Origin of the sequence: Pantoea sp. RIT-PI-b (genome assembly GCF_001187905.1) — a bacterium.
Taxonomy (GTDB): Bacteria; Pseudomonadota; Gammaproteobacteria; order Enterobacterales; family Enterobacteriaceae; genus Pantoea; species Pantoea nemavictus.
This window is the reverse complement of record NZ_LGIS01000012.1, coordinates 1-461,373: the sequence shown is the minus strand read 5'-3', so window position 1 is coordinate 461,373 and position 461,373 is coordinate 1. Positions and strand designations below refer to the sequence as shown.

General features: G+C 55.0%; 432 protein-coding genes, 13 tRNA genes, 2 rRNA genes, 1 other RNA gene, 1 pseudogene, 1 riboswitch and 1 other annotated feature (1 of these 451 only partly in view). Of the genes and pseudogenes, 199 read left to right on the top strand and 250 right to left on the bottom strand.

The features are described 5' to 3' along the window. The 7 genes in view from AC790_RS03900 to argH are tightly spaced (at most 16 nt apart) and all read right to left on the bottom strand, a layout consistent with a single transcriptional unit that may run on beyond the window. Positions 1-807 carry the 5' portion of an MmgE/PrpD family protein gene (locus tag AC790_RS03900; protein WP_049850959.1) on the bottom strand. Its footprint begins 555 nt before the window's first position, so the window shows 807 of its 1,362 coding nt (coding positions 1-807); the start codon lies at positions 805-807; its stop codon lies beyond the left edge, outside the window. Then, positions 791-1,678, bottom strand: coding sequence for a polysaccharide deacetylase (locus tag AC790_RS03895; protein ID WP_049850958.1), 888 nt, complete (start codon positions 1,676-1,678; stop codon positions 791-793). The genes AC790_RS03900 and AC790_RS03895 overlap by 17 nt, the downstream gene beginning before the upstream one ends. Then, entirely contained in the window at positions 1,671-2,516 is an 846-nt protein-coding gene (locus tag AC790_RS03890; protein WP_007887795.1) for a polysaccharide deacetylase, read from the bottom strand. The genes AC790_RS03895 and AC790_RS03890 overlap by 8 nt, the downstream gene beginning before the upstream one ends. 12 nt (positions 2,517-2,528) lie before the next feature. Further along, on the bottom strand, positions 2,529-3,350 hold the full coding sequence (locus AC790_RS03885; RefSeq protein WP_049850957.1) for an ABC transporter substrate-binding protein: 822 nt from the start codon (positions 3,348-3,350) through the stop codon (positions 2,529-2,531). Between the two features lie 16 nt (positions 3,351-3,366). Further along, entirely contained in the window at positions 3,367-4,131 is a 765-nt protein-coding gene (locus AC790_RS03880; protein WP_007887797.1) for an amino acid ABC transporter ATP-binding protein, read from the bottom strand. Between the two features lie 13 nt (positions 4,132-4,144). Then, positions 4,145-5,020, bottom strand: a complete 876-nt coding sequence (locus AC790_RS03875; protein ID WP_007887802.1) for an amino acid ABC transporter permease — start codon at positions 5,018-5,020, stop codon at positions 4,145-4,147. Between the two features lie 10 nt (positions 5,021-5,030). Next, a complete protein-coding gene (argH, locus tag AC790_RS03870; protein ID WP_049850956.1) occupies positions 5,031-6,458 on the bottom strand; it encodes an argininosuccinate lyase in 1,428 nt (475 codons plus the stop codon). 156 nt (positions 6,459-6,614) lie between these two features. On the opposite strand from argH, the gene AC790_RS03865 reads away from it, so the two are divergent. Next, positions 6,615-7,586 carry a LysR family transcriptional regulator gene (locus AC790_RS03865; protein WP_007887814.1) on the top strand — a complete coding sequence of 324 codons (972 nt, stop codon included), beginning with the start codon at positions 6,615-6,617 and terminating at the stop codon, positions 7,584-7,586. Positions 7,587-7,774: 188 nt separating this feature from the next. Here the strand turns inward: AC790_RS03865 and AC790_RS03860 are convergent, their stop codons facing one another. After that, positions 7,775-8,293 (bottom strand): GNAT family N-acetyltransferase, encoded by a 519-nt coding sequence (locus AC790_RS03860; protein ID WP_007887816.1) that lies wholly within the window; start codon positions 8,291-8,293, stop codon positions 7,775-7,777. Next, complete coding sequence (locus tag AC790_RS03855; RefSeq protein WP_007887818.1) at positions 8,290-8,853, bottom strand: helix-turn-helix domain-containing protein; 564 nt, start codon at positions 8,851-8,853, stop codon at positions 8,290-8,292. The genes AC790_RS03860 and AC790_RS03855 overlap by 4 nt, the downstream gene beginning before the upstream one ends. A gap of 151 nt (positions 8,854-9,004) precedes the next feature. Between AC790_RS03855 and AC790_RS03850 the strand changes: the two genes are divergently transcribed. Further along, positions 9,005-9,739: a MerR family transcriptional regulator gene (locus AC790_RS03850; protein WP_007887821.1), complete on the top strand. Its 735-nt coding sequence runs from the start codon at positions 9,005-9,007 to the stop codon at positions 9,737-9,739. 170 nt (positions 9,740-9,909) lie between these two features. Here AC790_RS03850 and AC790_RS03845 read toward each other — a convergent pair whose 3' ends face one another. The 4 genes from AC790_RS03845 to AC790_RS03830 are packed head-to-tail and all read right to left on the bottom strand — an operon-like array spanning position 9,910 to position 13,647. After that, positions 9,910-10,641 (bottom strand): ABC transporter permease, encoded by a 732-nt coding sequence (locus AC790_RS03845; protein ID WP_007887823.1) that lies wholly within the window; start codon positions 10,639-10,641, stop codon positions 9,910-9,912. Beyond that, positions 10,641-11,576, bottom strand: coding sequence for an ABC transporter ATP-binding protein (locus AC790_RS03840; RefSeq protein WP_049850955.1), 936 nt, complete (start codon positions 11,574-11,576; stop codon positions 10,641-10,643). The genes AC790_RS03845 and AC790_RS03840 overlap by 1 nt, the downstream gene beginning before the upstream one ends. Then, positions 11,569-12,735 (bottom strand): ABC transporter permease, encoded by a 1,167-nt coding sequence (locus tag AC790_RS03835; protein WP_049850954.1) that lies wholly within the window; start codon positions 12,733-12,735, stop codon positions 11,569-11,571. Before AC790_RS03835 ends, AC790_RS03840 begins: the two co-directional genes overlap by 8 nt. A gap of 3 nt (positions 12,736-12,738) precedes the next feature. Next, positions 12,739-13,647 carry an ABC transporter substrate-binding protein gene (locus tag AC790_RS03830; RefSeq protein ID WP_007887831.1) on the bottom strand — a complete coding sequence of 303 codons (909 nt, stop codon included), beginning with the start codon at positions 13,645-13,647 and terminating at the stop codon, positions 12,739-12,741. 215 nt (positions 13,648-13,862) lie between these two features. Here AC790_RS03830 and AC790_RS03825 point away from each other — a divergent pair, with 215 nt between their 5' ends. Beyond that, the gene (locus tag AC790_RS03825) at positions 13,863-15,329 is read left to right on the top strand and encodes an MFS transporter (RefSeq protein WP_049850953.1); all 1,467 of its coding nucleotides are present in this window, start codon (positions 13,863-13,865) and stop codon (positions 15,327-15,329) included. An 85-nt stretch (positions 15,330-15,414) separates the two neighbouring features. Here AC790_RS03825 and idi read toward each other — a convergent pair whose 3' ends face one another. From idi to AC790_RS03810, 3 genes are all read right to left on the bottom strand, one after another. Then, positions 15,415-15,948, bottom strand: coding sequence for an isopentenyl-diphosphate Delta-isomerase (idi, locus tag AC790_RS03820; RefSeq protein ID WP_007887840.1), 534 nt, complete (start codon positions 15,946-15,948; stop codon positions 15,415-15,417). 239 nt (positions 15,949-16,187) lie between these two features. After that, positions 16,188-18,083: a methyl-accepting chemotaxis protein gene (locus AC790_RS03815; RefSeq protein WP_049850952.1), complete on the bottom strand. Its 1,896-nt coding sequence runs from the start codon at positions 18,081-18,083 to the stop codon at positions 16,188-16,190. Positions 18,084-18,235: 152 nt separating this feature from the next. Then, complete coding sequence (locus tag AC790_RS03810) at positions 18,236-19,348, bottom strand: suppressor of fused domain protein (protein ID WP_049850951.1); 1,113 nt, start codon at positions 19,346-19,348, stop codon at positions 18,236-18,238. A 225-nt stretch (positions 19,349-19,573) separates the two neighbouring features. On the opposite strand from AC790_RS03810, the gene AC790_RS03805 reads away from it, so the two are divergent. Further along, the gene (locus AC790_RS03805) at positions 19,574-19,870 is read left to right on the top strand and encodes a hypothetical protein (RefSeq protein WP_007887845.1); all 297 of its coding nucleotides are present in this window, start codon (positions 19,574-19,576) and stop codon (positions 19,868-19,870) included. Here the strand turns inward: AC790_RS03805 and AC790_RS03800 are convergent. Then, complete coding sequence (locus AC790_RS03800; protein WP_049850950.1) at positions 19,862-20,731, bottom strand: oxygenase MpaB family protein; 870 nt, start codon at positions 20,729-20,731, stop codon at positions 19,862-19,864. The genes AC790_RS03805 and AC790_RS03800 overlap by 9 nt on opposite strands. A 116-nt stretch (positions 20,732-20,847) precedes the next feature. After that, positions 20,848-23,145, bottom strand: a complete 2,298-nt coding sequence (gene bglX / locus AC790_RS03795) for a beta-glucosidase BglX (protein ID WP_049850949.1) — start codon at positions 23,143-23,145, stop codon at positions 20,848-20,850. 155 nt (positions 23,146-23,300) lie between these two features. Here bglX and dld point away from each other — a divergent pair, with 155 nt between their 5' ends. Next, positions 23,301-25,010 carry a D-lactate dehydrogenase gene (dld, locus tag AC790_RS03790; RefSeq protein WP_049850948.1) on the top strand — a complete coding sequence of 570 codons (1,710 nt, stop codon included), beginning with the start codon at positions 23,301-23,303 and terminating at the stop codon, positions 25,008-25,010. A 131-nt stretch (positions 25,011-25,141) separates the two neighbouring features. On the opposite strand, the gene AC790_RS03785 is transcribed toward dld, so the two are convergent. From AC790_RS03785 to AC790_RS03775, 3 genes are all read right to left on the bottom strand, one after another. Then, on the bottom strand, positions 25,142-27,586 hold the full coding sequence (locus tag AC790_RS03785) for a DUF3772 domain-containing protein (protein ID WP_049850947.1): 2,445 nt from the start codon (positions 27,584-27,586) through the stop codon (positions 25,142-25,144). Positions 27,587-27,751: 165 nt separating this feature from the next. Beyond that, a complete protein-coding gene (gene pbpG / locus AC790_RS03780) occupies positions 27,752-28,681 on the bottom strand; it encodes a D-alanyl-D-alanine endopeptidase (RefSeq protein ID WP_007887852.1) in 930 nt (309 codons plus the stop codon). A 215-nt stretch (positions 28,682-28,896) separates the two neighbouring features. Next, a complete protein-coding gene (locus tag AC790_RS03775) occupies positions 28,897-29,484 on the bottom strand; it encodes a Yip1 family protein (RefSeq protein WP_007887853.1) in 588 nt (195 codons plus the stop codon). A gap of 165 nt (positions 29,485-29,649) precedes the next feature. Here AC790_RS03775 and AC790_RS03770 point away from each other — a divergent pair, with 165 nt between their 5' ends. Continuing rightward, a complete protein-coding gene (locus AC790_RS03770) occupies positions 29,650-30,225 on the top strand; it encodes a DedA family protein (RefSeq protein WP_049850946.1) in 576 nt (191 codons plus the stop codon). Here the strand turns inward: AC790_RS03770 and AC790_RS03765 are convergent, their stop codons facing one another. Further along, positions 30,226-31,002 (bottom strand): SDR family oxidoreductase, encoded by a 777-nt coding sequence (locus AC790_RS03765; RefSeq protein WP_007887857.1) that lies wholly within the window; start codon positions 31,000-31,002, stop codon positions 30,226-30,228. Between the two features lie 117 nt (positions 31,003-31,119). Here AC790_RS03765 and AC790_RS03760 point away from each other — a divergent pair, with 117 nt between their 5' ends. Then, entirely contained in the window at positions 31,120-32,934 is a 1,815-nt protein-coding gene (locus AC790_RS03760) for a glycoside hydrolase family 15 protein (RefSeq protein ID WP_007887860.1), read from the top strand. 196 nt (positions 32,935-33,130) lie between these two features. Further along, entirely contained in the window at positions 33,131-34,183 is a 1,053-nt protein-coding gene (locus AC790_RS03755; protein WP_049850945.1) for a L,D-transpeptidase family protein, read from the top strand. 786 nt (positions 34,184-34,969) lie between these two features. On the opposite strand, the gene AC790_RS03750 is transcribed toward AC790_RS03755, so the two are convergent. Next, the gene (locus AC790_RS03750) at positions 34,970-35,995 is read right to left on the bottom strand and encodes a transporter (RefSeq protein WP_049850944.1); all 1,026 of its coding nucleotides are present in this window, start codon (positions 35,993-35,995) and stop codon (positions 34,970-34,972) included. 165 nt (positions 35,996-36,160) lie between these two features. Here AC790_RS03750 and AC790_RS03745 point away from each other — a divergent pair, with 165 nt between their 5' ends. Continuing rightward, positions 36,161-37,771 (top strand): inorganic phosphate transporter, encoded by a 1,611-nt coding sequence (locus AC790_RS03745; RefSeq protein ID WP_049850943.1) that lies wholly within the window; start codon positions 36,161-36,163, stop codon positions 37,769-37,771. Between the two features lie 12 nt (positions 37,772-37,783). Beyond that, entirely contained in the window at positions 37,784-38,704 is a 921-nt protein-coding gene (gene ppk2 / locus AC790_RS03740; protein WP_007890587.1) for a polyphosphate kinase 2, read from the top strand. Here the strand turns inward: ppk2 and AC790_RS03735 are convergent. The 4 genes from AC790_RS03735 to AC790_RS03720 all read right to left on the bottom strand — a co-directional run bounded on the left by AC790_RS03735 (position 38,701) and on the right by AC790_RS03720 (position 43,044). After that, the gene (locus tag AC790_RS03735) at positions 38,701-39,906 is read right to left on the bottom strand and encodes an MFS transporter (RefSeq protein WP_049850942.1); all 1,206 of its coding nucleotides are present in this window, start codon (positions 39,904-39,906) and stop codon (positions 38,701-38,703) included. The genes ppk2 and AC790_RS03735 overlap by 4 nt on opposite strands. 183 nt (positions 39,907-40,089) lie before the next feature. Next, a complete protein-coding gene (dusC, locus tag AC790_RS03730) occupies positions 40,090-41,040 on the bottom strand; it encodes a tRNA dihydrouridine(16) synthase DusC (RefSeq protein WP_049850941.1) in 951 nt (316 codons plus the stop codon). A 4-nt stretch (positions 41,041-41,044) separates the two neighbouring features. Then, positions 41,045-42,436 carry an ATP-dependent RNA helicase RhlE gene (gene rhlE, locus AC790_RS03725; RefSeq protein ID WP_049850940.1) on the bottom strand — a complete coding sequence of 464 codons (1,392 nt, stop codon included), beginning with the start codon at positions 42,434-42,436 and terminating at the stop codon, positions 41,045-41,047. 215 nt (positions 42,437-42,651) lie between these two features. Continuing rightward, positions 42,652-43,044 carry a YbhQ family protein gene (locus tag AC790_RS03720; protein ID WP_007890591.1) on the bottom strand — a complete coding sequence of 131 codons (393 nt, stop codon included), beginning with the start codon at positions 43,042-43,044 and terminating at the stop codon, positions 42,652-42,654. Positions 43,045-43,221: 177 nt separating this feature from the next. Between AC790_RS03720 and AC790_RS03715 the strand changes: the two genes are divergently transcribed. Genes AC790_RS03715 through AC790_RS03705 form a run of 3 tightly spaced genes read left to right on the top strand, consistent with a single transcriptional unit; the run spans position 43,222 to position 46,198 of the window. Then, entirely contained in the window at positions 43,222-43,983 is a 762-nt protein-coding gene (locus tag AC790_RS03715) for an endonuclease/exonuclease/phosphatase family protein (protein WP_007890592.1), read from the top strand. Further along, the gene (gene clsB, locus AC790_RS03710; RefSeq protein ID WP_049850939.1) at positions 43,980-45,224 is read left to right on the top strand and encodes a cardiolipin synthase ClsB; all 1,245 of its coding nucleotides are present in this window, start codon (positions 43,980-43,982) and stop codon (positions 45,222-45,224) included. The genes AC790_RS03715 and clsB overlap by 4 nt, the downstream gene beginning before the upstream one ends. Further along, positions 45,224-46,198, top strand: coding sequence for a lysylphosphatidylglycerol synthase domain-containing protein (locus AC790_RS03705; RefSeq protein WP_007890594.1), 975 nt, complete (start codon positions 45,224-45,226; stop codon positions 46,196-46,198). Before clsB ends, AC790_RS03705 begins: the two co-directional genes overlap by 1 nt. A 78-nt stretch (positions 46,199-46,276) precedes the next feature. Here AC790_RS03705 and AC790_RS03700 read toward each other — a convergent pair whose 3' ends face one another. The 7 genes from AC790_RS03700 to moaA form a co-directional block, all read right to left on the bottom strand. After that, complete coding sequence (locus AC790_RS03700) at positions 46,277-46,984, bottom strand: Bax inhibitor-1/YccA family protein (RefSeq protein ID WP_007890595.1); 708 nt, start codon at positions 46,982-46,984, stop codon at positions 46,277-46,279. A gap of 59 nt (positions 46,985-47,043) precedes the next feature. Further along, positions 47,044-48,138 (bottom strand): DUF1615 domain-containing protein, encoded by a 1,095-nt coding sequence (locus AC790_RS03695; protein WP_007890596.1) that lies wholly within the window; start codon positions 48,136-48,138, stop codon positions 47,044-47,046. Positions 48,139-48,218: 80 nt separating this feature from the next. Next, entirely contained in the window at positions 48,219-48,671 is a 453-nt protein-coding gene (gene moaE, locus AC790_RS03690) for a molybdopterin synthase catalytic subunit MoaE (RefSeq protein WP_049850938.1), read from the bottom strand. A gap of 2 nt (positions 48,672-48,673) precedes the next feature. Then, entirely contained in the window at positions 48,674-48,919 is a 246-nt protein-coding gene (gene moaD / locus AC790_RS03685; protein ID WP_049850937.1) for a molybdopterin synthase sulfur carrier subunit, read from the bottom strand. Continuing rightward, positions 48,912-49,397 carry a cyclic pyranopterin monophosphate synthase MoaC gene (gene moaC, locus AC790_RS03680; protein WP_007890599.1) on the bottom strand — a complete coding sequence of 162 codons (486 nt, stop codon included), beginning with the start codon at positions 49,395-49,397 and terminating at the stop codon, positions 48,912-48,914. The genes moaD and moaC overlap by 8 nt, the downstream gene beginning before the upstream one ends. Positions 49,398-49,399: 2 nt before the next feature. Next, positions 49,400-49,915 (bottom strand): molybdenum cofactor biosynthesis protein B, encoded by a 516-nt coding sequence (gene moaB / locus AC790_RS03675; RefSeq protein WP_007890600.1) that lies wholly within the window; start codon positions 49,913-49,915, stop codon positions 49,400-49,402. Between the two features lie 17 nt (positions 49,916-49,932). After that, on the bottom strand, positions 49,933-50,919 hold the full coding sequence (moaA, locus tag AC790_RS03670; RefSeq protein ID WP_049850936.1) for a GTP 3',8-cyclase MoaA: 987 nt from the start codon (positions 50,917-50,919) through the stop codon (positions 49,933-49,935). Continuing rightward, positions 50,909-51,044: riboswitch (molybdenum cofactor riboswitch) on the bottom strand. (Overlaps the previous gene by 11 nt.) A 195-nt stretch (positions 51,045-51,239) precedes the next feature. Here moaA and yvcK point away from each other — a divergent pair. Next, a complete protein-coding gene (gene yvcK / locus AC790_RS03665; RefSeq protein WP_007890602.1) occupies positions 51,240-52,142 on the top strand; it encodes a uridine diphosphate-N-acetylglucosamine-binding protein YvcK in 903 nt (300 codons plus the stop codon). A 268-nt stretch (positions 52,143-52,410) separates the two neighbouring features. On the opposite strand, the gene uvrB is transcribed toward yvcK, so the two are convergent. Further along, the gene (uvrB, locus tag AC790_RS03660; RefSeq protein WP_007890603.1) at positions 52,411-54,432 is read right to left on the bottom strand and encodes an excinuclease ABC subunit UvrB; all 2,022 of its coding nucleotides are present in this window, start codon (positions 54,430-54,432) and stop codon (positions 52,411-52,413) included. Positions 54,433-55,336: 904 nt separating this feature from the next. On the opposite strand from uvrB, the gene AC790_RS03655 reads away from it, so the two are divergent. Further along, positions 55,337-56,053, top strand: a complete 717-nt coding sequence (locus tag AC790_RS03655) for an ABC transporter ATP-binding protein (protein ID WP_049850935.1) — start codon at positions 55,337-55,339, stop codon at positions 56,051-56,053. A gap of 31 nt (positions 56,054-56,084) precedes the next feature. Here AC790_RS03655 and bioD read toward each other — a convergent pair whose 3' ends face one another. Genes bioD through bioB form a run of 4 tightly spaced genes read right to left on the bottom strand, consistent with a single transcriptional unit; the run spans position 56,085 to position 59,675 of the window. Continuing rightward, on the bottom strand, positions 56,085-56,756 hold the full coding sequence (gene bioD, locus AC790_RS03650) for a dethiobiotin synthase (RefSeq protein ID WP_049850934.1): 672 nt from the start codon (positions 56,754-56,756) through the stop codon (positions 56,085-56,087). Further along, positions 56,753-57,508: a malonyl-ACP O-methyltransferase BioC gene (bioC, locus tag AC790_RS03645; protein WP_049850933.1), complete on the bottom strand. Its 756-nt coding sequence runs from the start codon at positions 57,506-57,508 to the stop codon at positions 56,753-56,755. Before bioC ends, bioD begins: the two co-directional genes overlap by 4 nt. After that, positions 57,492-58,643: an 8-amino-7-oxononanoate synthase gene (bioF, locus tag AC790_RS03640; RefSeq protein WP_049850932.1), complete on the bottom strand. Its 1,152-nt coding sequence runs from the start codon at positions 58,641-58,643 to the stop codon at positions 57,492-57,494. The genes bioC and bioF overlap by 17 nt, the downstream gene beginning before the upstream one ends. After that, on the bottom strand, positions 58,644-59,675 hold the full coding sequence (gene bioB / locus AC790_RS03635) for a biotin synthase BioB (RefSeq protein WP_049850931.1): 1,032 nt from the start codon (positions 59,673-59,675) through the stop codon (positions 58,644-58,646). Between the two features lie 88 nt (positions 59,676-59,763). On the opposite strand from bioB, the gene bioA reads away from it, so the two are divergent. Beyond that, positions 59,764-61,059: an adenosylmethionine--8-amino-7-oxononanoate transaminase gene (gene bioA / locus AC790_RS03630; RefSeq protein ID WP_049850930.1), complete on the top strand. Its 1,296-nt coding sequence runs from the start codon at positions 59,764-59,766 to the stop codon at positions 61,057-61,059. Positions 61,060-61,087: 28 nt separating this feature from the next. After that, entirely contained in the window at positions 61,088-61,564 is a 477-nt protein-coding gene (locus AC790_RS03625; protein ID WP_007890610.1) for a kinase inhibitor, read from the top strand. A gap of 36 nt (positions 61,565-61,600) precedes the next feature. On the opposite strand, the gene pgl is transcribed toward AC790_RS03625, so the two are convergent. Continuing rightward, positions 61,601-62,596, bottom strand: a complete 996-nt coding sequence (gene pgl, locus AC790_RS03620; protein ID WP_049850929.1) for a 6-phosphogluconolactonase — start codon at positions 62,594-62,596, stop codon at positions 61,601-61,603. A 148-nt stretch (positions 62,597-62,744) separates the two neighbouring features. Here pgl and AC790_RS03615 point away from each other — a divergent pair, with 148 nt between their 5' ends. Continuing rightward, the gene (locus AC790_RS03615; RefSeq protein WP_007890612.1) at positions 62,745-63,563 is read left to right on the top strand and encodes a pyridoxal phosphatase; all 819 of its coding nucleotides are present in this window, start codon (positions 62,745-62,747) and stop codon (positions 63,561-63,563) included. Between the two features lie 56 nt (positions 63,564-63,619). Here AC790_RS03615 and modC read toward each other — a convergent pair whose 3' ends face one another. From modC to AC790_RS24105, 4 genes are all read right to left on the bottom strand, one after another. Further along, positions 63,620-64,678 (bottom strand): molybdenum ABC transporter ATP-binding protein ModC, encoded by a 1,059-nt coding sequence (gene modC, locus AC790_RS03610; protein ID WP_049850928.1) that lies wholly within the window; start codon positions 64,676-64,678, stop codon positions 63,620-63,622. Beyond that, positions 64,678-65,370: a molybdate ABC transporter permease subunit gene (modB, locus tag AC790_RS03605; protein WP_007890614.1), complete on the bottom strand. Its 693-nt coding sequence runs from the start codon at positions 65,368-65,370 to the stop codon at positions 64,678-64,680. The genes modC and modB overlap by 1 nt, the downstream gene beginning before the upstream one ends. Next, positions 65,367-66,140 carry a molybdate ABC transporter substrate-binding protein gene (modA, locus tag AC790_RS03600; protein WP_049850927.1) on the bottom strand — a complete coding sequence of 258 codons (774 nt, stop codon included), beginning with the start codon at positions 66,138-66,140 and terminating at the stop codon, positions 65,367-65,369. The genes modB and modA overlap by 4 nt, the downstream gene beginning before the upstream one ends. 127 nt (positions 66,141-66,267) lie before the next feature. Then, positions 66,268-66,426: an AcrZ family multidrug efflux pump-associated protein gene (locus AC790_RS24105; RefSeq protein WP_007890616.1), complete on the bottom strand. Its 159-nt coding sequence runs from the start codon at positions 66,424-66,426 to the stop codon at positions 66,268-66,270. Positions 66,427-66,544: 118 nt separating this feature from the next. Between AC790_RS24105 and modE the strand changes: the two genes are divergently transcribed. From modE to gpmA, 6 genes are all read left to right on the top strand, one after another. Beyond that, positions 66,545-67,327: a molybdenum-dependent transcriptional regulator gene (gene modE / locus AC790_RS03595; RefSeq protein ID WP_007890617.1), complete on the top strand. Its 783-nt coding sequence runs from the start codon at positions 66,545-66,547 to the stop codon at positions 67,325-67,327. Positions 67,328-67,403: 76 nt separating this feature from the next. Further along, positions 67,404-68,876, top strand: coding sequence for a molybdate ABC transporter ATP-binding protein ModF (gene modF, locus AC790_RS03590; RefSeq protein WP_049850926.1), 1,473 nt, complete (start codon positions 67,404-67,406; stop codon positions 68,874-68,876). Between the two features lie 267 nt (positions 68,877-69,143). Further along, the gene (gene galT, locus AC790_RS03585; protein ID WP_049850925.1) at positions 69,144-70,187 is read left to right on the top strand and encodes a galactose-1-phosphate uridylyltransferase; all 1,044 of its coding nucleotides are present in this window, start codon (positions 69,144-69,146) and stop codon (positions 70,185-70,187) included. Then, positions 70,188-71,336 carry a galactokinase gene (gene galK, locus AC790_RS03580; RefSeq protein WP_049850924.1) on the top strand — a complete coding sequence of 383 codons (1,149 nt, stop codon included), beginning with the start codon at positions 70,188-70,190 and terminating at the stop codon, positions 71,334-71,336. After that, positions 71,330-72,364: a galactose-1-epimerase gene (gene galM / locus AC790_RS03575; protein ID WP_049850923.1), complete on the top strand. Its 1,035-nt coding sequence runs from the start codon at positions 71,330-71,332 to the stop codon at positions 72,362-72,364. The genes galK and galM overlap by 7 nt, the downstream gene beginning before the upstream one ends. A 149-nt stretch (positions 72,365-72,513) precedes the next feature. Beyond that, positions 72,514-73,266: a 2,3-diphosphoglycerate-dependent phosphoglycerate mutase gene (gene gpmA / locus AC790_RS03570; RefSeq protein ID WP_008109047.1), complete on the top strand. Its 753-nt coding sequence runs from the start codon at positions 72,514-72,516 to the stop codon at positions 73,264-73,266. Positions 73,267-73,327: 61 nt separating this feature from the next. Here gpmA and aroG read toward each other — a convergent pair whose 3' ends face one another. Further along, positions 73,328-74,380, bottom strand: coding sequence for a 3-deoxy-7-phosphoheptulonate synthase AroG (aroG, locus tag AC790_RS03565; RefSeq protein ID WP_007890624.1), 1,053 nt, complete (start codon positions 74,378-74,380; stop codon positions 73,328-73,330). Between the two features lie 300 nt (positions 74,381-74,680). On the opposite strand from aroG, the gene AC790_RS03560 reads away from it, so the two are divergent. The 4 genes from AC790_RS03560 to zitB all read left to right on the top strand — a co-directional run bounded on the left by AC790_RS03560 (position 74,681) and on the right by zitB (position 79,740). Then, a complete protein-coding gene (locus AC790_RS03560) occupies positions 74,681-75,046 on the top strand; it encodes a YbgS-like family protein (RefSeq protein WP_200902249.1) in 366 nt (121 codons plus the stop codon). A gap of 104 nt (positions 75,047-75,150) precedes the next feature. Further along, entirely contained in the window at positions 75,151-75,735 is a 585-nt protein-coding gene (locus AC790_RS03555; protein ID WP_049850921.1) for a response regulator transcription factor, read from the top strand. After that, positions 75,717-78,803: an ATP-binding protein gene (locus tag AC790_RS03550; RefSeq protein WP_072093390.1), complete on the top strand. Its 3,087-nt coding sequence runs from the start codon at positions 75,717-75,719 to the stop codon at positions 78,801-78,803. Before AC790_RS03555 ends, AC790_RS03550 begins: the two co-directional genes overlap by 19 nt. Then, positions 78,772-79,740 carry a CDF family zinc transporter ZitB gene (zitB, locus tag AC790_RS03545; protein WP_049850919.1) on the top strand — a complete coding sequence of 323 codons (969 nt, stop codon included), beginning with the start codon at positions 78,772-78,774 and terminating at the stop codon, positions 79,738-79,740. Before AC790_RS03550 ends, zitB begins: the two co-directional genes overlap by 32 nt. On the opposite strand, the gene pnuC is transcribed toward zitB, so the two are convergent. The 3 genes from pnuC to AC790_RS03530 form a co-directional block, all read right to left on the bottom strand. Further along, positions 79,734-80,456, bottom strand: a complete 723-nt coding sequence (pnuC, locus tag AC790_RS03540) for a nicotinamide riboside transporter PnuC (protein ID WP_007890629.1) — start codon at positions 80,454-80,456, stop codon at positions 79,734-79,736. The two genes, zitB and pnuC, sit on opposite strands and share 7 nt — an antisense overlap. Before the next feature lie 36 nt (positions 80,457-80,492). Further along, positions 80,493-81,554, bottom strand: coding sequence for a quinolinate synthase NadA (nadA, locus tag AC790_RS03535; protein ID WP_049850918.1), 1,062 nt, complete (start codon positions 81,552-81,554; stop codon positions 80,493-80,495). A gap of 135 nt (positions 81,555-81,689) precedes the next feature. Then, a complete protein-coding gene (locus tag AC790_RS03530; protein WP_049850917.1) occupies positions 81,690-82,196 on the bottom strand; it encodes a methylated-DNA--[protein]-cysteine S-methyltransferase in 507 nt (168 codons plus the stop codon). A gap of 158 nt (positions 82,197-82,354) precedes the next feature. Here AC790_RS03530 and AC790_RS03525 point away from each other — a divergent pair, with 158 nt between their 5' ends. After that, positions 82,355-83,827: an AlkA N-terminal domain-containing protein gene (locus tag AC790_RS03525; protein ID WP_049850916.1), complete on the top strand. Its 1,473-nt coding sequence runs from the start codon at positions 82,355-82,357 to the stop codon at positions 83,825-83,827. Positions 83,828-84,267: 440 nt separating this feature from the next. Here the strand turns inward: AC790_RS03525 and AC790_RS03520 are convergent. The 22 genes from AC790_RS03520 to sdhC all read right to left on the bottom strand — a co-directional run bounded on the left by AC790_RS03520 (position 84,268) and on the right by sdhC (position 104,021). Further along, positions 84,268-84,343: transfer RNA gene (locus AC790_RS03520), tRNA-Lys, on the bottom strand. A gap of 27 nt (positions 84,344-84,370) precedes the next feature. Continuing rightward, positions 84,371-84,446, bottom strand: a tRNA-Lys gene (locus AC790_RS03515). Positions 84,447-84,499: 53 nt separating this feature from the next. Continuing rightward, positions 84,500-84,575: transfer RNA gene (locus AC790_RS03510), tRNA-Lys, on the bottom strand. Positions 84,576-84,741: 166 nt separating this feature from the next. Beyond that, positions 84,742-85,536: a cell division protein CpoB gene (gene cpoB, locus AC790_RS03505; protein WP_036621514.1), complete on the bottom strand. Its 795-nt coding sequence runs from the start codon at positions 85,534-85,536 to the stop codon at positions 84,742-84,744. A gap of 9 nt (positions 85,537-85,545) precedes the next feature. Next, complete coding sequence (gene pal, locus AC790_RS03500) at positions 85,546-86,067, bottom strand: peptidoglycan-associated lipoprotein Pal (RefSeq protein WP_007890635.1); 522 nt, start codon at positions 86,065-86,067, stop codon at positions 85,546-85,548. Between the two features lie 64 nt (positions 86,068-86,131). Further along, on the bottom strand, positions 86,132-87,427 hold the full coding sequence (tolB, locus tag AC790_RS03495) for a Tol-Pal system beta propeller repeat protein TolB (protein ID WP_007890636.1): 1,296 nt from the start codon (positions 87,425-87,427) through the stop codon (positions 86,132-86,134). Between the two features lie 117 nt (positions 87,428-87,544). After that, complete coding sequence (gene tolA / locus AC790_RS03490; protein WP_049850915.1) at positions 87,545-88,831, bottom strand: cell envelope integrity protein TolA; 1,287 nt, start codon at positions 88,829-88,831, stop codon at positions 87,545-87,547. 25 nt (positions 88,832-88,856) lie between these two features. Continuing rightward, entirely contained in the window at positions 88,857-89,285 is a 429-nt protein-coding gene (gene tolR / locus AC790_RS03485; RefSeq protein ID WP_007890638.1) for a colicin uptake protein TolR, read from the bottom strand. Positions 89,286-89,298: 13 nt separating this feature from the next. After that, entirely contained in the window at positions 89,299-89,985 is a 687-nt protein-coding gene (gene tolQ / locus AC790_RS03480) for a Tol-Pal system protein TolQ (protein WP_007890639.1), read from the bottom strand. Continuing rightward, positions 89,982-90,404: a tol-pal system-associated acyl-CoA thioesterase gene (gene ybgC, locus AC790_RS03475; RefSeq protein ID WP_191322252.1), complete on the bottom strand. Its 423-nt coding sequence runs from the start codon at positions 90,402-90,404 to the stop codon at positions 89,982-89,984. The genes tolQ and ybgC overlap by 4 nt, the downstream gene beginning before the upstream one ends. Positions 90,405-90,584: 180 nt before the next feature. After that, positions 90,585-90,878, bottom strand: coding sequence for a cyd operon protein YbgE (gene ybgE, locus AC790_RS03470; protein WP_049850914.1), 294 nt, complete (start codon positions 90,876-90,878; stop codon positions 90,585-90,587). Then, entirely contained in the window at positions 90,878-90,991 is a 114-nt protein-coding gene (cydX, locus tag AC790_RS24100) for a cytochrome bd-I oxidase subunit CydX (protein WP_007890642.1), read from the bottom strand. The genes ybgE and cydX overlap by 1 nt, the downstream gene beginning before the upstream one ends. Before the next feature lie 15 nt (positions 90,992-91,006). Beyond that, on the bottom strand, positions 91,007-92,146 hold the full coding sequence (cydB, locus tag AC790_RS03465; protein WP_049850913.1) for a cytochrome d ubiquinol oxidase subunit II: 1,140 nt from the start codon (positions 92,144-92,146) through the stop codon (positions 91,007-91,009). An 11-nt stretch (positions 92,147-92,157) separates the two neighbouring features. After that, on the bottom strand, positions 92,158-93,729 hold the full coding sequence (gene cydA, locus AC790_RS03460) for a cytochrome ubiquinol oxidase subunit I (RefSeq protein ID WP_007890644.1): 1,572 nt from the start codon (positions 93,727-93,729) through the stop codon (positions 92,158-92,160). Between the two features lie 665 nt (positions 93,730-94,394). Further along, positions 94,395-95,270 carry a succinate--CoA ligase subunit alpha gene (sucD, locus tag AC790_RS03455; RefSeq protein ID WP_007890645.1) on the bottom strand — a complete coding sequence of 292 codons (876 nt, stop codon included), beginning with the start codon at positions 95,268-95,270 and terminating at the stop codon, positions 94,395-94,397. Further along, positions 95,270-96,436 carry an ADP-forming succinate--CoA ligase subunit beta gene (gene sucC / locus AC790_RS03450; protein WP_007890646.1) on the bottom strand — a complete coding sequence of 389 codons (1,167 nt, stop codon included), beginning with the start codon at positions 96,434-96,436 and terminating at the stop codon, positions 95,270-95,272. The genes sucD and sucC overlap by 1 nt, the downstream gene beginning before the upstream one ends. A 61-nt stretch (positions 96,437-96,497) precedes the next feature. After that, entirely contained in the window at positions 96,498-97,721 is a 1,224-nt protein-coding gene (gene odhB, locus AC790_RS03445) for a 2-oxoglutarate dehydrogenase complex dihydrolipoyllysine-residue succinyltransferase (protein WP_007890647.1), read from the bottom strand. A 15-nt stretch (positions 97,722-97,736) separates the two neighbouring features. Further along, the gene (gene sucA / locus AC790_RS03440; RefSeq protein ID WP_007890648.1) at positions 97,737-100,544 is read right to left on the bottom strand and encodes a 2-oxoglutarate dehydrogenase E1 component; all 2,808 of its coding nucleotides are present in this window, start codon (positions 100,542-100,544) and stop codon (positions 97,737-97,739) included. A gap of 206 nt (positions 100,545-100,750) precedes the next feature. Continuing rightward, positions 100,751-101,467: a succinate dehydrogenase iron-sulfur subunit gene (locus tag AC790_RS03435; protein ID WP_007890649.1), complete on the bottom strand. Its 717-nt coding sequence runs from the start codon at positions 101,465-101,467 to the stop codon at positions 100,751-100,753. 14 nt (positions 101,468-101,481) lie between these two features. Further along, positions 101,482-103,248 carry a succinate dehydrogenase flavoprotein subunit gene (gene sdhA, locus AC790_RS03430; protein WP_007890650.1) on the bottom strand — a complete coding sequence of 589 codons (1,767 nt, stop codon included), beginning with the start codon at positions 103,246-103,248 and terminating at the stop codon, positions 101,482-101,484. Continuing rightward, positions 103,249-103,596, bottom strand: coding sequence for a succinate dehydrogenase membrane anchor subunit (sdhD, locus tag AC790_RS03425; RefSeq protein ID WP_049850912.1), 348 nt, complete (start codon positions 103,594-103,596; stop codon positions 103,249-103,251). After that, positions 103,590-104,021, bottom strand: coding sequence for a succinate dehydrogenase cytochrome b556 subunit (gene sdhC, locus AC790_RS03420; protein ID WP_007890652.1), 432 nt, complete (start codon positions 104,019-104,021; stop codon positions 103,590-103,592). The genes sdhD and sdhC overlap by 7 nt, the downstream gene beginning before the upstream one ends. Positions 104,022-104,630: 609 nt before the next feature. On the opposite strand from sdhC, the gene AC790_RS03415 reads away from it, so the two are divergent. Beyond that, positions 104,631-105,914, top strand: coding sequence for a citrate synthase (locus AC790_RS03415; protein ID WP_008107361.1), 1,284 nt, complete (start codon positions 104,631-104,633; stop codon positions 105,912-105,914). A gap of 51 nt (positions 105,915-105,965) precedes the next feature. Here AC790_RS03415 and nei read toward each other — a convergent pair whose 3' ends face one another. From nei to AC790_RS03360, 11 genes are all read right to left on the bottom strand, one after another. Next, the gene (gene nei / locus AC790_RS03410) at positions 105,966-106,754 is read right to left on the bottom strand and encodes an endonuclease VIII (RefSeq protein ID WP_007890654.1); all 789 of its coding nucleotides are present in this window, start codon (positions 106,752-106,754) and stop codon (positions 105,966-105,968) included. 11 nt (positions 106,755-106,765) lie between these two features. Further along, positions 106,766-107,413, bottom strand: coding sequence for a pyroglutamyl-peptidase I (gene pcp / locus AC790_RS03405; protein WP_049850911.1), 648 nt, complete (start codon positions 107,411-107,413; stop codon positions 106,766-106,768). 7 nt (positions 107,414-107,420) lie between these two features. Next, positions 107,421-108,437 (bottom strand): DUF979 domain-containing protein, encoded by a 1,017-nt coding sequence (locus AC790_RS03400; RefSeq protein ID WP_049850910.1) that lies wholly within the window; start codon positions 108,435-108,437, stop codon positions 107,421-107,423. Further along, entirely contained in the window at positions 108,437-109,165 is a 729-nt protein-coding gene (locus AC790_RS03395; protein ID WP_007890657.1) for a DUF969 domain-containing protein, read from the bottom strand. Before AC790_RS03395 ends, AC790_RS03400 begins: the two co-directional genes overlap by 1 nt. A 57-nt stretch (positions 109,166-109,222) precedes the next feature. Further along, positions 109,223-109,960: a 5-oxoprolinase subunit PxpA gene (gene pxpA / locus AC790_RS03390; protein WP_049850909.1), complete on the bottom strand. Its 738-nt coding sequence runs from the start codon at positions 109,958-109,960 to the stop codon at positions 109,223-109,225. Next, positions 109,950-110,882: a 5-oxoprolinase subunit PxpC gene (gene pxpC, locus AC790_RS03385; protein WP_049850908.1), complete on the bottom strand. Its 933-nt coding sequence runs from the start codon at positions 110,880-110,882 to the stop codon at positions 109,950-109,952. Before pxpC ends, pxpA begins: the two co-directional genes overlap by 11 nt. Next, complete coding sequence (pxpB, locus tag AC790_RS03380) at positions 110,876-111,532, bottom strand: 5-oxoprolinase subunit PxpB (protein WP_007890660.1); 657 nt, start codon at positions 111,530-111,532, stop codon at positions 110,876-110,878. Before pxpB ends, pxpC begins: the two co-directional genes overlap by 7 nt. A gap of 217 nt (positions 111,533-111,749) precedes the next feature. Beyond that, positions 111,750-112,493 (bottom strand): type 2 GTP cyclohydrolase I, encoded by a 744-nt coding sequence (locus AC790_RS03375; protein WP_049850907.1) that lies wholly within the window; start codon positions 112,491-112,493, stop codon positions 111,750-111,752. Between the two features lie 18 nt (positions 112,494-112,511). After that, positions 112,512-113,939 carry a deoxyribodipyrimidine photo-lyase gene (gene phrB, locus AC790_RS03370; RefSeq protein ID WP_049850906.1) on the bottom strand — a complete coding sequence of 476 codons (1,428 nt, stop codon included), beginning with the start codon at positions 113,937-113,939 and terminating at the stop codon, positions 112,512-112,514. 12 nt (positions 113,940-113,951) lie between these two features. Further along, a complete protein-coding gene (locus AC790_RS03365; protein ID WP_049850905.1) occupies positions 113,952-114,908 on the bottom strand; it encodes a 2-thiouracil desulfurase family protein in 957 nt (318 codons plus the stop codon). A gap of 140 nt (positions 114,909-115,048) precedes the next feature. Then, positions 115,049-115,249 carry a YbfA family protein gene (locus AC790_RS03360; RefSeq protein WP_007890665.1) on the bottom strand — a complete coding sequence of 67 codons (201 nt, stop codon included), beginning with the start codon at positions 115,247-115,249 and terminating at the stop codon, positions 115,049-115,051. 244 nt (positions 115,250-115,493) lie between these two features. On the opposite strand from AC790_RS03360, the gene kdpE reads away from it, so the two are divergent. Beyond that, complete coding sequence (kdpE, locus tag AC790_RS03355) at positions 115,494-116,168, top strand: two-component system response regulator KdpE (protein ID WP_007890666.1); 675 nt, start codon at positions 115,494-115,496, stop codon at positions 116,166-116,168. Between the two features lie 38 nt (positions 116,169-116,206). On the opposite strand, the gene pgm is transcribed toward kdpE, so the two are convergent. Beyond that, positions 116,207-117,847 carry a phosphoglucomutase (alpha-D-glucose-1,6-bisphosphate-dependent) gene (gene pgm / locus AC790_RS03350; protein WP_007890667.1) on the bottom strand — a complete coding sequence of 547 codons (1,641 nt, stop codon included), beginning with the start codon at positions 117,845-117,847 and terminating at the stop codon, positions 116,207-116,209. 24 nt (positions 117,848-117,871) lie between these two features. Continuing rightward, positions 117,872-118,411 carry a replication initiation negative regulator SeqA gene (seqA, locus tag AC790_RS03345; protein WP_049850904.1) on the bottom strand — a complete coding sequence of 180 codons (540 nt, stop codon included), beginning with the start codon at positions 118,409-118,411 and terminating at the stop codon, positions 117,872-117,874. A gap of 248 nt (positions 118,412-118,659) precedes the next feature. Here seqA and ybfF point away from each other — a divergent pair, with 248 nt between their 5' ends. The 4 genes from ybfF to fur all read left to right on the top strand — a co-directional run bounded on the left by ybfF (position 118,660) and on the right by fur (position 121,339). Continuing rightward, a complete protein-coding gene (gene ybfF, locus AC790_RS03340; protein WP_049850903.1) occupies positions 118,660-119,424 on the top strand; it encodes an esterase in 765 nt (254 codons plus the stop codon). 167 nt (positions 119,425-119,591) lie between these two features. Continuing rightward, positions 119,592-119,867, top strand: coding sequence for a LexA regulated protein (gene ybfE / locus AC790_RS03335; protein ID WP_007890670.1), 276 nt, complete (start codon positions 119,592-119,594; stop codon positions 119,865-119,867). 137 nt (positions 119,868-120,004) lie between these two features. Further along, complete coding sequence (gene fldA / locus AC790_RS03330) at positions 120,005-120,535, top strand: flavodoxin FldA (RefSeq protein WP_049850902.1); 531 nt, start codon at positions 120,005-120,007, stop codon at positions 120,533-120,535. Between the two features lie 354 nt (positions 120,536-120,889). Beyond that, positions 120,890-121,339: a ferric iron uptake transcriptional regulator gene (gene fur / locus AC790_RS03320; RefSeq protein ID WP_007890672.1), complete on the top strand. Its 450-nt coding sequence runs from the start codon at positions 120,890-120,892 to the stop codon at positions 121,337-121,339. Between the two features lie 60 nt (positions 121,340-121,399). Here fur and AC790_RS03315 read toward each other — a convergent pair whose 3' ends face one another. From AC790_RS03315 to nagE, 3 genes are all read right to left on the bottom strand, one after another. Then, positions 121,400-121,795, bottom strand: coding sequence for a hypothetical protein (locus AC790_RS03315; RefSeq protein WP_049850901.1), 396 nt, complete (start codon positions 121,793-121,795; stop codon positions 121,400-121,402). A gap of 234 nt (positions 121,796-122,029) precedes the next feature. Further along, positions 122,030-123,697, bottom strand: a complete 1,668-nt coding sequence (gene glnS / locus AC790_RS03310) for a glutamine--tRNA ligase (RefSeq protein WP_049850900.1) — start codon at positions 123,695-123,697, stop codon at positions 122,030-122,032. 152 nt (positions 123,698-123,849) lie between these two features. Beyond that, positions 123,850-125,877 carry an N-acetylglucosamine-specific PTS transporter subunit IIBC gene (gene nagE / locus AC790_RS03305; protein ID WP_049851211.1) on the bottom strand — a complete coding sequence of 676 codons (2,028 nt, stop codon included), beginning with the start codon at positions 125,875-125,877 and terminating at the stop codon, positions 123,850-123,852. A gap of 343 nt (positions 125,878-126,220) precedes the next feature. Between nagE and nagB the strand changes: the two genes are divergently transcribed. The 12 genes from nagB to AC790_RS03245 all read left to right on the top strand — a co-directional run bounded on the left by nagB (position 126,221) and on the right by AC790_RS03245 (position 133,114). Further along, positions 126,221-127,021: a glucosamine-6-phosphate deaminase gene (gene nagB / locus AC790_RS03300; protein ID WP_007890676.1), complete on the top strand. Its 801-nt coding sequence runs from the start codon at positions 126,221-126,223 to the stop codon at positions 127,019-127,021. A gap of 61 nt (positions 127,022-127,082) precedes the next feature. Next, positions 127,083-128,231: an N-acetylglucosamine-6-phosphate deacetylase gene (gene nagA / locus AC790_RS03295; RefSeq protein ID WP_007890677.1), complete on the top strand. Its 1,149-nt coding sequence runs from the start codon at positions 127,083-127,085 to the stop codon at positions 128,229-128,231. Between the two features lie 7 nt (positions 128,232-128,238). After that, the gene (locus AC790_RS03290) at positions 128,239-129,459 is read left to right on the top strand and encodes an N-acetylglucosamine repressor (protein ID WP_049850899.1); all 1,221 of its coding nucleotides are present in this window, start codon (positions 128,239-128,241) and stop codon (positions 129,457-129,459) included. Between the two features lie 41 nt (positions 129,460-129,500). Then, positions 129,501-130,253 carry an HAD-IIA family hydrolase gene (locus AC790_RS03285; RefSeq protein ID WP_036621535.1) on the top strand — a complete coding sequence of 251 codons (753 nt, stop codon included), beginning with the start codon at positions 129,501-129,503 and terminating at the stop codon, positions 130,251-130,253. A gap of 317 nt (positions 130,254-130,570) precedes the next feature. Continuing rightward, entirely contained in the window at positions 130,571-132,238 is a 1,668-nt protein-coding gene (asnB, locus tag AC790_RS03280) for an asparagine synthase B (protein ID WP_007890680.1), read from the top strand. Between the two features lie 215 nt (positions 132,239-132,453). Beyond that, positions 132,454-132,530: transfer RNA gene (locus AC790_RS03275), tRNA-Met, on the top strand. Between the two features lie 7 nt (positions 132,531-132,537). Next, positions 132,538-132,622 (top strand) — tRNA-Leu (locus tag AC790_RS03270). Positions 132,623-132,643: 21 nt separating this feature from the next. Further along, positions 132,644-132,718, top strand: a tRNA-Gln gene (locus AC790_RS03265). A gap of 34 nt (positions 132,719-132,752) precedes the next feature. After that, positions 132,753-132,827, top strand: a tRNA-Gln gene (locus AC790_RS03260). Between the two features lie 26 nt (positions 132,828-132,853). Continuing rightward, positions 132,854-132,930 (top strand) — tRNA-Met (locus AC790_RS03255). A gap of 6 nt (positions 132,931-132,936) precedes the next feature. Then, positions 132,937-133,011: transfer RNA gene (locus tag AC790_RS03250), tRNA-Gln, on the top strand. Positions 133,012-133,039: 28 nt separating this feature from the next. Then, a tRNA-Gln gene (locus AC790_RS03245) sits at positions 133,040-133,114 on the top strand. A gap of 88 nt (positions 133,115-133,202) precedes the next feature. Here the strand turns inward: AC790_RS03245 and ubiF are convergent. After that, positions 133,203-134,375 carry a 3-demethoxyubiquinol 3-hydroxylase gene (gene ubiF / locus AC790_RS03240; RefSeq protein ID WP_049850898.1) on the bottom strand — a complete coding sequence of 391 codons (1,173 nt, stop codon included), beginning with the start codon at positions 134,373-134,375 and terminating at the stop codon, positions 133,203-133,205. Between the two features lie 181 nt (positions 134,376-134,556). On the opposite strand from ubiF, the gene miaB reads away from it, so the two are divergent. From miaB to AC790_RS03195, 9 genes are all read left to right on the top strand, one after another. Further along, positions 134,557-135,981: a tRNA (N6-isopentenyl adenosine(37)-C2)-methylthiotransferase MiaB gene (gene miaB, locus AC790_RS03235; RefSeq protein ID WP_049850897.1), complete on the top strand. Its 1,425-nt coding sequence runs from the start codon at positions 134,557-134,559 to the stop codon at positions 135,979-135,981. 207 nt (positions 135,982-136,188) lie between these two features. Continuing rightward, entirely contained in the window at positions 136,189-137,262 is a 1,074-nt protein-coding gene (locus AC790_RS03230) for a PhoH family protein (protein WP_049850896.1), read from the top strand. Beyond that, positions 137,259-137,732 carry an rRNA maturation RNase YbeY gene (gene ybeY, locus AC790_RS03225; RefSeq protein ID WP_007890684.1) on the top strand — a complete coding sequence of 158 codons (474 nt, stop codon included), beginning with the start codon at positions 137,259-137,261 and terminating at the stop codon, positions 137,730-137,732. Before AC790_RS03230 ends, ybeY begins: the two co-directional genes overlap by 4 nt. 82 nt (positions 137,733-137,814) lie before the next feature. Further along, positions 137,815-138,696 carry a CNNM family magnesium/cobalt transport protein CorC gene (corC, locus tag AC790_RS03220; protein WP_049850895.1) on the top strand — a complete coding sequence of 294 codons (882 nt, stop codon included), beginning with the start codon at positions 137,815-137,817 and terminating at the stop codon, positions 138,694-138,696. Positions 138,697-138,700: 4 nt separating this feature from the next. After that, entirely contained in the window at positions 138,701-140,227 is a 1,527-nt protein-coding gene (lnt, locus tag AC790_RS03215; protein ID WP_049850894.1) for an apolipoprotein N-acyltransferase, read from the top strand. Positions 140,228-140,663: 436 nt separating this feature from the next. Further along, positions 140,664-141,557 (top strand): glutamate/aspartate ABC transporter substrate-binding protein, encoded by an 894-nt coding sequence (locus tag AC790_RS03210; RefSeq protein WP_007890687.1) that lies wholly within the window; start codon positions 140,664-140,666, stop codon positions 141,555-141,557. A gap of 161 nt (positions 141,558-141,718) precedes the next feature. Continuing rightward, positions 141,719-142,459, top strand: a complete 741-nt coding sequence (locus tag AC790_RS03205; protein WP_007890688.1) for an amino acid ABC transporter permease — start codon at positions 141,719-141,721, stop codon at positions 142,457-142,459. Beyond that, positions 142,459-143,136: a glutamate/aspartate ABC transporter permease GltK gene (gene gltK / locus AC790_RS03200; RefSeq protein WP_007890689.1), complete on the top strand. Its 678-nt coding sequence runs from the start codon at positions 142,459-142,461 to the stop codon at positions 143,134-143,136. Before AC790_RS03205 ends, gltK begins: the two co-directional genes overlap by 1 nt. After that, positions 143,137-143,862: an amino acid ABC transporter ATP-binding protein gene (locus AC790_RS03195; RefSeq protein WP_007890690.1), complete on the top strand. Its 726-nt coding sequence runs from the start codon at positions 143,137-143,139 to the stop codon at positions 143,860-143,862. Positions 143,863-143,947: 85 nt separating this feature from the next. Here AC790_RS03195 and AC790_RS03190 read toward each other — a convergent pair whose 3' ends face one another. Further along, the gene (locus AC790_RS03190) at positions 143,948-144,430 is read right to left on the bottom strand and encodes a zinc ribbon-containing protein (protein WP_007890691.1); all 483 of its coding nucleotides are present in this window, start codon (positions 144,428-144,430) and stop codon (positions 143,948-143,950) included. Between the two features lie 223 nt (positions 144,431-144,653). On the opposite strand from AC790_RS03190, the gene leuS reads away from it, so the two are divergent. The 14 genes from leuS (at position 144,654) to AC790_RS03120 (ending at position 159,293) form a co-directional block, all read left to right on the top strand. Then, positions 144,654-147,236 (top strand): leucine--tRNA ligase, encoded by a 2,583-nt coding sequence (gene leuS / locus AC790_RS03185; RefSeq protein WP_049850893.1) that lies wholly within the window; start codon positions 144,654-144,656, stop codon positions 147,234-147,236. Positions 147,237-147,250: 14 nt separating this feature from the next. Further along, positions 147,251-147,850, top strand: coding sequence for an LPS assembly lipoprotein LptE (lptE, locus tag AC790_RS03180; protein WP_049850892.1), 600 nt, complete (start codon positions 147,251-147,253; stop codon positions 147,848-147,850). Beyond that, positions 147,847-148,878 (top strand): DNA polymerase III subunit delta, encoded by a 1,032-nt coding sequence (gene holA / locus AC790_RS03175; RefSeq protein WP_007890694.1) that lies wholly within the window; start codon positions 147,847-147,849, stop codon positions 148,876-148,878. The genes lptE and holA overlap by 4 nt, the downstream gene beginning before the upstream one ends. Next, positions 148,871-149,515 carry a nicotinate-nucleotide adenylyltransferase gene (nadD, locus tag AC790_RS03170; protein WP_049850891.1) on the top strand — a complete coding sequence of 215 codons (645 nt, stop codon included), beginning with the start codon at positions 148,871-148,873 and terminating at the stop codon, positions 149,513-149,515. The genes holA and nadD overlap by 8 nt, the downstream gene beginning before the upstream one ends. A 91-nt stretch (positions 149,516-149,606) precedes the next feature. Beyond that, positions 149,607-149,924 carry a ribosome silencing factor gene (gene rsfS / locus AC790_RS03165; RefSeq protein ID WP_007890696.1) on the top strand — a complete coding sequence of 106 codons (318 nt, stop codon included), beginning with the start codon at positions 149,607-149,609 and terminating at the stop codon, positions 149,922-149,924. A gap of 3 nt (positions 149,925-149,927) precedes the next feature. Beyond that, complete coding sequence (gene rlmH / locus AC790_RS03160; protein WP_007890697.1) at positions 149,928-150,398, top strand: 23S rRNA (pseudouridine(1915)-N(3))-methyltransferase RlmH; 471 nt, start codon at positions 149,928-149,930, stop codon at positions 150,396-150,398. Between the two features lie 34 nt (positions 150,399-150,432). After that, positions 150,433-152,337, top strand: a complete 1,905-nt coding sequence (gene mrdA / locus AC790_RS03155) for a peptidoglycan DD-transpeptidase MrdA (RefSeq protein ID WP_049850890.1) — start codon at positions 150,433-150,435, stop codon at positions 152,335-152,337. An 8-nt stretch (positions 152,338-152,345) separates the two neighbouring features. Beyond that, the gene (gene mrdB, locus AC790_RS03150; protein ID WP_049851210.1) at positions 152,346-153,458 is read left to right on the top strand and encodes a peptidoglycan glycosyltransferase MrdB; all 1,113 of its coding nucleotides are present in this window, start codon (positions 152,346-152,348) and stop codon (positions 153,456-153,458) included. Positions 153,459-153,468: 10 nt separating this feature from the next. Beyond that, positions 153,469-154,563 carry an endolytic peptidoglycan transglycosylase RlpA gene (gene rlpA / locus AC790_RS03145; protein ID WP_007890700.1) on the top strand — a complete coding sequence of 365 codons (1,095 nt, stop codon included), beginning with the start codon at positions 153,469-153,471 and terminating at the stop codon, positions 154,561-154,563. A gap of 117 nt (positions 154,564-154,680) precedes the next feature. Continuing rightward, entirely contained in the window at positions 154,681-155,892 is a 1,212-nt protein-coding gene (dacA, locus tag AC790_RS03140; protein WP_007890701.1) for a D-alanyl-D-alanine carboxypeptidase DacA, read from the top strand. 96 nt (positions 155,893-155,988) lie between these two features. Beyond that, complete coding sequence (gene ybeD, locus AC790_RS03135) at positions 155,989-156,252, top strand: DUF493 family protein YbeD (protein WP_007890702.1); 264 nt, start codon at positions 155,989-155,991, stop codon at positions 156,250-156,252. A 69-nt stretch (positions 156,253-156,321) separates the two neighbouring features. Beyond that, on the top strand, positions 156,322-156,972 hold the full coding sequence (gene lipB, locus AC790_RS03130) for a lipoyl(octanoyl) transferase LipB (RefSeq protein WP_049850889.1): 651 nt from the start codon (positions 156,322-156,324) through the stop codon (positions 156,970-156,972). A 176-nt stretch (positions 156,973-157,148) separates the two neighbouring features. Beyond that, a complete protein-coding gene (gene lipA, locus AC790_RS03125) occupies positions 157,149-158,114 on the top strand; it encodes a lipoyl synthase (RefSeq protein WP_007890704.1) in 966 nt (321 codons plus the stop codon). A 198-nt stretch (positions 158,115-158,312) separates the two neighbouring features. Next, positions 158,313-159,293 (top strand): hypothetical protein, encoded by a 981-nt coding sequence (locus tag AC790_RS03120; protein ID WP_152929111.1) that lies wholly within the window; start codon positions 158,313-158,315, stop codon positions 159,291-159,293. An 85-nt stretch (positions 159,294-159,378) separates the two neighbouring features. Here AC790_RS03120 and tatE read toward each other — a convergent pair whose 3' ends face one another. From tatE to AC790_RS03090, 6 genes are all read right to left on the bottom strand, one after another. Continuing rightward, positions 159,379-159,582, bottom strand: a complete 204-nt coding sequence (tatE, locus tag AC790_RS03115) for a twin-arginine translocase subunit TatE (RefSeq protein ID WP_007890706.1) — start codon at positions 159,580-159,582, stop codon at positions 159,379-159,381. A 98-nt stretch (positions 159,583-159,680) separates the two neighbouring features. After that, positions 159,681-160,451 carry an amino acid ABC transporter ATP-binding protein gene (locus tag AC790_RS03110; protein ID WP_007890707.1) on the bottom strand — a complete coding sequence of 257 codons (771 nt, stop codon included), beginning with the start codon at positions 160,449-160,451 and terminating at the stop codon, positions 159,681-159,683. Beyond that, a complete protein-coding gene (locus AC790_RS03105; RefSeq protein WP_007890708.1) occupies positions 160,448-161,407 on the bottom strand; it encodes an amino acid ABC transporter permease in 960 nt (319 codons plus the stop codon). Before AC790_RS03105 ends, AC790_RS03110 begins: the two co-directional genes overlap by 4 nt. Further along, the gene (locus tag AC790_RS03100) at positions 161,404-162,291 is read right to left on the bottom strand and encodes an ABC transporter substrate-binding protein (protein WP_049850887.1); all 888 of its coding nucleotides are present in this window, start codon (positions 162,289-162,291) and stop codon (positions 161,404-161,406) included. Before AC790_RS03100 ends, AC790_RS03105 begins: the two co-directional genes overlap by 4 nt. 19 nt (positions 162,292-162,310) lie before the next feature. Next, positions 162,311-163,105 carry a deaminated glutathione amidase gene (locus AC790_RS03095; protein WP_049850886.1) on the bottom strand — a complete coding sequence of 265 codons (795 nt, stop codon included), beginning with the start codon at positions 163,103-163,105 and terminating at the stop codon, positions 162,311-162,313. 3 nt (positions 163,106-163,108) lie between these two features. Then, positions 163,109-164,068, bottom strand: a complete 960-nt coding sequence (locus AC790_RS03090; RefSeq protein ID WP_049850885.1) for an ABC transporter substrate-binding protein — start codon at positions 164,066-164,068, stop codon at positions 163,109-163,111. Positions 164,069-164,205: 137 nt separating this feature from the next. On the opposite strand from AC790_RS03090, the gene AC790_RS03085 reads away from it, so the two are divergent. Beyond that, positions 164,206-165,561, top strand: coding sequence for a PLP-dependent aminotransferase family protein (locus tag AC790_RS03085; RefSeq protein WP_049850884.1), 1,356 nt, complete (start codon positions 164,206-164,208; stop codon positions 165,559-165,561). Here AC790_RS03085 and AC790_RS03080 read toward each other — a convergent pair. From AC790_RS03080 to pagP, 3 genes are all read right to left on the bottom strand, one after another. Further along, a complete protein-coding gene (locus AC790_RS03080; RefSeq protein WP_007890713.1) occupies positions 165,545-165,970 on the bottom strand; it encodes a GNAT family N-acetyltransferase in 426 nt (141 codons plus the stop codon). The two genes, AC790_RS03085 and AC790_RS03080, sit on opposite strands and share 17 nt — an antisense overlap. Positions 165,971-166,328: 358 nt before the next feature. Further along, positions 166,329-166,538, bottom strand: a complete 210-nt coding sequence (gene cspE / locus AC790_RS03075) for a transcription antiterminator/RNA stability regulator CspE (RefSeq protein WP_007890714.1) — start codon at positions 166,536-166,538, stop codon at positions 166,329-166,331. 150 nt (positions 166,539-166,688) lie between these two features. After that, positions 166,689-167,276 (bottom strand): lipid IV(A) palmitoyltransferase PagP, encoded by a 588-nt coding sequence (pagP, locus tag AC790_RS03070; protein WP_082204264.1) that lies wholly within the window; start codon positions 167,274-167,276, stop codon positions 166,689-166,691. Positions 167,277-168,219: 943 nt separating this feature from the next. Between pagP and AC790_RS03060 the strand changes: the two genes are divergently transcribed. Continuing rightward, a complete protein-coding gene (locus AC790_RS03060) occupies positions 168,220-168,465 on the top strand; it encodes a hypothetical protein (protein WP_007890717.1) in 246 nt (81 codons plus the stop codon). 107 nt (positions 168,466-168,572) lie between these two features. Continuing rightward, a complete protein-coding gene (locus AC790_RS03055) occupies positions 168,573-169,655 on the top strand; it encodes a malate/lactate/ureidoglycolate dehydrogenase (RefSeq protein ID WP_049850881.1) in 1,083 nt (360 codons plus the stop codon). Between the two features lie 39 nt (positions 169,656-169,694). On the opposite strand, the gene gntT is transcribed toward AC790_RS03055, so the two are convergent. Continuing rightward, positions 169,695-171,011, bottom strand: coding sequence for a gluconate transporter (gene gntT / locus AC790_RS03050; RefSeq protein WP_049850880.1), 1,317 nt, complete (start codon positions 171,009-171,011; stop codon positions 169,695-169,697). Between the two features lie 290 nt (positions 171,012-171,301). Between gntT and AC790_RS03045 the strand changes: the two genes are divergently transcribed. Beyond that, the gene (locus AC790_RS03045; RefSeq protein ID WP_049850879.1) at positions 171,302-172,447 is read left to right on the top strand and encodes an iron-containing alcohol dehydrogenase; all 1,146 of its coding nucleotides are present in this window, start codon (positions 171,302-171,304) and stop codon (positions 172,445-172,447) included. Between the two features lie 42 nt (positions 172,448-172,489). Here AC790_RS03045 and AC790_RS03040 read toward each other — a convergent pair whose 3' ends face one another. Both AC790_RS03040 and AC790_RS03035 read right to left on the bottom strand, forming a co-directional pair. Continuing rightward, positions 172,490-173,323, bottom strand: a complete 834-nt coding sequence (locus AC790_RS03040; RefSeq protein WP_049850878.1) for a Cof-type HAD-IIB family hydrolase — start codon at positions 173,321-173,323, stop codon at positions 172,490-172,492. 109 nt (positions 173,324-173,432) lie between these two features. Next, positions 173,433-173,924 carry an RcnB family protein gene (locus tag AC790_RS03035; RefSeq protein ID WP_049851209.1) on the bottom strand — a complete coding sequence of 164 codons (492 nt, stop codon included), beginning with the start codon at positions 173,922-173,924 and terminating at the stop codon, positions 173,433-173,435. 766 nt (positions 173,925-174,690) lie between these two features. Here AC790_RS03035 and AC790_RS03030 point away from each other — a divergent pair. Next, positions 174,691-175,203, top strand: coding sequence for a DUF523 domain-containing protein (locus tag AC790_RS03030; RefSeq protein WP_049850877.1), 513 nt, complete (start codon positions 174,691-174,693; stop codon positions 175,201-175,203). Here AC790_RS03030 and AC790_RS24095 read toward each other — a convergent pair. Continuing rightward, on the bottom strand, positions 175,155-175,394 hold the full coding sequence (locus AC790_RS24095) for a DUF1272 domain-containing protein (RefSeq protein ID WP_072093389.1): 240 nt from the start codon (positions 175,392-175,394) through the stop codon (positions 175,155-175,157). The two genes, AC790_RS03030 and AC790_RS24095, sit on opposite strands and share 49 nt — an antisense overlap. Positions 175,395-175,675: 281 nt before the next feature. Here AC790_RS24095 and AC790_RS03020 point away from each other — a divergent pair, with 281 nt between their 5' ends. Both AC790_RS03020 and AC790_RS03015 read left to right on the top strand, forming a co-directional pair. Further along, positions 175,676-176,800 carry an AI-2E family transporter gene (locus AC790_RS03020; protein ID WP_049850875.1) on the top strand — a complete coding sequence of 375 codons (1,125 nt, stop codon included), beginning with the start codon at positions 175,676-175,678 and terminating at the stop codon, positions 176,798-176,800. Between the two features lie 111 nt (positions 176,801-176,911). Continuing rightward, complete coding sequence (locus AC790_RS03015) at positions 176,912-177,592, top strand: HAD family hydrolase (protein ID WP_007890726.1); 681 nt, start codon at positions 176,912-176,914, stop codon at positions 177,590-177,592. Between the two features lie 18 nt (positions 177,593-177,610). Here the strand turns inward: AC790_RS03015 and AC790_RS03010 are convergent, their stop codons facing one another. The 7 genes from AC790_RS03010 to AC790_RS02980 all read right to left on the bottom strand — a co-directional run bounded on the left by AC790_RS03010 (position 177,611) and on the right by AC790_RS02980 (position 183,506). Beyond that, a complete protein-coding gene (locus AC790_RS03010; protein ID WP_049850874.1) occupies positions 177,611-178,852 on the bottom strand; it encodes a VWA domain-containing protein in 1,242 nt (413 codons plus the stop codon). 83 nt (positions 178,853-178,935) lie between these two features. After that, complete coding sequence (locus AC790_RS03005; protein ID WP_049850873.1) at positions 178,936-179,511, bottom strand: TerD family protein; 576 nt, start codon at positions 179,509-179,511, stop codon at positions 178,936-178,938. A 69-nt stretch (positions 179,512-179,580) separates the two neighbouring features. Continuing rightward, entirely contained in the window at positions 179,581-180,159 is a 579-nt protein-coding gene (locus AC790_RS03000; protein WP_049850872.1) for a TerD family protein, read from the bottom strand. A gap of 50 nt (positions 180,160-180,209) precedes the next feature. Further along, positions 180,210-181,247: a TerC/Alx family metal homeostasis membrane protein gene (locus AC790_RS02995; RefSeq protein ID WP_007890730.1), complete on the bottom strand. Its 1,038-nt coding sequence runs from the start codon at positions 181,245-181,247 to the stop codon at positions 180,210-180,212. A gap of 23 nt (positions 181,248-181,270) precedes the next feature. After that, positions 181,271-181,726, bottom strand: a complete 456-nt coding sequence (locus AC790_RS02990; RefSeq protein ID WP_007890731.1) for a tellurite resistance TerB family protein — start codon at positions 181,724-181,726, stop codon at positions 181,271-181,273. A gap of 20 nt (positions 181,727-181,746) precedes the next feature. Further along, positions 181,747-182,922, bottom strand: coding sequence for a TerD family protein (locus tag AC790_RS02985; RefSeq protein WP_049850871.1), 1,176 nt, complete (start codon positions 182,920-182,922; stop codon positions 181,747-181,749). Continuing rightward, positions 182,922-183,506, bottom strand: a complete 585-nt coding sequence (locus tag AC790_RS02980; protein ID WP_007890733.1) for a TerD family protein — start codon at positions 183,504-183,506, stop codon at positions 182,922-182,924. The genes AC790_RS02985 and AC790_RS02980 overlap by 1 nt, the downstream gene beginning before the upstream one ends. A gap of 320 nt (positions 183,507-183,826) precedes the next feature. Between AC790_RS02980 and AC790_RS02975 the strand changes: the two genes are divergently transcribed. The 24 genes from AC790_RS02975 to tssG all read left to right on the top strand — a co-directional run bounded on the left by AC790_RS02975 (position 183,827) and on the right by tssG (position 211,264). Beyond that, on the top strand, positions 183,827-184,885 hold the full coding sequence (locus tag AC790_RS02975; RefSeq protein WP_049850870.1) for an ATP-grasp domain-containing protein: 1,059 nt from the start codon (positions 183,827-183,829) through the stop codon (positions 184,883-184,885). Positions 184,886-184,895: 10 nt separating this feature from the next. Beyond that, positions 184,896-186,023, top strand: a complete 1,128-nt coding sequence (locus AC790_RS02970) for a phosphoribosyltransferase domain-containing protein (RefSeq protein ID WP_049850869.1) — start codon at positions 184,896-184,898, stop codon at positions 186,021-186,023. Further along, positions 186,016-186,789 carry a hypothetical protein gene (locus tag AC790_RS02965; protein ID WP_049850868.1) on the top strand — a complete coding sequence of 258 codons (774 nt, stop codon included), beginning with the start codon at positions 186,016-186,018 and terminating at the stop codon, positions 186,787-186,789. Before AC790_RS02970 ends, AC790_RS02965 begins: the two co-directional genes overlap by 8 nt. Before the next feature lies 1 nt (position 186,790). Further along, positions 186,791-187,870, top strand: coding sequence for a cysteine protease StiP family protein (locus AC790_RS02960; RefSeq protein WP_049850867.1), 1,080 nt, complete (start codon positions 186,791-186,793; stop codon positions 187,868-187,870). Then, positions 187,870-188,823, top strand: a complete 954-nt coding sequence (locus AC790_RS02955) for an HpcH/HpaI aldolase/citrate lyase family protein (protein WP_049850866.1) — start codon at positions 187,870-187,872, stop codon at positions 188,821-188,823. Before AC790_RS02960 ends, AC790_RS02955 begins: the two co-directional genes overlap by 1 nt. Before the next feature lie 87 nt (positions 188,824-188,910). Continuing rightward, the gene (locus AC790_RS02950; protein WP_007890739.1) at positions 188,911-189,378 is read left to right on the top strand and encodes a hypothetical protein; all 468 of its coding nucleotides are present in this window, start codon (positions 188,911-188,913) and stop codon (positions 189,376-189,378) included. A 565-nt stretch (positions 189,379-189,943) separates the two neighbouring features. Continuing rightward, positions 189,944-190,609 (top strand): type VI secretion system protein TssL, short form, encoded by a 666-nt coding sequence (gene tssL, locus AC790_RS02945; protein WP_369817560.1) that lies wholly within the window; start codon positions 189,944-189,946, stop codon positions 190,607-190,609. A gap of 38 nt (positions 190,610-190,647) precedes the next feature. After that, a complete protein-coding gene (locus AC790_RS02940; protein ID WP_049850864.1) occupies positions 190,648-193,032 on the top strand; it encodes a type VI secretion system Vgr family protein in 2,385 nt (794 codons plus the stop codon). Between the two features lie 2 nt (positions 193,033-193,034). Then, positions 193,035-193,778, top strand: a complete 744-nt coding sequence (locus tag AC790_RS02935; RefSeq protein ID WP_049850863.1) for a DUF4123 domain-containing protein — start codon at positions 193,035-193,037, stop codon at positions 193,776-193,778. 5 nt (positions 193,779-193,783) lie between these two features. Next, complete coding sequence (locus AC790_RS02930) at positions 193,784-194,569, top strand: YceK/YidQ family lipoprotein (protein ID WP_049850862.1); 786 nt, start codon at positions 193,784-193,786, stop codon at positions 194,567-194,569. After that, positions 194,566-195,093, top strand: coding sequence for a DUF3304 domain-containing protein (locus AC790_RS02925; protein ID WP_049850861.1), 528 nt, complete (start codon positions 194,566-194,568; stop codon positions 195,091-195,093). Before AC790_RS02930 ends, AC790_RS02925 begins: the two co-directional genes overlap by 4 nt. Next, entirely contained in the window at positions 195,078-197,390 is a 2,313-nt protein-coding gene (locus AC790_RS02920; protein ID WP_049850860.1) for a DUF2235 domain-containing protein, read from the top strand. Before AC790_RS02925 ends, AC790_RS02920 begins: the two co-directional genes overlap by 16 nt. After that, positions 197,387-197,650: a PAAR domain-containing protein gene (locus AC790_RS02915; RefSeq protein ID WP_049850859.1), complete on the top strand. Its 264-nt coding sequence runs from the start codon at positions 197,387-197,389 to the stop codon at positions 197,648-197,650. Before AC790_RS02920 ends, AC790_RS02915 begins: the two co-directional genes overlap by 4 nt. Further along, complete coding sequence (locus AC790_RS02910) at positions 197,647-198,783, top strand: hypothetical protein (RefSeq protein WP_049850858.1); 1,137 nt, start codon at positions 197,647-197,649, stop codon at positions 198,781-198,783. Before AC790_RS02915 ends, AC790_RS02910 begins: the two co-directional genes overlap by 4 nt. Continuing rightward, positions 198,764-202,099: an ImcF-related family protein gene (locus tag AC790_RS02905; protein ID WP_049850857.1), complete on the top strand. Its 3,336-nt coding sequence runs from the start codon at positions 198,764-198,766 to the stop codon at positions 202,097-202,099. Before AC790_RS02910 ends, AC790_RS02905 begins: the two co-directional genes overlap by 20 nt. Continuing rightward, positions 202,096-202,617, top strand: a complete 522-nt coding sequence (gene tssJ, locus AC790_RS02900) for a type VI secretion system lipoprotein TssJ (protein WP_049850856.1) — start codon at positions 202,096-202,098, stop codon at positions 202,615-202,617. Before AC790_RS02905 ends, tssJ begins: the two co-directional genes overlap by 4 nt. A 31-nt stretch (positions 202,618-202,648) precedes the next feature. After that, positions 202,649-203,251, top strand: coding sequence for a CDP-alcohol phosphatidyltransferase family protein (locus tag AC790_RS02895; RefSeq protein WP_049850855.1), 603 nt, complete (start codon positions 202,649-202,651; stop codon positions 203,249-203,251). Next, positions 203,244-204,173, top strand: coding sequence for a phosphatidate cytidylyltransferase (locus AC790_RS02890; protein WP_049850854.1), 930 nt, complete (start codon positions 203,244-203,246; stop codon positions 204,171-204,173). The genes AC790_RS02895 and AC790_RS02890 overlap by 8 nt, the downstream gene beginning before the upstream one ends. 9 nt (positions 204,174-204,182) lie before the next feature. Continuing rightward, a complete protein-coding gene (locus AC790_RS02885; RefSeq protein ID WP_049850853.1) occupies positions 204,183-204,809 on the top strand; it encodes a lysophospholipid acyltransferase family protein in 627 nt (208 codons plus the stop codon). 2 nt (positions 204,810-204,811) lie between these two features. After that, complete coding sequence (locus AC790_RS02880; protein WP_049850852.1) at positions 204,812-206,575, top strand: bifunctional alpha/beta hydrolase/class I SAM-dependent methyltransferase; 1,764 nt, start codon at positions 204,812-204,814, stop codon at positions 206,573-206,575. Beyond that, positions 206,568-207,890 (top strand): phosphatase PAP2/dual specificity phosphatase family protein, encoded by a 1,323-nt coding sequence (locus AC790_RS02875; protein ID WP_049850851.1) that lies wholly within the window; start codon positions 206,568-206,570, stop codon positions 207,888-207,890. Before AC790_RS02880 ends, AC790_RS02875 begins: the two co-directional genes overlap by 8 nt. Then, entirely contained in the window at positions 207,872-208,273 is a 402-nt protein-coding gene (locus AC790_RS02870) for a hypothetical protein (RefSeq protein WP_049850850.1), read from the top strand. Before AC790_RS02875 ends, AC790_RS02870 begins: the two co-directional genes overlap by 19 nt. A gap of 7 nt (positions 208,274-208,280) precedes the next feature. Continuing rightward, positions 208,281-210,065: a type VI secretion system baseplate subunit TssF gene (tssF, locus tag AC790_RS02865; RefSeq protein ID WP_049850849.1), complete on the top strand. Its 1,785-nt coding sequence runs from the start codon at positions 208,281-208,283 to the stop codon at positions 210,063-210,065. After that, positions 210,062-211,264, top strand: a complete 1,203-nt coding sequence (gene tssG / locus AC790_RS02860) for a type VI secretion system baseplate subunit TssG (RefSeq protein WP_235440723.1) — start codon at positions 210,062-210,064, stop codon at positions 211,262-211,264. Before tssF ends, tssG begins: the two co-directional genes overlap by 4 nt. Before the next feature lie 182 nt (positions 211,265-211,446). Here the strand turns inward: tssG and AC790_RS02855 are convergent, their stop codons facing one another. The 6 genes from AC790_RS02855 to AC790_RS02830 all read right to left on the bottom strand — a co-directional run bounded on the left by AC790_RS02855 (position 211,447) and on the right by AC790_RS02830 (position 220,717). Further along, a complete protein-coding gene (locus tag AC790_RS02855) occupies positions 211,447-212,382 on the bottom strand; it encodes a hypothetical protein (RefSeq protein WP_152929109.1) in 936 nt (311 codons plus the stop codon). Between the two features lie 479 nt (positions 212,383-212,861). Further along, positions 212,862-216,110, bottom strand: a complete 3,249-nt coding sequence (locus AC790_RS02850; RefSeq protein WP_049850847.1) for a type I restriction endonuclease subunit R — start codon at positions 216,108-216,110, stop codon at positions 212,862-212,864. Beyond that, positions 216,107-217,453: a restriction endonuclease subunit S gene (locus tag AC790_RS02845; protein WP_049850846.1), complete on the bottom strand. Its 1,347-nt coding sequence runs from the start codon at positions 217,451-217,453 to the stop codon at positions 216,107-216,109. The genes AC790_RS02850 and AC790_RS02845 overlap by 4 nt, the downstream gene beginning before the upstream one ends. After that, positions 217,453-219,819 (bottom strand): class I SAM-dependent DNA methyltransferase, encoded by a 2,367-nt coding sequence (locus AC790_RS02840; protein WP_049850845.1) that lies wholly within the window; start codon positions 219,817-219,819, stop codon positions 217,453-217,455. Before AC790_RS02840 ends, AC790_RS02845 begins: the two co-directional genes overlap by 1 nt. A 222-nt stretch (positions 219,820-220,041) precedes the next feature. Then, positions 220,042-220,118: transfer RNA gene (locus AC790_RS02835), tRNA-Arg, on the bottom strand. A gap of 95 nt (positions 220,119-220,213) precedes the next feature. Next, on the bottom strand, positions 220,214-220,717 hold the full coding sequence (locus tag AC790_RS02830; RefSeq protein ID WP_049851208.1) for a DUF1198 family protein: 504 nt from the start codon (positions 220,715-220,717) through the stop codon (positions 220,214-220,216). Positions 220,718-220,892: 175 nt separating this feature from the next. On the opposite strand from AC790_RS02830, the gene folD reads away from it, so the two are divergent. Together folD and ybcJ are read left to right on the top strand one after the other, a co-directional pair. After that, the gene (gene folD / locus AC790_RS02825; protein ID WP_049850844.1) at positions 220,893-221,759 is read left to right on the top strand and encodes a bifunctional methylenetetrahydrofolate dehydrogenase/methenyltetrahydrofolate cyclohydrolase FolD; all 867 of its coding nucleotides are present in this window, start codon (positions 220,893-220,895) and stop codon (positions 221,757-221,759) included. Continuing rightward, complete coding sequence (gene ybcJ / locus AC790_RS02820; protein WP_007890771.1) at positions 221,759-221,971, top strand: ribosome-associated protein YbcJ; 213 nt, start codon at positions 221,759-221,761, stop codon at positions 221,969-221,971. Before folD ends, ybcJ begins: the two co-directional genes overlap by 1 nt. Positions 221,972-222,045: 74 nt before the next feature. On the opposite strand, the gene AC790_RS02815 is transcribed toward ybcJ, so the two are convergent. Further along, positions 222,046-223,155 carry an AAA family ATPase gene (locus AC790_RS02815; RefSeq protein WP_007890772.1) on the bottom strand — a complete coding sequence of 370 codons (1,110 nt, stop codon included), beginning with the start codon at positions 223,153-223,155 and terminating at the stop codon, positions 222,046-222,048. A 32-nt stretch (positions 223,156-223,187) separates the two neighbouring features. Next, on the bottom strand, positions 223,188-224,573 hold the full coding sequence (gene cysS / locus AC790_RS02810) for a cysteine--tRNA ligase (RefSeq protein WP_049850843.1): 1,386 nt from the start codon (positions 224,571-224,573) through the stop codon (positions 223,188-223,190). Between the two features lie 335 nt (positions 224,574-224,908). Here cysS and ppiB point away from each other — a divergent pair, with 335 nt between their 5' ends. The 4 genes from ppiB to purK all read left to right on the top strand — a co-directional run bounded on the left by ppiB (position 224,909) and on the right by purK (position 227,821). After that, positions 224,909-225,403 carry a peptidylprolyl isomerase B gene (ppiB, locus tag AC790_RS02805; RefSeq protein WP_049850842.1) on the top strand — a complete coding sequence of 165 codons (495 nt, stop codon included), beginning with the start codon at positions 224,909-224,911 and terminating at the stop codon, positions 225,401-225,403. Next, on the top strand, positions 225,403-226,119 hold the full coding sequence (gene lpxH, locus AC790_RS02800) for a UDP-2,3-diacylglucosamine diphosphatase (RefSeq protein ID WP_049850841.1): 717 nt from the start codon (positions 225,403-225,405) through the stop codon (positions 226,117-226,119). The genes ppiB and lpxH overlap by 1 nt, the downstream gene beginning before the upstream one ends. Positions 226,120-226,250: 131 nt before the next feature. Next, entirely contained in the window at positions 226,251-226,760 is a 510-nt protein-coding gene (gene purE, locus AC790_RS02795) for a 5-(carboxyamino)imidazole ribonucleotide mutase (protein ID WP_007890776.1), read from the top strand. After that, on the top strand, positions 226,757-227,821 hold the full coding sequence (gene purK / locus AC790_RS02790) for a 5-(carboxyamino)imidazole ribonucleotide synthase (RefSeq protein WP_049850840.1): 1,065 nt from the start codon (positions 226,757-226,759) through the stop codon (positions 227,819-227,821). Before purE ends, purK begins: the two co-directional genes overlap by 4 nt. A gap of 98 nt (positions 227,822-227,919) precedes the next feature. On the opposite strand, the gene AC790_RS02785 is transcribed toward purK, so the two are convergent. The 3 genes from AC790_RS02785 to ybbA all read right to left on the bottom strand — a co-directional run bounded on the left by AC790_RS02785 (position 227,920) and on the right by ybbA (position 231,835). Continuing rightward, the gene (locus tag AC790_RS02785; RefSeq protein WP_049850839.1) at positions 227,920-228,663 is read right to left on the bottom strand and encodes a class I SAM-dependent methyltransferase; all 744 of its coding nucleotides are present in this window, start codon (positions 228,661-228,663) and stop codon (positions 227,920-227,922) included. Between the two features lie 71 nt (positions 228,664-228,734). After that, on the bottom strand, positions 228,735-231,152 hold the full coding sequence (gene ybbP, locus AC790_RS02780) for a putative ABC transporter permease subunit YbbP (RefSeq protein WP_049850838.1): 2,418 nt from the start codon (positions 231,150-231,152) through the stop codon (positions 228,735-228,737). Beyond that, the gene (ybbA, locus tag AC790_RS02775) at positions 231,149-231,835 is read right to left on the bottom strand and encodes a putative ABC transporter ATP-binding protein YbbA (protein WP_049851207.1); all 687 of its coding nucleotides are present in this window, start codon (positions 231,833-231,835) and stop codon (positions 231,149-231,151) included. Before ybbA ends, ybbP begins: the two co-directional genes overlap by 4 nt. Between ybbA and tesA the strand changes: the two genes are divergently transcribed. From tesA to AC790_RS02750, 5 genes are all read left to right on the top strand, one after another. Then, positions 231,803-232,429 carry a multifunctional acyl-CoA thioesterase I/protease I/lysophospholipase L1 gene (gene tesA, locus AC790_RS02770; protein ID WP_180823199.1) on the top strand — a complete coding sequence of 209 codons (627 nt, stop codon included), beginning with the start codon at positions 231,803-231,805 and terminating at the stop codon, positions 232,427-232,429. The two genes, ybbA and tesA, sit on opposite strands and share 33 nt — an antisense overlap. A gap of 31 nt (positions 232,430-232,460) precedes the next feature. Next, positions 232,461-233,234, top strand: a complete 774-nt coding sequence (locus AC790_RS02765; protein WP_049850837.1) for an SDR family oxidoreductase — start codon at positions 232,461-232,463, stop codon at positions 233,232-233,234. Between the two features lie 79 nt (positions 233,235-233,313). Next, a complete protein-coding gene (locus tag AC790_RS02760; protein ID WP_049850836.1) occupies positions 233,314-234,168 on the top strand; it encodes a co-chaperone YbbN in 855 nt (284 codons plus the stop codon). 63 nt (positions 234,169-234,231) lie between these two features. Continuing rightward, complete coding sequence (locus AC790_RS02755) at positions 234,232-235,146, top strand: SPFH domain-containing protein (protein WP_049850835.1); 915 nt, start codon at positions 234,232-234,234, stop codon at positions 235,144-235,146. Further along, a complete protein-coding gene (locus AC790_RS02750; protein ID WP_049851206.1) occupies positions 235,146-235,604 on the top strand; it encodes an NfeD family protein in 459 nt (152 codons plus the stop codon). Before AC790_RS02755 ends, AC790_RS02750 begins: the two co-directional genes overlap by 1 nt. Here the strand turns inward: AC790_RS02750 and cueR are convergent. Further along, on the bottom strand, positions 235,580-235,996 hold the full coding sequence (gene cueR / locus AC790_RS02745; RefSeq protein WP_049850834.1) for a Cu(I)-responsive transcriptional regulator: 417 nt from the start codon (positions 235,994-235,996) through the stop codon (positions 235,580-235,582). The genes AC790_RS02750 and cueR overlap by 25 nt on opposite strands. 89 nt (positions 235,997-236,085) lie before the next feature. Between cueR and copA the strand changes: the two genes are divergently transcribed. From copA to ybaK, 3 genes are all read left to right on the top strand, one after another. Further along, on the top strand, positions 236,086-238,605 hold the full coding sequence (gene copA, locus AC790_RS02740) for a copper-exporting P-type ATPase CopA (RefSeq protein WP_049850833.1): 2,520 nt from the start codon (positions 236,086-236,088) through the stop codon (positions 238,603-238,605). 73 nt (positions 238,606-238,678) lie between these two features. After that, on the top strand, positions 238,679-239,479 hold the full coding sequence (locus AC790_RS02735) for a TraB/GumN family protein (RefSeq protein WP_007886884.1): 801 nt from the start codon (positions 238,679-238,681) through the stop codon (positions 239,477-239,479). Between the two features lie 297 nt (positions 239,480-239,776). Then, positions 239,777-240,256, top strand: a complete 480-nt coding sequence (gene ybaK, locus AC790_RS02730; protein ID WP_049850832.1) for a Cys-tRNA(Pro)/Cys-tRNA(Cys) deacylase YbaK — start codon at positions 239,777-239,779, stop codon at positions 240,254-240,256. Here the strand turns inward: ybaK and AC790_RS02725 are convergent. After that, positions 240,253-241,122, bottom strand: coding sequence for a LysR family transcriptional regulator (locus AC790_RS02725; RefSeq protein ID WP_007886886.1), 870 nt, complete (start codon positions 241,120-241,122; stop codon positions 240,253-240,255). The genes ybaK and AC790_RS02725 overlap by 4 nt on opposite strands. A 90-nt stretch (positions 241,123-241,212) precedes the next feature. On the opposite strand from AC790_RS02725, the gene AC790_RS02720 reads away from it, so the two are divergent. Beyond that, positions 241,213-241,644, top strand: a complete 432-nt coding sequence (locus AC790_RS02720; protein ID WP_007886887.1) for a multidrug/biocide efflux PACE transporter — start codon at positions 241,213-241,215, stop codon at positions 241,642-241,644. 79 nt (positions 241,645-241,723) lie between these two features. On the opposite strand, the gene ushA is transcribed toward AC790_RS02720, so the two are convergent. Beyond that, complete coding sequence (gene ushA / locus AC790_RS02715) at positions 241,724-243,478, bottom strand: bifunctional UDP-sugar hydrolase/5'-nucleotidase UshA (protein ID WP_049850831.1); 1,755 nt, start codon at positions 243,476-243,478, stop codon at positions 241,724-241,726. A gap of 458 nt (positions 243,479-243,936) precedes the next feature. Between ushA and ybaL the strand changes: the two genes are divergently transcribed. Beyond that, the gene (ybaL, locus tag AC790_RS02710) at positions 243,937-245,625 is read left to right on the top strand and encodes a YbaL family putative K(+) efflux transporter (protein WP_007886889.1); all 1,689 of its coding nucleotides are present in this window, start codon (positions 243,937-243,939) and stop codon (positions 245,623-245,625) included. Between the two features lie 81 nt (positions 245,626-245,706). Here the strand turns inward: ybaL and AC790_RS02705 are convergent, their stop codons facing one another. From AC790_RS02705 to AC790_RS02690, 4 genes are all read right to left on the bottom strand, one after another. Continuing rightward, positions 245,707-247,008, bottom strand: coding sequence for an inosine/guanosine kinase (locus AC790_RS02705; RefSeq protein WP_007886890.1), 1,302 nt, complete (start codon positions 247,006-247,008; stop codon positions 245,707-245,709). A gap of 58 nt (positions 247,009-247,066) precedes the next feature. After that, complete coding sequence (gene hemH, locus AC790_RS02700) at positions 247,067-248,026, bottom strand: ferrochelatase (protein WP_007886891.1); 960 nt, start codon at positions 248,024-248,026, stop codon at positions 247,067-247,069. A 121-nt stretch (positions 248,027-248,147) separates the two neighbouring features. Further along, on the bottom strand, positions 248,148-248,792 hold the full coding sequence (adk, locus tag AC790_RS02695) for an adenylate kinase (protein ID WP_007886892.1): 645 nt from the start codon (positions 248,790-248,792) through the stop codon (positions 248,148-248,150). Positions 248,793-248,943: 151 nt separating this feature from the next. After that, a complete protein-coding gene (locus AC790_RS02690) occupies positions 248,944-249,774 on the bottom strand; it encodes a DUF6024 family protein (RefSeq protein WP_049850830.1) in 831 nt (276 codons plus the stop codon). A gap of 188 nt (positions 249,775-249,962) precedes the next feature. Between AC790_RS02690 and AC790_RS02685 the strand changes: the two genes are divergently transcribed. After that, positions 249,963-250,832, top strand: a complete 870-nt coding sequence (locus AC790_RS02685) for a LysR substrate-binding domain-containing protein (RefSeq protein ID WP_007886894.1) — start codon at positions 249,963-249,965, stop codon at positions 250,830-250,832. Between the two features lie 41 nt (positions 250,833-250,873). Here AC790_RS02685 and htpG read toward each other — a convergent pair whose 3' ends face one another. The 6 genes from htpG to AC790_RS02655 all read right to left on the bottom strand — a co-directional run bounded on the left by htpG (position 250,874) and on the right by AC790_RS02655 (position 257,075). Beyond that, positions 250,874-252,748, bottom strand: coding sequence for a molecular chaperone HtpG (gene htpG, locus AC790_RS02680; protein WP_049850829.1), 1,875 nt, complete (start codon positions 252,746-252,748; stop codon positions 250,874-250,876). A 99-nt stretch (positions 252,749-252,847) separates the two neighbouring features. Continuing rightward, complete coding sequence (gene recR, locus AC790_RS02675) at positions 252,848-253,453, bottom strand: recombination mediator RecR (RefSeq protein WP_007886897.1); 606 nt, start codon at positions 253,451-253,453, stop codon at positions 252,848-252,850. Beyond that, complete coding sequence (locus AC790_RS02670; protein WP_007886899.1) at positions 253,453-253,782, bottom strand: YbaB/EbfC family nucleoid-associated protein; 330 nt, start codon at positions 253,780-253,782, stop codon at positions 253,453-253,455. Before AC790_RS02670 ends, recR begins: the two co-directional genes overlap by 1 nt. A gap of 50 nt (positions 253,783-253,832) precedes the next feature. Next, a complete protein-coding gene (gene dnaX, locus AC790_RS02665; protein WP_049850828.1) occupies positions 253,833-255,839 on the bottom strand; it encodes a DNA polymerase III subunit gamma/tau in 2,007 nt (668 codons plus the stop codon). Then, positions 254,430-254,491: a sequence feature (DnaX frameshifting element), on the bottom strand. (Overlaps the previous gene by 62 nt.) A gap of 151 nt (positions 255,840-255,990) precedes the next feature. Continuing rightward, positions 255,991-256,542: an adenine phosphoribosyltransferase gene (apt, locus tag AC790_RS02660; RefSeq protein ID WP_049850827.1), complete on the bottom strand. Its 552-nt coding sequence runs from the start codon at positions 256,540-256,542 to the stop codon at positions 255,991-255,993. A gap of 143 nt (positions 256,543-256,685) precedes the next feature. After that, positions 256,686-257,075 (bottom strand): DUF454 family protein, encoded by a 390-nt coding sequence (locus AC790_RS02655; RefSeq protein ID WP_007886905.1) that lies wholly within the window; start codon positions 257,073-257,075, stop codon positions 256,686-256,688. 57 nt (positions 257,076-257,132) lie between these two features. Between AC790_RS02655 and priC the strand changes: the two genes are divergently transcribed. The 3 genes from priC to rsmS are packed head-to-tail and all read left to right on the top strand — an operon-like array spanning position 257,133 to position 258,109. Further along, on the top strand, positions 257,133-257,645 hold the full coding sequence (gene priC / locus AC790_RS02650; protein ID WP_049850826.1) for a primosomal replication protein PriC: 513 nt from the start codon (positions 257,133-257,135) through the stop codon (positions 257,643-257,645). A 51-nt stretch (positions 257,646-257,696) separates the two neighbouring features. After that, the gene (locus tag AC790_RS02645; protein ID WP_007886909.1) at positions 257,697-257,942 is read left to right on the top strand and encodes a GlsB/YeaQ/YmgE family stress response membrane protein; all 246 of its coding nucleotides are present in this window, start codon (positions 257,697-257,699) and stop codon (positions 257,940-257,942) included. 8 nt (positions 257,943-257,950) lie between these two features. Further along, on the top strand, positions 257,951-258,109 hold the full coding sequence (rsmS, locus tag AC790_RS24090; protein WP_072093388.1) for a pleiotropic regulatory protein RsmS: 159 nt from the start codon (positions 257,951-257,953) through the stop codon (positions 258,107-258,109). Here rsmS and acrR read toward each other — a convergent pair. Continuing rightward, positions 258,096-258,734, bottom strand: coding sequence for a multidrug efflux transporter transcriptional repressor AcrR (acrR, locus tag AC790_RS02640; protein WP_007886915.1), 639 nt, complete (start codon positions 258,732-258,734; stop codon positions 258,096-258,098). The two genes, rsmS and acrR, sit on opposite strands and share 14 nt — an antisense overlap. 142 nt (positions 258,735-258,876) lie before the next feature. Between acrR and AC790_RS02635 the strand changes: the two genes are divergently transcribed. From AC790_RS02635 to ykgO, 4 genes are all read left to right on the top strand, one after another. Then, positions 258,877-260,067: an efflux RND transporter periplasmic adaptor subunit gene (locus tag AC790_RS02635; protein ID WP_049850825.1), complete on the top strand. Its 1,191-nt coding sequence runs from the start codon at positions 258,877-258,879 to the stop codon at positions 260,065-260,067. Between the two features lie 17 nt (positions 260,068-260,084). Beyond that, a complete protein-coding gene (locus tag AC790_RS02630; protein WP_007886918.1) occupies positions 260,085-263,234 on the top strand; it encodes a multidrug efflux RND transporter permease subunit AcrB in 3,150 nt (1,049 codons plus the stop codon). A gap of 151 nt (positions 263,235-263,385) precedes the next feature. Then, the gene (locus tag AC790_RS02625) at positions 263,386-263,643 is read left to right on the top strand and encodes a type B 50S ribosomal protein L31 (RefSeq protein ID WP_007886920.1); all 258 of its coding nucleotides are present in this window, start codon (positions 263,386-263,388) and stop codon (positions 263,641-263,643) included. Positions 263,644-263,658: 15 nt separating this feature from the next. Further along, positions 263,659-263,799 (top strand): type B 50S ribosomal protein L36, encoded by a 141-nt coding sequence (gene ykgO / locus AC790_RS24085; RefSeq protein WP_007886922.1) that lies wholly within the window; start codon positions 263,659-263,661, stop codon positions 263,797-263,799. Positions 263,800-263,843: 44 nt separating this feature from the next. On the opposite strand, the gene AC790_RS02620 is transcribed toward ykgO, so the two are convergent. Genes AC790_RS02620 through AC790_RS02610 form a run of 3 tightly spaced genes read right to left on the bottom strand, consistent with a single transcriptional unit; the run spans position 263,844 to position 266,232 of the window. After that, positions 263,844-264,722 carry a metal ABC transporter substrate-binding protein gene (locus AC790_RS02620; protein WP_049850824.1) on the bottom strand — a complete coding sequence of 293 codons (879 nt, stop codon included), beginning with the start codon at positions 264,720-264,722 and terminating at the stop codon, positions 263,844-263,846. 23 nt (positions 264,723-264,745) lie between these two features. Next, positions 264,746-265,585 (bottom strand): metal ABC transporter permease, encoded by an 840-nt coding sequence (locus AC790_RS02615; protein ID WP_049850823.1) that lies wholly within the window; start codon positions 265,583-265,585, stop codon positions 264,746-264,748. Next, complete coding sequence (locus AC790_RS02610) at positions 265,582-266,232, bottom strand: metal ABC transporter ATP-binding protein (protein ID WP_049851205.1); 651 nt, start codon at positions 266,230-266,232, stop codon at positions 265,582-265,584. The genes AC790_RS02615 and AC790_RS02610 overlap by 4 nt, the downstream gene beginning before the upstream one ends. Positions 266,233-266,572: 340 nt before the next feature. Here AC790_RS02610 and AC790_RS02605 point away from each other — a divergent pair, with 340 nt between their 5' ends. From AC790_RS02605 to AC790_RS02595, 3 genes are all read left to right on the top strand, one after another. Continuing rightward, positions 266,573-266,926: a hypothetical protein gene (locus AC790_RS02605; RefSeq protein WP_049850822.1), complete on the top strand. Its 354-nt coding sequence runs from the start codon at positions 266,573-266,575 to the stop codon at positions 266,924-266,926. Positions 266,927-267,072: 146 nt separating this feature from the next. Further along, positions 267,073-267,450 carry an Hha toxicity modulator TomB gene (gene tomB / locus AC790_RS02600; protein ID WP_007886936.1) on the top strand — a complete coding sequence of 126 codons (378 nt, stop codon included), beginning with the start codon at positions 267,073-267,075 and terminating at the stop codon, positions 267,448-267,450. Positions 267,451-267,474: 24 nt separating this feature from the next. Next, a complete protein-coding gene (locus AC790_RS02595) occupies positions 267,475-267,693 on the top strand; it encodes an HHA domain-containing protein (protein WP_007886938.1) in 219 nt (72 codons plus the stop codon). A gap of 130 nt (positions 267,694-267,823) precedes the next feature. Here AC790_RS02595 and ffs read toward each other — a convergent pair. Beyond that, an RNA gene (gene ffs, locus AC790_RS24080) (signal recognition particle sRNA small type) lies at positions 267,824-267,920 on the bottom strand. Between the two features lie 178 nt (positions 267,921-268,098). Between ffs and AC790_RS02590 the strand changes: the two genes are divergently transcribed. Beyond that, positions 268,099-268,410 carry an MGMT family protein gene (locus tag AC790_RS02590; protein WP_049850821.1) on the top strand — a complete coding sequence of 104 codons (312 nt, stop codon included), beginning with the start codon at positions 268,099-268,101 and terminating at the stop codon, positions 268,408-268,410. A gap of 180 nt (positions 268,411-268,590) precedes the next feature. On the opposite strand, the gene AC790_RS02585 is transcribed toward AC790_RS02590, so the two are convergent. Beyond that, complete coding sequence (locus tag AC790_RS02585; protein ID WP_007886942.1) at positions 268,591-269,148, bottom strand: YbaY family lipoprotein; 558 nt, start codon at positions 269,146-269,148, stop codon at positions 268,591-268,593. A 205-nt stretch (positions 269,149-269,353) separates the two neighbouring features. Between AC790_RS02585 and tesB the strand changes: the two genes are divergently transcribed. Further along, entirely contained in the window at positions 269,354-270,217 is an 864-nt protein-coding gene (gene tesB, locus AC790_RS02580) for an acyl-CoA thioesterase II (RefSeq protein ID WP_049850820.1), read from the top strand. Between the two features lie 71 nt (positions 270,218-270,288). On the opposite strand, the gene amtB is transcribed toward tesB, so the two are convergent. From amtB to AC790_RS02555, 5 genes are all read right to left on the bottom strand, one after another. Beyond that, positions 270,289-271,578 carry an ammonium transporter AmtB gene (amtB, locus tag AC790_RS02575; RefSeq protein ID WP_007886945.1) on the bottom strand — a complete coding sequence of 430 codons (1,290 nt, stop codon included), beginning with the start codon at positions 271,576-271,578 and terminating at the stop codon, positions 270,289-270,291. Positions 271,579-271,611: 33 nt separating this feature from the next. Then, the gene (gene glnK, locus AC790_RS02570) at positions 271,612-271,950 is read right to left on the bottom strand and encodes a P-II family nitrogen regulator (RefSeq protein WP_007886947.1); all 339 of its coding nucleotides are present in this window, start codon (positions 271,948-271,950) and stop codon (positions 271,612-271,614) included. Between the two features lie 259 nt (positions 271,951-272,209). After that, positions 272,210-273,985 carry a SmdB family multidrug efflux ABC transporter permease/ATP-binding protein gene (locus AC790_RS02565; protein ID WP_049851204.1) on the bottom strand — a complete coding sequence of 592 codons (1,776 nt, stop codon included), beginning with the start codon at positions 273,983-273,985 and terminating at the stop codon, positions 272,210-272,212. Then, the gene (locus tag AC790_RS02560; RefSeq protein WP_049850819.1) at positions 273,978-275,747 is read right to left on the bottom strand and encodes a SmdA family multidrug ABC transporter permease/ATP-binding protein; all 1,770 of its coding nucleotides are present in this window, start codon (positions 275,745-275,747) and stop codon (positions 273,978-273,980) included. The genes AC790_RS02565 and AC790_RS02560 overlap by 8 nt, the downstream gene beginning before the upstream one ends. Positions 275,748-275,770: 23 nt before the next feature. Next, positions 275,771-276,232, bottom strand: a complete 462-nt coding sequence (locus AC790_RS02555; protein WP_007886951.1) for an Lrp/AsnC family transcriptional regulator — start codon at positions 276,230-276,232, stop codon at positions 275,771-275,773. Between the two features lie 115 nt (positions 276,233-276,347). On the opposite strand from AC790_RS02555, the gene AC790_RS02550 reads away from it, so the two are divergent. Beyond that, positions 276,348-277,382, top strand: coding sequence for a PLP-dependent cysteine synthase family protein (locus AC790_RS02550; protein ID WP_049850818.1), 1,035 nt, complete (start codon positions 276,348-276,350; stop codon positions 277,380-277,382). A gap of 34 nt (positions 277,383-277,416) precedes the next feature. Here the strand turns inward: AC790_RS02550 and cof are convergent, their stop codons facing one another. Continuing rightward, positions 277,417-278,238, bottom strand: coding sequence for an HMP-PP phosphatase (gene cof, locus AC790_RS02545; protein WP_049850817.1), 822 nt, complete (start codon positions 278,236-278,238; stop codon positions 277,417-277,419). A gap of 93 nt (positions 278,239-278,331) precedes the next feature. On the opposite strand from cof, the gene AC790_RS02540 reads away from it, so the two are divergent. Then, positions 278,332-280,026 carry an SgrR family transcriptional regulator gene (locus AC790_RS02540; protein ID WP_049850816.1) on the top strand — a complete coding sequence of 565 codons (1,695 nt, stop codon included), beginning with the start codon at positions 278,332-278,334 and terminating at the stop codon, positions 280,024-280,026. A gap of 196 nt (positions 280,027-280,222) precedes the next feature. Further along, complete coding sequence (gene queC, locus AC790_RS02535) at positions 280,223-280,918, top strand: 7-cyano-7-deazaguanine synthase QueC (RefSeq protein ID WP_049850815.1); 696 nt, start codon at positions 280,223-280,225, stop codon at positions 280,916-280,918. Positions 280,919-280,955: 37 nt separating this feature from the next. Here queC and AC790_RS02530 read toward each other — a convergent pair whose 3' ends face one another. The 9 genes from AC790_RS02530 to bolA all read right to left on the bottom strand — a co-directional run bounded on the left by AC790_RS02530 (position 280,956) and on the right by bolA (position 291,345). Beyond that, positions 280,956-281,363: a YbgC/FadM family acyl-CoA thioesterase gene (locus tag AC790_RS02530; RefSeq protein WP_007886959.1), complete on the bottom strand. Its 408-nt coding sequence runs from the start codon at positions 281,361-281,363 to the stop codon at positions 280,956-280,958. Positions 281,364-281,464: 101 nt separating this feature from the next. After that, a complete protein-coding gene (locus AC790_RS02525) occupies positions 281,465-281,788 on the bottom strand; it encodes a ComEA family DNA-binding protein (RefSeq protein WP_007886961.1) in 324 nt (107 codons plus the stop codon). Positions 281,789-281,927: 139 nt separating this feature from the next. Then, on the bottom strand, positions 281,928-283,796 hold the full coding sequence (gene ppiD, locus AC790_RS02520) for a peptidylprolyl isomerase (protein WP_049851203.1): 1,869 nt from the start codon (positions 283,794-283,796) through the stop codon (positions 281,928-281,930). 237 nt (positions 283,797-284,033) lie between these two features. Beyond that, on the bottom strand, positions 284,034-284,306 hold the full coding sequence (hupB, locus tag AC790_RS02515; protein WP_036620343.1) for a nucleoid-associated protein HU-beta: 273 nt from the start codon (positions 284,304-284,306) through the stop codon (positions 284,034-284,036). Positions 284,307-284,519: 213 nt separating this feature from the next. Next, complete coding sequence (gene lon / locus AC790_RS02510) at positions 284,520-286,874, bottom strand: endopeptidase La (protein ID WP_007886968.1); 2,355 nt, start codon at positions 286,872-286,874, stop codon at positions 284,520-284,522. 188 nt (positions 286,875-287,062) lie between these two features. Next, on the bottom strand, positions 287,063-288,334 hold the full coding sequence (gene clpX / locus AC790_RS02505; RefSeq protein WP_007886970.1) for an ATP-dependent protease ATP-binding subunit ClpX: 1,272 nt from the start codon (positions 288,332-288,334) through the stop codon (positions 287,063-287,065). Between the two features lie 129 nt (positions 288,335-288,463). Further along, positions 288,464-289,087 carry an ATP-dependent Clp endopeptidase proteolytic subunit ClpP gene (clpP, locus tag AC790_RS02500; RefSeq protein WP_007886971.1) on the bottom strand — a complete coding sequence of 208 codons (624 nt, stop codon included), beginning with the start codon at positions 289,085-289,087 and terminating at the stop codon, positions 288,464-288,466. Between the two features lie 335 nt (positions 289,088-289,422). Continuing rightward, positions 289,423-290,727, bottom strand: coding sequence for a trigger factor (gene tig, locus AC790_RS02495; protein ID WP_007886973.1), 1,305 nt, complete (start codon positions 290,725-290,727; stop codon positions 289,423-289,425). Positions 290,728-291,027: 300 nt separating this feature from the next. Then, positions 291,028-291,345: a transcriptional regulator BolA gene (bolA, locus tag AC790_RS02490; RefSeq protein WP_176519194.1), complete on the bottom strand. Its 318-nt coding sequence runs from the start codon at positions 291,343-291,345 to the stop codon at positions 291,028-291,030. Positions 291,346-291,609: 264 nt separating this feature from the next. On the opposite strand from bolA, the gene AC790_RS02485 reads away from it, so the two are divergent. The 8 genes from AC790_RS02485 (at position 291,610) to AC790_RS02450 (ending at position 300,419) form a co-directional block, all read left to right on the top strand. Next, positions 291,610-292,188, top strand: coding sequence for a lipoprotein (locus tag AC790_RS02485; RefSeq protein ID WP_007886975.1), 579 nt, complete (start codon positions 291,610-291,612; stop codon positions 292,186-292,188). A gap of 54 nt (positions 292,189-292,242) precedes the next feature. Beyond that, positions 292,243-293,730: a muropeptide MFS transporter AmpG gene (gene ampG / locus AC790_RS02480; protein ID WP_049850814.1), complete on the top strand. Its 1,488-nt coding sequence runs from the start codon at positions 292,243-292,245 to the stop codon at positions 293,728-293,730. A 438-nt stretch (positions 293,731-294,168) separates the two neighbouring features. Continuing rightward, a complete protein-coding gene (cyoA, locus tag AC790_RS02475) occupies positions 294,169-295,095 on the top strand; it encodes a cytochrome o ubiquinol oxidase subunit II (protein ID WP_007886978.1) in 927 nt (308 codons plus the stop codon). Between the two features lie 4 nt (positions 295,096-295,099). After that, positions 295,100-297,082: a cytochrome o ubiquinol oxidase subunit I gene (cyoB, locus tag AC790_RS02470; protein WP_007886984.1), complete on the top strand. Its 1,983-nt coding sequence runs from the start codon at positions 295,100-295,102 to the stop codon at positions 297,080-297,082. Then, on the top strand, positions 297,082-297,696 hold the full coding sequence (locus AC790_RS02465) for a cytochrome o ubiquinol oxidase subunit III (protein ID WP_007886985.1): 615 nt from the start codon (positions 297,082-297,084) through the stop codon (positions 297,694-297,696). The genes cyoB and AC790_RS02465 overlap by 1 nt, the downstream gene beginning before the upstream one ends. After that, positions 297,696-298,025: a cytochrome o ubiquinol oxidase subunit IV gene (locus tag AC790_RS02460; RefSeq protein ID WP_007886986.1), complete on the top strand. Its 330-nt coding sequence runs from the start codon at positions 297,696-297,698 to the stop codon at positions 298,023-298,025. Before AC790_RS02465 ends, AC790_RS02460 begins: the two co-directional genes overlap by 1 nt. Before the next feature lie 11 nt (positions 298,026-298,036). Beyond that, entirely contained in the window at positions 298,037-298,924 is an 888-nt protein-coding gene (gene cyoE, locus AC790_RS02455) for a heme o synthase (protein ID WP_007886987.1), read from the top strand. A 130-nt stretch (positions 298,925-299,054) separates the two neighbouring features. Then, positions 299,055-300,419, top strand: coding sequence for an MFS transporter (locus AC790_RS02450; RefSeq protein WP_007886988.1), 1,365 nt, complete (start codon positions 299,055-299,057; stop codon positions 300,417-300,419). A gap of 33 nt (positions 300,420-300,452) precedes the next feature. On the opposite strand, the gene adhP is transcribed toward AC790_RS02450, so the two are convergent. After that, positions 300,453-301,493 (bottom strand): alcohol dehydrogenase AdhP, encoded by a 1,041-nt coding sequence (gene adhP, locus AC790_RS02445; RefSeq protein WP_007886989.1) that lies wholly within the window; start codon positions 301,491-301,493, stop codon positions 300,453-300,455. A 30-nt stretch (positions 301,494-301,523) separates the two neighbouring features. Continuing rightward, positions 301,524-303,044: an aldehyde dehydrogenase family protein gene (locus tag AC790_RS02440; RefSeq protein WP_049850813.1), complete on the bottom strand. Its 1,521-nt coding sequence runs from the start codon at positions 303,042-303,044 to the stop codon at positions 301,524-301,526. Positions 303,045-303,333: 289 nt separating this feature from the next. On the opposite strand from AC790_RS02440, the gene AC790_RS02435 reads away from it, so the two are divergent. Beyond that, positions 303,334-305,106, top strand: a complete 1,773-nt coding sequence (locus tag AC790_RS02435; RefSeq protein ID WP_049850812.1) for a sigma-54-dependent Fis family transcriptional regulator — start codon at positions 303,334-303,336, stop codon at positions 305,104-305,106. Here the strand turns inward: AC790_RS02435 and AC790_RS02430 are convergent. Further along, positions 305,103-305,594, bottom strand: coding sequence for a YajQ family cyclic di-GMP-binding protein (locus tag AC790_RS02430; protein ID WP_007886994.1), 492 nt, complete (start codon positions 305,592-305,594; stop codon positions 305,103-305,105). The two genes, AC790_RS02435 and AC790_RS02430, sit on opposite strands and share 4 nt — an antisense overlap. 125 nt (positions 305,595-305,719) lie before the next feature. Between AC790_RS02430 and panE the strand changes: the two genes are divergently transcribed. Together panE and yajL are read left to right on the top strand one after the other, a co-directional pair. Next, on the top strand, positions 305,720-306,640 hold the full coding sequence (gene panE / locus AC790_RS02425) for a 2-dehydropantoate 2-reductase (RefSeq protein ID WP_049850811.1): 921 nt from the start codon (positions 305,720-305,722) through the stop codon (positions 306,638-306,640). Beyond that, positions 306,594-307,202 (top strand): protein deglycase YajL, encoded by a 609-nt coding sequence (gene yajL, locus AC790_RS02420; RefSeq protein WP_049850810.1) that lies wholly within the window; start codon positions 306,594-306,596, stop codon positions 307,200-307,202. The genes panE and yajL overlap by 47 nt, the downstream gene beginning before the upstream one ends. 68 nt (positions 307,203-307,270) lie before the next feature. Here the strand turns inward: yajL and thiI are convergent, their stop codons facing one another. After that, positions 307,271-308,719: a tRNA uracil 4-sulfurtransferase ThiI gene (gene thiI / locus AC790_RS02415; protein ID WP_007886999.1), complete on the bottom strand. Its 1,449-nt coding sequence runs from the start codon at positions 308,717-308,719 to the stop codon at positions 307,271-307,273. Between the two features lie 236 nt (positions 308,720-308,955). Between thiI and xseB the strand changes: the two genes are divergently transcribed. The 4 genes from xseB to AC790_RS02395 all read left to right on the top strand — a co-directional run bounded on the left by xseB (position 308,956) and on the right by AC790_RS02395 (position 313,044). Beyond that, a complete protein-coding gene (gene xseB, locus AC790_RS02410) occupies positions 308,956-309,198 on the top strand; it encodes an exodeoxyribonuclease VII small subunit (RefSeq protein ID WP_007887001.1) in 243 nt (80 codons plus the stop codon). After that, the gene (gene ispA / locus AC790_RS02405) at positions 309,198-310,097 is read left to right on the top strand and encodes a (2E,6E)-farnesyl diphosphate synthase (RefSeq protein ID WP_007887002.1); all 900 of its coding nucleotides are present in this window, start codon (positions 309,198-309,200) and stop codon (positions 310,095-310,097) included. The genes xseB and ispA overlap by 1 nt, the downstream gene beginning before the upstream one ends. A 19-nt stretch (positions 310,098-310,116) precedes the next feature. Next, complete coding sequence (gene dxs, locus AC790_RS02400) at positions 310,117-311,982, top strand: 1-deoxy-D-xylulose-5-phosphate synthase (RefSeq protein ID WP_049850809.1); 1,866 nt, start codon at positions 310,117-310,119, stop codon at positions 311,980-311,982. An 87-nt stretch (positions 311,983-312,069) separates the two neighbouring features. Next, positions 312,070-313,044: an aldo/keto reductase gene (locus AC790_RS02395; RefSeq protein ID WP_049850808.1), complete on the top strand. Its 975-nt coding sequence runs from the start codon at positions 312,070-312,072 to the stop codon at positions 313,042-313,044. A 72-nt stretch (positions 313,045-313,116) separates the two neighbouring features. Here AC790_RS02395 and thiL read toward each other — a convergent pair whose 3' ends face one another. The 5 genes from thiL to nrdR form a co-directional block, all read right to left on the bottom strand. Beyond that, a complete protein-coding gene (thiL, locus tag AC790_RS02390; protein WP_049850807.1) occupies positions 313,117-314,094 on the bottom strand; it encodes a thiamine-phosphate kinase in 978 nt (325 codons plus the stop codon). A gap of 46 nt (positions 314,095-314,140) precedes the next feature. Beyond that, positions 314,141-314,560 (bottom strand): transcription antitermination factor NusB, encoded by a 420-nt coding sequence (nusB, locus tag AC790_RS02385; protein ID WP_007887007.1) that lies wholly within the window; start codon positions 314,558-314,560, stop codon positions 314,141-314,143. Between the two features lie 19 nt (positions 314,561-314,579). Further along, the gene (gene ribE, locus AC790_RS02380; protein ID WP_007887008.1) at positions 314,580-315,050 is read right to left on the bottom strand and encodes a 6,7-dimethyl-8-ribityllumazine synthase; all 471 of its coding nucleotides are present in this window, start codon (positions 315,048-315,050) and stop codon (positions 314,580-314,582) included. 90 nt (positions 315,051-315,140) lie between these two features. Continuing rightward, positions 315,141-316,244 carry a bifunctional diaminohydroxyphosphoribosylaminopyrimidine deaminase/5-amino-6-(5-phosphoribosylamino)uracil reductase RibD gene (ribD, locus tag AC790_RS02375; RefSeq protein ID WP_007887009.1) on the bottom strand — a complete coding sequence of 368 codons (1,104 nt, stop codon included), beginning with the start codon at positions 316,242-316,244 and terminating at the stop codon, positions 315,141-315,143. Between the two features lie 3 nt (positions 316,245-316,247). Beyond that, positions 316,248-316,697, bottom strand: coding sequence for a transcriptional regulator NrdR (nrdR, locus tag AC790_RS02370; RefSeq protein ID WP_007887015.1), 450 nt, complete (start codon positions 316,695-316,697; stop codon positions 316,248-316,250). A 203-nt stretch (positions 316,698-316,900) separates the two neighbouring features. Between nrdR and lysM the strand changes: the two genes are divergently transcribed. Together lysM and AC790_RS02360 are read left to right on the top strand one after the other, a co-directional pair. Next, the gene (gene lysM, locus AC790_RS02365; protein ID WP_007887016.1) at positions 316,901-317,338 is read left to right on the top strand and encodes a peptidoglycan-binding protein LysM; all 438 of its coding nucleotides are present in this window, start codon (positions 316,901-316,903) and stop codon (positions 317,336-317,338) included. A 14-nt stretch (positions 317,339-317,352) separates the two neighbouring features. Continuing rightward, positions 317,353-317,916 (top strand): DUF3251 domain-containing protein, encoded by a 564-nt coding sequence (locus AC790_RS02360; protein WP_007887017.1) that lies wholly within the window; start codon positions 317,353-317,355, stop codon positions 317,914-317,916. 58 nt (positions 317,917-317,974) lie between these two features. Here the strand turns inward: AC790_RS02360 and secF are convergent, their stop codons facing one another. From secF to queA, 5 genes are read right to left on the bottom strand one after another with little or no spacing between them, the layout of a single operon-like run. Further along, complete coding sequence (gene secF / locus AC790_RS02355) at positions 317,975-318,943, bottom strand: protein translocase subunit SecF (RefSeq protein ID WP_007887019.1); 969 nt, start codon at positions 318,941-318,943, stop codon at positions 317,975-317,977. Between the two features lie 10 nt (positions 318,944-318,953). Further along, positions 318,954-320,801 carry a protein translocase subunit SecD gene (gene secD, locus AC790_RS02350; RefSeq protein ID WP_072093387.1) on the bottom strand — a complete coding sequence of 616 codons (1,848 nt, stop codon included), beginning with the start codon at positions 320,799-320,801 and terminating at the stop codon, positions 318,954-318,956. Positions 320,802-320,826: 25 nt separating this feature from the next. Beyond that, entirely contained in the window at positions 320,827-321,159 is a 333-nt protein-coding gene (gene yajC / locus AC790_RS02345) for a preprotein translocase subunit YajC (RefSeq protein WP_007887021.1), read from the bottom strand. Between the two features lie 24 nt (positions 321,160-321,183). Further along, positions 321,184-322,308, bottom strand: a complete 1,125-nt coding sequence (gene tgt, locus AC790_RS02340) for a tRNA guanosine(34) transglycosylase Tgt (protein WP_007887022.1) — start codon at positions 322,306-322,308, stop codon at positions 321,184-321,186. A 32-nt stretch (positions 322,309-322,340) separates the two neighbouring features. Continuing rightward, entirely contained in the window at positions 322,341-323,411 is a 1,071-nt protein-coding gene (gene queA, locus AC790_RS02335; protein WP_049850805.1) for a tRNA preQ1(34) S-adenosylmethionine ribosyltransferase-isomerase QueA, read from the bottom strand. Positions 323,412-323,638: 227 nt separating this feature from the next. On the opposite strand from queA, the gene AC790_RS02330 reads away from it, so the two are divergent. From AC790_RS02330 to AC790_RS02310, 5 genes are all read left to right on the top strand, one after another. Further along, positions 323,639-324,220, top strand: a complete 582-nt coding sequence (locus tag AC790_RS02330) for an ACP phosphodiesterase (RefSeq protein WP_049850804.1) — start codon at positions 323,639-323,641, stop codon at positions 324,218-324,220. 92 nt (positions 324,221-324,312) lie between these two features. Then, on the top strand, positions 324,313-325,563 hold the full coding sequence (locus tag AC790_RS02325) for a mechanosensitive ion channel family protein (protein WP_007887026.1): 1,251 nt from the start codon (positions 324,313-324,315) through the stop codon (positions 325,561-325,563). Positions 325,564-325,753: 190 nt separating this feature from the next. Then, positions 325,754-326,563 carry an inositol monophosphatase gene (locus tag AC790_RS02320; RefSeq protein ID WP_007887028.1) on the top strand — a complete coding sequence of 270 codons (810 nt, stop codon included), beginning with the start codon at positions 325,754-325,756 and terminating at the stop codon, positions 326,561-326,563. After that, positions 326,560-327,804 (top strand): histidine-type phosphatase, encoded by a 1,245-nt coding sequence (locus AC790_RS02315; RefSeq protein WP_049850803.1) that lies wholly within the window; start codon positions 326,560-326,562, stop codon positions 327,802-327,804. The genes AC790_RS02320 and AC790_RS02315 overlap by 4 nt, the downstream gene beginning before the upstream one ends. A gap of 292 nt (positions 327,805-328,096) precedes the next feature. After that, the gene (locus tag AC790_RS02310) at positions 328,097-330,049 is read left to right on the top strand and encodes an acyltransferase family protein (protein ID WP_049850802.1); all 1,953 of its coding nucleotides are present in this window, start codon (positions 328,097-328,099) and stop codon (positions 330,047-330,049) included. Between the two features lie 74 nt (positions 330,050-330,123). Here AC790_RS02310 and proY read toward each other — a convergent pair whose 3' ends face one another. The 6 genes from proY to phoB all read right to left on the bottom strand — a co-directional run bounded on the left by proY (position 330,124) and on the right by phoB (position 337,573). Continuing rightward, complete coding sequence (gene proY, locus AC790_RS02305; protein ID WP_007887034.1) at positions 330,124-331,479, bottom strand: proline-specific permease ProY; 1,356 nt, start codon at positions 331,477-331,479, stop codon at positions 330,124-330,126. A 67-nt stretch (positions 331,480-331,546) separates the two neighbouring features. Continuing rightward, positions 331,547-332,866 carry a branched-chain amino acid transporter carrier protein BrnQ gene (gene brnQ / locus AC790_RS02300; protein WP_007887035.1) on the bottom strand — a complete coding sequence of 440 codons (1,320 nt, stop codon included), beginning with the start codon at positions 332,864-332,866 and terminating at the stop codon, positions 331,547-331,549. A 402-nt stretch (positions 332,867-333,268) separates the two neighbouring features. Continuing rightward, entirely contained in the window at positions 333,269-334,372 is a 1,104-nt protein-coding gene (locus AC790_RS02295; RefSeq protein ID WP_007887036.1) for a cobalamin-independent methionine synthase II family protein, read from the bottom strand. Positions 334,373-334,539: 167 nt separating this feature from the next. Beyond that, positions 334,540-335,466 carry a PstS family phosphate ABC transporter substrate-binding protein gene (locus AC790_RS02290; RefSeq protein ID WP_049850801.1) on the bottom strand — a complete coding sequence of 309 codons (927 nt, stop codon included), beginning with the start codon at positions 335,464-335,466 and terminating at the stop codon, positions 334,540-334,542. 86 nt (positions 335,467-335,552) lie between these two features. Continuing rightward, entirely contained in the window at positions 335,553-336,863 is a 1,311-nt protein-coding gene (gene phoR, locus AC790_RS02285) for a phosphate regulon sensor histidine kinase PhoR (protein WP_007887039.1), read from the bottom strand. Positions 336,864-336,883: 20 nt separating this feature from the next. Further along, complete coding sequence (phoB, locus tag AC790_RS02280; protein WP_007887040.1) at positions 336,884-337,573, bottom strand: phosphate response regulator transcription factor PhoB; 690 nt, start codon at positions 337,571-337,573, stop codon at positions 336,884-336,886. A gap of 197 nt (positions 337,574-337,770) precedes the next feature. Between phoB and sbcD the strand changes: the two genes are divergently transcribed. From sbcD to AC790_RS24075, 3 genes are all read left to right on the top strand, one after another. Next, entirely contained in the window at positions 337,771-338,988 is a 1,218-nt protein-coding gene (gene sbcD / locus AC790_RS02275) for an exonuclease subunit SbcD (protein ID WP_007887041.1), read from the top strand. Beyond that, on the top strand, positions 338,985-342,665 hold the full coding sequence (locus AC790_RS02270) for an AAA family ATPase (RefSeq protein ID WP_049850800.1): 3,681 nt from the start codon (positions 338,985-338,987) through the stop codon (positions 342,663-342,665). Before sbcD ends, AC790_RS02270 begins: the two co-directional genes overlap by 4 nt. 111 nt (positions 342,666-342,776) lie before the next feature. Continuing rightward, a complete protein-coding gene (locus tag AC790_RS24075) occupies positions 342,777-343,187 on the top strand; it encodes a cell envelope integrity TolA C-terminal domain-containing protein (RefSeq protein WP_161804870.1) in 411 nt (136 codons plus the stop codon). Here AC790_RS24075 and AC790_RS02260 read toward each other — a convergent pair. Both AC790_RS02260 and AC790_RS02250 read right to left on the bottom strand, forming a co-directional pair. Continuing rightward, positions 343,111-344,208 (bottom strand): AraC family transcriptional regulator, encoded by a 1,098-nt coding sequence (locus AC790_RS02260; RefSeq protein ID WP_082204263.1) that lies wholly within the window; start codon positions 344,206-344,208, stop codon positions 343,111-343,113. The genes AC790_RS24075 and AC790_RS02260 overlap by 77 nt on opposite strands. A 566-nt stretch (positions 344,209-344,774) precedes the next feature. Continuing rightward, positions 344,775-345,779, bottom strand: coding sequence for a phosphotransferase enzyme family protein (locus AC790_RS02250; protein WP_007887045.1), 1,005 nt, complete (start codon positions 345,777-345,779; stop codon positions 344,775-344,777). A gap of 259 nt (positions 345,780-346,038) precedes the next feature. Here AC790_RS02250 and eat point away from each other — a divergent pair, with 259 nt between their 5' ends. Next, positions 346,039-347,403 carry an ethanolamine permease gene (eat, locus tag AC790_RS02245; RefSeq protein ID WP_049850797.1) on the top strand — a complete coding sequence of 455 codons (1,365 nt, stop codon included), beginning with the start codon at positions 346,039-346,041 and terminating at the stop codon, positions 347,401-347,403. 179 nt (positions 347,404-347,582) lie between these two features. On the opposite strand, the gene mak is transcribed toward eat, so the two are convergent. Then, positions 347,583-348,494 carry a fructokinase gene (gene mak, locus AC790_RS02240; protein ID WP_007887050.1) on the bottom strand — a complete coding sequence of 304 codons (912 nt, stop codon included), beginning with the start codon at positions 348,492-348,494 and terminating at the stop codon, positions 347,583-347,585. Between the two features lie 145 nt (positions 348,495-348,639). Here mak and rdgC point away from each other — a divergent pair, with 145 nt between their 5' ends. Then, entirely contained in the window at positions 348,640-349,551 is a 912-nt protein-coding gene (gene rdgC, locus AC790_RS02235; RefSeq protein WP_049850796.1) for a recombination-associated protein RdgC, read from the top strand. Between the two features lie 203 nt (positions 349,552-349,754). Here the strand turns inward: rdgC and ppnP are convergent, their stop codons facing one another. The 7 genes from ppnP to aroL all read right to left on the bottom strand — a co-directional run bounded on the left by ppnP (position 349,755) and on the right by aroL (position 355,455). After that, positions 349,755-350,039 carry a pyrimidine/purine nucleoside phosphorylase gene (gene ppnP / locus AC790_RS02230; protein ID WP_007887052.1) on the bottom strand — a complete coding sequence of 95 codons (285 nt, stop codon included), beginning with the start codon at positions 350,037-350,039 and terminating at the stop codon, positions 349,755-349,757. A gap of 104 nt (positions 350,040-350,143) precedes the next feature. Beyond that, a complete protein-coding gene (locus AC790_RS02225) occupies positions 350,144-350,821 on the bottom strand; it encodes an AroM family protein (RefSeq protein ID WP_036620377.1) in 678 nt (225 codons plus the stop codon). Between the two features lie 2 nt (positions 350,822-350,823). Beyond that, a complete protein-coding gene (locus AC790_RS02220; RefSeq protein ID WP_007887054.1) occupies positions 350,824-351,756 on the bottom strand; it encodes a DUF1177 domain-containing protein in 933 nt (310 codons plus the stop codon). Between the two features lie 15 nt (positions 351,757-351,771). Beyond that, the gene (locus AC790_RS02215; protein WP_049850795.1) at positions 351,772-353,331 is read right to left on the bottom strand and encodes an OPT/YSL family transporter; all 1,560 of its coding nucleotides are present in this window, start codon (positions 353,329-353,331) and stop codon (positions 351,772-351,774) included. 190 nt (positions 353,332-353,521) lie between these two features. After that, positions 353,522-354,274: an IclR family transcriptional regulator gene (locus AC790_RS02210; protein ID WP_049850794.1), complete on the bottom strand. Its 753-nt coding sequence runs from the start codon at positions 354,272-354,274 to the stop codon at positions 353,522-353,524. A 356-nt stretch (positions 354,275-354,630) separates the two neighbouring features. Continuing rightward, complete coding sequence (locus AC790_RS02205) at positions 354,631-354,822, bottom strand: YaiA family protein (protein ID WP_007887060.1); 192 nt, start codon at positions 354,820-354,822, stop codon at positions 354,631-354,633. 108 nt (positions 354,823-354,930) lie between these two features. Then, the gene (gene aroL / locus AC790_RS02200) at positions 354,931-355,455 is read right to left on the bottom strand and encodes a shikimate kinase AroL (RefSeq protein ID WP_049850793.1); all 525 of its coding nucleotides are present in this window, start codon (positions 355,453-355,455) and stop codon (positions 354,931-354,933) included. A 284-nt stretch (positions 355,456-355,739) separates the two neighbouring features. Between aroL and AC790_RS02195 the strand changes: the two genes are divergently transcribed. Next, positions 355,740-356,438 (top strand): DUF2076 domain-containing protein, encoded by a 699-nt coding sequence (locus AC790_RS02195; protein ID WP_049850792.1) that lies wholly within the window; start codon positions 355,740-355,742, stop codon positions 356,436-356,438. Here the strand turns inward: AC790_RS02195 and AC790_RS02190 are convergent, their stop codons facing one another. Beyond that, positions 356,439-356,882 (bottom strand): YaiI/YqxD family protein, encoded by a 444-nt coding sequence (locus tag AC790_RS02190; RefSeq protein ID WP_007887063.1) that lies wholly within the window; start codon positions 356,880-356,882, stop codon positions 356,439-356,441. It lies immediately after the preceding gene. A 147-nt stretch (positions 356,883-357,029) separates the two neighbouring features. On the opposite strand from AC790_RS02190, the gene proC reads away from it, so the two are divergent. Continuing rightward, positions 357,030-357,842, top strand: coding sequence for a pyrroline-5-carboxylate reductase (proC, locus tag AC790_RS02185; protein ID WP_007887064.1), 813 nt, complete (start codon positions 357,030-357,032; stop codon positions 357,840-357,842). A 163-nt stretch (positions 357,843-358,005) separates the two neighbouring features. Here proC and AC790_RS02180 read toward each other — a convergent pair whose 3' ends face one another. The 7 genes from AC790_RS02180 to AC790_RS24955 form a co-directional block, all read right to left on the bottom strand. Then, complete coding sequence (locus AC790_RS02180; RefSeq protein WP_049850791.1) at positions 358,006-359,532, bottom strand: FAD-dependent oxidoreductase; 1,527 nt, start codon at positions 359,530-359,532, stop codon at positions 358,006-358,008. Positions 359,533-359,677: 145 nt separating this feature from the next. After that, the gene (locus tag AC790_RS02175) at positions 359,678-360,844 is read right to left on the bottom strand and encodes an N-acetylglucosamine-6-phosphate deacetylase (RefSeq protein WP_049850790.1); all 1,167 of its coding nucleotides are present in this window, start codon (positions 360,842-360,844) and stop codon (positions 359,678-359,680) included. Continuing rightward, complete coding sequence (locus AC790_RS02170) at positions 360,837-361,610, bottom strand: glucosamine-6-phosphate deaminase (protein WP_007887069.1); 774 nt, start codon at positions 361,608-361,610, stop codon at positions 360,837-360,839. Before AC790_RS02170 ends, AC790_RS02175 begins: the two co-directional genes overlap by 8 nt. A 1-nt stretch (position 361,611) precedes the next feature. Then, complete coding sequence (locus tag AC790_RS02165; RefSeq protein ID WP_049850789.1) at positions 361,612-363,135, bottom strand: sodium:solute symporter family protein; 1,524 nt, start codon at positions 363,133-363,135, stop codon at positions 361,612-361,614. Between the two features lie 290 nt (positions 363,136-363,425). After that, positions 363,426-363,728, bottom strand: a complete 303-nt coding sequence (locus AC790_RS02160) for a PsiF family protein (protein WP_007887071.1) — start codon at positions 363,726-363,728, stop codon at positions 363,426-363,428. A gap of 102 nt (positions 363,729-363,830) precedes the next feature. Further along, positions 363,831-364,085 carry an anti-adapter protein IraP gene (gene iraP, locus AC790_RS02155; RefSeq protein ID WP_049850788.1) on the bottom strand — a complete coding sequence of 85 codons (255 nt, stop codon included), beginning with the start codon at positions 364,083-364,085 and terminating at the stop codon, positions 363,831-363,833. Positions 364,086-364,294: 209 nt separating this feature from the next. Further along, positions 364,295-364,441, bottom strand: a complete 147-nt coding sequence (locus AC790_RS24955) for a hypothetical protein (RefSeq protein WP_162838734.1) — start codon at positions 364,439-364,441, stop codon at positions 364,295-364,297. A gap of 252 nt (positions 364,442-364,693) precedes the next feature. Here AC790_RS24955 and AC790_RS02150 point away from each other — a divergent pair, with 252 nt between their 5' ends. Next, the gene (locus AC790_RS02150) at positions 364,694-367,774 is read left to right on the top strand and encodes a beta-galactosidase (protein WP_049850787.1); all 3,081 of its coding nucleotides are present in this window, start codon (positions 364,694-364,696) and stop codon (positions 367,772-367,774) included. Here the strand turns inward: AC790_RS02150 and AC790_RS02145 are convergent. Continuing rightward, positions 367,713-369,017 (bottom strand): multidrug efflux MFS transporter, encoded by a 1,305-nt coding sequence (locus AC790_RS02145; protein ID WP_049850786.1) that lies wholly within the window; start codon positions 369,015-369,017, stop codon positions 367,713-367,715. The two genes, AC790_RS02150 and AC790_RS02145, sit on opposite strands and share 62 nt — an antisense overlap. A gap of 392 nt (positions 369,018-369,409) precedes the next feature. Here AC790_RS02145 and AC790_RS02140 point away from each other — a divergent pair, with 392 nt between their 5' ends. Further along, a complete protein-coding gene (locus AC790_RS02140; RefSeq protein ID WP_007887077.1) occupies positions 369,410-369,661 on the top strand; it encodes a biofilm development regulator YmgB/AriR family protein in 252 nt (83 codons plus the stop codon). Positions 369,662-369,673: 12 nt separating this feature from the next. Here AC790_RS02140 and AC790_RS02135 read toward each other — a convergent pair whose 3' ends face one another. The 3 genes from AC790_RS02135 to AC790_RS02125 form a co-directional block, all read right to left on the bottom strand. Beyond that, positions 369,674-369,991, bottom strand: a complete 318-nt coding sequence (locus tag AC790_RS02135) for a hypothetical protein (RefSeq protein WP_082204262.1) — start codon at positions 369,989-369,991, stop codon at positions 369,674-369,676. A gap of 171 nt (positions 369,992-370,162) precedes the next feature. Next, positions 370,163-370,462 (bottom strand): I78 family peptidase inhibitor, encoded by a 300-nt coding sequence (locus AC790_RS02130; RefSeq protein WP_007887079.1) that lies wholly within the window; start codon positions 370,460-370,462, stop codon positions 370,163-370,165. A gap of 336 nt (positions 370,463-370,798) precedes the next feature. Next, the gene (locus tag AC790_RS02125) at positions 370,799-373,387 is read right to left on the bottom strand and encodes an EAL domain-containing protein (RefSeq protein ID WP_049850784.1); all 2,589 of its coding nucleotides are present in this window, start codon (positions 373,385-373,387) and stop codon (positions 370,799-370,801) included. 218 nt (positions 373,388-373,605) lie between these two features. Here AC790_RS02125 and AC790_RS02120 point away from each other — a divergent pair, with 218 nt between their 5' ends. Then, on the top strand, positions 373,606-374,253 hold the full coding sequence (locus AC790_RS02120) for a CPBP family intramembrane glutamic endopeptidase (protein WP_049851201.1): 648 nt from the start codon (positions 373,606-373,608) through the stop codon (positions 374,251-374,253). 50 nt (positions 374,254-374,303) lie between these two features. Here AC790_RS02120 and AC790_RS02115 read toward each other — a convergent pair whose 3' ends face one another. After that, positions 374,304-375,035, bottom strand: a complete 732-nt coding sequence (locus AC790_RS02115; RefSeq protein WP_007887085.1) for an SDR family NAD(P)-dependent oxidoreductase — start codon at positions 375,033-375,035, stop codon at positions 374,304-374,306. A 99-nt stretch (positions 375,036-375,134) separates the two neighbouring features. Here AC790_RS02115 and AC790_RS02110 point away from each other — a divergent pair, with 99 nt between their 5' ends. Further along, positions 375,135-375,515, top strand: a complete 381-nt coding sequence (locus tag AC790_RS02110) for a helix-turn-helix domain-containing protein (protein WP_049850783.1) — start codon at positions 375,135-375,137, stop codon at positions 375,513-375,515. Positions 375,516-375,548: 33 nt separating this feature from the next. On the opposite strand, the gene AC790_RS24925 is transcribed toward AC790_RS02110, so the two are convergent. Further along, positions 375,549-375,731, bottom strand: coding sequence for a hypothetical protein (locus AC790_RS24925; RefSeq protein ID WP_036620354.1), 183 nt, complete (start codon positions 375,729-375,731; stop codon positions 375,549-375,551). A gap of 198 nt (positions 375,732-375,929) precedes the next feature. Here AC790_RS24925 and AC790_RS24950 point away from each other — a divergent pair, with 198 nt between their 5' ends. Both AC790_RS24950 and AC790_RS02100 read left to right on the top strand, forming a co-directional pair. Beyond that, positions 375,930-376,100 (top strand): hypothetical protein, encoded by a 171-nt coding sequence (locus tag AC790_RS24950; protein WP_007887091.1) that lies wholly within the window; start codon positions 375,930-375,932, stop codon positions 376,098-376,100. 111 nt (positions 376,101-376,211) lie between these two features. Then, positions 376,212-376,445 (top strand): hypothetical protein, encoded by a 234-nt coding sequence (locus AC790_RS02100; RefSeq protein ID WP_007887092.1) that lies wholly within the window; start codon positions 376,212-376,214, stop codon positions 376,443-376,445. Between the two features lie 114 nt (positions 376,446-376,559). On the opposite strand, the gene yniD is transcribed toward AC790_RS02100, so the two are convergent. From yniD to AC790_RS02080, 5 genes are all read right to left on the bottom strand, one after another. After that, entirely contained in the window at positions 376,560-376,667 is a 108-nt protein-coding gene (gene yniD, locus AC790_RS25105) for a small membrane protein YniD (RefSeq protein ID WP_021507251.1), read from the bottom strand. 79 nt (positions 376,668-376,746) lie between these two features. Then, a complete protein-coding gene (locus AC790_RS02095; RefSeq protein WP_049850782.1) occupies positions 376,747-377,175 on the bottom strand; it encodes an OsmC family protein in 429 nt (142 codons plus the stop codon). A gap of 63 nt (positions 377,176-377,238) precedes the next feature. After that, positions 377,239-378,429 carry an FMN-dependent L-lactate dehydrogenase LldD gene (lldD, locus tag AC790_RS02090; protein WP_049850781.1) on the bottom strand — a complete coding sequence of 397 codons (1,191 nt, stop codon included), beginning with the start codon at positions 378,427-378,429 and terminating at the stop codon, positions 377,239-377,241. Beyond that, positions 378,426-379,214, bottom strand: a complete 789-nt coding sequence (gene lldR / locus AC790_RS02085; protein ID WP_049850780.1) for a transcriptional regulator LldR — start codon at positions 379,212-379,214, stop codon at positions 378,426-378,428. Before lldR ends, lldD begins: the two co-directional genes overlap by 4 nt. A 153-nt stretch (positions 379,215-379,367) precedes the next feature. Next, entirely contained in the window at positions 379,368-380,540 is a 1,173-nt protein-coding gene (locus AC790_RS02080; protein WP_049850779.1) for a cyanate transporter, read from the bottom strand. An 87-nt stretch (positions 380,541-380,627) separates the two neighbouring features. Here AC790_RS02080 and AC790_RS02075 point away from each other — a divergent pair, with 87 nt between their 5' ends. Continuing rightward, a complete protein-coding gene (locus AC790_RS02075; RefSeq protein WP_049850778.1) occupies positions 380,628-381,488 on the top strand; it encodes a LysR family transcriptional regulator in 861 nt (286 codons plus the stop codon). A gap of 88 nt (positions 381,489-381,576) precedes the next feature. After that, positions 381,577-382,938, top strand: coding sequence for an amidohydrolase family protein (locus AC790_RS02070; RefSeq protein WP_049850777.1), 1,362 nt, complete (start codon positions 381,577-381,579; stop codon positions 382,936-382,938). 589 nt (positions 382,939-383,527) lie between these two features. Here the strand turns inward: AC790_RS02070 and AC790_RS02065 are convergent. After that, positions 383,528-383,806 carry a hypothetical protein gene (locus AC790_RS02065; RefSeq protein WP_235440722.1) on the bottom strand — a complete coding sequence of 93 codons (279 nt, stop codon included), beginning with the start codon at positions 383,804-383,806 and terminating at the stop codon, positions 383,528-383,530. 388 nt (positions 383,807-384,194) lie between these two features. Here AC790_RS02065 and dbpA point away from each other — a divergent pair, with 388 nt between their 5' ends. The 3 genes from dbpA (at position 384,195) to AC790_RS02050 (ending at position 388,540) form a co-directional block, all read left to right on the top strand. Continuing rightward, positions 384,195-385,574: an ATP-dependent RNA helicase DbpA gene (gene dbpA / locus AC790_RS02060; RefSeq protein ID WP_008105991.1), complete on the top strand. Its 1,380-nt coding sequence runs from the start codon at positions 384,195-384,197 to the stop codon at positions 385,572-385,574. A gap of 139 nt (positions 385,575-385,713) precedes the next feature. Next, positions 385,714-386,676 carry a chemotaxis protein gene (locus tag AC790_RS02055; protein ID WP_049850776.1) on the top strand — a complete coding sequence of 321 codons (963 nt, stop codon included), beginning with the start codon at positions 385,714-385,716 and terminating at the stop codon, positions 386,674-386,676. Positions 386,677-386,983: 307 nt separating this feature from the next. Further along, on the top strand, positions 386,984-388,540 hold the full coding sequence (locus AC790_RS02050; protein WP_049850775.1) for a methyl-accepting chemotaxis protein: 1,557 nt from the start codon (positions 386,984-386,986) through the stop codon (positions 388,538-388,540). Positions 388,541-388,619: 79 nt separating this feature from the next. Here the strand turns inward: AC790_RS02050 and AC790_RS02045 are convergent, their stop codons facing one another. From AC790_RS02045 to AC790_RS02030, 4 genes are all read right to left on the bottom strand, one after another. Next, entirely contained in the window at positions 388,620-389,909 is a 1,290-nt protein-coding gene (locus AC790_RS02045; RefSeq protein ID WP_007887104.1) for an HAAAP family serine/threonine permease, read from the bottom strand. Between the two features lie 444 nt (positions 389,910-390,353). Then, positions 390,354-391,349 carry a glycosyltransferase family A protein gene (locus AC790_RS02040; RefSeq protein WP_049850774.1) on the bottom strand — a complete coding sequence of 332 codons (996 nt, stop codon included), beginning with the start codon at positions 391,347-391,349 and terminating at the stop codon, positions 390,354-390,356. Further along, entirely contained in the window at positions 391,346-392,653 is a 1,308-nt protein-coding gene (locus AC790_RS02035) for an oligosaccharide flippase family protein (protein ID WP_049850773.1), read from the bottom strand. The genes AC790_RS02040 and AC790_RS02035 overlap by 4 nt, the downstream gene beginning before the upstream one ends. 16 nt (positions 392,654-392,669) lie before the next feature. Further along, a complete protein-coding gene (locus tag AC790_RS02030; RefSeq protein WP_049850772.1) occupies positions 392,670-393,647 on the bottom strand; it encodes a glycosyltransferase in 978 nt (325 codons plus the stop codon). Between the two features lie 1,034 nt (positions 393,648-394,681). Between AC790_RS02030 and AC790_RS02025 the strand changes: the two genes are divergently transcribed. The 5 genes from AC790_RS02025 (at position 394,682) to AC790_RS02005 (ending at position 401,199) form a co-directional block, all read left to right on the top strand. Continuing rightward, positions 394,682-396,334 (top strand): sensor histidine kinase, encoded by a 1,653-nt coding sequence (locus AC790_RS02025; protein ID WP_049850771.1) that lies wholly within the window; start codon positions 394,682-394,684, stop codon positions 396,332-396,334. After that, positions 396,327-397,028, top strand: coding sequence for a response regulator (locus AC790_RS02020; protein WP_049850770.1), 702 nt, complete (start codon positions 396,327-396,329; stop codon positions 397,026-397,028). Before AC790_RS02025 ends, AC790_RS02020 begins: the two co-directional genes overlap by 8 nt. Before the next feature lie 175 nt (positions 397,029-397,203). Further along, positions 397,204-398,292, top strand: coding sequence for an ABC transporter substrate-binding protein (locus AC790_RS02015; RefSeq protein WP_049850769.1), 1,089 nt, complete (start codon positions 397,204-397,206; stop codon positions 398,290-398,292). Positions 398,293-398,366: 74 nt separating this feature from the next. Next, positions 398,367-400,136: an iron ABC transporter permease gene (locus AC790_RS02010; RefSeq protein ID WP_049850768.1), complete on the top strand. Its 1,770-nt coding sequence runs from the start codon at positions 398,367-398,369 to the stop codon at positions 400,134-400,136. Continuing rightward, entirely contained in the window at positions 400,129-401,199 is a 1,071-nt protein-coding gene (locus AC790_RS02005; RefSeq protein WP_049850767.1) for an ABC transporter ATP-binding protein, read from the top strand. The genes AC790_RS02010 and AC790_RS02005 overlap by 8 nt, the downstream gene beginning before the upstream one ends. 55 nt (positions 401,200-401,254) lie before the next feature. On the opposite strand, the gene AC790_RS02000 is transcribed toward AC790_RS02005, so the two are convergent. The 10 genes from AC790_RS02000 to proB all read right to left on the bottom strand — a co-directional run bounded on the left by AC790_RS02000 (position 401,255) and on the right by proB (position 409,519). After that, complete coding sequence (locus tag AC790_RS02000) at positions 401,255-401,659, bottom strand: type II toxin-antitoxin system YafO family toxin (RefSeq protein WP_049850766.1); 405 nt, start codon at positions 401,657-401,659, stop codon at positions 401,255-401,257. Continuing rightward, positions 401,656-401,949 carry a type I toxin-antitoxin system antitoxin YafN gene (gene yafN, locus AC790_RS01995; protein WP_007887121.1) on the bottom strand — a complete coding sequence of 98 codons (294 nt, stop codon included), beginning with the start codon at positions 401,947-401,949 and terminating at the stop codon, positions 401,656-401,658. The genes AC790_RS02000 and yafN overlap by 4 nt, the downstream gene beginning before the upstream one ends. A 182-nt stretch (positions 401,950-402,131) precedes the next feature. Further along, a complete protein-coding gene (locus AC790_RS01990; RefSeq protein ID WP_049850765.1) occupies positions 402,132-403,877 on the bottom strand; it encodes an amylovoran biosynthesis protein AmsF in 1,746 nt (581 codons plus the stop codon). A 202-nt stretch (positions 403,878-404,079) separates the two neighbouring features. Further along, on the bottom strand, positions 404,080-404,373 hold the full coding sequence (locus AC790_RS01985; RefSeq protein WP_007887125.1) for a hypothetical protein: 294 nt from the start codon (positions 404,371-404,373) through the stop codon (positions 404,080-404,082). Then, the gene (locus AC790_RS01980; protein WP_007887126.1) at positions 404,370-404,720 is read right to left on the bottom strand and encodes a hypothetical protein; all 351 of its coding nucleotides are present in this window, start codon (positions 404,718-404,720) and stop codon (positions 404,370-404,372) included. The genes AC790_RS01985 and AC790_RS01980 overlap by 4 nt, the downstream gene beginning before the upstream one ends. Beyond that, positions 404,717-405,184 carry a hypothetical protein gene (locus AC790_RS01975; RefSeq protein WP_007887127.1) on the bottom strand — a complete coding sequence of 156 codons (468 nt, stop codon included), beginning with the start codon at positions 405,182-405,184 and terminating at the stop codon, positions 404,717-404,719. The genes AC790_RS01980 and AC790_RS01975 overlap by 4 nt, the downstream gene beginning before the upstream one ends. Positions 405,185-405,373: 189 nt before the next feature. Beyond that, the gene (locus tag AC790_RS01970; protein ID WP_007887128.1) at positions 405,374-405,652 is read right to left on the bottom strand and encodes a hypothetical protein; all 279 of its coding nucleotides are present in this window, start codon (positions 405,650-405,652) and stop codon (positions 405,374-405,376) included. Between the two features lie 414 nt (positions 405,653-406,066). Beyond that, positions 406,067-406,798 carry a S24 family peptidase gene (locus AC790_RS01965; protein ID WP_007887129.1) on the bottom strand — a complete coding sequence of 244 codons (732 nt, stop codon included), beginning with the start codon at positions 406,796-406,798 and terminating at the stop codon, positions 406,067-406,069. Positions 406,799-407,151: 353 nt separating this feature from the next. Beyond that, complete coding sequence (proA, locus tag AC790_RS01960; protein WP_049850764.1) at positions 407,152-408,405, bottom strand: glutamate-5-semialdehyde dehydrogenase; 1,254 nt, start codon at positions 408,403-408,405, stop codon at positions 407,152-407,154. A 10-nt stretch (positions 408,406-408,415) separates the two neighbouring features. Then, the gene (gene proB / locus AC790_RS01955; RefSeq protein WP_007887132.1) at positions 408,416-409,519 is read right to left on the bottom strand and encodes a glutamate 5-kinase; all 1,104 of its coding nucleotides are present in this window, start codon (positions 409,517-409,519) and stop codon (positions 408,416-408,418) included. A 246-nt stretch (positions 409,520-409,765) separates the two neighbouring features. Between proB and ompC the strand changes: the two genes are divergently transcribed. Beyond that, positions 409,766-410,884 (top strand): porin OmpC, encoded by a 1,119-nt coding sequence (ompC, locus tag AC790_RS01950; protein ID WP_007887134.1) that lies wholly within the window; start codon positions 409,766-409,768, stop codon positions 410,882-410,884. A gap of 94 nt (positions 410,885-410,978) precedes the next feature. Here ompC and crl read toward each other — a convergent pair whose 3' ends face one another. The 3 genes from crl to gpt all read right to left on the bottom strand — a co-directional run bounded on the left by crl (position 410,979) and on the right by gpt (position 413,317). Then, on the bottom strand, positions 410,979-411,380 hold the full coding sequence (gene crl, locus AC790_RS01945; protein ID WP_007887135.1) for a sigma factor-binding protein Crl: 402 nt from the start codon (positions 411,378-411,380) through the stop codon (positions 410,979-410,981). A gap of 109 nt (positions 411,381-411,489) precedes the next feature. Then, on the bottom strand, positions 411,490-412,737 hold the full coding sequence (gene frsA / locus AC790_RS01940; RefSeq protein ID WP_007887136.1) for an esterase FrsA: 1,248 nt from the start codon (positions 412,735-412,737) through the stop codon (positions 411,490-411,492). Positions 412,738-412,858: 121 nt separating this feature from the next. After that, the gene (gene gpt / locus AC790_RS01935; protein WP_007887137.1) at positions 412,859-413,317 is read right to left on the bottom strand and encodes a xanthine phosphoribosyltransferase; all 459 of its coding nucleotides are present in this window, start codon (positions 413,315-413,317) and stop codon (positions 412,859-412,861) included. A 255-nt stretch (positions 413,318-413,572) separates the two neighbouring features. Here gpt and pepD point away from each other — a divergent pair, with 255 nt between their 5' ends. The 4 genes from pepD to AC790_RS01915 all read left to right on the top strand — a co-directional run bounded on the left by pepD (position 413,573) and on the right by AC790_RS01915 (position 418,957). Next, positions 413,573-415,033 carry a beta-Ala-His dipeptidase gene (gene pepD, locus AC790_RS01930; protein ID WP_049851200.1) on the top strand — a complete coding sequence of 487 codons (1,461 nt, stop codon included), beginning with the start codon at positions 413,573-413,575 and terminating at the stop codon, positions 415,031-415,033. 325 nt (positions 415,034-415,358) lie between these two features. Then, entirely contained in the window at positions 415,359-416,864 is a 1,506-nt protein-coding gene (locus AC790_RS01925) for a sugar ABC transporter ATP-binding protein (protein ID WP_049850763.1), read from the top strand. Next, complete coding sequence (locus AC790_RS01920) at positions 416,861-417,859, top strand: ABC transporter permease (RefSeq protein ID WP_049850762.1); 999 nt, start codon at positions 416,861-416,863, stop codon at positions 417,857-417,859. Before AC790_RS01925 ends, AC790_RS01920 begins: the two co-directional genes overlap by 4 nt. Before the next feature lie 27 nt (positions 417,860-417,886). Beyond that, positions 417,887-418,957, top strand: a complete 1,071-nt coding sequence (locus AC790_RS01915) for a sugar ABC transporter substrate-binding protein (RefSeq protein ID WP_049850761.1) — start codon at positions 417,887-417,889, stop codon at positions 418,955-418,957. A 334-nt stretch (positions 418,958-419,291) separates the two neighbouring features. Here AC790_RS01915 and dinB read toward each other — a convergent pair whose 3' ends face one another. Next, complete coding sequence (gene dinB / locus AC790_RS01910) at positions 419,292-420,344, bottom strand: DNA polymerase IV (RefSeq protein ID WP_255351258.1); 1,053 nt, start codon at positions 420,342-420,344, stop codon at positions 419,292-419,294. A gap of 90 nt (positions 420,345-420,434) precedes the next feature. Then, the gene (locus AC790_RS01905; RefSeq protein WP_007887144.1) at positions 420,435-421,232 is read right to left on the bottom strand and encodes an FkbM family methyltransferase; all 798 of its coding nucleotides are present in this window, start codon (positions 421,230-421,232) and stop codon (positions 420,435-420,437) included. Positions 421,233-421,544: 312 nt separating this feature from the next. On the opposite strand from AC790_RS01905, the gene dpaA reads away from it, so the two are divergent. After that, positions 421,545-422,288 carry a peptidoglycan meso-diaminopimelic acid protein amidase gene (gene dpaA / locus AC790_RS01900; RefSeq protein ID WP_007887150.1) on the top strand — a complete coding sequence of 248 codons (744 nt, stop codon included), beginning with the start codon at positions 421,545-421,547 and terminating at the stop codon, positions 422,286-422,288. Here dpaA and AC790_RS01895 read toward each other — a convergent pair. Together AC790_RS01895 and lpcA are read right to left on the bottom strand one after the other, a co-directional pair. Continuing rightward, on the bottom strand, positions 422,259-423,026 hold the full coding sequence (locus tag AC790_RS01895) for a class II glutamine amidotransferase (RefSeq protein WP_007887151.1): 768 nt from the start codon (positions 423,024-423,026) through the stop codon (positions 422,259-422,261). The two genes, dpaA and AC790_RS01895, sit on opposite strands and share 30 nt — an antisense overlap. A gap of 48 nt (positions 423,027-423,074) precedes the next feature. Then, complete coding sequence (gene lpcA, locus AC790_RS01890) at positions 423,075-423,656, bottom strand: D-sedoheptulose 7-phosphate isomerase (protein WP_007887152.1); 582 nt, start codon at positions 423,654-423,656, stop codon at positions 423,075-423,077. Positions 423,657-423,900: 244 nt separating this feature from the next. Here lpcA and fadE point away from each other — a divergent pair, with 244 nt between their 5' ends. Further along, positions 423,901-426,345: an acyl-CoA dehydrogenase FadE gene (fadE, locus tag AC790_RS01885; RefSeq protein ID WP_049850759.1), complete on the top strand. Its 2,445-nt coding sequence runs from the start codon at positions 423,901-423,903 to the stop codon at positions 426,343-426,345. 44 nt (positions 426,346-426,389) lie between these two features. On the opposite strand, the gene mtnK is transcribed toward fadE, so the two are convergent. Next, the gene (gene mtnK, locus AC790_RS01880) at positions 426,390-427,589 is read right to left on the bottom strand and encodes an S-methyl-5-thioribose kinase (RefSeq protein WP_049850758.1); all 1,200 of its coding nucleotides are present in this window, start codon (positions 427,587-427,589) and stop codon (positions 426,390-426,392) included. Positions 427,590-427,694: 105 nt separating this feature from the next. Here mtnK and mtnA point away from each other — a divergent pair, with 105 nt between their 5' ends. Next, positions 427,695-428,714, top strand: a complete 1,020-nt coding sequence (gene mtnA, locus AC790_RS01875) for an S-methyl-5-thioribose-1-phosphate isomerase (protein ID WP_049850757.1) — start codon at positions 427,695-427,697, stop codon at positions 428,712-428,714. A 179-nt stretch (positions 428,715-428,893) separates the two neighbouring features. On the opposite strand, the gene AC790_RS01870 is transcribed toward mtnA, so the two are convergent. From AC790_RS01870 to AC790_RS01860, 3 genes are read right to left on the bottom strand one after another with little or no spacing between them, the layout of a single operon-like run. Then, positions 428,894-429,436 (bottom strand): acireductone dioxygenase, encoded by a 543-nt coding sequence (locus tag AC790_RS01870; protein WP_049850756.1) that lies wholly within the window; start codon positions 429,434-429,436, stop codon positions 428,894-428,896. Between the two features lies 1 nt (position 429,437). Beyond that, entirely contained in the window at positions 429,438-430,121 is a 684-nt protein-coding gene (gene mtnC, locus AC790_RS01865) for an acireductone synthase (protein ID WP_049850755.1), read from the bottom strand. Further along, positions 430,118-430,732, bottom strand: coding sequence for a methylthioribulose 1-phosphate dehydratase (locus tag AC790_RS01860; protein WP_049850754.1), 615 nt, complete (start codon positions 430,730-430,732; stop codon positions 430,118-430,120). Before AC790_RS01860 ends, mtnC begins: the two co-directional genes overlap by 4 nt. A 130-nt stretch (positions 430,733-430,862) precedes the next feature. Here AC790_RS01860 and AC790_RS01855 point away from each other — a divergent pair, with 130 nt between their 5' ends. From AC790_RS01855 to AC790_RS01840, 4 genes are all read left to right on the top strand, one after another. Then, positions 430,863-432,023, top strand: a complete 1,161-nt coding sequence (locus tag AC790_RS01855) for a pyridoxal phosphate-dependent aminotransferase (protein WP_049850753.1) — start codon at positions 430,863-430,865, stop codon at positions 432,021-432,023. After that, positions 432,011-432,781, top strand: a complete 771-nt coding sequence (locus AC790_RS01850) for an amidohydrolase (RefSeq protein ID WP_049850752.1) — start codon at positions 432,011-432,013, stop codon at positions 432,779-432,781. The genes AC790_RS01855 and AC790_RS01850 overlap by 13 nt, the downstream gene beginning before the upstream one ends. A gap of 130 nt (positions 432,782-432,911) precedes the next feature. Next, entirely contained in the window at positions 432,912-433,223 is a 312-nt protein-coding gene (locus AC790_RS01845; protein WP_007887170.1) for a type II toxin-antitoxin system HigB family toxin, read from the top strand. After that, positions 433,220-433,636: a type II toxin-antitoxin system HigA family antitoxin gene (locus tag AC790_RS01840; protein WP_007887171.1), complete on the top strand. Its 417-nt coding sequence runs from the start codon at positions 433,220-433,222 to the stop codon at positions 433,634-433,636. The genes AC790_RS01845 and AC790_RS01840 overlap by 4 nt, the downstream gene beginning before the upstream one ends. A 39-nt stretch (positions 433,637-433,675) precedes the next feature. On the opposite strand, the gene katG is transcribed toward AC790_RS01840, so the two are convergent. The 10 genes from katG to hpxU form a co-directional block, all read right to left on the bottom strand. Beyond that, positions 433,676-435,874: a catalase/peroxidase HPI gene (katG, locus tag AC790_RS01835; RefSeq protein ID WP_049850751.1), complete on the bottom strand. Its 2,199-nt coding sequence runs from the start codon at positions 435,872-435,874 to the stop codon at positions 433,676-433,678. Between the two features lie 148 nt (positions 435,875-436,022). Then, a complete protein-coding gene (uraH, locus tag AC790_RS01830) occupies positions 436,023-436,358 on the bottom strand; it encodes a hydroxyisourate hydrolase (protein ID WP_007887173.1) in 336 nt (111 codons plus the stop codon). Then, positions 436,355-436,849 (bottom strand): 2-oxo-4-hydroxy-4-carboxy-5-ureidoimidazoline decarboxylase, encoded by a 495-nt coding sequence (gene uraD / locus AC790_RS01825; RefSeq protein WP_007887174.1) that lies wholly within the window; start codon positions 436,847-436,849, stop codon positions 436,355-436,357. Before uraD ends, uraH begins: the two co-directional genes overlap by 4 nt. 12 nt (positions 436,850-436,861) lie before the next feature. Further along, positions 436,862-438,121: an allantoate amidohydrolase gene (gene hpxK / locus AC790_RS01820; RefSeq protein ID WP_049850750.1), complete on the bottom strand. Its 1,260-nt coding sequence runs from the start codon at positions 438,119-438,121 to the stop codon at positions 436,862-436,864. Continuing rightward, positions 438,118-439,353, bottom strand: coding sequence for an alanine--glyoxylate aminotransferase family protein (locus tag AC790_RS01815; RefSeq protein WP_049850749.1), 1,236 nt, complete (start codon positions 439,351-439,353; stop codon positions 438,118-438,120). Before AC790_RS01815 ends, hpxK begins: the two co-directional genes overlap by 4 nt. Positions 439,354-439,374: 21 nt before the next feature. Beyond that, positions 439,375-440,106 (bottom strand): amino acid ABC transporter ATP-binding protein, encoded by a 732-nt coding sequence (locus tag AC790_RS01810; protein ID WP_007887180.1) that lies wholly within the window; start codon positions 440,104-440,106, stop codon positions 439,375-439,377. Continuing rightward, on the bottom strand, positions 440,087-440,743 hold the full coding sequence (locus tag AC790_RS01805) for an amino acid ABC transporter permease (RefSeq protein WP_007887184.1): 657 nt from the start codon (positions 440,741-440,743) through the stop codon (positions 440,087-440,089). The genes AC790_RS01810 and AC790_RS01805 overlap by 20 nt, the downstream gene beginning before the upstream one ends. Beyond that, positions 440,740-441,405, bottom strand: a complete 666-nt coding sequence (locus AC790_RS01800; protein WP_007887186.1) for an amino acid ABC transporter permease — start codon at positions 441,403-441,405, stop codon at positions 440,740-440,742. The genes AC790_RS01805 and AC790_RS01800 overlap by 4 nt, the downstream gene beginning before the upstream one ends. Before the next feature lie 3 nt (positions 441,406-441,408). Further along, positions 441,409-442,194 (bottom strand): transporter substrate-binding domain-containing protein, encoded by a 786-nt coding sequence (locus AC790_RS01795; RefSeq protein ID WP_007887188.1) that lies wholly within the window; start codon positions 442,192-442,194, stop codon positions 441,409-441,411. Positions 442,195-442,386: 192 nt separating this feature from the next. Then, positions 442,387-443,226, bottom strand: coding sequence for a MurR/RpiR family transcriptional regulator HpxU (gene hpxU, locus AC790_RS01790; RefSeq protein ID WP_049851199.1), 840 nt, complete (start codon positions 443,224-443,226; stop codon positions 442,387-442,389). A 227-nt stretch (positions 443,227-443,453) separates the two neighbouring features. Between hpxU and AC790_RS01785 the strand changes: the two genes are divergently transcribed. From AC790_RS01785 to hpxZ, 4 genes are read left to right on the top strand one after another with little or no spacing between them, the layout of a single operon-like run. Continuing rightward, positions 443,454-445,040, top strand: a complete 1,587-nt coding sequence (locus tag AC790_RS01785; RefSeq protein ID WP_049850748.1) for a gamma-glutamyltransferase family protein — start codon at positions 443,454-443,456, stop codon at positions 445,038-445,040. Positions 445,041-445,052: 12 nt separating this feature from the next. Beyond that, on the top strand, positions 445,053-445,238 hold the full coding sequence (gene hpxX, locus AC790_RS01780) for an oxalurate catabolism protein HpxX (protein ID WP_007887196.1): 186 nt from the start codon (positions 445,053-445,055) through the stop codon (positions 445,236-445,238). Further along, the gene (locus tag AC790_RS01775) at positions 445,235-446,632 is read left to right on the top strand and encodes an AtzE family amidohydrolase (RefSeq protein WP_049850747.1); all 1,398 of its coding nucleotides are present in this window, start codon (positions 445,235-445,237) and stop codon (positions 446,630-446,632) included. The genes hpxX and AC790_RS01775 overlap by 4 nt, the downstream gene beginning before the upstream one ends. A 2-nt stretch (positions 446,633-446,634) precedes the next feature. Next, the gene (gene hpxZ / locus AC790_RS01770; RefSeq protein ID WP_049850746.1) at positions 446,635-447,018 is read left to right on the top strand and encodes an oxalurate catabolism protein HpxZ; all 384 of its coding nucleotides are present in this window, start codon (positions 446,635-446,637) and stop codon (positions 447,016-447,018) included. An 874-nt stretch (positions 447,019-447,892) separates the two neighbouring features. Here the strand turns inward: hpxZ and puuE are convergent. Genes puuE through AC790_RS01755 form a run of 3 tightly spaced genes read right to left on the bottom strand, consistent with a single transcriptional unit; the run spans position 447,893 to position 450,338 of the window. Continuing rightward, positions 447,893-448,852 (bottom strand): allantoinase PuuE, encoded by a 960-nt coding sequence (gene puuE / locus AC790_RS01765; protein WP_007887199.1) that lies wholly within the window; start codon positions 448,850-448,852, stop codon positions 447,893-447,895. Between the two features lie 35 nt (positions 448,853-448,887). After that, positions 448,888-449,619 carry an allantoin racemase gene (hpxA, locus tag AC790_RS01760; protein ID WP_049850745.1) on the bottom strand — a complete coding sequence of 244 codons (732 nt, stop codon included), beginning with the start codon at positions 449,617-449,619 and terminating at the stop codon, positions 448,888-448,890. Further along, positions 449,616-450,338: a GntR family transcriptional regulator gene (locus AC790_RS01755; protein ID WP_049850744.1), complete on the bottom strand. Its 723-nt coding sequence runs from the start codon at positions 450,336-450,338 to the stop codon at positions 449,616-449,618. Before AC790_RS01755 ends, hpxA begins: the two co-directional genes overlap by 4 nt. A 145-nt stretch (positions 450,339-450,483) precedes the next feature. On the opposite strand from AC790_RS01755, the gene AC790_RS01750 reads away from it, so the two are divergent. Then, positions 450,484-451,977 carry an NCS1 family nucleobase:cation symporter-1 gene (locus AC790_RS01750; protein ID WP_049850743.1) on the top strand — a complete coding sequence of 498 codons (1,494 nt, stop codon included), beginning with the start codon at positions 450,484-450,486 and terminating at the stop codon, positions 451,975-451,977. A 116-nt stretch (positions 451,978-452,093) separates the two neighbouring features. On the opposite strand, the gene AC790_RS01745 is transcribed toward AC790_RS01750, so the two are convergent. Both AC790_RS01745 and dnaQ read right to left on the bottom strand, forming a co-directional pair. Then, positions 452,094-452,170 (bottom strand) — tRNA-Asp (locus AC790_RS01745). Between the two features lie 134 nt (positions 452,171-452,304). Continuing rightward, positions 452,305-453,036, bottom strand: a complete 732-nt coding sequence (gene dnaQ / locus AC790_RS01740; RefSeq protein WP_049850742.1) for a DNA polymerase III subunit epsilon — start codon at positions 453,034-453,036, stop codon at positions 452,305-452,307. Here dnaQ and rnhA point away from each other — a divergent pair. Further along, positions 452,990-453,557 (top strand): annotated as a pseudogene (gene rnhA / locus AC790_RS01735) (ribonuclease HI). The gene dnaQ and the pseudogene rnhA overlap by 47 nt on opposite strands. On the opposite strand, the gene AC790_RS01730 reads toward rnhA, so the two are convergent. Continuing rightward, entirely contained in the window at positions 453,542-454,276 is a 735-nt protein-coding gene (locus AC790_RS01730; protein WP_007887211.1) for a class I SAM-dependent methyltransferase, read from the bottom strand. The pseudogene rnhA and the gene AC790_RS01730 overlap by 16 nt on opposite strands. Positions 454,277-454,316: 40 nt before the next feature. Between AC790_RS01730 and gloB the strand changes: the two genes are divergently transcribed. Both gloB and mltD read left to right on the top strand, forming a co-directional pair. Next, complete coding sequence (gloB, locus tag AC790_RS01725; protein WP_049850741.1) at positions 454,317-455,072, top strand: hydroxyacylglutathione hydrolase; 756 nt, start codon at positions 454,317-454,319, stop codon at positions 455,070-455,072. Positions 455,073-455,143: 71 nt separating this feature from the next. Beyond that, on the top strand, positions 455,144-456,517 hold the full coding sequence (mltD, locus tag AC790_RS01720) for a murein transglycosylase D (protein ID WP_049850740.1): 1,374 nt from the start codon (positions 455,144-455,146) through the stop codon (positions 456,515-456,517). A 150-nt stretch (positions 456,518-456,667) separates the two neighbouring features. On the opposite strand, the gene AC790_RS01715 is transcribed toward mltD, so the two are convergent. Then, complete coding sequence (locus tag AC790_RS01715) at positions 456,668-457,471, bottom strand: endonuclease/exonuclease/phosphatase family protein (RefSeq protein WP_049850739.1); 804 nt, start codon at positions 457,469-457,471, stop codon at positions 456,668-456,670. 148 nt (positions 457,472-457,619) lie between these two features. Next, entirely contained in the window at positions 457,620-458,798 is a 1,179-nt protein-coding gene (locus AC790_RS01710; RefSeq protein ID WP_049850738.1) for an MFS transporter, read from the bottom strand. A gap of 100 nt (positions 458,799-458,898) precedes the next feature. Between AC790_RS01710 and yafC the strand changes: the two genes are divergently transcribed. Continuing rightward, on the top strand, positions 458,899-459,807 hold the full coding sequence (gene yafC, locus AC790_RS01705) for a DNA-binding transcriptional regulator YafC (RefSeq protein ID WP_007887220.1): 909 nt from the start codon (positions 458,899-458,901) through the stop codon (positions 459,805-459,807). Positions 459,808-459,821: 14 nt separating this feature from the next. Here the strand turns inward: yafC and dkgB are convergent, their stop codons facing one another. The 4 genes from dkgB to AC790_RS01685 form a co-directional block, all read right to left on the bottom strand. Further along, entirely contained in the window at positions 459,822-460,625 is an 804-nt protein-coding gene (dkgB, locus tag AC790_RS01700; RefSeq protein ID WP_049850737.1) for a 2,5-didehydrogluconate reductase DkgB, read from the bottom strand. A gap of 169 nt (positions 460,626-460,794) precedes the next feature. After that, positions 460,795-460,871, bottom strand: a tRNA-Asp gene (locus AC790_RS01695). A 102-nt stretch (positions 460,872-460,973) separates the two neighbouring features. Beyond that, positions 460,974-461,089, bottom strand: a 5S ribosomal RNA gene (gene rrf, locus AC790_RS01690). A gap of 205 nt (positions 461,090-461,294) precedes the next feature. Next, positions 461,295-461,373: ribosomal RNA gene (locus tag AC790_RS01685) — 23S ribosomal RNA — on the bottom strand; the annotation flags it as partial.

Below are 461,373 nucleotides of genomic sequence, written 5' to 3'. Positions count from 1 at the left end.
GATTGAGCAGCGCGCCAGCTTCCACACCGCGCCCAGATCCGCCGTCAGCGCCTGCGGCTGCTGCGTCTGTGGCGCTAAGGTCTGCAGGAAACCGCCCCAACGCTCTTCGAATACTGCAGCAGGCCCGTTGATACCGCGCTGTGCCAGCAGCGCGGCCTGCACGCCGCCTTCTGCGGCGCGTGCGGCATGCAGTTTTTTGGTGTGCGAGCCGTCGTGGATAAAGCCCCATAAACCGCCGCTGAAGCTGGCGGCAATCCCCAGCGCCGACGCGCACTGCGCGCGATCCAGTTGCAGCAACGAGCAGACCGCCGCTGCCGCACCAAACACGCCGCAGCTGGCGGTGGAGTGCCAGCCCGCACCGTTGTGGGCGGAGTAACCACCACAGGCTTCTAATACCCGACGACCGATGTCATAGCCAATCACCATCGCGACGATCAGCGCCTGACCGTCCACCGGCTGCGTCGCCAGCGGCAGCGCCGCCAGCAGCGCCGGGATCACCACCGCACCGGAGTGATCGCAGCCGCCGGTATCATCGAGTTCATACATGTGCGCCGCCACGCCGTTCAGCCATGCCGCCTGACGCGCATTAACCTGCTGCGCGCTGCCCCATACCTGCGCCTGTGCGTGCCCGCCCTCTGCATTAACCAGCGCCAGACACTCGCGCCAGATCGGGCTATCGCAGCCCGCCAGCGAGGCGCCGAGCGTATCCAGCAGATGACGTTTCGCCTGCTCCACCAGCGGCTGCGGCAGTTGTGCGAAGTGGCTCTCGGCGATAAAAGCCGCCAGTTGATCAAGCGTGCTCGCCATGCACACCTCCGATGATGCGGCTAAACACCTCCGCCGGATGCGAGAAATCATTCTCCGGCTGCGTCTGCCAGTGTGCCGCCACCTGCTCAGCGGTGGCGATCCACACGTTGTGCTGTTGCAGCGTGTCGAGCAGTGAACGCAGCAGGCCAATGCGTCCGGCGGTGCCGATAATTTCCGGATGCAGCCGCAGCAAATAGCACAGACCAAAGCGGTGGAAACCGTGGAAATCCAGCGTCATGTTCGCCAGCGTTTCGCCATAGGGCGCGATGCGCGATTGGCCTGGCGGGATCGCCGGGCTGAGATTAAAAGCAAAGTACGGCTCATCTTCTAGCGTGTAGTGCATCGGCAGCTCAACTAAGCGCGTGCCGGGATGGAAGTACGGCAAATCGTCGCCGCGCCAGCTTGATGACCAGCGAATGCCGCACTCAACCAGCGCCTGCGCCAGCTCCGGTTTCCACTGTCCGGCGGGTGTGCGGAAGCCGACGATATTGCGACCGGCGACCTGCGCCAGTTTGTCGCAGCCGCGCGTCACGCTGGCGATCTGCTGCTCCAGCGTCAAAGCCGAGAAATCTTCATGCACATCGCCGCTACAGGCGATTTCATGGCCATCCGCCACCATGCGCTGCACTAATTCTGGCTGCTCTTCGGCGACAATCGCAGGCATGCACCAGGTTGCTTTGAGCTGCTTTTCCGCCAGCAGCGCCAGCACGCGATCGACGCCGCGCAGCGTGCCGTAGCGCCACACCGACAGCGTTTTATCGCGCCCCGCCACCGCCGGAGCCTGAGTGAGAATGCCGTGAATATCGTTGAAATCGATAGTGAGGATCGCCGCCGACTGGAAGCCCAGCGGCCAGCGTGAAGGTTCAGTCATGCTGTTGCTCCTGCAAATACCACTGCGCCACCGCGTCGCAGCGCGCAAACCACACGTCATCGCGCGCCGTCATATGTTCAAACAGCTGTTCGAGCAGCAAAAGCCGTCCCGGCTGCCCGGAGATTTTCGGGTGGAACAGCGTGGTGAGGCACAAGCCTTCATCCATCGCGCCATCGAACTCGCGCTGCCAGTTATCACGCGTGTGCGCATAGCTGGCGATACGGTCACCGCCTTTCGGGAAATCAGGCTGGCGCGTGTAGGCCAGTGAAGCGTAATCGTCCATCTCCCACTTGCCGGGAATCTCTACCAGTGGCGTATGGCCCGCCACTGGAATGCTGTAGGGGCGATCGTCACCGCGCATGCTGCTGGAGTAAATCACGCCCGCGTCGCGCAGAATCTGCGGCGTTTCGGCATGCCAGTCGCCCGACGGCGTACGAAAACCGCAGGCGGTGATGCCAAGATAGTGCTTAAAGATCTCAGCGGATTTCGCCATCACCGCGCGCTGTTCATCCGGCGAAATCGACCAGAACGATTCGTGGCGATAGCCGTGATAGGCCACTTCGTGGCCCTGTTCAATAATCGCCTGACACTGCTGCGGCCACTGCTCCACTACCCACGCCGGAACGAAAAAGGTGGCGGGAATCTGGAAGGCGCGCAGCAGGTCGAGCAGACGCCCGAGCGCGCGGTACGGCCCGTAGGCCCCAAAGGTAAAATACTCTGGCGTTGACCACAGGCTGCCATTCAGCATGGCATCGCCGGTAGGACCGTCGAGGTCAAACGCCAGCGCCATGCAGCCGCGTTTACCCTGCGGCCAGCGCACTGCGCCCGGTTGTTGCATCTGCGCGCTCCTTTAGCCCTGGTTGACCGTTGCTTTCGTTACGCCGTTGTCGGCCAGGCCCCATTTGCCGAGGATTTTCTGGTATGAACCGTCAGCAATCATCGCGTCGATAGCGGCCTGCACTGCGGTGGTCAGCTCCGTCGCATCTTTACCAATCGCCATGCCGGTGTACTGGAAGGAGAAGGCTTTATCGAGTGGCTTATATTTACCCTTTTCCAGATCCATGATGTACGGCAGGGTTTCGCTGCCCTGCACCACGCCATCCAGACGGTTCTGACGCAGCTGGGTGCGCGCATCGGCGGTGCCTTCGGCGCCGACCACGATGATGGCGGGCTTGCCAGCCGCTTCACAGTGCGCTTTGGACCATTTGGCAATCTCCAGCGGGAAGGTGGTGCGACGGCTGGTGCCGACTTTCTTACCGCACAGGTCCATGGCGCTGTTGATATCGCTGCGCGCGGATTGGGTGTAGAACTGCGGGCCGGTTTTGAAGTAGTCGATAAAATTCACCACCTGCTGACGCTCTTTGGTGTCAGTCATGCCGGACATCACCAGATCAACACGCTTGGTCACTACCGCGTTCACCATCTGCTCGAAGGCGATCTCCTGCCAGTTGATCTTCACGCCCAGCTTTTCACCAATCGCCTGGCCGAGATCGTAATCCACTCCGGTCAGCTGGTTAGTCGCCGGATCTTTGAAATCCATCGGCGGATAGTTCGGCATGATCGCGACCGTCAGCCCTTTCTCTTTGATGGCGGCAGGCACGGCGATATCTGCCCAGGCAGACGATTGCAGCAGCACGGCGGCACTGATGGCACTCAATAACAGCTTTTTCATATTCACCCCGGTCACGTTAAAGAAGAATCGCGTTAATAAAGTTTTTCATCCGTGGATTTTGCGGGTTCAGCAGAATGTCTTCCGGTGCGCCCTGCTCGATAATGCGTCCCTCGTCCATAAACACCACCTGATTGGCCACCTCGCGGGCAAAGCCCATTTCGTGGGTGACCACCAGCATGGTGGTGCCCTCTTTTGCCAGCTGGCGCATCACCGCCAGCACTTCGCCCACCATCTCCGGATCCAGCGCCGAAGTGGGTTCGTCAAACAGCATCAGTTTGGGTTTCATCGCCAGCGCGCGGGCAATCGCCACGCGCTGCTGCTGGCCGCCGGAGAGCGACTGCGGATAGTCGTGCGCTTTATGCGCCATGCCAACGCGATCCAGCAGCGCCATCGCCTCTTCACAGGCTTCTCGCTTCGGACGCAGCATGACGCGACACGGCCCTTCAATGATGTTCTCCAGCGCGGTTTTATGCGGGAACAGATTGAAGCGCTGGAAAACCATGCCGGTTTGCAGACGCTGACGCGCAATCTGCTTGTCGCTTAAGGCATGCAATTTATTGCCGGCGATGCGATAGCCTGCCAGTTCGTTGTCGACCCAAATCCCGCCTTTATCGACCTTCTCCAGCTGATTAATGCAGCGTAAAAAGGTGCTTTTGCCGGAACCGGACGGCCCGAGGATGCACATCACCTCGCCGTAGTTCACTTCCAGGCTGACATCCTTTAGGGCGTGGAACTGGTCGAAATATTTGTTCACCTTGACGGCGCGCACGATGTTTCTCATGTTTGGCTCCTGCTTACTGACGCTGACGATGGCCGCGTGAGAAGTAACGTTCCAGTCGGCTCTGCCCAAAGGACAGCAGCGTGACCACAATCAGGTACCAGATGCCCGCCACGAACAGCAGCTCCATCACGCGCGCGTTGGCGAAGTAGATGGTTTGCGTGTTGTAGAGCAGTTCGGAGTACTGAATCATGCTGGCGAGGCTGGTGGTTTTGATCATGCTGATAAACTCATTGCCGACCGGCGGCAGAATCACGCGCATCGCCTGCGGCAGAATGATGCGATGCAGCGCCTGCAGCCGTGGCATGCCGATGGCTTTCGCTGCTTCGTACTGTCCGGTATCCACCGACAGCAAACCTGCACGCACCACTTCCGAGGTATAGGCGCCCTGATTGATGCTCAAACCGAGCAGCGCGGCAAGGAACGGCGTCATAAAGCTGACGGTTTGCACGCTGAACAGGCCGGGAATGCTGATGGTCGGGAACACCAGCGCGAGGTTAAACCACAGCAGCAGTTGCAAAATCAGCGGCGTGCCGCGGAAGATCCACGCGTAACCCACGGCGATGTAGTGCAGCACCGGGTTTGGCGACATGTACATGATGGCGGTGATCACGCCGAACAGGATGCCAAGCCCCATCGCCAGCACTGACATGATTAGCGTATTCACCACGCCGTTAAGAATCGCCTGCGCGGTAAAGAACTGGCCAACGAAGGACCACTCAATGTTGCCGTGGGCAAAGGCATTCACCAGCAAGGCCAGCAGGATAAGAATCACTGCGGATGCGGTAATGCGCCCGTAATAGCGGCGCGGCACCACCTGATAACGATCGAGATCGTAATGCGTCTGCTCGCGGCTGTTGTTTAAACTCGGCTCAATCGGCGTTGACGACATAAAAGCCTCCTCAGGCGCGCGGGCCAGCGTAATCTTCGGTCCAGTGCTGCTGGTCCTGCATCAGGGTTTGCAGACGCGCCAATTGCTCACGCACCCGTGCCGGCGCGGTGCCGCCGTAACCGCTGCGCGCCGCCAGTGCGGCTTCCAGCGTCAGGGCACTGCGCACTTCTGGCGTTAAGCGCGCATCCACCGCCTGCAGCTGTGCATCACTGAGATCTGACAGGCCGCAGTTTTCACGCTCGCACAATTGCACCAGCTGGCCGGTGATCTCATGCGCCTCACGGAACGGCACGCCGCGCATCGCCAGCCAGTCGGCCACTTCGGTGGCCAGCGTGAAACCGTCAGGTGCCTGCTCGCGCATCACCTCGGTATTGAATTTCAGCGTCGCCATCATCCCCGCCATTGCCGGCAGCACCAGCAGCAGCGTATCGACCGCATCAATCACGTTGCGTTTGTCGTCGCTGAGATCGCGGTTGTAGGAGAGCGGCATTGCTTTCATGGTGGTGAGCAGCGCCATCAGGTTGCCGACCAGGCGGCCAGAGCGACCGCGCGTCAGCTCGGCGATATCCGGATTTTTCTTCTGCGGCATGATTGAGCTGCCGGTAGCGTAGCTGTCGTGCAGCTCGACCCAGCGGAACTGGCGCGAGGCCCACATGCACACCTCTTCGCATAAACGCGACAGGTTGATGCCAATCATGCTGGTGACAAACAGAAATTCGGCGGCGTAATCGCGGCTGGCAACGGCGTCGATGGAGTTCTCGCACGGCGCGAGATAAGCGAGATCGGTAGCGGCTTGCTCCGGCTGGCGCGCAATCGCGGATCCGGCCATGGCGGCGGCACCGAGCGGACAGCGCGCGCTGCGGCGATCCCAATCCTGCATGCGTTCAATATCGCGAGCGAAGGATTGCGCATGCGCCAGCAGCTGATGCCCGAACACAATCGGCTGCGCCTGCTGTAAATGGGTGAAACCGGGCGCGACGCTTTCGGTGTGCTGCGCCGCCTGCTCCACCAGCGCCTGCTGTAATTCCAGCAGCGCGCGGGCGACTTTGCGGCCGTTGTCACGCAGGTAAAGACGCAGGTCGTTAACGGTTTGATCGTTACGCGAACGTCCGGCGCGCAGCTTGCCGCCCAGCGGGCCTAAGCGTTCGGTCAGCGCACGTTCGATAAAGGTGTGCACATCTTCATCGGCAGCAATGGGATGCAGTTGACCGGCACGATAATCGGCGTCCAGCGCATCAATCGCCGCCAGCATGGTGCTGAGTTCTTCTGCGCTTAGCAGATCGCCGCGCGCCAGTTCACGGGCATGCGCCCGGCAGCCCGCCAGATCGTAAGGTGCTAATGCAAAGTAATAATCCGGGCTACGAGACAGCGCGGTTAAACTCGCCGCCGGTGCCGCTTTAAAACGCGCGCCCCATAACAGTTCGGCATTATCAGACATGCTATTTCCCCTCACAGATAATTTCAGCGATACGAAAAAGAGATGAATGCGCCACTAGCGATAATAAAAACTTATTTTATGAACAAACTAGTAAATACCGCGCATTTCAGGTTCACTGTACAATCACCGCAATTATTCCGGAGTTGAATAGCAAAAATGGAAAGTAAAGTTTCCCAGTCCGGAAACAATGCAAATAATCGCAGCGATAATGCGGTTCTGGCACTGAGTAATATCGATTTAAAATTACTGCGGGTATTTAAATGCGTGGTAGAAGCCGGCGGATTAACCGCCGCCAGTCACGAATTGAATATTGGTCTGGCAGCAATCAGTAAACAGGTTTCCGATCTGGAAATTCGGCTCGGCATGACGTTATGCAGCCGTGGGCGTGAAGGTTTTGAGCTGACGCAATATGGCATTAACGTCTATCAGGCCACGCTGGAGCTGTTTGTGTCGCTGAATCTGTTTCGTGAGCGGCTGCACAACAGTCGCAACGAGCTGCTGGGTGATATCGCCATTTGCGTGGTAGACAACACCATTTCTGACCCGCAATCGCCGGTCACCGCCGCGGTGCAACAGCTGCACCAGAAAGCGCCAAAGGTACAAATTCGATTACAAACCGCCCAATTAGACGATATTGAACGCGGCATCAGCGAAGGTCGTTTTCATTGTGGGGTGGCGCCGGTTTATGAAATGAAAAGTGATTTTGATTACTTCCCGCTTTATAAGGAATATTCAAAATTATATTGCTCTATGTCACACCCTTTATATTCAGGCTCGCGCGATAAGAGTATATCGCTGGAGACATTACGTGAGCAGAAAATCATTAATCATTTATATGTGACGCCACGCGACGATCGTCGCATCATTCCCTTGCAGGAGAGTGGTGTACAAGCGGTACAGGTGGAATCGGTGGCTATGCTGATTTTAACCGGCCATTTTATTGGTTATTTACCGGAGCATTATGCCGCCGCGTTTATTGCGCGCGGTCAGCTATGCGAATTGGGTGATGATTCAATTCGTCGCGAAAACCCGTTTTGTCTGCTGATGAAAAAGGGGCGCAAAATAAATCCGATTATTAAGCTTTTTATGCAGGCGCTGGGGATAGCCGAGGCGGAAGCGGCGCACTGAGTTGGTGCATTTTGGGTTGGTGCTCGCTGTCCCCCATCCCGGCCTTCCCCCACGAGTGGGGGAAGGAGACGCTGCCACATGCAACTTCAGAACTAACATATAGCAGCATCTTCCTCCCCCACTCGTGGGGGAGGACCGAGGAGGGGGACTGCGAGCACAAACTTAGGAGGGGGACAGCGAGCACAATCTCAGCGCAACACCTTATACATCACCGTGGTCGCATCCAGCACACCTTCAGTCGACTCCGCATACTGCGGAATCGCCCCGGCAATCTGCCAATCCATCGACAAATACAACGCCGTCGCCACGTCACCGCTGCGTGTGTCCAGTACCAGCAAACTTTTGCCCTGCTGCTGCGCCAGCTGTTCGGCTTGTTGCATCAGGCGGCGGGCAATGCCCTGACGGCGCGCGCGCGGATGCACCAGCAGCTTGCTGATCTCAGCACGGTGGCGACCATTCGGCATCGCGCTGAACCCCACCATCACCGTCGCCACAATCACGCCCTGCTGATACGCCACCAGCAGTTGGTTGTCGCCGCTCGCCAGGCTGTAAATTTTGTCCTGCCAGAAATGCTCAATCGCCGCGCGATCTCTAGCATCAATAAAGCCCACGCTGGCACCGTCGGCTACGCAGCCCTGCAGCACATCACTTAACGCCGCCAGCAGCGGTTGCGCCTGGGTGGCGCTGAGAGGTTCGATCTCAATCATGGTTTGCATACCACCAAAATGTAGCGCGCGCCGCCTTCGGCGTGGGCCTCGAAGGCGGATTTGCCGGTGAGATGAAAGCGCAAGCAATCGCCCGCCTGCAGCGTCCAGCGCTGGTCATCCATCAAGATTGTCAGCTCGCCCGATTGCAGCCAGATATGCTGCTCCAGCCCCTGCACCGGCGGTGCATCGTAATCGATGCGCGCGCCAGGACGCAGCACGCCCTCCACCAGCTCCGCTTTAAAATGGCTGGCGGGCGGCGACACGTTGCGGCGCTGAAAACCGCTGGCGGCATCATGCCACACCGGCTGCTGCTCCGCTTTCAGCAACAGCGCCGCCTCCTCTTCCACCTCGCTGAGCAGGCGTGACATGGTCAAACCGTAAGCGACACACAGCCGATTAAGCAAAGCGGCTGTCGGGCTGGTTTCAGCGCGCTCAATTCGCGACAATGAAGCCCGACTGATGCCGGTCGCCATCGCCAATTCATCTAATGACCAACCGCGCTGCACGCGCAGTTCGGCCAGTCTTGACGCTAAGCGATCGTCAGTTTCCGAAGCAGACATCTTCACCTCTCAATTATGGGAATTAAATCTCATATATGAGATAACACTACGAATCCTCAACAAGGTCAAGTTGTACAACTAAAAAATCGTTGTACAACCCAGTCGTGGGGGTTAAGGTGTTGTTATGCAGGTCAGAATTTTTGAGGACTTTATGGCCTTATACAGTATCGGGGACGTAGCCGAACGCTGTGGAATCAACCCAGTAACGCTTCGCGCATGGCAGCGACGTTACGGTCTGTTAAAGCCGCAGCGCACCGAAGGTGGTCATCGGCAATTTGATGATGAAGATGTTCAGCGTATCGAAGAGATAAAACGCTGGATAGAGAGCGGCGTGCCCGTTGGCAAAGTGAAAGCGTTGCTGGAAGGCGCCACCGTCAATGTGCACGACGGCTGGTCGGCACTGCAGGAAGAGTTGATGAGCGTGCTGCGCCACGTGCGCCCGGCTAAATTACGCACCAAAATTGCCACTATTGGCCGGGAACATCCGGTGGATGCGCTAATCGATCATGTGTTTGTGCCGGTTCGCCAGCGTCTGGGCTTAGATCAGAACACCGCCCGCACCATGTGCAGCCTGCTGGATGGCGCATTGATCGATTATGTGGCGTTTTGCCTGGCAGGCGCGCGTAAGAAAGCCGGTAAAGATGCACTGATGATTGGCTGGGCGGTGGAAGATCGCACCCGCATCTGGCTGGAAGCCTGGCGCTTAGCGCAGCAGGGCTGGCGCATGGATGTGCTGGCGGAGCCGCTGGACATGCCGCGTCCTGAACTGTTCCCTGGGCAAAACCTGTTTATCTGGACCGGTAAAAAACCGACGCGCCGTCAGCAAGAGCAGTTTGAACACTGGCAGGCCCAAGGTTTTGCGATTCATCTGCACGATCCCGCATAAGCAAAAATCGCACACACGGCCTTTGCCTGGCGGAGTGTGCGCGTTATGATGCCGCCCTAAATTTCTTTTCTCAGGTCTCCTTATGAACTGGAATAAACTCCTTATCGGTTCCCTGTTCGCCATCATGGCGCTTGGCGGCATGGGCGGCATGATGCTGGTCGGCTACAGCCTTATTGTGCATACCAACTAAGTTTGCGTTGCACCCGCTCTAACAGACGATCGCAAATCAACGCCAGCAGCGCCACCAGCAGTGCCCCCTGAATGACATAAGCGGTGTTAAAACCGCTCAATCCGATGATCACCGGCGAGCCGAGGCTTTCTGCGCCCACGGTAGACGCAATGGTGGCGGTACCAATACTGATCATCACCGATGTTCGCACCCCGGCCATGATCACCGGCGCGGCCAGCGCCAGCTCAATCTGCCATAAACGCCGCCACGGTCCCATGCCGAGGCCAACGGCTATTTCACGATTGCTGGCCGGCACGCTATCTAAACCCGCCAGCGTACCCTGCAGAATCGGCAGCAGCGCGTAGAGAAACAGCGCCATGATGGCGGGCGTCGCGCCAAATCCCATTACCGGCACCGCTATCGCCAGCACCGCCACCGGCGGAAACGTCTGCCCTGCCGCAGCTACCGTTTCCAGTAATGGACGAAACGCGCGCCCGGCCTGCCGCGTGGCAAACACCGCACAGCCCACGCCGACTACCACTGCCAGCAGGCTACCGCTTACCACCAGCGCCAGATGCGCCAGCGCCAGGCGCCAGAAACTCTCCTGCTGATAGAGCGGCCGCTCAAGCTGCGGAAACCAGTGCGCAAACAGCGGGCCGCTGTGCGGCAATCCCCACAGCAGCAGCAAAAAGGCCGCCAGCAGCCAGTAGAGTGGATCGCGTAACAGCCGCATCAGCTCGCCTCCTGCTGGCGCAGCAGATCGCTAAAGTGCAGCACGCCCAGCGGCTGTTGCTGCTGATCAACCACCGGGAGTTTATCGGTGCGGCGCGCAATAAACTGCGACAGCGCTTCACGCAGCGTGAGTGATTCGGCGATCGGTTCCGCATCGAGCCATTCGCCGCGCCGTGCCGCACTGCCGGCGCGACCCAGTGCCAGCAAACGTACGCCAAGCTCGCTGCGACCAAAGAATTCGCGCGCAAAGTCATTCACCGGCTGCGTAAGCAAATCAATCGGCCTGCCCTGCTGCACAATTTCACCGCCATCCATCAGCACCAATTGATCGGCCAGCGTGAGCGCTTCGTCGATGTCATGCGTGACCAGCACCACGGTGCGCCCGGTCATTTTCTGGATGCGCAGCATCTCGTGCTGCAGCGCCAGGCGATTGACCGGATCGAGCGCGCCAAACGGTTCATCCATCAGCAGCAGTTCCGGATCGGCCGCCAGCGCGCGCGCCACGCCGACACGCTGCTGCTGTCCACCCGAAAGCTGATGCGGCATGCGCGATACCAGGTGGCTATCAAGATTAAGCAGCGCCAGCAGCTCGTCGACGCGCTGATTGATCCTCGCCTGCGGCCAGCCCAGCAGCGACGGCACGGTGCCGATGTTTTTCGCCACGTTCCAGTGCGGGAACAGGCCAATCGACTGAATGGCGTAACCGATGCGGCGGCGCAGCGCGCGGGCATCCATGCGCTCAATCGGTTCACCGGCAAAACGAATTTCACCGCTGTCGTGCTCGACCAGCCGGTTGATCATCTTCAGCGTGGTGGATTTGCCGGAACCCGAGGTACCAATCAGAACGGTAAAACTGCCCTTCTCAATCTTTAGCGACAGGTTGCGTATCGCCTCTTTCCCGGCAAACACTTTGCTCACCTGATGAAATTCAATCATGACGTCTCTCCAGCAGTGCCGACAGTAAACGCAGCAGTGCATCAAAAATCACCGCCAGCGCCACCACCGGAATCACGCCCAGCAGCACCAGATCGAGCGCGCTGCTCAGCAATCCCTGAAAAACAATGGCACCAAATCCACCCGCGCCAATCAAGGCGGCGACCACCGCCAGGCCAACGGTTTGCACCACCACCACGCGCAAGCCAGAAAGCCACACCGGCAGCGCCAGCGGCAGCTCGGCCAGCCAGAACTGCTGCCACGCACTCATGCCCATGCCGCGCGCGGTTTCGCGTACTTCCTGCGGCACCTGCTGCAAACCGGCCACCACGCTGCGCACCAGCGGCAGCAGCGCATAGAGCACCAGGGCAATCAGCGCGGGTGCAATGCCGATGCCGCTAATGCCCCAGCGCGCCAGCACCGGGAAATGCGCGACCAAACCGGCCAGCGGCGCAATCAGTAAGCCAAACAGCGCCACCGACGGCACGGTTTGAATCAGGTTCAGCACGCTAAACGCAGCGTTCTGCCAGCGTTGACGACGCGCAATCGCCAGGCCGAGCGGCAAGCCGATCAGCAGCGTCGGCAACAGCGTACCGCCGAGCAGCCACAGATGCTGGTTGAAGGCCGCGTCGAACACTGCCGTGCGGTTGGCATACTCTTTCAATAACGAGAGACGATCGAGGTGACCGCTGAGTAGCAGCAGCAGCGGCAACAGCCAGATTTGCAGGTTGAGCACAATGCGCCACGGTGTGCTGGCCGTGATTTGCCGTACCGCTTCGGCCGCCAGCAGCAGCGACAGAGCCGCGGCGCACCATAAGCCGCTGCCAAACGCAGTGCGCGCCAGCGGACTACCGCTGTTCGCCAACGCCGTCGCCTGTTGCCCGGCGAGCCAGATAAGCAACGCCAGCATGACGTCGGCCGCCAGCAGCAAGCTGACCGCGCTGATACGCCGCGCAGGCCACCATAATCCTTGCCACAGCCACAGCAGCGGTATCAGCAGCAACCCGCTATTCGCTATCTGCCAAAATAACAGCGGCTGCCCGGAAACCAGACGATTAGCGGCGAAGCTCAGCAGCGGCAAGGCAAACAGCGCCAGCGAGATAAGCGTGATTAGCACCAGCAGCACCGGCTGCTGGCGGGGTCTGAATAACAACGACGACACTGTTTACAGCAACTTATTCTGCTGTAACCACTGTTTCGCGACCTGACTGGCATCCTGACCATCGACCGCAATCTGCGCATTCAGCTGTTGCAGGGTTTTCTCATCCAGCTTGCTGAACACCGGCTGCAGCCAGTTACCGATCTCAGGATACTGTTTCAGCACGCTGGCGCGAATCACCGGTGCAGGCGCGTAAATCGGCTGCACGCCTTTCGGATCGCTCAGGGTTTGCAGGCCGAGCGCCGCCACCGGACCGTCAGTGCCGTACGCCATCGCGGCGTTCACGCCGGAGGTTTGCTGCGCCGCCGCTTTGATGGTCACCGCGGTGTCACCGCCCGCCAGCGACAGCAGCTGCGACTGCTCCAGCTTGAAGTTGTAAGCTTTTTCAAACGCCGGTAACGCATCGCTACGTTCGATAAATTCTGCCGATGCCGCCAGTTTGAAAGTGCCGCCTTTTTTCAGGTATGCACTGAGATCGTCCAGTGAATTGAGGTTATTCTTCTGCGCCACGTCGCCGCGCACCGCGATGGTCCACGTGTTGTTGGCTGGCGCTGGCGTCAACCACACCAGCTGGTTTTTGTCAGCATCGAGCTTTTTCACCTTCTCGTAGCCCTGCTGAGCATTTTTCCACGCCGCATCTTTCTCATCGTTGAAGAAGAAGGCGCCGTTGCCGGTGTATTCCGGATAGATATCCAGCTCGCCTGCGGTAATCGCGCCGCGCACCACCTGCGTAGTGCCGAGCTGGATTTTGTTAACCGTTTTCACCCCGTGTTTATCCAGCACCTGCAGGATGATATTGCCGAGCAACGAGCCTTCGGTATCAATCTTAGAGCCAACCTTCACCGGATCCGCCGCATGCGCCGCACCCACGCTCATGGCGAGCGCCATCATCCCCAATAAACCCTGCTTTATCATCTCGCTTCCCTCATTTGTTTTCATTGTGTGACTATCAAGCGTAGCCTGGCGAATAGCGATGGGCGCGGTCAAGCAGCTTACTTCGTGCTTTTTTTGCTATCGATAGCGGGTTGGTTATAACCAAAACGCAGTTCATATAACCAAATTGAATTTTTAATGCCGAGGCGGCGGCTTATGCTCACCGTCCCACTCATTACAATAAATTACAAAACATCATGACCGATTTAGCTTCTCCGGCGCACGTGGCGCAGGCAGGGAATACACCCACCGGTGAGACCAAATGGATTCGCAGCGCGGCCGACATTTCCGGTTTGGTTAATAACAGCGACGAATCGCGCAGCAACGCGCGCATTGTCATCGCCATTGCGCTGGGCGGCGTGTTTCTTGATGCCTACGATCTCGGCGCATTAGCCTTTGGTATTAAAGACGTGACGCGCGAGTTCCAGCTCACGCCTGCCGGCACCGGCATGGTGGCCTCGGCGATCACCTTTGGCGCGATTGTCGGTGCCTTAATTGGCGGCTATCTCACCGATAAAATTGGCCGCTATCGGGTGTTTATGGCCGATATGTTCTTCTTCGTGGTAGCGGCATTAGCCTGTGCCTTTGCACCGAACGAATATGTGCTGGCCGGTGCACGCTTCGTGATGGGACTCGGCGTTGGCATCGATTTGCCCGTGGCGATGGCGTTTCTTGCCGAGTTTTCGAAGCTGCGCGGACAAGGCAACAAAGCCGCCAGCGTGGCGATGTGGTGTCCGACGTGGTACGCGGCGATCAGTATCTCCTATCTGCTGGTACTGCTGCTGTATGCGGTACTGCCGGAAACCCACACCGATTGGCTGTGGCGTTTAATTCTGGGCTTTGGTGCGGTGCCCGCGCTGCTGATCATTGCCATTCGCAGCCGCTACATGAGTGAATCGCCGATTTGGGCCGCCAATCAGGGCAACCTGAAAGGCGCGGCAGAGATTCTGCGCAACGCCTACAACATCAACGCGCAGGTGGCGGAGGATGCCGATCTGACACCGCAGAAAGCGGTACGCAAAGCCAGCTGGCGCAACTACGGTGCGCTGCTGCAGGGCGTCTATCGCCGCCGCACTATTCTGGCCACCGTGACGTCAATCGCTTCATCGTTTGCCTATAACGCGGTGGCGTTTGGCCTGCCGGTGATCATCTCAAGCTTCTTTGCGCAATCGATGCTGACCACAATTCTGGTGTCGCTGGCGCTTAATCTGCTGTTTGCGTTTGTTGGCGGCTTGCTGGCGGTGCGGCTGGTGCCACGTCTCGGTGCGTGGAAGATGTCGGTTGCCGGTTACGCCTGTCAGTGCGTAGCGCTGCTGGGATTAGCGTTGATTGGTCGTCCGGAAGGTGGCGAACAAGCGGCGGTGGCGATTGCCATGCTGGCACTGTTCCTGTTTGGTCAGGGCTTTGGTCCCGGCTCGCATACCATGACGTTTGCTTCGCTGAGCTATCCGGCTTCGCTGCGCGGCGTGGGCGTTGGCTTCAACCAGACGCTGATGCGCGGCAGTTCAACCGTGTCGCTGTTTGCCTTCCCCCTGCTGGTCGCTGCGTTTGGTACTGGCGTGTTCTGGGTGATCTTCCTGGCGCCACTGATTGGCTTGCTGGCGCTGCTGGCGATTCGCTGGGAGCCGTCGGGCTACGACGTGGATGCGGAAGATTTTCAGTGATACCTAAACACTGACTTCACCGAGCGCACGTGTTGTAGCGGCGCAATTTATTGCGCGATAAATCGCGCCGCTACGGAGTGTGCAATTATGCGGTCAGGCGGAAATCGCCGAGCGTATTGGGGATGCGCGGGAAGGTGTGCAGGAACCACGGCGTAAACTGCTCGGGGTTTTCTGCCATCTCCTGCTGAATTTGAGCAATCGAGCGATAACACCACGCATCAGCCTCTTCCGGATTGAGTACCGGCTGCTCATCGCTGATGGCGAAAAACACGTGGCCATATTCATGCTCGGTTAAACCGTTGCTGAGCGGCAGGTTATAGCTGAGTTCAAACACCGGCGTTAGCGTAAGTTTCATGCCCATCTCTTCACGCAGACGGCGTTCGGCGGCATCACGGGTCGACTCTTGCGGATAGGGATGACTGCAGCAGGTGTTGCTCCATAACCCACCGCAGTGATATTTCCCACTGGCCCGACGCTGCAGCAGCACCTCATGGCGCGAATTGAACACGTAAACCGTCACCGCACGATGCAGCAATCCTTTTTCATGCACTTCCAGCTTTTCCATTTGGCCGATAGGGCGATCGAGGTGGTCGACGAGAATAACTTCAATGGCGGACATGACAACTCCTTCGGAAAATTCGCAGCTATTGTACACAACCTCCCCGGCGTTAATGGAGGAAATAGCGCATATTCCGTGCGTTAACGTGGGCAACGTAAAGCGTAGCAGCCTGCGGACATTTCAGCACAAAAAGGCGGAAAAAGGGGTTAACAGAGGAGATGCGGGCGGTGTGTAATACGGTCGCCGCCATCAATGACGACCGTATTGTGTAGCATCGCCATGCATGGCGACCGAGTCGATTACAACTTAAAGCTCTGCACCACCTGCTCCAGCTGGACGCTCTGCTGCTCCATCGCTTGCGCGGCGGCAGAGACCTGCTCAACCAGCGCGGCGTTCTGCTGGGTGCTGCCATCCAGCTGAGTAATCGCCACGTTGACCTGATCGATACCCATGCTCTGCTCGCGGCTCGCCGACATGATTTCACTCATCAGCGTGGTGACGCTGCTGACGCCTTGCATCAGCTCATCCATGGTTTGCCCGGCCTGCTCCACCAGTTGGCTGCCGGTATCGATATTCGCCACCGACTCCTCAATCAGCTTTTTGATTTCACGCGCCGAGTTAGCCGAACGCTGCGCCAGATTGCGCACTTCCGAGGCCACCACGGCAAATCCGCGGCCCTGCTCACCGGCTCGTGCGGCTTCTACCGCCGCATTGAGCGCCAGGATATTGGTCTGGAAAGCGATGCTGTCGATGACGCTAATGATATCCACCACTTTACGCGACGATTGGTTAATCGCTCCCATGGTGCTCACCACCTGACGCACCACTTCGGTACCGCGCGCGGCGACTTGTGAAGCGCCGTCGGCCAGCTGATTGGCGTGCGTGGCGTTATCGGCGTTCTGCCGTACGGTGCCGGTCAGCTCTTCCATCGACGCGGCGGTCTCCACGATCGAACTGGCCTGCGACTCCGTGCGCGCTGAGAGATCGGCGTTGCCGCTGGCGATTTCACGCGAAGCGGAGGTGATCGCCAGCGCGCTGTCGCCCACCTGGCGCATCAGCCCCTGCAGATAAGCGATGAACTGGTTAAAGCTCTGCGCCACGGCGTTGAATTCCGGGCTATTGCTGGCAGGCAGACGCTGCGTCAGATCGGCACCGCCGGTCGACAAGGCTTCGATGTTGCGATGCAGCAACGCCAGGCGTTTCATCATCGCCCGCACGAAACCGAGCAGCACCAGCAGCAGGATCACCGCCAGCGGGATCTGCACCAGACCCAGACGCGTCAACATGCTATGCGTCTGCGCATCCAGCAAACTGGAGGGCACATCACTGGCGAGATACCACGGGCTGCCAGCTATCGCCTGCAGGAACAGCGTGTGTTCACCATCTTCCCCTGCAAAGGTGGTTTGTGTCGGCTGGCTGCCCGCCTGCGCTAACAAGCCTTTCAACGCGGCGGCCATCGGCAATTGCGTATCCGCAAGATTTTCCAGCTTCGGCGCACCCTCCACCAGCGCGGCGTTGCCAACCACTTTGCCATCGGCTTCAACGATCAGTACGCGGCCCTGAATCGCCTCGCCCATCTGTTTTGCCAGCTGGTTGAAGAAGCCCAGCGTCACATCAATCGTCGCGACGCCCCACGCGGTGCCGTCGCGATAAATCGCCATGGCGCAGTTGGTACGCGGCTGCGGGCTGGCGGCATCCTGATAGGCTTTCGCCCAGGCGCACTGACCTTTTGGGGCGGCCAGGCCATCTTTGTACCAGGACTGTTCCCAGTATTTGTCGGCGGCGTCTGAGTTCCAGTAGGTGTTGACCTGCAGCTGATTGCTGGCGTTACGCGCAAAGAACGAGCTGTTTTTCTCTTTCGCCGGATCGCGACGATTCGGTAATGGCCAGATGCCACCGCCGAACACATTGCTGTCCTGATATTGGTTGACTAAGGCGGGCAGCAAGGTATCGATGGTCGCACTGTCCATCACGCCAGCCGCTTCGGTGATAGCACGCTGCTGCGCCTGCACACGGTTCATCTGCTCGATGATGCGTCCGGCCAGGCCGTCCACTTCGTAGCGCACCAGGCGGCTTTCATTATGAGAGAGCTGCGGGGCGATAAACTGATTGATCACCAGCACGGTAATCAGCATTAGCCCGGCAAAAAAGGCGACCAGCGTCGCGGTGAAACGGGATTGTGTTGTTTTGAACATTATGTGTGCCCTTACCCTGGTTGGCGAGTTGCCTGATCGAGGTTAACGGCGTGTTAATGGGGATCTTGAGGTGAGCGCGATCACAAAGCAGTGAAATAGTTGATTTGAGTGATAATTTAAAATCGTAGGGTCGGCATTAATGCCGACCGGGTTTAGGGTGCGGGCGGCTCCACCACTTCCTGACGCGGGCGGAAAATATGATTATTCCCGTCCGCCAGCAAACGCTGCAGCAACTGCTGGCCACCGCGATCGTCGGCTTGTGCGAACTGGCGTTCGGCTTCGGTTATCGGCGTTGACCACAGCAAATTCACCCGGTCACCATCGCGTTTCGGCAAGCGAAACTGCGCAGCTTCCGGCGCCAAATCATTAGCCAGCAGGAAGCTTTCAAAACCCACCGGTGCCACTTCTGATGCCAGCGTATGGCCTTCGCCAATCCACGTCAGCCGCGCCCACGGCAGATGCGCAAACTCTGCCAGCGCGCTCGCCATCTGCACCGCATTGGCTTCGGTCATCACTTCTCCGTCTACGGCCATCGCCAGTTCAACGCGGCGATACTGCGGGGCCAGCTCATCAAACAGGTGATCCACCTGCGGCATTGGGCGAATCCCCATACCAAGAGTGAGAAAAACCCAAACGCCGTTGTGTAAATGCTGCGAAATCGCCATCGGCGGCCAGTTGCCTTGATCGATGGAGTAATACTTGACCGATTCGCCAAACTGCGCCTGATAACACTGCATCAGCTCGCGCTGCACCACATCCCACAGATGCCCGTCGTGCCAGTCGCGCCAGAAATGACGCTGCTGTTCGGCACGCGCGTAATAGTCGTTGGTCGAAGCCGATCCAAGCGGTGCGGTCAGGCGATTTTCTTTGATACAGGCGGCAGAGAAACTCACCTGCTTGTCCTGATACAGGCTCCAGCCGGGGATCACCGCCAGCAGCTGACCGTAATACCATAACGCCGCACCGTCATCGCTTGGCTCCCACAGCACCTGTAATCCGGCCGGATCGAGCATTGGCTCAGCTTCCAGCGTACGGCAGTACTCCGCACTCAGCAGCGGCGCTATGCCCTGCTCCATCGCTTCACGATCTTCCTGCGCCGGCGCAGGCAACAGATTGCGCAGCCAGCAGCCGCGCACCGCATATTGGCTACGAAACAGGTCGTTCGGCCAGATATAAAAATAGGCCGTACGCGCGTCCTGTTCGACGATAGCGGTTAGTGTGTGTTGCTGATTCGGCACCTCAGCAATCAGAGGTTGGTGGGTCATAACGCCTCGATATTACCTGGAGGAATCCATTTTCCCCGAGAATAGAGCAGGATCGGCACTCGTGCCATGTGACACAAGGGTAAAACTCTCAAAGTGCGTGCTGGCGTAAATGAAAACGGCGGATCAGTGCCAGCATAACGCGCTGACACGCTTCAAATTATTTCGCGATTCTTTTGCCGTCACGCATGGTATCGTCGGCGCATTCCTCTGTGCGGAGCTGCCGATATGGTGCTGCAAAACCTCGATTTGAACCTGCGCGACGTGGTTATCTGCGCGATGTTAGTGTGGCTGTTTATACGCTATACGTGGGTAATGTCGTCGCTGAGCATCATGCTGGCGGGCGCCGCACTGCTGGTGTTGTTGCCCACGGACATTTACTTCAGTTTATTACCGCTGGCGCTGATTGGCGTCGGGCTTGGTATGTTGATCCATCATCATCAGCAACGTCGGCTGGCGCTGCAGCGCGAAGCGCGCACCCCACGCACCTATACCAAAAAGCAGGACGAGCTTAATCTACCCTGAACGGCCCATGCGCTGCATGGCGCGCGTGTAGGCGCCGCGCTGAATTGACCAGCGCAGCAGCCCGGCAAGCACCGCAATTTCCCGGTCCACCAGCCACTGATTGACCGGCCCAATCGGCTGCTGGATCTGCTGTTGCGCCCAGGTTGGCAGCAACCCCATTCCCGCTTTCAGCATCACCTGCATGGCCGGCTTTGCCTGCCAGCTTGGCGCAGGCGCATTGATTAATAGCTGCATCACTTCCAGCGTGCGCTCATCGCAGATCAGCTCAGGGCGCATTCTCTGTAAATAGTCCTCAACCGCCGGTACGCTTTTCGGCACCAGCTGCGCGCCGAGCGCTTCGGCAATCAGCGCCGCTTCCTGATAATAGCGATCCTGATCTTCCCGGCTGAGCTGCGGATTTTTGTAGCGCAGATGCGCCGCCAGAAAGCGGCTGGTCTCGGCAACGTGCACCCAGGTCAGCAGATGCGGATCGCTGGCGGCATAAGGCTTGCCGGCGTTGTCGATGCCGGTAACGCGCAGGTGAATACGTTTGACGCGCTCAATCAGAATATTGGCATCCACGGTATTGCCGAAGGTGGTGACGGCGATAAACTGGCTGGTACGCCGCAGGCGGCCCATCATGTCCTGACGGAAGTTGGAGTGATCCCACACGCCGGCCAGCGCTGCCGGATGCAGCATCTGCAACATTAAGGCGCTGATACCGCCGCACAGCATCGCCGTGAAATCGCCGTGCACGCGCCAGATAACGTGATCCGGACCAAACAAGCCAGGATCGCCGGGCGGTTGCGAGATATCAAATTCATTGAGTGACAGGCCGTTGAGGCGGAAGACTTGCTGTTGGATACGTTCGCGGATGTTCATTGAATTATGTGCTCGTTGACCCGGTCGGCATGAATGCCGACCCTACAAAATCAGTGAAGCATAACACGTAGGGTCAGCATTCATGCTGACCGGGCCAAAGAGCGCAACAACCTTACTTATAAATAATCAAACTGCGCATCCTGGGTACGCACAGAATCCAGACCAATCATCACGTTGATTTTGCCTGGCTCAGCTACCTGCTGCATCTTCTGGTTCCAGAACTTCAGCGCATCCACATCGATCTTAAACTTCACCGTCTGCGATTCGCCGGCTTTCAGCATGATGCGCTGGAAGCCGCGCAGCTCCTGCACCGGACGGCTAATGCTGGCGACCGGATCGTTGAGATACAGCTGCACCACGGTAGCTCCGTCGCGTTTACCGGTATTGGTCACGGTCACCGATGCATCCACCGAACCGTTACGCGGCATGGTGCGTGATGACATCCTCACCGGCGACACGCTGAACGTGGTATAGCTCAGGCCGTAACCAAACGGATAGAGCGGGCCGTTGATCGCATCATAGTAGTGTGAAGTGTACTTGTTCGGTTTGGCGAAGTTGTACGGACGGCCGGTTGGCAGATGGTTGTAGTAAATCGGAATCTGGCCAACTGAACGCGGGAAGGAGACCGGCAGTTTGCCCGATGGATTATAATCACCAAACAGCACATCGGCGATGGCATTACCGCCCTCGGTGCCGCTGAACCAGGTTTCCAGCATCGCATCGGCCTGCTGATCTTCCTTCACCACCGTTAGCGGACGGCCATTCATCAGCACGATCACCAACGGTTTGCCGGTGGCCTTCAGCGCGTCCAGCAGTTTCTGCTGACTTTGCGGAATCGACAGTTCACTGCGGCTGGAAGCTTCATGCGCCATGCCCTGCGCTTCACCCACTGCGGCAACCACCACGTCGGCTTTTTTCGCCTGCGCCACCGCTTCATCAATCAGCTCCTGCGGCGAACGTTTATCCACGCTTACCGCTTGCTCATACAGATTAAGGAAGTCCTGAACGCCCTTGTTATCACTGATGTTGGCGCCTTTGGCATACAGCACCGTGCCTTTACCCGCCATCGCGCTGCGCACGCCTTGCAGCAGCGGAATAGATTGTTTCGCCACGCCTGCCGCAGACCAGCTGCCCATAATGTCGCGCTGGCTATCGGCCAGCGGCCCGACCAGCGCCACGGTGGCGTCTTTCTTCAGCGGCAGCGTTTCATGCCAGTTTTTCAGCAGGACGATGCTTTTGCGCGCCACGTCGCGCGCTTCGGCACGGTGCAGACGGCTTTCCGCGTTGGTGTCCTGCGGATCGCTCTCTTTCGGCCCTAAATGGCTGTAGGGATCGTTGAACAGGCCCATGTCATATTTGACGTTCAGCACATGGCGCGCGGCATCATCGACTTCCGCCATGCTTACCGCGCCGCTTTTCACCAGCCCCGGCAGATATTTGCTGTAGTACTCGTCGCTCATGCTCATGTCGACGCCCGATTTCACCGCAATGCGCACCGCATCCTGCGGATCGCTGGCCACGCCGTGTTTTAGCAGCTCTTTAATCGCGCCGTGATCGCTGATGGTGATGCCTTTGAACTTCCAGTCGCCGCGCAGCACCTCTTTCAGCAGCCAGCCATCCGCCGTGGCCGGTGTACCATTCAGCGAGTTGAGCGCCACCATCACGCCGCCGCTGCCGGCATCAAGCGAGGCTTTATACGGTGGCAGATAATCCTGGAACAGCCGCTGCGGGCTCATGTCGACGGTGTTGTAATCGCGTCCACCCTCGACCGCACCGTATGCCGCGAAGTGTTTCACGCTGGTCATGATCGAGAAACGATCCGCCGCGCTTTTACCCTGCATGGCTTTCACCATGGTGCTGCCCATTTGCGAGGTCAGGAACGTGTCTTCGCCAAAGCCTTCAGAGAAACGGCCCCAGCGCGGTTCACGTGACACATCGACCATCGGTGCCCACGTCATGTTTAAACCGTCATCCGCCGCTTCATAGGCCGATACGCGGCCCACCTGTGCGATAGCATCAAGATCCCAGCTGGCCGCCAGGCCGAGCGGAATCGGGAAGATAGTGCGCTGACCGTGTACTACGTCGTAGGCAAAAAACAGCGGGATTTTCAGGCGGCTGAGTTCCATCACCTGATCCTGCATGGCGCGAATATCCTGGCGCGTCACGGTGTTAAAGATCGCCCCAACCTGACCGTGCTGAATCATGTCGCGAACCGCCGATTTCGGCGTATCCGGCCCTACGCTGATCAAACGCATCTGCCCGATTTTTTCATCAAGGGTCATTTTGCTGAGCAGCTGATTCACAAAGGCGTCACGCGCCTGTTCGGTCATTGGATGTGGGCCAAACAGGTCGTCCGCGAAAGCGGGCTGCATGGCTAAGGAGACAGCGAGGCTAACAGAGTAAATCCATTTCATCAGGTCGGGTTCTCTTAAGTGACTGCGCAATATCGAAATAACCGGGGCAGTTTGCCACAAGATGAGGATAGCAGGTAGCCGCCAATGTCACACCGCGACCCTGCCGCTGACGCGTGCTACAGTTGAAGCGCCATGTTAAAGACAAGGATAGGCCAATGAATAACAACACTTCGCACCCTACTCTGCTCGCCGAACTGCGTCGTCTGCTGGGTTCGTCGAACCTGTTAACCGATGCGGAACAGACCGCACGCTACCGCAAAGGTTTTCGCTCGGGTGAAGGCGAGGCGCTGGCGGTGATTTTCCCCGGCTCGCTGCTGGAGCTATGGCGTGCGTTGCAAGCGCTGGTGAGCGCGGATGCGATCATTTTGATGCAGGCCGCCAATACCGGTCTGACGGAAGGTTCCACGCCAAACGGCAACGATTACGATCGTCCGGTGGTGATCATCAGCACCCTGCGGCTGGATAAGTTGCAGCTAATTGATGGCGGCAAGCAGATCCTTGCCTTCCCCGGCAGCACGCTGTATCAGCTGGAAAAAGCGCTCAAACCGCTGGGTCGCGAGCCCCATTCGGTGATCGGTTCTTCCTGTATTGGCGCCTCGGTGATGGGCGGCATCTGTAATAACTCGGGTGGATCGCTAATCAAACGTGGGCCGGCCTATAGCGAAATGGCGCTGTTTGCACAAATTGATGCCAGCGGCAAACTCAAGCTGGTGAATCACCTCGGTATCGATCTCGGTCATTCGCCGGAAGAGATGCTGGGCCGGCTGGATGACGATCGCTGGCAGCAAAACGATGTACGCTGGGATGAGCGCCACGCCTCCGATCATGATTACGCCGAGCGCGTGCGTGAGATCAATGCCGATACTCCGGCACGCTTCAACGCCGATGAACGTCGCCTGTTTGAAGCCTCTGGCTGCGCCGGCAAGCTGGCGGTGTTCGCCGTACGTCTGGATACCTTCCCCACCGAACCCCAGCAGCAGGTGTTCTATATCGGCACCAACAATCCGGCAGAGCTGGGCGATATTCGCCGTCATATTCTGGCAGAATTCAAGCATCTGCCGGTGGCGGGCGAATATATGCATCGCGACATTTTCGACATCGCCGAAGTGTACGGTAAAGATACCTTTGTGATGATCGACAAACTCGGCACCGACAAAATGCCGCTGTTTTTCACTCTGAAAGGACGCGTTGATGCCTGGCTGAGCAAACTGAGCTGGGTGAAACCGCATCTTACCGATCGCCTGTTGCAGCGCGTCAGTGGCTGGTTACCGGCGCATCTGCCCAAACGTCTTAAGCAGTATCGCGATAAATATGAGCATCACCTGATGCTGAAGATGTCCGGTGACGGCGTCGCCGAAGCGCAGGCGTATCTGACTGAATACTTCCGCGAAGGTGGCGGCGCCTTCTTTGCCTGCGACGCCCAGGAGGGAGCGCACGCGTTTCTGCATCGCTTTGCCGCTGCCGGTGCTGCCGTGCGCTATCACGCGGTGCATGCTGACGAAGTGGAAGATATTCTGGCGCTGGATATTGCGCTACGCCGAAATGATGAGGAGTGGTTTGAGCGTCTGCCGGCCGAGTTCGATAAGGACTTAAGCCATCGCCTCTATTACGGCCACTTCTTCTGTCACGTGTTCCATCAGGATTACATCGTGAAGAAAGGCGTGGATGCGCATGCGCTGAAGGAGAAGATGCTGGCGATTTTAGCCGCACGCGGTGCCGAGTATCCGGCAGAGCATAACGTTGGTCATCTTTATCAGGCGAAACCGCAGCTGCAGGCGTTTTATCAGCAGTTGGATCCCACCAATAGTTTCAATCCGGGAATCGGTAAAACCAGTAAGCAGAAGGGCTGGGCGGTAAAGGTTTGAGGGTGTGCGGTTGTTGAAAAGGTGGCCATGAATGGCCACCTTTCTCCAATCTGTAGCGGCGCAATTTATTGCGCGGGTTTGCTCAAAGGCGCGCGATAAATCGCGCCGCTACAAAATGTGCGTCAACGTGATTAAGGCAGTTGCTCGCCCTGCTGCTCTTGCGCAGCCGCCGCCAGGGCGCGGCGTTCAATAATCATGGTCTGCGGCGTTGACAGCATAATGCCCTCTTTGCGCAGACGCGTCAGAATATCGAATAGCAAATCACTCTTGGCACCGGAAATCTGACGCTGACCGGCGACGTTGCCGGTGACGCTCAGCACGATACCCGCTGGCGTCAGATCTTTGAACGACACCGACGGCTCTGGCGTCTCCAGAATGCGCTCGTTCTCCTGATAAACCTCCAGCAGAATTTCACGCACTTTTACCGGATCAATATCCAGCGGGAAGGTCAGCTGAATGGTCACCACGCCCTGCGCATTGCCCATGGTGGCGTTACGCACATTCTGCGAGATAAATTGCGAGTTCGGCACAATCACCGTGGATTTGTCGCCCAGCTGAATCTCGGTAGCGCGTACGTTGATGCGGCGAATGTCGCCTTCGATACCGCTGATGCTCACCAGATCGCCCACCTTCACCGGACGCTCGGTCAGCAGAATCAAGCCGGAGATGAAGTTCTTCACAATCTCCTGCAAGCCGAAACCGATACCGACCGATAAGGCGCTGACAATCCACGCCAGTTTGTTCCACTGCAGGCCCATGATCGACAGCGTCAGCAGAATTACCAGCACGTAACCAATGTTGCTGAACAACGTCACCAGCGACACACGCATGCCGACGTCCATGGTGGTTTTCGGCAGGAAATCTTTGTCCAGCCAGCGACGCACCGAACGCAGCACGTAAATCCCCACCACCAGACACAGAATCGCATTGACCATGTGCGCCGGTACAATGTTCAGTGACTCCAGTCCTTTGCCGCCCCAGAATTCAATCACCTTCTGAATCAGCTCAATCGGCGTTGAGGAGGCGAAGGTGCCGTTGAGCAGCGCCAGCGCCAGAATAGCAATCAGCAAGGTTTTACCCAGCGCGCTCAGCAGCGTCGCCGCCTGCTGCAAATGGCGCTCATCAATATTCAGTGAGCTTTGCAGGCGCTTGCCGGTGGCATTGCTGGTGGAGAACAGGCTTTCACAGCCATCCTGCACCAGATGGCTGAGGAAGTAGAACGAGCCAAACAGAATGCCGCACCAAATCACCTCATAGCTGAGGAAGCGTGCCAGCGTGACATAACCGATGATCAGCGAGATCAAAATGGCCAGCGCGGTAAGCATCAGCGCCAGCTGCACCAGACCCACAATCGTCGAGCGCGCTTCTGGCTGATGGCCTTCCTGCACCATGCGGCGACGTACACGGTTCACGCGCATGCTGATGGCGAGGCCGGTGCAGCCAATCAGCAGCGCGGTCAGGCCGTTGGCAAAAATAGTGGTATTCAGGCTGGTGCCGACGCTGTAGTTAAAGGCTTCAACCGTCTGGAACACAAACACCAGCGCCGCGGTAAAGGGCGGGAACGGCTTCAGCGCCTGCGCCACTTCATTGGAGATGGCGGGCAAACGCCAGCTTGGTCGACGCGTTGACAAAAAGGCCCGACCTAAGCCGGCAATCAGTCCGCAGTAGACGCTGAGCTGCACCAAACGGTCGACAAAATCCTGCACGTCGCCGGAGACCTCATCGCGGCGCGTAAAGGCCTGCGCAAGAAAGTGGAAGGTTAACACCACTGCCGCAAGCGTGGTCAGGGCGATGGTGGCGGCCAGGAAGCTACGACGTAAACGCCCTTCCGGCATTTTGTTAATACTCACCCACGCCAGAAACTCTTCGCCGTAGCGACGGCCGATCGTCATCACCAGCATCGCCGCTACCAGCCAGGCGATGGTGCCAAAGCGCCAGCCCGACTCCCACGACAGCGCCGCGGTGTCTTGCAATTCATCACGAAAGTCGCTGATCTTCTCGCCGTCGAGATCCTGGCTGCTAAATACCGGCGCCCAGAAGCGCGGGCCGAAGATACTACCGGAGTTGAGCGCCAGCTGGCTTTTTAGCTGGTCACGACGCAGGTTAACGATCTGCGATGACAGCACCAGCGCCCCGTTTTTGATGCCGTCAGCCTGCTTGATTTGATCGTCCAGCTTGCCTTTTTGGTTCTCCAGCGCCGCACGTTTGCGCGTCACTTCCGGCGTCTCTTTCACGCCGCTATCGGCTTTGGGCGCCGGGCCGAGCACCGCCAGCTGGGCATCCAGCTGCTGGCGCTGCGGGATTAACGCCTGCCCCAGCGTTTCGGCATTGCCGGAGAGCTCCAGCGCCATCTCGTTCAGCTGGTTAAGCTGGCTCTCATTGGTATCGCCCGAGACCTGACCTTTAATTTTGTCGAGTATTTTCTGCATCTTAGGCAGCTCGACCGACGCGTTAACTTTGGGCGCAGCGTCCTCTTGCTGATCGGCTGCCGCGCTGTCGTCGGCAAAACTCAGTGCCGGGGTTAACAGCACCAGCAGCAGTAAAAATGGCGTAAGTAAGGAACGGAACTTGAACATGTTTAATAAGATTCCAGCGTAATAACAGCCGATAAACGCACGTGTGCAGGTGAATGGCGGCTAGTTTAAGACGTTGCCGACACTGAAACTATAGGAATGAAGGTGTAAAACATTGGCGCTAACGATAAGCGTTTTTGCAGGTGCCCGAAAGCACCTGCGGGAGAATTATTCGTTATTGGCGGTGAGGCCCGACTTCTGCTTTTTGTACGCCAGCGCAGCGGCCGGAACCGGTGCCGCTTTGCCGGTTTCCAGCCAGTCGCGCAGGCGATTAGCATCGGCAAAATGGGTGTATTTACCAAAAGCATCCAGTACCACCAGCGCCACCGGACGGTTGTTGATCACCGTGCGCATCACCAGACAATGCCCGGCTTCATCGGTATAACCGGTTTTGGTGAGCTGAATACGCCAGTCGTTTTTGTACACCAGATGGTTGGTGTTGCGGAACGGCAGCGCGTAATTCGGATGCTTAAATACCGCGGTGTCCTCTTTGGTGGTACTCAACTCGCCAATCAGCGGGTACTGGCGCGTGGCTTTCACCAGCTTAACCAGATCTTCCGCACTGGAAACGTTCTGAATCGACAAACCGGTTGGCTCCACATAACGCGTGTGCGTCATGCCCAGCGCACGCGCTTTGGCGTTCATTGCGCGGATAAACGCATCGTAACCGCCGGGATAGTGGTGCGCCAGGCTGGCAGCCGCACGGTTTTCCGATGACATCAGCGCCAGCAGCAGCATATTGCGGCGACTGATTTCGCTATTCAGTTTGACGCGGGAGAATACGCCGCGCATTTCAGCGGTATGGCTGATATCTACCGACAGCATCTCATCCATCGGCAATTTGGCATCCAGCACCACCATCGCCGTCATCACCTTGGTAAGTGAAGCAATCGGACGTACGCGGTTAGGATGGCTGGAAAACAGGACTTTGTTGTTTTCCAAATCGACAATCATGGCACTGCCGGAGGCGATTTGCGGTTGGGCAATCGGCGCCAGGTTTGAGAGCGCCGCCGGCGCAGCGAGCGCGGGCGTCACAGCAGCCGGCGCGGCGACAAACAGCGCCAGCGACAGCAGGGAAATACGCATTTTTGCAGACATCGTGTCAAAAAAATCCGGTAAGGAGTTTTGCGCTGTGTTAAGACACAGGCCGCCCGCAACAAACCAGACGGGATGCGGGCTGGCTGCGATATCATACGCACTTCCCTGAGAAATTTCTTAACGAGATTGTTTCCGGGCGTTAAAAAGGTCGCCATGAATGGCGACCCCACGGAAGAGGTGTTGTAAGGTCGCCATTCATGGCGACCAGGCTACCACTAAAACAACCTTGGACCATAGCCCCACAGAATTACCGTCAGCGCCAGCAGCACCTCAAACACCAGCACGCCAATCGCCAATGTTGAACCGGAGAAACGCAGGCTCTCATCGCGGTCGATACTCAGGAACACCGGAATGCCGACATACAGCAGATAACCGGTGTATACCAGTGCGATCGCGCCCACCAGCACACACAGCCACACTAATGGATAGAGCGCCACTAGCCCGCTGAGAAACAGCGGTGTCGCCACATAGCCGGCAAACACCGTACAGCGCTGCAGACTTGGGCGCTGCGGGTAATTACGCGCCATCCAGTGGATCACGCGGCCCATCACCGCCACGCCGCCGAGAATAATCAGATAGAACAGAATGCCCAGACCGATACCGGTCAGCATGTTGAGTTGTACGAACTGCCCTTCGCCCAGATTCCAGCCCAGCTGCGTCGTGCCAATGAAGGCGCAGATCACAGGGATCGCCGCCATGAGCAAAACATGGTGGGTGTAGTGGTGCGAAACGCTCTCATTTTCCTGTTTGATATCGCGCATTTCCTGACCCGGATGCGCCAGTAAACCCCAGACATGATTCATACGTTTACTCCTCTAATGCCATGGGCTGCCCCTAAAGCAAAAGACCTCATCAACGCAGGCAGCGTCTCTCAAGTATAATCGTCGCCGCCATTTTTGCGGGGAGCCACGCAAATTAAGCCGTTGGTATACACTAATAGCGATTTCAATCTTGGCAGGGAGGATAATTTGCATCTCGATATCAATGGATTAATTAGCCAGTATGGCTATCTGGCGCTGCTGATTGGCTGTATTGCCGAAGGGGAAACGTTCACGCTGCTGGGCGGTGTTGCGGCACATGAGGGATTATTGCACTTTAGCGGTGTGGTGCTGGCGGCGATGATCGGCGGCATTATTGGCGATCAGCTGCTGTTTTGGCTGGGACGTCGTTATGGCACGCGCATTTTGCGGCGCTTCAGTAAACATCAGGAAACCATCGGCAAAGCCAAGCGCCTGATTCAAAAGCATCCGAGCTTATTCGTGATAGGCGTGCGCTTTATGTATGGCTTCCGTATTGTGGGGCCGATCATCATTGGCACCAGCCGCCTGAAACCGCTGCGCTTTTTCATTCTGAATGTGATTGGTGCGGCGCTATGGGCGCTGATTTTTGTTTCGCTCGGCTACTTTGCCGGACAGATTGTCGCGCCGTGGCTGCATAAAATCGATCAGCATCTCAAGCCGGTATTGTGGCTGGCGGCGGCGGGGGTTTTCGGCATCGTGCTGCGCTACATTATTCGCCACTGGAACCACCGCCGCGCCGGTTAACTATGCGTGATAACCTTTAAACTGCGGATTCGCCAGCATAAAACCACCGTCGACAATAAACGATTGTCCGGTGGTATAGGTTGCCCACTCCGAACAGAGCCACGCCACTAAACTCGCCACTTCACGCGTATCGCCGGGACGCCCAATCGGGATTTCCGGCATACGACGCCCTTGCTGGTCATCTTTCATATCATTCATCGCCGTGGCAATCGCGCCCGGCGCCACCGCATTCACCAGAATATGGTGCGGCAGTAAGCTCAGCGCCATTGATTTAGTCAAGCCACCCAGTGCATGCTTCGCGGCGGTATAGGCGGTGGCATCCGGCAGCGGCGTATGCTCGTGCACCGAGGTGATGTTGATGATGCGTCCACCATCGCCCTGGTCGACCATATGGCGCGCAGCAATCTGCCCGCAGACAAACGCACCATCGACATCCACATCAAACACCTTGCGCCAATCCTCAAAGGTGACATCGAGAAAATCGGCTTTGGTCATCACACCGGCGTTATTGACCAGCACGTCGATACGTCCGAGCGAATTAATCAGCTGCGCCAGCTGCTGGCCACCGGCTTGCGGGTCGGAGAGATCGAGCTGCCGCACCTGCGCCAGCTGGCCACGGCTCTCCACCATGCGTGCGGTTTCCTGTGCGCCCTCTTCATCCGAGCGCCAGGTGATCCCCAGCGTATAACCCGCTTCTGCCAGCATCACGGCACAGCTGCGGCCAATGCCGGAATCGGAAGCGGTAACCACGGCGACTTTCTGTTTTCCTGAAGGCATAACATTCTCCTGATTGAGGGTGTCTTTACAGTATAGAAGTTATCCTTCTGTGCCTCCGAGCCGCCGAAACTGCCGTTTCGTCTATAGTTAACAATTACATACGGCAAAGGGGGCAAGATGAGCGAGATTAAACGCAGAATAGACGACCACGGAGTGATTGGTGATTTACGCACCTGCGCATTGATCGCCAACGACGGCACCATCGACTACCTTTGCTGGCCGGAGCTGGATAGCCCATCGGTTTTCGCCGCGCTGCTCGACAGCGATGAAGCCGGACTTTTTTCTATCGCGCCTGACTGGAAACATGCCCGCCAGCAGCAACTCTACTTGCCCGATACCAATATTTTGCAAACCCGCTGGCTCGACGATTCAGGTGTAGCCGAGATTACCGATTACATGCCGATCTGCGATGAACACAACAAAGCGCCGCGTTTGGTGCGCCGCGTGAAAATGGTGCGCGGCACAGCGAAGTTTCATCTGCTGTGCGCACCGCGCCATGACTATGCGCGCGCGGAAACCACCACCGAACTGCGACCCGGTGGCATCGCCTTCCTTGCCGCCGGTCAACCGAGCTTGCGCCTGAGCGCCACGGTGGTGATGACGCGCGAAAATCACAGCGCGGTGGCGGAATTCACCCTTAAAGCCGGTGAATCGGCCGAGTTTGTTTTTGGCAACGATGACGATCCCCACGTGGCCGAGATCGCCACCGAACAGTGTTTCCGCGACACGCTCGCGTACTGGCGCCGCTGGAGCAGCCACAGCTCCTATCGCGGCCGCTGGCAGGAGATGGTGACGCGTTCCGCGCTGGCGCTCAAGCTGCTGACCTCCCATCAGCACGGTTCCATTGCCGCCGCCGCCACCTTTGGCTTGCCGGAGGAGCTGGGCGGCGAGCGCAACTGGGATTATCGCGCCTCGTGGATCCGTGATGCCTCATTCAGCATGTACGCGCTGATGCGCCTCGGTTACACCGAAGAAGCGCGCGACTTTACCAAATGGGTCGGCCGCTGCGTCGAACACAGCCACGACGATACGCCGCATCTGCAGGTGATGTATCGCCTTGATAGCGGCACCGAGCTACACGAAACCGAGTTGCTGAATCTGTCCGGCTATGCCAATTCACGCCCGGTGCGCATCGGCAATGACGCCTGGCGCCAGACCCAACTCGATATCTACGGCGAGCTAATGGATGCCATCTACCTCGCCAACAAATATGGCGAAGCGATTTCGCATCGCGGCTGGAAGTACGTCTCCGATATGATCGACTACGTCTGCGTGAACTGGAATCAGCCCGATGCCGGGATTTGGGAGATGCGCGGCGAACCGGAGCATTTTCTGCATTCGCGTTTGATGTGCTGGGTGGCGCTCGATCGTGCACTGCGCCTCGGTTTGAAGCGCTCGCTACCGATGCCGTACGATCGCTGGGATCGGGTGCGCAGCGAGATTCGCGATGATATCTGGCAAAATTTCTGGAACCCCGAACTGGGCCATTTCACCGCCACGCGTGGTGGAGATTTCCTTGATGCATCGATGCTACTGATGCCGCTGGTGCGCTTTGTCAGCTCGACCGATCCTGACTGGATCTCCACGCTGGACGCGATAAAAACGCACCTGGTGAGCGACGGTTTAGTGCGACGCTATAACATTCACGAGACGCCTGCCGATGCTTTAAAAGGAGGAGAAGGCTCGTTTGCCGCCTGCTCATTCTGGTACGTGGAGTGCCTGGCGCGTGCCGGGCGGGTAAGCGAAGCGCATTTTGAGTTTGAAAAGCTGCTGAGCTATGCCAATCCGCTCGGCTTGTATGCGGAGGAATTTACCCCGCACGGCAATGCCTTGGGCAACATGCCGCAGGCGTTAACGCATCTGGCGTTAATCAGTGCCGCTTTTTTCCTCAATCGTAAATTGAGTAATGAAGTTACCCTGTGGCAGCCCTAAAAATTCACATTTTGGGCTACGGATCCAAGAGAATTGTCTGGTAAAGACAAGGATTTGCGTAAAGTTTCCGCAGCAAGCAAAAATCCTGATTTCCATCACTGTGCCAATGCACATATAATGCGCAGCGGGTCATACTGACCACGATGGATTCGACACACTGACAAGCCTGAAACATGGCCATAACGACTTGAAAAACATGAAAATGAGCATTCGCGCGTTCGCTTCACTCGCCCTCGCACTGGCGGCGTTCAGCCAGTCGGCATTTGCAGTTGTGTATCCGCTGCCGCCGGCTAACAGCCGTCTGATCGGCGAAAATATCGAAATCACTGTTCCTGATGACAGCAAACTTCCGCTGGAAGCCTTTGCCGCACAGTATCAGATGGGTCTCAGCAACATGCTGGAAGCCAATCCGGGCGTTGACGTTTATCTGCCGAAAGCTGGCACTAAAATGATCATCCCTCAGCAGCTGATTCTGCCTGACGCGCCGCGTGAAGGTATCATCATCAACAGTGCTGAAATGCGTCTTTATTACTACCCGAAAGGCACTAAGACCGTGGTTGTGCTGCCAATCGGCATCGGCGAGTTGGGTAAAGACACGCCAATGAACTGGACCACCAAGGTTGAGCGTAAGAAAGATGGCCCGACCTGGACGCCAACCAAAGCGATGCATGCCGAATATGCCGCACGCGGCGAGAGCATCCCCGCCGTGTTCCCCGCCGGTCCTGATAACCCGATGGGTCTGCACGCGCTGTATATCGGCCGTCTGTATGCGATCCACGGCACCAACGCCAACTTCGGTATTGGTCTGCGCGTGAGCCACGGCTGTGTGCGTCTGCGTTCTGATGACATTAAATGGCTGTTCGACAACGTGCCAGTTGGCACGCGCGTCCAGTTCATCGACCAGCCGGTGAAAGCCACGGTTGAGCCAGATGGTTCGCGCTATGTGGAAGTTCACAACCCTCTGTCGACCACGGAAGAGCAGTTCAACTCACGTGAATTGGTGCCAATCAACCTGACTTCTGCCGTGACCAAAGTGATTGCCGATGCCAGCACTAACCAGGATGCCGTGAACAACGCTATCCAGGCGCGTAACGGTATGCCGATCAAAATTAACGGTCCAGCCGGCGACGTTCAGCCAGCACCGGTGCCGGTACAGGAATCTTCTGACGCCTTGCCGAAAGAAGAGCCAATGACGCCGCAGGGTATCAATGGTGCAGCGCCAGCTGCTCAGCCGGCTACCAGCCTGTAAGTCTGTTTTGAGATGTAATAAGCCAGCCTGCGGGCTGGCTTTTTTGTGCGTGCGATAAGCCTGGTCGCCATAAATGGCTAATGCTAATCAGTTACTTTCGTTTGTACGGAGCGAATTTCGTTCGCCATCGGCTGGGGTAGTTTCAGCTATGCCGTGCGGCGACCGAGAAGAGGGCGTCTAGGCCACGCCCTCTTCACTCCCCGGCCCTGCGCCAGCCCATCCCGCCGCTTCGCGGTGCCTTCACTCCTTCACGATTCCTGACGGACCGGCGACGATTCGCTCCTGCTCAGCGCCGCCTCTCGCCGCATCCCTGCGGCTCGCCCTGGAATCCCTCACTCGCTCAGCGGGTTTGGATGTCGCCTCAACACCCGCGCTGCAGCATCAATGCCTATTCCTGAATTATCATCGCTGGAACGCCTGTAGGGTCGCCATTCATGGCGACCAGGTAACCCACAATCTTCAGCCAGCAAAATTTCAAACCAGATGCGGTAATGACAGGCGATGGTGTTGGGCGCTATCCGCAGCGCCGAGCGCAGAGTGACGGCCAGGATGAGCCGACACGACGTCGGCGAAAGCGCGGCATGAGCCAGGGATGGCGAATCCGCGCGGTCCGTCAGGCCGGAGTGATAAGCGAGGGAACAGCGAGGACGGCGCAGGCGCGGATTGCTAAGGTCCGCGCCTTCGGACCTTAGCCCGGCCGCCGGCTTCACTCATTCTGAAACTGCCGGATGCTTAGCGGGCGGAACCCCTGCGATGCCAATTCACTGCTTGACGCGTGCTAAGCGCTCAATCACGCGGTCGCCGAAATGCCAGCCAGCCCGCCACCAGCGTAAATGCCAGCACCACCAGCACCAGCAGCAGAAAGCCATGCGGATTATTGGCCAGCGGAATGCCGCCAACGTTCATACCAAAAAAGCCTGCCACGATATTGATCGGCAGCGCCAGCACGGTAATCACCGTCAGTAAAAACAGCGTGCGGTTGCTCTGTTCCATCAGGCGCGCGGCAATCTCCTCCTGCAGCAGGCGAATGCGCTCCATCAAACTGGCCAAATCATTCAGCGCCACGCTGAACTCTTCGGTGAAAATACGCAGCTCACCCAGCGGTTCGCGCTTCAGCCATTTAGGCGGTCGATTCAGCAGACGAAACAGCGCCGCCGGTTCCGGCGCCAGCAGGCGCTGCACGCGCAGCAACATGCGGCGCAGCTGCCCCAGTTCACGGCGATTGGTTTTGATCGCCGCACTGAGCAAACGCTCTTCAATCGCATCCACCGCCTGGCTGGAGCGACGCACCACCTGCTCGAGCTGGGCTTCCTGCTCACCGAGCAGCCACAACAGCATCGCGTCAGAGTCGGCAAACTGCAGGCGGTCGATCTGCTGATGCATGCGTTCGATCATGCCAACCGGGCGAAAACGTGCGGTCACCACCACATGCGGGCAGCACCACATCCACAGCGTGGCGTTCTGCGTGCTGCGCTCCTCTTTGCTGAAGGTGACGTCATTGAGCACCGCCAGCAGCGCGTCGTTTTGATGCGCCAAACGGGTGCGCGGTGAAGCCGAATGTATCTCATCGAAAAAGTCGTGGTCTACGCCAAAGTGGTCCTGAACCCAGCGTTCAGCGCGCGCGTGATTAAGGTTGATGTGCAGCCAGATAAAGTATGACGCTGGCAGCTGTTGCTGCGCCAGCTGAGCGGCTTCGCGCGCATTCAGTCGCTGTGGCGGCGACTCGGGCGTAAACAGATAACCATGAATCAGTCCGGCCACTTCGTTATTGAAGTCCGGCAGCGAGGCAAGCGGTAAAACGGGCTGGAGCATAGCAGCAGGTTATTCCAGAGCGGTCAGATCCACAGCGTGCGACAGGGATGTTGCAGCAAGATGACACCGTTCGTTCGCCATCATCATTCTGTCATACAAACCCCGTATCACACTGGAAGTCAAAGGGTGCCGTTCGAGCATCGTGATTTAACACCGAGGTGTTTTATGGCTGAAAACAGTTTACCTGCATCAACCTCCTCGTCCCACAGCGGACGCCCGAACCTTAACCGCGGCAACGGTCCGGCTTCACGTCTGATCTTTGTCCTACTGCTGATTGCCGGCCTGCTGTATGCCGGCATCAATCTGTTTAATGACGTTGAAGAGACCGGCGCACCGGTCACCAGCTATACGCCGTTCCTGCTGCTTGGCGTCGCGCTGATCATCGCGCTCGGCTTTGAGTTTGTGAACGGTTTCCACGATACCGCCAACGCCGTCGCTACGGTGATTTATACCCATTCGCTGTCACCCGGCGTGGCGGTGATGTGGTCGGGTTTCTGCAACTTTCTTGGCGTGCTGCTTTCCAGCGGCGTGGTGGCATTTGGCATTATCTCGCTGCTGCCAGTCGAGCTGATTCTGCAAGCGGGCAGCGGCCACGGCTTTGCCATGGTTTACGCCCTGCTGTTCTCGGCAATTATCTGGAACCTGGGCACCTGGTATTTTGGCTTGCCGGCTTCGTCATCCCATACGCTGATCGGTTCGATCATCGGCGTGGGCGTGGCGAACGCCTTGCTGCATGGCCGCAGCGGCACCAGCGGGGTCGATTGGGATCAGGCGATTAAAGTGGGCTACGCGCTGCTGCTGTCGCCGGTGGTCGGCTTTATCTGCGCCGGGTTGCTGCTGCTGGCGATGAAAGCGTTTATCCGCAATCGCCAACTGTATGAAGCACCCAAAGGCAATCAGCCACCGCCGGTATGGATTCGCGGTTTGCTGATTCTCACTTGCACCGGCGTCTCGTTTGCGCACGGCTCGAATGACGGGCAGAAAGGCATGGGCTTAATCATGCTGATTCTGGTCGGCACCATGCCGATTGCCTACGCCCTGAACCGCTCGCTGCCGCCGGAGCAAATTCCACGCGTCGCCGCCTTAACGCAGGTAACCGAACAGCAACTGCTGACGCTGCAACCGGCGCCCGCCGCGATGCCCGCCCCGCGCGGGGTACTGACCGAATTCGTGCGCACCAGTCAAAACCGTCCGCAGGTACTGCCCGCGCTCGGCATGATGCTGGGCGATATCGGTGAGCAGATTCGCCGCTATGGCGCGGTGGAGAACATCCCGGCGCAGGCGGTGACCAACACGCGCAACGACATGTATCTGGCCTCCGAAACCATTAAGCATCTACAAACGGCCAAGGTCGCGCTGCCGGAAGAGACCGCGCGCAACCTGGCGGCGGTGAAGAAAGAGCTGGATGCTGCCACGCGCTTTATCCCGATGTGGGTGAAAGTGGTGGTGGCGATTGCGCTGGGCCTCGGCACCATGGTCGGCTGGCGCCGCATTGTGGTAACCGTGGGTGAGCGCATTGGCAAAACCCACCTGACCTACGCGCAGGGTGCCAGCGCCGAGCTGGTGGCGATGGCCACCATCGGCGCGGCCGACGCGTTTGGCCTGCCGGTCTCCACCACCCATGTGCTCTCTTCGGGCGTCGCCGGATCAATGGCCGCCAACCGTTCAGGCCTGCAACTCTCGACCCTCCGCAATCTGGCGATGGCATGGGTGCTGACGCTGCCGGTTTCAGTTTTACTTTCGGGGCTGCTTTACGCCCTGTTTATCCACCTGTAATGGGAGAAAATGATGGCGACACACGACAACAGCTTCCACAGCGAGACCTTTAACCAGCGTCTGCTGCAGGAGTTTTATGACAGCTACGACGAAGAGCTGGAGATGGAGCTGGATGACCTGCGTTTTAACGATAGCGCTGCGCCACAGGACGATAGCGACAAGGCGTTCCGTCGCCGCTATTTCCGCGAACTGCTGCATCTGCAGGGCGAGCTGGTGAAGCTGCAGGATTGGGTGATGCGTACCGGTCATCGCGTGGTGATTCTGTTTGAAGGCCGCGATGCGGCGGGCAAAGGCGGCGTGATCAAACGTATCACCCAGCGCCTCAATCCGCGTACCTGCCGCGTGGCCGCCCTGCCCGCGCCGAACGATCGTGAAAAAACCCAATGGTATTTTCAGCGCTATATCGCCCACCTGCCCGCCGCCGGTGAGATCGTGATGTTTGACCGCAGCTGGTACAACCGTGCGGGCGTTGAGCGCGTAATGGGATTCTGCAACGAAGATGAAGTGGAAGAGTTTTACCGCAGCGTGCCCGAGTTCGAAAAAATGCTGACGCGCAGCGGCATTCAGATCATCAAATATTGGTTCTCCATTACCGATGAAGAGCAGGAGCTGCGCTTCCTTAGCCGCATCCACGATCCGCTTAAACAGTGGAAGCTGAGCCCGATGGATCTCGAAAGCCGTCGCCGCTGGGAAGATTACACCGAGGCGAAAGAGGAGATGCTGGAGCGCACCAACATTGCCGAAGCGCCGTGGTGGGTGGTACAGGGCGTGGATAAGAAGCGCGCACGCCTCAACTGCATCAGCCATCTGCTGCAGCAAATGCCGTACGAAGAGAGTGAAGCCAAACCGATTATGTTACCGACGCGCGAACGTTCTGAAGACTATCGTCGCGCGCCGGTACCCGAGCACATGGTGGTGCCCGAAAAATATTAATGACTCGTTTGTACGGCTGCCTGGCGGCCGTGCTGCAGTTGCAGACGCAGCGTCAACGCAAACGCCCCCAGCACCATCAGCGCCGCCGCCAGATAGACCGACTGCATGCCCCAATGTCCAATCAATAAACCCGCTACCGGCCCGGTTAATCCCAACCCTAAATCGAGAAAGGCTGAATAGGTGCCGAGCGCCGAACCTTGATCCTGCTGCTGCACCCGCTTCACCGCTTCGACGCCGAGCGCCGGGAACACCAGCGAGAAGCCGCCGCCGGTGAGGAATGCCCCTAAATCTACCAACCACACGCTATCGGCTTGCCAAATCAGCAGTAATCCGGCGCACTCCAGCACGAACGACACCAGCGCCACTTTCAGGCCGCCAAAACGGGTGATGTAGCGACCAAAACCGAGACGCACGATCACAAAACCGAGGCTAAACAAGGTGAGCGCGAACGCCGCGCCGCTCCAGTCGCGACTGGCAAAATAGAGAGTGATAAAGGTGGAGATGACGCCGAAACCGATGGTGCCAAAGCCCAGCGCCAGACCAAACATCCACACGCGGCTGACCACGCGATGAAACGGAATACGCACGCCCGCGGTGACGTTAACGCCCGCTTTGCGACTCGCCATCCAGAAACCGGCAATGCCCATGATCGCCACCAAACCGGCAAAGCCGCTGATGCCGAACCACTGATTAAGCAGCACGCCGAGCGGCGCACCGATCGCCATGGCGAAATAGGTGGCAACGCCGTTCCACGAGATGACGCGCGCGGTTTGCAGCGGGCCGACAATATTCATCCCCCACAACGTGGAGCCGGTGCTGCTGAAGCTTTCGCCCACGCCGAGGAACAGCCGCCCCGCCGCCAGCAGCGCCAGGCTCAGCATCGGCACATCGCTGCACAGGGCGGCGATAATCGACAACACGCCGCTCATACCGCAGAACACCAATCCCATCATCACCACGCGCTTTGGACCAAAGCGATCCGCCAGACGACCGGAGTGCGGGCGACTGAGTAGCGTGGCGAAGTATTGCAGACTGATGATCAATCCGGCGATGAATGAGCTGAATCCAAGCTGGTTATGCACAAATCCCGGCAGCACCGCGAGCGGCAAACCCACCGAAAGGTAGCAAAAGAAGGTGAAGACAATGACGGAGAGAATACGTTTATTTAACTGAGCGTTACTCAGTACAGCGGCGTCAGACATGGAAGGTGGCGTCGGGAACGGTGGCGAAATTGAGTCGTCACTATAACCTTAGCCTGCTAATAGATCGCGGATTTTTTAGTTATAAAGTTTTAATCAGGTTCAGGAAATAATGAACACACATTTCGTAGCGGCGCGATTTATCGCGCAATAAATTGCGCCGCTACGAAATGTGCATAATGTGAGTTAAACGGCAATTGCCGACGCATGCCGCTCAATCGCCGTGGCGATCTCGGCGGAGACTTTGAGGGTGCGGACTTCACTGAATAAGCCATCGGCTTCGTGATAGGCTTTACGCAGATAACCCAGCCACTGCTTGATGCGTGCCACGTGATACATGCCGGTATCGCCCTGCTTCTCCAGCTGGGTGTACTTCAGCAGCAAAGCGACCACGTCAGGCCATGCCATCGGCGCTTCGTTGTACTTCACCACGCGCGCCAGATTCGGCACGTTGAGCGCACCGCGTCCAATCATCACCGCGTCACAGCCGGTAATGCGCATGCAATCCTGTGCGTCCTGCCAGTTCCAGATTTCACCGTTGGCAATCACCGGAATGCGCAGACGCTGGCGAATTTCGCCAATCGCCTGCCAGTTAATACTTTCGGCGCGATAGCCATCTTCTTTGGTTCGACCGTGCACCACTAACTCACTGGCACCGGCTTGCTGCACGGCATCGGCGATTTCAAAGCGACGATCGCCGGAATCCCAGCCTAAGCGCACCTTCACCGTCACCGGCAGATGATCCGGCACCGCTTCACGCATCGCTTTCGCACCGCGATAGATCAGTTCGGGATCTTTCAACAAGGTGGCGCCGCCGCCGCTGCCGTTCACCAGCTTCGACGGACAACCGCAGTTGAGGTCAACGCCCCAGGAACCGAGTTCCACCGCGCGCGCGGCGTTCTCCGCCAGCCACTCAGGATATTGCCCAAGCAGTTGCATACGAACGCGCGTGCCTGACGGCGTGCGGCTGTGGTTATGCAGCTCAGGACACAAACGATAGAAGGATTTTACCGGCAGCAGCTGATCGACCACGCGCAAAAACTCGGTCACGCATAAGTCATAATCATTCACCCCAGAGAGCAGCTCACGCACCAGCGAATCGAGCACGCCCTCCATCGGCGCCAGCAAAACCCTCATAGCGTTAGGCGTTCCCGGTTTTCTTCGGTGCCGGACGACGACGACCGCTGTTCACCGCTGGCGCAGCCTGGCTCGCGCCCTGCGCTGGACGACGCGCTGAACGCGCTTCACCCTGCGGACGTGGCGCATTGCCGCTGTGCGGACGCGAGACGTTGCCGCCCTGACCGCGACCCTGGCCTTGACCACGTCCCTGGCCCTGACCACGACCGCCGCCCTGCTGCTGACGACCGTTCTGAATCGGCTCGGCTTTGATGCTTGGATCGACTTCGAAACCTGGCAGCTCGATACGCGGGATTTCACGCTTCAGCAGACGCTCGATATCGCGCAGCAGTTTGTGTTCATCCACGCACACCAGCGACAGTGCAGCGCCGGTAGCGGCTGCACGACCGGTACGACCGATACGGTGCACATAGTCTTCCGCCACGTTCGGCAGCTCGTAGTTCACTACGTGCGGCAGCTCTTCGATGTCGAGGCCGCGCGCCGCGATGTCGGTTGCCACCAACACGCGAATGCCGCCGGATTTGAAGTCAGCCAATGCGCGGGTACGTGCACCCTGGCTCTTGTTACCGTGGATAGCGGCGGCGGTAATGCCGTCTTTATTCAGCTGCTCAGCCAGGTGGTTGGCGCCGTGTTTGGTACGGGTGAACACCAGCACTTGCTGCCAGTTATCACGACCAATCATCAGCGACAGCAGTTCCCGCTTGCGCTTCTTATCAACAAAATGGACCTGTTGTGAAACCTGCTCAGACGCGGTGTTGCGACGCGCCACTTCAACCTGCTCTGGGTTGGTGAGCAGTTTTTCCGCCAGGGTTTTGATCTCGTCAGAGAAAGTCGCGGAGAACAGCAGGTTCTGACGCTTGGCGGGCAGACGTGCCAGCACGCGACGGATGTCGTGAATGAAGCCCATATCGAGCATACGATCCGCTTCATCCAGCACGAGGATTTCGACCTGCGACAGATCGACCGCATTCTGATGCGCCAGATCGAGCAGACGGCCCGGTGTCGCCACCAGCACGTCAACGCCGCCGCGCAGTTTCATCATCTGCGGGTTGATGCTCACGCCGCCGAAAACCACCAGCGAACGGATATCCAGATATTGGCTGTATTCGCGCACGTTCTCGCCAACCTGAGCCGCCAGTTCGCGGGTCGGGGTGAGAATCAACGCACGTACCGGACGACGGCCACGCGCCGTGGACGGTTTCGCCGTGAGACGCTGCAGCAACGGCAGCGTAAAGCCGGCGGTTTTACCCGTACCGGTTTGGGCGCTCGCCAGCAGGTCACGACCAGCCAGCACCACAGGAATCGCCTGACGCTGAATCGGCGTCGGCTCTTGGTAGCCTTGTTCTGCTACCGCACGCAAAATATCGGCACTTAAGCCGAGAGAGTCAAATGACATGCAGGTGTATTACTCCGAACCGTCCTGACCGCCGTTAGCGGTGTAGTTTTCAGGAGGGATATGACGCAAGCGCGGGGCTCACGTGTGAAAAGGGCACAAACTACCATGCGTAAGGGCGCGAGTTTAGCAGCTTTCCGCGTTGACAGCATCCATAAAAAAAGGAGCCGCATGCGGCTCCTCTTCGTCTGGTCCGCATCGCTGCGGACATCAATCGATCAACTGCGCTTCTTCTCGATGCGCTGCACCGGCTCTTTTGCCAGCAGCGAAACCAGCGCCGGTCCGACTAACATCACCACGCCGAGGATACCAATCAGCAGGTTGTTGTGGATAAAGCGGGAGATCAGGAACAGCGTTAACATCGCTGCGCCAAAGTAGTAAGTGGTGGTCACCTCTTCGAGGGAATCACCCATTCTACGTAAACGGGCACTACGCTGCATGACCAGCATGGTAATAAATACCACCGCATAAGCTGCCACCAGGGTACTGCTCACTTCAACCAGCGCCCTATGTTTCCAGCCCCAAACCAATGCGGCAATCACCAACAGGTGCATTGCAATGTGCAAACAGGTTTGTCCGGTAACAATCTGAACACGATTAGACCATTTCATTCTCTTCTCCTGGCAGACCCAACAGGTCGCCCAAGTGTATCTGGCTGGAGGCCAGACGAACGCCCTCAATGTAAAGCAAATTTCGGATTACGCCCTAATTTTCTGCCCTTAACACCCTTCATTTGTGACAAAGACTACACTTTGTGCTGTTGATGATGAAAAGGAGCGCGTCGCAGTATGCCACAAAATAAGCAAGGATTTTCATTTAAAGTCCTGACGATCAATACCCACAAGGGGTTCACCAGCTTTAATCGTCGCTTTATCCTGCCGGAATTGCGCGACGCTGTCCGCGCAACATCAGCGGATATTGTCTTCCTGCAAGAGGTGATGGGCACCCACGCTATCCATTCGCTGCACATCGAAAACTGGCCGGAAACCTCACATTATGAGTTTCTGGCCGATACCATGTGGGACGATTTTGCCTATGGCCGAAACGCCGTTTATCCCGAGGGACACCATGGGAACGCGATATTGTCACGTTTCCCGATTATTGAATATGAAAACCGCGACATTTCTGTCGCCGGAACAGAGAAACGCGGCATGTTGCACTGCCAAATCCGTCTGCCGGATCGTGCCGAGCCGCTGCATGTGTTTTGCGTGCATCTGGGGTTGAAAGAGAAGCATCGTCAGGCGCAGATGAAGATGATGTGCGACATCATTGATGCGCTGCCACCGGATGCGCCGCTGGTGGTAGCCGGTGATTTTAACGACTGGCAGGTGCGCGCGAATCGTTTTCTCAAGCGTGCTGCTGGGCTGGAAGAAGTGTTCAGCATGAAAAACGGCCGCCCCGCTCGCACCTTTCCGGCCCGTTTCCCCCTGCTCAGGCTCGATCGTATCTACATCCGTAACGCTACGGTGAGCAAGCCCTGGGCGTTACCGGTGAAACCCTGGTCCCACCTGTCCGATCACGCGCCGTTAGCGGTGGAGATTTTCTTATGAGTTTTAGTTGGCGCGACGGTAATCAGCTCCGTCTGTTAGAAAATGGTGACCAATTTTTTCCGCGCGTTTTAGGCGCTATTCAGCGGGCCGAGCGCACGCTGCTGCTGGAAACCTTTATCCTGTTCGAGGATGAAGTCGGTACCGATCTGCATGAAGCCTTGCTGCAGGCAGCCCAGCGCGGCGTGAAAATTGAAGTGATGGTGGATGGCTACGGCTCACCGGATTTGTCGGACAGGTTTGTCGATAGCCTGACGGCGGCGGGTGTGCGCTTTATCTATTACGATCCCCGTCCGCTGGTGCTCGGCATGCGAACCAATGTGTTCCGCCGCCTGCATCGCAAAATTGTGGTGATCGATGAGGTGATCGCCTTCGTGGGTGGCATTAACTTCTCTGCCGAACACAACACCGATTACGGCGCGCAGTCCAAGCAGGATTATGCGGTGGAAGTGAAAGGTCCAGTGGTGCTGGATATCACGCAATATGTTCAGCAGCAGATGGGCAGCGAACAGCACACGCGGCGCTGGTGGGGCGGGCGATCGCATCGTCCGGCGGTCAACGCCATGCCTGGCGAGGCGCAGGTGCTATTTGTCTATCGCGATAACGATGAGCACCGCGACGATATCGAGCAGCATTATCTCGCCATGCTGCGCAAGGCGAAGAAGGATGTGATTATTGCCAACGCCTACTTCTTCCCGGGCTATCGCCTGCTGCGTGAGATGCGCAGCGCGGCCCAACGCGGCGTGCGCGTCAGGCTGATTGTGCAAGGCGAACCCGACATGCCGATCGTTAAAGTGGGCGCTGAGCTGCTGTACAACTACCTGGTCGATGGCGGCGTAGAGGTGTATGAATATTGCCGCCGCCCGCTGCACGGTAAAATCGCGGTGCAAGATGAACAGTGGTCAACGGTGGGATCGAGTAACCTCGATCCACTGAGCTTATCGCTCAACCTGGAAGCGAATTTGATGGTTCACGATCGCGCTTTCAATCAGACGTTGCGTGAAAATCTTGAACTGCTGTTGCAACACGATTGCGTGCGGGTAGACGATGACAAGCTGCCGCCGCGCAACTGGTGGCAGCTCACTAAAGGCATCATTGTGTTCCACTTTTTACGCCACTTTCCGGCCATCGCCGGTTGGCTGCCTGCACATACGCCGCGCCTGTCACAGGTTGCTCCGCCCGTCCAACCCGAAATGGAAACGCAGGATCGGGTCGAAACTGAGAATCCAGGAGCAAAACCCTAATGTCGAAAAAGAATCCGCGCTGGCAACTGGCGAAGAAAATCCTCACCTGGCTGTTTTTTATCGCGGTAATTGTGCTGCTGGTGGTCTATGCGCGCAAGGTGAACTGGGAAGATGTTTACACCGTCATCGTCGGCTACAACCGTTACGTGGTGCTCAGCGCTGCCGCGCTGGTGGTGGTGAGTTATCTGACCTACGGATTGTACGATTTGATTGGCCGCGCCTACTGCGGCCATAAGCTGGCAAAGCGTCAGGTAATGCTGGTGTCGTTTATCTGCTATGCCTTCAACCTGACGCTCAGTACCTGGGTTGGCGGCGTGGCAATGCGCTATCGACTTTATTCCCGGCTTGGCTTACCCGGCAACACCATCACGCGCATCTTCTCGTTGAGCATCGCCACCAACTGGCTTGGCTACATTTTACTGGCCGGCGTGGTATTTTCGGCCGGCATGGTGCCAATCCCTTCCGGTTGGTTCATTGGTGAAACCACGCTGCGCATCATTGGTGCGGCGTTATTGGTGGTAGTCGCCATCTATTTGTGGGCCTGTGCTTTCTCGAAGAAGCGGCGCTGGACGGTGAAAGGCCAGCATCTGCAGCTGCCTTCACTGCGCATGGCGCTGTTCCAGTTTGCGGTATCCTGCGCCAACTGGATGGTGATGGGGATGATTATCTGGCTGCTGCTGGCGCGCCAGGTGGATTACCCCATCGTGCTGGGCGTGCTGTTAATCAGCAGCATCGCCGGGGTGATAATTCATATTCCGGCCGGAATTGGCGTGCTCGAAGCGGTTTTCCTGGCGCTGCTGAGTGGGCAACATGCTTCTCACGGCACCATTATCGCGGCGCTGCTGGCCTATCGCGTGCTCTATTTCATCCTCCCCTTGCTGGTGGCGCTGGTGCTCTATTTGTGGCTGGAGAGTCGCGCGAAGCATTTGCGGCAGAAGAATGAGCAGAAGATGGAGAAATCGGTTTCGCGCTGAGTGGGTGCGGATTTCCCCTCACCCTAACCCTCTCCCGCAAGCGGGAGAGGGAATGTTTCGGAGCTCTATTTGTGGCGGTTAACGGCGGTTGCCGAAGATGCGTAACAGCATCAGGAACAGGTTGATGAAGTCGAGATACAGCGTTAACGCGCCCATAATTGAGGTGCGACGCAGGTTCTCTTTGTCGTTCACATTGATGTTCTCGCCAATCGCTTTCAGCTTCTGCGTGTCATAGGCGGTTAAACCCACAAACACCACCACGCCGATATAGGTAATCGCCCACATCAACGCCGGGCTTTTCAGCCAGAAGTTCACCAGTGACGCCAACAGAATACCAATCAGCGCCATAAACAGCAGGCTGCCAAAGCGGCTCAGGTCGCGCTTAGTGGTGTAGCCGTAGAAGCTCATCGCCCCGAACATTCCGGCCGTTACAAAGAAAGTGCTGGCAATGGATGAATAGGTGTAAACGAGGAAAATACTCGCCATGGTTAAGCCGGTCAGCGCCGAATAGAGCATAAACAGTGCGGTGGCGACCGCCCCGCTCAGACGATGCACCATGCCCGACAGCACAAACACCACCGCTAGCTGGGCGATGATCAGGCCGAAGAAGGTGATGCGGTTGGCAAACACCAGTTCCATTACTGCAGGTGTGCGGGCCGCAAACCACGAAACAAACGCGGTGAGCAGCAAGCCGCAGGTCATCCAGCCATACACCTGCGCCATGTAGGTCTGCAGCGAGGTGGATGCCTGCTGCACGATTGAATCATTACGTGGATATCGATCCATGAAGCGCCTCATTAAATGTTAGACAAACTCTGTAAGTTTGGAGTGTACACCCGTTTGCGTCAACGGCGCGTCAAGCACTGTTGATAGCGGCTGTTAACACGTTGGGCAAACCAGGCAGTGGTCAGGTTACGGGTGATTTTTGGACTTTCCAGTTTAATACCCGGCAGCATCTCACGCGGCACACGTTTTCCGGCCATCTTATCGGCGAGAATAAACGTCTGTTTCCACAGCGTGCTGCTGGCGAAGTCGGCGCTATCACCCTTCTCCAGATCGCGGCGAATTTCGCGATTGCTCATATCCAATTGCTTACTCAGGCTGCGCACCGCCAGCTCGGTAGAACCGGCTTGCTCGCTGCCATAGACGATCAGATCGCCATCCAGTGCCAGTTTAATGCCGCTGGCGCGGGCGATCGCGGCCTGGAAGGCGGCATTACGGCTAGCGTACCAGCCAGCGTTGAAGTCGGCGAAGCGATACAGCGGCTGACTGTAATCGGCCGGATAGCCCAGTAAATGCAGCGTACCGAAGTAGATGCCTCCGCGTCGCGTGAACACTTCGCGACGAATCGATCCGTCCACTGCATACGGATAACCTTTCGCATGCGCTTCGGCAAACTCAATGCTGACCTGCATCGGGCCGCCGGTATGAATCGGGTTGAGGTTACCAAACAGCTTCTGCCCCATCGGCACCATATCGATAAAATCATCGAAGATGGCGCTCAGCTCTTTTTCGCTGCGCACCTTATCCAGCCGCGCCGCATAGCTTTCACCGTTCGGCGATTTGATCAGCAGCGCGGTACGCACCAGAAATGCCGGCACATGCACCTTCGCGGCGCGGCGATCGATTTCGCCCCAGGCGATTTTAGGTAGCCCCGGCACTTCCGCGTCAGCGCTGAAGTTAGATTCCTGATCGGTGACGGCAATCACCGCGCAGATATTGCTGGCGCTGGCATCGATCTGCTGCACGCGGAATGCGGTATAGATATCGTCGGCCCAGGCTGATTTTTGTTTCACGTCGCTGGGTAACAACTGCTGGATCTGGCTTTTGACATCGGCGGGCTGACGAGCCGGCGCCTGCGGCTCTTTTTTGCTGCTACAACCGGCCAGCACTAGCGCAGCCAGCAATGCTGCGCCTTTTATCATCTTCGTGGTTTTCATCCTGCTCCCTGACGCCAACAAAAACCGTACCTTAACGTTTTCAGTGGCCTGCCGCTATCGGAGCGGGAGGATTTTGCGCGCTAGCTCCAGCGCTCGGCGGCTTGATGATCGCTATCGCGGGCATCCACCCATCGATCGCCTTCTGCGGTGGCTTCCCGCTTCCAGAACGGCGCGCGGGTTTTCAGGTAATCCATGATGAACTCGGTGGCGGCGAAGGCGTTGCCGCGATGGGCGCTGCTGACGCCGACAAACACGATTTCATCGCCGGGAAACAGTTCGCCGACGCGGTGAATTACCGTCACCTGCTGTAGCGCCCAGCGCTGACGTGCCTCCGTGACGATTTCCGCCAGCGCTTTCTCCGTCATGCCGGGATAGTGTTCCAACGTCAGCGCCGCCACAGCGTCGCCGAGATTGTGATTGCGCACTTTACCGGTGAAGGTCACCACCGCGCCATCGCTGTCATCAGCCGACAGTTTTTCATACTCCTCACCGACGTTGAAAGGTGCTGTACCCACCCGAATCCGCGTCTCCATCATCAGCCTCCGGTAACCGGCGGGAAGAACGCCACTTCATCACCCGCACGCAGCGGATGGCTCATTGGCACCAGCGTTTGATTGACTGCGGCCAGCAATTTTCCCGATTCCAGCGCCAGCGCCCAGCGATCGCCCTTCCCGGCTAACGCCGCACGCAGCGTGGCAACATCGGCGTATTCTGGCGCCAGTTCCAGCGTGCTGGTACCGGTTAATTCGCGCACCTGGGCAAAAAACAGCACCTTAATCATGGCTCACCACCTTGAAATCACCGGATTTTCCGCCGCTTTTGCTCAGCAAACGCAGTTGGTCGATGACGATATCCTTCTGCACCGCTTTGCACATGTCATAGATTGTGAGCGCCGCAACGGACGCCGCGGTCAACGCTTCCATTTCGACGCCGGTTTTCCCGCTCAGGCGGCAAAGCGAGGTCACCCGCACGCGGTTGTGTTCCGGTTCGGCAATTAAGGTCACTTCCACTTTGCTCAACATCAGCGGATGGCACAGCGGAATCAGTTCCCAGGTACGTTTCGCCGCCTGAATGCCGGCGATACGTGCGGTGGCGAACACGTCACCTTTGTGGTGGCTGCCGTCGATAATCATCTGCAGCGTTTCGGCGCTCATCAGCACCAGCGCTTCGGCCTGGGCTTCACGCACCGTTTCGGTTTTGCCAGAGACATCCACCATGTGGGCTTCGCCAGCGGCATTGATATGCGTTAAGGATGACATGCTTACAACTTCTTCAAATGAGAGACAAAATTACACGGACGCGTACGCGCATCCAGCTGATCTTCAATAATGCGTTCCCAGCCGCTGCGGCAGGCGTTGGTCGATCCCGGCACGGCAAAAATCAACGTCTGATTGGCCAAACCGGCGACAGCACGCGACTGCAGCGTCGAGCTGCCAATCTCTTCATAGGAGATCATGCGAAACAGCTCACCAAAGCCTTCGATTTCGCGATCAAACAGCGGCAGCAAGGCTTCAGGCGTGCTGTTTTTGCTGTTAAAACCGGTGCCGCCATTGACGATCACCACCTGCACATCGTCGCTGGCGATCCAGCGCGATACCGTGGCGCGAATGCGATAGCGGTTGTCCGGCACCAGCGCGCGGTCCACCACCTGATGCCCGGCTTCTGCCAGGGCTTCACGCAGGAAATCGCCGGAGGTGTCATTGCTGGCATCGCGGCTGTCAGAGACGGTCATCACCGCCACATTTAAGGCGACAAATTCGCCGGAAGGTTTACCCATGGCCGTAACTCCTGTGTTTAGCCACCAATAAAGGAGAGGTTTTGCGTGATGCCGGTATTGCCCTGATGCAGGAAATGCGTCTGCTTTTTCTGCCCAAGGCTGTGCGCAATGCGCGCCTGCAACTCCGCTTGCTGATCGTCAGACGCCAGCAGATCGCGTAGCGACACGCCGCCATCGCCGAACAGACACAGATGCAGGTTGCCCAGCGCCGAAACGCGCAGGCGGTTGCAGCTGGCGCAGAAATCTTTCTCGTACGGCATGATCAGGCCCACTTCGCCCTGATAATCGGGATGACGAAACACCTGCGCCGGACCGTCGCTGCGGCCACGTGGCTGGCGCTGCCAGCCCTGCATGATCAGCTGATCGCGAATCACTTCACCAGAGATGTGATGACGGCGAAACAGATCGCTGCCATCGCCGGTTTCCATTAGCTCGATAAAGCGTAGTTGAATCGGCCGCAGGCGCAGCCATTCAAGGAAGGTGCTGAGGCTATGGCTGTTCACATCACGCATCAGCACGCTGTTGACTTTCACTTTCTCGAAACCGGCATCAAAAGCGGCATCAATTCCCGCCATCACCTCGGCAAATTTGTCCTGTCCGGTTATGGCGTGAAACTGGCGCGCATCGAGGCTATCGACGCTGACGTTAATATGGGTGAGGCCGGCTGCACGCCAGGCACCTACATCGCGCGCCATGCGGTAACCGTTGGTGGTCATCGCAATCTGGCGGATGGCGTCGTTTTCGCGCACTGCCGCGATAATGTCGGTAAAATCACGGCGCATGGAGGGCTCGCCGCCGGTCAGACGCACTTTTTCGGTGCCCGCGGCCGCAAAGGCACGCGTCACGCGACGAATCTCATCCAGCGAGAGAAAGCTCTTGTTGTGCGTTCCGTTCGGCTTGTAGCCGTTCGGCAAGCAGTAGGTACAACGGAAGTTACACACATCCGTGACCGACAGGCGCAGATAGTAAAAGCTGCGCGCGTAGGCATCTGTAAATTGTGGCACCTGAACACCTTTCCAAAGTCGGGAGATGCAGTCATTTCTTTCTGCACCCTGGCAGCTCAAGGCTGCGGCCTGCATTCCATATCATTAACGACTTAGGAAACCAGGCTTGGGAGTTTGTTGTCATTGTGGACAACACGGTTAAAACGAATGGTAGCGCGATTAGCGATTAGCATCCATCAGTGAATTTCGCTATATATATTGATACATAACGTATTTTCACCGCATTTTCGCGACAGGATACGGTAAAATATCTCACAGATATTGATGCACATCAGTTCAACTACGCCTCAACGCGAGGACGTCAGCAACAAAGGAGAAACATGAATCGAACCCTGGCAGATTTGGATCGCGTGGTGGCATTGGGTGGCGGACACGGCCTGGGCCGCGTGATGTCAGCATTAGCACCGTTAGGCTCGCGCTTAACCGGCATTGTCACCACCACCGATAATGGCGGTTCCACCGGCCGCATTCGCCGCTCGGAAGGCGGCATTGCCTGGGGTGATATGCGCAACTGCATCAATCAATTGATCACCGAACCTAGCGTAGCGACGGCGATGTTTGAGTATCGCTTTAGCGGTAACGGCGAGTTAGCTGGCCACAACCTTGGCAATCTGATGCTTAAAGCGCTGGATCACCTCAGCGTGCGGCCACTGGAGGCGATTAACATCATTCGCAATCTGCTCAAAGTCGATGCATTTCTTATCCCCATGTCGGAACAGCCGGTCGATCTGGTGGCTCAGGATGGCGAAGGGAATATGGTATACGGCGAAACCGCGATTGATGAAATGAGACAGCCGCCCGAAGAGTTGATGCTGCATCCCAACGTGCAGCCGACGCGTGAAGCGATCGAGGCAATAGGCGAAGCCGACTTGATTCTGATCGGCCCCGGCAGTTTTTACACCAGCCTGATGCCCATTTTGTTGATGGAAGATATGGCGCGTGCGCTGCGTCGCACGCCTGCCACCATGGTATTTATCGGCAATCTTGGCCGCGAATTGAGCCCGGCAGCCGCCAGTCTGAATGTCGCGGATAAGCTGGCGATCATGGAAAAAGCCATTGGCAAGCGGGTGATTGATGCGATTGTCGTCGGGCCGTCAGCGGATATTGCCGGTGTGGAACAACGCTTAATCATTCGCGAACCGCTGGAAGCCGCCGATATTAAATATCGACACGACCGCCAGCTGCTGCGCATCGCGCTAGAACACGCGATTCAAGCGGTTTAGCTTCCAGGTGCGCATTAATGCGCACCCTACGAAAACCATATTGCATGCTCGTAGGATTGCCATTTATGGCGACCAGCCGTCTCGGTGCGCATTAATGCGCCCCCTACGAAAACCACATTGCATGCTCGTAGGGTTGCCATTTATGGCGACCAGCCGTCTCGGTGCGCATTAATGCGCACCCTACGAAAACCACATTACATGCTCGTAGGGTCGCCATTCATGGCGACCACCCGTCTTGGTGCGCATTAATGCGCACCCTACGCAGGCACTACGAAGCAGCAATAAACAGTTCGCGCAGCTGATGTAACTGATCGCGCACGCTGGCCGCCTCTTCGAACTCCAGATTCTGCGCATGCTGCTGCATCTGCCCTTCCAGCTCGTGAATTTTTTTCTGCATCGCCTGTGGCGTAAGCGCCATGTAGTTGGCTTCTGCTTCTGCCGCAGTGCGCGAGGCGGTTTTGCCTTTGCCGCGCGTTTTTACCACGTTTTTGCCGAGCTCAAGAATATCAGTGATCTTCTTGTTGAGCCCTTGCGGCACGATGCCATTCTCTTCGTTGTATTTTTGCTGCTTCTCACGACGGCGCTCGGTTTCGCCCATCGCGCGCTCCATCGATGGGGTAATTTTGTCGGCGTAGAGAATCGCCCGGCCGTTGATGTTACGCGCGGCGCGGCCGATGGTCTGGATCAGGGAGCGCTCAGAACGCAGGAAGCCCTCTTTATCGGCATCCAGAATCGCCACCAGCGACACTTCCGGCATATCTAACCCTTCACGCAGCAAGTTAATGCCGACCAGCACATCAAATTCGCCGAGGCGCAAATCGCGGATGATCTCCATACGCTCTACGGTATCGATATCAGAGTGCAGATAGCGCACCTTCTCGCCGTGCTCGACCAGATATTCGGTGAGATCTTCCGCCATGCGCTTGGTCAGCACCGTAACCAGCACGCGCTCGTTAATCTCCACACGCTTGCGGATTTCTGACAGCAGATCGTCGACCTGCGTCGCCACCGGACGCACTTCGAGAATCGGATCGAGCAGGCCGGTTGGACGCACCAGCTGATCGATCACTTCGCTGCCCGATTTTTCCAGCTCGTAGTTGCCCGGTGTCGCCGAGACATAAATGGTTTGCGGCGCTGAAGCCTCAAACTCTTCAAACTTCATCGGGCGGTTATCCAGCGCCGACGGCAAGCGGAAGCCATACTCCACCAGCGTCTCTTTGCGCGCCCGGTCGCCGCGATACATGCCGCCAATCTGCGGAATGGTCACGTGCGATTCATCGACCACCAGCAAACCATCTGCTGGTAGGTAATCAAACAGGGTCGGCGGCGGCTCGCCCGGTCCACGGCCAGAAAGATAGCGCGAGTAGTTTTCGATACCGGAGCAGTAACCCAGCTCGTTCATCATCTCTAAATCGAACTGGGTACGCTGAGAAATACGCTGCTCTTCCAGTAGCTTATTGTTCTCCAGCAGCACCTTACGGCGATCCACCAGCTCAACTTTGATATCTTCCATCGCCTGCAGAATGCGCTCGCGCGGCGTCACGTAGTGCGTTTTGGGATAGACGGTAAAGCGTGGAATGACGGAGTCAATCTGGCCGGTGAGCGGATCGAACAGCGACAACCGCTCAACTTCTTCGTCAAATAGCTCAATACGCAGCGCAATATCGTCCGATTCGGCCGGAAACACATCAATCACTTCGCCACGTACGCGGAAAGTCCCGCGCTGGAAAGCCTGATCGTTGCGCGCATATTGCAGCTCCGCCAGACGACGCAAAATGCTGCGCTGATCGATAATCATGCCGCGCGTTAAGTGCAGCATCATTTTTAAATAGAGGTCTGGATCGCCCAGACCGTAGATGGCAGAAACCGAGGCCACCACAATCACATCACGACGCTCGAGCAGCGCTTTGGTGGCCGAGAGACGCATCTGCTCAATGTGTTCATTCACCGACGCATCTTTCTCGATAAAGGTGTCAGAGCTCGGCACATAGGCTTCAGGCTGATAGTAATCGTAGTAAGAGACGAAAAACTCCACCGCGTTATCCGGGAAGAACTCCTTCATTTCGCCATACAGCTGCGCTGCCAGGGTTTTATTCGGCGCCAGCACCATGGTCGGCCGATTCAGGTCAGCTATCACGTTCGCCACGGTAAAGGTTTTACCTGAGCCGGTTACGCCCAACAGCGTTTGATGCGCGAGCCCATCCTCAAGGCCCTCTTCAAGGCGGCGAATGGCCTCAGGTTGATCGCCTGAAGGCTTGAAAGCGGAGTTGAGTTTAAAGGCTTTGCTCATGTTTTGGCGGTTCCAGCAGATGAAGTCGGCGGGCAGGCTGCTAATTCTACTCTGCTATGGCGAATTTGCCAGAAAAAAATACTGGACATAATCACAGTAACCTTGCACGATTATGGCACGTGCCGATGATTTTCTTCAGTGCAATTTATGCGGCAAGCAGCAAGCTGTTGTTGCGCAATGTTATCCCCAAAGGGAGGACGCTTTTAACATTTGTCAATAGAGTGTCATTAAATTGCAGTCTGATGACAAGGCAGATAAATCGCATGCTTGATTTTAGTTAACCTGCTGTTTTAATTAAATTTCACCTAAAAGCCCATATTCTCATCATAATGTATGAAGGCCGCGAATTTACTCGCTTGCGCCCGGTTTTCAGTCGCTAATGCACAAGGTTATCCACAGTAATGGTGGATAAGTGAATCCAGCCCCGAGCCCATCAGCTGTGTATAATTTTCTCCCGCGTCTTTTTAAGGGCGAAAAAATTTATTTTCGTATTTATTTTTCTCTCATTGCGTGTCGCATTAACCTCCTCTTTTTGCCCATCAACGGGCGTTTACGCGTAGAAAAACCCGCCGTTAAGGCCACTTATTTCTTCAGTGCGTGCTTTACGAACGATCAGATGCACCAGAAACGTTGAGCAGTCAGCACCGTCAAAGTGCAGCCGATTTATCACCGTCTGGAATTGTTAAGCGTTACTCAACTTTTAAGCGCTTATTTGCTCGGTTTCAGACGATGACCCGCTTATATCTTTAACCTGGCCTGGGAATTGCAATGATTAGCGGTATGGAGTGACGAGTCCATATCGGCTATTGCCGACGACAATGGTGTCCATCAATCGTGCACGACTGTATGCCAGACGACACAGAGCGGGAGCATTCAGGCTAATAATCTGGAAGGAGTATGTCAGATGCTGAGTTTACGTTCGGTGAATCAGTTTTACGGTCAAAACCACATCCTATGGGATGTGGATCTCGATCTGCCACCCGGCACCTGCACGGGCGTGCTGGGCAGTCCAGGCATGGGCAAAACCACGTTAGTGAACTGCATCATGGGTCGCTTGCCGATTAACAGCGGTTCAATGACCTGGCAGGAGGATGGCTCACCCCCGGAAGATTTGCTGCTGCAGCCCGCGGAGCTGCGCGCCCGCACCGGCATTGGATATGTGCCGCAAGGCCGGCATATCTTCTCGCAGATGAGCGTGGAGGATAACCTACTGATTGCCCTGATGGCGGCACAGGACGATCGCAGCCGCGCCATTCCTGAAATGGTGTTTGATCTTTTTCCTGCGCTCTATTCACTGCGCCATCAACGCAGCGGCGAGTTACCGATGGATCAGCAGCAACATCTGGCGCTGGCGCGCGCGCTGGTGCTGCAACCGAAGCTGGTGATTCTGGATGAGCCGACGGAAGGGATGTCGCCGTGGCTGGAGGAGGAGATGGGCAATCTGATTCGTCGGCTCAACCGGGAATATGGTTTGACGATTCTGCTGCTGGAGCAGCACGTATCCTTCATTCGTCGCGTCGCCGACTACTTCCTGCTGCTGCATCGCGGACGCAACGTAGCGCACGGCAAAGTGGCGCAGCTGGATGACGTTACCGTGAGTAAGTGGTTAACCGCGACTTAGATATCCAGGTCGCCATAAATGGCGACCTGGTTTATTGCGGTAGTGTCAGATAGCGCCCGCACTCGGCCTGCTGCGCCTCATCAGTAAGATGCGGGATCTCACCCAGCAACGGCGCGTCAATACGTTGACGCAGCGTGGCGATATATTCCTGATGGCGTTTGCCCGGCGGCTGGATATCATTAGCAATCCAGCCCGCCAGACGTAACCCGCGCGCTTTTACCGCTTCGGCGGTGAGCATCGCATGGTTGATACAGCCTAACTTAACGCCCACCACCAGGATCACCGGCAACTGCTCGGCTTCCACCCAATCGGCGTAAGTTTGCGTCTCAGATAACGGCGTAAACCAACCGCCCGCGCCCTCAACCAATATCCACTCCGCCTGCTGCTCCAGCGCGCGCAAACCCGCTGACAGTGCCGCAAACGCGATCGGCCTGCCCTCTTCCGCACTAATAATATGCGGCGATGTCGGTTCGAGGAACGCCAGTGGATTCACCTGCTCGTAACGCAGCGCCAGGCTGCTGTAGCGCTGCAACGCCAGCGCATCGCTATTGCGGATGCCGTCCGGCGTCATTTCGCAGCCGGATGCTACCGGCTTGTAACCTGCGGTGCGCAATCCTGCGGCACTTGCTGCCTGCAACAGCGCACCGCTGGCCACGGTTTTGCCTACTTCGGTATCGGTTCCGGTAATAAACCAACGTGTCATTTCGTTAAAACTCCATACATCAGGTGATAGCTGAGGCGATATCCGGCCTGATCCTGCGGCCAATACTGTTCAAGTTGGGCTAACTGGGAACGCGTCACGGCGCTGGCGCCGCGTCCATCGTGCAGATGTGTGGCACCAATGCCTTTCAGGGAGCGCATCGCGCTGAGCGCGCTCGGGAAATGCAGCGTAACGATCTGCTGCTCTGCCTGCATCGGCAGGGCGACAGTGGCGGCATGAAACTGTGCGGCGCTGAGGAAACGATTAGCGTGACGACGACCATCCAGCTGCGCCCACGCCCGATGCACTTCATGCAGCGAACCGTCGAGCAGCGTGGAAAACAGCACCGTGCCGCCCGGCCGCGTGACGCGCAAGCATTGCTGCAGCGCAGTGCGCAGATCGCTGCTCCACTGCACCGCCAGGTTGCTCCACACACCGTCAACGCTGGCATCCGCGAGCGGGAGATCATCAATATCACCCAGCACATAGTCATGCGCCGATTGTCGCTCGCGCGCCGTTTGCAGCATGTTGGGTGAGAGATCGAGCGCCGTCAGCGTGCATCCGCGATCGCGCCAGTAGCGGCTATACCAGCCGGTACCACAGCCGGCATCCAGCAGATGCGGACCAAAACCGGCCGGAGCCAGCGCCAGCAACGCCTCGCCGCTCAGTCGCTGTAGCTGCGCATGCTGTTCATAATGCGGAGCCGCCCGACCAAATGCCTTCGCCACCGCCTGTTTGTTAACCTGCAGCGTCATACAGCGCCTCCAGCAAACGATCTATGTCATCGGTATGATGCGCAGCCGTGAGCGTGATACGCAGCCGCGCCGTGCCCGGTGGTACGGTAGGCGGACGAATCGCGCTCACCCAACAGCCGGCTTGCGCCAGCCGCTGCGACAACGCCAGCGCCGCACTGTTTTCGCCGATGATTAAGGGTTGGATGGCGCTATTGGATGCGCCTAACTGCCACGGCAAATCCGCAGCGCCGGCGCGGAAGCGCGCAATGTGGCTGTGCAGCCGCTCACGCAGCGCATCGCCTTGCTGAATCTGCCGCAGCGCCGCCAGCAGCGCGCAGCACTGCGCCGGTGGCATCGCGGTGGAGTAGATCAAATGGCGTGAAAATTGTTCGACATAATCGGCGGTGGCGTCATCGCACAGCAGCGCGGCGCCGCTGACGCCAAATCCTTTACCAAAGGTGACAATCAGCAGCTCCGGTTTCACCTGCTGCTGCCAACAGCTGCCGCGTCCTTGTGCACCGGTAACACCGATACCGTGCGCATCATCCACCAGCAACCAGCCGTTGCCGCGCCGCGTCTGTTCCGCGATAGCAGCAAGCGGCGCACTGTCACCATCCATGCTGAACACGCCTTCGGTCACCACCAGTGTGCCGCCGTCCGCCGGCGTAGCCAGCAGTTTCGCCAGACTCTCTGGCTGATTATGCGCAAAGCGACGCAGACTCGCCGGGCTATGGCTGGCGGCATCCAGCAGCGAAGCGTGCGCCAGCTTGTCGGCAAAGATGCGGTCCTGCTTTTCTGCCAGCAGATGGATCACCGCCTGATTGGCGGCAAATCCCGAGATAAACAGCAGCGCGCGCGAGTAGCCGAGCCAGTCGGCCAGCTGCTCCTCGAGCTGTGCGTGATGACGGCTGTAACCGGTAACGTGTCCGGATGCACCCGCGCCCGCGCCCGATTCAACCGCGCCCTGCTGCCATGCAGCGATGACCGCCGGATGCTGACTCAATCCGAGATAATCATTGCTTGAGAAGTGGCGATAACGCTGACCCTCCAGCGTAATTTCGCGCACGCTGTTGTGCGCAATAGGACGTCGCTGCCGCCAGCCATCGGCCGCTCGACGTGCCGCCAGCGCCTGATCGATACGTTGTGACCAGCCCATTTACACTGCCGCGTTGTAGAACTGCTCGGTATCGGCGTGCAGCAGCTGCTCGCTGAGCTGATACTGCTGCTCATTATCACCCGCCGTGGTCGCAGTATGTTCTGGATTGAGGCCCAGTTTGCGGAACAGAATCAGATCCTTATCCTCTTCCGGGTTTGGCGTGGTCAGCAGCTTGCAGCCGTAGAAGATCGAGTTGGCACCGGCCATAAAGCACATCGCCTGAGTCTGCTCACTCATCTGCTCGCGCCCGGCAGAAAGACGCACGTGCGAGGATGGCATCATGATGCGCGCCACGGCGATGGTGCGGATGAAATCGAAGGGTTCAACATCCTCGTTATCCGCCAGCGGCGTGCCTTTCACCTTCACCAACATGTTGATCGGCACGCTCTCCGGCGGCGTTGGCAGATTGGCCAGCTGCACCAGCAGGCCCGCACGATCTTTCACCGTTTCACCCAGGCCTACGATGCCGCCCGAACACACTTTTATGCCCGCGCCGCGCACTTTATCCAGCGTATCCAGACGCTCCTGATAGCTGCGAGTGGTGATGATGTTGCCGTAAAACTCTGGCGAGGTATCGAGGTTGTGGTTGTAGAAATCGAGGCCAGCTTCAGCCAGGCGCTGCGCCTGGCTGCCATCCAGCGTACCGAGCGTCATACAGGTTTCCATGCCCATCGCTTTTACGCCCTGCACCATTTGCTGCAGGTACGGCATATCGCGCTCGTGCGGGTTTTTCCACGCCGCGCCCATGCAGAAACGGCTTGAGCCCGCTGCTTTGGCTTTGCGCGCCGATTCCAGCACCGCATCCACCTCCATCAGACGCTCAGATTCCAGACCGGTTTTATAGCGTGCGCTTTGCGGACAGTATTTACAGTCCTCCGGGCAGGCACCGGTTTTGATCGACAGCAGCGTACTGACCTGTACCTGACGCGGATCGAAATGTTGACGATGCACTTGCTGCGCTTCAAACATCAACTCAAGGAAAGGTTTATCGAACAGTGCCTGAGCTTGTGTCAGTGTCCAGCGGTTTGCCATTACTTACTCCAAAAAAAGGGGGTTCATCCCGACGATTAACGTGGTTATACTTGTAAACTAAATCTTTTTAAAATGGTTTACAATACGCATGTTCACTCAGGACGACCTCAACTTTGACCGCCAGCATATCTGGCATCCCTATACGTCGATGCGCGATCCCCTGCCCTGTTATCCGGTTGTGGCAGCGCACGGCTGCCAGCTGCAGCTGGCCGATGGACGTGAACTGGTTGATGGCATGTCGTCGTGGTGGGCGGCGATTCACGGCTACAACCATCCGCGTCTCAACCAGGCGCTGCAGCAGCAAATGGCGCAGATGTCGCACGTGATGTTCGGCGGTATTACCCACCCAGCGGCGGTTGAGCTGAGCCGCCAGTTGATTGCCATGACGCCCGACGCGCTGGAGTGCGTATTCCTCGCCGATTCGGGTTCGATCGCCGTCGAAGTATCGATGAAAATGGCGCTGCAATACTGGCTGGGACGCAATCAGACGCGGCAGAAATTTCTCACGCTGAAGCGGGGTTATCACGGCGATACATTTGCCGCCATGTCGGTGTGCGATCCGCAAAACTCGATGCACAGCCTGTGGCGCGGTTATCTGCCGGAACACCTGTTTGCCAATGCGCCGCAGTGCGCATTCGATGATGGGTGGAATGAGGCGGATTTCGCCGATTTCGCGCAGCTGGCAGAAACGCACCATCGCGAGATTGCCGCAGTTATTCTTGAACCGATTGTGCAAGGCGCGGGCGGCATGCGCTTCTATCACCCGCGTTATCTGCAGCAGGTGCGTGAGCTGTGCGATCGCTACGGATTACTGCTGATTGCCGATGAGATCGCCACCGGCTTTGGTCGTAGCGGCAAACTGTTCGCCTGCGAACATGCGGGTATCACGCCGGACATTCTCTGCCTCGGCAAAGCGCTCACCGGCGGCACCATGACGCTCTCCGCCACGCTAACCACGCGGGAAGTCGCCGATACCATTAGCCGCAGCGCGGCTGGCTGCTTTATGCACGGCCCAACTTTTATGGGCAATCCGCTGGCCTGTGCGGTGGCGGTGGAAAGTCTGGCAATGATTAATGAAGGTCACTGGACGACACAGGTAGCGGCTATCGAACAGCAGCTGCGGGCCGAGCTGCTGCCGCTGCGCAGCCATAGCGCGGTGGCCGATGCGCGCGTGCTAGGCGCCATTGGCGTTGTCGAAACCCATCAGGCGGTGAACATGGCGGCGCTGCAGCAGTTCTTCGTCGAGCGCGGCGTGTGGATTCGCCCGTTTGGCCGCCTCATTTATCTGATGCCACCTTATCTGATTTCTGCCGCCGAACTGACGCAGCTGACGCAAGCGCTCAGCGCGGCACTGGATGTTGCGGCGCATTTCCACCATGATTGAGAACACTGCACACTAAACAGGAGAGATCATGCGCGTATTCAGCCAGGATTTTAACGATGGCGATAAGATGCCAGAACGACACGTTTTCAACGGCATGGGTTATCAGGGCGACAATTTGTCACCCCATCTGGCGTGGGATGATGTCCCGGCGGGCACTAAGAGCTTTGTCGTGACCTGCTACGATCCCGACGCGCCAACCGGTTCCGGCTGGTGGCACTGGGTGGTAGCGAACATCCCCGCCGAGGTGACCGTGCTGCCGCAAGGTGCCGGTTCTGGCGTGGCAGAGCTGCCGGAGAGCGCCATTCAGACGCGCACCGATTTTGGCCAAACCGGCTATGGTGGTGCGGCCCCCCCGCAGGGCGAATCGCATCGCTATATCTTTACGGTGCATGCGCTGGATACCGACAAGATTGAAGTGGATGAAGGTGCCAGCGGCGCGATGGTCGGCTTTAACGTGCATTTTCATGCGCTGGCGAGTGCCTCGATTACCGTGAAGTATGCCTGATATAAAAACGGCGCCCTCGGCGCCGTTTTTGATTGATTAACCCAGTGCGTGAATCACCACCCACATCGGGCCTTGTCCTACCGCATAACGCGCCAGCGGATTCAGCAGGCCGCGCTCCTGAATTTTATACACTTCGATATGGTGCGATTTCTGTCCCGCCGCCACCAGATATTGGCCGCTATGGTCAATGTTGAAACCGCGCGGCTGCGTTTCAGTTGGCTGGAAGCCTTCAATCGCCAGCACGGCACCATCTTCACTGATGCTGAACACCGTAATGGTGCTGCTGGTGCGGTCACAAGCATAGAGGAAGCGTCCATCCGGCGTGATATGGATGTCAGCCGCCCAACGCGTATCGCTGAAATCTTTCGGCATCATATCGAGGCTTTGCACGCGCTCAACCTGACCGTGCACGTTGTTGAGCGCCCAGACATCGACCGTGCTATCCAGTTCGTTCACCACGTAGCCATACGCGCCATTCGGGTGGAAAGCCATATGACGCGGCCCCGCGCCTTCAACGGTGGTGACCTGCGCCTGCTCACGCGGTGCCAGGGTGCCGTCAGCATTCAGCTGGTACAGGCAGATACGATCCTGCTTCAAGGCCGGTACAAACAGCGTTTGGTTGTTCAGGTCGATGTTTGCCGAGTGGCAACCGTCTAAGCCGTTAATCACCTGGCTTGGTGCCTGCGGCAAGCCATCGCTACCAATGGGGCTGACGCTGACGCAGGCATCGTTATACGAGCCGCAGAACAGGTAGTTGCCGTGACGATCGGTAGAGATGTGCGTTGGGCTGCCCGGCAACGGCGCTTCACCGGCCAGGCTCAGGGTACCGTCGGCCGCAATGCGGAACGCCAGCACGCGAAAATTCGGACGAACACCCACATAGAGAAAATCTTTCTTCGGGCTCACCACCATTGGCTGCACCTGGCCGGCAACATCCGTTACCTGCAATAACGTCAGTGCGCCATCTTCCTGCAACTGCCAGGCATGGATCTGCTGGCTCTCGGGACTGGCGGTATACACGACTTGTTTCATGCGTTTTCCTTATTCGCTGCCTGATGAAAGGGATAACTGTAGCGCGTTTCATTTTGTCGCGCTGGATTCATTTGTGCCCTGTTTTTTGTCTCAGGGCCGCTGCCGGGTGTAGACTCAATGCTTTGCCAACTCCCGGACGGAAAGTGTAATGAGCTACCGCGTAATCGCCCTTGACCTCGACGGCACCCTGCTGACCCCGAATAAAACCATTCTGCCTGAATCCATCGAAGCGCTGGCCCGCGCACAACAGGCGGGCGTGAAAGTGTTGATCGTTACCGGTCGCCACCACTGCGCCATCCACCCTTTTTATCAGGCACTTAAGCTCGATACACCCGCGATATGCTGTAATGGCACCTATTTGTATGATTATCCGGCGAAAAAGGTGCTGGCTGCCGATCCGCTTGAGAAAAACAAAGCCGCCCGTGTGATTGAGATGCTGGATGAAGAGAACATCCATGGTCTGCTGTATGTTGATGATGCGATGCTGTATCAGACGCCAACAGGTCATGTAACGCGAACGCTAAACTGGGCGCAATCGCTGCCGGAAGCGCAGCGTCCGCTGTTCCTGCAGGTGCCCAGTCTGGCGCAGGCCGCAATGGAAGCCACTTCGATCTGGAAATTCGCGCTGTCGCATCCGGATACGCGTGCGCTGCAGCAGTTTGCCGAGCGCACCGAAGCGGAATTGGGGCTGGCCTGTGAGTGGTCGTGGCACGATCAGGTGGATATCGCCAAAGGCGGCAACAGCAAAGGCAAGCGTCTGGCGCAGTGGGTGGAAAGTCAGGGCTTCAGCATGCAAGACGTGCTGGCATTTGGCGACAACTACAACGATCTCAGCATGCTGGAACAGGTAGGATTAGGTGTGGCGATGGGCAATGCCGATGACGCCATCAAAGCACGCGCCAAAAAGGTGATTGGCACCAATCTGGAGCCGGGCATCGCCGAAGTGATAAACCAGGAAATCCTGTAACCATAGGATGTAGCGGCGCAATTTATTGCGCCGATTTTATCAAACCGTGCAATAAATCATGCCGCAATCGACACGCTTTTAATCTGCGCATACAACCACTGATCGGGCCGAATGCCCAGCTCATCCCGCGCCCACGGCGAAATGCGCGCCCACAGCTCGCTAATGCCGATGCGCAGTTTTACCTCCACCTGATCGTCAATCTCCAGCAGCTCGACAACCTGCGCCGGCAAAATATTGCGGATCGAGGTATTGTGCGGCGGCTGCAGCGCCAGCGAAACGTCGGCTGAAGCGATACGAATGCGCAGCGGTGTTTTCAGCGGCTGGTTCACGCGACTGACCCAAATATGCTGATCGCCCAGCGACAGCGCCGTCATCGGGTAATCCGGATGCTGCTCCAGCACCTGCACGCGCAGCACGCTGGTGCGCTCGGCAAGCGGCAGCCAGGGGCGCATTGCCGTGCTGCTCCATACCTTCTCCAGCGAGCCAAAGGCTTTCACCTGGCCCGCATCCAGCACCAGTACGTTATCCGCCAGCTGCAGGATTTCATCGAGGCTGTGCGACACGTATATAATCGGAATATCGACCTGCTTCGCCAGCTTTTGCAGATAGGGCATCAGTTCACGTTTGCGCGGCAGATCCAGCGACGCCAGCGGTTCGTCCATCAGCAAAATATCGGGCGCAGTGAGTAAGGCGCGGCCAATCGCCACGCGCTGTTTTTCGCCGCCCGACAGCGATGCCGGATAGCGCGTTAACAGCGATTCAAGGCCGAGCAGCGCCACCAGCGCGTTGAACTGTGACTTCATCGACGGTGCCATGCCGTATTGCAGATTGCCGCGTACGCGATAGTGCGGGAACAGCCGCGCATCCTGAAACACGTAGCCGATGCGACGCTTTTCCGGCGGCAAATTCACGCGCGATGCTGAATCAAACAGCAAACGATCGTTCAATTCAATGCGCCCGCTTTGCGGCTGGGTCAATCCACCAATCGCGTTAATCAACGAGGTCTTCCCCGCGCCCGACACACCAAAAATGGCGGTGATACCGCTAGCGGGAATATTGACGTTAACGTCGAGCAGGTGATCACCCAACTGCTGAGAAATGTGCAGATGTAGCATTACGCCGCTCCCAGCCGCTTACGGCCCCAGCGCGCCAGCAGCTCAGAAGCCACCAGCGACATCAGCGCCAACGCAATGGCCACCGCACACAGTCGCGCAGCGGTGCCTTCGGCGCCAGGCGTTTCGATCAAGGTAAACATCGCCGACGGAATGGTGCGCGTCTCGCCAGGAATGTTGGAAACAAAGGTGATTGTGGCGCCAAATTCGCCCAGCGAGCGAGCAAAAGCCAGCACCGTACCGACAATGATACCCGGCAAGGTGAGCGGAATGGTGATGGTGAAGAACACGCGCCAGCGCCCGGCACCGAGCGTGCGTGCCGCCTGCTCCAGTTTGCTATCGACCGCTTCCAGCGCGAGGCGAATTGCTCGCACCATCAAGGGAAAGGCCATCACCGCCGACGCGACGACTGCGCCGCGCCAGCTGAAAGCGAGAGTGAAGCCGAACCAGTCATACAACCATTCACCGATGAAACCACGTCGGCCTAAGGCGATCAGCAGCAGATAGCCCACCACTACCGGCGGCAGCACCAGGGGCAGATGAACAAGGCTATCCAGCAAAGTTTTGCCCGGAAACCGGCAGCGCGCCAGAATCCAGGCCATCATGATGCCAAACGGCAAGCTGCACAGCACCGCTACACAGGACACTTTCAGGCTGAGAAAAACGGCCTGCCATTCGGGATCGCTCAATATCATTTCTTCGGCGTAAATCCATACTGTTTAAATACGGCAGCGGCATCCGGCCCCTGCAAATAGTTATAGAAGGCGGTTACCGTTGCGTTCTGATGTTCTTTGACGATCGCCATCGGATATTCCACCGGCTTGTGGCTATCTTCCGGGAAACGTCCCACTACCTGCACTTTCTGACTAGCAACCGCATCCGAACCATAGACAATGCCGTAAGGCGTTTCATTACGCTCTACCAACGCCAGCGCGGCACGCACGTTATTGGCCGGCGCCAGCTGCGGGGATAAAGCGTCCCACGCACCCAGTTTTTGTAATGCTTCTTTGGCATAAATCCCGGCCGGTACGTGATCGGGATCGCCCACCGCCAGTCGCTCGCCTTTCAACAGACTTTTCCAGTCGGTTTTACTATCAACGGTCACCACTTTGGCTGCATCACTTTTTGGGGCAATCAGCACTAAATCGTTGCCAAGCAGCGTATAGCGCGTATTGGTCACTACGCTGTTTTTTGCCACCACATCGTCCATCCACTGCTGGTCGGCGGAGATGAACAGATCGGCAGGCGCACCCTGATCAATCTGACGTGCCAGCACCGATGAAGAGGCAAATGAAGAGACCACTTCAACGCCGGTTTTCTTTTGATACTGCGTGGCGATCTCCTGCAACGCATTCGTCAGTGACGCGGCAGCGAACACGGTGATTTTTTCCGCAGCAACCGCCTGACCGGCCAGAGAAAGCGTCAGTACAGTGACTGCAGCCAAACGGTAATGATTTTTTTGCATTTGTTGCTCCTTGTTACGTTATATATTTGATAATACAACGTCGGCACAAATGCGTCATGAGATAGTTATCGGCAGGATTTTACGGAAGTTAATAACAAAACGCCCGCAGGGTGCGGGCGTTGGGAAATCAGTGTTGCGAGCTGTTGGCGGGACGATCGTCGCGGCGGCCAAATTTAGAGATGACGTTGAAAACTTCACCCAGGCCGTAAATCAGACCGAGCATAATCGCCATCACAATCGGCACCATGATGATAGCCACAGCCAGGCTTTTTAACAGTTCCAGCATGGAAACCTCACGCAGAAAATAAAAAAGTGATTGTAACGGTTAGAGAAAAAAACGCACTGCCCTTTTCGTGCTTTTACTTTTAAGCAGTAAACTGAGCGGATTAACCTAAGGAGCTGACATGCAGGCAGAACTTTCTCTTCATATTCGTCTTCAGCAGAAGCTGTTTGCCGATCCGCGCCGTATTGAGCTGCTGAAACGCGTGCAGCAAACCGGCTCCATTAGCCAGGGCGCAAAGCTGGCGGGCATCAGCTACAAAAGTGCCTGGGACGCGATCAACGAGATGAATCAGATGGCCGATCAAACTTTAGTTGATCGCGCCACCGGTGGCAAAGGCGGCGGCGGCGCGCAGTTGACGCAGTATGGTGAGCGGCTGATTCAGCTTTTCCAACTGATGGAACAGATTCAGCAGAAAGCCTTTGACGCGTTGCAAAGCGACAGTTTACCGCTCGATAGCCTGTTAGCGGCGATTGCGCGTTTTTCGCTGCAAACCAGCGCACGCAACCAGCTGTTTGGCACGGTGCTAGCCAGCGACCATCAACAGGTGCAGCAGCACATTGAGGTACTGCTCGCCGACGGCACCACACGTTTACAGGTGGCGATCACCGAGCGCAGCGCCGAACGTTTGCAGCTCGACAGCGGTAAAGAGGTGCTGGTGTTAATTAAAGCGCCGTGGATTCAGGTTAGCAGCACGGCAGGCAGCAGCGATAACCAGCTGGCCGCGCAGATTAGTGCCATCGAACCCGGCGAGCAGGTCAGTGAAGTATTGATGGCCCTGCCAAGCGGCGAAACGCTGTGCGCCACCGTCACTAACGATGAGGTTAAACAGCAGAATCTGCAGCCTGGCGCCAGCGTCACCGCCAGTTTTAATGCTGAACACGCCATCATCGCCACACTGCTCTGAAATCTCCGCCATGATTTGACTTCACCTGCATCGCTGGCTAAAACTGAGCAACACGATGCATAAAACGGAATACATCATGGCTTCATTGCAAATTTCGCAAGGCATATTTCACCTTAGCGCCACCCGAGCACTGTCACTCAACGATTTAACCCTTAACAGCGGCGAAAGCTGGGCTTTTGTCGGCGCCAATGGCAGCGGCAAATCGTCGTTGGCGCGCGCGCTCTCCGGCGAGCTGCTGCCCGGTAAAGGCAGCGTGCAGCAGAATTTTCAGCGCCGTACGCGCCTGTCGCTGGAGCAGCTCCAGCAGCTGGTCAGCGATGAGTGGGAACGCAATAACACCGATATGCTCAGTGAAGGCGAAGATGATACGGGCCGCACTGCGGCGCAAATCATTCAGGACGAGGTGAAAGACGAGACGCGCTGTCAGGCACTGGCGCAGCAGTTTGGTATCACTTATCTACTCGATCGCCGCTTCAAATATCTCTCCACTGGCGAGACGCGCAAAACGCTGCTGTGTCAGGCGCTGATGGCGCAGCCCGATCTGCTCATTCTTGATGAGCCTTTTGATGGACTGGATGTGGCGTCGCGCGCCAGCCTGGCAAACACCCTCAACGATTTGCACCGCAACGGTTACAGCGTGGTGCTGGTGCTAAATCGCTTCGACGATATTCCTGATTTCGTCGAGAAAGTGGGCGTGCTGGCCGAATGCACGCTGACGCATGTGGGCGAACGTCGTGCCGTGCTGGCCGAAGCGCTGGTGGCACAGCTGGCGCACAGTGAGCAGCTGGCTGGCATGGCGCTGCCGGAAGCGGATCAACCTGATCAACTGCCACAATTAGCTGAAGATGCGCCGCGCGTGACTCTGCGTAACGGGGTGGTGTCCTACAACGATAAAGCGGTGATTAATGGCCTGAGCTGGCAAGTGAATCCTGGCGAACATTGGCAGATTACCGGGCCGAACGGCGCGGGCAAATCCACCCTGCTCAGTTTAGTCACTGGCGATCATCCGCAGGGCTACAGCAATGATTTGACGCTGTTTGGCATCCGCCGTGGCAGCGGTGAAACCATTTGGGATATCAAGCAGCACATCGGTTACGTCAGCAGTAGCCTGCATCTTGATTATCGTGTCAGCTGCAATGTGCGCACCGTGGTGCTCTCGGGTTTCTTTGATTCCATTGGCCTGTATCAGGCGGTGTCAGATCGGCAAAAAGCGCTGGCACGCCAGTGGCTGGCCCTGCTCGGGATGGATAATCAGCTGGCCGATGCGCCGTTCCACAGTTTGTCGTGGGGACAACAGCGGCTAGTGCTAATTGCGCGTGCGCTGGTAAAACACCCGACGCTGCTGATCCTCGATGAACCGCTGCAAGGGCTGGATCCAATTAATCGCCAGCTGGTGCGCCGTTTTGTCGATGTATTGATTGGCGAAGGCCGCACGCAGCTATTGTTTGTGTCACATCACGCCGAAGATGCTCCGCAGTGCATCACTCATCGCCTGAGTTTTGTCGCGCAAGAACAAGGTTACGGTTTCCTGCAAGAATCGCTGCGGTAATTGGCGGTCGCCATTAATGGCGACCCTACAATGAGCTTTAGTAGGGCGCCCATTAATGCGCATCGAAATAAAATCACTCACCAATGTAACCGCTACCATTCCATTGCCTGGTAATTAAGCAAATAGCAACGATAACCCCACAAAATGAGAATCGTCACCTTGTGTAAACGATACCATTTATCCAGACTGGATCACGCTTTCACGCGGGTCTTTGTGCTACTTTGATCAAAACCTTGTTTATCTGTTTGCCGTTTACCAGGACTCATCATGGAAAAATTTAATCCGGTCGATCATCCGCATCGCCGCTATAACCCATTGATCGATCAATGGGTGCTGGTTTCACCCCATCGCGCTAAGCGTCCGTGGCAAGGTGCGCAAGAAACGCCGGCACTGGAGCAGTTACCGGCACACGATCCCGACTGCTTCCTTTGTGCCGGAAACACCCGCATCACCGGTGACATCAATCCCAACTATAAAAGCACTTACGTGTTCACCAATGATTTTGCCGCGCTGATGACCAATACCCCCGACGCGCCGCAGAGCGACGATGTGTTGATGCGCTGCGAAAGTGCGCGCGGCACCAGTCGCGTAATCTGCTTTTCGCCGGATCACAGCAAAACGCTGCCAGAACTGCCGCTGAGCGGACTGGAAGATATTGTCCGTACCTGGCAGGAACAGACCGCCGACCTCGGCCAACACTATCCTTGGGTGCAGGTGTTCGAAAACAAAGGTGCGGCGATGGGCTGTTCGAATCCCCATCCGCACGGCCAGATTTGGGCCAACAGTTTCCTGCCAAACGAAGCGCATAAAGAAGATGACAATCAGCGACGTTACTTTGATGCAAAAGGCTCACCGCTGTTGGTGGATTACACGGCGCGCGAGCTGAACGATGGCAGCCGCACGGTGGTAGAAACTGAGCACTGGTTAGCGGTAGTACCGTGGTGGGCCGCGTGGCCGTTTGAAACGCTGCTGCTGCCAAAAGCCCACGTAAAACGCATTACCGATCTCACCGAGCCGCAGCGCACCGATCTGGCGCTGGCACTCAAGCAGCTGACCAGCCGCTACGACAATCTGTTCCAGTGCTCCTTCCCTTATTCGATGGGCTGGCACGGTGCACCGTTCAATGGTGAAGCCAACGACCATTGGCAGTTGCATGCCCATTTCTATCCGCCGCTGTTGCGTTCAGCCACGGTACGCAAATTTATGGTTGGCTATGAAATGCTGGCCGAAACCCAACGTGATTTAACGGCGGAACAGGCAGCTGAACGTCTGCGTTCTGTCAGCGATGTCCATTTCCGCGAGGCGCAATAAATGTCTTTAAAATCCATTACTCAACAGGTTTTCGCTGACACCTTCGGCTATCAACCTACGCACAGCATTCAGGCGCCGGGCCGCGTGAATCTGATCGGCGAACACACTGACTATAACGATGGTTTCGTGCTGCCCTGCGCCATCGATTACCAAACGGTGATTGCCTGCGCCATACGCGATGACCGCGAAGTGCGCGTGATTGCGGTCGACTACGACAATCAGCAAGACAGTTTCTCGCTGGACGCGCCCATTGAGCCGTTAAAAGAGCCGATGTGGGCCAACTACGTGCGCGGCGTGGTGAAACATCTGCAGAAACGCGATGCCAGCTTTGGCGGCGTGGATATGGTGATCAGCGGCAACGTGCCACAGGGCGCAGGCTTGAGTTCATCAGCATCTCTGGAAGTCGCGGTAGGCACGGTTTTCCAGCAACTGTATGCCTTGAAGCTGGACGGCGCCGCCATTGCGGTGAACGGTCAGGAAGCCGAGAACCAGTTTGTTGGCTGCAACTGCGGCATCATGGATCAGCTGATTTCGGCACTTGGCCAACCTGACCACGCCATGCTGCTGGATTGCCGCACACTCGGCACGCGTGCGGTATCGATGCCGGAAGATGTCGCGGTAGTGATCATCAACTCCAACTTCAAGCGCACCCTGGTGGGCAGCGAATACAATACGCGTCGCGAACAGTGTGAAACCGGTGCCCGCTTCTTCAACAAACCCGCGTTGCGTGACGTCACGCTGGAAGAGTTTGCCGCCTCCGAAGGTGAGCTGGATGCGTTAGTAGCGAAGCGCGTGCGTCACGTCATTACGGAAAATGCGCGCACGCTGGAAGCGGCGGATGCGTTGAGCGCGGGCGATCTGAAGCGCATGGGCGAACTGATGGCTGAATCCCACGCTTCAATGCGTGATGATTTTGAAATCACTGTACCGCAAATCGATCAGTTGGTTGAGATTGTCAAAGCCGAGCTCGGTCCGCGCGGCGGCGTGCGCATGACCGGCGGTGGTTTCGGTGGCTGCATCGTGGCGCTGATGCCGATCGATCTGGTCGATGCCGTGAAAGCGGTAGTGGCCGAAAAATATGAAGCGCAAACCGGCATTAAAGAGACCTTCTACGTGTGCAAAGCGTCCGCAGGAGCTGGCCAATGGTAAGTGATATCAATTCTCACGCGCCAGACGGGCAGCCATGGCGCATCACCGTGCTGCGCAATCGCAACGGCATGGTCGCAACCTTCATGGATTGGGGGGCGACCTGGCTGTCGGCGCGCGTACCGATGCGCGATCACAGCGTGCGTGAAGCGCTGCTCGGCTGCGCGACGCCATCAGATTATCTGCATCAGGATGCCTATCTTGGGGCCACCATTGGCCGCTACGCGAACCGTATTGCCTCGGCAGAACTCAAGCCGCTCAATCTGCTGCTGGCCGCTAACCAGGGCGCGCATCAGCTGCACGGCGGACCAGAAGGATTTGATAAGCGTCGCTGGCAGATTCTCAGCCAGAGCGAAACCGAGGTGCACTATCGCCTTGATTCGCCCGATGGCGATCAGGGTTATCCTGGCAATTTGATTGCTGACGTGATCTATCAGCTTGATGATGATAATTGCCTGTCGATTCGTTATGAAGCGAAGACGGATAAGCCCTGCCCGGTCAATCTGACCAACCATGCTTACTTCAATCTTGATGCGCATCATGGTGATGCGCGCCAGCATCGCTTACAACTGCACGCCGATCGTTACTTGCCGGTGGATAGCGAGGGCATCCCCAACGCGCCGCTGAAAGAGGTGGCGGGAAACAGTTTTGATTTCCGCCAGCCGAAGTGCGTTGCCGATGAGTTCCTTGCTGATGACGATCAAAAAGCGGTGAAGGGCTATGACCATGCCTTTTTACTCAACACCGCTGGCGACAGCAGCCAGCCCGCCGCCCATTTGTGGTCTGCCGATGGCAAGCTGGAGTTGAGCGTATTTACCGCTGCGCCGGCGCTGCAGTTCTACACCGGTAACTATCTGGCGGGAACACGCGCCCGTGAGCAAGACAGCTATACTGCTTTCCAGGGCATTGCTCTTGAAAGTGAATTTTTACCGGACTCGCCCAATCATACGGAATGGCCGCAGCCCGATTGCTGGCTGCAACCCGGCGACAGTTGGCAGTCCGTGACGCGTTATCGCTTCACGTCGCACTAGCCGCCGGATGAAAAACGCGCACTGTGCTGCCGACAGGCTTACGCAGTGCGCTGTTTTCCGCTATGGTATGGCGCTATTAGTGAGCCGCTTCTCGGTGGCCGCAGCCGGTTTCAATACTAATCGTAAATCGAGCATTAAGGAGTAAAGCTATGGCCGTAACTAAGCTGGTACTGGTGCGACACGGCGAAAGCCAGTGGAACCAGGAAAACCGCTTCACCGGATGGTACGACGTGGACCTGTCTGACAAAGGTCGCACGGAAGCCAAAGCAGCCGGTCAGCTGCTGAAGAAAGAAGGTTTCGTGTTTGATTTCGCTTACACTTCCGTGCTGAAGCGCGCTATCCACACCCTGTGGAACGTGCTGGATGAGCTGGATCAGGCCTGGCTGCCGGTTGAGAAAACCTGGCGTCTGAACGAGCGTCACTACGGTGCGCTGCAAGGTTTGGATAAAGCGGAAACCGCAGCAAAATACGGTGACGAGCAAGTTAAACAGTGGCGTCGTGGCTTTGCCATCACCCCACCGGAACTGGATCGCGCTGATGAGCGTTTCCCAGGCCACGACCCGCGTTACGCCTCACTGACTGATGCACAGCTGCCAACCACCGAAAGCCTGGCGCTGACCATCGAACGTGTAATCCCGTACTGGAACGAAAGCATTCTGCCGCGCATCAAGAGCGGTGAGAAAGTGATCGTTGCCGCACACGGTAACTCACTGCGCGCACTGGTTAAATACCTCGACAACCTGAGCGAAGATGAAATCCTCGAACTGAACATCCCAACTGGCGTGCCGTTGGTGTATGAGTTCGACGAAAACTTCAAGCCGCTCAAACGTTACTATCTGGGTGATGCTGACGAGATCGCTGCGAAAGCAGCAGCCGTTGCAAACCAGGGTAAAGCCAAGTAAGCGAACGCTGAAACGCAAAAAGGCCAGACGCGAGTCTGGCCTTTTTTATCGCATGTCGCGATTAACCGCGGCGCTGTTTCACCGCCTGCGCCAGCTGACGCAGGGCTTTTTCCGTGTCTTCCCAGCCAATGCAGGCATCGGTGACGCTCTGGCCATACACCAGCGGTTTGCCGCTTTCGAGGCTCTGGTTACCTTCCACCAGATGGCTCTCAATCATCACGCCGGTAATCGCCTGCTCGCCGCCCGCAATCTGCTGCGCAACGTCATCGGCAACCACCATCTGACGCTGGAACTGCTTGCTGCTGTTGGCGTGGCTAAAGTCGATCATCACCTGCGGACGCAGGCCCGCTTTCTCCAGACCGGTTTTCACCGCTGCCACATGCTCAGCACTGTAGTTCGGCTCTTTACCGCCGCGCAGAATGATATGGCAATCTTCGTTACCGCTGGTTTCCACAATCGCTGAGTGGCCATATTTGGTCACCGAGAGGAAGCAATGAGGCGCGCTGGCTGCACCAATCGCGTCAATCGCCACTTTAATGGTACCGTCGGTGCCATTTTTGAAACCAACCGGGCAGGAAAGACCGGAGGAGAGTTCACGGTGCACCTGCGATTCGGTGGTGCGCGCGCCAATGGCGCCCCAGCTCATCAGATCGGCCATATATTGTGGCGTGATCATGTCGAGGAACTCACCTGCCGCCGGCAAGCCGATATCATTGATATCCACCAGCAGCTTACGTGCCAGACGCAGACCATCGTTAATCTGGAAGCTGCCATCCATGAAGGGATCGTTAATCAGCCCTTTCCAGCCCACCGTGGTACGCGGTTTCTCAAAGTAAACGCGCATCACCACTTCAAGATCGTCTTTCAGCTCATCACGCAGTGGCAGCAGACGAGCGGCATACTCTTTCGCCGCTTTGGTATCGTGAATTGAGCAAGGACCAATCACCACCAGCAGACGATCATCTTCGCCATGCAGGATGCGGTGGATTGCCTGGCGTGACTGCGCTACGGTTTCAGCCGCTTTATCGCTGGCGGGGAATTTTTCAAGTAAGGCAACAGGAGGAAGTAACTCTTTGATCTCTCTGATGCGTAAATCGTCGTTCTGGTAATCCATACGTCATTCCATTCAAATTTCTGGCCCAACGTCCGTCGGGCGCAACCCGCCCACTTTAGCCCTTCACAGGGTAGGTGTAAATTACGTACCCGTCTTAAAATGTACATCTCAAATTTGCATTTATATTTTCATGCACTAAGCTTTTTAAATGTAAGCACTAAGGATTGATGTGTTTGCAAAATTTAATATTTAAGCGAAGCGTATAAGGTGGAATTTTATTCCATCGCGGCACGCTATTTTCGTCACACAACACCAGCCGGTGTTTGACGGCAACTATCCATTAATTACTGGAGCATAATGATGAATAAGTTTGCAATTATCTTTCTGACGGCAGCGATGACTTTAGGTAGCGGTGCGGTTATGGCTGCAGATAACTCTTCAGACAATAATGGCGCGGCTAATGCTGCAGCTGAAGCGGGCGCAGCAGCAGGCGATGCAAAACAGAACCTGCCACCGAATAACGTTGATAACAGCAAAATCAACAATGGCAGCACCAATACTAATAGCGCGGCAACCTCAGGCACTGATTCAAGCAATATGTCAGCCAGCCAGGTTCACAAAAACAGCATGTGTAAAGACGGCAAATGCCCGGATATGAATAAGAAAGTCGACACTAAAGAAGGTGGCGGCCACGTGAAACATAAAACTGACGGTACCGCGCAATAAGGTTACCAGCAGTTTAAATAAGGGAGAGCTTCGGCTCTCCCTTTTATTTTTCCCCCTGCCCTTTTCCGCTATGCTGGAGCAATGAAATTCACAGGAACTGATTCATGGCTTCATTGCTGCTTATTGATGATCATCCGTTAGTTGCCGTCGCACTGGAAGCGGCGAGTGCTCACGCCCCCATCCCCTTAAAAATTCACGCTGCTGGCGATGAAGCGCAAGCGCGCCAACTGCTTCAGCTGCATCACATTGATGTGATTGTGCTCGATATCGGTTTGCCGGACTGCGACGGACTGGAGCTATTGCGCCGTTTACGCCTGCGCAATCAGCAGTGTCCGGTGTTGATCTACTCAGCACAGCAGAGTCGCCACACGTTGCTCAGTGCGGTATCGCTCGGTGCCGCCGGTTATGTGGTAAAGAGCCAAAGTATGGCGCAACTGCTCAGTGCCATTTTGGCGGTGCTCGGCGGCCAACAAGCCTTCCCGCCGCTGCCAGAACGTATCGAACTGCCTTTAACTGAGAAAGAGCAGCAAATTGTGGCGCTGCTGGTGAAGGGATTGTCGAATTTGCAGATTGGCGAACAGCTGCATATTAGTAATAAAACCGTAAGCACCCACAAGAAAAATATTCTGGAGAAAACCGGCGTGCAATCGGTGGTAGAACTCGCCGAACTGTGGAAAGCGCAGCAGTGAGGATTTGGCTGTTGCTGTGTACGTTATTGCTGAGTCTGCTGGCGAGAGCCGATTTGCAACCCGCCAGCAGCGTGATGTTGCCTGCCATGATGCCTGCGCCGCATGCTGAGCCATGGCCCGGCGCATCGTTGCGCGTCGCGGTTCCGGCGCAAAATAGCGCCCCATGGGCGATGCGGATCGGCGATCGCATTTGGGGCATTGATGCTGATTATCTTAGTGCTCTCAGCCAACTGACCGGCACCCACTTTACGCTGCAAAGCTATGCGGATCGTAGTCAGCAGCTGGCGGCGCTGCAACGCGGCGAGGTGGATTTGGTGTTGAGCACCGAACACGCACAGTTGCCGCCCGATATTCTGCTTAGCGACAGCTGGTACAGCAGCCCGATTCGCATCTATCGCAACCGCGATAACCAGCGCGCGGTGATGTTCAATAGCGAGACCGCCCAGCTCACTATCGCTGAAGCCACGCTGGCCCAACTGCCAGCCGATTTTGTGCAGCAGCACCGCTGGCATAGCCTGCCGGGTGATCTGCAGGCGCTGTATGCCTTGCTGAATCAGCAGAGCGATTATCTAGTGGCTGACGAAGCCAGCGCGGGCTTTTTGCTCGGCCAACTGCAGCAGGGACAGATTTATCAGATTACCGCCGATCCCGGCGCTAGCGAGTTAACCTTACGCGCTTTAACGCGCGATCAAGCCCTGATTCACTGGCTCAACAGCCAGCTGCGCCTGCTGCCCGCCGAGTTCAGCAATCGCGTACAGCAGCGCTGGAGCCCGCCGCTGTTGCGCTATCAGGACACGCAAACCCTGATGCTCTCAGCCAGCGAAAAGCAGTGGCTGGCGCAGCATACTGACATCCCTTACGCCGTTGAAGCAGATAACGCCCCTTGGAGCTATCGCGATAGCAATGGCAATGCTCGCGGCTTTGGTATCGATCTGCTCAATGCGCTCAGCCAAAGCACCGGCCTGCGCTTTACGCCGCATTGGGTTAGCAATCCGCAACAGGCCACCACGTTAATGCAACAACAGCAGGTGATGCTGAAACTGTTTCAGCCGCTGTTTGGCGACGATGCCAACAGCAATACCTTGCCGGTTTGGCGCGCCATTTGGGGGATTTATACCCTTTCCACATCGCAACCCATGAACTGGCAAACCCTGCAAGGCCAGCGCGTTGGCATCGTGCGCGCAGATTTAGCCCAGCGTTTATTGCCATCCGGCATGGTGCCACAGCTGTTTGAGGATCGCGCACAGCTGTGGCAGGCGCTGAACAGTGGTCAGATCGATGCCTTAGTGGATAACGTGCTGTCAGCGCGCTGGCGCATGGCGAGTCATCAGGATAATCGCGTTCATCTGGCGTTTGCCGCCAGCGATATTGCCTGGCCATTGGCGCCGCAGGTCAGTGCTGCACAACCGCAGTTACGTGCGCTGCTCGATCATGCACTCCAACAGATTCCCCCCGACACGCTCAACCAGATGCGCGTGAGCTGGTCACAGCCGCCACAGCCGGGTAACAGCATGGCGATGCGCAATATTCCGTTGATGATCCTGATCGTCGCCGGCATGACGATTTTGCTGCTATTAGCCTTGTTGCTGCGTCGCTATTGGCAACAGCGCCGCGACCGGCTGCAGCGCGAACAGGCCGAGCGCGCTAATGCCGCCAAGAGCCAGTTTCTCGCCACCGCCAGTCACGAGCTGCGTACGCCGATGCAGGCAATTCTCGGTTTGCTGGAGCTGGAACAGCAGCAGCATCCGAGCGAACGCCTGGCGCTGATGCACAGCAGCGCGCGATCGCTGATGGCCCTGTTGAACGATCTGCAGGATCACGCACGCATTGAGAGTCAGAGCTTCCGCCTGGCGCCACGCCCGCTTAATCTGGTGCACTGGCTACAGCAACAGCAGCAGTTTTATCATCCTTTGATGCGTGACACCGGGCCAGTGCTGATTGCTGAAGCGCTGACGCCGCTACCAGCCTGCGTGTTGCTGGATGGCGATCGCCTGCAGCAGGTGGTGAATAATCTGGTGGCCAACGCGCTAAAATTTACCCGCGCGGGCGAAGTGCGCCTGTCGCTGGCGGTCGAGGAAGATATTCAGCTGACGGTGACCGACAGCGGCAGTGGCATCCCGCTCAGCGAGCAAGCGCAGCTGTTCGAGCCGTGGTACCAGGCGCCGTCCGGCAAAAGCCATGCCGTGCAAGGCAGCGGCTTGGGGCTGTTTATCTGCCGCGAAATCGTGCAACGCATGGGGGGCACGCTGACGCTGACTTCGCAGCCAGGACTCGGCACCACGGTTAGGGTGCAATTGCCGCTGGTGCTGAGTGAAGCGCCATCAACCGAGCGCACAGCAAGCTGGCCACGCTATTCCCATTTGCGCGTAGCGATCGTTGACGATCATCCCACCAATCTTTTAGTGATGCAGCAGCAGCTGGCCAACTTTGGCGTGGAAGCAATGGTGTTTGAAGAGGGTCGAGCGCTGCTGCAGGCAGATGACAGGCAGCCGTTTGATATGCTGTTTATCGACCAGATGATGCCGCGCCCGGATGGTTTAACCCTGCTGCGCATTCTGCGCCGTCGTCAGCGCCAGCGTGGCACAAACGTGCTGCGCGTGCTCTGCTCTGCCGATGTACAGTTGCTGAAAATGACGCTGCAGGATGATGAAGCATTACTGTTAAAACCGATCGAGCTCGATCATCTGGCGCCGCTGCTGGCGCGAGCGGCAATGGATCCATTGGCTGCGTTGCCAAATAGCCTGCTGATTCTGGCGCAGAATAATCAGGCGTTTATTCCGCGCATTTGCCAGACTCTGCAACGAACCCTACTGCAGGATCGTGATGCGCTGCTTAACGCGCGCGCGACCCAGAACTGGTCCTTACTGGAACAGGCGGCGCACCGCATGAAGGGCAGTTGGTTGATGTTGGGTATGGATGAAGTAGCCGAGCGCTGCCAGCAACTGATTGTGCAGGCTAAACAGCAACAGTTGCAGGTTGATAATCTCAATTTACTGATATCATTAACAAACAGGTTACTTAAACAACTGGAAAATTATGGCACACACTCATTCTCACGGCTCAGCTAACGGCAACCGCACGCGACTGGCGGCCGCATTTGGCGTGACCGCGCTGTTTATGGTGGCCGAAGTGATTGGCGGACTGGTTTCAGGTTCGCTGGCGTTACTGGCGGATGCCGGACATATGTTGACCGATGCTGCCGCACTGCTGATGGCGCTGCTGGCCGTACAGTTTGCCCAGCGCAAGCCAAATGCGCGTCATACGTTTGGTCTGCTGCGTTTGACCACGCTGGCGGCGTTCGTTAACGCTATCGCGCTGCTGGTAATTACCGTGCTGATTGTCTGGGAGGCGCTGCGTCGCTTCTATCAGCCACAGCCGATTGCCGGTGGTTTGATGTTAGGCATCGCCATTGCCGGATTATTCGCTAATCTGCTGTCATTCTGGCTACTGCATCGCGGCAGTGAAGAGAAAAATCTCAACGTGCGCGCTGCAGCGCTGCACGTGCTCGGCGATTTACTCGGTTCGGTTGGTGCGATTGTCGCCGCCGTAATCATTATGCTGACTGGCTGGACGCCGATTGACCCGATTCTTTCGCTGCTGGTGTCATTACTGGTGGTGCGCAGCGCCTGGTCGCTGCTGCGTGAGAGTTTGCATGAGTTACTGGAAGGCGCGCCAGGCCATATCAATGCCGATAAGCTGTCGCGCGAGCTGACGCGCAATATTGATGAGGTGCGTAATGTGCATCATGTGCACGTTTGGCAAGTAGGTGAAAAACCGGTGCTGACGCTGCATGTGCAGGTGATACCGCCTTACGACCATGACGGCTTGCTGCAACGTATTCACCACTATTTGCACGAGCACTATCAAATTGCCCACGCCACGGTGCAGATGGAGTATCAAGCCTGTAGCGGACCAGATTGCGAGCTCGGTTTAGAGAGTCATGCTGCGCAGCACGATCATCATGATCATGCTGCGCTGGAAGGACATGCCCATCACCATCACTGATGTGATAGCGCACGCGAGCCGTGTTCGCGTGCGCTTTGCATCCACAAGCGCGAACCGTTGAGGGCAATCAGCGTTAGGATCGCGTACTCGAGCGACATCGCATACACGCCCTGACGGGCGAAAATCATCACGCTAATCACGTTGATCACCACCCACAGCAGCCAGTTTTCAACGTATTTACGCGTCATCAGAATCATCGCCACAATCGACAATACCATCATGCACGAATCCCAGAATGGGAACGCATCGGGCTGTAGCTGCGGCATCGCCACGTTGAGTCCCATGCTCTGCATGATGCCCACCGCGGTTTTGGTCAGGAAGGCGAACACCGGATCGATGTACACCGTCATCAAGGCAATCGCCACCACGCATGCCGCCCCCCAGCCCAACGCTTTCGGCAGCGGCAGCCAGCGAATCCTTAACTCGTGTTCGTTATTGGACGTTTGCCGACTCCACGCGTACCAGCCATAGACGTTGGCGACGAAGAAGAACAGCTGCAGCAGCAAGCTGGCGTAGAGCTGGATCTGGAAAAAGATCACCGCGAATAACGTGACGTTAATCAGACCGAAGAAGTAGTTGATGATTTTTTCGAGACTGGCAAGCCAGATGCACAACAGGCCCGCGACGGTGCCGACGGCTTCAATCCATGAGAGATCGTAGCCGCCCACGCCGAGCGGAATGTGAACCAGGATGTTTTGCGTGCTAAAGAAGTCCATGCTATGTACCTATACCCTAAATATGAAGGGTGCGCGTCATGCGTTCCCTTTTACCTTGAGTTTGAGATCTGCTGCAAAGGATAGCATGCGGTTGAGCGGTCGCAACGCAGCCTCCCGCAACGCGCTGTCCACGTGAACTTCATGCTCGCTGCCGCCGCGCGCCAATCCTTCAGCAATCGCTTTCAGGCCGTTCATCGCCATCCACGGACAGTGCGCGCAGCTGCGGCAAGTCGCGCCCTCGCCAGCGGTTGGTGCTTCCAGCAACTCTTTTTCCGGCACTGCCTGCTGCATTTTGTAGAAGATACCGCGATCGGTGGCGACGATCATTTGTGGATGCGGCAAGCTTTGCGCCGCCTGAATCAGCTGGCTGGTGGAGCCCACCGCATCGGCCAGATCGACAATCGCCTGCGGTGATTCAGGATGCACCAGCACCGCCGCATCCGGATAGAGTGCCTTCATGCGTTGCAGCGCCTGGGTTTTGAATTCGTCATGCACGATGCACGCGCCCTGCCAGCACAGCACATCGGCGCCGGACTTCTGTGTGACGTAACGGCCAAGATGGCGATCGGGCGCCCAGATAATTTTCTCGCCGAGGCTGTCGAGATGCTCAATCAGCTCAACCGCGATGCTTGATGTTACCACCCAATCCGCACGCGCTTTGACCGCCGCTGAAGTGTTGGCATACACCACCACGGTGCGGTCAGGATGTTCATCGCAGAAGCGATTGAACTCTTTAATGGGGCAGCCGAGATCGAGCGAACATTCGGCCTGCAGCGTGGGCATCAGTACGGTTTTTTCCGGGCTGAGGATTTTCGCGGTTTCCCCCATAAAACGCACGCCCGCCACCAGCAAGGTTTTCGCCGGATGCGTGCTGCCAAAACGCGCCATTTCCAGTGAGTCCGACACGCAGCCGCCGGTCTCTTCCGCCAGCGCCTGAATTTCGGGATCGGTGTAGTAGTGCGCCACCATCACCGCATTACGTTCTTTCAGCAGACGTTTGATTTCGTTCTTATAGTGGGCTTTTTCATCGTGGCTGAGACGTGCCGGTTTCGGCGGGAAAGGATAGATTGCGCTTTCAGGATCAAACATCAGGCTCATGACACGGCTCTCGTTTTCTCAATTTAACAAAATTGCCTACTACGGCAATGATGCGGCATCAAAACCGCCATCGTGTTTTATATGCTAAACACGATAGCGGAATTGCGCGAGAGTGTCGTCTCTTTTTTGCGCGCCCTATAGCAACAATACGCTGCTCATAGATTTCTGTAGGCTTTCCAATTCCAGCAGGAATGCTTTAACGCTGAGACCGCCCGCGAAGCCGGTCAGCTTTCCGTTGCTGCCAATCACGCGATGGCACGGCGCCATAATCGACAGCGGGTTTTTACCGTTCGCCGCGCCTACCGCGCGCACCGCTTTGGGATTACCGATTTGAACGGCGATTTGCTGATAGCTACGGGTTTCACCAAACGGAATCGTGAGTAGCGCTTGCCAGACTTTTTTCTGGAATTCGGTGCCAACCGTGTCGTACGTCATATCAAACTGCTGGCGCTCACCAGCGAAGTATTCCCGCAGCTGGCGTTCCGCCTCACAGAGAATGGGGTGTTGATCGTTATGGCTGATCGGCGTCAACGGTACGCGCTGCGCACCTTCATTTTCCCATAGAATGGCCGACAATCCGTTGTCAGTAGCAATAAGCGTGAGCTCCCCAACAGGGGTGGCGATAATTTTGGCATGATACATAGTGCACCTCCGGCGTAATCTCTGTTGGCGATTATCGCACTTCTAACCTGAGAAACTGGCTGTTTTCGGTCATCAGCATAAACTGGTTAGCTGTCCGAAAGCAGCGAGTTTTCCTGTTCAGCTTGCGCGACCATGCGGTTTATTTGCTGGAGATCATGATGTTTGATCCTGAAATTGCTTACCAGGCGCTGACCTCGCGCGATAGTCGCTTCGACGGGCTGTTTTTCGTTGGCGTGACGTCAACCGGCATTTATTGTCGGCCCATTTGCCCGGTGAAAGCGCCGATGCAGAAGAACTGCCTGTTTTTCAGCAGCGCTGAAGCCGCCGAGAAAGCGCATTTCCGCCCCTGTTTGCGTTGCCGCCCTGAGCTGGCGCCGGGCTTTGCACCGGTGGACAGTCATCATCGCATTGCCGATCGCTTGATTCGACGCATCGAAGAAGGTTTGCTGGAGGAGCAGGAGACGCTCGCAGAGATTGCTCGCGAGTTTGACCTAAGTGAGCGCCAACTCCGTCGAGTAGTGCAGCATGAGCTAGGTGTGTCGCCATTAGAATTGCGTCAGACGCGCCGTATGCTGCTCGCTAAGCAACTTTTAACTGAAACCTCGCTGCCAGTGACGGAAATCGCTTACGCGAGCGGCTTTCGTAGTCTGAGGCGTTTTAATGATGTGTTTCAGGCACGTTATCGCATGACGCCTTCCCGCTTACGCAAGCAGAGCCAACCCGATTCTGTCACTCCCATTCAGGAAAGTGCCGAGCTGCGCCTGAGTTATCGCCCGCCTTATGATTGGGACGCAATACTCGATTTTCTACAGCACCGCGTGATGAAAGAGGTGGAATGGGTGAACGACGGCATTTACCACCGCACCGTGGCGTTGGGCAATTGTCGCGGCTGGGTGCGCGTGAGCCATCTTGCTGAGAAACAGTCGTTGAAAGTGCAATTCACCACGTCGTTGACGCCGGTGCTTCCCGCCCTACTGCGTCGTCTGCGCGATCTGTTTGATTTGGATGCGCAACCACAGCGTATAGCAGAGCATCTGAGCCACGATCCGCTACTGGCGGAGAGTTTATCCCGCTTTCCCGGTTTACGCGTTCCTGGTGCGTTTGACGGCTTTGAGCTGGGTGTGCGTGCGATACTCGGCCAGCAGGTTACCGTGAAAGCCGCAACGACGTTGAGCAGTCGTATGGCACAACGCTTTGGCGAATCACTGGCAACGCCGTGGCCAGAGCTGTCTCGTTTGCCACCCAATGCGGAGACGCTGGCGGCGGCAAGCATTGATGATATCGCCAGCCTCGGAATTGTGAGTGCGCGTTCACAAGCCATTCAGGCTTTGGCGCAGGCGTGTGCTTCTGGCGCTTTGCGGTTTAACGGTGCGGTGAATCCTGATGTGGTTCAGCAACAGTTACTGGCGCTGAAAGGGATTGGGCCGTGGACGGCGAGTTATATTGCGATGCGCGCTCTGCGTTGGCCGGATGCGTTTCCGAAAGAGGATATCGCGATTCGTAATAATCTTGGCGGCGTGAGTGCCAAAGTAGCGGAACAGTTATCACAGGTTTGGCGACCGTGGCGCAGCTATGCTGTGCTGCATATTTGGAAAAGTCTGACGCCGGTTAAGGTCATTAAAAGTAATTAAACCGTGCCAACAGCCGAAAGGATCGGGCGGTTACGTAAAGTCGCCGTGGATACATCCCTGTAGGCTCTACCGGCGCATCCATGCGCCGGAAGCTTTACTCCACCGCCCGATCCTTCCGTCTTCGTTATGCATCGGTGCGATTATTTAAAGCAACGACAAAGCTTAAGGGCCAGTAAAGGCGAGTGCGGAAGGAGCTAAGCGTCCGAGCCATGGACATAAACGCCAGGATCGTTTTTGCACAATGCGAAGCGTTGCCCGCTTGCGGGCGAGCCTCATGGATGAGGCGAGTACTTGCGAGGCCGATCCACAGGGATGTGATGTGTCTTCGCGATCCGTCCCGCCTTTTAGAGCCCGGCACCCATCCCAAAGCAACATCGTTAGAATTTTTTCTAAAATGTAGAAAAGCAAAAAGGCGCCATTAGGGCGCCTTTCTACATAACTGGTGGGTCGTGCAGGATTCGAACCTGCGACCAATTGATTAAAAGTCAACTGCTCTACCAACTGAGCTAACGACCCGTTGAGGGCTTACAACCTTATGCTTGATGGTGGGTCGTGCAGGATTCGAACCTGCGACCAATTGATTAAAAGTCAACTGCTCTACCAACTGAGCTAACGACCCATCAAGGTTGTGAAGCTTACTGAAGAAATCATCTCACTAACAACGGGTTGAGATGGTGGGTCGTGCAGGATTCGAACCTGCGACCAATTGATTAAAAGTCAACTGCTCTACCAACTGAGCTAACGACCCATCTTCAGTGCTGCCGATACTTGTTAAGATATGTCCCGGCAACGGCGGCATATATTACTGATTTAGCGGGGCGGCGCAACCCTTATTTTCCACTAAATGTCTCAATTGCTTACCTTTCATGCTGTAAGACCAGAAATCACACGAAATCCGGTCTTTTATGCACAAATTACAACCCGGCAAGGCGTTTTTGCGCCTGCTTCGCAGAATCACTATTTGGGAATTGTTTGATCACTTGCTGGAAGACGGCCTTGGCTTTCGCCGTGTCATTCTTCTCTTGCATGATCACGCCAACTTTAAACAGCGCTTCTGGGGCTTTTGGCGATTTCGAATAATTCTTTACCACTGTGGCAAAATAGTAAGCGGAATCGTCTTTTTTACCCTTGTTGTAAAACAGCTGACCAAGCCAATAGTTGGCGTTCGGCTGATAGGTAGAATCAGGATATTTCTTCACCCAAGCCTGCAGGGCGGTAATCGCCTGATCGTACTGCTTCTTCTCCAGAATCAGCGCAACGGCAGCATTGTAGTCCGTATTGGCATCGCCGGTTTGAGCTGGCGCTGCCGCAGTGGCGCTGTTGTTGCTGCCGCTATCAGAGGTCGCTGCGCCCGCTGCAGCAGCATCTGCACCACCGCTCGCCTGGGCGCCGTTGCTGCCGGAGCTGAGGCTATCGATCTGCTGATAAAGCTGTTTCTGGCGCTCAATTACCTGATTAAGCTGATAGCTATTTTGCTGGATTTGCCCGCGCAGCGAATCGATATCGCTTTGGTTATCGCTCATCTGCTGCTGCAACTGCTGCAGAAGCTGAGCCTGGGCATTAGAGATACGTTCAAGAGTGGTGACGCGGTCTTCGACCGAGCCTGAGCCAACGCTACTGATTGACGCCTGGGCATTAGCGGCCCAGGGGGCCGCTAAACCAACCAGTAACGACAGACTCAATAGATGAAGTCTGAAGTTACTCATCATACGATTATCTTAGTAAACCAGTACGGCACGACGGTTTTTAGCGTAAGCCGCTTCGTCATGACCCAGTACAGCTGGTTTTTCTTTACCGTAAGACACGATAGACATCTGGTCAGCAGAAACGCCTTTGCCTTGCAGATACATCTTAACGGCGCTTGCACGACGTTCGCCCAGGGCGATGTTGTATTCTGGGGTACCGCGCTCATCCGCATGACCTTCGATGGTCACTTTGTAAGACGGGTTGCCACGCAGGAATGCAGCGTGCTGATCCAGCATCTGAGCGTAATCAGACTGCACGTCATACTTGTCCAGACCGAAGTAAACGATGTTGTTCTGCTGCAGCTGCTGCATCTGCAGACGCGCTTGCTCGTCAGAAGACATGTTACCGTTCTGGCCCGCACCAGCACCGTAAGCACCGTCGTTAGCGCCCATACCAGTCTGATCGTTGTTGTTGTTTTTGTGTGAGCTACATGCAGCTACTGCGATAACCGGCAGAGCCAGCATCAAACCCTTCAGCACTTTATTCAGTTGCATTTCTTTATCCTATTATTTTGTTTGCCATACATTTTAATCCCCCGCCGTGCAGGGGACCTATGCATCACAGATACGGCGACCAGGCAGGGAATTTGACCTGTCCATCAGTTGCCGGAAGACGCGCTTTGAAACGCCCGTCGGTTGAAACCAACTGCAACACGGAACCCATCCCCTGAGTAGAGCTATAGATTACCATTGTGCCGTTTGGCGCCAGACTTGGCGTTTCATCCAGGAACGTGTCCGTTATTGTTTGAACGGCTCCCGTTACCAGATCCTGTTTGGCGACATGCTGAGCGCCACCGGCGCTGCTGATCATCACCATCGTTTTACCGTCAGTTGACACGTCCGCATCCTGGTTTTGCGCACCTTCCCAGGTAATACGTTGTGGCGCACCGCCGTTAACTCCAACTTTATAAATCTGAGGCGCACCGGCCTGATCCGAGGTATAAGCCAGCGTCTGGCTATCCGGGAACCACGTCGGTTCAGTGCTGTTGTAGCGGCCATCTGTAACCTGACGCGTCTGACCTGAAGCCAGATCCATCACGTACAGGTTCAGGCTACCGGTTTTCGACAGCGCGAAGGCCAGTTTAGAACCGTCTGGTGAGAAGGCTGGCGCACCGTTGTGACGCGGATAAGAAGCTACCTGACGGATTGCGCCGTTAGACAGCGTCTGCACTACCAGCGCAGATTTGCCGCTTTCGAAGGTCACATAGGCCACTTTGCTGCCATCTGGCGACCAGGCTGGCGACATCAATGGCTGCGGTGAGCGGTGAACCACAAACTGGTTGTAGCCATCGTAATCCGACACGCGCAGCTCATACGGGAACTGACCGCCATTGGTCTGGACCACGTAAGCGATACGGGTACGGAATGCACCTTTAATGCCCGTCAACTTCTCGAACACTTCATCACTGGCGGTGTGCGCGGCATAACGCAGCCACTGCTTAGTCACTTTATAAGAGTTCTGGGCCAACACGGTACCTGGGGCACCGCCGGTATCCACCAGCTGATAGGCAATTTGATAGCTGCCGTCAGCGTTAGGGGTTACCTGACCGACAACGACTGCATCAATACCTAATGCACTCCACGCGGCAGGCTGTACTTCCTGCGCGCTGGTGGGTTGTTGTGGCAGACGAGAACGATCCAGCGGGTTAAATTTACCGCTGTTGCGTAAGTCAGCGCTAACAATGCCGCCGATGTCTTCTGGTGCCGCGCCTGGGCCAGCCCATTGGAACGGAACCACACCAATAGGACGTGCGGTGTTAACGCCCTGCGTAATTTCAATACGTACTTCTGCATGGAGCATGGCTGCCCACAGCAGTACAAAAAAACCTAAGGTTACACGAAGTGCCTGCTTCATCTTATCTCCCTTACCTGAACCAGAGGTTCATGATAATTCGCACAGTTCCTGAAAAACACGAGTACTCATAGAGTACGGCAAGCTAACCTTAGTTCAACCTGCCGTACGTTACTGCATTTATTGAGGCTTGAAATCCAGAGGTGCGTTTTTGAACACCTGATAAACTTCCTGGCTCGGCGGCTTAGGAATACGAGCCTGCTGAGCAGCTGCAACCGCAGCCTGGCAAAGTGCCGGGTCGCCTCCTTCAGATTTAACGCCAGCCACAGTACCGTCTGACATCAGCTGAATACGCAAAGTACAGGTTTTGCCCTTAAAGCTTTCCCAATCATAAAATTTACTTTTGATTGCTGCCTGGATTTGGCCTGCATAATTACTGATGTCTGCACCCGATGCGCCAGACTTCTTCTGATTGCCCTGCCCAGCCGCGCCGCCCGAAGCGGTACCGCTTTTCGGTGCGTTCTTACCAGAAGATAAACCACCTAACAGGTTATCGACGTCACTTTCGTTTTTCGCCGCTTCAGCTGCTGCCTTTTTCTTCGCATCCGCCGCTGCCTTGGCTTTCGCCGCCGCATCCGCTTTTGCCTTGGCAGCCGCATCGGCCTTGGCTTTCGCCTCGGCAGCAGCTTTCTCTTTCGCTTCTGCAGCAGCCTTCTCTTTCGCCTCAGCCGCCGCTTGCTCTTTGGCCTCTTTTGCTTCCTGAGCTGCTTTCGCCTTCGCATCGGCAGCAGCCTGGGCTTTCGCTTCAGCGTCCGCTTTGGCTTTCGATTCTGCGGCGGCTTTCGCCTGTTGTGCCGCTTTCTCTTTCGCCGCTTCAGCAGCAGCCGCTTTCGCTTGCTCTTCGGCTTTCTTCTTCGCATCAGCCGCGGCTTGCTTAGCCTCTTCTACCGCTTTGGCTTTGGCATCGGCGGCCGCTTTTGCCTGCGCGTCCGCTTCTGCTTTGGCATCCGCTTTGGCTTTCGCGGCAGCCGCTTCGGCGGTTTTCTGCTGTTCCTGCGCTTGCTTAGCGGCGGCTTCAGCGGCTTTCTGTTGCTCAGCCTGCTGTTTGGCCTGCTCTTTGGCTTCCTGCTGTGCCTGCAAGCGCTCTTTTTCCATCTCTTTCAAGCGTTGCTGCTCGGCAGCTTGTTTCTGCTGTAACTCTTCAGCCTGCTGCTGCGACTGTTTTTGCCGCTGCTGCTCGGCACGCTGACTGTCTCGTTGCTGATTCTGCTGGCGGTTATATTGCTCAACCACGGCGCCTGAATCGACCATCACTGCGTCAATATCACTGCCACCGCCACCGCCGCTGGATTCGATTTTTTCGTTAAACGAGCTCCAAATCAGTAAGGCGATCAGCACGATGTGCAGAATCACCGAAACAATTATCGCGCGCTTTAACTTGTCGTTCTGCTCGGTTGCCTTCGACACTCTCGGTTCCCAAAAACGGTTCGCTTTAAATCGGCTGCGTCATCAAACCGACAGATTTCACGCCGGCCTGATGTAACAGGTTCAGCGCCTTGATGATTTCGTCGTAAGGCACGTCTTTCGCACCGCCGATCAGGAAGACCGTTTTCGGATTGGCTTCAATCCGGCGCTGCGCTTCGCTTACCACCTGCTCCGGCGGCAGCTGCGTCATACGATCGTGATCCACGACCAGGCTGTACTGGCCAACGCCAGCCACTTCAACAATCACCGGTGGATTATCATCAGTTGAGACGGTTTTCGAATCTGTCGCATCCGGCAGATCCACTTCCACGCTCTGAGTAATAATCGGCGCGGTTGCCATAAAGATGAGCAGCAACACCAACAGTACGTCCAGCAGTGGAACAATGTTGATTTCCGACTTAAGGTCGCGCTTACCGCGACCACGGGTTCTGGCCATCGTAAACCTCGACTTACTTCGTGTTGTCGGTGGAGAAAGCCTGACGATGCAGGATAGCCGTGAACTCTTCCATAAAGTTGTCGTAGCCCTGTTCCAGCTTGTTAACGCGCTGGTTCAGACGGTTGTACGCCATAACGGCAGGAATAGCCGCGAACAGACCGATGGCCGTTGCGATCAACGCTTCAGCAATACCCGGCGCAACCATCTGCAACGTTGCCTGTTTTACCGCACCGAGGGCGATAAAGGCGTGCATGATCCCCCACACCGTACCGAACAGACCGATATACGGACTGATGGAACCCACGGTGCCAAGGAAAGGAATGTGGTTTTCCAGCGTTTCCAGTTCACGATTGAAGGAGATACGCATCGCACGGCTCGCGCCCTCCACCACCGCTTCCGGTGCATGATTATTAGCACGATGCAAACGCGCAAACTCTTTGAAACCTGAATAGAAAATTTGCTCAGATCCGCTCAGTTCATCACGGCGTCCCTGGCTTTCCTGATACAGGCGTGACAGCTCGATACCCGACCAGAACTTATCCTCAAATGCTTCGGCTTCGCGCCCCGCCGCATTCAAAATGCGCGTACGCTGAATAATGATCGCCCATGAGGCAATAGAAAAGCCGATCAAAATCAACATGATAAGTTTGACCAGAAGGCTCGCCTTCAGGAACAAATCAAGAACATTCATGTCAGTCACTGCTTGAACTCCGCGACAATAGACTTGGGAAGCGCAATTGGCTTCATTAGATGTGGGTTGATGCAGGCAATCAGGACTTCTGCTTCATTTAGCACTTTGCCTTCTGCATTCACGATACGCTGCGAGAACGTCATAGTTGCACGCGTCATTGAGGTCACTTCTGTTTGAATTTCCAGAAGATCGTCCAGACGGGCAGCCGCAACAAAATCGATTGTCATGCGTCGTACCACAAAAGCCACCTGCTCTTCCAACAGGACTTGCTGATTGAAATGGCGCTGGCGCAACATTTCGGTACGTGCTCGTTCATAGAAAGCAAGATAACTGGCATGGTAAACCACACCACCGGCATCGGTGTCTTCGTAATAGACACGAACCGGCCAGCGAAACAGCGTTGTACTCACTCTACATCCCGGTCTCATTTTAAACGTTGCTACTATACGCAAGAGAGATCGGCTTGGGAATGGTCCGCCAGAGCCAGGAGAAAATAATTATCACACGTTAACAACTGGAAGGATTTTTGGGATGTTTCTTGACCTGGCACTGACAAAAACTCACGTCAACGCCTCAAAAAGCAGCAATTTTAAGTCCTGAGACAGGACTTAATGGTAGAACCAGACTATTCCTGTCAGCAGCACCAGCATCGCCGGCAACGGTGAAAACAGTGCCTGCCAGCGTAGGCGCTGCGGTCGGAATCCAGTACCGTGCACCACGCCCGCGCACACTGCCCAAATCAGTACTAATCCATGCCATATTGCTAAATCACTGGTCCGCGCGGCGAAGTGCGATGGCTGCCAAATCACACAGCCCGCCAGCCACAGCGCAAGGATGAGCGAAAGGGCCCGCAGCGGGCCCTTGTCCATCAGACGATAGGGTGTCTGAATCAGTGCGCGCATCAGACTTGTTCGTCCTTCGCGCTGCTCTCTTCTACATGCTCCAGCGCCAGCGCCGTAATCACACCGAACGCACAGGCCAGCAAGGTGCCAAGAATCCAGGCAAAATACCACATGCTCAATCTCCTTAATCAGTACAGGGAGTGCGTATTGCTCTCAATGTGTTCTTTGGTGATACGGCCAAACATCTTGTAATAACACCAGGCGGTGTACGCCAGGATAATGGGTACAAAGATGATGGCAGCAATGGTCATTACTTTCAGCGTCAGCAAGCTAGATGTGGCATCCCACATTGTCAGGCTGATGCCCGGCACGGTGCTGGATGGCATGATGAACGGGAACATCGCAATACCCGCCGTCATAATGACGCAAGCCAGCGTCAGTGAAGAGAAGATGAATGCCCAGGCACCCTTCTCCAGACGCGAGCAGAGAATGGTCAGCAGCGGCAGCACCACACCTAACAGCGGAAACAGCCACAGCACCGGCGTTTGCTCAAAGTTCACCATCCACGCACCGGCTTCACGCACCACATCTTTACCCAACGGGTTAGATGCCGCGTGATGATCGATGACGCTCTTCACCACATAACCGTCGATACCGTATTTCACCCACACACCGGCCAGAATGAAACACACCATCATCACCAGCGCAGTGATTTGCGCGGTGGTACGGCTGCGCAGGTGCAAATCACCCGCAGTACGCATCTGCAGGTAGGTTGCGCCCTGTGTCAGGATCATCGCCACACTGATTACGCCGGCCAGTAAACCAAACGGGTTCAACAGCTGGAAGAAGTTGCCGGTATAGAAGAGGCGCAGATATTCGTCAGCATGGAACGGCACACCTTGCAGCAAGTTGCCGAATGCCACACCAATGACTAACGGCGGAACAAAGCTGCCGATGAAAATGCCCCAATCCCACATGCCACGCCAGCGCATATCTTCAATTTTCGAACGGTAGTCGAAACCGACCGGACGGAAGAACAGTGAAGCGAGCACCAGAATCATCGCTACATAGAAGCCTGAGAAAGCAGCGGCATAGACCATCGGCCAGGCGGCAAACAGCGCACCACCCGCCGTAATCAGCCAAACCTGGTTGCCGTCCCAGTGTGGCGCAATGCTGTTAATCATGATGCGACGTTCGGTATCGGTGCGCCCAAGAATGCGGGTCAACATACCAACGCCCATATCAAAGCCATCAGTGACGGCAAAACCGATCAGCAGGACACCAATCAGCAGCCACCAGACAAAGCGTAAAACTTCATAATCAAACATGGTAGCTCTCCTTATCCACGCACCGGCTGAGATGATGTCTTCAGCGTTTCATGATGATAGCGGCCGGTTTTCAGGCTGCTTGGACCGAGGCGCGCAAACTTGAACATCAGGTACATTTCGGCCACAAGGAACAAGGTGTAAAGACCGCAAATCAGAATCATCGAGAACAGCAGATCGCCTACGGTTAATGATGAGTTAGCGACTGCGGTCGGCAGCACTTCACCAATCGCCCACGGCTGACGACCGTATTCAGCGACAAACCAACCCGACTCAATCGCAATCCATGGCAAAGGAATACCGTACAGCGCCGCTTTCAGCAGCCAGCGAGATTTGCCAATGCGGTTGCGGATGACGCTCCAGAATGAGAGCGCGATAATACCCAGCATCAGCACACCACCCAGCACCATGATGCGGAAGGCAAAGTAGAGCGGCGCAACGCGGGGAATCGAATCCTGTTTCGCTTGCTGAATTTGCTCTTCCGTGGCGTTGGCGACATCAGCGGTATAGCGCTTCAGCAGCAGGCCGTAACCGAGATCCTGTTTGCTCGCTTCAAACTGGCTGCGTACTGCCGGATCTTTACTGCCCCCACGCAACTCGTTCAGCAATGCATACGCTTTCATGCCGTTACGAATACGCACTTCATGCTGCGCCAACAGATCTTTGAGCCCGGTAACCGGCGTATCGACCGAACGGGTGGCAATCAGGCCGAGCAGATAAGGGATCTGAATTGCATATTTGTTTTCTTGCGTCTCCTGATCCGGAATACCAAACAGGGTAAACGCGGCTGGCGCCGGTTGGGTTTCCCACTCCGCTTCAATCGCGGCCAGTTTGGTTTTCTGCACATCGCCGATCTCATAACCCGATTCATCACCCAGTACGATCACCGACAAAATCGCCGCCATACCGAAGCTGGCTGCAATAGCAAAAGAGCGTTTTGCGAAGGCGATATCGCGCCCTTTCAGCAGATACCAGGCGCTGATACCAAGGATGAACATCGCACCCGCGGTATAACCGGCGGCAACGGTGTGCACAAACTTCACCTGCGCCACCGGATTCAGCACCAGCTCGGAGAAGCTCAGCATCTCCATGCGCATGGTTTCAAAGTTGAACTCTGAAGCGATCGGGTTTTGCATCCAGCCGTTCGCTACCAGAATCCACAGCGCGGACATATTAGAACCGAGCGCGACCAGCCAGGTGACTGCAAGGTGCTGCACTTTACCGAGACGATCCCAGCCGAAGAAGAACAGGCCGACAAAGGTGGATTCGAGGAAGAACGCCATCAGGCCTTCAATGGCCAGTGGCGCACCGAAGATATCGCCGACGTAGTGTGAGTAATATGACCAGTTGGTACCGAACTGAAACTCCATGGTCAAACCGGTAGCCACGCCCAGCGCAAAGTTGATACCAAACAACTTACCCCAGAATTTGGTCATATCTTTATAAATCTGTTTCCCCGTCAGGACATATACGGTTTCCATGATTGCCAATAAAAACGCCATACCGAGCGTTAATGGGACAAACAGGAAATGGTACATCGCCGTCAGGGCAAACTGTAAACGCGACAGCTCGACAATATCTAACATGATGACTCCTTGCTCCTCGCATAAACTCGCTCTGCGGATACAACGGCAAACACACTGACATTGATGCGCAGAATTAGATTCAGGAACGACTGATTATTGATTCCAGTTTTATTACTGAGATAACAGAGAAACCTGTTGCCCGAAGTGAGCGAGTAACAGTGATAAAAATTTCCCGAAATAAACTCTCTTTCCAGTCAGGTTCAGGCAGAAGTGAGTTAAGGAGGCGACAGAATTGATTTAACAACGCCTGACACAAACTCCTGAAAAATTATGAAGTAGACTGAATTGATGCAGCGCAATTTAAACCGGTTGGCCCGCGCTTAGCCAGTGGTAAAGTTTGCTATAACTCGCTATTTATTGATCTGGATTAAGGCTATAAATTTCCAGATGTGTAGTGTAAGAATGGTTGTTAATTAGTTGTCACAACCAGTTGGTAAAATTAAGAATATAATTACCTTTTCCGCAATTATTTAACCTCTATCTGGAAAGTTACGCGTCAATTCTTTGACAGAGATCTAGCGCCTTTTCCCTTCTTTACCTTGAACCCAAAGTAAGCATAGCCGCACTTTTTTAACCCGTTGCGCTTTTTCCCCTAATTTTTAGCAGGATATTGCCAAAAAAAAGACCACCCGAAGGTGGCCTTTTTACATCACTACGATGATGGCTTATTTGATTGGCAGCACCGCTTTAACCGCGTCACCAATGTCAGCCAGGCTACGTACGGTTTTCACACCGGCCGCTTCCAGCGCAGCAAACTTCTCATCAGCGGTGCCTTTACCACCGGCAATGATGGCGCCGGCGTGGCCCATACGCTTGCCTTTCGGTGCAGTCACACCCGCGATGTAGCCGACAACCGGCTTAGTCACGTGAGCTTTGATGTAGGCAGCTGCTTCTTCTTCCGCGCTACCACCGATCTCACCGATCATCACGATCGCTTCGGTCTGTGGATCGTCCTGGAACAGTTTCAGGATGTCGATGAAGTTAGAGCCTGGGATCGGGTCACCACCGATACCGACGCAGGTAGACTGGCCGTAGCCGATGTCAGTAGTCTGCTTAACGGCTTCATAGGTCAGCGTACCTGAACGCGAGACGATACCTACGCGGCCCGGCTGGTGAATGTGGCCCGGCATAATACCGATTTTACATTCGCCTGGCGTGATCACGCCTGGGCAGTTCGGGCCGATCATGCGCACGCCGGCTTCATCAAGCTTCACTTTCACAGTCAGCATATCCAGCGTTGGAATACCTTCGGTGATGGTGATGATCAGCTTGATGCCCGCATCGATCGCTTCCAGGATACCGTCTTTGCAGAACGGAGCCGGAACATAGATCACGGTGGCAGTTGCGCCGGTCGCTTCTACCGCTTCACGCACGGTATTGAACACGGGCAGGCCGAGATGCGTGGTGCCGCCTTTGCCTGGCGTTACACCGCCAACCAGCTGCGTACCGTAGGCCAGCGCCTGCTCAGAGTGAAACGTCCCTTGACCACCGGTGAAACCCTGGCAAATGACTTTGGTGTTTTTGTCGATCAAAATGGACATTATTTACCCTCCGCTGCAGCGACAACACGCTGTGCTGCGTCTGTCAGGCTGGTTGCTGCAATGATATTCAGACCGCTGTCCGCCAGTTTCTTAGCGCCCAGCTCGGCGTTGTTACCTTCCAGACGTACCACCACTGGCACGTTCACACCCACTTCAGCCACTGCACCAATGATGCCGTCTGCGATCAGGTCGCAACGCACGATGCCGCCGAAGATGTTAACGAATACCGCTTTCACCGCATCGTCAGACAGGATGATTTTAAAGGCTTCGGTTACGCGCTCTTTGGTTGCGCCACCGCCAACATCGAGGAAGTTTGCCGGCTCACCACCGTGATGTTTCACGATGTCCATGGTGCCCATGGCCAGACCGGCGCCGTTCACCATACAGCCGATGTTGCCATCCAGCGCAACGTAGTTCAGTTCCCACTGTGTCGCGTGCGCTTCACGTGGATCTTCCTGGCTCGGGTCGCGCATTTCACGCAGCTCCGGCTGACGGAACAGTGCATTACCGTCTGCGCCCAATTTGCCGTCGAGACAGATCAGATCGCCCTGCTTGGTGATCACCAGCGGGTTGATCTCAACCATTGCCAGATCGCGCTCAAGGAACATGGTCGCCAGACCCATGAAGATTTTGGTGAACTGGCTGACTTGCTTACCGGTCAGACCGAGTTTGAATGCTAACTCGCGGCCCTGATACGGTTGTGGACCCGCTAATGGATCCAGTGCCATCTTGTGGATCAAGTGTGGCGTTTCTTCTGCCACTTTCTCAATCTCAACACCGCCTTCAGTCGAGGCCATGAAGATCACGCGACGGGTTGCACGATCAACCACCGCGCCCAGATACAGCTCTTGATCGATATCAGTGGCTGCTTCAACCAGAATCTGGTTTACCGGCTGGCCGTGCGCGTCAGTTTGATAGGTCACCAGACGTTTGCCCAACCAATGCTCAGCAAAAGCACGAATGTCTTCTTTGCTATTAACCACTTTCACGCCGCCCGCTTTACCGCGGCCACCGGCATGAACCTGACATTTCACTACCCACGGACCGGCGCCAATTTTAGAAGCGGCTTCTTCGGCTTCACGTGGCGTGGTGCAGGCGTAGCCTGTCGGTGCTGGCATGCCATAGCGTGCAAACAACTGCTTCGCCTGGTATTCATGTAAGTTCATGATGTTCTATCCATTCAGGTAAGATTTTGGGCGCGCCGTCACTCCGCGCGCCCGGCGAAATTTAGACGTCCAGCAGCAGGCGCGCTGGATCTTCCAGCATCTCTTTCACCGCGACCAGATAGCCAACGGATTCACGACCATCAATCAGACGGTGATCGTAAGAGAGCGCCAGATACATCATTGGCAGAATCACTACCTGACCATTGACCGCCATTGGGCGCTCTTTGATGGCGTGCATGCCCAGAATCGCGCTCTGCGGCGGGTTGATGATTGGCGTAGACATCAGCGAACCGAATACACCACCGTTGGTGATGGTGAAGTTACCGCCGGTCAACTCGTCAACCGTTAGCTTGCCGTCACGGCCTTTCACTGCCAGTTCTTTAATCTTCTTCTCGATGTCGGCCATGCTCAGCGCATCAACATCTTTCAGCACCGGCGTTACCAGACCACGCGGGGTAGAAACCGCAATGCTCACATCGAAATAGTTGTGGTAAACCACATCTTCGCCATCAATAGACGCGTTCACTTCCGGGAAGCGTTTCAGCGCTTCAACCACCGCTTTGATGTAGAAGGACATAAAGCCCAGACGCACGCCGTGACGCTTCTCAAACGCATCGCCGTACTGCTTACGCAGATCCATGATTGGCTTCATGTTGATTTCGTTGAACGTGGTCAACATGGCGGTGCTGTTTTTTGCTTCCAGCAGACGCTCGGCAACACGCTTACGCAGACGCGTCATCGGTACGCGTTTTTCGCTGCGATTAGCCACAGCAGCCTGCGGTGCAGCCGCAGCGGCGGGTGCTGGCGCTGCTTTGCCGCTGTCGGCTTTCTTCGCCAGATGTTTTTCCACATCTTCACGCGTCAGACGGCCGCCCACGCCGGTGCCTTTGATCTGGCCAGCATCGAGGTTGTTTTCAGCAATCAGACGGCGTACCGCTGGGCTGAGCGCATCGTTGCTCTCTTCTTCCAGCGAAGCTGTCTGGCGCTGAGCCGGAGTAGACTCGTTGCTTTCCGCTTTTGCCGCGGTCTCTTTCCCGCCGCTGTTGCCCTCTTTCAAGCGGCCCAGAATCTGGCGAGAAGTGACGGTAGCACCTTCATCTTCCAGCACGGCTTCCAGAATGCCGTCTGCGGAAGCAGGCACTTCCAGCACCACTTTGTCGGTTTCAATCTCTACCAGTACTTCATCGCGGCTCACAGAGTCGCCAGGTTTTTTGTGCCAGGTTGCAACCGTTGCGTCCGCTACGGATTCAGGCAAATCGGGAACGAGAATTTCTACGCTACTCATTTTCTTTCCTTTTTATTAACCAAGGTTCAGCGCGTCATTAACCAGGTCTTGCTGCTGTTTTTGATGTACGGACATGTAGCCCACGGCCGGTGAAGCAGAAGCCGGACGGCCTGCATAACGCAGTGACGCACCAAATGGAACCACTTCGCGGAAATGATGCTGACTGCAATACCATGCGCCCTGATTGAGCGGCTCTTCCTGACACCACACGAAATCTTGCACATGAGCATAGTTTTTCAACACGTCCTGCACGACTTTGTGCGGGAACGGATAGAGCTGTTCGATACGTACGATGGCCACGTCGGTCTGCTCGTTCTTACGACGCTGATCCAGCAAATCGTAATAAACCTTGCCCGAACACAGCACCACACGTTTCACCTGCTGCGGATCCAAATCGTCGATCTCACCAATCGCCGGCTGGAAGCTCCCGGTCGCCAGCTCTTCCAGCGTGGAGATTGCCAGCGGATGACGCAGCAGAGATTTCGGCGACATGACGATCAGCGGACGGCGCATACCGCGCAGCGCCTGACGACGCAGCATGTGGTAAACCTGCGCTGGTGTTGAAGGCACGCACACCTGCATGTTCTGTTCAGCACAGAGTTGCAGATAACGCTCCAGACGCGCCGAGGAGTGCTCAGGGCCCTGGCCTTCATAACCGTGCGGCAGCAACATCACCAGGCCACACATACGGCCCCATTTCTGCTCGCCGGAGCTGATGAATTGATCGATGACGACCTGTGCACCGTTGGCGAAGTCGCCGAACTGCGCTTCCCAAATGGTCAGCACGCGCGGCTCTGCGGTGGCGTAACCGTATTCGAAAGCCAGTACCGCTTCTTCCGACAGCACCGAATCCCACACTTTGAACTGACCCTGGCCGTTATGGACATGGTGCAGCGGCGTGTAGGTTGAGCCGTTAGTCTGATTGTGAATCACCGCATGACGGTGGAAGAAGGTACCGCGACCGGTATCTTCACCAGACAGACGAACCGGAATGCCTTCGTCAACCAGTGTGGCGTAGGCGAGGTTTTCTGCACCGCCCCAGTCGAACGCTTTGTTGCCTTCGGCCATCTCTTTACGATCGTTGTAAATCTTGGCGACGCGTGACTGCACTTCTACCGATTCCGGTACGCTGCTGATGCGGCGCGCCAGCTCCTGCAGACGTTTCAGCTCAACGGTTGCCGGGTAGCTCTCATCCCACTCGTGGTTGAGATACGGCGACCAGGTGAAGGAGTGCAGACTCATCGGACGCCATTCCGGCACCACGCACTCGCCTTCATCCAGCGCATCGCGATACAGATTAACCATTTCAGTGGCATCTTCGCTGGTCGCTACGCCTTCGCTTTCCAGCTGGTCGGCATAGAGTTTACGCGGCGTTGGATGCTTTTTGATTTTCTGGTACATCAACGGCTGAGTGGCACTTGGCTCATCGGCTTCGTTGTGGCCGTGACGGCGATAGCACACCAGATCGATGAAGACATCGCGTTTAAAGGTGTTGCGATAATCCAGCGCCAGACGCGTCACAAACGCCACCGCTTCTGGGTCATCGGCGTTAACGTGGAAAATCGGTGCCAGCACCATTTTGCCGATGTCGGTGCAGTACGGCGTGGAACGCGCATCTTTCGGGTTGGAAGTGGTAAAACCAACCTGGTTGTTGATCACGATGCGCACGGTACCGCCCACTTCGTAACCACGCGCCTGCGACATGTTCAGGGTTTCCTGCACCACGCCCTGGCCAATCACCGCAGCATCACCGTGAATGGTAATCGGCAGAACTTTGTTGCTGCTTGGCTCTGCCAGACGATCCAGACGCGCACGCACCGAACCCATCACTACCGGGCTGACGATTTCCAGATGCGACGGGTTGAACGCCAGCGCCAGGTGCACCAGGCCACCTTCGGTTTCCACATCAGATGAGAAGCCCATGTGGTACTTCACGTCGCCGGTGCCGAGATGTTCTTTGTGCTTACCGGAGAATTCGTCGAACAGATCCTGCGGTTTTTTACCCAGGACGTTGATTAGCACGTTCAGACGACCGCGGTGCGCCATACCCAGCACCACTTCACGCGTACCGCTCTTGCCAGCGTGACGAATCATCTCACGCAGCATCGGTACCAGCGCATCGCCGCCTTCCAGCGAGAAGCGTTTCGCACCTGGGAATTTCGCCCCCAGATATTTTTCCAGGCCTTCTGCCGCGGTCAGCTCTTTCAGGAAACCTTTTTTCTCGTCGCTGCTGAAAGACGCGTGGCCCACCACCGACTCCAGACGCTGCTGAATCCAGCGCTTCTCATCGGTGTTGTTGATGTGCATGTACTCTGCACCAATTGAGCCACAGTAAGTCTGCTGCAGCGCCGCAAACAGATCGGCCAGCTTCATCGTCTCTTTGCCGATAGCAAATGAGCCTACGTTAAAGCTTTCCTGAAAATCGGCGTCGGTTAGATCGTGATAAGCCGGATCGAGGTCGGCTACCGTGTCCTGTTTCCACAGGCCAAGCGGGTCAAGGTTGGCATGCTGATGGCCGCGGAAGCGGAACGCATTAATCAGCTGCAGTACTTTAACCTGTTTGGAGTTGGCGGCCGGATCGGTCACGGTTGATGTGTAACGCGTTGCGTCTTTAGCCAGGCGGCGGAAGTAATCACGCGTGGTGGAGTGAAATTGCTCAGGTTTCACGCCAGTGCCCGGCAGCTGCTGGAACAGCTCGCGCCACATGTCATCAACTGAGTCAGGATCGGTCAGGAAATCCTCATAGAGTTGCTCTATGTAGGATTGGTTCGCGCCGGCCAGCCAGGAGGAGTCCAGCCAGGGTTTCATCGCGCTGTTCTGCATTGTGATCCCTTAAGCATTAATCTGCTTTTTATGAGGTTTCATTTGTTACCGCTTACGCGGCTTGCCGTAGTGAGTTCAGCGATACGAACCTGTGCGCTACCGGCGCCTGGCTCGTAAGGGAACCTTTATAAGCGTGGTCAATACCGCGCTTATAGAGGCTTCCGTAAACATCCGGGAACCTCAGTTCCCGGACAGTGACTTCTTTGTTACGCCCCGCGTTGCAGCAGCATCGACTTAATATGGCCGATAGCGCGCGTTGGGTTTAGGCCTTTCGGGCACACGCTCACACAGTTCATGATGCTGTGACAGCGGAAAACACTGAAAGCATCGTTTAGATTATCGAGACGCGCATTGGTTTCAGTGTCGCGGCTGTCGATCAGGAAACGGTAAGCGGCCAGCAGACCCGCCGGACCCACGAATTTGTCCGGATTCCACCAGAACGACGGGCATGAGGTAGAGCAGCAGGCGCAGAGAATGCACTCGTACAAACCATCCAGATGCTCACGCTCTGCCGGGCTCTGTAAATGCTCGCGCGCCGGTGGATTTTCCCCATTATTCAACAGGAAAGGCTTAATCTTCTCATACTGTGCATAGAATTGTCCCATGTCTACCACGAGGTCGCGGATCACCGGCAAACCAGGCAGAGGACGGATAACAATTTTCTTCGAACCGTTACCGAGCGCAGAAATCGGTGTGATGCACGCCAGACCATTTTTACCGTTCATGTTCAGACCATCTGAACCGCACACGCCTTCACGGCATGAGCGACGGAAAGCCAGCGTCGGATCTTTCTCTTTCAGACGGATCAGCGCATCCAGCAACATCATGTCGCGACCATCTTCCGATTCCAGCGTGTACTCCTGCATACGCGGCTTGGCATCGACTTCTGGGTTGTAACGATAGATTGAAAATTCGAGTCTCATGATCATCTCCGCAATTAGTAAGTACGCGCTTTCGGCGGGAAGGCCGCACGCAGTTTCGGTTGCATGTTCACCTCACGGCGCGTCATGCTTTCCGTCTGCGGAACATAGAGACTGTGGCACAGCCAGTTGGCATCATCACGCTCCGGATAATCGAAGCGGCTGTGTGCGCCACGGCTTTCAGTACGGAAGTTGGCAGCGACAGCGGTGGCATACGCGGTTTCCATCAGGTTATCCAACTCAAGGCACTCAATACGCTGGGTGTTGAAATCCGGCGAACGGTCATCAAGACGGGCTGATTTCAAACGCTCACGAATCACTTTCAGCTCTTCCAGACCTTCACGCATCGCATCGCCATCGCGGAATACCGAGAAGTTGTTCTGCATGCAGCGCTGCAGCGCTTTACGGATTTCGACAGGATCTTCACCGGTGGTGTTATTTTCCCAACGATTGAAGCGCGCCATCGCTTCATCCAGATTTTCCTGCGTGGCTTCACGCAGTTCGCCCTGCTCTTCAATACACTCCAGCAAGTGCACGCCAGCTGCGCGACCAAACACCACCAGATCGAGCAGTGAGTTACCGCCAAGGCGGTTAGCGCCGTGTACCGATACGCAGGCGATTTCGCCGACGGCGAACAGACCCGGAATCACCACATCTTCGCCCTGCTCGTTCACGCGCAGCGCCTGACCGGTCACTTTGGTCGGCACGCCGCCCATCATGTAGTGGCAGGTTGGGATCACCGGAATCGGTTCTTTAATAGGGTCAACGTGCGCAAAGGTACGCGACAGCTCAAGGATGCCGGGCAGACGCGACTCCAGCACGTCGGCACCGAGATGGTCGAGCTTCAGTTTGATGTGCGGACCCCAAGGGCCATCGCAACCACGCCCTTCACGGATTTCCACCATCATGGAGCGTGCTACTACATCACGTCCCGCCAGATCTTTGGCGTTCGGCGCATAGCGCTCCATGAAGCGTTCACCGTGCTTATTCAGCAGGTAACCACCTTCACCACGGCAACCTTCGGTAACCAATACGCCCGCACCGGCAATGCCGGTTGGGTGGAACTGCCACATTTCCATATCCTGCACCGGCACGCCTGCGCGCAGCGCCATACCGACGCCGTCACCGGTGTTGATGTGGGCGTTAGTGGTGGATTGGTAAATACGGCCCGCGCCGCCGGTCGCCAGAATGGTCGCTTTGGCTTTGAAGTAGACGGTTTCGCCGGTTTCCATGCAGATAGCCGTACAGCCGACAATCGCACCGTCTTCGTTTTTCACCAGATCCAGCGCATACCATTCGGAGAAGATGGTGGTTTTGTTCTTTAGATTCTGCTGATACAGCGTATGCAGCAAGGCGTGGCCGGTACGGTCGGCAGCCGCAGCGGTACGCGCCGCCTGCTCACCACCAAAATTCTTCGACTGACCACCAAACGGACGCTGATAGACGCGGCCGTCATCAAGACGGGAGAAAGGCAACCCCATATGTTCCAGTTCCAGAATCGCTTCCGGACCGACATGACACATATATTCGATCGCGTCCTGGTCGCCGATAAAGTCGGAACCTTTGACGGTGTCGTACATGTGCCATTCCCAGTTATCTTCATGGGTGTTACCCAGCGCAACGGTGATACCACCCTGCGCCGATACGGTATGGGAACGGGTTGGGAAAACTTTGGATAACAGGGCACAGGTCTGGCCCGATTGGGAGATTTGCAGAGCGGCGCGCATTCCTGCTCCACCCGCGCCGATCACCACGGCATCAAATTCTCTGACTGGCAAACTCATTTACACACCCCACACGACAACGGTTCCATAAATCGCATACGACAACAGCGCAACCACAATCACAAACTGCAGCAGCAACCGGGTTGCTACTGGTTTCACGTAGTCAGTCAGCACCTGCCACATCCCAATCCAGCCGTGGATCAGAATCGAGAACAGCGTCAACATGGTGAACACTTTAGTGAAGGCGGACGAGAAGAAGCCGTGCCAGACGTCATACGTCAGCGTGCCTGTCATCACGACAAAACCGAGGATGTAGAGAATGTAGAGCGTAATTAAGATTGCAGCAGCACGCAGTAACAGCCAGTCATGGATACCGTTGCGTCCTAATGCAGAAGCATTGCTTACCATACGAGGACTCCAGCCAAAATTGAGAGCACGACAGTGATAACAAAAGCCGCTTGCGCGGAACGGGTTCCCACCTGCAGGGTTTCTTCCATAAAGCCAAAATCAGCCAACATATGACGAATACCGCCCACAGCGTGATACGCCAGCGCAGTTAAAATGCCCCACATGATGAATTTGGCGAAGAAGCTATCCATGATGGATGCCGCTTGCTGGAAACCTTCTGGAGAGGAGAGAGAGAGACCCAGTAACCAGAGCAGAATTCCGAGAGCGACAAAGGTGATCACGCCGGAGACGCGGTGGAGAATGGACGATATTGCAGTAACGGGAAACCGGATCGTCGAGAGATCCAAGTTAACAGGTCTTTGTTTTTTCACGGTTTTGCCCACACAGCTCTTTTTTATTTTGCTTCCTCCGGTCCTGAGTTGCATCAGAGACACAGCATGTGTTCAGACTGCAACCGCCACCAAAATAGCAACATCCAGTGTTAAATAAAGCGGGTAAAACGCTGGGTGGCTCCTGGTGTCAGGGTGTTCCGGAGACCTGGCCGCAGTATAGGAGGATCACATTCTGATTACAATTCCCCTACAATCTCTTTGGTCACATTTAGGTTGAACAGTGATCATGCTCACGAATTTCACAATTTATACATTTTTAATTATCTGATTTGACAAAAGATCAACATTTCAGTTACAAACAATCGCATTAAAGCCCTATGATGCACAAAAGTTATGGGGATACACTTTCCCCTAAGCTCAAGTTATGTAACATTGCCAATACAAGCAATACAAAGCATCAGGTTATTGGTTACCAAGAAGTTATGTCGTGACAGGAACTTTAACATCCTCGATGTGCAGCATGTCATGCCCCGACGCCACCGAATGGCCCAAATCAGCGTTTACTCTGTAACCCTGCACGACCCACGTTACCGCAGAGTGATGCTGTGAAGATTGTGGTTATATCGCTTGCTGATATTTGCAACATGAAGGCTATTCTGGTGTCTAAGATCCTTACCTTAAAGGCGCTATGGAGACGAAATAATGACAGATAAAAAAGTGACGCTAACCCTACAAGATAATACGTCTGTTGAACTGGACGTGATGCAAGGTACGCTGGGACAAGATGTTGTTGATGTCCGCGCCCTTGGCTCTCAAGGCCTGTTCACCTTCGATCCCGGCTTCACCTCTACTGCGTCCTGCGAATCCAAAATCACCTTTATTGATGGTGACGAAGGTATTCTGTTACACCGTGGTTTCCCGATTGACCAGCTGGCAACCCACTCCAACTATCTCGAAGTGTGTTACATCTTGCTGAATGGCGAAGCCCCGACCCAAGCCCAGTTTGAAGAGTTCCGCACGACCGTTACCCGCCACACCATGATCCACGAGCAAATCACCCGACTGTTCCATGGCTTCCGCCGCGATTCGCATCCTATGGCGGTAATGTGTGGTGTGACCGGTGCGCTGGCCGCGTTTTATCACGACTCTTTAGACGTCAATATTGAACGTCACCGTGAAATCGCTGCGTTCCGCCTGCTGTCGAAAATGCCAACCATGGCGGCGATGTGCTACAAATACTCCATCGGCCAGCCGTTTGTGTATCCGCGCAACGACCTCTCTTATGCCGGTAACTTCCTGCACATGATGTTCGCCACGCCATGCGAAGAGTACAAAGTGAATCCGGTACTGGAACGCGCCATGGACCGTATTCTGATTCTGCACGCCGACCATGAGCAGAACGCTTCAACCTCTACCGTACGTACCGCAGGCTCTTCAGGCGCGAACCCGTTTGCCTGTATCGCCGCCGGTATCGCTTCATTGTGGGGACCGGCGCACGGCGGTGCCAACGAAGCGACACTGCGCATGCTGGAAGAGATCAGCACTGTTGATCACATCCCTGAGTTTGTTAAACGTGCGAAAGACAAAAACGATTCGTTCCGTCTGATGGGCTTTGGCCACCGCGTCTACAAAAACTACGATCCACGTGCCACCGTAATGCGCGATACCTGTCACGAAGTGCTGAATGAACTGGGCATGAAAGATGATCTGCTGGAAGTGGCGATGGAGCTGGAACACATCGCGCTGAACGACCCGTACTTCATCGAGCGTAAGCTCTATCCTAACGTCGATTTCTACTCAGGCATCATTCTGAAAGCGATGGGCATTCCGTCTTCCATGTTTACCGTCATCTTCGCCATGGCACGTACCGTAGGCTGGATTGCACACTGGAAAGAGATGCATGACGAAGGCATGAAAATTGCCCGTCCGCGTCAGCTGTATACCGGTTACACCGAGCGTCCATTTACCTCGGCGCTGGATAAATAAGAAAAAGGCGGCCAAACGGCCGCCTTTTTTATTGCGCGATAAATCGTGCCGCTACAATTGGCATCCCGGACACCAGTAAAACGGCCGCGATGACAATACGCCCTTCTCAATCACCGCTCCGCAACGCCGACATTTTTTGCCCTGCCGATGAAACACCTCGAAGCGAAACGCGGCATCTTCGTGATACTTCTTCATGCTGCCACGCATCTGATATGACAAACGCGGCACCGACAGCATCGCCTCACTCAGCGCCGTGAGCTGCTGCTCGCTGAGATCCTGCGCCCGGTGCGACGCCAGCAAACCGGCATGCCATAAAATCTCCACGCGTAGATAATTACCCAAACCGGCGAGAAAAGCCTGATCGAGCAACAAGCCGCTGAACTGGCGACGACGAAAGCGCGGCGACAGCAGACGCTCGCGCACCTCCTCCACCGTTAAGCTGGCATCCAGCACGTCCGGTCCCACCCGTTGCAGAAACGGATGCGCCGCCAAGGTAGCAGCGTTGAGCAGCTCAATATCCGACGCGCTGTACAGCAAAATGGTGTTATCCGCATTGGCGAGCCGCACGCGGAGTTGTCGCGTGGTATTCGGCTGCGTGCCGGTTGGCACCACGCGCCAGACGCCGTACAGCTGATTGTGGCTGTAAAGCGTCAGGCCATTTGAGAAGTGCGTGAGCAGCGCTTTGCCCCGCGTTTCAAACGCGTTGATGGTGGTTCCCATCAACGCGGGTTCATAGGTTTTCAGCTCGGGAAAGGCAAACCATACATCGGTGAGCGGTTTGCCTTCCATTGCCTCTGCCAGTTGATCCGCCGCACGACGGATCTCCGGTCCCTCAGGCATAACAACTCCTGTTAATGCGTGGCGCCACCGACGACGCGAATATCATTTTCGGTACTCAATATCACCTGCAGCGAGGTTTCCAGCGCCTTGATCACGCTAGCGGTGGCCATACTCGCCACACCAGGATGATGCACCGCTTGTTCCGGCATGTATGGAATGTGAATAAAACCGCCGCGCGCCCTACTGTTGGTGGTATGAATCCAGTTCAGCAGGCTGTACATCACGTGATTACAGGTAAAAGTACCGGCGGTTTGCGATACCGACGCCGGCACGCCTACCTCACGCAGTGCGGCCACCATGGCTTTGATCGGCAGCGTGGAGAAATAGGCCGCCGGGCCATCGGCCTCAATCGGCTGATCGATCGGCTGTTGCTGGTCGTTGTCCGGAATGCGTGCGTCATCCACATTGATGGCGACGCGTTCAACGGTAATGTCGGATCGACCACCCGCCTGCCCAACGCACAGCACGCGATCGGGCTGAATCTCTTCCAGCGCACGCGTTAACACTTCACCGCAGGTGGCAAACACCACCGGCAGCTGGCGCACCACAATACGCGCACCGGCGATCTCTTTGCCGTCAAAGCTGCGCACCGCTTCCCACGAAGGGTTGATGCTTTCGCCACCAAACGGCTCAAACGCCGTCATTAACACCGTTTTCATTGCAACCTCACAAGAACATCAGGAAGTAGAGCAGGAAAATATTCACTACCAACAGTAGCACACCGGTTGGCACCTGAGCCTTGATCACCGCGTTGCGGTCCGGCAGCTCTAACAGACGCGCCGGAACGATGTTGAAGTTGGCCGCCATCGGCGTCATCAAAGTCCCGCAATAGCCGGAGAACATGCCGATCGCCGCCATCACCGCCGGATTGCCACCGTGTTGCAGCACCAGAATCGGAATCCCAATCCCGGCCGTCACAATCGGGAAGGCTGCGAACGCATTGCCCATCACCATGGTCAGCAGCGCCATGCCTCCCGCGTAGACCGCGACGGCGATCAGGCGATTATCCACCGCCAGATACTGCTCGGTCAGGTGCGAAATCGCGGTGCCGACACCGGCGCTGGTGAACAGCAGGCCAAGCGTGGCGAGAATTTGCGGCAGAATAAAGGCCCAACCCACCGCATCCAGCAAGCGACGGGTCTCCTGCATCGACTGCAGCGGCTTTTCATGGGTGATTTTCAGTGCAATCAGCCAGCCCAACAGGCAGCCGATCATCATTGAGAATAGCGTCACCAATGTTGAGTGATTGCCGGGGCCAAACACGGTGTCCTGCAGCCCAGGAATGTGGTTAAACGCCAGCACGCCAATCACGGTGACCAGCGGGATCGCCAGCGCCGGCAGGAACAGCTTATTATGCAGACGTTTGGCGCTCTCCTGTTTCTGCTCGCCGCTGCGCTGATGATAGCGTCCCAGACGCACGCCGCCGAAACCGGCAATCAACGCCATCACCACCACGGCCACGCCGACCGCGATGTGCAACCAGCGGCGGCCCAGTTCGGCATCGCCCGCCCATTGCCCCATCAACTGATAAGCACCGTCGCCGATCAGGAAAATCAGCCCATACAAGGCCCAGAACAGCCCGGTGGTAAAACGGCGCGGGTTGGCACTGTCGCGCCAGGAAAGCAGCGCCACCACCAGCAGGATCACCCCTGCCAGCCACATCAAATATTGTTGCTGGAACATTACTTCCCTCCTTTGGCGTTCAGCGCCTGCTGATTTAACGCGCCCAGTTCTCGCGCCAGCTGACGATCAAGGCGTACCAGACGGGCTGAATGAATGAGGAAAGCACAGAGTGCAGTAGGAATACCCCACAGCGCGATATGCAGCGGTTCGGTGCTAATACCGGCAGACTCCTGCATAAAGTTATGCATGAAGATAATTGCGCCAAAAGCGACGAAGATATCTTCACCAAAGAAGAGACCAATGTTATCGGTGGCGGCCGACATGGCACGCAGGCGATGACGCACGTCTGGCGGCACTTCGCCGTAGCGGTTTTCCGTGGCCCCTTCGGCCATCGGCGCCAGCAGCGGACGCACCATTTGTGGATGACCGCCAAGGCTGGTTAAACCCAGCGCCGCAGTGGCTTCACGCACGAACAGGTAGACGATCAGCAAGCGCCCGGCGGTCGCGGTTTTGATCTGGGCGATCCAGCTCTGCGCGCGCTCTTTCAAACCATGACGCTCCAGCAAGCCGATAACCGCTAACGGCAACAGCAGAATCAGCGGCAGATTACGCGTATTGAGGAAGCCAGAACCGAGTTTTTCCAGAATATCCGCCAGCGGCAGATGCGCCGCCAGCCCGGTGACGAAGCCCGCCACTATCACCACCAGCACCGGGTTAAAGCGCAGCACAAAACCCACAATGATGGCGGCAATGCCCAGTAGCGGCCAGAGGTTTACCACGTTATCCATGTTGTTCCCTTATGTAAAAGACAAAGCCCGGCGTGAGGCCGGGCAATCAGTAAAATGTTATGCGCTGGTAACGGCAATCTGATTGGTCGCAAAGGCGGCGCGCAACGTACGGGCGAACTGGAGCGCGTGGGCGCCGTCACCATGCAGACACACGGTTTCCGCGTTGACCGGCACCCATTCGCCGCTGATGCTCTGCACCTGACGCTGCTGCACCATCGCCAGCGTTTGCGCGAGCGCCTGGTCGGCATCTTCAATCATCGCGTTAGGCTGACTGCGAGGCACCAGCGCCCCGCTCGCCAGATAACCGCGATCGGCAAATACCTCTTCGCGTGTGCGCAAACCATGATGAGCCGCCGCCGCAATCGAGGCGCTGCCCGCCAACCCCACCAGAATTAATCCCGCATCCACGGCTTTCACCGCGCGCGCGATAGCATCGGCCAGCTGCGGATCGCCCGCCGCCTGGTTATACAACATGCCGTGCGGTTTGACGTGCACCAGACGTTCACCTTCGCTCTCCGCGATAATTTTTAGCGCGCCAATCTGGTAAATCATCTGCGCATACACCGTTTCCGGCGGCAGTTGCATCGCGCTACGACCAAAGTTTTCCCGATCGGGGAAACTGGGATGCGCACCAATCGCCACGCCACTGGCTTTCGCCCAGCGCACTGATTGCAGCATGGTTTGCGCATCACCGGCGTGGAAGCCGCAGGCAATATTGGCTGAGCTGACCAGCGTGAGCAGTTCCCGATCGCTGGCGCTGCCTTCGCCAAGATCGGCATTAAGATCAATCTTCATGTCCCAGTCCCCAGGCAATTTGGTCAAACGAGCGCTGCTGATGCTGTTTAGCCGCAATGGCATCTTCCAGCGTGCAATGAATGAAGTGAATCGGTTCGCCGAGACGAATTTGCGCCAGATGATAGAGATCGGCTTCGATGATGCAGGCGATACGCGGATAACCACCGGTGGTTTGCGCATCGGCCATCAACACAATCGGTTGGCCATTGGGCGGCACCTGCACCACGCCGGGCACTAAACCGTGCGACAGCAAATCGCGTGTCGCGTCGCGTTGCAATTGACGTCCCTGTAGGCGATATCCCATGCGATTACTTTGCGGACTGAGTTTCCACGGGCTGCGCCAAAAACCTTGCTGCGCTTCACGCGAGAATTCGCTGTATTCCGGCCCCGCCAGAGCGCGAATGCGATTGCCCCACAGCAGCTGGCGCACGCCGGCTTTGTCTTTGAAGTCACGCGTGGGTTTGCCTAACGGCAATTCGTCACCGTCTTGTAATTTTCGTCCCTGCCAGCCGCCAAACGCCGCCTTGAGATCGGTACTGACTGAACCGAGCATTTCCGGCACGGCAAAGCCACCGTTTACCGCCAGATAGCTGCGCATGCCGCGCGTTGGCGTTGCTAACGTCAGCACCTGACCTTTCTTCACCGGCAGTCGCCAGCCGGTCCAGACCGGTTGGCCATCCAGATCGGCATTACAGCCGGCGCCCGTCAGTGCAAACCAGCCATCGCGGGTAAACTGCACTTTGAACTGGCCGAGCACGATTTCCAGCACCGCGCTTTGCTCGGGATTGCCCACCAGCATATTGGCCGTGCGCATCGCCGGTTGATCTAGCGCGCCGCCAACGCTGATGCCATATTGCCGAAAACCGGTACGGCCGTGGTCCTGTAGCGAGGTTATCATGCCCGCGCGTAGAATCTTTAACATACGCCCTCCTGCTGCGGCACGAAGCGCACGCTATCGCCGGGACGTAATAGGGTTGGCGGATGTTGCAGCGGATCGAACAGGCTAAGCGGCGTATGGCCTATCAGTTGCCAGCCGCCCGGCGCGGCTAAGGGATAGATGCCGGTTTGGCTGCCACCAATGCCCACGGAGCCGCTCGGCACAATCACTCGCGGCTCAGCGCGGCGCGGCGTGTGTAACCGCTCATCCAGTCCGCCGAGATAAGGGAAACCGGGCTGGAAGCCGATGAAATAGACCACGTAATCAATGCTGCTGTGCAGTTCCACCGCTTGTTTTGGCGTCATATTTGCGCGCTCAGCGACTACCTGCAGATCCGGTCCGCCTTCGCCGCCGTACACCACCGGAATTTCCACCCGGCGCGATTCCGGCAGCTGCGCTTCGCTCTCTTCCCACCAGCGCTGCAAACGTTCAATTGCGTCCAGCGCATTCAGTTGCGGATCGCGCAGCAGCAGTGTCAGGTTGTTCATGCCAGGAATCACTTCCTCTACCTGCTCGTTCTGCTGCAATCGCTGACACAATCCCCAAATGCGCTGCTGGCTGGTCAACGAAACCGGCGGTTCCAGTTCCAGCACCACCGCGCGCTCACCTAGCAGATAACAACGTGCTCGTTGCAAAAACGACCTCCTGGTAAAATAACATGCCGAAAAACAGATAATTGAGGTGCGCATTAATGCGCACCCTACACAACCCGCACCATCAGGTTAGCGCGGCGCCATTTATGGCGACCGGGTGCGCGTTTATGCGTAAAGGCAATACGTTATGCGAAAGTGACAGAGATGTGTCAACAGATTTGCGCCCTTAACGTGTGTTAAGGGCGTGAGAGAGGAGCAATCAGGCAGGATTGTCGATGTCGATAAAGGTCACATCAAGACCGTGATGTGTCGCTAGCCATTCGCCGAGCGCCTTAATACCGCCGCGCTCGGTCGCGTGATGGCCAGCAGCGAAGAAGTGCACCCCCTGTTCGCGGGCGCTATGAATGGTTTGCTCAGAAACTTCACCGGTAATAAAGGCATCGACACCAAATGCCGCCGCGCTATCGATAAAGCCCTGACCGCCACCGCTACACCAGGCAACGCGTTTGATCAGCGCAGGCGCGTTATCACCGCAGTGCAGCGGCGTACGGCCTAAACGCTGGGCGATTTTTTCCGCCAACGCCGCACCGCTCAACGGCTGTGCCAATTCGCCCCACGGCACCAGCGGCTGAATTTCGCCTTTGACCTCGATATCAAACAGACGCGCCAGCTGCGCGTTGTTACCCAACTCGGCGTGCGCATCCAGTGGCAGATGCCAGCCATATAGGTTGATATCATTGGCCAGCAAGGTGCGCAGGCGCTGGCGCTTCATGCCTTTAATCACCGGCGCTTCACTCTTCCAGAAGTAGCCGTGATGCACCAGCACCGCATCAGCGTTGCGCTTCACCGCTTCATCCAGCAACGCCTGACAAGCCGTTACGCCGGTGATGAGGTTTTTTACTTCAGCGCGTCCTTCAACCTGCAAACCGTTCGGTGCGTAATCGCTGAAGGCGCTGTTGTTAAGCTGCTGATTGACGATCTGTTCTAATTCAACATTGTTCATTACGGTTCCCTGATCGCCTCAAGCCGCGCTGCGAGCGCGCTCAAAGGCGTCTAGTGTCTTTTTACGTGCGTCCTTATGTTCCACGATTGGTGCCGGATAATCGAGTTTCTTGTTATTTTTCTGCGCCCAAACCTGTGGCTGATGGATATCGCTGTCTGGCACAGAGCGCAGTTCCGGCAACCACTGGCGGATAAAGTCGCCCTGTTTATCGAAGCGTTCGCCCTGAGTGGTGGGATTGAAGATGCGGAAATAAGGCGCGGCATCGGTGCCGGTTGATGCCGCCCATTGCCAGCCACCGTTATTGGCGGCCAGATCGCCATCGATCAATTGCTGCATAAAGTAGCGCTCACCTTCACGCCAATCGATGAGCAGATCCTTGACCAGAAAACTGGCGGTAATCATGCGCAGCCGATTGTGCATCCAGCCCAGCGTGTTGAGCTGACGCATCGCCGCATCGACAATCGGATAGCCGGTTTTACCCTGCTGCCAGGCCGCGAGATGATGATCATTTTTCTGCCAATCCACGTTGCGCGTCCAATCGACAAACGGTTGGTGCTTACACAATGCCGGGAATGCCACCATCAGATGGCGGTAAAATTCGCGCCAGATCAGCTCGTTCAGCCAGGTAAACGCCTTGCCCTCATTGAGCGCGTCGGGGTGCTCTTTCAATACCCGATGTAAGCACTGGCGCGGCGATAGCACACCAATCGCCAGATAAGCCGATAAGCGGCTGGTGCCATCAATCGCCGGTAAGTCGCGCTGATCCGGGTAGTGTTGCACCGCCTGTTTGGCGAAATGACGCAGCTGTTTTAACGCTGCCTCTTCACCGGCAGGGAACCAGCTCTCATCAACATCTTCGCAAGGATAATCAAATGCTGGGATGTGCTGTTCGATACGGATTGGTGCATTCGGGCGGGCTTTCGGAGCATGATAGCACTCCGGCAAGCCCTGATGCAGGCGGCGGACAAAGGCTTTGCTGAATGGCGTAAACACTTTGAACATGGTGTTACTGCCGGTTTGTACGCTGCCCGGCGGCAACAGCAGGCTATCGTCAAATCCCTGACAAATCACGCCCTGCGCATCCAGCCGCTTTTCGGCCTGTGCATCGCGCTCACGTTCGTTTATTTCGTACTGATAGTTGTAATAAAGCGCGTCGACGTGCTGCTGATGGCAAAACTCGCTGAGAAAATCAATCGAGGCAGCAAAGTCATCACACTGGTGATAATGCAAAGGGATACCGCGTTCCGCCAATGACGCCTGTAATAAGCGGAGATTTTGCTGGATAAACGCCGCCTGCTTCGGTGCCATGTGATGCTGCTGCCACTGCTGCGGCGTAGCGATAAACAGCGCCATCACGTTGGCATTGCTGTCGCGACAGGCGGCGGCCAGCGCCATATTGTCATTGATGCGCAGATCGTTGCGCAACCAAACTAAATGGGTGGTCATAAAGCCCCGAAATTATTGTCCGTAGCGCAAACGCAGCGCTTCTGGATAAGGATCAAAATAACGCTGCTGAGCCAGCCAAGGATGCGGATATTCCGCCATGTAATGTTTCAGCATGGTGATCGGTGCGAGCAACGGCTGCACGCCGAGACGATAACGATCGATCAGCTGCGCCAACTCCTGACGCTGCGGCGAACTCAACTGCGGGCGGAAATAGCCTTGCACATGCATCAGCACGTTGGTGTGATTGCGGCGCGATGCCTGATGGGACATCAGATGCATCAGGCGATTGCGATACTCAACGGCGTAATCTTCCAGCGAATCCCACTGATCCATTGCCGCCACAAAACGTCCCATTTCACGGTACTCATCCTGCGCATGGGAAAGCAGCAGCAATTTATAGCGGCTATGAAAGGCCATCAGCTTGTGGCGCGACAGACCGCTGCGCCACATTTCATTGAATTCGTGCAGCGCATAAACGCGGCCAATGAAGTTTTCGCGGATAGCATCATCATGCAGGCGGCCGTCCTCTTCCAGCGGCAACCACGGCATCTCTTTCTGCAGAAATGCAGTAAACATGCCGGTGCCCGCTTTGCGATTATTGTTGGTTTCGGGCTCGTAAACACGAACGCGCTCCAGCCCACAGCTAGGCGATTTGGCACACAGAATGTACCCGCACAGATGATGCAGCGATTTCACGCGCTCGGCGGACCAGCGCTGCATCTCATCGGTGACTTCCTCGCCGCCATCCTTGCTGAAGCAGAGATGAATATTGTCATCGCTCTCTTTCACCAGCCGCAAAGCCGGGCGTGGCGTGGGTAAACCAATCGCCATTTCAGGACATACAGGTTCGAAGCGCACAAATGGCACGAGCTCGTCCGTCGCGAAAGCAAAACGTTTGTGGCCGCCATCGAATCGGACGTTATCCCCGAGCAGGCAAGCGCTGATACCAACAGGAATTTTCTCGCTCATACTTGTACAACCTCATAAAACTTGTAGAGGTTTTAAGTGTAGCTGAAATGGCACGGGATAACAGCGGGGAAGCGGGTTTGAGGGGAAAATTTGCCATAAAAAACCCGGCAAGCGCCGGGTGGATGATGCGTAGAATTCGTTTACCAGTAGATGCCAGCAGCCGCTTCCGACTGCGCCAGCCATACCGGTTTGGTGCTGGTTTTGCACCAGATGCGATGCAAGTAGCTATAAAAACGCGCGCGATCCTGACGGAATAACATCACTGGCAGCGCCAGCAAACCGATTGATACCACCAGCACACGGCGCAGTACGATTTTATACAGTGGATATGCTCGATCCATCTTGGCCCCCTTGTGGTAAACATTGCGTTGAAATGTGATCTGGTTCAGATATTACCCGGAATTGTGTAATTTTACTACTCATCCGACCACTTTATTTGCTGTTTTTTTGCACCATTTTGCTGGAGATGAAATTTAGTTACAGAATTGTGATCGATAAGATCGCAGCAGGTTAAAAACTATATGACGGACGCGGAGCTGCTTTATTGCTAAAGTGATGCGTTAACTTTTTGCCGCTGGAGGCAGCGTGACGACCATCTTGATTGTGGAAGATGAAAAAGAGATTCGCCGTTTCGTGCGCCTGGCGCTGGAGAGCGAAGGTTTAAAGATTGTGGAAGCGGAACAGCTACAGCGGGGTCTGATTGAGGCGGCAACGCGTAAGCCCGATCTGGTGATCCTCGATCTTGGCTTGCCCGATGGCGATGGTAATGACTTTATTCGTGAAGTGCGCCAGTGGAGCAGCATGCCGGTGATTGTGCTGTCGGCGCGCAGCGACGAACAGGATAAGATCGATGCGCTGGATGCAGGTGCAGATGATTATCTCACTAAGCCCTTTGGCATCGGTGAGTTGCTGGCGCGCGTGCGTGTGGCGCTGCGGCGGCATCAAAGCAGCCAGCCAGAACCGATTGTGAAATTTGGTGAAGTGAGTGTCGATTTGGCGGCACGCCGTGTGCTGCGCAGTGAACAGGAAGTGCATCTGACGCCAACCGAGTTCCGTCTGCTCAGCTTGCTATTGAATAATGCCGGAAAGGTGCTGACGCAACGACAGTTGCTCAACCAGGTTTGGGGACCGAATGCGGTGGAGCACAGCCACTATTTGCGCATCTACATGGGCCATTTGCGGCAAAAGCTGGAAGCGAATCCCACCCAGCCCAGCCATTTGCTGACCGAAACCGGTATCGGCTACCGTTTTATGCCATAAAAAAAGGCCGCTTAGCGGCCTTTTCTCTTCACTGCCAATCAGGCGTTTTTCAGTACTTCGCTAACAATCTCAACCGCTTCTTTCTCGATCTGCTGACGGTGTTCAGCGCCGAGGAAGCTTTCACAGTAGATTTTGTAGGCGTCTTCCGTGCCCGATGGACGAGCGGCAAACCAGCCGTTTTCCGTCATCACTTTCAGACCACCGATTGATGCGCCGTTACCCGGTGCAGCAGTCAAGCGTGCGGTGATCGGATCACCCGCCAGCGTATCCGCGCTCACCATTTCTGGAGACAGTTTAGACAGTGCCGCTTTCTGTGCTGAAGTTGCCGGTGCCTGCAGACGATTGTAGCTCGGCGCACCAAAGCGCGCGGCCAGCTCGTCATAATGTTGCTGCGGATTCTTGCCGGTTACTGCGGTGATTTCTGCGGCCAGCAGGCACAGAATGATACCGTCTTTATCGGTTGACCAGGCTGAGCCATCGAAACGCAGGAACGATGCGCCCGCGCTCTCTTCGCCACCGAAACCGAAGCTGCCATCGAACAGGCCATCAACGAACCATTTGAAACCAACCGGCACTTCCACCAGCTTACGGCCAATGTCGTTAACTACGCGGTCGATCATCGCGCTGGAAACCAGCGTTTTACCGACAGCCACCTCTTTGCCCCACTGCGGACGATGCTGGAACAGGTAGTTGATTGCCACCGCCAGATAGTGGTTCGGATTCATCAGACCGGCTGGCGTGACGATGCCATGGCGATCGTAATCAGGATCGTTACCAAAGGCCAAATCGAATTTGTCTTTGTACGCCAGCAAACCCGCCATCGCGCATTCGGACGAGCAGTCCATACGCACCACGCCATCTTTATCCAGATGCATGAAGCGGAAAGTCTGATCGATAGCATCGTTAACGATGGTCAGATCAAGCTTGTAGTGCTCAGCAATGCGCTGCCAGTAAGCAATACCCGAGCCGCCTAATGGATCGACGCCAATTTTCAGGCCCGCTTTCTGGATGGCCGCGAAATCGATTACCTGCGCCAAACCTTCAACGTATGGCTGGATCAGGTCCTGCTCAACGATATGGCCGCTTGCCCAAGCCTGATCCAGCGGCAGACGCTTAACGTCCTTTAGCTCGCCTTTGATCAGCTGGTTAGCACGATCTTCCACCACTTTGGTGACGTTGGTATCCGCCGGTCCACCGTTTGGCGGATTGTATTTGATACCGCCATCTTCCGGTGGGTTGTGCGAAGGCGTGATAACGATACCGTCCGCCTGCGCGCCGCCGCGTTTGTTGTGCTCAAGAATGGCATTAGAGATGGCAGGCGTCGGCGTGTAACCGTTGTCTTGCTGTACAATCACGTCCACGCCGTTAGCGGCCAGCACTTCCAGCACCGACAAGATCGCCGGCTCAGACAGTGCATGCGTGTCTTTACCCACGTAGCACGGTCCAGTGATGCCGTTCTTTTTGCGCTCTTCAGCAATCGCCTGCGCGATCGCTAAAATGTGCTGTTCGTTGAAGCTTTGGCGTCCCGCGCTACCGCGATGGCCTGAAGTGCCAAATTTCACCGCATGATCCGGATTCGCCACATCGGGCTTCAGGACGTAATACTGCGAGGTTAATTGTGCAACGTTAATCAAATCGCTCTGCTGGGCAGGCTGCCCGGCACGGGGGTGATTGGCCATTGGCGCTTCTCCCTGACGCTTCAGTTAAATGGTGCCGCGAACTTTCTCTGTCAGTTCCTGAGGGAACTGCATAGCCAGCATGATGTGTTCCACCATGCTGCATTTGCGACCTGTATTGGTATTCGTGATCACCCAGTACGGCGTGCCGGGAACATGCTTCGGCTTAGTATGGGTGCCATTTTGCAGCAGCGTGTGCTCGTCGCCCGCAAAGTAGACGCGGGTACGGCCCTGCAGCGAAGCCGTAGCTTCAGCAAACGCAGCCGGATCAAGACGATAGAGCGTTGACAGTACCAGCATGAAGCGGTTTACCGCCTTATTTTGCTCGGCATATTCGTCGGAAAGCAGCAGCTCACGTACCGCGCGCACACGATCCTGAGGACGCGCTTCGCGACTCGCTGAAGGTGCTTCTTTCACTGACGCACCCGCGGCGGGCGCAGCAGCTGCGCTCTGACCGGCGGTGAACTTCAACATGCGGCGCAAAATATCTGAGGCGCTTTCACCAATGTGCTGCGTGTGGCTGGCAATATAACGGTAGAGTTCTTCGTCAACTTCAATCGTTTTCATCTTTTTCCGTACGATTCTGGCAAATGACAGAACCACGCATTATTGCAACGGCCTTAGCAAAATCCAGTCGTGCAAAACGTGAGCGGGTTCTAACATAAGGATTATAAAGTTAAATCCGTGGCAGCCGATAGCGTTGGCAACGTTTCCGGGCAAAAGTCGGAATATGCCCTAATGCCCGCCGGCCTGACTGCTGGACAGGTGAATCCATGATAACCTAAGCCAAGGTCACAACCGTAAGAACTTTAGCCATGATTTTGAACGCCCGTCTGCAAACTGAACAATCAGCCTCTGATGCCACACCCATTCTGTTAATCCATGGTCTTTTTGGCAGCCTTGATAACCTCGGCGTATTAGCGCGCGGGGTGCGTGATGCACGCCCAACATTGCAGGTTGATGTGCGTAACCACGGCTTGTCCGCACGCAGTGAGGTGATGAATTATCACGCCATGGCGCAGGACATGGTCGAAACGCTGGATGCGCATAACATTGAACGCGCTAGCGTAATCGGCCACTCAATGGGCGGCAAAATCGCTATGGCGCTCAGTGCCATCGCGCCAGAACGCATAGAAAAAATGGTGATGATCGATATCGCGCCGGTTGATTATCAAACTCGCCGCCATGACGAAATCTTTGCCGCTATCCGTGCCGTTAGCGCTGCTGGCGTGACGCGCCGCAGTGAAGCGGCTGAGGTGATGCGTCAGCACATTAGTGAGGATGGCGTGATCCAGTTCATCCTCAAGTCGTTTGCCGAAGGTGAATGGCGCTTTAATGTGCCGGTGCTGTGGGAGAATTACACCACCATTTCCGGCTGGGAAGAGGTGCCTGCATGGCCGCACCCTGCGCTGTTTATTCGTGGTGGCGACTCGCCCTATCTGGATAATCAGCATCGCGATGCGCTATTGCGTCAATTCCCACAGGCACACGCGCATGTGATTAGCGGGGCCGGACATTGGGTGCATGCAGAGAAACCTGAGGCGGTGCTACGTGCGGTGCGTCGATTTTTTAACCTGTAAAAGCAAAAGCTTGCCGCTTGCGCTTTAGAGTTGGCGTCAAGGAAGGCGCTGGAGTATGATGTCGCGCTAAAAATTTGCCACGGATGATTTTTCACCGTGGTCGGGCCGATAATGTTTTAATCGCGCAGCGCCTTTCCGCCGTTCGCGCCCACTCAGTTTTACAAACCATGGCAAAAGAACAGACAGACCGCACTACGCTTGATCTCTTTGCAGACGAGCGGCGTCCTGGTCGCCCGAAAACCAGCCCGCTGACGCGTGATGAACAATTACGCATCAACAAACGTAATCAGCTCAAGCGCGATAAAGTGCGTGGGCTGCGTCGTGTCGAGCTGAAGATGTCCAGCGAGGCGGTTGACGCGCTCAGCACGCTGGCCGATCAGCAAAACATCAGTCGCAGCGAATTGATTGAACAAATGCTGCTGGCACAGCTCAAACTGTCGTAACGCGCGAAGACCGCACGCTGGAACACAAAGACACGGCTTTACAAGTTCCGCACTTTTTACCGGTCTGCTATTATTCGCATTACTGTGCAGTCAACTGACTTACTTTCACAATCAGGATCTAAGAGGTTACCTAACCCATGGCAATCGTAGGCATTTTCTTCGGCAGCGATACCGGCAACACTGAAAACATTGCAAAAATTATCCAGAAACAACTGGGTAAAGATGTCGCCGAAGTGCATGACATTGCTAAGAGCACCAAAGAAGATCTCGATGCGTTCGACATCCTGCTGCTGGGCATTCCAACCTGGTATTATGGTGAAGCGCAGTGTGACTGGGATGATTTCTTCCCGACGCTGGAAGAGATTGATTTCAATGGCAAGCTGGTAGCGCTGTTTGGTTGTGGCGATCAGGAAGATTACGCCGAATACTTCTGCGACGCGATGGGCACCATCCGCGACATCATTGAGCCGAATGGTGCAGTCATCGTCGGCCACTGGCCAACCGAAGGCTACCATTTTGAAGCATCTAAAGGTTTGGCCGATGATAAACACTTCCTCGGTCTGGCGATTGACGAAGATCGTCAACCCGAGCTGACCAATGAGCGCGTTGAAACCTGGGTGAAGCAGATCTTCGATGAACTGCAGCTTAAAGAGATTATTGAAGCGTAATCCCCTGCTCTGCCCGATGTGCGCGCAAGTTCACATCGGGCAACGGAATTTCCTATAAAAATAATAGCTACGGTTTTTTAACTTTTCCCCGCAAATCTGTAGAATACCCGCAATGGTCATCCGCTTATTCCTCTGGCAGTAGAATGAGGCTGAGTGAAATGGAATCCAAAACCCAAGCGTCTTGAAGGCGTTAGTGACATTATCCTTACTGCTTTTGGTGATTAAGGACGTTGCCTTGGTTTTCATTTCACTGCTTGAGTTCTATAATGAGACGCAAATGAGAATGCGCGTTGACCTAAACATTCAAGGCCCCTGCGCCGCAAGTGACTAGCAAAGTAACAGGACAATATCCGCATGACTGACAACAACTCCGCATTGAAGAAGGCTGGCCTGAAAGTCACGCTCCCCAGACTGAAAATTCTGGAAGTGCTTCAGGGACCCGGACCCGAGTCCCATCACGTCAGTGCGGAAGATTTGTATAAACGCCTGATTGATATGGGCGAAGAGATTGGTCTGGCAACGGTATATCGCGTTCTTAACCAGTTTGACGACGCGGGCATCGTTACCCGTCATAACTTTGAAGGCGGTAAATCTGTCTTTGAACTGACCCAGCAACATCACCACGATCACCTGATTTGCCTCGATTGTGGCAAGGTTATCGAATTTAGCGATGAATCAATTGAAACGCGTCAGCGTGAAATTGCGACTCGCCATGGTATCAAACTCAGTAACCACAGCCTGTACTTGTACGGTCACTGTGCTCTGGGAGACTGCCGCGAAGACGACACGCTCCACGATAAGTAATTGAGTGTGCTATGCAGTATAAAAAAACCGGCGCTTGAGCCGGTTTTTTTATACCTGAAATCAGGCAACGATGGTTTCTTGCAGGTAACGCCAGCGCGGAATGCTGGTGCTGCAATCGAGAACCGCCAGTGAAATGCGGCTCTGATTGATGCCATTCATCATTTGTAATTCACGATATTGAATTGTCACTTCTTCGCTTTGCTGCGAGATGATGGCATGCTCACTGGTCGCAATACGCATACCTTCGCGTTGCCCATTCAATTGGCGAAACAGCGTCTCCATCTCATTGAGATCCAACCGTTTGCCTTGCGGCGTCACCATTTTAAATTCGGGATGAAAGTGCGATAAAAACAGATCAATACTGTCATCACTGCCTTCAACCTGATTGAAAATACGTTCGATAAGCTGATGTAAAACGACCACACTGTGCTTGGCTTCCAGGGCAAGACTTGTCATTTTTTATCCTTTGATAACCCGCGGAGCAACGTTTGAGTGCGCATAGCCTACCTGAAAAAAAGTTTTTCACACTGGCAAATGGTTTAATTTTGCTAAAGTCAGAATAGTCGTAAATGAGGAATTAATCGCAACAACAGGGAGGCAGCATAAAAGATTGCGGGTGGGCAAATAGAGGCAATAAAAAAGGGCGATTGCTCGCCCTTTCATGATCTTATCGTGCTGGCGACAAAATAATTAATCGCCGATTTTCGCCCAGGTATCGCGCAATCCAACGGTGCGGTTAAACACCAGTTTGGACGGCTGCGAATAAACGCTATCAGCACAGAAGTAGCCTTCACGTTCGAACTGATACGGTGCCATTGAATCGGCCTCGCGCAGACCTGGCTCAACGAAGCCCTGTTTGGTTTCGAGTGAGTTCGGGTTAATGGTGGTGAGAAAATCCTCAGCCGCGCCCGGATTTGGCACACTAAACAGACGATCATACAGGCGGAATTCCGCCGGCAGCGCGTGAATTGCAGAAACCCAATGGATAACGCCTTTCACTTTACGCCCGTCAGCAGGATCTTTGCTCAGCGTATCAACATCGCAAGTACAGTAGATACAGGTGATATTGCCTTCATCATCCTTCGCTACACGTTCAGCACGGATCACGTAAGCATTACGCAGACGCACTTCTTTACCCAGCACCAGACGCTTGTATTGTTTATTGGCTTCTTCGCGGAAGTCAGCGCGATCGATCCACACTTCACGGCTGAATGGCACTTCACGCGTACCCATCTCCGGTTTGTTGGGATGATTTGGCATGGTGATGATCTCTTCGTGACCCGCTGGCAGATTTTCAATCACCACCTTCAGGGGATCCATCACGGCCATCGCACGCGGCGCGTTTTCATTGAGATCGTCACGAATGCACGACTCCAGTGAAGCCATTTCTACGATATTGTCCTGCTTAGTAACGCCAATGCGGCGGCAGAACTCACGAATCGAAGCCGAGCTGTAACCACGACGACGCAAACCGGAAACGGTCAGCATGCGCGGATCGTCCCAGCCTTCCACAACTTTTTCGCTCACCAGCTGAGTCAGTTTACGCTTGGACATCACTGCGTATTCCAGATTCAGACGTGAAAACTCATACTGACGCGGGTGCACCGGAATGGTGATGTTATCCAGCACCCAATCGTACAGACGACGGTTGTCCTGGAACTCCAGCGTGCAGAGAGAATGCGTAATACCTTCAATCGCATCAGAAATGCAGTGGGTGAAGTCGTACATTGGATAGATGCACCACTTGCTGCCAGTCTGATGGTGATCGGCAAACTTGATGCGATACAGCACGGGATCGCGCATCACGATAAAGCTGGATGCCATATCGATTTTGGCACGTAAACAGGCTTTGCCCTCTTCGAAGCCACCATCGCGCATTTTCTGGAACAGCGCTAAGTTCTCTTCCACGCTGCGATCGCGATACGGACTGTTTTTGCCTGGTGCTGTGAGAGAACCTCGATATTCACGGATCTCATCTGCCGACAATTCATCAACATACGCCAAGCCTTTATTAATCAGCTCAACGGCATAGTTGAAGAGTTGGTCGAAGTAGTCTGAGGAGTAACGAATGTTGCCGCTCCACTCAAAGCCCAGCCATTGCACGTCACGCTTTATGGATTCGACAAACTCCAGATCTTCTTTCACTGGGTTGGTGTCGTCGAAACGCAGGTTGCACTGCCCTTGGTAATCTTGTGCGATACCAAAGTTCAGGCAGATAGATTTCGCATGGCCAATATGCAGATAACCATTGGGCTCAGGCGGGAAACGGGTATGCACAGTGTTGTGCTTACCGCTCGCCAAATCTTCGTCGATGATCTGACGAATAAAGTTCGTTGGGCGGGCTTCAGCCTCACTCATCTCAAAATCCTCAAAAGCTATAACGGGTGATTTGTACCACGAAGTAACGGAGTATGATCCACAAAGCGCAGGAGGGAAACAACCGTTTGTTGGTCGTTTTAAAACAAAAAAGGCAGGAATCGCTTCCTGCCTTCTGGCTCAATCACAAGGACTTAGCCTTTAACCTCGTACAGCGGAGTTTGACCTGCAACCACTGAACCGGTTGCCAGTAAATTCAGACCCGCGAAATCATCGCTATTACTGACGACGACTGGACTGATCATCGAGCGCGCGTTGGTGTTGAGATAATCAAGATCCATTTCGAGGATTGGCTGACCTGCAGTTACCGTTGCGCCCTCTTCCACCAGACGCGTGAAACCTTTACCTTCCAGCGCAACCGTATCCAGACCCATGTGCACCACAATCTCAACGCCATTTTCCGCTTCGAGGCAGAACGCATGGTTAGTGTTGAAGATCTTCACCACGGTGCCAGCAGTTGGCGCGACAACGGTTTTTCCGGTTGGCTTGATTGCCAGACCATCACCCACTGCTTTACTGGCGAACGCTTCATCAGGAACATTTTCCAGCGCAACAATTTCACCGGTAACCGGAGCCAGTAACGTAGCGATTACCGCTTTTTCACTGTTCAGTACCGCCTGCGGTTTTGCCGCTGGAGCCGGTGCTACAGGTGATGCAGCTGCGGATGCCGCAACCGGGCCTTTGCTCAGTACCGTTTTCATCGCTGTAGCAATGCTTTCAGCCTGGGTGCCGACGATAACCTGTACGCTCTGTTTGTTCAGGCGAATCACACCTGAAGCACCCAGACGCTTAGCGACGCCTTCATTTACCTGTGCAGAGTCTTTGACATTCAGACGCAGTCGGGTAATACAGGCATCGATGGTCGTGAGGTTTTCAGAACCGCCCACGGCTGCAATGTAACGGCGCGCCAAAGATTCGGTTTGGCTTTCACCACTACCGCTATGGTCGACATTCACATCATAACCATCGGTTTCATCGCCCGCAGAGAGTTCACGACCCGGTGTCATCAGGTTAAATTTCTGAATGGTGAAGCGGAACACCGCATAGTAGATAACGAAGAACACCAGACCTTGTGGGATCAGCATCCACCAGTGCACGGCCAGCGGGTTGCGCGTCGACAGCACCATATCCACCAGACCCGCACTGAAGCCGAAACCGGCAATCCACTGCATGCTCGCGGCGATGAACACGGAGAGACCGGTCAGTGCAGCGTGAATCACATACAGTACCGGCGCCACGAACATGAAGGAGAACTCCAGCGGTTCGGTAATACCGGTAAAGAAGGCCGCAAATGCTGCCGCCAGCATGATACCGCCGACTTTGGCGCGGTTTTCTGGACGGGCGCAGTGATAAATTGCCAGCGCTGCACCCGGAAGACCAAACATCATGATTGGGAAGAAGCCCGCCTGATAACGACCGGTGATACCTGGGATACCCGTACCTTCCGCGATAGACTGTGCGCCGCCCAGGAATTTAGGAATATCGTTGATACCCGCGACGTCGAACCAGAACACTGAGTTCAGCGCATGATGCAGGCCAACAGGAATCAGCAAGCGGTTAAAGAAGGCATAGACACCCGCACCCACTGAGCCCATCTTCTGAATGTGCTCACCGAAGCTCACCAGCCCACCAAAAATGAGCGGCCAGACATACATCAGCACGAAGGCCACGGCAATCATCAGGAAGGAGACAAGAATAGGCACCAGACGGCGGCCGCTAAAGAATGACAGCGCTTTTGGCAGTTCAACATGGCTAAAGCGATTGTAAACCTCAGCAGAGAGGATACCGACGAGGATACCGACAAACTGGTTGTTAATTTTACCGAAGGCGGCAGGAACTTGCTCCACCGGCATTTTCTGAATCATCGCTACCGCTGCCGGTGAACAGAGTGTGGTTACCACCAGGAAGCCCACGAAACCGGTCAATGCTGCTGCACCGTCTTTATCTTTTGACATACCGTATGCCACACCAATGGCAAACAGCACGGACATATTGTCGATGATTGCCGAACCGGATTTGATCAGCAGTGCCGCCAGTGCATTACCTGCACCCCAGCTATCTGGATCGATCCAATATCCAACACCCATCAAGATTGCCGCTGCCGGCAAAGTCGCTACCGGCACCATAAGCGCGCGGCCGACCTTTTGCAGATATCCTAGAATACTCACCTTATTCTCCCCCTATGAGACTGGCGTTTTGCCGTAGCGCGAGTTGATTTTATTATCCCGTCGCCCGGTACCTTGATGACACTTTTGACCACGAGGCGCAGTGTAAAGATAAATTAATTCGCCTCGCAAATTAAAACCACTCCAACTGTGACTTTAATCACCAAAATGATGGTTTGATAATGCGAAATGCTAGCCAGCACCACAAACTTATTTTATGATGAAAAATATCGAGTCGCACTTTTCCCTAATGGCTACGCTTAAACGCATTACGCTTAAGGGCAGAATACTGTTAGAGAAACGGCAACTCCACATTTCCAATCTTAATTGAGGTGAAGACATGAGACTGATCCCTTTGGCCACACCGACCCAAGTGGGTAAATGGGCTGCACGCCACATTGTTAACCGCATTAATGCGTTTAAGCCTAGCGCAGAACGTCCTTTTGTGTTGGGTTTACCAACTGGTGGAACACCGCTGGAAGCCTACAAGCACCTGATCGACATGCACAAAGCGGGCCAGGTTAGTTTTAAGCACGTGGTCACCTTTAATATGGATGAGTATGTAGGTCTGCCAAAAGAGCATCCAGAAAGTTACCACAGCTTCATGTATCGTAATTTTTTCGATCATGTTGATATTCAAGAGCAAAACATCAATCTTCTCAATGGTAATGCAGAAGATATTGACGCAGAATGCCGCCAATACGAAGAGAAGATCCGCGCTTACGGCAAAATTAACCTGTTTATGGGCGGCGTAGGCAACGATGGTCATATTGCTTTCAATGAACCGGCTTCATCCCTCTCATCTCGTACCCGCATTAAAACCCTGACGCACGATACCCGCATCGCAAACTCACGCTTCTTTAACGGTGATGTGGATCAGGTACCCAAATACGCGCTGACCGTTGGCGTTGGTACGCTGCTGGATGCAGAAGAGGTAATGATTCTGGTAACAGGTCATTTGAAAGCGCAAGCGCTGCAGGCCGCGGTTGAAGGTAACGTCAACCATATGTGGACCATCAGCTGCCTCCAGCTGCATGCAAAATCCGTCGTGGTATGTGATGAACCAGCAACGATGGAACTGAAAGTGAAAACCGTGAAATATTTCCGCGAAATGGAAGCGGAAAATATGAAAGGTGTGTGAAAACACGTTGTAAAAAAACCTGCTGCTGGTTGGCGGCAGGCTTAGCCGGGAGAGATAAACGATGTACGCATTAGTGAACGGCCGGATTTTTACCGGTCATGAAATTCTGGACAATCATGCAGTTGTGATTGCGGATGGCCTGATTGAGCGTGTGTGTCCGCGTGATGCCCTGGACGCGGCAATGGCACAGCAGGATGTGGCTGGTGCGTTTATCGCTCCTGGTTTTATTGATTTGCAGCTGAATGGCTGCGGCGGCGTGCAGTTCAATGACGATATCAATGCGTTAAGCGTGGATACATTGGAGATTATGCAGCGTGCCAATGAAAAATCAGGCTGTACCAGCTATTTGCCAACGCTGATTACCAGCACCGATGCGCTAATGAAACGCGCAATCGAAACTATGCGCGCCTATCTGGCTAAGCATCAGAATCAGGCGCTGGGCCTGCACCTGGAAGGTCCGTGGTTGAACAAAGCCAAAAAAGGCACGCACAATCCTGAATTGATTCGTCTGCCGGATGCCGAGTTGGTGGATTTTCTCTGTGCAAACGCGGATGTCATCACTAAAGTCACGCTGGCCCCTGAAAACGCCGGCAGTGACGTGATTCGTCAATTACGTGATGCGGGAATTATCGTCTCAGCGGGTCACTCTAATGCGACCTATGAAGAGGCAAAAATCGGCTTTAGCGCCGGTGTGAGCTTTGCCACGCACCTCTATAATGCAATGCCAACGTTTGCCGGACGTGAGCCAGGTCTGATCGGTGCGCTGTTTGATTCGCCTGATGTATACTGCGGCATCATTGCAGATGGTTTACATGTCCATTACGCTAATGTGCGCAATGCAAAACGCATCAAGGGCGACAAACTGGTGTTAGTAACGGATGCCACAGCACCAGCTGGCGCTTCGATTGATCAATTCATTTTTGCAGGCAAAACAATATACTATCGCGATGGCCTTTGCGTTGATGAGAACGGTACGCTCAGCGGTTCTGCATTAACCATGATTGAAGCGGTGCAGAATAGCGTTGAACACTGTGGCATCGCTCTTGATGAAGCGCTGCGTATGGCAACACTTTATCCGGCGCAGGCAATGGGTGTGGAGAAACAGTTAGGTACGGTTGAAGCAGGAAAAGTCGCCAACCTGACTGTCTTTACCCGCGATTATCAAATCACTAAGACGTTAGTCAACGGAGACAACGTCCTCAGCGAGTAAGTATTGAATGACCACTGGCGGCCAGTCTCAAATAGGAAATGTCGATCTTGTTAAACAACTCAATAGTGCAGCCGTTTATCGGCTAATAGATCAACAAGGGCCCATTTCGCGCATACAGATAGCCGAACACAGTCAGCTTGCGCCCGCCAGTGTCACCAAAATCACCCGCCAGCTCATTGAGCGCGGCCTCATCAAAGAGGTGGAGCAACAAGCCTCCACCGGTGGGCGCCGCGCCATCTCGATTATTACCGAAACCCGTCATTTTCATACTATTGGCGTACGCTTAGGGCGTAATGACGCCACGCTGACGCTGTTCGACCTGAGCGGAAAATCACTGGCGCAGGAAGATTATCCGCTGCCGGAGCGCACCCAGGAAACGTTGGAGAATGCGCTATTCAATGCTATCAGCGCTTTTATGGCGGCACATCAGCGTAAGATTCATGAGCTGATCGCTATCGCGGTGATTCTGCCAGGTTTAGTCGATCCGATTAATGGCATCATTCGCTACATGCCGCATATCGCGGTAAGTCATTGGCCACTGGTTTCCAGTCTGAAAAAACGCTTTAACGTCACCAGTTTTGTTGGTCATGACATTCGCAGTTTGGCACTGGCAGAGCACTACTTCGGTGCAAGCCGCGACTGTGCTGACTCCATTCTGGTGCGTTTACACCGTGGTACCGGCGCTGGCATTATTGCCAATGGCCATATTTTCCTCGGCAGCAACGGTAACGTTGGCGAGATCGGCCATATTCAGGTCGATCCGTTAGGTGAACGCTGCCATTGCGGAAACTTCGGTTGCCTGGAAACCATCGCTGCCAATGGTGCGATTGAAAATCGCGTGCGGCACCTGCTTAATCAGGGCTATCCCAGCTCACTAACACTTAATGATTGCCTGATGCCGCAGATCTGTCGCGCAGCTAATCAAGGTGACGCGCTGGCGTGCGAAGTTATCGAATACGTCGGCCGCTATTTGGGTAAAGCGATTGCCATCGCCATCAACCTGTTCAATCCGCAAAAAGTGGTGCTGGCCGGTGAAATCACTGAAGCCGACAAAGTGCTGTTTCCTGCCATTGAAGGTTGCATCAATACGCAGACACTTCCGGCATTTCGTAAGAATCTGCCGGTGATGCGTTCCGAGCTCGATCATCGCTCGGCAATTGGCGCCTTTGCCTTAGCAAAACGCGCTATGCTGAATGGCATTTTGTTGCAACATCTGCTGGAAGAGTAATCACCAGCCTGCTATCTGGCAGGCCCGACCGGATGCAATCTATGACGATTAAAAGCGTAATCTGTGACATTGACGGCGTGTTGATGCACGACAACACCGCCGTTCCCGGCGCGAACGAATTTCTGCAGCGCATTCTGGCGAAAGATATGCCATTGGTGGTATTAACCAACTACCCATCACAAACGGCTCTTGATCTGGCCAACCGCTTTGCCAACGCGGGGGTTGAGGTACCAGATTCGGTGTTTTATACCTCGGCGATGGCCACGGCTGACTTCCTCAAGCGTCAGGAGGGGAAAAAAGCCTATGTGATTGGCGAAGGTGCATTAATCCATGAGCTGTACAAAGCGGGCTTTACTATCACCGACGTCAATCCAGATTTCGTAATCGTGGGTGAAACGCGCTCATTTAATTGGGACATGATGCATAAAGCGGCTTTCTTTGTTGCTAACGGCGCACGCTTTATCGCAACCAATCCCGATACGCATGCGCGTGGCTTTGTTCCCGCCTGCGGGGCGCTCTGTGCCGGGATTGAGACCATTTCTGGCCGCAAACCGTTTTATGTTGGTAAGCCAAGCCCGTACATCATGCGCGCGGCATTAAACAAAATGCATGCGCATTCTGAAGAGACGGTGATTGTCGGGGATAACCTTCGTACCGATATTTTGGCAGGCTTCCAGGCCGGCCTGGAAACCATTCTGGTGCTGTCGGGCGTTTCAACGCTCAGTGATATTGATGCGATGCCATTCCGACCGGACTGGATTTACCCATCGGTCGCCGATATCGATCTCTTTTGAAATCAGCCATAATCTCTTCTTATAGCCCTGCTCAAGCAGGGCTTTTGTTTTTAATGAGGTAAATCCCTCCTCCGACGATCATCACATGAACACAAATTGAGCAACAATTCAGATTCATTAGATACTATCTAAATTAAACGTGTATTTATTGAATAAAATTCAACGTTACGCGCCTATAAACATTCTTTTTATCAAAGAATCGTGATTTCACTTGCACTACCACCATCACTTAGCGCATTTTCTTATACATCACGCAGTCATTACTGCCGGACAAACGTAGAAATAACTTCGCCACAAGGTGAGATCAGGAGTCAGTTATGTGTTCAATTTTTGGTGTGCTGGATCTGAAGAGTGATCCTATTGAGCTGCGCAAGAAAGCGCTGGAATCTTCTCGTCTGATGCGTCACCGCGGCCCAGATTGGTCAGGTGTTTATGCGGATGATAAAGCCATTCTGGTGCATGAGCGCTTGTCGATTGTTGACGTTAACAACGGCGCACAGCCGCTGTATAACGCTGACCACACCCACGTACTGGCTGTTAACGGTGAAATTTATAACCATCAAGCGCTGCGTGCCGAGCTGAGCGATCGTTACGCCTTCCAGACCGGTTCCGACTGCGAAGTTATACTGGCGTTGTATCAGGAAAAAGGCGTTGATTTTCTCGACGAACTGCAGGGCATGTTCGCCTTTATTCTGTGGGACAGCGTTAAGCAGCAATACCTGATTGGCCGCGACCATATCGGCATTATCCCGCTGTATATGGGCAACGATGAGCACGGCAACCTGTATGTTGCTTCCGAAATGAAAGCACTGGTGCCAGTATGCCGTAGCATTAAAGAGTTCCCGCCGGGAAGCTACATGTCGAGCGCCGATGGTGAAATTCGTCGTTACTGGCAGCGTGACTGGATGGAATTTTCCGCCGTCGAGCACAACACCACCGACGCAGCAGAGTTGAAACATGCGCTGGAAGAGTCAGTGAAAAGTCACCTGATGTCCGACGTACCTTACGGCGTGCTGCTGTCTGGTGGACTCGACTCTTCCATTATCTCTGCCGTCACCAAGCGTTTCGCCGCAAAACGTGTAGAAGATGCCGATAAGAGCGATGCCTGGTGGCCGCAGCTGCACTCCTTTGCGGTGGGCCTGGAAGGTTCTCCAGACCTGAAAGCAGCGAAATCGGTGGCAGAGCATCTTGGCACCGTGCACCACGAAATCCATTTCACCGTGCAGGAAGGTCTGGATGCGATTCGTGATGTGATTTATCACATTGAAACCTACGATGTGACCACCATTCGCGCATCTACGCCGATGTATTTGATGTCGCGTAAGATCAAAGCGATGGGCATCAAAATGGTGCTGTCAGGCGAAGGTGCGGATGAAGTCTTTGGCGGCTATCTCTATTTCCATAAAGCGCCAAACGCTAAAGAATTCCATGAAGAGAACGTGCGTAAATTGCTGGCTCTGCATATGTTTGACTGCGCTCGCGCCAACAAAGCGATGTCCGCCTGGGGCGTGGAAGCGCGCGTACCGTTCCTCGATAAGAAATTCCTCGACGTGGCGATGCGTATCAACCCGGAAGATAAACTGTGCGGCAGTAACGGCAAGATGGAGAAACACATTCTGCGTGAATGCTTCTCTTCATATCTGCCAGAAAGCGTGGCGTGGCGCCAGAAAGAGCAGTTCTCTGACGGTGTTGGCTACAGCTGGATCGATACGCTGAAAGAAGTGGCGGCGAAGCAGATCACTGACCAACAGTTGTCGACTGCGCATTTCCGCTTCCCGTACAACACACCGAACTCGAAAGAAGCGTATCTGTATCGCGAAATCTTTGAGGAGTTGTTCCCAATTGCCAGCGCTGCAGAGTGTGTACCGGGCGGTCCATCGGTGGCCTGTTCTTCAGCTAAAGCCATAGAGTGGGACGAAGCCTTTAAATCAATGGATGACCCTTCAGGCCGTGCCGTAGGTGTGCATCAGTCCGCTTATAAATAAGGTTTTTACTCAACAAGATAAGGGGCTCAAATGAGTCCCTTTTTTGTGCAATCGATGATGTCATGAGTGAAAATTGCCGAATAAACCACCAGCCTGGTTACAAGCCAGACAAACAGGCGTTTTAAGGCGAAAAACGGCAAAAAAATTGTTGACGCTACAAGACTCAATACGCATAATGCGCCCCGCAACGCCGATGAAGGTTACGCGAAAAAGATGGCTACGTAGCTCAGCTGGTTAGAGCACATCACTCATAATGATGGGGTCACAGGTTCAAATCCCGTCGTAGCCACCATCTTTTTGCGGGAGTGGCGAAATTGGTAGACGCACTAGATTTAGGTTCTAGCGCCGCAAGGTGTGCGAGTTCAAGTCTCGCCTCCCGCACCATTTCAGTCTTCGGCAGCCGGATGGGGTATCGCCAAGCGGTAAGGCACTGGTTTTTGATACCAGCATTCCCAGGTTCGAATCCTGGTACCCCAGCCAATCCGGAATATGTTGTGGATACAAAATCGACGAATGGGATATCGCCAAGCGGTAAGGCACCGGTTTTTGATACCGGCATTCCCTGGTTCGAATCCAGGTATCCCAGCCATCGTCGGATGCAGTAAGCAGTACCAAGGCTACGTAGCTCAGCTGGTTAGAGCACATCACTCATAATGATGGGGTCACAGGTTCAAATCCCGTCGTAGCCACCAAATTATTGGGGTGTCGCCAAGCGGTAAGGCTCTGGTTTCTGATACCAGCATTCCGGGGTTCGAATCCCTGCACCCCAGCCATAAAAAGACAATTTGATTAAACACCTATTGGGGTGTCGCCAAGCGGTAAGGCACTGGTTTCTGATACCAGCATTCCGGGGTTCGAATCCCTGCACCCCAGCCAAATTGCACAATAAAGCCCGCTTTTGCGGGCTTTATTGTTTTCTGCGTTCGGGCATTAACCCGGAGCGCACTGATGCGCCCCCTACGATTTATAAACCTAGCGCGTAGCGCAGCACCTTGCGTTTTAACGCTCCGGCATTCTCCGCGGCAATCAGCGCCAGATTGCGCGCAAAGCGTAATGGCGGCAGCTTATTACTAAATGCGAAGTAGAACAGATCCATCCCGCCCTGCATCAGTAAGTTGTCTTTATAACGCTGACGATGATAACGCTGCAGCACGGCATCCGATGCCCAAAGCTCCGCCTGGCTGCGCGCCTCAACCAGCGTAGTGATCAAAGCATCCACATCCCGATAGCCCAGGTTAACACCCTGCCCGGCCAACGGGTTGATGGTATGCGCCGCATCCCCCACCAGCGCTAATCCGGGCATCACATAACGCGTAGCATGACGTCGCACCAGCGGGAACGATGCTGCGGTTTTGACTTTAAAGTTTCCCACACGGGCCGGAAAGTTCGCATGAATCTCTTTCTCCAGCTGTGACAACGGCAAACTTTGCAGCTGACGAATACGCGCCGGCGCGTCATACCACACCAGCGAAGCACGACGATCAAACAGCGGCAGGAAAGCACGTGGCCCTTGCGGCGTAAACTGCTGCCAGGTGGAGTCGCCAACATACTGCTCGCACTCCACGCTGATAAGCATACAGGATTGCGCATAGTGCCATCCTCGCACGCCAATGCCCGCTAATTGACGCACCCGTGAGTTGGCACCATCAGCGCCGACCACTAAACGCGTATCCAGCGTTTGCCCGCTATCCAGTTGCACATGCCAGCCAGCGCTATGCGGCTGCAAACCCTGTAAACTCGCCGGGCAAATTAGCGTGATGCCTTCTTCCTGCATCTTTTCCCACAGCGACCGCTGCAGCACGCTGTTCTCCACCATGAAGCCCAACTCAGGTAATCCAAGCGACGCTGCATCAAATGATACATGCGCGTTTTGCCACTCCCAGGTTTCCAACTGCCGATAAGGTGCACAGCGCATAGCCAGTACGCGCTGCCAAACATCCAGCTGCTGCAGCAGTGCGACTGAGGAGGCACCAATCGCGGAAATTCGCACATCCGGCTCGCTGCTAGCATCAAAGGCCGCTGGCTCCGCTCGTTCAATCACTGCCACGCGGAACTGTTGCTGCGCCAGACCACACGCCAGCGCCGCGCCAACCATGCCACCGCCCACGATCACCACATCAAAATGTGAATCCTGCATCGACTCTAATCCTTCTTTTTGCCGTGAGACCTTACAGCATCACGTTGATAGCTAAAGTGTACCGGAAATTCGTCATTCGATGCGACGTGCATGCGTGAAGTATGCAGGGTTAGCTGGTCACAGCTGCAGCGAGGCATTACAATACGCGCCCTGCACTTCGCGTTAACCAATGGCTAGTTCGATGACCAAAAAACTGCATATCAAGACCTGGGGCTGTCAGATGAATGAGTATGATTCATCGAAGATGGCCGATCTGTTGAACAGTACGCACGGCTATACCCTCACTGAGGCAGCTGAAGAAGCGGACGTTCTGCTGCTCAACACCTGCTCAATTCGTGAAAAAGCGCAGGAGAAGGTTTTTGCACTGTTAGGCCGTTGGAAAAAGCTGAAAGCCGATAATCCCGAGGTGATCATCGGGGTGGGTGGTTGTGTAGCCTCGCAGGAAGGTGAACGTCTGCGTCAACGCGCCAGTTACGTTGATATCGTGTTTGGTCCACAAACGTTGCATCGCCTGCCGGAGATGATCAACACCGTACGCGGCAGTAAAAGCCCAATCGTAGACATCAGCTTCCCGGAAATCGAAAAGTTTGACCGCCTGCCCGAACCGCGCGCAGATGGCCCAACCGCGTTTGTTTCCATCATGGAAGGCTGCAACAAATACTGCACTTTCTGCGTGGTGCCTTACACCCGCGGTGAGGAAGTAAGCCGTCCAAGCGACGATATTCTGCTTGAGGTCGCCCAGTTGGCCGCTCAGGGCGTACGAGAAGTTAACCTGCTGGGCCAGAACGTCAATGCCTATCGCGGTGCCACCTTTGATGGCGATATCTGTACCTTTGCTGAATTGCTGCGCTTAGTGGCGGCAATCGACGGCATTGACCGTATTCGTTTCACCACCAGCCATCCGATTGAATTTACCGATGACATTATCGAGGTCTATCGTGATACCCCCGAGCTGGCAAGTTTCCTGCACCTGCCCGTCCAGAGCGGCTCGGATCGTATCCTGACCCTGATGAAGCGTGCTCACACCGCACTGGAGTACAAAGCGATTATTCGCAAGCTGAAGGCGGCGCGTCCGGATATCCAGCTGAGCTCTGATTTCATCATCGGCTTTCCGGGTGAGACACAGCAGGACTTCGAGCAGACCATGAAGCTGGTGGGCGAAGTGAATTTCGATGTGAGCTTCAGCTTTATCTACTCGATGCGCCCAGGCACGCCAGCGGCCGATCTGCCAGATGATGTGTCGGAAGAGGAGAAAAAGCAGCGTCTCCACATTCTGCAAGACCGCATCAATCAACAGGTAATGGCGTGGAGCCGCCGCATGTTGGGCACTACGCAGCGCGTACTGGTCGAAGGAATTTCACGCAAGAATGTGATGGAGCTGACCGGTCGTACCGATAACAACCGCGTAGTGAATTTCGAAGCGCCGGTTGAAATGATCGGTAAGTTTGTTGATGTTGAAATTGTTGATGTCTACGCCAGCTCACTGCGTGGCGTGCTGGTGCGCACCGAAGAGCAAATGGCGCTGCGTGTAGCAGAGAGTCCAGCGTCGGTGATTGCCCGTACCCGCAAAGAGAACGAAATCGGCGTTGGTTTGTTCCAGCCTTGAAACCTCTAACGTTGAGCGATAGCGCACAAAGCGCTGTCGCCTGTTTCATCCTGTCGCCCTTGCTTTCCGCAGACGCTGCCCAAATATCGTTTCTGAAGCTTGCGCCTGTGCGCAGCGCCATAAATAATTCCATAAAGATGCTGAACGCTTTGATGCCAGCATCCGGCACACCTTTTCAACTGGCCCTGAGTGACCTTAAGGATTCATTTGAATATCGAAACGCGTGAAATAGCCCTTGAACCGGCAGATAACCAACGACTGATGAGCTTGTGCGGTCCGATGGATGACAATGTGAAGCAGCTAGAGCGCCGTTTGGGCCTTGAAATCAAACGTCGCGATAACCTGTTCACGCTGACTGGACGCTCGCTGTGCGTGGACGCTGCCGTGAATATCCTGCGTACCCTGTACGTTGATACCGCCCCGATGCGTGGTCAGATTAAAGATATCGAACCGGACCAGATTCACCTGGCGATCAAAGAGAGCCGCGTACTGGAACAAAGCGCTGAGAGCGTGCCGGAATTCGGCAAAGCGGTGAATATCAAAACCAAGCGCGGCGTGATCAAACCGCGCACGCCTAACCAGGCGCAATACATCGCTAACATTTTCGCGCACGACATCACTTTTGGTATTGGCCCGGCCGGTACCGGTAAAACCTATCTGGCGGTGGCTGCCGCGGTGGATGCGTTGGAACGTCAGGAGATTCGTCGTATTTTGCTGACGCGTCCGGCGGTGGAAGCCGGTGAAAAACTCGGCTTCCTGCCCGGCGACCTCAGCCAGAAAGTGGACCCCTATTTGCGTCCACTCTACGACGCGCTGTTCGAAATGCTCGGCTTTGAGCGTGTAGAGAAACTGATTGAGCGTAACGTCATCGAAGTCGCTCCGCTGGCCTACATGCGCGGACGCACGCTGAACGACGCCTTCGTCATTCTTGATGAGAGCCAGAACACCACCATCGAGCAGATGAAAATGTTCCTGACGCGTATCGGCTTCAATTCCAAAGCGGTGATTACCGGTGATATAACGCAGATTGACTTGCCGCGTAGCACCAAATCCGGCTTGCGCCACGCCATTGAAGTGCTGGCAGAAGTCGATGAGATCAGCTTTAACTTTTTCCACAGCGAAGACGTGGTCCGTCATCCGGTTGTCGCACGCATCGTGAATGCTTATGAAGCCTGGGAAACCGCCGATCAGAAACGCCGTGATCAACAGGCAGAAGAGCGCAAACGCGAAGCTATCGCGGCTCAGCTTGCCACCCAAACCAGCCCGCAGGAGCGTTCATGAGCGCGGTGATTTTAGACTTACAGCTGGCCTGCGCCGATGAAAACCATCTGCCTGCGGAGAGCGATTTTCAACGCTGGCTGGAAGCGGCGGTAACACCCTTTCAGCCGGAAAGCGAAGTCACTGTTCGCCTGGTGGATGAGGCGGAAAGTAATGAGCTTAATCTGACTTATCGCGGCAAAGATAAGCCGACGAACGTGCTCTCTTTCCCGTTTGAAGCCCCTCCGGGAATTGAGTTACCGCTACTGGGCGATCTGATCATTTGCCGCCAGGTTGTCGAGCAAGAGGCTGCTGAACAAGGCAAAACCGTTGAAGCGCATTGGGCGCATATGGTTGTGCACGGTACGCTGCATCTGCTGGGGTACGACCATATCGAAGATGAAGAAGCCGAAGAGATGGAGGCGCTGGAGACCGAGATAATGCTTGCTCTTGGTTATCCTGATCCGTACATTTCGGAGAAAGAAGACGCCTGAGCCGTTGGTTCAGGTTATTGCGCTGCTGGCGCGGATGCCAGCAGCCCCAATCCCTCATTAGAGAGAACGAAATAAAAACGCCATGAGCGACGACCATTCTCAAAACAGCGACGCACCCAGTAGTAAAAAGGGATTTTTCTCCCTGCTAATCAACCAACTGTTTCACGGTGAGCCAAAAAACCGTGATGAACTGCTGGGGTTAATCCGCGATTCTGAGCAGAAAGAGCTGATCGACCAGGATACCCGCGACATGCTCGAAGGGGTGCTGGATATTGCCGAACAGCGCGTGCGGGACATCATGATCCCACGCTCACAAATGATCACCCTGAAACGCAACCAAACTCTGGAAGAGTGCCTGGCGGTGATTATTGAATCTGCGCATTCACGTTTCCCGGTGATCAGCGAAGACAAAGATCATGTTGAAGGCATTTTGATGGCCAAAGACCTGCTGCCGTTTATGGCGAGCGCGTCTGAGCCGTTCAGCATGGAAAAGGTGCTGCGCACCGCCGTGGTGGTGCCTGAAAGCAAGCGCGTTGACCGCATGCTAAAAGAGTTCCGCTCGCAGCGTTATCACATGGCAATTGTCATTGATGAATTTGGTGGCGTCTCTGGTCTGGTGACCATCGAGGATATTCTTGAGCTGATTGTTGGCGAAATTGAAGATGAGTATGACGATGAAGAAGGTCGTGATATTCGCCAACTCAATCGTTACACCTACACCATGCGTGCTTTAACGCAAATTGAAGATTTTAACGAAGTCTTTGGCACCGATTTCAGCGATGACGAAGTCGATACCATTGGCGGATTGGTCATGCAGGGATTCGGCCACCTTCCCGCTCGCGGCGAAAGTATTGTCATTGATGGTTATCAGTTCAAAGTCGCAATGGCTGACAGCCGCCGTATTATCCAGGTGCATGTAAAAATTCCGGAAGACTCACCCCAACCGCAACTGGAAGACGAATAATTTTATGGCTTTAGCCTCTCTTTACTCGCAGCAGCGGGTACGCCTGCTGCTGGCGTTAATTATGGGTGCCATTGGCACCCTTTCCTTTTCTCCCTACGATTTCTGGCCCGCTGCGTTAATTTCGCTGTTTGGTCTGCAGCTGTTGCTGCTGGAACGCCGCACTGCACAGGCGGCGGCCATCGGCTTCGTCTGGGGATTTGGACTGTTTGGTAGCGGCATCAACTGGGTCTACGTCAGCATTGCCACATTCGGTGGCATGCCCGGCCCGGTTAACATCTTCCTGGTGATTCTGCTGGCGGCCTATCTGTCGCTTTATCCGCTGCTGTTCGCCAGCTTACTTAACCGTTTCTGGCCACGCGCAACGCTATGGCGTTTGGCGTTGGCAGCACCGGCTTTATGGCAAGTTAGCGAATTCCTGCGCGGCTGGGTTCTCACCGGCTTTCCGTGGCTGCAGTTTGGCTACAGCCAGATTGACGGCCCGCTGAAGGGGTTAGCGCCGTTAGCCGGGGTAGAAACCATTACCTTCCTGCTGATGGTTATCGCTGGCCTGCTGGTTCACGCGTTACATCACCGCACGGTAAAAAGTTTAATAGCCGCCGCGTTACTGCTGTTGCTGCCGTGGCCACTGCGCATGCTGCAGTGGTATCAGCCGCTGCCGGAACGTAGTGTTGATGTCGCCATGGTGCAAGGCAACATTCCACAGTCGATGAAGTGGGATCCCCAGCAGTTACTGAATACGCTGCGCGTCTACACCTCATACAGCCAGCCGTTTATCGGTAAAGCACCGATCATCATCTGGCCGGAATCAGCGATTACCGATCTGGAAAGCAACCAGCAGCCGTTTCTGCGTGCGCTGGATGCTAAGCTGCGCGCGCGTGGCAGTTCACTGATTACCGGTATCGTGGATTCGCGCGTGGAAGGTGATCATCGCTATCACGACTATAACTCAGTCATTGTATTGGGTGGCGAACAGCCTTACAGCTATCAAAGCCAGAACCGTTATCAGAAAAACCATCTGGTACCCTTTGGTGAATTTGTACCGCTGGAGGAGCTGCTGCGGCCATTAGCTCCATTCTTCGATCTCCCGATGTCATCCTTTAGCCGTGGCGCCTATGTTCAGCCGCAGCTGAAAGTGTCGGGTTATAACCTAACCAGCGCTATCTGCTATGAGATCGTGCTGGGGGAACAGGTTCGAGCCAACTTCCGTCCGGATACCAATTTCTTGTTGACGGTCTCTAACGATGCCTGGTTCGGCCATTCAATCGGGCCATGGCAGCATTTCCAGATGGCGCGCATGCGTGCGCTGGAGCTGGGACGTCCGCTGCTGCGTTCCACCAACAATGGCGTTACCGCGGTAGTAAACGCCAACGGCGAGGTGGAGAAGGAGCTGGCACAGTTCACGCGCGACGTTCTGGAAGCCAAAGTGACACCAACCCGCGGTGAAACACCGTATGCCAAAGCGGGTATCTGGCCAGTATGGATTCTGACGTTGATTGGCATCGTGGTAGCGATTTTGCGCCGTCGTCACTAATCCGGTTGTTGTCATGACAGGCGAAGTAAACACTTCGCCTGTTTTATCCGCTGTTTTCTCTCTCTTCCGCCCCGCTTTCCCCGATTCTCTGCTGTCTTTTTACAGATATTCATCGTGCTGGCACGATCATTGCTATTTATTTCAGTGATTTTCGCAAACATTGGCTTTTGTCAGCGTATTGCAACCTTCACGCACTAATTTGTGGCATTGATGTGCACTCTGTTAGCGCATCAGGAAATTTTTGCCTTTTATTGGTGCGGAGCGGCTCGCAAAAAAGAAACTTTTTTGTTTCATTGCGTTAACAATTCGCTATGTTAATCACTATCCTGCGTGCAGTTGCGCTATGGGATAACTAAAAAAGCAGCACGAAATACACACAACATCACAATCTGCGCAGTTTATGTTCTGCGCGACATCCATACGAAGGAGTTGGAACATGCAGATACGCAAAGTGGCATTATCTCTTTTGCTGTTGGGAGCAGCAGCGGGAGCGGCCCAGGCGGAAGATCTCACCGGTACCCTGAAAAAAATCAATGATAGCGGCGTGATCGTCGTTGGGCATCGTGAGTCGTCAGTTCCCTTTTCTTACTATGACAACCAGCAAAAAGTGGTTGGCTATTCACAGGATTACTCAAACGCCATTATTGCCGCCATTAAGGCCAAGCTGAATAAGCCGGATCTGCAGATTAAAATGCTGCCGATTACCTCACAGAACCGTATTCCACTGTTGCAGAACGGCACTTACGATTTTGAGTGTGGTTCTACCACCAACAACCTTGAGCGTCAGAAACAAGCGGCTTTCTCTGACACCGTGTTCATCATCGGTACGCGTCTGCTGGTGAAAAAAGGCGGCGACATCAAAGATTTCGATGATCTGAAAGGCAAAACCGTTGTGGTGACTTCCGGTACCACCTCTGAAGTGCTGCTGCACAAGCTGAACGATGAGAAGAAAATGGATATGCGCATCATCAGCGCAAAAGACCATGGTGATTCTTTCCGTACGCTGGAGACCGGTCGTGCTGTGGCCTTCATGATGGATGATGCGCTGCTGGCGGGTGAACGTGCGAAGGCCAAGAAGCCTGACAACTGGGATATCGTTGGCACGCCGCAGTCGAAAGAAGCTTACGGCTGCATGCTGCGTAATCAGGATCCCCAGTTCAAACAGCTGATGGATGAAACTATTGCCAAAGCACAAACCTCGGGCGAAGCGTCAAAATGGTTTGAAACCTGGTTCAAACAGCCAATTCCACCGAAAAATCTGAACCTGAACTTCGAACTTTCAAGTGACATGCAGGCCCTGTTCAAAGCACCGAACGATAAAGCCCTCTGAATTAACAACGACAACAAGGGCAGCCCCGCTGCCCTCTCGATTGCTGAACATGCGGTGCGGACAGACAGACTGTAACAGGCCGTTCCCCTGAAGCAGGACGTAAGACACCGCTCAACAATCTTATGGGTAGCCTCGCTACCCTTTTTTTACCGGAGCTCGTTATGGGTATCGATTGGAACTGGGGCATTTTTCTTGAACAGGCCCCGTTCGGCAATACGACTTACCTTGGCTGGCTGTGGTCCGGATTTCAGGTCACCATTGCGGTGTCCTGCTGCGCCTGGATTATCGCCTTCCTGGTAGGTTCCTTCTTTGGCATTCTGCGTACCGTGCCCAACCGCCTGCTGGCGACGATTGGCACCTGCTACGTGGAACTGTTCCGTAACATCCCGCTGATTGTGCAGTTCTTCTTCTGGTATCTGGTGGCGCCAGAGCTGGTCGGGGAAAACCTTGGCATGTGGTTTAAAGCGGAGCTAGACCCCAATATTCAATTCTTCGTTTCATCCACGATTTGCCTTGGCTTGTTCACCGCAGCACGTGTCTGTGAGCAGGTGCGCGCGGCGATTCAGTCGCTGCCAAGCGGTCAGAAAAATGCGGGCTTAGCGATGGGGCTGACACTGCCGCAAACCTATCGTTATGTGCTGCTGCCGAATGCATATCGCGTGATTGTACCGCCGATGACTTCGGAAATGCTCAACCTGGTGAAGAACTCGGCCATCGCCTCAACCATCGGTCTGGTGGATATGGCGGCGCAGGCGGGCAAGCTGTTGGATTACTCCGCCCATGCCTATGAATCCTTTACCGCCATCACCCTGGCGTACGTCGGCATTAACCTGGTGATCATGCTGATTATGAGTGTGGTAGAACGCAAAATCCGCCTGCCTGGCAATATGGGAGGCAAATAATGTACGAGTTTGATTGGAGTTCGATTGTTCCCAGCCTGCCTTACTTATGGAATGGGTTGATCATTACCTTCAAGATCACCGCGATTGCCGTGGTATTTGGCATTATCTGGGGCACAATTTTGGCGGTGATGCGCTTGTCGCCGATTGCGCCGGTGCGCTGGTTTGCCAAGCTTTACGTCAACCTGTTCCGCTCCGTTCCGTTGGTGATGGTGCTGCTATGGTTCTATTTGGTCGTGCCCGCGTTCCTACAGCAGGTGCTGGGCTTATCGCCTAAATCGGATATCCGCCTGATCTCCGCCATGGTGGCATTTGCGTTATTTGAGGCTGCGTACTATTCGGAAATTATCCGCGCGGGCATCCAGAGCATCTCGCGCGGTCAATCCAACGCCGCACTGGCGCTGGGCATGACGCATTGGCAATCGATGAAATTGATCGTGCTGCCGCAGGCGTTCCGCGCCATGGTGCCGCTGTTGCTGACGCAAGGTATTGTCCTGTTCCAGGATACCTCGCTGGTATATGTATTGAGCCTGGCTGACTTCTTCCGCACCGCCTCTACCATTGGTGAGCGCGACGGAACCCAGGTTGAGATGATTTTGTTTGCCGGTCTGGTCTACTTCGTGATCAGCCTGAGCGCTTCGCTGTTGGTTACCTATCTGAAAAGAAAAAGGACGGTTTAAATGATTAGCCTGAAAAATGTTTCGAAGTGGTATGGGCACTTTCAGGTGCTGACCGACTGCTCCACCGAAGTAAAAAAAGGTGAAGTGGTGGTGGTCTGCGGTCCGTCTGGCTCAGGTAAATCAACGCTGATTAAAACCGTCAACGGTCTGGAGCCGATTCAAAAAGGCAGCATTCAGGTGACCGGCACCGAAGTGAATAACAAAAAAACCAACCTCGCCCAGTTGCGTAGCAAAGTGGGCATGGTGTTTCAGCACTTCGAACTGTTCCCACATCTCAGCATCATTGAGAATCTGACGCTGGCGCAGGTTAAGGTGCTGAAGCGGGATAAAGCAGCATCGCGCGAGAAAGCGCAGAACCTACTAAAACGCGTTGGGCTGGCAGCGCACGCCGATAAATTTCCGGGGCAGCTTTCCGGTGGTCAGCAGCAGCGCGTAGCGATCGCCCGTGCATTGTGCATGGATCCGGTAGCAATGCTGTTTGATGAGCCGACGTCAGCGCTCGATCCAGAAATGATCAACGAAGTGTTAGACGTAATGGTTGAGTTAGCGAATGAAGGTATGACCATGATGGTGGTGACGCATGAAATGGGCTTTGCGCGTAAAGTCGCTAACCGCGTGATCTTTATGGATGAAGGGAAAATTATTGAAGACACCAATAAGGATGACTTCTTTAACAATCCGCAATCCGATCGTGCGAAAGACTTCCTGGCGAAGATCCTGCACTGATTAGCGCAATAAATTGCGCCGCTACGATAAGTGCTCGTACCCGTAGCGGCGCGATTCATCGCGCGGGGGTTATTCGTTTATAAAATCAGGGTTCAAATGGCTGACGCTGGAACTGATCGTGGCCACACTCCGGGCAGCGCGTTAAGCTCTCTGGCGTATAAATCGCCCGCGTGAAGCCGCACTTCTCGCAGACTAAATTCCCCAAGCCGACCACTTCACCGCTCTGGTAAACGCCGTGATGACGGAGATCCTGAAACACTTCGCGCCACTCTAACTGGCTTTTATCAGTGATATCCGCCAATTCTTTCCACAGGCTCTCACGAATCACCCGTAAAAACACCGAATCGCCGACCACATCAGAAGACTCCTGATAGCTCAGCGCAAACTCATGCAAATCGCGCCGTACGGCACGCATCACTTCATTTACCTCGGCGGGCGACAGCGTCTTCTTCGCCAGCAAACTTTGCCGTGCCTCCGCGACCAGTGCATCAACATCACGCTCGCCATGATCCAAACGTTGGGATAATGCTTCAATCGTTGCACGGTATTCCTGCGCCACGTTATTCATTTTGTTCTCCTTTCCGCTACGGGTGCTGCAGTTAAGTTTAGCTGCTTTGGCACATTTGCAGCGCTGACAACGGGAGAAATCACAAAAGGGTGAAAGCGGCGGCGCATTCAGCAGAAATCCGGTTTGCAGGGGCGTGAAAAGTTGTTGAGGCGCAGCCTTATGGGTATGCTATGCGGATCTATGCTTAGCGATTTTCGATTTTCACAAAGGACCACAGGCAGCCATGCAAGAGCAATACCGCCCGGAAGAGATAGAAACCCGCGTCCAACAACACTGGGACGAAAACGAAACCTTTAAAGTGACCGAGCAGGAAGGCAAAGAGAAGTATTACTGCCTGTCCATGCTGCCCTATCCTTCTGGTCGCCTACACATGGGCCACGTGCGTAACTACACCATTGGCGATGTGATTGCGCGTTACCAGCGCATGCTTGGCAAAAACGTGTTGCAACCCATCGGTTGGGATGCATTTGGTCTGCCGGCGGAAGGCGCCGCGGTGAAAAATAACACTGCCCCTGCACCGTGGACTTACGACAACATCGCCTATATGAAGAATCAGCTGAAACTGCTGGGCTTTGGCTACGACTGGAGCCGTGAACTGGCGACCTGCCAGCCAGAATACTACCGCTGGGAGCAGTGGTTCTTCACTAAGCTGTATGAAAAAGGCATGGTCTATAAGAAGACCTCTGCGGTGAACTGGTGCCCGAACGATCAGACGGTGCTGGCCAACGAGCAGGTTATTGATGGCTGCTGCTGGCGTTGCGACACCAAAGTTGAGCGCAAAGAGATCCCGCAGTGGTTTGTGAAAATCACCGCTTATGCGGAAGAGCTGCTCAACGATCTTGATACGCTTGAAGATTGGCCGGAACAGGTCAAAACCATGCAGCGTAACTGGATTGGCCGTTCAGAAGGCGTGGAGATCACCTTTGATGTGGTTAATAGCGCTGAGAAGCTGACCGTTTACACCACGCGTCCAGACACCTTCATGGGTGCAACTTATTTGGCTGTTGCCGCAGGTCACCCGCTGGCACAGCAAGCTGCCGCCACGAATCCCGCTTTGGCTGAATTCATTGATGAATGCCGTACCACCAAAGTCGCCGAAGCAGACATGGCAACGATGGAGAAGAAAGGCGTGGCCACCGGCCTGTCTGCAATCCATCCGTTGACCGGTGAAGAGATCCCGGTGTGGGTCGCTAACTTCGTGCTGATGGAATACGGCACCGGTGCGGTAATGGCCGTTCCAGGGCACGATCAGCGTGACTGGGAGTTCGCCACCAAATACAACCTGAACATTAAGCCTGTCGTGCTGAACCTCGACGGTTCCGAGCCGGATCTGAGTGCCGCAGCGATGACCGAGAAAGGCTCGCTGTTCAACTCTGGCGAGTACAACGGTTTGGATCATCAGGCGGGCTTTAATGCTATCGCCGACGCGCTGGCTGCCAAAGGCGTCGGTGTGCGTAAAGTTAATTACCGTCTGCGCGACTGGGGCGTTTCCCGTCAGCGTTACTGGGGCGCACCGATTCCAATGGTGACGCTGGAAGATGGCACCGTCATGCCTACGCCAGAAGATCAGCTGCCGGTTATCCTCCCTGAAGACGTTGTCATGGATGGTATTACCAGCCCAATCAAAGCCGATCCTGAGTGGGCCAAAACTACCGTAAACGGCCAGCCAGCGCTGCGTGAAACCGACACTTTTGACACCTTCATGGAGTCATCGTGGTATTACGCACGCTACACCTGCACCAATTACAACGAAGGCATGCTGGATCCGGCGGCAGCGAACTACTGGCTGCCGGTCGATCAGTATGTTGGCGGTATCGAACACGCCATCATGCATCTGCTGTACTTCCGCTTCTATCACAAGCTGCTGCGTGATGCGGGCCTGGTGAACTCGAATGAGCCGGCTAAACGCCTGCTGTGTCAGGGCATGGTTCTGGCCGATGCGTTCTACTATATCGGCGTGAACGGCGAGCGTAACTGGGTGTCTCCGGTAGACGTGACCGTTGAGCGTGATGAAAAAGGCCGCATTGTTAAAGCCACCGATACTGAAGGCCGTGAAGTGGTATACGCAGGCATGAGCAAAATGTCGAAGTCGAAAAATAACGGCATCGATCCACAGCTGATGGTTGAACGCTACGGTGCGGATACTGTACGCCTGTTCATGATGTTTGCCTCCCCGGCGGAGATGACGCTGGAGTGGCAGGAATCGGGCGTTGAAGGCGCCAACCGCTTCCTGAAGCGCGTGTGGAAGCTGGCTTACGAACATGTTGCCAAAGGCGCGACCGTTGCCCTGGACGTAAATGGCCTGAATGACGATCAGAAAGCGCTGCGTCGCGATCTGCACAAAACTATCGCCAAAGTGGCCGATGATGTGGGTCGTCGTCAGACGTTTAACACCGCTATCGCGGCTATCATGGAGCTGATGAACAAGCTGATCCGTGCGCCACAGGAAAGCGAACAAGATCGTGCACTGCTGCAGGAAGCACTGGTGGCGGTGACTCGTCTGCTTTATCCGTTTACCCCGCACGCCAGCTACGTGCTGTGGCAGGCGCTGGGCGGCGAAGGCAGCATTGACGAAGCGAGCTGGCCGGTTGCCGATGAAGCCGCTATGGTGGAAGACTCGCTGCTGGTAGTGGTTCAGGTCAATGGCAAAGTGCGCGGCAGGATTACCGTTGCGCCGGATGCAACGCAGGAGCAGGTGCAGGCGCGTGCTGCACAGGAGCATTTGGTGGCAAAATATCTGGAAGGCGTCACCATTCGTAAAGTGATTTATGTCCCTGGCAAACTGCTTAACCTGGTTGTGGGTTAAGTTCAGGAGGAACTGTGCGACAACTGATTATCAGGCTGTTTGTCCTGCTTGCGGTAATGATTACCGCAGGCTGTGGTTTTCACCCGCGCGGCACCACGGCGGTGCCGAGTGAAATGAAAACGCTCATCGTCCAGACCGGCGATCCCTATGGTCCACTGGCGCGCGCCGTGCGCCAGCAGCTGCGTATCAACAATGTGAATATTGTTGAAGACAGTGATGAGGCTAGTGCTAAGTATCCAACGCTACGTCTTGGTTCAGCAAGGCAAGGACGAGATACTGCATCGGTGTTTATTAGCGGTACCACCGCGGAATATTCTCTGGTGATGACGGTGACGGCGCAGGTTCTGCTGCCGGGTAAAGGCATCTACCCGATCAGCACTACCGTGTATCGCTCTTTCTTCGACAACCCGAACGCCGCACTGGCGAAGGATGCCGAGCAAGATATGATTGTGCAAGAGATGCGTCAGCGTGCCGCCGAACAGTTAGTACGTAAACTGCTGACTGTGCATGCCGCACAGATAAATAACAAACAAACGTTGCCGGAGCCTGACGTGATTTTGCCGGGAGAAAACTCACCGGAAGTGTCATCTTCGTCAGCTACCAGTCTGCAATGATCAGGATTTATCCTGAACAACTGAGCGCGCAGCTTCGTGAAGGGCTGCGCGCCTGTTATTTTCTTACCGGCAACGAACCGCTGCTGATACAGGAAAGCGCGGATGCAATTCGTGTCACTGCAACAGCGCAAGGATTTGAAGAGCATTTCAGCGTCACTCTTGATGCACAAACTGACTGGGATGCGATCTTCGTCAGTTGCCAATCGCTTAGCCTGTTTACCCAACGCCAAACGCTAACCCTGCAGCTGCCGGAAAACGGCCCTAACGCCGCCATCGCCGAGCAGTTGGTGAAGCTGGCGACGTTGTTGCACAGCGATATTTTGCTGGTGTTGCGGATGGCTAAGTTAACCAAAGCGCAGGAGAACAGCGCCTGGTTCAAAGCCCTGAGTGCGCATGCCGTGCTGGTGCCATGCCAAACGCCTGAGCAAGCACAGCTGCCGCGTTGGGTTGCCAGCCGTGCTAAAACGATGAAGCTCAGCGTCGATGACGCCGCAATCCAACTGCTCTGCTACTGCTACGAAGGCAACCTGCTGGCATTGGCTCAAGCGCTGGAACGTTTATCGCTACTGTGGCCAGATGGCAAATTGACCTTGCCGCGCGTGGAAGCCGCCGTTAACGATGCCGCGCACTTTACCCCGTTTCACTGGGTTGATGCGCTGCTGGCAGGGAAAAGTAAACGTGCCCTGCATATTCTGCATCAGCTGGAGAAAGAGGACAGCGAAGTCGTTATTCTGCTGCGTACGCTACAGCGCGATTTGCTGACCTTATTGCACCTGCAGCGTAATCAGGCGAAACAAGCACTGCGTACGTTGATGGATCAGCAACGAATCTGGCAAAACCGCCGCGCACTGTTTACCGAAGCACTACAGCGTCTTGATGCACGTCGTTTGCAGCGTGCGGTGCAGCTGCTGGCAGAGCTGGAGCTCAGCATGAAGCAGGATTACGGGCAAAATCTATGGCCACAGCTGGAAACGCTGTCGCTGCTGCTGTGCCACCGCGATTTCCCCTTGAGCTTTACCGATGTCTAAACTCTATGCCCTGTTTGGCGGCACCTTCGATCCGATTCATTATGGTCATCTGCGCCCGGTAGAAGCTCTGGCACAGCAGGTCGGTTTGAAGAAGGTGACGCTTTTACCGAACAATGTGCCGCCGCATCGTCCGCAGCCTGAGGCCAGTGCGCAGCAGCGTGTTGAGATGTTGCGCTGTGCTATCGCTGACCGCCCCTTGTTTGATATCGATACACGCGAGCTGGAGCGTGAAACGCCCTCATGGACCGTCGCCACGCTGGAAGCACTGCGTGCCGAACGCGGCGCAAAACAGCCCCTGGGGTTTATCATTGGTCAGGATTCTCTGCTAACGTTAGGCAAATGGCATCGCTGGCAGGAGTTGCTGTCGCTGTGTCATTTACTGGTTTGCCAACGTCCGGCTTACGCCACGCAGATGGACACGCCACAAATGCAGCAGTGGCTTGATGATCATCTTGCCGATGATGCGCAGCAGCTGCATCACTCACCCGCAGGAAAGATTTGGCTGGCTGATACGCCGCTCCTTAACATCTCAGCGACTGAGATTCGTCAACGTCGCCATGCGGGCGCTTCCTGCGCGGATTTACTGCCTGAGGCGGTCATCGGCTATATCAATAGCGTTGGCTTATATCGCAGCTAAAGGTGGCATGCTATACTGCGCCGCTTCATTTTCGGCTACCTTTCTCGAATCGCTAGCCCGTCCGTAATCACCTGTTTTTAAGGGGAACCTTTTGCAAGGTAAAGCACTCCAAGAGTTCGTTATTGATAAGATTGATGATCTCAAAGGCCAGAACATTATTGCTATCGATGTTCAGGGCAAATCCAGCATCACCGATTGCATGATTATTTGCACCGGTACTTCAACGCGTCACGTCGCCTCAATCGCCGATCACGTGGTGCAGGAATCACGCGCTGCGGGTCTTAAGCCGCTCGGTGTTGACAGTAAAACTGCCTCTGATTGGGTGGTGGTTGACCTCGGTGACGTGATTGTACACGTGATGGAAGCAGAGAGCCGCCAGCTGTACGAGCTGGAAAAACTCTGGAGCTAAGCCTTGAAACTGCAGCTTGTGGCCGTCGGCACCAAAATGCCCGACTGGGTTCAGACCGGTTTCATGGAATATCTGCGCCGCTTCCCAAAGGATATGCCGTTTGAACTGACCGAAGTGACTGCCGGTAAACGCGGTAAGAACGCTGACATCAAACGCATTCTGGAAAAAGAAGGTGAAGCGATGCTGGCCGCGGTGGGCAAAGGCAATCGCATTGTTACGCTGGATATTCCAGGACAGCCGTGGGAAACCCCACAGCTGGCGCAGCAGCTGGAACGCTGGAAGCAGGATGGCCGAGATGTCAGTCTGTTGATCGGTGGTCCGGAAGGACTGGCGCCGGCATGTAAAGCGGCTGCCGAGCAAAGCTGGTCACTGTCAGCATTAACGTTGCCACATCCGCTGGTGCGTGTGCTGGTAGCGGAAAGCCTGTATCGTGCCTGGAGCATCACCACGAATCATCCTTATCATCGTGAATAAACGCCTGACAACCCCCAGACAATAGATGTAGCGGATGAAATTACAGAGCAACGCCTTTCGCGATTACACTGCCGAACAGAAACTCTTTGTCCGCCGAGCGTTGGTGGCGTTTTTTGGCATTCTGCTGCTCTCCAGCGTGCTGGTTGTCAATATGTACCACCTGCAAATCCTGCGTTTTGATGATTACAGCACCCGATCGAATGAAAACCGTATCAAGCTGGTGCCTGTGGCGCCGAGCCGCGGCATTATCTTCGATCGCAACGGCGTGCCGCTGGCGCTGAACCGCACCATCTATCAGGCTGAGCTAATGCCGGAAAAGGTCGAAGATCTTAAGCAGACGTTACAGAACCTGCGCCCGGTATTAGATCTGACCGACGACGATATCGATGCCTTCGAAAAAGAGCGCAAACGTTCGCGACGCTTCACCTCTATTCCGGTAAAAATTGGTTTGAATGAGGTACAGGTGGCGCGTTTCGCGGTCAATCAGTACCGTTTTCCCGGCGTAGAAGTGAAAGGCTATCAGCGCCGCTACTATCCTTACGGGCAAACGCTAACGCACGTCGTTGGCTACGTATCGAAAATTAACGATCGCGACGTCACGCGCCTCGATCAGGAAAGAAAATGGCCAAACTACGCTGCAACGCATGATATCGGCAAGTTGGGCATTGAAAACTATTACGAAGATGTACTGCACGGCAAAACCGGTTATGAAGAGGTTGAGGTTAATAACCGCGGCCGTGTGATACGTCAGTTGCATGAGCAGTCACCGCAGGCCGGCCGAGATATCTACCTGACGGTTGATCTCAAACTACAGCAGTATATCGAAACCTTACTGACCGGCAGCCGCGCGGCGGTCGTGGTCAGCGATCCGCGTACCGGTGAAATTCTCGCCCTGGTTTCGACTCCCAGCTACGACCCGAACCTGTTCGTCGACGGGATCACCAGCAAAGATTACAAAGCGCTGTTAAGCGACGAAAACCGTCCCCTGTATAACCGCGCGCTGCAAGCCTCCTATCCGCCCGCTTCCACCGTTAAACCTTACGTTGCGGTATCTGCTTTAAGCGCTGGCGTAATCAACCGCAATACCAGCCTATTCGATCCCGGCTGGTGGCAACTGCCAGGTTCAGAAAAGCGCTACCGTGACTGGAAAAAATGGGGCCACGGCCGCCTGAACGTCACGAAATCACTGGAAGAATCAGCGGATACGTTCTTTTACCAAGTCGCTTACGACATGGGCATCGATCGTCTGTCAGAATGGATGACCAAGTTCGGCTATGGGCACCGCACCGGTATCGACCTGCCGCAAGAGAGCGCGGGCAACATGCCAACGCGTGAATGGAAACTGAAGCGCTTTAAGAAACCGTGGTATCAGGGTGACACCATTCCCGTAGGGATTGGCCAGGGTTACTGGACCGCGACGCCGATACAAATGAACAAAGCGATGATGATTCTGATTAACGATGGCGTGATTAAAGTGCCGCATCTGCTGCGCGCGACCCGTGAAGGTCAGACCATGGTGCCGTATCGCCAGGTACCTGATGCGCCGATTGGCGACATTCATTCCGGCTACTGGGAAATTGCCAAAGATGGCATGTATGGCGTGGCCAACCGCGCCAACGGTACCGCGCATAAAAGCTTTGCCGATGCGCCCTACAAAATCGCGGCAAAATCGGGTACTGCGCAGGTCTTCGGCCTTAAAGAGAATGAGACCTATAACGCGCACAAGATTGCTGAGCGTCTGCGCGACCATAAATTAATGACCGCTTACGCCCCGTACGATAAGCCGCGCGTAGCAGTCACCATGATTCTGGAAAATGGCGGTGCGGGTCCGGCAGTGGGCACCGTGATGCGCCAGATTCTCGACCACATTATGTTAGGCGACAATAATACCGTGCTGCCAGAAGCGGCGCCGACGCCGCCCGGCTACGAAGGTGAATAAAGATGTCCATGAACGATAATCCGCAGAAAAGATCGATCTGGACGCGCATCCATATCGACCCGCTATTTATGCTGATCATTCTCAGCCTGCTGACGTACAGCGCTATCGTTATCTGGAGCGCCAGCGGACAGGATCCGGGCATGACCGAACGTAAATTCGGCCAGATTGCCATGGGCATTGTCATTATGCTGGTGCTGGCGCAGGTGCCGCCGCGCGTTTATGAAAGTTGGGCGCCCTACCTCTACATTGTCTGCGTGATATTGCTGATTGCGGTGGATGCCTTTGGCCATATCAGTAAAGGGGCGCAGCGCTGGCTCGACCTCGGCTTCGTGCGTTTTCAGCCCTCGGAAATCGCTAAGATTGCCGTGCCGCTGATGGTGGCGCGCTTTATCAACCGCGATGTTTGTCCGCCGACGCTAAAAAATACCGGTATCGCGTTAGTGCTGATTTTCATGCCCACGCTGTTAGTGGCGGCGCAGCCTGACCTGGGTACTTCTATTTTGATCGCCGCTTCAGGCCTGTTTGTGCTGTTCTTATCCGGCATGAGCTGGAAACTGATTGGCATTGCGGTGCTGCTGGTGGCGGCCTTTATCCCGATTCTGTGGTTCTTCCTGATGCACGATTATCAGCGCGACCGCGTCATGATGCTGCTGGACCCGGAAAGCGATCCGCTCGGTGCCGGATATCACATCATTCAATCAAAAATTGCCATCGGCTCAGGGGGCTTGCGCGGTAAGGGTTGGCTGCACGGCACCCAATCGCAGCTGGAGTTTTTGCCTGAACGTCACACCGACTTTATCTTTGCCGTACTGGCGGAAGAGCTCGGCCTGGTTGGCGTGTTGTTATTGCTGGTACTCTATTTGCTGCTGATCATGCGCGGCTTGGTCATCGCCGCGCGCGCGCAAACCACCTTTGGCCGCGTGATGGCCGGCGGTTTGATGCTGATTTTATTCGTTTATGTTTTCGTTAACATTGGCATGGTAAGTGGTATCTTACCGGTGGTTGGCGTACCGCTGCCGCTGGTCAGTTACGGCGGATCGGCATTGATTGTGTTAATGGCTGGATTTGGCATCGTGATGTCGATCCATACTCATCGAAAAATGTTATCTAAAAGCGTTTAAGAGGCTGCACATGCGTAAGGACTGGCTTGGGGTTGCACTGGCATCATTGGTACTGGCTGCCTGTTCCACACCGGAACCGCAAAATAATACTGCGCCCCCGCAACCGGCCTACAACGGCCCGGTAGTGGAAATTCCTGGCGTGGAACCGCGTTATGAACCGATCAATCCCTCTACCAGCCAGGATTACAGCGTCAACGGTAAAAATTACCGCGTGATTAAAGATCCGTCGAACTACAGCGAAGTCGGCTTAGCAACCTGGTATGGCGATGAAGCGCAAGGTAACCGTACCGCTATCGGAGAAACCTACGATCCCGAAGCCATGACGGCTGCGCACCCTACTTTGCCGCTGCCAAGCTATGTGCGCGTCACTAACCTCGCTAATGGCCGCCAAATTGTGGTGCGTGTCAACGATCGCGGTCCTTACACGCCGGGCCGCATTATTGATCTGTCGCGCGCAGCGGGCGACCGCCTGAATATCTCCAACAATACCCGCGTACGAGTGGATTACATTAAAGTCGCGCCGGATGGTTCCGTTTCGGGTCCTGGCTCCATCGGTACTACCGTCGCTAAGCAGAGCTACGCCTTGCCCGCGCGTCCAGACCTCGGCGGTGGCATGGTGATGATGGGCGGTAGCGCCAATACTACGCCAGCGCCTGCCCCGCAAGATGTTCGCGCCGTTGATAACAGCACGTTGCAGAATAATGGCGACATGGGTGCGCCAGTCCAGAGCAGTGGTTTTCTCGGTGCGCCGCAGCCGTTAGCAAATGGCGTGCTGGAAGGCAACGAGCCTGCAGCGTCGCCAGCATCGACAACGCCTGTCGCCCCAACCGCGAGCGCCGCGCCGGCTACCCGCCAGAATGCTCATGCGGGCAGCGGTTATGTGGTGCAGGTGGGTGCGATTAACGATCCGGTACGCGCACGTCAACTGGCGGAAAGCCTTGGTAAGCGCTTTGGCGTGCCGGGTGCGGTTGAAGCGAACGGCAATGTCTACCGCATTCAGCTAGGTGGGTTTAACAGCCGCGCTGAAGCGGCGGCACTGCAGCAGCGCTTGAACACCGAAGCGCAAATGAGTTCATTTATCACCACTGCCCGCCCGTCAATGTAACGGTCAGTGACATTTCCTGCTGAAACTGATTTGCAAAGCAAGATGTCGCCCGATCGGGCGTTTGCTATAGTTAGGCACTTTTTTCACTCTAAACCCACGGATGTTGTAGTCCTGAACATGAATACGCTGAAACCTTCTCGTTTTCTGAAACGCCTGACAGTGGGATCACTGATCGCCCTTTCTCTCAGCCATGTCGCTTTTGCGGACGATGTTAATCTTAAGACTATGATTCCGGGCGTACCGGACATTGATGCTGAAGCTTATGTGCTGATCGACTATAACTCCGGTAAAGTGCTGGCCGAAAAGAACGCCGATGCGCGTCGCGATCCGGCAAGTCTGACCAAAATGATGACCAGTTACGTGATTGGTCAGGCGGTCAAGGCCGGCAAAATCCATAACGATGATATCGTTACCGTCGGCAAAGATGCCTGGGCAACCGGTAATCCCGTATTTAAAGGTTCATCACTGATGTTCCTGAAGCCAGGCGATCGTGTACCGGTTTCACAGCTGACGCGCGGAATCGTGCTGCAATCGGGCAATGATGCCTGCGTTGCCATGGCTGACTATGTTGCGGGTAGCCAGGACGCGTTCGTTAACCTGATGAACAACTACGTTGGCGCGCTGGGCCTGAAAAATACCCACTTCCAAACCGTGCACGGTTTAGATGCTGAAGGCCAATATAGCTCCCCGCGCGATATGGCGTTGATTGGCCAGGCGCTGATCCGTGATGTGCCGGATGAGTACGCGGTTTACCGCGAAAAAGACTTCACCTTCAACAATATCCGCCAGACCAACCGTAACGGTTTACTGTGGGATACCAGCCTGAACGTCGACGGCATTAAAACCGGTCACACGGATGCAGCAGGCTACAACCTGGTGGCTTCTGCGACTGAAGGTCAGATGCGTTTGATCTCAGCGGTAATGGGTGGACGTACCTATAAAGGCCGCGAAACCGAGAGTAAAAAGCTGCTGACGTGGGGCTTCCGCTTCTTTGAAACCGTAGCGCCACTGAAAGCGGGTAAAGAGTTTGCCTCTGAGCCGGTGTGGTTCGGTAACAGCGATCGCGTGCAGCTGGGCGTGGAGAAAGATGCCTATCTGACCATCCCACGTGGCCGCATGAAAGATCTGAAAGCCAGCTATGTGCTGAACAACACTGAACTGCACGCGCCGCTGCAGAAAAACCAGGTAGTTGGCAGCATCAACTTCCAGCTTGATGGCAAAACGGTTGAACAGCGTCCGCTGGTGGTGCTGAACGAAGTACAGGAAGGCGGTTTCTTCGGTCGCATTATTGATTACATCAAACTGATGTTCCACCACTGGTTCGGCTAAGGCGCGCTTGAAAAAACGCCAATTTGCCCCCAAATAAGCTACTATCTTTGCTCCCGCCTCGGCGGGAGCCTGTTTTTTAAGCACCGGAGTCAATGTATGAAAACCAAATTGAATGAACTGCTCGAATTCCCTACACCTTTTACTTACAAAGTGATGGGTTTGGCGCAACCGGAGCTGGTTGATCAAGTGGTTGAAGTGGTGCAGCGCCACGCGCCAGGCGACTACAAGCCAGATATTAAGCCAAGCAGCAAAGGCAACTATCACTCAGTTTCAATTACCATCATCGCGACGCATATTGAGCAAGTTGAAACGCTCTATGAAGAGTTAGGCAACATCGAAATCGTACGTATGGTGCTGTAATTCTGGCGCTGGCAAAGTCCGCTTTGCCAGCGTTATACTCTGCGTTCCACTCTTTACCGGATCTTCGCTTTGTCAGCTAATACGCTTCTTGTTCGTCAACTCGGCCAGCGCGATTGGCAACCCATCTCCGATGCGATGCATCAATTCACCGATCAGCGTGACAGCCACTCTGCCGATGAAATTTGGTTGGTTGAACACCATCCGGTGTTTACTCAAGGTCAGGCAGGCAAAGCCGAGCATTTGCTGATGCCGGGCGATATTCCGGTAGTGCAAAGCGATCGTGGCGGCCAGGTGACATATCATGGCCCAGGCCAACAAGTAATGTATGTGCTGATCGACGTTAAGCGCCGCAAAATGGGCGTACGTGAGCTGGTAACCGCCTTAGAAGAGACGGTGATTGCCACGCTGGCCGATTACGACATCAGCGCCCGAGCACGTCCTGATGCGCCAGGCGTTTATGTTGGTGATGAGAAGATTTGCTCGCTGGGGCTGCGCATCCGTAAAGGCTGTTCGTTTCACGGTCTGGCGCTTAATGTGTCGATGGATTTAGCCCCTTTTCTGCGTATCAATCCCTGCGGTTATGCCGGGATGCAGATGACGCAGTTAAGCCAGTTTCAGCCGGGCGTTACCCCCGCAGATGTACAACCACGTCTGGTACAACATTTCGCGCGCATGACCGGATTTACCCAACTGGCATGGCAAAATGATGCCGCCGTCTGACCTTGTCTGTACGTGCGTATTTACAAAATTGTAACTTTTGCCTCGGCTTATCGGCTGCTTATGGGCAGATGAGATGATATAATTTTTGCCATATTTTCAAAAAAAGTTGAAAGCCTGGTTCTCAGTTTGAGTGAGGAAGCTTTCAAATCGCAATCCCGACCGGAACCTGCAGATTTATGAGTAAACCAATTCAGATGGAACGTGGCGTCAAATATCGCGATGCCGACAAGATGGCGCTAATCCCGGTGAAAACCGTGGTGGTAGAGCGTGAACAAATTCTGCGTAAGCCGGAATGGATGAAGATCAAACTGCCTGCGGATTCAAGCCGCATTCAGGGCATCAAAGCCGCGATGCGTAAAAATGGTCTGCACTCGGTGTGCGAAGAAGCCTCCTGCCCTAACCTCGCGGAATGTTTCAACCACGGCACGGCAACCTTTATGATCCTCGGTGCAATCTGTACTCGTCGCTGCCCATTCTGCGATGTGGCACACGGTCGTCCGAACATGCCCGATGCTAACGAGCCGCTGAAGCTGGCGCAAACCATCGCCGATATGGCGTTGCGTTATGTGGTCATCACCTCAGTGGATCGTGACGATCTGCGTGACGGCGGCGCTCAGCACTTTGCCGATTGTATTAGCGCGATTCGCGAAAAAAGCCCAACGATCAAAATTGAAACGCTGGTGCCAGACTTCCGTGGTCGTATGGATCGTGCGCTGGAAATCCTCAATGCCACGCCGCCGGATGTGTTTAACCACAACCTGGAGAACGTGCCGCGCGTTTACCGTCAGGTGCGTCCGGGCGCGAACTACGATTGGTCACTGAAACTGCTGGAGCGTTTTAAAGAAGCGCATCCGGAAATACCCACCAAATCGGGTTTGATGGTTGGCCTGGGTGAAACCAATGCCGAAATCATTGAAGTGATGCGCGATCTGCGTCGTCATGGCGTCACCATGCTGACGCTGGGCCAATATCTGCAGCCGAGTCGTCACCACTTGCCCGTACAGCGCTACGTAAGCCCGGCAGAGTTTGATGAAATGAAAGAAGAAGCGATGGCGATGGGCTTCACCCATGCAGCCTGCGGCCCGTTCGTGCGCTCTTCTTATCATGCCGACATGCAGGCTAAAGGTATGGAAGTTAAGTAATTTCCTTTCACGATTGCGCCCTGCCTGGGCGCAATCGCTAAAAATCGCCGCCACGCTATTAATCCTCGTCTTAACTCTGTCGCTTTAACCGCTGAGGCCATAAGAGCCTATTCTTTTTCTCAGTGTGATTTTTTTGAAGGTCAGATAATGCAAACATCCTTTCATACAGAGGGGCTCGATTTTTCCCGAGCACCGGATGTGTCAGGTCCACCCTCAGATGTGCGGCGTTACAGCGCATCAGGTGAGAGCCTGGAAGCGCTAAAAGCGCGAACTACGCCGATAGACAACACTAATCCCTATACTTCTTCTCACGCCTCTTGTGCCAATGCGTTTATCGCCACCGCTATCAGCATTGAACATCGCTACGATGAGATGCAGCTGCCATTGAGGGTTAAAACAGCCGATGCCGCTCCTGCCGAAACATTTCATCAGACGGCAGCAATGGTGGCAGAAATGACCCATCCTGACGTTCTGCCCGCTACGCTGGCGTTGTTACCTTATGAGGCTGACTATCGCTGGAACGATAATCCAGAGGAAGGCGAGTTTAGCCTCCCTCTGCTGACGCTTTCGCCGCTGTATGTCAACCCGCCGATTGTCAGCGTAGAAGCCATCGATCTGATTGAGCCCAGCGTGCGTGAGCCTGAACAGCAGCCGAGAGCTGACGCAACGACTAGCGAGGTAAGTGAAGTCATCCTGAATAGCGAGTATCAGCAACAGGACGATGAGATCACATTCAGCGGTGTCGCGCCTGCTGGCACGTTACTCAACTTCTATATCGATGATGTGCTGGTAGGCAGCACGGAGATCGATAACGAAGGCCAGTGGCAATTTGCCGTGCCGGCCGAACTTCCTGCCGCTCAGCATATCTTCAGTGCGGTACCCATTGGTCCGCAAGGCATCCCTGGTGACAAAATCGATGTGCCGTTTGTCATTCGCTCAAAAATCGGGGCAATTCTCATGCCGATCGATGAGAGTGAGCTGGAGATGATTGATAACGCCTTAATCGAGTTGGTGACACAACTAGATGAAATGCCGGTGACCTTAGCGCCGCTGGTATTAACTGAAGGGTTGCTCGACAACTGGCAAATGCAGAATGGATTAGATCTGTTTGAACCGTTGCATCATGCGGATATCTTCGATTTAGATGCATTGGGGAATGCCAGCGTCATCTGGCATTAAGCCGCAAAAACAAAAACCAGACTGATAGCAGTCTGGTTTTTTTAACGTAATAAATATTTACATTTATTGACGTTCGGCGCAGAGATTACTCTTTGTGACTGACGCGTTCAGCAGGCACTTCTTCAACGCTGCTTTTAGGTGCGCCGGATTCATCATCTTTCATGGCTTTCTTGAAGCCTTTGATTGCGGAACCCAGATCGCCACCCAGTGAACGTAACTTATTGGTGCCAAAAAGCAGTACGATGAGAGCACCGATGATCAGCAGTTTGGCAATACTGATACCTTCCATAATTTACCTTTCAACCATTGTGAAAAACGGACCCGACTATTAACGCGCAGTTTATAGCCGGCCTCAACTGCAATCTGTAACAGAGTGAGACCGCTGGCTCAGATAAAGCGGCTAAGAAACGCCTGCGTACGAGGATGCTGCGGGTTACCAATCACCTGTTCCGGACTGCCCTGCTCCACCACCACTCCACCATCCATAAACACCACCCGATCGGCCGCTTCGCGCGCAAAACCAATTTCATGTGTCACCACAATCATCGTCAATCCCTGGTCGGCCAGCGTGCGCATGGTGGCCAGCACTTCGCCAACTAATTCAGGGTCGAGCGCCGAAGTCGGTTCATCAAACAACATCAGGGCGGGTTTTATCGCCAGCGCACGCGCAATGGCCACACGCTGCTGCTGGCCACCCGAAAGGTGACGCGGCCAGGCATCGGCTTTATCGCTGAGTCCGACGGTCGCCAGCAGTTCATGCGCATGCCTGAGCGCATCCTGACGCGGAAATTTGTGTACGCCAATCGGCGCTTCGATGATGTTTTGCAACACCGTCATGTGCGGATAGAGGTTGAACTGTTGGAACACCATGCCGATTTTCTGGCGCTGATGCGCAATTTTACGCGCCGACAGACGATGTAAAATTCCGCGTTTAAGTTCGTAGCCGATCTGATCCTCGCCGACCATTATCGAACCGGCATTCATATCTTCCAGATGATTGATGCAACGCAGAAAGGTCGATTTTCCTGAACCGGAGGGTCCCAAAATCACCACCACTTCACCGGGAAACACATCGAGATCGATACCTTTTAGTACTTCATTGTCGCCGTAACTCTTCTGCACATTGCGCGCGCGTACCAGCGGCTGAACCTCACTCATACATCCTCCTTCAGACGGTGCGCAACGGCAGGTGCTTGATCGTTGGCAGCTACGCGACGTTTATTCACCACCGTGCGCGTCGTACCGCGCGCGTAGTAGCGCTCAATCGCGGACTGGCCAACGTTGAGGATCGAGGTGATAAACAGGTACCAAATCACCGCGACCATCAGCATCGGGATAATTTCAAAGGTACGGTTATAGACCGCCTGCACTGAGTACAACAGATCGCCCATGGCAATCACGCTCACCAGCGAAGTGGCCTTGATCATGCTGATCAACTGATTGCCGGTTGGCGGGATGATCGAACGCATCGCCTGCGGAATAATCACCCGACGCAGCGCGCGACTTCGGCTCATGCCAAAAGCCTGGGTGGTTTCCACCTGGCCGTTATCCACTGACAGCAATCCAGCACGAATAATCTCTGCCATGTAGGCGGCTTCATTGAGCGCTAATCCGGCAATTGCAGCGGTGAGCGGTGTAATCAGATCGTTGGTATTCCAGCTGGCAAAGGTGATATCCGTCCACGGAAGGGTGATCGACAGCGTTGGAAACAGCGTCGAGAGGTTGTACCAAAAGATCAGCTGCACCAGCAGCGGTGTGCCACGGAAAAACCAGATATAGAGCGACGATAAACCGCTCAGCAATCTGTTTTCAGACAGCCGCCATACGCCAAGCAGAAGCCCCAACAGCGTACCGAGGATCATCGATACCACCGTCAAGCCGAGCGTGACCTGCAGGCCCTTCATCACCGAACCTTCAGTGAACCACTGCAGCACCACATGCCACTCAAAATTGGGATTGGTTGCCACCAACCAAAGAAAGTTAGCGGCGATAACCAGCACCACAATCCATGAGATCCAGCGTCCATAAGTGGGCGCACTGCGGGCAAAAGCCACATCGCGCTGCTGCACGTCGGCCTTATCCCTGGCTCGCGAATTGTTGGTGACTGAACTCATTTTGCTGCCCCTTGCGCCAGGTTACGTCCCGGTTGCTGCAGTACGTTGCCGTCCAGTTTCCACTTCTTCATGATCGCCGTATAAGTGCCGTTGCTGAACAGCTCTTTATAGGCATCAAGCACCACATTGCCCAGCTCGGATCCTTTCGGCACCACGGTGCCCTGGAAAATATCACCAAAGCCGTTTTTCTTGCCTTTGCCCGACAGCTCCAGTTGTCCATTGGCCTGTTCGATAAAGTACGTCAGCGGCGCCTGCGAGGAGAAGAAGGCATCGGAACGTTTAGAGCGCACGGCTAAAATCGATGACGGCTGATCGGTAAAAGATTGCACCACCACCGCCGGTTTGCCCGCGGCGACACAGACATCCGACTGCTTGCGAATCACCTGTTCGGCCGATCCCGCCGCCATCACCGCAATACGCTTGCCGCAGGTATCTTCCAGCCCGTTGATCTTTGACGGATTGCCTTTTTGCACGCCAAACACCACGAACTCCTGCACGAAATCAATAAAATCGACCTTCTGCTGACGATCCGGGTAATCACCAATCGGCCCAATCGCCATCTGATAACGGCCAGAATTGATACCAGTCAACACGCCCGATAGGCCGCTGACGGTAGCATGTTCAATCTTCACGCCCAGCAGCTGAGCCAGCGCTTCGGTCAGATCGGCAGAGGCGCCATCCATGGAATGCGGTCCATTGACGATCTCATATGGCGGAAAGGATCCGTTGTTTACCGAGATCATCTTTCCACTACTCTTGATCTCCGCAGGCAGACGATCGTGCAGAGCCTGGTCTACTTTCTGCGTGGGAATCGCATCAGTTGCCTGAGCGAAACAGGCCGTCAGGCCCAATGACAGCGCGATGGCGGTAGCAATAGTTTTCATCAGTTAGATTCCCCAGCAATCAACGTGTTTTAAGTTCAGGACGAGCAAAACAGCGATTTTCCAGCACCGGCAGCACGCTGCGCGCATAGGCAATGCGCTGCGGATCGAGATCGGCAAACACCAGCGCGGCCGATTCAGGCGCTTTGGCAATCGCTACGCCCAGCGGATCGATCACCAAGCTGTTACCAATATTGCGTGGGCCGCACTCGCCAACCGCCACCATATAGCAGGTGTTTTCCAGCGCGCGCGCCGTGGTCAGCAGCTCCCAATGCATCTCTTTTAGCGGGCCTTTCACCCACGCCGCGGGCAGCACCAGCACATCCGCGCCATCCAGCACTAAACGACGCGCCAGCTCCGGGAAGCGCACGTCATAGCAGGTCATCAGGCCCACTTTCATGCCTGCCACCTCGACCAGCGGCGGAATCTCATGCCCGGGATTGACGCGCTGCGACTCTTGCATGGCGAAGGCATCGTAAAGGTGCAGTTTCACGTACTCCGCGATGATTTCACCGTTGCGAATGGCGATCAGTACATTGAGCGCTTTCTCGCCTGCAGTTGGCACGTGCACGCTCATCATGGTGGTCAGGTTGTTACCTTTGCTGACGGCCAGCAGCTGCGTGACGAACGGGCCGTCAAGCGGCTGCGCGGCTTTCAGTACTAAATCGGGATCGGCGATATCACGCGCCAGCACGCCTTCCGGCAAAACCAGCAGATCTGCGCCGCCCAACAGCGCCTGCTGCATCAGTCCGATGCAAATATCGGTGTTTTCCTGCCATTCACGGCTGACGGCAAATTGCCCCATTGCTACTTTCATCTTTTACTCTCCTTGCGCCGCTGCCGGGAAAATTGCTTCCGGCGTCAGCAATGTTTGGGTTAAACCTTGCTGGAACAGCTCATTAGCAAAGTCGGCAATCATCTTTTTGTTAGCGGTAAAGCCGTTATGATTCCAGTTGGCGGGTAATTCCTGCGCGGTGCGTCGCAAATCATCCAGCAGCCACGGCGTCGTGTCGGCATATTTCTCGCGCTTCTTCATCCACATCTGGTAGGAACGGTCGATGATTTCGCTTAGCGCCTGCGGCAGCCACGGATGCGCTTCTGCCAGCGCAGGCTTTATCGCCAGGATATGAATGCCCGGCACATAACCGACGCGATTGAAGTAGTCGCGTTCAGCGCCAGCGAAATCGACCTGCAGCTGGCGCAATCCAGAATCGGCGAGGAAAAAGCCTTCCGGCATAAATGGCGTAAACACCGCATCCAGCTCACCGGCTTTCAGCAGTTCGATCAGTGAACGTTCACCTGGCGCCGGTTCAATACGGCCCGGACGACCAAAACCGGCCAAACGATCAACAATCGGATGATCCGCGGTTAAACGACCGGCAAACCAGTACGCATCATCGATCTCCACGCCCGCTTCACGTAACACGGTGCGCGTCCAGGTATTGCCCGAATCCTGCCAGCCGGTCACGCCAATCTTTTTGCCTTTCAGCTGTGCCGGTGAAGTGATTGGGCTATCGGCGCGGGTGATGATGCAGCGCTGACGGAAACCGCGCATCAGAAAGTGTGGCAGGCCCAACAGGGAGGTGTCCCCTTTCGCCCGCGCCTGAGCAAATCGACTAAACGATACTTCGCCCGCATCGTATTGCTCGCTCGTCGCCAGATTATCCACCAGAGTGCCGACGCGATCGATCTCCAGCGCAAAACCTTCCGGCTTGATATCGCCAAGCGCCAGCGGGGTGAAGTAATCCCAGTCACGCACCGCCAGTCTGATGGTAATCATAGTTATGCCTTCCTCGTCTGTTCTGCCAGCCCTGTGGCTGTGATTATTTATGCAGCAAATAGTGCTTGAATTTGAGTCTAAAACGCGAATACTAATCTGAACAATCTATTATTTGTTACTGAACAAAGGATTTTCTTATGACGCAAAGTGTGGATTTGGACTGGCTCAGTCAGCAAATTACTGACGCTTCGGTCAAAGGCATCACGCATGCGGCATCAACCCTGATTCGCGACGGACAGATTGCTGTTGGCATGCAAATGCCCGCGGTGCGCGAGCTGGCGGAGCGATTAGGTGTGAGTCCGGCCACCGTTTCCGCCGCCTGGTCACAGCTGAAAAAGCAGAAAGTGCTGGCGGGAAAAGGTCGCAGCGGCGTATGGGTTAGCGGTAACAGCGTGATGCCGCGGCCGATTCGTTTCGAGAAAATTGGGAATTACGGTGAGAATGTTCAGGCATCACTGGCGATGGCCTCGCCCGATCCGTCATTGCTACCCGATTTGCGCCAGGCGATGCTTGCAGGCATTGCTTCTCCACAATTGAATAGCTATCAGCGCGAGGCCATTTCACCTCAATTGCAGGATGCGGTGACACCGCGCTGGCCCTATCCTGCAGAAGCCTGGCTAGCCACCGACGGCGGGTTTGATGCGATGAATCTCATCGTGCAAACCCTGCTTTCGCCAGGTGATCGTGTCGTCATCGAAGATCCGACGGCCACGCGTCTGCTGGATATTCTGGACAATATTGGTGCCGAGATTTTGCCACTTCCGTGCGATGAGCAAGGCCCGATCCCCTCCGCACTGGCCACGCTGATGCAGAAATCACCGGCGATGTTTATCTATCAGCCGCGAACGCATTCAGCCACCGGCCACAGCGTAAGCCAACGACGCAGCGCGGAATTAGCCCGCGTGCTGGCCAACAGCAACACCATTATCGTCGAGGATGATGGCATTGGCGATTTGTCGCGCTGGCCAGTATGGAGCCTTGGCTTCCACTATCCGCAACGTGTGCTGCATGTGCATTCGTTCTCCAAAGCCTATGGCCCGGATTTGCGCCTGGCAGTGTTATCCGCCACCTCAGAAATGGTGCAACGCCTGCAAGCCTGGCGTAACTTCGGCGTGAGCTGGACCAGCCGTATTTTGCAGGATGCCGTGGCGTGGATGCTTAACGATGAAGATACCCAGCAACGTATTCAGCACGCCAAAGCGACTTATGCGCAGCGTCGCCATTTGTTGCTGGCCGCCCTGGCGAAACGCGGTCTGCAGTTAGATGAGCGTGATGGATTGAGCGTGTGGATTCCAGTGGAATCCGAGCAATACGCCATGATCACGCTAGCTGCGCGCGGTATCGCCGTGCTGCCAGGAGAACGCTGTAGCATTAACAGCCGGCAATTCATTCGCGTCAGCGCGGCGCTACTGCCGTTTGCCCAGCTCGACAGCATCGCCGATGCCATTGTGATTGCTAGCGGGCGTGAGCTTAACCTTAGCTCAGAGCTTTGATGTGATAGCGCGGTGATTCCACATAGCCTTCCCGCGCATAAAACTGGTTGGCTTTAAGACGCGATGAGTGGCAGTGCACTTCCATACGATCACACCCGCGTGAACGCGCCAGCTGTTCAGCATGATTCAACAATTGCTGCCCACTGCCCTTGCTGCGCTCGCCTTCGGCAATGCAGAAATAGCTGATACGGGCAAAATCGCCCGCCAATGCCAGTTGCGGAATAAAGTGTAATGACAGAAAACCCAACACCTGGCTGCCGTGTTCCGCCACCAGCAGTATTTCATCTGGATGGTTACAAAGCTGAGCCAAACGCGTATCGATAAACCCTTCCGTTGCGCTGTATCCCAATTCGGTTAACAGCGCACTCAAGGCAAAACTGTCTTTTGCCTGTGCCTGACGTATATTCATCCTGTCTCCTCACTTTTCCCTGAGCAGTTATATAGCGTTGCCGGACAAAAATCTGCAAGTAAGGATTGTTGTAGGGATGTTACGCAAGCTATCTGTGAGATACGCCGCAGAATCTGTCTTGTCACGAAAATGTCATGGCGGCTTAAGGCGGGCTTAATCTGTCGTTGTCATGCTGAAGAAAATGAACTTCTGAGGCCGATAAAGTGAAAGATTTGATACCGCGTTCATTCGATGAGTTGATGGCGATGAGTTTAACCACGTTTGCTGTTATCGCCTGGATACTTGTTTGGTGGCATGCTTAAAAAAAGAATAAAAAAAACCCGCCAGAAGGCGGGTTTTCAGAATTCGAACTGTTAAATTACAGTGCGATAACGTTAGCAGCTGATGGGCCTTTAGCGCCGTCAGTGATTTCGAACTCAACGCGTTGACCTTCAGCCAGAGTTTTGAAACCGTTGCTGTTGATTGCAGAGAAATGTACGAATACATCTTTGCTGCCATCTTCTGGAGTAATGAAACCGAAGCCTTTCGACTCATTAAACCACTTTACGTTACCTTTGATCTTAGACATCTATATTACCTTTACATGAAAAAAGGACACTAAACTGTGTCGACGTCTAGTACAGCAATTGCGGTGACATTTGTCCAGTGCGATTTGATGAAAAAGTGATAAATATTGATTTTTTGCATACTGATCACACTTTCTGCACGGCGCTAACGCTTAAAACTCAAATCTCAACCAGGCAAAATAGACATTACCGTTATTGTAAGTACCGGGAATGTAAGTCATTTGGAAAGTAGCTGGGCCATATCCAATTGATGCTAAAGGTAAAATCAAGGGAACAGGAATATATCGCCAGTTGTCCCTTGCCGTCACGCCCGCCGTATAACCTGCACCTACGTGAAAATTCTGATCGTTTAACGGTCGCCAGGTCGCTTCCCAGCCGTAACCGCCTATCGGCTCCCATTTGTTAAATGAGTCCTTAAACGCCATCAGATACAGGCCGTTCCAGTTACCTTTCTCGTCCCAGCGCGATACGCCCGCACCTGCACCCCACGGCCGCTCGTTGTACTTGTCGATGTGCTCATCGTCATAAGTCCAGCGGTTATGCCAGGTTATGGCCGGCAGATAAAAATCGTAGTTCTCTGGTTGCGACCAGGTTTTAGAAACGTTGTCGCTAAAGGTATTCCAGCCAGATTTGATGGCTTGTGATGCTGTTACCGCTGATGCTGAAAAGGTGACCGAAGAGGTCAAAATGCAGCTCAATAACGCTGCAGAAAAGTGCCGATTCACAACAATATTTCCCATTAAGTCATACAGAAAACGACAGTGAGCAGTAAGCAATCATTACACGCTTATCAACTCCCGCGTTTTAAGGTTATTAGCGCAAAGTGTATTAAAAAAACGGCGCAATCACTCCAGGCCGATTCTTGGTTGTTTACTGATTGAGTGGTCAATTTTACCTCAATCAGCAGACAGGATTCGAAATGGCGGGTAAACAGGTAGGTCACGCAGGGATATATACAAAAAATGCAAACATGCAGTGATGATAACTTTTGGCAATAAGATAGCATTCAGTGACTTAGCGCTAATCATTCACTCAGGGAATAAGTTAATAAAATTTATCAATTGAACTCACCGCACGAATAAGATAAATCTCGCTACTCCAGGACGGAGAGGAAGGAATTGAGATGACTATTTGCTGTAGCCGCTGCGGTTGCGCTAAATTTTTCTACACGTTGTCTGCTAGCGAAAAGGTCGATTTACCACACCATCATGGTGCCTGCTGCGCGAAGTGTTATAAGCCGCTTGATCTGCGCGATATTGTCCGTAAAAAGACAATTCCTGATGAGGCGGTCAAATCCTATGCCGAATAAAAAATTCAGGCACCCGCAGGTGCCTGTACTTGTCAGAAAATCAGTTTAAACACACCCGTAAGCGTCAGTAACCCAACGATGAAGATGATGGCGATAACCCACAGAATTATTTTCATTGTTCGCTCCTTCAAGTATGAAAAATAACGTGTCTGCAAACCAGTATAGATGATTATTCTGCTTTCGCCGCCCACTGCGAACATGGTCACGTGCATTTGCTGCGTTTCGCTTGCCACAAATTAATTTCTGCGAGACGGGTCGCAGCCTTCGATTTTCCTCCCCTGTGTTAACGCACTCAGCGGCTGTACGCAGTCTAAACTTACAGCGCCTGAAGAGGCCTCAATTGTTATCAATGCCTACGTAACAAGGAGATTCTTATGAGTACGATTAATACCAGCATGGGGCGTTATAGCCTTAAGGCAAAGGATTACGGCAACCACATCAGTGGCAGCATTGCCATCAACGATGAAGGTGGTACGCAACTCACTATGCAGGAGTTTGAAGAGCACTATCTTGACGATGTCGTCAACAATGTCATTTATCCCATCACGGGCGGGAACCGTGAAATCACGCGTGCGTTGCGCGATCAGATGGTTAAAGCGGGATTCGAACAGCCGCACTGAGTTTTTGGGCCACAGCTTGTGGCCCTTTGCTTATGCATTGCTGACTTGCGGTTATCACTGTTTTCGTCGCAGGATGCGCTATTGACCATGATAAGGAGATTGACCGCGTGAGTAGCCAGCATCGTATTCCCCCTTCCCACCTTCATCAGTTTGTCCAGGCCATTTGGCTCCATGCAGGCAGCAGCGCGGAAGAAGCGCAATTGGTTGCTGATCACTTAGTTGCCGCAAACCTGGCTGGCCATGATTCACACGGCGTCGGCATGATTCCCAGCTATATGAATTCACTGGCACAAGGTTTTCTGCAGCTTAATCAACATGCCACCCTCGAAAAAGATGCCGGCGCCGTATTAACGCTGCACGGTCATAACGGTTTTGGCCAGGTTGCGGCCTTTGAGGCGATGCAGCTCGGCATCGAACGAGCCGCTAAGTTAGGTATTGCAGCGGTGGGGTTACACCATTCCCACCATATTGGCCGCATCGGTCATTGGGCGGAACAGTGTGCCGCAGCCGGTTTTGTCTCTTTTCACTTCGTCAACGTTATGGGCGATCCGATGGTGGCACCGTTTAACGGCAGCGATCGCCGTTTTGGCACCAATCCGTTCTGTGCCATTTTCCCACGTCGTAATGCCACACCGCTGCTGCTGGATTTCGCCACCAGCGGTATCGCCTTCGGTAAAACGCGGGTGGCGTGGAATAAACAGCAGCAGGTTGCGCCAGGTTATCTCATCGATCATCAGGGCCAACCCACTACCGAACCCGGCGTGATGCATCAGGAACCGTACGGTTCGCTGATGCCATTTGGGCTGCACAAAGGCTATGCGCTGGCAACTCTGTGCGAAATTCTTGGCGGAGCGCTGTCCGGCGGCCGCACCACGCACGATGCAACGCTGGTTACCAGCCACGATGCCATTTTTAACTGCATGACCACCATCATTGTTAATCCGGATGCTTTTGACGCGCCGGCGATGCAGGAAGAAGCGGAATCATTCCTTGATTGGGTGAAACAGTCACCGCAAAGCGGCGATGCTCCCATTCAGGTACCGGGCGAGTGGGAAGAGCAAAACAGAGTGACGCGCGGCCGCGACGGCATTCCACTGGATAGCAACAGCTGGGAGCAAATTTGCCAGGCAGCGCGGCAAGCAGGCATGCCGCCCGAAGAACTTGCGGCGTTCCGCGCACTAACGCAGTAAACCGCAAACGGCTGAGGCAGAGCGCCTCAGCCTTAAGATTTAGATGACGCTGGCGAGCAGCAAACACCCCACCAGCCCGCACACTGAAATGATGGTTTCCAGTGCGGACCATGAGCGGAAGGTTTCGCCGATAGTCAGGTTGAAGTACTCCTTAAACAACCAGAAGCCCGGGTCGTTAACGTGAGAGAAAATCACGCTGCCGGAACCCACCGCAATCACCATCAACTCGGGGCTGGCACCGCTGGTAACGATCAGCGGCGCGACAATCCCGCCTGCGGTGATCGCTGCCACGGTGGCCGAACCCAACGCAATACGCAGCACGGCAGCAATCGACCACGCCATGAAGATCGGTGACAGGTTGGTTTCATGCATCATATTAGCGATATATTTGTCGACGCCGCTGTCCACCAGCACCTGCTTAAACGCCCCGCCGCCGCCAATGATCAGCAGCATCATCGCGATGATTTTAATCGAATCGGTAATGGTGCCCATCACCTCATCCATGCTGCGTCCACGGTTCAACCCGAACGTGAAGATAGCAATCAGCACCGCAATCAGGGTGGCCATGATCGGATCACCAAAGAACTCCGCGTACGGCAGCAGCACGTGACCTTTCGGCAGCAACATCTCTGCCACCGCGCGTAACGCCATCAGCACTACCGGCACCAATGCGGTCCAGACGCTAACGCCAAAGCCCGGCATCTCTGCTTCAGTAAAGGTTTTGGGATTCCACAAGCCTTCCGGGATCGGCTTATCGATGCTCTTCAGGAAACGCGCATAAACCGGACCAGCGAGAATAACCGTGGGAATGCCCAGCAGCGTACCGTACAGCAGCGTTTTACCCATATCAGCGTTGAACAAGGTGGCAATCGCCGTTGGGCCCGGATGCGGTGGCAGAAAACCGTGCGTTACCGAAAGCGCGGCGGCCATGGGCACACCAACGTACAGCAGTGGCACCCGTGCGGAGGCGGCGATACTGAATACCAGCGGCAGCATCAGGACAAAGCCCACTTCATAGAACAGCGCAAAGCCCACGGTGAAGCCGGTCAATACCAGCGCCCACTGAATATGCTTCTCGCCAAATTTCGCGATCAGCGTGGTAGCAATACGCTGCGCCCCGCCACAATCCGCCAGCAATTTACCCAGCATCGCGCCGAAACCCATGATCAGCGCGAGGCTGCCCAGCGTGCCGCCAACACCGGTTTTAATCGAGATGATAACTTTATTGACCGGCATGCCCTGCATCACGCCCACGGCCAGCGCTACCAGAATCAGCGCAATAAATCCGTTCAGTTTGAAACGGATCATCAGCAGCAGCAGTAACGCTACGCCAATCGCCACATAGAGTAATGGCATAATTTTTCTCCACTTTTGCGCGCGGTGAGATACCGGCAGCGGTTTGTTATGGTTATCCCAGAGGACATAAGATTCAGCAGCATGCGGAACAGGAACCTCCCCATTCCGACGATGTTACGGGTATCATGTTAAGGGTAACATTAGGCATAAAGCACCTGGCGCAGCGGCGGAATTTCTGTTTTGCGAAGGTGATCAACTTTTTGCCTGCGGGTTATCAGAATGTTTGCAGCTGGAGTGTCACGGCTTTTGGTTACACTAAGGTCTTTACGCCAAACAAGAAGGATGTGCAGGTGAGTGAGAATCTGATCGAGTTGTACAGTAATCAACAAACCCTGTTTGGTCGCGGCAGTATTGACCAGTTAATTCCGCTGCTGGCGGCCAATACCCAGCCGACGCTACTGTTTTGTGGCCGCTCATTTCTGAATGGTCCTGCCTGGGCGCGTTTAGGTACCGCGCTCAACGATCAGATCATCGGTTATGAGATCGTCAGCCATGAAGCTTCGCCGGATGAGATCGATGGCTGGGTGCGGCGCTGGCGCGGCCATGTTGATCGTGTGGTGGCGATTGGCGGCGGCAGCGTACTGGATGCCGCTAAAGCTTTCAGCGCCATGATGCAGCATCCACTCAGCACCGCCCGCTATCTGGAGAAAGTGGGCGATACGCCGGTACAAGCCGTGACCCTGCCGCTGATCGCCATCCCCACCACGGCAGGCACCGGTAGCGAAGCCACGCAAAACGCGGTGGTGACCGATCAGCAACACATTCAGGTCAAAGCTTCACTGCGCCATCCGGTATTTGTGCCGCAGGTGGCGATTCTCGATCCCGACCTGCTGAAAGGCGCGCCGGACAGCGTGCTGGCAACCTGCGCGATCGATGCCTTCACCCACTTATTCGAAGCTTACCTGTCGCGCAAAGGCAACCTGTTCACTCAGCAAACCGCGCTCAACGGTCTGCAGCTGTTCTTCAAAGCGTGGCCGGATTTAAATCGTGAAGATGGGCGTGGTGATGCCGCGCGCGAAGCGATGATGATGGCATCCTGGTTAGGCGGCGTATGTCTAAGCAGCGCCGGATTAGGCGTGATCCACGGAATTGCCGGCGAGTTGGGGGCTATCAAACCGTTCCATCACGGTGAAGTGTGTGGCCGTTTGCTGTTCCCGTTCCTCGATGTGCTGGCAGAAACCGAACATGCCGAGCAGCAACGTTTGATGGCGCAACTGGGTCAACAGCTGCTGCCGGACGATCCCGCCCCGCCAGCCTTAGCGCTGAAAGCGTGGATCCAGCAGCACGCCATTGTGCCCTTCTGGCTGGACGGTCCCACGCTGTCAGCCACCGACGTTGACTGGATTGTCGCACGCGCCAACAGCAAAAACGGTTGGGTTAGCTACGATGCACCAACGTTAACCGAGATGATCACCGCCGCCTGGCGCATCGTTTAAGTGTGAGCGGGCAGCCTAAGCCGCCCGCTGCGCGATAAGACGCTACGCTGAGATATTAAACGGCGGTTTACCGGCCAGCATCTGCTCAATCACCTGTAACACGCCCTCTTCATTGTTGCTGGGCGCTGCAAAGCGCGCGGCGTCTTTCACCTTTTGCGGCGCGTTGGCCATGGCAAAACTAAAGCCGGACTGCTGCAGCATTTCGAGATCGTTTCCGCCGTCGCCAAACACCAGAATTTCACTGCGATCGATGCCCCAGCGTTGGCCCAGCAGGTCGAGGCCGTGACCTTTATGGTTGCCCGGCACAATCAAATCCACTGAACCGTGACCGCTGGAGGTTGCCGCTGCGGCGCCGTGATGCAGCCGTTCGATGTCCGCCATCAGCGGTTCAACATAATCATCCGACAGATTGAGCGCGAACTTAAACAGCTTATCGTCTGCCACCTCATCCAGGCTGCGGATAGCCTTCAGGCGATGGCAATAGTGACGCATCTTCACCAGCCATTTTTCATCGAGGCCTTCGAAGTAGTAGGCACTTTCGCGTCCGCACAGAATGTAGCGCAACTCGGGATAATTGCCGTTGTGTAACGTATCCAGCACCGCATCAATGTCCTGGCGAGAGAACGAACCACAGAACAACTCTTCATCGCGATCAATAATCCATGCGCCATTTTCCGCCACGAAGGCAATTTCGCTGGCGATATCGGGGAAGAAGGATTTGAGTTGGTAATATTGGTTACCGCTGGCTACCACAAATTTGATGCCACGCTGTTTCATTTGCTGATAGCAGGCGTGAAAACGCGCGCGATTGAACTGTTTTTTGTCGTCGAGGAAGGTGCCGTCTTTATCCACCGCCACCATTTTTACCACGGTCATCATCACTCCTTAACGTATTGAAAGGAAAAACGGGTCGTAGAGAGGATAACCTGGTGAGCGGATAAAGCGGAGAGAAACACGGATGGCCGCTGCCATCCGTGAGGGGAAATTAGTTAAAGCCGCCGTTGAGCAGAATCGCCGTGACGATACCGGTTGCTGCGGCCACCAGCACATAATTACCGTCAATGTTGGCCCAATGCTCACCACGTGGTGGTTCATATAAACCGCGATCGCGCCAGTCATCTACGCGATAGTGCGGGCCACGAAACTCCGGCGGTGCCGGATAGCCGCGGCGGAAATCATGGCCGCCCCAGGCGAAACGATCGCCGCCGTGATGACCTTCCGGCATACGGTGGTCGGCATAACGGTCGTGACGATCCGGGCCAGGTCCGCGATCGTGACGGTCGCCGCGGTCGTGATTATTGCCGCGATCCGGTCCACGGTCACTGCCATGATCCGGGCCGCGTCCATGATCCTGATGCTGATCGCCGCCGTGCGACTGCCAGCGCTGATCCCCCGGGCCATCCGCCCACGAGGTGCTTGAAAACAGTGTGCTGCATGCAATAAGTGACGCAATAAGAGTGAGCGTTGTTTTTTTCATGGTGTTGCCTCCAATGATAACGGCGGTTGCGCTGCCGTTGAGCATTACTATTGATTAAATGGAGACAGAAAAGCATTTCCAAAACTCTTAAAAACCCGATACTTACAGGAAATTACGCCAAATTATCACTTTCTTAACGATTGTGTATTTTCTGACATTAACGGGATCGAAGGCACGTGACAGCGTTTATTGGTGGCAGGCCAGGAAATAAAAGAAAAACCCGATCGCCAGGATCGGGAGGATAATTCAATTTCCATAAATAACATCAAGAGGGTAAACCCTACAACGTTGAGGGTAAAACTGAAGCACACAACACCACATCACTAGCATTGCCGATAAACAATACCATTTAAATGTGAAAATTTCTTTGGAAAAGCGCTGTTTTTCAGAAAAATACGCAAAAATTAATCGTCAGGAAAAAATAAAATTTTTCGCAACGTTGTTTCAATATAAATAAGGTCTGTGCTCTGACCAGAACGCAACGCAGATAAAAAATCGGGCTATAAAGATGACACAGAAACCATCACCCCAATCAGTAAAAATCATAATTATCAATAAAATAAACAAAATACGCATGTTAAAAACGTTGATTTACCGATCAGAGTTCAGCGTTATTCACCATTCCCCCCGCTATTAATACGATAACATCACCTGCGCGCCCCATTAATACATGACAGTGATTAATACTGCGCTCAATATTACGTTTGTTACGTAACGCTTTAATACCACGGTTTTGCCAGCGCCGTTATTTAAGGAAAACGTTTACATGGAAAAAATATTAGTTAGCGCCTGTCTTATGGGGTATGCAGTGCGCTATAACGCCAGCGATAAAGCGCTGGTATCAGCAACGTTAGCGCGCTGGCGCAGCGAACAGCGGCTGGTAATTCACTGTCCGGAGTTGGCGGCCGGTTTACACACGCCACGTTTACCGGCCGAAATTGCCGGTGGCAGCGCGGAACAGGTGCTTACCGGCGCGGCGCGCATCATTGAATCCGATGGCCGGGATGTCACGCAGCATTACGTATTAGCCGCGTGGTTAGCGCTGCGCGCGGCGCAAGAGGCACACTGCCGTTTTGCTCTGCTCACCGATGGCAGCCCAACCTGCGGCAGTCAGCAGGTTTATAACGGCAGTTTTAGCGGCCAACGGCAATCCGGTCGAGGCGTTGCTGCCGCATTGCTCCTGCAGCACGGCATCGAAGTGTTTGCCGAATCACAGCTGATCGCGTTGATTCAACGTGTGGCGGAGGCGGATAAATGTCGCGTGGTTGATGCGGGATGACGCGCTAACGCCGCCACCGGTCGAATGGGTCGTCGCACCAGTTCACCGCTGCAGTTCGGACAGCGCTGCGCCAGCGAGCCTTCCGCACAAGTGACACAGAAGGTGCATTCGAATGAGCAAATGCGCGCATCGGGCGACTCCGGCGGCAAATCTTTGTCGCAGCATTCGCAGTTGGGACGTAGTTCCAGCATGATTTTCCTCCTGAAATTTCCAGCCACCATCATTACCGTAATCGTGACGCTGCACCAGCCAATGAACAGACATCAAGCGGACAAATTGGGACAGAGTGTGTTTGAGGCCATGCAAGGGAAAAAGACGGCAAGTGTATGAATCGCGAGCGTTTGACTTGCGAACTCACACACCTACAGATTGATTGATGACGGCTATAAGCGAACCATCTTTGCTAAAAACATTACAATCCCCGTCAGGCGTTCTATAGTTCAGTCGCGATATCTACTGACGAGACTATGTAATGCGTATTAAAGGACTTAATTTAGGCTTTTTTATCGTTATTTTGGCGATCGTTACCTTCGCCTTTTTTGATGTGCTGACACCTTATTTCTCTGCCATTTTCTGGGCCGCGATTCTGGCGGTGATCTTCCATCCCTTAAAGTCGCTGCTGCGCCGCAAAATGGGCGATCGTAATGGCCTGGCGTCGTTTGCGACGTTATTGATTATCTGCCTGATTGTATTCACCCCGCTGGCGCTGATCACCTCTTCGATGGTGGTTGAAGTCAACACGGTGTACACCAAGCTGCAAAACAACTCCGCACAGTTCCCGGCGGTGTTTGCTGATTTGCTGCAGCATCTGCCTTCCTGGGCGCGCAATTATCTCGCCGAAAACAACCTGAACAACGCACAAGAGATTCAGCAAAAGCTTTCTGGCTTTGCGCTGAAAGGCGGTCAGTACATGGCCGGCAGCGTGTTCCTGATCGGGAAAGGCACCTTCACCTTTACCGTTGGTTTTGGCGTAATGCTTTACCTGCTGTTCTTCCTGTTGAAAGACGGTGCCTGGCTGGTAAATCTGATGCTGGAAGCGCTGCCGCTTTCAACCTACGTTAAACATCATTTGATGATGAAGTTTGCGGCGGTATCGCGTGCCACAGTAAAAGGCACGGTGGTGGTTGCAGTGGTGCAAGGGGTGCTTGGCGGCATCGCCTTCTGGATCACCGGCATTGATGGCAGCTTGTTATGGGGCACCTTGATGGCGTTCCTGTCGCTGATTCCAGCGGTGGGCTCGGCGATTGTTTGGGTGCCAGCGACCATCTTCTTCTTCGCCACCAGCGCCATCTGGAAAGCCCTGTTCCTGATTGGTTTCTTCGTGGTGGTGGTGGGGCTGGTGGATAACATCCTGCGTCCGCTGCTGGTGGGTAAAGACACCAAAATGCCTGACTATCTGATTTTGATCTCAACGCTGGGCGGTATGGAAGTGTACGGCATCAACGGTTTTGTGATTGGACCGCTCATTGCCGCGCTGTTTATTGCCTGCTGGAATCTGCTCTCCGGCCGCGATAACCGTGAGAACTCAGAAGAGATCGACGAAGAGTTTATTGAGGAAGGTAAAACCCGCGAGGAAGAGGGAAAGATTCAGGAGTAAACATTTCAAACGGCTACCGTTTATCGGTAGCCGCAATCCTGCATGAGAATATCGTCTCACCATTTGCTATCATCGTTGCATTCATTACGGCTTGCACGAAAAGAGAACAACATGTCCATGGAATCCTCCTTAGCGCGTGAAAATCAGGTGCTGTCAGTGTTTGATTTTGACGGCACGTTGACCATTCACGATAGCTTCATCCCGTTTCTGCGCTTCAGTTTTGGCAAACGCGCTTTTGCGCGCAAAATTGCCAGGCTAGCGCTGCCCACGCTGCACTGCATGCGGAAAAAGCTGACGCGTGATGAGCTGAAAGAAGTGCTGATTAAAACCTTTTTGACCGGCGTCGAGGAGAAGTGGATTCGTCAGCAGGCGCAGCTATTCTGCGCGGCAAACTGGAACAAGTTGATGCGCCCGGCAGGCCTGTTGGCGGTGGCTGCTGAGGTGAACTCCAGCGCGCAAGTGACCATCTGTTCCGCCTCGCCTGCGATGGTGTTAGAGCCGTTTGCTGAGCGTTTGGGCATCAATCTGATCGGCACCCAATTAGAGGTGGTGGACGGCATTCTCACTGGCAAGATTACCGGTCACAACTGCCGCTGCGGGCAAAAGGTCAAGCGACTGGAAAGCGTCTACGGTCCGCTGCATAACTATCACCTGCGCGCCTGGGGCGATACGCGCGGTGATTTTGAATTACTGGCCGCCGCGCAGGACCCGCACTGGCGTCATTTCCATCCAACGTGGAAAAAACGCCGCGTGCCGATGGAAAAACTGCGCATGTTGCGTCTTGATCCTTAGCAGCGCTATACAGGCTGATCAGTAAATCCGGTCAGCCTTTGCCGCATCCAGCCAGGGTTTAAACTCCTCCAACAGCAAATCATACAAACGATCCTCAGCCAGACTGGCGAAGTTATCGATGGCAAAGAAATGGGTGTTGTCGATGCGGCGATCGTTGAAGTTATCCAGATCCTGCAGAATACCGTAGTTACTGCCGCCAAGCCCGACGAACTTCCAGAAGATCGGATAGTTTGCCGAGCGGCGAATCGCCTCTTTAATGGCGCGCGTTTTGCTGATGCCGCCATCGGTAATAAACACTACGTATACCGGTAAGTCACTGTGGCGGAAGGTATCAATCAACTCTTCCATTACCGGCGGCTCGTTATTGGTGCCGCCCAGTCCGGGTAAAATCTCCCACGCTGACTGCTTGCCACCACGCTGAATCATAGCGATATAGCCATCAAGATTGTCCAGCGTGACATCGGGATATTTTGCGTGTTGCTGACCAAAGCCCCAGACATCCATCGAACCGTCATCATCAAACTGCGCCGCCAGCACTGCAATGCGATCCAGTACCGCCTGCACGTTGCCCTTACTAAACTGCCCTTTCATCGATCCTGAAGCATCCAGCACAAACGCCACTCTCGCTTTTACCGTCTGCAGCTGATATTTGCTCAGGCTAACGGTGGCATTTTTTGCCAGGCTCACTAACCGCGGCGCTTTCTCCTGCAGTTTTTTCTCCAGGCTAACCACCGTTGGCGCGGCGGGTTGCGCCGTGGGTTGCGCGATATCGACGCCATAATTGCGTGCCAGAGGTTCAAGTCCACCGTTGAATCCCTGCCCTAATGCTCGCAGTTTCCAGCCGCCGTTGTGACGATAAACTTCTGCCAGGATCAGCGCTTTCTCGCTGCGCCCCTGCGTTTCCGGGCTGAAGTGAGCAATATTCTCTGCTGTCAGAGTCAACGTGTTGAGCGCGGTCAGCGTCTCATTGCCGTCAATCACTAAGGTGATGGCAATCTTGCTTACGTCTGCAGCGATTTTATTCAGATCCAACGTGAGGCTGCTGCCCTGCGGCGTGTTTTGCATCACCACGCTGCGATTGGCTGTGGCGGGCTGATTGAAGAAGATGAAGTCGTCATCACCCCGCACTTTGCCGTTGGCATTAAGCAGGAAAACGCTGCAATCCACATCACCGCTGAAGGTGGATGTGGCGGCATAGTGCAGGCGAAGCGTCAGCTGCATGCTTTGCAGCGGGAGATTCTGGCCCGGTTGTAACATCATACTTTTAACCTCCTGTTAAGGATGCGTCCTTTAGATAGTAAAAAGCCCCGGACCAGCCGGGGCTTTAAAAACACTATTTTAAATCAGACGCTCACGCCGTGCTGCGAAGCCAGTGCAGCCAGGCCGCCTGCGAAGCCTTGACCAACGGCTTTGAATTTCCATTCAGTGCCGTTGCGATACAGCTCGCCAAACACCATCGCGGTTTCGGTCGAAGCATCTTCAGACAGGTCAAAACGGGCGATTTCGGCGCCGTTATCATTGTTGAAGATACGCATAAAGCTGTTGCTCACCATGCCGAAGTTCTGCTTACGCGCTTCTGCATCATAAATGGTGACCGCAAACACTAGCTTCTTCACATCAGCCGGCACTTGAGACAGGGTAATTTTAACCTGCTCGTCATCGCCATCGCCGGCACCGGTGCGGTTATCGCCCTGATGCTCAACGGAACCACAAGCGCTCAGCTTATTGTTGAAGAAGATAAAGCCGCTGTCGCTCAGCACTTTACCGTCGTCGCCAACCATAAACACTGAAGCATCAAGGTCAAAGTCCTGACCATCGGTTACACGTGCATCCCAACCCAGACCCGCCATGGCAACATTCATGGTTGGTGCTTCTTTAGTCAGGGAAACGTTACCGCCTTTTACCAGAGAAACTGCCATTTTAAAGCTCCTGCTTTTAATTGGATGATGCGGGCAGCGCGCGGCTGCCCGTGAGAGTTAAGTCAGCGATTAAGACGCGTTGATACCGTACTGAGCACATACCGAGGCCAAACCACCGGCATAACCCTGGCCAACCGCGCGGAATTTCCACTCGGCACCGTTACGGTACAGCTCGCCAAACAGCATAGCGGTTTCGGTTGACGCATCTTCGGTCAAATCGTAACGCGCCACTTCACTGCGGTCGTCATCGTTAACCAGGCGGATAAACGCGCCTGAAACCTGGCCAAAGCTCTGACGACGGGTCTGTGCATCGTGGATGGTGACCACAAATACAATTTTGTCGACGTCAGTGGGAATCAGGTCCAGTTTGATTTTCAGTGATTCATCATCGCCATCGCCTTCACCGGTACGGTTGTCACCGGTGTGCGAAACGGAACCGTCAGAAGAGACCAGATTGTTATAGAAAATGAAGTCAGCATCGCCGCGCACTTTGCCGCTGGCGGACAGCAAGAACGCTGACGCATCAAGGTCAAAGTCCTGACCATCGGTGGAACGTGCATCCCAGCCAAGGCCAACGAGGACGTTTTTCATGGTTGGTGCCGCTTTGCTTAGCGAAACGTTACCGCCTTTAGAAAGAGAAACGCTCATTGTAATTACCTCTTGGTTAATGATTTTTCAGACTCATTACTGGTTGAAGATCAGCTCTCTTCTTTTTCCTCGGGTTTTCCGGGGAACATCACGCTGAGCACAATACCGACCGCTAACACGCCGAGTACCACAAACAGGCTGGCGCTAGCAGAGATGCTGTAGCCGTGATGCCAGATATGATCGGTAGCATTCAGACCCAGTTTCACCGCGATGAAGAACAGCAGCACGATAACGGCTTTCTCCAGGTGAACCAGATACTGCTTCAATGCTTCAAGGACGAAATACAGAGTACGCAAGCCGAGGATGGCGAACATCATGGCGCTATAGACGATCAGCGGTTCACGGCTCACCGCGATAATCGCCGGTACCGAGTCAAAGGCGAACATCACGTCAGAGAGTTCAACCACCGCCACACACAGCATCAACGGCGTGGCATACAGCGCCGCTTTCTTGCCGCGACCGACCGTCACATCTTTGTTTTCTGGCTTCTGCAGCTCTTCATCGACTTCCTTCTGATTCAGCAGGAAAGCGTTGCCACGCATTTTTGGCCAGATCGGGAAGAAGCGCTTCACGCCGCGATAGGCAAGGTGCTGCGAGTAGTCTTCGATCTCGTCGCTGTCGTCGCCGCTTTTCAGCATCATCACCGCCGTCCACGCTACGATCAGCGCAAACACGATTTCGACGTACGGACCGAGGCTCAGCAAGCCGGTACCGATCGCCACGAAGATGCCCCTGAAGACGATAGCACCGATGATGCCCCAGTAGAGCACGCGGTGACGATAGCGGTCCGGAACGGCAAACCACGAGAAGATCGCCATCATCACGAACAGGTTATCGACGGAAAGAACTTTCTCCAGCGCATAACCGGTCACGAACAGGCTGGCAACTTCAGCGCCGTGATGGATATAGAGGAAGCCGGCGAAACCCATCGCCACTGCAACCCAGAACACCGACCATAACGCCGCGCTTTTCAGCGAAATTGGCTTGTCGCCACGGTGCATGAACAGGTCGATAAAAATAGCCCCCACTGACAGCGCGATGAACACCGCGACGGTTTCAGCTGGAAAGCCAATGTGTGTAGATACCATGATTAACCCTTAAAGGACGAAACTTAAAGCCCAAATATTGCTGGATCGAAGCCCAAAGCCACGGCGATTTCGCGCACCGCTTTTTGCTCGTCAGCATCAAAATCACCATCACTTTTACCGACAGCAATACCTACGCGGATCGCCAACTGCGCGGCTTCCGGCTGATCTTTTAATGCCAGGATGTACTTCATGGTTTCGCCCTTGCCGATTTCCAGATCGAAATCGAAGCTGCTTACCAGCTTGTTGAAGAACTCAATCACTTCCGTGGTATCAAAAACTTTCAATTCTTCAGATGCGCGCAGAAAACCGATCATCTTCTGTTTTTCTTCTGCGCTCACGCCGCCATCTGCAACCGCAATGCGCGCGCAGACTGCGACTGTACCCTGCATAAATTTCTTATTTTTAAAGCGGCTAACCTGTTTGGTCAGCTCATCGCGGCCGGAGTTAAATGCCCCTTTGACCTTGTTGAAAAAGCTCATAGTAGATCCTCTGTCTGTAATTATTTGGAACCGGCTCGCCAGTTGAATCCCCAACCGAAAGCTTTGTCCATATCGGAATGCCCGTTAAAGAACTGATTGATACGCTCGACGCGGATACTGCCGTTCTCATTGACGAGGCGAGCAATCGCACACATGTTGCGGCGGTTCTCCCCTTCCGTCATACGCGTTTCAATCGGTGGCTGGTCTGGGATGTGCAGCGTTACTACGCCATCCGTTTTGTCCCAGCTGGCCGCGCCTTGGTAGATGAAGGCAAAAATCAGCACTTCACGAATCTGGCTCCACTCGCGACCGTTAATGTGCAGCCATTCACCATCGGTAACCTCGCCAGTGCGATCGTCGCCCTGCAAGTGTACGAAAGGTTTGGCATGCATGGCGCCAAAGTTGCCGCCGAGTGCCTGAATCACGCCGCGCGAACCGTCTTGCAGCTCAACGAAGGCGCCGAGATCGAGATCCACGCCTTTGTTGCCGCCGAAGAAGGAGCGCAATCCGCCGCCACCGCTGTTCGTCTCACGATGCCAGTTGAGGTTGATGCGGATCTCACCGAAGTTATCGCGCTTGGTCAGGCTGATCGCTGGTTTCTCTTTGGTGAGAGAAACTTTGCTCAGATTGATTTTTGCCGGTGCAGGTGTTGGAGCTGGAGCTGGAGCCGCCTGCGGCGCTGGAGCAGGCGTTGGTGCCGGCTCAGCCACATCGACACCAAAATGTTCCGCCAGCGGCTGCAGGCCGCCGTTGAAACCCTGTGCAATAAAGCGGAATTTCCAGTCATTATTGCGACGGTACAGTTCGCCGAGGATCAACGCCGCTTCCTGACGTCCCACCAGCTCCACGCTGCCGTTCAGCAGCACTTCGCCGCCCTGCTCCACCTGAATTGCCAGGCGTTGCAAACCCGACACGTTGCGGCCGCCGTCACAGGTAACGGTGAAGGCAACTTTCTGGACCTCCGGACGCAAGCGGTTGAGATCGACAGCAAAGGCAGAATTGTGCCCTTCGCTTTTCAGGCTGATGGTACGGTCATCGTTATCCGGCTGACCGTAGAACACCATGTCGGCATCGCCATTCACTTTGCCGCTGGCAAACAGACGAAATGCCGAAGCATCAACGGCGCCGCCAGACAGCACGCGCACCGTCAGCAGATTTGCGGGAACGGGAGCATTGCTCCCCGGCGTCATATTCATTAGCGCACCACTGCGGCAACGATGTCGTTTTGCATCGCGTCGATGGTACGACCCGCGCTCGCGCGACCATGCGCCGTGAAGTCCCACAGTCCGCCGTTGCGGTGCAGGGAAGCAATCACGATGCCGGTGTGGCTGCCTTGCTCGGTCAGTTCATAGCGCGCCAGCTCTTTGCCGTTTTGATCGACGACGCGGCAGAAAGCATTTTCCACTTCGTTGAAGGTCTGGCCCTGGAAGCTGTTCACCGTAAACGCCAGATACTCAACGTTGGCCGGCAGACGTGATAATTCGACGTTGATCACTTCATCGTCGCCGTCACCTTCGCCGGTACGGTTATCGCCGCTGTGCTTAACGGCACCGCATTTCGAGGTTAATGCGCGGAACCAGATGGTATCAATGGCATTACCGGCTTGATCCAGTAATACGCAGCTGGCATCGAGATCAATTGAATCACTGCCGCCACCGAAAAGCTTGCCCATGAAGCCTTTCTTTTTAATTGGATCCCAGCCTAAGCCGAAATGGAGTTTATTCAGCGAAGCGGTTTGTTTGCTGAGTGAGACCGTCTGATTCTTGCTTAATGAAACCATGTCATAATTCCTTCAAACAGGTTTGAAAAGGGTTTTATATTTGCTTCAAATTCCATGAGGCCAAAATCATATCATGATGATATTGATGAGCGGCATTAATTTTCACAGCAATTTCATGAAACAAAATAAATCGTTTTATAAGAACAACTTAAGCAAATCACTGCAGTTCAACCCACGCACTAAACATGACAATTCTTTACATTAAAATTCATAAGGTTACGTTAGGGTAAAAAATCATATTATGATTGACTAGTTACGGCATGATAAATACACTCGCAATCCATAACCCACCGGCAAGCCTCCTGCGGAAATAATTAGAAATGTCTCACAAAATTTGGCTAATGGAAGGTTTATCCTCCCAGCGCGATATAATTACTGGCATTACGTCTACAACTAAAAAACATAACTACAATGTGTCGATTTATGCATCGCATCGCCAACAGCGTAATGAAATACTTTCTTTGGCGGATCATGCATTAATAGAACCCAACGATGTTAATCAGCGCCTCGAATTTATTCTTTCTACCGTAGAAAAATACGCCATTCAGGCGATTCATACAGGCCGCCATGCCCATTGGTTTGAGGCACATCGCGCTGCCATTGAAGCCAGCGGCGCACGCTTAACCACGGGCGCGCGCGATCTCGCCATGCTGGATCTGGCTGACGATAAAGTCGCGTTTGCCCAGCGCATGGAGAGCCTTAACCTGCCGGTGGTGCCTTCGCTGCGTGTCGACTCACCGGCTCAGTTACGTGAGCTGATCGCCAGCCAGCCGTTTGGCGATCTGCCGCTGTGCGTAAAACCGGTTAAAGGCATTTATGGCATGGGATTCTGGCAGTTTGATGAAAGCGTCTCGCCGATGGCGGCGTTCACTCATCCGGATGCACGCCGGGTTAATGCAAAATATTATCTCCAGGCGCTGGAAGCCGCCGACAGCATGGAACCGCTGGTATTAATGCCGTGGCTGCCGGGGCCGGAATATTCCGTCGATATGCTGGCGGAAAACGGCAAAGTGCTGGCCGCCGTGGCGCGTCGCAAAGAGGGTGCGTTGCAGTATCTCGAGTACAGCGGCGAAGCCTTTGAGCTGGCACAAGCTTGTGCTGCAGCCATGGGCGCCGATGGATTGATCAACGTGCAGACGCGCAATGATGCCAGCGGCAAACCGTTATTACTGGAGATCAATATGCGTCCTTCCGGCGGCATTGGTTACACGCGCTTCAGCGGCATAAATCTTCCCGGCTTGTTTGCGCTACGCCAGCTAGGCTTGATCAGTCAGCAGCAGGCAATCGACGAATCCCGCAGCGCCTTCGCGCCAGCCACCGTCCGCGCGCTGAGCGACGTGGTCGCTTACAACTCCGTCCTGTCCAACCAGGTTCAATGAGGAACATTCCATGACCACACTTTGGAGCAGGACGCTTTCATGCGGCACGCTGAGCGTCACGCCAACCGGCGGCATTAGCGCCATCGACGACCTGTTTGAGATCGCCGAGCGCCGCAATCCCAAGCGCGCTTTCCTGTTCGTCAGTAAAGTGCTCGGCCGCCATATTCCAGTTGAGCCGGAAAAAATGCGCGCCGTTTATCGCCAACTGGCCGAGCAGTTTCCGCCTTTCGCTGAGGGCCCGGTGCTGTTTATCGGCATGGCCGAAACCGCAGTTGGCCTCGGCGCAGGCGTATTTGATGAAGTGCGCCAGCGCGCAGGCGAAGCGGTGTATCTCACCTCGACGCGCCATGCGCAGCAGGCCGATTTACTGTGCGAGTTTAAAGAGAATCATAGCCACGCCACCGATCATCTGATCTATTTGCCCGATGATGCGCAGTTGCGCCATCGGGTGCTGAATGCGCGCACGCTGGTAATGATTGATGACGAAGCCACCACCGGCAACACCTTTATCAATCTGCTCGAAGCGCTGCGCAACGACGGCGGCTTAAAGCAGATCGAGCAGGTTATCGCCGTCACCCTCACCGACTGGAGCGGCGAGGCGCTAGCCGCGCGCTGTCCGGTTGCGCTGCGCAGCATATCGCTGGTGCAAGGTGACTGGCACTGGCAGCAGGACCCGGATGCCGCGCTGCCGCCGATGCCCGCCGTCGCACTCAACGATGCTGCCACCGTGCCAATTACCGGTAAACAGAGCTGGGGCCGACTCGGCATGGCAGCCCCCGCCGCCGATCTCGCTGCAGCCATTCAGGCGCAGCCGGGAGAGAAAATTCTCGTGCTCGGCAGCAGTGAATTTGTCTGGGAACCCTTCCTGCTGGCCGAACGGCTGGCGGCGCAGGGCGCGCAGGTGAAATACAGCTCCACCACGCGTTCACCGATCGCCACCGGTTTTGCCATCGAATCGGCGATTGCCTTCGGCGACAACTACGGCCTCGGCATCGCCAACTTCGTTTATAACGTGGCGCATCAGCAGTTTGACCGCATTTTGTTGTGCATCGAAACGCCCGTCGACAGCGTGGACCCGCTGTTAACCGCGGCACTGGCCAAGGTTGCGCCCCAGGTTGAGGTGATTAGCTATGAATAAGCCGGTGATTTTTTCCGACCTTGACGACACGCTATTTCAAACGCGCCGCAAAATGGTGGACGAGCTGGATCTTGAGCCGTTCCGCACCGGCGCGCTCGATCTCAGCCTGCAGCCTCGCAGCTTTATGACTGAGGAGCAGTCGATGCTCGTCGACTGGATGATTGAGCAAGCCGATTTGATCCCGGTCACCGCACGCGGCACCGAAGAGATTGCCCGCGTGCAAGTCCCTTTCCGTTCCTGGGCGGTGACCACGCACGGCGCAGTGATCCTCAATCCGCAAGGTGAGGAAGATGCCGAATGGCGCGCGCACATGCTGGAACAACTCACGCCTTACGGTCCGGCGCTGCTCTCCATGCAGCAGGCGATTACCGACCTGATGGCAGAACGCGACATCAATGGCTGGGCGCGCATCAACTATGAATATGGCGTGACGCCGATCTATCTGGTGATGAAGCATCGCGACAGCACGCGGCTCGCAGAGCTTTATGCCATCGCCGATGAAATCGAGCAACGCTTCCCGACTGCCGGCTACTACATCCATCGCAATAGCAACAATGTGGCCTGGCTGCCGAACGTGGTGGAAAAAGGCTTAGCCGTCAGCTTCCTGCTGGAAAAACTGCGTAAAGAACGCGGCGTGTTCCCGGTGATTGGCCTCGGCGACAGCCTCAGCGATCACCGCTTTATGAAGCTGTGCAGCTGGTACGGTATTCCACGTCAAAGCCAGTTTGCCGAGCGCATCAACCAATCAATATTCGGAGAACCATAAGATGGTGAATAACCTGCCTTTCTCTGGATCTTACCAACCCGGCGACGTCGAATTTTTGCTGAAACCGGTCGAAATCGACATGACGCCGGTCGAGCAAAAAGAGCAGCTGATTCAATCCGGCGCGCGTCACTATTCCGAAATGCTGAGCCAGGAACCAGAACCGACGCGCTGGCACCTCGAGCTGTTTTCCCGCGCGCTGGATCAGGGCGCGGGCCGCCTGGCGAAAGAGGTCATCATGCTGGCGCGGACGCTGGCGCAGCAGTTTGGCGACACGCCGATTGTGCTGGTAAGCCTGGTGCGTGCAGGCGTGCCGCTCGGCGTGATGCTGCAACAGGCGCTGCGTGCGATGGGCCGCGAATCTTACCATTACGGCATCAGCATCATCCGCGATCGCGGCATTGATAGCGCGGCGCTGGAGATCATTGAAGCGCGCCACGGCAGTGACGGCATTGTGTTCGTCGATGGCTGGACCGGCAAAGGCGCCATCACTGGCGAGCTGATCCGCAGCCTGGAACAGCGTCCCGGCTATCCGGTGCAACCACGTTTAGTGGTGCTGGCCGATCCTTGTGGCCGGGCGTGGCTTTCGGCCAGCGATGATGACTGGCTGATCCCGTTTGGCATTATGGGCGCGCCGGTGTCGGGCTTGATCTCGCGCTCGTTGTGGTCTGAAGAGGGCTTGCACGGCTGCGTGCAGTGCGACCACTTAGCGCAATACGATTGCAGTCAGCAGTTGGTGAACACCGTGGCGGAATACGCGCGCGCGCTGGACATCAGCTCCCTGCCCGCTTGCCAGCAGGATCCACAACATCAGCAACGGCTAGTCGCGCAAAGTGAAGCGGTAATCGCCATGCTGGCGGAGCGTTATCAGGTGAACAGCATTAACCGCATCAAGCCGGGCATCGCCGAAGCCACGCGCGCCGTGCTGCGTCGTGTGCCGGATCAGGTGCTGGTGCGTTCGGTGGACGATCCCGACGTGGCGCTGCTGGTCTATCTGGCCCAACAAAAAGGGCTAACCATCACAGAAGCGGGAGCCGATCTTGGGCAATACCGCGCCGTGACGATAATCAAAAAGGTGCTGTGATGAACGACCGTCTCTCTCCGTGGCGTTTGGGCGCAACGCTATATATGCCGGCGGTGCGCAGCGATATCGTCGATGCCATTCTGCACAATAAAATCAGCGGCCTGCGCTCGCTGGTGATCTGCCTGGAAGATGCGGTGAGTGATGCCGATCTGCCGCAGGCGCTGCACAATCTGCAGCAAATTTTGCAGGTGTTGAATGCCGAACAGCGCGCCAATGGCAACGCGCAGTGGCCGCTGGTTTTTGTCCGTCCACGCAACAGCGAGATGGGCGCATGGCTGGTGAAAAACCTCAACCTCAGCGCGATCGATGGTTTTGTGCTGCCGAAATTCACCGCCGATTCTTTACCGGTATGGTGGCAGATTCTCGAACCGAGCCATCTGTGCATGATGCCGACGCTGGAAACTGAAGAGGTGTTTGACGTGGTGGCGATGCGCGAGCTGGCTCTCACGCTGCAGAACCATCCCTGCCGCCAGCGGGTGATTGCCCTGCGCATTGGCGGTAACGACTTGATGAATGTGCTCTCTTTGCGCCGCTCGCGTCAATTCACGCTGTATGACAGCCCGATGGGTTACACCATTAAAATGCTGGTGGCGGTGTTTGCTTCGCGTGATTTTGCGCTGACCGCACCGGTGTGCGAGCACATCGACGATCAGCAGATTATGGATCAGGAACTGGCACTGGATATCGCGCACGGTTTGGTCGGCAAAACCGCCATCCATCCCAGCCAGATCGGCAAGATTCAGGAGATGCTGATGGTATCGGCCAGCGATCAGGCTGACGCGTTCCGCATCCTCAACTCCAGCCAGGCAGTTTTCAAATCGCAGGGCGCGATGTGCGAACCGGCGACGCATCGCCGCTGGGCCGCCGCGATCCTGGCGCGCGCGCAGGAATATGGCATTGCACCGGATACCCGATCTGAGGATGCGCCGGTTTTTCGGAACCTATTTACCTGATATTTAAACACCCTCTGATACTGTCGAAAACCGTTTGCCAGGAGGGCGATACAGACCATTGAACTTTAACGCAGGCCTCAATCGACCATGCAACTCAGTACCCGACAGACACGCGTATTTATGCTGGCCTCACTGCTCAGCAGCGGCAAACCGATAGCGTCCAGCCGCATTTTAGCCTCGCTCGACTGCTCCGAACCCACGCTAACGCGCGCGCTAAAAGAACTGCGTGAATCCTGGTCTGCGGAGATTAAATACAGCCGCCTCACCCACTGCTATCAGTTGACTGACGCTGGCAAACTCGACAAAAAAAGCCTGCGTCATATTAATGAAGCACTCAAGCTCAACGCTGAACTGCAGCAGAGCGAAACCGTTAGCCGGGTATTTCTCGACAAAGAGAAAAAGAAAGCGGTGTCGCTGTCATTACGCATGTCTGTTTTGAGGAAAATCGACCAGGTGGTGCGGTTGAGTGAAACTACACGGAGCGATGCGGTAGAGATGCTGGTGGAGAGCGGGCTGGATGAGTTGATTGCGCGGTTGCGGCAGGTAAAAAAGTAAAAGTTAATAATATCTAAAAACGACCTTAAAATAGGCTGGTAAATATATGCATTAACGTTAATTAAAAACTTCCATGAGAACATAAAACTGCAAAACTCATTAAAGCCAAAACAATATAATTTTTTTACTCTCATTATTAACGCCACCGTAACTACATTCATTTTCGCACATACACACTCCTCGCCGGATAAATATAGCCTTACTATCTCCATCAGGCTGCAGCGCTGCGGTTTAATGACATCGTATGTTGCAAACCAAGCCAAAAAATTAAAACCCAATTAAATCAACGATAATAACCTATTAGCACCTGTTAATAGATAACGTTAAAGTTACTTTTAACAGCATCGTTAAAATCAATTCGTAAATAGAGCCGCATTCCAAAATTTGAATTTCCAGCTTGATAAACTATCACTCAATGTAATACCTTCATCGCCACTGAAGTTTAAACATTGCGCGAAAAGCACAGAGTCCAGCTTTTTAACTGCACTTGTAATAAGCATTGGCAATGCACTCGATTTAATTTGTTATCGGGTTAAGGGATTAACATTACTCAGTAGTTACCAGGATGGTGCTCATGACCTCTGCAGATCACAACATCTCAATTAATACCCTCGACACTCTGATGCAGGAAACCTGGCTGTTGTCTCTCGCCATACGAAACGGACAAACCATCACCATTGATGATGCGCTCTACCAGCGCTGTTTCACCCTGATCGAGCAGGTCCAGGATAAACTCCTCGCCGCTGGTGCGCCCCCTATTTTCTGCGAGGAGATCACGTTCGCGCATAGCGTATTTCTTGATGAACTGATCATGACGATCCCGGATACAGACATCTCTGTCTGGTGGAAACGCTCGCCGCTACAGGGATATTTTCTCGCTCATCTTAATGGGGGTGAAATCTTCTACGAACGCATCAGAACGTTGCTGCATGAACCCGCGCCTACGGAAACTCTTGTGGCCTGCTATTACCGCATGTTGCGCTTCGGCTATATCGGAAAGTGTCTGACGGAAGATAACGAAGAGCGTATTTCGCTGATGCAGAAGCTAAAAGCACTATTACCTGAGCAGGCTGAATCACCCGACAAACCGATTTTTATTCAACGTTCACCCTATAAATCATCGTTCTGGCTGCGCGCTCCCTGGGTTATTCGTAGCGGTATTATCGTTGCCATTGCTATTGCCACATTCATCATGAACGGTCATCTGCAATATCTGACTGGCAAAGGGTAAAGGCCAGACCAATACACATTTCAGGAAGGAATCTGTTAATGGGCAGAAAGGATTTTGTTCTCCAGGGCGGAACTACGCCGGTTTATAACCACTATCAGCTAAACATCTCTGCGCTGAAAAACCAGCATCCGGATATTCAGTTATCGGTGCTGCGTTTTAATGGTGAGGAGGCGTTAAATACGCCCTGGCGCTACACCATTGAGATAACCAGTGCTACCCGCGATATTCCGGCTGAGATTTTAATTAACAGCGCGGCTCAGTTGCTGTTTTATCCCGACGGTCAACCCTGGCAATCGGTAGAGCCACGCATTCTGCGCGGCGTAATTACTGCTTTTCAGCAGTGTGAGTCCTCTGCTGATGAAACGCGGTATGTGGTGACGCTGGAGTCTCGCCTGGCACTCCTACGATCCAGCCTCACGTATGCCGTTTATCAACACCTGAGCGTGCCGGGTGTAGTAGAAGATATTCTGAAACGCTGGGAATTCTCTTCACTCGATTATCACTTCCAGTTAAGCACGCAGTATCCGGTGCGCGATTTCTATATCTCTTACGCCGAAAGCGATCTTGCATTTATTGAGCGCCACCTCGCACGTATTGGCGTGTTTTATTACTTCAGCTGGGATGAGGAAAATCACCGTGATGTGCTGGTGCTGGGGGATAGCGCGCAGGCATACGCCTCAGAAATGCCTATTGCATTTCGTCATCCGTCAGGCCTGTTTGATGGTGGGCAGGAATCACTGTGGAATATATCCCTTAACCATCAGTCGGTTGCAGCAAGCACAAAACTCAATGATGAGTATTACCGCCATGCGCAGGATGACATGCAGGCCGAGGTTGAAACCGATCCCGATAAACCGGCACTGACTGGAACGCTTTACCGCTACGGTGAGAATTATCAGGAGCGAGGTAAAGAATTTCAGGCGCTGCCGGAACAGGGCCAGTGGTTTGCCCGGCGTCGCCAGGAACGCCTGATCACCGAGCAAATCACCTTTGCAGGCAGCACCAATGCCATGGAGGTTCGTCCGGGCATGGTCATCTCGCCACAAGGCAAAGCGTGGCCGGATGCGCCCGATGGCCTGCTGGTCATTGCAACCTCTTCAACCCGAATTTCACGTGATACTGCCTACGTTATTCGTTTCACCGCCGTACCGGTACGCTCCTACAGTCCCTATCGCCCACCGCTGAAAACCTGGCCGCACATTGCGGGAACACTGCTGGCACGCGTAACCAGCCCGGTTGACAATGCGCAGTATGCCGAACTTGATGAACATGGACGTTATCGGGTGCGGTTCCAGTTCGATGTGAATGCGTCATGGCAATCTGGTTTTGAAAGCGTGCCGGTGCGGTTAGCGAAGCCCTATGCAGGGAATGTCTACGGCTGGCACTTCCCGCTGATAGCCGGAACGCAGGTAATGATTGCCTTCACCAACGGCGATCCCGACAGGCCGTACATCCTCTGCTCGATGCATGACTCGCGTCATGAAGACCCGATTAATCTCTATAATTATCAACGCAATGTATTGCGGACGCCGGCAAACAACAAACTCAGGTTTGAGGATCGTCGGGGCTATGAGCATGTCAAACTCTCGACGGAATTTGGCGGTAAAAGCCAGCTATCGCTCGGTCATATCGTTGATAATGCCCGCTCTAAGCGGGGTGAAGGTTTTGAACTGCGCACAGACAGCACGGGTACGCTGCGTGCCGGTAAAGGTCTTTTCCTTACTGCAGATGCGCAGATTACCGCAACCGGTAAGGTGCTGGAGATGGCCCCAGCGCTATGCCTTATCAAAGGTGCGCTCAGCCAGATTAGCGACTGGCAAACCATCACGCAGTCACACCACAATTTCCAGCCCGATGCCGCCCATCTAAAGGCTTATCTGACGGCAGTCGATCAGCTGAAATCCCCGGCAATACTGCTGAGCGCACCGGAAGGTATCGGTGCGGTTAGCCCCAAAAGCATCCTGCTTAATTCAGGCACCACTCTGCACCTGCAAAGCCAGACGGAAACCAGTATTGCCAGCGACAAACGTATTCAGGTCAACGCCCGTCAGGCGATTTCTTTGCTGTCGCAGCAGGAGGGAATCCGCATGGTGTCAGGCAAAGGACCGCTGACGGTGGAATCCCATGCTGACACATTAGGACTGACGGCGATGAAAGATATCAGCGTGCAGACCGTGCAGGGGGAACTGCGGCTAACCGCGAAAAACGGCATCGTGCTGGGCTGCGGCGGCGCAACCATCCGGATCACGCCGCAAGGCGATATTCAGATCCATTCGCCGGGTAAAACCAGCATCCGTGGCGCGCATGCCTGGGATACTCCTGCCAGCGAAGAAACTCTCTTGCCAGAACTGCCTAAATCGGTGTGCAAAGCGTGCCTGAAAAAGGCGCAGGAGGCGGCGCTGGCTTTTGCGCCGCGGGGCTAACGATGACGAATAAAGACAACGGTAAGACATGGCTGAAGCAGGCTTCTGCCCTCTGCACTGCAGCCGGGCAGGATTATATCGATGTGCTGGTAGATCAGGCCGGTAGCGTGCAGCCGCTGCAGCAGGCGCTGAACCAGATAACCCCGCCATTACGCTGGTTCGCGCTATTCGAAGGTACGCCGGAAGCCGCAACGGCAGAGTATTCGCCGCTGGTAATGCGACTGCACTGGAGCGCCGGCAGCCACCAGCGCTGGCTGGAACAGCTGGTGGAGCATTTCACCGGCTCGCCGCGCCTGACGTTACTGCTATCACCGTTGGCGTTCGATCTACTGAGCAGCCATCTGCAGGCACTCTCTCAGGTTCACTGGGAAGAGCAAACCGGCTTACTGCGTTACTACGACAACCGCGTGTTTCCGTCGCTGCTGGAACACGTTCTGACCCCGGAGCAGCAGGCGGCGTTCACCGATATCGCGCTGTTCTGGAGCTGGCGAGATCGGGATGGCGAGCTAGTGTGGAAAACCGGCACATGGCACCCGGAGCGACAGCTTACTGATGCTCCGGCGATGAATCGCATTAATGATGCACAGGTTGAGCTGATGGGATGTATCAGCGATGCAGAGGCGCTGATGAAAGAGCGGGCGACTACGTCTGGCTCTCGAGAAGCAGACTTTGCAAACAGTTTCGCCATCGCTTTAAAGGCAAGCCGGGAAGGTTATGTGGGCGATCTTATGGATTATAAGGAATAAACCGAATGAAAAAACGGATATTAAGTACGTTCGCTAAGCAGGTAATCTGCGCAGTTTTATTTGTGCAGCTAGCTGGATGTGGAACTTTGTTACGTAGTGAAAGTAGCGAAAGGATATATCGCGGGGTAAATACCGATATTAAAAATGCCTCAAATGCTTATATGTGGCTTTTCTCTGTCGGTGTTTTACCTGTTTTTTCAGTTATCTCGTTACCTTTTGATGCAGTGATAGATACGGTTTTGCTGCCTGTAGATCTTGCTGTTAGCAAATCACCGACGGTAAATAGGCAACCTGCTACCAATTTCATTCCTATATTTGCCGTCAATATGACGAGCCAACCAGATGTTAATTATATCATCCGAAAGAAAAGTACTGGAGAAATACTTACGCAGTCACGGAGCAGCATTATTCCTCAGGCTGGTAGCGCATCAGGTAAACTTGATACTGTTTCCCTACTGACTGAAAATAACACATTACTTCCCCCGGAATCCGTGACGATTAGCTGGAATAATGTAAAAGAGCTCCCGTTAGCAAAATCAACGGATACACGCAGTATGGTTAAGTCATTTACCCCCGATAATTATCTGCGTGAGGCAGCAAGTGTCATTGTACTGTTTATGCCCTGTAACCGAGTGATGCTTATTAATAATAAATCTAGATATTACCACTCTGAGTTTGTTCAGCAAAAACCTGTAAATGATCTTTTCCAACAATTGAACTTTCTAGCCAAACAATCTCAATGTTCAACTTCAGGGCAGGTAACACTCTCAATGGAAGGAGTTTGGCAATGAATGAAGGATTATCAAATTGGCTGAACAATGGATTATTATTGTTTATTACTGTAATGATTTCAGGGTGCTCGCAAGCAAAAAATGACGATAGTTATACCGCTGGGGATTTGAGCGGTATAAACCATATGGCCAATAGCGGAGTTAATTCGTTTTCGGTTAATGGTTATGGTGGGTCGTTAACAGGTAATACATGCTGCATTATGCTTCCTGAAAATTGGACGCCAGAATTGAAAGCTCGGATTGAATGGGAAGTTGATCCCAATCCAAATGAAACTATACCCATGAAGAAAAAGGGATTTGGATATGTAGAAGAAGCTTATGCTCAGCATGCAGCCAAATATCAGCTACATAAAACCATCGTGAAAGTTCCACAGTACGGCAAGGAGCGCTGCGGCTTAACTGTGCACTTCCTGGCTTGTAATCAGGTGAAAGTGACAACAGCATGCTCTGGATACGGTACATCAGGCTACCCAATTAAAGAGCCTCTTAACATGAAGGAGCCTGCGACATGTCCCGTGAAATGAATTTAGCGCTGCCTTGTTTTGCACCACCGCTGTTCCCTGACAGTGGTCGCTTGCCGCTTAGCGAAGCGCAGGTTAATGCCAATTATAAAAAACAGATTCGCGAAGAAAATGATTATCGAGCCAGCCTGGCCGAAGAAACAAGTAAGAAAGGCATCATACCCTGCTGCCGGAGCCTACATATCAGTTTTTTTTTCGATGGTACGGGAAATAATGAAGAGAACGATACTCGCGTATCGAAACCACCTCATCCAACCAATATCGCCAAATTATTTCATGCTACATATGCCAAAACAGCCGAACCCGATGGATATTTCGCCTATTACATTCCAGGTGTTGGCACACCCTTCCCTAAAATTGGTGAAATGGATTATAGCAACGATGGGCTTGCTTTCGCCGCTGGGGGAGAGGATCGAATTAACTGGGCGTTATTAAGATTGGTGGATGCATTAACTTATGCCATTTCTAAAGGAGCCAAACGCCTTAATGATGAAGTAGCGAAAGGAATGCTGTCCAGCATGCAGGCTCGTGGATCTTTTTCAGGAGAAGTGAACCGACGTAATGTGATTAACCCTTTATTAAAAGCGTTAAATAGTCAGGTAGCGGAAATCCAGCAGCCACGTATTCTGGGAGTTAAACTATTTATCTACGGTTTTTCTCGCGGGGCCGCCGAAGCGCGGACTTTTGTTAACTGGTTAACTCAGATACCCGATCCCAAATTTAAAAACGAACATCTTATACTTGCTGGTTTGCCGATCAGTATTGAGTTTCTGGGATTACTGGATACGGTAGCATCTGTTGGTGCTGCTCACATTCTGCCAGGTGCCGCAGGTCATATGGGCTGGGCGGATAATAGTCAGCAATTACCTGATGAACATAAATTTCCGGGATTAATTAAGTGTTGTCGTCATTTCATTGCCGCGCACGAGCAGCGTTTATGCTTCCCCCTTGACTCAGTCCGTCGCCCAGACGGCAGCTATCCGGCTAATACTCAGGAAGTAATTTACCCGGGAATGCATTCAGATGTTGGTGGCGGTTATCCTCCCGGGGATCAAGGGAAATCATGCACCGGCACAGGCAAAATATTATCGCAAATTGTTCTTCACGATATGTATGCAGCGGCGTTCGATGCAGGAGCCCCCTTAGCGGTGCCTCCCGAAATCATTACACCAAAAATCAAAGATATTTCACCTTCCCGAGTCATGCTTCCTGCAAGTGTCAGGGAGTTTACTATTGATGAGCAATTGATCAAACGCTTCAACATTTGGCGTCAAACCCTGCTGAACACCACCCTACAAGGCACTGAAGAGATTGATAATAAGCAAGAAGGCTATCGTCCTTACCAGCTTTCTCAGGCGCTTGAAACAGCCCTTATAGATCAGATTGGCTGGATCACCGCTTGGCGCATTGGCCGCTATGCTCATGGCAGTATGCTTCCGCAAGGGGAGAAATTTGCCGATAGTTTCTTCAACAAAGCACCGCAGTTAAAACCTGACGAACTTAAAAAAGAAGCGGAAGATCATAAAACAGCGGTAAGTAAACTTAACGCTCGTCGCGCCGAAGCGAAAAAGAATCGCAAACCGCTCGATGAAAGCTTACAGGGCAAACCCGATCTCGATCCAACCAACGCACAGTATCAATTACGCGAAGCTGCCCGGGAATTTCAGCATGATTACAAGCTGTGGCGACGCGATATTAATGGTGACTGGAAAGCTCAAACCACACAAATTGTCCTGGATGTGATCCCCAAGCATGCCGTCTTCCTGATCAATGGTGATGATGAAGACGCTGAATACGAGCAGATGAAAGCCGATGGCAATCGGCGCTATCCCCAACTGTTTATCGACAAGCTAGGCACCGGTATCCGCACGCAACCACGTGCCGACCTGCTTGCGCTCTATGATGAGCAAATTCACGATTCCCGCGCCTGGTTTATGCAAAGTGCATTGGGTGGACGCGAGCCCTGGGGCGGTTATTTCCGCTACCGCATGATTTACTGTGGTAACCAGACCAATAAAAATCTTCGCCTGATATCTGTCGAAGGCAAAGTAATCAATGCTGCGCCAACATCCAACAACGTCATCTATTTTATCGAACCCAAAACGGCCTATAACAGCGCCACTTATAAAGTGAAGGATATGGCAACCGGCGCGGTTCAGACGCTGAATCCGCCGGCAGCCACCCCGCAACCAGGAATCGCTGTAGCCCTTGCCCGCTCCGATGTTGTGACCTCACAACACCAAGCCATGATGACCTCTGTCATCGACATGCTGAAATCATCAGGAGCGAAAGTGGTATGACGCTCAAAAAATTGGTGCGCGTTGGCGATACGCTTAAACCTTACGGCGGCGAAGTGCTCAGCGGCAGTTTCGATGCTTTCGGCAAGCCAGTGGCCTGCGTTAACGATAAAGCGAAATGCAATGAGCACGGCATGACCACCATCATGCAGGGAGCGCCTAACAGCAGCGTAAACGGTAAGCCCGTGGCGCTGGATGGCCACCGGTGCGCCTGCGGTTGCATGCTGGTCAGCTCACTGCCGGATATGGATATCTGCGGATGAATCAACCTCCGATCTATGCTGACTATGCCGCCGTTCAACCTGTCCGCTGGCGGCGCTGGTGGGTAACGCTGCCCGGGCTGTTGTTTATCACAGCAATCACTACCATCCTGCTGTGGCCAGAAGGGAAACCGACCCGCTCGCCGCTATTCTGGTTCTGGGCGCTGGTGCTGCCATTGCTGTGCTGGTTGCTGGCGGTGGCATTGCGCTGGCTTATATGGCTGCAAAACACTGATAACAGCCGGACGCACCATGCCGAAACATCGCTGGCGCTGGATGCCTGGTGGCACAAGCGTAGCCAGGCATTACCGGTTGAAACCGTACTGCTGGTGACGCCCGCCGGGGATGACAATGCCGAACATCTGGCGCTGTTGTCGCAACCGCCGGACGCCCCGCAGCCGGGTATCAATGCTGAAGGTTACGCCATGCTGCGCCGCCCGCTGGTGCTGAACGGCACACGCGATCGCTCTGCGATGCTGGCGGCTTATCTCGCTAACCGCTTAGCAGCCCATTTTCGTCAGGCAGCTGAAACACGCCTTATCACACACTTCTGCTGGCTCGGTGATGATGTAAGCCTGGCAGCCTTTCATGAATCGCTGCTAGCTGAGGGCATGGTTTTGCCGGAAGAAATTCTCCGGCTTACGTCATGGACTGGCGCTGATACCGTTATCGATCTTATCGCTGAAACTCCCCCAGCCCTGCTGCTGTGTGCTGGGAGTGGCGAAGGCGTGCCTGCTTACGACCAGGTCACCGGAGAAGCCGCCTTTGCCTGGCTCTGCTCAACGCGAGGCTCGGCGCTGCTGCACCGTTCAGAGTGTTGGCAGCCTGTGCCAGGTGAAACGGCTGCGCAGACCGTGTCGCAGCTATCCCGCTACGCCGGGCTGGCTGATGTGCCGGATCGGATCCTTGCGGCGGATGTTCCAGAGATGGAAGCGCTGCTGGATGGCGGCTGGTCTGCTCTGGAGCATGTGCTTGCTCCGTGGCTTGGCAACGCCGGGCAAATCACACCTTTTACCTTACGGTCGCTGGCGCTGTTCTCTGCGCTCAACGGTCAGTCCTGCGGCTGGATCGCCGCAGATCGGGAATCTCGATACATTACAGGAGTTTGTGTTCCCCGTGGAAACCTCACGCACTAACCCGCGATATTCGCTGTTCAGGCTGATTTGTGGCTATCTGATCGCCATTACCCTGCTGGTACTGATCGGCGCCGGACTGTATTACTTTGCTGGCAGCAGCCTTGATCTGCCTGAAGCTCTGCCGCGTCAGATTGCCTTCTGGTCGCTGATCGTCTGGCTGACGCTGGTGTGGTTCTGCCCGCTGTTTATGCTCGCCTGGCGTTGGCTGGTGCGGCTGCAGGCATGCGAGGTAACAGGCGCAACGGGAACGCAGAAGCCGCGGCCAGCAGAGAATCAGAGGGTGCAGGATATTATCAGCCAGATGCGTTTCCAGTATCGATGGCGCTGGCGCAGCCGGGTGCGCATTCTGCTGCTAGTCGGGGATGAGCATCTGGTCGAACAGAGTATTCCGGGGCTGACAACCCAGCACTGGCTGGAGGGACACAATACCTTGCTGCTGTGGCACGGTAGCGCACAGGCGGATCCGCAGCCCGCGCAGCTTCGGGCGTTGCGTAAAATCCGCCGCCAGCTGGCTGATGCGGTGGTCTGGGTGGTCAATGCAGAAGCAGAAATGACGCAGGATCTGCTGGATACCACGGCCCGCCAGATGCAAAAACGCTACAGCCTGTTGGGCCAGGATATCCCGCTGTGGCTGTGGGAACGCCATGCGCCGTCGCTATCAGCACCTCCCGAGCAAGGCATAGGATTTATTATTGCCCCCGATGAGAGTGCAGACGATTATCGCCAGTCGCTTGATGAGCTTGAGCACCAGCTGGTCCAGCGAGGTATGCAACAAACCGACCTTAATCGCCAGCACAGTTTTCTGCTGGAGCTGGCGCGCACATTGCGCAACGGCGGCTCCACGCGCCTGACAAAGACACTGTCGCAACTCTCTGAAGGCGCACGGGCGCTGCCGCTGGCGGGCCTGGTGCTCAGCCCATCGCTCACATCCGGCAGTGCTTCCCTGCTTCATGCCTGGCAGCCGGGAAAAGCCTGGCGAGATTTGCTGGCGCTGCGCTGGCGTAAACCGGTGACTAACGGCGCTTCATGGCAAAAAACGTTGCTGATGCTCTGCTCCTGCCTACTGGCAGTGTGGATGGCATGCCTGGTGTTTTCATATATTGCTAACCTTCGTTTGCTGCAGGCGGATCAGCATCTTGCAGCTGCGGCAACGGATACCCGCCAGCCGTTGCATCAGCAGCTGTTCGCGCTGCGGGAATTGCAGAAAGAGATCGAGCGTTTGCAGCACCGTCAGCTGTACGGTCCGCCTTGGTACCTGCGTTTTGGCCTTAGCCAGAACGATGCGTTGCTGCATTTCCTGTGGCAACCGTGGCAGCAGTCAGCCATGCCGCTGTTGCGTGACGCCTCCGCTCAGCGCCTTACCACGCTAATGAGCGACTGGCGCAACCTGCCGCCGGACAGTCCGCGACGGGCAGATGATGCCAAACAGATGTATGACCTGCTGAAGGCTTACCTGATGCTGGCGCATCCCGACCAAGCCGATCCGGCATTTTTCAGTACCACGTTGATGGCAATCTGGCAGCAGCGCGATGGCATTATGGACGCCAGCTGGCAAAACAGTGGCGGCGACATGCTGGCCTTTATGATGACCAATCTGCCTGCGCATCCAGAGTGGCGGCTTGAGCCAGATATGCGACTGGTCAGCAGTATGCGCTCAGCCCTGCTGCGCCAGATGGGTGCCAGCAATGCCGAAGCCAATCGCTACCAGAAGCTGCTTGAACACGTGGCCCGCGACTATGCCGACATGACGCTCAGCGAGATGGTCAGCGGCACCGATAGCCGCATGCTGTTCAGCACCAATGAAACCGTGCCCGGCATCTTCACCCGTAAAGCGTGGGAGGAGGACATTCAGCCCGCAATTGAGAAAGCGGCGAAGGTGCGCCGGGACGAGATCGATTGGGTACTGAGCGACGGTAAACCGGCCAGCAACAATGATGTCTCTGCGGAAACGCTTAAGACGCGACTGACCGAGCGCTACTTCTCCGATTTCGCCGGCGCCTGGCTGAAATTCCTTAACAGCCTGCAATGGCGGCGGGCAGAGAGCCTATCCGAATCGATTGAACAGCTCACCCTGCTGGCGGATATACGTCAATCACCGTTGATTGCGCTGATGAACACGCTAAATGTTCAGGGCCGCACCGGACAAACCGGCGGCGATCTCACCGATTCGCTGGTGAGCTCAGCAAAGCACCTACTCAGTAGCGATAAAGCAAAAGGGATTGCTCAACCACAGGGCGCGCGTGGTCCGCTGGATGCCACTTTTGGACCGCTACTGTCGCTAACCGAGAGTGGCGCGGCAGCAACAGAGAGCCTCAGTCTGCAAACGTTTCTGACCCGCATCACCCGCGTGCGTCTGCGTCTGCAGCAGGTGACCAACGCCCCGGATCCGCAGGCCATGATGCAGTCGCTGGCGCTAACGGTTTTTCAGGGCAAAGCGGTCGATCTTACCGATACCCGCGATTACGGCAGCCTGATTGCTGCCAGTCTCGGTCAGGAGTGGAGCGGATTGGGTCAGGCGGTGTTTGTGGAGCCGATGGTACAGGCCTGGGAGCAGGTGCTTAGCCCAACCGCAGAGAGCATTAACCATCAGTGGCAAAACGACATTGTTACTCCCTGGGATGAAGCGTTCGCCGACCGCTATCCGTTTGCTCATCGAGAAAGCGACGTCTCCTTGCCACATCTGGCGCAGTTTTTGCGCACCGATACCGGACGCATTGCGCAGTTTGTTAACCGCCGTTTAGGTGGCCTGTTGCGTCTGGAGGGTGATCGCTGGGTGCCGGATGCCATGCACAGTCAGGGACTGACATTCGATCCCACTTTTCTCAGCGCGCTAAACAAGCTGACGCGCATCGCCAACGTCGCCTTTGTCCGGGGAGACGTGGCGCTGCATTTCCAGATGATGGCAAAACCTTCCCGTGAGGTGGTGGAGTCTGCGCTGACGGTGGATCGCCAGACGCTGGAATATTTTAACCAGCAAGAGAGCTGGCAAACGCTGAACTGGCCTGACAACCGCTGGCAGCCACAAACGACGCTCACCTGGCGCAGCGCCAAAGCGGGAACCCGCATTTATGCCGATCATCCGGGAAGCTGGGGACTGATCCGCCTGCTGGATAAAGCACGGATTACCAGGTTGGGCGGCAATATTTACCGGGTGGTGTGGCCAACGCCGGATGGACTGGCACTTAACTATCAAATTCGCACAGAGCTGGGTAACGGCCCGCTGGCGCTGCTCGATCTGCGCGGATTCAGGTTGCCGACACGCATCTTTGTTTCTGCCACGCCAGATGACGCCGCTTATCAGGGAGATGAACCATGACCCGCCGTTTCTTAATCATGCTGCCGCTCTGCTTTGCGACCATCCTGCTGAGCAGTTGCGGTGCCTGGCAAAAAACTAAACAGGGAACGGCGAGTGTGGCAAAAGCGGTGTTTTATCGTCAGGTGGACAGGTTGCATCTGACTTTCAACGCCCGCGCCGCGATCAATCAGGATGATGCTCACCACGCCATGCCACTGCGTTTAGGTATTTTCCAGCTCAGCGAACGTCAGACTTTCGATAACACCGAATACCACGATCTGCTCACGCAGCCAGACATTGTGCTGAAAGAGAGCCTGGTCGCGCAGCGACAACTCAGCGTAATGCCAGGGCAAAGCATCACTCTGGCTATGCCGATGGAGCAACAGGCGCAGTTCGTGGTGATAGTTGGCCTGTTCCGCCAGCCTGACAGAGAGCGTGGTACATGGAAGCGGGTACTAAGCCGCGATGATCTTGATGCGGATACACCGCGCACGATTGAAGTAAGGGATAACACCCTGAATTTGGATTCATTGAAGTAACACTTCAATTTCACAAGGCAGGAGCCATAACGTGACGCTATACGATATAAAACCTAAATTTCAGAATCTGTTAAGACCCACAGTGGTGAAGCTACATGCCCGGGGCATCACTGCCAACCAGGTGACGCTATTTGCCATGCTTACCTCGGTGACGTTAGGCGCATTACTGATCTGTTCCCCCGATCCGCGCTGGTTTATCACTCTGCCGATATTCCTGTTGGTCCGCATGGCGTTAAACGCCATTGATGGCATGTTAGCCAGGGAGTTCCACCAGCAATCCACTGCAGGCGCAATCCTCAATGAAGTGGGTGACGTTATCTCTGACGCCGCACTCTATCTGGCATTTGCCTTTATTCCGGGCATCGCACCCGGGTTAGTGGTGCTGGTGGTACTGCTCGCCTGGCTCACAGAATTCTGTGGAGTGATTGGCCAGACGCTGAACGGCACCCGCAGCTACCGGGGACCGCTGGGCAAAAGCGATCGTGCGTTTATCTTCGGTGCAGTTGCCTTGGTTATTGCGCTGTGGCCGCAGTATCTCGAATGGGTAAACGCGGTCTTTGCCCTCTCAGCCCTGCTGCTATGCTGGACTTGCCTCAATCGCTGCCGCAGTGCGACGGAGGCAAAAAATGTCTGAATCTACACGCCTTCTCTACTACTGCCTGGGCGGCATTTTCGCCGTGCTCATGCTGGCAACATGCGTGACTTATGTGCTGAAAAAATGCCGTCCACAACGCAACTGGCTGGAATTGCAGCAGCGCGTCCACAGCTGGTGGGTGATTATTTGCCTGTTTGCATTGGCGATGCTGTCACCAAAATGGCTGGCGCTGTTTTTCTTTGGCTTTATCAGCTTCCTCGCGTTGAAAGAGTATCTGACGCTGGCGCCAACGCGGCGTTCGGACAGCATGCCCCTGCTCTGGATGTACGCGGCCATACCGCTGCAATATCTCTGGGTCGACATGGCCTGGTACGGCATGTTCATTATTTTTATTCCGGTCTACGTCTTTCTGTTCCTGCCGGCTCGTATGGTGATCGCCGGAGATACAAACGGTTTTCTGCACTCCGCATCGGTAATGCACTGGGGCATGATGACCACAGTGTTTGCTCTGAGCCACGTTGCCTACCTGATGACCTTACCCGGCGCGGATGCCAGCGCCGGCGCGCTGCTGGTTATTTTCCTCGTGGCCCTGACTGAGCTGAATGATATTGCGCAGTACCTGTGGGGGAAATCGCTGGGCAGAATCAAGGTGACACCCAACGTCAGCCCGAACAAAACCCTCGCCGGACTGCTCGGTGGCCTATTCACCACCACGTTACTGGCTGTCATTTTCGGTCCGCTCATGACGCAGATGGATCACCTGCATTCCCTGGCGGCTGGGCTGATTTTGGCTATGAGCGGATTCTGCGGTGATGTAGTGATGTCGGCCATCAAGCGCGATTTTGGGGTCAAAGACTCCGGTAAGTTATTGCCCGGACACGGCGGCATTTTGGATCGGCTAGATTCCCTCATCTACACCGCGCCGCTGTTCTTCCACTTCTATTACTACTTCTACCTGTAAGGGGCGCGCATGAACCCTATGTTGCGCTGGATTTTTACACTTTGCATCGCCTATCCGCTGGTGTGGATTTGGCTAGGTGTGGCAGTGGCCAATCGCAGAAAATTACCCAAAACAGGCCCGGCGATCATCGTGGCAAACCACAATAGCCACCTCGATGTGCTGACGCTATTCACCCTTTTCCCCCTCTCAACGTTGGTGAACGTGCAGCCCGTGGCAGCGGCCGATTACTTCCTGAAAAACAAAGTGATTGGCTGGTTTGCCCTTAAGGTGATTGGCATCATCCCGGTTTATCGCAGGTCGCATCAGGCCAATCCGCTGCAGGCCTGCATTGATGCCCTGGCTGAAAAGAAAATTGTCATTATTTTTCCGGAAGGCACGCGCGGAGAGCCGGGCAAATTCTCTGAAATCAAATCCGGCATCTGGCATCTCAGCCAGCAATGTCCGGATGTACCGATTATTCCGGTCTATATGCACGGGCTCGATCGCTCAATGAGTAAAGGCCAAAAAATCCCGGTGCCGTTCTTTATCGATATCTATATCGATGATCCGCTTCGTTTTCAGGACAACAAAGCTGCGTTTAAAACCGCGTTATTAAACCGTTTCGTCGAATTACAACTGCAAGCAACAAGGAAATGATCATGAGCCAGGAAGCACGCTTATTTGTAGAGAGTTCGTTTTTAACCAGCGATGGTGCATCACTCTTTTTTCGACACTGGCCTGCGCAAGATAGCCAGAGCAAAAAAGTAATAGTGCTATTTCATCGCGGACACGAGCACTCAGGGCGCTTACAGCATGTTGTCGATGAGTTAGACATGCCTGACACCCATTTTTACGCCTGGGATGCGCGCGGTCACGGCCAGACGCCAGGCGCGCGCGGTTATAGTCCAAGCCTTGCCCGTTCAGTGCAGGATGTCGATGAGTTCGTGCGCTTTGTGGCGGAGTCGGCGCAGGTCAGCATGGAGGACATCGTCGTCATCGCGCAAAGCGTCGGTGCCGTGCTGGTCGCTACCTGGGTACATGATTACGCGCCGAAAATTCGCGGCATGGTGCTGGCTTCACCCGCGTTTAAGGTGAAGCTGTACGTTCCTTTTGCCCGCCCTGGTTTACGTCTGCAGCAACGCATGCGCGGCCTGTTCTACGTTAACTCCTACGTCAAAGGTAAATTCCTCAGTCACGATGCTGAACGCATCGCCAGCTTTGAGCAGGATAAGCTTATTACCCGTCAGATCGCGGTGAATTTCCTGCTGGATCTGTATAGAACGGCTGAGCGTATCGTGTCTGACTCTGCCGCGATCACCGTACCTACGCAACTGCTGATCTCCGGCGATGACTTTGTGGTGCATGCCGAGCCGCAGAAAAAATTCTTCCGGGGTTTGCGCAGCGCGGTTAAAGAGCAACATATTTTGCCGGGCTTTTATCACGACACGCTGGGTGAAAAAGATCGCCAACTTGCCTTCGATAAAATGAAGTCGTTTATCGAAACGCTCTACAGCAGCGCACCTTACGCGTTCGATTACAGCCATGAAGACCAATGGAGTCCGGGCGCTGATGCCTATCGTGAACTACAGGCACCGCCTCATCGCCGCTCGCTGCAAGGCCTGTTTTACGCCTCGTTGAGCTTCGGCATGAAAACCTTCGGCAGGTTATCTAAAGGCATGCGGCTGGGATATGAAACCGGCTTTGATTCCGGCAGCACGCTTGACTATGTCTACCGTAATTCCGCCGAAGGAACGGGTGTGCTCGGTCGCATCATCGATCGCCATTATCTCAACAGCATCGGCTGGCGTGGCATCCGAGCGCGTAAGGAAAATATCCAGCAGGTAATTGCCCTGGCGGTGGCGAAACTGCATGAGAGCAACATGCCGGTTCACGTGGTAGATATTGCCGCCGGGCATGGCCGCTACGTACTTGATGCGCTGGAGAAGCAGCCTGATATTGAAAGCATTTTGCTGCGCGACTACAGCGAACTGAACGTGGAAAAAGGGCAGGCGCTGATCGATGAGCGCAACTTAGGCCATCTCGCACAGTTCAAAAAAGGCAATGCTTTTGATTACGGCTCGCTCGCCACTCTCGCCCCGGCTCCAACGTTGGGTATTGTTTCCGGGCTTTATGAACTGTTCCCGAGCAATGCGTTAATTAAAACGTCGTTAGCGGGGCTTGCGGCAGCCATTCCTCCTGGCGGCGTGCTGGTTTATACCGGGCAGCCGTGGCACCCGCAGCTCAAAACGATTGCCTGGACCTTAACCAGCCATCAGAACGGCATTCCCTGGCTGATGCGCGTGCGTAGCCAGCTAGAGATGGACACGCTGGTTGAACAAGCCGGATTCGAGAAGTGCCACCAGCTTATTGATGAGTTTGGCATCTTCACCGTGTCGCTGGCGGTAAGAAAGCAGCATGACTGAATCGTCGCTGACTCAGCGCCCACATAGCCTCTGGAAACAGGGGCTTGGCTGGCTACTGCTGCTGGGACCGCTGTTTTTTCTCAGTTACGGCCAGGTCAATACCTTCACCGCCACTCGGGAGGATATCAGCAGCGTGGTATTGAGCTGGGAGCGGGCGATACCGTTTGTTCCCTGGACCATCGTGCCCTACTGGAGCATTGACCTGCTGTACGGCATTTCACTGTTTATCTGCACCTCAAAACAGGAGCTGATGCGCCACGGCTATCGCCTGCTTACGGCATCGCTGGTGGCGTGCGCAGCGTTCTTACTGTTTCCGCTGAAATTCACCTTTACGCGCCCGGAAACACAGGGCGCCTTTGGCTGGCTGTTCCATCAGCTGGAGCAGTTTGACCTGCCCTACAACCAGGCGCCATCGCTGCACATCATTCTGACCTGGCTGCTCTGGTTACGCTTCCGCCAGCACCTGAATCGCAAGGCGAGAGTTGTCGCAGGCAGCTGGTTTTTGCTGATTGCCATCTCGGTGCTCACGACCTGGCAGCACCATTTCATTGATGTGATCAGTGGAAGTGGGGTTGCGGTCATCATCAGCTACGCCATCCCGATTGAAGGGCGATGGCGCTGGCAGCCTCCTTCACCGCACGCTCAGCGTCTCGCCGTTAAATACTGCCTTGGCGGAGTACTGTTTTTACTGGCGGGAATGAACATTCCCTATGGCTATCTGCTGTTGTGGCCCGGCATCGCACTACTGATAGTAGCGGCGGGTTATGCCGGATTGGGCGTGACGATATTCCAGAAAAACAGCAGCGGCAGCCTGTCTCTTTCCGCGCGCTTACTGCTGTTACCTTATCTGGCAGGCGCAGCGATCTCCCGCTGCTGGTTCTCCCGCCACATGGCTAAAAGCAGTGTCATTTTTACCGGCGTAGCGCTGGGTAGATTTCCCGGTAAGGCGGAACGGCATATCGCAGTTTTCGACCTGACAGCAGAATTCCACCAAGGCTACCGCATGGCACAGCGCTGGCAAGCTTACCCGCTGATGGATCTGCTGGTGCCAGAGATTGAGGATATGCGCCATGCGGTAAGGCAACTCCGCCAGCTGTGCCAAACGTATGACAAGGTGCTGGTTTGCTGTGCCCTGGGTTTATCGCGCAGTACGACGGTAGTTGCAGCCTGGCTGCTGGCTGAGGGGCACGTTGCGTCAGTTGCTCAGGTTGTTGAACTGATTCAGGCCAGACGACCACAGATTGTCCTCACGCCCGCCCACATCAAGGCTCTGGAAGCATTTAGCAAGGAGCAGCTATGTCAGACAACATCATGATAAACCGGATTATGCACATCCATCTCACCAGCTGGCGCTACGTCGCCGCCTTAACGCTGCCACCGCTGGCGCTGATGTTTCACCTCATCTCCTCCGTGCTTAGCGTACCGTTAATGGTGCTGTTTTTAATTACGCACTATTACTGCTGGCGCTTATGGCTGGATGAGCGGCTTTTCGCACTGCTCAACGACGACAAGGATCTTGCCGAATTTGATCAAGGCATGGCGCATCTGTGGCGGCAAAAAACTTCCAGCACCCGCTCTCTGCCGGATCGCTGGCGGGGAACGCGCACCTTGTTTTATCGAACCCTGCTCTCTCTGTTGCTGCTGTGGCTGATTTCACTCTGCTCAGTGCTTTATCTGACATTGATGCCGGTTGATTAGGTGAGCCATGAACGATCACGACTTTCTCAACTATTTCGACAGCGAGATGCGCTATCTGAAATCGGCGGCGCAAGAGTTTGCTGAACAGCATCCGCAGGCAGCTCGTCGTCTCGGCATTGACGGAACGTCGCTGAAGATGGATGAATCTGTAGAGCAGCTCTTCCAGGGATTTTCGCTGCTGATAGCGCAGATGCGCCGCAAGATTGATGATGATATCCCGGAACTGACGGAGCCACTGCTTGGGCATCTGCTGCCCGTGGTAAACCGCACGCTGCCATCGATGGCGATCGTTGAACTCACGCTAGATACCATCGCCCAGGTACGTGATGCCGTGCTGCCGGAAGGCACTACGCTGTTGACCCGCCCGATGGATATAACCGGCCTGCGCTGCCCCTATCGCACCACCGATGCGCTCAAGCTGCATCCGCTAACGCTGGGCGAGATAACGGCGCCCTTCCATCCCGATGGGCACCAGATGATCTGCCTGCGATTTGCTCTCAGTTCCCAGGCGGATCCAAGCCAGATCGATCTCAGCGATATCCCGCTTTATATCCACGGAGATCGCCCGGTGCAGTCGCTGATGTATCAGGCTCTGAGCAACCATATTGAACGAATCACGGTTCGCCTGCCGCAGAGTGATAACTGCGATCCACAACCCTTTACTGGCGACATCCGCGCCCGCTGGCAGCAGCACTGGCGCTCGGTGTGGCCTGAAAGCGAAAGCCCAGCCTTGTGCGGCGAGGTGCGTCCGCTGCTGGAATATTTCAGTTTTCCCGCGCGCTATGCGTTCTTTACCCTTTCCGGGCTTAACACGCTGCCCTTTAGTGAAAGCTGCAGGGAGGCGATGCTCGAAATCCATTTGAGACAGCCACTTCCGCGCGACATTTCGCTGCCGCAAGATGTGCTGCGCATTCACTGCGTTCCGGTTATCAACCTGTTTTCTCTCAACGCAGAGCCGCTGAAAGTGCAGCCTGCGGTGCTGGATTATCGCCTGCGGCCGCACCGCCTTGGCGATCAGCATACGGAGATCTACAGCGTGGATGCGGTGGCCGCCAGTGAAAAACTGGATAAGCGGCGTTATGTGCCGTATCGACACTTCCGGCAAAAAGGCGGCATGCTGCAACACAAAGCGTCGTGGCCGGAGCGTTATTTCCATACGCGCATCTGGCGTGGCGTCAGCGGTCTTTATGAAACCCTGCTGATGCTGGGCGGCGATGCCAGCGAAGCTGACCGAACTCAGGAAGATGCCACGCTGTTTATGAACCTCACCTGCACCAACGGCAATTATCCGCGTATGGCGTTGGAGAAAGCGGTATTTGATGGCAGCGCAGTGATCGGCAACCTGGCTGTGCGGTGCAAAACACGACAGCCCCCTTCCATGCCCTATTACCCGCCAACCACGCAACTTTATCAGTGGCACCTGATATCGCTGCTGCATCCCCGCGCCCTAAGTCAGATGATTAGCGATGCCGAAAACCTGCGGGCCGTGATGTCGCTATTTAACTGGAGCGACGAGGAGAACAACCGCCGACGCATCAGCGGTATCCGTCACGTTAGCTGGCAGCAGGACTATAACGCCTCATATCACTGGCACGGCGTGCGTATTCGCGTGCTGCTGGATGAGACAATGTTTAGCGGCACCGGCGATGCCCGATTGTTTTGCGAACTGCTGGAGCAGTTCTTCACCCAGTACGCCAGCGTCATCCGCTTTACCCAACTGACGGTGCTGCTGACCGCCTCGGGCACCGAATGGGCCTGGCCGGAGCGACGCATTGACAGGGTATTGATGTGACAGACGACAACAAACAAAACCGTTCACCTCTGCCCCCGTTCTGGCTGGACGCCAACGGCGATGATCACACGGCGCGGTTTAACTTTTATCGCTTCTGCCAGCTGCTAGAACAGACAACCCATAGCCGCCTGGGCACGGGCCGCACGCCGGAATGTGATGCGGTGCGCTTTCGCCCCAACCCGCATCTGGGCTTTCCCGCCAGTGAGCTAAAGCGCACCGAAATCGACGCCGATAATCCTGATGCGCCGCCCACCGTTAGAACACATTTCCTCGGCTTGTACGGCGTGGATTCGCCGCTGCCCACCACCATCATCGACGATATCAATCAGAACCGTGACGGCGCCGATGCGATGGCCGCGTTTCTGGATATCTTCAATCACCGGCTGATGACGCAGTTTTATCGCATCTGGCGCAAATACAGTTATCCGGCCACTTTTGCGCCCGGCGGCAATGATGCCATTTCACAGAGCCTGATGGCGCTGGCGGGCATTGCCCGCAGCTTGGAACTGCCATCTTCACGCTTACTGGCGATATTGCAGCCGCTACTGCACCCGACGCACACCGCTGAAGGTATTGCGGCGGTGATTCGCAGCCAGGCACCTAATACTCACGTTGAAGTGTTCGCGCATCATGCGGTGAGAATGCCAGTGGCGAAACGCGCCCAGCTTGCACTTCGTGGCGGTTTGTCGCTCGATCAGAACCCGGTGCTGGGGGATGAGATCTATGTGACCGGGTACTGCTCGCGGGTCGAGCTTTCGACAGAGGATGCCGATGAAGCAAAGGGTTGGATGCCGAATGGGCAACTCAGGCAGGATGTGATGACGCTGCTGCGGACATATTTGGGGTGCGATTATGATCTGCGGTTCTGGCTGACGATTCCTACCAAGCTGCTGCCGTTGCCACGGTTAGGTGATGGCGGCCTGTTTAATGGGTACAACATGATGCTGGGGCTGAGGGAGGATAATCTGCATGAGATGTCGGAAATAGTGCGCATCATGATAGGAGGATTGCGTGAGGAAAATAAGGAAATTTGGCGTGGCCTGCTCCCGGGAGTGTTAGAAATCCTGTGTCATTCCAGTAATATGCAACCAAAAAGGAATGATGCCGCCGGCGCCACAAAACTGAACAGCCTATCTGGGGGGCCGAGACCACTTCGATGTGGCAAGGCACCAGCAGACTGTCGAGAATTTCGGCGGTAACCTTCATGGTCTCTCAGAGTCACTTTTAGATCCCATCGGGCCGGTGCGGCGGTGAAAGTCATGCGAGGCAGGATCCTGTGATTGTCAATCTGGTGGTTCAGAGCGGCTGCCCCCGGTGAACATGAAGGACAAAGAGAATAGCATGTCCGGGCAGCCAGATTAGCAGTGTCAGTGTGAGGGAGTTATTTTACCCAATCGTTAATGCTACGGCGACGAACGCGCTTCTCCGCCATAATGATGGGCTTTCCCCAACTGAATATCGATGCGGACAAACGTATCTTTTTTCCCTGAAAAACGCATTTGCACAAGCCAACTATCGACTTATGCAACGGGGGCTCAAGGTCCGCCTCAAGTGGGTAACCTTCAGGGTAGGTACGGCGCTCAAACCAGTAGACGATACGAGACAACAGAAACATAAATATAGCGATGGCGCCGAAGGCAAAGGGCATGGAGTACCAGCGGGAAATGGACTCGAAATCGTTCATGAAAACGCGGAAGCCATACTCTTTTATCATCAGGGCACCGCTGATAAAGAAGCCCGGTAACATGTTCAGTACAAAGATTAAGAGCATCAACGAAGCCAGACGCTCCGGAACACTGGCTTTCACCTCAGCCGCGGTGTGATCGATAGGATGGCTCTGCCCGATAATGCGCCCACTCAGTTCAACATTGGCGTAGGGATCGCCTGTGACAAACAATGGAATCACTAGATATTCCTCGGAATTGAGGCAATCGAAATGTATTTGCAGTTGCTGATCGTTAAGCAACTGGCAGGAACAACGCACCTCGTCTTCAACCGCCAGAATACGGCTGCCGACAAATTTTGCTTTATCACTGATTTTAACGATAAGAGGAGATGTTGGAAGAAAATCTTTTTCCACCACCGGCAGCGTTCCCCTGTTCCAGATTAATAATCCAATGACATAGATGCCTTTCTCCCGAGAGCCATCGTCTGCGGTGATATAAAAGGGAATACCTTCGGGCAACTCCGCAACAATACCACGAGCTATGAGCCGGGCTTCAAGTTGACGCTCTGAGCGCTTTTTTTTCTGTCCCAAAGTCAGGATAAGCCGTAAAAGTGAACTGAGCGGGGAAACAATCTCACCTAAAGTCATCATCAACCTCCACTGTTAAATCCTGCTCAGAGTAAGTAATTAGTGGGTTGATAACAATAGAGAAAATGCAGTAGGGGTGATCTTTGCGCGACTCAGAAGGGAAAAACTATCAGTTCCGTGCTTTCGAGCGTAACACGTATTATTCCAGATAGTAGCCATGCAGAACGGTAATCACATCGTGGCGAGTCCTTGTGCCCCTTTTGACCTTCATCGTAGCAGCTCTCGCTACTGCCACAGATGATGCAATACGATTAATCTGGAGCAGGTAAAACCGCGCAGGGAAATGCGCCACCTCTGGAATCAGAGCTATGGTATCAGTCATTACGCGTAAGCTGCCGGAAATATTGACTCACAATGACATAGCGATGACGCGTTATCTACATCTCGAATGCAATCGAGTCGCTGAACAGCGTTATACGTGCAGCCATTAGAAAACATGATGATATTTAAAATAACGGGGCTATCTTAAGCCCCTCCAATAATCAAGCACCCTTCAACATATCAAACACCACCCTAGCAAACCCTTTCGCAAGCTCCGGATTCGACAAGTACTGAATCATCATCTCCTGATGCGCATCATTGCTATCCATTACGGCATCATCAATCGCTTTCGGGAAATCTCCCAGCATTGCCTGTTCGCGCGTGTTATTGGCAATCTGCGTCATTACCGCCTGGTTCTCAGATAACTTGTCTCTGACGGAAAAAGCATAATTAATCATATCTTTATCGCTAAGATTGTCGGTGATAAACAGATCGTTCAGACGCGCCAGGATGTTTGACAGGAACTCTTCTTGCGGGTTCTTAGGCTTTGCCGTGCCCATGTCGTTGCTAGGTTTGAGTTTGTACTCTTCGGCATCTTCTTGCAGCCTAAGATGCTGCTCATGGAGTTTTGATAGACGATAATGACTCATCTCTACATTGCTAAGATCAACCTCATCTTCTGCAATGCGCTGTTCATGCAGCATCGGACGCAGGTGTCGGGCAAACAGGCTGAGCTTTTCCAGGTCCTTGTCATCATAGTCAACAATCTGCGACATAAACTCATAGAAGCGGACAAAGCTGCCAAGATCCTTTTTGAAGATATCCAGCTTGTCTTTTTCCTGCTTGCAGGCTTTGAAAGTGTTTTCTGCATTAGTGATCAGCACCACATCGCCGGTTTTTTTCGTGCGTTCAAACATCTCTTTAGCCAGCACATAAGCATCAATTGCTGAGATGTAACGCTGTTTCCAGCGATCAACTGCGGGCTTGCAGATATTACTGATCGCCGCGCTGGATTTGTTTTTGGTAAAGAACGCCTCACAGAACTGTTCGACTTCATTCCACAGGAAAATACCGCTGGTACGCAATTTATCGAACAGCTCAAATACCAACTGTGGATCGCTGACATCAGTGAGTTCTGCCGTCTGATAATAAGGCTGGAAAGCATTGAGAATTTCATCTGGCTCGTTCCAGAAATCCAGCACAAATGTTCCTGACTCGGCTTTACCGGGATAAGTGCGGTTAAGCCGGGAAAGTGTCTGTACGCACTCAACCCCACCCAGCGCTTTATCAACATACATGGCGCAGAGCTTGGGCTGGTCAAAACCGGTCTGGAATTTGTTTGCCACTAGCATCACCTGATAGTCATCGCTATCAAAGGCTTTGCGCATATCCCGCCCTTTCAGACCGGGATTCATATTGATTTCAGTGAATTTCTGGTTCAGCAGCGCGAGCGCGTTGTGATCGCTTTCGGCAAACTCAACCTCACCCGAGAAGGCCACCATCGCGCTAATTTTCTGGTAGTGGTTTTCAGCGATATATTTATCAAACGCCAGCTTGTAGCGTACTGCCGCTTTACGTGAGCTGGTGACCACCATCGCTTTCGCCTGTCCGCCCAGCAGATGCATTACATGCTTACGGTAATGCTCAACGATGACCTTCACCTTCTGTGAAACGTTGTGCTCATGCAGCGATACCCATTGCGTGAGTTTTATTTTGGCTTTTTTGCTGTCTACTTCGCGGTCCGGATCGTCCAGCTTTTGCAGCAGCTTATAGGCTACCTTGTAGTTGGTGTAATTCTTCAGAACATCGAGGATAAAACCCTCTTCAATAGCCTGACGCATGGAATAAACATGGAATGCTTCTGGCTTATTGGTTCTCGAGGCGGGTTCAAGCGGATTAGGACGGCGACCAAATAACTCCAGCGTTTTCGGCTTCGGCGTGGCGGTGAATGCATAGTAGTTGAGATTACTGCTGCCCTTACGCGCGGCAACGGTAGCATCAAGAACATCTTCTGACGACATTACGACATCGTCATCCACCTCTTCAGTCATCAGCACTTCTTTAAGCTGACGCGCCGTGGAACCACTTTGTGAAGAGTGCGCTTCGTCGGCAATCACCGCGTATTTACGCAATTTAAGGCTGACGCTGTTTTCAATCGCTTTCAGCACAAACGGGAAGGTCTGAATGGTCACGATGATAATCGGCTGCGAGTTTTCCAGCGCGCTGGCGAGCTTTTCCGATTTTGAACCGTCACCCTCTTTATTGTTAATGCGCCCGACTACGCCGTCCTGATGCTCAAACTGATAAATGGTATCTTGCAGCTGATCGTCCAGCACGGTTCGGTCGGTGACGACAATTATCGAATGGAACTGCTTCTCGCCTTTCTCATCGTAAAGCCGGGAAAGCTGGTGGGCAGTCCAGGCGATAGAATTAGATTTACCTGAACCCGCGCTGTGCTGAATCAGATATTTATTGCCGGTCCCTTCTTCTGCCGCTGCCGTGATCAGTTTGTTGACTACATCCCATTGGTGATAACGCGGGAAGATAAGGCTCTCTTTTTTATACTTCAGCCCCTGCCAGTCTTCTTTCTCTTCAATTTGCAGATGCACAAAACTAGCGAGAATTTTCAGCAGATTGTCCGGCAGCAAGACCTCATTCCACAGGTAGCTGGTGGCATACCGATCGGCATTTTCTGGAATATCGTTGCCCGCACCGCCCTCTTTAGTGCCTTTATTGAACGGCAAGAAGAAGGTTTTATCGCCATCGAGTTTAGTCGCCATAAACACTTCATACTGGCTGACGGCAAAGTGCACTAGCGCACCGCGTTTAAATGTCAGCAGCGGTTCTGGTTTATTATTTCCAGGATCTTTTGGCAGACGCGTTTTCTTATATTGGGTAATGGCGTTTTGCACTGCCTGCTTAAACTCAGACTTCAGCTCTAGCGTAGCAATGGGCAGGCCATTCACAAACAGCACCAGATCGATACGCCACTTCTTCGCCTTTACGCCCGTCTCTTCAAATGCGGCTTTAGAGGCGTGCGGGCTGTAAACCAGCTCCGGCACAATACGGCAGATATTCTGTTCGTAGCGCGCCAGCGTATCCGGATTGAGATTATGCTCCGGCTTAAACTGACACAGCGAAAAACGTGCGCTGTGGCTTTTGATACCGTGACGTAATACGCCGAGCGTACCGTAAGTGCGCGACAGCATATCGGTCGCGTTGATATCCGCTTTTTTCAGTTGTGCCACCAGCGCATCAAGGAAGTGACGTTCGGTGTCAGTGGGATAGATTTTGGTAAACTTCTCCCACTCCTGCGGCTGCGTGGTTTGCACGAAAGTCAGCGCATCCTGTGAATACAGAGCACGCTCGCGATCGTAGTCGTCAGCTTTACCGACAATCCAGCCGCGATCGACCATTTGCGCAATCATTTCATCCTGAAAAATCAGTTCCCTGGTGCTGTCCATGCTCATGCGGTGGTCTCCTGTGGCTCCTCAAATTCCTGCTTTTCAGGGGCAACCCAACCGCGGACGTCGATTTTTCCGGTGACGGCGGCAGAGATAAGGGCAGTGCGTCGTTCTTGAAGTAATTCAACCTGAGTTGCAGATATTCTAGATAGCTGATCGTACTTAATATTAATAAATTTCAGATGATTTACGATTAAGTCTTGTTCATTTTTTGGAGCCAATGCTAATGGTGCTTCACATATATTACTTAAGTTAAGGCCCTCTTTTAATCCATATTGTGCAACATCAAAAAAAGATCGCCCAGAAGTTGAGGTAAGGCTAAATCCTAAAAAAGTAGAGTTCACCCTTGTTCTTTGGGGACGAATTAAGCTTAGATGTTGATTGATATAAGTTGTTTGTGAAAGCTTAGGAACAACCGCGATCCGGCCTGTATTTGCACCTGTAATACATACAACGACATCGCCTTCTATCAGTCGAGTGCGGATTCCTTCTGCATTTTTAGGTGGAGACACTCGTTTCGCTTTATTAATCTCTAGACCTAAATTATTGTTCAAATCACCACTTTGAAGAAATATTTCACTTCCCTCATCAGTAATGAAATCTGACCAACCTCTTGGCCCAGATGTAATAAAAGAAGATATATTCTTAACTCGAGCAGTGTCCCAATGCTCCGGCACTTCTCCCAACCACTTAAAACCAGAATGTTTCATCGGCACATCAGAATTTAACCCTTTGGTGACGGCATGGCTAATCACTGCCTGACGTTTTTCTTTTAGCAGTTCAATAAGTTGTTGTTGCTTGTCGATTAGCTTATCGATTTTTGCAGTTTCGTTGTCAAGAAAATCGGCAATAGTATTTTGTTCCGTAAAAGATGGAATTGTAAGCTGAATGTTTTTTAATTCTTCACCATTTACATGTGGAATGCCCATGCCTGTTGCATGCCTGCGCATCTCGGGTTCGATTGCAATACACAAGTACCAGTAGTATTTTATATGTAAAGGGTAGTTAAGGGTTGCGGCTGCCATAGTGGAAGAAAGAATACCTCTTCTTCCTAAAACAAACTCTCCCGCATTTGATCCATCCCAAATAATTAATGGCTGATCCTCTACTGCAATACGAACATCAGTAGATACTATTGCATGCTTCTCTACTGAGTTACTTCTCAAACAATCCATCGAGAGATAGGGGAGAGTATTTTCAGCTGGAACGTCAAGCAGAACAGCAGGATTTTTGCCTTTAGTAAAATATGCAATATACTTATGTCGTAACACTTCCCAACGTTTAGGAATGACTCCCAGCCACTCAACACCAGAATCTTTATATTCTGGATACGCCTTATATCTGCTCATCAGGAATGTACCTCCTGCAGCAGCTTCATAATCTCGGCGCTAACCGCATCCAGATCTGCATCAATTTTCTCCAGCGGACGTGGTGGCTGATAAACATAGAAGTGACGGTTAAACGGAATTTCGTAACCGACAATGCCTACTTCGCCATCTTTCGCATCGCGCTTATCGGCATTAATCCACGCATCTGCCACATGCGGCAGCACTTCCGCTTTGAAGTAATTTTCAATCAGATCGCTAGTGGCAACTGCCGGGTTCAGCAGTAGGTTTTCGTTATCACGCAGATCGCCGTCCTGCTCAAACTCCACCACTTTGCCTTTATACTCAAACGCACCGTATAGCGGCTGAGCATCTTCTTTCAGCACCTTCTTCACTACCGGCTCGGCATCCGGATTTTTAGCGGTGATGGCGTCGATAAACTGTTTATTCTCTTTCGAATCGAGCTTCACGCCTGCTGTTTTAATCGCCCCTTTTAGTGTGAGCTGGAACTGATTAAAGTCATTGCTGGCCTCTGTTTTGCCACCTGCCTGAGCACCTAATGCTGTCTGAATTTGCTGCGCTTTATCCATTAACGTGCGTTGCGACAGCCACAGTTTGCTGTCCAGCAGGTCTTTAATCTGCTTCTCTTTCAGCTCAGCAAACTCTGCTTTGATAATGGCGCGGGCTTCCGCTTCAATTGCTGAAAAATCACCGTAATTATCATCCTGCCACTGTGCAGAGAACGCCTCGTATAAACGTTCCATCGGCGCATTAAACGGCTTTGGTGCAAAGCGCAGTGTGGCAATGGCTTCATCAGTCACCTGCGCAGACAAACGCAGCGGGCTTTCAATGGTCAGGCGGCGATATCCGAAATCGGTGGTATTGAAGATTTTGCTGGCGAAGGTTTTCGTCGTTTCGGTTTTGACAGTGGCAGACTGACGGCCACGGTTGGATTTCTGCTCTGGAGCTTTGTCCAGACCAAGCTCTTCCAGCGAAGTCGCATCAACCACCTTAAAATCGCCAAAAGTCTGCGTAATCAGCCGGATATCGTCTTCACCCATCAGGTTGCGCTTGGAGCCCAGCGATTTACGCATTTTTCCGCACAGGTTGGTGCCGTCGATCAGCTGCACTTTGCCTTTACGTTCTGCGGATTTCTTGTTCGACAGGATCCAGACGTAGGTTGCGATGCCGGTGTTGTAGAACATATCGTTTGGCAGCGCGACGATGCCTTCCAGCAGATCGGCTTCCAGAATATAGCGACGGATTTCACTTTCACCGCTACCGGCACCGCCAGTAAACAGCGGCGAGCCATTAAGGATAATACCGATGCGCCCTCCGTTACTTACCGAGCCATCAGCATTATGAATGCCGCGCATTTTGCTAAGCAGGTGCATCAGGAACAGCAGAGAACCATCGGAGACGCGCGGCAGGCCTGGACCAAAACGGCCGTTGAAGCCCTTCTGCTGGTGCTCGTCGTTAATCTCGCCTTCAATCTTTTTCCAATCCACGCCGAAGGGAGGATTCGACAGCATGTAGTCAAACTGGTCGGCGGGGAGCTGATCGTTAGAAAGTGTGTTGCCCAGCTTAATGCGGCTAACATCTTGCCCCTTGATCAGCATGTCGGCTTTACAGATGGCATGAGATTCCGGATTTAATTCCTGACCAAACGCACGCATTACCGCTTCGGGGTTGAGATCGTGCACATACTCCATGCCTGAAGATAAAAAGCCGCCGGTTCCGGCAGTGGGATCGTAGATGGTACGGATGATACCGGGCTTACTCAGCGCGTCGTCATCTTCCATAAACACTAACGAAGTGGTTAAACGAACGATATCACGCGGCGTAAAGTGCTCTCCGGCGGTTTCATTGGAGCTTTCCGCAAAGCGGCGAATCAGCTCTTCGAACACCAATCCCATATCATGATTAGATATTTTTTTCGGGCTCAGATCGGTAACGGCAAAAAGCTTAACCACTTTGAACAATAGGTTAGCGTGCTTTAATTCCGCGACATACTCGCTAAATTTGAACTGTTCAAAAATCTGGCGCGCATCAGCTGAGAAACTATCAACATAATTCAGCAGGTTGTCAGCGATGTCATTTTGCCCCATTTTTCCAAGGTTCATTGGCGACGTATTGAAGAAGGACAAACCGTTAGTTGCACGTAACAGAAACTTTTCCTGAGCTTCTTCAGGCAGATCTTTCATTGACTTCAGCTTCTCAGCCTGGGCCAACACTGCCTCTTTACTCTCCTCAAGCACACATTCCAGTCGTCGCAGCAGCGTAAATGGCAAAATGATGCGGCCATAAAGAGACTGTTTGAAATCTCCGCGCAGAAGATCGGCAACCGACCAGAGAAAAGCGGCAGTTTGAGAAAAATTGTGATTGGACATTATGCAACCTGAGTAAATGCAAAGTGGTTAGTTCTACTATTTCGGCAATTGTATAAGGGGATGCCACATATAAAAGTCATGAGCGAATGCCGCACCATCAACTGTTTTATATAAGAGCAGAACTTAGGGATTGGGCAAAATAATACAGCTAGCCAACTGTATGACAAGGATTAAAGATGAAAGGATTTAAAGGAAAGAGATAAAAATGAAGAAAATTTAGGATGGCACGCCCTACAGGATTCGAACCTGTGACCTACGGCTTAGAAGGCCGGTGCTCTATCCAACTGAGCTAAGGGCGCAAAGTGATTGGGTCGGATTATACTTCCAGCGGCTCGCGCGTCAACGTTTTTGCCCTTCCACAGCAGTGGAGTGCTGCCAGATTAACCAAACCCCCCTAATGCCGCTTGCGCCAGTCGCTTAACGACACCAGATTGCCGCCCTGCTCCGTTTCGCCTTCCAGCTCAATCCCTTGCTGGGTGAAGTGCGCATTATACTGGTCGCGCAGCGCATGCAGTTCCTGGCTGTCCGGCTCCAGCTGGCGCAGAAATCCCAACGCCAGCAACAACTGCTGCCTCGATATCAACGCAGAAAACCCCGCTCGGCTCAAAATGCCATGCCAGCGCTGCCTATTCTCGTCGCTGCCATCGACAATCAGCACCTGCCAAATCAGCAGCACCGCCGCGCCATTGTGCAGATGCGTGTCGTTATCGCCCGCAATGTAGTCGGTAAACTCTTTTGCCGCCTCTTTGCCCATCAGCGACAACATCGATTCGATATGTACCGGCGGCAGCTGCAACCGTTTATTGAGCGCCTGCACCGCATGGCGCGAGCTGGCCGTCAGCAGCTGAAAACCGACCACGAACACCACCGCCAGCGTGGCGAGAATTAACCAAATCATCACGTCATCCATCTCATTCACTGCCGGGCATCATAAGCGCTAACGCGGGTTGGCGCCACGGCGAAAAATCGGGAAAGCGGCGTAGAGGGCGAATCTCTACCTGACAGCCGCACGCGCTTCTGACAGAATAGGCGCCATCCCCGATTTAACCCTCTACAGATGGATTTCCTCTCTGATGGCAGCAAAAATTATTGACGGTAAAACGATTGCGCAGCAGGTGCGCCTTGAGGTTGCCGAAAAAGTACAGCAGCGTCTGGCTGCCGGTAAACGTGCGCCCGGTTTAGCAGTTGTGCTGGTGGGTGAAAACCCGGCTTCGCAGATCTATGTCGCCAGCAAACGTCGTGCTTGTGATGAAGTGGGCTTCATCTCCCGCTCCTACGATCTGCCGGCCACCACCAGCGAAGCAGAGCTGCTAGAGCTGATTGATAAGCTGAATAACGACAACGAGATCGATGGCATTCTGGTGCAGCTGCCGCTGCCAGCCGGCATCGACAACGTCAAAGTGCTGGAGCGCATCGTGCCCGACAAAGACGTGGATGGTTTCCATCCGTACAACGTCGGTCGTCTGTGCCAGCGCGCACCAAAGCTGCGTCCATGTACGCCGCGCGGCATCGTCACCTTACTGGAGCGCTACAATATCGATACTTACGGCCTGAACGCCGTGGTAGTTGGCGCATCGAATATTGTTGGCCGTCCGATGAGCATGGAGCTGCTGCTTGCCGGTTGCACCACCACCGTCACGCACCGTTTCACCAAAGATTTGCGTCATCACGTTGAGCACGCCGATCTGCTGGTGGTGGCGGTCGGTAAGCCGGGCTTTATTCCGGGCGACTGGATCAAGCCGGGCGCGGTGGTGATTGATGTCGGTATCAACCGTCTCGACAGCGGTAAAGTTGTCGGTGATGTGGAGTTCGAAGCGGCATCTGAACGCGCCTCGTACATCACGCCCGTTCCAGGCGGCGTCGGTCCGATGACGGTCGCTACATTGATCCAAAACACGCTGACGGCGTGCGAAGAATTTCACGACATTGAGGAGGCATAATGGCCAGTTTTTCTCTCGGTAAACATGCCCACGTTGATTTGTGCGACCTGCTGAAACTCGAAGGTTGGGTGCAGAGCGGTGCGCAGGCGAAAGCGGTGATTGCAGAAGGCGAAGTACGCGTAGATGGCGCAGTGGAAACGCGTAAGCGCTGCAAGATTGTAGAAGGCCAGAAAGTTGAGTTTGCTGGCTTTAAGATTACGGTTGTCGCGTAATGAGTTGATGGTCGCCGTGAATGGCGTCATCACGTAAGGTGCAGTAATTGATACGGTCGCCATGAATGGCGACCCTACAAAAGACGCTCTTCCCCCACCACGCGCGTTTCCCCTTCTATTTGCTCCAGCTCGATATGATTCACCGCCGTATGTTCGGCAATCAGCGTCGCCAGTTTTGGCGAATGGCTGGTGATCCACAGTTGGCTGAACTGGCTGGCTTCGGCGATCAGGCGCGCCAACGCGGGCAGCAAATCTTCATGCAGGCTGTTTTCCGGTTCATTCAGCGCCATAAACGCTGGCGGACGCGGGCTGAGCAGCGCCACCACTAAGCAAAGAAAACGCAGCGTGCCATCCGAAAACTCGGCACTCTCCAGCGGACGCAAAATTCCGCGCCGCGACATCAGCATCTGAAAGCGCCCGTTCTGCACATCCACGTGAAATTCGGTATCCGGGAAAGCGTCATCCATCACCTGAAACAACAGCTCGTGATGACCGCGCTCGACGATGGTGGCCCACGCCGCCGCCAGATTGCTGCCATCATGGCTCAGCACCGGCGCACGCACGCCAATCTGCGGCGCACGAATCGGCGAACCGGGCCACACGGCAAACTCATGATAAAAGCGCCACTGGCGTAGCCGTTCGCGCACCTGTGAAAGCTCGGGATAGAGATGCGGTTCGCCCAGTTGCCCAAACAGCGACTCTTCCGGATGCAGCACCGCCGGATAACTCACGCGTTCGCCATCAACGTTATGCAGGAAAGCGGTTTGATTAGTGCGTTGCAGGATGCAGGAAGAAGGACGTCGCCGCTGACCGCTCATCCACAAGCGCTCCTCTTTCACCAGCGGATCAAGATTGAACATGCTGGTGGCTAATGGCTCAGGAAAACCAACATCGATCTGGTAATCCATGTCGTCCATTACCACCGCCAATGAAAGACGTTTGGGATCGTGGCGTCGATCGCCGCGCCGTAAGCCGCCTGCCCACATCGCTTTCTGAATGCCGCCCTCTTCCGCCAGCGCCAACGCTAAGCGCCCGCTGGCCGCTTCGTGCAGCAGCCGCACTGCTTTATACAAATTGGATTTGCCGCAGCCGTTGGGTCCGCTCACCACGTTGAGCTGTTGTAGCGGTAGCGTGAGATCGCGCACCGAGCGGAAGCCGTGAATCTGAATCTGTTCTATCGCCATAATAAAAAAGGGCGATTTCTCGCCCTCTCCGGTTATTTGCGTCGCCAGCTGGAACCTTGTGGCCCATCCTCAACGATCACGCCCAACTCGTTGAGCTTATCGCGCGCCACATCCGCCTGCGCCCAATCTTTGGCTGCACGCGCGTCGGAACGGGCTTTCACCCAATGCTCGATCTCCGCCACTTCGTCGTCATTGACCTGCGCACCGCTCTGCAGGAACTGCTCTGGGTCCTGCTGCAGAATGCCGAGCACATTGGCAATCTGGCGCAGTTTCGCCGCCAGCGCATCGGCCGCCGCTTTATCTTCGCTTTTTAGACGATTCACTTCACGCGCCATATCAAACAACACCGAATAGGCTTCCGGCGTGTTGAAGTCGTCATCCATCGCGGTGCGGAAACGCGCTTCGAACTCTTCGCCACCCGCCGCTGTAGCGTTGACGTCGGTGTGACGCAGCGCGGTGTACAAACGCTCAAGCGCCGCACGCGCCTGATTGAGGTTATCTTCGCCGTAGTTCAGCTGGCTGCGATAGTGGCCCGACATCAGGAAGTAACGCACGGTTTCGGCATCGTAATGCTGCAACACATCGCGCACGGTGAAGAAGTTATCCAGCGATTTCGACATCTTCTCGCGATCAACCATCACCATGCCGGAGTGCATCCAGTAATTCACATACGGACCATCGTGCGCGCAAGTGGATTGCGCCACTTCGTTTTCATGGTGCGGGAACATCAGGTCCGAGCCGCCGCCGTGAATGTCGAAATGGGTGCCGAGCTGTTTGCAGTTCATCGCCGAACATTCGATGTGCCAGCCTGGACGGCCATTGCCCCACGGCGAATTCCACGCCGGTTCGTCGGCTTTGGACATTTTCCACAGCACGAAGTCCATTGGATTGCGCTTCACGTCCGCCACTTCGACGCGCGCACCGGCCTGCAGCTGTTCCAGATCCTGACGCGACAGCACGCCGTAAGCTTTGTCGCTCAGCACGTCGAACATCACGTCGCCATTGTCAGCGACGTAAGCGTGATTACGTTCAATCAGCGTGCCGACCAGCTCGATGATCTCATCAATATGGCGCGTGGCGCGCGGCTCCAGATCCGGCGGCAGAATGCCGAGTGCGGCGAAATCGTTATGCATTTCGGCGATCATGCGGTTGGTCAGCGTTTCAATGCTTTCACCATTTTGATTGGCACGTTTGATGATTTTGTCATCGATATCGGTGATGTTACGCACATACTTCAGCTGATAGCCCACGTAACGCAAGTAACGCGCCACCACGTCGAATGCCACAAAGGTACGCCCATGGCCGATATGACAGAGGTCGTAAACCGTAATACCACACACGTACATACCGATTTCACCGGCATGGATGGGTTTGAATTCCTCTTTCTGTCGACTCAGGGTGTTATAAATCTTTAGCATTGAACGGTTCCGTTTGTTTTACGTGTGCGGGATTCGAACGTTAAAAAAGTCAGTTAAGTGCATCGCGGTCGCCATGAATGGCGACCCTACAGCGTACCGGTGCGATTTTGTAGGGTCGCCATTCATGGCGACCGAAACTACGTTGCCCAACTGCACGGCATCAAGCCGGTTATTGTGCCGTATTTTTCTCAGTTGTGCATCGCTCGGTTGCCAACTGCCGTCCGGTTACTGACGCGTTATTGGAAATTGTGATATAAGAAGCGTCTACAAAAATGCCTCGCCGCCTTGCAGGCGCGGCAGACGACACTGACGACAAACCTGACAGGAAGAAAATAATGGTCACTTTCCAGACGAACCATGGCGATATCGTAATTAAAACCTTCGATGACAAAGCGCCGGCTACCGTGAAGAACTTCCTGGAATACTGCGCGGAAGGTTTTTACGATAACACTATCTTCCATCGCGTAATCAACGGTTTCATGGTTCAGGGCGGCGGTTTTGAGCCTGGCATGAAGCAGAAAGACACCAAAGCCGATATCCGCAACGAAGCGAACAACGGCCTGAAAAACACCAAAGGTACGCTGGCGATGGCGCGTACGCAGGCTCCACACTCGGCCACTGCGCAATTCTTTATCAACGTAGCAGACAACGACTTCCTGAATTTCCGTGACGAAAGCCTGCAAGGCTGGGGTTACTGTGTGTTCGCTGAAGTGGTTGAAGGCATGGACGTGGTTGAGAAAATCAAAGCGGTGAAAACTGGCCGTAGCGGCATGCATCAGGACGTTCCGGTTGAAGACGTTGTCATCCAGAAAGTGACTGTTAGCGAGTAATGTCGCGCACGCTGTTTATCGCAGATCTGCATCTGTGCAATGAAGAACCGGCAATTACTGCCGGTTTTCTGCATTTTTTGCAGGGTGAAGCGCGTTCGTGCGATGCGCTTTACATCCTTGGCGATCTGTTTGAAGCCTGGATCGGCGACGACGATCCGAATCCACTGCATCAGCAAATTGCTGCGGTGCTTAAGGCGCTGCCGGTACCGAAATTCTTCATTCACGGTAATCGCGACTTCCTGCTCGGCCAGCGCTTTGCGCGGGCTTCTGGCATGACGCTGCTGCCGGAAGAGCAGGTGTTGGATCTGTACGGACATCGCGTATTAATCATGCACGGCGACACCCTGTGCACCGACGATGAAGGTTATCAGCGTTTTCGCGCCAAAGTGCATCAGCGCTGGTTGCAGCGTCTGTTCCTTGCTTTGCCGCTGCGCCTGCGCATGCGCATTGCCGCGCGCATGCGTAATGGCAGCAAACAGGCCAATCAGCACAAGTCGGTCAGCATTATGGACGTCAATCAGCACGCCGTTGAGGATGCGATGATGCGCCACAAGCTGCAGATACTGATTCACGGCCACACGCATCGCCCGGCGATTCATCCGTTCTCGCTGCACGGCGAAAATGCTCAGCGCGCGGTGCTCGGTGCCTGGCATGAGCATGGCTCGATGATTCAGCTTGATGCCAGCGGCGTAAGCCTGATCGAATTTCCCTTCTGACATCCGGGCGTAAATGCCCGTTTTCCGCCTACGCAACCGTTTTCCTTGCTGCCATCTCATGCTATTCTCTGTGCCCTTCTTCGCCTGCCCGCCCGGCCAGGTTCGTTTGCATATTCACAGGAGTTGACCGCATGTCATCCAACGCCACCCCGGCCCGTATCGCCATTGTCATGGGTTCTAAAAGTGACTGGGCTACCATGCAGTTCGCCGAGGAAATTCTTAACAGCCTGGATGTGCCCTTCCACGTTGAAGTGGTCTCAGCTCACCGTACACCCGACAAACTGTTCAGCTTCGCGGAAACCGCCGCCGACAACGGTTTTCAGGTGATTATCGCCGGTGCCGGCGGTGCAGCCCATTTGCCGGGCATGCTGGCCGCCAAAACGCTGGTGCCGGTGCTGGGCGTGCCGGTGCAAAGCGCCGCGCTGAGCGGCGTCGATAGCCTCTACTCCATCGTGCAGATGCCGCGCGGCATTCCAGTGGGAACGCTGGCGATTGGTAAAGCCGGTGCCGCCAACGCTGCCCTGCTGGCGGCGCAGATTCTGGCGATTCACGACAGCGCGCTGTCCGCGCGTATCGCCAACTGGCGTCAAACGCAGACCGATGAAGTGCTGAACAACCCGGATCCGCGGGAGGACGCATGAAGCCGGTTTGCGTATTAGGAAACGGTCAGTTAGGCCGCATGCTGCGTCAGGCGGGTGAACCGCTCGGCATCGCGGTCTATCCGGTCGGGTTGGATGCAGAACCCTCTGCGCTGCCGATCGCCGAAAGCGTGATTACCGCCGAGATCGAACGCTGGCCAGAAACCGCGTTAACCCGCGAACTGGCGAGCCATCCGGCGTTTGTGAATCGCGATATTTTCCCGCGTCTGGCCGATCGTCTGACGCAAAAACAGCTGCTGGATCAGTTAAACCTCGCCACCGCGCCGTGGCAGCTGCTGGCGGATAAAGCCGAGTGGTCGCAGGTGTTCAGCTCGCTGGGCGAGCTGGCGATTGTGAAGCGTCGTACCGGCGGCTATGACGGCCGCGGACAGTGGCGGTTGCGCGCCAATGAAACCGATGCGCTGCCGGATGAGTGCTACGGCGAATGCATCGTTGAGCAAGGCATTAACTTCAGCGGTGAAGTGTCGCTGGTCGGTGCGCGCGGCCACGATGGCAGCACGGTGTTTTATCCGCTGACGCACAACCTGCATCAGGACGGCATTCTGCGCACCAGCGTCGCCTTCCCGCAGGCTGATGCCGCGCAGCAACAGCAGGCGGAAGCGATGCTCAGCGCCATCATGCATGAGCTGAACTACGTCGGCGTGATGGCGATGGAGTGTTTCATTACGCCAGCCGGTTTGCTGATCAACGAACTGGCCCCGCGCGTGCACAACAGCGGTCACTGGACGCAAAATGGCGCGTCCATCAGCCAGTTTGAGCTGCATCTGCGCGCCGTGCTCGGCTTGCCGCTGCCGCAACCGGTGATGTTTGCGCCGTCGGTGATGGTGAACCTGATCGGCACCGATGTGAATCTGGCGTGGCTGCAACAACCGCTGGTGCATCTGCATTGGTATGACAAAGAGGTGCGCGCTGGCCGCAAGGTGGGGCATCTGAATCTGACCGATAGCGATCACGCGCGGTTGGCGGAAGCCTTAAATGCGCTGGTGCCGCTGCTACCGGCAGAGTATGCGAGCGGGATTGCGTGGGCGGTGGAGAAGCTTTGAGTCACCAGGTCGCCATAAATGGCGACCCTACGAAAACCCAGCTCTGTAAATGTAGGGTCGCCATTCATGGTGACCGATTCTCGCTTAACTGACGAGCGTTACGCCACCATCTTCATCGCCACATGGCTCCAGCGATTGAGATGCGTAATCTGGAAACCATGCGCCTCAAACAGCGCATTGAGCGATGCTTCCGAATAAATCGTGATATGCCCATTGCGTGGCGCGATATACCAATCATTCATTCCCAAATGGCTCACTTCATTCGTGGTGCCTGTGCTGAAGAAAAACACCCCGCCCTTTTTCAAAAAGCCTGACACTTCCCCCAACGTTTTATGCGGATCAGGCGTGTGCTCAAACACTTCAAAACAGGTTATAAATTCAAACGAGTTTAATTGCGGATAGTCACCAGGCACAAACGGATCCCAGGCAACCATATCAATGCCCACTTCCTGCATTAAGCGCGCCAGCGTGCCAGTACCGCCGCCGTAATCCAGCATCTTTTTGCCATGAAACTTTTTAAATAGAGCCAAAATTAGATCGCGGTTTTTGCGCGGGCGTTCGATCTCATAATTGGGATCAAACTCAGCATAGCCTTCGTTGTACACATGCTGCGCATAATCTTCCGGCGTCCAGTCATCAAACGCGTGGGTATACACCAAACCACAGCGCTGGCACTGATGGTAATAAATCGGCACACCAGTTAGTGGATACACGTAACGACTGGCATTTTGCGCATAACAGGCAGTATTAAAATCGGTGACACCATACAGTGAGGCTTCGCCCTGACACACTTTACAGCACCCGATTTCAACGACGGATTTAACGATGAGTTGAGACGACATGTTTGAGCCTTAAATAAGTCTGGTCTGCTGCTGTGAGTCGACACATGCAGACCAGAACTTAAATCTAAGACTCAACCGGCATTAAAACTTCTGAACAACGCCTTCTGATTTAATAGCCTGATACCTAACCAGCCGCCGCACAATGAGAGCAACAATGCGCCACCGATCGGCAACACGATCCACAGGGTCCAGTCCGGCTGCCAGGGGAAATCAAAGATCTTGCGCTGCAATCCCCACAGCGCCGCTTCAGCGCCAAGAGCCGCAGCAATCCCCGACACCACGCCAAGCAGTGCAAACTCGCACCACAGCGTGCCGCGCAGCAGCCGTTTGCTGGCGCCGAGCGTGCGATACACCACCAGCTCCTGGCGGCGCTGACGCATACCGACCTGAATCTGTGCCAGCAATAGCAGCACGCCGCACACCGTGACCAGCACCACCATCACTTCCAGCGCCTGGCTTACCTGCGTCAGCACCTGACCGATTTGGCGCATCATGCTGCCAATATCCAGCAGGCTCAGCGTCGGAAACGCGCGATTAAGCTGCGCCAGCAGCGCAGGATTGCTCTCCATGCGGAAGCTGGTCAGCCAGGTTTGCGGCTGTTGATCGAGCGCACCCGGCGGGAAGATAAAGAAGAAGTTCGGACGCAAACTTTCCCAATCGACCTTACGCAAGCTGGTGATTTTGGCGCTGAACTGCTGGGTATCGCCGCTGAAAGTTAAGCTATCGCCGAGCTTCACGCCGAGACGATCCGCCAGCTCCACTTCCATTGAGACTTCACCGGTTTTTGGCGGCCAGCTGCCGGCAATCAGCGGATTGTGATCCGGACGCTCCGCCTGCCACGTTAGATTGAGCTCGCGATTGAGCGCGTTATCCAGCTTCGGATCGGCCTCTTTGCCGTTCAGCTCGGTCAGACGTGCGCGCACGATCGGGTAGAACGTTTCCGGCTTGAGGTGATGCCCGGTCAGAAAATCACTAACCTGTGGCACCTGCTCTTTGGTGATGTTCAGCAGGAAATAGTTCGGGCTGTCCGGCGGCAGTTGCTGTTGCCAGCGATCTAGCAGATCGCCGCGCATCACCAGCAGCAGCGCCAGCAGCATGAATGAGAGCGAAAACGCCGCCAGCTGGCTGAGCGTCATCGCCGGTTGGCGCAGCAGACGGTTGATCGCCAGGCGCAGTGCCAGATTGCGCACCACCAGCTTACGCAGCAGCAGCAGCGTGCCCCAACCGAGAAGTGCCAGAAGCAGCGCCAGCATCACCACGCCGGCCAGCAGCGCCCACAGCATTTTGCTGCCGCCCATCAGCAGCGCCAACAATCCCATCACTACCAACGCCATCGCGGGCAGATAAAAGCGCAACGGCCAAACGTTGGCCACGGCATCCCGACGCAATACGCGCAGCGGTTGCGTCGCCATCAGCAAGCGGTAAGGACGTAAACCGACCAGCAGCGAAATCACAAACATCGCGCCAATCGCCCACAGCCACGGCCAGAAGCTCGCCGCAGGCAGCGCGCCCGGCAGCACCGGTTTCAGCATCAGCAGCAGAATCACTTCAATCCCCTGCCCTAATGCGCTGCCAACTATTGCCGCCAGCAGCAGCACTGCCAGCCACTGGCCGATGATCAGGCGCTGTAGCGCCTTGCGCGTTGCGCCGAGGGTTTTCAGCACCGCGACTAAATCGTAGCGGCTGCGACAGTAATGGCTCATCGCTACCGCCACTGCGGCAATCGCCAGCATCAGCGTCAACAGCGCGGAGAGCAGTAAAAATTGCTGCGCACGCTGCATGGAGCGGCCTAATGCATCTTCGGAGTTCTCGACGCTAATCCAGCGCTGATCGGCTTTTAGCTGCGGCTCGATCCAACTGTCGTAGCGCGCCAGCGGCGCCGGTTCGCCGGAGAATTTATAGCGCCAGCTCAGGCGACTGCCCGGCTGCACCGCGCCGGTTTTCTCCACGTCGGCCAGGTTCATCAGCAGACGCGGCGCGGTCTGGAACGGATTGAAACCGCCATCCGGCTCCTGAATCACTTCACCGGCAATACGCAGCGTGGTATCACCAACGTCTACGTTGTCGCCCACTTTCAGGTTCAGCAACGCCAGCAAACGCGGCGCGGCCAGCACCGTTCCCGCTTGCGGGCGTAAGCCGGGCGGATGGGTTTGCAGCGTACCAAACATCGGATAGGCATCATCCACGGCTTTAACGTCTGCCAACTGCGGCGTCTCTTGGGCGAAGGTCATGGTCATAAAGCTCAGCTGACGACTCACCGATAGCCCCTCGTCGCGCGCTTTATTCAGCCATGCGTCCGGTGCAGGCGAGGTGGTGCGCAGCGTACGATCGCCGGCCATAAAGTCGCGGCTCTGCTGGCTTAAGCCTTTTTCCATGCGATCGCTGATCGAACCTAGCGCCAGCACGCACGCCACCGCTAAGGTCAGCGCCAGCCAGACAATCAGCAGCGAGGGCGATCGCCACTCGCGCCAGAACCAGCGCCAAATCATGTCTCCTCCCACAGCTTGCCGTCACGTAGCCGCAAGCGGCGGTCGCAGCGCGCTGCCAGTTGCTCATCGTGCGTCACCAAAATCAGCGTGGTGGCAAAATCGCGGTTGAGTGAGAACAGTAGATCGGCGATGCGATCGCCGGTTTTGCGGTCAAGATTGCCCGTCGGCTCATCGGCAAACAGCAGGCCGGGACGACCACTAAAGGCGCGCGCCAGCGCCACACGCTGCTGCTCGCCGCCGGAGAGCTGCGCAGGCAGATGGTGCAGACGATCTTTCAGGCCCAGCACCGTCAGCAGCTCCACCGCCTGGCTGCGGCTTTCGCGATCGCTGTCGCCGCGCAGCAGCGCGGGCAGCTGCACATTTTCCAGCGCGTTGAGCGTTGGCACCAGCATAAAGGATTGAAAAACAAAGCCGACTTCACGCGCGCGCAGCGCAGCACGTTGCTCCTCGTTCATCCTGTGCAGCGGCTGACCGAGCAGATGCACTTCGCCGCTGCTGCCATCGTCCAGGCCCGCCAGAATGCCGAGCAGCGTGGACTTGCCCGAGCCGGACTCGCCAATCAAGGCGATGGTCTCAGCTGGTTTGACAACCAGCTCAACTCCGGTAAGGATGGTCAGCTGATGCTCCCCCTGACCGACGGACTTAGTAAGATGATGAACTGCAACAATGTTTTCCGCTGGCATTATCCCTTCCTGTTGTTATTGCTTCTGCTGGTGTCCCGATTTGCCGCCGCCGACACGTTGCTGGTGTTGGGCGACAGCCTGAGCGCCGGATATCGCATGTCGGCTACGGCGGCGTGGCCAAGTTTGCTGAATAAAGAGTGGCAACAGCAGCCCAAAGTCGTCAACGCCAGCATCAGCGGTGATACCGCAGGACAAGGGCTGGCGCGTTTACCGAGCCTATTAAAACAGCATCAGCCCCGCTGGGTGTTAATCGAATTGGGCGGTAACGATGGCCTGCGCGGCTTTCCACCGCAGAACATCGCTGACGATCTAACCAAAGTGATCGACGAAGTGAAAGCCGCTAAAGCGCAGCCGCTTCTGATGCAGATTCGTCTGCCCGCCAATTATGGGCGTCGTTATACGGAGGCGTTTAGCGCTATCTATCCGCGCCTGGCACAGCAGTACGACATTCCTCTGGTGCCCTTCTTTATGGAGCAGGTCTACCTGAAGCCGGAGTGGATGCAGCAGGATGGAATTCACCCCAATCCGGATGCTCAGCCGTTTATCGCCAACCTGATGGCGACCGAACTGGCTCCGCTAGTAAAGCATGATTAATGCAGGCGTGTGATTTTTAACGGGTAAAGAAATGCAAAAAACAATTCTCATCACCGGCTGCTCCAGCGGCATTGGTTTGGTCGCCGCTAACGATCTTTTGTCACGCGGCTATCGCGTGCTGGCCGCTTGTCGTCGCGCGGACGATGTGGCGCGCATGGAAGCGCTGGGATTTATTGGCGTGCAGCTGGATCTCGATGATGCCGCCAGCGTTGATGCCGCCGCCGACCGCGTGCTGGAGCTCACCGATCATCGCCTGCACGCGCTGTTTAATAACGGCGGTTTTGGTCAATATGGGCCGCTGAGCAGCGTGTCGCGTCAGCAGCTGGAAAAGCAGTTTTCCACCAATCTGTTTGGCACCCATCAACTGACGATGCGCCTGCTACCGGCGCTGCAGGCCAGCGGCAATGGCCGCATCGTCAATACCAGTTCGGTGCTGGGATTGATCTCTACGCCAGGCCGTGGCGCGTATGCCGCCAGCAAATGGGCGCTGGAAGCCTGGAGCGATGCGCTGCGTCTTGAAGTGCGCGAGTCCGGCGTGCGCGTCAGCCTGATTGAACCGGGCCCCATCAGCACGCGTTTCACCGATAACGTGCATCAGGGTGAACAGGATAAACCGGTGCGCAATCCCGGTATCGCCGCGCGTTTTACTCTGCCGCCGGAAGCGATTCTGCCGAAACTGCGTCACGCGTTAGAGAGCAAACATCCGCGGTTGCGTTATCCGGTGACGCTGGTCGCCTGGGCGATGAGCCTGCTGAAACGCCTGCTGCCAGGTTGGATACTGGATCGCATTTTGCGCAGCAACTAAGCTGCAAGTCAGAATCGAGCTTGAACCTGGGCAGCTTGCCCCCATATCCTCAACACACTTTCTGCAAAGAGACGTATTCATGTCACACGCTTTGATTATCGACATCAACGAATCCAATCTGCAACAGACCTTAGAGCAGTCGATGCAGCTGCCGGTGCTGTTCTATTTCTGGTCCGAACGCAGTCAGCATTGTCAGGAATTGACGCCGGTGCTGGATCGCCTGGCGCAGGAGTATGCCGGTCAGTTTATTTTGGCGAAGCTGGATTGTGATAAAGAGCAGATGGTGGCATCGCAGTTTGGTCTGCGCTCCATCCCAACCGTTTATCTTTTCCAGAACGGTCAGCCGGTGGACGGCTTCCAGGGCCCACAACCCGAAGAGGCGATTCGCGCCCTGCTGCAAAAGGTGTTGCCGCGTGAAGAAGAAGTAAAGGCGCAGCAAGCCATGCAGCTGATGCACGAAGGTAAACCGCTTGACGCTCTGCCGCTGCTGAAAGATACCTGGCAGCTGAGCAATCAAAGCAGCGAAATCGGTTTCCTGCTGGCGGAAGTGCTGATCACCCTTAATCGCAGCGACGAAGCGGAAACAGTGTTGGATAAGGTGCCGTTGCAGGATCAGGACACGCGTTATCAAAGCCTGATCTCGCAAATCGAGCTGCTGAAACAGGCCGCCGATACGCCAGAAATTCAGCTGTTGCAGGAGCAACTGGCCGGCGAACCGACCAATGCTGAGCTGGCTGCTAAACTGTCGTTACAGCTGCATCAGGTTGGCCGCAACGAAGAAGCGTTAGAGCTGTTGTTCGGTTTCCTGAAAAGCGATCTCAGTGCGGGTGATGGCCAGGTGCGCAAGATGTTCCAGGAGATTTTGGCCGCACTCGGCACTGGCGATACCCTCGCCGCCCGCTATCGCCGCCAGCTTTACTCGCTGCTGTACTGATCGGTACCGCGCGTTAAACGGGCCGAACGACTCGGCCCGATAATCTGACAGCCAGGAGGTTATATGTTAACGGTCATTCCCGTCCTCATTGTGCTCGCACTTGTTACCGTGTGGGCTGGCGTAAAAATTGTTCCACAAGGCTATCAGTGGACAGTAGAACGTTTTGGCCGCTACACCAAAACTCTGGCGCCTGGCCTCAATCTTCTCGTGCCGTTCATGGATCGTGTTGGTCGCAAAATCAATATGATGGAACAGGTGCTTGATATCCCCTCGCAGGAAATCATCTCTAAAGACAACGCCAACGTCACCATTGATGCGGTGTGCTTTATTCAGGTTGTCGATCCGGCGCGTGCCGCCTATGAAGTCAGCAACCTTGAACTCTCCATTTTGAATCTGACGATGACTAATATCCGCACTGTGCTCGGTAGCATGGAGTTGGATGAGATGCTGTCGCAGCGCGATAACATCAACACGCGTCTGCTGCATATCGTCGATGAAGCCACCAATCCATGGGGCGTGAAAATCACTCGCATCGAAATTCGTGACGTGCGCCCACCGCAGGAACTCATTGCAGCAATGAATGCCCAGATGAAGGCGGAACGTACCAAACGCGCCGACATTCTCGCCGCCGAAGGCGTACGTCAGGCAGCGATATTGCGTGCCGAAGGTGATAAGCAGTCTCAGATCCTTAAAGCGGAAGGTGAGAGAACCTCTGCCTTCCTGCAAGCCGAAGCGCGCGAACGTCAGGCTGAAGCGGAAGCCACGGCGACACGCATGGTATCCGATGCGATAGCCGCTGGGGATATTCAGGCGGTGAACTACTTTGTGGCGCAGAAATACACCGACGCACTGCAAAAAATCGGCGAAGCCAATAACAGCAAAGTCGTGATGATGCCGCTGGATGCCAGCAGCCTGCTCGGTTCGATTGCCGGTATCAGTGAATTGCTGAAGGAGAGCCGTACGGAGCGCAGACCATGATTTTGATGGAGCTGATTGCGCATCCACACTGGTTTTGGCTGACATTGGGCGGCCTGCTATTGGCCGCCGAAATGCTCGGCACCAGCGGTTATCTGCTGTGGAGTGGCCTGGCGGCAGTGGCGGTGGCGCTGATTGAGTGGCTCTTTCCTATCTCATGGACCAGCCAGGGCATAATGTTTGCGGTGATGACGCTGCTCAGCGCGTTCTTCTGGTATCGCTGGATGCGCTATCGCGAATCGTCACAGGAAGCCAACACGCTTAATCAGCGCGGCAGCCAGTTGATGGGCATGCAACTGACGCTGGATAACGCGCTAAAAAACGGCCTCGGTCATGTACGTATTGGCGACAGCAGCTGGCGCGTGCAGGCGGATAGCGATCTGCCGGCGGGCACGCAGGTGATTGTGACCGGCGTTGTCGGCATTACGCTAATGATTCAGCCGCGCTTGCCATCCGCGTGATGGCAGCATCCGGCCAGGTGATTGATGATTGGGCACTCCGCGCTGTCATCGCCCGGGCAGGCTTCTGCCAGTTCCAGCAAGCGCGCACGCATTACGTGTAACTCTTCGATATGTGCGGCAATCTCATCGGCTTTCTGCAAGGTGCGCGCTTTAACATCCGCGCTGTGCCGTGCAGGATTGTTGAACAGCGTCACCAGTTCCCGACACTCTTCCAGCGTAAACCCCACCTGACGCGCCTGGCGCAGCAGATTCAGTTCATCAATATGATGCGCCGCGTAATAGCGATAACCATTATCACTGCGTGATGGCGGCGTCACCACGCCCTTCTCTTCATAGAAACGAATAGCTTTGCTGGTGAGTCCGGTTTTTTTTGCCACATCGCTGATGTTCATATTCACCTCTTGACCTTCCCCTGAATGGAAGGTTTAGGGTACATCTCTAATGCAAATTTTGCATGCAGTCAAAACCTGAGGAGTAAACCATGTCACATACTCAACTGCTGGCGTTGGACGGCTTGTCCTGCGGCCACTGTGTTAAACGCGTAAAAGAAGCGCTGGAGCAGCGCAGCGATGTCGAACAGGCCGACGTCACGCAGGAAGAAGCGCGCGTAACTGGCGCCGCCAGTGCCAGCGATCTGATCGCCACGGTGGAACAAGCCGGTTATCACGCGGTGCTGAAAGACGGCGCAGCCAGCCCAAAGCCTAAACCGTTGACAGCTACAGAGCCGCCGCCGGAGGCGCTGACAACGGAGTCGCAACCGGCAGAATCGCTTACCAAAGATCTTCCCGTGCATCACTTACTGATTGGCGGCATGAGCTGCGCCAGCTGCGTGAGTCGCGTGGAGCAGGCGCTACAAAACGTGCCCGGCGTCAGCCAGGCACGCGTCAATCTCGGCGAGCGCAGCGCGCTGATCCTCGGCGATGCACCAGCCGACGCGCTGGTTAGCGCGGTCGATCAGGCGGGCTATTCCGCCGAAGTGATCGATGATGAACAAACGCGACGCGAACGCCAGCAGGTCAGCGCACGGCAAGCCATGCGGCGCTTTAGCTGGCAATCAGCGCTGGCCTTGCTGCTCGGCGTGCCGATGATGATTTGGGGCATGCTCGGCGACAACATGATGCTGAGCGCCGATAACCAAACGCTGTGGCGCACGCTGGGCGTGATCACCTTGCTGGTGATGCTGATTGCCGGTGGCCATTTCTATCGTAGCGCGTGGCGCAGTTTGCGTCACGGCACCGCCACCATGGATACGCTGGTGGCGCTGGGAACCGGCGCAGCGTGGCTCTATTCAATGAGTGTGGCGCTATGGCCAGAATTCTTTCCGCATCAGGCACGCCATCTCTATTTTGAAGCCAGCGTGATGATCGTGGGCTTAATCAATCTTGGCCACGCGCTGGAGCAGCGCGCACGGCAGCGTGCCTCAAAAGCACTGGAACGTCTGCTGGATTTAACGCCCGCGCAGGCGCGCGTCGTCAGCGATCACGGTGAAACCTTGCTGCCGCTGAGCGAGGTTCAGCCAGGCATGACGCTTAAACTGGTGACCGGCGATCGCGTGCCAGTAGATGGTGACGTCGTCAACGGCGAAGCCTGGTTTGATGAAGCCATGCTGACCGGCGAAGCCGTACCGCAGGCCAAACAGTCGGGCGACAAAATCTTTGCCGGTACGCTGGTGCAAGACGGCACGCTGCACTTTGTCGCGCGCGCCACCGGCAGCCAGACCACGCTGTCGCGCATCATTAATCTGGTGCGACAGGCGCAAAGCAGCAAGCCTGACATCGGGCGTCTGGCCGATCGCATCTCCGCCGTTTTTGTCCCGGTGGTGGTCGCGATTGCGCTGCTGAGCGGCCTGATTTGGTATCTGGTTGGTCCGCAGCCGCAGCTGGCTTATACCTTAGTGATTGTCACCACGGTGCTGATCATCGCCTGTCCTTGCGCCTTGGGTTTAGCCACGCCGATGTCGGTGATTGCTGGCGTGGGACGCGCGGCAGAACTGGGCGTGCTGGTGCGTGACGCCGATGCGCTGCAACGTGCCAGCGAAGTCGATACCATCGTGTTCGATAAAACCGGCACCCTGACGCGCGGCACGCCGCAGGTCAGCGATGTGGTGCTATACAGCGACTGGAATCGCCAGCAGGTGCTCAGCGCGGCGGCGCAGATGGAGCATGGATCCAGCCATCCGCTGGCTAAAGCAATTCTCGCTGCCGCGCCTGATGTCAGCGGCGAAGCGGTTAAGCAATTTCGTACAATACGTGGCAAAGGCATCAGCGCTAAAGTTGACGACAGAACGCTGCTGCTGGGTAATCAGGCGCTGCTGGATGCACATCAGATTGATTACCGCGCCGCGCAGGCGGATATCGAGCACTTTGCCGCACAAGGCGCTACGCCGGTGCTGCTGGCCGATAGTGATCAGCTACTGGGATTAATCGCGCTGCGTGACAGCCTACGTCCGGAGAGCAAAGTGGCGCTGCAGCGTCTGCATCAGCTGGGTTATCGCTTGATTATGTTGACCGGCGATCACCAGAAAACCGCGCAGGCAATTGCTGCCGAAGCCGGAATTGATGAAGTGATTGCCGGCGTACTGCCGGAGGGCAAAGCGCAGGCCATTACTCAACTGCAGCAGCAAGGTCGCAAAGTGGTGATGGTGGGCGACGGCATTAATGATGCACCGGCGCTGGCGCAGGCAGATGTCGGTATCGCGATGGGCGGCGGCAGCGACGTGGCGGTTGAAACCGCAGCAATGACGCTGATGCGCAACGATCTGCACTGCGTCGCCGATGCGTTGTCGATAGCCAGCGCCACGCTGCGCAATATGCGTCAGAACCTATTAGGCGCCCTCATTTACAACAGTTTGGGCATTCCGATTGCCGCGGGCGTGTTCTATCCGTTTACCGGCCTGCTGCTGAGCCCAATTGTGGCGGGCGCGGCGATGGCGCTATCGTCAATTACCGTGGTGAGTAACGCTAACCGTTTGCTGCGCTTCAAGCCCGCGCAGCGGGAATAGCCACTCCAGCCCTGTTCTTCCGTGGATGAAATCGCTAGCATGGATTTTTGCATTAAAAAGGACAGGACAGGGAATGAGACACGGTCTGTGGCACAGCATCCAACAACGGATCGCGACCCTTTTCCCGGCCAGTTACAGCTGGCCGGCCATGGATATTCAGCTGGGTGACCGACGCCTGCATCTGGCGGGCAGCATTCATATGGGCACGCGCGACATGCAGCCGCTGCCCGCCGGTTTGCTGCGTCAGCTTAATAAAGCCGACGCGCTGATTGTTGAAGCCGATATCACGCAAGGCGCATCGCCGTTTAGCAACGATGATGCGCATCCGCCGCTGGCAATGCGCCTTGCAGCTGACGTCCTGCAACGGCTGCAAGCCCTGTGTGATGAGCTGTCACTTTCACTGAGCGTGTTCGACACGCTGCCGTTCTGGCAAATCGCGTTGATGTTACAGGCACAACAGGCGCAGCGACTCGGCTTACGTCCGCAGTTTGGCATCGATTATCAGCTGTTGCAGGCGGCAAAAGCGGCGAATAAACGCATTATTGAACTGGAAGGTCCCGAAACCCAGATCGCCCTGCTGAAATCGCTGCCGCAGGATGGTTTGCCGCTGTTGCTGGATACGCTTGAGCATTGGCATACCAACGCACGTCTGCTGCAAACCATGATTAGCTGGTGGCTGGATGCGCCGCCAACGCAGCAACCCGTGGCGTTGCCCAGCACTTTTAGCAGCGAGCTTAACGACACGCTGATGCGTAATCGTAATCAGCACTGGCGCGAACTGTTGCTGGCATTACCTAAAGGGCGATATGTGGTGGCGGTGGGCGCGCTGCATCTGTATGGCGACGATAATTTGCCGGGGTTGCTGAAGAAATAAATTCTGCACCTATCCGTAGCGGCGCAATTTATTGCGCTCATTTGAGCTTACGAATGACGCTGAAAAGCACGCGATAAATCGCGTCGCTACAAGTATGTGCGAGTGATAACAATGGAAAAATTCAGAAAAAAAGAAGGCCAATAATAATATTGGCCCGTCAAAGAGGAATTTGTTTATGATTTTGGTTATCACCAGCAATCTCTTGCTGGCGCGGGCCAATTCTCGCGCAAAGTTCAGAATTTCGCCACTGTTTTTCCATCAAAACTGAAATAAGAATATTCCTAACAAGGACCAATCATGACGCCCGCGGTAAAACTTCTGGAAAAACAAAACGTCACCTTTACCCTGCATCCATATGACCACGACAGCCATGAAACTAATTTTGGTGATGAAGCGGTGCGTAAGCTCAATCTTGATGCGCGCCAGGTGTTCAAAACTTTGCTGGTGTCGCTCAATGGCGATGCCAAAGCGCTAGCCGTGGCGGTGACGCCGGTCTCAACCCAGCTGGACCTAAAAAAGGTCGCCAAAGCGCTGGGCGCCAAGAAAGCCGATATGGCCGATCCGCAGCTAGCACAGCGCGTAACCGGTTATCTGGTGGGCGGCATTAGCCCGCTGGGACAGAAAAAACGTCTACCAACGGTGATCGATCGGCAGGCGGCGGAGTTCGCCACCATTTTCATCTCTGGCGGCAAGCGCGGGCTGGATATCGAGCTAGCGGCGCAGGATTTGTCGCGCCTGCTGGATGCGCCGCTGGCCGATGTCGCCAGACGCGATTAATCGGGCTGCTGGGCGCAGAGTTGATCGATCATCCAGCGCCCGGCCGGTCCCGGTGGATTGCGTCGTGACCACACCACATCTACCGCAATACGCTGTGGCCAGCCCGGCACCGGCAGCTCTTTTAGCACCTGATGACCAAACTGCTCCACTAGCCAGCGCGGCAACACGCTCCAGCCGAAACCCTGCTCCGCCATCTCCAGCAGCAATAGATAGGATGGCGCTGACCACACGCGTCCGGCGGGCAGCGGCTCACGATTTTGCACCCACGTGTTGAGCCGTAGATGCCGCAGCTCACCTAACTGCCCTTCACTCACCTGCTGCAACTGCGACAAGGCATGATCCTGATGCAGATAGATCGCCATCTGCGCGCCAACCTGCAGGCGCGCCACCGCCAAATCCGGCGGTAGCTGTGGCTGCGCCCGTACCACGCCGAGATGCACACGACCGGCCTGCAACAGATCTAAAGCATCCGCATCCTCCGCGATCATGCACTCGAACTCGATATCCGGATAACGTTGATCAAAACGATTGAGCAAATTTTGATGATGATCGGCCTGCCAGAAATCAGAGATCGCCAGGCTAAGGCGCGGCTCAACCCCCTGCGACAGGCGCACCGCCAGCTCATCCAGCCGCTGGCTGGCGGCCAGAATCTGCTGCACCTGCGCAAACGCACGCTGTCCATGTTCGGTGAGCACCGGCTGGCGTCCGCTGCGATCAAACAGCGTGAAGCCCAGATCATCTTCCAGATTAGCTACCGCGCTGCTGATGGTGGACTGGCTTTTTGCCAACGCGCGCGCTGCCGCTGAAAACGATCCGCTGGCGACGGTTTGCACAAAAGCTTCAAGAGATTCCGGGGAGTACTTCATGGTGAACCATCGCTTTTATCGATAGGTGATCATTTTATCTTAGCATTTTAGGGTGCGAAAATACGCGACATCACTAATCAGGAGGTTTCTATGCGTACCCGTTCGCTGAAAGAACGTTTTTGTCATGCCGCAGGCTTTGAAGGGTTGGCACTTATCACCGTTGCGCCGCTGGCTGCCTGGATCATGGAGAAACCGCTGTTTCAGATGGGCGCGCTGGCGATCATGCTGTCGACCGTCGCCATGCTGTGGAACATGATCTATAACACCGGTTTTGATCGCATCTGGCCGCCGCAGGTTAAACGCGGCTTCGGTCTGCGCGCTATGCACGCGCTGGGCTTTGAAGGTGGTTTTATCCTGATCGGCTTGCCGATTGCCGCCTGGATGCTGAATATTTCGCTGCTGGAAGCCTTCGTGCTGGAAGTGGCGTTCTTTCTGTTCTTCCTGCCCTATACCATGCTCTACAACTGGGTGTGGGATAAATTGCGCCACCGTTGGGTGACGCAGAAATCCTGTCAGGCTTGATGCCTCTCTGAAAACCGGTCGCCATGAAGGCCGACCCTACGGCCCAGATGCGCAATCATGCGCACCTGGCCATCAGCGTTCAATGTTGCTGCGCGGCGCGCGGCCAAATCCACGCCAGAATCATCTGCGGATAGCTTGGTTTCCGCTGCTTCTCCTGCGCTTTGTTGCGCTCCTCAATCTGCGCTTCCGTCAGATGCACGATGCCGGTTGGCGCAAAGTCGGCAATCTTCAACGGCGAATGCTGGCTAACAAATTCGCGCAGCACATCGGCATCACGCAGCCCGCTATTGCTGAAACCGGCATGGGTTTCGATGTTCGGATAACCGTCGCCGCCGCTGGCGTTGAAGCTGTTGGTCGCCATGCGATAAGTTTTATCCTTTTGCAGCGCCTCGCCGTTAATCTTCACATCGCTCACGCCTTTGCCATCCGCTATCAAACTGATGTTGGTGAACTGCGCGAAGCCACCTGAGTCCACTTTGATATTGGCCACCGTCGCCAGATAGTTCAGCAACTCATTGCCGGTAAGCGTGACCGAAACTACCTGATTGCCGAACGGCTGCACCTGCAGCAGATCGCGCCAGCTCAGATTGCCCTGCGCCAACGAAGTGCGAATGCCGCCACCGCTCATCACGGCAAAGTCCGCTTTGGTCGCATCCATCTGCGCGCGCAAAATCAGCTGACCGAGGTTGGTTTGTTCAAATCGCACCTTGTCGCGTTCGCCAACGAATACGCCATCGCTGCTGCCGACTTTCACATCCAGCTTCTTGCCGGCACGCAGTTGATAAGGGGTTAACAGCTTCATCATCGCGCTGTTTTTCGGGATCTCCTCCTGCCAGGTGAGCCAGGATTCGCTGCCATCGAGGTTCTTCACTTTGTGTTTCAGATTCACCGGGATCAGCTGGTAATTCTCCAGCGTCAGCTCGCCATTACGAAAGGTGAAGTCACCACGTCCAACGAATTTGCCCCACTCCTTCGCCTGCATGATCCACACGCCATTCTGGCGATCCGGCTGGCACGGTTGGCCCGGCTGATAATCTTTTACGCTGACGTTCTCTTTCTCCATGCACACCGCATCCTGCGAATGGCCGCCGATGATCACATTGAGGGTGCCGGGCGGCAGGCTGCGTGCCAGTTCAACGTCGCCTGGCGCATTGCTACCGTGCTGACCGTCGTCGTAATGACCCATGTGCGTTAGTGCGATAATCACGTCAGGTTTTTCACTGGCGCGCAGTTCCGCCACCGCTTTCTCGGTCTCTTTCACCGGATCGCGGATATCAATGGCGGCGATATTCTCCGGATTGGAGATGCGCAGCGTGTCGGTGGTGGTCAGGCCGATCACCGCGATCTTTAGCCCCATGCGATTAAAGGTCGCCCACGGCTTAAATAAGCGCGTATCGGTGCCTTTTTGATAGATGTTGGCCGAAAGGAACGGAAACTTGGCCCACTTCTGCTGCTTCTGCAGCACGCTGAGTGGTTTATCAAATTCGTGGTTGCCCAACGCCATGGCGTCATAACCGACCAGATTCATGCCGCGAATATCCGGCTCCGCATCCAGCATATCTGACTCTGGCACGCCGGTGTTCACATCGCCCGCTGAGAGAATCAGCGCACCACCGCCTTTAGCCTGCACATCATAACGCTGTTGATCCATCAAGGTTTTCTGTGCCGCCAGGCCATATTCGCCCTGAGCGTTAGTCCAGTAACGACCGTGATGATCGTTGGTGTGCAAAATGCTGAAACGATAACTGCGATCCGTTTGCCACGCCTGCGCCAGCATCGGCAGCAGTAACACTAACAGCGCCAGCCAGCGCCCTTTTCGCGGTGATAAAAACAAAGCCGATCTCCTTATTCTGCGTTTTTCCACTGAGCGGTGGACTTAATCTGCGTTTTCGCCCTTCTGTGTCGCACAGATGACTTATTAACTCAAGATGAAAGACGTTTTACGTGGATCAGCTTGCAACGATCTGCTGCTCATCACCAGAATCTAATCTGCCATCCACCGTCCAAATCCTGGCCTGGTCACCCGTTATCCCCTTTATGACGGCTTTATCTGTGATAACCACTTTCCCTAAGCCCCTTTCACAGGGCAACTATTTTTCCTCGTCGCCCTTCATTCTGCGTATTTGCAGCCGATATAGTGAGATAACTGATGAAAATGAAGCTTCAGCTGCGTTTTTGTCTCATTTTTTCAATTTACTGGTCTTTTACCGCTCAAATGTTTAAACGCGGTAAGCGATTGTGCATTACACTAGGTTGTTACAAGCGGATACATTTGCACACAAGGAGACAGGCATGCATCACACCACACCGTTGATCACTACCATTGTCGGGGGGCTGGTCCTCGCATTTCTCCTTGGTATGCTGGCAAACCGCCTGCGCATCTCACCGCTGGTCGGTTACTTATTGGCTGGCGTGCTGGCCGGCCCTTTCACGCCAGGCTTTGTCGCAGATACCAACCTTGCCCCAGAACTGGCTGAACTCGGCGTGATTCTGCTGATGTTTGGCGTCGGTTTGCACTTCTCGCTGAAGGATTTGATGTCGGTAAAGTCCATCGCCATTCCTGGCGCCATCGCGCAAATCGCCGTGGCGACGCTGCTGGGAATGGGACTTTCCTGGACCATGGGCTGGTCGTGGATGACCGGTCTGGTATTTGGCCTGTGTCTTTCTACCGCCAGTACCGTGGTGCTGCTGCGGGCGCTTGAAGAACGACAACTGATTGATAGCCAGCGCGGACAAATCGCCATTGGCTGGTTAATCGTCGAAGATTTAGTGATGGTGCTAACGCTGGTGCTGCTGCCCGCCATCGCCGGCATGCTGGAACAGGGCAACGCCAGCCCAACTCTGCTGCTGTGGGATCTGCTGCTGACCATCGGCAAAGTCGTCGCCTTTATGGTGCTGATGATGGTGGTAGGCCGCCGCGTCGTGCCATGGATTCTCGCCAAGAGTGCCGCTACCGGTTCGCGTGAGCTATTTACCCTTGCGGTACTGGCGCTGGCGCTCGGTATCGCCTTTGGTGCGGTTGAATTCTTTGATGTCTCCTTCGCGCTTGGCGCCTTCTTTGCCGGCATGGTGCTGAACGAATCTGAACTCAGCCACCGCGCCGCCCACGATACTTTGCCGCTGCGCGACGCCTTCGCCGTGCTGTTCTTTGTTTCGGTCGGCATGCTGTTTGATCCGATGATCCTGATTGAGCAGCCGCTGGCGGTACTTGGCGCGCTGGCGATTATCGTGCTGGGCAAATCGATTGCCGCCTGGCTGCTGGTGACGCTGCTGGGTCATTCACGTCGTACCGCAATGACCATTTCGGTGAGCCTGGCGCAGATTGGTGAATTCGCCTTTATCCTCGCCGGTCTCGGTATCTCGCTGGGTATGCTGAGCGACGAAGGTCGCAATCTGGTGCTGGCGGCGGCGATTCTCTCCATCATGCTTAACCCGATTCTGTTTACCCTTCTGGAACGCTATCTCGATAAAACCGAGACTATGGAAGAGCAGACGCTGGAAGAAGCCATTGAAGAGGAGAAGCAAATTCCGGTGGATATCTGTAACCACGCCGTGCTGGTCGGCTATGGCCGCGTTGGCAGCCTGCTGGGACAAAAGCTGATGGAAGCGGATGTGCCGCTGGTGGTGGTGGAAAACTCCCGTCCTCGCGTTGAAGCGCTGCGCGAGCAAGGCATCAAAGCGGTACTGGGCAATGCAGCACGCGTCGATACCATGGAGTTAGCGCGCCTCGACTGCGCCCGCTGGCTGCTGCTGACCATTCCAAATGGCTATGAAGCCGGTGAAGTGGTGACCGCCGCGCGTGAGAAGCGTCCGGACATTGAGATCATCGCACGTGCGCATTATGACGATGAGGTGACCTACATTATGGAGCGCGGCGCCAATCGTGTGGTGATGGGCGAACGTGAAATCGCTAACAGCATGTTGCACGTGCTGGAAGAAGAGATTGCGCAGAACCCGATTGTGCGTGAGTGCCCGATTTAAATTTGTGCGGTCTCAGGCCAGGTCGCCATAAATGGCGACCCTACGGCGTCAGGTGCGCATTAATGCGCACCGATGCCACCATCAACGATCCCAATACGACTCTTCTAAACTGTCTTCCCGCTCTGGCAGACCGCGCGTCAGACGCGGTGAATGCTGGTTCAACACCTGATAACTCACCCGGTTCGCATATTTACACACTTGTGCCAGCGACGAATACGTCAGGTACTCACGGCCATGTTTGCTGGAGTTAGGCACCTTCTGGCGATGGAAGTTGTTGGCGGTGATGTCATGCAGCAGCGCTGCCAGTGCGCCATCGCCCGCGCCGTTGGTATTCATGATCTTCTCCGGCCCGCCCATATACGGCGCGATATGCGAGAAGATGCGCAGCGGCTGCTGACAATCTTTATGGCGCATTGCGCGACTAAATTCATACTGGTTGAATTCGGCCAGCGCGCCTGGCAGCAGCGGATGATTGGTTTTGCGTTTGAACTCGTCTTCGGTGAATCCGGCCATGTACAAACCGGTCGGCCCAGCGGTGCACAGCACTAAATCCACCCAATCCAGCGCCATGTTCGATGCCAGCAACGGGTCTTGCTCACCGGTCAGCGCGAAAGCCTCTTCTTCATTCATCGCGACGATCGAGACGTGATCGCGCAGGAAATCGCGCCAGAACTGCGGGTTATCCTGAATCACATATTTAGTACCGAGCGTCAGCACCACCGGCACATTGTGTTTCTTCGCATATTCGATGGCGCGCAAGGTCGCTTCCGGCATCGGTTCGCCCGGCTGGCAGCGCACCAGATAAGAGGTCAACACCAGCGCCGACGCCCCCGCAATCACCTCTTCCGGGATGTTGTTAGCATGCAGCTGATTCATTAAACCAGGGCTGATGGCGAAGGTGCGTTCGCCCTGCTCGCCAATCAGCGTGAAGCAGCGGCCAATGGCGCCATCAACGCCCTGCAGGAAGTTGAGATCCATGCGGCTGGAGGTATTGCACAGATAGCGATAGGCATAGCCGCCGATCTGGATGTTGTTACACATTACGCCCAGCAGTACAGAGCGATCATCGGCGAGAACGGAGTAGTTGTGTAAGGTATTGCCGATGGTGCCGCCGGCAAACTGGTGGCTGATGAGCTCTTCACGCATCAGTTCGTTGTAGAGCGCCTCAGCGGTGGCATCGTCGATCACTAGCGAGTGACCGGCACTGAGACCGTAACGTTGCAAAAAGTCATCGTCGACTTTGGCTTCGATATCCACCAGCGTCTGGTCGATACCCACCACCCAACTGCCCTCTTCCTGCTCTTGCTGCGTAGCTTGCAGCAGCGGATCGCGCGCGTTGACGGGGAAATAGTGTTTGGATTTGCGTTTGCCGGGAAATTTCATCGAGAGTGCCGTCAGGGAAAATCAGGCAGAGAATGATATCACACTCTCTGCCACACCCTTAACGGCGCGCGTTGACCAGCTGCACCATCATTTCAATGTGCTCAGCATCGTCGTTGAGCGCCGGAATATACTCAAACTTTTCGCCGCCGGCATGCAGGAAGATCTCGCAGTTCTCCCCGCTAATCTCCTCCAGCGTTTCGAGGCAATCTGCGGCAAAGCCTGGACTCATCACCTGCACGTGCTTGATGCCTTTCGCCGGCAAACTCTTCATGGTTTCGTCGGTATACGGCGTCAACCACGGCTCGCGGCCAAAGCGCGACTGGAAGGTCATCATGATCTTATGCGGTGCAATGCCTAAGGCCGCAGCCAGCGCAGCAGTGGTGTCTTTGCAGCGCTGCGGATAATCATCGCCTTCATTGGCGAAACGCTGCGGAATGCCGTGATACGACAGCACCAGCAGATCCGGTTCGCCATGCTGCGCGAAGGAGCGCTCTACCGAGGCTTTCAACGCGGCGATGTAGGCCGGATGTTCCGCATAATCGCGAATAAACGCCACTTCCGGCAGTGAACGCAGCGGTTTGAAACTGGTGGCTAATCCATCCCACACCGCCGCAACCGTCGAACAGGAGAACTGTGGATAGAGCGGCAGCACGATGAGTTTATTGACGCCCTGCGCCAGCAGACGCTGCAGGGCGCTATCCAGGCTGGGCTGGCCGTAGCTCATGCCAAGTTCAACCGGCATATCTAAACGCTGCGCTAAGGCTTCACGCTGACGTTTGCTGAACACCATCAGCGGCGAGCCTTCCTCCATCCACACCGAGGCATAGAGTTTCGAAACGCGCGGCGATCGGAATGGCACAATGATGAAATTGAGAATCGGCCACCACAATAAGCGTGGCGTATCGACCACACGTGGATCGCCGAGGAACTGTTTCAGATAGCGCTTAACCGCAGGTGTGGTGGGTGCGTCTGGCGTGCCTAAATTAACCAGCAAAACCCCGGGCTTTTCTTGCCTCATTGTATTTCCTTGATGTCGAAACGAATGGGTCAAATGCAAAATCAGGGGGAAATTGTAGCGGAAATCGTGGGAGGGGAAAGCAATTGCTGCAAAAGGGCCGGACAACCGGCCCCAGAACGCTTTAGCCGAGGATTGTGGCCAACTGCGTGCTCACTTCAGCGACCGGGCGGGTGCCGTCGATTTTGTGATATTCAGTGTTGCCGTCCTGCGCTTCTTTGCCGTAGTAGGCAATCAGCGGCGCGGTCAGCTGATGGTACTCCACCAGACGCTTACGCACGGTCTCTTCCTGGTCATCTTTACGCGTGGTCAGCTCTTCGCCGGTCAGGTCATCTTTCCCTGCCACTTTCGGTGGATTGTAGGTGACGTGATAAACGCGGCCGGATGGCGTATGGACGCGACGACCGACAATACGATCCACAATCAGCTCGTCCGGAACAGCAAACTCCAGCACGTAGTCAACCTTGATGCCCGCTTCTTTCATGGCATCAGCCTGCGGGATAGTGCGTGGGAAGCCATCGAGCAGGAAACCGTTTTTGCAGTCTTCCTGCGCGATACGCTCTTTAACCAGCGCAATCACTAACTCGTCAGTCACCAGTTTACCGGCATCCATGATCGCTTTAGCCTGTTGGCCCAGTTCGGTGCCTGCTTTCACTGCCGCACGCAGCATGTCACCCGTGGAGATTTGCGGAATACCGTACTTCTCCATGATAAATTGAGCCTGAGTGCCTTTACCTGCGCCCGGAGCTCCGAGCAGAATAATACGCATTGCGTAATTCCCCTTGCGAATTGCATTGTTCAATCTGAGAAGGCGAAGAACATACCATTATGACCCGCGCACCACAAGGAAACGGGCGTGCTTGCCATGAAAGGTCTACTTTGACCTGCTTTGTCAGCGAATACCAGCAGAGTGCCTGTTTTTAAGAATTACGGCTAAGCATCAGCACGTCCTTCAGGCGCTTTTTTAAGGTCGGCGTGACGTTGAGATGTTTGTTTACGCCGCCGCGCACATTGGCCCGCAGCCGCAAACGACCCTGCTGTGGCAGAACCTGAATATCCTGCGGTAATGCATGAGCATTGAGACCGCTCGGCAGCGGAAAAAGCGCAAAGGGTAAACCCGGTTGCTGAATAGAGTGCAATATAAAGGGCGAGTCGAGCGCGATATTCTCCACCATAGCAATGTTGAAGGGCCGCCACTCGCTATCATCCATTAATTCAAGTGCCTGTTCCGGCGCCACGCCTAGCGCTAATCCCTGCTCAAACAGCCGCAGCTCGCTGCGTACCAGCGTACTGAAATCTGCGGTGCGCAGCGCGATCATCACCAGGTCACCACAAAGCGCAGCATGCCTGTCGAGGCGCGCAACAAACAGCCGCGCATCGCTAATTAAGCGCTTATGCAGCTGCGTAGCAAACGACTCCGACGCATCGGTAACGCCCTGGCTTTGACATTCGCTCAGTGCGCGTACCCGGCCCTGCTGCATATCAACGTGCTCCACCAGCGCAATATTGCCCGCCATCATCGGCAAGGTGGGCAACACGCTGAGTTCACTGACCGGATATTGCGAGGCATAGCGGGTTTGATTACGCGCCTGCTCCTGACGAAGAAAGAGTTGGGAAAGCAGCACCCGTGCAATATGCAAAGAGGGGGCGAAGAAGATATCGTAGTTTTCAAGCCGGTAATGACGAGACAGCAAGCCGCGAAGCTTATCGCGCGCCGCCGCCGCCCTGGCAGTAGCAAGTTGTGGAGCCATCGCGTGACATTTCTCTGGTTATTGTGCTGTGTGCGGGAAGTGAAGCGTGGCGGTGATTTCGGCGTAAAACACAGAGAAGCTCAGCCGTCAACCCGCCATAATCTGGGTGAAAGGTTAGGCCAATGCGGCTGGACATTAAAATGATATAAACTGACAATCCCTGTTAGGTTTTTACACAAGGGACGAGTATGACCGCGCTTCCATCATTACGTGCTCTGCAATATTTCCACCAGGCGGCACTGTATAGCAGTTTTAGCGTGGCGGCCGAACGTCTACATGTCACCCACAGCGCCATCAGCCATCAGGTGCGGCAACTGGAAAGCTGGATGGGCAAGCCGCTGTTTGTGCGGGCCAGCGGACGCGTCAAATTAACCTCACACGGTGAGCGTTTGCTGGTGAGTTGTCAGAAAGCGTTCAGCGAACTCTCTACCACCTGCGAAAGCATCCGCACCGGCATGCGTCATCACCTCAGCGTCTCCTGCGCGCCCAGCTTTCTGGCGCAATGGCTCATTCCACGCATCGCCAGCTTCTATCAGCGCTATCCCGATATTGAAGTGCAGTTTCAGCCGCTGGTGGAGATTGACCAGCTGCGCAGTGAGCACACCGATGTGCTGATCCTCAGCGCTGAGCAATCACCCGATGACGATATTGATGCCACCTTGATTAGCGATGATTATATCGGCCCGCTGTGCGCTCCGCTGTTTGCGGCGCGTTTTCAAAGTGAACAGGATCTCGCCTCGCTGCCGCTGCTGCACGCCGATACGCGTCTGCATGCCTGGGCTGAATGGGCGAAAACCAGCGGCGCGCGCGGCAATTTCTGGATCGGCAAGCACTTCGATAATTTGACGTTGGGGATTCAGGCGGCAAAAAATGGCTTAGGCGTGATCATGGCACCACGTCTGTTGGTGCGTAAGGAGTTGAGTGACGGCACCTTGATTGCGCCGTTGGGCTTTGTGCGCGTCGATCGCGCCACCCTGATGATGACCAAGATTTCACGCCAGCACGATGCGGAGATTACGCTGTTTCGCGATTGGTTACGCGATCAGGCGCAGATATAAAAAAGGTCGCCAGGAATGGCGACCTTACGAGTTTGGTGCGATTACGCCGTCAGCAGCTGATTCATACGACGGATAAACTGGTTTGGATCGTCGAGCGTACCGCGCTCGGCCAGCAACGCCTGATCCAGCAGCAGCTCAACCCACTCGGCAAAGCGCGTTTCGTCCTGGGTATCCGCCACGCGTTTCACCAGCGTATGCTCCGGATTGATCTCGAAGATGTACTTCACCTCCGGCACGTCCTGACCGGCCGCAGCAAACAGCTTCGCCATCTGCGTAGTCATTTCGTTAGCATCGGTGGTGACGATTGCTGGCGTGTCGGTGAGACGATGCGTCAGGCGCACCTCTTTTACGCGCTCGCCCAGCAGAGTTTTCACGCGCTCAACAAACGGCTCCAGCGCTTTTTCCGCTTCTTTCTGCTCTTCAGTCTCTTCATCGGCCAGCTTGCTCAGCGAATCATCCGCTTTGCTGACTGACTGGAAGGTTTTGCCGTCGAATTCGGTGAGGTAGCTCATCATCCATTCGTCGATACGATCGGAGAGCAGCAGCACCTCAATACCTTTCTTGCGGAACAGTTCCAGATGCGGGCTGCTCTTCGCGGCGGCATAGCTGTCGGCGGTGATGTAGTAAATCTTATCCTGACCTTCCACCATGCGGCTCAGGTAATCGTCGAGCGAAATGGTCTGCTCGGCGCCTTCGCTCTGGCTGGTGGCAAAGCGCAGCAGTTTAGCAATCGTCTGCTGGTTGGCGTTGTCTTCGGCTGGACCTTCTTTCAGCACCAGACCGAACTCTTTCCAGAACTGCTGATATTTTTCCGCGTCGTCTTTCGCCAATTTTTCCAGCATCTGCAGGCTACGCTTGGTCAGCGCGGCGCGCAGGCTTTGGGTAACGCGGCTGTCCTGCAGGATTTCACGTGACACATTGAGCGGCAGATCGTTGGAATCTATCAGACCACGGACAAAGCGCAGGTAGTTCGGCATGAACTGCTCGGCGTCGTCCATGATAAACACGCGCTGCACGTAAAGTTTCAGGCCGTGCTTGCTGTCGCGATTCCACATGTCAAACGGCGCGCGCGCCGGGATGTACAGCAGGCTGGTATACTCCTGCTTACCCTCCACGCGGTTGTGGCTCCAGATCGCCGGATCGCTAAAATCATGGGCGATATGTTTGTAGAACTCGTTGTATTCGTCGTCGCTGATCTCTGACTTATTACGCGTCCACAGCGCCTGCGCTTTGTTGATCTTTTCCCAGCTGCTTTCGCCGCTCTCTTCATCTTTCGTCTCGATCTCAACCGGCAGCGCGATGTGATCGGAATATTTACTGATGACGTTACGCACGCGCCATGCATCAAGGAAATCGTCCTCGCCTTCGCGCAAGTGCAGGGTGATCTCGGTACCGCGATCGGCTTTCTCAATCTCCGCCAGCGTGTACTCACCTTCACCGGCTGATTCCCAGAACACCGCTTCATCGGCTTTTGCACCCGCCGCGCGTGTACGCACGGTGACTTTGTCGGCCACGATAAAGGCAGAATAGAAGCCGACGCCAAACTGGCCGATCAGCTGGCTATCTTTTGCCTGGTCGGAACCCATGGATTCGAGGAAAGATTTGGTACCGGATTTGGCGATGGTGCCGAGGTTCTCAATCACCTCATCACGACGCATACCGATGCCGTTATCGCTGAGCGTCAGGGTGCGGTTTTCCGGATTGACCGAGATGCGCACGCGCAGGTCGCCGTCGCCTTCATACAGATCTGGCGTCGACAGCGCGCGGAAGCGCAGCTTATCGGCGGCATCAGAGGCGTTTGAAATCAGCTCGCGCAGGAAAATCTCTTTGTTTGAATAGAGAGAATGGATCATCAGGTGCAGAAGTTGTTTTACCTCTGACTGGAAGCCACGCGTCTCTTGTCCTTTCATGGTCATTGCTACCTCAACTGAATCGGGGTTGATGATACGTTGAGAGAGAAATGGGGATGAAGGGCAGGATTTCAAGCCGATGTCCGCGAAGACATCGGCAAGTGATTAGAATTTAATCTTGTGGCGTCCGGCGAGCGAGTGCGACAGCGTGGTGCCATCGACCATTTCCAGCTCGCCGCCAACCGGCACACCGTGCGCAATGCGGCTGGCATCAACGCCATATTGTCCGCACAGCTCGGCGATGTAGTTGGCGGTGGCTTCCCCTTCCACCGTGGGATTGGTAGCGAGGATCACTTCGGTTAAGGTTTCACGCTCCAGACGCTGCTCCAGCCGATCTAAGCCGATATCCTGCGGGCCAATGCCATCCAGCGGTGACAAGTGGCCCATCAGCACAAAGTAGCGGCCGCCAAACTGGCCGGTCTGCTCAATGGCGTGAATATCCGCCGGGCTCTCCACCACGCAAATCTGACCGTTTTGTTGACGGCGTGGATTGGCGCAGATGGTGCAGATCTCCTGCTCGGTGAAGGTACGGCAATCAGCGCAGTGGCCGATTTCCGACATGGCGCGGGTCAGAGCCTGCGCCAGACGCATGCCACCGCTACGATCGCGTTGCAACAGCTGAAAAGCCATGCGCTGCGCCGACTTCGGGCCAACGCCCGGCAGGCAGCGCAACGACTCCATCAAAGATTCAAGCAGTGGACTGGTTTGCATTAGAACGGCATCTTGAAGCCAGGTGGCAGCTGCATACCGTTAGAAACTGAAGCCATTTTCTCTTTCTGCGTTTCGTCGATGCGACGCGCTGCATCGTTGAACGCCGCCGCAATCAAATCTTCCAGCATGTCTTTGTCATCTTCCAGCAAGCTTGGATCGACTTCGACACGACGGCAGTTGTGCGCACCGTTGATGGTTACTTTGACTAAGCCAGCACCTGATTCACCGGTCACTTCGATCGCGGCAATCTCTTCCTGAACTTTGGCCATTTTGTCTTGCATCTGCTGGGCCTGTTTCATCAGGTTGCCCAATCCGCCTTTACCAAACATAGTTTTCTCTCTCTGCTGGGGCTGCGCGCAATCAACGCGCGGCAGCATGTTCACACCGGTCGAATACTCTCTTCATCCAAATCGGCATCGAAGAAGCGACGCAGTGTCTGAATGTGGGTATCGCTTTCGATCGACTGCCGCGCTTGCGACAGCTTCTCTTCGTAAATGGCCTGACGCCACTCCAGTGGCGTCAATACCGTAGGATTATCGTCTTCAATAATAGTCAATTCAACCGGCTGACCGGCAGACTGACTCAACGCTTCCGTGAGCGCCTGCTTAGCAGCAGCAGAATTGAGATGGCGCTGGCTGCTGCGCAGATGCAGCGTAATGCCATTTTCCGCCACCTCTTTCCACGCGTTGAGCGCCACCTGCTGCACCAGTTTCGGCAGCGTCAGCGCGGCAATCTCAGCCGCCCATGCATCGCGCTGCTGAGCCTCTTCCGCCAGACGTAGCGCCAGCTCAGGGGTTTTCTCATGCTCAAGTGCAGAACGCAAGGCTTTTGGCGTCGCCACGGGTTCAGGCTTCGCCTCAACCGGCAGCTGGGTTTTCCAGCGATAGGCTTCCGGTTTAGCCGGTGCTTTTACCGCAGGTTCAGCCGCACGTTGTTGTACGCGTTCAGTGACGCTAGCGAGACGTTCCAGCGCCGGATTCGCCGGCCGCGCGGAACGCGCTGCCGGCTCACTCTTTTTTGCTTTGCCGGCTCCCTGACGCAGCAGCTGCGTTCGCGCCTGTAACAACTGGCTGGTGGAGTCGGGTAGCGGATCGGGCGCAGATTGCAGGTCAGGATAATCATCTGACATCGGCGGCGCCTCATTATCCGGCGGCGCCATATGCGGTTGTGCAGCCGGTGCCGCTTTCGGCGCAGACGCGACAGGCGCGGACGCTGCTGCGGGCGTCGCAACCTGCGACGCAGCTTGTGGCGCGGCTTGTGGCGTCAAGGTTGGACGCGCTACCGGCTCGGCAATTGCCGCCTGCGGATGGAATGCCAGGGCACGCAGCAGCGTCATTTCTACGCCTAAGCGACGATCCGGTGCCAGCGGCAGATCTTTCCGTCCCATCAACAGCGTTTGGTAGTAAAGCTGCACGTCCGCTGGAGGCAGCACGCGCGCTAACTCGCGCAGGCGATCGGCCTGACTGAGATCGTCCTCGCTGAGCGAACTCGGCAACAGCTGCACCATCGCTATGCGGTGCAGTAAACGCAGCATCTCTACCAACAGCGCTTCCCACTCAACCCCGCGTGAGGCCGCCTGGTTCAGCAGCGCCATCACCTGCTCGCCCTGCCCGTCCACCAGCGCTTCAATCAGCGCCAGCGGCTGTTCATCGTCGAGCGTGCCGAGCATTTGCGCCACGCTATCGCGCGTTACGCTGCCCTGCCCCATCGCAATCGCCTGATCGGTCAGGCTGAGTGCATCGCGCATACTGCCGTCAGCGGCGCGGGCCAGCAGATGCAGCGCGCGCGGTTCGGCGGCGATTTGCTCTTGCTGTAACACATGCGCCAGCTGTTGCTGGATTTGCTCAACGTCGAGCGCTTTGAGGTGGAATTGCAGGCAACGCGACAGGATCGTCACCGGCAGCTTCTGCGGATCGGTGGTCGCCAGCAGGAATTTAACGTGTGATGGCGGCTCTTCAAGGGTTTTCAGCAGCGCGTTAAAGCTGTGACGCGACAGCATGTGCACTTCATCGATCAGGTAGACCTTGAAGCGCCCACGCGCCGGGGCATATTGCACGTTATCGAGCAGATCGCGCGTGTCTTCAACTTTGGTGCGGGATGCGGCATCGATCTCAATCAGATCGACAAAACGTCCCTGCTCGATTTCGCGGCAGTTATCGCATTGTCCGCACGGCGTCGAGGTGATACCGGTTTCGCAGTTAAGTCCCTTCGCCAACAGACGCGCGATCGAGGTTTTACCTACGCCGCGGGTGCCGGAAAAGAGATAAGCATGATGGATTCGTCCCAGTGACAACCCGTTGGCCAGCGCAGTCAGCACATGTTCCTGACCGACTACGTCAGCGAAAGCCTGGGGACGCCATTTTCGCGCAAGTACCTGATAGCTCATGTGGATTCAATCACTGGATTTTAGGGAGAAGGGAGAAAATGCGGTTTCGCAAACCCTGTTTATTTTGGCAGTAGTTTAACAGCCACAAGCGGATCAGCAACCGATAACTTTGCGGAGGTTGCGCCCCGCCACACAGCGGAGCGCACAGGCCTTAGTGGCCGGGGAAATTGACCAGGCTAAAGCACTCAACGCCCATGGCGGTGAGACGGGCTTCGCCGGTCAGGTCAAACAAATTAATCACAAAGGCGGCGTCTTTCACTTCACCACCAGCGCGGCGGATCAATTTTACTGTCGCTTCAAGGGTGCCGCCCGTTGCCAGCAGATCGTCGACAACCAGCACCACATCGCCCGGCTTGATTGCATCTTTATGCAGCTCGAGCGCGTCGGTGCCGTACTCCAGCTCATAACTTTCACTGAAGGTTTCACGCGGCAGTTTGCCTGGCTTACGCACCGGCACAAAACCCACGCCCAAACCCAACGCGACAGGCGCACCAAACAGGAAGCCACGCGCCTCAGTCCCCACCACCTTGGTGATGCCTTTGTCACGATAACGCTCAACCAGAATGGCGATCGACGCGGCATAGGCCTGCGGATCTTCCATCAGACTGGTCACGTCACGGAACAGAATGCCCGGCTTAGGATAGTCAGGAATGCTTTTGATGCTGTTTTTGATGAGTTCAAGCTGCTGCGCAGTTGCGGTCATAAATGTTACGCCTGGAGAAAATATCTAATACGCGCAGCTTCTCTAGCGCCAATAACCGGAAACCGGCTTAAGCGAAGTCGTTTATAAGGGAAGCCACGCACGAAGATGCCCAAATCTATGCAAATACCCGGCTAAATGCAACCCTAACGCGACTGTTGCGGCGGGTCGGCGTTCTCTGCCACAACCGGAATGCGCCACATAAACAGCACTAGCAGAGCGAGCATTACGCCCAGCAGAATGCGCACCCACAGCAAATTCACCAGATAGATTGAGACGGAAAAGGTGGCCACAATCATCAGGATAGCGCGCCCTTTAGCCCCGGGCGGCATGGCGCGATGCTGTTGCCAGTGGCGAATATAGCGACCAAACGGCGATCGCCACAGCAACCAGTGGTGGAAACGTGGCGACGAGCGCGCAAAACACCAGGCCGCCAGCAACACAAATGGCGTGGTGGGTAATAAAGGTAATACAATGCCCAGCGTACCTAGCACAATCGCCAGCCAGCCAAGGCTCAGTAGTAAAATACGCTGCATGCCTGATGCCTGAAAGAGTCAAAACAGCGTTACGTTAACACAGTCGGAAACCGAGTGATGCCCCAACCGCCCGCACAACAGCGTCTTCATGCCATGTTAGATTTACTGCGCCAGCAGATTGCGCAGCAGCCAGATGGTGCCTGTCGTCAGCCACGTTTTGACACTCAGCTATTTCGCACCAGCGGCACGCGCCTGGCGGATTATCTGCGCGAGTTGGAAAGCAATGTTTCACAACTAACCTCAGCCGATAGCGATGTGGCGCGCCGTCAGTGGCTGGCAGAGAAAGTACTGGATCAGATCGCCGCCTTGCAACGCGAATGCGAGAGCCAACAGCTGCGGGTCAAGCGTGAGCGTCCGCGCATCGATTCACGTCAAAAAAAACGCGAAGAGTACCAAGGCTTTGAACAGCGACTGCTGGCGATGATTCAGCAACGTGAACAGCATCTGGCGCGGGCTGAAACCCTGAGCGTTCAGCAGCAACTGATCCGTGAAGTTGATCAGTTACAGGAGCGTCTGGCGCGCTGTCGTGCCGCCATCTACAAACTGGAATTACAGTTTACCTCGCGCTAAGCACGGCGCTTTTTCCTCTATACTCGTTGCGATGCGCAGGAGGAGAAAATCATGACGCTGGTTTTTTGGATTGTGATGGGATTAGCCGCGGGTTGGCTCAAGCGGGTTATTTTTCCCGGTCGTCCGGGAGGATTCGTGCCTACGCTGGTGCTGGCAGTGATTGGCGCACTCATTGGTGGCTATATCGCTACTTACTTTACTACCGGCGATCTCGCCACCTTGCATCCGGCCGGTTTCGCCGCAGCGCTGCTCGGCGCACTGTTAATGCTGCTGGTCGCGGCGAAATTACGTATTTAGGAGAAAAAATGTCACTGGACAGCGCACCGGACGAAATCAAGCTTGCCGTCGATTTGATTCAACTGCTTGAAGAGAATAACGTCCCCACCGCTACCGTACTGGCGGCGTTGACGATCGTTCAACATGATTATGAGCAAAAACAAGCGGCGGAAGTTAAGGCGGACTAAGCAGCGTTGGACTCAGCCGTAGCATATCGAGAAAGGCATCCACCAGCTGCGGTGCATCTTCTGCCAGATCAAAGCTTTGCGGGTTGAACAACCAGCTTTCCATCATGCCATTGATATAGCCCCGCATCAGTAGCGCGGCCTGGCGTGTATTGAGGCCCGCAGGCAACTGACCGGCATCAATACAGAGACGTAGCACGTTTTCAATTCGATCGTAACACTCTTGCAGTAAGCTCTGCTGCATATCCTGTAAGGTCGACATTTCGCCAACAAATTCACATTTATGAAAGATAATCTCCATTAATGCGCGTCTTTGCGGATCCTTTGCTGTGGCGTCAAGGATATAGATCAACATCGAACGGACAACAGAAAGTGGATCGCCAGGGTATTTTGTCTGATACTCAAGTTCCACATCGTCCAGCCCAGCGTCACAACGTAGCCAGATCTCATGTAATAGATCGGCTTTATTTTTGAAATGCCAGTAAATAGCACCGCGCGTGACGCCGGCTGCTGTTGCGATATCCGCCAGAGACGTGGCGGCCACACCGTGTTCGGAAAAGTGTGCTAATGCGGCGTCAAGAATTTGATGCCGTGTTTCAAGAGCTTGCGCTTTGGTTTTTCGTGCCATGCTGGGCTTTTTTTACAAACTTGTAAGTTTACATACATTTGTGAATGTATGTACCATAGCACGACCCGTGTTTTAACGCAGCAATGGGTTTATCGGTTTGTGATCCATTGATCATTTGATATCGGACACTAGAGGTTTATTTATGAATAAAAACAGAGGATTAGCGCCTCTGGCGGCCGTCCTGATGCTTTCAGGCAGCTTTGTGTTAACAGGATGTGATGATAATAAATCCCAGCAAGCCGCCCAGCAGCAGCCCCCAGAAGTGGGTGTTGTGACGTTAAAAAACGAACCCTTGAAAATTACTACTGAGCTGCCGGGCCGTACCTCGGCCTTCCGCGTTGCGGAAGTTCGCCCTCAGGTGTCAGGTATAATTCTCAAGCGTAATTTTGTTGAAGGTAGTGATGTAAAGGCCGGTCAATCGCTGTATCAAATCGATCCCGCCACCTATCAGGCAGCCTATGACAGTGCCAAAGCCGATTTAGCGCAGGCAGAAGCCAATGCCCGCGTCGCGCAGTTAACCATTACGCGTTATAAGCCGCTGCTGGGTACCAAGTACATTAGTCAGCAGGATTATGACACCGCAGCAGGCACTGCAGCGCAGACTGCGGCTGCCGCTCAGGCGGCGCGTGCCAATGTGGAAACCGCCCGCATCAATCTGGCCTATACCAAAGTGACCTCGCCAATCAGCGGTCGTATTGGTAAATCGTCAGTGACCGAAGGTGCACTGGTTTCAAATGGGCAAACCACCGCGTTAGCAACCGTGCAGCAGCTCGATCCTATGTATGTTGACGTGACCCAATCCAGCGATGATTTCCTGCGTTTGCGCGCAGAGCTGGAATCCGGTCAGCTGAAACAGAATGACGGTAAGGCCAACGTCACCCTGCTGATGCAAAACGGTAGCGCATATAGCCAGTCAGGCACATTGGAATTCTCTGATGTAAGCGTGGATGAAACCACCGGTTCTATTACGCTGCGCGCCATCTTCCCGAATCCGGACAATCGCCTGCTGCCAGGTATGTTTGTTCGCGCACGTCTGGATGAAGGCACCAACCCAACCGCATTGCTGGTACCGCAACAGGGCGTAACCCGTACTCCAACCGGTCAGGCTACGGCAATGGTAGTTGGCGCAGATAACAAAGTGGAATCACGTAACATCACCGCTAATCAGGCATTTGGCGACAAATGGCTGGTGACGGAAGGTCTGAAAGAAGGCGATCGGGTGATCACCACCGGTATCCAGCGTGCCAAACCGGGTGCGCAGGTGACGCCACAAGAAGTCTCCGACGATGCCAAAGCTGCGCCAGAATCACCGTCTGCTAAATCATCGTCATAAACAGGAGCCACTGATACATGGCTAAGTTCTTTATTGATCGCCCCATTTTTGCGTGGGTGCTCGCCATCATCATTATGCTGGCCGGTGTGCTATCGATTATCAGCCTGCCGATTGAGCAATATCCCAATGTTGCGCCGCCGGCGGTTGAAATCCAGGCGACCTACCCGGGTGCTGATGCGAAAACGCTGCAAGATTCGGTGACCCAGGTCATTGAGCAAAACATGAACGGTATCGATGGACTGATGTATATGTCCTCGAGCAGCGACTCGTCAGGTACGTTGACGCTGACGCTAACCTTCCAGTCTGGTACTGATGCCGATATTGCGCAGGTTCAGGTGCAGAACAAACTGCAGCTGGCCACGCCGTTATTGCCACAAGAGGTGCAGCAACAGGGGATTCAGGTTAAGAAATCTTCCAGTAGCTTCCTGATGGTGGCCGGTTTCGTCAGTGATGACGGCACCATGACGCAGAATGATATTTCTGACTATGTCGCTTCTAACATCAAAGATCCGGTCAGCCGTATGCCGGGCGTGGGTGATACCCAGGTGTTTGGTGCGCAGTATGCGATGCGTATCTGGCTCGATCCCCACAAGCTGAATAACTATCAGCTGACACCGGTGGATGTGATCAGCGCGCTGCAAGTGCAGAACACCCAGATTGCCGCAGGTCAGTTAGGTGGTACGCCACCGGTACCAGGCCAGCAGCTGAATGCCTCGATCATTGCGCAAACCCGTCTGACATCAACAGACGAGTTCGGCAATATCTTGCTGAAAGTGAATCAGGATGGTTCGCAGGTGCGCTTGCGTGATGTAGCGAAGATTGAATTGGGTGGTGAAAACTACGAGATCATCGCGCGTTACAATGGCAAACCGGCTTCAGGTATCGGGATCAAATTGGCAACTGGTGCTAACGCGCTGGATACCGCCGATGCGGTTAAAGGCGAACTGAAGAAGCTGGAGCCGTTCTTCCCGGAAGGCATGAAAACCGTTTATCCGTACGACACCACGCCGTTCGTTAAAATTTCGATTTTCGAAGTGGTGAAAACGCTGTTTGAAGCGATCGTGCTGGTGTTCCTGGTGATGTATCTGTTCCTGCAGAACTTCCGTGCAACGCTGATTCCAACCATCGCCGTTCCGGTCGTCTTGCTCGGTACCTTTGCGGTTATCAGCGCCTTTGGCTACTCGATAAACACCCTGACGATGTTCGGGATGGTGCTCGCTATCGGCCTGCTGGTAGATGACGCCATCGTGGTAGTAGAGAACGTTGAACGTGTGATGGCCGAAGAGGGCTTACCGCCTAAAGAGGCCACTAAGCGTTCGATGGAGCAGATCCAGGGCGCGCTGGTGGGTATCGCACTGGTGCTGTCTGCGGTGTTTATTCCAATGGCGTTCTTCGGCGGTTCAACCGGCGTAATCTATCGCCAGTTCTCGATCACCATCGTTTCCGCGATGGCGCTGTCGGTACTGGTGGCGTTGATTCTGACGCCAGCGCTGTGTGCCACCCTGCTGAAGCCAGTGGCAAAAGGCAACCACGGTAAAACCACCGGTTTCTTCGGCTGGTTTAACCGTATGTTCGATAAGAGCACCAACCACTATGTCGATAGTGTCGGTCATATCGTGCGCAGTACCGGTCGCTACCTGCTGATTTATCTCATTATCGTTGTCGGCATGGCCTACATGTTCCTGAAACTGCCTACCTCATTCCTGCCGGAAGAGGATCAGGGTCTGTTACTGGCGCAGGCGCAGCTGCCGGCCGGTGCAACCCAGGAACGTACCCAGAAGGTATTGGATCAGGTAACCGATTACTTCCTGACCAAAGAGAAAGACAGCGTGAATTCGGTGTTTACCGTTAACGGCTTCGGCTTTGCCGGTCGTGGACAAAATACCGGTATTGCGTTCGTCAGCCTCAAGCCGTGGGATGAGCGTGGCGATGCTAACCTGAAAGTACCTGCGATTGCCGGACGTGCCATGCAGGCGCTCGGTCAGATCAAAGATGCAATGGTATTCCCGTTCAACCTGCCAGCGATTATCGAACTGGGTAACGCCACCGGCTTTGACTTCATGCTGACCGATCAGGGTAACCTGGGTCACGAGAAGCTGACCGCCGCGCGTAATCAGCTGTTTGGCATGATTGCCCAGCATCCGGATACGCTGGTTGGCGTACGTCCAAATGGTATGGAAGATACGCCACAGTACAAACTGATTATCGATCAGGAAAAAGCGCAGGCACTGGGTGTGTCGTTGTCTGACATCAATACCACGCTGGGTTCAGCATGGGGTGGCTCTTACGTTAACGACTTCATCGATCGTGGTCGCGTGAAGAAAGTGTACGTCATGGGCGAGGCCGATTCGCGTATGTTGCCGGACGATATCAGTAAGTGGTTCGTGCGCAACAGTGGCGGCACCATGGTTCCGTTCTCCGCCTTCTCTTCGGCGAAGTGGCAGTATGGTTCGCCGCGTCTGGAGCGTTATAACGGCTTGCCATCGATGGAGATCCTTGGCCAGGCAGCGCCAGGCAAGAGCTCCGGTGATGCCATGAACCTGATGGAAGAGTTGGCCGGAAAACTGCCTGCAGGTATCGGTTATGACTGGACCGGCATGTCCTATCAGGAACGCTTGTCTGGCAACCAGGCACCGGCGCTGTATGCCATCTCGCTGATTGTGGTGTTCTTGTGTCTGGCGGCGCTGTATGAGAGCTGGTCGATTCCATTCTCGGTCATGTTAGTCGTACCGCTGGGTGTCGTCGGCGCACTGCTGTTTACTACGCTGCGTGGCCTGAGCAACGACGTCTACTTTGTGGTGGGCTTGTTGACCACCATAGGATTGTCGGCGAAGAACGCCATCCTGATTGTCGAATTTGCTAAGGATTTGATGGAGAAGGAAGGCAAAGGGTTGGTTGAATCAACGCTGGAAGCATCCCGTATGCGTCTGCGTCCGATTCTGATGACCTCACTCGCCTTTATCCTCGGCGTAATGCCGCTGGCGATCAGTACTGGTGCGGGTTCTGGCGCGCAGAATGCGGTAGGTACTGGCGTTATGGGCGGGATGGTAACAGCAACTGCGCTGGCTATCTTCTTCGTTCCGGTGTTCTTCGTGGTGGTTCGCCGCCGCTTCAGTAAGAACAAAGGTGATATTGAACAGGGTCATCCTGTCGAGCATAAACACTAAGTTTTACCCTTACCGAAAAGGCCGCTGATGCGGCCTTTTTTATTACCCCTTCACCACCCTGCAAAAAAACACCTGTGTTTAATGCGGTTGCATTCATCATGCTTCGGGTTCATACTATTGTTATAGTATAACATTACATAACGAGGTTACTATGAAACCGGATATTCATCCCCATTATCGCGCTGTGGTGTTCCACGACACGTCAGCTAACGAATACTTCAAAGTCGGCTCCACCATCAAAACCGAGCGCACCATCGAGTATGAAGGTGAAGTGCTGCCGTACGTCACGCTGGATGTTTCCTCAAAATCCCACGTGTTCTACACCGGTAAACAAAAAGATTTTGCCAAAGAGGGCAGCACCGCGCGCTTCAATCAGCGTTTTGGCAGCTTCCTGACGCGTAACAAGTAACACGGGGGATTAGGCATGCAGGTATTGAGTTCATTGCGCTCTGCGAAGTCGCGCCATAAAGATTGCAAAGTGGTGCGTCGTAAAGGTCGCATCTATGTGATTTGTAAAACCAATCCGCGCTTTAAGGCGGTTCAGGGAAGAAAGAAAAAAAGGTAGGAATGTGTCGTGATAATTGGCCGGGATGCTCCCCGGCCTTTTTTTTACTTCATGCTATGCAGAATGGCGTCAACATTGTGTTTGAACGCGGCCACATAGGTCGCCGCTGGACCATCAGCTTCAGACAACGCTTCCGGATAGAGTTCCCCGCCCGGCTTTGCCCCCGTTTCGTTGGCGATCTGTTTTACCAGACGCGGATCGGTTTGATTCTCCATAAAGTAGGTATTAATGTGCTCGGCCTTTAGCTGTTTGATGATCGAGGCCACATCGCTGGCGCTGGCTTCTGCTTCGGTTGAAAAGCCTACGGGCGCAAGGAAGCTAACACCGTAACGTTGGCCGAAATAGCCAAAGGCATCGTGGCTGGTCAGCACTTTACGTTTGTTCTTCGGCACTTCAGCAAACGCGGTTTTCGCCCAGCTATCCAGCTTCTGTAATTGCTGAATGTAGCTTTCACCGCTTTTGCGAATATCCGCTGCATCTTCAGGATCTGCTTTGATCAGCGCATTCATCACATTCGTGGCGTAAATCACACCGTTTTGCATACTGTTCCACGCGTGCGGATCGGTGATGCTTTTACCGTCCTCTTCCATCTTGCGCGTGTTCACGCCATTCGATGCCACCACAATTGTGCCTTTGTAGCCTGAAGCGCTGATCAGGCGATCCATCCACCCTTCCATGCCTAAACCACTAACGAACACCACATCAGCCTGCGACAGCGCCTGGCTATCCTGCGGCGTGGGTTCGAAGGTGTGCGGATCGCCATTTGGGCCAACTAACGATTTCACATTAACGTGCTCGCCACCTACCTGCTTCACGATATCTGCCAGCACGGTAAAGCTCGCCACAACATCAACGCTTTTGGCCAGCGCCAGCGGGCTAATCAGCATGGCGCTAATCGCCAAACTCAGCGGTAACTTTTTCATTCATATCCCCTTTATTGGTTTCGTTATCGGCGGCGCAACAGGCCGCCACATGGTCCTGTCAAAACAGAAAGTAGAAAGAGCACCGCAGCACTCAGCACTACCGCAGGTCCAGCCGGCAGCGAGAAATGCCACGATAGAATCAGGCCGATAAACGCAGAGACGATCGCCAGCAGCATGGCGATGCCGAGCATGCAGGCGAGATGGCGGCTCCAGAAGCGCGCGCTGGTTGCAGGTAACATCATCAATCCCACTGACATCAGCGTGCCCAGCACCTGAAAGCCTGCCACCAGATTGAGCACCACCAGCATCAGGAACAACCCGTGCACCAGCGGCGCGCTCCATTTGCCCTGGGCGCGCAGGAAATCGGGATCGAATGCATCTATCACCAGCGGACGGAAGATCACCGCCAGCAGCAGCAAAGTGAAAGCCGCAATGCCGCCGACCAACAGAATCGCCGCGTTATCCACCGCCAGCAGCGATCCAAATAACACGTGCAGAAGATCGACGCTGGAACCCCGTAGCGACACCAGCGTGACACCGAGCGCGAGCGAACCGAGGTAGAAGCCAGAAAAACTGGCATCCTCTTTCAAGTGCGTATAACGGCTAACCGCGCCGGAGAGCAGCGCCACTGCCAAACCGGCAATCAGGCCGCCAATGCCCATCGCCACCAGCGATAATCCCGATACCAGATAACCCATCGCCGCGCCGGGTAATACGGCATGTGATAGCGCATCGCCCACCAAACTCATGCGCCGCAGTGAAAGGAACACGCCCAGCGGAGTTGCGCTGATCGCCAGTGCCACGCAGGCGACTAGCGCACGGCGCATGAAACCGAATTCGATAAAAGGCTGAATTAATGTCACGACGCCACCTTGCGCAATTGCGGAGCGTGTGCGGCGTCATCCAGTGACAACACATCCTGAAAATAACGCGCCACCAGCGGGCGATCGTGCAGTACCACCAATAATGTGGTTCCCGCTCGCTGCTGCTGTTCGAGAATGGACATCAGCAGCGTGACGGTTTGCGTATCAATACCGTTGAAGGGTTCATCCAGCAGCCAGAGCTGGCTGCGCTGCAGCATCAGACGCGCGAACAGCACGCGCTGCAGTTGTCCACCGGATAAGGTAGAAGGTTGAGCATCAGCAAACTCACGCATCTGGACCGCATCCAGCGCTGCGTCAATTTCTTTGCATAAGGACCGATTGATGCTGCCGAACCAGCCGCAGCGCGGCCAGCATCCCATCGCCACCAGTTCATAAGCCGTAAGAGGAAAACGCGTTTCAAGTTCGCTGCGCTGCGGTAGCCACCCCAGCGCTTTGCGCTGAATCTGCAATTCACAGTGACCGGAAATTGGCGGCAATAAACCGGCAATGGTTTTCAATAAGGTCGATTTTCCGCTGCCATTAGCACCAATCAGCGCCGTCATGCTGCCCTTGGTCAGCTCGCCGTTAATAACTGGCGTTACCGCCCGCCCCTGATAACCTGCCTGTAAGCGGTTGAAATGCATCATTTCTGCATTCCCCACCATAATGCCAGCGCCAGAAAGGCAATCAACGCCAGCGCGACCAGTAATCGGCCGCCAAGGGATAGAAGTAAACCGCTGTGATTCATACTCAACAACCAATAATGTTATAACATAACAACAATGGTACTCGATTCCGCCTTCATTGCGCCTGAGTAAAAGTGTTTCAAAAGTTGACCGCTGGCGAAGGTATTCCCGGTAATTCACCGTTTTTACTTGATTGAGTTATGAAACCCATCACAACGATTACTCTTTCTGTTTATTAGCGACTTGCAATGTCGGGCAAGAAGCTCAATGATAGAAACATCATTCTTTTACTGGATACAAAATGCCGTCTATTATTCATTGTGATATTGCTGTGGATGAGGACGATTGCGAAAAGTTAGTAAGAATTATCCAGGGGAATATTCTCAAAATAGCCGAGGCATTAGCCGGTGATTTACAGTGGTATTCTCAAAACGCGCAATTAGTTCCGGACAGCTTCCAGATTATTTCTATTCAACCAACCGACAATAATCGATTTAAAATGCTTTACGATTTCAACTGGAATTTATTTAATCCTTGCCTGGATTTAAATGAAACGTTTACGCGTCGTGAAGAAGTGATGTTCCAGGTAAACCCCGGCGCACTGGTGTTTGAAGTGATTGACAATACCCGCCCCTCTCCTGCCGACGAATTGTAATATTTGGTAATTGAGGTGAGCAAAGCTAATGATTGTGGATTACATTTAAGGAGTCGCTGAATACGCTTTATTCGTGATCGCTTCCTGGTAGCTTTTCCTAATCTCGCCGCGCTGCGGTAACTGTGCTAGCTATGGAGGGGAAAAAGATGGACGAATACTCACCGAAACGGCATGATATTGCCCAGCTTAAATACCTGTGTGAGAACTTGTTCGATGAAAGTATGGCGACATTGACTGATAGCCATCATGGCTGGGTTAATGATCCTACTTCTGAAAGCAATTTACAGCTCAACGATTTGATTGAGCATATCGCTTCTTTCACGATGAATTACAAAATTAAGCACGTTGAAGATGAAGCCCTGATTACGCAAATCGATGAATATCTTGACGATACCTTTATGCTGTTCAGCAGCTATGGAATCAATACTCAGGATCTACAACGGTGGCAGCGTTCAGCAAAACGCTTATTTAATCTGTTTGCCGAAGAGTGTGCTTATCTCCAACAACCTAGCCATTCCTTTTAGCACCAGACTGAGACCGGTTTATTTATGAGCAACCAAGCCTTAACCAAAACAGATTATTTGATGCGACTGCGCCGCTGTCGCTCAATCGATACCCTTGAACGGGTGATCGAAAAAAACAAGTACGAATTACCTGATAATGAACTCGCGGTATTCTATTCGGCAGCCGATCACCGTCTGGCTGAACTGACCATGAATAAGCTTTACGATAAAGTACCGGTTTCTGTCTGGAAGTTCGTCCGCTAAGATTTTCCTCTAACAGCCATTCTGCAACGTCATCGTTTTATCAAGGATTGATTCACCGGCAAAGGAGTGCCAGATTTCTCTATGGGTTAAATTCTGTGGGATTTCTGAAGGGAGATAAAATGGGTGGGGGCCCTGCCAGCTACATCCCGGCACACGCGTCGCCTGCTGCGGCTGCTTCCTTCCGGATCTGACCGAGTTCACAAGTTAGCGTTGCGGGAGAACCAACAGGGCCCCCATTGACGAGCCCTCATTTCGAGAGCGCAGGCATTATCAAGTAACCCCCTGGCAATTGCAAGCGTAGGCCAGACAACCGTTGGTTTCTTGCACAAGCACACAGCTAAGCGCTGCTGTCTACCCTTCTGCATGCTAAAGTTTGCCCTTTCTTCAATAAAAATAGGTGCGCACATGAGCGACCAGAACAATTTCTCTCAGCGCGTCTGGCAGATTATTGCGGCCATTCCGCCAGGAAAAGTCATCACTTACGGTGATGTTGCCCAGCTGGCAGGTTCGCCACGTGCAGCTCGTCAGGTGGGTGGCGTATTACGCCGTTTGCCAGAAGGCAGCAAATTGCCCTGGTTTCGCGTCATCAATCGCCATGGTCGTATTTCTCTGCAGGGCGACGATCTGTTTCGTCAGCGTGATGCGTTAGAAGCGGAAGGAATTGAAGTAACTGATGCTGGGGAGATTGAGTTGGAAAAATATCGTTGGCAAATTTAGCAATGCTATATGACGCGCTCAGACAGACCACAAACCGCACTCAACTTAATACGCCGGAAGTCATCGTTGTAGAGTAAAGCGGCACACGCCATGGATGGCGTGTGACGAGCGATCAGGGACGAGACAGCGGCTTTACGGAACAACGTTGACTTCCGGCGCTCTCTCGCCCCATTGATCGATTTAAAGACTCGTCGGAGCGGGTACCGAAGCCGATGGCGTAACCTGCGTCGGTGATGTCGAAGGCACCGTAGTCGCTGCGCCCGGTTGGGTTTGCATCGCGACGTTAGTCACCGGCACTAGCAGCAGTTCTGCTTTGGTTCCGCCCTGATTAATCACCGGTTTCACCGTATCGGTGATAAACGCCAGCTTGCCATCAATTGAAATGGCCGCACTTAACAGAATGCGCGCGTTAGGTTGAATGTCTGCCGGATTAAATGGCAAGACAAACTGGAACGGCGCCTGTTTCCCTTCAGTACGCACTACGCGCTGCGACAGCACCTTCGATGGCGCATCGGCCAGCGACGCATCAGAGAGCGTGACAGTCAGCACGGAATCCGGCGGCAGCGCAATGCGCTGGCGAATATACACCGAACCACTGACATTTGGCTGCGCGATGGCGGCCTGCTGCCCTGCTACCGCTGAGCCGAGCGTTGGGGTAGCTACCGGTTTACTGTGGTCGGCACAACCTGTAATCGCTGCGGCCAGGGTCATACCGCTAATAACTTGCCAGAGTTTCATCGATGTCGTCTCCTTATGAACACTATGATTGTCGGCGGTAAATTTAATACCTGGATTTTCTACCGCCGAATGCCCTTAATTCTGGCACAAATAACGGGATTGCGCCTAAAGCATCAACCAGCTTGCTGAAAGTACGGCAAAATCATTGACGGAAACTGGTCGGATCTTTCACACTGGCGCGATAAGTCACACTGAGGTATCCGCTATGAGTCAGGCACTGCACAACCTGCTTAATTTATTAAATCTGGAAAAACTGGAAGAAGGGCTGTTTCGCGGTCAGAGCGAAGACCTTGGCCTGCGCCAGGTGTTTGGTGGTCAGGTAGTGGGACAGGCACTATACGCTGCGAAACAAACGGTGCCGGAAGAACGCATTATTCACTCCTTCCACAGCTACTTTCTGCGTCCAGGCGATAGCCAGAAAGCCATTATTTATGATGTCGAAACGCTGCGAGATGGCAAAAGCTTCAGTGCGCGCCGCGTCAGCGCCGTGCAGAATGGCCAGCCGATTTTCTACATGACGGCATCGTTCCAGGCTCCAGAAACTGGCTTCGAACATCAAAACAGCATGCCGCAGGTGCCAGGCCCGGATAATCTGCCATCGGAGCAGGATTTGGCGAAAAAGCTGGCCGCACATTTGCCGCTGAAATTAAAAGAGAAATTCCTCGCCGAACGTCCTCTGGATATCCGCCCGGTGCAGATTCATAACCCGTTGAAAGGTCACGTCGACGAACCGCTGCGCCAGGTGTGGATTCGCGCTAACGGCGAGCTGCCGGACGATCGTCGCATTCATCAGTATCTGCTCGGTTATGCCTCGGATCTCAACTTCTTGCCAGTCGCGCTACAGCCGCACGGTAAAGGCTTCCTTGAGGCTGATATGCAGGTTGCCACCATCGATCACTCTATGTGGTTTCATCGCCCATTCGACTTGTCACAGTGGCTGCTGTACAGCGTGGTGAGTACATCTGCATCAGGTGCACGCGGATTTGTGCGTGGTGAGTTTTATACGCAAGATGGCCGGCTGGTGGCCACCACCGTTCAGGAAGGTGTAATGCGTCAGCGCGAGGCATAAAAAAAGGGGCGAAATCATCGCCCCTCTGTTTTCTTATAATTTTAGCGCACTGCTCTTCTTTAACCCGACGATTACTGGTTGTAAGCGTTCTCGCCGTGGCTATTCACATCCAGACCTTCACGTTCCTGATCTTCCGGAACACGCAGGCCAACAATCATATCCGCCAGTTTAAAGCCGATGAAGGCAACCACGGCAGTCCAGACGATAGTCACACCCACGCTGAACAGCTGAATCCACACCTGATGGCCCATAGTCACGCCTTCTGCGTAGCCAACGCCGCCCAGTGAAGACGAAGCGAACACACCGGTCAGAATGCAGCCGAGGATGCCACACACGCCGTGCACACCGAATACATCGCATGGGTCATCAACGCGCAGCCATTTCTTCAGCGTTGTCACACCCCACAGACCGGCTAAGCCACCCGCCAGACCGATAATCAGCGCGCCGCCAACACCAACGTAACCACAGGCTGGGGTAATCGCCACCAGACCCGCAATGAAGCCCGAGCAAGCACCCAGCAGAGAAGGTTTACCACGTACCGCCCACTCGCCAAACACCCAGGACAGAACAGCACCCGCCGTTGCTACAACGGTATTCAGGAAGGCCAGCGCAGCGATTTCGTTAGCAGAAGATGCAGAACCGGCGTTGAAGCCGAACCAGCCCACATACAGAATCGCCGTACCAAGGAATACCATTGGCAGGTTGTGCGGTTTGAACGCTTCTTTACCAAAACCAGCACGTTTACCCACCAGGTAAGCACCGACCAGACCGGCAACAGCGGCGTTGATGTGCACTACAGTACCGCCTGCGAAGTCGAGCGCGCCATCTTGCGCCAGCAAGCCGCCCGCCCAAACCATGTGTGCGATTGGCAGATAGGCCAGCGTCAGCCACACCACCACGAAAATCAGTACCGCAGAGAAGCGAATACGCTCAGCTAACGCACCTACAATCAGGCCAACGGTGATACAGGCGAAGGAAGCCTGGAACGCGACATGGATGTACTGATAGAAGCTGCCCATCAAGGCTTTCAGCTCAATATTTTTCAGCATGGCCCACTGGAAGCTGCCAAAGAAGGCGTTACCTTCGCTGAACGCCAGCGAGTAGCCATAGATGACCCACAACACGCACACCAGTGAAAACGTCACCGCAACCTGAGTCAGCATTGACAGCACGTTCTTCCCGCGGATCAAACCACCGTAGAACAGCGCAATGCCTGGAATTGACATAAACAGTACCAGCGCGGTACAGATCATCATAAAGGCGTTATCAGCTTTATCTGCCACCGCAGGTGCTGCCGCCATCGCCAGAGAAGGTAACAGCGCGAGGCTGGTGAGGCCCAACTTCGTTATCAGTTTATTCATTTCTTTCCATCCCATCACAATTCAGAGCCCCAGTTACAGTGCTGCTTCGTCGGTCTCGCCGGTACGAATACGAATGACGCGCTGCAGTTCTGCGACGAAAATCTTGCCGTCGCCAATTTTGCCGGTATAAGCGGCCTTGCTGATGACATCGACCACTTCATCAAGCTGGTCGTCCGCAATAGCGATATCAATTTTTACTTTTGGCAGGAAGTTAACGCTGTACTCGGCACCGCGATAAAGCTCTGCGTGACCTTTCTGGCGACCGAAACCTTTCACCTCGGTAACTGTCAGTCCCTGAATGCCAATAGAGGATAAGGCTTCACGCACGTCCTCCAGCTTAAATGGTTTGATTACCACGGTAACCAGCTTCATACGTTCCCCTCCGGATAAGAAATTGAGTGAGTCTTCGCGGACACGTAGGGATATAAGCAAAGGCTGTGCCATAAATTAAAAAAGGGGAATGTCAGTAGCCTGGGCGCGCTGCATGGCGCTTCGTTATGTGAGGTATGGCGCTAATTGGGGAGTGGTGGCAAGAGAGGTGTTGCAATGTTGCACCCCTTTGGTGCTTCGGGCCTCAAAGGGGTGCATCAATACAGAACATTCCGATAAAACTGTGCAAAAAAGGTGCAATTCACCCTTCAGCTTGTACGGGGATGCCCGCCGCGAGTTCATCGCCCGCCTGCTGTAGCTGATACATTTGCCAGTAACGGCCCTGCTCAGCCAGCAGTTCAGCATGCGTTCCGCGCTCAACCACCTGACCGCGATGCAGCACTAAAATCTGATCGGCTTCCGTGATGGTGGAAAGCCGATGCGCGATGACCACAAGTGTACTGTGCTGGCGCAGCGCCCGTAACGCATGCTGAATGGCCTGCTCCGTACCGGAGTCTATATTGGCCGTGGCTTCGTCGAGGATTAAAATCTGCGGCAGTGAAACCAGCACGCGAGCCAGCGCCAGTAGCTGTTTCTGCCCAACCGACAGATTGTTACCCTGCTCGCCCAGCCGCGTGTGAATCCCTTCAGCCATGCTGCGTGCCAGTGGTGCCAGCTGCACCGTTTCCAGCGCCTGCCACACCTCCTCTTCCGGGATATCGCGGCCCAAACGCACGTTGGCCAGCAGCGAATCTGCCAGCACCACCGGATCCTGCTGCACCATCGCAATACTTTGACGCAAGGCGGCATGCGACAACTGCGGCAGCGGGCGACCATCCAGTTCGATGCTACCGCGTGTTACCGGATAATAGCCCATCAGCAAATTGGCTAAGGTGCTTTTACCGCTGCCGGTATGACCGACCAGCGCAACAAAATTACGCGCCGGCACTTCAAGGTTAATATTGCTCAACACATCGCGATTATCGCGATAGGCAAAGCTCACATCACGCAGCGAGATACTGCCGGAGGCCAGCGGCTGAATATCACCGCCGTAACCTTGCTGTTCGGCATCCATTAGTTCGAAGATACGTTCGCCAGACACTACCGCTTGCTGCAGCATTGACTGCTGCGTGGTCAGCTCAATCAGCGGCTCGTTAAGCCGGCCAAGATAGGTAATAAAGGCATAGAGTACGCCGACTTCAAACACACCCGGCGTGGCAAAGCTAAACAGCATCAGCAAACCGCAAAGAATCATGGCGGAAAACAGGCTCAGCAGCGGGCGCAATAAAAAGCCATCCAGCCGCAGCGTTTCCATCCGTGCCAGATAGTGTGAACGGCTGGCTTCGCCCATGCGCTCACCAAAGCGCGCCTGCTGGCGGAACTGCTGGATCACACTCATGCCGTTGATGACTTCATTAAAGCCGTTGTTGATATCCGCCAGATAACTGCGTACGCGACGTGCAATCGGCGTGCTGAAGCGTTGATATATCAACATTACCGTCAGCACCAACGGGAAAATCACCAGCGCGACCAGCGCCATGCGCCAATCCAGTGAGAACATCGCCACCAGCATCGCACCAATCAGCGCAGCAGCACGCAATACGGTGGCTACCACGGTGACGTAGAGATCTTTGATCACTTCGGTGTCGTTGGTGACGCGGGAGATAATCTGCCCCACCGGTTGCGTGTCGAAGGCGCTCAGCGGCTGGCGTAGCGCCGCGTTCATCACATCAACGCGCAGTTGCTGCACCACGCCAATTGCCGCGCGGTTAAACAGCAACGCTTGAAAATAGTGCAATCCCGCCGCCAGCAATTGCAGCAAAACAAAGCTCACCAGCAAGCCAGCGGCAATGCCCCACGGCATCTGATGCTTCGCTACCAGATTATCGATGAAATAGCTCACCAGAACCGGTCCGGTAACTTCAGCTGCGGCAGCAATCCACAGCATACCGACCGCCAGCCACAGCGATTTACGCCACGGTTTGCCGTACGCCAGCAGACGTTTCAGCGTCGGCCACAGACGTTGTGATTTAGCCACGGCTTGCTCCTTCTGCCACTTCATCGTCATCCAATGCCGCTTCCAGCTGCTGATAACGGTACATGTCGCGATACCAGCCCTCTTTTGCCGCTAAAGTGTCATGATCGCCACGCTGCGCCACTGCGCCCTGCTGCAGCACCAGAATTTCGCTGGCCTCAGTGAGCGCTGACAAACGATGCGCACTGATAATCAACGTGCGCCCTTTGCCCCACTGACGCAGGTTATGCAGAATGTCATGCTCGGTACGGCCATCTACCGCAGACAGCGCATCATCCAGAATCAGGATTTCCGCATTCAGCAGCAGCGCGCGTGCAATGGAAATGCGCTGTTTCTGTCCACCGGACAGCATCACGCCGCGCTCGCCGACTTCGGTTTCATAGCCCTGCGGCAGGCGCAGAATGTCGTCGTGCACGCAGGCCATCTTCGCCACCTGCTCCAGCTCTTGTTGCGTGGCATTCGGACAGCCGAGCGCCAGATTATTAGCGATGGTATCGGAGAACAGGAACGGCGTCTGACTCACTACCGCCAGCCGACTGCGCCAGCTATCGAGCCGCAGCTGCGGCAGCGGCGTGTTGTGATAGCGGATATCGCCCTGATCAACATCGAAATGGCGCTGAATCAGGCTGAGCAATGTGCTCTTACCGCAGCCAGTCGGTCCACATAATCCCAGCATCTGGCCCGGTTTTAACTGAAAATTGAGGTGACTGAGCACCGCGCCGGAACTGGCCGGATAGCGGAATTCACGGATCGCAACCTGCAGCACGCCCGGTTCAGGTGGTAACACTTTCTGTCCATCTTCGACCGCAGGCGCTTCTGTCAGCAATGAGCGAATACGGCTCCACGCCGCGCTCCCACGCTCGACGATATTGATCATCCATGCCAGCGCGAGCATCGGCCAAATCATCAAACCGAGATACATCACAAAACTGGTGAGTTGACCGAGCGTTAAGCTGCCGTTCCACACCATCCAGCCACCACCGGCAATCGCCAGCAGATTGGAGAAGCCGACGGCGATATAAATGATGGGATCGAAACGCGCGTCAACGCGTGCCACGTGCAGATTTTTCTTGCCAGTATCTGCGGCGATACCCGCAAACTGTTGCGACTGGTGATCTTCAAGGCCAAACGCCTTGATCATGCGAATGCTGGTCAGGCTTTCCTGAGTTTGATCGTTAAGGCTGGAGAAGGCCGCCTGCGCCACTTTGAAACGCTGATGCAAGCGTGCGCCATCTTTTTGAATAGCGAATGCCATAATCGGCATCGGTATTAGCGCCAGTAACGTCAGCTCCCAGCTGATTTGTGTGCTCATCACGATCAGCACTACCAATCCCATTACCAGCGAATCCACCAGCGTCAGCACGCCTTCACCGGCGGCAAACACTACGCGATCGACGTCATTGGTGGCACGGGCGATAAGATCGCCCGTGCGATGACGCAGATAGAAGGCAGGATGTTGGCGACTGAGCTGACGGTAAAAATCTTCTCGCAGCTCAACGGCCAATTGGTAGGAGGCGCCGAACAGCAGCACGCGCCAGACGTAACGCAGCAGATAGACGATCACCGCGGTCAGCAGCATCACGCCAATCCACATGAAGATCTGCCCTGCGCTCAGGTTATGCTGGGTGACGCCGTCGACAATCACGCCGACCACGTGCGGGGGCAGCAACTGCAGCAGCGCAATAACAATCAGCAAGCTGACGGCACCCAAATATCGCCGCCACTCGCGCAAAAAATACCAACTTAACTGGCTGAATAATCGCACAAGCGTGTCTCTTTCTCTGCCCGTTAGGGCGCTACCGGCAATGCGGTGGTGTATTTAATCTCTTCCATGGCAAAACTGGAGGTCACATCCATCAGGCCCGGCACACCATTCACCAGACGCTTATAAAAGTTGTCATAGCTCTTCATGTCCGCCACCTGAATACGCAGCAAATAATCGTACTCACCCGCCATGCGGTAAAACGCCATCACTTCCGGCATTTGCTGCACCACGGCGACAAATTGCTTAAACCACTCGCTACTGTGCTGCTGAGTTTTAACAAACATAAAGGCGGTGAGCGATAGACCGATTTTCTCGCCGTCCACCAGCGCCACACGCGCACGAATAATGCCATCATCTTCCAGTTTTTTCAGGCGTTTCCAGCACGGCGTGGTGGTGAGATTCACGGCTTCGGCCAACGTCTGCAGCGACAGCGTGCAATCCTGCTGCAGCATTGCCAGCAAAGCACGGTCAGTTTTATCTAACATTTGCCACTCCCGGAGAAAAATTTTCTCTAAGCGCACCATTATACCCCGATTAAAGCAACCTCTTTTTCCTGCCAGTGCCTTACAATGTGCGCAATAATGATCACGGAAAAGCAACATGCAAACGCTCTGGGTTCGCCACGCCATCAATGAAATTAACGCCGATTTTCAGCGTTCAGCGGATACGCATCTCATCCGCTTCAAACTGGACGATTTCCCCGGCATTCACTGCTATCTAAAGGATGAAAGCACCCATCCTAGTGGCAGCCTGAAACATCGCCTGGCGCGCTCCCTGTTTCTCTACGGTTTGGTTAATGGCTGGATCGGTGAAAATACGCCGATCATTGAAGCCTCTTCTGGCAGCACCGCCGTATCAGAAGCTTATTTCGCGCAGCTGCTTGGCCTGCCATTTATCGCGGTGATGCCCGCCAGTACCGCCAAACGTAAAATCGAGATGATTCGTTTTTATGGCGGCGAGTGCCATTTCGTCGCCGATCCCTGCCAGCTGTATAGCGAATCCGAGCGTTTAGCGCGTGAATTAAAAGGCCACTTTATGGACCAGTTCACTTACGCTGAGCGCGCGACGGACTGGCGCGGCAACAACAATATCGCCGAAAGCATTTTCCGTCAGATGTCGCATGAACCTTTTCCGGTACCGCATACCGTCATCATGAGCGCCGGCACCGGCGGGACCTCAGCCACCTTAGGCCGTTACATCCGCTATCAGGGCCACGATACCCGCCTGCTGGTGGTCGACCCGCAGCATTCTGTGTTCTTTGATTACTGGCACAGCCACGATAGTACGCTGCGCAGCGAACGCGGCAGTTTGATTGAGGGCATTGGCCGTCCACGCGTGGAACCGTCGTTTTTACCGGACGTAATTGACGAAATGATGAAGGTGCCGGATGGGGCGACCGTCGCTGCGATGCTGCAGTTGGAGCAGATCCTCGGACGTCGTCCTGGCGCTTCAACCGGCACTAACTTCTGGGGCATGTTGCAGGTAGCAAAACGCATGCGGGAAAATGGCGAACAAGGTTCACTGGTGACGCTGCTATGCGATAGCGGCGAGCGCTATCCCGATACCTATTACAATGCAGAATGGGTGAAGCAGAATATCGGCGACATTACGCCGTGGGTGCATGAGCTGCAATAAAAAACCGGACGTCCTGTCCGGTTCACTGTAAGCCTCAGCATTCGGGGGAATAATCGAGGTGTGGTGTGGTCATCCAGTGATTTAAGTAGTGAGACACCGCCTGTGTCTCGCAATGACCAATAATCGGTAAATGCGGCAATGACGTTTTCAGTTGATTCATTGCATTGCCCATAATAAATCCGTTGCCCACGCGCTCCAGCATTTCACGATCGTTCATCGCATCGCCAAACGCCATGCAGTCGGAGAGCGACAGCGAAAGATGCTGACACAGACGTCCCAACGCCGCGCCTTTATGGCAGTCGACCGGCAATACCTCCAGGCAATCCCACGCGGAAAAACAAATATTGGCCCGCTCGCCTAATGCGGCCTGCAGTTCACTTCTTAACGCCTGCAACATTTCATGCGGCGCAATAAAACAGATCTTAGTCACTTCATGCGCCGACATCTGGCGCAAGTCACGCAGTTGGTAATGGAAGCCGCTCATCGCATGAGCTTCCAGCGCACCAAGCAAGGGCTTATCAGTAAACCAGCCTTCATCATTGAAAATATGAATCGACGCCGGCGTTTGCCAATGGGTGTGAATCACCTCTTCAGCCACCGATGAGCTCAAATCACAGCCGTAAAGCTGGTTGCCTTCCAGATCATGAATACGCGTGCCGTTGCCGGTAATCAGCCATGCTGGCAAGGTGATTTGCTCGCGGACTCGCTGCATATCCATCAGATGGCGGCCGGTGGCAAAAGCCAGAGTTACCCCGCGCTGATGCAACGCCTGCAGGCTTGCCAGCGTCTCATTACCTAACCGATGGGTGGGCAGCAGCAGCGTACCGTCCATATCAAATGCCGCGAGACGAGCCATGCGAATTCTCCTGTCTGAATGAGGTGGCTACTATCGCCTGGTAATTACGGAACTAATAGTGAATACTTTTTAAAAACTGTTCCGGGTTTAGCTATGCGCGAACTGCATCGGGTCAACCAATTTCAGCGTCTGTGGCAACTCAGCCACGGTGAAACACAACGTCTCAGCGTCGCTGTGATGGCACAGCACTGTTTTTGCAGTGAACGCCACGCGCGCACGCTGCTACGCCAATGGCAAGACGCGGGTTGGCTGCGCTGGCGCGCTGAATCCGGACGCGGCAAACAGGGCGAGCTGACTTTTCTGCTGTCGCCGGAGCAGCTACGACAGCAGTTGTTAACACGACAACTTGATGCTGGTGAAGCGGTACAAGCCTTGCAAGTGCTGGATCTGCATCCCGATCGACTGGTGAAAATGCTGCGGCCGCTGATGGGCGGCCAATGGCAAAACCAGTCGCCGGTTTTGCGCATCCCCTATTACCGCGCGATGGAACCGCTGCGTCCGCTGCAGCTGACCGGGCGCGCCGAGCAACATCTGGCGCGCCAGGTTTTCTCCGGGCTAACGCGCTTTCGCGATAATGATGTTGAAGGCGATATCGCTCACCATTGGCAGCACGATGCCAGCGGCCGTGAATGGTACTTCTGGCTGCGCCCACAGCTCAGCTGGCATAACGATGAGCCGGTGCAAGCGGCGCAACTGGTCGAGCAGCTGCAACAGATCATGCAATCGCCGCGCGGTTCGCGCCTGCTGGCGGCAATTGAGCAAATTGAAGCCCCGCATCCGCTGGCGGTGCATATTCAACTGCGCGAAAGCGATTACTGGCTGCCGCAGCGGCTGGCGCATCAGTTCTGTTTGTTACCTCATCCTGAATTCGCTGATATTGGCAGCGGAGCATGGAAACTGACGCACTTCACCGCTGATCTGGTGCGGCTGGAGAGCCATGCGCGCTGGCATTTGCAGCGCCCGCTGATCCAGCGGATGGAATACTGGATCACGCCACAGCTGTTTGATCGTGATCTCGGCACCAGCTGTAGCCACCCGGTGCAAATCGCGATTGGCGATCCTGATGAACTGGATACGCTGCGGTCAGTAGATCGCAGCATAAGCCTCGGATTTTGCTATCTCGCACCGCGTATCTCTTCGCACTTCAGTGCCGACCAGGCCAAATCGCTGATTGCGCTGATTCAGCGTAGCGGCGTGATTCAGCAGTTGCCGCTGGATGAAGGCTTGATCACCCCAAGTCACGAACTGCTCCCCGGCTGGCCCGTGCCGTTTGCAGAGTGCGACAACATTGCACTGCCGCCAGCTCTGACGCTGCATTACCATTTACCAGTCGAGTTGCATGTTATGGCGCAGGCGCTGATCCCCCTGCTGGCACAATACGGCTGCACCCTGACCTGCTTTTTTCACGACGTAAAAAGCTGGCGCGACGATATCGATCTCAGTGAAGCTGATGTCGTGATGGGCGATCGGCTGATCGGCGATGCGCCGCTGTTCACGCTAGTGAATTGGCTGGAGAACGATGCGGTATGGCAACCGCTGCGCGAAGACGTGCTGCAACAACCGCTCAGCGCCATCGCCCAGCAACCCAGCGCGGCGCTGCGTGGCGAGCAAACCCATCAACTGTTCCAGCATCTGATGCGCGCAGGTCATCTTCTGCCACTGTTTAACTATCGCTATCAGGTTTTTGCTCCGCCTGGCGTTGAGGGCATTCAACTCAACAGTTTGGGCTGGTTTGATTTCACTCGCGCCTGGATTCCGCCGCCAACCACAGCCAGCGTTACATCCTAAAAAATTCGAGTTGCAGAAAGGCGGCAAGTGGGTGAATTCCAGGAGCTTACAGAAGTAAGTGACCGGGATGAACGCGCGCAGCCAACGCATCTACCCAAGAGTAGGCGCCATGAAGGGACTCGAAGTATGACGGGTATACTGTTCAGTCCGCGTCTGAGCCAGTACCATAGGCGCACTGATTTTTGGGGAAGAAAAAATGAAAAGAGCCGTTGTGGTATTTAGTGGCGGACAAGACTCCACCACCTGTTTAATTCAGGCGCTGCAACATTATGATGAAGTGCATTGCGTCACCTTTGATTACGGCCAGCGTCATCGCGAAGAGATTGAGGTTGCGGCTGAGCTGTCACAAAAGCTCGGCGCACGCGCGCACAAAGTGCTGAATGTGACGCTGCTCAACGAGTTAGCCGTCAGCAGCCTGACGCGCGATAATATCCCCGTACCGACGTATGATCCTAACGCCAGCGGTTTACCGAGTACCTTTGTGCCGGGCCGCAATATTCTGTTCCTGACGCTGGCATCAATTTATGCCTATCAGGTTGAAGCTGAGGCAGTCATCGCCGGCGTATGTGAGACCGATTTCTCCGGTTATCCGGATTGCCGCGATGAGTTTGTTAAAGCCCTGAATAACGCCGTCAGTCTGGGAATGGCGCGCAATATTCGCTTTGAAACGCCGCTAATGTGGCTGAACAAAGCGGAGACCTGGGCGCTGGCAGATTACTGGCAGCAGTTGCCGTTGGTACGCGCCGAAACCCTCACCTGCTATAACGGCATTAAGGGCGATGGATGTGGCGAATGCGCGGCCTGTCATTTACGTGCCCGCGGCTTAGCCGAGTATCAGGAAAACACGTCAGCCGTGATGGCCGCGATGAAACAGAAAAGCGGCCTCAGCTGATTCAGATTGCGGTATTAGCTGGCGTCATTGATGCCAGCTAATGACTCTCAAGCATCAACGCCGCCATACGATCGCGCAACTCCCCCTCCATCGGCACCGCTTTTTGCGTGCGTAGATCGATACAAACAAAGGTTAGCGCTGCGTCAGCCACCACCGAATTATCTTTCGCCAATAATACGCGCTGCGTGATCACACCACTTTTACCGCTTAGCTGAGATACTTCACTTTCAATATTCAGCACGTCACCCAGCACTGCAGGACGACGATAGTTAATGTTGATATTCACCACCACAAACGCCAGCTGTTGCGCCATCAGCCAATGAAAGGCATCGACATCCTCCAACCACTGCCAGCGCGCCTCTTCAAGAAACTCCAGATAGCGCGCGTTATTCACGTGCTGATAAACATCCAGATGATACCCGCGCACTTTAATTGTGGTTTGCATTGTTGCTCCTGTTCAGGCTGAGAATGACAACTGGTAAGACCTGTTGAGCATAGCACAGCCTGAATAGGGGCTTTTTCAATCCTTCAAAGTCGCGAGTCGCCTCACAGTTTAAGCCGAGCGCTGTTACGCTCTATCAATGCACTGCCGATGCCCGGCACCTCCTTGAGTTGCTCAATGGCAGTAAAGGGACCGTATTGCTCGCGATAACTCACTATCGCCTGCGCTTTCTTTAGTCCTATGCCATTCATGCCAGCAGCGAGCTGCTCAGCTGTGGCTGAATTAATGCTGACCTGCCCTTCCTGTGGCGTGGAAACTTGCGTTGCCTGCGTTTCGCTGGGGCTCTCAGCGGCCGCGAGCCCAGTGGTATAAACTGCGCCGCCCAGCGCCAGCGCAATACAGAGGGCATGAAACGTTGATTTAACCATGCTGTGTTTCTCCTTGTGTTTGACAGCAACAGCAGGGTGTCACAGCTAAAATCAACGCTCAAAAGGGCAATTCCAGAAATGGAAAAGGCCGCATAAGCGGCCTTTCGGTATTGCAGTGATTTAACTTTTTTTGTGAGGCTTACTGGTTTTGTGCAGCGGCGCCGTACTTAATCTTCGCCTCTTTACGCAGGTTTTCCAGCAGCGCTTCAAAGGCGATCTGCGCATTATTCTGCGTCACACCTTTCACCATCTCATCGGTCTGTGCCTGCGGCATATTGCCGGCGCTGACTTTATCCAGCGCCACCAGCACCACATTGCCCTGCATATCTTCGCTCACGCCCCACGACGGCTTATTGTCGGCAGGTTGTGGCAGATTGAAGGCTGACTGCGCAACCGGATCCTGTGCATTGCGGTCGAATGATTTGCTGGCGCTGAGCGTCAAGCCCGCAGCTTGCAGCGCATCTGCTTTACCGGCTTTCAGATCGGCCAGCAATTTGTCGGCCTGCGCTTTTGCCTGCTGCGTCGCTTTATCATGCTTCAGGGTATCCACAATCTGCGCTTTAACCTGATCCAACGGCTTCACCGCTTCCGGTTTATGCTCGCTGATACGCAAGACGAAGGCGCGATCGCCATCCACAGAAATGATGTCGGAGTTGTTACCCGGCGCACCATTCTGCCCGACTAAACCACCGTTGAAGATCGCCTGCTTAACCGCATCGAAATTCAGCTCATCTGGCAAGTTATCGCGGGTGATCCAATTGGTTTCGACCACTTTCAGACCCGAAGCCTGTGCTGCGCCAGCCAGCGATTCATTATCATTGCTGGCCGCTTCGCTCACTTTCTGCTGAATTTTGTAGAAGGCATCCACCGCTTTCTCTTGCTTCACTTTATCCGCAACGGCGTCATGCACTTCGGCCAACGGCTTAACCTGCTCCGGCTGAATATCGTCCAGGCGCACCACGAGGTAGCCAACAGAAGACTTAATAGCAGCCGACAGCTGGCCTTTCTGCGTCAGCTTGGCATTTTTCAGCTCGTCTGGCGTAGTGCTCGGCTCCAGCCACCCCATATCGCCACCTTTACGCGCTGAGATTGGGTCAATTGATTTGCTTTTTGCCAGTGCAGCGAAATCTTCACCCTTCTTCAGGGCATCAACCACGGCGTTGGCATCGGCTTCAGTTTTGGTCTGAATCACGCTATAGCGATTGCGCTGCGGCTGTGAATAATCCGCTTTATGTTGGTCGTACCAGCTCTGAATATCTGCTTCGCTGGCCGTTTCCGTCATGCTAGCGGCATCCATCTTGATGTAGCTCACGCGGAACTGCTCAGGCGCCATAAAGCTGTTTTGATGTTGCTGATAATACTGACTGACTTCATCGTCACTGACGGTCTGTTTAGCCGCCAGCGCGTTGACATCAATCACCGCCTGGCGCACTTCACGCTGCTGTGACACCAGATCCACCAGCTTGCTGGTTTCGCCTTTCAGCATGAAATCGGTATTGGCAATGGCGTTAATCAGCTGCTGCGTCGCCAGCTGCTTGCGCAGCGCTTCCGCATACTGGTCAGCGGTGAAGCCCATGCTGGTGATCAGGCCGCTGTATTTGGCGTTGTCGAACTTACCGTTAGTCTGGAAGGCTTTTTGATTGAAAATTGCCTGTTTCACCTGATCATCGCTGATGCCAATGTGCAGATCTTTGATGTATTGATCGAGCAGTGCCTGATCAATCAGCTGTGACAGCGCCTGCTGACGCATCTGCTGCATATAGCCTTCGTTGCTGGCTAGCTGTGAGAACTGATCGCCCAGCATCTGCTGCTGACGATTGCGCTCATTGTTATAACCCTGCTCCAGCTCCGCACGGCTGATCTCATGGCCGTTAACTTTCGCGGCATAATCGCTGCCGCCGCCAATCAGGTAGTTGCCCACCCCGGTGAGTACAAAAGACAGGATGATCAATCCCAGAATAATCTTGAGCACGACATGATTCGACGCCGCGCGTAAATTGTCCATCATGGTATGACAACACTCCGCTGTAGTGTGAATGTAAAGCTTTAACACGATGTCATCATCGTGCAACTGCTGTTCAGGCTGGCAGTTGGCAACCATGCGGAGACAACAACCAAAGGCCATCGCCGCGCATCAAGAATAAAAAAGGCACATCAAAAATGATGTGCCCGTATGTTACATGAGAACGGCTTTTGCGTCCTCAATCCATGGAAGAAATTGCTTCAATGGATAGATCAGCGGTCATTAATTGACGGAATCTTTCAGTGCTTTACCTGCACGGAAGCCCGGAACTTTACCAGCCGGGATGGTGAGTTCTTTACCCGTTTGTGGGTTACGGCCTGTACGAGCTGCACGCTCACGTACAGAGAAAGTACCGAAACCAACCAGTGCCACTTCATCACCGCCTTTCAGAGCTTCGGTAACGGACTCCATAAATGCATCTAATACACGTCCCGCTGCTGCTTTAGAAATGTCAGCGTCTGCAGCAATTTTGTCGATCAACTGTGACTTATTCACTCTCTTCATCCCCTCTTTTATTATTCACATCGCACCCGCGCTTCCCGCCCGGTGCGAACGCGCAGCAAGTTATATCAAGCCTGTGGAGCCGAAACAACGGTATTCATCTTAATCGTTGATCCAGCAGCCCACTAAGTTAGCGGCACAAAAAAAAGCTGGCAAGCAACAATTTGCCTGCCAGCTTCGCTTTTTAGCGGTTTATGTCGCTAATCACTATTTTGCGGTCGCAACCTGCATACCATAAGGCGCATTTTCCAGTGCCAGGTTCAGCACCTCTTCAATACGCTTCACCGGATGAATCTCCAGATCGGCAATCACGTTCTGTGGAATATCTTCCAGATCGCGCTTGTTTTCATCGGGAATCAGTACCGTTTTAATGCCACCACGATGCGCTGCGAGCAACTTCTCTTTCAGTCCGCCAATCGGCAGAACCAAACCACGCAGGGTGATTTCGCCCGTCATCGCCACGTCAGAACGTACCGGGTTGCCGGTTAAGCATGAGACCAGCGCGGTGCACATGGCGATACCGGCGCTTGGGCCATCTTTCGGCGTCGCACCTTCTGGTACGTGGACGTGAATGTCACGTTTCTCGTAGAAATCAGCATTGATGCCCAGTTTCTCCGCACGCGCACGCACTACAGTCAGCGCCGCCTGAATCGATTCCTGCATCACTTCGCCCAGCGAACCGGTGTAAGTCAGCTTACCTTTGCCAGGTACGCAGGCAGTTTCGATGGTCAGCAGATCGCCGCCCACTTCCGTCCACGCCAGACCGGTCACCTGACCAACACGGCTTTCGCTCTCTGCACGACCATAATCAAAGCGCTGAACGCCAAGGAAATCCTTGAGATTATCACCGTTGATCACGATGTGTTTTTTCGATTTGTCCATCAGCAGCGTTTTCACCGCTTTACGGCACAGCTTGGAGAGTTCGCGCTCCAGACTACGCACGCCCGCCTCACGGGTGTAATAGCGAATGATACCTACAATGGCGCTGTCGTCGACGGTGATCTCTTTGTCTTTCAGCGCATTACGTTCAATCTGTTTCGGCAGCAAATGTTGCTTAGCGATATTCAGCTTTTCATCTTCGGTATAACCCGAAAGACGAATCACTTCCATACGGTCAAGCAGCGGCGCTGGGATGTTCATGGAGTTGGAGGTCGCCACGAACATCACGTCAGAAAGATCATAATCGACTTCCAGATAGTGATCGTTGAACGCGATGTTCTGCTCGGGATCCAGCACCTCAAGCAGCGCTGAAGCCGGATCGCCGCGCATGTCGGACGACATTTTGTCGATCTCATCCAACAGGAACAGCGGGTTCTTCACGCCAACTTTCGCCATTTTCTGGATCAGCTTACCGGGCATAGAGCCAATGTAGGTACGACGATGTCCGCGAATTTCCGCTTCATCGCGTACGCCACCCAGCGCCATACGCACATATTTGCGTCCGGTTGCCTTCGCAATCGACTGGCCAAGCGAGGTTTTACCTACGCCTGGCGGTCCAACGAGACACAGAATCGGTCCTTTGATTTTGCTGACGCGACTCTGCACCGCAAGATACTCAAGGATGCGGTCTTTAACACGCTCCAGACCATAATGGTCAATATCCAGCGTCTCTTGCGCTTTACGCAGGTCTTTTTTCACCTTGCTGCGCGCGACCCATGGAACCTGAACCATCCAGTCAATATAGCCACGAACCACGGTCGCTTCTGCTGACATTGGCGACATCATCTTCAGCTTCTGTAACTCAGCTTCAGCTTTTTCACGCGCTTCGGTCGGCATTTTAGCCGCTTCAATCTTACGTTTCAGCGCCTCGTATTCATCGGGCGCGTCATCCATTTCGCCCAGCTCTTTCTGAATGGCTTTCATTTGCTCATTCAGATAGTACTCACGCTGGCTTTTCTCCATCTGCTTTTTAACGCGGTTGCGAATACGCTTCTCAACCTGCAGCAGATCGATTTCTGATTCCATCATCGCCATCAGATATTCCAGACGTTCATTCACGTCGGACATCTCCAGCACCGACTGTTTATCAGCCAGTTTCAGCGGCATATGCGCAGCTACGGTGTCGGCCAATCGGGCCGCATCGTCAATGCTGTTGAGGGAAGTTAATACCTCAGGCGGGATTTTTTTATTCAGCTTGATATAGCCTTCAAACTGATTGATGGCCGTGCGCACCAGCACTTCCTGTTCGCGCTCTTCAATTTCCGGCGAGACCAGATATTCAGCCTGGGCAACAAAATGGTCGCCATTATCAGCCAACGTGGTGATGTGTGCGCGCTGTAAACCTTCAACCAGCACTTTTACCGTGCCGTCTGGAAGTTTTAGCATCTGCAATACAGAAGCGACGGTCCCTACTGAGAAGAGATCGTTAATGCCAGGTTCATCCGTTGAAGCCTCTTTCTGTGCAACCAGCATGATCTTTTTATCATGATCCATCGCGGCTTCGAGGCACCGAATCGATTTTTCCCGGCCAACAAACAACGGAATTACCATGTGCGGATAAACCACCACGTCGCGCAACGGCAACACGGGGATTTCAATGCGTTCAGAACGCTCAGGATTCATAGAGCTCTCTCTTAGTTTAATGTCCGCCAGGTGATGGGTACCGCGCAATAGAGGTTTTGCAGTTAAACCCACAGGATATTGAGTATATGGGGATGCTTGTACGACATTCAATGTCACTGGCGAGAGAAAAACAAAAGGGGAAAGATTTTTCCCCTTTTTTAAGATAACAACGCGGTGCGATTGTTTATTTATTCGCCAGAAGCCTGGGCTTCGTGCTTTCCATAAATCAACATCGGCTCGGATTGACCATCAATTACTGACTCATCAATCACCACTTTTTCAACGTCATCCATTGATGGCAAGTCATACATGGTTTCGAGTAACGCACCTTCCACGATGGAACGCAGACCACGTGCACCGGTTTTACGTGACATCGCTTTTTTAGCAATTGCCGTTAAAGCTTCGTCACGGAATTCCAGCTCTACACCTTCGAGATTGAACAACGCCTGATACTGTTTGGTCAGCGCGTTCTTCGGCTCACGCAGAATCTGAATAAGCGCCTCTTCACTCAACTCGCTCAGCGTTGCCACGACGGGCAGACGACCAATGAATTCAGGAATCAGGCCAAACTTGATCAGATCTTCTGGCTCAACCTGCGACAACAATTCGCCTTCGCTCGCCTTCTGAGATTTGCCCTTCACGGTTGCGCCGAAGCCGATACCGGATCCGGTTTCAACACGCTGAGAAATCACTTTGTCGAGACCGGCAAATGCACCACCACAGATGAACAGAATCTTAGAGGTATCAACCTGCAAGAATTCCTGCTGTGGATGTTTGCGTCCGCCCTGCGGCGGTACAGCAGCCACGGTGCCTTCAATCAGTTTCAGTAGCGCTTGCTGCACACCTTCGCCCGATACGTCACGGGTGATCGATGGGTTGTCCGACTTACGAGAAATCTTATCGATTTCATCAATGTAGACAATACCGCGCTGCGCTTTCTGCACGTCGTAATCACACTTCTGCAGCAGCTTCTGGATGATGTTCTCTACATCCTCACCCACATAACCGGCTTCGGTCAGCGTGGTGGCATCGGCCATGGTAAATGGCACATCCAGTAAACGCGCCAGCGTTTCTGCCAGCAATGTTTTACCGCTACCGGTTGGACCGATCAGCAAAATGTTACTTTTGCCCAGTTCGATGCCATTACTGGTATCGCCATTGCGCAGGCGTTTGTAGTGGTTATACACCGCTACTGCCAACACTTTCTTCGCCCTTTCCTGACCAATTACATAATCATCAAGATGATGGCGGATTTCGTGCGGCGTCGGCAGTGAACTGCGCTCGCGATGCGGCGCTACTTCCTTAATCTCTTCACGAATGATGTCGTTGCAGAGATCAACGCACTCATCGCAAATGTACACTGACGGCCCGGCAATTAGCTTACGGACTTCATGCTGGCTTTTGCCGCAGAAAGAGCAGTACAGCAACTTACCTGAACCGTCTTTGCGCTTATCTGTCATCAGCTAACCTCTTTTCTTTCTCAGACCAAATTTGTTGTACGGCGCTGGCCGTACATCAACGGCCGATATGCATTCAACCCATCTGCCTGCTTCCCGTTAACTATAGCGTAAGGGGCAGACAGATGTGTCTTATTGGCGATGCGTCAGGATAGAATCGACTAAGCCATACTCTACCGCTTCGCCCGCAGAGAGGAAACGATCGCGCTCGGTGTCGCGTTCGATCTCTTCCAGCGACTTGCCGGTATGCTCAGCCATTAACTCATTCATACGCTGCTTCACTTTCAAAATTTCGCGCGCATGGATTTCGATATCCGTCGCCTGGCCCTGATAACCGCCTAATGGCTGATGAATCATCACACGTGAATTAGGTAGGCAGAAACGTTTGCCTTTGGTGCCCGCAGTCAGCAGGAACGCACCCATTGAACAAGCCTGACCCATACAGATGGTACTAACGTCGGGCTTGATAAATTTCATGGTGTCATAAATCGACATCCCAGCAGTAATCACGCCGCCAGGCGAGTTAATGTAGAGGTAAATGTCTTTTTCAGGATTCTCAGCTTCCAGAAACAGCATCTGCGCCACGATCAGGTTAGCCATATGATCTTCAACCTGACCGGTCAGGAAGATCACACGCTCTTTGAGCAGGCGAGAGTAGATGTCGTAAGAACGCTCGCCGCGCGAGGTTTGTTCGACCACCATTGGCACCAGCGCCATGTGCGGTGCAGTAAATTCACGATCGCCACTGTATGACATTACCGTCTCCTGATAAATTTCATTGGCAACATTCTGTACCGATTTTACGTAAGCCGCGGCAGGAACACTACGTGCCACGGTCTCAAACCGAGATATCGACACGGTTAATCAGTCAGTCTCACTGTTTTCATGCATTCTCCCTGTATCTGGGGATGCTGCCCAGTTGTTTCAAGCATAACAACCTTTTGCCCATTCGCTAACACGGAAAAAGAGCTTAGCGGATAATTTGCCGATTAATTAAGCAAATAGAGGACAAATCTGCGCACATCACGCCAGAAACGAAAAAGCCCGCGACTTTTCAGTCACGGGCTTAGCACTTACGGTTAACTTACGAATCAGGCCGCTGAGGTCTGGTTCATCAGTTCCTGGAAGTTAGTGGCTTTGTCAGTAACTTTGGCTTTGGCCAGAACTGCTTCAACCGCTTGCTCTTCCAGAGCCACGTTGCGCATGTTGTTCATCAGCTCGCTATTTTTGCTGTAGAACTCAATCACTTCCTGCGGATCTTCATACGCAGAAGCCATCTCTTCGATCAGCGTTTTAACGCGATCTTCATCAGCCTGCAGTTCGTTGATGCGAATCACTTCGCCCAACAGCAGACCAACAACTACGCGACGTTTAGCCTGCTCTTCGAACAGTTCACGTGGCAGTTCCAGCGCTTGCTTCTCGTTGCCACCAAAACGCTGTGCTGCCTGACGGCGCAGAACGTCGATTTCGCTGTCGATCAACGCAACCGGAACATCGATGTCGTTGGCGTTAACCAGACCGTCGATTGCCTGAGTCTTCACGCGATTGCGGATAGCACCTTTCAGCTCGCGATCCATGTTCTTACGCACTTCAGCACGCAGACCGGCAATTGAACCATCTTCCACGCCAAAGCGCTTGATGAACTCTTCTGTCAGCTCTGGCAGCTCACGGGTTTCAACTTTCTTCAGCACGATTTCGAACTTCGCGTCTTTCCCTTTCAGGTTTTCAGCGTGGTAATCGTCTGGGAATTTCACGTCGATAGTGAAGGTTTCGCCGGCTTTATGGCCAACAACGCCCTCTTCGAAGCCTGGGATCATACGACCCTGGCCCATTGCCAGCACGAAGTCAGAGGCTTTGCCGCCTTCAAACTCTTCGCCGTCAACAGAACCGCTGAAGTCGATGGTTGCGCGATCTTCTGCAGTCGCTGCAGCATCGCTCTCTTTCCAGGTCGCCTGCTGCTTCTGCAGGGTTTCCAGCATGGTATCAACGTCAGCGTCAGTCACTTCTACTACTGGCTTCTCGACTTCGATGGCATCCAGGCCTTTCAGCTCAACTTCTGGATACACTTCGAACTCAACCGCGTAGGTGAAATCTTCGCCTTCTTTATATTCGCCCGGCACATAGTTTGGTGCGCCAGCCGGATTGATTTTCTCTTTGATGATGGCGTCAACGAAGTTGCGCGTCATCAGCTCGCCCAGCACGTCCTGGCGAACAGAAGCACCGTAGCGCTGAGAAATGATGTGTGCCGGCACTTTGCCTTTACGGAAACCGTCGATACGGACTTTCTTAGCCACTTCCACCAGTTCTTTCTTCACTGCGCTCTCGATGCTGTCAGCTGCAACAGTAATCGAAATGCGACGGCCCAGACCCTGAGTGGTTTCTACTGAAACTGTCATCTTGTTACCTCAAAAAATCACGTGCTCGGTCAACTTCAGACACCACACATAAATGCGCCGTATCCAACAACCGGGACGGCCTCTGCAGGCAGAACCTAATCCCTGTTACCAGAAGCGTCCCGAAGACATTCCGGAAAAATAGACGCCGCATTATAGCGGCATCGCTGGAATGAGTCGAGGCTGCAAACTCACCACTTTTTGGCGGTTTTGCTGCTTTTTTGCGCCGCAGATCGCGTTTGGAGGGAATAAATGAAAAGAAAACGGCCCGCAGGCCGTTTTGAGGAAGGTGATGAAATGAATTCAGGCAAGGGTTCCTGCACCGCGACAATTGGGTGAGGCCAGAACCGTATCCTGCAATCCATCCCACTCTTTTTGCGTGTAAGTATGCAGTGCCAGCGCGTGTACGCTGCCCGCTAACTCGGCTGCCAGTTCACCATAAATGGCGCGATGGCGTTGCAGAAAGCGCTGACCGGTAAATCGATCGCTGACAATCACCACTTTAAAGTGACTTTCAGAACCGGCGGGCACGTTATGACGGTAGCTTTCATCATGCACTTCAAGATGTGCAGGCTCGAAAGCGTTACGCAACTTTTCTTCTATTTGTTCGCGAATCATGATTAACACTCCTCTCCGGCGAGCGCTGTGCCCATCTGTTTAAATATTAGTAGGTTTTTCGCCGCTTCCGCGGGTTAGCCGCAAATAAATCCCTCGACGCTGCGCATAGTAACCCGCTTATGCTTCAGGTCAACCGGGCGGCGTTTCTGCCCGTCTGAAAAAAGCCTTTACAATCAATTTCCATTGGCCCGGGGCTTTTTTCACCGCTGCGCAATGCTATGATGGCCGCAGTTTTGCAAACCAACCTATATGCTAACGAGAATGAGTATGTTGAAAAAACTGTTATTCCCTCTGCTGGCTGCTTTTATTTTGGCCGGCTGTGCCAGCAACAACACCACGTTGGATATTCAACCGAAGATTCAACTGCCGCAGCAAGATCCAAGTCTGATGGGCGTTACCATCAGTGTTAACGGTGCCGATCAACGTTCCGATCAGGCGCTGGCGAAAGTCAACCGCGATGGTCAACTGATTACGCTGACGCCTTCACGCGACCTGCGCTTCCTGCTGCAGGAAGTGTTGGAGAAGCAGATGACGTCACGCGGTTATATGATCGGCCCAAGCGGTGCGGTAGATCTGCAAATTGTGGTGAACGGTCTATATGCTGATGTAACACAGGGCAACGTGCGCTATAGCATTACGACTAAAGCCGATATCTCCATCATCGCTACCGCGAAAAACGGCAACAAGCAGGTGAAAAACTATCGCCAGACTTACAGCGTAGAAGGTGCGTTTACCGCTACCAACGCGAAGATCACCAACGCGGTTAACTCAACGCTGAGTGACGTGATTGCTGATATGGCGCAGGACACCAGCGTTCACAACTTCATTAAGCAGAACGCCCGCTAATTTCCGCAGTAATTTGCCCGGTCACTTCTGGCCGGGCTTCATTTCAGGTTGGCTATGACATCTCACTATCTGCGTATTTTTACCCAACGTAATGCGGCGGTATTGCTGCTGCTCGGTTTTGCCTCTGGCTTACCACTGGCGTTAACCGCCGGGACGTTACAGGCGTGGATGACGGTTGAGAACGTTAACCTGAAAACGATTGGTTTCTTCTCCCTTGTCGGCCAGGCTTACGTATTTAAGTTTCTGTGGTCGCCGATGATGGATCGCTATACGCCGCCGTTTCTTGGCCGGCGTCGCGGCTGGCTGCTGGTCACCCAGCTGGCACTGATTGGCGGCATTATTGCCATGGGCTTTATGCAACCCTCGCGTGACTTAACGCTGCTGGCGGCGTTAGCGGTTTTGGTGGCGTTCTGTTCGGCTTCGCAGGATATCGTGTTTGATGCCTGGAAAACCGACGTGCTACCGCCGGAAGAGCGCGGCAGCGGCGCGGCCATCACCGTGCTGGGTTATCGTCTGGCGATGCTGATTTCGGGCGGACTCGCGCTTTGGTTAGCGGATCGCTATCTCGGCTGGCAAGCCACGTACTGGCTGATGGCGCTGTTGATGGTGCCAGGGCTGATCGCGACATTACTGGCTAAAGAGCCGACAATGCCAGCGCGTGAACCACATTCATTACGTCAGGCAGTAACGTTCCCGCTTAAAGACTTCTTCCAGCGTAACAATGCCTGGCTACTGATCACCCTGATTATCCTTTATAAGCTCGGCGATGCGTTTGCCGCTTCGCTCACCACCACATTCCTGATTCGCGGCGTAGGTTTCAGCGCCGGCGACGTCGGACTGGTCAACAAAACGCTCGGCTTGCTTGCTACGATTATTGGCGCGTTATATGGCGGCGTGCTGATGCAGCGCTTAAGTCTGTTCCGTGCATTAATGATTTTCGGCGTGCTACAAGCTGTCTCAAACTTTGCTTACTGGCTATTGGCCGTGACGCCTCCGCATCTTGGGAGTATGGCCAGCGCGGTCTTCATTGAAAACCTGTGCGGCGGTATGGGCACAGCGGCTTTTGTCGCCTTGTTAATGACACTGTGTAATAAATCCTTCTCCGCCACCCAGTTCGCGCTGCTCTCGGCCCTTTCGGCGGTAGGACGCGTTTACGTTGGCCCTGCAGCCGGTTGGCTGGTTGAGCTGTGGGGCTGGCCAGCTTTTTATGCCTTTACGGTATTTGCCGGTGTGCCGGGTTTGCTGCTGTTGTGGCTATGTCGCGGCACGTTACATAGCATCCAGCAAAGTGGTGAGTTTGTGATGCGCAGCTTATGGCCGCAAGGCTACCGCTGGACGGTACGTCTATTTAGTGTTGGCTGTGGCCTGCTGGCGTTATGGCTGCTGGCGTTGGCGCTTAATGCCAGCGGAGTTTTGCCAATCAACGCGCTGCTTACGCCGATGTTTGAAGCCGGCATGGCATTTGCCCTGTTGGCCGTTGCACTCGGCGTAATTTTGGACAGTTTGGCATTAAGAAAAATGTCGCCGGGCAATCACCGTTAACTCATCGCTATTTGTGAATGACAAATAAATGGCGCAAAAAATATCAGGAACTGATTTTACCAATAGCATTTTTTTTAACGCGAATTAGAAACATTAAATTAACAACTTCGCGGTAATATTTAAATCCGGTGAGCAATTAGTTTGTATTAAACTCATCGCAAAAATGATACAGAAATGTTAAATAAATGAGCATTAAGAGTACGGTTTATACTTTCCCTGATTTTTCTGCGGTTTCTACCATTGTTTTTTGTTATATTAACGCCAACTGCTTGTCGCAGTTAATAATTTGTCACCCTGCGTAACATCTGTGACACCCTTAGCAAAAGGTGTCAACAGCCTTCTGACACATCCTTATGCTGGTTTACACTGCATAAACCTTCCCGTAAAATGCGCGCACACTTAAACGACAATAGAGCCCTTTGTCATTGAGGTCGTTAAATGAGACTCAGTAAATACAATAAAAGTTTGGGGATTTTGTCATTAATTGCAGGCGCTGTATTACTCAGTGGCTGCGATAGTGCGTTGTTAAATCCCAAAGGACAGATTGCACTGGAGCAACGTTCGTTGATTCTGACAGCTTTTGGCTTGATGATGATCGTCGTTATCCCGGCAGTCTTCATGGCAGTATTTTTTGCCTGGAAATATCGGGCAACCAATACTAATGCAACCTATAGCCCTAACTGGTCACACTCGAACAAAGTGGAAGCCGTGGTCTGGACCATTCCGATCCTGATCATTATCTTCCTCGGCGTTTTGACCTGGAAATCAACCCACGCGCTAGAGCCGAGCAAACCGCTGGTTTCTGACGTTAAACCGGTTGAGATCGATGTAGTGGCGCTGGACTGGAAATGGCTGTTCATTTACCCGGAACAGGGTATTGCTACCGTTAACCAGATTGCCTTCCCGGCAAATACTCCGGTGAACTTCAAGATCACCTCCAACTCCGTGATGAACTCCTTCTTTATTCCTACTCTCGGCAGCCAGATTTATGCAATGGCCGGTATGCAGACCAAACTGCATCTGATCGCCAACGAGCCAGGAACATTTGACGGTATCTCTGCGAACTTCAGTGGTCGTGGTTTCTCTGGTATGAAATTCAAAGCCATTGCAACTAAAGACGATGCGGAATTCCAGCAGTGGGTTGCCAAAGTTAAAGCGGCACCTAACGCGCTGAACACCATGGATGATTTCGAGAAACTGGCTACGCCAAGCGAAAATCACCCGGTGGAATATTTCTCTACGACGAATCCAGAACTGTTCAAGCAAGTTATTGATAAGTTCAAGATGAGCCACGGGAAGATGGACATGCCACAGCATGAAGGTATGGACATGAGTCACGCCGCTTCCGCGGGAGCCGAGGAATAATACGATGTTCGGAAAATTAACACTGGATGCAGTGCCATACCACGAACCCATTATCGTGGTTACGGTCGCCGCTATCATCTTAGGTGGTCTGGCGCTGGTTGCGGCCATCACCTATTTTGGTAAGTGGCAGTACCTGTGGTCTGAATGGTTCACCTCCATTGACCACAAAAAACTGGGTATCATGTACATCATCATGGCATTCGTCATGTTGCTGCGTGGCTTTGCCGATGCGGTAATGATGCGTACCCAACAAGTGATGGCTTCCGCTGGGGAAGCCGGCATTCTACCGCCGCACCACTACGACCAGATCTTCACCGCTCACGGCGTGATCATGATCTTCTTCGTGGCGATGCCATTCGTGGTAGGTCTGATGAACATCGCGGTACCGCTGCAAATCGGTGCACGTGACGTTGCCTTCCCGTTCCTGAACAACCTGAGCTTCTGGTTTACCGCGATCGGTGTGATCCTGGTGAACATCTCTCTGGGTGTGGGCGAGTTCGCACAGACCGGCTGGTTGGCTTATCCGCCGCTTTCGGGGGTGGAGTACAGTCCTGGCGTCGGGGTCGATTACTGGATCTGGAGTCTCCAGCTGTCCGGTATCGGTACCACACTGACCGGTATCAACTTCTTCGTTACCATTCTGAAGATGCGTGCACCGGGCATGGACCTGTTCAAAATGCCGGTATTCACCTGGGCATCACTGTGTACTAACGTCCTGATCATCGCTGCGTTCCCGGTACTGACCGTTACGCTGGCACTGTTGACACTTGACCGTTACCTTGGCTTCCATTTCTTCACCAATGAAATGGGCGGTAACATGATGATGTACGTCAACCTGATTTGGGTCTGGGGTCACCCGGAAGTGTACATCCTGGTTCTGCCGGTGTTTGGTGTCTTCGCTGAAGTCACTGCGACCTTCTCTAAAAAGCGTCTGTTCGGTTACACCTCTCTGGTGTGGGCGACCATCGCGATTACCGTACTGTCGTTCATCGTTTGGCTGCACCACTTCTTCACCATGGGTGCGGGTGCAAACGTAAACGCCTTCTTCGGTATCATGACGATGATCATCGCTATCCCGACCGGCGTGAAAATCTTCAACTGGCTGTTCACCATGTATCAGGGTCGCGTTGAGTTCCACTCAGCGATGCTGTGGACCATCGGCTTCCTGGTTACCTTCTCTATTGGTGGTATGACAGGTGTTCTGCTGGCGGTTCCGGGTGCGGACTTCATTCTGCACAACAGCCTGTTCCTGATCGCGCACTTCCATAACGTTATTATCGGTGGTGTGGTGTTCGGTTGTATGGCTGGCGTGACCTACTGGTTCCCGAAAGCATTCGGCTTCACGCTGAATGAAAAATGGGGTATCCGCGCGTTCTGGTTCTGGATCATCGGCTTCTTCGTGGCATTTATGCCGCTGTATGCGCTGGGCTTCATGGGTATGACGCGTCGTATCAGCCAGGACATCGATCCACAGTTCCACTCACTGCTGGTGGTTGCAGCAGGCGGTGCGGCGCTGATCGCTTGCGGTATTCTGTGCCAGCTGACCCAGTTCTACGTTTCTGTGCGTGATCGCGACCAGAACCGTGACCTGACCGGTGACCCGTGGGGTGGACGTACGCTGGAGTGGGCAACCTCTTCACCGCCGCCGTTCTACAACTTTGCCGTTATCCCACATATCCACGAGCGTGATGCGTTCTGGGAAATGAAAGAGAAAGGCGAAGCGTACAAGCAGCCAGAAAAATATGAAGAAATTCATATGCCGAAAAACAGCGGCGCAGCTGTTGTTATCGCGGCCCTGATGACTGTGTTCGGTTTCGCAATGATCTGGCATATCTGGTGGCTGGCTGGCCTCACATTCGTAGGTACTATCGTGACCTGGATTGTGAAGAGCTTCGATGAAGACGTGGATTACTACGTACCGGTTGCCGAAGTCGAGCAGATCGAGAAGAAGCACTTTGACGAAATCAGCAAAGCAGGTCTGAAATAATGTCAACTGAAACTGCAAAACACCACCACGACGCCCATGCGGAGCATGGGCATCACGATGCAGGAGCCAATAAAGTCTTTGGCTTCTGGATCTACCTGATGAGTGACTGCATTATCTTCGCAACCCTGTTTGCGACCTATGCAGTTATGGTCAATAACACTGCCGGTGGCCCGGCAGGTAAAGACATCTTCGAACTGCCGTTCGTACTGGTCGAAACCGCGCTGCTGCTGCTCAGCTCCATTACCTATGGTATGGCAGTGATCGCGATGAACAACCAGAACAAGGGTTCGGTCATCAGCTGGTTAGCCCTGACCTTCCTGTTCGGTGCGGGCTTCATCGGGATGGAAATCTATGAATTCCATCACCTGATCAAGGAAGGCTTCGGTCCTGACCGCAGCGGCTTCCTGTCAGCGTTCTTTACGCTGGTCGGCACGCACGGTCTGCACGTGACCTCTGGTCTGATCTGGATGGCAGTGATGATGTTCCAGATTTCTAAACGTGGTCTGACTGCAACCAACCGCACCCGTATCATGTGCCTTAGCTTGTTCTGGCACTTCCTGGATGTGGTTTGGATCTGCGTATTCACCGTTGTCTACCTGATGGGAGCCATGTAATGAGTCATTCTGTTAACGAACATGGCGCTTCGCACGGTAGCGTGAAGTCTTACATGATCGGCTTCGTCCTCTCGATCATCCTGACCGGTATTCCGTTCTGGATGGTAATGGATGGCGGCGCTTCACACGGCACTATTCTGGGTGTGGTTCTGGTGTGTGCGGTGGTTCAGGTGCTGGTTCACCTGGTCTACTTCCTGCACTTAGACAGCAAATCAGAAGGTGGCTGGAACATGGTGGCCATTGTCTTCTCAGCACTCATCATCTTGATTGTTGTCGTAGGCTCACTGTGGATTATGTGGAACCTCAACTACAACATGATGGCCCACTAAAGAGTCGTGTAATGATTAAGCAATACCTGCAAGTAACAAAACCAGGAATTATTTTCGGCAATTTAATTTCTGTGATCGGTGGATTCCTGCTGGCTTCGAAAGGCAGCATTGATTACACCCTGTTTCTCGCCTCGCTGGTTGGCGTGTCGCTGGTCGTCGCATCAGGTTGTGTATTCAACAACGTGATTGACCGCGATATCGACATCAAAATGGAGAGAACGCGGAACCGTGTTCTGGTCAAAGGCCTGATCTCGGCGAAAGTAAGCCTGGTTTATGCAACCGCATTGGGTATTGCTGGCTTTGCGTTGCTGTATTTCGGCGCTAACCCGCTGGCCATGTGGCTGGCGGTGATGGGCTTCGTGGTCTACGTAGGCGTTTACAGCCTCTATATGAAGCGTAACTCTGTCTACGGCACGCTGATTGGTAGTCTCTCTGGCGCTGCGCCGCCAGTGATTGGCTACTGCGCGGTAACCAACCAGTTTGACGCTGGCGCGTTGATTTTACTGGCTATCTTTAGCCTGTGGCAGATGCCGCACTCCTATGCGATTGCCATCTTCCGCTTTAAAGATTACCAGGCTGCCAACATTCCGGTTCTGCCGGTAGTGAAAGGCATCTCGGTGGCGAAAAATCATATTACGCTGTATATCCTGGCGTTCATGATTGCCACGCTGATGCTGACCCTTGGCGGTTACGCGGGCTACAAATATCTGGTGGTGGCCGCGGCCGTGAGCGTGTGGTGGCTCGGGATGGCGCTTTCAGGTTACAAAACCTCAAACGATAAAGTTTGGGCGCGTAAACTGTTTGTGTTCTCGATTATCGCTATCACTGCCCTCAGCGTGATGATGTCAGTTGATTTCATGACGCCGGCGTCGAAAGACTTGCTGACTTACGTCTGGTAATTCAGCTCCGCAAAACCAGAAAGGGCGCGAATTTCGCGCCCTTTCTTTTTGTTACCACTGCTTAAGAACAAATGTTTTACCCGCCCTGCCCTGCTGCCTAAAATGGGCGCAGTATAATTTTGAGGTAAACATGAACGACAATAAAATGACGCCAGTAGAGCTTCGCGCTACATGGGGTTTAGGTACGGTTTTTTCCCTGCGCATGCTGGGAATGTTTATGGTCTTGCCGGTACTCACCACGTACGGCATGGCGTTACAGGGCGCCAGTGAAACGCTGATTGGTCTCGCAATCGGCATCTATGGTTTGGCGCAAGCCATCTTCCAGATTCCTTTCGGTCTGCTCTCCGATCGTGTCGGCCGTAAGCCGTTGATCGTCGGCGGACTGATGCTGTTTGTCTTCGGCAGCATCATTGCCGCAACCTCCGACTCCATATGGGGCGTGATCTTAGGCCGTGCATTACAGGGCTCTGGCGCGATTGCTGCAGCGGTGATGGCATTGCTGTCGGATTTAACCCGCGAACAGAACCGTACGAAAGCCATGGCATTTATTGGCATCAGCTTCGGCGTCACCTTTGCCATTGCGATGGTGGTCGGTCCCATCGTGACGCATGCGCTGGGCTTGCACGCGCTGTTCTGGATGATTGCTATCCTCGCGACGCTTGGCATCGTCATCACCCTGTTAGTGGTGCCGAATGCACCAAACCACGTGCTCAATCGTGAATCGGGCATGGTAAAAGGCAGCATCCGCACGGTGCTGGCCAACCCAAGATTATTAAAATTGAATATCGGCATTCTCTGTCTGCATATTCTGCTGATGTCGAGTTTCGTGGCGCTGCCTGGCCAGTTTGAACAGGCTGGATTGCCAGCAGCAGAACATTGGAAAGTCTATCTGGTCACCATGTTAGTCGCGTTTGTCGCCGTAGTGCCCTTCATCATCTATGCCGAAGTGAAACGCCGCATGAAGCGCGTGTTCGTTGGCTGCGTGGCGACGATCATCGTTGCGGAAATCGTGCTGTGGGGCGCGGCAGGTCACTTCTGGACGCTGGTGATTGGCGTGCAGCTGTTCTTCCTCGCCTTCAACCTGATGGAAGCCATTCTGCCTTCCCTGATCAGCAAAGAGTCGCCGCCAGGCTACAAAGGCACCGCGATGGGCATTTACTCCACCAGCCAGTTCATTGGCGTGGCGATTGGCGGCAGCATGGGCGGCTGGATCTTTGGTCATGTTGATGCACAAACCGTATTCCTGGTTGGCGCCATTGTCGCGGCAGCGTGGCTATTTGTGGCGATGTCGATGCAGGAACCGCCTTACGTCAGCAGCCTGCGTATCATGCTCAGCGATGCGGTGCTGGCGGTGCCAAACCTTGAGAAACGTTTGAAAGCACAACCCGGCGTGGCGTCAGTGTTTATCGTGCCGGAAGAGAAAAGTGCTTATATCAAAATAGACAGCAAAGTGACGAGCCGCGTAGAACTCGAAGCGCTGCTCGCCAGCTGCTAAATCATCAGCCCGACCTCCGTGTCGGGCTTTTTCTTACAGCGACAGATCCACCACGATACGCCCTTCAATCTTGCCGGCGTGCATGCGCGCGAAAATATCGTTGATGTTGGTTAGCGGTTCCACCGCCACGGTGGCTTTCACTTTATGACGACCGGCGAAATCCAATGCCTCCTGCAGATCTTTACGCGTCCCGACGATGGAACCGCGCACCGTGATGCCATCCAGCACCATATTGAAGATCGACAAATCAAATTTTCCCGGCGGCAAACCGTTCAGCACCATGGTACCGCCACGACGCAGCGTGCCAATCGCCTGCTCGAAGGCTTTCGGTGAAACCGCCGTCACCAGCACGCCATGCGCGCCACCGAAGCTCTCCTGAAACACTTTGGTCGGATCGACATTTTTCGCATTCGCCACCACGCTGGCACCTAAGCGTTTAGCAAATTCCAGCTTCTCATCATCAATATCTACAGCCGCCACGTTCAATCCCATCGCTACCGCATATTGCACCGCCATATGACCCAGGCCGCCAATGCCCGAAATCACCACCCAATCGCCGGGTTTGGTGTCGGTCATCTTCAGCCCTTTGTAGACGGTGACGCCCGCGCAGAGAATCGGTGCGATTTCATTGTAATCAACGTTATCCGGAATGATGCCGACATAGTTAGCATCAGCGAGGCAATACTCGGCGAAACTGCCGTTTACCGAGTAGCCGGCGTTTTGCTGCGACAAACACAGCGTTTCCCAGCTATCAAGGCAATGCTCGCAGTGACCGCAGGCCGAATAGAGCCACGGCACGCCCACGCGATCGCCCAGTTTCAAATGTTTAACGCCTGCGCCCAGAGCCACAACCTGGCCGACACCTTCATGACCCGGAATAAACGGCGGATTCGGCTTGATCGGCCAGTCGCCTTCCGCGGCGTGTAAATCGGTGTGACACACGCCGGTGGCGGCGATCTTCACCAAAATCTGCCCCGGTCCCACCTGCGGCACCGGTACCTGCTCAATCACTAACGGTTCACCAAAAGACTTCACCACGGCGGCTTTCATAGTGGTTTTGATTTGCATATTCATCTTTCACTCTCCATTTGATCGGATGCGGACTCAGAACAGGCCTAACGGCGCGGTGCCATAGCTGACCAGCAGATTTTTGGTTTGTTGATAAGCGCTCAGCGCCATTTTGTGCGTCTCACGGCCAACACCCGATTGCTTATAGCCGCCGAATGCCGCATGAGCGGGATAGATGTGATAGCAGTTGGTCCAGACGCGCCCCGCTTTAATGCCGCGTCCCATGCGATACGCCAGATTGGTATCACGCGTCCACACGCCAGCCCCAAGACCAAACTGCGTTTCGTTGGCAATCGCCAGCGCTTCAGCCTCATCCTTAAAGGTGGTAACGCCAATCACCGGCCCAAAAATCTCCTCCTGGAAACAGCGCATCTGGTTAGTTCCTTTGATTAAGGTTGGCTGAATGTAGAATCCATCATTCAGCTCAGCGGCCACGCTCGCGCGTTCGCCACCGGTCAGAATTTGCCCGCCTTCGTCACGTGCGATGTTGATATATGACAGGATTTTGTCGAATTGCTGACGCGAGGCCTGCGCGCCGATCATAGTGTCAGTATCGAGCGGATCGCCACGGCGGATATTTGCCACCTTCGCCATTACGCGATCTATAAAGGCTTGATAGATCGATTCATGGATCAGCGCGCGCGAAGGACAGGTACAAACTTCACCCTGATTGAAGAAGCCGAGTACTAAGCCTTCTACCGCTTTCTCTATAAACTCGTCCTCACCGTCCATCACATCAGCGAAGTAGATGTTCGGCGACTTGCCACCCAGCTCCACGGTGCAGGGAATGATATTTTCAGCGGCACAGGCCATGATGTGACGCCCAACCGGAGTTGAACCGGTGAAGGCGATTTTGGCGATGCGCTTGCTGGTCGCCAGCGCTTCCCCCGCTTCACGGCCAAATCCCTGCACCACATTCAGCACGCCTGCCGGGAACAGATCGCCAATCACTTCCATCAGCAGCGTAATCCCCAGCGGCGTCTGCTCGGCAGGTTTCAACACCACGCAGTTACCTGCCGCTAATGCCGGTGCCAGTTTCCACGCCGCCATCAACAGCGGGAAGTTCCATGGGATGATTTGCCCTACCACGCCGAGCGGTTCATGGAAGTGATAGGCCACGGTAGTTTCATCGATCTCCGCGGTGCTGCCCTCTTGCGCGCGCAGACAACCGGCGAAGTAGCGGAAGTGATCCACCGCCAGCGGCAGATCGGCATTCAGTGTTTCACGGATCGGCTTACCGTTATCCCAACTCTCCGCCACCGCCAGTTTCTCAAGATTCGCCTCGATGCGATCCGCTACCTGCAGCAGGATATTGGCACGCTGCTGCACACTGGTTTTCCCCCAGGCGTCAGCGGCCTGATGAGCAGCGTCCAGTGCTAAATCGATATCCCGCGCGTCTGAACGTGGGAATTGCGCAATATCGCTGCCATTTACCGGTGAAGTATTGGTAAAGTATTGGCCGCTGAGCGGCTCGACGAATTTGCCCGCAATGTAGTTGCCGTAGGTCGCCTGAAATGAAACCAAAGCGCCGGGCGTGCCGGGATGTGCATAACGCATCGCAAACTCCTTAATGTAGGGTCAGATAATCTGAACGGACAGCGGCAACGTTGTATGACTTCATTGATTAACACGCTGCTGGATAAGCTATTGCAGCGCGCGTGCCAGTTTTACCAACCCAACAAAAAATGCATAAATAACCAAATAAATCATAAGATTAACAAATCACACTTCCACTTTCTGCGCGAGAAGATGGAGAAAAAATCGTCATCTGTGTTGCGTATCGCAACAGTACGGAAACCAAGCCGCTACAATGCCGCAACACTTTCGCTTGGGTACGAGGTCATCAATGCAGGGAAATCCATCCGCGTCTGCCGTTACCGCCAATCCGCTGTTAAGCGACTCCTGGTTTCGTAGCCAGCTGTATGGCCTCGATCGCACCGCCGACGATTTTCCTCGCGTTCGCCAGGGTGAGCTGGCAGACCTGCTCGCCAGCAATGCCGGACTGCAGCAGTTCGCCCAGCCGGTGATTAACCAGCTGGCGCAAAAACTGGCTGAGAAGCAATCGGTGGTCATTCTCTCGGATGCCACCGGTTTGGTACTCAATACCTTTGGCGATATGCCCTCGATGGAAAAAGCTCAGCGTTATGCGCTGGCACCCGGCAATTTGTGGAGTGAATGCGGGCGTGGCACCAATGCGATTGGCACCGCGCTGGCGATTGATGATGGCTGCGAAATTGCCGGCCATCAGCACTTCCTGACGCTCAATCAAGGGCTGTACTGCGCGGCGATGCCGTTGCAAATGCCGAACGGTCAGATTGCTGGCGTGCTGGATATCTCCGGTCCGGCGCACTTCCCACATCCGCAAACCTTTAGCTGGGTCAAAGCCGCAGCGAAACAAATTGAGTATTTGTGGGTGAAGCAGAGCCTGCATCCGCAGCAGTGGTTGATGAGTCTGCACCTTCAGCCACAAGGCATCGATACCAGCGATGAGCTGCTGCTGGTATTTTCAGATAACGTGTTGACCGCCGCGAATCGTCTGGCGATGCGCGAGCTGGCATTGAGTAGCGATCAACTCGGCAGCGTGACTTTCCAGCAGCTGTTTCCGCAGCAGCAGCAACACGCCAATACCCTTCCCATGCCGCTCGATTACGCCACCCAGCGCTACTATTTCCGCCTGCGCGCGCCACAGCGCAGCCATTTCGCCGCACCGAGCGAACCTACCCGCGATCTGCCCTTCTCGCTGCATCGCGATGGCGAAAAGATGGTGCGGCTGCTTAACGCCGGGGTGTCACTCTGCATTCACGGCGAAACCGGCAGCGGCAAAGAGTTTGTAAGTCGTGCACTGCATCAGCAGAGCCGCTGGCGTGAAGGCAAGTTTGTGGCGATTAACTGCGCGGCAATCCCGGAAGCGCTGATTGAATCCGAGCTGTTTGGCTACCAGCCCGGCGCCTTTACCGGCGCCAACAAGAGTGGCTATATCGGCAAAATACGCGAAGCGGACGGCGGCGTGCTGTTCCTTGATGAGATCGGCGATATGCCACTGGCGCTGCAAACTCGCTTGCTACGGGTGTTGCAGGAGAAAGAAGTGGCGCCGCTCGGTTCCAGTCGCAGCTGGCCGGTGAATTTTGCCGTTATCTGCGCCACGCACCGGGATTTGGCACAGCGTGTGGCAGAAGGTGAATTCCGCGAAGATTTACTTTATCGCCTGCAGGAATTTTCTATGACCATTCCGCCGCTGCGCGACTGGCCGGATATCGAAGGGTTTATCTGCCGTTTATGGCTCGAGCTGGGCGGCGCAGAACGTGACATTCAGCTGTCGCCTGCGCTGCTGACCGCGCTGGCACAGCTGCCGTGGCCCGGTAATGTGCGGCAATTACGCAGCCTGTTACGCGTGCTGCTGGCGCTGGCGGATGAAGGTGAGGAAGTGACCGAAGTGCATTTACCTGCCGAATATCGCCGCGCAGCACTACCCATGCAGGAAGATCGGCAGAGTCATGATGAACGCTTAATTAGCGAAACGCTGCAGCGCTTCAATGGCAATATCAGTAAAACGGCGCAGGCATTGGGCGTCGCGCGCAGCACGCTTTATCGTCGTGCAGCGCGCGACAAACGCGATTAGTCGCGGAAGTTTTTGAACTGGAAAGGCTGGCCGAGGTTACCACCGCGCACCAGCGCCATCGCACCCTGTAGATCATCGCGTGACTTACCAGTTACGCGCAGTTCTTCGCCCTGAATCTGCGTCTGTACTTTCAGCTTGCTGTCTTTGATCAGTTTCACCAGCTTTTTGGCGATATCGCTTTCGATACCCTTTTTCAGCTTGGCTTCCACCGACCAGCTTTTACCGCTGTGCACAATCTCTTCCGGCACTTCAATTGCCGCGCCTTCAATGCCACGCTTCAGCAGCTTTTCGCGCAGAATATCCACCAGTTGTTTTACCTGGAAATCAGATTCGCTGCTGATTTTGATGGTCTCACTCTTTTCGTTGAGCTCAATGGTTGCACTCACGTTACGGAAATCGAAACGGGTTGAGATCTCGCGGCTCGCATTCTCCACGGCATTTCGCACTTCCGACAATTCGACTTCGGAAACGATATCGAAAGATGGCATCTTTTCTTCTCCTGATACTAAAGTGACATGCATAATACGCGTCTTGTGGCGCTAATAAAACACGATACGCGGAAAGCTATACTTACCCATATCGTGAAAACAGGAACCCGCCCACGGGAGGCAAAATGAAAATTACCGTGTTGGGATGTGGCGCCTTAGGTCAAATTTGGCTCGCCGCGCTCGCCCGTCAGGGACATGAGGTTCAGGGTTGGCTGCGTGTGCCACAGCCTTACTGCTCAGCGAATGTCATCGATCCCCAAGGCAAGGTGAGCAATCACAGATTTATTGCTAACGATCCGCTGTTCCTCGCCGAAAGCCAGCTGTTACTGGTGACACTAAAAGCGCCACAGGTTTCGCCTGCGGTGAAAAACCTGCAAAGCGTGCTGCCTGCGCATGCCCCCATTTTGCTACTGCACAATGGCATGGGCACGCTGGATGAGCTAAAAGATGTGCGTCAGCCGCTGCTACGCGGTATCACCACCCACGCCGCGATGCGTGATGGCACGGTGATCAAACATGTCGCCCAGGGTATGACACATATCGGTCCGGCTAATCGCGAGAGCGCGGCCCTGAGCGATATCGCCGATATTCTGCATCAGGCGCTGCCGGATGTGGCCTGGCATGACAACATCGCCGCCGCCAGCTGGCGCAAGCTGGCGATCAACTGCGTGATCAATCCGCTAACCGTCGAGCACGACTGCCAGAACGGCGCGTTGCGAGCCTGGCCAGAGCAAATCGCCACTTTGTGTGAAGAGATCGCCTGGGTGATGGAGCGCGAAGGCCAGCATATGGCGGTGGATAATCTGCGCGGCATTATTTACGACGTGATTGATAGCACCGCCGCCAACACCTCATCGATGCTGCAGGATGTGCGGGCGCAGCGTCTGACCGAAATTGATTACATCACTGGCTACCTGTTGCGCCGCGCCCGCGCGCAGGGTATTTCGCTGCCGGAGAACACCCGTTTGTACGATCTGATTAAACGTAAGGAGTCCCACTATGAGCGCGAAAGCATCGGTTCTGGTTTGCCTGGCACATGGCAGTGAAGAGACCGAAGCGGTCACCACTATCGATTTGCTGGTGCGCGGCGGAATAAGTGTCACCACTGCCAGCGTGGAGAGTGACGGCACGCGCGAGATCGTCTGTTCGCGCAGCGTGCGCCTGCTGGCGGACGCGCCGTTAGTAGAGGTCGCCGACAATGATTACGACGCGATTGTGCTGCCTGGCGGTTTAAAAGGCGCAGAAACCTTCCGCGACAGCCCGCTGCTGGTCGAGACCGTGCGCCAATTCCATGTTTCAGGCAAGATTGTGGCGGCAATCTGTGCCGCGCCGGGCACGGTTTTGGTACCGCACGATCTGTTCCCGGTGGGCAATATGACCGGTTTTCCCGGCTTGCGTGACACCATTCCAGACAGCAAATGGATGGAGCGTCGCGTGGTATGGGACCCGCGCGTTAATCTGCTAACCAGTCAGGGACCAGGCACTGCGATGGACTTTGCTTTGAAGCTGATTGATTTGCTGGTGGATAAAGAGAAGGCGCGCGAAGTCGCTGCGCAGCTGGTGCTGGCGGCGGGGATTTATAACTATCAGGAGTTTGAAGAGCGTTAATTTACTGGGGTCGCCATCAAGACGCCCCCACAAAAACGGTAAGGTGCGCATTCATGCGCACCTGGAGCTTAAGGACGATAAACCTTCACGTTTTTGAAGCCCTGCTCATGCAGATACAGCGCCTGCAGGCGACTCATCACACCGCGATCGCAATACAGCAGCCAGGTTTTACTCTGGTCCAGATCGCCGAATTGGGTGCTGAGTTTGTAGAACGCCAGAGGTTTGACCTCAACGCCTTCAAGTGCCAACGGCTTCGCGTCCTGCTCATCCGCCGAACGAATATCCAGCACCACATCGTTGCTGGTGAAGGAGTCGACGGTTTCCACTTCCACCACTTCTTCTTCGGTCTGTTCAGCGATTTCACGGATATCGACGTTACTGGCTTCCTGCACGACACGATTCAGAATCTCGAAATCGAAATTCAGCTCTTCCGCTTCGATCTTCGCTTTCACCGCCTTCACAGTCGGGCTTTTCGAAATCACACCGCAATATTCCGGCATGGTGCGGGCAAAATCTTCGGTGCCGATCTTACGCGCCACATCGATGATGTGCTCTTTATCGTGTGAAATCAGCGGACGCAAAATCAGCGTATCAGAGGCATTATCGATCAAACGCAGGTTGGTCAGCGTCTGGCTAGACACCTGACCGAGCGCTTCGCCGGTCACCAGCGCTTGCACGCCGTAACGTTCTGCCACCATTGACGCCGCACGCACCATCATGCGCTTCAGCACCACGCCCATCTGGCCGTCGTCAACCTTCTCCAGAATCTCACCGACTACCGGCTCGAAGTTGATCGCCACAAAACGTACGCGATGCGAACGACCAAAACGCTGCCAGAGATAATGCGCGACCTGACGTACACCAATCTCATGTGCCGCACCGCCAAGGTTAAAGAAGCAGTAATGCACGCGGCAACCGCGACGCATCAGCATGTAGCTGGAAACTCCGGAGTCGAAACCTCCGGAAATCAGCGACAGTACATCTTCCTGCGTCCCTATCGGGAAACCGCCCAGACCTTCATAACGTGCGGTGATCAGTAACAGGCGATCGTCTTCGATCTCCAGGTTCACCGTTTCATCCGGACGATTAAGCTGCACCCGCGCGCTGGCGATGTGCTGATTAAGACCGCCGCCAACGTAGCGTTCAACATCCTGCGAGCTGAAGCTGTGCGTTCCGCGGCGCTTCACGCGCACACAGAAGCTTTTGCCTTCCAGACGCTCGCGATTAAGCACCAGCGTCTGCTCGAAGATATCGTGCATGTCGGTATAGGCGCGATCTTCCACCGCCAGCACGTGGTGAATGCCGGGAATACGCGTCAGTTCGGTGACGATGGTTTCACGCAGCGACTCATTTTTGGAACGCACTTCAACGTGATCCCAATGGCGCACGACCTTGATGTCTTCATCGACGGTACGCAGGATATTACGAATGCTGCTGGTAAGAATTTTGATAAAGCGCAGACGCACCGACTGACTTTTGATGGTGATTTCTGGGAACAGCTTGATGATAAACTTCATGGCGACAGGGGTTCGTTTGGGCAAATAAGTGCTAAAAGCATCGGCACTTAGCTGTTAAAATCATATAATTGCGGGTTGATTCAGGAGCCCCCGCATCCGAGGCGCAAAAGTATATCACCTTTGAGGGGTGACTGCTTCTGCTACCGCAGTCACATTCATTATTTTGCTAATTAATCCTCGTCGGCTACCATGACCGATTGCAACATAATGTCCTAACCTGTGAGTCGACACTGATTATGCCGAAAAAAGCCGAAGCGCCAGCCAGTTTTGAAAGCGCATTACAGCAGCTGGAACAGATTGTTAGCCGTCTGGAAAGTGGTGAGTTGCCGCTGGAACAGGCGCTAAACGAATTTGAACGCGGTGTACAATTGGCACGTACCGGTCAGCAAACCCTGCAACAGGCAGAGCAACGGGTGCAAATCCTGCTCAGCGATGAGAAAGATGCCGCCCTCGCCCCTTTTACGCCGGATAATGAGTAATGGATTTCGCTAAACTGCTGAGCGCGTACCATCAACGCGTCAATCAGGCGTTGACGCGCTTAATAGATCCACTTCCTTTTCAGAGTTCTCCTCTGGTGAATGCCATGGAGTATGGGGCATTATTAGGCGGTAAACGTCTGCGTCCCTTTCTGGTGTACGCCACAGGCGAAATGCTGAAGGCCGACGCGGCCAGCCTGGATGTGCCGGCTGCCGCCGTTGAATGCATCCATGCTTATTCCCTGATTCATGACGATCTGCCGGCGATGGATGACGATGCGTTACGCCGCGGGCAGCCAACCTGCCATATTAAATATGGCGAAGACACGGCGATTCTCGCCGGCGATGCTTTGCAAACTCTGGCCTTTTCGATTCTGGCCGATCAGCCGATGCCTGGCGTCAGCGCCGAAGCGCGCATTGCGATGATTTCCGAACTGGCGCAGGCCAGCGGCGTAGCGGGCATGTGCGGCGGACAGGCGTTGGATTTAGCGGCTGAAGGCAAACGTATCGACCTGGCGCAGCTGGAACAGATTCACCGTCATAAAACCGGCGCGTTAATTCGTGCAGCGGTGCGTCTTGGCGCATTAGCCGCCGGAGAACGTGGCCGTGCCGCCTTGCCGGTACTGGATACCTACGCCAACGCCATCGGACTGGCGTTTCAGGTGCAGGACGACATCCTTGATGTGGTCGGCGATACTGCGGTGTTAGGGAAAACGCAGGGCTCGGATCAGGCGTTAGGAAAAAGCACCTATCCGGCCTTGATGGGGCTGGAAAATGCTCGCAGCAAAGCCTGGGATCTCTATCAAGAGGCGCTTGGCGCGCTCGATATTCTGGCTGCACAGTCTTACAACACAATCGCCTTACAAGCGCTGGCAAGCTTCATAATTGAACGCGATAAATAACTTTCATAATGAGTCTCTGATGAGTTTTGATATTGCAAAATACCCGACACTGGCGTTAGCAAACACGGTTCAGGAATTACGTTTATTACCGAAAGAAAAACTTCCGGAACTGTGTGACGAGCTGCGTCAGTATCTGCTGGATAGCGTAAGCCGTTCATCCGGCCACTTTGCTTCGGGTCTGGGCGTCGTCGAGCTAACAGTGGCGCTGCATTATGTTTATAACACCCCGTTTGATCATCTGGTGTGGGACGTTGGCCATCAGGCTTATCCACACAAGATTCTGACCGGACGCCGCGATCGCATCGGCACTATCCGTCAGAAAAATGGCCTGCATCCGTTCCCGTGGCGTGGTGAGAGTGAATACGACGTGCTGAGCGTCGGCCACTCGTCCACTTCGATCAGCGCGGGCCTCGGCATGGCGGTTGCCGCCGATCGTGAAGGTAAAGGCCGTCGCACCGCCTGTATTATCGGCGATGGCGCCATTACCGCAGGCATGGCGTTTGAAGCGATGAACCACGCCGGTGATATCAAGCCGGATATGCTGGTGATCCTCAACGATAATGAAATGTCGATCTCCGAAAACGTCGGCGCGCTCAACAATCGCCTGGCACAGATTCTCTCCGGGAAAACCTATTCACGCCTGCGCGAAGGCGGCAAGCGCGTGCTGGGCGGTTTACCGCCGATTAAAGAGCTGGTAAAACGCACCGAAGAGCACCTGAAAGGCATGGTGGTGCCGGGCACGCTGTTTGAGGAGCTGGGCTTTAACTACATTGGCCCGGTCGATGGTCACGACGTGCTGACGCTGGTAAGCACGCTGAAGAACATGCGCGATCTGAAAGGTCCGCAGTTCCTACACATCATGACCAAAAAGGGCAAAGGTTATGCCCCGGCGGAAGAAGATCCCATCACCTGGCATGCGGTACCGAAATTCGATCCCGCCAGCTTAGCGCTGCCGAAAAGCGTGCCGGGCCTGCCAAGCTACTCAAAAATCTTCGGCAACTGGCTGAGCGAAATGGCCGCCGACGATCCGCGCCTGATGGCGGTGACGCCAGCGATGCGCGAAGGTTCCGGCATGGTGAGCTATTCGCGTGATTACCCGCAGCAATATTTTGATGTGGCGATTGCCGAGCAGCATGCCGTCACTTTCGCAGCCGGTATGGCGATCGGCGGCTATAAGCCGATTGTGGCAATCTATTCGACCTTCCTGCAGCGCGCCTACGATCAGCTGATCCATGACGTTGCCATTCAGAAACTGCCGGTGCTGTTTGCTATCGATCGCGGCGGCATTGTCGGCGCCGATGGTCAAACCCACCAGGGCGCGTTTGATATCGCGTTTTTGCGCTGTGTGCCAGAGATGGTGATCATGACGCCAAGCGACGAAAACGAATGCCGTCTGATGCTCTACACCGGTTATCACTATCAGGATGGCCCAAGCGCGGTGCGTTATCCGCGTGGTACCGGCACCGGTGCGGTGCTGGAACCGCTGGCCAGTTTGCCGCTGGGTAAAGGTATCGTGAAGCGTCGCGGTGAAAAGCTGGCAATCCTCAACTTCGGCACCTTGCTGCCAGAAGCGGCGGCGGCCGCTGAAGCGCTGAATGCGACGCTGGTGGATATGCGCTTTGTGAAGCCGCTCGACGAAGCACTGATTACCGAGCTGGCGGCCAGTCACGATTCGCTGATCACGCTGGAAGAAGGCGCGATCAAAGGCGGTGCCGGTAGCGGCGTCAACGAGTATGTGATGGCAAAACGCCTGCGCGTGCCGGTGCTTAACCTCGGCCTGCCGGATGAGTTCATCCCGCAAGGCACGCAGGAAGAGGTACGCCAGGATTACCAGCTGGATGCCGCCGGTATTCAGCAGCAAATCGCTGACTGGCTCGCCCAGTAAACTGCCCGACTCGCTCACCGCCCGGTGAGCGAGCCTGCTGCTATGCTTAGGGAACGATTTCCCTCAAGCATAAGAGCAGGAGCCCAAATGAAAACTATTCCCTTAGGCCAAACCGACTTACAGGTTTCGCGTCTCTGTTTAGGCTGCATGACCTACGGCGATCCCACGCGCGGTAATCACGCATGGACGTTGCCGGAAGAGAGCAGCCGACCGCTGATCAAACAAGCGCTGGAGGCCGGCATTAACTTCTTCGATACCGCCAACAGCTATTCCGACGGCAGCAGCGAAGAGATCGTGGGCCGCGCGCTGAAAGATTTTGCCCGCCGCGATCAGGTTGTGGTCGCCACCAAGGTCTATTTCCCGCTCAGCAATCTGTCACAAGGCCTATCACGCAAGAATATCCTGCAGTCTATCGATGACAGCCTGACGCGTCTTGGCATGGAATATGTCGATCTGCTGCAGATTCACCGCTGGGATTACGATACGCCAATTGAAGAGACGCTGGAGGCGCTGCATGAGGTGGTGAAATCCGGTAAGGCGCGCCACATCGGCGCATCGTCGATGCACGCATCGCAGTTTGCTCAGGCGCTGGACCTGCAAAAGCAAAACAACTGGGCGCGGTTTGTTAGCATGCAGGATCAGTACAATCTGATTCAGCGCGAAGAAGAGAAGGAGATGCATCCACTGTGCCAGCGTGAAGGCATTGCCGTGCTGCCATGGAGTCCGCTGGCGCGCGGTAAGTTAACGCGTCCATGGGGCGAAACCACCGCGCGTTCGGTCTCGGATAACGTGATGGAGAAGCTCTATACCGGTACCGAAGAGAACGATGCGGCGATTGCCGAGCGTCTGGCTAATGTTGCGGCGGATAAAGGCGTGACGCGTGCCCAGGTGGCTCTGGCGTGGCTGTTACACAAGCCGGCGGTTACAGCGCCGATCATTGGCGCCTCGCGTGAGCAGCAGTTTGCTGAGCTGGTGAAGGCGGTCGATGTGGAGTTGAGTTCGACAGATATTGCAGAGCTGGAGACGGTGTATCAACCGCATCCGGTGGTAGGATTTGAGTAGTTTTTAAAGCAGGTCGCCATAAATGGCGACCCTACGCTGATTTTGTCGGGTGGCCATTCATGGTCACCACTTTCACTTGCTGCCGAAGTGATCAAACCCTTTCAGATTTACGCTACGCGGCTTGCCGTTCTCCAGCAGTGTCAGCCCTTCCGATTCCGGAGCAATCTGGCCAATGCAGGTATAAGGCACGCCAAAATTGCCGAGCGCCACGTCCAGCGCGCCACGGTTAACTTCCGGCACGGTAAAGCACAGCTCGTAATCTTCGCCACCGCTTAGCGCCCATTGCAGCACCAGCTCAGGTTCGAAGTGATCGCGTAGCGCCGGTGAAAGCGGTAACGCGTCGAGATTGAGGCGTGCACCGACGCGGCTGGCAGTGAGCACATGGCCAAGATCGGAAATCAGACCATCTGAAATATCAATTGCCGAGGTTGCCAAACCACGCAACGCCTGGCCTTGCAGCACGCGCGGCATCGGACGCAAATGGCGTTTAATCAATGCTTCGTGCACCGCCGGATCATTCAGACGGTGACGATGCTGCAGCAGCGACAAACCGGCGGCGCTGTCACCCAGCGTACCGGTGACAAAAATCCAGTCGCCCGGCTTAGCACCCGAACGTTTCAGCGCCCTTCCCACCGGCACCAATCCGTGAATGCCGAGCGTCATGCTTAGCGGTCCACGCGTGGTATCGCCGCCAATCAACTGCATATCGTAGTAATCCAGCAGCTCAAACAGGCTATCGCTGAAAGCCGCTACCCAATCTTCATCGATCTCAGGCAGCGTCAATGCCAGCGTCAGCCAGGCAGGATCGGCGCCCATCGCGGCTAAATCACTGAGATTAACGGCAACCGCTTTGTAACCCAAATCGGCAGGATGGATATCACGCAAGAAGTGGACGCCCGCAACCAGCGTATCGGTGCTGATGGCGAGGGTTTGTTTTTCTGGCACGTTGAGCAACGCGCAGTCGTCACCAATTCCTTTCTCCACATCGCGGCGGGAGCTGGTGACGCGGTTAAAGTAACGTGCGATCAGTTCGAATTCACCACAAGACATAAGTCAGGTCTCAATGAGAAAAAGGCCGGTAAACCGGCCTTTAATACTATTTTTTATTGGGTCGAATTTGCGGGGCAGCTTTGTCGAGGACACCGTTGACGAATTTGTGGCTGTCTTCAGCACCAAACACTTTTGCCAACTCAATGCCTTCGTTGATGGCCACTTTGTACGGCACATCCGAACGCTTGCTCAGCTCATACAGCGAAATACGCAGGATGGCTTTTTCCACCTGGCCCAGCTCTTCGAGCTGACGCGACAGGTAAGGCTTCATCAGACCGTCCAGGTACGCGCTGTTAGTCGCCACACCGGCCAGCAATTCGCGGAAATAGCTAATATCGACGTCTTTGACGTCTTGTTCCGCCAGAAACTGGTATTCCACATCGGCAATGTCGTTCTTAGACAGCTGCCAGGAGTAAAGCGCCTGAACAGCGCACTCACGGGCGCGACGACGAGCAGCAGGTTTCACAAAATTCCCCTTACAAAAATCAGGCTTTGATGGCTTTCAATACGTTGATCATTTCGAGTGCAGTCAGGGCCGCTTCGGCACCTTTATTACCTGCTTTCGTGCCGGCGCGTTCAATCGCCTGCTCGATATTTTCAGTGGTCAACACGCCGAAGGTCACCGGGATTTCGCTGGTCATGGCGACGTGCGCAATGCCCGAGCTGGCTTCACCGGCCACATATTCGAAGTGTGCGGTGCCGCCACGGATGACAGTGCCCAACGCGACAATGGCGTCGTGCTTACCGGCTTTCGCCAGTGCGCGTGCTGCCAGCGGCAGTTCGTATGCACCTGGAACCCAGACAACGGTGATGTTATCTGCTTTCACCTGGCCGATGCGCTTCAAAGCGTCAATCGCGCCGTCCAGCAGGCTGTCATTAATGAAGTTGTTAAAACGCGCAATTACGATGGCAATGTTTGCATCAGGCGTGGCAACAGGAGCTTCGATAACTTTCATACATATCCTTTGGGTTGTTTTATGGCCCCGCAGAAGGGGGCGGATTCTATCATACTCTTTGGCGACGCGCTCAGGCTTTTCCGCGCGTTTTCAACGCGGAGTCAGCGTCAGGCGCAGGTCTTCGCCAACCAGGCGGACGTCGCTAAAATTCAGGGCGGGCGCATCTGCCAGTTGTTCTAATCCCGGCAGCGCGCACAGGCCGCGCGCGGTGTTTCCCAGCAGCTTCGGCGCCATGTAGACGATCAGCTCATCCACCAGCCCGGCTTGCAGCAGTGCGCCCGCTAAACTGGCGCCCGCTTCCACCCAAACGCTGTTGATCTGTCGCTGGCCGAGCAACATCATCATCGCCACCAGGTCGAGCTGTTCACCACGCTGCGGTACCGCAATTTGTGTGACGCTGGCGGGCCACGCTTGCTGATCGGGTTCACTGCGCATCAACCAGGTTTCGCCTGGCTGGCCGATCAAACTATGCTGCGGCGTGACGCGCTGTTGGCTATCAATCACTACGCGTACCGGCTGACGCAACTGGGCTTCATCAAGTTGCGCACGCACATCGGCGCTCAGTTCACCCCAGCGCACCGTCAGCGACGGATTATCCGCTAATACGGTGGCACTGGTGCTAAGGATAGCTGAACTCTGGGCGCGCAGCCGTTGCACATCGCGCCTTGCGGCTGCCGAGGTGATCCACTGACTTTCGCCGTTCGCCATCGCGGTGCGTCCATCAAGGGATGCGCCGAGTTTCAGCTGGATCCACGGGAATCCGGTACGCATGCGTTTCAGAAAACCGCGATTCAACGCCTCCGCTTCGCTCATCATCAGACCGTGACTCACCTCGATACCCGCCTGCTGTAAACGATACAGGCCACGTCCCGCCACCTGCGGATTGGGATCCTGCATCGCGGCAACCACGCGCGTCACGCCGGCGGCAATCAGCGCATCGCAACACGGCGGTGTGCGTCCATGATGACTGCAGGGTTCGAGCGTGACATAGGCGGTTGCGCCTCTGGCGCGTTCACCCGCCATACGCAGCGCGTGCACTTCAGCATGCGGTTCGCCCGCGCGCTGATGCCAGCCTTCGCCGACAATCTCGCCCTCGCGCACAATCACACAGCCAACGTTGGGGTTCGGTGTAGTGGTAAAGCGTCCGCGGCGCGCCAGTTCCAGCGCGCGCGCCATGTAGCGTTCGTCAGTCATGGATTAGTCCTGTAAGCGGGCGATCTCTTCACCAAAATCGCGAATATCTTCAAAGCTGCGATAAACCGAAGCAAAGCGAATGTAGGCCACTTTATCGAGCTTTTTCAGCTCATCCATCACCAGATTGCCGATCAGCGCGCTCGGCACTTCACGCTCGCCGGTGGCACGCAGCTGGGTTTTTATGTGATTTACCGCACTTTCCACCGCATCAGCGCTCACTGGGCGTTTTTCGAGAGCCTTGATCATGCCGCTGCTGAGCTTATCTTCATTGAAGGGTTCGCGCACATCGTTGCTTTTCACCACGCGCGGCATCACCAGTTCGGCCACTTCAAAGGTGGTAAAACGCTCATGACAGTCCAAACACTGACGACGGCGACGCACCGACGATCCTTCACTAACCAGACGAGAATCAATCACTTTGGTGTCCACAGCGGAGCAGAATGGGCAATGCATGAGGCTTCCTGATGCGAGATAAATAGGCCACACAGTGTAGCGCGATCACGACACAAAATGTATGTGTGTGGCACATAATGTGTGAATCGCAGTTTGTGACGTTAAGCCAAATGCAAGACATCCCCTACATGCCCGCACGCAAAAAACCACTACGCTTAGAGAGCCGTCAGCAAGGCGGCACACCATAATTATCTGGAGGATGTATGGGTCTGTTCGATTTCGTGAAAGAAGCTGGAGAAAAACTGTGGGATGCCGTGAGTGGCGGCGACGATGCCAGTAAGAAATTGCAGGATCACATCAACAAGCTCGGCTTACCTGACAGCGATAAGGTGAAGGTGGATGTTAAAGGCGATACCGTTACGGTTACCGGCGACGGCATTTCTCAGGAGCTGAAGGAGAAAATCCTGGTGGCTGCGGGTAACGTCGCGGGGATCACCAAAGTGGATGACAAGGTCACCACCAGCGATTCCGCCACGCCCGCGAAGTTCTACACCGTAAAAAAAGGCGATACCCTGAGTGCGGTATCGAAAGAGGTCTACGGAAATCCCAATCAATACAACAAGATTTTCGAGGCGAACAAGCCAATGCTGACGCATCCTGATAAGATTTACCCTGGCCAGGTTTTACGTATTCCCGAATAAAGAAAGGACATTGCATGACGATCAGGACGTTTTGGGCACCAGCAGCACTCTCTTTGCTGGTACTCAGTGGTTGCAGTTCAACGCCGGTTTCACCGCAGGTCAAAGAGTTGCACCAGGAAGTGAGTCAGCTTAATCAGCAGATGCGCAAGCTGACCAATCAGGCAACGGCGCTGGAAATTCAGGGACAGCTGAACAGCCAGTCCACCCAAGGCGCGTGGTTGTTGCCACAAGCCAATACGCCGGTGGAGCTTCAGACGCAGCTGGGTAAAGTGCGTTTGTCGCTCTCGCAGGTGGCGGGTGAAGCGGGCGGCAGTCGCGCCAATCTGAATATCCGTTCCACCGATGATCAGCCGATTCCGGCGCTGAGTGCCACCGTAGTCTGGGGCGAGATGGATCCGGCCAGCGGCAAACCGCTTAATGCGGGAAGCCTGAGCCAGACCATCGAGGTGCCTGCCAGCTTAATGCCACGCAGTACGGTGACCGTGCCGCTGCGGCTGAGCGGCTTAGCGCCAGAACAGCTCGGCTACGTGCGCGTGCACGATGTTGAGAGTCCCGCTACCCACAAAACCACGCCCTGATCGACAGGCATAAAAAAACGGGCTGCCATTGGCAGCCCGTTTACTTTCTAACGCAGCATTACGGCAGAATCGAAGGCTGATCTGCGCCCTCTTTTTCCACTTTCTGCACCAGCATATGTTCACGCTTCATGCCGAGTTTCAGCGCCAGCGCTGAAGAGACATAAATTGATGAAATGGTACCGATGGTGACACCAATCAGCATGGTCAGTGAGAAGCCTTTCAGCAACGCACCACCAAACACGAACAGAATCATGATCATCGCCAGCGTAGTGATGGAGGTGATCAACGTACGGCTCAGCGTTTGAGTCAGCGACACGTTAGTGATGTCGTAAGAGGAACCGCGGCGAATCTTGCGGAAGTTCTCACGAATACGGTCGGAAACCACGATCTTATCGTTAAGCGAGTAACCAATTACCGACATCAGTGAAGCGACAATGGTCAGATCGATTTCGACATGCGCCAGCGACAGAATACCGCAGGTGATGATCACATCGTGCGCCAGCGCCAGTACGGTACCAAGCGCCAGACGCCACTCAAAGCGGAAGCCGATGTAGATCAGAATCGCAATCAGCGCCGACAGCAGTGCCATCGCACCCGCCTGCGCCAGATCGCTTCCCACGCTTGGGCCAACGAACTCAATACGCTTCACGGTGGCGTTCTGCTGGGTGGTCTGGCTGATGGATGCCACAACTTTGTTACCCAGCTCCGTGCCTGCATTGCCGGTGGCCGGTGGCATACGCACCATCACATCGCGGCTGCTACCAAAGTTCTGCACCAGCGGCTCTTCAAAGCCCGCCTTCACTAAACCTTCGCGCAGCGCATCGAGATCCGCCGGTTTTTCCAGGTTAATCTCTATCACCGTTCCGCCGGTAAAGTCGAGGCCCCAGTTGAAGCCTCGCACACCGATAATGGCGATAGATGCCACAATCAGCAGACCGGAGATGATGAAAGCCAGCCGATCCCAGCGCATAAAGTCGACGACTTTACGCCCGTGGTTTAGCTGCTCAATACTATATTCCTGTGCCACAACGCACTCCTCAGATAGACAGCTTGTTGATGCGTTTGCCGCCGTACACCAGGTTAACGATGGCACGGGTGCCGACGATAGCGGTAAACATTGAGGTTGCGATACCGATAGCCGTGGTAATCGCAAAGCCTTTGATTGAACCGGTACCGACCGCATAAAGAATGATGACTTTAATCAGCGTGGTGACGTTGGCGTCGACGATACTGGAGAAGGCGCCTTTATAGCCTTCATGAATCGCCTGCTGTACCGAGCGTCCGTTACGCAACTCTTCTTTAATACGTTCGTTAATCAACACGTTAGCATCGACCGCAACCGCCAGCGTCAACACAATACCGGCAATACCCGGCATGGTGAGCGTCGCGCCTGGCAGCAGTGACATGATGCCGACAATCAGCACCAGGTTACACAGCAGTGCGCTGGTAGCGATAAGACCAAACTTCTTGTAGAACACCACCATAAAGATGATCGACGCAATCAAACCCCACAGGCAGGCTTCGAGGCCTTGTGTGATGTTCTGCTGACCCATGGTTGGGCCGATGGTGCGCTCTTCAACAATCTGGATTGGCGCAATCAACGCACCCGCGCGCAGCAGCAGCGACAGCTGACGTGCTTCGTTTGGATTGTTGATGCCGGTGATACGGAAGCTGTTACCGAGGCGCGACTGAATGTTCGCCACGTTAATCACTTCTTCCTGTTTCACCAGAATCGAACGGCCGTTGGCATCTTTCTTACCGCTGTCTTTGTACTCCACAAACAGGGTCGCCATCGGCTTACCGATGTTGTCCTTGGTGAAGTTCGACATCATGTTGCCACCGGCGCCATCCAGTGAAATGTTCACCTGCGGCTGGTTGTACTCATCCATGCTGGAGGTGGAATCGGTGATGTGGTCACCGGTCAGAATCACACGCTTGTACAGCACCACGGGCTGCCCTTCGCGCGTTTTCTTCACTTCCGAATCGCCCGGAACACGGCCGCTGGCCGCAGCGGTTGGATCCACGCTGGTGTTAACCAGACGGAACTCCAGCGTTGCGGTTGCGCCCAAAATCTCTTTGGCGCGCGCGGTGTCCTGAATACCCGGCAGCTCTACCACGATGCGGTCAGAACCCTGACGCTGCACCAACGGTTCGGCCACGCCAAGCTGGTTCACACGGTTACGCAGAATGGTGATGTTTTGCTGCACCGCATATTCACGCGCTTCGCTCAGGCGTGCATCGCTCATGACCGCACGCAGCGCATCGCTGCTCTGGCTTGAGATCACCAGATCGCGATGGCGAGTAGACAAGTAGCTGATTGCCGCGTCACGGCTGGCGCCATCACGGAAACGCACTTCTACGCCATAGTTCGCGATTTTATTAACGGTGGTATACGGAATGCTTTTGTCGCGCAGGTCGCTGCGCAGGCTGTCGGCATTCTGCTCTTGCAGTTTGCCCAGCGCGGTATCCATGTCGACTTCCATCAGGAAGTGAACGCCGCCGCGCAGATCAAGACCGAGTTTCATCGGTTCCGCGGCCAGCATGCTCAACCAGCGTGGCGTTGCCGGCGCAAGGTTAAGTGCCACAACGTAATCTTCGCCCAGTGCCGTCGTGATGGCATCACGGGCGCGCAGCTGCACATCCTGCGTCGCAAAGCGGGCCAGGATGGCACCATTTTCCAGAGCGAGGGATTTGCTCTCGATATTGTCTTGTTTTAATACGGTCTGGATCTGATCCAACGTTTGCTCACTGGCGGCGCCACCGCGCGCACCAGTGATCTGAACGGCCGGATCCTCACCATAAAGGTTAGGAAGCGCATAGAGCAGGCCGACGAGAATCACGACGACCAGCATGATGTACTTCCACAAAGGATAACGGTTTAACACGGCAGTTCCCTTCGGGAAGAAAAAATTACAGCGCCTTCAAAGTACCTTTCGGCAGAACGGCGGCCACGAAATCACGTTTAACAACTACTTCAGTGGTGTCGTTCAGGGCAATAGAAACATAGCCAGTTTCTGACACTTTGGTCACACGTCCAACTAAGCCACCGCTGGTCAGCACTTCATCACCTTTAGAGATGGAATCCATCAGCTTCTTGTGATCTTTGGTACGCTTCTGCTGCGGACGCAGAATCATGAAGTAGAAGATCAGACCAAATACCACCAGCATGATCACCAGAGAATACGGACTTCCCTGAGACGGTGCGCCTGCTGCGGCTACGGCGTCAGAAATGAAAAAGCTCATTAAATTTCCCTCATTGATGAATTATCAGACGTTCAGCGGAGGAACCGCCTTCCCCGTCCGTTGGTAGAACTCGCTAACAAAGTGCTCTAATTTACCCTCTTCGATGGCATTGCGTAAACCTGCCATCAAACGCTGGTAATAGCGCAGATTGTGAATTGTATTCAGGCGTGCGCCCAGTATTTCGTTACAGCGATCAAGATGATGCAAGTAGGCGCGGCTATAATTGCGACAGGTGTAACAATCACACTCAGCATCCAGCGTTGCGGTGTCATCTTTATACCGGGCATTACGGATTTTCACCACGCCATCGGTAACAAACAGATGACCGTTACGCGCATTGCGCGTAGGCATAACGCAGTCAAACATATCGATACCGCGGCGAACGCCTTCCACCAGATCTTCTGGCTTGCCGACGCCCATCAAATAACGCGGTTTGTCTTGCGGAATTTGCGGACAGACGTGCTCCAGGATTCGGTGCATGTCCTCTTTAGGTTCACCCACCGCCAGGCCGCCCACAGCGTACCCATCAAAGCCAATCTCTACCAGACCTTTAACGGAGACATCTCGTAAATCTTCGTAAACACCGCCCTGAATAATACCGAACAGCGCATTTTTATTACCCAGCTCATCAAAACGATCGCGGCTGCGTTTTGCCCAGCGCAGAGACATCTCCATTGAACGCTTGGCGTAATCCCAATCGGCGGGATAGGGCGTACATTCGTCGAAAATCATCACCACGTCAGAGCCGAGATCGAACTGAATCTCCATCGATTTTTCCGGATCGAGGAAAATCGGATCGCCGTTGATTGGGTTACGGAAATGCACGCCCGCTTCGGTGATCTTGCGGATGTCGCCAAGGCTGAACACCTGGAAGCCGCCGGAATCGGTGAGGATCGGCCCCTGCCAGTTCATGAAATCATGCAGATCGCCGTGCAGCTTCATGATCTCCTGACCCGGGCGCAGCCACAGGTGGAAGGTGTTGCCGAGCAGGATCTGCGCACCGGTCTCTTTCACTTCTTCCGGCGTCATGCCTTTAACGGTGCCGTAGGTGCCTACCGGCATAAACGCCGGGGTTTCCACTACGCCACGATCAAAGACCAGACGGCCACGGCGCGCGCGCCCGTCGGTAGTATCTAATTCAAATTTCACATTAACCTCATCAGAAAGACAGTCTGACTTTTTTATGCACCGACGCTTTCGTCAGGTGCTTGTGGATTACGGGTGATGTACATCGCATCCCCGTAGCTAAAGAAACGGTACTGCTCTGCCACCGCGCTGCGATAAGCCGCCATGGTGTGCTGATAACCGGCAAAAGCCGAGACCAGCATAATCAGGGTCGATTCCGGCAGGTGGAAATTGGTGATCAGCGCATCGATCACCTGATAGTGATAGCCGGGATAGATGAAAATCTGTGTGTCATCGAAGAATGGCGCAATCAGCGCGTCCTGGCTGGCCTTTGCGGCGCTCTCCAGCGAACGCACTGAAGTGGTGCCGACGGCGACCACTTTGTTGCCGCGCGCTTTACACGCCAGCACGGCATCCACCACATCCTGCGGCACTTCGGCGTATTCAGCATGCATGATGTGATCTTCGATGGTTTCCACGCGCACCGGCTGGAAGGTGCCAGCACCGACGTGCAGCGTGACAAAAGCCATCTCAACGCCTTTGGCTTTCAGCGCCTCCAGCAGCGGTTCGTCAAAGTGCAGACCGGCGGTTGGCGCAGCCACCGCGCCAGGACGCACGCCATACACGGTTTGGTACAGCTCACGATCGGCATCTTCATCCGGACGATCGATATACGGCGGCAGCGGCATGTGGCCGACGCTGTTAAGGATATCCAGCACCGCGCGATCGTCTGCGAAGGCAATTTCAAACAGCGTGTCATGACGCGCCACCATCGTCGCTTTAACGCTTTCGTCATCGCCCAGCAGCAACTCTGCACCCGGCTTTGGCGCTTTAGAGGCGCGCACGTGCGCCAGCACGCGTTTATCGTCCAGCATGCGCTCAACCAGCATCTCAATTTTCCCGCCGCTGGCTTTACGGCCAAAAACGCGCGCAGGAATGACGCGGGTGTTGTTGAACACCAGCAGATCGCCCGGATTGAGCTTATCCATCACGTCAGTAAATACGCCGTGGCTTAATGCGCCGCTTGGACCATCCAGCGACAGCAAGCGACAACCGCTTCGCTGCGCCTGCGGATAGTGGGCGATTAAGGATTCTGGCAACTCAAAGGTAAAATCGGCTACGCGCATGCTTCACTTCTTCAGGACTTAAAATCAGGCGGCATAGTCTAGCGGAAAAGCGGCAAATTCTGAACAACTGGCTGCGCTTCTGTGATGCTGCTTATACACAAAATAATTCGAGCTATGCCAGGCGGCACACGAGAGAAGCCCGATGAGCTTGCTTTACTCAGTGATACGGGTGAGCGAAAGCAGCCAACGCACCTGTAACTTGAAGGTTGACGTGTATATAATGCGCCATGAACTTTCTCGCTCATCTTCACCTGGCGCAGCTGGCTAACAGCTCTCTGCTGGGCAATCTTATGGCCGACTTCGTGCGCGGCAACGTGCAGTCGCGATGGCCCGCGCCGGTGGTGGAGGGCATTGCGATGCATCGCCGCATCGACGTCCTGACCGATAATCTGCCCGAAGTGCGTATTGCACGTGAACTGTTTCGCCCCGAAACGCGCCGCGTGGCGCCCATCACGCTTGATGTGATTTGGGATCACTTCCTCGCGCTGCACTGGGAAAAATTCCACCCGACGCAATCGCTGGTGGCGTTCACTGCTGCAGCCGAACGCGACATCGTGCCGCAGCTGGCGGGCACGCCGGAAGGCTTTATCGAGTTGAATGCGGTGATGTGGCGCGAGCGCTGGTTTGAGCATTACGCCGAACCCACCCGGCTGGCGCGCGTGCTAAGCGGCATGGCACATCGTCGTCCGCGTCTGGTCGCGCTACGCGATTCCTATCAGGATTTTGTTGATCACTATGATCGGCTGGAACCGCTGTTCTTCCAGTTCTATCCACGTCTGATGGCCGACGCGCGCGCGCAACAACTTTAGTCTCAGAGATTTCAAGACCCGTCTGTTGGACGGGAAATTTCCCATCCCCTACCCTGCGTGACCTTACACTTCGTTCACACCAGGGAAATCTCATGCAGCATTTTATTGCCAACTGGCTCGCAGAAGCCGGTCTTAATTACACGCACATCATGGCTTTGGGCATCGTGATTGCGATTATCTTTGCCATCTCGCTTCTCACCCATGCAATTCTGCATCGCGCCATTTTGCCGCTATTGCGTCGTTACAGCGCAAACGGCAGTCGCCAGTGGCCGAAGGCGCTGATTAATAGCCGCCTGTTTAGCCGTAGCGTGTGGTTAATGCAGGGCGTGTTATTTAAATTACAAACCGAATTATTCCTGCATGACAGCAGCCAGCTCTACAGCGCACTGCTGATTTTCGCGCAGCTGTGGATGATGGTGTTTACCCTGCTGATGCTGTTTTCTCTACTGGATTTGTTGCAGCAGCTCAGTGTTAACAGCGTGCTGGCACAGCAATTGCCGTTGCGCGGTATCATTCAAAGCGTGAAATTGATCGCCGCCATTTTAATGGTGATCATGATTATCTCGCTGCTATTAGGCAAATCGCCTGGCGTCCTGATAACCGGACTCGGCGCGATGACTGCGGTGCTGATGCTGGTATTCAAAGATCCGATTCTCGGTCTGGTGGCCGGCATCCAACTGGCTGCCAATAATATGCTGAAGATGAATGACTGGCTGGAGATGCCGAAATATGGCGCTGACGGTGCGGTGATCGACATTTCGCTGACTACGGTAAAAGTACGCAACTGGGATAACACTATCGTCACCATTCCCGCTTACGCGCTGATTTCAGACTCGTTTAAAAACTGGCGTGGGATGTCAGAATCCGGCGGACGCCGCATCAAACGCAGCATTCATATCGATACCACCAGCATCACCTTCCTCGACGATGCCATGATGCAGCAGTTGAAAAGTGCCCATTTACTGACGCCGTATCTGAATAGCAAAAGCGAGGAAGTTGCCGCATGGAATGCACAGCTGGGCTGTGATTTGGATTCACCACTCAATGGCCGCCGCTTAACCAACGTCGGCACCTTCCGCGTCTGGTTACAAAGCTGGCTGGAGCAACATCCGCGCATTCATAAGGAGATGACGTTGATGGTGCGTCAATTAGCGCCGGGTGAAAACGGCCTGCCGCTGGAAGTGTATGTTTTCACTAGCACCACGGTGTGGAAAGAGTATGAAAATATTCAGTCAGATATCTTCGACCATATTTACGCCGTACTGCCAACCTTTGGTCTGCGCGTCCATCAATCGCCAACCGGCAATGATATGCGCCAAATCGGCGTGAGAACCCGCCGCTAATCTTCCTTGCCGCTTTAGCCGCCAGTGAACATAAAAATTCGCTGGCTGGCCTTCTCCTCCTCTTGTCAGCCGCAGTCATCTGCGGCTTAATGAAGCCTTTCTTAACTTTTGTTAAGTCTGTCACACAGCCAATGCGCCATTTTGGGCGTCTGTTGTTGCTTCTACGGTCGGAAAATCATAAGAGGGAAAGATGTCATCAGCCACGCTAACCGAACTCGACGCACGCTATCACTTCGCCTGCGATGTCGCGAAAACCGCCGCCAGCCGCGCGTTATCCTGGTACCAGCAACGCCATCAGTTAGTCATTGAGCATAAAAAGGATCTGCAGGATGTGGTTAGCGAGGCGGATCGTAACGTTGAGCAGTTAGTCAAACATCTGATCCATGAGCGCTTTCCTGATGATGCGGTGCTGGGCGAAGAGAGCGGCGGCGCGACCAGCGGCGCGCGTTTTATCTGGGTGATCGATCCGATCGATGGCACCAGCAGCTTTATTAACGGCCTGCACACCTGGTGCGTTTCGCTGGCAATTGTCTGTGAAAACGAAGCGGTGATTGGTGTGGTATGCGATCCCAACCACCATGAAACCTTCCACGCCTGCCGCGGCAAAGGTGCGTGGGTCAATGACAAACGCATCCAGGCGCATAGCGCACAGCAGCTCGATCAAGGCGTGCTCGGCCTCAGCAGTTCCAATAGCCAACCTATTGAGCCACTTACCGCCTTTATTGGCGCGTTACTGGCGCAGGGCGGCATGTTTATTCGCAATGGCTCGGGTGCCTTAATGAGCGCCTGGGCGGCCGCCGGTCGACTGATCGGTTATTACGAAGCGCATATGAATCCGTGGGATGGCTTGCCGGGCATTGTACTGATGCGCGAAGCAGGCGGCATCACTAACGATTATCTCACCCATCACGGCCTGCAGAACGGTAATCCAGTGCTGCTGGCGAATGCCGTGATTTATCCACAATTGAAAGCGCTACTGCCCGCGCACCTGCCGTTATGATTGCTCGCCTGTTTATCGCTAGCCTGCTGTGGCTGCTAAACGCACCGGTTCACGCCGAAGATCGCTATCAGCTGGAAAAAGTGGTGGAGATTAGCCGCCACGGCGTGCGTCCGCCAACGCCGGGTAATCGTAAAGAGATCGAAGCGGCGACGGAACGCGCCTGGCCGCGCTGGAATACCGCCGATGGTGAGTTGACCGGCCACGGTTATGCGGCGGTGGTCAATAAAGGCCGCTGGCAAGGCGAACATTATCGCCAGCTCGGTCTGTTACGCGCCGGTTGCCCCACTGCCGGAGAGATTTACGTGCGCGCCAGCCCGCTACAGCGCACGCGTGCCACCGCCGCAGCGCTGGTGGACGGCGCCTTCCCCGGCTGCGGTGTGCAGGTCCACTCGGTTGAGGGCGATGTCGATCCGTTGTTCCAGAGCGACAAACTGCCGTTTGCGCAGCTCGATCCAGCGCAGGAAAACGCGGCCATATCTGCCAAAGCGGGCAATCTGGCTGAGCTACAACATGATTTACAGCCGGAAATTCAGCAGTTGAAGCAAACGGTGTGCACTGCCGACTGCGCCTTTTTCGATCGTCCGTGGCAGCTTAAGCAGACTAAAAGCGGCCATACCTATGTGCAGGGTTTGAGCGTGCTGGCCAGCATGGTAGAAACGCTGCGGCTTGGCTGGAGCGAAAACCTGCCGCTTAGCCAGCTGGCATGGGGAAATATTACCTCCGCACAACAGATTAGCGCCCTGCTGCCGCTGCTCACCGCCAACTACGATCTCAGTAATGATGTTGCTTATATTGCGCAAAGGCGTGGTTCAATACTGCTGGATGCGGTAGTTAAAGGTTTAGACAACAGCGCTGACTCGCCCGACGCGCGCTGGCTACTGCTGGTGGCACACGACACCAATATCGCCATGCTACGCACGCTGATCAATTTTAGCTGGCAGTTGCCGGGCTATGCCCGCGGTAATATTCCACCCGGTAGCAGTCTGGTGTTTGAACGCTGGCGCGATACCACCAGCAATGCGCGCTTCCTGCGCGTCTATTTCCAGGCACAAAGCCTGGATGATCTGCGCCATCTCACGCCGATCGATCAAACTCATGCGCTATTGCGTGAAGAGTGGCATCAGCAAAATTGTCGCGTAACCGATGTTGGCACGCTGTGTCCTTATCAATCGACGCTACAGCAGTTTAATCAGGCTATCGATCATCACGCGTTAACCTCAATAACGTATCCCCAACTCTAAGAATTGTTGCACCTGAGGTTAAGCTCGATAAGTAATGCGGGCTTAACTTTCAGGTAAAATTACTTACGTCGTTCTTGAGTAATAACCTATTGCAAGCTGAGACTTGTCTCCTTTTTTCAATCAACATCCCGAATCGGTTAGAAATGGGATATGCTGCATTCGTCAAACATCCCTTAGTAATACTCATTTTCTCCTTTTTGCGGTTTTTTTCGGCGACAGGACGCGCCGATTTATTTTTAAACGAACTTCATTCTTCTAAACCTAAATATTAATACTAACGTGGATTCGTATTATGACTGCGACTACCTCTCACCGCTATCGTGCGGATATTGACGGCCTGCGCGCCGTCGCTATTATATTGGTTGTTCTGTTCCACTCTGGCATCACCACGCTGCATGGCGGCTTTATTGGCGTCGATCTGTTTTTTGTTATTTCTGGTTTTTTAATTGGCGGTATCATTAGCAAGGAAATATCTGAAGGACGATTCTCGTTTTATCAATTCTATTTACGCCGGATTCGCCGCATTGCACCAGCGCTGTTTTTTATGATGGCGATATTACTGCTGCTTGGCTTTATTCTGCTTTCACCGCTGGAGTTCAGCCAGCTGGCGAAATACAGCGTGGCGGTATTTATCTCAGTTCCCAATATGTTATTGCTGAAAAGCGGTGACTATTTTAGCAGTGATGCCGATCTCAACCCGCTGTTGATGACCTGGTCGCTCGGCATCGAAGAACAATTCTATATCGTGCTGCCGTTTATTCTGCTGCTGGCAGCTCGCCTGAAACGCTCCATGGCGGGTGTGGTGCTGGTACTGAGCCTTATTTCGCTGGCGGCCTGCATCTGGCTGACGCCTTTTGCCAGCACGCATGCCTTCTATCTGCTGCCGACACGTGCCTGGGAATTGGGCGCTGGCGTGCTGCTGGCGTTATGGAAACCGCAGCCCCTCGAAGGACGCTGCGCCAATTGGCTCAATGTGATCGGCTGGCTGCTGATCGTTGCCGCCAGCCTACTGCTGAGCAAAGAAGATAGCTTTCCCGGCTGGCTGGCGCTTATTCCAGTCATCGCGGCGTGTTTAATGATTGGCGCACGCGGTGAACTGAACCAGCGGCTGCTGGAAAACGCGCCGATGCGCTTTATCGGCAAGATCTCCTACTCATGGTATCTGTGGCATTGGCCACTGCTCAGCCTGGCACGTATCTGTAGCGATCATCCGCTCACCGCGTGGCAGGGATTGACCATCAGCGGCGTGGCATTGGCGATTGCCTGGCTGTCATGGCGGTTCGTCGAGCAGCCATTCCGTCAGGCTGGCAACCGCACGCGCTGGGTGATTCCGGGTTATTGCGCCTCCTCAATCGTTGCTGCCGGCGCGATGGTGCTGCTATGGCAAACCGGCGGCATGAAATCACGAGTGAGTGAGATGGTGGTGAATGGCGAATCATGGAAGATTTCGGCACAACGCAATCCGTGTCTGCTGGATTACGGTGCCAATTTCCCGTCGCTGAATGCAGAGTGCCATCCCGTAACCGATCGTCCCGGTATCGCGTTGATTGGCGATAGCCACGCCGCCGCGTTGCGTACCTCAGTGGCAGGATACGCGCTGCGACAACACAAGCCGCTGTTTCAACTTACCAAAGCCTCATGCCCATTCCTGATTGGCGCCACGCGCGTGGTGAGCCAAATGCCCAAACATACGCAGCAGTGCATCAACTTTAATCAGCAGGTGCTGAAGATGGTGCTGAGCGACAAGATTGATGAGGTGGTGATCAGCGCCTATTGGGCTTCTGGCATGAGTCTGTTACCCGGTGCTGGCTTTACCGCGCTCGATCATCCAGAGAAAAGTAATCTGGAAGCGCTCAAATTTGGTATGGATCAGGTGCTGGCACAGCTGCGTCAGGCAGGAAAAAAGGTTACGGTGATTGAAGATGCGCCATCGGTAGATGTCGATCCATTACGCTTCAGCAATAACCGTAATATGCCGATTCGTCGTGAGCTGAGCGCCTGGCTCGGGAAATGGGAAGCGCCGCCGCTATTGAGCGAACGCACCAAACTGTTCCAGTTCCCGGAAGAAGCGGTTGAGACGTTGTTGAAAAGCTATCAGCAGCAAGGCGTGCGCGTACTGTCGCTACGCGACAATCTGTGCAATCAACAAGGTTGTATGATCACCAGCGAAGGCCTGCCGCTCTATTACGACAATAATCACCTAAGCCCATTTGGTGGCGAGATTGCGCTAGGGAAGAGTTGGTAACACATGCATGACGTGATGCCAGCCAGCTTCGCCGGGTTGCAGGTGCGCATAAGCGCGCACCTGCATTAGCTGCATCAGCTGTTACGCTTTTTCACCAGCGGCCACGCCAGCAACAGCAGCGCAATCCACGCAAAGCCCACGTACAGCGACACGCGGGTATCCGGGAAGTAACCAATCAATCCGATGATGAACGCCAGGAACAGCACGCCGAACCACGCGGTCGCGCTGCCGCCCGGCATAGCAAACTGCAACTTACCGGCTTCCTGTTTACCAATCTTGCGGCGGAACGCAATCTGCGACAGCAGAATCATGATCCACACCCAGACGGTGGCAAAGGTGGCCAATGAGGCGATGACCAGGAACACTTTTTCCGGCATCAGGTAGTTAAGATATACCGCGATCAGCATCGCCAGCATCATCACTAAAACCGTCACCCACGGAATGCCGCGATTGGATACCTTCTGGAACACTTTCGGCGCATGGCCCTGCTGCGCCATACCGTGCAACATACGGCCCACACCAAACACATCGCTGTTAATCGCCGACAACGAAGCCGTCAGCACCACGAAGTTAAGGATCGATGCCGCTGCAGCAATGCCTAAATGCTGGAAAGTGAGTACGAACGGGCTGCCGGACGTCCCCACCTGGTTCCACGGATAGATCGACATAATCACGAACAGCGTACCGACGTAGAACACCAGAATACGCATCGGCACTGAGTTGATAGCACGCGGAATGGAGGTCTTCGGATCTTCGGCTTCACCGGCAGTAATACCGATAATCTCAATGCCGCCGTAGGCAAACATCACCATCTGCAGCGAAAGCAGCATGCCGACAATGCCGTGCGCGAAGAAGCCACCGTTGGTCCACAAATTGTGAATGCCCGTCGGTTGTCCACCGTTGCCGATGCCCCAGAAAATCATGCCGAAGCCGGCGATGATCATGATGATGATGGTGGCGACTTTGAAGAAGGAGAACCAAAACTCCACTTCGCCAAACACCTTCACGCTCATCAGGTTGATGGCACCGATTATCAGCACCACGCTCAGCACCCAAATCCAGTGCGGCACCTCAGGGAACCACACGCCCATATAGATACCAAACGCCGTCACGTCGGCAATGGCCACAATCAGGATTTCGAAACAGTAGGTCCAGCCGGTGATGTAACCTGCCAGCGGGCCGAGATAATCCTGCGCATAGCGCGAGAATGAGCTGGCCTGTGGATTGTTAACCGACATCTCACCCAGCGCACGCATGATGATGTATGCCACCGCACCGCCGATGATGTACGCCAGCAGCACGCTGGGGCCTGCCATTCTAATGGCATCGGCTGAGCCATAAAACAGCCCGGTTCCAATCGCCGATCCCAGCGCCATAAAACGGATGTGGCGCGTGCTCAGTCCGCGTTTGAGCTTATTGGTTTCTTGCATAACACTCAGTACCTTGAAAATGAAAAACCACGGGCAAGCCCGTGGTCGGAATTAACAGCAGTATCGCTTACTGATGCACAGCGACCTGTTCACGTCCTTTTGCCCGATCCACCACCGCGGCAATCACCAGCATCGCCAGCGATGGCGGCAACCAGGAGAGTCCCTGATCGGCCAGCGGCAGATGCTGACTGAACAGCGGCAGCACATCTTTAAAGCTGGTGGTTTTGATGGCGTCTACGATACCAAACAGCAGGCTAACCAGCATGGTTGGCGCGATGATACGCGAGCTTTTGTTCCAGAACTTCAGGGTAAAGCTCAGCACCACCAGCACGATGCACGGCGGATAAATCGCCGTCAGCACTGGAATCGAGATCTGAATCAGATGGCTCAGGCCGAGATTCGACACCACCATTGAGAACAGACCCAGAATAAACACCAGCGCTTTATACGACAGCGGCAGGTATTGCGCAAAGAATTCCGCACAGGCGCAGGTCAGGCCAACCGCTGTCACCATGCAGGCCACAAAAATCAGCGCCGCAAGGAAGAAGCTGCCCATGCCGCCGAAGGTCTGCTGCACATAAGCATGCAGAATCTCGGCACCGTTGGCGCTCTGTGCCACCAATGCACCGCTGTCATTGCCCAGTTTGAACAACGTCAGGTAGATCAGCGTCAAGCCCACCCCGGCGATGATACCGGCCAGCATGGTGTAGCGCGTCAGCAATTTCGCATCTTCCACACCGCGTGAACGCGCTGCGTTAACGATGACGATACCGAACACCAGGGCACCCAGCGTATCCATGGTTAAGTAACCATTGACGAAACCGCTAGAGAAGGCCGCACGCTGATACTCATCGGTTGCCGGCGACACGCCGCCAGCCGGCCAGATCAGCACGGCCACGCCGAGCACAATCAGCGCAAAAATTTTCAGCGGTGCGAGGAAATGGCCTACGGTATCCAGCAGTTTGCCCGGATAAAGGGAGATGCCGATCACCAGCGCGAAGTAAATCAGGCTGTAGATAAACAGCGGCAGCGCGCCATCACCGGTCAGCGGGGCAATGCCCACGGCGAAGGAGACGGTTGCGGTACGCGGCGTGGCAAACAGCGGGCCAACAGCCAGGTAACAGACGGTTGCCAGTAGCAAACCGGCGGCTTTGCCAATCGGTGAGCTCAACGCATCAATACCGCCGCCGACGCGTGCCAGCGCGATAACGGTAATCACTGGCAGACCAACAGCCGTAATCAGGAAGCCGAATGCAGCTACCCAAACGTGTTCGCCAGACTGAATGCCCACCATCGGTGGGAAGATAATGTTTCCTGCGCCAACGAACAGGGCAAACGTCATAAAGCCCAGCGCCAGGATATCCTTCGAGGTTAAACGATGTGTCATAAACTTCTGTACTGCCTGTAGCTGATGTTGCGGTGGAAGTTGGGTTCGTGTTGTCCTCTGGATGCGCTAAAACAAGGGCTTATCAGGCAAGACCAGCGGGTTATGCGGGCCAAATCGCTAAAGCGCAGGTGATTTAAACTACTTTTCTTCTGTTCGCAGAGGGATAAATCGACAACGGCGCAAATTAGAACGTTTATAGCGAAGAAAGGCAATACGGGATCGGAAAACCAGAAGGATATAACAGGATAGCGGGATAAAGCAGTGAATCACGGCGGAATAGCGGGAAAACACCCCAGATGATTTGCTAAAAGTTTCCTCAGCACGAGAGATCTCTTTGCATGATCTGGCCTGAAGATGCACAAAAGGCGCGATTTACGCGCCTGTTTGTTCAGGTTTACAGCATTACCAGACGGTTCTTGCTATCTCGACTACCAGACGAATCTTCTGCCACTGCTGCTCTTCGCTCAGGCTGTTGCCCTCTTCGGTGGAGGCAAAGCCACACTGCGGGCTCAGGCAAATTTGATCGAGACTCACGTACTGCGCAGCTTCCTGCAGACGAGCTTTAACCTGCTCCGCATCTTCCAGCTCACCGGTTTTAGTAGTGATCAGACCCAGCACCACCTGCTGATGACCCGGCTTAAGGAAGCGCAGCGGCTCGAAGCCACCTGAGCGCTCGTTGTCGTACTCAAGGTAGAAGGCGTCGATATTCACGCCGCCAAACAGCACTTCCGCAACCGGCTCATAGCCACCTTCGGAAATCCAGGTAGAACGGAAGTTACCGCGACACACATGCAGACCCACGGTCAGATCGGCAGGTTTCCCCTCCAGCGCCGTATTCAGCACCTCAGCATAGATGCGCGCCAGTTCCTGCGGATCTTCGCCACGCTCGCGGATCTGCTGCTGCTGATCGCTTGAGCACAGGTAGGCCCACACCGTGTCATCCAGTTGCAGATAGCGGCAGCCCGCATCATAAAACGCCTTGATGGCGTCTTTATAGGTTTGCGCCAGATCGGCAAAATACGCTTTCAGATCGGGATAAACCGTCGCATCAATCACCTTACGGCCACCGCGGAAGTGCAGCACGCTTGGGCTTGGAATCGTCATCTTCGCCACCGCATCACCGGCAATGCTTTGCAGGAAGCGGAAGTGATCGAGCATCGGGTGATTCGGGTTGAAGGCCACTTTACCCGTGACTTTCACGCCGTGCGCTTTGGTCTGTACGCCGTTGAACTGAATGCCCTGATCGGCTTCGAACAGCTCTACGCCATGCAGATCGCCGAAGAAATCGAAGTGCCACCAGGCACGACGGAACTCACCATCGGTAACGATCTGCAGACCGTTGGCGCGCTGCTGCTCGACAACGTGACGGATTTCGCGATCTTCAACCTGACGCAGCTGGTCAGCATTGATATCGCCTTTCGCGAACTGCTCGCGCGCCTGTTTAATGGCGGCGGGACGCAGGAAACTGCCAACGGTATCGGCACGGAATGGGGAATGACGTGACATCTTCTCTCCTGGCTGAGCGCATAGTTGCGTCAGGGTATAATTTCGGCTGGTTATTTTTAGCCATCTGGATGGCTATATGTCCGAGAAGAATGCCACGCTGTTACCTCTTCGGCAATAGAAGAAAATTCAGATCACATGAAGGAAGTTCATGATCAGATGCACGTTCTTCAATTTCCCTCAATAGCGGCACGCGCTTGTGCCATCTGGTTATCCGATAACGGGAGATAACCGGCTTCGCTCACCCGTCGCTGTCCCTGAGGCGACAGCACCTGATGCAGGAAAGCACTGACCAGCGGCGGCAACGGTTTGCCGGGCGCTTTATTGACGTAGATATAGAGCGGACGCGACCAGGGATAGCGGCCACTGCGGATCGATTCGGCATCCGGCATCACGCTGTCGCCGTCTGCTATCACCACCGGCAGCATCTTCACCCCGCTGAGATGAAAGCCAAAACTGGCGTAACCGATGCTGTTAGGCGTGGCGGCAACCGCTTGTACCACCGCAGCAGAACCTGGAAATTCGGCGACGTCGGCACGGAAATCGCCTTTACACAGCGCCTGCTGCTTAAAGAAGCCCCATGTTCCCGACGCCGAGTTGCGGCCATAGCGCTGAATGCTGCGCGTCGCCCACTGGCTAGCCTTCAGGCCAAGATCGCCCCAATGCTGCGGCACCTGCTGCGCGCCACACAGCCGGGTAATGGAAAACAGAGCATCGAGTTGTTGCGGCGCGATGCGCGGCAGTGGATTGTCCTGATTGACCACCACCACCAGCGCATCCATCGCCACCGGCACCGCCAGCGGCGGATAGCCGTAGCGGGCGATAAAGAGTTGACGTTCGTCGATCTGCATCGGGCGGCTCATCGCGCCCAGCTGCGCGGCACCGGCCGCCAGTGCGGTGGGTGCGGTTGAGGATCCCGCCGCCTGTACCTGAACATTAACGCCCGGTGACTGGCGGCTGAAATCCTCGCCCCACAAGGTCATCAAATAACCCAGCGTATCCGAGCCGACGCTGCTCAAATTGCCGGTCAGCATAGTTTGTTGGCCGTGCGCTAGAGCAGAGCAAAGCAGCAAGCAGGAGAGCAACAGCGATTTCATCAGTGATTCCGCAATTCATTAAGACGTCTATTCTGTCGCGGCACGATTTATCGCGCAATAAATTGCGCCGCTACGTCGTGCAAACCTTAGTTAACTCGCTCTTGAATCACGTTAGCCACAATCAACCGTGGCGGCAGAAGAAAACTGAAACAGGTTTCCTGATGCGGCACGCTGGTGATCTCCAACCGCGCGTTGTGATGGCCAAGCGCATGTTTCACAATCGCCAGCCCTAATCCGCTGCCGCCGGTGGCGCGTGAGCGCGCTTTATCTACCCGATAGAAGCGTTCGGTCAGGCGCGGCAAGTGCTGCTCGCTGATGCCGGGTCCGTCATCACACACTTTAAACTGCGCGCCTTGTTGGGTGCGCAGCCAGCTGATGTCGATGCGCGTGCCCTCCGGCGTGTGATTCACCGCGTTGTAAACCAGGTTGGAAATGGCGCTGCGCAACTGTTCATCATTGCCGAACACTTTGAGATGCGGATCGGTATGGAAATGGATGGTGTGGCGTCCCTGGCTCAGCGTTTCCGCTTCACGCTGCAGCAGCAGCAGCATGCCCGGTACATCCACCGTCTCTTTCAGGTCGATGGCCGGTGCCGCTTCGATACGTGACAAGGTCAGCAGTTGCTTCACCAGGCTGTCCATGCGCCGCGTCTGCTCCTGCATGGTGTGCAACGCTTTACTGCGCGTGCGCTCGTTCATCACCGAATCATCCATCATTTCCAGATAACCCTGCAGCACAGTGAGCGGCGTGCGCAGTTCATGACTGACGTTGGCGAAGAAATTACGTCGCGCGCCCTCTAGCTGGTGCATCTGGGTGACATCACGCGCCACCATCAGCCACTGCCCTTCGCTGTAAGGCATGACGCGGAATTCCATATGATGCTGATTATTGAGGATCTGCGTTAGCGGCGTATCAAATTTACGCTGGCGGATATAGCGGGAGAATTCAGGATAACGCAGTAGGTTCAGGATGTTCTGGCCGTTATCCTCCGGCCAACGCAAGCCGAGATGCTGCTGCGCCAAACCATTACACCAGAAAATGGTGCCCTCTTCGGTGGTCAGCACCACCGCATCCGGCAGCGATTCAGCGCCGCTGCGGAAACGTTTGATCAGATTGCCCAGCTCCCGGCGACGGCGCCGATTGCGCAGCTGCATCTGATACAAACCGTAAAACAGCGGTTCCCAGCTGCCGCGTCCGGTTGGCGGCGTCATCGAACGATCGACCCACAGCCAGTGCGACAGACGCATCAGGTTTTTGAAGTGCCAAAACATCACACCGGTCACCGCAATCAGCAGCAACCACGGCAGATAGCCGAACAACAGACCGAGCACCAGCGCAGGTAAACAGACCAGCGCCAGCTCGGTCAACAGTCTCTTCCAGGAGAGTCGTTCCAGCACGGTAAAAACTCCGTTTACGATTAGTAGCGGGCAGAGAAACGATACCCTGTTCCGCGAACGGTTTGAACCATGCGATCGTGGCCGGTCAGCTCCAGCGCTTTGCGTAAACGGCGAATATGCACGTCAACGGTGCGATCTTCGACATACACATTGGTGCCCCAGACGTGGTTCAGCAGCTGCTCGCGGCTGTAAACGCGTTCCGGATGCGTCATAAAGAAGTGCAGCAATTTATATTCGGTCGGCCCCATCTCCAGCGGTGTGGTTTCGGACATCACGCGATGCGACGAAGGATCGAGGCTCAAACCCTGCATCTCAATCACCTCTTCCACCGCCATCGGTGAAATACGGCGCATCACCGCTTTAATGCGTGCCATCAGCTCTTTCGGTGAAAACGGCTTGGTAATGTAATCATCCGCGCCCACTTCCAGACCGCGTACGCGATCCTCTTCTTCACCGCGCGCGGTCAGCATCATCACCGGGATGTCGCGCGTCATGGCTTCGCGCTTCAAATGCTTGATAAACTGAATCCCGCTGCCACCGGGCAACATCCAGTCCAGCAGAATTAAATCAGGCCAGGGTTCGATCAGCTTACCAATCGCGCTGTCATAATCTTCCGCCTCAATAGGCTGGTAATCATTCTGTTCCAGCACGAAACATAACATTTCACGGATGGGAGCTTCGTCTTCCACAACCAAAATGCGCTTAGCCATTGTAACTCCTGCTAGTGTGACACCGTGTCACTGGGATTTGCGGCGCCATTATGCGTCAGTTTTATGACACTTTTATGAAAACACCGCCTTAAGATAGATAGATAAAAAACGGAAATGTCACAATAAAAATCTGCTTTTTTTCTTTGTGATCTTAAGTGGTTATAATTCGCCTTCGCTAAACTCAGCACGGAGCAAACATGCGCATCATTCACACCGCTGACTGGCATCTCGGCCAGTTCTTTTACAGCAAAAGTCGGGCCAGAGAACATCAGGCGTTTCTCGACTGGCTGCTGGATCAGATTGTGCAGCATCAGGTGGATGCGCTGATCATCGCCGGCGATCTGTTTGATACCGGATCGCCGCCGAGCTACGCGCGCGAAATGTTTAACCGTTTTGTGGTGGCGCTGCAGCCCAGCGGCTGTCAACTGGTGGTGCTGGCCGGTAATCACGATTCGGTCGCCACGCTGAATGAATCGCGCGAGCTGCTGGCCTGCCTGAATACCCAGGTGATTACCAGCGCGACGCCCCACGGCGAGCAGCAGGTATTAACCCTGAAGCAGCGCGATGGCGCGCCGGGGGCGCTGCTGTGCGCCATTCCTTATCTGCGTCCGCGCGATATTTTGCGCAGCCAGGCCGGCCAATCCGGGCGCGAGAAGCAGATTTCCCTGCTGGAAGCCATCGCGCAGCACTATCAGCAGTGCTTCGCCGCCGCGCAGGCGCAGCGCGATGCGTTGGAAAGCACGCTACCGATTATTGCCACCGGCCATCTCACCACCGTTGGCGTTACGAAAAGCGATTCCGTACGCGACATCTATATCGGCACGCTGGATGCCTTCCCGGCGCAGGCGTTCCCGCCCGCCGATTACATCGCGCTGGGCCATATTCATCGTCCTCAGCGCATCGCCGATAGCGACCATATTCGCTACAGCGGCTCGCCGATTCCGCTCAGCTTTGATGAACTCGGCCGCGAGAAAAGCGTGTTCCTGCTGGAGTTCAGCGCGACGCTCGATGCCGTCACGCCGTTGCCCATTCCCCACTTCCAGCCGATGCAGATGCTCAAAGGCTCCATGGCGGAGATCGAACATCAGCTGGCTCAGTTCAGCGCAAGTGCAGGCGAGCAGCCAACCTGGCTGGACATCGAAATCACCACCCAGGAGTATCTCAGCGACCTGCAGCGCCGCATCGAAGCCTTAACGGAAAATTTGCCGGTTGAAGTGCTGCTGGTGCGCCGCAGCCGTGAACAGCGACAGCGCAGCCTGGAGCGACTGGATAACGAAACCCTGAGTGAACTAAAAGTGGAAGAGGTGTTTGCCCGCCGGCTGGCGCAGGATGATCAGCTGGACGCCGACCAGGCCGAGCAGTTGACGCTGCTGTTCCGAAGCCAGTTGGCCGCGCTGGAGAATCCGTTAGCATGAAAATTTTGACGCTCCGTTTTAAAAACCTCAATGCACTGCGCGGCGAATGGTTTATCGACTTCCGCCGCGAGCCCTTTGCCAGTAACGGATTGTTTGCCATTACCGGCGCCACCGGCGCGGGTAAAACCACCCTGCTCGATGCCATTTGTCTGGCGCTCTATCACCAGACGCCGCGCCTTGGCACGCTGTCGCAAACGCAAAATGAGCTGATCACCCGCGACACCGCCGAATGTCTGGCAGAAGTTGAGTTTGAAATCAAAGGTGAAGCCTGGCGCGCCTTCTGGAGCCAGAACCGCGCCCGCGGTCAGGCCGACGGCAAGCTACAGGCACCGCGCGTCGAGCTGGCGCGCGTCGCCGATAATCAGATCGTCGCGGATAAAGTCGGTGACAAGCTAAAAGCGATCGAAACCCTGTCCGGACTCGATTTCGCGCGCTTTACCCGCTCCATGATGCTGTCGCAGGGCCAGTTTGCCGCCTTTCTTAATGCCAAACCCGGCGAACGCGCCGAGCTGCTGGAAGAGCTGACCGGCACCGAGATCTACGGGCAAATTTCGATTCAGATCTACGAACGCTGGCGCAGCGCCCGCAGCGAGCTGGATACCCTGCGCGCGCGCGCAGGCGGCATGTCGCTGCTGGACGAGGCGCGGCGCGCAGAGCTGACACAACAGCTGGCAGAACTCGGCACGCAGGAGCAAATCCTCAACCAACAGCTGACGCAGGCGCAGCAGCAACAGCACTGGCTGACGCAAGCGCAGCAGCTCACCCAGGAACAGCAGCAGGCAGAACAGACGCTGCTCGCTGCACAACAGGCCTGGCAGCAAGCCGATGGCGATCGTCAACGGCTGGCGCGTGCCGAACCGGCAGAAAAACTGCGCGATAAGTTGCAGCAGCGCGAACAGTTGCAACGCGATCGGCTGGCGCTGGAGCAGCAGTCACAGCAGCTTCACAGCCAACAGCAGCAGGCGAAAACCGCTCTGCAGCAGGGCGAAAGCCACTATCAAGCGGCACAGCAGGCGCGTGAGCAGGCTATCCAGCAACAGCAGCAGTTGGAAACGCTGCTGACCGAACAGGTCATTCCGCTGGATCACAGCATCGCCAATAACGCCCAGCAGCTCAGCGAGCAACAACGGCTACACGTTCAGCAGCAGCAGACGCTGCAAAACAGCCAAGCTGCTCTGAGTCAGCAACAGCAGGTAAGTGAACGTTTACAGCAGCAGCTAACCCAGCAGCAGGAATTCCGTACCCGCGAAGCCGCTGTCGCCGATTGGGGCGCAGAACTGACGCGCTGGCAGGCGGAGATCGCGCGGCTCGATGAGCGCGAACAGACGCTGACGCAGCTGAATGCGCAGCAGCAGCAGCAGCGCAACCAGCTTGCGCAGCATCAACAGGCGCAGGCTGAGCGTGAACAGGCGGCGCAGCCGCTGCAGCAGGCCGAAGCTCACGCCGCTCAGCAGCGCCTGCAAGCGGAGCAAGTACTAACTTCGCTCGAGGCCGAAGTCAGCACGACTCAGCTGCGTAGCGCGCTGGCTCAGCATCAAACGCAGCGCGCCGCGCGTCAGCAGCTCAGCCTATTAGCCGCGCAGTGGCGCTCGCTGCAGCCGCAGCGGTTGCAGCGTCAGCAGAAATTAACACAGCTGCAGCAACAGCATCAGGACGCTGAACAGGCGTTGCAGGCGCTGCGCGAAGAGTACAAACGCGAATATCAAGCGCTGCTGGATGTGCGCAAAATTTGCGAGCTGGAGCGCACCATCGCGCAGCTGGCTGACGAACGCGCGAAGTTACAGCCGGATCAGCCCTGTCCGCTGTGCGGCTCGTGCCAGCATCCCGCCATTGCGCAATATCAGCAGCTTGAACCCGGCGCAAACCAGCAGCGACTGGCCGCGCTAGAAACCCGTGTGGCGCAGTTAAAAGAGTCCGGCACCGCCAAAGGCGAGCAGCAGAAGCTGTCGCTGCAACAGCAGCAGGTCTTGCAGCAGGAGATTGACGAATTCGACCAGCAGCTGGCGACGGCGCAAACGCAGTGGCAAACGCTATGCGACCCGCTTGCCCTGTCCTGCGCGCTGGAGCAGCAGGACGCATTCGCGCAGTGGCTGCAGCAGCAGGATGCGCAGGAAAGCAACCAGCAGCAGCAGCTTCAGGCACGGGAAAACGCCGCGCGCGCCGTGCAGCAGGCGAAGGATGCCCATCTGCACCAGCAGCAGTTGTGGCAGCAGCAGCAAAACCAGCAGCAGCTGGCGCAGCAGCAGATCGCCAGCACGCAGCAAACACTGGACGAACTTAGCCAGCGCGAAGCCAGCGAACGCAGCGCCAGGCAGCAACTGGCGCAGCAGCTGGAGCAGCAGTTAGCGCAGCACCAGCTTCATCTGCCGGAACCGGCGGCGCGCGAAAACTGGCTTAGCGTCTTGCAGCAGCGCTGGAGCAAATGGCAGGAAAGTGAGCGGTTACTCGCAGAATTGCAGCCGCAGCTGGCCAAAGCCGAGAGTGAGCGCAACAGCCTGCAACAGAACCAGCTACGCGAGCAGCAGCGTCTCGATGAACTGCAGCACTCGCTCAGCGCCCTGCAGCAACAGCTCCAGCAACAGCAGCAGCAGCGTCAACAGCTGTTTGGCGAGCAGTCAGTGGCGACAGCGCGTCAACAGCAGCACGCCGCCCTGCAACAGTGTGAACAGGCGCTGGCGCAGCAGTTGCAACAGTGGCAACAGGCGCAAAGCGCGCTGCACAGCCTGAATGGTCAGTGTGAGCAAATCACCGCGCAGCAGCAGACGTTGCACGATCGCCTGGCCGCGGCGGAAGCCGCCCTGCTTGCCGCACTGCAGCAGAGTGATTTTGCTGATGAAGCCGCGCTGCGTGCCGCACTGCTGGAGGAAAGCGAGGTGCAGCAGCTGCGCCAGCGGCTGCAAACGCTTGAGCAGCAGCGTCAGCAGCAGCTCACGCTACACGAGCAGCTCAGCCAGCGACAGGCTGCACATCAGCAGCTGCGTCCGGCGGAGCTCAGCGATGACAGCGCCGCCAACATCCAGCAACAGCTGGAGCAGCTGCGCATGACGCTACGCGACAACGCGCGCCAGCAGGGCGAAGCGCAGCAGCAGCTGCACAGCGATGCCGCGCTGCGTCTGCAGCAGCAGTCGTTGCTGACGCAAATCGCCGCTGATGAAGTGGAGCTGGCCCAGCTGGGCCGTCTGAACGATCTGGTGGGTTCCGCCAAAGGGGATAAATTCCGCCGCTTCGCCCAGGGACTGACGCTCGATCATCTGGTTTGGCTGGCGAATCGCCAGCTCGATCGTTTGCACGGCCGCTACCTGCTGCAGCGTCGCGTCAGCGAAGAGCTGGAGCTGGAAGTGGTTGATACCTGGCAGGCAGACGCCACGCGCGATACCCGCACGCTGTCGGGCGGTGAGAGTTTCCTTGTCAGCCTGGCGCTGGCGTTAGCCCTGTCCGATTTGGTGAGCCATAAAACGCGTATCGAATCGCTGTTCCTTGACGAAGGTTTCGGCACGCTGGATGCGGAGACGCTGGATACCGCGCTGGATGCCCTGGATGCGTTGAACGCCAGCGGCAAAACCATCGGCGTAATCAGCCACGTGGAAGCAATGAAGGAGCGCATTCCGGTGCAGATTCGGGTGCGGAAGATGAACGGATTGGGTTACAGCAAGCTGGAGTTGCCCGGCGAAGAGTAGCTTGCGGCGGCGGCAAATTCTGGTTCTGCCAACAGTCGGAGTAATGCCATAGCAATGCTGAATGCGGCCTGTAGACTGTGGCTAATAATCGAGAATCCTTTAGGCAATTTGATGAACAGAATTATCGCGTTGCTGAGCGGCGCAGTGATTATTTTAGCGCTCAGCGCCTGCCAGCAGGCTCAGCCAAAACAGCAGGATAGCATCGCCAATCTGTGCCAGCCGCAGAGTGCGCCGGGCAGCGCATCCTGCAAATGGGCCGATGGCATGCAGCACCAGCTTAACCAGCATTTCCGCGATGCTAAGCGTTATGCCGGTCAGCAATGTCTGGTACGACTGGAATGGCAGCCCAGCGGGCGCTACGCGGTCACGCAGACGCAAGGCGATGAAAGCTTGTGCCTGCGCGCCTGGCAATTGATTGGGCAAACCAAAGATTTACCTCAGCCGCCTAATCCTGGCCAACCCGCATGGTTTGGTTTTGCACCGGGTTCGCCAGTCCATGCTGGCGCCACTGGCGCGGGCTGATGCCAAACCAGCGGCGGAACGCACGTGAGAAGGCGCTGACCTCGGAATAACCGAGCAGCAGCGCCATTTCCGAGATCGGTAGCTGTTTCTGTTGCAGATAATGCGTAGCCATTTCGCAACGCACCTTGTCCACCAGCGCCGTGAAGCTAATGCCCTCTTCGCGCAGTCGCCGCTGCAGTGACCAGCTCGACAACCCCATTTTTTCGGCAATCTCTTCCAGCACCGGTTCGCCCTGCATCAGCGACAGATTGACCTGTGATCGTGCCTGTTCCACCACGCTTTGCAGGCTGGCGGCGCTGTTGAGGCGGCGAATGGCATCCTGCATCACCATCAGCAGCATCGGATCGTGCTCCGGCATGCTGCGCAGCAGATCGCGTTTCGGGATCAGTAACGAGTTAAACGGTTGATCGAACCAGACCGGCGCATCAAACACTTTGCAGTGCTCGTGCCACTGCTCAGGGCGCGGATGCTCAAAATGCACTTCGCGCGGCGCCCAATTCTTGCCGGCAACGTGGCGGATTAAATTGAGGAACATGCCGAGCGTCAGCTCCGCATCCTGGCGACGCGACAGGATCGCACCGTGGCGCACCTGATAATCGAGCCGCCAGCAATCCCCTTTATCCACCAGCCGCGTCAGCGTATCGTGCTGGTGCCACGGAAAGGCATTCACCACGTTGTGCAGCGCCTGCTCCAGCGTCGGCGAACACAGGCCAATGTAGCCAATCAAGCCTAATGACTGCGGTTTGAACTGCTTGCCGTAGTGCAAACCGAAGTTATCAAAATCGGCGTGGCGCGCCGCCTCTTCCATCACGCGGCAATAATTCACCAAGCCCAGACTTAAGGTTGGGCTCGCCAGCAGCTCCGAGTTGATTCCGCTGATGCCGAAGATGCGATCGACATCGCCGCCCTTGTCAGTAATAAACGCGCTCAGGCCGGTAGCGGCCGCCGCCAGCACGCCACGGTTACTGGCGTTGATGGACAAGGCGCTAAAGGCTTCGGTGGGGGTTATCAGTGATGGCATCGGAACCTCTCAGGATGGCGCGAGTGAAACAGGCAGAGGTTTCCAGCAATTTTCGTACCAGGCGGGTAATCGGTGGATTCTGATGTGAGGCCGCCATAAATGGCGTAATGCCGATCAGTTAAGCGCTGAGCGACTTTCGTTCGCTATCGGCTGAGGCAGTTTCATCTACGCCGTGCGGCGACCGAGAAGAGGGCGTCTGGCCACGCCCTCTTCACTCCCGGGCCCTGCGCCAGCCCATCCCGCCGCTTCGCGGTGCCTTCGCTCCCTCAGGATTCCTGACGGACCGGCGGCGATTCGCTCCTGCTCAGCGCCGCCTCTCGCCGCATCCCTGCGGCTCGCCCTGGAATCCCTCACTCGCTCAGCGGGCAGGGATGTCGCCTCAACCCCACGCTGCAGCATCAATGCGTCTTACTGACTCGTCATCGCTATAACGCCTGTAGGGTCGCCATTCATGGCGACCAGGGAACCCCAACTGAGCCAGTGCGCTGCTTAACTGACGAGCATTACGCCATAAATGGCGGCCTTCCGTGCGCCGCAACGACGCAGCGCTGCTCACTGCTGGTGCATCAGACGCCGACCGGCAGCTGATTGGTTTCCAGATAACGACGACAGAGACGCACGGAATGATCGGCCCACTGCGGCCCCAGACTGAGCGCCATCTCCGTTTCCGCGTGCGATCCCATCCACGCCGTCATCTGAATGCGGCGCTGGATCAACAGCGTCGGCACCAGCGCCATCTCTTCATCGCTGATGTGCGCCACTTTTTCGTAACCGAGGATCCAGTTATCCACCCATTCGGCGGCGCGCGGATGATGCTCCACGAAACTGATCGCTGCCGCCAGATCGTGCAGATACCAGCCGAGCCCGCAGTCATCGAAATCGATCACCCGCGTTTCGCCTTTGTGCAGCAGCAGATTGGTCAGACGCAGATCGGCGTGGATCAAACCATAACGATCCGCGCCTTTGCCAAAGCCTTGCAGCTCCTGTCCCACGCGCGCCACCGCGGCAGCGACGATGCCATGATCGGCCGGATTGAGATTCGGCGCGTCCTGCCAGCGCCCCCAATGGCTGCGATCGCTGACCATGGTGTGATGATCCCAGATAATGCGCTGGAAACCGGCCGGTTTCTGCCAGCTACGGCTGTGCTGGTGCAGGCGCGCAGTGATGTGACCGAGCTGCTGAAAGGCTTTGGGATCGACATCCGTGGTTGGCATCTCGCCCTCGATCCAGTGGAACAGCACCGCGTAGCGCTCGGCGCCGTTGGCCATCGCTAACGTCAACACGGTTTCGCCATCGCTGGCCGCAATCGCCTGCGGCACCATGATGCCGATATCGCGCAGCGCATCCAGCCACAGCAGTTCGCTTTGAATGTCTGCTTTGCTGTGATAGTTGGGGCGATGCAAACGCAGCGCATAACGCTTGCCCGCCGCCTGCAACAGAAAAGTGGCATTTTCCGAGCGGCACAGCAGCTTCAGGTCGCCACGCAGCGCGGCGGGATAAGCGGCCAGCGCCTGATGCGCCAGCCGGGTGATTTCAGCATCGGTTAAGCTATCGGATTGTTCGGCACTCATTCATCAGTCTCCAGCATCAAGCAGGTGTTATCAGCATGGGATGACGTCGTCCTGACTGCTTGACCGCAGACCAGTCAAAGTTGACCGCAGCGTGCATCTGGCACTTTTCTTGCTGGCGAGTTGACCGTGGAGGACAAAACTCACTGCGCCCGCGTCAAGTTTTCCCGCGTACGGCAGCGGCATTATCACTTCACTGTAGCGCAAAGATAAAAAAGCGCGGTGAAGCTGCCGCACCAACAACGACGACGGGGAGAAGATGATGACGAATAAGCTCAAACCCACGCTGGGCACCCTGCATTTGTGGGGCATCGCGGTTGGACTGGTGATTTCCGGTGAGTATTTCGGTTGGAGTTACGGCTGGGGCGTGGCGGGCACGCTGGGATTTCTGATTACCACCGCGATGATCGCCACCCTGTATACCTGCTTCATTTTCAGCTTTACCGAACTGACCACGGCGATTCCGCATGCGGGCGGCCCGTTTGCTTATAGCCGCCGCGCGTTCGGCGAAACTGGTGGGTTGATTGCCGGCCTGGCGACGCTGATTGAGTTCGTGTTCGCGCCGCCCGCCATCGCCATGGCGATTGGCGCTTACCTTAACGTGCAATATCCCGACCTCAATCCGAAAACGGCGGCGGTAGGTGCTTATATCGTCTTTATGACCTTGAACATTCTTGGCGTAAAGCTGGCAGCGATGTTTGAACTGGTGGTCACCGTGCTGGCGGTGCTCGAGCTGCTGGTGTTTATGGGCGTGGTGTCGCCGGGCTTCAGCCTTGCCAACTTTGCCGCTAATGGCTGGGCGGGTAGCGATAGCTTCGGTATGCCAGCGATGTCGGGCATTTTTGCCGCCATTCCGTTCGCCATCTGGTTCTTCCTGGCGATTGAAGGCGCTGCGATGGCGGCCGAAGAAGCCAAAGATCCGAAGCGCACCATTCCCAAGGCCTATATCACCGGCATTATCACGCTGGTGGTGCTGGCGATTGGCGTGATGCTGCTGGCCGGTGGTGCAGGCGACTGGCGCAAGCTGTCGGATATCAACGATCCGCTGCCGCAGGCGATGAAGATGATTGTTGGTGAGAACTCCAACTGGATGCACATGCTGGTGTGGATCGGTTTGTTTGGTCTGATTGCCAGCTTCCACGGCATTATTCTTGGCTATTCACGCCAGTTCTTCGCCCTCGCCCGCGCCGGTTATCTGCCACAAAGTCTGGCGAAACTGTCACGCTTCCAGACGCCGCACCGCGCGATTATCGCCGGTGGTTTAATTGGTATCGCCGCGATTTACAGCGATGGCTTCATCAATTTGCAGGGCATGACCTTGACCGCCGCGATGATCACCATGGCGGTGTTCGGCGCGATTGTGATGTATCTGATGAGCATGCTGAGCCTGTTTAAACTGCGCCGCACCGCTCCGGAGATGGAACGCAGCTTCCGCGCGCCGGGCTATCCGATTGTGCCGGGTATTGCGCTGGTGCTGTCGCTGGTGTGTCTGGTGGCAATGCTGTGGTTTAACCCGGTAATTGGCGGATTGTTTGTGGCGATTATGGCGGTGGGGTATGTCTACTTCCTGGCAACTAAATCACAGCGCGACAACGCGCCGCGGGATTCGATGTTAGTAGGTGAGTGAGTGTGTGCTGGCTGTCCCCCATCCCGGCCTTCCCCCGCAAGCGGGGGAAGGAGACGCTGCCATATGCAGCTTCATAACTCACATATAGCAGCATCTTCCTCCCCCATTTATGGGGGAGGACCGAGGTGGGGGGCAACCAGCACGGTACGAAGAGGGGGACAGCCAGCACACACCGAATCCTAACCCTTCACCGGCCACAGCCATGCGGCCCCGCGCACACCGCTTGAATCACCGTGCACCGCCTTCAACACCGGCGTTTCACACTCACGGCCAAACACCCACTGTTTCATCAGCGCCGGCACGGTTTGATACAGCCGATCGTTATTGCTCATCCCGCCGCCCAGCACAATCACATCCGGATCAAGCAAATTCACCACCTGCGCCAGCGATTTCGCCAGACGCATTTCGTAGCGATTCATCGCCAGTTCCGCCACGGGGTCCTGCTGCTCAATCAGCTTGATGATTTCGGCGCCTTTCAATGCCTTACCGCTCAAACGCTGATAATCGATGGCAAAACCGGTGCCCGAAACAAATGTCTCGATACAGCCCTGCAACCCGCAATAACATGGCACTTCCGCGCGGTGACGCAATTCATCTTCGTCCATCCACGGCAGCGGATTATGGCCCCATTCGCCGGCGTTACCGTTACCGCCGATGCGTGACTCGCCGCCAATCGCCACGCCCGCGCCTGAACCGGTGCCGATGATCACTGCAAACACCAGCGGCTGGCCCGCGCCTGCACCATCCACCGCTTCGGAAACCGCCAGACAATTCGCGTCATTGGCGATGCGCACGTCACGATTCAGCGCCTGCGCCAAATCCTTATCCAGCGGCTGTCCGTTCAGCCAGGTAGAGTTAGCATTTTTCACCCGCTGCGTATAAGGCGAAAGGGTGCCGGGAATGCCAATGCCCACCGTGCCCTGCTGTCCGGTCTTCTCCTCCGCCAGCAACACCAAATCGACAATCGCCTGAACCGTGGCAGCGTAGTCATCACGCGGCGTATTGACGCGGTGACGGAACAACTCTTGTCCCTGATCGGACAAGGCAATCACTTCAATTTTAGTGCCGCCTAAATCAATCCCAATACGCACGATTTATTCCTCATTATTCGTTCTGGTGACAAATACAGTAGAAGGCTGAATCGGGAAAGGCAATGAAACGAATCCGATGTTTCGCTATCATGCGCGCTGACTTTGAGACTTGTGCGCCCGATCGCACCCACGGTAAGGAATCCCGATGTTGTGGTTTAAAAATATGATGGTTTATCGTCTGAATCGTGACATCCCGCTGTCCGCAGACGATTTGGAAAAGCAGCTCGATGCCTTCACCTTTTCACCGTGCGGCAGCCAGGATATGGCGAAAACCGGTTGGGTATCACCGATGGGCAACCGCAGCGAAGCGCTGACGCATGAGATTAACGGTCAGATCGTAATCTGTGCGCGTACCGAACAAAAGATCCTGCCATCGCCGGTGGTGAAACAGGCGCTGGAAGCCAAAATCGACAAGCTGGAGGCGGAACAGAGCCGCAAGCTGAAGAAGACTGAGAAAGACTCGCTGAAAGATGAAGTGCTGCATAGCCTGCTGCCGCGCGCATTTAGCCGCTTCAGCCAGACCTTTATGTGGATCGACACCGTCAACAATCTGATCATCGTTGACTGCGCCAGCGCCAAAAAAGCCGAAGATACGCTGGCGCTGCTGCGTAAAAGCCTCGGTTCATTGCCGGTGGTACCGCTGACGCTGGAGAATCCGATCGAGCTGACGCTGACCGAATGGGTGCGTTCCGGTGAATTGCCGGCCGGTTTTGCCTTGATGGATGAAGCCGAGCTGAAAGCGATGCTGGAAGATGGCGGCGTGATCCGCTGCAAGAAACAGGATCTGATCTCCGATGAAATCGCCACGCATATTGAAGCCGGTAAAGTGGTCACCAAGCTGGCGCTCGACTGGCAGGAGCGCATTCAGTTTGTCATTGCCGACGATGCTTCGGTGAAACGCCTGAAGTTTAGCGACACGCTGCGTGAGCAGAATGATGACATCGATCGCGACGATTTCGCTCAACGTTTCGATGCTGATTTCATTCTGATGAGCAGCGAACTGGCCGCGCTGATCGCTAACCTGGTAGAAGCGTTAGGCGGCGAAGCGAAGCGTTAAAACGGTGCATAATTAAAGCAAAAAACCTGCAATCCAAAACAGAATCGCAGGTTTAAAACCATCTAGCGCACAGAATTTTACCCTAAATAATTCGCGTTGCAGGAAGGCGGCAAGGGTGAGAATCCCCAGGAGCTTACTAAAGTAAGTGACTGAGGTGAGCACACGCAGCCAACGCATCTGCAGCGCGAAGTATGACGGGTAAATCAGAGGTAGCGGCACAGATAAGAAGAAGGCTCGGCTACCTGCAGATGGAATTCGCTCTGGCCCGGAACGCTGAAGACGGAACCGGCTTCGTACCATTTCCACTCGGTTTCGCCCGGCAGCAGCACTTTCAGTGCGCCGCTGACTACCGTCATCTCTTCCGGCTGAGCGGTACCGAAGGTATATTCACCTTCCGCCATCACGCCAACGCTGGCACGGCCAATGGTCACGCTGTCGAAACCAATGGATTTCACTTTTCCGTCGAAATACTCACTCGTATTGAGCATATTACTTCCTCACAGCACATTATCGTGACTGGCAGATTACTAAGGAACTCGCTGATCTGTCACGCGAAATAGCGCCACCGATCGTAAGTTGTGATCTATCCGCCTTAGACGATCAACTCTGCCGCCAGCTTAGCCACCAGCACGTTCGACAGCAGTACCGGAATGCCCAACATTTTTTGCAGGAAATCCCGATGCTTCTGGTGATAACCAATGCAATCCAGCACCACCACATCCGCGCCCTGCTCCTGCAACGACAACCCGGCTTCCACCAAATCGGCCTGCTCGGCCAGATACGGGCTGGCCACGGCAAAGCACGGTGGGCTCGTCAGGTTGCGCCACTTGTTGGCCTGCTCGGCAATCTGCTCTTCGACCGGCACCACGATGCCGACTTTATGCTCTTGCACAATCGCGCGCACCAGCGGCGGGATGATGCGATCTGGCTCCAGCAATAAAGCGGATTGCGTTTTCAGCGTGCCGAACTCGCCGGTGCACAGCAGCAGAATGGTGTCGTAGCCCTGCTGTTCCAGCGCGGTGATTTTACGCTGCAGTCCCTGCTCCACTTTTGGTCCCGACAGACGCACCTGCTCGCCGCTGGTCATGCGCGAGACCAGCACTTTATCGCCCGGCGCGGGCGCATACTGCTGCTCGACCTCGGCCAGCGTCAGGCCGTCGAGTAGCCCGGCATGTGCTATCTGATCGGCGGGCAGATGTTCCTGCAGCAGCGGCAAGATGTCGCTGCGCGGTGATTGACCAATGGTAAGTGTGACCAGGGAGGTATTCATCATCAGGCTTTCCGGTTACGCAAGTGGCTGAGACTACCATACAAAGATAGCAGCACAGCGTACTCTTGCGCGTCATAGAACTGGCAGGTTTCGCGTCCGAACTCTTTCGCCACTTCCACCGCAAACTTCACCGCAGCGGCAATATCCACTTCGTGGCTGGCGCCGGTACCACAGCCCGGCACCACCGATTCCGCGCAGATCGCCACGCCCACGACCGGCACATCGGTGGCGGTGGAGGGCTGCAGAATGCTATTGAGGTGATAAACCCCGTTGCCGTAGGGCGTGATGTCCTGCGTGGTAATCGGGAACGTGACCGCCGGTTTGCCGCTGGTCATCTCCATGATGCGCAGTAAATCTTCCGACACGCGCAGGATGTAGCCCTCTTTCACCGTAGGCGACAGCGCGTAGCCTTTGTGATTAAGGATGCGGTTACCTTTGGTGGTGTCGATCGACAGAATCGCATCAACGCCAGCGATCACCTCATTGTCATTCATGGTGATGTCGTCGCACGGCGAATCCATGAAATCGACCGGTTCGTGCGGACGAGTGGGCGCATCCGGGCAGATGTGGGTGGTGATGATCACGTCGCCCGCCAGCACATCGCCTTTGGTTTGCATCTGCGCCAGCTTCAGCGCACTGCTGACTGCCGCCACGGCACCATCCGCGTCAGACACCATACCAATCCGCGTTGGCCGCGCACCGATGCCGCCAAGACGACCAATAATACCCAGCGTTGGCGCATTGCCGCCGTTGCGCTTGCCCTGCGCGCCGGGAATATCGATGCGGACGAAATCAGTACGCCCTTTTGGCCCACTGACGCGGGTAGTGCTGGCGCTAACGCCCGGATAAGCAGCGAACAAATCCACCACCTGTTGACCATCAATGTAGGCGCTATCGAGTAACTCAAAGACCTGCAGTGTCTGCTGTAAACTCATAATGAATTCCCTGGATTATTTCTTAGTGCTACTGGCAAAGAGTGAATGGAAGAAACTGTAGAGCGCGTCGCCGGCGATAAATCCAGCGGCCATCACCTCCATCGGTGAACGTCCACGCTCGCCCCACACACGCAAAATGATGATTCGCAGCGCGATACCGATCATCACCGCCCAACCGGCAGCGGCGTTATTGATGAGCAAACCGGTCGCCAGCAGCACGCCGAGCTGACGTTTGGGTCCGCCGATTAACTGGATGATGGCGCCCGGAATTGCCCACATCAGCAGGTTACCGGCGATACCCGGCTCCGCCCCGGCCTGAATGGTTTTCGCGTAAACACGCGCCACCGGCGGCAACAGATTTTCGGCAAAGAAAATAGTATGCGCATACCACACCACCGGAATACAGATGACAAAGGCGATCATGGCGGCGATCAGCTGGATGCGGCGGCCCCACAGCTCCTGCTGCATATCTGCGCCGTTACCGCGCAGGATAAAGCCGGCTTTCAGGTCATAGCCCATGTCGGCAAATGCCGGGCCAGTTGCGGCGGTGAAACCACACAGCAGGCACAACGCCAGCGGCGGGAAGCCGAGCAGAATGCCGAGAATCAGCGTAATCAGTGCCACCGCAAAGGCCGGGAACCAGCCGGAGTGCATGGCGGCGATGCCGACAATCAGTTCATGTACAAAGGCAGCAAAGGCGGCGTAAACAATAAACAACACCAGCATCGGCAGGCCCATCTGGCTCCACAAGCCACCTGCCAGCGCCAGCAGCGTGGAGATCACGATATAACCCACGGTGCCAAAGCCGAGCGAGCGCTTCACTTCGCTATCGCTGCGGCTGACGTTGATCTGGTCATTACGGCGACTGCGAATCACCTGCACCACCTGAATCAGCGCGACTAAACCGGCACCGACCATCACGCCGTGCGGAATATAAAGGGCGTTGATATCAATACCAGCAACCGGTTGCGCATACGCACGCAGCAGAAAACCGATACCCAGCATACTCAGCGCCCAGATATTGCCGATAAACGCGGTACCAAACGCCGACATCGGAATCTTCAGCATCGAACCGACAATTCCGCCGACAATCCCCACCACCAGCAGCCACGCCTGACGACCGCCTTTATCCCCGGCTTTAATCGCTTCCGCTGCCGCCACGCCCGGCGGCCACGCATTGCTGGCGGGGAACACGCGCGTATCGAACAGACGATAGAGCAGATAAGCATCAAGCAGCATCGCCGCGCTGACGCCAACAAACAGCGGCAGCACCAGCTGCGGTTCACCCAGCGCCCACGGCACCGCAATCGGCATCAGCAGGCTGTTGGCGGCGCCAAAGGTGGCAGAAGAGATAGCGGTTTGCGCGAGGTTTTGTACTTCAATCGAACGATAGCGACGAAACCATTGCAGTGGAATGCGCGCCAGCAGCATGGCAAACAGCGCGCCGATAATAGAGGTATTGGGTGTCACCCCAATGGTGGTAATAAGCTGTACCCCAATAATGGCGCCTGCAACGGATAGCAAAACCAGCATTAAGGCAACGCCAACACTTTTTATTGGATTATTTTGACGCATGAGATCCCCGTATTTTCACCCTGTAGAAACGCCTTAAAATGCAATGCCCGACACGCGGGACATCCACATATTTATTTAATCGTTCCCTGATTATTGAAATAAGCAGGTCCGAAGACCTGCTATTTCCCTGGTGTGGCGCGAAGTATTACGCCTTAAAATCGTTAAGAGGGTTTCCCTGATTGATTCAGGGTTACGCGCCGTACTTTTCCGCCATTAGGGCGGCGGTGGCACGTAGTTCGCTGAGCAGTGCTTCCGGGTAACCGGGCGCCGCTTCTTGCGATAAAAACGAGAGACAAAGCGCGGCACTTTCACCGCGATGTTTATTGGTCACGGCGACCGCCAGTGAGCTGATGCCCGGCAGCGTCTCATTGCGCGCCATTGCCCAGCCCTGCTGTCGAATCACGGCTAACTCTTTGCACAAATCATCCAGCGTTAGCGGTGAGTTCAGCGAAGCCGCCTGCCAGTTACTGGCAAAACGATCGCGAACCTCTTCATCGCTTAACTGCGCTAACAGCACGCGTCCGGTCGAAGTGCCGGTTAATGAAACGCGTGTGCCCGGCGGCGTAACGAGCTGGGTGAAGAAGCGACCGTGATACATCCGCATCACCAGCACATCGTCACCGTCCAGCACCGAGATGTAGCCCATGCAACCGCTGCTGGCCGCCAGACGCGCCATCGGCGCCGAGGCGCTATCAACCAACGGCGTCGAGAGATAGTGACCAGCAACCGACAGCAGCACGCGGCCAATCTGGAAGCAGCGGCTCTCGGCATCACGCTCAAGTAAGCCTTCACTTTCCATCGTCGCTAACAGGCGCGATACGGTGCTTTTCGGCAACCCCAACGCATCCACCACCTCGGTAAACGTTAAGCCCGGATGGCCCTGCGCCACGCCAAAGCGCTGGAACAGCTTCAGTACGGCAGAGGCATTTTCGAGTGTGGTCATGGCGCCTGTTTCACTATGTGGAACTGAGTTCCTTTATCAAGACCCCGAAAGTAAAACGCGTGGCTTTATGCGTCAAGCGCAAATTTTTAGCCGGACAATACTTATGGAATTTAAGGCAGGAGAAAATACGGCAGAAAAACAGAATTGAATGACGTTATCAGGCGAGAAAGATATTTAGCAGGAAGGGATAGAGCTTATTGGGTAATGCGCAATATTTGGTTGAGTTTCTTTATCCTGAATAGTTCAAGCTGCAGGAAGGCGGCAAATGTGTAAATCCCCAGGCGCTTACTTTAGTCAGTGACTGGGGAGAACACATCAAGCCAACGTATCTACAGCTTGAAATATGACGGATAACGTTAATCTTTTTCGGCATCCTCGTAGCGCTCTTTAGCATCCTGCGCTTCGGCCTGAGATTTATGTTCACTAATTAATGTATCGGGTTTGGGATGGTCGGCACGTAATTCATACCAGGTCACGGTTTGATCTGACGAGCCTTTTTCAACAGTGACGATGCGCGCTTCACGCGGATAGGGTGGTTTCGTTGGCATAATTTTCCCTCTTCTCTCAGTTGTCCACGGGCAGCCGTGATCCTCTGCCTACCGTGAAGTATAGACAACGGAGGATCGCTGCAAAAAAAGAGAGAAAAATCTGACGGTTTAGCTGGCGCGCGCCAGTGACAGCGACTGCAAAATTTGCTCAACCACGCGCTCGGGTGATTGCATCGCATTCACTTCATGGTGCGCGGTTTGACGATACAGATGCGCGCGCTCGCGCAGGATATCGCCCATCTCTTCGGCAATCGGACGGCCGGTTAACGTCGGACGCTGCGCCGCTTCCGGCTGGTGTTCGAGACGTTGCGCTAAGACGTCCGATGGCGCATTGAGCCAAATCACCTGACCATGTTCACGCATAAAGCGACAGTTGGCTTCGGCCAACACCATGCCGCCGCCGGTGGCAATGACCGTATTTGGCGCGGTAACCGCACGCAGCGATTCGGTCTCACGGGCGCGAAAGCTCTCCCACCCTTCAGATGCCACAATCTCGGCCACGCTTCGCTGGGTGGAGAGTTGCAGATGGTGATCGGTATCGTTGAAGGCATAGCCCAGCGCTTGCGACAGCGCCTGGCCCACCGTGGTTTTACCGCAACCGCGTGCGCCGATCAGATAGATGGGTAATGACATCCAGGCTCATCCTCCGCCGTAATGTGCCGCACGGGCAACGTCATCAGGTCAATAATGCGTCGCATAATACCTGGATTTTATTTTATCAGCCACCCGCGAGGCACGATTTACGCGTATTTCAGTCACATCCTGGGCTATTCGCTTGATTAACCAGCGGAAAACAATGCATGAATCGTGCATCGCCGAAAATGTAAGAGCGGGCAACATTTCCTTACCAGGCCGCTGATTTACTTTCCTGGGTCGCGCCCTCATATATTGAGCCATACCGTAAATGGAGGTTTCCCATGCAAAACGAAGAACAACAATTGATTGAAAGCCTGTTCAGCCGACTGAAACAGGCTGAAAGCCAAAGCGGCCCGCGTGATGCAGGCGCAGAGCAGTTGATCAAACAGCATTTACAGAATCAGCCTGGCGCGCTTTACTACATGTCGCAGGCGATCCTGATTCAGGAAGCGGCGCTGAAAAAGCTCAATGCACAGGTCCCGGATCTGGAAAATCGTCTGGCGCAGGCGCAACAGCAACAGGCGCCACAGCAGAGCAGCGGCGGTTTTCTTTCAAGCCTGTTGGGGGGCGGTTCGCGTCCAGCAGCCTCTCAGCAACCCCCAGCCTGGGGCACGCCACCGCCGCAGCCTCAGCAGCAGTATGCGCCCCCGCCACAGCAGCAATACGGTGCAGCGCCGGCGCGCGGCACCGGCTTCCTCGGCGGCGCATTGCAAACGGCAGTTGGCGTGGCGGGGGGCGTGGGGATGGCGGATATGCTGACCAGCATGTTCCACCATTCGCAACCGGAAGAGATCGTTAACATCATTAACGAACCGGCGCTGCCGCAGGTCGATAACAGCCTCGATACCTTCAACGGCAACGACAGTAACAACGCGTTTCTCAATGATAATTCGGGTTGGGATAACAACCTGGCGGATAACAATGATTTCGGCGATTTTAGCAGCGGTGGCGACTTTGACGACGATGACAGCTTCGTCTGATTAGCGCTGGCGTAACCACTTATCCAGTTCATTAGCAAACAGTTGGCGGTCGCGTTGGCTCAACGTCGACGGACCGCCACTCTGAATCCCGCTGGCACGCATCGTTTCCATAAAGTCACGCATGGTTAAGCGCTGACGGATGGTATCCGGCGAATAGCGTTCACCGCGCGGATTCAACGCCGCAGCGCCTTTCTCCAGCACTTCCGCTGCCAGCGGAATATCGCCGGTAATCACCAGCTCACCAGGCTGCACGCGTTTCACAATCTCATTATCGGCCACGTCAAAACCGGCAGCCACCTGCAGCGTTTTCAGCCACGGCGAAGGCGGCACGCGCAGCGGCTGGTTAGCGACAAACGTCACGGTGACTTTGGTGCGCTCCGCAGCGCGGTACAACACCTCTTTGATGACATTGGGACAGGCATCCGCATCAACCCAAATCGACATGATGACTCCTTTTTCGCAGACAATGAGGCTGATCTTGCCGTGCTGCGGCAGAATGGCAACTGTTTTTGCGGTCTGCCTGCCTTGTTATTAATCCTCGCTGACGTAAGCTTACCCCCACAGAAAATGAACCACTTAGAGGATAAAGCGATGCTGGAGAAAAAAATCGGGTTTGTCGGCTGCGGCAATATGGCGAAAGCTATCATCAGCGGACTGGTGAACAGCGGGCAGATCGCCCCGGCCAATATCCTGGTATTTGACCGCAAACCGGCCACCAATCAGGCGATGGCGCAACAGTACGGCATCACCGCCGCAGAGAGCGTTGAAAGCCTGGCGCGTGAAGTCGATATCCTGTTTGGCGCGGTGAAACCCAATGTGATTCTCAAAGTGCTGAAAGATCTTGCCGGTCAACTGAAAAAAGATGTGCTGGTGGTATCGATTGCGGCGGGTGTGACGCTCGATTCATTGGCTTCTGTTTTAGGCCACGATCGCAAAATCATTCGCGTGATGCCCAATACGCCGTCGCTGGTGAATGAAGGCATGACGTCTGTGACGCCTAACGTGCTGGTGGAAGCGCATGAAGTGGATGAAGTGGTCGCCATTTTCGAGAGCTTCGGCAAAGCGGCGGTGGTGAATGAATATCTGATTCACGCGGTAGTTGGCGTAAGCGGTTCGGCACCGGCGTATGTGTTTATGTTTATTGAAGCGATGGCGGATGCCGCGGTGCTCGGCGGCATGCCGCGTGCACAGGCGTATCAGTTCGCGGCGCAGGCGGTAAAAGGCTCAGCGCAGATGGTGCTAGAAACCGGCGAGCATCCGGGCGTGCTGAAAGATCGGGTGTGTTCGCCAGGCGGCACCACCATTGAAGCGGTAAAAGTGCTGGAAGAGAAAGGCTTCCGCGCCGCAGTGATTAACGCGATGCAGGCTTGCATGGCGAAGTCAGAGGCGTTGAGTAAGCAGTGATTGGAGCGGTTTGCCCCTCACCCTAACCCTCTCCCGCCTGCGGGAGAGGGAACCGATCGAGCATGTTGCAGCATCTATCTCTCCTGCCAGCGGGAGAGGAAATAGTGAGCTCGGGCGGCCCCTTCTCCCGCTGGCGGGAGAAGGGTGAGGGGCAGCGCGAACTTTAACCCTGATACGCCTCATACAGCGCAATCCCCTGCGCCAGCGTCATCGGGTGCTGCATCTCGTGCACCAGCGCTGCCGTCAACGTATACAGCCCGGCAGAACACACCGCCGCAATCATCCCTTCGCGGCAATAGAAAGCGATAAAGCGCTTATCCTGCAGCGATCCCAGCAGGCGATAATCATCCCACTCCTCCGCATGCCCCAAATACTCATAACGGGTACCGTAGTGCGCGGTCCAGAAGAATGGCACGCGGTCATACAATATCTGTTTACCCAACATATTCAGTGCCGCGATACGCCCCTGCTGATGTGCCACGCGATAGTGCTCAATACGTTGCGGGCCACGCACCGAAGGGTAGCTGGCGATATCACCGGCCACCCAAATGTTATCCGCCACGCGTAGCTGACTGTCCGTCAGTAAGCTGCCATCCTCTTCGAGCGGCAGGTCGTGAATGAATTGGGTTGCGGGCACCACGCCGGTACCGAACAGCACCAGGCTGGCCTCTACCGTCTTGCCACTTTTCAGGCGCACAGCGCTGACTTTGCCCTCGCCTTCCAGCGCCACTGGATCGCCCTCAACAAATTTCACCCCGTTGCTGCGGTGCAGATCGTAAAAGTGACGGCCAATCTCTTCGCCAAACTGTTTGGCAAACGGCAGCGGATGACGCGCAATCACCGTGACCTCAACATCACGATTACGTAGCGATCCGGCCATCTCCATGCCAATAAAGCTGTTGCCGATAATCACCAGCTGTTCGGTTTTATCCACCTCTTTCAGCAGTTCATCGGCCTGATTGAGAGAGCGCAGCAGATGCACGCCGTCCAGATCCTTGCCTGCAATGTCCAGCGATTGCGGCACGCCGCCGCTGGCAATCAGCAGTTGATCGAACTTCACCTGCTGACCGCCCTTAAGGATCAGCGTTTGCTCCAGCGCTTTCAGCTGCTCCACATCCCCCTGAATGCGCTGTACCGCGCCCAGGACATCCTGCTTGAGGAGTTTCGGCACCTCTTCAATTGCCATTTTGCCGGACGGCACAAACTTGCTTAGCGCCGTGCGATCGTAAGGTGCCTCTGATTCACGCTCGACCAACACAATCTGCCCGCTAAAACCTTCATCACGCAGCGTCCAGATCGCCGCGCTGCCCGCCGCGCCCGAACCTAAAATCACGCACACTGGCGAAGTTCCCTGAGCGGATGGTGCACTGGCGGGCGCCATCGCCTGCGGATTGACCAGCACTTTGCCCTGTTCAACCCGCACTGGATAACGTTTTAAATTGGCTAATGCCAGCGGCTCACACATCTGGCCATCCTGCAGCTGAAACACCGCTTTGTGCCACGGACAGATTAGCTTGTCACCACATACCGCGCCCTGCTCTAACGGCGCACCGGCATGCGGGCATTTGGCCTGAAATGCCTGCACGCGCTCATCGTCACGAATCAACACCACATCGGTGTCGCCAACGGTAAATTTGGTGGGTTTGCGCTGCGCCAGCGACTTGAGTTCCACGACGGTTTGATAGCTCACGATAGGCCTCCTTTCTTCTGGTTTTTGATGTAGACAGCAAATCCCTACAAAGAGTAAGCCTGGCAAAGCGTGGTGATTTGTCCGCAATAACAAAGCGCAGCGGTAGTTAACTGGTTGTTAAATAGTAAAAGATAATCTGCGATTGTCAGGCCGCTGCGTCATGTCGCCACACGCACTCGCCCTGTTTTACACAGCCGCGCAGCTGCACGCTGCCATCCGTTTGCGGTGCCAGCAGCAGCAGATCGGCGGGCGCTCCGGCAGCCAAACCCTGCTGCTGCGGCAGAGCGAGTTGGCACGCTGGTCGTATCGATGCCATCTCAATGGCTTGCGCCAGCGGAACCAACTTCTCGCGCAGCAGGAAGTTGACCCCGTCCAGTAGCCCACGCGCTGAACCCGCCAGCAACTGCGGCGCATCCGCCAGACTCAAACGACCGCTGGCGCTAAGCTGCACGCGGCCACCGATGGCAGTGTGATAAATGCCCGGTGGCTGCCCAGCGAAGGACGTCACGTCACTGACCAGCAGCGCCTGCTCGCCTTTGGCGCGCAAAAACACTTTCAGCACGTCCGGCGGCAGATGGTCGCCATCTGCAATCAGCGTGGCCGTCAGCGCATCTTCAGCCAGCTGCTGCCAGATGTAATTTGGATGCCGCGGCAGCTGCAGATGCGCGCCGTTGCCGAGATGGGTGGAAAGCGTAGCGCCGGCAGTTACCGCTGCGCGAATCTGCTCAGAGGTTGCCGCAGTATGACCAATCGCAACGCGCACCTGCTGCGCCACGCAATGCCGGATCAGCGCGTCGCTTTGCGGCCACTCCGGCGACAGCGTTAACAGCCGGATGCGCCGCTGCGCCGCCTGCTGCCAGCTATCGAACAGCGCGATATCCGGCGCGCGAATCGCCTCGCGCGGGTGCGCACCACGCGGTCCATCTTCTGGCGACAGAAACGGCCCTTCCAGATGAAAACCCGGCACCGCATGCGCCACCTCAGGATGCTGCTGGCAAGCGCTGGCCAGCCGCTGCATCGCGTGCGTAATCTCTAGCGGACTGGCAGTGATTACCGTCGGCAAATAGCTGGTCACGCCCTGCTGCCACAGCGCGCGCGTGGCGTGCAGTACATCCTGCTCACTAAAAGGAAAGTGGTTGAAATCGACGCCCTGAAAACCGTTGACCTGCAGGTCGACAAAACCCGGCGCGAGGATAATATCGTCATCGAGTGCGCTCAGCGCGCGCACCTCAGCAATGCTACCGTGCTGAATCTCCAGCTCGATGGGTTGCAACGTGCGGTAATCACGGCCGCGCAAAATGGTGTTAGTCAAATGTCACCTCCGGGCAGGCAGCGCTATCGGTATACAGCGTGCAGTGCGGATGCTGGCGCAGCCGGGTTGCCGGACAAGCCGTGGAGATAGCGTCATTGAGCGTTGCCTGCACCGCCGCACGTTTGCTGGCGCCCGGCACCATGCAGAACAGGCGCGCCCCACTCATCAAGGCCGGAATGGTCAGCGTCACCGCATGCGTCGGCACCGCTGCGAAGGTGGCAAAACAGCCATCGTTGACCTGCTGCTGGCGGCATGCATCATCCAGTTGCACCACCTTAACGCTGTAAGGATCGCTGAAGTCTGCCACCGGCGGATCGTTAAAGGCTAAGTGGCCGTTCTCGCCAATCCCCAGACACACCACATCAATCGGCGCGGCGTTAAGCTGTTGACTGTACGCAGAACAGATTGCCGCCGGATCGCCGCTGGAGGGAATCAGATGGACTTCGCCCGGCTGCACCACATCAAACAGGTGCTGACGCAGAAACTGGCTGAAACGCTGCGGCGCAGCGGGATCAAGTCCGATGTATTCATCCATGTGGAAGGCGTGAATGCGTGACCAGTCGATGTCCGGCGCCACAGCCAGCGCGGCAAGAAACTCGTTTTGCGACGGCGCAGCGGCAAACACCATACGCACCAGCGGTTGTGCACTCAGCCGCTGGCGCAGATACATCGCCACGTCCTGGGCTGCCTCAGCGCCTAGCGCAGCGCGACTGGCGAAGCGTTTGACCTCCAAACGCTCTTTTTTTCCCTGTTGTAATAGCGTCATGTTATCCCTCCTGAGAAACATTGGTTTTCTGCGGCCAGCGTTTATCGGCGGTCGCATCCTGATCCTGATTCAGGGCGTTCAGCAGCTGATCCACTTCCGGGCGAACCGGCGCACGGCGCAGCCAACCCATGGCGATAAACAGCACCAGCGATGACATCACCGGCGCAGCGACCACCGTTGCGGTGCTGACATCGGTAAAGATAAATTTCACGCAGAAGAAGGTGCCAACCCCCACCGCCCAACTCACCAGCGCGGCGGCGCTACCGCTGCGACGAAAGGCCGGTAGCAGCCCGAGCAGCATCGGGATTGATATCGGACCGACCAGACCACCAAACCAGACGATCAGCAGTGACAGCACGCCGCCGAAATGGCTGGCGTTCATGGCAATCACCAGCGTGGTGATAATGAACAGAAAGGCGGTGAGTCGCGCCACCAGCAGCGAACTTTTACCGCGCTGAAAGCGCCTCGGCAGCATGCCCGGCAGAATATCGCGCGTGACGACGGCGGTAATGGCGTTGGCATCAGAGGAGGTCATCGATAGCGTATGCGTGAACATCGCCACCAGCACCAGCCCTACTAAGCCATTCGGCAGCAGTTCCATCGCCATCATCGAATAAGAGCGCGACGGATCGCTCAGGCCAGGAAACAGCAGCGGCGCGGCCCACATCGGCCAGAACAGAATTAACGGCCAGATAAGATAGAGAGCCGAGGAGAGCAGCGCCGCCTTGCGGGCATCGCGGCCGGCGGGCGCAGCAATAAAGCGCTGTGCCAGATTCCAGGTACCGCCGTTGTAGCTCAGGGTATAGATGACGAAATAGGCGAGCACAAAGCCGAGGGTATAGGGTTCCTGAATGATCTGCGTATGGGTTGGCGGCAGCCGCTGCCAAATGGTGAACAGCTCGCCAAAACCGCCAAGATGCATCGCCACCGCCACCACCATTACAATGGCGGCGACAAACTGCACCACAAACTGACCGAAATCGTTGCAGGCATCGGCCCACAAGCCGCCCATCACGGTGTAAAACAAGCTGAGCACCCCGGAAACACAAATACCTATCAGCGGATCGAGCCCGGTGAAGACGTTGATAATCACCGCAATCGCCGCCCACTTCGCGCCGACATCGAAGGTTTTCAGCAGCACCCCGCTCCACGCCAGCACCATCTGCGTTGGCAGGTTATAGCGCGTGGCGAGATATTCCATCGGCGATTCGATGTTCATATAAATGCGCAGTCGCGCCCAGCGCGGGGCAAAGAGACGCGAGCCAATCAGCACGGCGATGGCTATCGGAAAGGCCCACCAGAAATAGATGGTGATGCCCATGTTGTAAGCTACCGCCGCGTAAGCCACAAATACCGCAGCGCTGTAGCCCGACATGTGATGCGACACGCCCGACAACCACCACGGCATTTTGCCGCCGGCGGCAAAGAAATCGCGCGTGCTGCCCACCTTGCGCATCGCCCACAGGGTAATAGCCACAATCATCAGCGCGTACAGCGCCATCACAGCATAATCAAGCACATTCATAGCAGACTCCACAGGTAAAGGCTGCCCAACGAACGGTCTGGCTTCGCAGGGATTGAGCGGGTTTGACCGAATTAGTCATTATTTAGGACTAATGCATCCTGCCAGCGTTGTGGCGGCGTTTTTGTGATGAACATCCTGATATGAGTTTTTCCTCTGACGTGATAAGTAAACCTGAATATATCCATGCTGCGGTTAACTGCAATAAGAAAGGGTTCATGATAAACATGAACCCTTAATATATTTCAGCTGCCGTTATCTAAAGGCATCGCACACTTTAGCCAATAATTAAATCAGCTCTTTTTCAGACATGAACTCATAAAGGTTTTACGCGCATCGCCAGTGAGCTTTTTATCGCCCGCATCAGCATTACAGGTTTTCATCTTCATTTGTTGCGGCGTCATATTGCCCATTTTGCTGTCTTTTTTCAGACAGTCACTCATAAAGCTTTTACGCGCATCGCCTTTCAGATTTTGTGTACCGGCGCTTTGGTTACACGTGGTCATTTTTTCCTGCTGCGCGGTTTTCTCTGCCGCGCTCGCTCCGCCTGCAATCAGCAAGCCTGCTGTCATTATTGCCAAAAGACACGATTTCATTACCGGATTCTCCATAGCATTATTGCCCACTAAGCATGGCACGGAATAAGTCAATACGAGAAATCGATAACGACATTCGCCGGTAAAAACAGGCGAAAATCTTTATACCCGCGGATGGTCCAGCAGCTTCTCTACATAATTACGCAGCAGGGTGGTATCAGGCGTTTCAGCTGCAGGCGCCACGGGCGGCATCGCTAATTTAATACCGGTGGCAATTTCATGGAATTGTTCGGGGTTCAGTTTGCGCAGCATCGCGGTGACCACGATCTCTAACGCCTCTACCTGAACCACTAATTCTTTAGACTCTTCTTCTTTTTCAGCCAGCTTTAGAAGGAGTTCCGCAATCAGGTTTTTCATGCGACAAGCTCAATGAGAGAAGAAAAACAGACGTTAGCATTGAGCGGAATAAAACAACAACAATTATTCGGTATTTTGCGTAAAAAATAGATTAGCCGCAGCGCGAAAAAAGAGATGCAATATCAATATGTAACGGCGAAACGTTTCACTGGCGAGTCCTTTATTTATTGAAACGTTTCGCTGGCTAAATTAATTAACGCTGGCGCTCATTATTGCGGCCCCATAAAGCCACGTCCCGGCCCGCCACCGCCATGCCCATGACCGCCGCCCCAGCCGCCGCCCGGAGGTGGGAAAATGCAACCGCTCAGCGCGGTGACCAGTGCCGCAACTGCGGCGAATTTAATAATACGAACCATAATTACCTCGGAATGGTGAAATCGGGCTGAGTGTATGAGGCCGCACCGGGCGCGACAATACAGAATTCTCCGCAACCCGGCGCTATTCATCTCCGCTCACCACGCTTAACAATTTACTGGCACTAAAGCGGCTAAAACATCACAGAGGCGCCATCACGGCCTGCCACTCAGCGCGCAAAATCGCGGCAGATGGCTTTACAGCCGAGGCAATTTCACGCAATGTGAGCGCATTACAAAATATGAGATCTCATCATGACCTTATCTGCTGTGTCCCTCAGCGAAATTCTGGCGCGCCGTGACTGGGAAAATCCGGTGATCACCAGCCTAAACCGGCTGGATGCGCATCCCCCGTTTGCCAGTTGGCGCGATGAAACCCAGGCGCGTGACGATCGTCCTTCTCCCTCGCGGCTGATGCTGAATGGCCAATGGACATTTAGCTACTTCATCCAACCTGAAGCGGTGCCGCAAAGCTGGCTGCTGCAGGATCTGCCGGACGCGCAAACGTTGCCGGTGCCCGCTAACTGGCAGCTACACGGCTTCGACGCCCCCATTTATACCAATGTGCAATATCCGATTCCGGTGACACCGCCTTTTGTGCCGAAAGAAAATCCCACCGGATGTTATTCGCTCACATTCAAAGTGGATGATAACTGGCTGCAGCATGGCCAGACGCGCATTATCTTTGATGGCGTGAATTCAGCTTTCTTCCTGTGGTGCAACGGACAATGGATCGGCTATTCGCAGGACAGCCGCCTGCCCGCTGAATTTGACCTCAGCCGCGCGCTGCAGCCAGGTCAGAATCGCTTAGCGGTGATGGTGCTGCGCTGGAGCGATGGCAGCTATCTGGAAGATCAGGATATGTGGCGCATGAGCGGCATCTTCCGTGACGTCAGCCTGTTGCATAAACCAGCAACCCAGCTCGCCGATGTGCAGCTTGAAACCGCACTTAGCCCGGAATATCTGCGCGGTGACCTGCGTGTGAACGTCAGGATCCAGCCGGGCACACGTCAGCCTGCGCAGTGTCGATTACGCGTCAGTTTGTGGCTCGGTGAAAAATGCGTTGCTGAGCAGGAGCAGGCGCCGGGCAGCGACATCATTGATGAGCGCGGTCATTATCCCGAACGTGCGTTGCTGGTGCTGCCCATCACTCAGCCGCTGCTGTGGAGCGCCGAAACGCCGCATCTTTATCGCGCAGTGGTTGCCCTGCTGGATGAAAATGGCGCCTTGCTGGAAGCCGAAGCGTATGACGTTGGCTTCCGTCGCGTCAGCATTGAGAACGGCCAGCTTTGCCTGAACGGCAAACCGCTGCTGATTCGCGGCGTGAACCGCCACGAACATCATCCGGAAAATGGGCAGGTGGTGGATGAAGCCAGCATGCGGCGCGATATCGAACTGATGAAGCGCCACAACTTCAACGCGGTGCGCTGCGCCCACTATCCTAATCATCCGCTGTGGTATCGGCTGTGCGATGAGTACGGTTTGTACGTGGTGGATGAAGCCAATATTGAAACGCACGGCATGCAGCCGATGAACCGGCTCTCGAGCGATCCGCGTTGGTTCGCGGCCTACAGCGAGCGCGTGACGCGCATGGTGCAGCGCGATCGCAATCACGCCTGCATCATTATCTGGTCGCTGGGCAATGAATCCGGGCACGGTAGCACGCACGATGCGCTCTACCAGTGGGTGAAAAGCAGCGATCCTACACGTCCGGTGCAGTACGAAGGCGGCGGTGCGAATACCGCAGCCACCGATATCGTCTGTCCGATGTACGCACGCGTCGATCAGGATCAGCCCTTCCCGGCCGTGCCGAAGTGGTCACTGAAAAAATGGATTGGCCTGCCGGGCGAAACGCGCCCGCTGATTCTGTGTGAATATGCGCATGCGATGGGCAACAGCTTGGGTGGTTTCGCCAAATACTGGCAGGCTTTCCGTCAGTTCCCGCGCCTGCAAGGCGGCTTCGTCTGGGACTGGGTCGATCAAAGCCTGACGCGCTACGACGATAATGGCGAGCCATGGCAAGCCTACGGCGGCGATTTTGGCGACACGCCGAACGATCGCCAGTTCTGCATGAATGGCCTGGTGTTTGCCGATCGCTCACCACATCCGGCGCTGTTTGAAGCCCAACGCGCACAGCAATTCTTCCAGTTTCAGCGCGATAGCCAGGATGCCTGGCGCTTTACCGTCACCAGCGAATATCTGTTCCGCCGTAGCGATAATGAAGTGCTGCGCTGGTCGATTGAGCAAGATGGCGTCGCCCGCGCCAGCGGTGAATTGCCGCTCGATCTCGCGCCACAAGGTAGCCAGTCGTTTACGCTGCCAGTCAGTGAGAAGCTGCAGGGCAACGCCTGGCTGAACCTGGCGGTTTATCAGCTCAACGCCACGCCGTGGTCTGAGGCCGAGGCGCGCGTCGCCTGGGATCAGTGGCCGCTGCCCGCCGCGTTACCTGAGCGCGTAGCTGAAATTAGCACCACCGCGCCCGAGCTGATCGCTAATCACGATCTGGTCGCGGTGGTGCTGCCGCAGCAGCGCTGGCACTTCTCCCGCCGCAGCGGCGAGCTGGTGCAATGGTTTGTTGATGATGCCGAAACGCTGTTAACGCCGCTGCAGGAGTGCTTTATACGTGCGCCAATTGATAACGACATTGGTACCAGCGAAGCCGCCAACGTTGATCCCAATGCGTGGATCGAGCGCTGGAAACGCGCGGGATATGATCAGCTGGAAGCGGTGCTGGTGGATATGCAGGTCGATAGCCTGAAACACAGCGTGCTGATTGAAACCTGGCATCAGTGGCAGGCTAACGGGCAACTGATCTTCACCAGTCACAAACGTTATCAGATCGGCAGCAACGGGGAGTTGTCGGTAAGCGTGAGCGTGGAGCAGGCGCCCGGCTTGCCGCCACCGGCCCGCATCGGTCTACGTTGTCAGTGGGTGAAAGCACCACAGCAGGTGAGCTGGCTCGGCTTAGGCCCGCACGAGAACTATCCAGATCGCCAGCTAGCAGCGCAGTTCTCACGCTGGCAGTTGCCGCTGGCCGCGCTGAGCACCGCCTACGTATTCCCGGGTGAAAATGGCTTGCGCTGCGGCACGCGTCAGTTGCAGAGCGGTGACTTGCAGGTCAGCGGCGACTTCGCTTTCTCGCTCAGTCGTTACAGCCTTGAACAGCTGCGCGCAACCTCGCATCGCCACTTATTACAGGAAGAGGATGGCTGCTGGCTGCACCTCGACGGCTTCCATATGGGCGTCGGCGGTGACGACTCCTGGAGCCCGAGCGTCAGCCCGGAGTTTTTGCTTTCTCAGCAGCGCTGGCACTACGCGCTGAAGTTGCGTCAGTAGGTTTTTCCGCCGCATCACGCTGGCTCCGCGGTGGAGTCAGCGTGGTTTTCGGGCGGCGATAGAAGCGACGCAGCAACACCACGTTCACTAACACCACCATCGCCGTGGCGAAGAACACCCAGCGATATCCGGTGGCCGCTGATACCGCCGCGCCCAGCAGCGGCCCCGCAACATTTCCCAGGTACATAAACGATTGGTTATAGCCGAAAATGCGCCCGGTGATGTTATCGCGCGAATGACGCACCAGCAGCGTCTGCACCGCGGGCATCATGGCGCCATCGGCAAAACCGAGCAGGAAACGCAGCACGCCAAGTTGCGTGGCGCTGGTGACAAAGGACATCGCCACCAGCAGCACCAGCGAAACGATCATGGTGGCGATCAGAATACGTTGCGTACCAATGCGATCGCCGAGCTTGCCGAGCCGTGGCGCGGAGATCAGCGCCGACACGCCCGGCAGCGCGGCAATCACGCCACTGAGAAAGGCGATGTTTTGCGCATTCGGCGCCAGCTCGCGTACAAACAGCGTCAAAATCGGATTTACCGAGCCGTTGCACATCTGAATCACCATGGTGGTAACAAACAGGCACATCATCAGGCGCGGGTTATCGAGGCTACGAAACACCTCGCGCCCGCTCAGTTTGTCCTTCTTGCTCACCGGTGTATAACCGGTCTCTTTAATCAGGAATAGCGTGACGAGGAAGCTCACCATCAACAACACCGCGGTGACGATAAACACCATGCGCAAACCGAGCCAGTCAGCCAGCAACCCGCCAATCATCGGTCCAAGGATCACGCCACTGATTTGCCCGGTAGAGACGCAGCTCAGCGCCCAGCCGCTGCGCTCGCGCGGCACCTGCGCCGCCACCAGCGCCATCGCATTGGGGATATAGCCAGAAGTGAGTCCCATCAGCGCACGCAGTAGCAGCAGTTGCCACGCCTGCGTAACAAACGCCTGCAACAGAATCACCGCGCCCATGCCGAATGACGCGCGCAGCAGCATCAGCTTGCGCCCTTTGCGGTCGGCAAGGCTGCCCCATAATGGCGCCACGGCGGCAGAAACAATGAAGGTGACGCTGAAGGTGAGTCCTGACCATACGCTCAGCGCGTTACCGCCACGAATCCCGAGTTCTTCAACATACAGCGGCAGGAAGGGAATGATCTGACTGATGGCGAGGCCGGTGAAAAAGCAGCCAAACCAGACTGATATCAGATTAACTTTCCAGGACTCGATGGAGCGTAACATGGGCGTGAGCATCAGCAGAATAGAACGAGGCTTAAGTCTAACAATCTCGTAACATTACCGGACGGCAAAACATGGCATGGGGTAAAAAACGCAGTTTTCCGCTGTTGAGCGTGATTCTGCTCACAGCAAATCATGTCAGAAGCCCGTTTTTTAGTGTCTTTATGTGCTGAAACAATGCCTGCCGCAAGATAAGCGCATCGCAACGCCCGGCAAACGTGAAAAAATATGTCTTCTCGTTACTGACATTATTCATCACCGCATCTATGTTTAAAAAACCACCAGTGATCACTGGCGACGTGCTGCCCGTTCTGGACAGTCCGCATGATTAACCCATATTTCCCCATGCTGCCATTATCTGGCGGCGGGCATCGTTGTCTCTGCGGAGGTCAGCTATGAGAACCCAGCCAAACAGCGCCAGTCGGGCGATTACCGACTACTTCAATAGCCCCGCCTGGCATGCACCGCATGAAAGCGATGTATTGGCGGCGATCATGCGCGAACTGATGGATGACGGGCAACCTGCCACCAGCAAAGCGATTATTGCGCGGGTGATCGACAAGCTGGAATTTGAAGGGGATGAACAGCAGCTGCAGAGCTATCGCAATCTGCTGGCGAAACTGCTGGAATCGGGGCCGCAGAAGTAGCGGCCCAAGGCACTATTTTACCGCACGCAGATGGTCGGCTTCGCTGACAAACGCTTTGCCGCTCTGACGCTGGTACAGGCACAGTTCGCGGCCGAGCTGGTTTTTCATGTGCTTTTGCGGATAGCGCCCCTCCAGCAGCAGCGCATCAAAACCCACGCGGTCATCATACTGAATCGGCTTACCCACCACTTTAGCTGTCTTCAGGCCACTGGCCTTAAGGCAGCTTTGCTGCATATTTTTGTCGTTTTGCTGCCACGCTGCTTCGCTCGAGGCATTCGCCAGCGGGCTTAATAACAGCGTTAACAGCAGCAACGTTCCGCTCTTTTTCATCATCACTCCTCAATCAGCTTTGCAGGCCGAAAGATAAAAAAATTCCCGCCGTAGCGGGAAGAAATAAGACGAGCATTGCATATTCGAGAGTGACGAGGAAATCTCCGTAGTGCGCAGCTATCCTCGCCCGGCGCTGTGACAGCCAGATGACAATGCAATGTCGTTTTGATGTTAACCGCAGTACACCCGGGAAATCTTACCGCTCTGATCCGCCGCGAAATTTACCCGACGCAGATTGAAATCCATCGTTACCGCTGAATTCCACGGTATAGCACGCACCGGGACTTCAAAGCGCTTATTGTCGAGCGCCGATAGCGGCTGCCCTACATAGTTTTGATATTGCGATGCGCCGCACTGATCGGTTTCGGGATCGTGGCTGGCCGCCGCGCTGGTGTCAGGTTTGCTGGCAGACTGGCAAGCGGTCAGGGCAAAAAAGGCCGTAACCAGTAGCGCTTTTCCATAATGGGTCACAAGTTTCTCCTCCTGGATTAATAGACAACCGGTTTTTGAGAGTAGCAAAGCGTGACCGTGAAACGGAAACTTTTACAGCAGATTGGTCGCAGAAATGAGGGAAAAAGCGCGATCTTCTTCGCATAAATTAGGATTAATCGCACAAGCTGTCTAAAAATCAATCTGCCAGACACTACAATTAACTAAGAATTTTCTGAGTGGGAGGCGATTATGGAACTGGTTATTTTTGTCGGCTTCGCCGCGCTGATGACTTTTGTTGCCATTAGAGTGCGTTAGTCGTAAGGCACATTTGTAGCTACCGTTTGACGTTCAAGACGGTAGCTATGATGTGCGACATTAATTGATTAAAACTTCTTCCCTGAGCCGGGCATTAAACGCGGCTAACGGCATAGGTCGTCCCAGAAAATATCCCTGCCCTTCTTCGCAAGAGAGCGCTTTGAGCGCTTTTAACTGCGCTTCAGTTTCAATGCCTTCTGCCGTGATGGTGAGTGCAAACGCGCGCGCCAATCCAACAATCCCCGCCACTACCGATTGCGCCTGCTGCGATTCCGGGAACTCCTTCATCCAGGAGCGATCGATTTTCAGCCCGTTGAACGGAAAGGTTTTCAGATAACCCAACGCCGCATAGCCGGTGCCAAAATCATCCACCGTGAGCCGCACGCCAAGCGCACGTAAACCTTGCATGATCTCCAGCGCGCGATCCGGATTCTCGAAGGTGACGTTTTCGGTAATCTCCAGTTCCAGCCGCGTGGCGGGTAATCCGCTGATACGCAGTGCATGCGCCACGCGCTGCACCAGATCGTTGGCTCGGAACTCAACCGGTGAAATGTTAACTGAGACGTAACGTTGTTCACCCCAATGGTAGGCATCGAGGCAGGCACGCATCAGCACCCAATCGCTAATCGCAGTTATTAATCCTTTTTCTTCCGCCAACGGAATAAAGCGATCCGGCGTGATCCATTGACCATCTTCCAGCTGCCAGCGGATTAGCGCTTCCGCGCCAGCCAGCTTTCCGCTCTGTAGCTGATAGCGCGGCTGATAGTGCAGTGAAAAAGCTTTATTTTTCAATGCTGCTTCTATTGCCTGTACCATGTCACGCTTCGATTGCAGGTGATTTGCCATATCGCTGGAATACCACATCCATTGATTGCGCCCGGCACTGCGTGCCTGGCTGAGCGCGATGTCTGCCAGTCGCAATAGCGCTTCCGGTTGTGCGGCATCTTGCGGCGCAGAGACGATACCCATGCTGGCGGTTAAATTGATCTGATGCGATCCGCTGATAATCGGTTGATGAACGGTGCGTTGCAATGCTCGACAGCGGTACTCAACGCCAGCACGGGTAGTTTCGCGCAGCAGCAGAATAAAGGCATCGCCGCCAAGCCGGGCCGCCAGCTCATTCGGCGCCAGCAGATTTTTCAACCGCTGGGAGATCTCATTCAGCACCGCATCACCCACCGAGTGGCCCCAGGTATCGTTAATCGGTTTGAACTCATCGAGGTCAAAGCTGATGACAAACAGCGGATCCTCTTCGCTAACGCTCTCCAGATAAGTGGTCAAATACTCCTGCAGCTGAACGCGATTGGCCAATCCCGTCAGCATATCGTGACGTGACAGGAATTGAATTCGCGCTTCGGCATCCACTTCATGAGTGATATCTGAAACCGTGCCGCGGAAACCGGCACGCAGGCCATTACGACGAATTGTTTTCGCCATTAATTGCCCAATGCGCCGTTCACCACTGGCCGACATAAACTGGCAGCGCAGCGGCACGCGCTGCACTTCTTCCTCTTGATGCATCAACCATGACACCAACGAATGGCTGGGATGGCTGATGAGTTGATCAAGTGAGCGTCCCATCCAACTCTTTACCTGATGGCCAGTAACCGCAGTAAAGCGCGACGAGAGATAGCGCAGGCGGCCCTGGTCGTCGATCTCCCAAATCCAGTCCGATGCCGCTTCCGCCAAATCACGAAAACGTTCTTCGCTATCAGCGAGTTCACTTTGGCTGACAGCCAGCATTTCAAAGCGACGATCGGAAATGACCGCGTTGTGTAACGCGTGACGGATCACGCGGCGCGTCACCAGCGTCACGGCCAGCGCCGTAAACAGCAACAGCGGCATCATCATCCAGATCACGCCAAATCCGGGATCTTTCGGCTTCCAGCGCAGTACCAATGATTCGCCCTGCAGCACCGGTTCAACCAGACGTGGCTCAAACAGGGCATCGTTTAAATCGCTGGCAATGCGCGGTTCAATCACGTTAAGAGATTTGCCTAACGCATGCAGTTTATCCGGGGTAAAAATATTGACGAAAATCATCACCGACGCGGGGCCAGCAATAGTAGGAAGATCGGGCACTTTGCCCGGTGTAATTGGCGCGGCGACGATAATCGCCGGGTTATTCTCAACGATCGCATTGCGCGCGATACCATCGCGTAGCGTGCGCGCCGTGTTCAGCAACAGCGAACTTCGCCCGCCTAACCAACTCTCGAGAGAAGCATCAGATAATTTACCGCGAATCACCGCATAGCGGGTTTTCCCGCTGCCATCGACCACAAACACGCCGTCGTAGTGATACTCATTATAAAGCCCAGGACCAAAGTTCTCTTCGTCCCACGCCCAGACTTTATTGACCGTCAGATGCAGGTTTTTCCAGCCTTCGCCCCAGTTAGCGTAATCACGCGCATCGACAATCATCTCCTGCTGTTGCTGCTGCCAGGCCTGGCGCATTAGATTGGCGTCCTGTTGAATGGAGTCGCGGTTTTGGCGATGCGCGATAACCAGCACCATCATCACCGAGAGCAGCAGCACGCCAAACAGCAGCGAGGATAAGGTGCGTAGGCTGCGCCGCGTCACCTTAACCGTGTGTGCTTCCATATTAGCCCTGGCGGCCAGGCCCGCGTGACGGTGAAACTCAGAATTCATGCGTAATGCTCGTAGAATACAGGCAGCAAAAAAGGCGGATGATGACGAACACGGCGCACATCTCCACCCTGTAAGGGTTTGATCGGTTATCGGCCCGGCGCGCCGCAGATTTAGTCTTGCTGGTGGAATATTTGAGCAGCGCAAATGTGCAGCACACCACCTCGACAGCGGTGATCGGCGTTGCTACTATGCGCTCTCCTCTGCTCGCTGAGTCGCCTATGGACACCCAATCCGACAAAGTTACGTTAACGCTGTTTTACGTGGGTAGCTTTGTGGTCTATTACCTCGTGACCATGCTGGTTACGCTGTTTCCCAATTATGGGATGCTGCGCACCAATGGCTTGCTGATGCCGGTGCTCTGCCTGGTAGAGTTTGCGGTGATCTATCCGCTGTACCGCTTTTACTGCCAGCGTCGTAGTGATATTCCGCTTGGATTTGTGCGCCCGATGCAGGGGCTGCTGTTTATCGGCCTGCTGTTCGCTTTGATGGTGGCGCAGACTCAGTTTTTGCAGCCGGAAGGCTGGCTGATCGCCCAGTCGCAGCAGGGACGCAGCTCAATGCTGATTCTGCTGCTCACTGCGGTATTACTGGCGCCGGTGTTTGAAGAGGTGTTGTTCCGGGGATTCCTGCTGCAAGGTTTTCTGCTGTGGGCGCCGCGAAGCCGCTTTGCCTGCATGCTGCTCACTTCTCTGCTGTTCGCCGCCATGCATACTCAATATGTGCATTGGGAAACGCTGGTTGCGTTAACGCTGTTTTCACTGCTGCTGTGTTATGCACGCCTGCGCAGTAACAGCCTGGCGCTGCCAATTTTCCTGCATACGCTAAATAACCTGATCGCTATCCTGCCCGCCTGGTATTTCGCCTGATACCCAAAAAACAGCCATCCTGCGATGGCCGTTGAGTTGCATCAATTCCCTCACACCTGCGTCAGCCCGCCATCCACACAAATCTCGGCACCGGCAATGTAGCTGCTCTCATCGCTGGCAAGGAACAGCGCCACGTTCGCCACCTCTTCCGGCTGGCCCATGCGACTGAGCGGAATGGTGCTGGTGATGCCAATGCGCACCTCTTCGGAGGCCGCCTGCATCATCTCGGTATCGATCGGGCCCGGCGCCACCACATTGATGCGGATGCCGCGCGCCGAAAGCTCGCGCGTCCAGGTGCGGGCAAAGGAGCGCAGCGCGGCTTTGCTGGCGCTGTAAACGCCATACCCTTGGGTGCCAATGACATCAGCGATCGACCCTATCAGCACCACGCTGGCGCCGGGCTTCAGCAGCGGCAGCGCGGCCTGCAGCGCAAACACCGGCGAGCGCACGTTGAGGCCGAAGATCTGGTCGAAATGCTCCGCGCCAATCTCATCAATGGTGGCGTACTCGGCCATCCCGGCGTTAATCACCAGCACATCAATCTGGTCGGACTCACGCTTAATCGTCTCAATAACACGGATCAGTTCACTCTGCTGGCTCACATCGGCACGCAACGGGTGCGCATTGCCGGTAATGGTGCTGCTGGCGGCCTGTAATTCTTCATCACGACGCGATGTAAACCAGGTCGTGGCGCCTTCGCGGGCAAACCGCTGACTAATTGCCAGTCCAATCCCCTTCGCACCGCCCAGCACCACCGCTACTTTGTTTTCCAGTCTGCTCATCTGCACTCTCCTGTTTGGGTAGAAAACAGATGGTATATATTTTATACTTAATAACAATTACGCACTTTGTTTATACCAGATATCGCGGAGTATATCGCCATGGCAGAGATCGACGGTAACAGCTTGAGAGATATAGGAAAAACTCGTCCGGTGCTGGAGCACATCACCAATAAATGGTCGATTTTAATTCTCACCGTGCTCTGTACTAAGCCGTCGCGTTTCAACGAGATTCGTCGTCGGCTGGACGGCATCACCCACAAAGCGTTGGCGGATGCGTTAAAGCGGCTGGAGCGCAATGGGCTGGTGAATCGTGAAGTGTTGAACACGGCGCCAATCGGTGTGGAATACAGCCTGACGCCGCTGGCGCAGACGCTGCAGCAGCCGTTTATCGCCCTGTATGATTGGGCGCTGGAACATGGTCCATCACTGGAGCGTGCGCAGGAAGAGTACGATCGCACCCATACGGATGAGCTAGCGTAGGGCCGCCAATGATGGCGACCGCAGGCGCAAGAACTACTCTTTTTCCGCTTCGAAATGGTTTTTAAACTGCTCGTAGATAGAGATCATATTGGAAGCATCGCCGTGCAGCGGGCTCAGCTTTCCTGCACGGACCAGTTCAATCACCAGCTGCAGGGCGGCTTGTTTTGGGCTGCTGGCCGGATGGGCAATTTCGTTCGACATGGTTAACTCACTCATCGTTTTTATCAGGGCCGCACAGTTTAGCCCAGATTACGCTACGGATGCGCGCCGCGCAGCGTATAATCTTGCCGACCGGACAAGAAAGCCGCTCAGGGTGATAATTGACTCCCGACGCGTTTAGCTATACTGGATCAAAAAAGGGAACGACCAGCCACACATTCCGTACCAGCGAGAAGGTGTTAAAGGAGTCTGATTATGCTGATTGGTTTTGTTTTGTTAGTGAGCGCGTGTGGGCATGATGCCTGTGACGCCTTGCCGGTTTCGGAGCGCATCTATCCGACCAAAGTGGCCTGTGAGCAGATGGCCGATCGCATCCATAAAGTCCGGCCAAACGTGGTCTTACTTTGTGGCGAAGTGCACCGTTAATTCGGTGCCAGTTTTATTACAGTCGCGCAAAAAACAGCCAGGCGGCATTGCAAGAATGGGTTGTAGCGTTCAAAATATAAGCTGCTTTTCACTATTATCGTTGTGAATCCAATGAAAACATCTCGCCCCCGTCGTCCAAACGGACGCTGGGTTTACTACATTTTGTATGATGGCATCCTGTGGCCCTGCCCCGTGCGCTGGGAGTGGGAAAGCGGCTTCGGCGGCTGGCTGCCGTTCTACTTCTCGCCCACGTTTGAGTTCGTGGCGGGCGATCCGCGCAAGGCCTATCGCATTGCGCGCAGCAGTGTCCGTAACGTTCGTCATACCGATGGCGAATACGCCTGATTGATTAGCCAAGCTGCCACGGTAACCATGACGCCGTGAGCAGATAATGCAGTAACTCCAGTACCAAAATCACCATCACCAGCACGCCGAGCTTGTGACTGCCAATCCAGTCCTTCATCCCCATATCATCGCAGCCCAGCGAATCAGCATTAGCGCACCGCAGATGCACAACAGCACCACAATCATTTTCCAGTGTTTAGTTGCAGCCAGTTTTTTTGCCACGCATCCTCCAGACGACAGAAAGCAACGATGCGCCCTCAGGCGCACCGTTAATTCTAACGCTGGTCACCCAATAGGGCGATTATTTATTCAGCGTGTAGTCGAGCGTGATTTCAGCGTTCAGTACCTGAGACACCGGGCAGCCCGCTTTGGCTTTCTGGATAATCTCATCGAACCTGGCATCATCAATGCCTGGCAGCACAATGGCGCTGGTCAGCGCGATTTTAGTGATGGCAAAACCGTCGCCCTTTTTATCCAGCGACACATCCGCAGTGGTATCGATGCTGGTCGCTTTATGTCCTTCATTGCCCAACATCAGCGACAACGCCATGGAGAAGCAAGCAGCATGTGCTGCACCAATCAGCTCTTCCGGGTTGGTGCCTTTCTGCCCTTCAAAACGGGTATTGAAACCGTATGGTTGATTGCTCAACACACCGCTTTCAGTGCTTACCGTTCCTTTGCCTTTAATGTCGCCTTCCCAATGGGCCGATCCTTTCTTATGAATGGTCATGTCATTCCTCCTGTTTAGTTCGACAGCTAATGAGTATAGACAACGTGACTGATTTTGCTTTTCTCAGCTCACCGCGCGTGGACGTGCCGGGCTTAATCCTGCCTCGCTCAGCAGCGCATTGGCCTGCACCAGCGAAGCCTGAGTAATCTCTTTGATGGATTTCGCACCGGTCAGCGTCATCGCCACTTTCATCTCTTTCTCAATCAGATTGAGCAGATTCTCGACGCCGCGCTGGCCGTGCGTGGCCAGCGCATAGACAAATGCGCGCCCCAGCAGCACGCTGTCGGCGCCGAGCGCGATCATGCGCACCACATCCAAACCGCTACGAATACCGCTGTCGGCCAGAATGGTGATATCGCCCTTTACCGCATCGGCAATCGCCGGTAACGCACGCGCCGAGGAGAGCACGCCATCCAGCTGACGACCGCCGTGATTGGATACCACAATGCCATCGGCGCCAAACCGCACCGCATCACGCGCATCTTCCGCATCGAGAATGCCTTTGATCACCATCGGGCCATCCCAGAATTCGCGAATCCACTCCAGATCCTGCCATGAAATGGAGGGATCGAAGTTGTTCGCCAGCCAGCCAATGTAATCTTCCAGCCCGGTCGGTTTGCCGAGATAGGTGGAGATATTGCCGAGATCGTGCGGACGGCCATGTAGCCCGACATCCCACGCCCATTGTGGATGCGTTGCCGCCTGCCAGTAACGGCGCAGTGCCGCATTCGGGCCGCTCATGCCCGAATGCGCATCGCGATAACGCGCGCCCGGCGTTGGCATATCGACGGTGAACACCAGCGTGGTACAACCGGCAGCTTTAGCACGCTCCAGCGCATTGCGCATAAAGCCGCGATCGCGCAACACATAGAGCTGGAACCACATGGGACGATTAATCGCTGGCGCAACTTCTTCGATCGGGCAAACCGACACGGTAGAGAGCGTAAACGGAATACCTTTCAGCGCCGCCGCCCGTGCCGCCTGCACTTCACCGCGGCGCGCGTACATGCCGCACAAGCCCACCGGCGCCAGCGCGACCGGCATCGATAAGGTTTCGTTGAACAACTTTGTCTCAAGACTCAATTCCGACATGTTTTTCAGCACGCGCTGGCGCAGCGCCACGTCGGAGAGATCGGCGACATTGCGCTTCAGCGTGTGCTCGGCATAGGCGCCGCCATCCAGATAATGAAACAAGAACGGCGGCAAGATGCGTTGCGCCGCGGCGCGATAGTCACTGGCAGCAGAGATGATCATCCGTTGTTTTCCTTATGCTGAGGTAAATCGTGGCCCGGCAGACGCGTAATCCGCGCCTGACGCGCTTCATCTTCATGCAGGGTTTTCATGGTGGTATGCACGAAGCCGAGGTGATCCATCGCCGCCTGGCGCGCCGCTTCCGCGTCACCGCTCATCACCGCCTCGAACATCGCCTGATGCTGTTCGTGCAAGCGATTGAAAATCACCGGATGGGTATACATGCGCTGGCGGCTGTGCAGCACCGAGGATTGCAGCAGATCGAAGAAGCCGCGCATGGTTTGCAGCAATACCACATTGTGCGAGGCTTCGGCGATAGCGAGATGGAAGCGCAGATCGGCCTGCGCCGCGAGATCGGGATCGTCGCTCTCGTTCATCTTCAACAGCGCATCGAAGGCGTAGCGCAACCGCTCTTTATCGGATTCGGTGGCGCGTAACGCCGCGTGCCAGGCGGTGCTGGCCTCAATGGCATGACGCGCTTCCAGGATGTCATAGCGATAGTCGGGATCGGCGGCCAGCAGCTGACGAATCGGCTCAACGATACGCTGTTCCGACCACGGCGCCTGCGGCTGGCGTAACCAGGTGCCGCCTCCGCGTTTGCTAACGAGCACGCCGCTGGTGATCAACTGCTGAATCGCCTCACGCAGTGATGAACGTGAGGCACCAAATTCCGCCGCCAGCGCGCGTTCGGAGGGCAAACGCATGCCCGGCTCCAGCTGATGTTCACTGATCCACGTGCAGAGCCGCGCGCGCAGCGTATCCGCTAAGCGCGGCGAGTTATCATTCATGGAACCCTCCACCATTGGTAGGACCAATATTCGTTTGGTCGGGATTTCAGGTTCCAGATAGTTAATGCATTGTTAACTCAACGCAACGATAGGCGCGTGATTTTTCCCGTTATGTGATGATGCGGCGCAATTTCGCCAATTTGGTAGGACCAATCAAGCCGATGTCTGACCAAAGGCGCGCCCGTAGCTGTGAGGATGGAAGCGCAGATTAAGCACGATCAGCCCCACCGTCACCGCCGTCTGCATCAGCCAGACGCTGCTGAAACTGTGAGTCAACGCCTGCAGCTGACCGGCGATAAACGGCATGCTGCCGGCGATGATAAACCCTGCGCCCTGCATGAATGCCACCAGCCGCGCACCGGCCTGCGGATGAGGCAGATGGTCGAGCGCCAGCACCATCGCCAATGGGAACGCCGCGCCGAGGCCAAAACCGGCAATCGCCGCCCACAGCCACGGTGCCAGCTGCGGTGCCAGCAGAAAACCACTCATGCCGATCAACTGACAAACCAGACTAATAATCAGCTGCGGACGGCGATCGGCCTTGCGCGCCAGCAACGGCATCAGCAGCGCGCCCGCCACCTGGCACAGAATCATCACGCCCAGCAGCGAACCGCCGGCTTGTGCTGACCAGCCCAGTTGCTGATAAGCATCCGGTAGCCAGGCGACACAGGTGGCATAACCGCCGTTCACCAGGCCAAAACTCAGCGCCAGCGTCCAGGCACGCGGCTTGCGCCACAGCGACGGCAGCGCAATGTTTTCCGTGCTTGCGGCAGTCGGCACGCGCACGTAGAGCCACAGGCCGATCGCCAGCAGCACCGGCAGCGCCCAGCCGGTCAACGCCAGCGACCAACCATAATGCCCGCTCAGCCACGGTGACAGTGCGGCGCCCAAGCCGCCACCGCCCATGAGCGCCCCGGCCCACAGTCCGGTCACTGCCGCGCTGCGCTGGGCAAACCGCTGACGAATCAAGCCTGGCATCGCCATCTGCACCACGCCCACGCCAAGGCCGCCAAAGAGAGCACTCACCACCAGCCAGCTGCCGTCATGGATAATGCCGCGCGCGGCCAGCGCCAGCAGTAGCAGCATCAATCCCGCCAGCAGCAAGCGTTGCAGCGGCACGCGTTGCATCAACGAAGCGCTTAGCAGCGCCACCGCGCCCATCATCACCATCGGTACCGCGGGCAGCAGCGAGGCCGCCAGTGAAGAGAGTCCCATCGCCTGGCGCAGCTGGCCGAGTAATGGACTAATAGAAGTGAGAAACGGACGCATATTCAGCCCAGCCAGCACCAAAGCGCCGAGTGTTAGTCCGTTATAATGTCGATTCATACACAATCCTGCTGTAAAAGAGTTGCCAGCATCGCAGCAGTGGTTACTATTTGGAAATGAAATAACACCATAGTGACCAGTGGAATAATGAATCGTCAGCCGATGTTCACCCCGCAGCAGCTGCTGAGCTTCGTCGCGGTTTGCGAAACCGCCAGCTTTACGCGCGCCGCCGATCGCGTGCATCTGTCGCAATCTACCGTCAGCCAGCAAGTACGTCGGCTGGAAGAGATGATTGGCAAAGCGCTGCTGGAGCGCACTTCGCATCAGGTCGCGCTAACCGAAGAGGGCGAAAAACTGCTCGGCTATGCGCGCCGTATTATCGCGCTGAACGGCGAAGCACACGACGTGCTGAGCGACAAATGGCGCGACGGCGTTTTACGCCTCGGCGTGCCGGAAGATTTCGCCGCGCCGACCGCCGGTTTGCTGGCGGAATTCAGCCGCGAACACCCGCAGCTGCGCCTTGACGTGATGAGCGGCATGTATGTCGATCTGCATCGCGCATGGCAGCGCGAAGAGCTGGATATCCTGCTGATTAAACAGCCCGGCGGCGAGCGCCCGCTGGCTTCACGTCCGGAGCCGCTGCTGTGGCTGGATAGTGCCGCCCATCCCTGCTTTGAGCAAACGCCGGTGCCGTTGGTGGTGTTTCCACAGCTCGGTTTGTACCGCGAAGAGATGGCGCAGACGCTGGATAGCCTCGGCCGCAGCTGGCGCATCAGCTATAGCAGCGCCAGTTTAGTGGCCCTTGCCAGCGCCAGCGCCACCGGATTAGGTGTGACGCTGCTGCCCGCCAGCTGCCGCCTGCCGGAGCATCGTGTACTAAGCGAAGCTGACGGGTTGCCGAGCATTAGCCATTTTGAACTGGCGCTGTTTTGTCGTACGCCGCAGGATGCGTTGCAGCAGGCGCTGGCCGCCGCGCTCGTGACGTTTTGCCAGTTGCAGTGGCAGTGATTTTTCCACTGCTCATCAGTGGAAAATATCGCAGCGCGCCGCGTCAGGTTTTGCCAGATTAAGCGTTTCTCATTTGATGGAACCTCTGATGCAACTCACTTCTCCCAGCCGTCGCGAATTTCTTAGCCTGACCGCTGCTGGCAGCCTGATGGCAGCCGGTATGAGCTATGCCGGACAAGCCTCTCCGCTGCTGTCAAACAGCACGCAACCGCACACGCCACCACCGCGCGTCGCCCACTACCAACTGCTTAACGTGCGTCTCGAAGAGGGCTTTGAGCGCGACGGCAGTGAAATCATCGCTACGCGCACCGCGCTGTACGACATCACGATCAAAGATGGCGCTTTCGCTGCAATTGATGCTGCTGGCAAAGCGCGCAATGCCGCGCTCACGCAGTGGGATGCCAACGGCGCTCTGCTGCTGCCCCGCACCCGCGATATGCACATTCATCTCGACAAAACCTTCTATGGTGGCCCGTGGCAAGCGCCGCGTCCGCGTCAGGGCAAAACCATCATGGATATGATTGCGCGTGAGCAGGTGCTGATCCCGCAGCTACTGCCGACCTCGCAGGCGCGTGCTGCAGCGATCATTGGCCTGTTGCACAGTAAAGGCACCACCGAAGCGCGCAGCCACTGCAATATCGATCCGGTTAGCGGCCTGAAAAGTCTTGAGCATCTGAAGCTGGCGCTGGCCGATCACCCGGAATTTCCCTGTGAAATTGTCGCGTTCCCGCAGCACGGTTTGCTGCACTCGAAAGTCGATGGTTTGATGCGTGAAGCGATGCAGATGGGCGTAGAGTTCGTTGGCGGACTCGATCCGACCAACGTGGATGGCGCGATGCAGGCGTCGCTGGATGCCATGTTCCAGATCGCTATCGATTTCCAGCGCGGCGTGGATATCCACCTGCATGAAACCTCGCCCGCTGGCGTGGCGGCGATTCAGTACATGGTTGATACCATTGCAAAAAATCCACAGCTGAAAGGCAAAGTGACGCTGAGCCACGGCTTTGCGCTCGCTACGCTGGAAGGCAAGGCGCTGGATCAGATGATTGCCGGCATGGCGGAGCAGCAGATGAGCGTGGCCTCGACCATTCCGATTGGCAAACTGACCATGCCACTGCCGCAGCTGCAAGCGGCGGGCATCACGGTGATGACCGGGACCGATAGCGTGATCGATCACTGGTCGCCGTTTGGCACCGGCAGCATGCTGGAAAAAGCCAATCTGTACGCGCAGCTGTATCGCGGTTCCGATGAGTTTGGTTTAAGCCGTGCGCTGCATATCGCCACCGGCGGCATTTTACCGCTATCGAATCAGGGCGAGCGCCAATGGCCGCAGGTGGCGGATGAAGCCAGCATGATGCTGGTTGAGGCCAGCTGTTCCGCCGAAGCCGTAGCGCGCATTTCCCCGGTACGCGCCACCTTCCACCGCGGATTGCCGGTGTTCAGCGCCTGATGTTCTCAGGTGCGCATGAATGCGCACCCTCCGCTGTTGTAGGGTTGCCATTTATGGCGTAATGCCGATCAGTTAAGCGCTGAGCGACTTTCGTTCGCCATCGGCTGAGGCAGTTTCATCTACGTCGTGCGGCGACCGAGAAGAGGGCGTCTGGCCACGCCCTCTTCACTCCCGGGCCCTGCGTCAGCCCATCCCGCCGCTTCGCGATACCTTCACTCCTTCACGATTCCTGATGGACCGGCGGCGATTCGCTCCTGCTCAGCGCCGCCTCTCGCCGCATCCCTGCGGCTCGCCCTGAAATCCCTCTTTCGCTCAGCGGGCTGGGATGTCGCCTCAACCCCACGCTGCAGCATCAATGCGTCTTACTGACTCGTCATCGCTATAACGCCTGTAGGGTCGCCATTCATGGCGACCAGGGAACCCCAACTGAACCAGTGCGCTGCTTAACTGACGAGCATTACGCCATTTATGGCGACCGTCCCAATCAATGCGCGAATCATATTGACGCCATAAACAAAAAAGCCTCCGCAAGGAGGCTTTACGTACGACATAAAAAGGGCGGCATGCGCACACCCGATGAGTGCTGGATTTACGAAAGCATCTGAATCGCCAGTGCATACAGCCGCTGGTTTTCATCGTCGCTGACAGGCTCTTCTTCCGCGTAACAGGCAATCATGGAGCTGACTTTATCCGATGACAAAGTTTCCCCATGCAGATGCAGCGTTAACACGGCGCGGCCGACGATCTTCAGAATGTCTTCGTTTTGTCCCTGGACATGATGACTCAATGAAATGACCTCTGAATTTACCCTTCCTCCTTCACGCTGCAGGTGCGTTGGCTGCTCTGGTTTGCCGCCTTCCTGCATCATGAATTATTTCGGGTACTTTATAATTAGCCAAATGGCGCGCTAAATATAAAGCAAATCGACGGTGTTTTTTAATCAGAATTTTACCCAACCGGAGCGACACATAAGCGTAACCCCCGCTAAAAGGCGACAAAAAGATGCGATAAGGCTTATTTATCAAGGGTAATCCCACCTTTTCATTAAAGATGTCTGTTTTTCCCGCAACGCGCTAGCGTAAAAGCAACCGGAAAAGCATTAGAACTATGCGATAGTTCTCGCTGATAAAATGAACAAAACGATCGCATGGCTAACTGATTTCACGCCTAAACCAACCACGCTTTTGCCATTGCCGATCCCGGCCCTTTCTGCCAGACTGACCGCCGCAATCCTACCCGCAATTAGAGACATTCCCGTGACTGCTTTTTCTACCCTGACGCAACTGCCTGCCAGCCAACTCGATAACCTGCGCGAGATGGGTTTCGACGCCATGACGCCGATTCAGGCCGCTTCCCTGCCCGCTATTCTGGAAGGGCGCGACGTGCGTGCGCAGGCAAAAACCGGCAGTGGCAAAACCGCCGCGTTTGGCGTGGGTTTGCTGAACCGTATTGATAACAGCCAGTTCCATACGCAGGCGCTGATTCTGTGCCCAACGCGCGAACTGGCCGATCAGGTCAGCAATGTGCTGCGCCAGCTGGCGCGCTTTACCCGCAATATCAAAATTCTGACGCTGTGCGGTGGCCAACCGATGAGCGCGCAGCGAGATTCACTGGTGCATGCACCGCACATCGTGGTCGGCACGCCGGGTCGTTTGCTCGATCACCTCAAGCGCGACAACCTCGATCTTAGCCAGCTGCAAACGCTGGTGCTGGATGAAGCGGATCGCATGCTGGAGATGGGCTTCCGCGACGATATGGAAGCAATCATTGGCTTTACGCCAGAGACGCGCCAGACGCTGCTGTTCTCTGCTACCTGGCCGGACACCATCGCCAGCCTCAGCCAGCGTTTTCAGCGTGATGCGCTGGCGGTTGCCACCGAAGATAAAACTGAATTACCGACCATCGAGCAGCAGTTTATTGAAGCCAGCGCCAAAGAGCGTCACAGCCTGCTCGGTGCCCTGCTCAGCCAGCAGCAACCGGCCTCTTGCGTGGTGTTCTGCAACACCAAACGCGAATGTGACGACGTGGCCGCCGCGCTGAACGAACGGGATATCAGTGCGTTAGCCCTGCATGGCGATCTGGAACAACGCGATCGCGAGCGCGTGCTGATTCGCTTCGCCAACGGCAGCATCCGTGTGTTGATCGCCACCGATGTGGCGGCACGCGGCCTGGATATCAAATCGCTGGCGCTGGTGGTGAACTTTCAGCTGGCGTGGGATCCGGAAGTGCACATTCACCGCATCGGCCGTACCGGTCGCGCCGGTGAGAAAGGTCTGGCGGTGAGCTTTGTCGCCCCAGACGAAATGGTGCGCGCCAATGCGCTGGAAGAGTATCTGCAGCAGAAGCTCAACTGGGTCTCCTCCAGCACGCTGAAAGGCACCAGCGCGAAGTCGCTGCCGGCGACCAAAATGACGCTGTGCATTGATGGCGGCCGCAAAGCCAAAATCCGTCCGGGCGATATCCTCGGCGCGCTCACCGGTGAAGCCGGTTTCAGTGGCGACCAGATCGGCAAGATCGATATGACGGCCACGCACGCTTACGTCGCCATCGACGCCGCGCAGGCGAAGAAAGCCCTGATCAAGCTGAAAGAGGGCAAGATCAAAGGCAAAAGCGTACGCGCCATCCTGCTGAAGTAATCGACTCTCGCGTGAGGGCGATCGCTCTCACGCTAAAATTTCCGTTATCTCCCTTCATTTTTTTTCTCTGCTGCCGATAAGTTAATCATGGCGATTTTGCCCTGCCCTTTTCCCAGCCCAGATCTGCCCCGAGGCCATGATGGATAATTTTCAGAAAGAGATCGATGAACGCGCTAACCTTGCGCTTTCCAATAAATTCGAACTGCTGTTGTTCCGCCTGGGTTCCGATCAGCTGAAAGGCAAATCTGAGCTCTACGGCATCAACGTGTTTAAACTGCGTGAAATCGTGCCGATGCCGACCATCACCCGCGCTGCCGGTATGCAATCGCCGCTGCTTGGCATGGCGAGCATTCGCGGACAGTTTATTCCGGTTATCGATCTGCCCGCCGTCACCGGCTGCAAACCGGAAACCGGCCTTAATCTACTGCTGGTAACCGAATATGCGCGCAGTACGCAGGCGTTTGCGGTGGAGTCGGTGGAGAACATTGTGCGTCTCGACTGGAGCCAGGTACATACCGCGGAAGCGGGCATCGGTAGCCGCAATATTACCAGCATCGCCTGCCTCGATACCGACGGCCAGAGTAACAATCTGGCGATGGTGCTGGACGTTGAGCAGATTCTGTATGACATCATTCCCTCGGTGCGCGGCGTTGAGCCAAGCGCAGAAACCGCCAAAAACTTCAATCTGAAGCCGGGCCAGGTGGCAATTGTGGCGGAAGATTCTAAAGTCGCGCGTCAGCTGCTGGAACAGGGCCTGAAGAGCATGGGCATTCCGGCCATCATGCACAACACCGGTCTGGAAGCCTGGATCAAGATTAACGAGATGCAGAAAGAAGCCGCGGCCAACGGCGAGTCGATTCACGACAAGATCGCGCTGGTGCTGACCGATCTGGAAATGCCGGAGATGGACGGCTTTACCCTGACGCGCAATATCAAGCGCGATAACAACCTGCGCCAGATTCCGGTGGTGATCCACTCATCGCTCTCCGGCAGCGCCAACGAAGATCACGTGCGCAAAGTCGGTGCCGATGGTTACGTGGCGAAATTCGAAATTAACGAACTCTCCAGCGTAATTCACGGCGTACTGAAAAAACCGCGTTAATGCCATCGTTATCCCGGTGCGCAGAAATGCGCACCCTACGAATCGCCATTCATGGCGACCAGATACACCTCTCCCCGCCCAGCCAAAAATCAACGTCATCGCCATTCACCAAACTGTGACGCACCTCTAAAAAATTAAAGTTAAAACATTAACAACCGATAACTGATAGCGCTTGCGCCGGTGCTGCCATACCAGTTTTGTCACGCTGCGTAACTTTTTTCACCTTAAAAAACATCAACCTGCTGCGGGCGTCTTGCCTGCTTTTCCGTCTTGATAACATCAATTTTTGGCATTACGGGGAGATCCAATGTTGAGCTTAAAGAATATGAAGGTCGGCGTCCGTCTGGGCATCGCCTTTGGTTTAGTGGTGGCACTGCTGGTGATTGTTGGCGTGACATCCATTACCAAAATTAACAACATCAAAACCGGCATCACGTCGATCGTGGAAGATCGCTATGTAAAAGTGCGCCTGGGCTTTGACGTGCGCGATGGCGTTAACGATCAAATTAAATATCTACGCGGCATCGTGATTGATACCACGCGTCCGCAATATAACGAGAAGCGCTATCAGCAATTAGCGGAAGCCACCGAACACACCAATAACGCGATGAATAAAATCAAAGCGCTGCAGGTGACTGAGGTGGGTAAAAAGAAAATTGCCGGACTGCTTGCCGCCAGTGACAAGTTTGAAGCGGAAAAAAACCAGCTGATTGCGCTGGTGCGTGCCGGCGATGCCGAAGCGGCCAGCACCTTTGTGCTGAAATCCATTACCGATACGCAAAACGCTTTCCTCGCGAACGCCGTGGCGTTTGCCGACTCACAGTCACAACAGCTGGAGCAGGAAGGCGCCAAAATTATCGATAACGGCTCATCGGCGATTGAAATGACGCTGATCTTCTCCGCTATCGCCATTGCGGCGGCCATCGTGCTGGGCTTTATGCTGACGCGCTCAATTGTGCACCCACTCAACGAAGCGGTGGAAATCGCCGGGAAAGTGGCCGCGGGCGACCTGAGTTCACACATTGAGATTACCGGCAAAGATGAAACCGCCGTGCTGATGCAGGCGCTGCAGGCGATGAATGACAATCTGCTGACCATCGTTTCCGATGTGCGCGCGGGCTCCGATACCATCGCCGTGGCGTCGAATCAGATCTCCAGTGGCAACATCGATCTCTCTTCCCGTACCGAACAGCAAGCCAGCTCGCTGGAAGAGACCGCATCGGCGATGGAGCAGATGACCGCCACCGTCAAACATAACGCCGAGAATGCGCGTGAAGCCAATCAGTTGGTCGCTAATACCTCTAACGTGGCGAAACAGGGCGGCGTGGTGATGGAGCAGGTGATCGAGAAGATGGAAGCCATTACGCTCTCATCAAAGAAGATCGTCGATATTATCAGCGTGATCGACTCCATTGCCTTCCAAACCAATATTCTGTCTCTTAATGCGGCCGTTGAGGCGGCGCGCGCCGGCGAACAGGGCCGCGGTTTTGCCGTGGTGGCAACCGAAGTGCGCAATCTGGCGGCACGTTCGGCTTCTGCAGCGAAAGAGATCAAGGTGTTGATTGAGGATTCGGTGGCGCAGGTCGACGAAGGCAGCCGTCTGGTAACGCACGCGGGTTCCACCATTGGCGAAGTGGTCAATAGCGTGAAAAGCGTGGCGGATATCATGAGCGAAATCACCATCGCCAGCAGCGAACAGAGCAGCGGAATTAGCGAGATTAATTCGGCGATTACGCAGATGGAAGCAGTAACGCAGCAGAACGCCGCGTTGGTGCAGGAAGCCTCAGCGGCTTCGCAGGCGTTGCAGGAACAGGCGGATCGCCTGGCACAATCAATGAGCGTGTTTAAAACGGCTGCGGTGTAATGTTTGCCAGGTCGCCATAAATGGCGACCCTACAAAATCGTAAGGTGCGCATTAATGCGCACCTTGTTGATGACGATGATTAATTCACCAATGAATAGGCGATAGAAGAAATCGCCAGCACGCCAATCATCACCACAAATACGTTACTGATCTTACCGCTGTACTGACGCATCGCCGGCACTCTCTGAATGGCGTACATCGGCATCAGGAACAGAATCATCGCAATGATCGGCCCGCCCAGCGTTTCAATCATCCCCAGAATGCTCGGATTCAGCGTCGCCACCAGCCAGGTTGTCAGCAGCATAAAGCCGGTAGTCAGTCGATTCAGACGCTGCGGCGTCACGGTTTTTCCGCGGCTGCGCAGGGATTTCACCACGATGCCGTTGAAACCTTCACGCGCGCCAAGATAGTGGCCGAGGAATGATTTGGTGATCGCCACCATCGCCACAATCGGTCCCATCCAGGCAATCATCGGCACATTAAAGTGGTTGGCTAAATAGGAGAGAATGGTGATGTTCTGATCTTTCGCCGCCTGCAAATCGGCTGGCGAGAGACTCAGCACGCAGCTGAACACGAAAAACATCACCGTCACCACCATCAGCAAATGCGCGTTGGCGAGAATACGTGAACACTTTTTCTCAGCGCCCGCGCCATATTCATCGCGCTTGGCAACCGCAAATGACGAGATGATCGGCGAGTGGTTAAAGGAGAAGACCATCACCGGAATCGCCAGCCACAGCGTCATTAAGATGCCGTGACCGCTCACGCTCTGGCTCAGCGACAAGGTTTCCAGCGCCGCGCCATGCCAGTGCGGCACGAGATAAGCCGCCAGCAGCATCAGCACCGCGACAAACGGGAACACCAGCACGCTCATCGCTTTGACAATCATCTGCTCGCCAAAGCGCACCACCGTCATCATGCCAATAATCAAAATCAGCGACAGCAATGCGCGCGGCGGCGAAACCAGGCCCAACTGGTGCACGATAAAACTATCGACGGTGTTGGTGATCGCCACGCTGTACATCAGGAGGATGGGATAGATAGCAAAGAAGTAGAGCAAGGTGATGATCTTGCCGGCACCGACACCAAAGTGCTCTTCCACCACTTCGGTAATGTCTTCACCGGGATTTTTCCCGGAGAGCACAAAGCGCGTCAGCGCACGGTGCGCGTAATAGGTCATGGGGAAGGCAAGAATCGCCATGATAATCAGCGGGACCAGTCCGCCTGCACCGGCATTGATCGGTAAAAAAAGTACACCCGCACCAATCGCCGTACCGTATAGACCCAACATCCACACGGTATCACTCTTGCGCCAGCCCTTAGCCGCTGTTTCAACGGTACTAAGCGTACTGGTTTGTGAGTTGTCCATCTGTCTCTCCACACATTCAAGCTTGAACAAAAATGCAGCCAGAACGATGGCTGCCAATCATGGCGCGGGCTCTGTAGCGCCGCCGTAACGCAAAGGATGACGTTTTAATGGATTAAATTCACGCACCCTGATGTTTTTAAGGGCAGAAAATGCACGAAACTTGCGCGCAATCGATTGCCTGGGGCGCTATTTGACATGAGACGCGGGAGGAGTGCAAGAAGGAGTAAACCAGAAGTTGGAGAAAGCAGCGGAGGAAGTGGAAAGGTGTGGAGATAATGAAAAGGAGTGGCAACGGTAAGTTGTTGCCACTGATTACGGTTCTGCCAAATAATTCAAGTTGCAGGAAGGCGGCAAGTGGATAAGTCCCCGGGAGCTTACATCAGTAAGTGACCGGGGCGAATCCACGCAGCCAACGCACCTGCAACTTGAAGTATGAAGGCAGAATCAGAATGCGCGCATCCGGTAGAGTGCATAAAGAAAATAGTACGCTGTGAGAGTATTCAAATTCATAATCATATACTTCAGTTTTTCATTTTTATTCAGCAGAATGAAAATACCTTTGGAGTATTTTCCTCGCTTTATTTCATTAATTTCCTGGGCAATGTCCGCAGGTGAAAACGAAGAGTGATACATGGCGGTGACGATTTGCATATCCAACGCCAATACGCGCTTGGAGATACCTTTAAGAAAATAATCGAGATCGCTGGCGTGATACTTACTAATAATTGAGTCATAAAGCGCCGTCAGAAACTGTTTTCTCACTTTCAGTTCGCTGTATTGCACTTTTCGTTTGGAGAGTGACGCCTCGACATCTTCATAGTGATAAGCCGCGCCCGGTGTCACCAGGAAATTGCTAATGCAGCTGAAGAATTTAAGGTTAAACAGCAGATCCTCGCTCATGGAGATACCTTCCAAAAAGCGCAGATTTAGCTCTTCGATAATCTGCCGGCGATAACATTTGTTATGCAGATAACCAATGTTGTCACTCATCTCCAACTCACCGAGCACATAGGGAATATCCTCATTACTGAAGAAGCCCGCCTGCGACACCTTCCCCACCCGGCTGTCGTTGAGGTTGCCGACCATCAGATCCACCGTTTCCGCTGGCCAGGCATCGAGATTCTGTTTGAAGATCATCAGGAAGTTATCATCCACCCAATCATCCGCATCAAGGAACAGTACATAGTCGCCCTTGGCCTGTTGCATCCCGCTATTTCGCGCCGCGCTAACACCGGCATTAATCTGGTGAATAACGGTGACTTGCGAATAAGCGCTAAACTCCTCCAGTATTTTCGGGGTTGAATCGCTGCTGCCATCATTAACGACAATAACCTCATAATTGCTGAACGTCTGTTTAAGTACGCTCAGCAAAGTACGTTGAATGGTTTTTTGTGAGTTATAGACGGGAATGATAAGACTAAATAGGGGTTTTTCATTCATGATAAACTCTCTTTACTGTCTGAGGTTTTGATATTGCTAAATAACAGCCATAGTTTCCTGGGGTTGATAAACACTTGATGAATACGCATAACTGGCTGAGCAGGGAAAAAGTAATTAAGTAGCGAGAAGGAGAGGAACTCGGTTAATACCACGCTCATGGCCGCGCCGTTTAAACCAAAATACGGCACAAATAGCAGTGATGACGCCACGCAGATTAATAACACTACGAAGGTTTTCTTCACCAAATAACGGTAACCGTTGTACTTAATAATAAAGCGATCCATCACGCTGCTGAGCACGGCACACATCGCGCCAACGCTGAGTAATAGCGTTGGCGCGACCGCATCGAGATACTCGGCGCCGTAAAAGTCACGGATAAACCATCCGGACAATAGCCAAATAGCCAGAATCACCATTGATGAAACGCCAATCACCAGCAGATGTAATTTCTGCACCTTAATGATCGACTGCTCATCATCGCGCTCGGCAAAGAACGCTGGGAAAAAGGAAGCCAGTAAGGCATTGGGTAAAAATACCCACGCGGTAGCCAGCGTTAGCGCGACGGAGAATATCCCCGCCTCTTTTACGCCGAGGAAATAAGAGACGCTGATTTGATTTACGCGGGTATAAATCGCCACCGCTATCACCGAAAACACCAGTGAAATACCCGAGGCCACCATATAGCGGGAGTATTTCTTCATCTGACGTATCGCGGGAATCGGCACCTGGCGATGGTATTTAAGGAATATCGTCAGCTTGATGACAAACGGAATAAAGGTCGCCAGTACAATGGGAATCGCCAGATAGTACGGGTCAAAACCGTAATAGGAAATAAAGAAGCGCACCGTCAAACTGATTGCCAGGCCAGCCAGGTTGGCTATCACATTCAGGCGCGCATTCAGCATCGCCTCATTGTAGATATTGACCAAATCGAGTGAGGAAAACAGGCAAGCAATCGCCGCAGCGCAGATAAATATCAACGCATCAGCACTCCACTCTTCGCCCATAATCAGCATGCCAGTGACGGATAACACGCCATAAATCAGTAACACCAGCAGGAATGTCGCCATCATTAAGCGCATACCGGAGTGATGATTTTGCGATAAGCGTTTCAGCAGAATCACATCGCTGCCCATCAGGGCAATACTTTGAATAAACTGGAACACCAGCATGGAGATCGAGATGATGCCGAAGGTGGTGGGCCCAACATATTTCGCCACATAGGAGGTGACAAATATCAGGCCAAATACCGCAATCAGCTTTTCCGCGATCATCCACATCGAGTTTTTTAATTTATCTTTCACAACTCAACCTCAGCGTTTATTTCTGTGCCAGGCGGCGCAGACGCGATACCAGTCGTGGACTGACGAAAAACAGCGCAAAGTACAAACTCCACGGATTGAACATCAATCCAGAGGTGAAATAGGACTTAAAGCTGCGACGGTAGAGCGAGATATATTCATCAATAAAGGCACGGCTGAATCCATCGCTGTGCAGCGCTTTATAGATATAAGATGAGGTGACTTTTAAATAGAGATGGTAATAACAACGCTTGTGCTGCGTGGATAAAAACGCCTGCATGCCATTAAAGGAGCGTGCAAATGAGAAGTGTTTTTCCCGCAGTGCCGAGCGCGTGGCAGAGTTATCTGATACCACATAGTGATAAACCACCTGTTGGGTAAATATCACCTGGCGATCCTGCTGCAGATGCAGGTAATTAATCACGAACAGCAGATCTTCGAAGTTATAAATCTCTTCGTTAAAACGGAGCTGATGCTGGCGGATTACATCGCCACGAAATACCTTGTCGCAGATGCCGTGACGCGGATTGAAGTAGAGCAAATCATTGATGGCCGCTGAGGCTGTCAGCTGGCGCGCATCACTCGAATTGGCCGGAAAATCGAGTGGCTGCCCCTGCGGCGTAAAGTGCTGCGACTCCCCCACCACCATCGCCACCGGGTTTTGCATCAGGCGCACATAGGTGGCGAAGGCACTGGCTGGCAGAAAATCATCGGCATCTAAAAAGCACAGCAGCTTGCCACGCGATGCGTTAATCCCCTGATTACGTGCTGAAGAGACGCCGCCGTTGCTTTTGTCAATGATGTGAAAATGCGGGTAATGGGCGTAACGCTGTAAAATGGCGAGCGAGTTATCGCTGGAACCATCGTTAATGAAGATGGCTTCAAAACGGGTTTCATCCTGCTGTAGCAGGCTATCAATGCATCGCTCCAGATACGCCGCGGCGTTATACACCGGCACGATGACGCTGATTAAAACGTCGTTAATGGGATTTTGCATAGGACCTCTGGACTCCGTCGGAGTAAAATTTGCGGGCGTAAAAAAAGATCGATGAACGTCACAGTAAATAATCGATAACCATTGCTGTGCGTTGCTTTCGCCCTGCTTAACATTTATTGGCTGTGTATTTCAGAGTTTCCTCAGGCGAATTAAAAATGCCGGTTAAATCTGACTACACAGCAAGCGTAATAAGATAATCGCCAAATAAACTGAGCAATTTAATTCTGTTTTTACTCGACAAAATGGGCAGGCTACCGCCCTTGGCTTGCAGCTACCAGTGTACTGAAAACAGACAAAGCGCTATTTTTGGCGTAAAAAGGCTGCGCTGCACTCATAAGAGTTCAGTGTAATTTCAGCGATTTACGTTTTTTTCAACGGCGGAGTATGCTTTACGCAGTGACCGCCTTTTCAATCCGAACTTAAATTAAATTTTTATCTGCTTCCTAATGAGAATAAAAAAGCGTTGGCGCTTTATCGCACTCATCACGGAAAACAAGAAATGCCGACCGGGGCTGAAAAGGTGCATCAATAGACGGGCCTTCTCAACGAACGTCACGACATTAACGATATTTGCTGTATGCCCTGCACTTTTATTACTCCGGCGCGTCTTTCGCTAGCCGATGCGTGCAAGTGGCGTTAATTCAGTGCGGCTCTCGCAGCCGCACTGCAACGGGCTTAATGCCCAAAATTTGCGATCTGGTTCAAAACTTATAGCGGCATTCTCACCATTGGTGGTTATAAGGTCAATGGTTGCCAGACCAAAACGGAATTTACTCAGGCAGCGCGTTAATAAAAATGATGCACATAGATTAGCCGCGATGAATTGGCATTTAAGCAATTGATTAGCGCCGCAGGGAGAGAATGCCAGGAATAAGGAGGGAAAGCGTGTGCCCGGCGTACCAGCACTCACCAGCGCCCAAGCCACGGAGAGATTGTAGCCAGCTCACAACTCTGGCTTCAACCGATGCCGGGCGGCATTTTCGCGTGCTAGTCTCCCCTTACGCCTCACTCCAGTTTTCCTTACTGCAGGTTGTATGAAACGCCGATTACCTTTTCAGGTGAAACTCTTTCTCTCTCTGGTGCTTTTTTCCTGCCTGCTATTAGCCTTGCTGGGCACCATCCTGTTCCATTTTATCGACCGACAGCTGCATCACGATCTGGGCCAGCGCGCGCGGGTGCAGGCCAGTGAAATCGCGCTGATGCCGGGCCTGGCGGAGAGAGTGGCACGCCGGGATATTGCAGGCATTGCTGGATTGATCCAGCCACTGCGTAATCAAAGCGATGCCAGTTATATCGTCATTGGCGACGTCCATGAGCAGCACCTCTATCACTCGGAATCGCCCGAACGCCTCAATCTGCCGTTAATTGGTGGCGACAACGCGGAGGTGCTGCAGGGGAAAACCATCATCTCCGTACGTAAAGGCGGCATCGGCGTATCGCTACGCAGCAAAGCGCCGATCTTTGATGCGCAGCATCGGGTGATTGGTATTGTGTCGGTGGGCTATCTCACCTCCTATATCGCCAATATCAACGTTAGCCTGCTGTGGCAAGCAAGCCTGTATGGCCTCGCCCTGCTGCTGCTGCTGTTTATTTTTTCATGGGTGTTTACCCGCAACCTGAAGAAACAGATGTTCTGGCTGGAGCCGAAAGATATCGCGCTGCTGGTGCTGCAACAAAAAGCGTTACTGGAAGCGATGTATGAAGGGGTATTTGCCGTTAACGCGGAGAAGCAGCTGATTTTAATTAATCGCGCCGCTCGAGAACTGCTGGATATTCAGCAGAGCGAGAGCGAACTGCTGGGTAAACCGCTGCATGAGGCGCTGCAGATTCATCCGGGGTTTCTCAGCCAACACGCGGAGCAACCGAGTGGTCGTCACCACGATCACATCACCGTGCTGAATCAGCGTCAGGTGATCGTCAACCAGGTGGCGATCGAGCTGGAGCCCGGCGAGCCAAGCGGCTGGGTGTGCAGCTTTCGCGATAAAAATGACATCAATACCCTGAGCAGCCAGCTGAGCCAGGTAAAGCGATATGCGGATAATTTGCGCATTATGCGTCATGAGCAGCTGAACTGGACTGCCACGCTGGTGGGCTTATTACAAATGCAGCGCTATGACGATGCGATGCGCTATATCCACGCGCAATCTGCCGGGGCGCAGCAGGTGCTGGATTTTGTCTCCGCACGCTTCACCTCACCGGCGCTGTGCGGATTGCTGCTAGGGAAATATGTCAGCGCGCGTGAAAAAGGCGTCGAGCTAAAATTTGATCCCGCCTGCCAGCTCAACCGTATTCCCGCCGGCATTAGCGAAACTGCATTGATGTCTGTGGTGGGGAATTTGCTGGATAACGCCGTCGATGCCACGCTCATCGCCAGAACGCCCACTACGCCGGTGGAGTTGTATATTTCCGATCGCAATCAGGAGCTGCTCATTGAAGTCGCCGATCAGGGTGGCGGCGTAGATGACAGCATTAAACCGCATCTGTTTGAGCAGGGCGTCACCAGTAAACCCTCCAGCAACGACGACGTGCTGGGAGCGGAACACGGCATTGGCCTCTATCTGGCGGCAGGTTATGTTCAGCAGGCCGGCGGCAGCATCGAGATCAGCGACAATGCGCCGCAGGGCACCATCTTCTCGGTTTTCATCCCGTTCCAGCCCGCCGTTTCGCCAGGAGGTTGCCATGAATAGTGGCAGGGCGCTTGATGTTGTGATTGTCGAAGATGAGCCGCATCTCGCCGATTTGCATCGCGAATTTATTGAGCAGCACTTTCACCTGCGTGTGGTGGGCATTGCCGCCACGCTGGAGCAGGCGCGTCATCTTATCCGCGAGCATCAGCCAAGGCTGGTGCTACTGGATAATTACTTGCCGGACGGCCAGGGCGTCACGCTGATTGACGATCCGCTGCTAAAACGTTTTGAGTGTTCGGTGATTTTTATTACCGCCGCCAGCGACATGCAAACCTGTAGCCACGCAATGCGCAGTGGCGCGTTTGATTACCTGTTAAAACCGGTATTTTTTCATCGTCTGCGCGCCTCGCTGGAACGCTTTATGCTGCTGGTGCAGACCCTGCGCCAGATGAAGAGTGTTGATCAGCAGGTGCTGGATAAGTTGTTTAATCTGCCCACCAGCGATATGCCTGCCGCGCCCTCAACCAAAGGCATTGAAGCAATCACTCTGGAACGGGTTAAACGCGTTTTCAGCGCGGCGCCCGCGGACAGCTGGTCAGTGGAGCAAGTGGTAGAGAGCGTGGGAATCAGCAAAACCACCGGGCGCCGTTATCTGGAATATTGTGTCGAGATCGGCTTTATTGGCGTGGAGATGCAGTATGGCAATATCGGCCATCCGCGTCGGCTGTACCGTAAAATAACCGACGCGCAATAGTGTGACCGAGCGCAAATGCCGTGCCGCGGCCTGCGTGGTTTTAATGGTGTTAATTGGCTAAACAGCGCCGACAATCACACTTCGTGAAGATAACGTTCAATCACCTCTTGTCTGGCAAAGACGATCGGCTATGTTGACCCTTAGTTCCTCAAATGTAACTAAAAGGTTAATTATAATGTCGAACACATTTCATCTCTCTCTGGTTACCGCTACTGTCCTGATGTCGTGCTCTGCTTTTGCCGCCCCGCCGCAGGGCTATCCGGCGGACTATCAAAGCGTTATTGATGCCGCAACGAAAGAGGGCAAAGTGGTGGTCTACTCCACCACCGACACCAAAGCCGCCGGTCCGCTGATCAAAGGCTTCGAAGAAACCTATCCCGGCATCAAAGTTGAATATAACGATATGAACAGCACCGAGCTGTACAACCGTTTTATCAGCGAACAGGCGTCGGGCGGCACCAGCGGGGATGTGGTGTGGAGCTCCTCAATGGATACCGGTCTGAAGCTGGCTACCGACTATGCGCAGGAGTATAAATCGCCAGAGTTGAGCCAGATCCCCAAGTGGGCGGTGTGGAATAACAAAGCTTACGGCACCACCTACGAACCAGTGGTTTTCATCTACAACAAACGCCTGATCCCCGCCGCTGATGTGCCTGATTCACACACCGCGCTGGCCAAGCTGATCGCCAGCCAGACCGACAAGTTCAAGAGCAAAGTCACCACCTACGATATTGAGAAATCGGGCCTCGGCTTCATGCTCTCGGTGCAGGATGCGAAAGCCGATCCCAACTATTTCAAAACCCTGGCCGACGTAGCAAAAGGCGGCTTAGCGGTGCAGTCATCAACCGGCACCATGATGGAGCGGGTCTCATCCGGTGAAAACCTGATCGGCTTCAACATCCTCGGCTCTTATGCCGAAGCCCGCGCCAAAACCGATCCTTCATTGGGGATCGCTTATCCGAAGGATTACACGCTAGTACTGTCGCGCGTCTCCTTTATCAGCCAGCAAGCGAGTAACAGCCATGCCGCCAAACTGTGGCTGGATTACGTGCTGTCTGAGAAAGGACAAAGCATTCTGGCCAATCAGGCCGACATCCCTTCCCTGCGCAACGATGTTGAAGGCAAAAACGACATTGATGGCATGACCAAAATGTTAGGCACGGCGCTGAAACCGATCCCGGTGGATGAAAGCCTGCTGGAGTATTTGCAGCCGAAAAAACGCCTCGATTACATCAAACAGTGGCGCACCGCCGCCGGTAAATAAGGGCATTAAGCCAGCGCGACCCGCTGCGTCGCGCTGGTTTTCTCTTATCTGATTTCGCCATTCAGGGTCTCACTATGAGTACATTGCGCAGAAAGTGGCAAAACCTGCCGCGCGGCGTCGTGGTGCTGATAACCGCGCTGGTTATCTACGTTCCGCTGTCGTTTATCGTCATTCAAAGCTTCCTCTCCGCCCCGTTCTTTTCACCGTCGAAAGAGTGGAGCCTGGAGTCCTTCGCATTTATTTTTACCGATCCCGACTTCTATAAGGCATTGAGAAGCGGATTCATTCTGGCATTCGGCCTGGTGATCATCGCCATTCCACTGGGCGGCATTCTGGCATTCTTAATGGTGCGCACCGATCTACCGGGCAGACGCCTCATTGAGCCGCTGATCCTGGTGCCGATTTTTGTCTCGCCGATGGTATTGGGATTTGGTTATGTGGTGGCGGCGGGCCCGGTGGGATTCTTCTCGCTGTGGGCGCAGTCGCTGCTGGGATTTGTGCCGTGGAATATCTACGACATGTCGAGCATCGTGGTGATCGCCGGTCTGACGCACGTGCCGCACGCTTATCTCTATATCTCCTCGGCGCTGCGCAGCGTGGGTTCGGATGTGGAAGAAGCGGCGCGTATCGCCGGTGCATCGCCGCTGCAGGTGATGACGGCGGTCAGTTTGCCGATGGTACGTCCCTCGATCCTATACGCCATCGTACTGCTGTTTTTCCTCGGGCTGGAGGTGTTCGGTCTGATGCTGGTGCTGGGCGATCCCGAAGGCAACATGGTGCTGGCCACCTATCTCTATCAACTGACCAATAAACTCGGCACGCCGTCCTATCACCTGATGGCCGCGGTGGCGGTGGTGCTGATTTGCATCACCATTCCGCTGGTGATGCTGCAACGCCGCCTGATGCGCACCGCCAACCGCTTCGTCACTGTGAAAGGGAAAGCGTCGCAGGCGCGCGCCCTGCCGCTGGGCAAATGGCGCTGGGTTGCCGGTGCGGTGGTCGCTTTTTGGCTAACCGTCACCATTGGCGTACCGCTGCTCGGCGTGGTGCTGCGCGCCTTTATCTCCAACTGGGGCGTTGGCGTCTCGCTGTGGGATGAACTGTCGATCAAAACCTTCCAGACCATCTGGGCGCAACCCAACCTGCTGCGCGCTATCGTCAACTCCATGGCGATCGGCGTCATTGGCGGCGCGCTGGCGGTGGGATGTTATCTGTTTATTGGCATCGCCATGCACCGCAAACCGGACAACACTACGCGCTTCCTCGACTACAGCGTGCTGGTGCCGCGCGCGGTGCCAGGGCTGCTGGCCGGTCTGGCATTTCTTTGGGTATTCCTGTTCCTGCCGATGTGGCTGGATAACTCCCTCAAAGCGGGCTGGCTTTCTGATTTCGCCTGGTCGCAATGGCTGCGCGATAACCTGATCGTCTGGCTGCGTTCGCTGCGTAGCACCATCTTCAGCGTCTGGCTGGCCTATACCGTGGTGTGGATGGCGTATGGTCTGCGTTTGATCTCCTCAACGCTGCTGCAGGTGGGGCCGGAGCTGGAAGAAGCGGCGCGCAGCACTGGCGCCACGCGCGGACAGATTACGCGCCACGTCACGATTCCATTGTCACGCTACGGCTTGATTGGCTCATGGCTGCTGATGTTCCTGATTTTCGAGCGCGAATACTCCACCGGCGTGTATCTGCTGTCACCCGGCACGGAAACCATCGGCTCAATGCTGGTTTCCCTGTGGGCGGCGGGCGCGATTGATATCGTTGCCGCCCTCTCCTTTATTAACATCCTGCTGGTGGTCGTCGGTTTGGGTATTGCCCTGCGATTTGGAGTGAAATTACATGATTGAATTATCGGTCGAGAACCTGCACTTAACCTACGGCGACAACCCGGTGCTGAAAGGCGTTTCCATGAACCTGCAGCGCGGTGAAGTGGTTTCTCTATTGGGGCCATCCGGCAGCGGCAAAACCACGCTGCTGCGCGCGGTCGCTGGGCTGGAGAAGCCGACGCAGGGCACCATTGTTATTGGCAACAACACCGTTTACGCCGGCACGCCGCGCAGCGAGATCCCGGCGGAAGAGCGCAACCTTGGATTGGTGTTCCAGTCCTACGCGTTATGGCCACACAAAACCGTGTTTGAGAACGTGGCTTATCCGTTAAAGCTGCGCAAAGTGGCCTCCGCTGAAATCACCCAGCGCGTGCAGGATGTGCTGGTGCAGTTGGGCTTAGGTCATCTCGGCAAACGTCACCCGCATCAGCTTTCCGGTGGGCAGCAGCAACGCGTAGCCATTGGCCGCGCACTGGTTTATAACCCGCCGGTGATCCTGTTGGATGAGCCGTTATCAAATCTGGATGCCAAGCTGCGTGAAGAGGCGCGGGTGTTCCTGCGTGAACTGATCATCAAGCTGGGCTTGTCGGCGCTGATGGTGACACACGATCAAAATGAGGCGATGGCAATTTCCGACCGTATTTTGTTGCTCAATAACGGCAAGATCGAGCAACAGGGTACGCCGCAGGAGATGTACGGCTCGCCGAAAACCCTGTTTACCGCTGAGTTTATGGGCAGCAACAACCGGCTGCACGGCAAAATCACCGAGCTGCGCGACGGTAAAGCGCGTATCGAAGGAAAAGGCTGGGCATTGTGGGGACTAGCGGGAGAAGGTGTGCAACAGGGGCAGGACGCCACGGCGGTGATTCGCGTGGAGCGCGTGAGACTGGTTGACGGACCGGGTGAAAATCAGCTGGAACTGCCGCTGCTCACCAGCATGTATCTCGGCGACCGCTGGGAATATCTGTTCCGTACCGCGGGCGACGATTTTGTGATTCGCGCCTACGGCACCGAGGTGCGCGATCCGCAGCACTGCCATCTGGCGCTGCCGGAAAACCATGTGTGGATTTTCCCGAAAGGGTGACGGATAGAGGAGCGGTGTTATGCCGCTCCTCTATAAAAAGGGGTTTTTGATCAACTTAATACTTCATCCTGAATGCTTCGGCCATCATCCCGATCTTATGCATATTGTTATTATTGCGTGCCATTTTATGCGCTTCGGGCTTCAGGATGATAATCAGTAAATAGGCATTGGGATCCATTGCACCCTGACAGTAAACCAAGTGGGCCTGATCGCTGGTCCGCTTGAACTGACGTAAAAATTTGGGAAAAGGTGCATCTGCATCGGCAAGATGAATATGAGCCACCTGCTCTTCTTTTACCAATGGATAGGTTCGGTCGTCATCATAGAGCGCATCCCGACCAAACGTATCTGGCAACTCCCCCTCTTTTTTATAGGACAGAAAATCCGCCACTAAATCATCAAGCTCTGCCTGGCTCAATTGTTGACGAATCAAAGTTGATTTTAAAACCCTAATGCTCATTCGGTGAACTCGGTCAGATCCTTGTCAGAGGCGCTTTGCAGCAGTTTCTCGCCACTCTCCGCAATGTCACTTAGACGGTTAGCATTGGGTCTGAATCGCGCAGCCGTATGAACTCTTCCTTGTTTCTCCTCCAACAGATCGATCAGTTCTTCAAATACCTCAGCACTGATCATGTAACCCGCAGGTCGGTTGTTGGAAAGAACAGCTACCGGCTCATCAATGAAGTACTTTGCCGGATTCTTTCTCAACTCAGTAATATTTATAGATTTTTCCGCGAGAATTCGCTCCATAAATCACCTCTCATTATATTTTATTAAGCACATAATAATGCACCTTAAAGTGTACATCAATTATTGTGTTTAAAAATTATACGGAAATCATTTCAGCAAGAGCTTACAGAACAAAATATCCTTCTCCGCTCTATAAACAAAAAAAGGCGAGGCCAGAGGCCTCGCCAAAAAGGTGCTGGACCTCAATCGTAATAGGGAAGCTTACGATCGACACCGTTAATATTGACCAGCACAAAGCCCGTAGGCGCGGTTTTATTGGTCGGCGTACCGGCCGCCGTCGCGACGGTAAGTACTCCTTTCTCATTGGCGCCGATACCTGCCAGTCCATTATGCAGACCGAAGCGCGCGGCGGGTTTGAAGCCGCCCAGTTTGGTGGTATCAGTCACCACCGAGAAGTCCTGCTGGAACAGCGAGCATGAACCGCTATCGAAACGCGTTGGACCGGTGCATTTCAGGTTCATCATGGTGTCGCCACTGTTAGCCCGCAGTTTTACCCATACCGCCGCATAGGTGGTGCCAACACGGCTGTAGCGGATATCCAGCACCGCGGGTTGCCCCATGTGATAAACATCGGCCCATACCGTTTCCAGTCGCTGCAGGTTGATCCAGGTTTTACCGGTGGCCGCCACATTGACCGGAGAACCGGCGGTGCCGGTTGGCTGAGTGGCATCCGCTTTACCAATGAACTCCATCACCCACTGCTGGTTAGCATTCGGGAAAAACAGCTGTCCCAGGCGATACCAGTTATCGGTGTCGGTATTGTTGGTGATCTTGTAGCCGCTGAAATAGCCCGCACGCAGCGAACCGGTCAGGAAGCTGCCGTAGCTTTCATCACGGCGATAGCCATATTCAAAGGTAGATAACCAACGTCCTGCGGCGGCATCGGTGGTGAGTTTGGCGCCAGATTGCAGGTTCAGCTGTCGGATGGTGACGCGCGCATTGTTGAGGTTGAATGGGTTACCGCAATCCTCAATATTCAGGGTATCGATGGTCCAGCCGCCGTCAGAGAGATCGCCCGGATTGCGCGTATGCTCAATCCATACGTTGCGCAAAATCCCCTGCGTCACGCGCGGCATATAGAGCGTGGCGTCACCGTAACCGGTCTGGAAGTTACAGTTGCAGATCTCAATCGCCGTGGAGTGATCCCAGGCGCCTTTTGGCGAGTTCGACCAGCCGACATCAAACACGCGTCCGTAGGTATAGAGGGTGTAGATTTGGTCGAATTTACTGTCGAGAGTATCCAGCACTTTGATTACCGTGCCGCCATTATTCTGCGCGCGGAAACAGTAAATATTTACGGTGGTGCCTTCGATACAGGTGTTTTCGAAGAACGGCTGCACGTTGCTGCACATATCGGCAGTGATGGTGCTTTTGTTGGTGGTGATATCGGCCGACGCCTGGCCATTCCATGCAATACCTCTGATCGAGGTACGACGCGCCTTCACCTTGAACACCGTATTGGCGCTTTTGTCTGAAATGATGGTAGTACGCGGCAAAGAACCCAGCTCAACATCATCGCCTTGCAAGCCAAAGAAGGCGCGCTCGGTACCGCTGATATCAATTGGGCTAATCAGGAATTTACCACCTGGGAAACGCACCGGTAACGCGGTGATGTTCCCCGAGTAGTTTTGCGTCCATGCCAGCATCCGATTAAACGCATCGGTGTCGTTGGCATAACCGTCGCCCTTCGCACCGAAGTGATAGAGGTTGATATCGGAAGGGTTGTTAATCACGCGCTTCCAGTAGAAACCGTTTCCTACCGCTAACGTGCCGCCATCATCAACAGCCGTTGTGGTACCGATAAAACCGGTAAAATCACCGCCGCCCCGGAAGGTGGAATCGGGATTGTAACGGCGTAAGAATGCCAGATCGCCGTTTTTGGATGGTGCAGTGGTGCGCAGTTCAGCATAAGAGTTAACTTCGATCATCATAGCCTCCTCGGCTTTTCAGGTAGGTAATGCAAATGCGTGAGAGCAGCGTTATTTGGCCGGTTGGCCGCAGTGCTGATCCCAAAGATCGTTGTGGTTGTTGATGGCGCGCACGGTACGAACGTCCATGCGCTCGGCATCATTGCCGTGGGTGTAAATCGGGGAAAAAAGGGTACAGGCAGAGTCGATGACGACAGGGGCTTCAGGGCTGGTGGTATTTCGATTGCTGCAGCTTGTCGCGAGCAGCAGCGTCATCAAGATTAAGATTGCTGGCTTCCACACGTTTGGCCTCCTCGCGCAGCTGTTGCTGCTGCTGATTAACTGCCACCGCCTGGGCTGCCGCTTTGTCGGCGTTTTCCACGGCGGATTGGGATTGTTGTTGCACCTTGCCGATTTTCTTACCGCCGAAATAACTGGCAGCCAGCGCGGCAATCACGCCCGCCAGTGCGGCGAGCCAGTGCCAGCTGCCGCCGAGCATTGCCATGAGAAATGTCATGCTTTTTCCTCCATCGCTGTTTTCTGCTGGTTGAGACCTTTCTGGCGAACGAATTGCGCAATCACGCCCATCGCCACCATGAAGGCGCCAATCAAACCGAGATAGTTGTGCGGCAGAATCGCTTTCACATCTGGCGGCATGCTGTTCCACGCATCGAGCGCAGCACTGGGAAAAGATTGCACCCACGCGCTGAGCATCGAACCGAGTGACGCCAGCCACACCGACCAGGTTTTGAATAACAGCCGCGCATGCTTGACGAACTCCAGCGTGGTGAAGCGCTGCATCACCATCACCACGACAATCACCGCCAGCACCGCAGTAACAAAAATCAGCAGTTTCAGATTCATAGCAGCCCCCGATAAATGTCATAGGTGCCGCTGCGCATCACTTCGGCATGGCGCCGTGCACGGCCGGATGTCTGCCGCGCCCACAGGCTGTCGAGCATGGCATTGGCGGCGGCATCAAAGTCGCCTTGCGTGATGGAGGTGAGCATGCCGCGAAACATCGCGAGGCCATCCACACCGAGTTGATACCCCATGCTGATCAGCACATCGCTACGCGCCTCGTTGCACTTGGCAAGCGCCTGTTGCACCAGCGCGCGCTGATGCATCTGCAGCACTTTGCCCTCGACGATGCATTGCTTCCATACATCCCCCACCGGTCTTGGCACCTGGAAAATGTAATTGCTCAGCGATGCGCCTTTTGGGCCGATGCGAATACCGCCAGCGACCGTTGGAAAGCCCAGCGTGTCGAGGTAAGGCGCTTCGCGATAACCCTCTTCGAAATTCAGGATGGCAATAATCTGGCTCATAGTGGTTGGTTCCTCTTTAACGGGCGCAATAGTCTGAAAATGGCTGCGCAAAATGGCAAAAACACATAAATCTCGCTGATCGTTTATCGATCTCAGCGCATTGTTTGGTAAGCGAAACGCTCAAGAATGGTTAAACAGTGAGCACCATTGAAACGTTCCGCTTAAAACTGGGGAAAGGGAGAGAAGGACTTAGCGCACGGCGTACAAATAAACGTGGGGTAAACAGCAGTTATCGAAACTCGCTTGCGTCTGCTGGACGCGTGTGGGTGCTAACACCGCACTGTCGACGCGTGATTGCGTCTGGCGCTGGCAGATGCGCTCAGCGGTGCGTAAGGTGACGTTTTCATATTCGATGCCGAGTGCGCTGTCGATGCTGCGCTTAAGGCGACTGAGGGACTGGCGCCGCCGATGACGGCGCGTGCGTGCATTGCCTGAGAATACTGATTTTCCGTACTGGATGATCGCCATAACTCCTCCTGTGAATGAGTCTTTGGCGATGGGGTGGCAGGCACGGCGATTCGGCTTAAACCGAAGCGTCGGTTGTTCCTCTGGAAATACTCGACGTCAACTCGCCCGGCAGTGTTAACGGCCAGGGTGAAGTAGAGGAGAGTGAAAAACAGAGGGCAACTGACAACGCTGCAAAGTGCGTATCCACCCCATCCCAAAGTTCACTAACTTTGGATGGTATGTATCGCGCTTGTGCAGCGCCTCAATTGTTTAAGAGCGGGCTCATCCGGGAGCAGGTATGTCGTCCATCCATGCTCAAATTATTAACAGGTTCTAATGCATTGGCAAACACCAATGGTTAATTTTTTATTTACCATCAGTTAAATTTATGATTTCAGCCAAAATATTTTTTTGTCGCAACCTGCCGTTTTGTGATCAGCCCAGAATTTGGTAATCACGCGCCTGGCTCATGATCACCCGCGCCACCACCTGCAGCGTCTTCGCTTCTTCCAGCGTTAAATACCAGGTCTCATAGCGCTTGTTATCGGAGATTACCGCCACCTTCTTGTGCTGCAGCTGCAGGCGTTTGAGATAGAGCTGATCGTCAAGCGTAAACAGATAAATGCCATCGCCATCGAAGCGATGCACGCTGATATCGACAAACAGCTGATCGCGCGGTGCAAAGGTGCCGGCCATCGAGTCACTGTTGAGGGCGATGAGGCGAATATTTTCGGCCGGACGGCCGTTAAACAGTACGCGCGCCTCTTCCAGCCCATATTCAATGGCTTGAATGGTTTCCACCAGTTCATCACGCGTACTGCTGCTGCGCACGCCGTGTTGTCCGATATCCAGACTCTCCACGCGAAACAGATGTTGTGGGTTAACCAGGCTTCGCTGAGTCAGCAAGGCAGCCGGTTTTTCCATGCCAAACTGCAGCCACTCGACGCGCACGTCTAATAACTGGCTGAGCGCCAGCAAATTGTTATCATCCGGAATTGATTGTCCGTTAAACCATTTCCAAACCCCCGGCGTTGAGATCTTGCATCCCCTCTCTTGCAGAGCAAGCGCAACCTGTTTGTTCCGTCCGTGTCCGACAATTCCCGCGCTCTCACACGCGGCAATCAGCCTGGCAGTAAATGCTTGTCTGGTACTTTCTTTTTTAACCATCAGTTAATAATCTGCCTTCAGTAAAAGACTGAATGTTATTTTCATTTTTGCTACCAGTTCATTTTATATTACCGTCAGTTTACTACCCAACCGCTTTTATCAATGAAGCTGGACAATCATTATCCCTTTCGGTTAAGCCGAAACCAGTGATCATTACCATATCGCTTGTTCTGACAGGGGTTTTCAGGATTGTTCTGTAGCAGTAAGACCAGCATCTAAAGGAAAAAATGGGTGAAAAGCAGCGACCCCGCCATAGATGACAGAAATAAATCAAAAAGCTCTTGGAATAACTGGATCGAAAGCGAAAAAAATGGGCACCGTTTTCGGTGCCCATTGTCATGCAGGAGCGAACATTAACGACGCAGCGTATCGTCGCCCCATCCAATCCATTTATAGGTGGTTAGCGCTTCAAGTCCCATCGGTCCACGCGCGTGCAGCTTCTGCGTGCTGACTGCCACTTCGGCGCCGAGGCCGAACTGACCGCCGTCGGTGAAACGGGTGCTGGCATTAACGTATACCGCAGATGAATCAACCTGGTTGACGAAGCGATTGGCGTTGCCAATGCTGCGCGTCAGGATGCCGTCGGAGTGCTGCGTGCCGTGCTGACGAATGTGCGCAATGGCGGCATCAATATCGGCCACCAGCTTGACGTTCAGATCGTTCGACAACCATTCGTCATCATAATTTTCTGCTTTCACCGCCACCACATCAGCGGGACCGTTTTGCAGCAGCGCCAGCACGTTTTCGTCGCCGTGCAGCGCAATCTTCTCCTGCGCCATGCGCTGCAGGAATGCCGGGATAAAGCGCTCAGCCTGATCGCAATGAATCAGCAGCGTTTCCAATGAGTTACAGGCGCTTGGCCGCTGTTTCTTGGCATTGACGATCACCTCCAGCGCCGCCTCGGTCTCCATGGTTTCATCGAGATAGAGATGACACACGCCGATGCCGCCGGTGATGACCGGAATAGTCGAGTTCTCACGGCACAGCTTGTGCAAACCTGCGCCGCCGCGCGGGATCAGCATGTCGACGTAGCGATCAAGCTTCAGTAGCTGATTAACCAGTTCGCGATCTGGGTTTTCAATCGCCTGCACCGCGCCCGCCGGTAATCCGTGCTGCATCAGGGCATTTTGGATCACCCGCACGGTAGCCGCGTTAGTGCGATAGGTCTCTTTGCCGCCACGCAAGATGGCCGCATTGCCGGTTTTCAGGCACAGCGACGCGACATCGACGGTCACATTGGGACGCGCTTCATAAATCACGCCAATAACGCCGAGCGGCACGCGACGACGCTCAATGCGCAGGCCGCTATCCAGCACGCCGCCATCAATCAGCTGGCCAACCGGATCGGCCAGACGACACACCTGACGCACATCATCGGCAATGCCTTTCAGGCGCTGCGGGTTGAGCATCAAACGATCGAGCAGCGCTGCGCTCATGCCGTTTTGCCGTGCATCGGCCAGATCCTGCTCGTTGGCTGCCAGAATGTCGGCGCTTTCCGCTTCCAGACGATCGGCAATGGTCAGCAGCACCTGATTTTTCTGTTCGGTGGAGAGCTCCGCCAGCTTGTACGACGCTGCGCGCGCCGCTTTACCCATTTCTTCTAACATCATCCGCTCCTTAACTGACGATCATGTCGTCACGGTGCACCGCTACCGGGCCATATTCGTAACCGAGGATCTCACCAATTTCCTGGCTGTGATGACCGGCAATCATGCGCATGGCATCGCTATTGTAACGCGTCACGCCGTGGGCGATATCTCGCCCTTGCAGATTGCGAATGCGGATCACTTCACCGCGCGAAAAATTGCCCTGCACCTCACGAATCCCTTTTGGCAGCAGCGAGCTGCCACGTTCGAGCATCGCGGCCAGCGCGCCATCATCAATGGTGATTTCACCGGCAGGCGGCGCGCCAAAGATCCAGCGTTTGCGGTTCTCCAGCGGCGACTGCTGCGCATGGAAGCGCGTGCCAACCGGTTTGCCATACAGCACGTCACTGATCACGTCGGGACGGCTGCCCGCAGCGATAATCACATCAATGCCGGCGCGGCAAGCGACGTCGGCCGCCTGCAGTTTCGTCGCCATGCCGCCGGTGCCGAGGCCGGAAACGCTGCCGCCGGCGAGGGTACGCAGCGCGTCATCGATCTGGTGCACGTCGCTGATCAATTCAGCTTCAGGATTCGTGCGTGGATCGGCGGTGAACAGCCCTTGCTGATCGGTCAGCAGCAGCAGTTTATCGGCACCGCCGAGCATCGCGGCCAGCGCCGACAGATTGTCGTTGTCGCCGACTTTAATCTCCGCGGTCGCCACCGCGTCGTTCTCGTTAATCACCGGCACGATGTGGTTGTCGAGCAGCGCACGCAGCATGTCACGCGCGTAGAGGAAGCGTTCACGATCTTCCATATCGGCGCGCGTCAGCAGCATCTGTCCAATATGTATGCCGTAAATCGAGAAAAGTTGTTCCCACAGCTGGATCAAACGGCTCTGCCCCACCGCAGCCAGCAGCTGCTTTGAGGCGATGGTAGGCGGCAGTTCGGGGTAACCAAGGTGTTCGCGTCCAGCGGCGATGGCGCCAGAGGTCACAATAACAATGCGATGGCCCGCCGCGTGCAGTTGTGCACACTGACGAACCAGCTCCACCATGTGCGCCCGATTCAACCGACGCGAACCGCCGGTGAGGACGCTAGTACCCAACTTGACCACAAGGGTCTGACTGCCACTCATGTTTTTCCTGCCATGTAAGAAAAAAATCTGCGAAGGGACGTTTTATCAGGAGTGAGCAAGGAATCCAACAGCAGCAAGGGGAAAAGCACAAAAATCCGCGGACAATGCGCTAGACCAAAAGTTCGCGATTAACAAGAAAACCGAAAAACTGTCATAAAACTTTCATCGCCAACCGGTAAAAAGTCCCGTGTTTTACAAAACCTTTCACGGGTACAACAAATTTTACTCATTGGGATTGATAGCAAAATGAAGAAAAGCACACTGGCATTGGTTGTTTCTGCGCTGGCACTGGCTTCCACCGCAAACGCCGCAGAAGTTTATAACAAAGACGGTAATAAACTGGACTTCTACGGCCGTGTTAAAGCTGAACACTACTTCAGCGATAATGCGTCAAGCGATGGCGACAAATCTTACGTGCGTATCGGTTTCAAGGGCCAGACGCAGATTAATGACCTGATGACCGGTTACGGTCAGTGGGAATATCAATACAACGTCAACAACTCTGAAGGTTCTGACGCTAACACTGGCAACAAAACCCGTTTGGGCTTTGCTGGCCTGAAATTTGGTCAATACGGTTCATTCGACTACGGTCGTAACTACGGCGTGCTGTACGACGTTGAGGCCTGGACGGACGTGTTCCCAGAGTTTGGCGGTGACGGTACGGCGCGTACCGATAACTTCATGACCGCGCGTGCGACCGGCGTGGCAACCTACCGTAACAACAACTTCTTTGGTCTGGTTGATGGCCTGCGCTTCGCGCTGCAATATCAGGGCAAAAACGATTCGACCAGCGCCAACGCACGCGGTAGCGCGACCGATACCTCACGCCAGAACGGCGACGGTTACGGTGCGTCTCTGGGCTACACCCTTGGTGATACCGGCATCAGCCTGATGTCTGCCCTTACCTCTTCCGATCGTACTAACCAGCAGCAAGCGCGTGCATACGGTTCCGGTGATAAAGCCGATTCATGGGGCGCGGGCATCAAATATGATGCTAACAGCGTTTACCTGGCGGCCATCTACACCGAAACCCGTAACATGACGCCAATCAGCGGTACGGATTCCGCTACCGGCGCATCAGTATCTGGTGCAGCGAACAAAGCGCAGAACATTGAATTGGTTGCTCAGTATCAGTTCGACTTCGGCCTGCGTCCTTCCATCGGTTACGTTCAGACCAAAGGCAAAGACATCGAAGGTATCGGCGATGCGGACCTGGTTAAATACATCGATGTGGGCGCGACTTACTACTTCAACAAAAACATGTCGACCTTTGTTGATTACAAAATCAACCAGCTGAGCGACGACAACCGTCTGTCACTCAACAACGATGACATCGTGGCCGTTGGTCTGACTTACCAGTTCTGATTTCGTATTACCCTTGTTGTGTCTATAAATTGTGTCTATAAAAAAAGAGCCGGCTCATCACCGGCTCTTTCTTGTTTAATCACGCTACGTTTTATCAGGCGCTCAGTTTTACTGGCTCGTCTTTAAACCCTTCCGCCGGTTTCAGATCCAGCTTCTGCTCATGCAGCATGGCTTTCAGGCGCTCATGGAAATTACGCAGCGTGCTTTCCACTTTGGCATTGTTCTCTTTGCCCTTGATGGTTGCTGCGCCCCAATCACCTGCTTTATCAAACAGACCGAAGTGGTACTCATAGGTAAAGTGATCTTCATGGGCTTCCAGCGTCATCCACCAGCCCCAGAATTCACGCAGTTCCGGTGCCGGCTTGACGTTGACGCAGGCTGCCAGGCAATCAAAGAAGAAACGCGTCTCTTCACATTTCCCCTCGCGAATATACGGCCCCAATTCGGTGAAGCGCTTAAGCAGGCGACTACGGGGGTGACCACTCGGTAACGTCATGCAAACTCTCCCTCAAATAAACCGTATCAAATGCATTTTTAGCTTCCCATGAAACTAAAAATGGAAAATCCCGGATATAAGTAGTAGCAGAGGTTCACGCTTTCGCCAGTTAGTTTTTCAACTGTTTTTCCAGCCAGTCACAAATTTGGTTCAACGCCTGGTCAAAACTGGCAAACACCGGTTTGGCGGGAATCGCCAGCGTCTTGCCCTGCGAGGATGAGTTAGCAATCAGCTGCGCATCCTCTTGCGGGCCAAAAATATCATCCGGCCAGTACGCCGCCAGCATCGGCGTTGGCGTGCGGCGCCCCAGCAAACCCTGCACCTTCAAGGAGTAGCGATTGAGTTCGATGCGCAAATTGCTGTCGGAGGTGGATGACATGCCGAGACGGCTCGCCAGCATATCCATATACATATCCGGTAATTGCTGCTGTTGCTGCGCATCAACAAACACGCTGTGCACCATGGCGCCGAGCGTGGCGACGGCGCGCAGGCGCGGCACCTCAAGATAAGCCAGACGTGTCGCCACATTGGCACCGAAGCGATAACCCAGCAGCGCCACACGCGTATGATCGATCCACGGCACGTTGCTCAGCTCGCGCAGCACTTGCTGATGCAGCTGGCTGGTATCTTGATTGAGCGTCCATTTGCTGCTGAACCCTACCGACGGCATATCCAGCGTCAGCATAGCGATGCCGCGCGGCGCTAGATAATCGTGGAATAGGCGATAGTGATCGCTCTGCAAGGAGTCGAGACCGCCGCACAGCAGCACCGTTGGATACGGCGCTTCGGCCTGCGCTGGCATGTGCAGGAAGCCGGTCACCGGCGCGCCACCGCTTATCGGGAAGGTCAGCGATTTCAGTTCACCCGGCAAGCGCTGCGTGGCTTCCTCATAGGCGCGATTGGCCAGCACCTGCGCCTGATCGGCCAGATCGTCGCCCTTAATATAAGGATAGGCGGCAAGGCTGAACAGATTGGCGGCGTGCAGCCAATGTTGACCGGCGGTTTCATGATTCTCGCTTTGCATCGCCTGCTGCTGCCACAGCGCTGCCTGCTTCGACCACTCGTAATTCCAGTTGCCGCCGCGATAGCCGATCACCGTGTCGAGCAGGGCTTCATTGGTGCGCTCGAAATCGCTAACGGCAATTCGCGCCAGCACCTCGCTGATCTCCTGTGGCGACAGACCACGCCACGTCCACAGCAGCTTATTCAGCATGCGGTACCAGCCGCGCTGGGTGTCACCTTCGAGGGCGTTATGCACCTGTACCGCCGCGTGATGCTGGCGGCGCACTAATGAAGAGGTTTCCGGGTGTTTGAAACGGGGTTTGAAGAGTTCTTCGCTCAGGTTTTTATCAGACATCTTAGTGATTCTCCTGCCAACGTCATGGCGATGGCTAAGAGTGTACTGCACCCGCCATACGCGCGCGAGGCGCAGAAAGCACAACGCCCGGCATAACCGGGCGTTGTTTGCGATGCATCAATTAGCTTTTGACGATTGGCGGGATGTACACCACGCCCATGTCCCAAGGCTGCTCGATCCAGGTGTTCTGCGGGATGTCGACAATATAGTCGTCTACCAACGCACGGCCAGCTGGCTTGGCGAAGATGGTACAGAAACGCGCTTTTGGATACATATCGCGAATCGCCTGCGCGGTGCCGCCGGTATCCACTAAATCGTCAATCACGATGAAGCCTTCACCGTCGCCTTCTGCACGCTTCAGCACTTTCATTTCGCGCTGATGGTCGTGATCGTAGCTGGAGATGCAAACGGTATCGACATAGCGAATACCCAGTTCGCGCGCCAGCAATGATGCCGGAACCAGACCACCGCGGCTCACCGCAATGATACCTTTCCACTGTTCCACAGGAAGCAGGCGCTGGGCCAGTTTACGGGCATGAATTTGCAACATGTCCCAGGTTACGACGTATTTTTCGCTCATATGAAGGAATCCCGGCCAAGAAACTTGGCTTAAAAAATATGCAAGGGGGAAAAGGTTGCGCGAGATTATAAGGATCTGACGCCTTAAAAACCAGCATCTGTCTTACTGGTTGCAGGTTTTTAGCGCGCCTGATTACGCACCCGGCGAGAAACAGTGATATTCTCAGGCCCATCACGTCAGATGTTCTGACGACGATCTTTACTGGAAACCCGCGTGCGTGCGGTATGTCCGCCACGCTGACACAGGAGACGCATGGTGTCTGAATTGTCGCAACTTTCACCCCAACCGCTGTGGGATATTTTTGCCAAAATCTGTTCCATTCCGCACCCTTCTTACCACGAAGAAGCCCTGGCCGAATACGTTGTTGGCTGGGCAAAAGAGCAAGGTTTTTGGGTTGAGCGCGATCAGGTTGGCAACATCCTGATTCGTAAACCCGCTACGGCTGGCATGGAAAATCGCACGCCGGTGGCGCTGCAGGCGCACCTCGATATGGTGCCGCAGAAGAACAATGACACAGTGCACGACTTCACCAAAGATCCGATTCAGCCTTACGTTGATGGCGAATGGGTGAAAGCGCGCGGCACCACGCTGGGCGCGGATAACGGCATTGGTATGGCTTCTGCGCTGGCGGTACTGGCTGATAACAGCCTGATCCACGGTCCGGTCGAAGTGCTGCTGACCATGACTGAAGAGTCCGGCATGGACGGTGCATTTGGTTTACAGCCGAACTGGCTGCAGGCCGACATTCTGATCAACACCGATTCCGAAGAGGAAGGCGAGATCTACATGGGTTGCGCCGGGGGTATCGACTTCATCACCACCCTGCCACTGACGCGTGAAGCTGTCCCGGCGGGCTATGAGACCCTGAAGCTGACGCTGAAAGGCCTGAAAGGCGGTCACTCCGGTGCCGACATTCACCACGGTCTGGGCAACGCCAACAAGCTGCTGGCGCGTTTCCTGGCGCTGCACGCGCGTGAATTCGACGTACGTTTGATCGAATTCACCGGCGGTACGCTGCGCAACGCCATTCCACGCGAAGCCTTCGCGACGCTGGCCATCGACAGCCATCAAGTGGATGCGCTGAAATCTGCTGCGGCACATTTCCAGGCGACGCTGCTGAACGAGCTGGGCATTAAAGAGAAACACATCGCGGTGGTCACCGAGTCGCTGGCGCACCAGGGCCAGGCGTTAAGCACTGACAGCCGTGATCGTTTCCTGAACCTGCTGAATGCCACGCCAAACGGCGTGATCCGTAACTCCGACGTCGCTAAAGGTGTGGTGGAAACCTCGCTGAACGTCGGCGTGGTGACCATGGATCAGAATAATGCCGAAATCATCTGCCTGATTCGTTCGCTGATCGATACCGGTAAAGATTGGGTGGTTGAAGTGCTGACCTCGTTGGCCGATCTTGCTGGCGCGCAAGGCGCACCGAAGGGCGGCTACCCAGGCTGGCAGCCCGATGCTGACTCACCAGTAATGGCGCTGACGCGTAAAACTTACGAAGCGCTGTTTGGCAAAACGCCAAACATTCAGGTGATTCACGCCGGTCTGGAGTGTGGTCTGTTCAAGAAGCCGTACCCGGAAATGGATATGGTTTCGATCGGTCCCACCATTACCGGCCCGCACTCGCCCGATGAGCAGGTACACATCGAGAGCGTCGGTTTGTACTGGAAGCTGCTGACTGCGCTGCTGAGTGTAATGCCAGAAAAAGCGTAAGTTTGCGCTTTCGCGAGCAACCCGGCTTCGGTCGGGTTTTTTTATGCCTTACGCAAATTAATGCACAGTCGACAAAATCTTTGCAGGCATAGCGTCGGGTTGCCCTTTATGGCGATCGACTTCCCCAGCATATTGCCCTGACAATCTTGCTTCCCACCTCATGATTCCTCCAACTCTTTCCTGCTCTTCAGCTTTAGCCGCCATCATGTCCAGATGTCCGGACGGCTAAGAAGATTTCGTGCTAGCTTATGCCCTTTCGATTGTTGCCCAGAGTGAGGGTTCAGGAAAAAATGCCTCCCACTCAAATAATTAAAGGCCCGGCTTCATGACTGCGATCAACCGCCTGGAGATGCGTAATATCTCCATCGCCTTTGGCGGTTTCGCCGCGCTATCGCAGGTCGATTTCCTCACCGCAGGCGGTTCGGTACATGCCTTAACCGGTGCCAACGGCGCCGGAAAATCAACGCTGATGGCGGTGCTGGCTGGGGCGCATGCGCAGTACAGCGGTGAGATTCTGCTGGACGACGTACCGGTGATGATTCGCTCGCCGCGTGATGCCAAAAAGCTGGGCATCCATCTGGTCCAGCAGGAAGTCGATGTGGCGCTGGTGCCGCAACTTAGCGTGGCGGAGAACATTCTGCTCGATCGCTTAGCCGAGCCGGGGCACCTCTATAACTGGCGCGATATACGTCGCCAGGCGCGTGCTTTGCTGGCGCAGCTGCAAGTGAACATTGACGTCAATCGTCTGGTTGAACGCTGCACGCTAGCGGAGAAGCAGCAAATTCTGCTGGCTCGCGCGCTCTCGCACCACTGCCGCTTTCTGATTCTTGATGAACCTACCGCTCCGCTCGATCAGCACGAGAGCGAGCGCCTGTTCGCCGTGGTGCGTCGCTTACAGTCCAGCGGCATTGGCGTAGTGTTTATCTCGCATCGTATTCACGAATTGAAAGCGATATGCGATCGCCTGACGGTGCTGCGTGACGGACGCCTGATCGAAAGCTGTCCGATGGCCGCGCTGAGCGGCGAGCAAATCGTAGAGAAGATGCTGGGACATCAGCTCAACGATGTCTTTCCGCCCCGTCGCACGCGTGAGGCGCGACCGCTGCTGCTGTCGGTTGACGGCTTGCACGACGATCAGTTACTGCAGGACATTTCGCTGCGGCTGCACCAGGGCGAAATCCTCGGCATTGCGGGTTTAGCCGGTGCCGGTAAAACCGAACTATGCAAAGCGCTGTTTGGCGCCAGCAAAAGCCGCGTTGAGAAAGGCGAACTGCACGGCAAAGCATGGCGACCGCGTTCACCCCACGACTCAGTCGAGAACCGCATGGCGCTGGTGCCGGAAGAGCGGCGCAAAGAGGGCATTTTCATCGATGAACCCGTCAGCATGAATCTCAGTATCAGCGCTGATAACAGTTTTTCGCGCTGGAGCGTGTTCGGTCATCGCAAGGCATGGCGCTGGGCCGAAGAGGTGATTCAACGCCTGAATGTACGCACTACCGGACCGGCGCAAACCCTGCGTCGCCTGTCCGGCGGTAATCAGCAGAAGGTGGCAATTGGCAAATGGCTGCGCAACAACGCCGATGTACTGATTTTTGATGAGCCCACAAAGGGCGTTGATATCAAAGCCAAAACCGAGCTATTCAGTCTGATCGCTGGCTTAGCGCGTGAAGGGAAAGGCATCATTTATGCTTCGGGCGAGTTTTCTGAACTGGTCGGTTTATGCGATCGCATTTGTGTGCTCTGGGATGGGCGCATTGTGGCAGAGATGGAGGGCATAGACGCCACAGAAGAGACACTTCTGCTTTATTCCACCGGAGGAACACCTGCGTGAGCAGCAAAGAACTATCCCAAACCCCGCAGCCTTCTCTGCGCCACCAGCTCTTCGATTTCCTCTATAAATGGGGCATGTTGCTGACGGTGGTTATTCTAATTGCCGCGTTTGGTCTGGCCTCAGACAGCTTCCTTGAGCCCACCAACATCATCAACATCCTGCGTTCGATTGCCATCGTGACGGTAATCGCCATCGGCGTATCGATTTCACTGACGATTGGCGGCTTTGACCTGTCAGTCGGATCGACGGCATCGCTGGCCAATGCGCTGGTGATTTCGCTCTTCGTCTGGCACGGCTTTGGCACCACCGAAGCCATTATTATCACGCTGCTGCTGTGCACGCTGGTGGGATTATTCAACAGCTTCTTGATTGTGATTCTGCGTATTCCCGACATGCTCGCCACACTGGCCACGCTATTTGTGATTCAGGGCGTGGCGATGACCTACAGCTTCGGCGGATCGATCACGGAAAATATGGTGCTGCCAAGCGGTGACATGGCCGAGGGCACCATTCCCGCTGCTTTTGGCCTGCTCGGCCAGGTGCCGACCATCGTGATTATTATGCTGGTGGTGACGATAGTGGCGCAGCTGGCGCTATCGCTAACCAAGCACGGTCGTCGCATGTATGCGCTCGGCGGTAATGCGGAAGCGGCGCGGTTATCGGGCATCCGCACCACCCGTTATCGCGTGCTGGCCTATGTGCTTTCATCGCTGCTGGCTGGGCTGGGCGGCATTCTGCTGGCTTCGCGCATCGGCTCTTCGCAGGTGAATGCCGGCGGCGGTTACCTGATGGACGCCGTCGCCGCGGCGTGGATTGGCTTCTCGCTGGCCGGTTCAGGCAAACCTAATGCGTTAGGAACTCTGGTGGGCGCCGTCATCCTCGGCGTATTGCAGAACGGGCTGGTGATGCTGTCGGTGCCCTATTACGCGATGGACATTATTAAAGGACTGGTGCTGGCGCTGGCGCTGGCAATCACTTACATCCAGCGCCGCTAAGGCGCTGTTATTCAGAAAGAGAGCATAATGAAAAAAATTACCCTTTCGCTGCTGGCAGTGAGCCTGCTGAACGTCAGCGCTGCCTTTGCCGACACCACAACGCCGGTGCCCGCAGCCATCGCCAATCACGAAGGCCCGGTGCGCATTGCCATCATCCGTAACCTCGGTTCCGACGACAACACCACACAGTTTGTGGCCGGTGCAATTCAGCAGGGCCGCAAGTTGGGCTTTAAGGTCAGCACTTTTTTAAGCAACGGCGATGATGCGCGTTTCCAGGATTTTGTTAATCAGGCGATCAGCCAAAAATATGACGGCATTATTCTGTCGCATGGCAAAGATCCCTACTCTACCGGGCTAGTGCAGCGCATCGCCGATGCCGGTATTAAGCTGTCGGTGTTTGATACGCCGGTAAATACGCCAGTGAAGGGTGTGACCATAACCGCGCAAAATGACGCCTCGCTGGCGCAGGAATCACTCGGCAGTTTGATCAAAGACTTCAATGGCAAAGCGAATATCGTCAAATTGTGGGTGGCCGGTTTCCCGGCGATGGATCGTCGTCAGGTGGTGTATGAGAAGTTGCTGAAAGAGAACCCAGGCATTCATCAACTGGAATCGATCGGCGCCGTCTCCTCTGATGTTCAGGGCGATACCGCCAACAAGATTGGCGCGATTCTGGCGAAGTACCCGAAAGGCAAGATTGATGCAATTTGGGGTTCGTGGGATGCATTTAGCCAGGGCGCCTACAAAGCGTTGCAGGAGAATGGTCGTACTGAAATCAAGCTGTATAGCATCGACGTATCCAACCAGGATCTGCAGCTGATGCACGAGAAAAACAGCCCCTGGGTGCAGACCGTGGCGGTGGACCCGAAAACCATTGGCGCGGTGAATATGCGTCTGGTAGCGAACAAGATTGGCGGCGAAACCACGCCTGCAAGCTATGAGTTTAAAGCCGCATCCATTTCGCAGCAGCAGCTGAACAGTCAGCAAGGTGCGGTTAACGTGGCTTCACTGAACAAGATTATCCCTGGCTGGGGCGAGAACAGCGATTTCGTCGCGCCGTGGTTTGCCACGCTGGAAGCGAAGTACGCTAAGAAGTAGTGTTTTGGGTGAGTGCCCGCGGCCCCTCACCCTAGCCCTCTCCCGCAGGCGGGAGAGGGGACTGTATGCTGCGGTTTGCCAATTGGGCACGCCTTCTGATAGCAGCCTGAATCTGTTCCCTCACCCGTTTGCGTGAGAGGGGACTGTATGCTGCGGTTTGCCAATTGGGCACGCATTCTGATAGCAGCCTGAATCTGTTCCCTCGCCCGTTTGCGTGAGAGGGAACTGCGTGCTGCGGTTAGCCAGTCGGACACGTATTCTGATAACACCTGGATCGGTTCCCTCGCCCGCTTGCGGGAGAGGGCTAGGGTGAGGGCCAGGCCGCACCATCACCTCACAACCCTAACACCAGCTGCCGCTCCAGCTGCGGATCAACCATAGTGACATGCAATCCCACTAGCCTTACTCCGCGCCCTGCCCGACGATCATCCCATGCCTGACGCGCTACCGCGATCATGTCGTCTTTGTTCAATACCGGCCAGACATGTTCCTGCGTAGTCTGCTGAAAGTCGTTGAACTTGAGCTTTACTCCCTGGCGAGCGATCTGCTTATCCGGCTTGATTGCCGTTAAGCGGCGATCTAATTCGGCATAGAGGAAGTCAATAATCTCCAGACACTGCTCCCAGCTGTGAATGTCCTCCATAAGCGTGCGCTCAACGCCCAGCGATTTACGCTCACGCTCCACCACCACATTGCGTTCGTCAATGCCGTTACTGCGTTCCCACAAGATACGACCAAATTTGCCAAAGCGTTTCAGCAGCAGCGCCAGATCGGCCTGCTGGACATCAGCGCAGGTACGTAAACCCATCTCTTCCAGCTTTTTCGTCGCCACTTTGCCAACACCGGGGATTTTGCTCAGCGGCAGCGTCAGTAAAAAACCTGGCATGGCATCCGGTGTAATCACATATTGCCCGTTGGGTTTGTTGAGATCGGAAGCGATTTTGGCGAGAAACTTAATCGGCGCAATGCCGGCCGAGGCGGTCAAACCGGTTTCGCGCAGGATATCCGCCCGAATCGCCTGCGCCATTAATGTTGCTGAGCCGTGACAATGCAGGCTGTCGGTCACATCCAGATAGGCTTCATCAAGGGATAAGGGTTCAATCAGCGCGGTGTAGCGCGAGAAGATGTCGCGGATCTGGCGTGATGCTTCTTTATACGCATCGAAGCGGCCCGGCAATAAACGCAGATGTGGACAGAGTTTTAGCGCCATACCGGTGGGCATCGCGCTGCGCACGCCATATTTGCGCGCGGGATAGTTAGCCGTACTGATCACGCCGCGCTGTACGCGGCTGCCACCAATCGCGATGGGAATATCGCGCAATGAAGGATCATCGCGCATTTCCACCGCCGCGTAGAAGCAGTCCATATCGACATGAATGATTTTCACTTTTGCAACTAACCCAGATTCAATCGAGACCTCTTTATAATACTGGATATTTGTACAGATGCAAAAGTACCCTGATGTTAGCGCGCCCAATTACACCAGGCGACGAATCTCCATGCCTTTATCGGTTTTTTTAATCTCCAGGCGTTTATTCTGCGGATGCTGTGCGATGCCAAGTTCGCCAAACATTTCCACTTCGTAGCCCAGCGCACGTTTTAACAGGTTGAGCAGGCGATTGCGTTTCGGGATCAGAGCCGGCAGATAGTCGCCCCACACCTCAAACAAAATCGCCGGATAGCCTGAGCTCTCCAGCCACTGACGTGCACCTTTCAGCACTTCTAACTCCAGCCCTTCCACATCCACTTTGACGAGATGTGCGGCCGGTAAGTGCAAACTGTCTAAGGTCGCGATGCGTACCGATTCACTCTCTGTAAAGGCGGTGCTGAGCATCTTCTGTTGCGCGCGAATATCAGCATCCAGCGACAGCGCACCGACGTTCACTTCGGTTTGCATATCCAGTACCGGTACGTCAATTTCACCATTCACGTCGCCAATCGCCATCTGCATGGCATGACAATGAAACAGCTGATTGCTAAACAGATTGGCGCAAAGTTGATAAAACACCTGACGCTGGGGTTCGAAAGCATATAACTTTCCGCCCTTCGCCCGGATATGATCGCCCATCGGCACCGACCAGGCGCCTAAATTGGCTCCCACATCGACCAATATCGGACGCTCAATACCTGCGATTAGCAGCTGAGAAATCTGCAGCGTTGTCGGCTCCCAGGCTTTACCGCCGCGTAAATGCGCATTAATCATATCCGGGCCGGACGACAACATGTAGCTCAGGTTATCGACCTGATAAAGGGACGGGCGAGAGGAGTGTTCCATGGATTATTACCTGATGAAATTGACCGGCGCAGTATAGGCAGACTGATTCCGTTAACAGCCAGGACGCGTCTTGTTTATCATCAGGATTAAGGCGTTTTAATCACCAAGAAAAAAAGCGAACTTTCTGATCAACAAATTAAAGTTTACAAATTTCTGGTCGTATTCCTTTTAGGAACGCGCCATTTTCTCGGACACTGGCTTGATTAAAAGCCAGACAATGTTAATGTTGCGCTGCGATAGCGGATATTTCCGATAATGCAATACCCGGACGCTTAGCGTCATCATCTCTCTTCACATCAAGGTATCTACAGAATGGGCAGAATCGCATTATTGCTTGCGATGATTCTTATGCCGGTCCTTAGCTGGGCAATTAACCCTGAGCCTGCGCAACCGCTGGCTCCGGTGAGCAAAGAGTTAAAGAAACAATTAATTGGTACACCTGTATTTATTCAGATTTTCAAGGAAGAGCGTACGCTGGAACTGTACGGCAAAATCGGTAATGAATATCGTCTGCTGGACAGCTATCGCATCTGTAATTTCTCTGGCGGCTTAGGACCGAAACGTCGTCAGGGCGATTTCAAAAGTCCCGAAGGCTTTTATAACGTTAAGCTGAACCAGTTAAAACCAGATAGCCGTTTCTATCGCGCCATTAATACCGGTTTTCCTAACCAGTACGATCGCGCTAAAGGCTATGACGGTAACTATTTAATGATTCACGGTGATTGCGTGTCAGTTGGCTGCTACGCGATGACCGATGCATCGATGGATGAGATCTTCGCCTTTACCAACGCCGCGCTGCGTAATGGTCAGCAGGAGATTCAGGTCAATATCTATCCGTTCCGCATGACAGACAGCAACATGCAGCGTCATAAATATTCGACCTACATTAACTTCTGGCGTGAACTGCAACCGGGCTATGCCTACTTTGTGAAGTACCGTGTGCCGCCAACGGTTAACGTAACGGCAACCGGCCAATATGCGGTGAACAGCACCCCGGTGATTTCAACACCGGATGCTGCCTCGAAATCATTCCTGGCGCTCACCCAGGCAAAATAATGCCCATTCGCCTGGCACTATCCGGTGCCAGGTTTCATTACCGGTTAGCGGTTGCGTAGCAATCACCGTCACCACATCCTGCGGCGTAGTCTGCTGCTGAAAATCAATCTCCACATCCTGATCGAGCAGTGTCGCTTTGCCAAATGGTGCACGACGCGTAATCCAGTAGAGATTGGTCGAACAGAACGCCATCAGATAGCGACCATCCGACAACAGCATGTTGAACACGCCCTTCTCACGCATTTCTGCTGCCAGCTCGGCGATGTAGCGGAAAACTGCCGGCCAGTTGCCCGGCGTGCGCGGATAGCGCTCGGTAAGTTTATGCAGAATCCAGCAGAAGGCTTTTTCGCTGTCGGTTTCACCGATGGGACGAAAAGGCCCGGTATCCAGCTGGCGATACCCTTTAAGCTGTCCGTTGTGCGCGTATGTCCAGTTACGGCCCCACAGTTCACGCGTGAACGGATGGGTATTTTCCAGCGACACTTCACCGCGATTCGCCTGGCGAATATGTGCCACCACCGAATGCGATTTGATCGGGTATTCCTGCACTAATCGGGCAATCGGAGAGTTATAGCTTGGCTGCGGATCTTTGAAAGTGCGACACCCTTTGCCTTCGTAAAAGGTAATGCCCCAGCCATCTTTGTGCGGCCCGGTTCCACCGCCACGCTGCACCAGACCCGTAAAACTGAAACAGATGTCCGTTGGGACATTGGCGCTCATCCCGAGCAATTCGCACATAGCAACCGCCTTAGGTTAGCACCCCTCGCCAGCGGCGAGAGGAACACATCATGACTTAACCATCTCTTTTTCGATCAGCAACATCAGGATATGAATCACTTTAATGTGGATCTCCTGAATGCGGTCGGCATAGCCAAAATGTGGCACACGAATTTCGATATCCGCCGATCCCGCCATTTTGCCGCCATCTTTGCCGGTCAGCGTGATCACTTTCATCCCCTTCGCGCGCGCGGCCTCAACGGCTTTGATGATGTTGGCAGAGTTACCTGACGTGGACAGACCCAGCAGCACATCGCCTTCGCGACCCACCGCTTCGATATAGCGCGAGAACACGTAATCGTAGCCAAAATCGTTGCTCACGCAGGAGAGATGGCTGACATCAGAAATGGCAATCGCCGGGTAGCCAGGACGGTTTTCACGGTAGCGCCCAGTCAGCTCTTCAGCAAAATGCATGGCATCGCAGTGCGAGCCGCCGTTACCGCAGGAAAGCACTTTGCCGCCCGCTTTAAAGCTGTCGGCCAGCAGAACCGCAGCGCGCTGAATCGCGTGAATGTTAGCTTCATCACTCAGGAAGTTGTTGAGCGTATCGGCTGCTTCATTGAGCTCTGAGCGAATAATGTCCTGGTACATAGGGATGTCCTTTTAGAGGAAAGATTGACGCAGCAAGTTTAACGGAATGGGACTAAGCCGCAAAGCGCCCGCCATCAGGAAAAGCGCGACCTGTTGAGGAAGTTTGGCAGCTGTTGCCGTTCGCGCAATGAATTTGTGAGATGTGTTGTAATTGCGATGTAAACAGATTGATAAATTTTGCCCCATATTCTAAACCTACACCCATAACAGGTCAGACCTCTTACTACTTATGGAGTGGTTCATTATGTTGGTTGCCTCAATTCTTGCGACGCTAATTTTGCTTAGCGTCTTGTTCTATCACCAAATCTCCCTGCTGCTCAGCAGCGTGATTTTGCTGCTGTGGACCGGCGCGCTGGCGGCCGCTGGCGTGTGGACGCCGTGGCTGCTGGTCCCCCTGGCGATCATTCTGCTGCCGTTTAACCTGCCAGCGATGCGCCGTAGCCTGTTCTCCAAGCCGGCACTGCGCAGCTTCCAGAAAGTGATGCCGCCGATGTCGCGCACTGAAAAGGAGGCGATTGATGCAGGCACCACCTGGTGGGAAGGCGATCTGTTCCGCGGTAAACCGGACTGGCAGAAGCTGCACAACTATCCGCAACCGCGTCTGACGGAAGAGGAACAAGCCTTTATTGATGGTCCAGTAGAAGAAGCGTGCCGCATGGCGAACGACTTCGAAATCACCCATGAAATGGCCGATCTGCCGCCGGAGCTGTGGGCCTATCTCAAGCAGCATCGCTTCTTCGCCATGATCATCAAGAAAGAGTATGGCGGCCTGGAGTTCTCAGCCTATGCGCAAGCACGCGTGCTGCAGAAACTGGCCGGCGTCTCCGGCATTCTGGCGATCACCGTTGGCGTACCAAACTCGCTTGGCCCAGGCGAACTGCTGCAGCATTACGGCACCGACGAGCAGAAAGATCACTACTTGCCGCGTCTGGCACGCGGTGATGAGATTCCCTGCTTTGCGTTGACCAGCCCGGAAGCGGGTTCCGATGCCGGGGCGATTCCCGATACCGGCGTAGTGTGCATGGGTGAGTGGCAAGGTCAGCAGGTGCTGGGCATGCGTCTCACCTGGAACAAGCGCTATATCACGCTGGCACCGATTGCCACCGTGCTTGGCCTGGCATTTAAACTTTCCGACCCGGATCATCTGCTGGGCAATACTGAAGAGCTCGGCATCACCTGCGCGCTGATTCCGACCCACACGCCTGGCGTGGAGATTGGTCAGCGCCACTTCCCGCTTAACGTGCCGTTCCAGAATGGTCCGACGCGCGGTAAAGACATTTTCGTGCCGATTGATTTCATCATTGGCGGCCCGTCGATGGCCGGTCAAGGCTGGCGCATGCTGGTGGAGTGCCTGTCAGTGGGTCGCGGCATTACGCTGCCTTCGAACTCCACCGGCAGCGTGAAAAGTATTGCGCTGGCAACCGGCGCCTATGCGCATATTCGTCGTCAGTTCAAAGTCTCCATCGGTAAAATGGAAGGAATTGAAGAACCGCTGGCGCGCATTGCCGGTAATGCTTATGTGATGGACGCCGCGGCTACGCTGATCACCAGCGGCATTATGCTGGGAGAAAAACCGGCGGTGCTGTCGGCGATTGTGAAGTATCACTGCACCCATCGCGGCCAGCGCACCATTATCGATGCGATGGATATTGCCGGCGGTAAAGGGATTATGCTCGGCGAAAATAACTTCCTGGCGCGAGCTTATCAGGGCGCTCCCATCGCTATCACCGTGGAAGGCGCGAATATTCTGACGCGCAGCATGATCATCTTCGGCCAGGGCGCCATCCGCTGCCATCCGTGGGTACTGGAAGAGATGAATGCCGCAGCGAAAAACGATTTGGTGACCTTTGACCGCGCGCTGTTCAGCCACATCGGCCACGTCGGCAGTAACAAAGTGCGCAGCCTGTGGCTAGGCTTAACCGGCGGCCGCACCAGCGCCACGCCGACCCGCGATGCCACGCGCCGCTACTATCAGCATCTCAACCGTTTAAGCGCCAACCTCGCGCTGCTGTCGGATGTATCGATGGCGGTATTGGGCGGCAGCCTGAAGCGTCGCGAACGCATCTCCGCGCGCCTTGGCGATGTACTGAGCCAGATGTATCTCGCCTCGGCCACGCTGAAACGCTATGACGATGAAGGCCGTAATGCCGCTGACTTGCCGCTGGTGCATTGGGGCGTGCAGGATGCCTTGCATCAGGCCGAAGTGGCGATGGATGATCTGCTGCGCAACTTCCCAAATCGCCTGGTTGCCGGCGCGCTGCGTCTGGTGATCTTCGCGGGTGGACATCATTGCCCAGCGCCGTCTGACAAGCTCGATCATCAGTTGGCGAAACTGCTGCAGCTGCCCTCCGCCACGCGCACCCGTTTAGGTCGCGGTCAGTATCTGGCACCGAGCGCGCACAATCCGGCGGGTCAACTGGAGCAAGCGCTGCAGGATGTGATGGCGGCTGAAGTGATTCACGATCGTCTGTGCCAGCAGCAGAAAAAACACCTGTCGTTCACCCGACTGGATGCGCTGGCGCAGCGTGCTTTGCAGGAGGGTTGGATTGATGAAAGCGAAGCACAAGTGCTGATTCGCGCCGAAGCCAGTCGCCTGAAAGCCATCAATGTCGATGACTTTGCGCCGGAAGCGCTGGCGGTGCCAAAGCCGCAGAGTAAACCCCGTTCGCGCACCAGCGAAGCGGCATAAAATAAAAAAGCCTCCATGCGGAGGCTTTTTTTATGGCGATCGCTTTATCCCGCCTGCCGAATACGCGCAATTAATGCGTCAACATCGGCAACATGATCGGCAGCCAAAATCAGCGTACGTCCTAGCGTTATACAGCTGCGAATGCACTCGGTGCGCATCGTGTCATCGTTAATCTGTTTAAAGTCCGTGACATGCGACATCCCCACGGTACGACGAATCAATTCGGTCCCGCAGTAACCAATGGTATCGCGCCATACCTTACGCAGGAAGGATTCGGCATAGCCCGGATAGGCCAGCGCCACATCACTGGTTTTCGCTTTGGCCAGCTCAAGGAAACGATTGGCAAATTGGTTACAGACATCCTGCACATCACTAAGACGACGTTCGCGCCCTTCTGCCGCTTCACGCGGTGCCAGCAGGCCCGGCAAGCAGCAGTTGTTAATCAGCAGGTTGCCAATCGCGCTGCCGACATCAAAACCAATCGGCCCGAAGTAGCCGAACTCTGCATCAATGACTTTCAGACTGCCATCCGCCACAAAGATGGAGCCGCTGTGCACGTCGCCGTGCAGGAGAGCTTCGGCATCGGCAAAGAAGCGGTGCTTGAGGCCCGCAACAGCGATTTTTAATGCATCATCGCTGCGCAGGCTGACCACCAGCGACTCCAGCGCGGCAGGATACTTGTTGCGCTCGTGGTCAATAAAAGGATCGTTGAAGAACAAGTCTTCCGTGATTTCACACATTTCCGGATTAATGAAACGCGCTACTTCGGCTTTTTTCCGGTGCGGATGCAGGAAAAAATCAGAAGTATGGAACAGCGTCTGCGCCAGATACTCCCCCAGCTGGCGCCCTGCTTGTGGATAGTAAGCGCCGTTCACCAGCTCGCTACGCCAGATACGATGAGTGGAGAGATCTTCCATCACCATTACCGCTAATTCTGCATCGTAATGGGTGACGTTAACGGTGTGCTGTGGGCAATGTTTATAGTGCTCAATCAGCGTTTGCGCTTCCAGCCGTGCGCGATCGAGCGTGAGCGGCCAGGATTCGCCCACACAACGCACATACGGCAGCGCCTGTTTTACCACTACGCGGCTGCGGCCTTGGTTGTCGAAGATTTTAAACACCAGGTTGAGATTGCCGTCACCGATCTCCTCGGCGCTCACCAGCGCTGACGGATCGTCCACGCTGCCAAATTTTTTAGCATATTCCACAGCATCGGCAGCGGTGAACGTACGGTATTGCGACATTGCTTTTTCCTCGTGTTTCGACAGTAATAAGCCGTTCAGACGTCTATACATCCGTTACGCATGTTGGCACAATAGCCAGCATTAAGGCAACAGGGATTTCACACAATGCAAACACTTCGAACCACCAGCCTTGAGGTCCGCGATAACCAGCTGTGGATCCTTGACCAGCAGGCGCTGCCACAACAACAAAACTGGCTGCCTGCGCACAGCGTTGCGCAGCTGGTTGAGCATATTCATGCCCTGCGCGTGCGCGGTGCCCCGCTGATTGGCCTCTCCGCCAGTTTGCTGCTGGCGCTGCTTGGCGAACAGGGGACAACGCGGGTGGAATTAGCTGCCGCTCTGGAGGTTCTGCGTGCCGCCCGCCCAACGGCGGTGAACCTGATGAATAACCTGGATCGCATGAAAGTGGCGCTGGCGGAGAACGATTTTGTCGCAGCGTTAAGCGCTGAGGCGCTGCGGCTGGTGGCCGAAGATAAACAGCTGTGTGACAACATCGCCCGCGCCGGTAGCACGCTAGTGAAACCGGGCAGCCAGTTGCTAACCCATTGTAATACCGGCGGTCTGGCGACAGCGGGGGTGGGCACCGCGCTGGGCGTGATCGCCTATGCCCATCAGCAAGGTTTGGTGAAAAATGTCTGGGTTGATGAAACCCGACCGCTGCTGCAAGGCGGCCGTTTAACCGCATGGGAACTCGGTGAGCTCAACATTCCTTACCAGTTGATTACTGATTCGATGGCCGCCAGCTTAATGGCGCGCGGCGCGGTAGATGCCATTTGGGTCGGTGCAGATCGCATCGCCGCCAATGGCGATGTAGCAAACAAGATTGGTACTTACAGCCTGGCCGTGCTGGCGCAGTATCACGGCATTCCGTTTTATGTGGCAGCGCCGCATACCACGCTCGATCGTCTGTGCCCTAATGGCGCCGCGATACCGATTGAACAACGCGCCGCCAGCGAAGTGACCGGCGTGTCAGGCAGTTTTGGCAGCGTGCAGTGGGCGCCCGAAAACGCAGCGGTGTATAACCCGGCGTTTGATGTAACGCCTGCGGCGCTGATTAGCGGTTGGGTGCTGGATACCGGAGTGGTGACACCTGCACAGGTTCAGGAAGGGATATTTTTGCCTTGAGGTAGGCTGGATTGTGCTGGCAGTCCCCCATCCCGACCTTCCCCCATAAATGGGGGAAGGAGACGCTGCCACATGCAGCTTCAGCACTGACATACAGCAGCGTCATCCTCCTCCATTTATGGGGGAGGACCGAGGAGGGGGACAGCGAGCACAATCTAGCTCGCAAAGTACACTCAAAATCACGCCAAACGCGGATACGCATCGGCAATCTGGTCACCGGTGAAATTCGCCACCCAGCCTTCCTGATTGTCAAAAATACGAATTGCAGTGAAGTGCGGCTCAGAGCCCATATCAAACCAGTGCGCGGTGCCAGCAGGTACGGAAATCAGATCATTTTTCTCGCACAGAATCTGATAAACCTCGCCATCGAGATGCAGACAAAACAGTCCTGAACCTTCAACGAAAAAGCGCACTTCGTCTTCGCTGTGGGTATGTTCATTGAGAAACTTAGTGCGCAGCACCTCTTTCTGCGGATTATCCGCGCGCATGCTCAGCACGTCCCAGCTTTGATAGCCCTTCTCGGCGACCAGGCGATCAATCGCATGCTGATAAGCCTTAATCACCGTCTCAGAATCGGGATCAACGCCCAGATCACGATCCGCTTCCCAACGCTCAAAACGCACGTTTTTAGCGTTAAGGCGATCGCGAATAGCTGCTGCATCGGTACTGTGCCACACCGGCTGATTGGCTTCGGTATCGGTAAAAATGGTCAATGCACTCATGTTAAATCGACTCCGGTTTAATCTGTGAAAAATCATTTACCTGATGATGACGACTAACGTTATCCGCCGCGCCACGAATTAACTGCACCGTGTGCCAGCCTGCTTGTGCCGCCGCGTCTAGTTCCTGATGAATATCCGACAGGAACAGGATGGCGTCGGGTGTAAGGCCAATTTTTTCAGCGATGTTGCGATACGACTGCGTTTCACGTTTCGCGCCCACGCCGGTATCAAAATAGCCGCTAAACAGCGAGGTTAAATCACCTTCATCGCTGTAACCAAATAACAGTTTTTGCGCGGCGATCGATCCCGAGGAATATACATACAGGCCAAGGCCCTGCTGCTGCCAGCGCTGCAAAGCTGGCAGCACATCCGGATAAAGGTGGCCGGTAAACTGGCCCTCAAGGTAACCGGCTCGCCAAATCATGCCTTGCAACGCCTTCAAGCCCGGCGACTTACGATCCTGATCGATATAGCCAATTAACGTAGTGATGAGTTCGTCGAGCGAGGCCTGCGTACTTCCCGACTCTTCCCGCACCGCGTTGAGTGCCGCAGCCACGCCTGCATCGGCCTCATTCTCGCGCACAAAGGCGGCTAAATGCTGACGTGCATAGGGAAACAGCACCGTGTGGACGAACTGGATATCACTGGTGGTGCCTTCAATATCGGTAACAATGGCGCGGATCATTTTGCCTCCAGCAGGCGACGTTGCAGTTCACAAGCAAACAGGAATTCCAGCCCTTCCAGATGGCGGCGCGCTTCGTTCACGTCCTTGCCCCAACAGGTCAGACCGTGACCGCGCAGCAGAAAGCCATATTGCAGCGGCGAGTGTGCGGCAAAGGCGGCGATACGCTCGACCAGCGCATCAATATTCTGATCGTTATCAAACAACGGAATAGCGACGGTATTGAGGTGAGAATGCTGACCAGCCAGCGTTTTTTGCATCTCATAGCCACTGAGCAGCAGTGCATCGCTCTGATCAACGCGCGACAGCACGGTGGAGTTAACGCTGTGGGTATGCAATACCGCGCCAGCCTGGGGGAAGAGACGATAAATCAAGGTATGCAGACCGGTTTCCGCCGATGGGGTGCGTCCCGATGGCACCGCGTTGGTGGCGATCTCCACCTGCATAAAGTCATCACGCGTCAGGCTGCCTTTATCTTTGCCGGACGCACTCAACAGGCAATATTCCGCATCCTGTCGCACCGACATATTACCGCCGGTGGCGGGCGCCCAGCCTTTACCACCAATCCAGTGACAGGCGGCCACTAAATGTTCCAGTGGGAGAAAATCCGTCATAGCGCTATACAGGCTCCGCAGGTTAGTTTAGACGTCTAAGCGTCTCGATTGCCAAATATTAACATCCTGTTTATAGTGGCAGCAACACAGGGTTTCTCCGCAACGACATTCGCGCTTAAGGCCACAAATAATGACGCAGCACAACCTGATCCCCGAGAGCAAACTACCGGCGCTCGGCACCACTATTTTTACGCAAATGAGCGCGCTCGCGCAGCAGCACAACGCCATCAATCTCTCGCAGGGCTTTCCCGACTTCGACGGTCCACGCTATCTGCAAGAGCGTCTGGCTTATCACGTTAGCCAGGGCGCGAACCAATATGCACCGATGATCGGCACACTGCCACTGCGTGAGGCGATTGTTGAGAAAACCGCCGAACTTTACGGCCACTCGCCCGACGTTAACAGCGACATTACCGTGACGGCGGGCGCCACCGAAGCGCTCTATGCGGCGATCACCGCGCTGGTACGCCAGGGTGATGAAGTGATCTGCTTCGACCCAAGCTATGACAGCTACGCACCTGCTGTTCAGCTCGCCGGCGGCGTGTTGAAACGCATTGCGCTACAACCCCCTGAGTTTCGCGTGGATTGGTCAGCATTCCGCAGCCTGCTAAGCGCCAAAACCCGGCTGGTGATTCTGAATACGCCGCACAATCCTTCCGCCACCGTTTGGCGCAAAAGTGATTATGCCGAACTCTGGCAGGCCATTGCCGATCAGGAAATCTATGTGCTGAGCGATGAAGTCTATGAGCACATCTGCTTCGTAGAAGCGGGGCACGCCAGCGTATTAGCGCATGCCGACCTGCGCCAGCGCGCGATTGCGGTATCCTCATTTGGTAAAACCTTCCACATGACCGGCTGGAAAGTCGGTTATTGCATCGCACCCGCCGCCCTCAGCGCGGAAATCCGCAAAGTGCATCAGTATTTGACCTTCTCCGTGAATACACCGGCACAGCTGGCGATTGCCGATATGCTGCGCCAGCAGCCCGAACACTATCGCGAGCTGTCTGAATTCTATCGCGCACGCCGCGATCGGCTGATTAAGGCGCTCTCCACCAGCCGTTTCAACGTGTTGCCGTGTGAAGGCACCTACTTCCTGCTAGTGGATTACAGCGCGATTTCCGATCTGGACGATGTCAGTTTCTGCCAGCTGCTGACCAAAGAGGTTGGCGTGGCGGCGATTCCGCTGTCGGTATTCTGCGCCGAACCTTTCCCGCACAAGTTGATTCGCCTGTGCTTTGCCAAACAGGAAGCGACGCTCGACGCCGCTGCGGAGCGCTTATGTCAGCTTTGAAAATTACCGTGCTGCAGGAAACGCTGAGCTGGATGGATGGCGCCGCCAACCTGCGCCATTTTGACGGTGTGCTGAAGGGGATTGAAGGCCGCGACATCATTCTGCTACCGGAGATGTTCACCACCGGTTTTGCCATGGAAGCCGCCGAAAGCTCGCTGCCGCAGGATGAGGTAGTGGCGTGGTTGCATGCGCACGCGCAATCCAGCAATGCCTTAGTTGGAGGTAGTGCGGCGATTCAGACAGAAAAAGGCGCGGTAAACCGTTTCCTGCTGGTGGAACCCAACGGCACGGTGCATCAGTACGACAAACGCCATCTGTTCCGCATGGCCAATGAACATCAGCACTATGTGGCGGGCGCAACGCGCGAAGTGTTTGAGTGGCGCGGCTGGCGCATTCTGCCGCAAATTTGTTACGACCTGCGCTTCCCGGTGTTTTCGCGTAATCACAATGATTACGATCTGGCACTGTATGTCGCCAACTGGCCAGCGCCGCGTGCGCTGCATTGGCAGTCGCTACTGCTGGCGCGTGCGATTGAAAACCAGGCTTACGTCGCCGGCTGCAACCGCGTTGGCAGCGATGGCAATAAACATCAATACAGCGGCGATAGCCGCATTATTTCGCCACAGGGTGAGATTCTGGCCGCCGGCGAGCCCTTTGCGCGCGCACGCCTCGACGCGGAGCTGTCACTGGAAGAGCTACAAGCCTACCGCGAACGCTTCCCGGCGTGGCGTGATGCGGATGCTTACACCTTGAAGTAATTCTTTGCCGCGCAAACACTGCGCGGCAAATCCCCTTCTCAACGCTATCTATGTGCCATCGAGTTTCCTGCTTGGAAACATTGCAGCTCTGCGCTATGATGTTTCCATGTTGGAACATGTCGAGGGAATGATGCACGTTATCTCAAGGAGAGTGTTCACTGAAGCGACACGGAGATTTCCAAATGATGCAGCAGCATTGGATGCCACTTACAGAACCTTAAATGGCAACGTTTTCATCGATCCCGATGCGCTAAAAGCTATTTTTCCAAGTCTTGATCGAATGAAATACCGAGCCAAATGGTGGGTGATTAACGTCGGCGGGAATAATCTCAGAGTGATGTTTTTTGCGGACTTCATTGCCCAACGGATTTTTATCAAACACATAGTGACCCATGCTGAGTATGACAAAGTGGTTAAGCATTATCGGGAGAATAAAGAATGATCGCCGAAGCCATTCAGGCCTCCAATAATCTGATCAAAGCGGTTCCGCTTCTGGGTGGAAGTCAATCAGAAGCTGATTACGAGCAGGCTTTGGAGCTGGTGGAGTATTTGATTGAACATCATCCTGCCCATCCGCTGATTGAAATGCTGGCTGATAAAGTTGCGAAATATGAGGATTCCGCCTCCGAGTTTTCAGAATTCAATAAACGTATCAATACATTGGCTGGCGGTGTTGCATTATTGCGGGTGTTAATGGATCAGCATCATCTCAACCAATCATCTTTTGTGAATGAGATTGGTCAGCGATCTTATGTGAATCGTATTCTGAAAGGAGAGCGCAAGTTAACGGATAAACATAAGGCCGCATTGGCTAAACGTTTCAATCTGCCGTTCGAGGCGTTTCGCGAAGATTAAAGACAAAAGCCGCAGCGTATTTCGCTGCGGCTTGATTGATTACAGCTCGAACCGATCCAGATTCATCACTTTCGTCCAGGCGGCGACGAAGTCGGCCACGAACTTCTGCTTGGCATCGCTGCTGGCGTACACTTCTGCCAGAGCGCGCAAAATAGCATTCGAACCAAACACTAAGTCGGCACGCGTAGCGCTGAACTTCACTTCTCCCGTCAGACGATCACGGCCCTCAAACAGCTCTTCGCTCTCATCGGTGGCTTTCCATGCGGTACGCATGTCGAGCAGATTAACGAAGAAGTCGTTGCTCAGCACGCCAACGCGATCGGTGAACACGCCGTGCTGGCCGCCATCGAAGTTGGTGCCCAATACGCGTAAACCCCCCAGTAATGCCGTCAGTTCTGGCGCACTCAGCGTCAGCTGCTGCGCTTTATCCAGCAGCAGGGTTTCGGTTGAGGAACCTTTCGCACTACGACGATAGTTACGGAAACCGTCGGCCAGCGGTTGCAGGAAGTTGAACGACTCGACGTCGGTTTGATCCTGACGCGCATCGACGCGGCCCGGCGTAAACGGCACTTGTGTCGCGACACCCGCAGCGGCAGCGGCCAGCTCGATACCCACGCTGCCCGCCAGCACAATGACGTCAGCCAGTGAAACTTTGCCCGATTCCTGCTGAATCTTCTGCAGGGTTGGCAGCACATCGGAAATAACGCTGGCGTTAACGGCCCAACCGTTTTGCGGGGCTAATGCCAGACGTGCGCCGTTGGCGCCACCGCGTTTGTCACCCCCGCGGAAGGTCGATGCTGAAGCCCAGGCGGCAGAAACCAGCTGACTGACGCTCAAGCCTGAAGCGGCAATGCGCGCTTTGATGTCGCTGATATCCGCCGGCGTAGGCTGATGAATGGCCTGCGGTAACGGATCCTGCCAGATCAGATCTTCTTTCGGCACTTCCGGACCAATGTAACGCGCTTTTGGCCCCATATCACGGTGCGTCAGTTTGAACCAGGCGCGAGCAAAGGCTTCGTTAAACGCCTGCGGATCGTTGAGGAAGCGGCGCGAGATCTTGCCGAACTCTTCATCGAAACGCAGCGTCAGGTCGGTCACCAACATGGTGGGTTTGCGTTTTTTCTCAGGATCAAACGGATCCGGGATAATCGCTTCGGCATCCACCGCTTCGAATTGAATCGCGCCAGCTGGGCTGTGCGTCTGCACCCATTCATATTTGAACAGGTTCTCGAAGAAGTAATTGCTCCACTGCGTTGGCGTTTGCGTCCAGACCACTTCCAGGCCAGAAGTGATGGCATCTTTACCCACGCCGCTGCCGTAGCTGCTGCTCCAGCCAAGGCCCTGCGCTTCAATCGGTGACTCTTCCGGATCAACGCCAACGTGGCTGGCTGCTGCCGCGCCGTGGGTTTTACCCAAAGTATGGCCGCCGGCGATCAGCGCCACGATCTCTTCGTCGTTCATACCCATATTGCCGAAGGTGGCACGAATGGCCGGTGCAGCGGATTTTGGATCGCCGCTGGCTTCCGGACCTTCCGGGTTAACGTAGATCAGGCCCATTTCGGTGGCGCCCAACGGGGCGTTGGCCAGCGCTTCCGGATGGCGATGTGCCAGCCATTCGGTTTCGTGGCCCCAATCCACATCCATATCCGGTTCCCACACGTCTTCACGACCGGCACCAAAGCCGAAGGTGCGGAAGCCGGCGTTTTCCAGCGACACGTTACCCGCCAGAATATAGAGATCGGCCCAGGAAATTTTCTGACCGTATTTTTGTTTCACCGGCCACAGCAGGCGACGCGCTTTATCGAGGCTGACGTTATCCGGCCATGAGTTAAGCGGCGCAAAACGCTGCTGACCACGGCCTGAACCACCGCGACCATCGATAGTGCGATAAGTACCCGCGCTGTGCCACGCCATGCGAATGAACAGCCCAATATAGCTGCCCCAGTCGGCTGGCCACCAGGATTGCGAATCGGTGAGAATCGCGCGGATGTCGGCTTTTAACGCGGAGTAATCGAGCTTGCTGAATTCATCGCGGTAGTTGAAGTTGTCACTGAGCGGGTTGGAACGGTTGGAGTGCTGGTTTAACAGATCGACACGCAGCATATTAGGCCACCAGTCGCGGTTAGATGTCCCGCTACCGGCACCGCGTGCTAAAACACTTTTCTCTTCTGACGCCCCGTGATGAAAGGGGCATTTACCTGAGGCTGCTGCATTATCGTTATTGTCGTGCGTGCTCATTTTTCGGCTCCATTGGCTTCACATTGCTTTCTATTATGCGACTAAGATTAGCCGCACTTAAGCCAAGAATATATTTGGATGAACCGAAGGTTTTGATAGTTGCTGGCTTTCAAGCGCAGCCGTGTGACGTGCCGCGCAAAACGGCAAATTAGCTACCGCGATAGGTCGACCACGACCACGGCGAGATGAGAAACGGCAGATGATAATGGCTGCCCGTGGTACCAATCACGAAATCGATTTGCGCGCTGACGTACAGCGCATCGCGCCCCTCGGCAGCAAAGTAGTCGCCAATCTCCGCGGTCAAACGATAGTGGCCTGGTGCGAGCGGTTCGGGTGTCAGATCTTTGATGCGCCCATCGCTGTCAGTTTCGCCTTCCACCAGCGGCAGCCACCCTTCCGGGCTGTTTTGCTCCAGGGAAACCGCGACGCCAATCGCCGGTTTGCCCAGCGCGGTATCGAGAATATGGGTAGTAATGGTGCTCATGTGATGCTTTCCTTCAGCCGTAACAGGGTAATTTCGCGCAGCTGCGTCAGCGCTTCACGCTGTTCGCTCTGTGCATCATTGTTCAACCGGCGCTGCAGTTCAGCCAGCATCTCCTCGCCGCTGCGCCCTTTGGCGCGAATCAGAAACACCCGGCCAAAACGCTGCTCATAGGTTTGATTGCCCGCCAGCATCGCCAGCTGCAGCGCACCGTTGGCCTGCTGCATCGCCGATTGCTCACTGCGCGATAGCGCCGCCTCTTTATTCGCGCCCGCCACCTTATCGCCAATACGTGGATGAGCGCTCAGCGCCTGCGTCAACGCATCGGCCTGCCACAACTGCGCCAGACGATCGGCGGTTTCCTGCAGCGCCGCCACATTGGCAAAAGGTCGCGCAGCCACCAGCGCCTGCTGCCAGGCCGGAATCGCCACGCAGTGCGCAATCGCCGCCTGCGCGGCTTCCGGTGGCAACTGATTGAAGCTTACCAAATCCATATTGCTGCTCCTTTATGCACGCGCGATGTCGCACACCGCTTGCAGATAAGCCTGCACGCCGAGCGCCACATCCTCAGCCTGCACCGATTCCGCCGGATGATGGCTAATACCGCGATGATTACGCACAAACAACATCCCCACCGGCCAGCGTTCGGCGATGGCAATCGCATCGTGGCCCGCGCCGCTCGGTAGCGACAGGCTGCGCCCTTGCACGGTTTCCACCGCGTGGCTCAACGCCTGCTGCAGACGTGCATCGCAGGCCGTTGCGGCAATGTGGTAATACTCGTTAGCGCTAAAGGTTAAGCCGCGACGCAGCGCAATCGCCTGCGCCTGAGTCAGCAGCGTCGAGAGCAGGCGCTCTAGCGGCTCATCCTGCGGGCCGCGCACGTCAAGCGACAGCTGTACCTCGCCGGGGATAACGTTCACCGCGCCCGGTAAACAGCTCAGCGTACCGACCGTCGCCACCAGCTGCGGGTCGTGCTCGGCGGTGGTGTGTTCGATAAACACCATCCATTCGGCAGCGGCGGCCAGCGCATCTTTGCGATGCGTCATCGGCACGGTGCCGGCGTGACCGGCTTCTCCGATAAAACTGCAGTTCAGACGACGCGCGCCGTTAATCGCGGTGACCACGCCGAGCGCCAAATCTTCCTGCTCGAGACACGGACCTTGCTCAATATGCAGCTCCAGATAGGCCGCGATGTCATTCACATCGCGCGCCGCGTCGAGGATTTTTGCCGCATCGAAACCGACATCCTGCATCGCTTCCGCCACGGTGATGCCATTGCCATCGGGATGCGTGACCCAACTTTCGGGCCAGCTGCCGGTTATGCCACGGCTGCCGAGCAGCGTAATGCCGAAACGCGTGCCCTCTTCATCGCCGAAGCCGACAATCTCAATCGCCAGCGGCAAACGCTGTTGACGATCGTGCAGCCACTGCACGGTTTCGATAGCACTTAACACCCCGAGCATGCCGTCATAGCGACCGGCATTGCGTACCGTATCAAGGTGAGAACCGAGCAGCAGCGCCTGCGCGCCCGGCTGCGTCGCTTCATAGCGGCCACAGATGTTGCCCACCGCATCCTGCCACGTCGTCATGCCCGCAGCCTGCATCCACTCAGCAACGCGTGCGTTAGCGCGCAGCTGTTCCGGCGACAGATAAACGCGCGTCAGCCCCTCTTCGCTCTCACTGATCGCCGCTAACGTGTCACAGCGCACCATGACGCGCGCGGCGGCCGATTGTGCCTCGCTGGCGCTCATCAGGCTTTGTGTCATGCGCGGCTCCCGTAGAGATCCCACGCCGCCTGCATCGCGGCACCTTGCGTGGTGCGGTAACCCACGTGATTCAGCACCGCTTCCAGCGCACTCAGGGTTTGCATCACGCAATCTTTGCGCGCGTTGTAGCCCATGGTGCCGATGCGCCACACTTTGCCGTGCAGCGGACCAAAGGAGGTGCCGATTTCGATGCCGAAATCCTCCAGCACCAGCTTGCGTACCTGATCGCCATTCACGCCCTGCGGGATCACCACGCCGAGCACGTTATTCATTTTGTGTTTGAGGTCGCCGAAGGTTTCGAGGCCCATGCCCTGAATGCCTTTCAGCAGCGCATCGCCGTGCAGCTGGTGGCGCGCGATGCCGTTATCCAGCCCCTCTTCCAGCATCAGACGCGCACATTCACGCGCGCCAAACAGTGCGGTGGTGGCTTCTGTGTGGTGATTAAGACGCTCCGGGCCCCAGTAATCCATGATCATGCCGAGATCGAAATAGTTGGAGTAGATCATCTCGTCGTCGCCATCCTGATGATCGGCGGTGCGAATGCCCTCTTCCACGCACTTACGCTTGCGTATCACCGCTTCCATCTGCGGACTGAGGGTGATCGGCGAGGTGCCGGACGGTCCACCAAGGCATTTCTGCATCCCGGCGGAGACCGCATCGAGGCCCCACGCATCGGTCTCCAGCGCGTTACCGCCGAGTGACGCGGTGGCATCGGTGTAAAACAGCACGCCATATTTCTGGCAAATTGCGCCTAGCGCTTCCAGCGGCTGCAGCATGGTGGTGGAGGTATCGCCCTGCACCGTCAGCAGCAGGCGCGGCTGTACCTTTTTGATCGCATCTTCGATCTGATCCGGCGTGAATACTTCGCCCCACGGCACCTCAATGGTGTGCACTTCCGCGCGGCAGCGACGGGCAATTTCACACAGCAGATGACCAAAACGGCCGAACACTGGCACCAGCACTTTGTCGCCTGGACGGATCGCCGACAGCAGGATCGCTTCGATCCCGGCGCGTGAGGTGCCGTCGATCAGCATCGTCCAGCGGTTTTCAGTGCGAAATACGCCACGGTACAGCGCCATCACTTCATTCATGTAGTGCGTCATCGCCGGATCGTACTGACCAATCAGCTGGCTCGACATGGCGCGCAGCACGCGCGGATCGGCGTTAATCGGGCCCGGCCCCATCAGCAGACGCTGTGGCGGATTGATTTGCGAAAATTGGCTGATATCCATGGTGTATTCCTTGTTGAAAGCTTAGAGGCGCACGGTCGAGATAAACTGCTTCAGCTCCGCGGTTTGCGGATTGGCGAACAGCGTTTTACTGTCGCCCTGCTCCCAGACGCGCCCCTGATGCATAAAGACCACGCGATCGCCCACGTCGCGGGCGAAGTTCATTTCATGGGTGACGAGAATCAGCGTCATGCCTTCGGCAGCCAGCTGCTCCAGCACTTTCAGCACTTCGCCTACCAGCTCGGGATCGAGCGCTGAGGTGATCTCATCACAGAGTAAAACTTTAGGCTGCATCGCCAGCGCACGGGCAATCGCCACGCGCTGCTGCTGGCCGCCAGACAGATTGGCTGGGTAATAGTTGATGCGCTCACCGAGGCCAACTTTCTCCAGCATCTGCGTCGCCAGTTCACGGCATTCGGCTTCGCTTTTCTTCAGCACGCGGCGCGGTGCCAGCATCACGTTTTCCAGCGCCGTCATGTGCGGGAACAGGTTGAAGTTCTGGAACACCATGCCAACCGAACGGCTGATTTCCCGCGCCTGTGATTCGCGATCGGTAATGGTCATGCCGCCGAGTTTGATGCTGCCTTCCTGATAGCCTTCCAGCCCGTTCATGCAGCGCAGCAGGGTACTTTTGCCCGATCCGCTGCGACCGATGATCGAGATCACTTCGCCGTGATCGACGTCGAGATCGACCCCTTTCAGCACATGGTTGTCGCCGTAGTACTTCTGTACCTGATTAATGGTGATGAGCGGCATTGAATTTTTTCTCCAGGTACTGGCTGTAACGCGACAGCGGATAACACATCAGGAAGTAACCGAGCGCCACCAGGCCAAACACCTTGAAGGGCTCATACGTCACATTATTCAGAATGGTGCCGGCTTTGGTCAGTTCGACAAAACCGATAATCGACGCCAGTGCGGTGCCTTTAATCACCTGTACGGCAAAACCGACCGTGGGCGCGATGGCGATACGAATCGCCTGCGGCGCCACCACGCGAAACAGCGTTTGACCAAAGGTCAGGCCGAGGCAGCGCGACGCTTCCCATTGCCCTTTTGGCAAGGCGCGAATGCTGCCGTACCAGATATCCACCAGAAACGCGCTGGTGTAGAGCGTTAATGCCAGCGAGGCGGCGGTCCAGGGTGCCACGTCGATGCCGAACAGGCCCACGCCGAAGAAGGCGAGGAACAGCTGCATCAGCAGCGGCGTGCCCTGAAACAGCTCGGTGTAAGCGCGCACCAGGCGCATTGGCCATTTGCGTTTCAGCAAACGCATAAACAGCAGCGGCAAGGTCACCAGCGTGCCGCCGAAAAACGCCACCAGCGAGAGTAAAATTGTCCAGCGCGCCGCCAGCAGCAGGTTACGCAGGATGTCCCAGTCGGTAAAAGTCGTCATGCCGGCTGCGCTCCTAACCATTTACGTCCCAGCGCCAGCAGCAGTTGGCGCATGGCAATCGACAACGCCAGATAGATCAGCGTGGTCACGAAATAGACTTCAAAACTCAAAAAGGTGCGCGACTGAATCAGGTTGGCGGCGAAGGTCAACTCTTCATACGACACCTGCGATACCACCGATGATCCGAGCATAACAATGATGCACTGGCTCACCAGCGCCGGATAAATGCGCTGCAGCGACGGCGGCAATACCACGCGGATAAAGGTTTGCGTACGGGTTAAGCCCAGCACGCGCCCCGCTTCCCATTGCCCGCGCGGCGTCACCTGAATCCCGGCGCGAATAATTTCGGTGCTGTAGGCACCGAGGTTAATCAACATCGCCAGCAGTGCGGCTTCGCCCGCCGTCAGTTTCAGACCAAGATTGGGCAAACCAAAGACGATAAAAAACAGCTGCACCACAAACGGCGTATTACGAATCAGTTCAACGTACACGCCCCAGAGGCGGCTCGCCCAGCTCGGTTTACCGCTGCGCAACGCCGCGCCGAGAATGCCGAGGCTAACGCCGCCCACGGTGGCGAGCACGGTGATTTGAACGGTGACCCACAGCCCGGCCAGCAGCTCTGGCCAATGTGGCCAGAGATCGGCAAAGTTAAGTTGCCCCATGTTTTATGCGCCGAGGTTGGCTGGCAGCGGCGCTTTCAGCCACTCTTCCGACAGCTTGTTCAGCGTGCCGTCTTTGATGCCCTGCTCAATCAGCGCATTCACTTTCTCTTTCAGCGCCGGCTCATCTTTTTTCAGGCCGATGTAGCACGGCGAATCTTTCAACATGAACTGAGCAACCGGCGCTTTATCGGCGTTCTGGCGCGCAATCGCGGCTACCACCAGGTTACCGGTGGCGACATACTGCACTTGGCCAGAGAGATAAGCTGACAGCGTGGTGTTGTTATCTTCATAACGTTTCACCTGCGCCTCTTTCGGCGCGATATCGCTCAATACCATGTCTTCTACCGCACCGCGCGTTACGCCGATGGATTTGCCGCTCAGCGCCGCCGCATCTTTCAGCGTGTCGCCTTTCGGACCAAACACGCCAAGGAAGAACGGCGCGTAGGCGCGGGTGAAATCGATCACTTTTTCGCGCTCGGCGTTTTTGCCCATGCTGGAGATCACCAGATCGACTTTATCGGTTTGCAGATACGGTACGCGGTTGGCACTGGAAACCGGCACCAGCTGCAACTTCAGTTTCATCTGTTTGGCGAGGTACTTCGCCATATCGATATCGTAGCCCTGCGGCTGCAAATCGGTGCCCACCGAGCCGAACGGCGGGAAATCCTGCGGTACCGCTACGCGAATCACACCGCGCTTCTGGATATCCTGCAACTGATCGGCCATCGCGCTACCGACCTGCGCCATCAGCAAAGCCGCGCCCGCTACCGCCAATAATACTTTTTTCATTATGCACCCCGGTGAGTTTATGTGAAACAAAAGATTCTTGATGAATCATTCTGCAACTAATGTGCCAACCGCAGCGTCAGGGAAAGAAAGCGGAAAAATTGAGGTTTTACTGAATACAAGGCGAAAAAAACGGGCATAGCGCCCGTGGAAGTTAACGATCTAAAACAGTGCAATGCACCATAATGGCGCCCGTTAACGGTGTTCCAGCTCGTCGAGATGCTGATAAAGATCGGCGATTTGGTGGATGCGCTGACGCCCCTGCGACAACATTTCATGTAGCAAGGCGTTGGCCAGCAGATTAATCAGGCTCATGGCGGAGGCGTAACTGTCAAAGGCGGAAACGCTGTCGAGCGGTGCGCACAGCTGCCAGCTCGCCAGCGTAATGATGCCCTGCGCCTGCGGCTCACACAGCGCCAGCACCGGAATGTGGCTCTGCTGTAGCTGCTGCATCAGCGGACGAATGATGCGTGGACGGCGACGAAACGCCATCACCACTACGATATCCTCCGGCGTTATATCCACCAGCTCTTCGCCCAGCGTCTGGCCCGGCTGCGGCAGGACATGCACCTGCGGACGCGCCTGCATCAGCTGCTGACGCAGGTGCAGCGCCACCGGATACGCGTTACGCATGCCGATGATAAACACTCGTTTAGCCACGCCCAGCGCCGCAATCACTTCACCGAACTGCTGCGGATCGATGCTGTTGACCCACTGAGTCAGGTTGGCCATCTCTTGTTTATAGTGGCGCGACAGCAAGGTGTTGCCCTGCACCGCATCGCGGTTGTCGGTGAGCGGCATACCGCTCTGGCGCAGGATGCGCAGCTCATCGCGCATGTCCTTGTATTTCTCGTAACCGAGACGCTTGAACAAACGGCTCACCGTGGCCTTTGACACCCCGCTCAGCCGCGCCAGTTCGGCGCTGTTGTAGCTGATCAGATCATCAAAATGGTCAAACACGAAGTCGGCAATGCGCTGCTCCTGCGGCGACAATTGCGGATAGTGACTACGAAGGCGTTCATCAAGTTGTTTCATCATCGGTCCTGTAACTTTCGTTTCACCACAAGCTAGCATAAATCGATCCAGATTGATGTCCGACCAAAACTGGAACAGCTCTTGCTTAGTTTTGTGCAGTATCTGCCAGGTGCGCATAAACCCGCACATTCCGTAGCGGCGCAATTTATTGCGCGATAAATCGCGCCGCTACGGAATGTGCGGGGATTAAACAGCGTGCTCTCAAAAGAACAAGAGAAGAAATCACTATGATACAGAGCAACATGGCGCCGTTAGGCATGGCCGTTACGCCGCATCATCTCGCCAGCGAAAGCGCATTAGCGGTGCTGCGTGAAGGCGGCAGCGCAATTGAGGCGATGGTCGCCGCGGCTGCCACCATCGCCGTGGTTTATCCCCACATGAATGGCTTAGGCGGCGACGGCTTCTGGCTGATCGTGCCGCCGAATGGCGATCCGATCGCCATTGACGCCAGCGGCGCAGCGGGAACGCTGGCGCACCTCGATTTCTATCACGGCGAAACCCACATTCCGCATCGCGGCCCGAAAGCCGCATTAACCGTCGCCGGCACCGTCAGCGGCTGGCAGGAGGCATTAACGCTGGCGCAGGAACTGGGTGCTGCGCCGATGCCGTTAACGCGCCTGCTGCGCGATGCGATTCGCTATGCTGCCGACGGGATTCCGGTCACCGCTTCACAAGCCGCTGCCACCGCCGCCAAGCAGCATGAACTGCAGCATCAGCCCGGTTTTGCCGCCACTTACTTACCGGACGGCAGCGTGCCCGCCGCAGGCAGCCGCTTCACCCAACCGGCGCTGGCCAATACGCTGAGCATGCTGTGCGATCACGGGCTGGAGAGTTTTTATCGCGGTGAACTGGCACATCATCTGGCGCGCGAAATGACCGCGCTCGGTATGCCGATCACGCTGGAAGATTTGCAGACGCACCACGCCCGCCGCTGCACGCCGCTGCATCTGGCGCACAGCGAAGGCGATATCTGGAATATGACGCCGCCGACCCAGGGTTTGGTATCGCTGGCAATCCTCGGCATCACCGATCGGCTGGATATGGCGGGCGCCGAGGAGGCGCAAACCGTGCACCGCATCGTTGAAGCCACCAAAAAAGCCTTTGCGCTGCGCGACCAGCACATTACCGATCCGCGCCATATCGACGTTGATATACAAAGCCTGCTGGATGATGCGCATCTCAGCACGCTGGCGGCGCAGGTGGATGAGCAGCAAGCGGCGCCGTGGGGCACCGGGCGCGGACCCGGCGACACGGTGTGGATGGGCGTGATGGACAGCAGCGGGCTGGCGGTTTCCTTTATCCAGAGCATCTACCACGAATTTGGCAGCGGCGTGGAGCTGCCCGGCACCGGCATCACCAGGCAAAACCGGGGCGCTGCGTTCAGCCCGCAGCCCGATCATCTGCTGGCGCTGCAGCCGGGCAAACAGCCGTTCCGCACGCTTAATCCTGCCGCCGCGCGTCTTAAAGATGGCCGCACCATGGTGTATGGATCGATGGGCGGCGACGGCCAGCCACAAACCCAGGCGGCGATTTTCACCCGCCATGTGATTCAGGGGCATCCTCTGCAACAGGCGGTGAGTGCGCCGCGCTGGCTGCTGGGGCGCACGTGGGGACAATCATCGGATTCACTCAAGCTGGAAGCGCGTATCGCGCCGGAAACGGTGCAGCAGCTGCGCGCGCTCGGCCATGAGGTGGAACTGCTGCCTGATTTCAGTGAAGTGGTCGGCCATGCGGGTGCGATCGTGCGACACAACAACGGCATGCTGGAAGGCGCGTTTGATCCGCGCAGTAACGGCAGCGCCGCCGGTTTCTAACGGAGATTTTTTATGAGCAAACAACCGGATTGGGCCACCTATATCGCCCAAATGGAGCAGATACTGGCACTGGAGCTGGACGACGCGCGCCGTGCCGAGCTGCTGACACAGTTCAACCGCATCGCCGCGATGGCCGAGCCGCTGATGGCGCTGCCGCTCGACGATCGGCTGGAAGTGGCAGGAGTGTTCCATCCATGAAACTGTCGTCACTCTCGATTAACGCCCTACAGCAGGCGCTGCGCCAGGGCGAAATCAGCGCCCGCGAGATCGCGCAAACAACGCTAGCGGCGATTGAGCAACATAATCCGGCGCTCAATGCCTGGACCGAAGTGACTGGCCAGCGCATGTTACGTGAGGCCGAGCAAATTGATCAGCAACGCCAGCGCGGCGACGCATTACCGCCGTTGGCCGGCATCCCCTACGCGGTGAAAAACCTGTTTGATGTCGCCGGACACAGCACCTTAGCCGGTGCCAGCCTGTTCAGCGATCGCGCGGCGGCGCGTCAGGATGCCTGGGCGGTAAGCAAACTCCGCCAGTCCGGCGCGCTGCTCTCCGGCATGCTGAATATGGATGCCTACGCCTACGGCTTTACCACCGAAAATACCCATTACGGCGCGACACACAATCCACGCGATTTAACCCGCGTAGCGGGCGGCTCATCCGGCGGTTCAGCGGCAGCGGTGGCGGCGGGTTTGGTGCATTTTTCACTCGGCACCGACACCAACGGTTCGATCCGCGTGCCCGCTTCGCTGTGCGGCATCTTCGGTTTAAAACCGACCTTTGGTCGCCTGTCGCGTAGCGGCAGCCATCCGTTTGTCGCCAGCCTCGATCACATCGGCCCGTTTGCCCGTTCGGTGGAAGATTTAGGTCTGGTGTATGACACTCTGCAAGGCGCGGATGCCAGCGATGCCTTCCAGGCCGCCCAGCCGGTTGCACCGGTCAGCGATGTACTGCGCCACGGCGCAGAAGGCGTGCGCAGCGCAGTACTCGGTGGTTTCTTCTCAACCTGGTGCAGCGATGAAGCACGCGCAGCCGTCGCGGTTGTGGCTAAGGCGCTGAATGCGTTAGACGAAGTGACTCTACCGAATGCTGAAATCGCGCGTTCGGCGGCCTTTATCATGACCGCTGCGGAAGGCGGCAATCACTACTTGCCAGCGCTGCGCACCCAACCGGAGCAGTTCGAGCCTAATTCGCGTGAACGCTTGTTGGCTGGCGCAATGTTGCCCTCGGCGTGGTATGTACAGGCACAGCGTTTCCGCCGTCACTTCCAGCAGCAGGTGCTACCGCTGTTTGAGCAGTTCGATGTGCTGATCGCTCCTGCCACGCCGTGCACCGCCACCACCATCGGTCAGGAAACCATTCACATCAACGGCCAGGATTTGCCGACGCGCGCCAGCATGGGCATGCTCACCCAGCCGATCTCCTTCCTCGGCTTACCGGTGTGCACCGTACCGCTGCACACCGCCAGCGGCTTGCCGATTGGTTTGCAATTGATCGCCGCACCGTTTAAAGAACATCTGGCACTGCGCGCCGCCTGGGCGCTGCAACAGCAGGGGCTGACGCTGCCACAAACCACCTTAATGGACGCCTGAAGATGACACCTGAAGATATCGACCGCCCGGCGGTGCTCGCCGAAGTCACCGCCGCCTTTTACCGTTACGAGCAAGCGCTGATTAGCAATGACGTCGCGGTGCTGGATGAACTGTTCTGGCACGACCCACGCACCGTGCGCCTCGGCGCGGGCGAGAATCTGTATGGCATCGACGAGATCCGCGCGTTTCGCGCCGCGCGCCCTTCAAAAGGCCTGGATCGTACGCTGCGCAATACGGTGATCACCACTTTTGGTGATGATTATGCGGTGTGCAGTACGGAGTTTACGCGCGAGGGCGTGGAGAAGATTGGGCGTCAACAACAGACGTGGGTGAGATTGCCTTGCGGCTGGCGGATTGTGGCAGCACAGGTCAGCTTAATGAGCTGAGGGCGCAGCGTTTCGCCCTGATTGGCAATCAGACTGCTGCTTTTAAGTTTCAAATGCTTTGGGCTTAAGGGCCAGGTCAAGGGCGGTTTCGATAGGCTTTCAGCCGACCGACCCAGGGGAGGCAGTCGCCCCTCCCCTGGGAACCCGGGCTTTTCGGCAGCACTATCGCCCGCTACGCGGGTTCCCTCGTCAAATCCCACTTCCTGACGGACCGGCCCTGATTCGCCATCCTGGCTCAGCAGGCCCTTTCGCCGCCGTCCTGGCGGCTCATCCTGGAAGCAGGCTTCTCCTCGGCGAGAGTGATGCCGACTCAACCCCCCCGCTGCACTATCTCTAATAAAATCAAAAAAATTCTATCGCGATGCGATCTCTTTTTAGGGCAGAGGTTTTGCAGCTGGGTGCGTGTCGTCAGAATTGCCGAACGGAGGGGGGATTCCAGGATGAGCCGCCAGGACGGCGCCGAAAGTGATGCCGACTCAACACTCCCGCTGCACTATCTCTAATAAAATCAAAAAAATTCTATCGCGATGCGATCTCTTTTTAGGGCAGAGGTTTGGCAGCTGGGTGCGTGTCGTCAGAATTGCCGAACGGAGGGGGGATTCCAGGATGAGCCGCCAGGACGGCGGCGAGAGGCTGCGCTGAGCAGGAGCGAATCGCAGCCGGTCCGTCAGGAATTCACCTGAAGTGAGGGGACCGCGCAGCGGCAATTCTGCCGACAAAGAGACCGGGTCCCCAGGGGAGGGGCGACTGCCTCCCCTGGGTCGGTTGTCCGCAGGACAATCGAAACCGCCCTTGACCTTGACGTTGCCTTTAAGCCTTTAAGCCTTTAAGCCTTTAAGCCTTTAAAAGCAGTCTGGCTGCAAGCCAGCGCCCATCAAGCATCCGGCGCGGGATGCGTCTCGATCCAATGGTCGGCGATTTGCTGCCTTGTACACACCCACACATCCTGATGCTGCTGAATATGATCGAGGAAGCGCTGCAGTCCGCGGAATTTCCCCGGACGCCCCAGCAGGCGACAGTGCATGCCAATCGACATCATCTTCGGCGCGGTTTCGCCCTCCTCGTACAGCACATCAAAGGTGTCGCGCAGGTAAGTGAAGAACTGCTCTGCAGTGTTGAAGCCCTGCGGCGAGGCGAAGCGCATGTCGTTGCACTCCAGCGTGTAAGGAATGATCAGGTGCGGTTTTACCGTGCCGTCCTGACAGGTGACCTGCGTCCAGAATGGCAGGTCGTCGCCGTAGTAATCGCTGTCGTAGCTGAAGCCGCCCTGCTCCACCACCAAACGCCGCGTGTTGGGGCTGTCGCGGCCGGTGTACCAGCCGGTCGGCGCTTTACCGAACAAATCGGTTAACACGTCGACCGCCTGCTGCATATGCTGGCGCTCGGTTTTGGCGTCCATCGCCTGATAGTGGATCCAGCGCCAGCCGTGGCTGACCACGTCGTAATCCGCCGCTTTAATCGCTGCAACGATATCCGGGTGACGCGCCAGCGCCATCGCTACGCCAAACACCGTGAGCGGCAAACCGCGCTTTTGAAATTCGTTGTGGATGCGCCAGAAACCGGCGCGCGAGCCGTATTCATACAGCGAATCCATCGACATGTGACGATCGGCGTAGCTGGCCGCACCGATGATATCGGAAAGAAACTGTTCGGAACCGGCATCGCCGTGCAGCACGTTATTCTCGGCGCCCTCTTCGTAATTCAGGACGAACTGCACCGCCACGCGCGCCTTACCCGGCCACTGCGCATGCGGTGGCTGGCCAGCATAGCCGATCAGATCGCGTGGATAGTTCTTGTTGAAGCTGTACTCTTTCTTTTCAGATACATCACTCATTCTGCAAGTTCCTGTCGTCAGTCCTCAACCAGCACTTAGTTTAGGTGCTGAAATGCCCCGCTGAGCGGTTTTTCGAGCGGATAATCGAGATCGCCATGCTTGCTGGTGCCAAAGCCTAACGCCACCAGCGACTCCACCATTTTCACCGCGGCGCTTACGCCGTCGATTACCGGTAGTCCCAGCTCTTTGGTGAGATCCTGGGCGAGCGTGGCCATGCCGCCGCAGCCCAGCACAATCGCACCGCTGCCATCTTCGCGTTTCGCCTGAATGCAGAGCTGACGCACCTTCTCCTGCGCCACGCCGCTGCCGTCCTCCAGCGCCAGCACCGGCAGATCGATGGCGTGCAACGCAGCACAATGGTGGGTAAAACCGTATTGCTGCAGCAGATGGCGAGCAATCACCAGCGTACGCGGTAAGGTGGTGACGATCGAAAAACGCGTCGCCACCAGCGTGGCGGTATGCATCGCTGCTTCCGCAATGCCGATCACCGGTCCGCTCGCCAGTTCGCGTGCCGCCAGTAATCCCGGATCGCCAAAACAGGCAATAATATGGCCGCTAACGCCCTGCTCTTTGCCGCGCTTCACCTGCTCCAGCACGCCAATCGCCGCAATGGCTTCATCAAAATGCCCTTCAATCGACGGCACGCCGTGGCTCGGGCACACCGCCAGAATTTCGGTGCCCGGCGCGGCGACCGCGCGCGCGGCGGCACCAATGGTTTCCGTCATCGCCAGGCTGGTGTTGGGATTGATCACCTGGATCAGGCTCATGATGCCGCTCCTTTGTTACCGGCAAATAACCGGGAGAAATCAGGCAAGGTTTCGCCGCTGCGCTCAAAGTGCAGGCTGGCAACAATGTGTTCGAAGTGTTGCTGCAGTGCGGCAGTTAACGCCGGTAGATCTTTTTTCCGCAGCAGATCCACCAGCCGATCGTGATGATCGCAACGGCAGCCGCGCTGCCACGGCGCACCGTACGCGGCGATCACCAGCGACGAGCGCTGCGTCAGACGCGTCACCATATCGGTGAGCACTTCATTACCCGATATCGCTTGCAGCTGAATATGAAAGGCGGCAGACAGCCGAATCGCGGCGGCACCATCATGCTGATCGTGCGCCTGCTGCTCGGCTTCAATCAGAGCCGCCAGCGCGGCTAAATGCGGTTGCTGTATGTGGGTCATCACCGCGGGCAAATTTGCGCACTCTAATAAGCTGCGGGTAGCAAAGATATCGCGTGCTTCATCCACGCCCGGCGTGGCCACTTGTGCACCACGCCTGGGCGACAAGGTGATCATTTGCACCGCGGCGAGGCGTTGCAGCACCTTACGAATGCCGGTGCGGCTAACACCAAACACCTCAGATAACGCTTCTTCCGGCAATTTACTGCCCGGCGGCAGTTGATGCTCAACAATGGCGGTGAGAAGCGCCTGATAGATGGGTTCATCGCGATCGTTCAGATCGGCAGCCGTTTTCTGGCCTGTTTCACTCTTCATTACCTGCTCCGGTAAGTGACTGTGTGCTGCACATCGTATACGTGAAATGATTTTTTTGTATACAAGAAATCAAATGTGGCCTGGATCCTGCAATACCGTTTCACGCTGTGATTATTCTTCCATGATGTAGAGAGGAGCAGGTTTCATGCCAAATCATTCTGAAGTGACCTCGCGGGTGGCCTCTGAAGCCAACGCACAATACAGTCCGCGCCTGTGCAATGACGATCTGGCGCCAACGCGCGACCAGAACTGGTCGTGGTACAACATCTTTTCTTTCTGGATGTCGGATGTGCATAGCATGGGCGGCTATGTCGTTGCCGCCAGCTTCTTTACTTTAGGTCTGGCGAGCTGGCAGGTTCTGCTGTGTTTGTTAGTGGGCATCTGCATCGTGCAGCTGTGCGCTAATCTGGTGGCCAAACCGAGCCAGATGGCAGGCGTGCCGTACGCGGTGATTTCGCGTCAGGCGTTTGGCGTGTTTGGTGCCAACATCCCGGCGATCATTCGCGGGCTGATCGCCTTTGCCTGGTACGGCATCCAGACTTATCTGGCGGCCAACGCGTTAATGCTGGTGCTGCTGAAGTTCTTCCCGACGCTTAGCAGCATGACGCAGAGCAGCTGGCTCGGCTTATCGCAGCTGGGCTGGTGCTGTTTTGGTGTGATGTGGTTACTGCAGGCGATGGTGTTCTGGCATGGGATGAACGCGATTAAACGCTTTATCGATGTCGCGGGTCCAGCGGTATATGTGGTGATGGTGGCGCTGGCTGGCTGGATTGTATACAAAACCGGTTTCGACGGTATCTCCTTCACTCTGGCCAGCAAACAGCTAAGCACCGGCGAGCAAACCTGGCAGATGATCACCGCCACCGCGCTGGTGGTCTCTTACTTCTCGGGTCCGCTGCTCAACTTTGGTGACTTCTCACGTTACGGTAAAAGCATGGGCGAAATTCGTCGCGGCAACCGCTGGGGCTTACCGTTCAACTTCCTGCTGTTCTCGATTGTCACCGTGGTGATTGTTTCCGGCACTCAGTCGCTGTTCGGCAGAATGATCACCGATCCGATTGAGACCGTCAGCATGGTGGGTAACGACGTGGCGGTGGCAATTGGCCTGCTGACCATGATAATCGCCACCATCGGCATTAATATCGTGGCCAACTTTGTTTCGCCAGCGTTCGACTTCTCTAACTGCTCACCGCAGAAAATCAGCTTCCGTACCGGAGGCATGATTGCTGCGGTTGGCTCGGTATTGCTGACGCCGTGGAACCTGTTCCAGTCACCGGAGCTGATTCACTATACGCTGGATGTGCTGGGTGCGTTTATTGGGCCGCTGTTCGGTATTCTGATTGCTGATTTCTATTTGATTAAACGCAGCAAAGTCTACGTTGACGATCTGTTTGATGACACGCCGAAAGGACGTTACTGGTATCGCAGCGGCTTCAACCCAAAAGCGATTGCCGCGCTGCTGCCGTCGGTGGCGATTGGTCTGGTGATCAGTTTTATTCCCTCACTGCATGCAGTCGCGAACTTTAGCTGGTTTATCGGTGTGGCATTGGGCGCCGGTTGCTATCGCTGGCTGGCGCGTGCTGACCGTGAAGCTTCGGTAGCGGCGTATCGCACGACTGTGGCGGTGCAGAAGGATTAATGGTGGGCTGGTCGCCATGAATGGCGACCCTACGCTAGATGTGTAGGGCTGGCATTTATGCCAGCCAGGAAAAGCAAAAAGCCGATGCATTTCTGCATCGGCTTCTTTAAATAGATTGGCGGAACGGACGGGGCTCGAACCCGCGACCCCCTGCGTGACAGGCAGGTATTCTAACCAACTGAACTACCGCTCCGCGCTTTGTTCCCCGTCGAGAACGAGGCGCATATTAATAGCAGCTTCAGCACCCGTCAACGCTTTTTATGTGGGAATGTTTCGTTTGGCGTTTTTTTCAGCTTAACGACGATTTTGCACGCAAAATCAGCTGTTTTACATCCGCCACAGGCAGCTGCCGCCCTTCTTCTGCACCAAATCCAGACGACCTTCATGCGCGGTTAACTCTTCGTCGCTGGCGATAACGATGCGCAGGCCCGAACTCGGACGCACAATGCGTTGAATATTCTCACCGCCACCCTGATTGTTCTGCTCGCCGTCCAGCGAAAAGGCCAGCGAGGTTTGCCCGCCGGTCATCATCAGGAACACTTCTGCCAGAATCTCGGCATCGAGCAGTGCGCCGTGCAGCGTACGCTTGCTGTTGTCTATTTCATAACGGTTACACAATGCATCAAGGCTGTTGCGTTTACCGGGATACATCTTACGCGCCATCGCGAGGCTATCGGTGATCTGGCAGAAAGTTTCGGTTTTGCCGATATCTCGCTTTAGCATGCCGAATTCATAATCCATAAAGCCGATATCGAACGAGGCGTTATGGATCACCAGCTCTGCGCCACGAATGTACTCAAGAAATTCGTCGGCAATATCCGCAAACAGCGGCTTATCGGCGAGAAATTCATCGGCAATGCCGTGCACGCCGAACGCTTCTGGATCCACCAGCCGATCGGGCTTCAGATACATGTGGAAGTTGTTGCCGGTCAGGCGACGGTTGATCACCTCAACCGCACCAATTTCAATGATGCGATGTCCTTCATAATGCACACCGATCATGTTCATGCCGGTGGTTTCAGTATCGAGGACGATCTGGCGGTTATTTGCAGTGCTCATAGGACTCGTTTTATGTCAGACTTGGCGTTTTGTCAGAAGGAAGTCTACCAGAGATGCGCAAACAGGTAGAAATATTCACCGATGGATCCTGCCTGGGCAATCCCGGTCCCGGTGGCTACGGCGCCATTCTACGCTATCGCGAACATGAAAAATTGTTCAGCACCGGCTATCGTCTTACCACCAATAATCGCATGGAGTTGATGGCCGCGATCGTGGCACTCGAAGCCTTGACGCAGCCGTGTGACGTGGTGATCAGCACCGACAGCCAATATGTGCGCCAGGGCATTACCAGCTGGATTCATAACTGGAAGAAGCGCGGCTGGAAAACCGCCGATAAGAAGCCCGTGAAAAATGTTGATTTGTGGAAACGCCTCGATCTGGCGCTCAGCAATCATGAAATTAAGTGGGAATGGGTGAAAGGTCACGCCGGTCATCCAGAAAATGAACGCTGCGATGAACTGGCACGCAGCGCGGCGGGTAATCCTACGCAGGATGACATCGGCTATCAGGTTGAGTCCTGATCCTTCACTTCGCGAAACTGGCGCGTCACGTTAACCGTTTGACGCAGCTGGCTTTGACTTAGATTCTTCTTCATTTTGGTGGGCGTTAACGGGAACGTACGTTTACGCGCCACTACAATATTCAAACACCCGAGTGCAGGCAGATGCGCACTGATCACCCTGCCGCCTTGTCGATGCCATGGCACCACCTGAAAACGCGTGCGATATACCACTTCATAATTAAGCAGGTTGAGCCAATCGAGCAAACGTACCTGACTGAACATGCGTCCACTCCATGGCGCGCGTGAGTGCAAACCGGGAATACCTTTGCTAATACCTAACAGACTGAACGGATTGAAGCCGCTAATGATCATCCAGCCATCATCAATCAGCACGCGATCTACCTCGCGTAATACTCGATGGGGATCCTGACTCCATGCCAGCGTATGTGCGAGTAAACAGGCATCAACGGATTTCGATTCAAAGGGTAACTGGGTGGAATTGGCAATCACCTGTAGCTCATCGCCCTCAATGCCCACATTCACCTGATGCGATATGGCACACTGACTGGTGTTGATTTCTGCGCTGAGGCTGCCAATTTTAAGCATATGAAAGCCATAGAGCTTACCGAGATAGGGCTGCAGTTGCTGGGTGAGCGCGTCGCGAAAATAGTCTCCCATGGGCATATCGCGCCAGGAGCGCGGTGCAGTCAGGATTTGGCGTGTTTTAGCTGGCTTCATGCTCTACCATTTTCCTTTTTCTACGACCTGAGAGGTGTTTATGAATCTTACCAGCATTCCCGCATTGCAGGATAACTACATCTGGGCACTGACGGACGAAGACAATAGATGTCTGATTGTCGATCCCGGCGAAGCACAGCCGGTGCTGGATAAATTGAAAGCGAATCGCTGGCAACCTGTCGCGATTTTGCTGACGCATCATCATCATGATCACGTCGGCGGTGTGAGCGAACTGTTGCAGCACTATCCCGATTTGGAGGTTTTCGGTCCACAGGAAACTGCAGATAAAGGAGCCAAGCGCATTGTGACTGAAGGGGATGAATTTACCCTACTTGGTCTGAACTTCCGCGTCATCGCAACGCCTGGTCATACTTTAGGACATATCTCATATTTCAGCTCCCCTTATCTTTTCTGTGGTGACACCCTATTTTCTGGCGGCTGCGGACGCTTATTTGAAGGCACCGCACAACAAATGTTCGAATCATTTCAAAAGCTTAATCAGCTACCTGAAGATACCCTTATTTGCTGTGCGCATGAATACACTTTATCCAATATGAAGTTTGCTGCGGCTATTCTGCCCCAAGACCCTAAAATTTTGGCAAGGTATCAGCAAATTAAGGACTTACGCGCAGAAAACCGCATTACTTTACCGACAAAACTGGCCTTAGAGCGTGAAATAAATTTATTTTTACGCACGCAAGACCCTGATTTACAACAGGCTTTAGGCACTAATGTCTCATCGTCGGCGTTATGGCAAACTTTTGCCGATCTACGCGAGAAGAAAGACCGCTTTTAATTTTTGAGGTTGTGTTGTGGCGGACCGTCACGTATAGTTGCTCGTCTTTTAAGCGAACTATTGACACACACATGAAGGCTAAAGCGATATTACTCGCCTCGGTCTTGCTGGTAGGATGTCAGGCATCAAGGAATGACGCCAATATCCCCGTACAGCATGCACAGAGTCTGTCTTCAGCTGGTCAAGGTGAAAATGGAAAGTACGGAGATCGATTGTTGTCGCCGCGATGGCAGGATGATGGAACAAGCCTCGCAGAAGATACTGATCTCTGGAATCACATTAGTGACGAGTTGAAGATGGGGATTCCGGAAAACAACCGGATCCGCGAACAAAAAACAAAATTTTTAAAAAATAAGAGCTATCTCCACGATGTAACATTACGGGCAGAGCCGTACATGTACTGGATAGTCGAGCAGATACAGAAACGTAAAATGCCGATGGAACTGGTACTGCTACCCATAGTGGAGAGCGCTTTTGACCCACACGCAACATCTTCTGCGAATGCCGCCGGCATCTGGCAGATTGTTGCACAAACGGGCAAAAACTATGGTTTGAAACAGAACCAATGGTACGACGGACGCCGCGATGTGGTGGCCTCGACCAAAGTAGCGCTGGACATGATGCAGCGTCTGAACGGTATGTTTGACGGTGACTGGTTACTGACCATCGCCGCCTATAACAGCGGTGAAGGGCGTGTGCTGAAAGCGATGAAACAGAATAAGGCGCGCGGCAAGCCGACGGACTTCTGGAGTTTATCGTTACCACGCGAGACGACGGTGTACGTACCTAAAATGTTGGCCTTGAGTGAGATCCTCAAGAACAACAAGCGTTACGGTATCAAACTGCCGACCCCGAACGAGAGCCGTGCATTAGCTCGCGTAGAAGTGGGACAGCAGATTGAACTGACGCAGGCCGCCGACATGGCCGGCATGTCTCTCAGCAAGCTGAAGACATTTAATGCTGGTTATAAAAACGGTGCCACAGCGCCAAACGGACCGCACTACATTATGGTGCCGAAGTCTAACGTTGCTAAGCTGCGCGATTCACTGGCTTCCGGTGATATCGCTTCCGTGCAGCCTACCGAGATGGCGAAAGTCAGCGCGGCAGGAAACAGCTACACGGTTCGCAAAGGTGACACCTTGTCTGGCATTGCCAGCAAACTTGGCGTTAGCGTCAGTGCACTGAAACAGCAGAACAATCTGCGCAGCGCTTCAGTTCGTACCGGTCAGACCTTGACCGTAAGCGGCAAAGCGAGCACGCAATTGGCTGATAACGGCAACAGCATCACCTACCGTGTACGTAAGGGTGATTCTTTTGCCAGTATTGCAAAACGTCATGGTGTGAACACCAAAGATGTTATGCGCTGGAACAGTGATGCTAAAGACATCCAGCCGGGCGACAAGCTCACGCTGTTTGTGAATAATAGCGCAACACCTGATACCTAATGCCCCGAAAAGGCTGACTTTTGTCAGCCTTTTTCATTTTCGGCAATCCACAAAATGTGCCCTTCCCTTCTTAAGGCTTTTGCGAATAATCCGCCTTATCCATTTCTGATAATTTTTGATTATTGCAAAGCGGCGTTCTGAGCGCGTTTCTTAACGCTCGATACCGTAGAGGGAGTTGAATTCAACCAACAGAGGATTGTGGTCTGAAGCGCGCGTTACCAGCACTGAGGCTTCACTCACCTTCATATCGCGATAGAAAACGAAATCCAGCGGACGACCAAAGGCTTTACGGCGATGGTCGTCCGTGAAGTTAACCTCCCGCAGTGACATATCCCGGGCAAAACGGTACAGCGCGTTCATGCGCTGACGGCTCCATGCGTTGAAATCGCCGGCCATGATTACGGGCCCACGATGATGTTGAATCTGTTCACCAATCGGTCCGAGCTGCTTGCTGTACACATCCACCCCGAGACTGAAATTTACCGCGTGGATATTTACCACCATCAGCATTTCGCCGGTGGGTAAAGGATAAGCCGTGACCAACGCTGATTTGGCAAAACGTAGCAATGGCTCTCGTTCACGCAATGGGCAGCAATACACAGGATGCGCAGAAGCCAACGTCATGACGCCAGAAGGATGTTGCGGTAAGACAAATGCGGGGACCTGATCGGCTGCGAGATAGTTGCTGGTGGCGAATTTGACCAGCTCAGGCGTGGCTTGCGCTTCCTGTAACAGCACCAGGTGAGCATCTTTGCCGAAGCCTTCCAGCACTGACATCCACTCTGCACGCTGCTGCTTGAAGATATTCCAGACTAAAACCCGCAGCGTTGGATCTGTGGGTAGAGGTGCTCCGGGCGGTAAAGGCTGTCCAGCATGCAGCATTGCCCCCGGCGGAAAGATCCGCTCAGCTGGCTGACCTGCTACATAACGCATTGAATAAGTTTTTTTTCGCACTTTCCCGCCTGACTGGTTTACGACTCTGACTTCACCTGACTGTTATAGGGATTTTAGCGCGGGGTTTCAATTGATGTTGGTGATTGTCGGAATTCACCTCACAGCAGAGTAATGTAACAGCCTGCCAGTTGGCAGGCTGTTGTGCCTATTATTCAATCGCAATCGCCGAGTTCGGCTTTTCGAGCTGACCGCTTAAACGTACCAGCAGCAACGCACCAAATACAATGACAGCGCCTACCCATGGTGTTTGTGCCAAACCATAATGCTCAACAATATAACCACCGACCGTAGACCCCAGAGCAATCCCAATATTGAATGCTGCGATATTCAAACCTGAAGCGACATCCACTGCGCCCGGTGCAAAGTGTTCAGCTTTCTGCACCACATAAACCTGCAAACCGGGCACGTTGGCAAAAGCGAAGATACCCATGACCAATACCGTTGCCACTGACATGTAATGCATACTTGCAGTGAACTGGAATACCATCAGCAAAATTGCCAGCGCCGTAAAGATCAGTGTTAGAGCGGGAACGGCTCCGCGTCGATCGGCCAGCTTACCGCCCCAGATGTTACCAATGGCAACGGAAATACCATATCCCAACAAAATCACGCTTACCGCGGTCGGCGAAAAACCGGCCAGCGACTGCATCATCGGCGCAAGGAATGTGAAGGCAGTAAATACGCCACCATAACCCAGTGCAGTAATGGCATAGATCAGTAGCAGACGTGGATTAACCATTACGCGTGCCTGCTGTGCCAGTGTCGTGGCCGGTGGTTGCGCAATATTACGTGGGATAAGCACCTGACTTGCGACTAATGCAATCACTCCTAATAGCGATACAGCGAGGAAACTTTCACGCCAGCCAAAGTGTTGCCCGATTAGCGTCCCCAACGGCACACCTGTTACCAAAGCGACGGTTAGACCACCAAACATGATGGCAATCGCACTCGCGGCTTTCTCCTTGCTCACCAGACTGGTTGCAATCGTTGATCCGACAGAGAAGAACACACCATGAGCGAGACCGGTCAGCAAACGGGCTATTACCAGCGTTTCATAGTTTGGCGCCAGCCAGGCAACCAGATTACCGACGGTAAATAGTGCCATCAATCCCATCAATAATTGTTTACGGGCTAGCTTGCCGGTTAAGGCGGTAAGCACGGGTGCGCCGACAGCCACGCCTAAAGCGTAAATGGATACCAGCATTCCTGCAGAAGGTAGCGTAATACTGAGCTGTTCAGCGATGGTCGGAATCAATCCAACAATCACAAATTCTGTGGTTCCGATGGCATAGGCACTGATTGTAAGCGCCCAAAGTGCAAGTGGCATGATTAACTCCCAATAAGGTTTTGTTGGGCGTTAGTATTACTGCATGCTTTAATGACAAAAAGATGCAAAGTGAGAATAGACTTTTGCTTTTGGAGGGATAATGAAGGCATCGTCAGATGAGTTAAAAGTGTTTATTGCCGTGGTTGAAAGCGGCAGTTTCAGCCGTGCTGCGGAACAGCTACAGATGGCCAATTCGGCAGTAAGCCGTACCGTTAAGAAACTGGAGAATAAACTGGGTGTTGCGCTATTAACGCGTACCACACGCCAGCTGGCACTCACTCATGAAGGCGAACATTACTTTCGCCGTGTGCAAAAGTTGATGCAGGAGATGTCTACGGCCGAGAGTGAGCTCATAGAGCGGCAAATGGCTCCACAGGGCATACTGCGCATTGATGCAGCTACACCCGTGATTCTGCATCTGTTACTACCGATGATTAAACCATTTCGTGAGCGCTATCCGGACGTTAGGCTATCGCTGATTTCTTCAGAGAGCTTCATCAATCTCATCGAACGTAAAGTCGATGTGGCAATTCGCGCTGGCAATTTAACGGACTCCACGCTACGTGCTCGCCTACTCTTCACTAGCTATCGCAAACTAGTAGCCACGCCGGCTTATTTGGCGAAATATGGCGTACCGGCTTCAGCAGCTGATTTGGCCTATCATGAATGCCTTGGCTTTGTTGAAACGCCCCGGTTAAATCGTTGGCCTGTCACCGATGAAAATGGTGACCTATATGACAGTATTCCGAGTATGTCATCTAACAGCGGCGAAACTCTCAAACAGTTAGTTTTAGGCGATCAGGGTATCGCTTGTTTATCAGATTTTATGGTGGATAAAGAAATTGCGGATGGCACTTTCATTGAGCTGCTTGCTGAGCGACGCGTTCCAGTAAAAATGCCTTTTAATGCAGTCTATTACAGCGACTTAGGTGTTAGCCAACGCGTCAGGGCGTTTATCGACTTTCTGAGTGAATGGTTAAAAGATCAGCCCTGGCGAGTGCAGGGCTGAATATGGGGTAGTGATTAATCCCAGTCAGGCGCCAGACCTTCCGGACTCACTAAACGATGCTGACGATCCAGCGCTGCAATATCTGCCATATCTTTATCATCCAGATGCAAATTAACCGCTGCCATGTTGCTCGACAGGTTTTCACGTTTGGTTGATGACGGGATAACCGCGTAACCTAACTTCATTGCCCATGCCAGAACAATCTGAGCTGGAGTGGCTTTATGCTTCTGAGCAATCGCGTTAATCACCTCATCCTTTAGCGCTTCTCCATAAGCCAGCGTCATATAAGAAGTGATATGAAGAGCGTGCTGTTGCGCGAAATCGACTACCTGTCGATTCTGTAGGAAGGGATGCAACTCGATCTGGTTAGTCGCAATATTTTCCACACCCACTGCTTCAATCGCCTCTTTCATCAATGCAATTGGGAAGTTTGAAATACCAATTTGACGCGTCAGTCCTGCTTCTTTTGCTGCCATTAATGCCATCATACTTTCTTTAACAGAAATAGCTTTTCCGGGCGAAGGCCAATGGATTAGCGTGAGGTCGACATAATTGGTACGCAGTTTTATCAGGCTCTCTTCTAAGCTCGGGATTAGCGCCTCAGAGGACAAATTCTCGATCCAGATCTTGGTAGTAATAAATAATTCATCACGCGCTAGGCCGCTTTCTGCAATTGCTTGCCCTACAGCAGCCTCATTTTCATAGATTTGAGCGGTATCGATAGCGCGATAGCCAAGATCCAGTGCATTTTTAACGGACTGAATGACGACATCGTCCTGAAGACGAAAAGTACCTAAACCAAAAGCGGGGATTGTCATGATTTCCTCATCGTATAGCGTTATGTTTCGATGGGAACTATTCTGGCAGGTTTATTATTGCTGAAAAATCCGCTTATAAGCAGAAGAATTTTGATTTTTCATCAACAATAACGAAAATATTACCAACATGAAAAAGCCCTGACTTTGCAGTCAGGGCTTATCAATTAAGTGGCGGAACGGACGGGGCTCGAACCCGCGACCCCCTGCGTGACAGGCAGGTATTCTAACCAACTGAACTACCGCTCCACCGATTCTGTACTGACATCAGAAAATCGTTCTGATTTCAGGTGTTTCGCCCTTTCCGCGTCACCGGTAAGGTCACGATCCGATAACGGATCTTAATTTGATGCCTGGCAGTTCCCTACTCTCGCATGGGGAGACCCCACACTACCATCGGCGCTACGGCGTTTCACTTCTGAGTTCGGCATGGGGTCAGGTGGGACCACCGCGCTAAAGCCGCCAGGCAAATTCTTGCGCACGAAACGAATATTTTTCACTGATGCCGCGTTGCTCTCCCTCGCGTTACTCAGTCACATACTTCCGTATGCTCCTTCGTTCCGTCTCGGTCGGCGTCTCGCCTCAGCGTAAAATCTTTCGTTTCCGCTAATTCTTTATCCGTTAAACAAGCTGAAAATCCGGTCTCTCAGACCAAAACGCCTCTGGCGTTGTAAGGTTAAGCCTCACGGGTCATTAGTACCGGTTAGCTCAACGCATCGCTGCGCTTACACACCCGGCCTATCAACGTCGT

Coding starts and splice junctions, on each gene's coding strand:
- AC790_RS02530 (WP_007886959.1), bottom strand. CDS start 281,363: ATGCAAACCACAATTAAAGTGCGCGGGTATCATCTGGATGTTTATCAG.
- mrdB (WP_049851210.1), top strand. CDS start 152,346: ATGAACGATAATCCGCAGAAAAGATCGATCTGGACGCGCATCCATATC.
- purK (WP_049850840.1), top strand. CDS start 226,757: ATGAAGCCGGTTTGCGTATTAGGAAACGGTCAGTTAGGCCGCATGCTG.
- AC790_RS03400 (WP_049850910.1), bottom strand. CDS start 108,437: ATGTTCCAGCAACAATATTTGATGTGGCTGGCAGGGGTGATCCTGCTG.
- AC790_RS03435 (WP_007890649.1), bottom strand. CDS start 101,467: ATGAGACTCGAATTTTCAATCTATCGTTACAACCCAGAAGTCGATGCC.
- AC790_RS02630 (WP_007886918.1), top strand. CDS start 260,085: ATGGCTAAGTTCTTTATTGATCGCCCCATTTTTGCGTGGGTGCTCGCC.
- AC790_RS03840 (WP_049850955.1), bottom strand. CDS start 11,576: ATGATTGAATTTCATCAGGTGAGCAAAGTGTTTGCCGGGAAAGAGGCG.
- AC790_RS02190 (WP_007887063.1), bottom strand. CDS start 356,882: ATGTCGATTTGGGTTGATGCGGATGCCTGTCCCAATGTCATCAAAGAG.
- panE (WP_049850811.1), top strand. CDS start 305,720: ATGAAAATTACCGTGTTGGGATGTGGCGCCTTAGGTCAAATTTGGCTC.
- lysM (WP_007887016.1), top strand. CDS start 316,901: ATGGGTCTGTTCGATTTCGTGAAAGAAGCTGGAGAAAAACTGTGGGAT.
- AC790_RS03735 (WP_049850942.1), bottom strand. CDS start 39,906: ATGTCTGACGCCGCTGTACTGAGTAACGCTCAGTTAAATAAACGTATT.
- AC790_RS03190 (WP_007890691.1), bottom strand. CDS start 144,430: ATGAATAACGTGGCGCAGGAATACCGTGCAACGATTGAAGCATTATCC.
- AC790_RS02210 (WP_049850794.1), bottom strand. CDS start 354,274: ATGACCACACTCGAAAATGCCTCTGCCGTACTGAAGCTGTTCCAGCGC.
- priC (WP_049850826.1), top strand. CDS start 257,133: ATGCCCCAACCGCCCGCACAACAGCGTCTTCATGCCATGTTAGATTTA.
- lldR (WP_049850780.1), bottom strand. CDS start 379,214: ATGAATGATAACTCGCCGCGCTTAGCGGATACGCTGCGCGCGCGGCTC.
- AC790_RS01895 (WP_007887151.1), bottom strand. CDS start 423,026: ATGTGCGAATTGCTCGGGATGAGCGCCAATGTCCCAACGGACATCTGT.
- AC790_RS24950 (WP_007887091.1), top strand. CDS start 375,930: ATGCTGATTGGTTTTGTTTTGTTAGTGAGCGCGTGTGGGCATGATGCC.
- mtnC (WP_049850755.1), bottom strand. CDS start 430,121: ATGATCCGCGCCATTGTTACCGATATTGAAGGCACCACCAGTGATATC.
- tomB (WP_007886936.1), top strand. CDS start 267,073: ATGGACGAATACTCACCGAAACGGCATGATATTGCCCAGCTTAAATAC.
- ubiF (WP_049850898.1), bottom strand. CDS start 134,375: ATGCAGGATTCACATTTTGATGTGGTGATCGTGGGCGGTGGCATGGTT.
- AC790_RS02435 (WP_049850812.1), top strand. CDS start 303,334: ATGCAGGGAAATCCATCCGCGTCTGCCGTTACCGCCAATCCGCTGTTA.
- AC790_RS03765 (WP_007887857.1), bottom strand. CDS start 31,002: ATGCCTTCAGGAAAACAGAAAGTCGCCGTGGTTACCGCTTCCGATTCC.
- nagB (WP_007890676.1), top strand. CDS start 126,221: ATGAGACTGATCCCTTTGGCCACACCGACCCAAGTGGGTAAATGGGCT.
- pgl (WP_049850929.1), bottom strand. CDS start 62,596: ATGAAACAAGTCGTGTATACCGCCAGTCCCGAGAGCCAGCAGATCCAT.
- clsB (WP_049850939.1), top strand. CDS start 43,980: ATGAGTTTTAGTTGGCGCGACGGTAATCAGCTCCGTCTGTTAGAAAAT.
- AC790_RS01730 (WP_007887211.1), bottom strand. CDS start 454,276: ATGAAGCCAGCTAAAACACGCCAAATCCTGACTGCACCGCGCTCCTGG.
- AC790_RS02040 (WP_049850774.1), bottom strand. CDS start 391,349: ATGAATGAAAAACCCCTATTTAGTCTTATCATTCCCGTCTATAACTCA.
- dusC (WP_049850941.1), bottom strand. CDS start 41,040: ATGAGGGTTTTGCTGGCGCCGATGGAGGGCGTGCTCGATTCGCTGGTG.
- phrB (WP_049850906.1), bottom strand. CDS start 113,939: ATGACCACCCATTTAGTTTGGTTGCGCAACGATCTGCGCATCAATGAC.
- AC790_RS02295 (WP_007887036.1), bottom strand. CDS start 334,372: ATGTCACGTCATTCCCCATTCCGTGCCGATACCGTTGGCAGTTTCCTG.
- tssJ (WP_049850856.1), top strand. CDS start 202,096: ATGACCCGCCGTTTCTTAATCATGCTGCCGCTCTGCTTTGCGACCATC.
- AC790_RS02655 (WP_007886905.1), bottom strand. CDS start 257,075: ATGCAGCGTATTTTACTACTGAGCCTTGGCTGGCTGGCGATTGTGCTA.
- AC790_RS01840 (WP_007887171.1), top strand. CDS start 433,220: ATGATCGCCGAAGCCATTCAGGCCTCCAATAATCTGATCAAAGCGGTT.
- AC790_RS03805 (WP_007887845.1), top strand. CDS start 19,574: ATGGTGCTGCAAAACCTCGATTTGAACCTGCGCGACGTGGTTATCTGC.
- AC790_RS02205 (WP_007887060.1), bottom strand. CDS start 354,822: ATGCCAACGAAACCACCCTATCCGCGTGAAGCGCGCATCGTCACTGTT.
- dnaX (WP_049850828.1), bottom strand. CDS start 255,839: ATGAGCTATCAGGTACTTGCGCGAAAATGGCGTCCCCAGGCTTTCGCT.
- AC790_RS03695 (WP_007890596.1), bottom strand. CDS start 48,138: ATGAAAACCACGAAGATGATAAAAGGCGCAGCATTGCTGGCTGCGCTA.
- AC790_RS03890 (WP_007887795.1), bottom strand. CDS start 2,516: ATGCAACAACCGGGCGCAGTGCGCTGGCCGCAGGGTAAACGCGGCTGC.
- bglX (WP_049850949.1), bottom strand. CDS start 23,145: ATGAAATGGATTTACTCTGTTAGCCTCGCTGTCTCCTTAGCCATGCAG.
- moaB (WP_007890600.1), bottom strand. CDS start 49,915: ATGGGTAAACCTTCCGGCGAATTTGTCGCCTTAAATGTGGCGGTGATG.
- AC790_RS03785 (WP_049850947.1), bottom strand. CDS start 27,586: ATGTTCAAGTTCCGTTCCTTACTTACGCCATTTTTACTGCTGCTGGTG.
- AC790_RS02135 (WP_082204262.1), bottom strand. CDS start 369,991: ATGAAAAAGAGCGGAACGTTGCTGCTGTTAACGCTGTTATTAAGCCCG.
- bioD (WP_049850934.1), bottom strand. CDS start 56,756: ATGACACGTTGGTTTATTACCGGAACCGATACCGAAGTAGGCAAAACC.
- AC790_RS02755 (WP_049850835.1), top strand. CDS start 234,232: ATGTTAACGGTCATTCCCGTCCTCATTGTGCTCGCACTTGTTACCGTG.
- AC790_RS03775 (WP_007887853.1), bottom strand. CDS start 29,484: ATGAATCATGTCTGGGGTTTACTGGCGCATCCGGGTCAGGAAATGCGC.
- AC790_RS02160 (WP_007887071.1), bottom strand. CDS start 363,728: ATGAAATCGTGTCTTTTGGCAATAATGACAGCAGGCTTGCTGATTGCA.
- ybaK (WP_049850832.1), top strand. CDS start 239,777: ATGACGCCCGCGGTAAAACTTCTGGAAAAACAAAACGTCACCTTTACC.
- AC790_RS01915 (WP_049850761.1), top strand. CDS start 417,887: ATGAAAAAAATTACCCTTTCGCTGCTGGCAGTGAGCCTGCTGAACGTC.
- AC790_RS02465 (WP_007886985.1), top strand. CDS start 297,082: ATGTCAACTGAAACTGCAAAACACCACCACGACGCCCATGCGGAGCAT.
- AC790_RS03000 (WP_049850872.1), bottom strand. CDS start 180,159: ATGAGCGTTTCTCTTTCTAAAGGCGGTAACGTTTCGCTAAGCAAAGCG.
- rlpA (WP_007890700.1), top strand. CDS start 153,469: ATGCGTAAGGACTGGCTTGGGGTTGCACTGGCATCATTGGTACTGGCT.
- AC790_RS01965 (WP_007887129.1), bottom strand. CDS start 406,798: ATGGTTAAAAAAGAAAGTACCAGACAAGCATTTACTGCCAGGCTGATT.
- AC790_RS02115 (WP_007887085.1), bottom strand. CDS start 375,035: ATGAGCAGACTGGAAAACAAAGTAGCGGTGGTGCTGGGCGGTGCGAAG.
- AC790_RS03760 (WP_007887860.1), top strand. CDS start 31,120: ATGAGCGAGATTAAACGCAGAATAGACGACCACGGAGTGATTGGTGAT.
- cysS (WP_049850843.1), bottom strand. CDS start 224,573: ATGCTAAAGATTTATAACACCCTGAGTCGACAGAAAGAGGAATTCAAA.
- AC790_RS02005 (WP_049850767.1), top strand. CDS start 400,129: ATGATTGAATTATCGGTCGAGAACCTGCACTTAACCTACGGCGACAAC.
- AC790_RS02620 (WP_049850824.1), bottom strand. CDS start 264,722: ATGAAAAAGTTACCGCTGAGTTTGGCGATTAGCGCCATGCTGATTAGC.
- AC790_RS02460 (WP_007886986.1), top strand. CDS start 297,696: ATGAGTCATTCTGTTAACGAACATGGCGCTTCGCACGGTAGCGTGAAG.
- AC790_RS02065 (WP_235440722.1), bottom strand. CDS start 383,806: ATGATGCAGGAAGGCGGCAAACCAGAGCAGCCAACGCACCTGCAGCGT.
- cydA (WP_007890644.1), bottom strand. CDS start 93,729: ATGTTAGATATTGTCGAGCTGTCGCGTTTACAGTTTGCCCTGACGGCG.
- AC790_RS02195 (WP_049850792.1), top strand. CDS start 355,740: ATGCAAAACGAAGAACAACAATTGATTGAAAGCCTGTTCAGCCGACTG.
- frsA (WP_007887136.1), bottom strand. CDS start 412,737: ATGTCTGATAAAAACCTGAGCGAAGAACTCTTCAAACCCCGTTTCAAA.
- AC790_RS02595 (WP_007886938.1), top strand. CDS start 267,475: ATGAGCAACCAAGCCTTAACCAAAACAGATTATTTGATGCGACTGCGC.
- cyoB (WP_007886984.1), top strand. CDS start 295,100: ATGTTCGGAAAATTAACACTGGATGCAGTGCCATACCACGAACCCATT.
- AC790_RS03030 (WP_049850877.1), top strand. CDS start 174,691: ATGGAAAAAATATTAGTTAGCGCCTGTCTTATGGGGTATGCAGTGCGC.
- AC790_RS01990 (WP_049850765.1), bottom strand. CDS start 403,877: ATGATCGAAGTTAACTCTTATGCTGAACTGCGCACCACTGCACCATCC.
- gpt (WP_007887137.1), bottom strand. CDS start 413,317: ATGAGCGAAAAATACGTCGTAACCTGGGACATGTTGCAAATTCATGCC.
- AC790_RS02250 (WP_007887045.1), bottom strand. CDS start 345,779: ATGAGTGCCGAACAATCCGATAGCTTAACCGATGCTGAAATCACCCGG.
- tatE (WP_007890706.1), bottom strand. CDS start 159,582: ATGGAAGGTATCAGTATTGCCAAACTGCTGATCATCGGTGCTCTCATC.
- AC790_RS24075 (WP_161804870.1), top strand. CDS start 342,777: ATGAACAGAATTATCGCGTTGCTGAGCGGCGCAGTGATTATTTTAGCG.
- galT (WP_049850925.1), top strand. CDS start 69,144: ATGGAAAAATTTAATCCGGTCGATCATCCGCATCGCCGCTATAACCCA.
- ykgO (WP_007886922.1), top strand. CDS start 263,659: ATGCAGGTATTGAGTTCATTGCGCTCTGCGAAGTCGCGCCATAAAGAT.
- pxpC (WP_049850908.1), bottom strand. CDS start 110,882: ATGTTAAAGATTCTACGCGCGGGCATGATAACCTCGCTACAGGACCAC.
- dkgB (WP_049850737.1), bottom strand. CDS start 460,625: ATGACAATCCCCGCTTTTGGTTTAGGTACTTTTCGTCTTCAGGACGAT.
- AC790_RS02485 (WP_007886975.1), top strand. CDS start 291,610: ATGTTGAAAAAACTGTTATTCCCTCTGCTGGCTGCTTTTATTTTGGCC.
- AC790_RS02760 (WP_049850836.1), top strand. CDS start 233,314: ATGTCACACGCTTTGATTATCGACATCAACGAATCCAATCTGCAACAG.
- ybcJ (WP_007890771.1), top strand. CDS start 221,759: ATGGCCAGTTTTTCTCTCGGTAAACATGCCCACGTTGATTTGTGCGAC.
- bioF (WP_049850932.1), bottom strand. CDS start 58,643: ATGGGCTGGTCACAACGTATCGATCAGGCGCTGGCGGCACGTCGAGCG.
- AC790_RS02930 (WP_049850862.1), top strand. CDS start 193,784: ATGAAAAAACGGATATTAAGTACGTTCGCTAAGCAGGTAATCTGCGCA.
- AC790_RS02625 (WP_007886920.1), top strand. CDS start 263,386: ATGAAACCGGATATTCATCCCCATTATCGCGCTGTGGTGTTCCACGAC.
- cueR (WP_049850834.1), bottom strand. CDS start 235,996: ATGAACATCAGCGATGTGGCAAAAAAAACCGGACTCACCAGCAAAGCT.
- AC790_RS03560 (WP_200902249.1), top strand. CDS start 74,681: ATGAATAAGTTTGCAATTATCTTTCTGACGGCAGCGATGACTTTAGGT.
- AC790_RS02955 (WP_049850866.1), top strand. CDS start 187,870: ATGAACGACCGTCTCTCTCCGTGGCGTTTGGGCGCAACGCTATATATG.
- tolB (WP_007890636.1), bottom strand. CDS start 87,427: ATGAAGCAGGCACTTCGTGTAACCTTAGGTTTTTTTGTACTGCTGTGG.
- AC790_RS03705 (WP_007890594.1), top strand. CDS start 45,224: ATGTCGAAAAAGAATCCGCGCTGGCAACTGGCGAAGAAAATCCTCACC.
- bioA (WP_049850930.1), top strand. CDS start 59,764: ATGTTCACTCAGGACGACCTCAACTTTGACCGCCAGCATATCTGGCAT.
- aroL (WP_049850793.1), bottom strand. CDS start 355,455: ATGTCATTACCCATCTATCTGATCGGCGCACGCGGTTGCGGTAAAACC.
- mtnA (WP_049850757.1), top strand. CDS start 427,695: ATGCAAACACTTCGAACCACCAGCCTTGAGGTCCGCGATAACCAGCTG.
- AC790_RS02890 (WP_049850854.1), top strand. CDS start 203,244: ATGTCTGAATCTACACGCCTTCTCTACTACTGCCTGGGCGGCATTTTC.
- hpxZ (WP_049850746.1), top strand. CDS start 446,635: ATGACACCTGAAGATATCGACCGCCCGGCGGTGCTCGCCGAAGTCACC.
- queA (WP_049850805.1), bottom strand. CDS start 323,411: ATGCGCGTAGCCGATTTTACCTTTGAGTTGCCAGAATCCTTAATCGCC.
- AC790_RS02685 (WP_007886894.1), top strand. CDS start 249,963: ATGACCGCGCTTCCATCATTACGTGCTCTGCAATATTTCCACCAGGCG.
- lnt (WP_049850894.1), top strand. CDS start 138,701: ATGGCTTTAGCCTCTCTTTACTCGCAGCAGCGGGTACGCCTGCTGCTG.
- asnB (WP_007890680.1), top strand. CDS start 130,571: ATGTGTTCAATTTTTGGTGTGCTGGATCTGAAGAGTGATCCTATTGAG.
- AC790_RS02075 (WP_049850778.1), top strand. CDS start 380,628: ATGAATCGTCAGCCGATGTTCACCCCGCAGCAGCTGCTGAGCTTCGTC.
- AC790_RS01805 (WP_007887184.1), bottom strand. CDS start 440,743: ATGACGACTTTTACCGACTGGGACATCCTGCGTAACCTGCTGCTGGCG.
- ampG (WP_049850814.1), top strand. CDS start 292,243: ATGACATCTCACTATCTGCGTATTTTTACCCAACGTAATGCGGCGGTA.
- fadE (WP_049850759.1), top strand. CDS start 423,901: ATGTTGGTTGCCTCAATTCTTGCGACGCTAATTTTGCTTAGCGTCTTG.
- AC790_RS02055 (WP_049850776.1), top strand. CDS start 385,714: ATGGATAATTTTCAGAAAGAGATCGATGAACGCGCTAACCTTGCGCTT.
- AC790_RS03850 (WP_007887821.1), top strand. CDS start 9,005: ATGGCCTTATACAGTATCGGGGACGTAGCCGAACGCTGTGGAATCAAC.
- nei (WP_007890654.1), bottom strand. CDS start 106,754: ATGCCTGAGGGACCGGAGATCCGTCGTGCGGCGGATCAACTGGCAGAG.
- proY (WP_007887034.1), bottom strand. CDS start 331,479: ATGCAAGAAACCAATAAGCTCAAACGCGGACTGAGCACGCGCCACATC.
- uraH (WP_007887173.1), bottom strand. CDS start 436,358: ATGAGCACCATTACTACCCATATTCTCGATACCGCGCTGGGCAAACCG.
- AC790_RS01845 (WP_007887170.1), top strand. CDS start 432,912: ATGCACGTTATCTCAAGGAGAGTGTTCACTGAAGCGACACGGAGATTT.
- AC790_RS02845 (WP_049850846.1), bottom strand. CDS start 217,453: ATGAGCAGATATAAGGCGTATCCAGAATATAAAGATTCTGGTGTTGAG.
- modC (WP_049850928.1), bottom strand. CDS start 64,678: ATGCTACATCTGCACATTTCTCAGCAGTTGGGTGATCACCTGCTCGAC.
- AC790_RS02145 (WP_049850786.1), bottom strand. CDS start 369,017: ATGTTACGCTCCATCGAGTCCTGGAAAGTTAATCTGATATCAGTCTGG.
- AC790_RS02550 (WP_049850818.1), top strand. CDS start 276,348: ATGCAAACGCTCTGGGTTCGCCACGCCATCAATGAAATTAACGCCGAT.
- acrR (WP_007886915.1), bottom strand. CDS start 258,734: ATGGCACGAAAAACCAAAGCGCAAGCTCTTGAAACACGGCATCAAATT.
- hpxX (WP_007887196.1), top strand. CDS start 445,053: ATGAGCAAACAACCGGATTGGGCCACCTATATCGCCCAAATGGAGCAG.
- AC790_RS02965 (WP_049850868.1), top strand. CDS start 186,016: ATGAATAAGCCGGTGATTTTTTCCGACCTTGACGACACGCTATTTCAA.
- AC790_RS03530 (WP_049850917.1), bottom strand. CDS start 82,196: ATGTATCATGCCAAAATTATCGCCACCCCTGTTGGGGAGCTCACGCTT.
- AC790_RS02325 (WP_007887026.1), top strand. CDS start 324,313: ATGCAGCATTTTATTGCCAACTGGCTCGCAGAAGCCGGTCTTAATTAC.
- cyoE (WP_007886987.1), top strand. CDS start 298,037: ATGATTAAGCAATACCTGCAAGTAACAAAACCAGGAATTATTTTCGGC.
- AC790_RS02725 (WP_007886886.1), bottom strand. CDS start 241,122: ATGAAGTACTCCCCGGAATCTCTTGAAGCTTTTGTGCAAACCGTCGCC.
- ppnP (WP_007887052.1), bottom strand. CDS start 350,039: ATGCTCAATACGAGTGAGTATTTCGACGGAAAAGTGAAATCCATTGGT.
- AC790_RS01855 (WP_049850753.1), top strand. CDS start 430,863: ATGACGCAGCACAACCTGATCCCCGAGAGCAAACTACCGGCGCTCGGC.
- argH (WP_049850956.1), bottom strand. CDS start 6,458: ATGTCTGATAATGCCGAACTGTTATGGGGCGCGCGTTTTAAAGCGGCA.
- AC790_RS24095 (WP_072093389.1), bottom strand. CDS start 175,394: ATGCTGGAACTACGTCCCAACTGCGAATGCTGCGACAAAGATTTGCCG.
- AC790_RS02120 (WP_049851201.1), top strand. CDS start 373,606: ATGGACACCCAATCCGACAAAGTTACGTTAACGCTGTTTTACGTGGGT.
- AC790_RS03095 (WP_049850886.1), bottom strand. CDS start 163,105: ATGAAAGTAGCAATGGGGCAATTTGCCGTCAGCCGTGAATGGCAGGAA.
- ybeY (WP_007890684.1), top strand. CDS start 137,259: ATGAGCGCGGTGATTTTAGACTTACAGCTGGCCTGCGCCGATGAAAAC.
- ybaL (WP_007886889.1), top strand. CDS start 243,937: ATGCATCACACCACACCGTTGATCACTACCATTGTCGGGGGGCTGGTC.
- thiL (WP_049850807.1), bottom strand. CDS start 314,094: ATGTCTTGTGGTGAATTCGAACTGATCGCACGTTACTTTAACCGCGTC.
- pagP (WP_082204264.1), bottom strand. CDS start 167,276: ATGGGAAATATTGTTGTGAATCGGCACTTTTCTGCAGCGTTATTGAGC.
- AC790_RS03020 (WP_049850875.1), top strand. CDS start 175,676: ATGCGTATTAAAGGACTTAATTTAGGCTTTTTTATCGTTATTTTGGCG.
- adk (WP_007886892.1), bottom strand. CDS start 248,792: ATGCGTATTATTCTGCTCGGAGCTCCGGGCGCAGGTAAAGGCACTCAG.
- mrdA (WP_049850890.1), top strand. CDS start 150,433: ATGAAATTACAGAGCAACGCCTTTCGCGATTACACTGCCGAACAGAAA.
- nrdR (WP_007887015.1), bottom strand. CDS start 316,697: ATGCATTGCCCATTCTGCTCCGCTGTGGACACCAAAGTGATTGATTCT.
- ppk2 (WP_007890587.1), top strand. CDS start 37,784: ATGGCGACACACGACAACAGCTTCCACAGCGAGACCTTTAACCAGCGT.
- recR (WP_007886897.1), bottom strand. CDS start 253,453: ATGCAAACCAGTCCACTGCTTGAATCTTTGATGGAGTCGTTGCGCTGC.
- AC790_RS01785 (WP_049850748.1), top strand. CDS start 443,454: ATGATACAGAGCAACATGGCGCCGTTAGGCATGGCCGTTACGCCGCAT.
- leuS (WP_049850893.1), top strand. CDS start 144,654: ATGCAAGAGCAATACCGCCCGGAAGAGATAGAAACCCGCGTCCAACAA.
- AC790_RS24955 (WP_162838734.1), bottom strand. CDS start 364,441: ATGGTTCGTATTATTAAATTCGCCGCAGTTGCGGCACTGGTCACCGCG.
- AC790_RS03100 (WP_049850887.1), bottom strand. CDS start 162,291: ATGAAAACTATTGCTACCGCCATCGCGCTGTCATTGGGCCTGACGGCC.
- AC790_RS02765 (WP_049850837.1), top strand. CDS start 232,461: ATGCAAAAAACAATTCTCATCACCGGCTGCTCCAGCGGCATTGGTTTG.
- AC790_RS03750 (WP_049850944.1), bottom strand. CDS start 35,995: ATGCTCCAGCCCGTTTTACCGCTTGCCTCGCTGCCGGACTTCAATAAC.
- AC790_RS03880 (WP_007887797.1), bottom strand. CDS start 4,131: ATGAGAAACATCGTGCGCGCCGTCAAGGTGAACAAATATTTCGACCAG.
- AC790_RS02140 (WP_007887077.1), top strand. CDS start 369,410: ATGAGAACCCAGCCAAACAGCGCCAGTCGGGCGATTACCGACTACTTC.
- AC790_RS03855 (WP_007887818.1), bottom strand. CDS start 8,853: ATGTCTGCTTCGGAAACTGACGATCGCTTAGCGTCAAGACTGGCCGAA.
- queC (WP_049850815.1), top strand. CDS start 280,223: ATGAAAAGAGCCGTTGTGGTATTTAGTGGCGGACAAGACTCCACCACC.
- AC790_RS03625 (WP_007890610.1), top strand. CDS start 61,088: ATGCGCGTATTCAGCCAGGATTTTAACGATGGCGATAAGATGCCAGAA.
- hpxA (WP_049850745.1), bottom strand. CDS start 449,619: ATGAGCCTGATCCAGGTGATCAATCCCAACACCAGCCTGGCGATGACG.
- AC790_RS01870 (WP_049850756.1), bottom strand. CDS start 429,436: ATGAGTGCATTGACCATTTTTACCGATACCGAAGCCAATCAGCCGGTG.
- tssF (WP_049850849.1), top strand. CDS start 208,281: ATGAACGATCACGACTTTCTCAACTATTTCGACAGCGAGATGCGCTAT.
- sucC (WP_007890646.1), bottom strand. CDS start 96,436: ATGAACTTACATGAATACCAGGCGAAGCAGTTGTTTGCACGCTATGGC.
- AC790_RS03040 (WP_049850878.1), bottom strand. CDS start 173,323: ATGACCGTGGTAAAAATGGTGGCGGTGGATAAAGACGGCACCTTCCTC.
- AC790_RS02840 (WP_049850845.1), bottom strand. CDS start 219,819: ATGTCCAATCACAATTTTTCTCAAACTGCCGCTTTTCTCTGGTCGGTT.
- odhB (WP_007890647.1), bottom strand. CDS start 97,721: ATGAGTAGCGTAGAAATTCTCGTTCCCGATTTGCCTGAATCCGTAGCG.
- ybgC (WP_191322252.1), bottom strand. CDS start 90,404: ATGAGACCGGGATGTAGAGTGAGTACAACGCTGTTTCGCTGGCCGGTT.
- dpaA (WP_007887150.1), top strand. CDS start 421,545: ATGGGCAGAATCGCATTATTGCTTGCGATGATTCTTATGCCGGTCCTT.
- dacA (WP_007890701.1), top strand. CDS start 154,681: ATGAATACGCTGAAACCTTCTCGTTTTCTGAAACGCCTGACAGTGGGA.
- AC790_RS01860 (WP_049850754.1), bottom strand. CDS start 430,732: ATGACGGATTTTCTCCCACTGGAACATTTAGTGGCCGCCTGTCACTGG.
- AC790_RS02095 (WP_049850782.1), bottom strand. CDS start 377,175: ATGACCATTCATAAGAAAGGATCGGCCCATTGGGAAGGCGACATTAAA.
- AC790_RS01975 (WP_007887127.1), bottom strand. CDS start 405,184: ATGAGCCAGATTATTGCCATCCTGAATTTCGAAGAGGGTTATCGCGAA.
- AC790_RS02000 (WP_049850766.1), bottom strand. CDS start 401,659: ATGAGCATTAGGGTTTTAAAATCAACTTTGATTCGTCAACAATTGAGC.
- AC790_RS02915 (WP_049850859.1), top strand. CDS start 197,387: ATGACGCTCAAAAAATTGGTGCGCGTTGGCGATACGCTTAAACCTTAC.
- AC790_RS02985 (WP_049850871.1), bottom strand. CDS start 182,922: ATGAATATGACGCCGGGGAGCAATGCTCCCGTTCCCGCAAATCTGCTG.
- tesB (WP_049850820.1), top strand. CDS start 269,354: ATGAGTCAGGCACTGCACAACCTGCTTAATTTATTAAATCTGGAAAAA.
- AC790_RS03285 (WP_036621535.1), top strand. CDS start 129,501: ATGACGATTAAAAGCGTAATCTGTGACATTGACGGCGTGTTGATGCAC.
- AC790_RS02020 (WP_049850770.1), top strand. CDS start 396,327: ATGAATAGTGGCAGGGCGCTTGATGTTGTGATTGTCGAAGATGAGCCG.
- AC790_RS03830 (WP_007887831.1), bottom strand. CDS start 13,647: ATGATAAAGCAGGGTTTATTGGGGATGATGGCGCTCGCCATGAGCGTG.
- cyoA (WP_007886978.1), top strand. CDS start 294,169: ATGAGACTCAGTAAATACAATAAAAGTTTGGGGATTTTGTCATTAATT.
- modF (WP_049850926.1), top strand. CDS start 67,404: ATGGCTTCATTGCAAATTTCGCAAGGCATATTTCACCTTAGCGCCACC.
- pal (WP_007890635.1), bottom strand. CDS start 86,067: ATGCAACTGAATAAAGTGCTGAAGGGTTTGATGCTGGCTCTGCCGGTT.
- proB (WP_007887132.1), bottom strand. CDS start 409,519: ATGAGTGGCAGTCAGACCCTTGTGGTCAAGTTGGGTACTAGCGTCCTC.
- seqA (WP_049850904.1), bottom strand. CDS start 118,411: ATGAAAACGATTGAAGTTGACGAAGAACTCTACCGTTATATTGCCAGC.
- AC790_RS02970 (WP_049850869.1), top strand. CDS start 184,896: ATGACCACACTTTGGAGCAGGACGCTTTCATGCGGCACGCTGAGCGTC.
- AC790_RS02850 (WP_049850847.1), bottom strand. CDS start 216,110: ATGAGCATGGACAGCACCAGGGAACTGATTTTTCAGGATGAAATGATT.
- AC790_RS01775 (WP_049850747.1), top strand. CDS start 445,235: ATGAAACTGTCGTCACTCTCGATTAACGCCCTACAGCAGGCGCTGCGC.
- AC790_RS02525 (WP_007886961.1), bottom strand. CDS start 281,788: ATGGTTAAATCAACGTTTCATGCCCTCTGTATTGCGCTGGCGCTGGGC.
- AC790_RS03365 (WP_049850905.1), bottom strand. CDS start 114,908: ATGAGCGAGAAAATTCCTGTTGGTATCAGCGCTTGCCTGCTCGGGGAT.
- AC790_RS02030 (WP_049850772.1), bottom strand. CDS start 393,647: ATGCAAAATCCCATTAACGACGTTTTAATCAGCGTCATCGTGCCGGTG.
- AC790_RS02585 (WP_007886942.1), bottom strand. CDS start 269,148: ATGAAACTCTGGCAAGTTATTAGCGGTATGACCCTGGCCGCAGCGATT.
- AC790_RS03555 (WP_049850921.1), top strand. CDS start 75,151: ATGGCTTCATTGCTGCTTATTGATGATCATCCGTTAGTTGCCGTCGCA.
- uvrB (WP_007890603.1), bottom strand. CDS start 54,432: ATGAGCAAAGCCTTTAAACTCAACTCCGCTTTCAAGCCTTCAGGCGAT.
- AC790_RS02990 (WP_007890731.1), bottom strand. CDS start 181,726: ATGAGCTTTTTCAACAAGGTCAAAGGGGCATTTAACTCCGGCCGCGAT.
- dxs (WP_049850809.1), top strand. CDS start 310,117: ATGAGTTTTGATATTGCAAAATACCCGACACTGGCGTTAGCAAACACG.
- AC790_RS02315 (WP_049850803.1), top strand. CDS start 326,560: ATGATTGCTCGCCTGTTTATCGCTAGCCTGCTGTGGCTGCTAAACGCA.
- zitB (WP_049850919.1), top strand. CDS start 78,772: ATGGCACACACTCATTCTCACGGCTCAGCTAACGGCAACCGCACGCGA.
- AC790_RS01985 (WP_007887125.1), bottom strand. CDS start 404,373: ATGACATTTCTCATGGCAATGCTCGGCGGCAGCTGGCACTGGCTCGCC.
- AC790_RS03825 (WP_049850953.1), top strand. CDS start 13,863: ATGACCGATTTAGCTTCTCCGGCGCACGTGGCGCAGGCAGGGAATACA.
- AC790_RS03860 (WP_007887816.1), bottom strand. CDS start 8,293: ATGATTGAGATCGAACCTCTCAGCGCCACCCAGGCGCAACCGCTGCTG.
- AC790_RS02670 (WP_007886899.1), bottom strand. CDS start 253,782: ATGTTTGGTAAAGGCGGATTGGGCAACCTGATGAAACAGGCCCAGCAG.
- galK (WP_049850924.1), top strand. CDS start 70,188: ATGTCTTTAAAATCCATTACTCAACAGGTTTTCGCTGACACCTTCGGC.
- AC790_RS03315 (WP_049850901.1), bottom strand. CDS start 121,795: ATGACAAGTCTTGCCCTGGAAGCCAAGCACAGTGTGGTCGTTTTACAT.
- AC790_RS02720 (WP_007886887.1), top strand. CDS start 241,213: ATGCGTACCCGTTCGCTGAAAGAACGTTTTTGTCATGCCGCAGGCTTT.
- AC790_RS02610 (WP_049851205.1), bottom strand. CDS start 266,232: ATGATGCATTTCAACCGCTTACAGGCAGGTTATCAGGGGCGGGCGGTA.
- AC790_RS02290 (WP_049850801.1), bottom strand. CDS start 335,466: ATGAAATCGCTGTTGCTCTCCTGCTTGCTGCTTTGCTCTGCTCTAGCG.
- modE (WP_007890617.1), top strand. CDS start 66,545: ATGCAGGCAGAACTTTCTCTTCATATTCGTCTTCAGCAGAAGCTGTTT.
- AC790_RS03720 (WP_007890591.1), bottom strand. CDS start 43,044: ATGAAATGGTCTAATCGTGTTCAGATTGTTACCGGACAAACCTGTTTG.
- AC790_RS03205 (WP_007890688.1), top strand. CDS start 141,719: ATGGGTATCGATTGGAACTGGGGCATTTTTCTTGAACAGGCCCCGTTC.
- AC790_RS02960 (WP_049850867.1), top strand. CDS start 186,791: ATGGTGAATAACCTGCCTTTCTCTGGATCTTACCAACCCGGCGACGTC.
- AC790_RS02010 (WP_049850768.1), top strand. CDS start 398,367: ATGAGTACATTGCGCAGAAAGTGGCAAAACCTGCCGCGCGGCGTCGTG.
- yafN (WP_007887121.1), bottom strand. CDS start 401,949: ATGGAGCGAATTCTCGCGGAAAAATCTATAAATATTACTGAGTTGAGA.
- apt (WP_049850827.1), bottom strand. CDS start 256,542: ATGACCGCAACTGCGCAGCAGCTTGAACTCATCAAAAACAGCATCAAA.
- AC790_RS02330 (WP_049850804.1), top strand. CDS start 323,639: ATGAACTTTCTCGCTCATCTTCACCTGGCGCAGCTGGCTAACAGCTCT.
- AC790_RS03085 (WP_049850884.1), top strand. CDS start 164,206: ATGACGCAAAGTGTGGATTTGGACTGGCTCAGTCAGCAAATTACTGAC.
- AC790_RS01755 (WP_049850744.1), bottom strand. CDS start 450,338: ATGAAGAGTGAAACAGGCCAGAAAACGGCTGCCGATCTGAACGATCGC.
- AC790_RS03865 (WP_007887814.1), top strand. CDS start 6,615: ATGGAAAGTAAAGTTTCCCAGTCCGGAAACAATGCAAATAATCGCAGC.
- moaD (WP_049850937.1), bottom strand. CDS start 48,919: ATGATTAAGGTGCTGTTTTTTGCCCAGGTGCGCGAATTAACCGGTACC.
- AC790_RS03015 (WP_007890726.1), top strand. CDS start 176,912: ATGTCCATGGAATCCTCCTTAGCGCGTGAAAATCAGGTGCTGTCAGTG.
- AC790_RS03360 (WP_007890665.1), bottom strand. CDS start 115,249: ATGGATCGAGCATATCCACTGTATAAAATCGTACTGCGCCGTGTGCTG.
- AC790_RS02635 (WP_049850825.1), top strand. CDS start 258,877: ATGAATAAAAACAGAGGATTAGCGCCTCTGGCGGCCGTCCTGATGCTT.
- AC790_RS02050 (WP_049850775.1), top strand. CDS start 386,984: ATGTTGAGCTTAAAGAATATGAAGGTCGGCGTCCGTCTGGGCATCGCC.
- ppiB (WP_049850842.1), top strand. CDS start 224,909: ATGGTCACTTTCCAGACGAACCATGGCGATATCGTAATTAAAACCTTC.
- AC790_RS01980 (WP_007887126.1), bottom strand. CDS start 404,720: ATGAATCTGAAACTGCTGATTTTTGTTACTGCGGTGCTGGCGGTGATT.
- AC790_RS01815 (WP_049850749.1), bottom strand. CDS start 439,353: ATGGATATCAGCCAATTTTCGCAAATCAATCCGCCACAGCGTCTGCTG.
- AC790_RS03885 (WP_049850957.1), bottom strand. CDS start 3,350: ATGAAAAAGCTGTTATTGAGTGCCATCAGTGCCGCCGTGCTGCTGCAA.
- AC790_RS03895 (WP_049850958.1), bottom strand. CDS start 1,678: ATGACTGAACCTTCACGCTGGCCGCTGGGCTTCCAGTCGGCGGCGATC.
- AC790_RS02100 (WP_007887092.1), top strand. CDS start 376,212: ATGAAAACATCTCGCCCCCGTCGTCCAAACGGACGCTGGGTTTACTAC.
- proC (WP_007887064.1), top strand. CDS start 357,030: ATGCTGGAGAAAAAAATCGGGTTTGTCGGCTGCGGCAATATGGCGAAA.
- puuE (WP_007887199.1), bottom strand. CDS start 448,852: ATGAGTGATGTATCTGAAAAGAAAGAGTACAGCTTCAACAAGAACTAT.
- tig (WP_007886973.1), bottom strand. CDS start 290,727: ATGACAGTTTCAGTAGAAACCACTCAGGGTCTGGGCCGTCGCATTTCG.
- aroG (WP_007890624.1), bottom strand. CDS start 74,380: ATGGATTACCAGAACGACGATTTACGCATCAGAGAGATCAAAGAGTTA.
- AC790_RS01710 (WP_049850738.1), bottom strand. CDS start 458,798: ATGCCACTTGCACTTTGGGCGCTTACAATCAGTGCCTATGCCATCGGA.
- sbcD (WP_007887041.1), top strand. CDS start 337,771: ATGCGCATCATTCACACCGCTGACTGGCATCTCGGCCAGTTCTTTTAC.
- AC790_RS02440 (WP_049850813.1), bottom strand. CDS start 303,044: ATGCGTTATGCACATCCCGGCACGCCCGGCGCTTTGGTTTCATTTCAG.
- ybfF (WP_049850903.1), top strand. CDS start 118,660: ATGATTTTGAACGCCCGTCTGCAAACTGAACAATCAGCCTCTGATGCC.
- AC790_RS24925 (WP_036620354.1), bottom strand. CDS start 375,731: ATGAGTGAGTTAACCATGTCGAACGAAATTGCCCATCCGGCCAGCAGC.
- AC790_RS02980 (WP_007890733.1), bottom strand. CDS start 183,506: ATGGTTTCATTAAGCAAGAATCAGACGGTCTCACTCAGCAAACAAACC.
- AC790_RS02645 (WP_007886909.1), top strand. CDS start 257,697: ATGACGCTGGTTTTTTGGATTGTGATGGGATTAGCCGCGGGTTGGCTC.
- rdgC (WP_049850796.1), top strand. CDS start 348,640: ATGTTGTGGTTTAAAAATATGATGGTTTATCGTCTGAATCGTGACATC.
- AC790_RS02855 (WP_152929109.1), bottom strand. CDS start 212,382: ATGATGACTTTAGGTGAGATTGTTTCCCCGCTCAGTTCACTTTTACGG.
- hemH (WP_007886891.1), bottom strand. CDS start 248,026: ATGAGGCAAGAAAAGCCCGGGGTTTTGCTGGTTAATTTAGGCACGCCA.
- AC790_RS03615 (WP_007890612.1), top strand. CDS start 62,745: ATGAGCTACCGCGTAATCGCCCTTGACCTCGACGGCACCCTGCTGACC.
- bioB (WP_049850931.1), bottom strand. CDS start 59,675: ATGGCAAACCGCTGGACACTGACACAAGCTCAGGCACTGTTCGATAAA.
- AC790_RS03700 (WP_007890595.1), bottom strand. CDS start 46,984: ATGGATCGATATCCACGTAATGATTCAATCGTGCAGCAGGCATCCACC.
- AC790_RS02025 (WP_049850771.1), top strand. CDS start 394,682: ATGAAACGCCGATTACCTTTTCAGGTGAAACTCTTTCTCTCTCTGGTG.
- AC790_RS02165 (WP_049850789.1), bottom strand. CDS start 363,135: ATGAATGTGCTTGATTATGCTGTGATGGCGCTGTACGCGCTGATGATT.
- sucD (WP_007890645.1), bottom strand. CDS start 95,270: ATGTCCATTTTGATCGACAAAAACACCAAAGTCATTTGCCAGGGTTTC.
- nadD (WP_049850891.1), top strand. CDS start 148,871: ATGTCTAAACTCTATGCCCTGTTTGGCGGCACCTTCGATCCGATTCAT.
- AC790_RS02540 (WP_049850816.1), top strand. CDS start 278,332: ATGCGCGAACTGCATCGGGTCAACCAATTTCAGCGTCTGTGGCAACTC.
- copA (WP_049850833.1), top strand. CDS start 236,086: ATGTCACATACTCAACTGCTGGCGTTGGACGGCTTGTCCTGCGGCCAC.
- yafC (WP_007887220.1), top strand. CDS start 458,899: ATGAAGGCATCGTCAGATGAGTTAAAAGTGTTTATTGCCGTGGTTGAA.
- AC790_RS03195 (WP_007890690.1), top strand. CDS start 143,137: ATGATTAGCCTGAAAAATGTTTCGAAGTGGTATGGGCACTTTCAGGTG.
- AC790_RS02260 (WP_082204263.1), bottom strand. CDS start 344,208: ATGCCATCACTGATAACCCCCACCGAAGCCTTTAGCGCCTTGTCCATC.
- eat (WP_049850797.1), top strand. CDS start 346,039: ATGACGAATAAGCTCAAACCCACGCTGGGCACCCTGCATTTGTGGGGC.
- AC790_RS03080 (WP_007890713.1), bottom strand. CDS start 165,970: ATGAATATACGTCAGGCACAGGCAAAAGACAGTTTTGCCTTGAGTGCG.
- AC790_RS03110 (WP_007890707.1), bottom strand. CDS start 160,451: ATGAGTGAGGTTCAGCCGCTGGTACGCGCGCGCAATGTGCAGAAGAGT.
- gltK (WP_007890689.1), top strand. CDS start 142,459: ATGTACGAGTTTGATTGGAGTTCGATTGTTCCCAGCCTGCCTTACTTA.
- moaE (WP_049850938.1), bottom strand. CDS start 48,671: ATGGAGACGCGGATTCGGGTGGGTACAGCACCTTTCAACGTCGGTGAG.
- AC790_RS03395 (WP_007890657.1), bottom strand. CDS start 109,165: ATGGATAACGTGGTAAACCTCTGGCCGCTACTGGGCATTGCCGCCATC.
- AC790_RS01750 (WP_049850743.1), top strand. CDS start 450,484: ATGCCAAATCATTCTGAAGTGACCTCGCGGGTGGCCTCTGAAGCCAAC.
- ribE (WP_007887008.1), bottom strand. CDS start 315,050: ATGAAAGTTATCGAAGCTCCTGTTGCCACGCCTGATGCAAACATTGCC.
- AC790_RS02785 (WP_049850839.1), bottom strand. CDS start 228,663: ATGTCGTCTCAACTCATCGTTAAATCCGTCGTTGAAATCGGGTGCTGT.
- ppiD (WP_049851203.1), bottom strand. CDS start 283,796: ATGATGGACAATTTACGCGCGGCGTCGAATCATGTCGTGCTCAAGATT.
- AC790_RS03755 (WP_049850945.1), top strand. CDS start 33,131: ATGAAAATGAGCATTCGCGCGTTCGCTTCACTCGCCCTCGCACTGGCG.
- AC790_RS02555 (WP_007886951.1), bottom strand. CDS start 276,232: ATGTTAGATAAAACTGACCGTGCTTTGCTGGCAATGCTGCAGCAGGAT.
- xseB (WP_007887001.1), top strand. CDS start 308,956: ATGCCGAAAAAAGCCGAAGCGCCAGCCAGTTTTGAAAGCGCATTACAG.
- fur (WP_007890672.1), top strand. CDS start 120,890: ATGACTGACAACAACTCCGCATTGAAGAAGGCTGGCCTGAAAGTCACG.
- htpG (WP_049850829.1), bottom strand. CDS start 252,748: ATGACCATGAAAGGACAAGAGACGCGTGGCTTCCAGTCAGAGGTAAAA.
- gloB (WP_049850741.1), top strand. CDS start 454,317: ATGAATCTTACCAGCATTCCCGCATTGCAGGATAACTACATCTGGGCA.
- AC790_RS02225 (WP_036620377.1), bottom strand. CDS start 350,821: ATGAATACCTCCCTGGTCACACTTACCATTGGTCAATCACCGCGCAGC.
- AC790_RS02880 (WP_049850852.1), top strand. CDS start 204,812: ATGAGCCAGGAAGCACGCTTATTTGTAGAGAGTTCGTTTTTAACCAGC.
- miaB (WP_049850897.1), top strand. CDS start 134,557: ATGACCAAAAAACTGCATATCAAGACCTGGGGCTGTCAGATGAATGAG.
- AC790_RS01810 (WP_007887180.1), bottom strand. CDS start 440,106: ATGCCGCTCATCACCATTAATCAGGTACAGAAGTACTACGGCGACAAC.
- AC790_RS03800 (WP_049850950.1), bottom strand. CDS start 20,731: ATGAACATCCGCGAACGTATCCAACAGCAAGTCTTCCGCCTCAACGGC.
- proA (WP_049850764.1), bottom strand. CDS start 408,405: ATGTTAGAAGAAATGGGTAAAGCGGCGCGCGCAGCGTCGTACAAGCTG.
- AC790_RS02925 (WP_049850861.1), top strand. CDS start 194,566: ATGAATGAAGGATTATCAAATTGGCTGAACAATGGATTATTATTGTTT.
- AC790_RS03035 (WP_049851209.1), bottom strand. CDS start 173,924: ATGAAAAAAACAACGCTCACTCTTATTGCGTCACTTATTGCATGCAGC.
- idi (WP_007887840.1), bottom strand. CDS start 15,948: ATGTCCGCCATTGAAGTTATTCTCGTCGACCACCTCGATCGCCCTATC.
- AC790_RS01905 (WP_007887144.1), bottom strand. CDS start 421,232: ATGGAACACTCCTCTCGCCCGTCCCTTTATCAGGTCGATAACCTGAGC.
- AC790_RS02690 (WP_049850830.1), bottom strand. CDS start 249,774: ATGGCTCCACAACTTGCTACTGCCAGGGCGGCGGCGGCGCGCGATAAG.
- AC790_RS02080 (WP_049850779.1), bottom strand. CDS start 380,540: ATGAATCGACATTATAACGGACTAACACTCGGCGCTTTGGTGCTGGCT.
- AC790_RS02870 (WP_049850850.1), top strand. CDS start 207,872: ATGTCAGACAACATCATGATAAACCGGATTATGCACATCCATCTCACC.
- dnaQ (WP_049850742.1), bottom strand. CDS start 453,036: ATGAGCACTGCAAATAACCGCCAGATCGTCCTCGATACTGAAACCACC.
- modB (WP_007890614.1), bottom strand. CDS start 65,370: ATGATATTGAGCGATCCCGAATGGCAGGCCGTTTTTCTCAGCCTGAAA.
- AC790_RS03715 (WP_007890592.1), top strand. CDS start 43,222: ATGCCACAAAATAAGCAAGGATTTTCATTTAAAGTCCTGACGATCAAT.
- AC790_RS03210 (WP_007890687.1), top strand. CDS start 140,664: ATGCAGATACGCAAAGTGGCATTATCTCTTTTGCTGTTGGGAGCAGCA.
- phoB (WP_007887040.1), bottom strand. CDS start 337,573: ATGGCTAAGCGCATTTTGGTTGTGGAAGACGAAGCTCCCATCCGTGAA.
- cpoB (WP_036621514.1), bottom strand. CDS start 85,536: ATGATGAGTAACTTCAGACTTCATCTATTGAGTCTGTCGTTACTGGTT.
- yvcK (WP_007890602.1), top strand. CDS start 51,240: ATGAATCGAACCCTGGCAGATTTGGATCGCGTGGTGGCATTGGGTGGC.
- sucA (WP_007890648.1), bottom strand. CDS start 100,544: ATGCAGAACAGCGCGATGAAACCCTGGCTGGACTCCTCCTGGCTGGCC.
- mltD (WP_049850740.1), top strand. CDS start 455,144: ATGAAGGCTAAAGCGATATTACTCGCCTCGGTCTTGCTGGTAGGATGT.
- AC790_RS02320 (WP_007887028.1), top strand. CDS start 325,754: ATGTCATCAGCCACGCTAACCGAACTCGACGCACGCTATCACTTCGCC.
- AC790_RS01795 (WP_007887188.1), bottom strand. CDS start 442,194: ATGAAAAAAGTATTATTGGCGGTAGCGGGCGCGGCTTTGCTGATGGCG.
- purE (WP_007890776.1), top strand. CDS start 226,251: ATGTCATCCAACGCCACCCCGGCCCGTATCGCCATTGTCATGGGTTCT.
- hpxU (WP_049851199.1), bottom strand. CDS start 443,226: ATGAAACAACTTGATGAACGCCTTCGTAGTCACTATCCGCAATTGTCG.
- ybeD (WP_007890702.1), top strand. CDS start 155,989: ATGAAAACCAAATTGAATGAACTGCTCGAATTCCCTACACCTTTTACT.
- iraP (WP_049850788.1), bottom strand. CDS start 364,085: ATGAAAAACCTGATTGCGGAACTCCTTCTAAAGCTGGCTGAAAAAGAA.
- AC790_RS02975 (WP_049850870.1), top strand. CDS start 183,827: ATGTCTCACAAAATTTGGCTAATGGAAGGTTTATCCTCCCAGCGCGAT.
- galM (WP_049850923.1), top strand. CDS start 71,330: ATGGTAAGTGATATCAATTCTCACGCGCCAGACGGGCAGCCATGGCGC.
- ybbP (WP_049850838.1), bottom strand. CDS start 231,152: ATGATTTGGCGCTGGTTCTGGCGCGAGTGGCGATCGCCCTCGCTGCTG.
- AC790_RS02045 (WP_007887104.1), bottom strand. CDS start 389,909: ATGGACAACTCACAAACCAGTACGCTTAGTACCGTTGAAACAGCGGCT.
- AC790_RS03745 (WP_049850943.1), top strand. CDS start 36,161: ATGGCTGAAAACAGTTTACCTGCATCAACCTCCTCGTCCCACAGCGGA.
- gpmA (WP_008109047.1), top strand. CDS start 72,514: ATGGCCGTAACTAAGCTGGTACTGGTGCGACACGGCGAAAGCCAGTGG.
- adhP (WP_007886989.1), bottom strand. CDS start 301,493: ATGAATATGCAAATCAAAACCACTATGAAAGCCGCCGTGGTGAAGTCT.
- AC790_RS03010 (WP_049850874.1), bottom strand. CDS start 178,852: ATGATGTTACAACCGGGCCAGAATCTCCCGCTGCAAAGCATGCAGCTG.
- AC790_RS02220 (WP_007887054.1), bottom strand. CDS start 351,756: ATGAGTTTACAGCAGACACTGCAGGTCTTTGAGTTACTCGATAGCGCC.
- AC790_RS03290 (WP_049850899.1), top strand. CDS start 128,239: ATGACCACTGGCGGCCAGTCTCAAATAGGAAATGTCGATCTTGTTAAA.
- AC790_RS02815 (WP_007890772.1), bottom strand. CDS start 223,155: ATGGCGATAGAACAGATTCAGATTCACGGCTTCCGCTCGGTGCGCGAT.
- AC790_RS02910 (WP_049850858.1), top strand. CDS start 197,647: ATGAATCAACCTCCGATCTATGCTGACTATGCCGCCGTTCAACCTGTC.
- nagA (WP_007890677.1), top strand. CDS start 127,083: ATGTACGCATTAGTGAACGGCCGGATTTTTACCGGTCATGAAATTCTG.
- AC790_RS02430 (WP_007886994.1), bottom strand. CDS start 305,594: ATGCCATCTTTCGATATCGTTTCCGAAGTCGAATTGTCGGAAGTGCGA.
- pnuC (WP_007890629.1), bottom strand. CDS start 80,456: ATGGACTTCTTTAGCACGCAAAACATCCTGGTTCACATTCCGCTCGGC.
- AC790_RS03655 (WP_049850935.1), top strand. CDS start 55,337: ATGCTGAGTTTACGTTCGGTGAATCAGTTTTACGGTCAAAACCACATC.
- ybbA (WP_049851207.1), bottom strand. CDS start 231,835: ATGCCAGCGGAAAACATTGTTGCAGTTCATCATCTTACTAAGTCCGTC.
- ispA (WP_007887002.1), top strand. CDS start 309,198: ATGGATTTCGCTAAACTGCTGAGCGCGTACCATCAACGCGTCAATCAG.
- clpX (WP_007886970.1), bottom strand. CDS start 288,334: ATGACAGATAAGCGCAAAGACGGTTCAGGTAAGTTGCTGTACTGCTCT.
- AC790_RS02950 (WP_007890739.1), top strand. CDS start 188,911: ATGCAACTCAGTACCCGACAGACACGCGTATTTATGCTGGCCTCACTG.
- sdhA (WP_007890650.1), bottom strand. CDS start 103,248: ATGAGTTTGCCAGTCAGAGAATTTGATGCCGTGGTGATCGGCGCGGGT.
- AC790_RS03875 (WP_007887802.1), bottom strand. CDS start 5,020: ATGTCGTCAACGCCGATTGAGCCGAGTTTAAACAACAGCCGCGAGCAG.
- AC790_RS02150 (WP_049850787.1), top strand. CDS start 364,694: ATGACCTTATCTGCTGTGTCCCTCAGCGAAATTCTGGCGCGCCGTGAC.
- uraD (WP_007887174.1), bottom strand. CDS start 436,849: ATGGATTTGGTAAGCTTCAATCAGTTGCCACCGGAAGCCGCGCAGGCG.
- AC790_RS02270 (WP_049850800.1), top strand. CDS start 338,985: ATGAAAATTTTGACGCTCCGTTTTAAAAACCTCAATGCACTGCGCGGC.
- cydB (WP_049850913.1), bottom strand. CDS start 92,146: ATGTTTGATTATGAAGTTTTACGCTTTGTCTGGTGGCTGCTGATTGGT.
- AC790_RS02940 (WP_049850864.1), top strand. CDS start 190,648: ATGGGCAGAAAGGATTTTGTTCTCCAGGGCGGAACTACGCCGGTTTAT.
- cydX (WP_007890642.1), bottom strand. CDS start 90,991: ATGTGGTATTTTGCCTGGATTCTTGGCACCTTGCTGGCCTGTGCGTTC.
- AC790_RS02395 (WP_049850808.1), top strand. CDS start 312,070: ATGAAAACTATTCCCTTAGGCCAAACCGACTTACAGGTTTCGCGTCTC.
- sdhC (WP_007890652.1), bottom strand. CDS start 104,021: ATGCAACTCAGGACCGGAGGAAGCAAAATAAAAAAGAGCTGTGTGGGC.
- pgm (WP_007890667.1), bottom strand. CDS start 117,847: ATGGCCAATCACCCCCGTGCCGGGCAGCCTGCCCAGCAGAGCGATTTG.
- AC790_RS02360 (WP_007887017.1), top strand. CDS start 317,353: ATGACGATCAGGACGTTTTGGGCACCAGCAGCACTCTCTTTGCTGGTA.
- AC790_RS03815 (WP_049850952.1), bottom strand. CDS start 18,083: ATGTTCAAAACAACACAATCCCGTTTCACCGCGACGCTGGTCGCCTTT.
- ybfE (WP_007890670.1), top strand. CDS start 119,592: ATGGCAAAAGAACAGACAGACCGCACTACGCTTGATCTCTTTGCAGAC.
- AC790_RS02590 (WP_049850821.1), top strand. CDS start 268,099: ATGAGCGACCAGAACAATTTCTCTCAGCGCGTCTGGCAGATTATTGCG.
- moaC (WP_007890599.1), bottom strand. CDS start 49,397: ATGTCATCCTTAACGCATATCAATGCCGCTGGCGAAGCCCACATGGTG.
- AC790_RS01800 (WP_007887186.1), bottom strand. CDS start 441,405: ATGGGGCAACTTAACTTTGCCGATCTCTGGCCACATTGGCCAGAGCTG.
- AC790_RS01925 (WP_049850763.1), top strand. CDS start 415,359: ATGACTGCGATCAACCGCCTGGAGATGCGTAATATCTCCATCGCCTTT.
- ompC (WP_007887134.1), top strand. CDS start 409,766: ATGAAGAAAAGCACACTGGCATTGGTTGTTTCTGCGCTGGCACTGGCT.
- lpxH (WP_049850841.1), top strand. CDS start 225,403: ATGTCGCGCACGCTGTTTATCGCAGATCTGCATCTGTGCAATGAAGAA.
- lpcA (WP_007887152.1), bottom strand. CDS start 423,656: ATGTACCAGGACATTATTCGCTCAGAGCTCAATGAAGCAGCCGATACG.
- AC790_RS02605 (WP_049850822.1), top strand. CDS start 266,573: ATGCCGTCTATTATTCATTGTGATATTGCTGTGGATGAGGACGATTGC.
- lon (WP_007886968.1), bottom strand. CDS start 286,874: ATGAATCCTGAGCGTTCTGAACGCATTGAAATCCCCGTGTTGCCGTTG.
- tesA (WP_180823199.1), top strand. CDS start 231,803: ATGATGAACTGCAACAATGTTTTCCGCTGGCATTATCCCTTCCTGTTG.
- AC790_RS02170 (WP_007887069.1), bottom strand. CDS start 361,610: ATGACGCTATTACAACAGGGAAAAAAAGAGCGTTTGGAGGTCAAACGC.
- AC790_RS02920 (WP_049850860.1), top strand. CDS start 195,078: ATGTCCCGTGAAATGAATTTAGCGCTGCCTTGTTTTGCACCACCGCTG.
- AC790_RS03415 (WP_008107361.1), top strand. CDS start 104,631: ATGACAGATAAAAAAGTGACGCTAACCCTACAAGATAATACGTCTGTT.
- clpP (WP_007886971.1), bottom strand. CDS start 289,087: ATGTCATACAGTGGCGATCGTGAATTTACTGCACCGCACATGGCGCTG.
- pbpG (WP_007887852.1), bottom strand. CDS start 28,681: ATGTCTGCAAAAATGCGTATTTCCCTGCTGTCGCTGGCGCTGTTTGTC.
- AC790_RS03810 (WP_049850951.1), bottom strand. CDS start 19,348: ATGACCCACCAACCTCTGATTGCTGAGGTGCCGAATCAGCAACACACA.
- tolR (WP_007890638.1), bottom strand. CDS start 89,285: ATGGCCAGAACCCGTGGTCGCGGTAAGCGCGACCTTAAGTCGGAAATC.
- AC790_RS02015 (WP_049850769.1), top strand. CDS start 397,204: ATGTCGAACACATTTCATCTCTCTCTGGTTACCGCTACTGTCCTGATG.
- thiI (WP_007886999.1), bottom strand. CDS start 308,719: ATGAAGTTTATCATCAAGCTGTTCCCAGAAATCACCATCAAAAGTCAG.
- glnK (WP_007886947.1), bottom strand. CDS start 271,950: ATGAAGCTGGTTACCGTGGTAATCAAACCATTTAAGCTGGAGGACGTG.
- holA (WP_007890694.1), top strand. CDS start 147,847: ATGATCAGGATTTATCCTGAACAACTGAGCGCGCAGCTTCGTGAAGGG.
- AC790_RS01970 (WP_007887128.1), bottom strand. CDS start 405,652: ATGGCGATCATCCAGTACGGAAAATCAGTATTCTCAGGCAATGCACGC.
- AC790_RS02125 (WP_049850784.1), bottom strand. CDS start 373,387: ATGAATTCTGAGTTTCACCGTCACGCGGGCCTGGCCGCCAGGGCTAAT.
- AC790_RS03090 (WP_049850885.1), bottom strand. CDS start 164,068: ATGATTACCATCAGACTGGCGGTGCGTGACTGGGATTACTTCACCCCG.
- AC790_RS02215 (WP_049850795.1), bottom strand. CDS start 353,331: ATGCGTCAAAATAATCCAATAAAAAGTGTTGGCGTTGCCTTAATGCTG.
- AC790_RS01850 (WP_049850752.1), top strand. CDS start 432,011: ATGTCAGCTTTGAAAATTACCGTGCTGCAGGAAACGCTGAGCTGGATG.
- nadA (WP_049850918.1), bottom strand. CDS start 81,554: ATGAGCCTGATGTTTGATCCTGAAAGCGCAATCTATCCTTTCCCGCCG.
- AC790_RS02110 (WP_049850783.1), top strand. CDS start 375,135: ATGGCAGAGATCGACGGTAACAGCTTGAGAGATATAGGAAAAACTCGT.
- AC790_RS03375 (WP_049850907.1), bottom strand. CDS start 112,493: ATGAACAATGTTGAATTAGAACAGATCGTCAATCAGCAGCTTAACAAC.
- yajL (WP_049850810.1), top strand. CDS start 306,594: ATGAGCGCGAAAGCATCGGTTCTGGTTTGCCTGGCACATGGCAGTGAA.
- AC790_RS02735 (WP_007886884.1), top strand. CDS start 238,679: ATGAGACACGGTCTGTGGCACAGCATCCAACAACGGATCGCGACCCTT.
- pcp (WP_049850911.1), bottom strand. CDS start 107,413: ATGAAAACGGTGTTAATGACGGCGTTTGAGCCGTTTGGTGGCGAAAGC.
- AC790_RS02705 (WP_007886890.1), bottom strand. CDS start 247,008: ATGAAATTTCCCGGCAAACGCAAATCCAAACACTATTTCCCCGTCAAC.
- AC790_RS03845 (WP_007887823.1), bottom strand. CDS start 10,641: ATGCGGCTGTTACGCGATCCACTCTACTGGCTGCTGGCGGCCTTTTTG.
- katG (WP_049850751.1), bottom strand. CDS start 435,874: ATGAGCACGCACGACAATAACGATAATGCAGCAGCCTCAGGTAAATGC.
- mtnK (WP_049850758.1), bottom strand. CDS start 427,589: ATGTCGCAATACCGTACGTTCACCGCTGCCGATGCTGTGGAATATGCT.
- glnS (WP_049850900.1), bottom strand. CDS start 123,697: ATGAGTGAGGCTGAAGCCCGCCCAACGAACTTTATTCGTCAGATCATC.
- AC790_RS02310 (WP_049850802.1), top strand. CDS start 328,097: ATGACTGCGACTACCTCTCACCGCTATCGTGCGGATATTGACGGCCTG.
- sdhD (WP_049850912.1), bottom strand. CDS start 103,596: ATGGTAAGCAATGCTTCTGCATTAGGACGCAACGGTATCCATGACTGG.
- folD (WP_049850844.1), top strand. CDS start 220,893: ATGGCAGCAAAAATTATTGACGGTAAAACGATTGCGCAGCAGGTGCGC.
- AC790_RS02875 (WP_049850851.1), top strand. CDS start 206,568: ATGACTGAATCGTCGCTGACTCAGCGCCCACATAGCCTCTGGAAACAG.
- AC790_RS02885 (WP_049850853.1), top strand. CDS start 204,183: ATGAACCCTATGTTGCGCTGGATTTTTACACTTTGCATCGCCTATCCG.
- corC (WP_049850895.1), top strand. CDS start 137,815: ATGAGCGACGACCATTCTCAAAACAGCGACGCACCCAGTAGTAAAAAG.
- tssL (WP_369817560.1), top strand. CDS start 189,944: ATGGTGCTCATGACCTCTGCAGATCACAACATCTCAATTAATACCCTC.
- AC790_RS03060 (WP_007890717.1), top strand. CDS start 168,220: ATGAGTACGATTAATACCAGCATGGGGCGTTATAGCCTTAAGGCAAAG.
- cspE (WP_007890714.1), bottom strand. CDS start 166,538: ATGTCTAAGATCAAAGGTAACGTAAAGTGGTTTAATGAGTCGAAAGGC.
- AC790_RS03005 (WP_049850873.1), bottom strand. CDS start 179,511: ATGGCAGTTTCTCTGGTAAAAGGCGGTAACGTTTCCCTGACTAAAGAA.
- lldD (WP_049850781.1), bottom strand. CDS start 378,429: ATGATCATCTCTGCTGCCAGTGACTATCGCGCCGCGGCGCAACGCATC.
- crl (WP_007887135.1), bottom strand. CDS start 411,380: ATGACGTTACCGAGTGGTCACCCCCGTAGTCGCCTGCTTAAGCGCTTC.
- AC790_RS24105 (WP_007890616.1), bottom strand. CDS start 66,426: ATGCTGGAACTGTTAAAAAGCCTGGCTGTGGCTATCATCATGGTGCCG.
- gntT (WP_049850880.1), bottom strand. CDS start 171,011: ATGCCATTACTCTATGTGGCGATTGGCGTAGCGTTACTGCTGCTGCTG.
- cof (WP_049850817.1), bottom strand. CDS start 278,238: ATGGCTCGTCTCGCGGCATTTGATATGGACGGTACGCTGCTGCTGCCC.
- AC790_RS03525 (WP_049850916.1), top strand. CDS start 82,355: ATGTTTGATCCTGAAATTGCTTACCAGGCGCTGACCTCGCGCGATAGT.
- AC790_RS02830 (WP_049851208.1), bottom strand. CDS start 220,717: ATGATTTGGTTAATTCTCGCCACGCTGGCGGTGGTGTTCGTGGTCGGT.
- AC790_RS02450 (WP_007886988.1), top strand. CDS start 299,055: ATGAACGACAATAAAATGACGCCAGTAGAGCTTCGCGCTACATGGGGT.
- rsmS (WP_072093388.1), top strand. CDS start 257,951: ATGTCACTGGACAGCGCACCGGACGAAATCAAGCTTGCCGTCGATTTG.
- amtB (WP_007886945.1), bottom strand. CDS start 271,578: ATGAATAAACTGATAACGAAGTTGGGCCTCACCAGCCTCGCGCTGTTA.
- modA (WP_049850927.1), bottom strand. CDS start 66,140: ATGCAAAAAAATCATTACCGTTTGGCTGCAGTCACTGTACTGACGCTT.
- AC790_RS02935 (WP_049850863.1), top strand. CDS start 193,035: ATGACGAATAAAGACAACGGTAAGACATGGCTGAAGCAGGCTTCTGCC.
- ribD (WP_007887009.1), bottom strand. CDS start 316,244: ATGACTGACGAACGCTACATGGCGCGCGCGCTGGAACTGGCGCGCCGC.
- AC790_RS03105 (WP_007890708.1), bottom strand. CDS start 161,407: ATGAGTTCAGTCACCAACAATTCGCGAGCCAGGGATAAGGCCGACGTG.
- AC790_RS02995 (WP_007890730.1), bottom strand. CDS start 181,247: ATGGTATCTACACACATTGGCTTTCCAGCTGAAACCGTCGCGGTGTTC.
- yajC (WP_007887021.1), bottom strand. CDS start 321,159: ATGAGCTTTTTCATTTCTGACGCCGTAGCCGCAGCAGGCGCACCGTCT.
- dld (WP_049850948.1), top strand. CDS start 23,301: ATGAATAACAACACTTCGCACCCTACTCTGCTCGCCGAACTGCGTCGT.
- fldA (WP_049850902.1), top strand. CDS start 120,005: ATGGCAATCGTAGGCATTTTCTTCGGCAGCGATACCGGCAACACTGAA.
- pxpA (WP_049850909.1), bottom strand. CDS start 109,960: ATGAAGATTGATCTTAATGCCGATCTTGGCGAAGGCAGCGCCAGCGAT.
- hpxK (WP_049850750.1), bottom strand. CDS start 438,121: ATGACACAAAGCCTGATGAGCGCCAGCGAGGCACAATCGGCCGCCGCG.
- AC790_RS02070 (WP_049850777.1), top strand. CDS start 381,577: ATGCAACTCACTTCTCCCAGCCGTCGCGAATTTCTTAGCCTGACCGCT.
- brnQ (WP_007887035.1), bottom strand. CDS start 332,866: ATGACACATCGTTTAACCTCGAAGGATATCCTGGCGCTGGGCTTTATG.
- rhlE (WP_049850940.1), bottom strand. CDS start 42,436: ATGTCATTTGACTCTCTCGGCTTAAGTGCCGATATTTTGCGTGCGGTA.
- bioC (WP_049850933.1), bottom strand. CDS start 57,508: ATGACGCTGCAGGTTAACAAACAGGCGGTGGCGAAGGCATTTGGTCGG.
- lipA (WP_007890704.1), top strand. CDS start 157,149: ATGAGTAAACCAATTCAGATGGAACGTGGCGTCAAATATCGCGATGCC.
- ybgE (WP_049850914.1), bottom strand. CDS start 90,878: ATGCGCGCACTGATTCAGACACCCTATCGTCTGATGGACAAGGGCCCG.